The sequence below is a fragment of the Clostridium autoethanogenum DSM 10061 genome (genome assembly GCF_001484725.1).
GTDB classification, from domain to species: Bacteria; Bacillota; Clostridia; order Clostridiales; family Clostridiaceae; genus Clostridium_B; species Clostridium_B ljungdahlii.
Map to the genome: position 1 here is coordinate 1 of NZ_CP012395.1, position 461,373 is coordinate 461,373.

Consider the following 461,373-nt stretch of genomic DNA (forward strand, 5'->3'; position numbering starts at 1 on the left):
TAGACTATGTGATATTATGGAAACATAGTAAATATTAATATTTTATGTCGCTTATGGCGGCAAGATGGGGGTAAAAAATGATTATTAGTGCAAGAAATCAAATAACAGGGAAAACTGAATCTGTTAAGGAAGGTGCAGTAAATGCAATTGTTACTTTAAAGGCCGATGACGGAAATACAATTACTTCTACTATTTCAATGGCTGCAGTTAAAGATCTTGGACTTGCACCTGGAGTCAAAGCAAAAGCTGTTATTAAAGCCACGTCTGTTATGATGGCTGTATAAATTATATAAAATTTTTGCAAGCTACATAAGGTTGTTCCAAAAGTAAGTAAAAGTCCTTGAGAATTTCAAAGATACAAATGTGTGTTAGAAATTCTAAAGGACATGATATTTTATCCGATAACTACTCATTCTAATACTCCCACTTCTGCAAGTGGGAGTAAAGAGTGACTATGTCCCTGGATAACGATTTCTAAGCATCAGGTGGAGTTAAAACTCCATCTGATGCCAAGAACTCTGTTTATAGTTCATGGCATATCTTTATAAAATCTTTCATAGCACTCGTCAATAACTTATTCTTGTGATATACAATAGATAGTTTCCTATTAAAATCCATATCTTTTATTTTCAGTTCTCCTAGAGAACCTGAGGCAATATGATCTTTGATTAGTTGAAAAGGCAGTACAGCAAATCCAATATTATTTTCGGCTACATTAATTAAGGCTGTGGTGCTTGTATTTTCCCAAGAGGGATTGAAAAATAATCCAATTTCATTCATTCTTAATTCAAACCATATAGTGCATTTGTTTTTCTATTGAAATTTTAGCTGGTTCTATTGGTACGCCATTTCTTATACTGTCTCCCATAGGGCATGTTTTTTCAACAAATTCAACTAGTTCTTTTACTTTATTTTCTGGAGAATCAGTTCTTATGTTAACGTTAAATCTTATGTCCTGATATCCAGGTCTTGAGGTAGAAGAATCTGGAGAGGTATTTGAATCCATATCACCTTCAAGTTCTATTGATAAGTATTTTATATTTACTCCATATTTATCTGCACAGGATGCTATAGACATTGCCTGACATCCTCCTAAAGTACATAATAAAAGTTGGGCAGGGTTCATACCTTTATTGGTGCCGCCGGATTGTTTAGTTTTATCTAGCAATACTTTAAATCCACCAGAATGTGCTTCTACTGCTATTCCATCTTTTTTTTCAACTACAGCTTTTACGGTTGTAAGTGGCATTAAAATCACTCCCTTCAAATATAGTATTTCAAAATAAAATTAAATTATTATGGTGATTCTAATTTGAAGAAGTATTATACTAAAAAGTATAATTTACATAGAGGAAGTGGTATATTTGAAAATTGTAATATTAGATGGATATGTACTAAACCCAGGTGATTTAAGTTGGTCATCTCTAGAGAAGCTTGGAGATTTAACTGTCTATGACAAAACTATATTTGATAATAGCAATGATGATCTTATAATTGAAAGAATTAGGGATGCAGAAGTAGTATTTACAAATAAAACTCCAATATCTGAAAATGTATTTAAAAGTTGTCCTAAATTAAAATATCTTGGAGTATTTGCAACAGGATATAATGTTGTAGATATAAAGGCATCAAAAAAATTTGGCGTTGTGGTGACAAATATTCCAAGTTACAGCACAGATGCTGTAGCACAAATGGCAGTATCACTTTTGCTTGAACTCACAAATCATGTATCAATTCACAATAAGGCTGTAAAGGAGGGACAGTGGAATGAAATTGGAGAATGGTGTTTCTGGAAAAAACCGCTTATGGAATTAGGCAGTAAGACAGCAGGAATAATAGGATATGGAAAAATAGGGCAAGCAACTAGCAAGATAGTTCAGGCTATGGGAATGAAAGTGCTTGCATATAATAGACATAAAAATAAGGTATTGGAGAGTGAAAATGTAAAGTATGCAGAGCTAAATGATGTATTTGAAAAATCAGATGTAATTTTCCTCCACTGTCCATTAACTGAAGAAACTAAGGGTATAATTAATAGTAAATCTATAGAACATATGAAAGATGGAGTGATAATAGTAAATAATGCTAGAGGTCCTTTAATTGTAGAAGAGGACTTAGCTCATGCATTAAATATTGGAAAAGTATATGGTGCTGCATTGGATGTAACTTCTAGAGAGCCTATAGAAAAAGAAAGTCCTCTTTTAAAAGCAGAAAATTGTATAATTACTCCACATATTTCCTGGGCAGCAAAGGAAACGAGAGAAAGACTCCTAAATATTGCTGTGGAAAACTTAAAAAATTTTTTAGAAGGAAATCCTATAAATGTAATCATACTTTAGGTGGATTGCATTTATAACAATATTATTTAAGGGGAAATTGATAGTGTCTAAAGTTGTAGAAAGATTTGTAAAGTATGTAAAGTATGATACTAGATCCGATGAAAATTCCACAACAGTTCCCACTACGCGGGGGCAGTTAGAGTTAGCTAAGGAATTATCAAAGGAATTAAAGAATATTGGCATGGAAGATATCTGCTTGGATGAGCATGGATACATAACGGCAACACTTCCCGCAAACATTACTAAAGATGTACCAGTAGTAGGGTTTATTGCCCATATAGATACTCATCCTCAAGTTTCAGGTGCTAATGTAAAACCTAGGTTTATAGAAGCCTATAATGGTGAAGATATAATTTTAAATGAGGAAAAAAATATAGTACTTTCTCCCAAATATTTTCCAGAGCTAAAAAATTATATAGGACAAACCTTAATTACATCAGATGGAACTACTCTTCTTGGAGCAGATGATAAAGCGGGTATAGCAGAAATTATTACTGTTGTAGAGTTTTTAATACAAAATCCTAAGATTAAGCATGGGCCTATAAGAATAGCATTTACTACAGATGAAGAGGTAGGAAAAATAGGAGAATATTTTAATGTAGAAAAATTCAAGGCTGATTTAGCCTATACGATAGATGGAGAATCTATTGGAAGTTTAAAATATGAAAACTTTAACGCAGCAAGTGCTAAAATAACTATAAATGGCAAAAATACCTATACCGGTGAAGCTAAAGGGAGAATGGTAAATTCATTGAGAATTGCAACAGAGCTTATGAATATGTTTCCGGAAAAAGAGACCCCTGAAAATACAGAGGGAGTTGAAGGTTTTTATCATCCTTCATTTATTAATGGCAAGGTAGAAAAGACAGAAATCCATTATTTAATAAGAGATTTTGATAATAAAAATTTTGAAAAAAGAAAAAATTTTATTTCTAATGTAGTACAAACTATAAATAAAAAATATGGTAAAGACACAGTGATGCTTGAAATAACTGAGCAGTATAGAAATATGAAAGAAAAAATTGAACCGGAAAAATATATTGTGGATATAGCTATTCAAGCTATGAAAGAAGTAAATGTATTTCCAGATGTAACACCACTAAGGGGAGGAACAGATGGAGCTAAGTTATCTTATATGGGACTTCCCACACCAGATATATTTAATGGTGTTCATAATATCCACAGCAAATATGAATATATCTCAACTTATTCTATGGAAAAATCTGTAGAAGTGATATTGAAAATAATTCAATTATTTACAGAAACATAAAAAGTGTTTGGGAGCAGAGAAAAATGTTATTAAATTATAAGTACAATAATACTAAATTTTTAATTCCAAAAAAGAAATGTAAGATTATAGACAGAGAAAAGGTTTTAAGTAGGCTAGATGAAGTTTTGGAAACTAAGCTTACAATTATATCTGCAGCAGCAGGTAGTGGAAAAACTACTTCCGTTATTTCATGGATATACTCAAGAAAACTAAATCATAATACAGTATGGATTTCTTTAGATGAAAGGGACGACAATTTAGATATTTTTTGGAGATCAATTATTACAGCTATTGAAAAGTTTAAAAATAATGATATGGATTGCAAACAAGCAGATCTTATCCAAGACCAAGACATATCAAGTGAATCGGCAGTAAATATGGCATTAGCTAGTATTTCATCTGTAAATAGGGATTTAATACTTGTAATAGATGATTTACATTTTGTAAAGAATGAGGATATACTTGTGGAAATAAAACATTTTATTGACGGTATTTCTGATAATATTCATATTATAATAACAAGTAGGACAAAGCTGAGCATAAATATTTCTAAGTTAAGGTTGGATGGAGAAGTAACGGAGATAGGTAAAGAAGATCTTAGTTTTTCATTAGAAGAGACAGATGAGTTTATAAAAACCAATATGGAAATTACAATGCCAAAGGAAAGTGTACAAATATTAAATAAGTATACAGAGGGCTGGATAGCAGGAATTCAAATGACGGTATTATCTATAAAAGAAAGAAAAAATGTAACGGAAATGAATGAAAAATTTATTGAAAGTAATAAGTATATTCAGGATTATTTCTGTGAAGAAATTTTTAATAGGCAATCAGAAGAAATTAAAGAGTTTTTATTAAAAACGTGTATTTTAGATGAATTAAATATTGAGTTATGCAATGCTGTTAGCTGCATGGAAAATAGTCAGCAAATTTTAGAAAAAATATATGATAAAAATTTGTTTATTAATAAATTGGATTATGATGGAAAATTATTTAAATATGATATACTTTTTAAGAAATTTTTAATGAGTAAAGCAAATGTTATAAATAAGGAAGAAATGCGTGAAGCTAGCAATAAGGCCGCTAAATGGTATGAAAATAATGGACGTATAAATAATGCTGTTAATCAGTATATAAGCATAGAAAACTATGAGCAAGCAATAGAAGTAATTGAAGATAAATGTATTAAGGAGACTTTTACCAATGAATATTTTTATGTAGAAAATTGGTTAAAAAACATACCACAAGATGTTATTGTAAAAAATGCTAGGTTTTGTATCATATATATGTATACGTATATATATGATGACATCAATTATAAGAAATATTTAGAGTTTGCGGAAAAAGCACTGCAGAGTTGTACTGATGAAGATTACAAGAAAGAATGCTTAGGTATATTGTATATTATTAGAGGAGATAAAAGTTATATCGAATTAGATTATAAAAAAAGTATTTCATATTATGAAAATGCTTTGAATTATTTAGGAAAAGACATGTTTTGGCATACAATAATAAATCTAAAATCAGGTATAGTATATTTTTATATACAGGATTTTGTTTTAGAAGAAAAGTTTTTTCATGAATCAATAATTTTAAGTCAATCCTATAAGGATAATACTTTGTATTTAATGACTAATAGAATAATTATTTTTGCAAAGTTACTTAAAGGAGAATTAAATGAATGCGAAAATATATGTAATACATGCTTAAATAGCACTATAAGTAATGATTTAGAAAAATCTTCACTGATGTCAATTTTTTATGTAGCACTAGCACTAGTGTATTATGAAAAAAATTATATTATAAAAGCAGAGGAGTACGTATTTAAGGGATTAGAGCTTGTTGAAGAATGGGATTTTTATACGGCATTTATAGGGTATTATGTATATTCTGGAGTAGCCCTCAAAAATAATAAGAAGAATCAAAAGAGTGAATTAAATAAGATTTATGAAAAAGTACAAGAATTATCTAAAAAATATAAGAACAATAAGTTAGCAGATAAATACTATTTTTATAAATTAAAAGATCATTTCAAAGTGCTGGAAATGGAGAGGTTTATAGAGTATGGCAGAATTAAATGTGTAGAAAAGTATATTGCAAAAAGGGATTTTAAAATTGCAGAAGAACTTGTTGTGTTTTCTAAAATACTCATGTGTAAAGGGAAAAATGAAGATGCATTAATGTTATTAAATAAGATTTTAGCTTCTGATAAAGAAAAAGATAACAAGAATTTAATTATAAGAGCCTATATTTTTAGATCAGAAATTCTTTCACAAAAGGATCAATACGAAAATGCCACAAAGGATTTAAGACAAGCTTTAATAATTGGATATAAGAGTGGTTTTGTCAGGTTATTTTTAATAAAGCAGACAAAGGCAAGAAAAATCTTGATAAAAACTATTAAGTCTATGAAATTTAACAAGGATTATTATGAAATGGGGGATTATTTAAATAAAATACTAAGTTTGTATTCAACTAAGGAAGATAGCCAAATAATAAGTAAAAGAGAAAGAGAAGTGTTAATGCTAATAGAAAAAGGAGCCAAAAATTCAGAAATAGCAAAGAGATTATTTATTACAGAAAGTACTGCTAAAAGTCATATATTAAACATATTTAGCAAACTGAGTGTGCGAAATAGAATTGAAGCTGTAGCGAAGGCAAAAGAGATAGGGATTATTTAAGAGAAGGTTATGTGAAAAGTTTTATATAAGAAACTTTTCACATAACTTTTTTAAATATACAATCATCCTAAAGTATGATTAGCTAAATGATAAATTTCATCCTACCTAGTAATACTTTAGGATGATTATCATACTTTGAAAAAGTGATACAGTATATATGTATATATAGTTTTAACAAATTGGAGATATTATAAGGAGGCTGAACATGTCTAAGGTCGTAGAAAAATTTACTAAATATATAAAATTTGATACTAGATCAAATGAAGAAATGAATACGGTTCCTACTACGCAAGGACAGATGGTGCTGGCAAAAGAATTGTCAAAAGAGCTAAAGAAAATAGGAATGAGAGAGGTTTCAGTAGATGAAAATGGATATGTAATGGCATCGTTACCATCTAATGTTGATAAAGAAGTTCCTACCATAGGATTTATTGCACATATGGACACAAGTCCAGAAGTTTCAGGAATGAACGTAAATCCTAAATTTATTGAAAACTATGATGGTAAGGATATAGTTTTAAATGGAGAAAAAAATATTGTTCTTTCTCCAAAGGATTTTCCAGAATTAAAAGACTATGTTGGAAAAACACTTATTACTACAGATGGGACTACTCTTTTAGGCGCTGATGACAAAGCAGGAATTGCTGAGATTATCACTGCTTTAGAAACTCTAATAGAAAATCCAGAAATTAAGCATGGAAACGTTAAAGTTGCATTTACACCAGATGAAGAAATTGGAAGAGGACCAGATCATTTTGATGTTGAAAAATTCAATGCAAATGCAGCTTATACGGTAGATGGAGGAGATCTTGGAGAATTGGAATACGAAAATTTCAATGCTGCAAGTGCAGAAGTAATTATTAGTGGAATAAATGTTCATCCAGGAAGCGCAAAAGGAATAATGATAAATTCAATGCTTATTGCTGGAGAATTTATGAGTATGCTTCCACAGAATGAAACTCCATCAACTACAGAAGGTTATGAAGGCTTTTATCATATAGTTGCACTTAATGGTGGAGTAGAGCAAACAAAGCTTGAATATATAATAAGAGACTTTGATGAGAAAAATTTTGAAAAAAGAAAACAATTTATAACTGGTGCTGCAGAAAGTTTAAACAAGAAATATGGCAAAAGTATAGTTAAAATTGAAATAAAAGACCAGTATAAAAATATGAAGGAAAAAATTGAGCCTGTAAAACATATAGTTGATATCGCTTTTGAAGCGATGAAATCGGTGGATGTAGTTCCAAAAGTTCAACCTATAAGAGGTGGTACAGATGGAGCTAGCTTATCTTTTAAGGGACTTCCTACACCAAATATATTTACTGGAGGACATAATTTCCATGGTAAGTTTGAGTACATACCCGTGTATTCTATGGAAAAAGCTGTAGAAGTAATACTTAAAATAGTCCAGTTATACGGGAAAATGTAATCAATAAATTAATAAAGGAGGAGAGAAAGATGGAATCAACTGAGCAAAAACAAAAAAAGATGACGTTAATAGCACTAGTATTAATGATTTTTACATCAGTATTTGGATTCACTAATATACCCAGAGCATTTTATTTGATGGGTTATGGTGCAATTCCTTGGTATATTTTATCTGCAATAACTTTTTTTATTCCTTATGCATTTATGATGGCAGAATATGGAGCAGCATTTAAAAATGAAAGAGGTGGAATCTACTCGTGGATGGAAAAGTCTGTTGGAGCTAAATATGCTTTTATAGGAACATTCATGTGGTATGCTTCTTATGTAATTTGGATGGTTAATATATCTTCAACAATATGGGTACCGTTTTCAAATGCTATATTTGGAAGTGACAAAACGGCAACCTGGTCACTATTAGGATTAAATTCCACTCAAGTCTTAGGAATATTAGGGATATGCTGGATTTTAGTTGTAACATTAACAGCATCTAAGGGATTGGAAAAAATAACAAAAGTAACATCAGTAGGTGGTACAGCAGTAGCATTACTTAATATTGTATTATTAATTGGAGCAGTAGCTGTTTTAATAGGAAATGGCGGCCATTTAGCTCAGCCAATTGTATCATCAGCTGCTTTTACACAATCACCAAATCCTGACTATCAAAGTGGCATTAGTGTATTGGCATTTTTAGTATTTGCATTATTTGCTTATGGCGGAATAGAAGCAGTGGGAGGATTGGTAGACCAAACTGAAAAAGCAGAAGTAACATTTCCAAAAGGTGTTACTGTAGCAGCAATAATTATTGCAATAGGATATGCTGTAGGTATATTTTTGTGCGGCATATTTACTAATTGGAAAGAAGTGTTAGCAGTAAAAGGTGTGCACATGGGCAATGTTGCTTATGTGGTAATGCAAAACTTAGGATATCAAATAGGACAAAGCTTTGGATGCAGTCAAGCAACTTCATTGACAATAGGAGCTTGGACAGCTAGGTATGCAGGGTTATCTATGTTTTTAGCACTATCGGGAGCATTTTTTACATTGTGTTATGCGCCATTGAAACAATTAGTGGAAGGTACACCAAAGGAATTATGGCCAGGAAAAATGGCTGAAATTAAAGATGGAATGCCTAAGAATGCTATGTGGGTTCAATGTATATTTGTAGTGGCATTTATAGCACTAGTATCTTTTGGAGGAGATGCAGCGTCTAAATTTTTTAATATATTAATAAAGATGACTAACGTAGCAATGACTGTACCATATATGTTTTTATCAGCTGCATTTATTGCTTTTAAAAAGAAAACAGAAATCAAAAAACCTTTTGAAGTTTTCAAAAGTTATAAGTGGACATGTATTGCTACAGTAGTAGTTACTTTTACCATAGGTTTTGCTAATTTCTTTACAATAATAGAACCAGCAGTACATGGAAATTTAAAAGATACAATATGGATGATTATAGGTCCAGTATTCTTTACTATAATTGCTTTATTGATATATGGATCATATGAAAAGAAAAGTAAAAAAGAATTGCAATAATATCTTAATTTTCAAAATTTCATAGAAATAAATAGTTAACCAGGGTGCATGGCCCTGGTTTTTACGATATGAGCATATTTATTGGACTTGTTGGACTTAAAAGATTTTTTATTTTACTATAAGGCAATTCAATTTCAAAAATTCCATAGTAGTAAGGTGTGTATTCGTAAACTTGGTAATAAAGTACTAGTGAATTAGGAGTAAGGTAATACTTTTGATCTGGAGTTATACCTTTGTACTCATTTATCAGTGTAATGTTATTGGCCTTAATATACTGATTAGCAAGTTCATTTAAAAAACCTACATAATAGATTTTAGGGTTAAATAAATCGGTGAAGTTGTATATTTGTCCTGTATTAACGTTTAATGTTATGGAAGAATAAGCTGTAAATCCATGAGCAGCTTTATTTACATAAGTATACATATTAAATAGTATACTTAAAAGACCGTTTTTATTTAACATTACGTCATAAGTACCTAAAATTTCATTAAAATCTATTTTTTCTGGGAATAGGACTTGAGATGTAAAAAGTTTACTTACTTCATTTATAATAGAAGTATTTATCTTATTTATTATTTGGTCCTTATTTGGATTTGGTATGAATGGATAGCTTATGCTAAATTTTTCAGGTGATATCTTTCCTGTATTTAAGATAACTCCATTACTTGCTTCATTTCTAAAAAAGTATTTAGCAAATGGACAGATATTTTTTGAAATATTATGATTATGTGGCATTTGTATCCTCTCAATAATAGTTTTTTATAGTATAATTTATTTATTAAGTAGTAAAAATGTTCTTCTAGTTTTTTATTAAAAAATAAGCAATAATGAAGTACCCAAATTTGTACGATAAGTTTATAATAGGATAATTCCAATAAACCCTAATATATATGTTAAGTATGTTTTAAGGAAGTGATAATTTGGATGCATTTATAGCTAGACAACCAATATTTAATAAAAAAGAGAAAGTTGTAGCTTATGAATTGCTTTATAGGGATAGTTTTGAAAATTACTATAAGGGCAATGATGAAGATAAAGCTACGTGTAATGTTATAGCAAACGTTTTTTCTCTCGTTGGAGTAGATAAAATTACATGGGGTAAAAAGGCGTTTATCAATTTTCCTAAAAAGCTCATAACAGATGATGTTATTCCGATGTTACCTAAGAATGTAGTAATTGAAATACTTGAAACCGTTGAACCAACTCCAAGAGTAGTAAATGCGTGCAGATACTTGAAAGGGTGTGGTTATACACTTGCACTTGATGATTTTATATTTGATAAAAAGTACATAGAATTATTAGATTTGGCAGATATAGTTAAAGTGGATTTTAAGATGGCGAGATATGAAAAGAAGTTCATATTAAATAATACTAAAAACAATAATATTAAATTTTTAGCGGAAAAAGTTGAAACGCAAGAAGACTATAATAAAGCAAAAAATTTAGGATATGATCTTTTTCAGGGATATTTTTTTAGTAAGCCAACTATAGTATCAGCTAAAGATATTCCAAAGGAAAAATTAATATATGTAGAAATACTTTCTGAATTAAGCAAAAAAAATGTAGATATTGTAAAATTGAAATCACTTATAATAAAAGATTTGTCTATAATATATAAATTTTTAAAGCTCATAAATTCATCTATGTATGGGCTTAAAAGTAAAATTCTTTCACCGCATCAAGCAATAACCTATCTTGGAGAAATAGAATCTTGCAAATGGCTTTATGTTATAGTTTTAGGAAGTATGGGATCTTATAGGTCAAGTGAAATTGTAAGGGCATCTATTGTAAGAGCTAAATTTTGTGAAAGAATTGGATCAAAGTTATACCCTGATGATTTGGAAAAGCAGTATAACTTTTTTATAGTAGGTATGCTTTCTATGCTCGATGTAATACTTGAAAGGAATATGGAGAGTCTATTGAGCGAACTGTTTTTAGAGAAGGATGTAAGGGAAGCCTTAATTGGAAAAGGTAATAAATATAGGGAAGTCCTTGATTTAATAATTTCCTATGAAAGGGCTAGATGGGATGAATGTACAGAATTTTCAAAGAAGTTAAATATAAATATAAGTGCAGTTGTGAAAGAATACATTTTTGCATTGAATTGGGCTAATATAATATGACATAATCGAGAGCTAAGTAGACAAACTTTCATACATTAAACAAACTGAAAGTTAAAAAAATATTGGAGGAGATATATTTCACATATTTTTAATGGAAAAGTCTAAGGAGAGTGGTAAATAAAAAGTTTTAGTGGAAAACTAAACTTCCACCTCCTTAAAATTTAAATTATGTTGACAATGTAAACTTAGTAATGTATTATATATTCATAAGTTGACGCTGTAAACATGATAAGGAGGTAATTTAAACTTATGAAAATATTGGTTATAAATGATAGGCAAAATGAAAACAAGCTTGGAAGGGAAATAATAGAAAAAACTATAAAAACATTTCAAACTAAAAAAATTGAGTTTAAAAGTTACAATTTAGCTTTGGACGATTTACATTATTGTATTGGATGCTTTAGCTGTTGGCTCAAGACTCCTGGTATGTGTGTATTTGATGACCTGGGAAGAAAAATATGTGAGGATTTTATAAAAAGTGATGTTGTATTGTATGTAGGCCCAATAAAATATGGATGTTACAGTCCTGTTATAAAAAGATCACTGGATAGGCAAATACCTAATATACTTCCGTTTTTTGAAGAAGTGAATGGAGAAATGCATCATTCACCACGTTATGACAAGTATCCAGAACTAGTTGCTTTAGGATATAGTGAAGATGTTTCTAGTGAAGAAGAAGAAACTTTTAGTTCTCTTGTTACAGCTAATGGAATAAATCTTCAAAAAAATGGAGCAAAAGCTTATGTGTGCAAAAACGATGCTGATATAGATGAATATATAAGTGATTTTGAAGTCTATTTAAAAGAAAGAGAGGTTAGGTAAAGTGAAAAAGGCATGTTTTGTAAATGGAAGCCCTAGAGAAAGTGGAAGCACTTCAGCTTATTTCATAGGAGAAATGCAGAAATTAATTAAAGATAATGATATAGAAACTCAATGTGTTTATGCAATTAAAGATTTAAAATCAGGTAAGATAGATCAAAGTTTTGAGAAAATTGTAAACTCAGATAGCGTAATATTTGTTTTCCCACTTTATGTTGATAGCATACCATCTAATTTTCTTGATTTTTTATGGAAACTTGAAAATTATATAAAAGAAAATAAGATTGATAAAAATAAACTTCCAGATTTATATGGTGTTATTAATTGTGGATTTGTAGAAGGCATTCAAAATAAAAATGCTGTAAATATAATTTATAACTTTTCGAAAAAGACAGGCTTTGACTTCAAGTTTGCAATAGGTATAGGCGGAGGAGAATTCATTAAGGGTACAAAAGATATAATACCAATTGAGAGTGAAATAAAAAGGAACATCTATCTAGCACTTTGTAAATTTAAAGATAGTATAGAAAGCGGCAGAGAGGACGATGAAAAAGGAGTATTTGTAAGCCCTAAGGTGCCTAGATCACAATTCATACTTAACGGGAATAACGGATGGGTAAAAATGGTGAAAGAAAATAATATGACAAAAGAGGACCTTTTAAAAAAGGTATATTAAAAAAATGAGATATCTCATTTTTTTTTTATAAAAGTTGTATATTAGACAGGTTCTATTATAATGTAATATGTGTACTCAAATTTAGCTATATGCTTTAGAAAGGTGAAAATTGCAAAATGGAGAGTTTAATATACAGTTTAAATGCGACAGTACCTGTGTTTTTAGTTATTGTGGTAGGATATGTGTTAAAACAAATAGGAATGTTGAATGATAATTTCATAGAGGTAGCTAATAAATTTAACTTTAAAGTTACTTTACCGATATTATTATTAACTGATATTGGATCAACTAATATAATTAAAAATTTTGATGGGAAGTACATATTGTTTTGTGCAGTAGTTACATCCATTTGTTTCTGGTCAATTTGGTTTTTTACTAAAAAATTTATGAAGGATTCTTCTATGACAGGAGCTTTTGTACAAGCATCTTTTCGTGGAAGTGCAGCTATACTGGGAATTGCCTTTGTTCAAAATATTTATGGAAATGCGGGGATGGCTCCTATGATGATTATAGGAGCTGTTCCACTTTACAATATATATTCTGTTATTGTACTTACTTTTGAAAGTGAAGATAGCAGAGGAGGAAATGATAGTATAAAAAAAGCATGCATCAATATTATAAAAAACCCCATTATCATTGGAATTTTGCTAGGAATGATAGTGTCACTATTAAATATTCATTTCCCTAAAATAATAGACAAAACACTCAAAAATTTTGCAGTTATGGCATCTCCTTTGGCACTTGTAACTATTGGGGCTGGCTTTGAAGGAACAAAAGCCCTTGCAAAGATAAAACCAACTTTGGCAGCTTCTTTTATAAAACTGGTAGCTCAAGCTGCTGTATTTTTGCCACTAGCAGTATATTTTGGATTTAGAGATCAAGAACTTGTTGCTCTAATTATCATGCTTGGTTCTCCAACTACAGTGAGCTGTTATATAATGGCAAAGAACATGAACAATGATGGTGTTTTGACTTCAAGTGTTGTTGTAGCCACTACTTTATTATCAGCTTTTACTCTAACTTTCTGGATTTTCGTATTAAAGAGCTTTAAATTTATCATATAATTTGTTTTTAAATGAATTGGTGGAGTATATAACCTCCACCAAATTGATAATCTAATCTTCAAATTTAAATAATTCTTCCACAGAAGTATTGAATACTTTTGCGATATCCATTGCTAGTTTTAGTGATGGATTGTATCTACCATTTTCAAGGTGAACAATGGTTTCTCTTCTTACCCCTATTAATTCTGCTAATTCACTTTGTTTCATATTCATTTTTTCTCTATATTCTTTTACTTTTGTTTTTAGAGTTGGCATATTATATACCTCGCATATCAATTACACAGAAAATAATTGCCCGCAGGATAGTTAATGCTACTATACCTATAGCAATCAAGTAGCCTGTCATTACACCACTTGGGGTTATAAATGCGGATGGAAGTAAAATGCCGGCCATAAATAAATAAGAAAGTTTTAGACAAATAGAATCTGTTTTATTAAGGGTTTCTTTTGCAAATTCATCAAAAATCTCTGAGTTTCCTTTTAGTAGTGCTAAAAATACAAGCGTAAGTCCCAGCAATAAATATTCTATTAATATATGAATGGGTTTGAAAGTGAGGCTTACACTCATCCAATAATATATGAGAAATAATAAAGCCGGGATTATTTTAGCACTAATCCAAATTCTTAAACTAATCTTTTTATCTTTCATAATATAATCTCCTTCATGTGATATATTTGTAACTTATGTTATAAATATATCACATGAAATTTTTAAAATCAAGTAAAAAGTGAATTATTTATAAACAGAGTTCTTGGCATCAGATGGAGTTTTGACTCTACCTGTGGTTAGAAATCGTTATCCGGGGACGTAGCTGCTCTTTACTTCCACTTGGAGAAGTGGAAGTATTAGAGCAGGTAGTCATCGGATAACTTTATTAAATATTAAAAAGCCAATGCTTAATTAAGCATTGGCTTTGAATTTTATATTTATATCCAAAATATCGGTGCTTTAATTTTGACACCTATCTCTCGATAGGTGGGTGTTCTCACAGATGTATCTATCGCTTTTAATGCCTTAAAAGGACTCATAAAAAAGTACATATCCTCATCTAAATTTGAACTCCCGATGTTTAAATGTAGGTTCAAAATAAAAGCTTAACGTGTATTTCAGAAGTTGTACACTATAAAATTCATAATAAAAAGAAAAATCATCAACTAAGAATGTAGTCGTTTTCCTTTTGTGAGATTATAATAACATATTTAAGTTGTCATTGCAAGTAGATAATATATGGTAAATTAATGAAGTAATAGAGGATATATCTTATAATATTTTTATTTCTAACAATTATTAGTTAGCTAACTAAATTGTTATTGACAATATGAAAAAGCAATGATATATTAAAAATAAGTTAGTTAGGTAACTAAACATATTGGAGGAATTTTAAATGGCAAATGAAGAATCAATGAAATTATTTATAGAATTACACCGTTTAGGAAGACAAATGCACCGTTTTTCACATAAAATTTCTCATGGAGGAAATCACTTTATGGGAGGACAATCGAGAATGCTTACTATCGTTGCAGAAAATGAGGGTATTACTCAACGACAGCTTGCTGAAATCATGGATGTGAGACCTGCATCAATGACTGTGATGATAGGAAAGATGGAACTATTTGGACTTGTTGAACGTAAGCAAGACGATAAAGATCAGAGAGTTATGCATATTTATATTACAGATAGTGGAAGAAAAGTTGAGGAGGAATCAAGAATTTCTACTCAAAAGTTAGTTGGGTCCCTATTTCAAAGTCTTTCTGATGAAGAAGTAAAACAAATGCTTATGATTACTGAAAAATTATCTAAATCACTTAATGAAGGTGACTCAGGTGATTTACAATGTGGACTTCATGATCATCATAGACATCATGGATTTCATAAACATCATCATGAGTCAGATGACAACCTTAAGCACTTGTTTAGGAATCTTTAAGGAAAGTTTTAGATATGATACCACAGGAAATTCAAGAAAAAATAAGGTCTGTAATTCAGGAAAAGGGATGTAAATTAACAAGTCAAAGGAGTGCAGTATTAAAGGCTTTTTTTGAAAAAAACTATGAACATATGACTGTTGAAGAGGTTCATTATTTTTCAAAAAGTTATTGTAGTAAGATTGGAATTGCCACTGTATATAGGTGCATACTTTCTTTTGAAAAAATTGGTGTGCTGAGGAAAATTGAAACTAATGAGAAGTATGGAAGATATGAATTGGTAATTCCAGATGAAAAATTTGAGCATCCACATTTAGTTTGTGTAAAATGTGGAAAAATAATTGGAGCCTTTGATAGTGAAATTTTAAAGGAATTGGACAAACAGAAAAAGTTTATTGAGAATATATATGACTTTAAAATCAACAGCCAGAGTAATATTTATTATGGAATTTGTGAAGCATGTAAAGATGCATAATAGTTTAGTTTACAAGAGATAGTTAGTATAGTAATATAATATTATTCAAAGAGGGGGGCTAAGTATATGAAATATTATGTTGCTGATGCTTTTACGGATGAAGTGTTTAAGGGAAATCCGGCAGGAGTATGTGTATTAGATGAGTGGCTGCAGGATGATGTAATGCAAAAAATTGCAGCAGAGAACAATTTGTCAGAAACAGCTTTTGTAGTTAAAGGTAAAAATAAAAATGAATATGATCTAAGGTGGTTTACGCCAAAGGCAGAAATAGATTTATGCGGACACGCTACACTGGGGACTTCCTATGTTATTTCCAATTATGTAGATGTTGGAACAGATAAAATGATATTTCATACTGCAAGTGGAATACTTGAAGTCAATCGTAAAAGTGATTTATATGAAATGAATTTTCCTACAAGAGAACCTAAAAAAACTCAAATACCAGAAACAATTTTGGATATCATTGGGGTGAAACCTATAGAAACATACTTATCAAGGGATTTAGTTATAGTAGTTGAAACAGAAGAGCAGGTTAAAAATTTAGCTCCTGATTTTTCTAAAATGTTAAAATTAGAAGTTGGCTCAGGAGTTATCGTAACTGCAAAGGGCAGTGATGTGGATTTTGTATCCCGTTGTTTTTATCCGAAGCTTGGTGTAAATGAAGATCCTGTAACTGGTTCTGCACACAGTAATTTAATACCCTTTTGGTCAAAAAGATTGAATAAAGATAAGATGATAGCAAAACAGCTGTCAAAACGCGGTGGAACATTATATTGTGAACTTTGTGGTGATAGGGTTAAAATAAGTGGAAGAGCTTCACTATATATGGTGGGAAATATTAATATATAGTTATGAGGAGTTAAATGATGGAAAATGGAAAAATAAAACTTATAGTTGCAATGCTCATATTCGGCAGCGTTGGGCTGTTTGTCAAAAATATAGACTTGTCTTCTAGCATGATTGCATTGGTAAGGGGAATAATAGGAAGTATCTTTTTATTTACAGCAAGTTACATAACAAGACAAAATACATCATGGAAAGCCATTAAATCTAATTTAATTCCATTAATAATATCTGGAGCTGCTATAGGTGTCAATTGGATTTTTTTATTTCAAGCATACAAGTATACCACTGTATCAAAAGCTACTTTGTGTTATTATTTTGCACCTGTAATTGTCATGTTTTTGTCTCCATTTATATTGAAGGAAAAATTGAATACAGTTAAGATTATGTGCATCATAGTCGCTATGGCGGGAATGTTTTTAATAGTAGGAGCTGGAAGTAGTGCGGCAGAAAACAATCAATTGCTAGGTATTATATATGGTCTCGCAGCAGCAGCTCTCTATGCCAGTGTGATTATAATAAATAAGTTTATAAAAAATTTATCAGGTATGGAAAGCGGTATGATACAACTTACTGCAGCGGCAGTAGTTCTATTGCCTTATGTATTTGTTACGGAAAAAGTGTCACTTTCACAGTTAGGTTTTAAGTCCATTGTACTTCTTTTAGCTGTGGGAATAATACATACGGGAATAGCTTATCTTCTGTATTTTTCTGCAATACTAAAACTTAAAGGGCAGACAATAGCAATATTCAGCTATATTGATCCCATATCGGCAATAGTTATGTCCAGTATATTTTTAGGAGAAAGAATGACGTTCATACAGGTACTAGGTGGTATTCTCATATTGGGGACAACTTTTATCAATGAGTTATGGGGAAAAAAATCAGATGCAAAGGAATATATGTTGGATTAGAAGGATAGTTTTATGATATTAAGTGTAAGCAGAAGAACAGACATACCAGCTTTTTATAGTGATTGGTTTTTCAATAGAATAAAGGAAGGATTTGTGTTAGTCAAGAATCCGTTTAATTCAAAGCAAGTGAGTAAAGTGATTTTAAATCCTAAAGTAATAGATTGTATAGTATTTTGGACTAAAAATCCTAAAAAAATGATGAATAGATTGGACGAAATTAAAGAATACAACTATTATTTTCAATTCACTTTAAATTCGTATGATAAGACATTGGAGACAAACGTTCCGGAGAAAAAGTATTTGATAAATACATTTATAGAATTATCAAAACGAATTGGTAAGGATAGAGTTATATGGAGGTATGATCCCATAATATTAACTGATAAGTTTACAAAAGATTACCATTATAAGTGGTTTGAGTATCTTTCAAAAAGATTATGCCCATATACAAATAAGTGTATTATCAGCTTTTTAGATTTATACAGGAAAACTGAGCGCAATTTAAAAGAAATAAACATTTTACCAATAGATAAGGATGATATGTTTGAGTTAGCAGAGAAGTTTTCAAAGATAGCTTCTAAGTATAATGTGACTATTGAAACTTGTTCTGAAGAAATAGATTTATCAAAGTTCAATATTAATCACGGTAAATGTATAGATGACAGGTTGATTTCTAAGATATCTGGGGAAAAGCTGTCTATAGATAAAGATCCAAATCAAAGAAAGGTTTGTGGATGTGTAAAGAGCATTGATATAGGAGCGTATAATACATGTAACCATGTTTGTTTATACTGCTATGCTAATTTTAATAGGGATGCTGCTGAAAAGAATTTATTGAAGCATAATAAAAAATCTCCTTTGCTGATAGGTGAGTTGTGTGGAGATGAAAAGGTTATAGACAGAAAGATGAAATCATATAGAGATGGTCAGCTATCTTTTTATAGAAAATAGGATTATGATATAATTGCATTGAGGTGAGTTGATACAATATTAAGTGTAATATTATAAAAAGAGGGAGCTATAAGCTCCCTTAATTTAATTATTCAGAAATATATTCCAAGTATCAGGTTCTATAAAATCCCATCTGTAACTAAAACAATATTTATATTCTAGCTTCTTTTTTATAGAGACTCTTATTTCAATATCTGGAGAATAGTGAATATAAATCTAAATAATCGTCTACTTTATGGTATAATTTCACTGTATAAGGACGATAATTTGAGCGGAGGAATAAAAAGTGAATGAAAAAATACTTTTAGTAGATGATGAAAAGAGCATTTTAGATGTGCTGACCTATGCATTAAAAAGAGAAGGATATTTAGTAGAAAGAGCTTATGATGGAGAGGAAGCACTTCATAAAGTAGATATTTTTAATCCGCATATAGTAATTTTAGATTTAATGCTCCCTGTAATGAACGGATACGATATTTGTAAAAAGTTAGAAAACAAAAATATTGGGATTATCATGCTTACAGCAAAAGAAGATATTGTGGACAAGATACTTGGACTTGAATTTGGAGCAGATGATTATATGACGAAACCATTTGACATAAGAGAACTTCTTGCAAGAATCAAGTCACTTGTAAGGAGACTTAATAAAACTATTGATGAAAAAAAGGATATCGGTGTCATAACTATAAATGATCTTAATATTAATAAAAAAAAGAGAACTGTAAGTATAAAGAATGTTTTGGTAGAGCTTACACCTATGGAATTTGACCTGCTGTATTTACTCCTTTCAAATCCAGGCATAGTATATTCCAGAGAACAGCTTTTAAATATAATATGGAATATGGATTATGTTGGAGGAACGCGAACTGTAGATACACACATTCAAAGGGTAAGGAAAAAGTTAGGTGATAGCTATCAGGATTTAATACAAACCGTTTATGGTATTGGATATAAAGGGGTTGACGAATTATTTGAAGATGGGAATTAAATTCAAGCTCATATCTTTTACAGCTTCACTTTTATTGATTGTAATATCATTTTTGAGTTTCTTAGTACTTAATGGAATAAAAAGTTATCAAAATAAAGAAACACAGGCTATTTTATTTAAGCAAAAGGATATATTTGAAGAATATTTTAGTGAACGCATGAGTTTGAATAAAAATACTGATTATGATGACAGCTTAGCTAGAGGTAGTATTTTTAATAAAGCATGGTTGAGAACTATACCTGCAAATATATATAATACGAAAGGCGAACTGCTTTCGGGGTTTAAGACAGATGCAAAGTTAAATGAAAATGATGAGAAAAAGATTATGATAGACTATGCAATCAAAGGTAAAGTATCTTATAGAGAAATTAATGATGTGATATATTTTTATTCACCCATTAAATATAAGGGCAGTACAGCAGCAATTTTAGAATTGGAATATTCAATTAGAGAAAATAAATTATTTTATAGTGATATAGAAAAATTGTTTTATGGTATAGGTTTTTTAGCTTTAGTTCTTGGTATATTTGTAGGAATCTTTTATTTTTCCAGATTAACTAGAGACATATATGAAATGAAAGATTCAGTAGAAAGCATTCAAAAGAGTGAATTTAGTAAAGTACATAAAGTAAATCGAAATGATGAATTAGGAGAATTGAGCAGTGGTCTTATATTTATGAGTAATACTATAAAACAAAATATTGAGGAACTTCAAGTTGAAAGAGATTCTTTAAGTAGGGCTGTGGATAAATTAAAAAAAATGGACAAGCAACAGAAAGAATTTATAGGAAATGTAACTCATGAATTCAAGACTCCAATTACCAGTATAAAAGCCTATGCAGATGTAATTGGAATGTACACGGATGATTTAAAATTAATTGAAGAAGGTACTCTAAGTATATCAAAAGAATGTGATAGGCTTTCGAGTATGGTAGATAATATATTGAGCTTATCTGCCCTTGAAAAATATGATTTTGAAATAGAAAAAAATGAAGTTAATTTAAAAAAAGTATTGAATGAAATATGTAAAACAATGATGGCAAAAGTCAAGAAAAATAGTTTGATTTTAAAATATGATGCAGAGGATATTGTTGTTACTTTGGATGAAGATAGTTTAAAGCATATTCTAATTAATTTAATTGATAATGCCATAAAATACAATAGGCCAGGTGGCAGTATATATATTGAGTGTTATAAAAATGATAAAGACAAAATAACTATAAGTGTTAAAGATACTGGTATAGGTATGAGTGAAGAAGTACTTCCCCAAATTTTTGAACCATTTTATAGGGCCGATAAACACAGGAGTCGTGAAACAGGAGGAGCTGGACTTGGACTAGCTTTAGTTAAAAAATTAGTTGAAAAACAAGAGGGAAACATAAAGGTAAATTCCAAATTAAATGAAGGTACTACTTTTTATGTTGAATTTTCCACATAAAGTTTACAAGATTGTGACATCTATTTATAACTTTGTGAACAAGTTTTGATAATCTGTTTATAAAGAAAAAGGAGGAAAGTTCAATGTTGAGTAAAAAAGTTTTATCTTTGATTTTGGCTGTAGGAGTTATTGGAGGTGTAAGTGCATTTCAATTAACTCATCATGCAATTGCTAAATCTACACAGGGCATAAAAGTAACAGCATATAAACCTTCTGCTAAAGTTAATGAAAACGGATATCAAATTGATAAATATGAAAATATTGAGAGCACTGCATGGATTAACGAAAATGAAGTGTTGACTTTAACTAGAAAAAGTGAATTTAAAAATGCCGATTCTACTAGAATGATAAGATATTGCAGCATTTATAATTTGAATACAAAAAGTTCTAAAGATTTTAAGAATGCAAATATAGATGAATTTTTAGGAATATCCCCAGATAATAAATTCGTTCTTTATGCAGAAGCAAGGAATATTCCAGTTGAAACCCAGGAATGGAAAAATGCGCTTGCTTCAGGAGACTTACTCCACAAAAATGTAAAGTTATTAAATTTGTCTACAGGTCAGATTACGGATGTAAATACGGAAAAGTTAAACAGTGATGCCCAGTTTATATGGGTAAGTAAGGATAAAATTTTGGCAAATTATTTTAATCATTGGGCAGTAATTGATACAACTGGGAAAGTATATGCTGATGGAAATTACAATGGTGGAGAACATGATGATGCATGGATATCCGGTGTAGATGATATTAAGGATTTAGGAAGTAGTGTAGAAGGCAAATTTTATTATACTCAATACGAGGAGAATGGCAAAAAAGGACTAGAAGGAATAAAATTATGTTCCATGGATGTGAAGACTAAAGAGATAAAAGATATTTATGATACTAAATATTCTTTACATGCAGATAAAAAGGGAAAGACCATTATAATGGACAACTACAATAACAATGGTGATGCAGTTGATGGAGTTTATGTAAACAGAACTTTTGGAGCACTTGTTATGAATGAATCTGGTAAGGTACTTCAAGATATTAAACTTCCTAAAGGTAGAATAAGCTCTGGAGTACCTACTTCTGAATATATACTATCACCTGATGGAAGTAAAGCTGCTTATGTAGAGAGAAATAATGAAATTAGTCATCAGGTAGGTTCGGATAATAAGGATCCTGATATAGCTATTAAGGTCATAGATACTAAGACAGGTGATACAAAGGAGATAGTAAAGGCATCGAGCTTAAAGGATAAAAATGAAGGGAACAATTATACTACAATTAAGATTAAAGATAAGGATGGTAATGTTAAAGAAAAGAAGATTAAGAGAGAACCTGGAATCTCAAATATTTCCTGGGATAGTACAAGTACCGCACTGTCATTTACTTATGGAAGTTCTTCAGATCCGTTTAATAAAGACAACATAAATACTTATATAGTTACTTTTGATAAATAACCTCTTTATAAATTAACTTTTGCACATATAAAATTTTCACTTAATATAAGTAAATTGCGAAGCAATTTTTTAAATAACAAAGTTCAAAGTTCAAATATCAAATAAGGATAATTTTCTTCCTAACGTCAGGAAATATTAAAATTATAGATTTCCTGAGGTACGATGGAAATCATCTTTATCTGTTCTTTGTTATTTGAACTTTGTTATTTTTAAAAGCTTTGCTTCGCAAAGTTTTTAAACTGCGAAAATTGGGCTATAATCGTGGATCTATACAATTAGTTTAAAATTATCTTTAGTAACTCCACATATTGGACAAGTCCAATCATCTGGTATGTTTTCAAATGGGGTACCAGCTGGAATTCCTGAGCCAGGATCTCCAACAGCTGGATCATAAATGTATCCACATACTGTACATTCATATTTTCCTATATTTTTTGAAGTTTGATTTTTATTTTGTGGGATGTTTGCTTCAACCTTAGGTGAGATTCCTCGTTTCATATCCTGGTAATATTTATAGGTAATTTGTTCTACATCGTTGATCAGTTCTGCATTTAGTACTTTACAGATAAATATTGTATGAGTAAAAACATCAATTTCTTTTTCAACTTTTAATTCAAAATAGGATGATGTGTTGTCTAATATTATAGGGACACCACTTTCTATTGTTTTAAATGATACTCCTTCAAATTTATCAATGTCCCTTCCTGATTTAAATCCAAATTTGCCTATGAATTCAATAGGAGTTTCTATGGATAGGGCAGATACACCTATCAATTTACTGCTTTGTATATAATCATGGGTAAGATTTTTTTTGTTAATGCTCACTGCGAGAATAGCAGGATTTGATGTTATTTGAAAAACTGTATTTGCAATTTGAGCATTTTTCTTTCCTTCTGAAATAGAACTTACAAGGTATAGTCCATAACTTAATTTGTAAAAAGCTTTATTATCAATCATAAATTTATATACCTACATGTAAGATCATGTAAGTAATCCCCCTCCTTTATATATTAAAAATTATTGGTTGGCATTTGCATTTACAGGCGGTACAAAAGTTCTTGATTGAAGTTCTGTATCTAGCATATAAAGTGCTGCAGAATTATCACTTATTTTATCCAACTTTTTAACTATCTTACTAAAAGTATCTTCTTCTTCAATTTGTTCATCTATAAACCACTTGAGTAAGCTTGCTGTGGCATGTTCTTTTTCTTCAGTAGCAAGATCCATCAAATTGTAAATTCTTGCAGTAACTTTTTTTTCATGTGTTAGTGCTTTGTTGAAAACATCATTTATTGAATCATAATTGTTATCAGGTGAATCTATAGATCCAATGAGTATTCTAGCATTTGTCCTTTTTAGAAAATCATAAAATTTTGATATATGGTAGTTTTCTTCTTCAATTTGCACTTTAAAGAAATTTGAAAATCCATCTAGATCCAATGAATCACAGTATGCCTTCATAGAAAAGTAAATATTTGCTGAGTACATTTCATAGTTTATCTGATCGTTTATAGCTTTTATAAGTTTATCACTTAACATAGTATAAGCTTCCTTTCTTTCGTAGTTTAGATTAAGTTACATTTTAGTATAAATTATATAAAATAAAATTATACATTTTACAATTTCCCTTGAGATCTCAAAAGTTAATATTGCGGGAACATTAGATATTAAATCATAATTGTTATTATTTAATATCTAATGTTAGAATATCACATTTAATATAAATTTTCAATACTTATATTGCAGATAATATTTTTTATATGTATTAACATTTAAAATATTATGTAAATTAAAATTAATGTAAACAATAAATTTTTGACAATTATACATAATAAATTCTTTTACTGCCATACTAAATTTGTAATTAGTCTAAGAATTTTTTAGCAAAACTTTAGTACAATATTAAAAGGTTAAATAGACTAATAGTAATTTATTATAAAATCAACTACATATGGAGATTTTATTAGTGAGTTATTATGATAAATTTAAGAATAATAAAATTTGGGAGGTACACGTTATATGAATGGTACAGTAAAATGGTTTAATGGAGAAAAGGGATTTGGATTCATTACAGGAGAAGATGGAAAAGATGTTTTTGCACATTTTTCTCAAATAAATTCAAATGGTTATAAGTCACTCGATGAAGGTCAGAAAGTTTCTTATGATGTAGTTGAAGGACCAAAAGGACTTCAAGCAGAGAATATTACTACTATTTAGTTAATGAAATTTACCCCTTAAATAATCATTTTATTTGAGGGGCTTTTAGTTATCTAAAAATTTGTGATGCCTAATTTTATTATTGATTTCTTTTAGAAAATTCATTAATTAAGCTTCTTGCAATAGTGAATTTTTTAGGTATGTTAGGAAAATTATCTTTTGTAAACCAATCAGCTTGTTTTATTTCACTTCCATCAACTTTTATCTGGTCAGATTCATATTCTGCAAAAAATCCTATCATTAAGGAATTTGGAAATGGCCATGGGGAGCTTCTGTAATACTCAATATTTTTCACTTTTATACCAACCTCTTCAAAAACCTCTCTTTTTACAGCACTATTTAAGTCTTCTCCAGCCTCTACAAAGCCGGCAATTAATCCGTACATATTGTCTTTAAATCCATTGTTATGTGCAAGAAGTATCTTATCACCCTTAGTAACTGCAACTATTATTGCCGGACAAATTACAGGATACATTATGTGATTACAGTTTGGACAAATTTTAGCCATTTCATCTTTTTTATTTTCTGTTTTAGAGCCACATTTGCCACAGAATCTATGAGTCTTATCCCAATTCAGTATTTGGCTAGCCCGTCCTGATATTAAAAAAGATTGTTCATCAAGTAGAGAACCAAGGTCGTACAAGTCCATTAAGTTGAAATTAATTGGTAAATTCAATTCAGAAGTTGATTCAATGGCAAAGCAAGATTTTTTTTCAATGCTGCCTAAAAAGAATTCAGTTTGATACTCAATATTTAGCAATTTAATATCGTCAAAGGTAGGAATGACAAAAGTATTTCCTTCTTTTTTTACTAAGAGATTTTGGTTATGAAACACACAGCATAAGTCGCTAGCTTTACCTTTTTTTAAGGTATCAGATGATATTTTAAAATTATTATTCATGTGCGGCAAATCCTTTCATACTATTTATATAATAAACAATTATTTTTTATTATAACACTTGATTCGACATATATGGAGATTATTTGTTCATTTTAACAAATTTTTAAGTTGCTATAAGAAATATGCTTCTAGTAAGCTAAAATTTTTATATATTGATTACATAATACAAGATAAAAAGTGCAATAATAACTTAGATGGAATAAATAAGGAGGTGATTTAGTATGCAGCACCAAACTTTAGCACCACATGAATCAATGGAAATACATGAGATGCTAAATTTTAAAACAGTATCTATAGTAAAGTCCAAGATGATGCAAGGCTTAGTTTTTGATCAAGATCTCAAGAAACTTATGGAAAAGGATGTGCAGCAATCAATGGGTGCTATAAATGATTTACAAGGACTACTGCAAAAGGTTTCTAATATAAAAGAGGAGAAGGTGAAATTATATGAATAATGACTATTTAGAAATAAGAAATGCTGAGGGTATGCCTAAAATTGTTGATTCAACTGCAGCACTGGATTTTTTACTATCTGCCAAAACTGGAATTAGAAATTGTGCCATTGCGCTAACCGAAACTGCTACTCCAGAAGTTAGAACAGTTTTACATAATCAATTGAAAAATGCAATTAATATGCATGATGAGATATCAAATCTTATGGTAAACAAAGGATGGTTTCATCCCTGTGATTTAGATAAACAATTTCAAACAGATATAGAGTCATCTAACACAGCAGTACAAATTTCTAAAATGGAGCTTTTCCATGGGAACACGAGTAGACTGGGAACATTTGCAACACCAGAAAAATAGTTAGGAGGCAGCAGGTATAATGAAAGCTGTAACGTTTCAAGGTATAAAAAATGTAAAGGTTAAAGATGTTAAGGAACCTGAGGTTCACAAAAATGATGATATAATAGTAAAACTTACAACTACAGCTATATGTGGATCGGATTTACACTTAATTCATGATATGATTCCTAATTTGCCCCAGGATTACATAATAGGGCACGAACCTATGGGAATTGTGGAAGAGGTAGGACCCGATGTTACAAAAGTGAAAAAAGGAGATAGGGTTATTGTACCATTTAATGTAAGCTGTGGTGAATGTTATTATTGTAAACATGGTCTTACAAGCCAGTGCAATAATTCAAATCCCCATGGAGAAACAGGAGCTTATTTTGGATATACTGAAACCTTTGGAGGATACCCCGGAGGTCAGGCTGAATACATGAGAGTTCCTTATGGAAATTTTACGCCTTTTCGTATTCCAGAAGACTGCGAAGTAGAGGACGATAAGCTAGTTCTTCTTGCTGATGTTGTACCTACAGCTTATTGGAGTGTGGAGAATTCTGGAGTTAAGGCTGGAGATACAGTAATAGTGTTAGGTTGTGGACCAGTTGGACTTATGGTACAAAAATTTGCATGGCTTAACAATGCTGAGAGAGTAATTGCAGTTGATAATATACAGTATAGATTAGAACATGCAAGACTTCACAATAATGTTGAAGTAGTAAATTTTGAGGAACATGAAAATACTGGAGAATATCTAAGGGAAATTACCCATGGGGGAGCAGATATTGTTATAGATTGTGCAGGAATGGATGGAAAGATGACACCTATGGAGTATTTGGAAACTGGTTTAAAATTGCAAGGAGGAGCTATGGGTGCTTTGGTAATAGCAACACAATCAGTTAGAAAAGGGGGAGTTATTCAACTCACGGGTGTTTATGGTGGAAGGTACAATGCATTTCCACTTGGAGATATATTTAGCCGTAATATAAATATAAGAACAGGTCAAGCTCCCGTCATTCCATATATGTCAAAGCTCTACAGCATGCTTGCAGAAGGAAAGGTTGATCCAAGTGATATTATTACACATAAATTGCCTTTAGATCAGGCAGAACATGGATATGAAGTTTTTGATACTAAAACAGAAGGTTGCATTAAAGTTGTTCTTAAACCATGATGGAGGTGATACAAATGTCAAAGCAAAGTGCTATAGCACCACATGAAAGTATTGAAGTGCATGAGCTTTTAACCTTTAAAAATATTTGCCTTACAAAATCAACTACTGCAGCTAAACTAGTATCAGATAGTGAGCTTAAGACAATTTTACAAAATGATGTATCTACAACAAAACGACAAATTCAGGAGTTAAAAGAAATTATGGAACGATCATGTAATGTAAAATAGATCATAGAGGGAAGGTAAATTTATGAATTCAATAATAGAAAGCCTTACTGGAATGGATAAGATGAGTGATCAGGTCATTGCCACAGACTTTTTAATAGCAGCTAAAAGTGGAATAAGAAACTATTCCATTGCCATAACTGAAACTATATCAGAGGATGTGAAAGAGGTACTTAAAAAACAATTAGAAGATTCTATCCAAACTTATGAAACAATTACTGATTATATGATGAAAAATGGATATTATCATCCATATAATATGGATGAACAGTTTAAAGTGGATATGAAAACGACGAATACAGCGTTAAATTTAACAGAAGGTATGTAACAGGAGAAGGTTGTCTTAAAGTAAAATTTGAGATAACCTTCTTTATTTCAAAAATTTTAAGCATAATCCTTGCTAAAAATAATTACACTAATTGATATAGAAAGAATTGATTGGTAGTGGTTATAAGATCGATGAAACATTAAAATCAGAAATGGAGTAAATATTTTCTAGAATTTTATAAACTTTTCATAATAAGTTATACTATAATAATGGTAATTGGAAATATTAAAAAGGGAGTGATTTTTTATGCAAGGTAAGATTTTAGTTGTGTATTACTCACTTGAGGGAAACACAAGACTTATAGCTGAAACTATTTCAAAAGAGATATCCAGTGACATTTTAGAAATAAAGCCTAAAAAAAGTATAGATCCACACAGCAAAATGAGGTACTTTATAGGTGGAAAGCAGGCCATAACTAAGGAAAAACCAGAAATTTTACCTTATGATATAAATCCTGAGGATTATGATGTTTTATTTATTGGAACTCCAGTTTGGGCATGGACTTTTTCACCTGCCATAAGGAGCTTTTTCGCCAATACAGATTTAAAAGGTAAGAAGATAGCTTTATTTAGCTGCAATGGTGGGGGCAATGGAAAAACTTTTAAAAATATGAAAGAGCAGCTTGAGGGCAACGAATTCCTAGGAGAAATTGAATTTAAAGATCCTCTTAAAAATGACACGAAAGAAAATATAGAAAGAGCTAAAAAGTGGTGTAACAGTATTTGCAAATAGTAATTTAGTATATTTAACATAAATAACTTGATTTATATAATAAACTGTGTTATTCTTAACAAGAACTTAAATTAATAGTTAATAATCAAACACAAATATATTTCAATTAGTACTTAACGATATAGTATGTTGATATGGGAATTTTATTAGTGAGTTATTGCGATGAATTTAAGAATAATAAAATTTCGGAGGTACACATCATATGAATGGTACAGTAAAATGGTTTAATGGAGAAAAAGGATTTGGATTTATTACAGGAGAAGATGGAAAAGATATTTTTGCACATTTTTCTCAAATAAATTCAGATGGATATAAAACACTTGAAGAAGGTCAAAAAGTTTCTTATGACGAAGGTCAAGGACAAAAAGGACCTCAAGCAGAAAATATTACTGTTCTCTAGTTAATGAATTTTACCCCTTAAATAGTTATTCTATTTGAGGGGTTTTTAGTTTCCGAAAATTTATTTATTTCTTGAGCACTTCTCCTAATCTTTTAATTCCTTCTATAATCCTATCATCTGGCATATTTGAATAATTTAATCTAAAGGAATTTTTGAAATTAGCATTTGGGAAAAAAGATTCTCCAGCTACAAATGCCACATTGTTTTTTATTGCTTTAGTAAAAATATCTGAAGCATCCATATTTGAAGGAAGTTGAATCCATATGAAAAGTCCGCCATCAGGAAGAGTATGTTTTATATCTTTAGGAAAATACTTTTCTATACACTGTATCATAAGTTCTCTCCTGTGTCTGTATACTTCTTTGATTTTTTGTATATGTTCTTCTATATCATACATTTCCATATATTTTGCAGTAATCATTTGTGCGAATATATCAGTATGCAAATCTGCACTTTGCTTAAAAGGAATATATTTTTGAATAATACTCTTATCTGCACATATCCAGCCAAGCCTTAAGCCAGGGGCAAATATCTTTGAAAAAGTACTTAAGTAAATTACTCTTCCTTCAGTATCAAAATGCTTTACTGGTGGAAGATCTTCTCCAGCAAATCTTATTGCACCATAGGGGTTGTCTTCTATTATTACTATATCAAATTTATTTGCTATTTCTACCAGCTTTTTTCTCCTTTCAAGACTCATAGTTCTTCCAGTTGGATTTTGAAAATCTGGTATGGTGTAGATAAATTTTGCATTAGGATTATCCTTAAGGGCTTTTTCAAGATCTTCCATAATCATTCCTTCTTCGTCCATAGGAATTTCTTTAAAGTTTGGAAGATAGGTTTTAAAAGCACTGATAGCTGCAAGGTAAGTTGGACTTTCACAAATTATAGTGTCACCTTCATCTATAAAGACCTTTCCTGAAAGGTCTAAAGCCTGCTGGGAACCTGTAGTAACTATTATGTTATCCAAAGATGTTTTTATACTTAGTTTCTCCATTCTCTTACAGATAGCTTCTCTTAAGGGGATATATCCTTCAGTGGTACTGTATTGAAGAGATGCTTCTCCGCATTCAGTTAAAACTTCTGTACATACGTTTTTTAATTCATTAACAGGAAAAAGTTCTGGGGCTGGCAGACCTCCTGCAAAAGATATTATTTCAGGCCTTTCTGTAACTTTTAAAATTTCACGTATTTCCGAAGGCCTAACAAAATTATTTCTTTTTGAAAATTTAGTATAATTCATAAGTAACACTCCTTATATAATAGGTTTTCCAAAATAATTATCCTGGTTAACTGTTGAAGAATTTGTATTTTGAAGCAGTTCTGCTATAGCTTTCATAAGCTTATTTAATCCAATACTTATATTTTTTGCATTTTCGAAAGTGTAATTTAACCTCATATAGCTTTTACCATCGCTTCCTTCAGGGTAAAATACATTCCCTGGAGCATAGGAAACACCTTCCTTAGAACATTTTAATAATAATTGTGTTTGTGAAATATTTTCAGGAAGCTTGCACCAAATGTAATAACCACCTTTAGGAAGATTAAAACTAATACCAAGAGATTTATTTTTTTCAAGTATTTTGAGCATTAAATCCCTTTTGTTCATATATTCTTTGCATATTAGCTTTATGTGATTTTCATACAGTCCTTCTCGTAAAAACTTATCTAATATATATTGCGAAGCTGTGTTAACGTGAAGATCTGTCATTTGCTTTAATAAAGCAAATTTTTTTATTACTTGTGCAGGTGCAGCAGTCCATCCAACACGCATACCTGAAAACATAGTTTTAGAAAATGTACTTAAATATATGACATAGCCGTATGTATCCAGAGCTTTTAAAGATGGCAAGTATATATTCTCATAGTTTATTTCACTGTAAGGGTCATCTTCAATAATTGGAAGCTGATATTTATATGCCAAATTTAGTAGCTTGTATCTTTTTTCTAAACTCATAACTATTGAAGTTGGATTTTGAAAAGTAGGTACTGTGTATAAAAATTTAGGCTTATATTTATTTAGTAAAATTTCAAGCACATCTAAGTTTATACCATCATTTTCCATAGGAACTCCTATAACTTTTGCCCCTGACAACTTAAATAGTTCAATTGCGCTCATAAATGTAGGTTCTTCTACTATAACCACATCTCCTTTACTTAGAAAGGCTCTTCCAATAAAATCTATTCCCTGCATGGAGCCTGAAAGTATCATTATTTCTTTAGGAGAAACAGATATGTTTCTTGATTTTAGTAATCTACTTAAGCTTTCTCTAAGGGGGTAGTATCCATAAGAAGAAATATAAGCCAGCATATCATTTCCACAATTTTTCCATAAGTCTTTTTGCAATTTTACTATATCCTTAAGAGGATGCAAAATTGGATCTGCAATACCAGCTGAAAAAGATATATTTTTTTCTCCTCCTACTGAATTTATTATGTCAACAATGTCATGATTATTAGCGGAACTTACATTTGAATCGAAAAATTGATACCATGAAAGTGGTACAGTATGATTTCTAATACTTAACTGCTTATTTTTTGTGTTATTTGCTACTATAGTTCCTTTTCCTTTGTGGGACTCTAATAAGCCTAAAGATTTTAATTCTTCATAAGCACTAATTACTGTACTTCTGCTGACGTTAAGTTCTTCTGCAAGTTTGCGCTCAGATGGAAGTAAGAAATTTGATGGAAGCATACCAGAGTAAATAATATTTCTTATTTCATTTTTAATTTGTACGTAAATTGGTATGGAGCTTTTTTTGTCTATAGAAATGCGCATTTCTATCACTCTTTCTAAAAATTTAAAAATATTATATATATAATACCATTAAATTTTTATATTTAAACTACCAATTTCTATATTTAAAACCAATCCAATCTCATTATTGATAGTTTAAAGGAATAAAAGCATGAATGTATTCACTACTTGCACCAAGAATTGCTACTAATCCGAAATAAACTAAAGTAAATACAATTCTTGTTGAGGTTTTCATTTCATAATATTCTTTTTTAGGATTTTTATAATACTTGTACAATTCTACAATTCCTAAAATTAAAAATATGATTAGCACAGGGTTGAAAAATTTTATACAAGCCAAAGCAAAAACAGGGATACCGATAAACCATAGCTTAGGTGTTATAGCTGTAGCGATTCTACCACCATCTAGGGGATGAATAGGTACTAGATTAAATAAATTCATAAAAAATCCTGTATATGCTAGTGCTAAGAAAACATTATTGTGAGTTAAAAGATAAATAGGTATACAAAGTAGGGCGGCAATGCTGCCTCCAACTGGTCCTGCTGCAGCCATAAAAGCTTCATCTTTTGCAGTTTTAGGCATTTCCTTCATTGATATGAGTGCACCAACAAAAGGTATAAATATTGGAGTTGAAATAGGAAGATGAATTTTTTTAGCAGCTGCATAGTGTCCCATCTCATGTGCAAACAATAAAAGTATAAAGCCTACTCCAAAAACAACACCGTATATGCTGGCGTATATAAAAATAGCTAATGTCATAGAACCTAGTGTATAAAATACCTTGCTTAATTTAAGTAGCACAAATAAGAATTTGAATTTCGCAAGAAATATCAATGCACCTTTAAATTTTAAAAGAAAAGCTCCTACTATTCCTAAAATGCCAATTTTACTTTTTTTTGACTTCATCTTTTTTAGTATAGGAGGCCTTACGTTTGAGTTTTCTGTAAATTCCTCATTAGCATCTGTTGTATAAGGCACATTATCTCCCTTGATTTCAGTATATAGATTATTTACAGATTGATTTTCGTTTTTTGATTTAGTCATACCAAACATTTAAATCACCTCTTTATATATCTCGTGTAGTATATACTATATTCCATTATATAAATGATAACAAAATAAAAAATATTAGTAAAATGGAAAGTTATTATAGAATAGAATATTAACTATCAATATAATTCATTTTTCCAGTATTTGATAATAGAAATTAGATAAATATTTTGCTATAATATATTATAGGTGGTGAGATATATATGGATAAAGAAATTCTGGAAATTTTAAAGGCTATGCAGCAGGATATGAAATCAATGAAACAAGACATAAATTCGGTGGAACAAGATATAAGTTCGATGAAGCAAGATATAGCATCGATAAAATCTACACAAAAAGAACATACCCAGCTATTAAGTGCTTTAGAACATAAGACAAATGTAATTTCAGCAGAACAGGAAAATTTGAAGCATGAAGTTGCTGAAATTAAAGGAGAAGTTAAAGGCATAAGAAAAAGCTTAAGTAATGTAGAACTCATCACAGCTAGCAATTGGTCTGATATTGTTAAATTAAAAGCAATTAAACAAGTATGAATTTATAGGCACTTAATTTAGTGCCTTTTTAGAATGTTAGGTAAAATGTCTAATTTGGTAGTGATATCGTAAAAGTAATTGTGTCTTTATCATAATTTGCCAGTATGATTCCATTATGCTTTTCAATTATACTTTTTGTTATAGAAAGACCCAATCCTGAACCTTCATCAGGATTTGTACGGGATTTATCTGCTCTATAAAACTTTTCAAATAGCATACTTACATTTTCTATATTTAAATTTTTACATTTATTGCTTATACTGATTAAAACATTTTTATCACATTGGACTAAAGATACATTCACATCTGAAGGTTTTATACTGTATTTTAGAGCATTGTACATCAGATTATTTAAAGCCCTCACAAATAAATTGATGTCAATTGTGACCATTATGTTTTCAGCACATATGTTATCTACAATATTTAACTTTGAATTTTCAAAAGTAATTGAAAATTCGTCAATTAACTGGTAAATGAGTTCATTTAAGCATACTGTAGACAGGTGCAATTTTAAGTCTCCACCATTTAGCTTTGTGAACATAAATAAGTTATCCGTAAGTTTCTTCATGGTTTCAGCTTTCTTTAATGATATATTTATAAATCTTTGCATCTCTTCTTTAGATTCATACTCACTATTATCTATAATTTGTAAAAATCCAATTATGCTTGTAAGTGGGCTTCTTATGTCATGGGCTACATTTGTTATAAGTGCATTTTTAGAAACTTCAATTTTTTTCTCGTTTTCGATTTTTTCATTTATTTTATCTGCCATAAAGTTTATATTTTTAGATATCTCAGATAGTTCATCATGACCTTTTTGACGTATTTTAAAATTTAAGTTTTCATTTGCAATAGTTTTTATACCGCAGCACATTTCATTTATGTATTTCATCCTATGATGGGTTATTATGAAAAATATCAACATACATATGGAAAGCAAAATTAAAATGTTTTTGTCTCCCACTAGTGTTCCTATTGAATCATGAGGTGTATTTATAGGAGAGGCAGTAATCCAAAGTATGGAAATATCATTACCTGTTTTTATAGGTGTTTTGTATATATAATCATGATACATGGTTATATTCATCGTATGATTAAAGTATTTTAAAAAGTCAGAGTATGTTTTTTCCAAGCTTGTATTTCCAGCAAGTTTAGATGAATTATATAAAATTTTATTTTGGGGATCAGTTACAATAAAACCTAGTTTATATTTTGAATATTTAACTTCATATTTTGACAATACAGATTTATATTTGGAGTTATTATTGAAATTTACACCACTTGTATTTAAACTTACATCACTGGAAATACGCGACAATCTGCCAAGGCTATAGTTGTAATTTTGAAACTTATAAGGATACTTTTGAGATACAAAACTTATGTAGGTTGAATACACAGCCGTAAATATACAAAAACTTGCAATTAGTGAAAATATAAATGATATAAAGAATTTAGTTTGAATACCTGCTATTTTAACTTTCAATTTTATACCCAACTCCCCATACAGTTTTTATGTAATCTTTTTTAAGTTTTTGTCTTAATCTCCTTATGTGTACTGTAACTGTCCTGTCAAATTCCATGTAAGGTTCCTCCCACACGTTTTCATATATTTGCTTTATGCTCAGTACATTGTCCTTGTTCTTTGCAAGGAAAGCCAAAATTTTGAATTCATGAGGAGTCAAATTTATCTCACTGTTATCTATTTTTACAGTATGTTTATCCATATTTATAAGCATGTCCTGAATTTTAATCAAGCTTGAATTGTCATGAAAGTTTGAATTAAATTCTTTATATCTTCTTAGGTGAGATCTTATCTTTGCAATTAAGAGCATTGAATTAAAGGGTTTTGCGATGTAATCATCAGCTCCAATAGTAAGTCCCATTATTTTATCTGCATCGTCAACTTTAGCAGATAGTATTATAATAGGTAAATTTAAGCTTTCCCGTATTTTCATACATGCCATCATACCATCCATCCTTGGCATCATAACATCTAAAAGTATCAAATCTATTTTATTGCTTTTTAAAATCTCCAGAGCTTCAATTCCATCTTTTGCGCACAGGGAATCTATGTTTTGATTTTTTAACATTATAGTTAAAAGTTCTCTTATATTTTCATCGTCGTCTATAATTAAAACTACATTTTTATCCATGTAAAAATTCACCTTCCTATTGTCCTATATTTATTATATACATTTTTTTATTGCTTTGGCCAACTGTAATAAAATCTTAATAAACTGTATCAATTTTGTAATACAAAATATACCAGGTTTGTAATATGAGCACACTATAATGAAGTCATCATATAAAAAAGGATGTGAATTTCTTGGAAGTATTGAAATTGCAAAATCTATCAAAGACTATAGGAAAGAGAGAAATTGTGAAGAATTTAAATTTGAGTGTAAAGGAAGGTGAAATCTTTGGATTTTTAGGACCCAATGGTGCAGGAAAGACCACAACTATAAAGATGATCGTTGGATTTTTAAAACCCACTGGCGGTAAAATTTACATAAATGGAAAAAATATTAAAAATAGTAGGATAAGCTCTATAAGTAATATGGCAGCTATGGTTGAAGCACCGGATATGTATCCATATTTAACTGGAGTTCAGAATTTAAGGCAGCTGGCAAGGCTTGATGGAGATATTAGTCAAAGTCAAATAGATGAAGCTGTAAAATTAGCTGGATTAAGTGACAGGATAAATGATAAATTTAAAAAGTATTCCCTTGGAATGAAACAGAGGCTTGGCATTGCACAGGTTCTCATGGGAAACAAAAAGATATGGATATTGGATGAACCTACTAATGGACTAGATCCAAGCGGAATGATTCATTTTAGAAATTTGTTTAAAAAATATTCTAGAGAAAAGAAAGTTACCATATTTATATCGTCTCATATACTTGGAGAAATGGAATCCATGTGTGATAGAGTTGCATTTTTAAATGAAGGTGAAATTAAAGGAATAGAGGATGTAAATAACATGAAGGGAAATCTTGAAAAAAGATATTTGGAAATTGTAGGAGGAGAAGAAGATGATTTTTCCAATAATTAAAAACGAGATCATTAAGATATTTTATAGAAAGAAATTTTTAATATGTTCTATTATATTGCTACTTGTAGCTGCATTTTCAGTATTAGCTGTGAATAGCGAAAATGGAGAGAGGGGACTGCGAAAAGACAAAAGTATAGAACAATACTATAAAGATCAAAAAAAATTAGTAAAGGATAAAGCAAAAATTGCTGAAATCCAAACACATATCGATAACGTTGATAAAATGGTAAAGGATTATGAATTTCAAAAAACACATCCACTAGCATGGAAAGATACTTTAAAAAAGGATGTAAAGCTTATGGAAAGTGTTAATGACAGTAAATTGGATGATGCTAAAAAAGAACAAAGAAAAAGTGAAATTACTTATAAGAAGTATTTATTAGAGAATAACATAAAGCCAGTTAGCAGTATTAAAGCTACAGGATATGTATTGTTTAATGATTACAGCCTTATTTTGGATTATGGCATGATAGTGATATTTTTAGTAGCAGTGTTTATGACAGTAGACAGTGTTTCAAGTGAATATGCACCTCCTACATTAAAGCTTTTGCTTTTAAGACCTGTTACAAAGACAAAACTTCTACTTGGCAAATTTTTAGCTTGTGCCATTTCAAGCTCTGCACTTGTAGTGATTTTCAATTTGATATTTTTTTTGTTTGGAGAAATTGTATATGGTTTTGACAGCTTCAAATATCCAGTTTCTATAGGACCTGAATTTAAACACAGCAGCATACAAAATATGGACTTGCATAAATTTATATCTGTCATTCCAGGAACGTCAAGTATTATGCCTCTTTATAAATTTTTAATTGAATTTATGATCTTACAAATAATTTTTATAATTGCAGCTACAAGTTTTTGCATTTTAATATCTACTTTAATTAAAAGCAATGCAGCAGCAACATCTACAGCCATACTATTTGGAGTAGCTTACATGATACTTTCAAAAATTCCTGCATTATCTGATAAGTCAGATATTATGCCAGCATTTTTTATAGCCCTTGGAAGCTCTGTAAGTATAATAACAAGGCGAATTGTACAAGATACAGGGGCATACTATATAAATACGTTATCTGCAAGCTTAATAATGATTGCATGGTCTATATTATTTTTAGGATTAAGTACAATTATAGTAGAAAAAAGAGAAGAGTATATCTAGGCATTTTCAAAGAAATAACAAGTCAGTATGCTAGTCTATTTTTTCAAATGCCTTAAAGAATATATTTATAATAATTTGCAGAAACTACAAGAGCATAGAAAAAAATTACAAAGGCTATTTGAAAGGGGAATTTTAATATGCCTGTTATTAATATGCTCTCTTCTGCAGAACAAGTAAAAGGTCAGGGAGTACTTTCTGCTTACGTTGAACAAGTTAATTTAGTTAGAGACGGACTTCAAGATAATTATGAAATAAAAGTAAATGCTTTTAAATTGTGTGATATTATGCATTACCATACCATTGATTTTAAGTTCTTTTTAAGTATACCTTTTGCGAAATTATTGGGCACAAGTGTTGCTTATGTTCACTTTGTCCCAGAGACTATAGATAATAGTTTAAAACTACCTTATATTATAAAAAAAATGTTTTACAAGTACATAATTTTGTTCTACAAAAGTGTAGATTATTTGATAGTTGTGAATCCATATTTTATTGATACCTTAAAAAAATACAATATAGAAGAGGAAAAAGTAGTATACATTCCCAATTTCGTATCTGAAAACAACTTTTTTGAATATGAAAAGGAAAAAGCAAAAAAAATAAAGCAGGAGTTACGTATTCCACTTAAAAAATTTGTTGTTCTGGGAGTAGGTCAGGTGCAGAACAGAAAGGGTATACTAGATTTTATTGAAGTTGCCAAAAAACTTCCACAAATTCAATTTATATGGGCAGGTGGTTTTTCCTTTGGTGTGATAACAGATGGGTATAAGGAATTAAAAAAGGTTGTAGAAAATCCACCTGAAAATGTAAGATTTTTAGGTATCATTGATAGAAAAAATATGAATGATATTTATAATATTGCAGATATAATGTTTTTGCCTTCCTATAATGAGTTATTTCCAATGTCTGTTTTGGAAGCCATGGCACTTAAAATTCCCGTATTATTGAGGGATCTAGATATATACCATAACATTTTATTTGATGACTATTTAAAAGGAAAAAATATAGATGAATTTGTAAAATGTATAGAAAGATTACAGGATAAAGGTGAAAGTTATAAAACTTGGTGTGAAAGGTCATGGAAATGTCACAAGTTTTATTCCAAGGAATACATCTTAAACACGTGGAAGCAATTTTATGACAAGATATATTATGAGAAAAATAAAAGAAGAAAGCTTAAGGGAAACTTAAATGAAAAATAAAATGTTTAATATAATTGTTGTATTTATTTCTGCCTGTATTTTTTTCTTATTTTTCATTTTTACAAAAGGCATCCATTCTATGATTCAAGAGTTAAAATCACTGGATATCCACTGGATATCTTTAGCTGTAATAGCTGTTATTTTATTTTGGACATTTGAAACAATGATTTTATATACTGTAATGAAAAAACTCTATTTTGGGGAGCATTTGCTTTCCAAATCAATAAAATTTCAAATGGTTGGTCAATTTTTTGGAGCAATTACACCTTTAGGAGCAGGAAGTCACCCTTCTCAATTATATGCAATGACAGAAGCAGGAATGCCTGCAGGACTTTCTGGGTCTATATTGATAATAAAGTTTATGATACATGAAATAGTAAGCATATTTTATCTAATAGCAGCACTGCTTTTTAGGTTTAACTATTTTAATTCAAAAATTAAATATTTTATTTACTTTGCAATTCTTGGTATTGTGATTAACGCAGGAGTGATGTTACTAGCAATATCAATTGTAATAAATAAAAAAATGACTAAGGCTATAATAAACTTTATTGTGAAATTGCTTGGAAAGGTTCATATTATGAAAGATGTGGAATCAAAACAAGGGAAAATTCAAGATGAAATAGAAAGTTTTCATAAAAATGCACTTTTAGTAAGAAAACACATAGGTATGTGTTTTCATGCTTTAATCTATTCACTTTTTCAGTGGGCTTTTTATTTTAGCATTCCTTATTGTATTTACAGAAGTTTTGGGTTTAATTCTACAGACTTAGGGACAATTATGGCTGCCCAGGTGTTTTTAACAGTATTTATGACTGCAATTCCTCTTCCAGGAGCAGAAGGAGGAGCAGAAGGGGGATTTTACGTAATTTTTAATTTGTTTTTTAAAGCTAAAACCGTCATAGCCCTTTTTGTATGGAGGATAATTACTTATTACCTGTCTATTATAGTGTCAAGCATATTTATTTTAGCATTTCCAAATGTACGTTTAAAAAAATGATATTATTGAACAGTAATGTTTTGACATTTTGTATTTAAAATTTTACTATAAGTTTCAATTACTCTATGGGTGAAAATGCAGCTGGAATATTTCTTTGAAGTATGAACTGCCTCTTCACTCAATTTATTTTTTAAATTTTCATTTTTTAAGATTTTATCTATGTAATAGCTAAATTCCCAGGACTCCTTATAAGAAAATCCATTTTTGCCCTGAACAATGATTCCGTCTATACACGGATCATATTTGCAAACTACAGGACACCCGCTGCTTAAGGCTTCTATATAGGTTAGTCCTTGGGTTTCACTGGTAGAAGCAGTGACAAATATATCTGCTATTTTATAATATTTGTAAATTTCTTTTGGATCTATCATTCCTGTAAAAGCAACAGTATCTCCAAGACCTTCAGTACGTACCTGCTCTTTTAAATTTTGTAAATAAGGGCCATCTCCTACAATTAAAAGTTTAACATCCCCAACCTTATTAACTACAGTATTAAAGAGTTCTATGAGTTCACTTATATTTTTTTCTTTTCCTATCCTTCCAATATAAGCTATAACTTTATCTGTATTTTTAATTTTAAGTGTTGAAAGAATTTCTTTCTTTTCGTTTAAAAGCAAAGGTCTACAAAATTTATTTAAATCAATTCCCGTTGGTATCACATTAATAGGTTTATTTACTCCATAATGAAGCAGCATCTTCTTTGTTTTTTCTGTTGGAACAACTACGCCGTCAAGGCTATTTAAAAGTAGACGGGTTATTTTCCCAACAGCACTTTTTTTTATAAGTTTTCCACCAAATAAATAGTCTAAATATTCTTCATACATTGTATGATAGGTGTGAATTTGAGGCGCATTTATTTTGCTGGCGATGTACTTGGCTGTAAATAAGGTAGAAAATTCTGTTTGGGAATGGATCATATCAGGTTTCCAATCTATAAGCCTATTTATGATTCTATTACGAAAGGGAAATTTAATTCTGGCATTAGGGTAAATTCCAACGCCAATGGACTTTAAGTAACATATATCTCCTATGATTTTCTCATTTCCTGTAGGAGATAGGGTTAGAATTTTAACATCGTAATTATTATTCTTTAATTCTTTATACAAATTGTATATTGAAGTGACAACACCATTTATCATAGGAAAATATGTGTCGGTAGTAATTAAGATTTTCATTTTGTATTTCTCCTAATCTAATTAGAATTTTCTATTCCTAATTAGTGTTTCCAATAATACATAAAAAAATAATGAAACGTAATATAATTTTAAATTTATCATAGAATTAACTATAATGATATTTTTTAGGAGAGAAGTATGCCAGGCGATATATCAAAACATACAAAATATATTGTTAATTTACCTTATCCTAAGCCAAGAGTGGAAAAAACAAGTATAGGATATGCGAATGTTCTTCTTAAAGATTATGCAGGAGAAGTAAGTGAATTTACTGCAGTCTCCCTCTATGTGTATCAACATATGGTAAGTGAAGGAATATTTGAAGATTATGCCAAGATTATAGGGGGTATATCTATGGCTGAAATGAAACATCTAGAGCTTATAGGAAAAACAGTTAAACTTCTTGGTATAAAGCCAGTTTATATTGATTCTGCATGTCCACCTGGACAGTTATGGACACCTGCTTACGTTAACTTTATGACCTTCATTAAAGATATGCTTTTAGAAGATATTAAATCGGAAAAAAAGGCTATTAAAAATTACAAGTATCATATATCAATAATTAAAGATAGATATATACAGGAACTTATTAAAAGAATAATTATGGATGAAGAGTTACATCTAAAGTTGTTTACAGAATTATATGAGAAGTATAGCTCTTAAAATAAACAGAGTTCTTGGTATCAGATGGAGAATGTCATCCGTATAAAGCAAACTCCATCTGAACCTAAGAATCACTTGATATTTGTGGATAATGGGTATTTACGTACTATAAATATTTCTACTCTTCTATTTTGAGCTCTACCTTCTTTAGTAAGATTAGTAGATTTTGGCTGATATTCAGAATAAGCTTGTATTGAAACTTTTGTTATATTAATTCCACCATTTTTTACCATAAAATTCATTACGTTTATGGCCCTCATAGCACTTAAATCCCAATTAGAGCGAAATTTTGAATTATGTATGGGCACATTATCTGTGTGTCCTGCAATTCTAATATTATTATCTAAATTTCTAATCATTTCTGAAATAGATATGAGAAGTGGATGTATATGAGTCAGAACTTCTGCATCTCCAGAATTAAATAAAATTGCTTCCTGTATTGAAATACCCAGGCCGTCTTTGCTAATTTCAACTTTAACTTTATCATCATATCCATCTTGTTTAATTTTTGCATCTAGAGTTTTCTTAATTTCATTCATGGTATCTTGTTCAGTTTTGCCCGCACTTTCATCGGGTTTATCAGTGGATTCTCCTGTCTCAATAAATTGATTGGTACTGCTGCCACCATTATTTTGTATGCTTTTTTCTCCCGAAAAAATGACATTGAATTGCTGGCTTATTTTGGCAAGTTTTTCTTGATCAACTTTACTTATGGCAAACATAACTATGAAAAGAGCCAATAGGAGAGTAAGCATATCTGCATATGGAATGAGCCACGTTTCATCTACATGTTCTTCATGGTGTTGTCTCTTTTTACCCATAATCAATCTCCTTTACTTTCACTGCCTTTTTCCATATTTTTTCTTAGCTTAGGAGGCAACATACTCACTAATTTTTGTTCAATACTCTTTGGGTTATTTCCAGATTGTATGGCTAGAACACCGCTCATTATTATGTGCATAGTGCGTATTTCTTCTTGCGATTTTCTTTTCAGTCTGGAAGCAAAGGGATGACAAATTACATATCCCAAAAAAATTCCATATAGAGTCGCAACAAAGGCTGCTGCTATCATATGTCCTAATTTTTCAGTATCATCAAGATTACCAAGAGCGCCAATCAATCCAATAACAGCTCCTAGAACTCCAAGTGTTGGAGCTGAACCACCGGCAGTTGTCATTGTTGAAGCGCCTGCACGGTGTCTTTCTTCTCTATTTTCAATTTCAAGCTCTAAAACTTCAATTATATATTGAGGTTCTACTCCATCTACAACCATTTCAAGACCTTTTTTCATAAATTCATTATCCAAAGATTGTAAAGTATTTTCAAGAGATAACAATCCATTTTTCCTAGTTTGGTGAGACATGTCCACAAGTTGATTTATAATTGCAACGGGATCATCAGTTTTTCTATTTTTAAAAAGAACTTTTAATATTTTAGGAATATTAAGAAACTCTTCCTTTGGAAAAGAGTTCATTACTGCTGCTGTAGTGCCCACCAAAATTATAATTGCTGCAGCAGGATTTAATAGTACCGCTACATTTGCGCCTTTTACAATCATTCCTACAACAACAGCAAGGATGCCTATTATAATACCTATAACTAGAAAAATATCCATTTTTATGCCCTCCATGAAATATTGAATATTTAATCAATTGGTGATTTTTCGACATTTTATAGCGATAGCATATCACACTTTTTATATTATGAACAAGTGTTTTTAGAATATTCCAACAATTATTTAAAAGGAATATATGGTAGTAATTTTTTAAAATGTATAAAAATAACCAAAAACAAAAAATAACATGTCAAAAATATTTTTAAGGTATTTTTGACGTGTTATATAATCTTATAGTAAATTAGTGTTGTGATTTTTCCTTTTTTTCACCATTCCCATTGTTTGACTTTACTTCATCCTTTTTATCTTCTTTATTACTGTTAGTTACTTCTGTTTTAGGCTCGTTTTTTATAGTTGGTGCTGTTGAAGTTTGTTTTTTTGTATTTTCACTATTTACAGAAGTAGATTTTGCTGGAGTTGAAGCTGAGTCAGTGGAAGTTGAGCTAGTTTCTGCAGTGTTTGTAGTAGTATTTGTTGTAGTAGTGGTAGTTGGTGACGGTGAAGTTTGTTCTTTACTTTTTTGTGCAGTTTTATTATTTTTTGAATCCTTCTTTGTCTGGCCTTTATTTTCTTTTGTTGCTTTACCCACGTTTATTTTAGAAGTTTCTTTTTTAGCTTCAACAGCTTTTGCAAGATTTTGTTTTTCTGTATCTAATGCTAGTTTTTTCTGCTGCAGCAAATCTTCTGCAGCTTTAATTGCAGCTTCATCTCCTGATTGTTTTGCTGTCTCAAGAGCTGCTTTGGCTTCATTATATTGTTTTTTAGCATCATTGTAAACTTGACGTTCTTTTTTTACAGCTATTAAGGCATTTCTTTTTGCTGTTTGCATTTCTATAACTTTTGCCACTGTAGCTTTTGCTTTATCTGGAAGTTTATCTTGAAGTTTGGATAATACAGCTAAAGAGTTTTTCTGCTTATCAATAATTTTGCTTTCTATGTTTTCAACGTCTTTAAGTTTATCTTCATCTCCTGAAGTTTGAGTTTTGTCTACTGCATCTTCAATTTTAGTTTGAGCTTCATTCATGGTATTTTCGTAGTCAGTAAGGGCTGTATTTGCAAGATCTTGTTTATCTTCACTTGTCATTACTTCACTTTCACCTAATCTTTCTTCGGCTATTTCAGATAAGGTATTAGCTTTATCTTCTTCTGAAGAAGATAATGTAACCTTTAAGTTGTCTACAGCTTTATCTGCTGAATATAAAATACTGTCTGGTGTTATACCTGCTTGACCTGTTAAAGTTGCTGCATCATAAGCAAATACGCTGCTCCCTAAACTCATTGTTACCACTATACTTGTTACTAAAATCATTACTTTTTTCATTTTAATAGTCCTCCCTAAATATATAAATTTGAACCACATTTTTTTATTAATCTCGTTTAACTATTCACTAAAATATACGGATGTTAAATATGTTTTAGGGGGGCTTCAATTAAAAATTAAAAGATAATAGTTATAGATGATTTACTACGGTAATCTACATGTGATGCATAAATATATTACAAATCCTAAAATAAATAATTTAAATTCCATAACTTTCAAATCTATATAATTGATGCTATAATAAGCAATATATGCTTAAAAATTATGATCATAAAAGAAAGGAAGTGTGAAAACCTGATAATATTTGACGAATAGAAAAAGCATTATAATTTTTAGATTAATATATTATACTATTTGTTATGTTTTTTAAAGTCAGGAAATAAATAATAATGAAACATTGGAAAGTAAATCTTTATACTGTTTGGTTTTCCCAGATATTGTCCATAATGAGTTTTAATTTTGGTATGCCTTTTTTGCCATTTTATATACAGCAGCTTGGCATTACAGCTCCAAATGACATTAAGTTTTATTCTGGTATTTTAAATGCAGCACCAGCTGTTACAATGGCAATTATGTGCCCTATTTGGGGGATTATTTCAGACAAATATGGTAGAAAGCTTATGCTTATAAGGGCTATGCTTTTTGCATCGTTTATAATTGGGGCAACAGGTATGGTTGCTAATGTAAATCAACTTATAATCTTAAGACTTTTACAAGGTGTGTTTACGGGAACTGTTACTGCAGCTCAAATTTTAGTAGCAGCTAATACACCTAAAAATAGAATTTCTTATGCATTAGGGTTTTTATCTTCATCAACATTTATTGGACAATCTATTGGACCAGTAATTGGAGGTATAGTGGCAGAGTTTGTTGGATATCGTGTAAGTTTTATAATAGGTGGTATTCTTATGTTTTTTGATTTCCTATTAGTTTTATTTGTTGTAAAGGAAGAAAAGCAGGTAGTAAAGGAAAGCATTAATTCTACTGAAAAAAAAGAAAAGACATCTATACTTTCTATTTTTACTGTTACAGCTGTCTCAATGCTATTAGTTATTTTATTTATAAGAATAGGACGTACTGTGTTTAACCCATATATTCCAATATATGTACAAGAAGTTACAGCTACAACAAAAGGAGCATCAGGCATTACAGGTATAATAAATGGGATTTTGGCTTTAATGACAGCTATGTCTGGATTGATTTTAAGTAAACTAGGTGACAAGTATGACAAAATGAAATTATTAATGATATACCTAACATTAGGTATGGTATTTGCAATACCACTTGTTTATATAAATAAATTATGGTTATTTACAGTTGTTTTAGGTATTGTATTTTTTATTACAGGTGGAGTGGAACCTATGATAATGTCAATTACTACAGAAGATACTCCTGTGGACAAAAGAGGTTTATTGTTTGGTATCCAGGGAACTGTAGGAAATGCTGGATTTGCAGTAGCACCTTTATTAGGAGGGGTGATTTCAATAAAATATTCAACTAATGCAATCCTCATATTCATACCTATATTTCTACTTATTTCAGCTTTAGTTGTTTTAAGTATAATAGTTCACAATGCAAGACATAATTTCCATTCGAGTTTGAATTTAAAAAATATGTTTAAGTCTTAATATACTATATAACAATTTTGTATTTCTACATAAAAATCTAATATTAGCGAAGAATTAACTAAGTATAAAAGGGGGAATTATTCTTGGCTGGTAAGATAAAAGAAATTATTGATAATGTGATTAAACACCGTTCTAAAGGGAATCCTGCTATTGCAGAAATGACTAAAACTAAATTTATTTTAAAGGGAATCAATCCAAATAAATTTGATAGCAATTCCTATGATGATCCAATTATCATAGAAAAACTTATTAAAATTGTTGAACAAATGGATGTAAAAAACTCAGTATATAAGGGGATAAATATAAAATCAGTTTTTTCAACTAAATCCTTAGAAAAGGAAGTAGTAGAAGATATTAAAAATAAACTAGCTCCTTGTAATGCCAAACTTATAATATTTTTTGCTTCTTCTAAATTTGATCAATATAAGTTAAGTAATTTAATGAAGGAAGCATTTAAAGATTGTCTAGTAGCGGGATGTTCTACTTCAGGTGAAATAGTTAGTGGAAAGTTATTAAAGAATTCTGTAGTGGCAATGGCTTTTAATTCAAATATTGTTTCCGATGCCAAAGTTGAAGTAATTGAAAATATGAAACAAGGATTAGATGTGGAGAGGGCTTTTACATCTTTAGAAAAATATTTTAATGAAAGTGCATATACAATGAATACAAAAAAGTTTGTTGGTATAGTTTTAATAGATGGTGTGAGTAAGAAAGAAGAAAATATTATGGATTTGATAGGCAATAGAACCAATGTATTTTTTATTGGTGGATCTGCTGGAGATGATTATAATTTTAGAAAAACCTATATACTAGCAAATGGAAAGGCATATACAGATTCAGCAGTGATTATAATGCTTAAGATAAGTGATAATGCTGAGTTTAGCATTATTAAAACGGAAAGCTTTAAGTGTTTAGATACGGTATTAACGGCAAATAAAGTGGATGAAAGCAACAGGGAAGTCATTGAATTTAACAATAAACCAGCTATTGTGGCTTATTCAAATGCTGTAGGGGCACATTCAATTGAAGATGCACAAAATTATTTTACGATAAATCCTGTTGGATTAGTAATAGGGAAAAATGATGTGTTTGTTAGAAGTCCTCAGCAAGTAAAAGGTACAAGTATGTTGTTTTATTGCAATATATTGGAAGATACAGAAGTTAGACTACTTCAGTCTACAAATATTATTGAAGATACAAAGAAAGCTATTGAAAGTAAAATTAGTGAATTTGGAAAAATTGATGGAATTATAAATTTTAACTGTGTTCAGAGAACCCGTGAACTGGAGAAAAAAGGTCTTGAAGAACAATATGGAGATATATTTAAAGGTATTCCTACAATTGGATTTTCTTGTTATGGTGAAGAATTTATAGGGCACATGAATCAAACAGCTACTATGCTGGTTTTTAAGTCAAAAACAAATATATAGAAGAATTATTATTTATATAATTAGAAGAATATACAGATTAAATTTTATGAAATGGGGCAGCAAATCATGGATATGGATAATATGCAAATTCTTTTAAATAATTCTAATGTACTTATTATTGATGATTCCTATTACAATGTTAAAATACTTACAGCAATGTTTGAACAGAAAGAATACTGTGTTAGGAATGCTTATAGTTATGAATTAGGACTTAAATCTGTAAGAGAAAATATACCGGACATAATTTTACTTAAAGTTAATATAGGCAATATATATGGATATGAAATATGTGGAAGGTTAAAGGCTAGTTATAAACTTCAGAAAATTCCTGTTATTTTTATCATTGATGAAAATGAAACTATTAATAAAGACAAGATATTTGCTGCTGGAGCTTCTGATTATATAACTGTACCATTTAATTATAAAGAGGTTACTACACGAGTTGATAATCAGCTAAAGATTATAACATTACGCTGGAAGAAGAAATTACTGAACGCACAAAAACTGAAGAAGCTTTAAGAGAAAGTGAGAGAAAATTTCGTTATTCCATAGAAGAAGCTCCAGTTCCTGTAATGTTGTATACACAAGATGGTGAAGTATTAAAGATCAATAGAACGTGGAGTTACATTACAGGATATACTATTGACGATATTCCTACAACATCTAAATTAGCAGAAATATCAGATGTATTTAAAGAAGATATATACAAGCTATCAAACTTTAGTGAAAAGCAAAACAGCGGCGAATATTCTGTAAAGACAAAACATGGTAATATACGGATATGGGATTTTTACTTAGCATGTATTGGAAAGTTGACTGATAAACGAAATATGTTAATAGCAGTAGCTGTAGATGTAACCGAAAAAAGGTGTATGGAACAATTACAAAAAAACATAGAAAAAGAGAGAATTAGACTAAGTGAGATCAAAAAGTATGACAGAATGAAAACGGACTTTTTTGCCAATATTTCTCATGAACTCAGGACTCCTATTAATCTTATTTTTTCAGCCATACAGGTGTACAAACTTAAGTTAAAGGAATGTATCTGTGAGAATTCATGTTCAGATAGATACAAATATATAAAAATAATGGAACAAAATTGCTATCGCCTTTTAAGGTTGGTAAACAATTTAATTGACATAACGAAGATAGATTCGGGGTACTTTAATATAGATGAAGTTAATTATAATATAGTAAGTCTTGTAGAAGATACGACTCTTTCTATAGCTGATTATATAAAAAGTAAAGGATTATCTATAGTATTTGATACGGATGTGGAAGAAAAAATTATAGCCTGTGATCCGGAAGAAATAGAGAGAATTTTGTTGAATTTGTTATCAAATGCTATAAAATTTACTCCACGTGGTGGGAATATTATGGTTAATGTAGAAGATGGCAATAAAAGTATTTCTATAAAGGTAAAAGATACAGGCAAGGGTATTCCCAAAGAAAAGTTAAATTCTATATTTGAACGCTTTGTACAAGTTGATAAATCTCTTGCAAGAGAGAATGAAGGAAGTGGAATAGGACTTTCACTAGTAAAAGCTTTAGTAGAATTACACGGTGGAACTATATCAGTAAAAAGTAAGGAAGGTTATGGCAGCGAATTTATCATTCATATTCCATGTAAATTAGTAGATGGTAAAACTTCTAGCAAGAACGAATATGGTTTGAGGAAAAATTATATTGAAAAAATCAATTTAGAGTTTTCTGATATATATAATTAATTTGAAAGGTTGTTTTTAGGGAAATTTATAAAAACATATTGACAAAGAAGAAATAATTGCTAAAATAAAATTAGCACTCAGTTATTATGAGTGCTAATAAAAATAATTTAAAGAGGCGTTTTTATGTTCCGATTAATACTTATTTATTCGAAACAGAAGGAAGTAGTAAGGACGGCTTGATTACTGTTAAATAGCCGCGCTAACTTACATTTATAAGCGAGGCTTTCTTAAATTGATTTTATCCGATGACTACCTACTCTTTACTTCCACTTCTACAAGTGGGAGTAAAGAGTAGCTACGTCCCTGGATAACGATTTTTAAGCATCAGATGGAGTTAAAACTCCATCTGATGCTAAGAACTCTGTTTATTAAATATAACAAACGTTTTTATTTAGATGAAAGGAAATGATAAAATGGCTACAAAACAATTTAAGGCTGAATCCAAAAGATTACTTAATTTAATGATTAATTCTATTTACACAAATAAGGAAATATTTTTGAGGGAACTTATATCAAATGCCAGTGATGCAATTGATAAAAGTTATTATCGTTCACTAGTTGATGAAAATGTTAGCTTTAATAAAGAAGACTTTTATATTAGAATTGCAGCAGATAAAGAAAACAAAACCCTTACTATTACTGATACTGGTATAGGTATGACAAAAGATGAACTTGAAAATAATCTAGGTACTATTGCAAAAAGTGGTTCCTTTACATTTAAAAATGAAAATGAAGCAAAAGAAGGAGTAGATATCATAGGTCAATTTGGAGTTGGCTTTTACTCTGCTTTTATGGTGTCAGATTTAGTTACTGTAAAAAGCCGTGCCTTGAATTCAGATGAAGCATACAAATGGGAATCAAAGGGCGTAGAAGGGTATACAATTGAGCCTTGTGAAAAAAATGAAGTTGGAACTGAAATTACATTGAAAATTAAAGAAAGTACTGATGACGAAAAGTACGACGAATTTTTAGATGAATATAAAATAAGATCATTAATTAAAAAATACTCTGATTTTATAAAGTATCCAATTAAAATGATGGTAAAGAAAAGCAAACTAAAAGAAGGCAGTAAGGATGAACATGAAGACTATTTTGAAGATGAAACTTTAAATAGTATGGTTCCAATTTGGAGAAAAAATAAAAATGAATTGAAGCCTGAAGATTATAATCAGTTCTACATGGATAAACATTTTGGATATGAAAAACCTCTTAAGGTAATCCATTCGAGTGTTGAAGGTGTTGTAAGTTATAATACCTTACTTTTTATTCCAGCTAGAGCACCTTTTGATTTCTATACTAAGGAATTCGAAAAGGGATTGGAACTTTATTCAAATGGCGTTCTCATAATGGAGAAATGTGGAGATCTTTTACCAGATTACTTTAGCTTTGTACAGGGATTAGTTGATTCAGCAGATCTTTCACTTAATATTTCAAGAGAACTTTTGCAGCATGATAGACAGCTTAAATTTATTGCAAAAAAGATAAAGGAAAAAATTAAAAGTGAACTTTTATTAATGCAGAAAAATGATAGAGAAAAGTATGATGAGTTTTATAAAAACTTTGGAAAACAGCTTAAATATGGTGTTTATGCTGATTTTGGAAGTAATAAAGAGGTACTTCAAGATTTACTCATGTTCTATTCTTCTACAGAGAAAAAGCTTGTAAGCCTTGATGAATATGTTTCTCGTATGAAGGAAGACCAGAAGTTTATATACTATGCAACTGGTGAAAACATAGATAAAATTGAAAAATTACCACAAACTGAAGTCGTTAAGGATAAAGGATATGAAATATTGTACTTTACAGATGAAGTTGACGAATTTGCAATTAAGATGCTTATGAAATACAAGGAAAAGGAATTTAAATCTGTTTCAAGCAAAGATTTAGGATTTGAATCTGATGACAAGGAAAGTGAAAAGGAAACAAAGGAAAATAAAGAACTGTTTGATTTCATGAAAGAAACATTAAATGGAAAAGTTAAAGAAGTTAGGGCATCAAACAGATTAAAGACCCATCCTGTTTGTCTTGCAAATGGTGGTGAATTGTCAATTGATATGGAAAAAGTGCTTAATACAATGCCAAACAATCAAAATGTAAAAGCAGATAAAATTTTAGAGATAAATACAAATCATAAAATGTTTAAATCAATAAAAGATGCATTTGAAAATGATAAAGATAAACTTAAAATGCTTTCAAATGTATTATATAATCAGGCACTTATGATTGAAGGACTGCCTGTAGATGATCCTGTGGAATTTGCAAATGATGTTTGCAGTTTGATTAAATAAAGTATAAAATTCCTAATCAAAAAATAAACTTATCCTCCGGATATTTTTTACAATCACAAGTCACGTTAAATATATTGATAAGTCTAAGTAAAAAATTAAAAAAGTCTAAGATCTTTTGAAAACTCGTACCTCAAACAATTCAAAAGATCTAAGCCTTTTTATAAATTTTCCACTAAGACTTATGTACAAAATATTTAAATGTGCTTGTTTATTGTAAAAATATATCTACGTATAAGTTTATTTCTAATTAATAGTTAAGAATGAAGAATTAATAGTTAATGTGGATTTTTTTCCGTTACACTATAAAAAATCTTTGATTAAGCTTTTTACCATTTGTTTCGTTAAAGCGAGGCATTGCTAACTTATGTAAATTTAAAGATTTTTTGCGATAGCTAAAAATGATCCTTCACTATTAATTTTCCATTATTAATTCTTAACTTGCGAAGCTTTGCTTTGCAAGTTTTTTATATTAAGTCAAAATTTTATATGTGTGAAAGTTGAGTTAATTGTATTTTAACCGCAGGAACTAGGGATTTTCTCCTTGTTAAGTCTTTTGTTGTTATATATAGATAAAAGCACAACTATAATTAAAAGTGAAATACTCCATAAGGCTGCTTTAAATAACAATAGTGTAAATGATACAATGAGTATTGAAATTGCAATTTTGAGTTTAATGTTGTGAAGTAATTTAAATCCTGCAGCTAAACCAACTATTGCATTGGATAGAAAAAATACGTTAGCACAGGTTATAATCTTGTCCAGACTTAAAAAATTTGCAACTGTTAGAGATAAAACTACAAGATGTATACATACAAGTGTTATTATGGCATTGATGGGACTTCCGTTTTTGTTTACATATGAGAGATAAAAGGGCAGTTTATTGTTTGCAGCACGCTTTGCACTCATTCTTGAAACTCCTCCAACTATCATAAGATAAGTACACATACACAGTCCTGATGCAGCAAGAGCAATTATAGGCAGAGAAAATGAACCAAATAGTGGGGTCATGATTGTCAGTATATCATGACTGCTTGAAGATACATTTTGTACGGAAAGTGCAACAGTAATATATAAGCTTATAATAACTATAAGGCTTACTGTCATTGCTTTTATAAGTGTAATTTTTGGATTTTCTATGTCTTCTATATAGTTCCCTATGATTTCCCATCCTATGATTGCCCAAAATAAAAGTAAAAGGGTATATCCAAACTTAGAAAAAGAAAATGATGTTTCAGGTGCATGTACATTTGAAGCAAAAATCAAGGTATATATGCTTCCACAAAATAATAGTGCAGCTGTGAGTCCTGTTAAAATTAAAGTGAATTTTGCCAGAGTTTTTACACCGCATATAAGAATTAGGGCACATATAATTTCCATTCCAAATGCAATCATTTCAACTTTAATATTTGAGAATATGTTAAAGCTTTTTAAAAAGTTTGCAGCTGTAATTAAAACTGCTGTGGGGCCAAAACAAACTGCAGATGTAAGAAAGTTTGAAGTCAGTTCTCGAAAAAAATTCCCAAATACATTTCCAATAGCGATTGCAACGCCTTCATTTCCAGGACTTTTCAAGCTTAGAAATACAAAAACATAGGCAAATATAATGCCAAGCAGCATTATTATAATCCAGGCTGGTATTGCCCATTTTCCAATTAGCTTGTAGGCAAGAGGTGGTAACAGAACTATTCCTGATCCTAGCACCGGGCCTACTATAAGACCACAAAGTGTTATTGTTCCAATGTTTTTATTTTTGCTCATAAGTTTTCTCCTAATAGTATAATATTATTTTAAATAATAGATTCAAAGACGCGCCATAATTGAACAATTAAAACCAGTATACTTTTGCAAAAGCTTACCTTAAAAAATTCATTGAATTTCCAATAGATTCATAGTAGCATAAGATTAACTATTAATAAAATTGAATTATTTGAAAGTACAGTTCAGTTTTATTGAAGTAAGTGGAGGTATGATATGGAATTTAGAAATCTAAGAACATTTTCTGAAATTGCACATTTAAAAAGTTATACTAAGGCAGCAGAGGAATTGGGATATGCCCAGTCTACTATTACGACCCAAATTCAACTTTTAGAGGAACAACTTGGTGTAAAACTTTTTGAAAGGGTTGGAAGAAAAATACACCTTACTTCAAAGGGTGAAGTGCTTCTTAAATATGCAGAAAATATAATAAACCTTACAGAGGAAGCTAAAGAGGCAGTAAGTGAAATAGATGTTCCCTGTGGAATTCTAAAAATAGGAATTGTTGAATCCCTATGCACTATGAGACTCCCAGAACTGCTTAAAAAATATCATATGAAATATCCTGAAGTGGAAGTGATAATTAAAGTAGGTGTTTGTTCAGATTTGCGAAGTATGCTTAAAAACAATATAGTTGATTTGGCATTTATTTTGGATAAACCAATTGTTGACCCAGATTTGATATCCTGTGTATCTTATAATGAACCAATGATATTTTTAACGTCTCCAGTAAATAGGCTTGCTGGTAAAAGACAAGTTACAATGGAAGACATTAAAGATGAGCCTTTAATTGTAACGGAAAAAGGGTGCAGCTATAGAAATATTTTTGAGAAAATGTTTCAAAAATCAGGTTTAAAACCTAATATAGCCTTGGAAGTTGGAAGTATTGAGGCAATTAAGAGCTTTACCATAAGCAATCTTGGAATAACCCTGCTTCCTGTTATGACTGTAGAAAAGGAGCTTGAAAATGGTGAACTTATTGGGTTTGATTTGGATGGTTGTAAATTTAATATGATGACACAAATACTATATCACAAGAATAAATGGGTAACAGCTGCAATGAGGGCATTTATATCAGAAGCTAGAGGTTAATTTGTGTTATAATAGTGCTAAATCCAATGGTAAATTGTTCATAGATTTTACAACTTGGAGACAAGTGAAGGATGGTTTTTACATATCTCTAATATATACTTTATATTGTAGTAAAGATGTTTTGGCATGCTAAACAGCTAAATACAATTTTGGAGGTATTTATTATGAATAGAAAAAAAATATTAGTTTGGGCTTTAACATTATTAGTAGTAGGAGGTGCTTCAGGAATTACCTATGCAAGTGAAAAAATGGATACTACTAAAAATGTAGTTGCAGCAGCAGAAAATAAGAGTAATAGTAATGCTTTAAAGCAGGGAACTATGAATGATGAAGAGGCAATTAAAATAGCTGCAGAAGCAATGAAAAATTACATGGGAAAAGATGCAAACTATTTTTCACAAATTAAAGTAGACAGATCAGCTGATATTGCAAAAGAAACACAACAATTAAATAAGAAAGACGAAAAAGAAGGTTCAGAGGGTGAAAAAAAATTTGAAGAAATAAGGGAAAAATACTCAAAAGAACATCCAGAAGATGCAAAAGTAGAGGCAGAAAATATGGCTAAAGCAAAAGATCAGAGAATGATATATATTCTTTTCACTCCTAAAAATTATGATGAAAATAAGATGTGTAACTATTCTGTTTCTATAGATGAAAAAACAGGTGAAATAGTAGGTGTAAGAGCTGAAAATGACTCGGACAGGGATTTTAAGCCTGCAATTGTTGATAATAGAATTAAACATACAACTTTAAACTTCTGTAAAAAAATAGGAAAGAAAATTAAAGGTAATACTATAAAAGTTGATAAAAATATTAACTTTGGCAGGCTATTAGTAAGATGTGAGCTAGATGACGGAAGAGATGCCGAATTTGAAATAAATCTTAAGGATTATTCTGTAGTAGATTATACTCTACAGAGTATTAAGCTTTTGCCTTCTATGAAAAAGGACCTTAATAACCAAATTAGACAAATTAAAATTAATTAGTAAATAAAATTCTTAACAGCACATGAAAATTGCTGGTTATTATTGAGCCAAGAAATGTAACTTTGTATAAATCTAAAATGGAAATAGTCAGATAGATTTTATTCAATCTGATTATTTTCATTTAGGTAAAATATTAAATTACTATGAAACTAAAAAGTAATTGGGTATATTGAAAAATCTAAATGATCAGGAGGACAATCATGTAATGATAAAAATATTAGTTGTTGAGGATGAGCTTCCAATATCGAACTTAATAAAGCTGAATTTGAATATGTCAAATTATGAGTGTAAAACAGCTTTTAATGGAGAAGATGCTTTAGAGGAAATTGAAAATGATAGCTTTGACTTAATACTTTTAGATGTTATGCTTCCAAAAATTGATGGCTTTACATTATTAGAAAAGATAAAGCCTCTAGGAATTCCAGTTATATTTTTAACTGCTAAAACCTCTGTCACAGATAAGGTATATGGTCTTAGAGCTGGGGCTGATGATTATATAACAAAACCTTTTGAAGGTATTGAATTATTAGCTAGAATTGATAATGTGCTTAGACATTATAATAAAAACAACAATGTAATAAATTTTGAAGATGTAGAAATAAATTTAAAAGAAATGACAGCTAGAAAAGCAGGTGAAGCTGTAGAGCTTACTTTAAAGGAATTTGAATTATTAGTGTTTTTAGTACAAAATAAAAATGTTGTATTAACCAGAGAAAAATTAATAGAAAGGGTTTGGGGATATGATTATGTTGGAGAAACTAGAACTATAGACAACCATATACAAAAGTTGCGAAAAAAACTTCAGTGGAAGGATAAAATTAAAACTGTATTTAAATTAGGATACAGGCTGGAGGGTTAAATGAAATTCTGGGAAAAGATATTTTTATGCACACTGGTTATATTTGAAATATTTTTTGTTCCTTCATCAATATATTTAATTAACAGTAATTTTAAACTAAATCTTAATACAGAAATTGATTCTGGAATAAATGAGCAGCAAAGATTTTGCTCTTTTGTAGAATCAAATTTATTTTTATTTAAAATTCAAAAAGAGTCTAATTCTTACAAGACTGAACTTGATAAACAAAGTATAGATTCAATGATTAGTACATATTTAAATAATTTTGGAAAACAGGATATATATATTGAGGTAATAGATAATAACAATAAAGTTATTTTTACTAATTTAAGCATGAATATATCAGATAAAAGAGAGGAACTTAATGTTCAGCTTAATAAAGTGAAGTATATAATACGTGATATTGATGAAAAAAACTATTTATTTATAACTAAAAAAATAAATTTAGACAATAATTACTATAAAATTTCTTATGTTAAAGATGTTTCAAGTATTTATGAAAATAAGAAATATTTGTTGAATCTTCTTTTAAAATTAAATATATTTGTTTGTATAATTTTAATTATAGTAACCATAGCATTAAGTAAGTTTATAGTAAATCCTATAAATAAATTAATTAAAACCACTCAAAAAATAGCTGCTGGAAACTTTAGTGAAAGAGTAAAGGTAATATCAGATGATGAGATTGGATTATTATCAAAAAATTTTAATGATATGGCAGATGTTGTGGAGTATAAAATAAATGAACTAGAGATGGTTTCAGAGGATAAGCAGAGATTTATTGATAATCTTGCTCATGAGCTTAGAACGCCATTAACTTCTATAATAGGTTATGCTGATTTTCTTAGAACTACTAAGTATGATGAGGAAACCTTTATAAATTCCTTAAGTTATATATACAGCGAAGGCAAGAGATTAGAAAAATTAGCCTTCAAATTAATGGATTTAATTATTTTAAGAAAAAAAGATTTTAAAATGAAAAGTGAAAATGTTCTTAAGCTTCTAGTTGAAATTAAAGATTCCATGCAGCCAAAATTGGAGAAGAAAAATATTCATTTAGAAATTTTAGCTGAAGATTTAAATTTATCGATGGATAAAGAGTTAATGACGGTGATGATAACTAATTTTGTTGATAATGCCGTTAAAGCATCTCAAATTGGTGATAAAATATACTTAAAGGCATATAAATATGATGCTTCTAATATAATATTGGAAGTTAAGGACAGCGGAATTGGTATTCCAGAAGAGGACATATCAAAGGTAATGAAACCATTTTTTATGGTGGACAAATCCAGGGCAAGGGCTAGTAATGGTGTAGGGCTTGGACTCTCTTTGTGTGTGGAAATTGCTAAAATTCATAATGCTAGGATTGATATAGAAAGTAAGGTTGGAGAGGGTACCGCAATAAAGGTAATTTTTTATAAGAATTTTTGATACTTATAAAACCATGTTTAAGAAAGAGAGGTTTAACTAATGACAAAGATACATATTGATCCAACTATTTATACTACAAAACCATCAGGTTCTCGATTATCCAAGGAGATGGCAGTTTATGATTTACTGGAGAAGCTAGATATTCCTTATAGTCGTATAGATCATGATGTAACAGCAAGCATTGAGGACTGTTATGATGTAGAAAGGCTTTTGGGCATTACTATTTGCAAAAATTTATTTTTATGTAATAGCCAAAAAACTCAATTTTATTTGCTTATGATGCCTGGTGATAAAAAGTTCAAGACAAAAGAATTGTCTAATCAGATTCAATCTTCCCGTTTGTCATTTGCACCAGCGGAGTATATGGAAAAGTATCTTGATATCACGCCAGGATCTGTGAGTGTTATGGGACTTATGAATGATGCAGAACATAACGTAAAACTTTTGATAGATGAGGATGTAATAAGAGAAGAATATGTGGGATGTCATCCTTGTATTAATACTTCAAGTCTTAAGATTGAGACCAAATATATTATAGATAAGTTTCTTCCATATACAGGACATGTTCCAACATATGTGAAATTAATAGGAGAATAGTTTTACATAGGAGGAATAGATTTGTTCTTTAATGATATTTCAGTAAAGAAGCATTTAAAAATAAAAGAAACACCTAATTACATATACATAGAACCTCATCCTCTACTTAGAAAATATATTGCACACTATACTATATTATTTCCCAATCCAAAAGAAATGGGAAGGTGCAGCGATAATATTGGTGATTTAACTTTAATACCTGACTGCAGTGGTTGTATTATATATACTTATGAAAATAGTGATTTTTTATTAAGCCTTTGGGGAGCAACAACGAAGACGGTTATAGTAAAAAATGATGTGAACTTAAAAAAAATAAGATTTTTCATTGAGTTTGTACCTGGAGGACTGCATGCTATTACTGGGATAAAACAATCAGAATTATGTGATATTCAAACACAAGTAGATGAAGTTGACAAGTGTTTGTATGATTCATTAAATCATGCTGCCGAGATTGCAAATAATGCAGATGATATGGTTTCAATGGTGAATAGGATTTTTTTGGAAGCGGTAGAGAAAAATAATAAGCAGCATGCAGTTATGAGATCTAGCTTAGAGAAAATTAAAGTTGCAAATGGAGTGCTAACAGTAAAAGAATTATCATCAAGTGAATATGTAAGCCAGCGTCATTTAAATAGATTGTTTAATGAGTATATTGGGATAAATCCAAAAATGCTTTTAAGAATTTCTAGGATAAATTATTCAATAAATATGTTAAAAAAAGCTGAGAATAAAAGTTACATAAATGCATCTCAAATTTTTGGCTATTTTGATCAATCACATTTTATACATGATTTTAAGCAAATATGTGGAGTTTCTCCTAAAGAATTTTTCAAAAACATGTCTGATTTTTACAATGAACTTTTTAAATATTGATATATAATAAACAATGTTAGAAAAGTATATAAATAGGAGATGTTAGAAATGAAATTTGTATGTCCACTTATAGCTGTTAGTGATATTGAGATTTCAAGAAAATTTTATGAAAAAGTACTTAATCAGAAGGTAACCATGGACTTTGGAGCAAATGTTACTTTTGAAAATAGTTTTGCAATACAAAAAGGTTTTGCAGAGCTTATTGATATAAATAAAAACAAAGTTGCCAGTAAGTCAAATAATTTTGAACTCTATTTTGAAGAAGAGGACTTAAATGAATTTGTGGAAAGGTTAAAGAATTTCGATAATATAGAGTATATTCATGATGTTAAAGAATATCCGTGGGGGCAGAGAGTCATCAGGTTTTATGATCCCGATAAACATATTATTGAAGTTGGAGAAAGCATGGTAAGTGTTATAAAGCGATTTTTAAATGAAGGTTTGACACCTGAAGAAACAGCTAAGCGTACCCAGTTTCCTATTGATTATATAAGGCAATTAGAAGAATGTAAATAATTTAATTTTCACACATACAAAGATATGACTTAGTGTAAAAAGATTACGAAGCAATATTTTTGAGAGGACAGTGAAGGATTATTTTTCTCCGCTATGCTAAGAAAAATATTCAATTTAAAAGAAACTCACGTTTTTTGTTTCTAAGAAGTACTTTCTGAGCAAGCAATTATCTGAAAATCACAGATTTTAGGACCTGCTTAAGCCATGTTTTGCATTAGCAAAACATGGCTTAAAAATAAATTAGTTTTCTGATGTAAGGAGGAAAACTCACCTTCATTGTTCTCTGTCAAATGTCATCTATAAAAGTTAATCAAATAATTTATGGTAGTGAAAATATCATTATATGATAATTTTATCTGTTAAATTTTGTTTTTATGCTTGTCCAATAGTCTGCGTTTTCAAGCCCCAATCTCCAAATAGCAATGCCATTTAAATTATAGGAATTAACTAAATCTAATTTATATCCTAAACTCTGGCCATTTTCAAACCAATCTGAGTGAGCTATACCAGAAGTATCTGTGTAATTAAAATATGGTGATTTTGATATATCATCCCACAGTACAGCCGCATTGTTTGTAGCTGCAATATTGTACATGCCATTTATTCCGTAAGCTTTTGTACCATTTGATGACCAATCGTATCCATAAGCTGCAACACCTAACATAATTTTTTCTCTTGGAATTACGGTAATTGCATATTTAACTACATTTTCAACCCAAGATATAGAGGCAATTGGACCTGCTGTTCCACCAGGATAGTGTTCATCATAGGTCATTATAGCTATTTGATCAGAATACTTTGCCAGTGCAGCATAATCGTATGCTCCGCTCCAAGTATTTGTTGTACTATCACTTGTTTTAGCTGGTACTGAAAGGGTTACTGAAAAACCTTGTGGAGTTAACAAGTTGTAAAGTTCTTGTACAAAAGTTGTGTAGTAGTTTCTATCATAATAGAAAACTCCTTCAAGATCTACATTTACGCCTTTGTAGCCATTTACTTTTATTGCATTTAAAAGATTGCTTTCTAAATTTTGTCTGTTTGTTTGATTTTCTAGTACTGATTTTGAAATATTGCCATCAAAATTATTTTGAAGCATTGCATAGGTTTTAATTCCATTGCTGTTTGCATAGCTAATTTGGTTAGTTGGAACTAATCCTGAAATATTGCCAAGACTATCTGTAGTATAGGTTTGTGTAGCTATTTCATCAATAGTTGAAGTATTAGCTGCTATTGAATTGTAAGAGGATGGATCTCCCGAATAATAATAGGTTGTAAAACCTAAAACTTGCTTTTTAGTTGTAGTTGGTATTATAGGAATTTGCAGTGTATTAGCAGTTACATGAATTGAACTTGCTGAAGTACCATAGCGATTATAAGCTGTGACATAAAACCAATAATTAGTATTAGAAGTTAGTCCGGACTTTATTAATTTTGTACTAGTAACAGTGGCAATTTTGGTATAGTTAGCATCATTTGGTGAAGCCATATAAACATAATATCCGGATGCACCATATACTGAAGACCAACTCAATGTAAGAGAGCTTGTACTAATATTAGAAATAGTTAATCCTGTTGGAGCTGGTGGTGGAGAACCATTGTTTTTTGCTGCAGCAAATTGTATGTTGGAAATTAAGAAAATAATTGCTGTAATAAATATCAAAAAGCTTTTTTTAACTGTCATTTGTACCCCTCCTTAAATTTGTTATTGAATTAGGTTGGCAAATCTAATATTTCTCTCCTTTGATGATCTAATTATAAAGCCTTTTTTTGTATATAAATAGATTTCTATAGTCACATTGATGTAGGGACTAAAGTCATAAAATCTTATAATATTTTAAAGATATTTTCAGAAAATCAAGGAGGAGAAGGAGTTTTTAACAAAGTGTCGGATACTATTATAGGTAATATTTATGATTTAATCGCGTACAGTGTAACTCATTCTCAAAAATTATTAATGAATTTTACTTAGTAGGAAAAGCGACTATCATCAAATCTGTGATCTGGTGATAGTCGCTTTCTCTTTGGAGTTTGGTTTCTTACGCTAAGTTTAGATAAAAAGAGGTTATTTACCTATCATAATATTAAGAATTTCTACGTCAGTTGATTTCATGCCTTGATGTCCCACACGACCGATATTCTGAATTGTTTTTTCATAATCCTTTTCCACAAGTCCTTCACCAAATGGAAATACTAAACCATGTTTTGCCATTTCATATCCCATTAAACCAGCATCTACTGAACTAGAAATTTTTGCTGCACAGGAAGCTTTGGCTCCATCGCATACAATACCACCAACAGTGCCAATAGAATTGATTATGGTTTTTCCAATTGTATCATAATCACCACCATTTAAATAAGCAATACCGCAAGCTGCAGCTGTCCCTGCTGACACAGCTCCACAGTAAGCAGATAAATTTCCTATATAACGTTTTTGATGTAGGGATATAAGGTTAGTTAAAACAAGAGCTCTGTAAAGGATATCTTCATCCACACCCATTTCTTTAGCATAAACTAAAACTGGCATAGTACAGGTGATTCCTTGGTTACCACTTCCCGAGTTAATGACTACGGGAAGGGCACATCCATTCATTCTTGCATCAGAACCTGCTGCGGCAGCTGCTTTTGCCTTGGTACGTATATCATTACTACCAAATTTTATAAGAGTTTGTCCAACTTGAGCACCCCAATTATGAGTCAAGCCTTCTTTTGATATGGCAGAATTATATTTAATTTGTCTACTAATAATATCTCGTACATCATTCAAGTTTACTTCATTGGCAAACTGAAGTATGTCTTTGATGTTGAGCTTTGATTTATCTCCAGATTGTTTAGTTACTATGTCAGGTTGTTCAAATATTACTTCACCATTTTTTTGGATCTTGGCAATGTGGTTATGTTTTGTTCTGACTTCTACAGCTGACATATTATGTCCAGCCGTTAATTCTGCACGGATAAAAAGATTTTCTTCTCCTTCTTCTAGTTTACAGATGCAGATTCCCTTTTTGCGTAATGCCTTAGCTTTATCGATGTCTTCTTGCTTCACTTCACTGATAACTTGGAGTTCCAAATTTGCTTTTCCTGCTACGACACCTAAAATAGCTGCAGCTTCCACACCCTTTTCTCCACCGGAATTAGGTACAATAACTCCCTTTACATTTTTAATAATATTGCCACTACAGCAAATAACTATTTTTTCTGGCATTTGTCCAAGAACTTCTCTTGCTTTTGCAGCTGTAAATGCAATAGCAATTGGTTCTGTACATCCTATAGCTGGAATTAACTCTTCTTTTAATATTTTAACGTAATTGTCATATTGGATTTTATCCATCAAAAAGCCCCCTTTGTTACTAGATAATATGACTATAAGAATATGTAATATATTTATAACAGCAGTAAACAATATTTCTATGTTATGCAAATTTATACTTTAGTATTTCTACTAATCATATCACGATAAGTTTCAATAATCAATATTATATGCTATATGTATATAATATGTTTGATTACATCAAATATATTATGAAAAATTTAAAATTTAATGGAAAATATAATGATATATATTATATTGTGATATGATTACAAACAATAATTTATATGTTGTTCAAAAATCAGATTCTTTTATATTGACTTATTTTTTTTAAAAATGTATAATGACTTGACAATAATATTGGAATAAAAGGGGTAGTTTTATGGGTGAAAAAAATGATAATACATTAAAAAATCAAATTTATAATGCTTTGTTTTCTGATATTATTAATGGTATATATTCTTCAGATACCATCCTAACTGAAAAGTTTTTAATGGAGAAATACGGCGTTAGTCGTGCACCAATACGTGAAGCACTTACACAGCTTATTGGAACTCATATACTATCAAGTATCCCAAGACAGGGATATAAAATTATTCAGCCAAGTAAACAGCAATTATTGGAAATCGTAAAATTCCGTTCTGTTTTAGAAAGCTCCTTTTTGGAAAATTATTATATGTATATAGATGAAGCTTTTATCGAGGAGCTTAAAAACATTTGTATGAGCCATGCTAATTGTCCTGACGATGATTTTATGGTTCGCTGGAATTATAATTGTGAGTTTCACCTTAAACTATTTTCTATTTATGGAAATCAGTATGCGTATAAGCTTTTGGAAGATGCTATGAATATACAGACTATTTTTTTTATACAGAGAAAACATTATAGCAGAACGAGTTTGCATAGGGTTTTAATTGATTATTTGGAAAGAAACGAAATTGAAATGGCTGTAAACATTTTAAAAGCGGATATCGAGAATCTTATGATTTCAGACATTGCTGCTATTTAAACTAATAACAATAAGAAATGATATTACACATTGATAAAAGGTCAGGAATTTTTGAAAGGTTATGATTAAAATCTCAAAAATTCTTGACTCTATTATTTTTTGAGACTAAATTTTTCAGAACTTTAGCGTTAAATATGAATTCACTAGTACAAAATAGAAATTTTGTGCACTAGTATATTTATTAAAAAAATTCCTCAAAATAAATATACTATTATAAAAAATGGTGGTGCATCAAATGAGTAAAAGATTAAAAACATCTTTAATTGTTATAGGAGTATTGTTAATTATATTTTTGCCTTTAATAGGCAGTTATAACTCCATTGTAGGATTAGAGCAAAAAGTTAATGCAGCACAGGCTAATATTGATACTCAACTGCAGAGAAGGTCAGATTTAATACCAAACCTAGTTCAAACGGTAAAAGGTTATGCAGCTCAAGAAAAAACAATATTTACAGATGTGGCAAACGCAAGAGCTAAGCTTGCTGGAGCCCAAACAATTACTGGTAGAGCAAATGCAGATGCAGCACTTTCATCAGCACTTTCAAGACTTTTAGTAATTGTTGAAAGATATCCGGATTTAAAATCTAATCAAAATTTTAGAGATTTATCTGTTGCTTTAGAAGGTACAGAAAATAGAATAGGAATAGCAAGACAAGATTATAATACTGCTGTGAATAACTATAATACATCTATAAGGAGATTTCCAAATTCAGTAATTTCAGGTATACTTGGTTTTTCTCAAAAAACATATTATAAGGCTAGCCAGGGAGCACAGGAAGTTCCAAAGGTGGATTTTACAAGATAGTTTATGTTACAGCTTAGAATCATATAGATAATTCATTGATAGAACTAAGTTGTAAAAAAGCTATTTTATACAATCTTAAAATGGGAAATTTAAATGAATAGTAAATTTAAGATGGTCAAATCATCTTTAGGTGTATTACTTTCTGTGTTAATTTTTATTTTGACTTTGCCTTATTTTGTGAAAGGTGCTTCAAATATACCTGTACCAACTAAATTAAAGTATATAAATGATTATGTAGGAATTGTTGATGAAGGTTCTAAAAACTATATCGTATCACTTGGAAGTGAATTAGAAAATAAAACTGGTTCACAAGCAGCAGTGGTTATAATTAGTTCACTTGAAGGAAAAGATATAGAATCTTATTCCAATGAACTTTTCAGAAGCTGGGGAATTGGACAAAAAGGTAAGGATAATGGGCTTTTAATATTATTATCAATAAATGATAAAAAGTGGAGAGTGGAAGTAGGGAGAGAGTTGGAAGGCGTAATTACGGATATATATTCTTCTAGAGTTATGAATAGTGAAGCAATTCCACTCTTTAAAGAAAAAAGATATGGTGAAGGTTTAAAAAATGCTTATTCAGTTTTTGCAAGAGATATAGCTAAAGAATATAATGTTAGTTTGCAAGGAAGTAATGAAACTGCACAGAAGAAAAAATCAGTTTCTGTAAATCCTGTAGTAATATACTATATTCTGGGCGCTTTCCTATTGGATATTTTACTTAATAAAGCAAGGATAACTAAGTTTTTATTTTATTTGTTGTTTTGGAATTCTTTTTGGGGAGGCCCAAGAGGAGGCGGCGGAGGCTTTGGTGGAAGTAACCAGGGCGGATTTGGAGGAGGCAGCTCTAGTGGAGGTGGTTCTTCAGGAAGTTGGTAAAATTAATGAATTTTACTTTATGCAATGTTTTTAAAATAAAGCACCATCTAGTTAAAGCCAATATTTTCATAAAATATGAGCTTTGATTGGATGGATTTTTTTTATCGTCTTCTCAACCTTACAATATAGTAACTGTAAATTCTTATACAAATATTGTTTGTAAAAAAGATTAACTTATATCCATTAAAAACTCATCAATTTAGAGCAACATTTGTTAGAGGAATTATTAAGCAAAAAGTACCTATAGCACATATCATGAAACAATTTTCTCATGTATCTATTGAGATGACTTCGTACTACCTTACTTTAAAGGAAGAAGAAGTTAAAGAAATATATTCAGATATGATACTTGGTAAAGATTCTAAAATTGCTGGACTTAGAGCAAAAGAAATAAAGGCTAAACTTAATGAACAGTTTCGTGGTAAAACAGAACAAGAAATTGATAATATAGTATCTAATTTATCTAAATCTATGAGTTTTAATCCATTACCGACAGGTGTATGCCTATATGATTTTAGAAGAGGTAACTGTTCCGATGGCGATGGCTGTTTCTTTTATAACTGTCCTAACTATATTACAGAGGTTAAGTTTTATCCTATCTTAAAACAAGAATTAGAACTTATGGAAAAAGAAATGATAAGATATAAGGAGTTGGGACAACAACGCTCTTGGGAAAGGCAGTATGTAAAATATAAGTATTTAAAACCATTAGTAGATTAACTTTAAAACAGTAGCCGAGGAAGCAGGAGTATCAAAAGGCTACTCTATACAACAATGATATTCTAAAAGAACGTATATTAAGCCTAAGAGCCATTGAGAAAGGTGTTCCTGATGATAGTATAGTTGCTGCACCTAAAGATAAAGGCTAAAGACGATAAAATAAAGCAACTATATAAAGAAATTAAAAAGCTAAAAGAAGATAAGCAAAATTTAATTATTCAATTGGTAGATATGGAAGAACTTAAAGATAAAAATAAAAGATTAAGAGAGCAATTAGAAAAATTAAAAAGTATTAAGTAAGTCGTAACATGATATTATTACGAATTAGTTAGGAAAAATTGATCTTTGAAAATTGAATAGTACGGCGTATCATATAATTAATGTAAGTTAATACAGAATGGTAAAATAATGCGTAGTTGAGGTTCCATAGCTATATGCCTTCTATTTTAATGTAAACAGCTTAGACTATTCTCTAAATGACTATCGGTTAATTTTGGAAAAAGGACTCAGTAAACAATTTTTACGTTTTTCGTCATCTACTTTACTTATTTGTTTATTAATGATTTCGACAGCATTGGGAGAAGTATAAATTTCAAGTTTTGAATCAATGAGCTTGAGATTTTCATTAAGAGCATTTATTTGGTTTATAATTTCCTTTCGGTGTTCCACGAATAATTTTATCCTCGAATCTATAGTAACGGCACCTTCCATACAAAAATCAATATATTTTTTTATATCTTTAATTTTCATTCCAGTATTTTTTAGACAACAAATAGTCTTAATCTGATTTATATCTGATTCGGTAAACACTCTGATTCCCGACTTATTTCTTGAGACAAATGGTAGAAGTCCTTCTTTATCATAAAAACGAAGTGTAAATATGGAAAGACCCGTTATTTTTGCTACATCTTTGATAGAATAAATCAATTTTAAATCTCCTTTAAATAATACGTTAAAAATAGCTTGACCTAGAGATAACTCTAGGTGTTAACATAAGTATAAATTATAAAAAATTAATTTTCAAGGATTTAATAAATATTTAATGGAGGCATAAGATATGCAAAAAAATGTTTTAGTAACAGGAGGCACAGGATTTCTTGGTGTGCAAATAATTCTTCAATTATTAGAAAAAGGTTACAGTGTAATAACCACACTTCGCTCCATTAGCAGTAAAAACAAAGTAATTGATACACTAAAAGCTAACGGTATTAAAACCTTTGACAACCTTACATTTGTTGAAGCAGATTTGTTAAAAGATGATAACTGGGATAAAGCCATGGAAGGTTGTGACTACGTATTAAGCGTCGCATCACCTATCTTTTCTGATATATCCCAAAAAGATGAAACTGAAATGATGCGCCCTGCCGTGGAGGGCATAATTCGTGTGCTAAAAGCCGCTCGAAATGCAAATGTAAAACGTGTTGTAATGACTTCTAATTTTGGTGCGGTTGGATTTAGCAATAAAAATCTGAATACTACTACAACAGAAGAAGATTGGACTGACCAAAATGAAAAAGGTTTATCGGCTTATGAAAAATCAAAATTATTAGCAGAACGTGCCGCTTGGGATTTTATTAAGAAAGACGCTGGCAATTTAGAGTTTGCTACCATCAACCCTGTTGCTATTTTGGGACCTTCTTTGAGTGCTCACATTTCAGGTAGTTTTGGGCTTCTAGAACATTTATTAGACGGGTCCATGAAAGCTATTCCAAATATTCCTTTAAATATTGTTGATGTTCGGGACGTGGCTGATTTACACATTCGTGCCATGACAAATTCTAACGCAAATGGACAACGTTTTATAGCATCGGCAGACGGTCAAATATCTTTGCCTGAAATTGCAGCATTGTTGAAAAATAAATATCCCAAAATTACAGAAAAGGTTCCCGTCGAGACATTACCTGATTCAGTTATATATTCAAACGCTTCTTCTAACAAACAAGCGGAAGCAACAGCGTTACTAATGAGGATGAACCGCAATGTGAGTAATACAAAGGCTAAGAAAATTTTAGGTTGGAAGCCGATTGCAAATAACGAAGAAGCTATTATTACCTCGATAAATAGCATGATTAAATTCGAAATTATAAAATGAGATTAAGGATATTGGTTTCTTATAATAATTTAGGGATTAAAATAAAGAACAAGTTAGTTCGCAACATTCTTATTTAGCGTAACAACTGAAAAAACGAACAATTTATCTAAACACTGTATTATTCAAAGTTGAATTCTACAGTGTTTTTATGTTCGTAAATCAAAAATATGACGAATTATCAACAGAGTTATTAACATGTTATACACAAAAAATAGTATAAAAAGAATGGAGGTGAACTTTAGTGAGGGCTTGGTACTTATTATACACTCTCTCACTAAAGATAAAACATGAGTTTAAGAGAATATTTAAAAGATAGGAGAAACTTAATTGCTTTTTTTACCATACTCATGGTATTTATAGGCGGAATGACTTTATTTGATAGTTCTATAAGAATGTTAAAATCTAATGCAGAGTATTTAATTACAGTTTCTTTTTTACTTTTCATAATATATCTTGCAATTGATTATAGTTTAATTAGATTTAATATGAATAAAATTAGAAATATACCTAAGGAAGGATTAGAGTGGATTCATAGTTTACCCTGCCCAAGGAATTATGAACAAAAGTTTTATCTTGATGTAATTAATAATCTGTATGAAAGTGCTAATATACAAATAGAAAGACTTGTTAATAATAACAATGAAAGTGTTGAATTTTTAACTACCTGGGTTCATGAAATAAAAACGCCTATTGCTGCATCTAAACTAATTATTGAAAATAACTTAAGCAGTGAGAATGAAAAGGCATTGTATGGAATAGAGATGGAGATAGAAAATCTAGATGTAGAGGTTGATACTGATTATAAATGGCTTGAATTTATAATAAAACAAATTTTAGATAATGCCATAAAATATACTCCTAAAGATGGAATTATAAATATATATACAAAAGTACAAGAAAAGGAAAAAGTTTTATATATAAAAGATAATGGAATAGGTATAAAGAAAGAAGACATTGGAAGAGTATTTGAAAAAAGTTTTACAGGTTATAATGGAAGGGTAAAGCGGCATTCAACTGGGATGGGACTTTACATAAGTCAAAAACTTGCAGGAAAGTTAGGGCATTATATAGCTATAGAATCTGAATATGAAAGAGGCGCTGAAGTTTCAATCCATTTTCCCAAATTAAATAAATATATTTCGTAAAAAGAAAATTACAGGTTTTGTCTGTAATTTTTTTTATAGAAAAATGTAGTTATTTTACACTAACGGATGTTAAGATAATTTTTCAGACTTTTGAATTGATTACCATTACTTACAAGGAAATTTGACATTAATCTTTATGGCACAGGTTGATATAATTTAATTTAATTGCTTTTTTTGATATAATACTTATATAAAATTTTTTAGATGATGAAGGTGATGTTCTAGTGCCAAAAAATATATTTTCTGGTTTAGAAGATTTAGGGTTTGATGATATAGATGAAATAGATTTGTACCATAGCAAAAAAGAAGAAATAGAAAAAGAGGAATTACTTCAATTAACGGATGAAGAAAAACAAAAAAAATTATTATATGATTGTGAAATTACATGTCCGGTTTGTGATAATGATTTTAAAGCTAGAGCAGTTAAAACTTCAGCTGCAAGAATTTTAAAAAGAGATTCTGATTCATTTATTATATTTGATGTTATAAATCCTTATTTTTATGATGTATGGGTTTGCGATAAATGTGGATATGCCGCAATGAAAAGGGACTTTAATAAAATTAGAGATTCTGAAATTGATCTAGTAAAAGAAAAAATCAGACCAAAGTGGCAGCCTAGATCTTACCCGGAGGTATATGATGTGAATGTAGCTATAGAAAGGTTTAAACTTTCTTTATTAAATTATTATGTGATAGATGCAAAAGCTAGTAAGAAGGCAATGAATTGCTTAAAACTAGCCTGGATGTATCGAATATTGAAGGACTCTGAAAATGAAGCTGTATTTTTAAGACAGGCTTTAGAAGGGTTTAACTATGCTTATTTTAATGAAGCGTTTCCCTTATATAACATGGATAAGTTCACTTCTATGTACATTATAGGTGAATTGAATAGAAGATTGGGAAATAATGATGAAAGTTTAAAATGGTTTAGCCAGATAATAACAACACATGGAGTTCCTTCAAAGCTTAAGGATCGAAGTAGGGAGCAAAGAGATTTAATAAAAGAAGCTGAACAATTGGAAAAAGGTGTTGATGAATTAAATAACGATGAGATTATTTCAAAAGAAAATCAAAAACCTAAAAAAGGATTTTTTTCAAGATTTTTCAGTTAAACGGATGGTAATAAACCATCCGTTTTACTCACAAATTTGTAAATTGGTCCACCTATTAGATATATAAACAGAGTTCTTGGTATCAGATGGAGTTTTGACTCCACCTGATGATTATTAACAGGATTCTTAGTGCTTCAGCACTTAGAAGGCGTTATCCTTTAGGAGAAATCGTTATCTAGGGACGTAGCTGCTCTTTACTCCCCTTGAAGAAGGGGGGATTAGAGCAGGTAGTCATCGGATAAATATTAACATAAAGTGAAAAATAACTAAAATACTTTTATGATTTCATAAACTGTAGTATTATGTGAATGAATTGAACTTAAAGTGAGTTTTTGAAAGGGGAAATATTTATAATGGAATCCAAAGAAATTATTGAACTACCTTTGGACGTATCAGTGGATATTGATGAGGGAATAGAAAAATTTCAATCTTTTATGATGAGTTATAGTTCTGCTATAAAAGAAGTTAGAACTAAACTTGAAATATTAGATAAAGAATTTAAAGTAAAGAGGAAAAGAAATCCCATAGAATATATTAAATCTAGAGTTAAGGAACCTAGAAGTATAATAGGAAAACTTAAGCGAAAGGGTTTAGAACTAACGCTTGAATCGGCAAAGAAAAATTTGAATGATATAGCAGGTATAAGGGTTATTTGTTCATTTGTAAGCGATATATATGAAATCGCAGATATGCTCAAAAGACAGGATGATATAACTTTGATTAAAGAAAAAGATTATATTAAAAATCCAAAACCAAATGGATATAGGAGTTTTCATATGGTTCTGGAAATTCCTATATTTTTTTCAAACCATGTAGAACCAGTGAGAATAGAAGTACAAATAAGGACTATTGCTATGGATTTTTGGGCAAGCTTGGAACATAAATTATATTATAAAACAGCAGGGAAGGCTCCAGTACATATAAAGAGCGATTTAAAGGAATGCGCAGATGTTATATCAAAAACAGATATTAAGATGCAGAATATACAACAGGAATTGGAGAGATTAAATTAATTTTAAATAGAATCTTGACATAAGGTGGGGCTTTAAACTCCATCTTATGTTGATTAACACTATATTATTTAGTGCTTAAATGTGAATTTTATAAAGGTGAATTCCTACCCATTTTAAATATATTGTTGAAAAATTATTAAATTGTAGTACAATGTAAGTAACAATAGCTATTAATTAATATACAATTTAAGCAAAATTACTTTACTAGGAATGGGAGGAATTAATTTGTACTTTAAGAGTATTAAGACAAAAATGGCTATATCCTTTGGAATATTGATTCTAATTATGTGCATAGGACTTGGTACAGTATCTTTTATAGAATCTTATGATACGTTAGCTTCAAATGCTACTGAATCCTTGCTTCAAATGGCTCAGCAATCTGCAAAATTTGTTCAAACTAAAATTGAAGGACAATTAGATGTAATGGAAGGGCTGGCAGGAAACTATTATATAAAAAGTGATGTATTATCTACAGATCAAAAATTAAATATTTTAAAAGATGAGGTACAAAGAAGTGGACATATAAGTATGGGTATAGGAGATGTTAATGGTAATGTTACATTTACAGATGGAGTAAAAGCAAATTTATACGATAGAGAGAATTATAAAGAAGCACTTCAAGGAAAAAGTTCAGTTTCAGATCCAATTTTAGGAAAAGCGGATAATAGGCTTGTTATGTCTTATGCTGTTCCTATTAAAGATGGTAGTAAAGTTAAGGGAGTTTTAATTGCCACACGTGATGGAAGTGAATTGAGTAAATTAACTAATAATATCAAGTATGGTAAAACTGGAACAACTTTTATGATAAGTAAAACTGGACATACAGTAGCAAATAAAGATATATCCCTTGTACGTAAAATGGAAAATGTAATTGAAAAAAGTAAAAAGGATCCAAGTTTGCAGGAACTAATGAAATTTGAAACCTATATGATGGAGGGAAAGAGTGGCGCAGATGGGTATACTTACAGGGATGGAACAAAAAAATATATAGGATACGCACCTGTAAAAGGTACCAACTGGTCCTTGGGAATATCTGTACCCAAATCTGAAGTTATGGAAAGCCTCACAAAAAATGAAATCTTTCAGGCAATTACAACTATTATTTTTGTATTAATAGGTGTATTAATAGCATTTTTCATTACTTCACTTATATCAAAACCTATAAATGTAATTACAAAGCATTTAAAAATAGTGGCGTCTGGTGATTTTACAATGCCGATACCTGAAAAGTTGTTAAAAATGAAAGATGAATCAGGTGTGCTTGCGGTTGCAGTAAAGAATATGCAGGAAAGTCAGGGAAATATAATTAGGAATATAATAGAAGAATCTTCTAATGTAACTGAAAATATGAAACAAATTAATGTGGAAATGGAGAATCTTAATAAAAGCATAGAGGAGATATCTGCAACTACAGAACAGCTGTCAGATACTACTGAGGAAACTGCAGCATCTACTGAGGAAATAAGTGCAATATCAAGGGAAATTGAAAAGGATGCAGAATCTATATCGAAAAAGGCACAATATGGTTCAGAAAATGTTTCAAATGCAAGCAGTGCATCACAGAAAATGAAACAAAAAGCAATGAAATCCAGGGAGAGTATAATGAGCATATACAAAAATACAAAAGAAAGTTTGGAAGATGCCATTAAGAAATCAGAAGATGTTTCTAAGATTAATGAATTGTCCTCAGCAATTCTTGATATTATGGAAGATACTAATCTATTAGCGCTAAATGCGTCTATTGAAGCTGCTAGAGCAGGAGAAGCAGGTAGGGGTTTTGCAGTTGTAGCAAATGAAATAAGAACTCTTTCTGATGATTCTAAAGATACTGTTAATAGAATACAGCAGGTTACAAAAACTATTTTAGAAGTGGTAGATAATTTATCATCTAGTGCTTATGAAATATTGGAATTTATAGATAAAAAGATTTTGCCTGATTACAATGAAATTGTAGAATCTCATGAAGAAACCAGTAAGAATTTCTTAGACGTAAATAATATAGTAACAGAGTTTAGCACTACTTCTCATGAACTTCTTGTATCAGTTCAAAATGTATCAAAACTAATGCAAGAGATATCCGATAGTGGAAATGAACAGGCAAGTGGGGCTCAAAATATTGCAGGGGAAACCTCTTACATAACTAAAATGGCAGGACACGTTGTAGAATTAACTGAAAAAGCAAAAGAAAAATCTGACTCATTAGTGGGCATAGTTTCAAGATTTAAAGTATAGAGGTGCTAATATGGAAAGATTAAATAAACTTTTGGGAGGATTATTTGGAGTAGCCTGTGGAGATGCATTAGGGGCAACTTTGGAATTTTTATCTCAAGAAGAAGCACGCAAAACGTATGGGTATCTAAAAGACATTATAGGCAGAGGCCATTGGAAGTTGAAGCCTGGTCAGGTTACAGACGATACCATGATGACTTTATGTGTAGCAGGAGGAATACTTGAAAATCCTGAATGTCCTATTGAATCTATAGGTAATAGGTTTGTAAAATGGTACAATAGTGATCCTAAGGATATAGGGATGACTTGTGAGCTAGCTATAAAAAAGTACATTAAAACTAGCAATTGGAAAGAGGCCTCATTTTATGTACATCATATATCCAAAGGCAGGACGGCTGGAAATGGGACCATTATGAGATGTATACCAGTTGCATTATATTACAGAGATTACAGCAAAATGATAGATATAAGCAGGCTGCAATCTAAAATGACACATTATGATGAAAAAGCAGCAGATGCCTGTGTATTATATAATACCGTTATTTATAAATATTTAAATGAAGAAACTAAGGAAGGCACTATTACAGAGGCAATTGGCAGCAGTGAAGACTATAAATATGTAATGAATATGAAAAAAGAAGAACTTATACCTTCAGGATATGTAGTTGACACTTTAAGGTGTGCACTCTGGTGTTTTATGAACAATTCAAATTTAGAAGATACAATATGTGAGGCTGCAAATTTATGTGGAGATGCTGATACTGTGGCTGCAGTTGCAGGGGGAATTGCAGGTACCTATTATGGATATGACAGTATTCCTGAAAGATGGAAAAATAAGATAGAGGTAAAGGATAAATTAATGAGTATTGGAGAAAAAATAAATAGCACCTATAATTAATATATAAATATTTTCTCCTCAATTGAAAATACTAGTTTATATAAACAGAGTTCTTGGTTTCAGGTGGAGTTTTTTCTCCATCTGAAACTTAGAAATCGTTATCCAGGGGCGTAGCAGCCGTTATCCCCCACTTTATAAGAAAAGCAGATATCCCAAATTTTTGATTTGGTGATAGTCGCTTTCACAGAGTGCGATGGGGGTATTATGGCTGGTAGCCATCGGATAAATAATAAATAGTAAATCGAAGGAGGAGTAAATATGAATTTTCCAACATCTTTTCCAAAGCAGCATCAGAATCATCATCCGGGATTTCAGTATGAAATGAATCCTATGCCTATATGTGATGATGCTGTGTATAATAGAAAAGGAGAACTTTTAAAAGGAAAAACTGCCATAATTACAGGTGGTGACAGCGGTATAGGTAGAGCTGTTTCTATAGCTTATGCGAACCAAGGTGCAGATGTAGTAATTGTATACTTAAATGAACAAAAAGATGCTGAGGAAGCTAAAAGACTTGTGGAAACCAAGGGAACAAAGTGCACACTTATAGCAGGTGATATTAGTGATGTAAATTTTTGCAATAGCGTTGTAGAAAAAACCATAAGTGAATATGGGAAAATAGATATACTAGTTAATAATGCTGCTGTCCAATATGAATGTACTGATATAAAGCAGTTATCAGATGAACAATTTGACAGAACTTTTAAAACCAATGCATATGGGACTTTCTATATGACAAGGGCAGCAATGAATTATTTAAAATCAGGAGCATGTATAATAAATACAGCTTCTATAGTGGCTTTTAAAGGAAGTGCCACACTTATAGATTATTCTATGACAAAAGGTGCAATAGTAGCTTTTACTAGATCATTATCTACTGCACTTGCAAAAGGGAAGACTGGAATAAGGGTAAATGCAGTTGCGCCAGGGCCAATCTGGACACCGCTTATACCATCTTGTTTTGATGAAACAAAAACTTCCCAGTTTGGTGAGGATATGCCAATGGCAAGAGCAGGTCAGCCTGTGGAATGTGCAGGAGCTTATGTATTTTTAGCTTCTCAAAATGCATCTTATATTACAGGTCAGACGATTCATGTAAATGGAGGAGAAGTAGTGAATGGTTGAATTAACCTGCTAAACTTTACCGATTCCCATCAAATATTGATTATTCCCACTAAACTTTGGCGAAATTGCTATTTGGGTAGGAATTCCACCAATCCAAAACTCAAACAAAAACCAGGTAAACCCCCAGAGCTGAGAACAAAATCTCAGCTCTATTTAAATGAGAAGAATTAGATTTAAGAACCTTAGAAGAACTTATTTAGGTGCGTAGCTACTATTATGAACAGCATAAGGACTCTAAATCGCTGAAGACTAAGAATTCTAATATCTTCCACTTTGATAGAAAAGCAGATATCCCAAATCTTTGATTTGGTGATAGTCGCTTTCGCTGTGTGCAAGCAGATATCCCAAATCTTTGATTTGGTGATAGTCGCTTTCGCTGTGTGCAAGCAGATATCCCAAATCTTTGATTTGGTGATAGTCACTTAGTAGTTAGCCATCAGATAAATTGAGCAATTTCATCTATGCTTTTACGTACCTTACTGCGGAGAGTTGTATCTGCAGAATATCCTACACTTATGACAAGCCTAATTCTTTTAGAATTTGGTATGTGTAGTAAATCCTTAAGCTTCTTTTCATTAAACCAGCCCATTATGCAGGTAGACAGTCCTTGCTGCGTAGCTGCAAGGCATATATGGGCAGTTGCAATTCCTATATCTATGGGGGCATAATCTTGATCTTTAATTTTACCACCAATTCTAGCTTTAATATCTGTTTTTTCTTGAAGTACAATAATAAATGAAGGACAATTATTTGTAAATTTATTCATTCCTAGATCTTGAAGACATTTAGAAATCTTAGGTGACAGGTCTTTATTATTTACGATAATAAATCTCCAGGGTTGACCATTGCAAGCTGAGGGTGCAATTCTAGCTGCTTCTATACAGGCAACTAACTTTTCTTTTTCTACTTCTTTTTCTTTATAGTTTCTGCAGCTTTCACGTTGCTTGATTAAATCAAAATAATCAGTCATAAATACATCCCTTTCATAATTTGTTCATTTAAGTCCTTTATAATAATATAGTTTACGTTTGTCAAGATATATTTACATTATAAAATAGCCTCCTATGATATTTTGATTTTATCATAGAAAGCTATATTTTACAGACTTTTTATTATAGTCTCCTTTATCTTAAACATTGTTTACAGCTTTAGTAAATTTAAAATTATAGTATCATTTAATTATATTAGCTATCTCTTTTATTACTTTTTCAAAATTATCATTAAAATTATTTTCTATAATTATGTCAGCTTGATTTATAACCTCACTTGCTGACTTTCTCATTTGACTGTCTTTGGTATTTTTCATCATAACGAAAACACCTGGCTTAACAACTTTTCGTAAGCTATTTGATTCACATACTATAAGAGCATTTTCAGGTATTTGGCTAATAAACGTATTAAATCCTTCGGAAATATTATTTTTTAATGTTTTTAACCAGTAAACTTTTTCTGCTCCCGCAGCTAATAATAGGGAAGTATCTTTATTATTACCTGCATTTAATTCCTCTGTTATCTCAAAATTTCCTTTTAAATTTGAACATACCCCACAGCCTTCTCCTCCGTGTATGCATTTTCCGTTTTTATCTTGAATAGTTGTTACTTTTAGTGCTATCACTGGTTTAGTTAATTTATATTTATTTATTATTGAAATAGCAAGAGTAGTTTTTCCACTGTTTCTAGCAGTTGAACCGATTAAAATCATATTGGGTATAGTATACTTATTAGTCACTATTTTTGATCACCTCTTTATCAATTAATATTTTAGGCATTTTAAAAGAAGTAACTAGTCAGTATGCTAGCTTATTTTCTTTCAAATACTTTAAAAGCATCCAAGCTGACAACCTATGATCTTTATAGAATTTTCATTACATAACTTTCCTATATCCGAAATATTTATTTTTAATTTTTCTGATATTTTATAAGCATCAGAACATGCTAGACATTTCTTATCCTTATGTATTTTGCAGTAGCTCTCTATAATTTCCAATGTAATATTTTTGCCCATTTTATTCATCCTTTCTCAATGCGCTTATTCGTTTGATTACTACCTACTTAAATATTAATAGTATAATCTCAATGCTATTCTTTATACAATAACGTACCTAGATTTGATTTACCCAAATCTAGGTACGTTTTTCCAAAACTGATTTAATTTTTATATGCTTTTATTTTCTAATAACTCTAAAGCATTGGATTGACGTTTATTTTTGATACTATTATTTATAACTTCTGGACTAACTATGACGAAAGCATCAGCTGGACAAACTTCTACACAAGCTGGACCTTCAGGCCTGCCTGCACACAAATCACATTTATGTGCTGCCATAACTTCCTTATTTTCACTTTCTTCTTTAGTAATTACATTTAAGATTTGTGTTTGCTTATGGCTATTTTTGTATTGTGGGGCCATATCCATGGCGCCAAATGGGCAAGCAAGCATACATATTTTACACCCAATACATAATTCTGTTTTTACAACAACTTTATTTTCTTGATGAACAATTGCACCTACCGGGCAAACATTTGCACAAGGTGAATCATCACACTGCCTACATTGTATCGGCACGGTAACTTTTTCTGCCCGTATTAGATTGATACGAGGTGAAAAAGGAACACCTGCAGATCCTGCAGTAATTACACTAACATCTAAATGTGCAGCTGCACAGGCAATTTCACAAGACTTACATCCAATGCACTTATTGGGATTTGCAACAACAAAGGTATTCAATATAATTACCTCCTTAAGTGTCTTTACGCATACTCTTTTTACGGAAAATCTTGCGCTTTTGACATCCAAAATCTGAAAAATCTAATTTTTTTATCTTTACCGAGCAAACTTTAAATTCAGGTGTTCCAGTAACAGGATCAGGGGCACTATTAGTCAAAATATTAGCTGGACTCTCAGTAAAATGGAAAGTAATAAATGTTAATCCCTCCGGTACCCTAGTTGTTACTTGTGCTTTTGTAATTAATGAGCCACGTCGTGTTGATGCACTAATTTCATCACCATCTTCAATATTAAGATTTTTTGCATCTGTAGGGTTAATTTCCAAAAATCCTTCTGGATCCGCACCATTTAGTCCCCAACAACGTCTCGTCATAGTCCCTGTATGGTAGTGAGTAACGATACGTCCAGTAGTCAGCATTAATGGATATTCTTTATCAGGAAGCTCAGCAGGTTCCCTATACTCAATTGGGGAAAACTTACCCAAACCACGGGAAAACTTACCAACATGCAAAATAGGTGTCCCAAGATGATTCTCATTTGGACATGGCCATGGAATGCCACCGTCCTCCAACCGTTTATAACTAATACCAGCATAACTTGGTGTTAAAGATCTCATTTCATCAAATATATCTTCAGGAGAACTATAATCTGCTGGATAATCCATTGCATTCATGATATCCCTGAGTATTTGCCAATCTGGAAGACTATTACCTATTGGCTCTACAGCCTTACGAATACGCTGCACTGTACGATCAGTACTACTAAAAGTTCCATCTTTTTCAGCATAGGATACGCCCGGAAGAACAACATCAGCAACTTCAGCTGTTTCAGTTAAGAAAATATCTTGAACAACCAAAAAATCCAAATGTTTCAAGCAGTGTTCCACATGATTTATATCAGGGTCACTTCGCATTGGATTTTCACCAAATACATACAGCATTTTGACCTCATCTTTTTCAATTGCATTCAAGATAGACGGAATATTAAGTCCAACTTTATCGCTTAACTGAGCATTCCATGCTTTTTCAAATTTAGCTTTCACATCAGGATTAGTTACTGATTGGTAACCAGTGTAGACATTAGGCAAAGCTCCCATATCACATGCTCCTTGCACGTTATTCTGACCACGCAGAGGGTTAACTCCTCCTTTAGGCTTGCCAATATTACCAGTAAGCATCATAATATTTGCTGTAGATAGTACATTATCAACACCAGTAGTATGCTGCGTAATACCCATAGTATAATACAAAGCAGCAGCATCAGCCTTAGCAATAATTCTTGCAGCTTCTATTATCTTGTCTGCTGGAACCTTAGTTATACTTGATGTATACTTTGGCGTGAATTTCATTACAACTTCTTTGAAATCCTCAAAATTCTCAGTTCTTTCAGCAATAAATGCTTTATCAGCTAGTCCTTCTGTCAATATGACATATGACATTCCATTTAGAAGTGCTACATCTGTACCTGGTTTATGCCGCAGCCAAACATCAGCATGTAGTGCCACATCTGTTTTGCGGGGATCAGCCACTACGAGTTTAGTACCGCGTTCTTTAGCTTTTAGCATTTTAATACCAATTATAGGATGACATTCTGTGGTATTTGTACCAATTGCAAAAATAGCATCTTCAGGTCCCATTTCATCAAGTTCATGTATTGAGTTTGTCATTGCTCCACTGCCAAATGCTGTGCCTAGACCAGACACTGTAGGAGCATGTCACAAACGGGCACAATGATCGACGTTATTAGTACCAATCACTGCGCGCATTAATTTTTGCATAAGATAGTTTTCTTCATTAGTACATCGTGCTGAACTAAAAGCTGCAACACTGTCAGAACCATATTCTTTTACAGTTTTTTTGATTTTAGAAACAATAAAGCCAATTGCTTCCTCCCATGTAACCTCAACCAGCTTTCCTGCTTTTCTTATCAAAGGACTAGTTAAACGATCTTTATGATGTACAAAGTCAAAACCAAAACGGCCTTTTGAGCAGAGCTTCCCTTGGTTTACTGAATTTGCATTATCATCTGGGGTTACACTAACAATTTTTCCATCTCTTACATTTAAGAAAAATGTGCATCCTGTTCCACAATAAGGACAAGTAGTTAGTATACTTTTCATATTCTTACACTCCTTTCTTTAAGGTTAGGTATCTTAGTATTTTTAATTCCACTTTTACACAGTTTAACATTATGTCCAAAACTTAGTATACTTCTTTTTAATTAAATTATAAATTTTTTAATTTATTCCTAAACTTACCATATAATAATATAATTTAAACAATTGAAAAAACTTTTAATGGTTAATATAGTAAATTTATTTCGAAATTTAGTAGAAATTATCTGTGTGAATATTATATCACAAAATAATCTAAGTGAAAATGGTTTCATAAAGCTTGCATTTTTATAATATTCGAACACTTTTCAAAGATATAAAGTAATATTGATCTTTATTTGAGCATTTTATTAGTATAAAATAATATATTGATCTTTATTTGGGCATTTTGTTAATATAGAATAATATAATGAAATAACAATGCTAGTATTGCTACATTTACTATCAGTACTTAATAATCAGTATATCATATATGTTCTGATTATTAAGTATTTTTTATAAATATGTTTGGCACAATTTATGCTTTACTTTAAATATATATAATTGGGTAAATAGGATATACCTACAGAAGAAACATTAAATAAATTCTGTTTTTAAGGAGGTGTGAATTTGAAAATAGAAGTTAGATTATTTGCTTATTTTAGAAAAGATAGAGATAAAAAATTGTTTTTAGAATTTGACGAGCCTGTAACACCTGCGGATATATTTAAAAAGATAAATATTAAGGAAGAAGAAGTAGCTATTTTACTTATAAATGGTAGAGACGGTAAAGCAAATACAGAACTTAATGACAATGATGTCTTATCATTGTTTCCACCAGTAGGAGGCGGTTAAATTTGGAACGTTATGTTAGAAATATGAAAACCTTATCAAAAGAAGAAAATGATACTTTAAAGAACTTCAAAGTTTGTGTTGTAGGCTGTGGAGGAATTGGTGGTTATGTTATTGAGATGCTTGGAAGAATAGGAATAGGAAGTATTACTGCAGTAGATGGAGACGTATTTGAAGAATCTAATTTAAATAGGCAAATACTTTCAAGTACAGATACTATAGGTTTTAGTAAAGCACTGGAAGCAAAGCTTAGAATGGAAAAAGTAAATCCATTAATAGAGGTAAAAGCACTAGAAAAAATGCTTACAGAAGATAATACTTGCAATATTTTAAATAATAATGATGTGGTAGTAGATGCTCTTGACAGCATACCAGCGAGATTATTACTTCAACGTAGCTGCAAAAAACTTAATATACCAATGGTTCATGGAGCTATAGCAGGATGGTATGCTCAAATTACTACTATATTTCCAGGAGATGATACCTTAAACAAGATTTATAATGTAAATAAACAAACATCTAAAGGAATTGAAAAGGAAATGGGTAATCCATCATTTACGCCAGCTTTAGCAGCCTCAATTGAAGTAAGTGAAGTAATAAAAATTCTTTTAGGGAGAGGAGAACTTTTAAGAAAAAAAATGGTCTTTATAGATCTTCTCTCAACTGAGTATGATATAATTCCGCTGTGATAAACAGGATTTTTGGTGATTCAGCACTTAGAAGGCGTTATACTTTAGAAAAAATATATAAGCAAGTATAATATTACAGGACTTCAAGTTTTTGATCCTAATGCTAAGCCTATGGAGATAAAACCAATGAGTATGTCATGAAAATGATGTGCTTTCCGTGTTTGAGAAGAAGGTCATTGCAAATATCAATAGAGTAAGGTATGTGCTTTTGGCATATGCCTATTTTTTATATATCTGTATTGGCAAAAACTTGACAAAATTAATGACACCTAGGTAAAAGGAAGGATGTCCAGTTATTGCAGGAAGGAGAGAACTGATATGAGATTAGAGATTAAAAACGCTATTTGCGGTTATGGTAGAAGCATTGTAGTAAAAAATATATCTATGAATGTAAGTTCGGGAGAAATATTATGCTTGTTAGGACCTAATGGTGTAGGAAAAACAACTTTCTTTAAGACTATATTAGGATTCTTAAAGTTAAAGGGTGGGGAAATACTTTTGGATGGAGAGAATATACATAATTGGTCTAGAAAGAAATTAGCTAAAACTATTGGCTATGTACCTCAGGCACATACACCTCCCTTTCCATTTAAAGTTTTTGATGTGGTATTGATGGGGAGGACTGCTCACCTTTCGACGTTTTCTTCTCCTACGAAAGAAGATATTGGCATTGCAGAAGAGGCTATAAATACTTTGAAAATATCCTATTTAAAAGACAAGATATATACGGAAATAAGTGGTGGGGAAAGGCAAATGGTTTTAATTGCTAGGGCTCTTGCTCAGCAGCCCAAAATGTTAATAATGGATGAACCAACTTCCAATTTGGATTTTGGAAATCAGATTAGAGTACTAGAACAGATAAATAAGCTTTCTGAAAGAGGATTAGCAGTCGTTATGACTTCACATTTTCCAAATCATGCTTTTCTATGTTCCACAAAAGTGGCACTTATGGAAAAAAACAATGTATTTACAGTAGGCAGTGTTAATGAGGTTGTAACAGAGGATATGCTTAAAAAAGCATATGGCATTGATGTAAAAATTGTAACTACAGTTGATTCAAATGGACAGCAAATCAAAGCCTGCGTACCTATGATTAACTGAAATATTTTACATTAAAGAGATGTTTTTACAAATAGGATAGGAGTAGGAGGCTGTTTCATGCAAGCATCAAAAGAAAAAAGTGTAAAAAAAAACAATATAATATCTATAAAAATTATACTTATCATGCTGGTCCTTTTTATATTTTTGATTTCATTTACTATGGGAAGGTATTCAGTATCGCTTAAAGATCTTTTTTATATATTTTATGCAAAGATATTTGGATTACCTCAAACCTGGTCTGAAAATGTTGATACTGTATTATTTAAAATAAGATTACCAAGGATTATAGCTGCGTTATTAATTGGTTCTTCACTTTCAGTAGCTGGGACTACATATCAATGCCTATTTAAAAATCCTATGGTTTCTCCTGATATATTAGGTGCTTCAGCAGGTGCTGGTTTTGGTGCTGCCATGGGACTTTTAGTATCTTTTAATATGGCAGGAGTACAATTTCTTGCTTTTGCCTTTGGTATGGGAGCAGTTCTTATTACTTATGCTGTTAGTAAGGTTATTGGACGTAGTAATAATACAACTTTAATATTGGTACTTACGGGTATAGTGGTATCATCCCTTTTTCAATCCCTTATTTCTTTAACAAAATATGTAGCTGATCCAGACAGTAAACTTCCAGCAATAACGTTCTGGCTTATGGGTGGACTTTCTACCATAACCTTTAAAGAAATTCATATTCTTTTAATTGCATTTATTATAGGAGTTGTTCCAATTTTATTATTGAGATGGAAGTTAAATGTTATTTCTTTTGGTGAGGAAGAAGCAAAATCACTAGGAATAAATACAGATAGAATGAGAATTATTTTAATATTTTGTTCCACTTTATTAACTGCTGCCTCTGTTTCTATGGCTGGAATAATTGGATGGGTAGGTTTGGTTATTCCTCATGTGACTAGGATGATTGTAGGTCCTAATTATAAAGATCTTTTACCAGGTTCTATATTAATTGGAGGCGCTTATCTTCTTTTAATTGATAACATTTCTCGTACCATATTTTCTATGGAAATACCACTAGGTATTTTAACGTCATTAATAGGCGCACCATTCTTTATAAGTATTTTATTTAAAGGAAGGAGGCAGTAATATGAAACTAAAAATTATTGTAGTTCTAATAAGCTAGTATACTTAATAGAAATATTTTAAATAAACTGGTAAAACAAAAATAATACATAATTTAGTACAATTTTTATCATGAAAGGATGTATAAAAATGAAAAAAATAACAATAATTATTCTGTGTATTTTCTTAATGATATTTTTTACTGCTTGCAATTCAAGTCAATCGACTCAATCATCAAACAAATCTTCTTCGACACAAGAAACTAGCTCAAAAACAAAAACTATTACAGATACTTCTGGTGCAAAAGTTCAAGTTCCTACAAAAATAAACAAGATTGCTGATTCTTGGAAGGCACATAATGAAGTTTTATCAGTATTAGGCGCTGGTGATAAAATTGTGGAAACAGTGCTTAGTGAAAAATCTATGCCTTGGTTATATAAAGTTAATCCAGCTATGAAAAAAGCAGTTACTACTTTTGGTGCAAATTTTAATACAGAGGATTTAATGAAAAATAAACCTGACATAGTATTTGTATCTTCTGGTGATGCAAATGCTAATAAAATTTCTAGTTTAGGAATTCCAGTAGTTCAATTAAATTTTACTACTTTTGACACAATGAAAAAATGTGTATCTTTAACTGGTGAAATTTTAGGTGGAGATGCTGCAAAGCGTGCAGATAAATATAACAAATATTTAGATGATAAGGTTAAGATGGTTAAAGATGTTACTTCAAAAATACCAGATAGTGAAAGACCTAAAGTTCTTCATGTAGAGTCGCTGTCTCCAATTGGTGTAGATGGAAGCAAAACTATTATTAATGAATGGATTGAAGCAGCTGGAGGAGTAAACGCTGCAAAGGATGTTACTGGAAATATGAAGAAAGTATCCTTAGAACAAATAATTCAGTGGAATCCTGATATTATTATATTTGGGGCTAATGGTGCTAGTGGAAAAGTTAACTCTATAGATAAATTAATTAATGATCCAAATTGGCAGAAGATATCAGCAGTTAAAAATGGGAAAGTATATCAAAATCCTACTGGTGCATTTTTATGGGATCGTTACAGTTGTGAAGAAGCGCTTCAAGTTCAATGGGCTGCTAAAACAATTCATCCAGATAAATTTAAAGATTTAGATATAGCTGCTGAAACAAAAAATTTCTATAAAACATTTTTAAACTATAATCTTACTAATGAAGAGGTAGATAAAATATTGAAAGCACAATCTCCTGCAAAATAGTAATGAATAATTTATAACTTAAATTTTTAATAGTATGATAAAATTTTTACTTGGACATGTTTTGAAATTAAAATGTGTCCAAGTAAAAATTTAAAAGTATAAGGAAGAAGGGTTAACTTATTATGAAAAGTATGAAAAAAATATTAGTCTTATTTATGATATTAGTTATATTTACTTTTTTTAATGAGTGCGGTGTTAAATCAAATTCGGAAAAACAACCAACATCAACCTCTAAATCCCAATCTACCACAAGAACGATTATAGATATGGATGGAAACACCATAAATATACCTGAAAAAGTCTCTAAAGCTGGATGCACTATTGGTGCTATTAATCAAATGGTTTTAATGCTTGGTGATCCATATTGGAACGTTTTAAAAAAATAGAAATAGTATTGTACGTTATTTGATCACTTTTTTAAAAATAAAATGATAATATTGTATTTTTTTTGAGCATTTTGGCAATACAAAGAACTGTATTGTTTATTATTTAAGCATTTTATTATAAAACAAAAAAACGTTATTAAATTATTTGCTATGAATTCACTTGATAATCAATGCATTGCATGTGATGTTGATTATTGAGTGTTTTTTTTGTAACCATATTTGGCACAATTTATGCTCTATAATATTTCTGAAATAAATACATTTATATGAGGAGGAATTTCAATGTATGGTTATGATGGTAAAGTATTAAGAATTAATTTAAAAGAAAGAACTTGCAAATCAGAAAATTTAGATTTAGATAAAGCTAAAAAGTTTATAGGTTGTAGGGGACTAGGTGTTAAAACTTTATTTGATGAAATAGATCCTAAAATAGATGCATTATCACCAGAAAATAAATTTATAATTGTAACAGGTCCTTTAACTGGAGCTCCGGTTCCAACTAGTGGAAGGTTTATGGTAGTTACTAAAGCACCGCTTACAGGAACTATAGGAATTTCAAATTCGGGTGGAAAATGGGGAGTAGACTTAAAAAAAGCTGGTTGGGATATGATAATAGTAGAGGATAAGGCTGATTCACCAGTTTACATTGAAATAGTAGATGATAAGGTAGAAATTAAAGACGCGTCACAGCTTTGGGGAAAAGTTACATCAGAAACTACAAAAGAGTTAGAAAAGATAACTGAGAATAAATCAAAGGTATTATGTATAGGACCTGCTGGTGAACGATTGTCTCTTATGGCAGCAGTTATGAATGATGTAGATAGAACTGCAGCAAGAGGCGGCGTTGGTGCAGTTATGGGATCTAAAAACTTAAAAGCTATTACAGTTAAAGGAACTGGAAAAATAGCTTTAGCTGATAAAGAAAAAGTAAAAAAAGTGTCCGTAGAAAAAATTACAACATTAAAAAATGATCCAGTAGCTGGTCAGGGAATGCCAACTTATGGTACAGCTATACTGGTTAATATAATAAATGAAAATGGAGTTCATCCTGTAAAGAATTTTCAAGAGTCTTATACGAATCAAGCAGATAAAATAAGTGGAGAGACTCTTACTGCTAACCAACTAGTAAGGAAAAATCCTTGTTACAGCTGTCCTATAGGTTGTGGAAGATGGGTTAGACTAAAAGATGGCACAGAGTGCGGAGGACCAGAATATGAAACACTGTGGTGTTTTGGATCTGACTGTGGTTCATATGATTTAGATGCTATAAATGAAGCTAATATGTTATGTAATGAATATGGTATTGATACTATTACTTGTGGTGCAACAATTGCTGCAGCTATGGAACTTTATCAAAGAGGATATATAAAAGACGAAGAAATAGCTGGAGATAACCTATCTCTCAAGTGGGGTGATACGGAATCTATGATTGGCTGGATAAAGAGAATGGTATATAGTGAAGGCTTTGGAGCAAAGATGACAAATGGTTCATATAGGCTTTGTGAAGGTTATGGAGCACCGGAGTATTCTATGACAGTTAAAAAGCAGGAAATTCCAGCATATGATCCAAGGGGAATACAGGGACACGGTATTACCTATGCAGTTAATAATAGAGGAGGCTGTCATATTAAGGGATACATGATTAACCCTGAAATATTAGGTTATCCTGAAAAACTTGATAGATTTGCATTAGATGGTAAAGCAGCTTATGCCAAATTATTTCATGATTTAACTGCTGTAATTGATTCTTTAGGATTGTGCATATTCACTACATTTGGGCTTGGAATACAGGATTATGTAGATATGTATAATGCAGTAGTAGGAGAATCTACTTATGATGCAGATTCACTATTAGAGGCAGGAGATAGAATCTGGACTCTTGAGAAATTATTTAATCTTGCAGCTGGAATAGACAGCAGCCAGGATACTCTACCAAAGAGATTGTTAGAAGAACCTATTCCAGATGGCCCATCAAAGGGAGAAGTTCATAGGCTAGATGTTCTTCTGCCAGAATATTACTCAGTACGAGGATGGAGTAAAGAGGGTATACCTACAGAAGAAACATTAAAGAAATTAGGATTAGATGAATATATAGGTAAGTTCTAGTTTGATTCGGTAAACTAGAAAGCAGACTTTATGTGTTAAAGAAGATAGCTTCTCTCTATATATGAAGTCTGTTTTTAATAGAAAGATATGAATTTGAGAATAGAAGTTAGATTAGTTGCTTATATATTTGCAAAAGTGTTAAGTTCTGCTTGGATAAGTTCGGGAGATGAAATTTAGTTGTTATGATAAACTTCAATAGTAATAAGCAAAGCTTTGAAGCATTTATTGAATCTATACCTGAAGGCATTATGATTTGTAACATTTATGGAGAAATTAAATTTGTAAATAGTGCCTTACTACAAATTACAGGATATAGTCAAGAGTGTATAATGAATATGAATATTCAAGATATGGTATATAGCTGGAATAATATAACGAGTAATATACATAATATAAGCATTCAGCAGAATGTAGAAACTAGCATAAAGTCTGTTAAGAATATGCTTAAATTAAAATTAAATATATATCCATTATACACAAAAAAAATGGATGACAGGATAATCATAGTTGTTTTTAAAGAAATAAAAAAGAAAAGAAAATTAGAAGAAAGGCGATTAGAAGGAAAGGCCATATATACTTTTAATAAAATAATAGGAAAAAATAAGAATTTTTTAAACATAATAGAGTATTCAAAAAAGATATCTAATAGTAAGTCTACTATATTAATAACAGGAGAAAGTGGCACAGGAAAGGAAATTTTTGCTCAGGCTATACACAATTACAGTGATAGAAAAGAAAATGTTTTTATGGCTGTTAACTGTGGTGCAATTCCGGAAAAACTTATAGAGTCGGAGCTTTTTGGGTATGAGGAAGGTGCTTTTACAGGGGCTAAAAAAGGAGGAAATTTAGGGAAGTTTGAAATGGCAAATGGTGGAACTGTATTTTTAGATGAAATAGGGGAAATGCCTGTTGAGATGCAGGTAAAGTTATTAAGAGTTATAGAAGAGGGGTTAATTGTAAGAGTTGGAGGGTACAGGCAAATACCCGTAAATGTTAGAATAATTGCAGCTACAAATAAAAATTTAAAAGAGGAAGTTGAAAATAGAAATTTTAGAAGAGATTTATTTTATAGATTAAATGTCCTTCCTATTCCACTTCCACCTTTAAGGGATAGAAAAGACGATATTTGTTTATTAGTTGATTACTATATGAATAGAATAAGTAAGAAATTAAATAAAAGAAAAATAAAAATTACTAGTGATCAAATGGATAAGTTAGTACAGTATGAATGGCCTGGAAATATAAGAGAACTAGAAAATGTTATTGAATTTTTTATAAATATTGAGCATATAGATGAAAATATTATTCAATCAGAAGGCTTATTTAAAGAACATAATGTGGAAAATAGTCGTATATATTATGATGGAGATTTTATGTTTAATATGAACCTTGAAAATTTAGAAAAAACACATATAGAAAATGTAATAAGGAAGTTTAAAGGAAATTTTACTTTAGCTGCTAAGGCTATGGGTATAGGAAGGAACACTCTTTATAGAAAAATCAAGAAATATAATATTTACTGATCTATATAGAAGTACCATTCCAAATAGATATTATCATATTTGCATAAACTCTTGAAGATATAGCAATAAGTATTACAGTAGGTAGTCATCAGATAAAAGTTAAAAGGCAACCTTTCAATGGAAAAAATAAACTTAAAACTGTTGTTGTGATTGGAGGAATTATAATGAATGTAGCTATTTGCAAATCTGGCAACGTAGTTATATCCAAGCCCAATATTAAACTTTCACATAGAAGATGTAAAAAGTTTAATATTGATTCACATCAGATATTTAGTAAAAAAATAATAGACGATATTGAGTTACAGAAAAGATTTGCAGCTAACAGAAATTTAATATTAACTGCAGCACCTTATATGGAGCAGCTAATTAATTTTGTAAAGGGATTTAATTTTTTTGTATTACTTACCGATGGAGAGGGATGTATATTAAATGCATTAGGTGATGAAAAAATACTTGAAGAAGCTTTTTCTTTGAAAATGGTACCGGGAGCTTTTATGAATGAAGAAAACATTGGAACAAATGCTATGAGCGTAGTTATAAAAAGTAAGCTGCCAGTTCAAATTTCTGGAGATGATCATTTTATTAATGCATATCATAGGTGGACGTGTTCTGCGGCACCTATAAAAGATAATAAAGGAAGGCTTATAGGTGTATTGAATCTTACTGGATATATTGAATTTGTGCACTCTCATACACTTGGCATGGTTATAGCAGCATCAAATGCTATAGAAGAAATGATTAAAGTAGAAGAGTACAATAAGATTCAAAATATGAATTACAAGCATATAAAAAATATATTTAATTCCAGTCCTGTTGCTATAATAACCTCGGATATAAATGGTAAGATAAAAATCTGCAATAAAAAGGCACAAGATATGTTTGGCATAAGGGGTAATAAGTTAGAGACAAACAATATGGAAGATATTATAGAAAATTGGAATAATATAAAAGCACCTATATATTTAGGAGAAAGTACTTCAAAAGAGACAATTATGGTTTCACTAAGAAATAAGATTCAATATCAAGTAACTACTAGTTCAATATACAATTGTGGTGATGATAATAATATTGAGATAGTTTATGTTTTTGAAAAATTTAAAAAGGTAAATAAAAAGAATAATGGTAATGCTTACTATACCTTTGATAAAATAATGGGTCAGGATGAAAACTTTACAAAAGTAATAAATTATGCAAAAAAGATTTCAAATAGTAAATCAACTATACTTATAATGGGTGAAAGTGGTACGGGAAAAGAAGTGTTTGCACAATCCATTCATAATTACAGCAGCAGGGTAGATGGACCATTTGTAGCTTTAAATTGTGGTGCCATCCCTAAACAACTTATAGAGTCAGAGCTTTTTGGATATGAAGAAGGAGCTTTTACAGGTGCCAAAAAGGGTGGTAATCTTGGAAAATTTGAATTGGCAGATGGCGGAACTATAATGCTTGATGAAATTGGAGAAATGCCTCTTGATATGCAGACAAAGCTTCTAAGAGTTGTACAGGAAGGTGTAATAACGAGAATTGGAAGTTCAAAATCTATACCTGTAGATGTAAGAATTATAGCTGTTACAAACAGAGATTTAAAAAAAGAAGTGGAAGCTGGAAGATTTAGAAAGGATCTATATTATAGGCTAAATGTGCTGCCTTTATTCTTACCTCCACTTAGAGAAAGAAAAAAGGATATACCTCTTCTTATTCAATATTTTGTCAAGAATATAGCACAAAAGTTAAATAAAAAAGAGCCAGCTATATTAAAAGAATACTTGAAGAAAATGATTAACTACAATTGGCCTGGGAACATAAGGGAATTAGAAAATTTGGTTGAGCTAATTACAAATACAGGGTCTATACCTGCAGATTATTTTACAGAAGAGAATTATAATAATGAGGTACTTGTAGATATTAGTGATGATTGTTTAAAGTTAGATTATGTGGAAAAAGAACATGTAATTAAAGTATTGAAGAAATTTGAAGGAAATATAACACATTCAGCAGCAGCATTGGGTATAAGAAGAAATACTTTGTACAGCAAAATAAAAAAATATGAAATAGAAATATAAATTTTTTATACAAAGAAGAAAGATAGGAACTTTTAAGAAAAAATATCTTTTATTTTGTAGTATATAAAAAATATCCTATAAAGTTTTTTATATACTTTATAAGATATTTTTTAAACATTTCTTCCAAAATTTAATCAAGGAATAGTAAATGTTTATTCATATAATATTATGTGGACAATTACAGTATTTATGTATGAAAGTTCAAGAGTGATGCTGTGAAAATGAAATACTTAAAGGTTATACATATAGATAGTAAATCTACTACAATATTTTAACATTTTACCTATTTTTGAACAATTGTTGACAGTAACAGTAAAAAAGTTATAATATTGTAATCAAGATATTATACATGAAATAATAGTTATAAAGTTCTAAGTAATAATTAAAAAATAAGTTAACAGATTTAAGACGAATAGATTCATAAAAGGTTACACATTCTACTAAAAAGAAAGAATTTAATTTTGTTCTTTTTTATGCAAATTTTAAATAGGGGGTCTTTTTTATGAAGAAAAAACTTGCACTATTATTAAGTTTAATTTTTGTTTTTTTAGTGGGATGTACTACTAAACAACAAGAAGCTGCTAAACCAAAGGAAGCTAGAAGTATGGTACTAGCTACTACTACCAGTACCCAGGATACGGGACTTTTAGATTATCTAGTTCCATTGTTTAAAAAAGACACTGGAATAGATGTAAAGGTAGTAGCAAAAGGAACAGGAGAAGCTTTAAAGCTTGCACAAAATGGTGACGCTGATTGTCTTTTAGTACACGACAAGGCAAAGGAAGAGGCATTTATAAAGAATGGTTATGGTCTTAAAAGAAATGATGTAATGTATAATGATTTTATTATTGTAGGACCAACTGAAGATCCTGCTAAGATTAAAGAAAAGGCTTACAATAATCCAATTGATGCTTTGAAGATAATTAAGGATAGTAATGCTAAATTTATTTCAAGAGGAGATGAATCAGGTACTCATAGTAAGGAAAAAAGCTTATGGAAGTCTGCAGGAATTACACCTAGTGGAAGTTGGTATGTATCTGCAGGTAAAGGAATGGGTGCAGTATTACAAATGGCAGATGAAATGAAAGCCTATACGTTAACTGATAGGGGAACATATTTATCTATGAAAAACAAGTTAAAGCTTCAAATTGTTACAGAGAAAAGTCCTCAGTTATATAATCAATATGGAGTAATAAAATTAAATCCTGCCAAGAACCCTAAGCTTAAGGAAAAAGAAGCAGATGAATTTTACAATTGGATTTTGTCTGATAAAATTCAAAAAACTATAGGTGAATATGGAAAAGACAAATATGGTCAGGCACTTTTTATTCCAAATGCTAAAAAATAATTTATAATGGGAGACAATTTTAAAATGCTAATACTTATAAAAGACATACTTCCTGTTATAAGTATGTCCCTAGTAGTATCCATGTCATCTACAGTTATGGCAGCAGTATCAGGAATAACTATAGGAATTTTAGCAGGACTAAAAGATTTTAAATTGAAAAAGGTTATGGTAAGGTTATTAGAAACCCTTATGAGTACTCCGCCAGTACTCATGGGGCTTTTAGTGTATTTATTACTTTCAAGAAAAGGTGTTTTAGGCAGTCTGGAGCTTTTATTTACTCCAACAGCTATGATTATAGCACAGACACTATTGGTATTTCCTATAATAACTGGCCTTACAATTAGTTCAACACAAAAGCAAGGTAGGGAGATTAAAAAAAATTGTGAAGTGCTTGGTGCTTCAAGATTTAAAACTTTATTAACCATAATTGTCGAAATGAAGGAACAGCTGCTTACTATAGCTGCTACTGGCTTTGGAAGAGCTATTTCAGAAGTTGGAGCAGTAATGATGGTAGGAGGAAATATTAAAGATCATACAAGAGTAATGACCACATATATAGCATTAGAAACAGGAAAAGGAAATTTTGAAGGAGCTATCATCATAGGAGTAATACTACTTTCTATTTCTCTAATTATAAATGTCATTTTACACAAATTTCGAGGAAGTGAAATTGATGAATATTGAGGTCTTAAATATTATAAAACAATATGGAAATAGGGTAGTGCTAAATATAGATAAATTTAATTTTAAACAAGCAGGAATATATATAATTTTAGGCTTAAATGGAAGTGGGAAAAGCACATTTCTTGAGTGTATAGCAGGAGTAAATAGAGTTAATTCAGGAAGCATAAAATACGACGATGAAGATTTTGAAGATACAAAAGATAAAATTTCGATGTTACTTCAGAAACCATATATTTTCAATACTTCTGTTAAGGAAAATATAATAAAAGGACTTCTATTTAAAGAGAAAAGGTGGGAAGAGCTTTTACAAAAGTATGGTTTCTATATTAAAGATTTTGATATGGAAAAATTAATGGATAAGAATGCAAAAACTTTATCTGGTGGAGAAAAAGCGAAAACAGCTCTTTTAAGAGTAGCTATGCTGGAGACAAAGATAACTTTATTAGATGAACCAACTGCTAGCATGGACTTAGAAAGCACATTAGTTGCTGAAAAATTAATAAAAAATATGTGTTTTAATGATAGAACTGTAATAATGATTACTCATGATTTATATCAGGCAAAGAGAATAGCTGATTATGTTCTTTATATGGATAAAGGTAAAATTATCGAATATGGGGATAAGGTTCAGTTTTTTACAAATCCTTCAAATGAAAAACTTAAAATGTGGTTAAATGCAGATTGCATAAAATAGGATTAAATACTAAAATCATCACTTCGATGGTGAAAGATAGGAGGCAATAAAGTATGGACTTTTATAAGGTGTCATCAGTTGAGGAGGTAAAAGACACAATTAACTCTAATTTTTCTATAAGTTTAGGGAAAGAATTAATAGATTTAAAAGAATGTAATGACAGAATATTATATGAGGATATTGTTTCACCGTTAAATGTTCCAGGTTTTAAAAGATCTATTGTGGATGGATATGCAGTAAAGTGTAAGGAAGTACAGGGAGCTAGTGAAAGTATGCCATCTATGCTTGATTTAAAGGGAGAAGTTATAATGGGCAAGATGCCTTCTAAATCGTTGGAATTTCCAGGAGAATGTATGTACATACCAACTGGAGGAATGCTTCCTGAGGGTGCAGATAGTGTGGTAATGATCGAGTATACTGATAAAATGGATGATACTACTATACTTGTGAATAAGCCAGTCCCATTTGGTGAAAATGTGCTTAATGAAGATGAAGATGTGGAATTAGGGGAAACTGTGCTTAAAGCAGGAACAGTACTTAAACCCTATAGTATAAGCATGTTGTCCAGTTTGGGAATTATTAAGGTACCAGTAATTTGCACACCCAAGGTGGGGATAATTTCTACTGGGGATGAAATTATATCACCAGAAGAATATCCAAAGCCTGGTCAAATCAGAGACATAAATTCATATCTTTTGTATTCTTCTGTCATTGAAGATGGTGGAGAAGCAATATTCTATGGAGTCATAAGAGATGATTATGAAAAATTATTTGAAACTGCAAAAAAAGCTAATGAAGAATGTGATATAGTTCTCATATCTGGTGGAAGTTCAGTAGGAAAGAAGGATCAAACTGCGAAAATTATTGATGAACTTGGTAAGCCAGGTATACTTCTTCATGGAATATCAATAAAACCAGGTAAACCAACTATACTAGGAAAAGTTAAAAATAAACCTATATTTGGGTTGCCAGGACATCCTCTTTCCTGTGCAGTAGTTTATAGAATAATAGTTAGATATTTTTTACAGAGGATGATGAAATTTGAAGAAGTTGAATATCCTATTCCTTGTAAGTTTAGTACTAACTATCATAAGGCCAAAGGAAGGGAAGAATATCTTCCAGTTACAATTGAAAATATAGAAGGAGAATATATAGCTGTACCTGTTTTAACCAAGTCTGCTGCAATCAGTGGATTTACCAAGGCTTGGGGTTATGTAAAGATAGATAAAAATGTAGAGGGAATTTTTAAAGATCAACAGGTATATGTTTATAAATTTCAGAGGTGATATTATGGCACAGAAAGTATATTTATCAAATTATGAATTTAAAGAAGCATTAAATAAATATTTAAGTGAAATAAGTTCTGTATTTCTTAATAAAGAAGTAATAAACACAGAAGAAGGTTTAGGCAGAGTTATTGCACAGGCGGTTTATTCAAAAATTTCTTCCCCTTTTTATAATTGTTCTGCCATGGATGGTATTGCTCTTCATAGTTCTAAAACTATAGGAGCATCTGAAAAGCATCCTATTGAGCTGGAGGAAGAGAAGGATTATATAGTAGTAGACACAGGAGATCCAGTTCCAAAGGAATATGACTGCGTAATAATGGTAGAGGATATAGTTAACATAGATGAAAATAAAATTCAAATATATAAAAGTGCAGCCCCTTGGCAGAATATACGTCCTTTAGGTGAAGATATAGTGGAAAATCAACTTATTGTTCCATCAGGTCATGTTATAAGACCTGTAGATATAGGAGCAATGCTGGCAGGAGGAGTAAATACAATTGAAGTTTACAAAAAACCTTTAGTAGGCATTATACCAACAGGTACTGAGCTAGTGGAACCAGGTAGTGACCTTAAAGTTGGAGATATAATTGATTTTAATTCAAGGGTTTTTAGTGCACAAGTAATTGAATATGGAGGAACACCAAAAAGGTATGGCATAGTAAAAGATAATTATGAAATTTTAAAGGAAACTTTAAAAAGAGCTGTTTCGGAGTGTGATATAGTTATAATCAATGCTGGTTCTTCTGCAGGAAGAGAAGATTTTACCAGTGATTTAATTGCTGATTTAGGAAAAGTTTATGTACATGGTATTGCTATAAAACCAGGAAAACCTACTATTATGGGACAGATTAATAATAAACCTGTTCTTGGTATACCTGGATATCCTGTTTCTGCTCATATCATAATGGAAAAAGTTCTTAAGAAAATAGTAGAAAATTATCAAGGACTGAAAACAAAAGAACCTCAAAAGGTAGATGCAATTTTATCCAGAAGAATTATGTCATCCTTAAAGCATTTAGAATTTGTGAGAATGAAGCTTGGATATGTGGAAAATAAGATTATTGCAACACCACTATCAAGAGGAGCAGGTGCCACTATGTCACTTGTTAGAGCCGATGGAACATTAGAGGTTCCTCAAAATGTAGAAGGTATTGAAGCAGGAACAAAAGTTGAAATAAGTCTTATGAGGGATATGGAGGAAATTAAAAACACTATTGTGTGTATAGGCAGCCATGATCCTATTTTGGATATATTGTCAGATATGCTTCATTTAAGCAGTAAACATTACTATTTATCTTCAGCTCATACAGGAAGTATGGGTGGAATAATGTCTCTTAAGAATGAAGAAACACATATTGCTCCTATTCATTTATTGGATATGGAAACTGGAGAATATAATATTTCTTATATCAATAAGTATTTAAAAAATAAAAATATAGCATTGATAAAAGTAGTAAAAAGAATTCAAGGACTTATGGTTCAAAAGGGTAATCCTCTGTCACTTACAAATATTTCAGATATATCAGAAAAAAATGTGCGTTTTGTAAATAGACAAAGAGGAGCAGGTACAAGATTACTTTTAGATTACTATTTAAAAAAGCTTCACATTTCACCAGAACAAATTAATGGTTATGAAAGAGAAGAGTTTACACACCTTTCAGTGGCAGCAGCAGTAGCTAATGGAGATGTTGATTGTGGCCTTGGAGTATATTCCGCAGCAGATATGATGGGCCTTGATTTCATTCCAGTTTGCAATGAGGAATACGATTTTGCAGTGCCCGTACAGTATTTGGAGCTTGATATAATTAAAGAGCTGCTTAAGGTTATGAAAAGCAGTGAATTTTTAAAGAAGCTTGATGAACTTGGAGGCTATGATTACTCGGATATATGTAATATAATATATATTTAAGAGATCATTCTGAGAAAAATGTTGATATCAAGTGATTATTAGACTCATATGTGAAAGAAGACAAATATTTGTATTCTGTTACATATGAGTCTTAAAAGATAAGTTGCATGAAGGGAGATACTTGGATGCCTAGTATTTTATTGATAAATATAGGTGAGGAGAAAGGAGTTGTTAAGAAGGATATTGAAAAGGGATATTTTGAAATAAATCATGGTCTTGTAGGAGATATTCATGCAGGAAAATTAGATAGACAGGTGAGTTTACTGGGACAGGAAAGCATTGATAAGATAAAAAAATCAGGAATAGATGGCTTTTGTACAGTTAAATTTACTGAAAATCTTACTACCTTTGGTTTAGATCTATATAAGTTGTCTGTTGGTACAAAAATGAAAATAGGTGAAGCTGTTTTAGAAATTACTGAAGTTGGAAAACAGTGTCATAAAGGCTGTGAAAGAAGAAAATTAGCAGATGACTGTGTTATGACTAGAGAATGCGTATTTGCTAAAGTGTTAAGTTCTGGATGGATTAAAAGAGGAGATAAAATTGAAATAATATGAAAAGTGATAATGAAAAAGTATATAGAAAATCAGTAAAAAAGATATCTCAAAGTTGTGCTATATATACTTTTGATAAGATAATAGGAAAAAGTAAAAATTTTGTAAGCGTAATAGAATATGCAAAAAAAATATCTGATAGTACATCTACTGTATTGATAACTGGTGAGAGTGGTACAGGTAAAGAAATCTTTGCACAAGCTATACATAATTTAAGTAGTAGAAGAGGTAAAATCTTTATTGCAGTAAATTGTGGCGCTATACCATCAAATCTTATTGAGTCAGAGTTGCTTGGCTATGAAGAAGGGGCTTTTACAGGAGCTAAAAAGGGTGGTAATGCTGGTAAATTTGAATTAGCTCATGGTGGAACTATTTTTTTAGATGAAATAGGTGAAATGTCATTAGAGACACAAGTAAGACTTTTAAGGGTTATAGAAGAAGGTGTTGTAAGCAGAGTTGGAGGTTCTAAGCAGATTCCTGTAGATGTTAGAATTATAGCAGCTACAAATAAAGACTTACAAGAGGAAGTAAAAAAGGGAAGCTTTAGAAAGGATTTATTTTATAGACTTAATGTACTTCCTCTATGGCTTCCACCTTTAAGAGATAGAAAAGAAGATATCCCTATTTTGATAGATTACTATATGACTAAAGTAAGTAAGAAGCTAAACAAGAATAAGTTTAAAATTGATAGTACTGTAATGAATAAATTTATGGAATATGATTGGCCTGGGAATATAAGAGAATTAGAAAACGTTGTTGAACTTATAGTAAATACAGAAAAGATTCCAGATTATATACTTAAACTACATAAAACTTTTGTAGTTGGAAACAATAAAGTTGCTGAAGGTTCTATGAATTTTGAAAGTATGAAGCTTGAAGATGTAGAAAAAAATCATATTATAAAGGTTCTTAAAAGCTTCAGAGGAAATATAAGTTTAGCAGCTAAGGCAATGGGGATTGGAAGAAACACCTTATATAGGAAGATGGAAAAGTATCACATAGAATGTTCCGAAACAGAACAATGATCTGAAATGGAACAAAATTGCACCAAGATGGAACAGTTTGCTTGGCGCAATACCCTCAAAACACAATATTTTATTATTGGCATGGTTTATGCTATATATATAATTGTTTGAATAATCAATTTTTTTAGGAGGGTTTTTATGTACGGATATAAGGGTAAGGTATTAAGAATTAATCTAAGTAGTAAAACTTATATAGTGGAAGAATTGAAAATTGACAAAGCTAAAAAATTTATAGGTGCAAGAGGGTTAGGCGTAAAAACCTTATTTGACGAAGTAGATCCAAAGGTAGATCCATTATCACCTGATAACAAATTTATTATAGCAGCGGGACCACTTACAGGTGCACCTGTTCCAACAAGCGGAAGATTCATGGTAGTTACTAAATCACCTTTAACAGGAACTATTGCTATTGCAAATTCAGGTGGAAAATGGGGAGCAGAATTCAAAGCAGCTGGATACGATATGATAATCGTTGAAGGTAAATCTGATAAAGAAGTTTATGTAAATATAGTAGATGATAAAGTAGAATTTAGGGATGCTTCTCATGTTTGGGGAAAACTAACAGAAGAAACTACAAAAATGCTTCAACAGGAAACAGATTCGAGAGCTAAGGTTTTATGCATAGGACCAGCTGGGGAAAAGTTATCACTTATGGCAGCAGTTATGAATGATGTTGATAGAACAGCAGGACGTGGTGGTGTTGGAGCTGTTATGGGTTCAAAGAACTTAAAAGCTATTGTAGTTAAAGGAAGCGGAAAAGTAAAATTATTTGATGAACAAAAAGTGAAGGAAGTAGCACTTGAGAAAACAAATATTTTAAGAAAAGATCCAGTAGCTGGTGGAGGACTTCCAACATACGGAACAGCTGTACTTGTTAATATTATAAATGAAAATGGTGTACATCCAGTAAAGAATTTTCAAAAATCTTATACAGATCAAGCAGATAAGATCAGTGGAGAAACTTTAACTAAAGATTGCTTAGTTAGAAAAAATCCTTGCTATAGGTGTCCAATTGCCTGTGGAAGATGGGTAAAACTTGATGATGGAACTGAATGTGGAGGACCAGAATATGAAACATTATGGTCATTTGGATCTGATTGTGATGTATACGATATAAATGCTGTAAATACAGCAAATATGTTGTGTAATGAATATGGACTAGATACCATTACAGCAGGATGTACTATTGCAGCAGCTATGGAACTTTATCAAAGAGGTTATATTAAGGATGAAGAAATAGCAGCAGATGGATTGTCACTTAATTGGGGAGATGCTAAGTCCATGGTTGAATGGGTAAAGAAAATGGGACTTAGAGAAGGATTTGGAGACAAGATGGCAGATGGTTCATACAGACTTTGTGACTCATACGGTGTACCTGAGTATTCAATGACTGTAAAAAAACAGGAACTTCCAGCATATGACCCAAGAGGAATACAGGGACATGGCATTACTTATGCTGTTAACAATAGGGGAGGATGTCACATTAAGGGATATATGGTAAGTCCTGAAATACTTGGCTATCCAGAAAAACTTGATAGACTTGCAGTGGAAGGAAAAGCAGGATATGCTAGAGTATTCCATGATTTAACAGCTGTTATAGATTCACTTGGATTATGTATTTTTACAACATTTGGTCTTGGTGCACAGGATTATGTTGATATGTATAATGCAGTAGTTGGTGGAGAATTACATGATGTAAATTCTTTAATGTTAGCTGGAGATAGAATATGGACTTTAGAAAAAATATTTAACTTAAAAGCAGGCATAGATAGTTCACAGGATACTCTTCCAAAGAGATTGCTTGAAGAACAAATTCCAGAAGGACCATCAAAAGGAGAAGTTCATAAGTTAGATGTACTACTACCTGAATATTATTCAGTACGTGGATGGGATAAAAATGGTATTCCTACAGAGGAAACGTTAAAGAAATTAGGATTAGATGAATACGTAGGTAAGCTTTAGTTTGATTAATTAGAGATTAGACTTCATGTATTAAAAAAGATGCCTTGTCTCTGTATATGAAGTCTATTTTCTTAGCCTAAGGAGGTGGAAACTTGAAAATAGAAGTTAGATTATTTGCTTATTTTAGAGAAGGTAGAGATAAAAAATTGTTTTTAGAATTTGACGATCCTGTAACACCTGCAGATATATTTAAAAAGATAAATATTAAGGAAGAAGAAGTAGCTATTTTACTTATAAATGGTAGGGATGGTAAAGCAAATACAGAACTTAATGACAATGATGTCTTATCATTGTTCCCACCAGTAGGAGGCGGTTAAATTTGGAACGCTATGTTAGAAACATGAAAACCCTGTCAAAAGAAGAAAATGATAACTTAAAGAACTTTAAAGTTTGTGTTGTAGGCTGTGGAGGAATTGGTGGTTATGTTATTGAGATGCTTGGAAGAATAGGAATAGGAAGTATTACTGCAGTAGATGGAGACGTATTTGAAGAATCTAATTTGAATAGACAAATACTTTCAAGTACAGATACTATAGGTTTTAGTAAAGCACTGGAAGCAAAGCTTAGAATGGAAAAAGTAAATCCACTAATAGAGGTAAAAGCATTAGGAAAAATGCTTTTAGAAGATAATGCCTGCAGTATTTTAAGTAATCACGATGTGGTAGTAGATGCTCTTGACAGCATACCAGCGAGATTATTACTTCAACGCAGCTGCAAAAAACTTAATATACCAATGGTTCATGGAGCTATAGCAGGATGGTATGCTCAAGTTACTACTATATTTCCAGGAGATGATACCTTAAACAAGATTTATAATGTAGATAAACAAACAGCCAAAGGAATCGAAAAGGAAATGGGTAATCCATCATTTACACCAGCTTTAGCAGCCTCAATTGAAGTAAGTGAAGTAATAAAGATTCTTTTAGGAAGAGGAGAACTTTTAAGAAAAAAGATGGCTTTTATGGATCTTCTCTCTAGTGAGTATGAAATAGTTCCACTTGGGTAAAAATTTATCCATGAATCTTACTTAGTGGGAAAAGCAGATATCCCAAATCTTTGATTTGGTGATAGTCGCTTTCGCTGTGTGCAAGCAGATATCCCAAATCTTTGATTTGGTGATAGTCGCTTTCTATTTAGAGTTTTGTTTATCCCACTAAGTTTAGATGAATTTTCCTATAATAATGAAAAGTGGAATTGGAATTGTTGTTATGATTGGAGGAATTATAATGAATGCAGCTATTTGCAAATTAGGCAATGTAGTTGTATCCAAATCAGATATAGAACTTTCACATAAAAGGTGCAAAAAGTTCCTTATTGACCCACATCAGGTATTTAGTAAAAAAATAATATATGATGTTGAATTACAAAAAAGATTTGCAGCTAACAGAAATTTAATATTGACTGCAGCACCTTATATGGAACATTTGGTCAATTTTGTAAAGAAGTTTAATTTTTTTGTATTACTTACAGACGAAGAAGGATGTATATTAAATGCTTTAGGCGATGAAAAAATACTTTCAGAAGCCTTTTCTTTGAAAATGGTGCCGGGAGCTTTTATGGATGAAGAAAATATTGGGACAAATGCTATGAGCATGGTTATAAGGAGTAAGCTGCCAGTTCAAATTTCTGGAGATGATCATTTTATTAATGCATATCATAAGTGGACATGCTCTGCAGCACCTATAAAAGATAATAAAGGAAAACTTATAGGAGTTTTGAGCCTTACTGGATATATCGAGTTTGTACATTCCCATACCCTTGGTATGGTTATAGCAGCATCAAATGCTATAGAAGAAATGCTTAAAGTAAAAGAGTATAACAAGATTAAAAATATGAACTACAAATATATGGAGAACATATTTAATTCTAGTCCTATTGCTATAGTAAGTTCTGATATAAATGGAAAAATTAAAATTTGCAATAAAAAAGCTCAAGATATGTTTAGTATTACAAACAGTAAATTACAAACATATAAAATAGAAGATATCATAGAAAATTGGAATGATATAAAGACATTGATATGTTTAGGGCAAGATGATTTAAAAGAAACAAATGTAGCAGTAGTGAAAAACGGAACTCGATATCAGTTAACTACTAGCTGTATATATAACTGTGAAGACGATAATGTTGAGATAGTATATGTTTTTGATAAAATCGAAAAGGTAAAGAAAAGAAGTAATGGACAGGCTTATTATACTTTTGATAATATAATCGGCCAGGATGAAAGCTTTACAAAAGTAATAAATTATGCAAAAAAGATTTCAGATAGCAAATCAACTATACTTGTAATGGGGGAAAGTGGTACAGGAAAAGAAGTGTTTGCACAATCCATTCATAATTACAGCAGCAGAGTAGATGGACCATTTATAGCTTTAAATTGTGGTGCTATCCCTAAACAACTTATAGAGTCGGAGCTTTTTGGATATGAAGAAGGAGCTTTTACAGGGGCTAAAAAAGGTGGAAATCTTGGAAAATTTAAATTGGCAGATGGTGGAACTATAATGTTGGATGAAATTGGAGAAATGCCTCTTGATATGCAGACAAAGCTTCTAAGGGTTGTACAAGAGGGTGTAATAACAACAATTGGAAGTTCAAAGCCTATACCTGTAGATGTAAGAATTATAGCTGCCACCAATAGAGATTTGAAAAAGGAAGTAGAAGCTGGAAGATTTAGAAAGGATTTATATTACAGATTAAATGTGCTGCCTTTATTCTTACCTACACTTAAAGAAAGAAAAAAGGATATACCTCTTCTTATTCAATATTTTGTTAAGAATATTTCACAAAAATTAAATAAAAAGGAGCCAGTTATATCAAAAGAATACTTGAAGAAAATGATTAAATACAACTGGCCTGGGAACATAAGGGAATTAGAAAATTTGGTTGAACTAATTGTGAATACAGGATCTATACCTGCAGATTATTTTACGGAAGAAGATTGTGATAATGAGGTACTTGTGGATGTTAGTGATGACTGTCTAAAATTAGATTATGTGGAAAAAGAACATGTAATTAAAGTGTTGAAGAAATTTAAGGGGAATATAACCCATTCAGCAGAAGCACTTGGTATAAGAAGAAATACTTTGTACAGCAAGATTGAAAAGTATAATATAAAGGTATAAAATTTTTTATAATGCTGGTTAAAAAAATTGTTTTAGTAGCTTATATTTTGTCATATAAAAAAATACCCTATAGAGTTTTTAATATACTCTATAGGGTATTTTTTTAATATTTCTTGCTCAAATTAATCAAAGAGGAATCAATATTGATTCATATAATATTATGTACAAAATTTGATTATTTATTATAGGGGTAATACCCCCATAGTCATCAAGCTAAGAAACGAAAATAATAGTTAAATCAATTATATTAATACTATACAATGATTAAATTCAGTTATATTCATGCTAAATTCAGTTTACGTTGATATAGCTGTTCACCTATACTATAATGTTATTAAAAGGTAAGTAATAAAGGAGAGGTGTTACGTTTTGGACAACAATATATTAAACCTTGAACAGGCTATTGATTTTTTAGGAGTCAGCGAAAAAACTTTAATCAAATTATTGCGTGAAGAACATGTTCCTGCCAGAAAAATCGGGCGTGAATGGCGCTTCAACAAACAAGCATTGATAAATTGGATTGCGTCTGGAGATTCTATGGATTACATCAATCAAAATGAACGATATATTGTTTCAGAGGATATTTCGGGTGAGTCTACTGCTCTCTTTGACAAAATTGATGAAACGCTGAAAACAGTGAAGGAGCATGGTTATAAAATAAAATCAATTCTGAAACAACTTGACAAAGATATAGAAGTTCCTGATAATTCCACGCTGCGTATCAGTTATAAACAGCAGAGAGAAGTTGAAAAACTGGAATTTAAAGTGTTCTGGGATTTGCGGGAAAATTCAAGGTTTGAATCCAATAAGAAATAATCTATATATCAAAAATTATAGATGTTGATTATTTTGTATAAGCAATAGGATAAGTAGAAAGAAGGAAATTCTAATGTGGGTATTATTTGCATTTGGTTCAGCATTTTTTGCTGGAATTACAGCTATTTTAGCTAAGATCGGAATAAAAAAAACAGATTCTAATCTGGCAACTGCAATCAGGACTATTGCTATATTAATTTTTTCATGGCTCATAGTTCTTATTGTTGGTTCCAAAAATACGATTTATCAAATAAGTGGACAAAGTTTACTTTTTTTGATATTGTCAGGACTGGCAACAGGAGCTTCATGGCTTTGTTATTTTAAGGCTCTTCAGCTTGGGAATGTAAATAAAGTAACACCAATAGATAAATCAAGTACAGTATTAACTATGATTTTAGCTTTTATCTTATTAGGGGAAAAGATTACTTGGATAAAATTCATTGGTATGTGTGCTATAGGAATAGGCACATATATGATGATAACTAAGAAGGAAGTGAAAAACAAAGAAATTGTAGATAGCAGATGGTTATTTTATGCTGCGCTGTCAGCGGTGTTTGCAAGTTTGACTTCAATTCTTGGAAAAGTGGGAATCAGTGGAGTTGAATCAAATTTAGGAACTGCAATCAGAACCATTGTTGTATTAATTATGGCGTGGGCAGTAGTTTTTGTTTCGAAAAAACAAAATGAAATTAAAAATATTGATAAAAGGAGCTGCTTGTTTATTTGTCTTTCAGGAATTACAACAGGAGCTTCGTGGCTTTGCTATTACAGAGCGCTGCAAAAAGGTCTTGCAAGCGTAGTTGTACCTATAGATAAATTGAGTATTGTTATTTCAATTGTATTTTCATATTTTATTTTAAAAGAAAAACTTACGAAAAGGTCATTTTGGGGATTAATAATAATTGTAATAGGTACTTTAGTACTATTGATAAAATAGTTTACATTTGTGAAGATAGATTTACATATCCTTTTGGTACAATAATTGAGATTTGTAGTATAATTATGTATTAGAAATGCTTAGGGTATAAATTTTAATAAAAATACTTATGGAAAAAGGTGATTACATGCTTAAGATAGGTTCACATGTTTCAATGAATGGAAAAGATATGCTTTTAGGTTCTGTAAAAGAAGCTCTTTCTTATGGTGCAAATACTTTTATGTTTTATACAGGAGCACCTCAAAATACTTCTAGAAAACCTTTAGAAAAGCTTAGAATTGATGAAGCAATAGAAAAGATGAATGAAAATGGTATTGATGAAATAGTAGTTCATGCTCCTTATATAATAAATATTGGAAATAGTATAAAGCCTGCTACTTTTGAACTTGGAGTGAATTTCTTAAGACAAGAAATAGAGAGGTCTTCTGCTATAAAAAAAGTAAAACAGCTTGTGCTGCATCCTGGTGCCCATGTAGGGGCAGGTACGGAAGTTGGAATAGCACAGATTGTAAATGGATTAAATGAAGTTATAACTGGAGATCAAACTGTACAGATAGCTCTTGAAACGATGGCAGGAAAGGGATCGGAATGTGGAAGAAATTTTGAGGAAATTGCAAAAATAATAGATGGAGTAAAATACAACGAAAAAATTACAGTTTGCCTTGACACCTGCCATATTAACGATGCCGGATATAATGTAGCAGAGGATTTTGACGGGATATTGAATGAGTTTGATCATATAGTAGGTATAGATAGATTAAAAGTAATTCACTTAAATGACAGTAAAAATCCTAAAGGGAGTAGAAAAGACAGGCATGAAATGATTGGATTTGGCAGCATTGGATTTGATGCACTTTCTTATGTAGCAAATCATGAAGATTTAAAAGATGTTCCTAAAATTTTAGAAACACCTTATTTAGCAAATACTGAAGGTGAAAAAAGACCTCCCTATAAATATGAAATCGCTATGCTTAAAGCTAAAAAGTTTAATGAAAATATTAAACAAGATATATTTACAAATTGATAATATAATTCTCCCCTAAATAAATTATCACATATATGGAAAAAATATATGTATTATATGTTATAATTTATATGTTACAATAATTTTATTATTTACCATTTTATATCATTTTTGTATATAAACTAAAGTATGGAAATATAAATTTAGGGGAGATATTTTATGAATGAAAAGAAAAGATTTAGTATTACAAGATATACTATTCTTATAGCAATTATGATAATTATTTTTTCCACAATAATCATAAGGCTTTTTTTTCTTCAAGTAGTGCAAGGCGCTGAGTACAAGGAAAAGGCAAGTAATAAATCTATAAAAGAAATTTCAGACATAGCTCCAAGAGGACAAATTTTGGATTCTAAGGGCAATATTTTAGCTGCCAGTACCCAGGGATACATGTTGATATATAATCAAACTGATAATCAGGATAAAGTTTTTTTTAGTACTATGAATAAGGTATTTAAAATATTGGATGACAGTGGCGAAAGTCAGCAGGATGATTTTGAACTAAAAGTGAATCCTTATAGATTTGAATTTAGAAGTGATGATGAGGATACAAGAAAAAATCTTGAAATCAAGTTCAAAAGAGATCGGGGATTAAATGAGGAATTAGAAAAAAATATCAAGAAAAAAAGCAAGAATATACCTGATGATGAACTTAAAGTGCAGGTTAATAAAGAACTTTTGAATATGTCTCCAGAGGATACCTTCAAAAAGCTTATGAAACGATATGGTATAAGTAATACTTATCCTCTAGAACAACAGAGAAGGCTCATGATTGTGAAAGACACCTTAAAAATGAATAGCTTTTCAGGGTATAAACCTGTTATTGTGGCTAGCAATATAAAAAAAGAAACTGCCTTTAAATTTTTGCAAATATTAAATGAACTCCCAGGAATGGATGTGACCACAGAACCTATAAGATCTTATCCAAATGGAGATTTAGGATCAAACTTTTTAGGGTATATATCAAAAATATCTTCTAGTTATGAAAGATATACAGAAAAAGGATATAATGTAAATAGTGATTACGTAGGGCAAGCAGGAATTGAAGGAGCTCTTGAAGACAGACTAAAAGGATCAAAGGGTGGAAGGATAGTAAAGCTAGATAAAAATGGAAAAATAACTGAAGAACTTGGAAAAAAGGAATCGTGTCCTGGACAGACAGTACAGCTTACTATAGATACAAATGTACAAAAAGCAGCAGAAAATTCCCTTGAAAGTACTTTGGCATATCTTAGGAGTAATCCTAATGAGCAGCAAGGATCAAATACTTCAAATGCCACAAGAGGAGAAGCTGTCGCAGTAAATGTAAATACGGGAGCAATAATAGCAATGGCTCAGGTACCCAGATATGATCCAAATTTGTTTACAGTACCAGGAAAATTGTCTTCAGAAATGTATGATGAATATTTTAACCCTAATTTAGAACAGTTTGGTAGAAAATATATTGAAACACGAGGAATTACAGCTAATTATCCAGGAGAAAGTGAGGATGAAGTACTAAATGAACTTTTCCCAATTGATAAGAGCATAAAGAATAATAGCACTATAAGAAAAGATGTATATGATATATATCCAAAACCTTTTTATAATTATGCTACTCAATCTCTTATTCCTCCAGGTTCTACTTTTAAACCCATAACTGCTATTGCAGGTCTTGAAACTGGAGTCATAACTCCAGATTTTACTGTAGATGATCAAGGAAAATTTGATCAGGGAGGAAAAATAGTAGAGTTTAAGTCGGATGGCCCTCAAGGAGTTGTAAATCTTATAAGTGCCATAGAGAAATCCAGTAACCCCTATTTCATGACAGTGGCAGAAAAGCTTAGAAATGCGTTGGGAGATAATATTCTGGCAAAATATGCATGGAAGTTTGGATTGGGTATAGATCCAAACAGCAGTGTTAAAGCTGCTACGGGAATAGAAATACCAGAAAAGTTTGGGCAGGTATATAATACTGTGTCGAATAAAACTGCTTATGCTAGTACTTATCTTTGGAAAACTATGTCTGTACTTAAAAATGGGCAAGATGACTACGGACACAAAATTGTTACAATAGATTTATATGATAACGATAATGATTCAAAAGAAACAACACAAATTAAAAATTATATTAAAAATCTTATAAAAGATTGTATAAAAAATGGAACTAGTTCTTTTGACAAATCAAAATATAAGGAATTATTTTCAGAACTTACATCAAAGGATGTTAATAATAAAAGGGATATAAGTGACAGCCAAATGAATAGTTTAATCAATGAAATATATAGTATTACTATTTCAGATGCCAATGCACAACTAAAAGTACCTGCAAATATAGAAGATGCTGCTATAGGTCAAGGATTAAATCAATTTACGCCTCTTCAAATAGTGAATTATGTTGCAACTCTTGCAAATGGAGGTACTAGATATAAACTCCACTTGGTAGATCAATATCTAGATACAGATGGCAAAGTAATTGAAAAAATCAAGCCAGAGGTTATGAAAAAAACTGGTGTCAGTGCTGCAAATTTGGAATCTGTCAAAGAAGGAATGAATGCCGTTAATGAAAATGGTACAGCAGCTCATGTATTTAACGGATTCCCAAAAAGTACAGCAGGTAAAACAGGTACTGCTCAAAGTCTTGGTAATCAAGAACAAGTTGGAAGAACGGACTATGCAGAGTATATAGGATTTGCTCCTAGTGATAAACCGGAAATAGCAGTATGTGTGGTTTTATTCGATGGTGGCCACGGAGGAGTTGGTGCAGCTTCTGTAGCTAAAGATATTTATTCTTCATACTTTAATATAAATAATAAAATTAAATGAATGTCTATTGTTGCAGTACTATATTCCATTGTTTGAATAGTGTACTTAAATGCTCCTTTAGGTTTAACAAAAATTTGTGAGTATTATCCTTTAGATAAGGAAAGTATATTAGTTATTAGAAGCTATTGAATTAGAGAAAATTAACTGTAATGAGCAAGTTTTTGATGAATGGTTAAGAGGAGATGTAGTGTAAATTGAGAGATGATTATAGGAATCTATTTAAATTCATAATAAAGGCATATTATAGTGGAAATTTTGAAGAAGAAGTGATGTCATTTTTATTAGAGTCTAAAATGGATAAACAGGAATTGTGTAAGATTATATCTACGTTGTGCGGCACTAATATAGATTATAGTTCCAATTTTATAGAAAATTTGAAAAAAGCAATAAAGTCTTATAAACAAGAAGGTAAAGTAGTCAATAAAGTTAGAGACTGTTCCATGGAATGTGTGGATGAAAAAGGTGAGATACTTTGTCAAAAAACATGTCCTTTTGATGCAATTTTTATAGACAATAAGAAAAATTGTGCTTACATAGATAAAGAAAAATGTACCGATTGTGGTTTTTGTGTAGATGTTTGTCCTACTGGGGGAATAATGGATAAAGTTCAGTTCATTCCTCTTGCTGATATTTTAAAAAGCAAATCTCCAGTTGTGGCTATAGTGGCTCCTGCCATAATAGGACAGTTTGGCGAAGATGTTACTATGGATCAACTTAGGACTGCTTTTAAAAAACTGGGATTTACTGATATGATTGAAGTGGCATTTTTTGCAGATATGCTTACTTTAAAGGAGTCTATTGAATTTGACAATCATGTAAAAGATGAAAAAGATTTTATGATAACCTCCTGCTGCTGCCCTATGTGGGTAGCTATGGTAAAAAAGGTATACAGTAATTTGGTTAAACACGTATCCCCCTCTGTATCTCCAATGGTTGCAGGAGGAAGAGTACTTAAAAAGTTAAACCCTTACTGCAAGGTAGTGTTTATAGGACCATGTATTGCTAAAAAATCTGAGGCAAAGGAAGAAGACATAAAAGGAGCAATAGATTTCGTACTTACTTTTGAAGAATTAAGAGATATATTTGATGCTTTTCATATAGTTCCATCTAAACTTGAAGGAGATTTTTCCTCTAAATATGCGTCTAGGGGTGGAAGATTATATGCTCGTACAGGGGGAGTTTCTATTGCAGTAAGCGAAGCTGTGGAAAGAATTTTCCCTGAAAAGCATAAACTATTTAGTGCAATTCAGGCAAATGGCATTAGAGAATGTAGAGAAATGCTTACCAAGGTGCAAAATGGAGAAATAAAAGCTAATTTTATTGAAGGAATGGGCTGCATTGGCGGATGTGTAGGTGGTCCCAAAGCAATTGTACTTAAGGATGAAGGTAGGGATCGAGTAAATAAATTTGCACAAGATTCTGAAATAAAAGTTGCTGTAGATAGTGAATGCATGCATGGAGTATTACATGCTTTGGATATACATTCTATAGATGATTTTAAGGATGAGAAAAAAATAGAACTGTTAGAACGAGAATTTTAATTTGAAATTATAAGAAGCAAATAAGTTGATTTATTTGCTTCTTAACAAATTATCTATACTATTAAAGTTATAACCCCTTTTATTAAGTACTTCTAGCATCTGGTGCAGTGGTGAATTGCTTGAATAAGTGTAAGTTGGGTATCCATTTTTCTCTGTTAAAAGATTTATATAGTCAAACTCAATGTATGGGTGGTAGAATAAACTTGCAACCGTATTGTCATTTATTTCCCTTATTTTATTCAACATATTTCTGCAATCACTTTTACCATCTACATATCCTAAGGGAGTTGGAATGTAAACAGCTTTTCTATGACTGTTTTCAAACTTTACAATATGTTTGGATTCTGTAAAACCTCCATTTATTGAATAAGGTTCATACATATAATTGAAGGACTTTTCTATTGCTGTCATTTGTTCGGGTAGTATGGCATAATGGGGTGCTTCAAAAAAATCACAATTTATATCCAATGCCTTTGCTGTCTCTATAGCCTTACTAATTCTATCCTTAGCATATTCAGCACTTGCTGGAATATTATCTTTTTTACTTCGGTGAAATTCTATTGCGTCAATGCTTTTTGTATTTCCATATTGATGAGTGTATCCATGAAGTCCTAAAATACCATTTTTATTTATCATGTAATCCAGTGTAAATACAAAGTCAGCATTAAACATATTATTTTTTTCCAATAAATTGTTGTCTATATTCATGGAAGGATCAACATATCTTGGAACCCAGGCAACGTAAAATATTGTTCCTTTAGCATATAAATAATCAGTTACTATCCGCAATTTTTCTAAGGTTTCATGGGAGTTGTAAAGTCCTCCTGCAGAAATGTCTTCTAATCTTAGTAAAGCTGCTTTCTTCTTTACAGGGGTAGTACTTAAGGTAACTATATCCTTATTTTTGTAAAAGCAAATTTCTGAACTTTTTTCATTCCAATAAGTTTTTAAGTTAAACATATTGGTAAAATCAAATAGGGATATATATAAAATGTTTTGTTTTAAAAATACTTTGTGTCTTAACTTATGTGTTGTTCCATTTATTTTATAAGTAGCCCTTTTAGTATCAATAAGAGAACGTGTTGAGAGAAAATTTAATTCAGCTTTCCCATGTTTTATTGAAAATTTTCCATCTAAATTAGATACTATTTCATTTACAGGTATGTAATATATGTTGCTTTTTACACCTATAGGTAAGTCAATCTTAATTTTTTTGTTTTCATAAACTAAGTTTATAGGTGCTTTTTTTAAGTCGAAGCTGTCTAATGAAAAATTTTTATAGCTGGAGCTGCCTTTTACATTAAAAATACTGCTTTTAAAAATTATCGCACCCAATAATGTAAAAACAGTAAGTGCAATTATAATTGTTAATATAATAAATTTACGGCTTCTAATAATATCACTTCTTTCAAAAATAATACTTTAATACTATTTATTATATTGCTTTTATAGAAATATATGTATTAAGTTAAATTTAACTTATATGGTGCAAATTACATAAGGATTAAATACAGGTCTATTTAGGTGAGTAAAATAATTTTATGTTATAATATAGTAAAATTTAGAGCTCATAGTAAATGTAAGTAAATGGTTAAAAAACATCATAAGTAGCCAATTATTTATGATGTTTTTGATGAAAGATGTGGAGGAGAATTAATGAGAATTTTACATACTTCTGATTGGCATTTGGGAAAAAATCTAGAGGGACATAGTCGTATGGATGAACAGGAGGCTTTCCTCAAAGATTTTGTACATATAGTTTCGGAGAACAATGTGGATTTAATAATTATTGCAGGAGACATTTATGATAGTCCTAATCCACCTGCAAGAGCGGAAAAAATGTTTTATGATACGCTAAAAAAACTGTCTTCAAATGGGGAGAGAGTTACTTTGGTTATAGCAGGTAATCATGATAATCCTGACAGGTTAGTAGCAGCAGGACCTTTAGCTAGAGATCATGGAATTATAATGGTGGGTACACCAAAATCTGTAGTGCCTATAGGAAATTATGGTAGACATACAGTTGTGAGTTCAGGAGAAGGATTTATTGAAATTCATATAAATGAAGAAAAAGCTGTCATACTTACAGTTCCTTTTCCAAGTGAAAAGAGGCTAAATGAAGTTTTGTATGGAGATATGGATGAGGAAGAGGAAAGGGCTAAGTCTTATGGTGATAGAATAAAGGCATTGTTTAGTAAATTAAGTGAAAATTATAGAGAGGATACTATAAATATAGTAGTATCTCATTTATTTACTATGGGTAGTGAAGAATCAGGCTCAGAGAGAAATGCCCAGCTTGGAGGAAGCTTTATAGTAGATTCAAGCTGTTTTCCTCAAAATGCCCAGTATATTGCACTTGGTCACGTACATAAACCTCAAATAGTACCAGCTACGGAAAAGAGGGCTAGGTATTCGGGATCTCCTTTAGAATACAATAAAAAGGAAATTAATTTTAAAAAGAAATGCTTTATTATAGATGTAAAAGCAGGAGAAAAGTGTATAGTAAAGGATATAGAATTTAAAACATATAAGCCCATAGAGGTGTGGAAATGTAAAAGTATTCAGGATGCAATAGAAAAATGTGAAGAAAATAAAGATAGGAATTGTTGGGTTTATTTGGAGATAACTACGGACAGGTATATAAGAGAAGATGAAATAAAAATAATGAAAACTACTAAGAAAGATATAATTGAAATTATGCCTAAAATAGTTGAAAAAAGCAATGACAATTTTGATATAAATAGTTTTTCGCAGAAATCCTTTAAGGATATTTTTAAAGAGTTTTATTTAAAAGAGAGAAAAGTAGAACCTCAGGAAGAATTAGTTAATATGTTATTGTCTGTTATGGAAGGTGACGAAAACAATGAAGCCAATTAGACTTAAAATAAAAGGATTAAATAGTTTTATAGAATCACAATGTATAGATTTTGGAAAATTAACCCAAAGAGGTTTGTTTGGAATATTTGGACCTACTGGAAGTGGAAAATCGACCATACTTGATGGCATGACTCTGGCCTTATATGGTGAAACATCCAGAAAAAGTTCAAATTATATTAATATAAATTGTAATACTTTAAGTGTTAGTTTTGAATTCCAGATATCTGGAAGAAATATAAAAAAATATAGAGTTGAGAGAGAATTTAAAAGAGACAATAAAACAGGCAGCCCTAGAAGTAAGTTAGCTAAAATAGTGGATGTTACAGATGATGTGGAAAAGATATTAGAAGAAGGGGCTAGAAATGTAACTGAAAAATGTGAGGATATTATTGGGCTTAGGTTAGAGGATTTTACAAGGACTGTAGTTTTGCCCCAGGGGAAATTTAATGAATTTTTAAGGCTTGAGGGAAAAGACAGAAGAAATATGCTTGAAAGACTTTTTAACCTTCAAGAATATGGTTATGAGCTTTCTGAAAAATTGTCAAAGAAGATTGGCAGGGAAAAAAATAAGGCAAATTTAGTTGAAGGCGAGTTAAAGGGATATGAAAATATAAATGAGAAAGTTTTGGAAGAGAAGAAAAAGGCACTTTGCGAATTAAATAAAAATTATGATAAGTGTCAAAGTGAACTAGTTAATTCGCAAAATGAATTTAACGATGGAAAAGAACTGTGGAATCTTCAAGAAGAGTTAAAACATCAAGTTATAGAGCAGGAGAAACTTAAGAAAAGTGAAGTATACATAAATGAAATCCAGCAAAAAGTTTTATTAGGGGAAAGTGCAGCAAAAGTAAAACCTTATATTGATGAATATGAAAATACGATCTCAAAAATTAGAAGTATAGAAAAAGAACTTTTGATTTTAAATGATACTATGAAATCTATAAAAAATAATAAAGATGAAATAGAAAATAAATTAGAGAATGCCAAAAATAAAAGAAATAATGAATTGCCTGATTTAAAAATAAAGGAACAAAAGGCTATTGAGGCAATAGAAGAAAAGTCAGTTTTGAATATGTTACTTCATGATAAAGAAAAATTAGAAAAAAATATTGCGGTTTTAAAACAAGATTTGCAAACTAATGGTAGGAATATAGAAAAAAGTGAGGTAGACATTAGTAGGATAAACTGTCAGATAAAAGATAGTGAAAATAAAATGCAGGCTTTGAAAATCCCAGAAGAGTATAAGAAAAAGATTAATGAAGGCATAGTGATTCTGAACAACCTTGAAAGTATTGGTGAACAGAAAAAAAGTGCAGTTAGGGATATAGAAAGCTTGAAATCAAATATTGAAACTGAAGAAAAGAAAAGTGAAATACTAGCTAAAAAAAATAATGAAAAATCTAATTTATTAGAAGACAATAATAAGTTATTGAATAATTTAATAGAGAACTGTCCTGGTGATCAAAACTTACTTTTAGCTTTGCAGAAAAATTTAACAGATGCAAGAGACAAATGGAGTAAATATTATGAATATGAAGGTGATTTGCGTAGCAGCACTACTTTAATAGAAAAGCTTAAAATTGAGCTTCAAGACAAGAAAAGTGAAAAAGGTAATTTGGAAAATGAAATTGAAGAAATAGATAAAAAAGTAAAAAAGATTGAAACTGAAAATTTGGCACATACTTTGAGGAAATCTTTAGTAGAAGGAGAGCCTTGTCCTGTATGTGGATCAGTTCATCATGTTGTACAAAATGTTATAATTTTAGATTCAAGTAATTTGAAAGAGCTAAAACTTGATTTGGATGCAAAAATTCAAAGAAGTAATAAACTAAATAATGAAATAGTGAAAATAGATACGAATATTAAAGTACAAAAAGAAAACACAGCAGACAGACAGAAAAAGATAAAAGAATTAGGTGAGAATTTTAAAGCATTTCCTTTAAAAGATGTTGAAAGTAAGTTTAATAATTTAAAGAAAGCTGTGGATGAATTCAATAATAAAAAAATAACTCTGGAAAATAAGATTAAAATTTTAAATCAAGATAAAAATGTCATAGAAATTGAATACAGTAAATCAGTTACGAGAAAGGTAGAAAACAGTTCTCAGCTTCAAAAGTTACAGGAAAGTTTTCAGAAAATAGACCAGAAGTGTGCAAAAGTAAATAGTGAATATGAATCATTAAAACAAGAACTTGGTATCTGTAATTTTAAAGAAAAGAATGAGGAAATCCTTGAAAAGGAGAAAAGTAAAACATTACTTGAAAATATTATAAAAAATCTAAGAAAAGATTTAGAAATTGAGCAAAGAAAAAAAGAGAGTTTAAATGAAAAATTAATGACTTTACGGACACAGTTAAGCAAAAATAGTGCTACCTTTGTAGAAAAAAATAAAAGCATAGTAGAAAAAGAAAATAGTATAAAAGATAAAGCCTGTGGTAGGGAAGACTTAGAAAATTTAAAAAGAGAGATATTAGGTAACATAAAAAAAATAGAGTATGAATATGAGGAAACAGAAAAAAACAGTAAAAAAATAGAAAAGCAGTACAATGAATGCAGCAGCAGCATAATAGCAGCTCAGAAAAATTTAGTTAGCTTAAATGAGAGATGTGCAGATGACCTGGAAAATCTAAGGAAGGCCTTATCAGAAGAAAAAATTGAAAATATAGTTGAGGCTAAAAATAACTATATGTCTAAGGATAAAATTGAGGAACTTAAGATTAAAATAGAACAATATAGAAATGCAAGTGTTAAAATAATTGGTACTATAGAAAACCTTAATACAAAAATAGGTGACAGGAGTTTAAGTGAAGACAGATGGATTGAAATACAAAGTACTAGAGATAAAAATACTGAAACTTTAGAAAAGTTGAAAAAAGACAAAATAGAGCTTGAAAGGGAAGTCAAGGATATAGACGAAAAAATAGGTCAGCTTACAAAACTTTTAAATAAAAAACAGAAACTAGAATATGAGTTAAGTCTTTTAGATGATCTGGATAAACTGTTCAAAGGGAAAAAGTTTGTGGAATTTGTAGCCCAGAATCAGTTGAAATATATATCCATAGAAGCAGACAAGAGGCTAAAGGAGATTACTTGTGGAAATTATGGATTGGAAGTTGATAAGGATGGCAGATTCATCATAAGGGATTATAAAAATGGTGGAGCACAAAGAGATGCATCTACTTTATCTGGGGGAGAGACTTTTGTAACATCACTGGCACTAGCACTAGCACTATCCGCCCAAATACAATTAAAGGGAAGTGCGCCGCTAGAACTATTCTTCCTGGATGAAGGTTTTGGAACTCTTGATGATAACCTCCTGGAAGTGGTTATGGATTCACTGGAGAAAATTCATAATGATAGGCTGTCCATAGGTATAATAAGTCATCTTGAATCAATTAAAGATAGGATGCCTGTAAAGCTTATAGTTGCTCCTGCAGAGGCAGGAATGGGTGGAAGTAAAGTTAAAATAGAAATAAATTAATTATGAAATCATTGGAATTTTTTATTGACATTGATTTAAACTTATAGTAAACTCGTGTTTAAAGATAAAAGCAATGACAGGACTAGTAGATATGTTAAATATTTTAAAGAGAGTGGGGTAAGGTGAAATCTCATAAATATACATATCTAAGATCATCCTGGAGCTGTAGGCTGAATATATTGTAAGCTGATCCGGCTTGTATAGGCCGTTATATGAATCAAGTAAAAATTGGGTGGTACCGCGACAGACTTTTTCGCCCCAGCGAAAGAGAGCTGTTTTTTTTATACACCAAAAGTATAGGCTAAAGGTGTAGTAGATATTGCTTTATTTGTAACCTTTACATTGATAACGCGGTGAAGCTTTACCCGATATGAGTGTGACAGCATACCAGTTAATTTAAAAAAATTTACAGAAGGGATGGAGACTTGGTAATGAATATTGTAGTTTTAATTAAACAGGTTCCTGATATGGAAAAAGTAAAATTTGATAGAGAAAAGGGAGTAGTGGATCGTAAATCTGCAGGTGTAGAGATTAATCCATTTGATCTAAATGCACTGGAAGCAGCAGTGCAAATAAGTGAAAAAATTGATGCTAAGGTTACAGTAGTCAGCATGGGACCCCCAAGTGCAGATCAGGCATTGAGGGAATGCATTGCAAGAGGTGCTAATGAAGGAATTCTTATAAGCGATGTAAAATTTGGAGGGTCAGATACTAAGGCTACATCATCTATACTTGCAAGTGCAATAAAAAAAATAGGCAGCTGTGATTTGGTGATTGCTGGGGAAAAAACTGTGGATGGAGATACAGGTCAGGTTGGACCTGAAGTTGCAGAATTTTTGGATATACCTCATGCAAGTTATGTAAGTAAGATTACAGATGCAAGTGATGATAAAGTTGAAGTTTGTTCTGAAATATGGGAAGGAACTTATTTAAAAAGTGTAAAGTTACCAGCTTTAATTACAGTTACTAAAGATATAAATGAACCAAGGCTTCCGAGCTTTAAAAATAAAATGAAAGCTAGAAAGGCAGAAATACAGACTTTAAAATTTGAAGATTTAAAGGAATATACAGATGCTGATAAAGTTGGCTTTAAAGGATCACCTACAAAGGTTAAAAAGATAGAAGTACCAAAAATACAGAAAAGACAAGGAAAAATTTATAGAAAAGGGGATGCAGCTAAGGCAGAAGATGAACTTGTAGATATATTTAGAAAAAAGAAAATTTTGGAGGCATAATGATATGGAAAAGGAATATAATGGAGTTTTAGTATTTGCAGAACAGAAAAAAGGGGAAATCCATAAAGTAAGTTATGAACTTCTTGGAAAAGCTAGGGAACTTGCGGGTAAATTAGATATACCTGTGTACAGTGCACTTTTAGGGCCTTGTGGTATTAAAGCTGAGGAACTTATATACAGGGGTGCAGATAAGGTATTTTATGTTGAAGATGATATATTTAATGCACCGGAAGAGACAGTTTATAAAACTAATCTAGAAAGTTTGATTAAGAAAGTTAAACCTGAAATTTGTTTAATAGGCGCAACAAGTCTTGGGAGATCACTGGCACCTAGACTTGCAGCTTCTCTTGAAACAGGGCTTACGGCAGATTGTACAGGCCTTGAAATAGATGAAGATGGAAAACTTATACAAATAAGGCCTGCCTTTAGTGAGAATATATTGGCACATATAAAGTCAGACACATATCCACAGATGTCTACAGTAAGATATAAGGAATTTAATGAAAGCAAGAGAGATGAAAATAGAAAAGGTGAAATTGTAAAAGTAGATGCAGTTAAGCTTGAAAATGAACTTGTAAAAGTTATAAAAGAATTGAAATCTCAGGAAGTAAACATCTCTGATGCAAGTGTTGTAGTTGCAGCAGGCAAAGGATTAAAGAAGGCAGAAGATATGGCTATGATAAAAGAACTTGCTGACTTACTTTCTGGGGTAGTAGGAGCTAGCAGGGAGATAGTTGATGATGGCTTCATATCTAAGGACTTCCAGGTAGGATACAGTGGAAACAGGGTAAAACCTAAATTATATATAGCTTGTGGAATTTCAGGGGCTCCACAGCATTTGGCAGGAATGAAGGAATCAGACTTTATTGTTGCAATTAATACGGATCCATCAGCTCCAATATTTAATGTAGCTGACTATGGAATAGTAGATGATATGTACAAGGTAGTACCTGATTTAATTAGTAAAATAAAGCAGGGAAGTTTAGAAACTGTAAGCTGTTAAAATAAAAAAAGGGGGCATTAAAAATGAATACTGATTTAATAAAAAATTCACCAGAAAAAGTAGTTGAAAGTTTAAGAAAAGTTGTAGGAGATGATTGGGTTACTAACGATTTATCTCAAATGCAGGGTTATCTTTATGATGAGACTGAAACATTACTTCGTCCAGAAGCATGTAAAGATTGTGTGGTAGTTAAACCAGCTTCACCTGAGGAAATATCAGAAGTGTTAAAGTATGCAAATAAAGAAGTATTGCCTGTAATCGTTAGGGGCGGCGGTACAGGAGTAGTTGCTGGAGCAATACCAACACAGCCAAGCATTATTTTATCCTTGGAGAGATTAAACAAGGTTGTTGAATTTGACGAAAAGAATCTTATGATTACTTTAGAATCTGGAGCAACATTATCTCAACTACTTGAAGAACTAAATAAGAACGGTAAATTATTTTTTCCTGTACATCCGGGAGATGAAGGTGCACAAGTGGGAGGCATGGTTGCAGCAAATGCAGGTGGTACGAGGGCTGTAAAGCATGGAATTATGAGAAATCATGTTAAAGCATTGGAAGTAGTCCTTGCCACAGGAGAAATAATTACTTTAGGTGGCAAATTGCTAAAAAATAACATGGGTTATGATCTGCTTCAACTTATGATAGGAAGTGAAGGAACCCTTGGTATTATTACAAAAGTAACACTCAGGTTATATGCAAGAAGTAAATGCAATGGAACATTACTGGTTTCATTTAACAGCCAGAGAGAGGCCTGTGATGCAGTGCCTGAAATACTGCAAGAGGGAATAACACCTCTTGCCATTGAATACATGGATAGAGTAATATCTGAAAAAGCAGCAGAGCAGCTTGGAACTACCTGGCCTGCAGCTAAAGGTTCTGTAGATTTGATGTTCATATTGGATGAATGCAGTGAAGATGATTTGTATTCTAATAGTGAAAAAGTTGTAAAAATATGTGAAAAACATGGTTCTGTAGATAGCATTGTAGCGGAAACTGAAAAGGATCAGAGTCATCTTTTACAGATAAGAAGCAATGCATATGGTCCTTATAAAGATAATATAGCAGATATTATGGATGTAGCTGTACCACCATCTTCTGTACCTGATTTCTTTGATGATGTAAAAAGATTGACTAAAGAGTATGGCAATGAAATTGTATCTCTTGGCCATATAGGAGATGGAAATATTCATAACTTTATCATGGGTGACAATGGCAAACTCCCTACTAATTATGAGCAGCTTAAAGAAGAGATATACAAGACTGCAATAAAGTATGGTGGAACAATAACAGCAGAGCATGGTACAGGAAAGACTAGAAAGAAGCATATGCCCCTTCAATTTAGTCAGGTTGAAATAAATATTATGGAGAATATCAAAAGAGCTTTTGACCCAAATAGTATTTTAAGTCCTGGAAATATAGTAGATTAGAGGTTATATCAAATTCTAATCCTAATAAGAGTCTGTGTTAGCTCATTATGTGCTGTGAGTAGCACAGGCTTTTTGAATATTAAATTTCCAGTATAACGTTGAAAAAGGAGATGTGTGTAGTATGAAAAGCATAAAAAATATATCTGCCATTGGATTAGGAGCTATTGGATGTGCCTACACCAGTAAATTATATGATTTTAATCCAGAAGGAATAAAGTTTATAGCTGGAGAAGAAAGAGCTGAAAGGTACAAAAAAAGTGGATTTATAATTAACGGGAAAAAGTATAATTTTACGTATATAGATCCAAAGGAAAAATGCCAGCCAGCAGATTTGATTATTGTCTCTGTAAAGTCAAATCAATTAACTCAGGCTATTTGCGATATGAGAAACCATGTAGGAGAAAATACTATCATAATTTCTCTCATGAATGGCATTACTAGTGAGGAAATTATAGGAAAAGAATATGGAATGGATAAGATGCTGTATGCCTTATGCATTGGCATTGATGGAAATCGTAAGGAAAACAATATCAGTTTTTCTAATATTGGAAACATAACCTTTGGAGAAAAGGTAAATAAAGTTTATTCAGAAAAAGTACAAAAAGTAAAGACTCTCTTTGATAATGCAAAAATTCCTTATAAAATTCCAGAAGACATGATGCGTGCTCTGTGGTATAAATTTATGGTAAATGTAGGTATAAATCAGACTTCAGCAGTTCTTAGGGCAACTTATGGTGTATTTCAAACTAAAAATGAGGCTAAAGAACTTATGGAATCTGCAATGTGGGAAGTGGTAAAATTATCACAAAAAGTAGGGGTTAATCTAAGTAAAAATGATATAGAAGAATGGCATAAGGTGTTAAATACTTTAGGACATGACAGCAGGACTTCAATGTGCCAGGATATTGTATATGGCAGAAAAACTGAAGTTGATATATTCGCAGGTACTGTTTGTAAGTTAGGAGAGAAATATGGTGTAGACACTCCTGTTAACAGGACACTTCTAAATATAATAAAGATAATTGAATAGGTAAATTTTATACCCTTTTAAGGGTATATTTTTTTACGCTTTTTTAAAAAATGGGTAAATATTATCATTATAGCATTGTTATACCAATTAGTTTATTGTAAAATAGAATAAGATTGAGTTTAAAGTAAAATTCATTGAAGTTTAGGGGAAATTGAGGGGGTTTTAGTGTGAATAAAAGTCCTGTAACTGTTTTAAAAGAAAAATGTACAGGTTGTAATAAGTGTATAAGAACTTGTCCTATTCTTGGTGCAAATGTTACAGCAACTGAAAATGGTGTAAGTAAGGTTTACATAGATGAGGAAAGATGTATTGGATGCGGTGAATGTGTAAAGGTTTGCGAACATGGGGCTAGAGACTTTAACGATAGTACACAAGACTTTTTTAAGGATTTGAAAAAAGGCAAAAAAATAACAGTAATAGCTGCACCATCTATTATAGTTAATATTAAAAATTACAAGAAATTTTTTGGATATCTTAAATCTTTGGGAGTATCTATAATTTATGATGTTTCTTTCGGTGCAGATATTACTACCTGGGCTTATCTAAAAGCAATGAAGGAGAAAAATATTTCTTCTTTAATATCACAGCCCTGTCCTATCGTGGTTAATTATATTGAAAAATATAAGCCTGAATTAATAGAATATTTAGCGCCTATACACAGTCCTATGATGTGTACTGCTGTTTATCTGAAAAAATATAAGCATATATGTGAAGATATAGCTTTTCTGTCACCTTGTATTGGCAAGCTAATTGAAATCAATGATAAGAATACAGATGGGTATGTGAAATATAATGTAACGTACAAAAAGATTTTAGATTATTTGAGAGATAATAATGTGAATTTGAACAATTACGATGAAGTTGAATTTGATAATGTTCCTGCTTCTTTGGGGGTTGTTTATAGTTTACCAGGTGGATTAAAAGCAAATGTAAAAGCTAGAACTGAAGAACTACATGTTCTTCAGATAGAAGGACACAAAGAGGCAATTGAGTACTTGAATAAGTATTCTGATAGAGTTAAAGCTAATAAACTTATACCTAGTTTACTTGATATTTTAAATTGCAAAAATGGATGTAATATAGGTACAGCTTCCTTAGACAATTTAACGGAATATGATATTCAATATAGGTTTCATGATATAAAGGTGGAAAAGTTAAGAGAAAAAACTGGCTTGTTTAAGAAAAAAATCAAATCAATAGACGAGTACTTTGATAAAAATCTTAATTTAAACGATTTTGTAAGAAAGTATACTGCACAGAAGGTTAAAAAAATAATTGAACCTACCCAAAAAGATTATGACAACATATTTGATGAGATGATGAAAACTACAACATTGGGAAAAGAATTCAATTGTTCCGCTTGTGGATACAGCACTTGCAAAGAAATGGTAAAGATGATTTTTAACGGCATAAATTCTAAGGAAAATTGTATTTATTATGTGAAGAAAAAAATCAATATGGAATATAGCGAACTGGAAGAAAAAAATGAAGAGGTCAAAGAGTCTATAAACAAAATAACTGTACTAGCTGAGGAAAGACAACGAAAATCAGATGAAATAATTAAATTTGCAAATACTCTATTGGCAGCTATAAATGAAGTAAGTAAAGGGAATGAGGAAAGCGCATCTGCAATTCAAGATATAGTAGAAGAATTAAAGTCAATAATGGATATATCAAGTAAGTTAAAGGAAAACATTCATCAGATAAATGAAAAGTTAGACAAATTCACGGATTCATCAGATAGTATTGTGGCTATTTCAGAGCAGACTAATTTACTTTCGCTAAATGCCGCAATAGAAGCAGCACGGGCAAATGAACATGGAAAAGGTTTTGCAGTAGTAGCAGATGAAGTAAAGAAGCTAGCAGAGCAATCTAAAACTACCGCACAATCTACTAAAAACGAAGAAAATGAAATGATGCAATCTATTTTAAAGGTTATTGAAGTATCTGATTTACTTCAGAACAAAATGGATAATATAAATAACGATATATTAACTATATCGGAAACTATCCAAGAGATAAGTGCTAAGAGTCAGGAGATAGTTTCTAGCTCTGAAAAGTTAATAAACAGTGAGTCACATTAATTTAATTGAAGCCATCGTAAAAACTGAGTTATACCATATATAACTCAGTTTTTTACTGACTAAATTAGGAAGTATAAGACAAGTGAGTTGACCTTAATTGAAAAAGGATATATTATGTAATATGACGTTTATGATATTACTGAAAAATTTTATATTAATAACTATACTTACGTGTACCACAGCTGCAATTTTGGACAAAAGCTGTCATCTTTTGCATTAGCGGATGCACTTGGTAAATTTAAAGATGAAGATGGTGGGATGAACAGATGGTAGTATTAAATGCAATTGGAAGTGTGCTTAGCATAGTAATTATGATATGTACAGGATATGTGCTTACAAAATTTAAATGGCTTAATGAGAACATATCAAAAGTATTTTCAAAATTAGTGTGCAATGTAGCCCTTCCTTGCCTTATGATTTCTAATTTAATGGGCAATTTTACAAGAGATAAATTGGATCATATAGGGAAAGGACTTATTATACCAGTTTTATCTATGGCTATAGGTTATATACTAGCTATATTGATTTCTAAGATCATAAAGGTGAAAAAGGAGAGAACTGGTACATTTCGGTCTATGTTTTTTGTATCTAACTCCATATTTATTGGACTCCCTATAAATTTGGCATTGTTTGGTTCAAAAAGTGTTCCTTATGTGCTTTTATACTATATAGCAAATACTACTTTTTTTTGGACAATAGGTGCTTATGGAATAAGCTCAGATGGACAAGCTGATAAAAAAACAAGTATTTTTTCAAAGAAAACTTTAAATAGAATATTTTCTCCTCCACTTATGGGATTTATAATAGCAATGATATTTATATTTTGTGGAATAAAACTTCCTAAGTTTGTTATGGATACCTGTAAATACTTTGGAGATATGACGACTCCACTTTCTATGTTGTTTATAGGGATAACAATTTACTATGTGGATATAAAGAAAATTAAGATGAGTAAAGATATATTTTTTGTTCTAATAGGAAGGTTCATTATATCGCCAGTTTTAATAATATTTCTGGCAGGTTTCTTCCCTATACCTGAGCTCATGAAAAAAGTGTTTATAATACAAGCTGCTATGCCAGTAATGACAAATACTTCTATAGTGGCAAAGGCATATGGTGCTGACTATGAATATGCAGCAGTGGTTACATCATTGACAACGGCCTTAAGTTTACTAGTTATTCCTATATATATGGCTATAATATAGTTGAGAGTTAGTATTTACTCTCAACTTTTCACTTAACTATGATACACTTATTTCTAAAATTAATAAAATTATACACTACTAAATAATAAAGTAAACACGTAAAAACAAATTAAAATACAATTGCAGTTTTATAGTTATGGGATAATCGAATAAAAAAGATAAAATATGAAAATACATTAGTATTAAATTTTAATATTTAAATTACATACACACACTAAATTTTTCGATAAAATAAATTTAAAAACAAATAAACTTAAAATAGAGTATAAAAAAAACAGACATACACCCCAATGGGGCGAAGGTCTGTCGCTGTACCACCCAAATTATTACTCGTATATATAACGGCTGTGCCGGCATAACTTACTTTATATAAAGTTCAGTCTGCAACTTAGGAGTGATTTTCAACAACTGTAGCTTATGGGTTCCCACCAAATCCCCATTCTCTGAAAGCATATTTTTGTTTACTCTTCTCCGTCATCGTTTTTTTATTTGCACTAACTATACTATAAAAAAATATGTATGTCAACAATTTTTTTGAAATATATAATTAACTCTATAAAGAAATCCTAAATAAAAAATCAAGGTACAATTCAAATATTTTTACAATCTTCAGCTCGGTTAAATATTTTGATAAGCCTAAGCAATAAATTCTAAAAAGCTAAAAGTTTAAATTGAGTATTTGCTTTTATAAAATTATGAAAAATATTTTTTACGGTAATATAATGTAAGAAAAACATAATGCAATAAAAAAATAAAAAAAATTTTAAAAAAACTATTGACATTATTCTCATAAGGTATTATTATCGTCACATACACTAAATATTGATAAAGTAAATTTCAAAAACAAATAAATTTTTCAAAGTGATTTAAAACCAATTAGGTTTATTTTAGTTTTAATAAAATAAATGATATTTATTAGTCATATCCATGGGGGTTATTTCTAATTGATATTTTGAATTGGTACAATTGTAGAGTACAAAGACAATGATAGGGAAGAGTAAATAGGAAGTATTTTTTAGAGAGTGAGATTTTGGTGAAAACTCATAAATATGACTATTGAAGGTAGCCTTGGAGTCGTGAGCTGAAACTAAGTAGGCTTTACCGGTAAAACCGTTATTACTTTGAGTAAAAAATTGGGTGGTACCGCGCGACCAAACTTCTCGCCCCAAGCAGAGAATGTTGGTTGTTTTTTTATACAAAAAATTAGTGGTAATTGCTCAAATGCTGGTTCTTAAAATTGAAATAAATTATTTTACAATTAAATAATTTATAAAATATGGAATATATGCACTTGCAATAGTCATAAAATTCTTAATTATGCGAATTGAAAATCATTTTTCTAAGTATCAAGTAATATATTATTTAAATATTTAAAGTATTAAAAAGTTCAATATATATAAAAATAGTATAAATAAATTATTCAGGAGGAAAGTATTATGGAAAAATTAAAAGTTTATTATGATGAGGATGCAGATTTAAATCTCTTGAAAGGAAAGAAGATAGCTATACTTGGCTTTGGAAGTCAGGGACATGCACATGCTTTGAATTTAAAAGAAAGCGGACTCGATGTAATAGTCGGTTTATATAAAGGCAGTAAATCATGGAAAAAGGCTGAAGATTATGGATTTAAGGTATATGAAATAGCTGAAGCTGTTAAACAAGCAGATATTATAACAGTACTTCTACCAGATGAAAAACAAAAACAAATTTATGATGAGAGCATAAAAGATAATTTATCAGAAGGAAATGCATTGTTCTTTGCACATGGATTCAACATTCATTTTAATCAGATAGTACCACCTAAGTTTGTAGATGTTTTGATGATTGCACCTAAAGGACCAGGACATATAGTTAGAAGAGAATATACATTAGGCAATGGAGTTCCATGTCTTTATGCAGTATATCAAGATTACAGTGGAAAAGGAAAAGAAATTGCTTTAGCTTATGGAAAAGGAATTGGTGGAACTAGAGCAGGAGTTATGACTACAACATTTAAAGTTGAAACTGAAACTGATTTATTCGGTGAACAAGTAGTACTTTGTGGAGGAGTTGCAGAACTTATCAAAGCTGGTTTTGATACATTAGTTGAAGCTGGATATGCTCCTGAAAATGCATATTTTGAATGTCTACATGAGATGAAGTTAATAGTTGACTTGATATATGAAGGTGGATTAGCTAGAATGAGATATTCTGTAAGTGATACTGCTGAATATGGAGATTATAAGATAGGTAAGAGAATAATCAATGACAATACAAGAGCTGAGATGAAGAAAGTTCTTACAGAGATCCAAGATGGAACATTTGCAAGAGAATGGCTTCTTGAGAACCAAACTGGAAGACCAGGATTTACAGCAAGAAGAAGAATGGAAAAAGATGCTCCAATAGAAAAGGTTGGTAAAGAACTTAGATCAATGATGTCATGGATCAATGAAAATCCTGATAATGAGTAATTAAAAAGTAGAATGTTCCAACTAAGTAAGATTCATTGATTAAATTGGGGTAATATTTTAACAGTATATCAATAAGAAAATACTTATGAATAACGCTTATGAATAAGGGGGCTTATCATTTAGCGGATGACTTAAATTTACAGGAGAAGTAGGGGAGGTACTTTTCCCCACTAATTCCTGTAATGTAAATATCTATCTTTTTAGGGGCAAAATAATTATAGGTAGATATTACTTGTAAATAAAAAAGGGCTTATAAATATAAATTTTTTTATAAAATGTGCGAAAATTATTACGAAATTATATATAGGTATTATAAAAACTATGATGGAGAAGAGTAAATAGTGGAGTATTTTTAGAGAATTGGGATAAGGTGAAAACCCATGAATACGAAACTTTTGAAAATCACTCCTAAGTTACAAGCTGAAATTAGTAAGCTGTGTCGGTATTACCGTTATTAGAATTAGAAAAAAGTTGGGTGGTACCGCAAAGCTTCTTGCCCTAGGCAGGCGGTTATTTTTTTACAAAAAATTTCCAGATTTAAGGAGGATACTAAAAATGAAAAGTGATTCAGTAAAAAAGGGGATTAAGGCAGCTCCAGCAAGAGCACTTATGTATGGAATGGGATATACAAAAGAGGAAATTGAAAGACCTCTTATAGGAATAGTAAATTCACAAAACGAAATAGTTGCAGGTCACATGCATTTAGATGAAATAGCAAAAGCTGCAAAACTTGGAGTAGCAATGTCTGGGGGTACTCCTATAGAGTTTCCTGCTATTGCAGTTTGCGATGGAATTGCAATGGGTCATGTTGGAATGAAGTATTCTCTTGCTTCAAGAGAACTAATAGCAGATTCAATTGAAGCTATGGCAACAGCTCATGGTTTTGACGGATTGGTACTCATACCTAACTGTGACAAAATTGTACCTGGAATGCTTATGGCAGCTGCAAGACTTAATATACCAGCTGTTGTAGTAAGTGGAGGACCTATGAGGGCAGGTAAGCTAAATAACAAAGCACTTGATTTTAGCACTTGTATTGAAAAGGTGGCAGCTTGCAGCGATGGAAAAGTAACAGAGGAAGAACTTGAAGAAGAAGCTAAGAGAGCTTGTCCTGGATGTGGTTCCTGCTCAGGATTATTTACAGCAAACAGTATGAACAGTCTTACAGAAGTACTTGGAATGGGTTTACCTCTAAATGGAAGTGCCCTTGCACAAACTGGTGAGAGAAATCAGCTGGCAAAATACGCAGGAATGTATGTAATGGATTGTGTAAAGAACGATAGACGACCAAGAGATATACTAACTTTAGATGCATTTAAAAATGCTATAACAGTAGATATGGCTATGGCAGGATCTACAAATACAGTACTTCATCTTCCAGCAATTGCTCATGAGGCAGGTATAGAACTTAATTTGGATTTATTTCATGAAATAAGTAAACACACGCCTTGTCTTACAAAATTAAGTCCAAGTGGCAAGCATCATATGGAAGATCTTCATCTGGCAGGGGGAATACCAGCTCTTATGAATGAACTTTCTAAGAAAGGTCTTATAAATGAAGATGCACTTACTGTTACTGGAAAAACTGTAGGTGAAACTATAAAGGATTTTAAAGTGCTTGATTATGAAGTTATAAGAAGTGTAGACAATGCTTACAGCAGTGAAGGTGGAATAGCAATACTTAGAGGAAACCTGGCACCAGATGGAGCTGTAGTTAAAGAATCTGCAGTTTCAAAAGAAATGATGGTACATGAAGGACCAGCTAGGGTATATAATTCTGAAGAAGCAGCAGTTAAGGCTATATTTGGCAATGAAATAAATAAAGGCGATGTAATTGTAATAAGATATGAAGGACCAAAAGGCGGACCTGGAATGAGAGAAATGCTTTCACCAACTTCTGCTATAGCAGGTATGGGTTTAGATAAAGATGTAGCACTTTTAACAGATGGAAGATTCTCAGGAGCTACAAGAGGGGCATCTATAGGCCATGTGTCACCAGAAGCTATGGAAGGTGGACTAATAGGACTTGTAGAAGAAGGAGATACTATATTTGTAGATATTACAAATAAAAAATTAGAGCTAAAAGTAAGTGAGGAAGAACTTGAAAAGAGAAGAAAGAACTATGTAAAGCCTGAACCTAAGATAAAAACAGGATATTTATCAAGATATGCAAAATTGGTTACTTCTGCAAATACAGGTGCAGTTCTTAAATAATTGGAGTTTCTTAATGTACTTTTAATTTGTAAATATACTCAACTTTCAACTAAAAATATTTCATATATGTGAAAGTTGAGTAAATATATTATTTAATAAAAATTCAGAATAAACTATTGACATTTAAGTTGTTTTATAGTAACATATACTCATATTTAAATAATAAAAGCTTTGACAGGGACTATTAAATATGATGTATATTTTAAAGCGAGTGGGATCTGGTGTAAACCCATAAATATTTCATATTGAAACTCACCCTTGAGCTGTAAGCTGAAATTATAGTAAGCTGTGCCGGTGTGAATCGTTATTGAATTAAGTAATAAAATTGGGTGGTACCGCGAACAGACTTCTCGCCTCAAGAGAAAGGCTGTTTTTTTGTGCTAATTTTTAACCTAAAATTACCTATATTAATTACTTTGAATTATAAATATTTAGTGTGTATCAAGTTTAAATTTGATTTAAGTAATTTAATTTTTAGAAACTATTTATAAATGTAAATTAGAAAGTATAAAATACGTATTAATATATGAAAGCTTTGAAAGGGATAAGTAGATATTATAATATTTTAAAGAGAGTGAGAGATTTGGTGTAAACTCACAGATATATAATATTGAAACTCACCCTTGAGCTGTAAGCTGAAATTAGTAGGCTGGGCCGGCTTTGCCGTTATTAAATTGAGTAATAAAATTGGGTGGTACCGTGAACAGACTTCTCACCCCATAAGGAGTCTGTTTTTTTGTACCCAAAAATCTTATTAAATTGAATTTACAAGGAGAGATGGTTATGAAAGCTGCTGAAGCAGTTATCCAATGTTTAAAAAAAGAAAATGTAAATATGGTATTTGGGTATCCTGGTGCTGCAGTGGTTCCTATATATGAAGCTTTGAGAAAATCAGATGTGAAGCATATATTAGTAAGACAGGAACAAGCTGCAGGACACTCTGCTAGTGGATATGCTAGGTCAACTGGAGAAGTTGGAGTCTGTATAGTTACATCAGGACCTGGCGCAACTAATCTAATTACTGCCATTGCTGCTGCATATATGGATTCCATTCCTCTTGTTGTTATTACGGGTCAGGTTAAGTCTACATTAATCGGAAGGGATGTATTCCAAGAATTAGATATCACAGGTGCTACAGAATCTTTTACAAAATATAATTTTCTTGTAAGAGATGCTAAATCTATACCTAAGACTATAAAGGAAGCATTTTATATAGCTGAAACTGGTAGAAAAGGCCCTGTGCTTGTAGATATACCTATGGATATAATGGAAGAAGATATTGATTTTGAATATCCTGAAAGTGTAAATATAAGAGGATACAAACCTACTGTTAAAGGACACTCTGGGCAAATAAAGAAAATAATAGATAGAATCAAAGTTAGCAAGAGACCTCTTATTTGTGCAGGTGGCGGAGTTATACTGGCAAATGCACAAAAAGAACTGGAGCAATTTGTTAAAAAATCACATATACCTGTTGTTCATACTCTTATGGGAAAAGGATGTATAAATGAAAATAGTGATTATTATGTAGGTTTAATAGGTACTCATGGCTTTGCTTATGCCAATAAAGTTGTACAAAATGCAGATGTACTAATACTTATTGGAGCTAGAGCTTCAGATAGAACTGTCAGTGGAGTAAAAAGTTTTGCAAAGGATGCAGATATAATTCATATAGATATCGATCCTGCTGAAATAGGTAAAATTCTGAACACTTATATTCCAGTGGTTGGTGATTGTGGAAGTGTTTTATCGGATTTAAATAAAGAAATAGTAGCTCCACAGACAGAAAAATGGATGGAAGAAATTAAAAATTGGAAAAAAGATTTGTATATAGAAAGAAAGCCTACAGATAAAGTTAATCCCAAATATGTGTTAAAAACTGTTTCTGATACATTAGGAGAAGAGGTTATTTTGACAGCAGATGTAGGACAAAATCAGTTGTGGTGTGCCCGTAATTTTAGGATGACAGGGAATAGAAAGTTTTTAACTTCTGGAGGCCTCGGAACTATGGGATATTCTCTCCCAGCAGCTATTGGTGCTAAAATTGCATGTCCTGATAAGCAAGTTATAGCTTTTGCAGGTGATGGTGGATTTCAAATGAGTCTTTTTGAACTTGGAACTATTGCCGAAAATAATCTAAACATTATTATAGTTTTGTTTAACAACTCAGGACTGGGTATGGTTAGGGAGATACAAGACAATAAATATTCTGGTGAATTTGGAGTAAATTTTAGGACCAATCCAGATTTTGTAAAACTTGCAGAAGCCTATGGATTAAAAGCTAAGAGAGTAGAAAATGATTCTGAATTTAACGGAGTTTTTAGAGAAGCATTAGATTCAAGCAAGGCATTTTTAATAGAGTGCATTGTAGATCCTCATGAGAGAACTTTTTAGAAAGAGGTGATTACTATAAAAAAGTATGTGATGTCAGTATTAGTGGAAAATCATTCAGGTGTTTTAAGTAAAGTAGCCGGACTTTTTAGTAGAAGGGGATATAATATTCACAGTCTTACTGTAGGAGTTACAGGAGATCCTGAAATATCACGAATGACTATTGTATCCATTGGAGACGACTATATGTTTGAGCAGATAAGTAAGCAGCTGAATAAATTGATTGAAGTTATAAAAGTAATAGAATTAAACCCCGATGCATCTGTTTATAGGGAGTTATCTCTTATAAAAGTTTCTGCAGAATCCAATAATAAATTGCTAATTATGGAAAGTGTAAATACTTTTAGAGGTAAAATAGTAGATATGAATGAAAAAAGTATGATAATTGAAATAACCGGAAATGAAAAGAAGATATCTGCTTTTATTGAACTAATGAAGCCTTATGGAATAAAGGAAATTATACGTACTGGACTTACTGCACTTCAAAGAGGAAGTAAGCTGGAAGATTAAATGAAAACTTATAATAAGAAATATCTCTTTTGTCTTAAATATTAAAGGCAAAGGGATATTTTTTTATTTGCTAATATTACTTATAAATAGGAATATTAACAAATATAAGTTATATACTTAATATAGACAAATTATATTTTAAAAGATGGGAATACAAAATTAATATTTGAAGTAAAGAACTTATTTAAAGTTATAGATGAAATGCCATAAGGGTGGTATGAAAATTAAATTTAGAGGAGGGACACAGACATGGACAATACAATATTATTGAGTAAGATATCCCAGGGCTTAATGGAATGCTGTAAATCAAAAAATTTTTCAAGAGTAAATAAATTAACTGTGAATGTAAATGAAAACAGCAATATTAATTCTTGTAATCTTTATGAGTATCTTAAAAATTTTAATAAAGGCATAGTAGATGAATCTACAGAAATTAAAATTGAAATTGAAGATTTGCCGGATCAAGTTGTAATCATAAGCAGCATAGAAGGTGATATATCACAAGAGTGCATATAAAGTATGTATAAGGTTTCCACACGAAAAATCAAGGAAATGGGTATAGATTTGGTTTTTACACAAATCTATACCCATTCCCACTAAGCAAGATTAAATTTCTTTCTAATCATATTAACTAATACTTTTGCTGTATCATCAACTCCGCCGAACAGGCTGCTGTTAATTAAGATGTCTTTGTAAAGTACATTATCACTGTATGACTTTGCATAACTTAGGCTGTATAGCTGACGCGCTTCATCAACTTCTTTAATCAACTTATCAGCTTCATCTGGCTTTATATGAAGTATATTGATACAATTTTCCTTTCGTATCTCATAGGGAGCATAGATAAATATGCTGAAATGATTTGAATGGTTTCTTAAAATATAGTCAGAACACCTTCCTACAAATATACAGGATGATTTATCTGCCAGATCACAGATGATTTTCTTTTGGGCTTCAAATATTTCTTCTTGTGTCTTTTCTGAACTAGTTCCTAGTGGAAATTTCATTTTTTTGTATTCATTTTTATCTATTTCTTCTCCACTGTCAATAGTAGATACAGGCAAATTCATCTTTTTTGCAGCTTCTTCAACGATATCCCTGTCGTAATATTCAACGCCTAACAATTCAGCCATTTTTTTAGCAATGGGACGTCCCAGACTCCCGAATTGACGGGAAATAGTTATTACATAATTCTCTAATCCGATATTTACCTTTTCATTTTCTAAAAAAGCTGTGGTAAAGTTGCCGGAGACAAAGTTTTTATTTCGCATTATTGCAATATCAGTATTTATGGTTGTAGAAACTCCTTCTAGCTTAAAGTCTTTCAATGCTTTTATCATATTGGCAATGCAGGTATTTCTATCTTTTTCCCAAACCACAAGTTTACAGAGCATAGGATCGTAAAATGGAGAAATTTTGTATCCTTCGTGAATAGCATGCTCTATACGAACAGTTCCATCTGAGGTATCAGGAAATGATAAACTTGTAATTGTACCCGGCGAAGGTTTAAATGTTTTGGGATCTTCTGCATAAATACGGCATTCAATGCTGTGGCCTTTTAGTCTAATATCTTCCTGCTTAAATGGTAATTTTTCTCCGTTTGCAACACGAATTTGATTTTCTACTAAATCTATATTTACAACATATTCGGATACTGGATGTTCTACTTGAAGCCTTGCATTTATTTCCATAAAATAATAGTTTCCATCAGCACCTCTCAAATATTCAATGGTACCTGCTCCAGAATATTTCATCTCCTTAATAATCTTTTGTGTATATGAATAAAGTTTCTTTCTGTCTTCTTCAGTAACTACAGCTGACGGTGATTCTTCAATAATTTTCTGATATCTTCTCTGAATAGAACATTCTCTTTCTCCCAAGCAGACTACATTTCCATAGTCATCTGCTATAAACTGTACTTCTATGTGTCTTGGAGATAGAACTGCTTTTTCAATGTAAATATCTCCACTTGCAAATGCCATATTTCCTATTCTCTGCATACTTTCAAAAATAGCCTGTGTAACTTTTTCAGATTCAAAATAAGTAATTTTTTCTATTCCTTTACCTCCTCCTCCTTTGTCCAGTTTAAGTAAAATAGGTAATCCAACTTTTTCTGCAGTATCATAAATTTCTTTTACACTGGAAATCGGCTTAATTGTTCCTGGCGTAACCGGAACCCCTAATTTATTAGCAATAATACGACAATAACATTTGGATTCGATGTTTTCTAAAATTGAAGGGTCAGGTCCGATCCATTTTGCACCTGCAGCAGCAACTGCATTAGCAAATGATGCTGCCTCTGATAAAAATCCATATCCGGGATGTACGGCATCTGCCCCTGATTTCTTAATAACATCTACAAGTGCATCAATATTTAAGTAACTTTTAACAGGTGCAGAGAGACCAATATTATAGCTTTCTGCAGCTTTGTTAATGTAATCAGCATTTTTATCAGCATCTGAGTATACAACAACAGTTTCAATTTTAAGTTTATTACATGTATGAATAATTCTGTTTACAATTTCACCGCGATTTGCAATTAAAATCTTTTTTATCATGTTAGCACCCCTTTTCAATAAATTATTGTTTTATTGGTTCAGTTCTATAACAGTTTACAATTATGAAGATAAAAAATAAGGACATGGCAAAATAACTATAACAGATACATTGCCATGTCCTTGTTAGGTTAAACTATAGCATATTTTAAATTTTATGACAACAGTAAACAAACACAAATTTTCCTGATTTTTTTATGCTGTGAGTACAAAACAAATAAAAAAATTTATGATATACTATTAAAAAATCAATTTAAAATTGTAAAAGGGAGTCAAAATATGAGTTATCTTTTATCTGAATTTTATTCATCTTCAAAAGAAATATATAAGATCAGGTTAATGGCAGGGGAAAAAGGTCTCATAAATGATATAACATGGGTATACCTTGCTGAAGATATAGAAAATGCAGATTTTCTAAGAGGAAATGAATTAGTTATTACTACTGGTTTATCAGCTGGGACAAAAATAAGCTGGCTTTATGAATTAATTAGAGAATTAATTTACCGAAAATGCAGTGGTTTGTTAATAAATACTGATAAATATATTCTTGTTAAGAATATTTCCAGAGAAGTTATTGAACTGTGTAATTCAGAAAATTTTCCTCTTTTTATAATGCCTTGGGAAATACATATTTCTGATATTATGCAGGATTACTGTAATAAGATATTTATGGATAAATACCTGGAAAATACTTTATCTAAGTTGTTTTATAATATAATATTCGATTCTCAAAATGTTAAAAATTATATTCCTCTTTTAAATTCAAATGGTTATCCTACAGAATCTTCTTATTATGCAGCTAAAATAACTAATATTAGTTCACCGCTGAAATTACAAAATTGTATTAATCTCTTGTCAATAAAATATCACATATTTTTAAAAAATAACTATTATATTTTGATTCTGAAGGAATGCCCAAAAAAATTGCTAAATAATCTTATGAAAAACTATTTTGAAATAGTTGATAATGAAATAACTTCAAACTCATCAATATTAAGACCCCAAATAGGAATAGGCGAAAAAGTTTCTTCATTATCAAAACTTTATTTTAGCTACTCTACTGCTTCCTATGCTTTGAAAGTAGCTAAAGCTTCGAATAAGGACTGTGTGTATTTTGATGACCTTGGTATATTTCGAATACTGAGTTCCGTATCTAACAAAGAATTACTACAAAATATCTATTTTGAGATGCTTGATCCCATAATAGATTATGACAGGAAGAATAACACCCAACTGCTAAAAACTTTGAAAGTATATTTGGATTTTGATGGCAGCATTCAGGAAACTGCAAATTTCCTATATAACCATCGCAATACCATCAATTACCGCATGAAGAAAATACATGACCTGTTAAAAAAAGATTTAACCTCAACGGAGGATAAATTTAATTTAAGGATGGCCTTTTATATTAAAGAATATATGAGATTGTAAATGCATGATAAACAGAGTTCTTGGCATCAGATGACCTGATGCTTAGAAATCGTTATCCAGGGACGTAGATGCTCTTTACTCTCACTTGGAGAAAAGCAGATATCCCAAATCTTTGATTTGGTGATAGTCGCTTTCGCTGTGTGCGTGAGAGTATTAGAGCAGGTAGTCATCGGATAAAATATAGAACTATCTTATCAATATTAAAATATAGATGAGATAGTTCTTATTATTTTATTGCAAAAGTCATATAAGATAAATATTAGGTTAAAATGAACATTTCTAGTGAAAAATTTTTCCAAATAGTAATTTACTAGACATATAATAATTAAAAGTAACAATAATTCGCAAATATATCATTATAAAATTAATAAATCATAAATAGTTATTTGGTTTTTTTGATAATTTATCACGCCATTTATGATATTTTATTTAAAAAATATACGAGATCAAAGAAAAAGAGATATGGGAAGGCTTTATACATGCGCCTTATGTATACTCAGCACAAATTAGACAAATAAAGTTTGTGTTCATATGCTATTGTTATACAAAATGAAATATTGTAGTATTTAATTATTCAATATTGATGAAAAAAAAGTAAATATTACACTTTAAATTTTTATTTTGAAATTTATTATTTTGATTCTTGCAAAAACAGCCGTAAAAAATTGTAACAGTTTACATGATTTGAAATTGATAATTTAATAATAAAATAATTAAATACAATGCCATGTTTAAAAAATTAGTTACCGATTTAAGGAGGTCTAAAAATGTTGAAGGAACAATTACCTAAAATAATAACTGATAAAGTCCCTGGACCGAAAGCAGAAGAAGTAATACGAAGAAGAGAAGATGCAGTACCCTCTGCAATTAAATGTGTATATCCTGTTGTAATAAAAAGGGCAGAAGGTGCGGTGATTGAGGATGTTGATGAAAATTATTTTCTTGACTGGACTGGTGGTGTAGGCGTACTAAACGTTGGATTTTCCCATCCAGAAGTGGTTGAAGCTGTGAAAGAACAGTCAGAGAAGTATTTCCATGGTATGTTTAATATTGTTACACACGAAGGATATGTTAAGCTGGCAGAGAAAATGAACTCCATTGTTCCTGTAAAGGGAAATAAGAAAAAAACGTTTTTCGCAAATAGTGGAGCAGAGGCTGATGAAAATGCAGTAAAAATAGCAAAAGCTTTTACAAATAGACCCAATATAGTTGTATTTTCAGGGGCATTTCATGGACGTACAGTTATGACCATGGCAATGACATCGAAAAAATCTTATGCCTATGGAATGGGACCTTTTCCAGATGGTGTATACCGTGCAGAATTTCCGTATTTATATAGAAGTCCTGAAGGAATGCCAGAGAGTGAAACCATTAATTATTATATAGAAAGTATTAAAAAAGTATTTGATCAAGCTTCACCACCGGAGTACGTAGCAGCTATAGTAGTAGAACCACTTCAGGGTGAAGGCGGATTTATTCCAGCTCCCATTGAATGGGTTAAAGCAGTAAGAACTATTTGTGATAAATATGGTATATTGCTTGTTGCAGATGAGGTACAATGTGGGTTCTGCCGTACAGGTAAAATGTTTGCTTCTGAATATTGGAAGGAAGCAGGAGCAGCTCCAGATATAATAGCAACTGCAAAATCTATTGCAGCTGGTATGCCATTAAGCGCAATAACAGCAAGGGAAGAGATTATGGAGGCAGTAAGACCCGGAACAATTGGAGGAACCTTCTGTGGAAATGCAGTAGCATGTGCAGCAGCATTAAAAGTGATAGAAATTATGGAAAGAGATCATTTGGCTGACCGTTCTATGGAAATAGGTAAGAAAGTAATGAAACGCTATATGGAATGGAAAGAAAAATATGAGATTGTTGGAGATGTAAGAGGACTCGGCGGAATGGTTGGAATAGAATTTGTAAAAAACAAAGAAAAGAAAGATCCAAATCCTGAAATTGTATCAGCAGTTATTCAAGAAGCAGCCCAAAATGGACTTATGATTGAGAACTCGGGTGTTTATGGAAATGTTATCCGCTTTTTAGCACCACTTGTAATTACAGATAAGCAGCTTGAAGCAGGATTAGATATTTTTGAAAAAGCAATTTCTAAGTGTATGCAAAAGTAAGTTACTTTTCTATTATAAATTACACGATTTAATTAAATAATTAAATGTAAAAAGGGAGGAAAAAGTATGAGCAAGTATGATGTTATTATTGATACTCTTCCTGCTAAAGGTGACAGAATTGAAATATTATTCCGTCAGGCAGGTGATGGCTTTATTCAAGTGGAATATGGTTATGAACAGAGGGTGGAACTGCTGGATTCCTTTAGAATTCTGGCAGTAGATGCAAAGGTTAAGAAAATGAATATCAAGGGATTAATTGAGACATTACCAAGTTTAAGAGCAAATATGATACATTTTGATCCTACCATTATTTTCCCACAAGAACTTATTGACAAAATCAAAGATGCAGAAGAATCTATTGCTGGTGTTGATGATATGGTAATTGATTCAAGAATCATTACGCTGCCAATTGCTTTCGAGGACAGTCAAACTAAAAAGGCAGTTGAAATGTATTTAAAACAAATTCGTCCTGATGCACCAAACTGCAAGGATGGATATAATCTTGAATACATGGCTCTATGCAATGGATGCACTGTAGATGATATTAAACATATGTTATTAGATACTTATTGGTATAACAGCGGGTGCGGTTTCTGGCCGGGTGGAGGCTTTTTCTGGCCAATGGATCCAAGGTGCAAAATGATTGTACCAAAATACAATCCTCCGCGTATATGGACTCCAGAAGGAGCAGTTGGTATTGGTGGAGCTTGCCTATTTACTTATACTACAGCAACTGGTGGTGGATATCAATTATTTGGACGTACTATTCCTACATTCCAGTTATCAATGAAACATCCACAGTTTAAAGACGGACCATTTTTATATCGTCCATCAGGGGATCGCATAAAATTCGTAGAAGTTTCAGAAAAAGAAATATTAGATATATATGATCATGTTCATGAAAAAACAGATTATGTATATGATATCCAGGAAAGTGAGATTGTTGTTAAGGATTATCTGGAATTCCTTGCAAAACCAGAGGTTGTTGAAGGTGCCAAAGAATTTGCGAAGCGCCAGGAACAAGGATCCAAAATAGCACCTAAGCTCTAATAAATAATATAAGAAGGAGGTAAAAAATATGATTAAAGTTATAAACGGTGGAATTGAAGTTTTGGTAGAAGATTGGCCAGGAAGACTTGGATACATGGGACTTGGAATGGCTGCCGCAGGTGCAATGGACAACCTTGCATTACAGCTTGGAAACTTAATTTTAGAAAATAAAAAAGGTGACGCAGCTCTAGAAATTGCTGGTGGTTATTGCCAGCTTGAAATTGTAGAAGACGGAGTTATTGCAATAACAGGAAGTGACATGAGCCCTACAATTAATGAAAGTGTTGTACCAATGTGGAAGGCAATTGCAGTTAAAGCAGGTGATATACTTAAATTTTCACACTTTGGACAAGCTGGTTTCAGAGCTTATGTGTGTATAGCAGGAGGAATTGATGTGCCAGAATATCTTGGAAGCAAATCAACTTGTCTTTTTGGAAGCTATGGTGGTTTTGAAGGGCGCAAGCTTGCAAAAGATGATGTTATAAAGGTGAATAAAAAAGATGTTTCAGGAATTGTTGGTAAAAAATTAAATCCTAAGTATATACCTGAATACGTGAATGAATGGGAATTAAGAACTATTCCAGGACCTAATTCAGTACCTGACTACGTAACGGAAAGTGGAATGGATTATTTGTTTAGTACGCCAATGAAAATCTCACATAATGCAAACAGAGCTGCTTATCGTTTGCAGGAAGTACCAGATTATTTTTGGGCACGTGAGGATGGTGGAAAAGGCGGAAGCCATCCTTCAAATATTGTTGATCATGGTTACAATATGCGTGGTGCAGTTAATGTAACTGGAAATACCCCTTCTCTGCTTATAGCAGATGGGCCTACATTAGGTGGTTTTGTATGTGTTGCAAATGTTATTAATGTAGATCTGTGGAAAATTGGCCAGGGGATACCTGCAAGAGATAAAGTAAAACTTAAGCTGGTTACTGTAGAAGATGCAATAAAAGCACGTAAAGAAAGAGAAGCAATGTTTGAATCAGTTGATTTAGTAATTGGTTAATAAAAACAAAAATAGGAAAATGGAGGATAAGATTATGGAATATACATTAAAAGCACATATGCCTGGGCTTGTAGCTCGAGTAGTAGTAAATGTTGGTGACAAGGTTGAAGAAGGACAGGAGCTTGCAGTTATTAACTGTATGAAAACAGAAATGAGCTGCCAGACAGAAAAAGCAGGTGTAGTAAAGAAAGTTCTTGTTGCTGAATGGGATGAAATGGATATAGGATCTCCTATGATTATTTTAGAAGTTTAATGGAGGTGAATCAGTATGAAGATAGATATTAATGTTGATATGGGTGAAAGCTTCGGACGTTATGTTCTTGGAGACGATGAAGCACTTATGCCTTATGTAACATCTGCAAATATTGCAACATGCTTTCATGCCGGCGATCCACTTGTTTTGGAACGTACCATAAAATGGGCAAAAAAGTATGGAGTAGCAATAGGTGCACATATAGGTCTTCCTGATAGGCAAGGATTTGGAAGAAGACAGATGGATATTTCAGTTGAAGAACTTAGATCCGATATGTTATATCAGTTAGGAGCAATGGATGCATTTTTAAAATTGCAGGGCCTTAAAATGCAACATGTAAAGCCTCATGGAATATTATACCGAATGGTTGGTGAGCAGGAGAAATATATTGATACTTTTCTCAATACTATTGAGGAATATAATAAGGATCTTTATATTATGCTTCATACAGGATGCGAGGCTTTAAAACGTGCAGAAAAGAGAGGCTTGAAGACAGCACCAGAGGTATTGATTGACCTTGGCTATGATGAAAATGGAAACTGGATGCTTGAAAGAGTAAAGAAAGCACGTTCTCCAGAGGAAGTAGCTGATAGGGCAGTTAAGGTTGCAAAAGAAGGAAAAATTGATACAATTGATGGAAAACTAATTGATGTTAATGGATGCACAGTATGTATTCATGGTGATTCACCTAATGCTACTATGGTGGCAACTGCGGTGAGGGAATCATTAGAAAACAGTGGTGTAACAGTTACAAACCTGAATGGATACTTTGGACAAACATAGGAGGTGGAGTAGAGATGAAAAAAATTGAAGCATTAGATGTATCGGTAGCAGTTCTAGCAGCAGTATCATGTCTTTTTATGTATATAAAAGTTCCTGTTTGGGCTTTGTTTATAGGCTGGGCATGGTACTTTACTTTAGGGGCAACTCCAGACCTTATTGCAAAGGGAATACCACCGATGATTACAGGATCAGTACTTGCAATTTTAGCATTTGTCCTTATCAATATATTTACGGGATTTATGCCAGCTATGGCAGCTACCATAGTTTCAGTTTTTATTACAGTATTTTTGTTAATGATATCACTAAAAATATCTGCATTGAATATTTCTCTTATGTCTTTTAATGCTTATTCATGTATGTTCATAGGTTATGGTGCAGGAGCGTATATGACAATTAAAGGAATGCCTGCTCTGCTTAATGCAGCAATTTGGATTACAGGAGCAAATTTCATCGGATTGATTTTTGGGTGGATGAGTATTAAATTTACAACATTTAAAAAGAATTAAAGTTAAATTAAAAATGCTGTTTTTTGAAAACAGCATTTTTAATATTTAAATAATTACATCAAGTTCAACTTTTCTTCCATAGATTCAAATTCCTTATTTACAGCTTCATCAGGTTTTTTAGTCAAAAGACTTACAACTACGATGGATATGAGAGATAAGGTAAAGCCAGGAATCATCTCATATAAATGAGCAGATAACCCTGATACAATCCATATTATAACTGTTAGTCCTCCTACAACCATTCCAGACAAAGCTCCCCATTTTGTCATTCTCTTCCAGTAGAGACTTATTAAAAGAGTTGGACCAAAAGCGGAACCAAAACCTGCCCATGCCTGTCCTACTATACTTAAGATAGTTTTATTTGGAACATAAGCAAATAAAACTGCAACAGCTGCAACTACAAGTACAGATATTCTTCCTATAAATACCTGAGTGTGCTCAGGTGCTTTCTTATTTAAAAATGTAAGATAAAAATCTTTTGTAATAGAGCTGGAGCAAACTAAAAGTTGGGAAGAAATAGTACTCATAATAGCAGCAAGCACTGCAGATAGTATTATACCTGTAATAAATGGATGGAATAATATATCACCAAGACGCAAAAATACCATTTCAGGATCTTTTAGAGGTTGATTGTGCATTGTAAAATATACAAGACCTATAAGTCCACTGCTTATTGCACCTAAAAGGCCAATAGCCATCCAGCTTATACCTATTCTTCTTGCAGATTTTAATTCTTTTGCAGATTTTATTGCCATAAAACGTACAATAATATGAGGTTGTCCAAAGTAACCAAGTCCCCAAGCTAAAAATCCAATAATAGTAGAAAAACTTGTTCCTCTAAGTATGTCAAATAGTGCTGGATTGATATGTTTTACTTTACTTACAAAAGTTCCAGGATCTACCCCTATATTCATGTATGCAACTACAGGTACCATGACGAGAACTACAAACATAAGACTTCCCTGGAAAAAGTCAGTGAGACTTACTGCTAAAAAGCCACCAAAATATGTATATATTACAACTATGGACAGTGTAACTATTACTCCTGATGTATATGTAAATCCAAAAATGTCCCTAAATAATTTTCCGCCGGCTACGATACCTGAAGAAACGTATAAAGTGAAGAAAACGAGAATTATTATTCCGGATACAAGCCTCAGCATATTAGCATTATCTTTAAATCTGTTTTGTAAATAATCTGGCACAGTTAAAGAGTCATTTGAGACTTCTGTATAAATTCTAAAACGTGGTGCTAATAAGAGATAATTGAAATAAGCTCCTATAGTTAAACCAATTCCAAGCCACATACTGGAGATACCTGTAGTATATACAGCACCAGGAAGACCCATAAGCATCCAACCGCTCATATCGCTTGCACCAGCAGATAATGCTGTAACCATAGGACTTAGACTTCTACTCCCAAGCATATAGTCTGAAATGTCGTGGGTTTTCCTGTAAGAATAATAGCCTATCAAGAGCAAAATAAGTAAATACAGCCCGATAGCCATAAGTGAATAGTACTTCATATAAATTCTCCTTCTTATAATTTAAGTTTTGTTAAAACTAATTTATGAATTTTTAAATTAGTATAATGTCATATAAGTATAATATCACATTCTAAGTAAATTTAAAATTATTATATAATTTTAAATTATATGGCTAAGAATATGGAACTAACTTATACATGCTTATACATGGAAATACACATGAGAATTTTAAATATGAATTTTTAAAAGCATTTTATGCAAAAAAGGTAGCATCAGATATTAGAATAAATTAACCACACTAATTGTGAAATGTTATAATTTATATATGTAAAAATTATATTTGTGGAAAAGGGGAAATTTAAAATGAAAAGTGACATGACAAAATATGTAGAAAAAGCAAAGGAACTTGGGGCCTATAATGCTAAAATAATAAGTACAGATACTATAAAAACAGGGGCATGGACAATATTAAAGTGTAGGTATGGTTGTAAAAATTATAATACAAGTTATTGTTGTCCTCCAAAGACTCCTTCTTATAAGGAAATTCAAAATATAATCGATTGTTATAGTACTGGATTGATAGTGCAATCTAAATCAGATCTTGCAGCTACTACAAAAATTATAAATAAATTAGAAAACGAAATTTTTCTTTCAGGATATTATAAGGCATTTGGATTTGGTGCAGGGCCCTGCAGATTGTGTGAAAAATGCAATATGGAACATTGTGCACATCCACAGGAAGCTAGACCTTCTATGGAAGCTTGTGGTATAGATGTATTTGCAACTGTAAGGGAAAGTGGTTTCCCTATAGAGGTATTGAAAGGTGAAAAAAATGAAAGTAAAAATGAATTAAATTGTTATGGATTGATATTGATTGAATAAGGGGCTATTTTTAATAGTCCCTCTTATTATATATTGTATTTTTGCAATTTGCTGAAAATAGTATATAGTAAAAATATTCATAATGTATAAACAAATATGATAAATTTAAACATTATGTAAGTTGAATTGTAAAAATATATACGATATGCTATTATTAGTATAAGTTAACATAAATGGTTAACTTTTATTAAAGGAGGAGGTGTTATGAATGAAAAATTGGTTAATACAATGGCTGACTTAGATGAAGATTCAGAAATCATTGGAGGATTGGGAGAGTACTCTCAATCAAGTAGTGGCATATTTGTAATGGAAATTATTTACGATGATATAGGAAAGAATATAGTAACTACAGTAATGAAGAGCAATAGGTCTGATGTAAAGGATTTAAGTGTTGATGTGTCTACATCAAAATACTATGATTTCAGCTGCAAAAGGCAAGTAAAGTATAAATTCAACTAAGGTTTATACTTTTCTAAAATATATTATGAAAGGAGAGTATTATGGAAAGAAAATTGAAAAAATCTATTATTAATTTTTATGGGGTGCCATCTTTTGGATTTCAGTTATTTGTAAATGTGGAAATATATTATTTTGCCGCATTCTTAACTGATTACGCAAAAATATCGGCAGCTCTAGCAGGCACTGTATTGATGATTACAAGTATATTTGATCTTGTATGGGTTCCTACTGCAGGAGTTATATTGGAAAAAACCAACCTGAAGTGGGGGAAATATCGTTCATGGCTATTAGTAGGACCTCCTTTTGCAGTACTATTTTATATTTTACAATTTTCCAAGATAGGTTCTGCAGGAGTAAATGCAATTATAATTTCAATAGGATTTATAGTAAGTCATTTAATTTGGAATATTTTTTATGCAGGACATGTAGCAATGAATTCTTCTATGACAGAAGTAAGAGAAGAAAGAATTGCTATGGCATCAAACAGAGGTATGTTCAACTCATTAGGTAATATTTGCTTTTCTTTGTTAAGTATGCCTTTAATATTGATTATAGGAAAGGCTATCGGCAATCCTGCTGGTGGGTATACTTTTACCGTTGCAATTGCAGGTATTCTTATGATGGGATGCTATTATATATTATTTTTTATGACTAAAGACTATGCAAATGCTGGAGTTTCAACTCAAACAGGTAAATCAGAAGAAAAAATGTCTATAGGTGAGATGATAAAACAGATAGTAGTAAATCCACCTCTTATAGGATTGTTATTAGGTGAGCTTGGAAGATATTTAGGAAGGTTTATTATTTTTGGAATGGCATTTTACTATTTTAAATATGTTGTTAATAATTTGGCAGTAGTTACTGCATTTTTTACAGGTCTTAGTATAATATGTCTTTTAGGTGCTGTTATTACAAATCCGCTGGCTAAAAAAATTGGAGAAAGAAATACTTATATTTTATCACTTGTAATATTTATAATTGGATTACTTATTGTATGGGCTTTACCAATGAATTATATGTCATTTATGGTATTGATGTTTGTAGCATATTTAGGATATGGAATTCCTGATGCATTAGGTGTTGCTATGTATTCATCTACTGTGGAATATGGCGAATGGAAAACTGGAAAAAATGCACGAGGATTTATTATGTCATTAATAAGTTTCCCAATTAAAATTGCAATATTTTTAAGAAGTGTTATTATAACAGCTGTTCTTGTGGGGGCAGGATATGTTGCAAATATGAAGCCTACATCCCAATTAGTATCAGGTATAAAGAATGGAATGGCATTAATTCCAGCAATTATTATGATAGTAGGATTGATTTTTATTGTATTACTTTATAAAATTACACCTGATAGTCTTGAAAAGATGCAAGAAGAAATTAAAGCAAGAAAAGTAGAAAATTAAAATTTCTATATGCTTCCTTTGTGATGAATAGTTAAAATAATAAAACTGTTTATTTCAAGGAAGCATATTTTTATCTGATAACTACCTACTGTAACATTCCAACTAAGTAAGATTCATTGATAATTAACTAAAAAAGATGATTACTAAAAATACTCATAATGTATAAATAAGTATGCTATATTTAGTCATTATGCAGGGTGAATTTCCATAATATATATGCTATCCTGTTATTAAACAAGTAATTACTTATATTAAAGGGGGAAATGTTATGAGTAAAAAACTAGTTAACGCAATGGCAGATTTGGATGAAGATGTTGTTTTAGCGGAGGTAAAAGCACAAAAGGAAAATGGAACACCAGTATTAGATATAATAGCAGACTTACAGGAAGGCATGGGAATTGTAGGAAGTAGATTCGAAAAAAAGGAATATTTTTTATCTGAACTTATTATGTCAGCAGAAGTGTTTAATGAAGCATCAGAGATTATTGGAGGATTAGGAGAAGCTTCAGGATCAAATAACGGTATATTTGTAATGGGAACTATTTATGATGACATACATGATATAGGGAAGAATATAGTAACTACAGTAATGAAGAGCAATGGGTTTGATGTAAAGGATTTAGGCGTTGATGTACCTACATCAAAATACATTGAGGCTATAAAACAATATAAACCAAAGGTAATAGGAATATCCTGTCTTTTGACTACATGCTTTGATAATGTAAAACAGTGTATAAAAGAAATAGAAGATGCAGGACTTAGAAAAGATTTAAAAATTCTTGTTGGAGGGGGACCTGTAGATGAAGCTGCGGGAAAATACATGGGTGCAGATTTAGTTTGTAAAGATGCACAGCAGACTGTAGATTTCTGTAAAAAAGCCATGGGGGTGTAATAAAATGAAAACTGCAGAAGAACTGTATAGTGAACGATTAAATAGAATAAAGGTAGCCATAACATTGCAAAAAAATGATAGACCTCCTTTTTCTATGAATTCATCTGCCTTTTGTGTTAAGTATGCAGGTGGAAAGTTATCGGATATGGTTACTAATGTAGAATATGGAAACTCCTTAATTTTGAAGGCGGTAAAATCTCTTGGGGTAGTAGATTGTATACAAGGTGGAGCAGACTTTCCACCTATGATGGGCACAGTGTATCTTTCGCCAACTAAGCTTCCAGGTAGAGAACTTCCTTGTGATACTTTATGGCAAATTGATGAAAAAGGTCTTATGACAGAAGAAGATTATGACACGATTATAGATAAAGGATGGAATTATTTTTCACAAAAATTTATAAAGGAAAGGTTGGGAAACCTTTATAAAGATATTGAATATTTTATGCCGATTGCTCCTAAGCTGAATAAAAAAATTGTGGATGAGGGATATCCAATTTTAACGGAAGCTGTAGCCTTACCTCCTTTTGAAACTATAAGCGGAGCACGTTCCATCTCCAAATTTATGAGGGATCTATATAGGATGCCTGATAAAGTACAAGCTGCCCTTGATGTAATTTTAGAAGATACTTTGGAGAGTTTAAGGCAACAGATACGTGAGGTTAAGCCTCTGACAGTGTTTGTTGGAGCAGCTCGTGCAGCTGGAGATTTTTTATCATTAAAATTATTTGACAGATTTATGTGGCCATACCTTAAAAAGATAGTTGAAGTAGTAGTGGATGAAGGATCATTTGCATATCTCCATTTAGATATGTGTTGGGATCGTTTTCTAGACTACTTTTTGGAGCTTCCAAAAGCTAAGTGCATTTTTTCGCCAGATAGTACAACAGATATATTTAAGGCAAAAAAAGTTTTAGATGGTCATATGTGCATTATGGGAGATGTTTCTCCATCGCTTTTAACGTTAGGTACACCAGATGATGTACATGCTTACTGTATGCGCCTTATGAAAGAAATTGGGCCTGACGGATTTATTATGGCTGCAGGGTGTATGCTTCCTGCAAACGCTAAAGTAGAAAATGTAAAAGCTATGCTTTCTGCAACTTGTGGAAAATAATATAAAAGATAGGGACGTGTTTTATATACAAATGTTATTAAAAAAGAGTACATACTGATACGATTTGGTATAAATCCTGCCAGACTTATTCTAAATTAATAATATCAGTTAAAGTACTCAGGTAGATTATACTCAAAATAAATTAAATATGTCAATAACTAAAATTATAATAGAGGCAATTGAAATGAAAAATAATGAACAAGTAATTGTATATGAAATGTAAAAATTATGGGGGTGTAATAAAATGATATCACAAGAAATGACTGAAATACGTAATAAAAGGGTTATGGCTGCACTTAATATGGAGAAAACAGATAGAATTCCAATATTTCTATCTGGACAGATGTATTACAATTTTATAGATCCTACAATGACTATTGCTGATTATTGGAGAAGACCCGAATTAGTGGATGAAAAACTTATAGAGGCTGCAGAGCTTCCTATACTTGATGAAATGGATTCAGCTCCTACATGTACAGGAATACCTATGGAAACTTTTCTGCAAAGTTTTGCAGCTATGTGGTTTGCAAAGATGAAAGTGCCTGGACGTGAATTAGGTGATAATGTATTATGGCAGATTGATGAACAAGGACCTATGACGGAAGAAGACTATGATACAATTATAGACAAAGGCTGGGAATACATGAAGAAAGAACTCTATAATAGAATTGGATATCATCCAGAAGAACTTCCTCAAATGGATATGGAGTATGCTGGAAAACTTCAAAAAAGAATAGCATCTCTTGGAAAAACAACGGTTGGCATGTCCGGTGGATTATTACCTATACCACCATTTGAAACTTTAAGTGGTGCACGTAAATTGTCCAAGTTTTTTAGGGATTTATATCGTGTGCCTGACAAAGTTAGGGCGGCATTAGATGTTATGGAAGAGGCAGAATTAGAAAATACAGTTAAAGCTATGAAAGCTATGCCTGGTGTATATGGATTTATAGGTGGAAGTCGCTGCGGATGTGACTTTATATCCCCAAAGATTTTTGAAAAATTCTATTTCACATATCATCAAAAGCTAGTACCTGTAATGCAGCAAAATAATGTAAAAACTTGGTTCCATATGGACGGTAACTGGGAAGCATTTTTGCCTTACTTTAGGGAATTCCCTAAAGCTCAGTGTATATGGGATCCTGATCATGTAACTGACATTCGAAAAATTAAAGAAATACTTGGAGACAAGATGTGTATTACCGGCAACGTGCCTCCAGCACTTACATCAGTTGGTAAACCTGAAGACTGTTACAAATATGCTAAGGATCTTGTGGAATTATTTAAAGATCATGATGGTTTTATTATGAACTCAGCTTGCAGTGTCCCACCTAATGCAAAACAAAAAAATATAGAAGCTGTTATTTTAGCAACTCTTGGTAAGTAATTTAAATTAGAATATTTAATTTAAAAAATAGAAAGTGTTCCTGGGGGATTCTCAGGAACATTTTCTATAAGAAATAATAATTATAATTTTTGATCCAAAGGTTTTTTCATTAAGCCAAGCAAGGCTGCGGTTATAAAAGAACCTATTAATATAGCAAATACGTATAAGAGTGGATTACCACTAACTATTGGTATTACAAATATACCACCGTGAGGTGCAGGAAGTCCTATGTTGAACATCATGGATAGTCCTCCAGCAACAGCAGCTCCCACTATAGATGCAGGAATTACTCTTGCAGGATCTGAGGCTGCAAATGGTATAGCACCTTCAGTTATAAAAGTAGCTCCCATTATATAACAAGTTTTTCCTGCATCTCTTTCTTCTCTTGTAAACTTATGCTTAAAAAATGTAGTAGCAATAGCAATTCCAAGAGGAGGAACCATTCCACCTGCCATTATTGCAGCATGAGGGGTGAATTTACCTGCAGCTATCATGGCTATTCCAAAAGTATAAGCTGCCTTATTCACAGGACCTCCCATATCTACAGCCATCATTCCACCTAATATAATTCCTAAAATAACTTTATTGGCTGTTCCCATTGATCCAAGCCATTGCTCTAGAGCTGTATTTATAGCTTTTACAGGATTTACGATAAACAAAAGCATTATAGCTCCGGTAATTAATATTCCTAATAACGGATATAAAAGTACAGGCTTTATACCTTCAAGTGAAGCAGGTAGTCCAGAAAAGACTTTCTTTAGTAATATAACAACATAACCACCTAAAAATCCAGCAATTAATCCACCTAGGAATCCAGCTCCATTATTAGCTGCTATAAAACCACCAACCATAGCAGGTGCAAAACCAGGTCTATCTGCTATACTCATTCCAATAAAACCAGCAAGTACAGGTACCATAAGAGAAAATGCATAAGTACCGCCTATATCATGTAATAGCTTGGCCACAACATTAAAAGACGGATCTTTAGGATCAAAGCTTTTAATGCCAAACATAAATGATATAGCTATAAGTATACCTCCACCTACGACGAAGGGAAGCATATTTGAAACACCATTCATTAAATGTTTATAAAAACCGGTTCGCTGCTTTTTATCTGAATTAGATCCTTCAACTTTTTTATCTGAATGGTATGTAGGAGCATCATCCATCAAGGCTTTATTTATAAGTCCTTCAGGATCTTTAATAGCATCAGACACAGATACCTGGATTAATTTTTTGCCATTAAATCTTGTCATTTCAACTTGTTTATCTGCAGCTACAATTATGCCATCTGCCTTTTGTATGTCTTCATCAGTAAGCTCATTTTTTACACCAGTAGATCCATTTGTTTCTACCTTAATTTCAATTCCCATATCTTTAGCTTTGTTGTTTAACGCATCTGCTGCCATATATGTATGTGCTATACCTGTAGGACAAGCTGTAACTGCTAATACTAATTTACTAGGGGATTCACTTATATTGCTTTCTTTAGATGTAGTGCTATGATTTTTAGATTTTACATATTCAGCTTCCTGTTTATCTATGAGATTTAATACTTCATCTTTAGATTTTGCATTTATAAGTTTGTTTTTGAATTCTTTATTCATAAGCATACTGGATAATCTGGCAAGGGTATCTAAATGTTCATTATCGGCACCTTCGCTTGCTGCTATCATAAAAAATAATTGGGCATCAGTTCCATCTAAGGATTCGTAGTCTAATCCTTCTTTTTTTATTCCAAAAGCTAAGGAAGGAATTTTTACGGCTGCTGTTTTTGCATGGGGAATTGCTATACCTTCTCCTATTCCTGTAGAGAACTCAGATTCTCTTTTAAGTATTTGTTTTTTATATTCCTCTTTATTGTTTAATTTTCCAGCTGAATCAAGTATATTTATAAGTTCGTCTATTACTTCTAATTTGGTGTTTGAGTCTAATTTAAGCTTTATTGTACTTTCTTCTAAAAGTTCAGTGATTTTCATAATTTTACCTCCATTGTAAATTAATATTTCAACTTTTGCACATATAAAATTTTTTTAGTTAATAGTTAAGAATGAAGAATTAATAGTTAATGTGGATTTTTTTCCGTTACACTACAAAAAATCTTTAATTAAATTTTTGAAGGCTCGTTTTGCTAAAGCAAAACATTACTAATCACTGACTTATATAAATTTAAAGATTTTTTGCGACAGCTAAAAATCATCCTTCACTATTAATTTTTCATTATTAATTCTTAACTTGCGAGCTTTGATTCGCAAAGTTTTTAAACTGCGAAAGTTGAGTTAAACATATTACAGTTTTTTATCCGATGGATGCATCTCTGGATTACTTTATCCGATGGCTACCAGCCGTAATATCCCCATCTTCTTATAAAGTGGGGGATAATGGCTGCTACGCCCCTGGATAACGATTTCTAAGTTTCAGATGGAAAAAAACCTTCCACCTGAAACCAAGAACTCCGTTTATGTTAAAGTTTAGCTATGTGTACATCAGAAAGTAAATTCTCAACATCATCTTTTTTACATAAGTCTTTAGAAAAAGCAGTTGCACTTCCGGAAGCAGCACCATATCTGAAACTTTCAACTATGTTAAAACTTTTTGTATATTGGGCAAGAAAACCAGCTACAACGGAATCACCAGCACCTACGGAATTTTTTACTTCTCCTTTTGGTGCAGAAGCAGTGTAAATACCTTCATCGCATAAAAGTAGGGCGCCATGCTTTCCCATTGAAATTATTATGTTTTGGGCACCCATATCTTTTAATTTATTGGCATAATAAATACAATTTTTTATATCTTTAATTTCTACATCAAATATGTCTCCAAGTTCATGTATATTAGGTTTTATTAAAAATGGTTTATATTTTAATGTAGAAGTAAGGGCATCTCCGGTAGTATCTACTATAACTTTGCTGTTTTCACATTTTTCTTGAATTATAGAATATATATTGGATGGTATAGATTTTTGTACATTTCCTGCAAGTACTATAAAATCTTCTGGCTTCAAATTTTCTATTTTTTCGAATAGTTTATTTAGATTAGAGCTATCTATATGTGGTCCTGCAGCATTTATTTCAGTTTCCTTATTGGATTTAAGTTTTATATTTATTCTTGTGTCTTCATTAACTTGTATAAAATCTGTAAGAATACCTGAATTTTTAAGAGAATCCTCTATAAACTTGCCAGTAAATCCACCTATGAATCCCAATGCTTTACTTGATGATCCAAGATTGCTTAGAACTCTGGACACATTTATTCCTTTTCCACCGGCATATTTTTTTTCATTTACAACTCTATTTATGGAACCTAAAATTAAGTTATCAGTTTGTATAACATAGTCTATTGAAGGATTTAAAGTTACTGTATATATCATTAATCTGTCACAACCTTTACTTTAGTTTTTTGTATATATTTTTCATAATTTTCTATTTTACAGTTTGTAATTATGGAAGCTTGATCTAAATTTCCTACCTTTACAAAACTTACTTCTCCAAATTTACTCTCATCTGCAAGGATGTAGCTTTGACCTGAATGTTTAATGGCATTTTCTTTAAGTATAGCTTCTTCAGAGTCGGGAGTAGTAAATCCGTATTTTAGATGAATGCCGTTTATACCTAAAAAGCATTTGTCAAATCTAAATTTTTCAATACTTTTAAGTGCATCGCATCCTATAACAGCTTTTGTACTATTTTTAACTTTTCCTCCTAGTATATATCCATTTATATTGTTTTCAATAATAGCATTTATATGATTTAATCCATTAGTTACTACTATCAGAGATTTTTTATTTATATATTGAATCATTTCAAAAGTAGAAGTTCCTGCATCTAAATATATACAATCTCCTTCTTCTATATAGGATGCTGCGAATTTTGCTATTTTTCTTTTTTGATCTACATTTTGAATTTGTTTTTCATTATAAGTTGGTTCTATGAGACGGCCTTTTGGAATTGTAGCACCACCATGAATTCTCTTTAGTACATTTATATTTTCAAGATAAGTTAAATCACGTCTTATAGTAGACTCAGATGTATTTAAAAGGTTTACTAAATCGTTAACCTTTACAATTCCATTTTGCTTTAATTTCTCTAATATTATCTTATGGCGCTGTTCTGTTAGCAAAATTGCTCACCTTCTTTCCTAGATAAAATTTATTATTAATCATTAAATGTATTTTATGTAAACATTATAGTATAAAATTTTCTAAAAAACAATCATTTTAATTCAAAAACATTCAAAATAATTCATTAATGTTTCAAAATCAATCACATAGAGAAATTCTTCCCCTAAATTTAATATGGATGAATTATTTTTATTTACAAAACTAAGTATGTACACAGTGTGTATAAATTAGCAATGTCAAATTCTGCATTATGTAGGGTGAATTTCAAAAAAATATGTGCTATTCTATATTTAATGAACAATTTATTTTCAATAATTTTTATAGGATAAATTACAAGAACTACCTAATACTAAAAAGGAGAAATAATTATTATAAGTTAAATTGTAAATGTTTTAATTAAATTGTTTATTAGGAAATTATGAAAATGAGGTAAAAATAGAAGGAGGTTAAAATATGTTAATAATAGGAGAATTAATAAATACAAGCAGGAAGCTTATACGTGAAGCTGTAGAAAAAAAAGATGGAAACTACATACAGGAAATTGCAAAAAAACAAGAAGAAGCAGGGGCAACTTATATAGATGTAAACTGTGGAACATTTATGCAAACTGAAGTGGAAACCATGGAATGGCTGGTTGAAAATATTCTTCAGGCAACAGACCTTCCATTATGTATAGATAGTCCTAATCCTCTAGCTCTAGAAGCTGGATTAAAAAAAGTAAAAAATGGAAAACCAATGATCAATTCCATAACAGGAGAAGATGAAAGGTGGAATACAATACTTCCACTAGTAAAAGAGTTTAATTCTAAAATAATAGCACTTTGTATTGACAACACAGGAATGCCAAAGACACAGGAAGACAGGCTTAGGATAGCAGATTCCCTTATAACAAAACTTACTGGAGAAGGAATAGCTCTTGATGATATATATATAGATCCACTTATAAAACCAATAAGTGCAGGACAAAACAATGGAATAGAAGTACTAGCTGCAATACAAAAAATAATGGAAAGCTATCCAGGAGTACATACTACCTGTGGATTAAGTAATATATCCTATAGCTTGCCAGCAAGAAAAGTATTGAATAGATTATTTATGGTTCAAACTATGGCTCGTGGAATGGACTCATACATTATGGATCCAACAAATAAGGAAATGAGGGGTGCCTTACTTGCATCACAAACATTACTTGGACAAGATAGGTTCTCAAGAAAGTTCATTAAAGCATTCCGTGAGGGATTATATGAGTAATATAAGAACTGTTGTGGTGGCATGCAGGACTATTAAAGAGGAATTAGAAAGGGTAATTAATGAAATTCATTGTGATTATCCTATATTATGGATAGAATCGGGGCTGCACCTTAATACAGGAGAATTAAGAGAGTGTATACAAAAAAAATTAGATAGTATATCAAATGTAGATCAGGTGCTTTTAGCTTTTGGTTACTGCGGAAATGCCGTCATCGGATTAAAATCACTCGATTATAAAGTTATTTTTCCACGAGTAGATGATTGCATTACTTTATTACTTGGTTCTAGTGAAAGGCGAAAAAATATTTCAAAAGAAAAGGAAACTTATTTTCTCACTGAAGGCTGGCTGAATTCTGAAAAAAACATATGGGCTGAATATAAGGATACAGTAAAAAGATTTGGGAAAGCTAAAGCAGATAAGGTATATAAAATAATGCTAGGAAATTATGAAAGACTTGGAGTTATTGAAACAGAAACTGATGAATCAGAAGACTTTATAAAAATAACTCATCAGATTGCAGCAGATTTAAAATTAAAACAGGAAGTAATTCCTGGAACAATTAGCTATATTAAAAAGCTTTTAACTGGTCCTTGGAATAATGATGAATTTGTAGTAATTAACCCCTATGAAACGGTCTCAATGGAACATATATATGGTAGATCTGAAGTTTAAAAAAATAATTTGAACTCTAGTTCCAATGAAAAGGATGGTGTAATTAAATGAATTTAATTATTTTTGGAGGATTTCTTGGCTCTGGTAAAACAAGTTTAATATTATCACTAGCACACTTTTTAGTTGAAAAACAAAGTCCCAATAAGCAAAATCTTGTAATAATTGAAAATGAAGTTGGAGAAACGGGTATTGATGACAAAGTGCTTAAAAGTAAAGGATTAAGTGTAAAAGAATTATTTTCTGGGTGTATTTGTTGTCAGCTTTCATCTGACCTCGTAATTACTTTAAATGATCTTCGTGAAAAAGTTGATCCCGAATGGGTAATTATTGAAACTACGGGACTAGCTTATCCTAGCAAGATTTTAAGTACACTTAATAAATATGGTAAAGGAATAGAAAGCATACGGATTGTAAGTGTAGTTGATGCAGAACGATTTGAAGAACTTACTGAAATAGCACCAGTACTTATAAAATCACAGATATCAGATGGAAATACAATTCTTGTAAATAAGATAGATCTAGTTACAGATAAGCAATTAAAAAATATAGAACGGTCTGTAAAAGAAGTTAATCCAAAGGCTACTTTATATAAGGTATCTGCAAATAAAGATATAAATGATAGTATATGGAAAGAGGTGGCTAAAAGCAATGAATAATCATGAACATGACCATTCCCATTGTGAGGAACATCACCACCATCATCATTGCGATGAAACTGAAGAAGATTTATATGGAGAATTAAATGAAGTACCAGCTGTTTTTTCATATACAAAGTCTTTTGAACTTGAAAAAGAAGCTAAAGGAGATAAGTTACAAGAATCTTTTGTACATTGGATTGAAAGTTTAAGAAAGTGGGCCATAGAAAATAAACATTTTATAGGTCATATTAAAATCTTTGTAAAGGATGAAAAGGATTTTAATTTATGGGTTGCTACTACAGGAAAGAAAATTAACGTTAAAACCTTTTCTGAAAATAATGATTATGATATAAAAAATATTACAGTGAATATGACAGCCATTGTTTTTGGAACTGATGAAGAAACTTTAAAATCTGTAGTGTTAAAAAAATTAGATGAAGAGCTTTTATGTTATATGAATTAAATATATTTTAATATTTTCTAGTTTAGGAGGATCTAATATATGAAAATTAATTCTGACGATTTGGTCAAAGATGCACTTGAGTTAGATGCAAGTTACGCAGCAGTTATAGATACATCAAAAATTAAATTTCATGAAGATTACAGAAAAGCCTGTGAGAAAAATATTTGTGGCAATTATGACACCAACTGGATGGGCCCGCCAGCTATTGGTCCTATATCAGAATTAATGGAAAAAGTTAAACAGTATAGAAAAGGACTTTTAATACAGACAGTTCATAAATTGTCTAATTCTTTTGACTGGAGAGGTATGGCTGCTTCTAAAGATGTTCATGAAAAAATATTTAGAAATATTGTTAGCAGCATAAAAGACAAATATGAGTTTGAGGATATTTTACCTCTAAATGCAGGGTGTTGTACAGTGTGTAAAAGATGCACTTATCTTGATGGAAAAGAGTGCAGATATCAAGATAAAGCACTTTCATCTGTTGAGGCTTATGGAATTGATGTTATGGCACTTGAAAAAGGAGCAGGAATTCCATATTATAATGGATTAAATACACTTTCTTATGTAGGGCTTATACTTTTTAATGAATGATTTATTTGAAAGATACTATATTCAATTTAAATTAAAGGGGGAAGTATTATGAGTAAAAAATTAGTTGATGCAATGGCAGATTTGGATGAAGATGTTGTTTTAGCAGAGGTAAAAGCACAAAAGGAAAATGGAACACCAGTATTAGATATAATAGCAGACTTACAAGAAGGTATGGGAATTGTAGGAAATAGATTTGAAAAAAAGGAATATTTTTTATCTGAACTTATTATGTCTGCAGAAGTGTTTAATGAAGCATCAGAGATCATTGGAGGATTAGGAGAAGCTTCAGGACCAAATAACGGAATATTTGTAATGGGAACTATTTACGATGATATACATGATATAGGAAAAAATATTGTAACTACTGTAATGAAAAGCAATGGTTTTGACGTAAAAGACCTTGGAGTTGATGTACCTACATCAAAATATATTGAAGCTATAAAGCAATACAAGCCTAAGGTAATAGGAATATCTTGCCTTTTGACTACTTGCTTTGATAACGTAAAACAATGTATAAAGGAAATAGAAGATGCAGGACTTAGAAAAGATTTAAAGATTTTAGTTGGAGGTGGCCCTGTAGACGAGGCAGCAGGAAAATACATGGGTGCAGACTTAGTTTGCAAAGATGCACAGCAAACAGTAGATTTCTGTAAAAAAGCTATGGGGGTAAAATAATATGAAAACTACAAAAGAGTTATATGATGAACGTTTAAGTAGATTTAGAAAATCAATTGCATTGGAGAAAACTGATAGAACATCTGTTATATTGCATATGGATGCTTTTTGTGCTAAGCATATGGGAGTAAAATTATCAGATATTTGTGGTGAAGATAGTGTAAAGGTATCAAATAAGATTATATTGGATTCATTAAAAGATTTGGGAGATGTTGATGGAACTGAGGCATCATATAGTGGAGGACGTGTATTCCCATTAGTATTTATGTCAAGAGTTAAGCTCCCGGGACGAGAACTTCCTGATGATATGCTTTGGCAATTAGATGAAGCAGAAATGATGCATCCAGAGGATTATGACACAATTATAAATAAAGGTTGGAATAACTTTATGCCTGGTTATTTAAAAGATAGATTAGGCATTGACATGGATTCAATTTTAAGAGATTTAGCTTATGGACCACAAGCAGATAAGAATATTGAGGATGCGGGTTATTTGGTATACAGTCCAGCTGTAACTATAACTGTAAATGAGTATTTAAGCGGTGGACGTTCTATGGCAAAATTCATGAGGGATTTATTTAGAATGCCAGATAAGGTTGAAGCAGCTTTGGAAGTTATTCAAAAAGAGAATTTAGAGAAGTTAAGAAAACAAATTAGAGAAACTAAGCCTGAAGTTATGTTTCTTTCTCCAGCACGTGGAGCTAGTGAATTTTTCTCCCCTAAGTTGTGGGAGCGCTTTGTATGGAAATATATTAAGGAGACAGCAGATGCCATTATAGAAGAAGGCGCTGTATGTGCCATTCATTGTGATGGAAACTGGGAACGTGATCTTAGTTACTTCAAGGATTTTCCAAAGGGAAAAGTTATATTTGAAACAGATGGTATGACGGATATTTATAAGATAAAGGAGGTACTTGGAAGCACTGTATGCATTAAAGGAGATGTACCTGCAGCAAAACTTGTACTTAGCACTCCTGATGATATTTATAGTTACAGTAAAAAGCTTATTGATGATATGGGTACAGGATTTATTCTAGCTAGTGGATGCTCAATACCTCCAAATGCAAAAGTTGAAAATGTAAAAGCAATGGTTTCTGCAGCTACAGGCAGGTAAAAAAAATAATTATTATAAGTTAAATTGTAAATGTTTTAATTAAATTGTTTATTAGGAAATTATGAAAATCAGGTAAAAATAGAAGGAGGTTGAAGTATGTTAATTATAGGAGAATTAATAAATACAAGCAGAAAGCTTATACGTGAAGCTGTAGAAAAAAAAGATGGAAACTACATACAGGAAATTGCAAAAAAACAAGAAGAAGCAGGGGCAACTTATATAGATGTAAACTGTGGAACATTTATGCAAACTGAAGTGGAAACCATGGAATGGCTGGTTGAAAATATTCTTCAGGCAACAGACCTTCCATTATGTATAGATAGTCCTAATCCTCTAGCTCTAGAAGCTGGATTAAAAAAAGTAAAAAATGGAAAACCAATGATCAATTCCATAACAGGAGAAGATGAAAGGTGGAATACAATACTTCCACTAGTAAAAGAGTTTAATTCTAAAATAATAGCACTTTGTATTGACAACACAGGAATGCCAAAGACACAGGAAGACAGGCTTAGGATAGCAGATTCCCTTATAACAAAACTTACTGGAGAAGGAATAGCTCTTGATGATATATATATAGATCCACTTATAAAACCAATAAGTGCAGGACAAAACAATGGAATAGAAGTACTAGCTGCAATACAAAAAATAATGGAAAGCTATCCAGGAGTACATACTACCTGTGGATTAAGTAATATATCATATAGCTTGCCAGCAAGAAAAGTATTGAATAGATTATTTATGGTTCAAACTATGGCTCGTGGAATGGACTCATACATTATGGATCCAACAAATAAGGAAATGAGGGGTGCTTTACTTGCATCACAAACATTACTTGGACAAGATAGGTTTTCAAGAAAGTTCATTAAAGCATTCCGTGAGGGATTATATGAATAATATAAGAACTGTTGTAGTGGCATGCAGGATAGTTAATAATGATTGAATAGGGCAACTAGTGAAATCGATTTATTTTAAATAGATATGTTTTTATTTTAGGGATTAGAAAAAACTTTCAAAGCATTGTTATAGTAAATAAATTTGCAAATATTAAGTAAAATGCTTGAAAGATATTATATTCAATTTAAATTAAAGAGGGAGGATATGAAAATGAATAAAAAGTTAGTTGATGCAATGGCAGATTTGGATGAAGATGTTGTTTTAGCAGAGGTGAAAGCACAAAAGGAAAATGGAACACCAGTATTAGATATAATAGCAGATTTGCAAGAGGGAATGGGAATTGTAGGAAATAGATTTGAAAAAAAGGAATATTTTTTATCTGAACTTATAATGTCAGCAGAAGTGTTTAATGAAGCATCAGAGATCATTGGAGGATTAGGAGAAGCTTCAGGATCAAGCAACGGCATATTTGTAATGGGAACTATTTATGATGATATACATGATATAGGAAAAAATATAGTAACTACTGTAATGAAGAGTAACGGCTTTGATGTAAAGGATTTAGGAGTTGATGTACCTACATCAAAATATATTGAAGCTATAAAGCAATACAAGCCTAAGGTAATAGGAATATCTTGCCTTTTGACTACTTGCTTTGATAACGTAAAACAATGCATAAAGGAAATAGAAGATGCAGGACTTAGAAAGGATTTAAAGATTTTAGTTGGAGGTGGTCCTGTAGACGAGGCAGCAGGAAAATACATGGGTGCAGATTTAGTTTGTAAAGATGCACAGCAGACAGTAGATTTCTGTAAAAAAGCTATGGGGGTAAAGTAATATGAAGACAACACAACAATTATACAATGAACGTTTAGATAGATTTAGAAAAACATTGGCATTAGAAAAAACAGATAGAACACCTGTTATACTTATGAATGATTCTTTTGCCGCTAGACATATGGGATTGAAGTTGGCAGATATTTGTGGAAAAGATAGTGTCAAAGTATCGAATAAGGTTATAATAGATTCTCTAAAAGATTTGGGAGATGTGGATGGAGTTAATTCATCCTACTCTGTAGGACCTTTATTTCCATTAGAATTTATGTCAAGAGTTAAGCTTCCAGGACGAGAGCTTGCAGATGACATGCTTTGGCAGATTGATGAAGCAGAAATGATGAAGCCAGAGGATTATGACACCATTATAAATAAAGGCTGGAACAATTTTATGCCTGGTTACTTAAAAGATAGATTGGGAATTAATGTTGATGAAATTATGGCAGATGCAGCTTATGCTCCACAAGCCGATCAGAATGTCAAAGATGCTGGATTTGTAGTATATAGTCCTGCTGCAGTTATAACTGTAAATGAATATTTGAGTGGAGGACGTTCTATGGCAAAATTTATGAGGGATTTATTTAGAATGCCCGATAAAGTTGAGGAAACTTTGGATGTTATTCAGGCAGAAGTAGTTGAAGGCATAAGGAAGCAAATAAGAGCTACTAAACCAGATGTACTTTTCCTTTCTCCAGCACGTGGAGCTAGTGAATTCTATTCTCCTAAGTTATGGGAGCGTTTTGTATGGAAATATATTAAGGAGACAGCAGATGCTGTTATAGAAGAAGGCACAATATGTAGCATCCACATTGATGGAAACTGGGAGCGTGATCTTGACTACTTTAAAGATTTTCCAAAGGGAAAGATTGTATTTGAAACAGATGGTGTAACAGATATTTATAAAATAAAAGAAAAGCTTGGAGATCGTATGTGCATTAAAGGAGATGTACCTGCTGGGAAGCTTGTTCTTGGTACTCCTGATGAAGTGTATGATTATGCTTCTAAACTTGTTAAAGATATGGGAGATGGATTTATTTTAGCAAGTGGATGTAGTGTACCTCCAAATGCAAAAGTTGAAAATGTAAAAGCAATGATTTCTGCAGCTACAGGCAGATAGAAATAAAAAAATTCACCAGTTTAATTTAACTGGTGAATTTTTTTATTCTACTTATAATCTTGAAATTGCATTCCATGAGCAAATTCTCTGTTAAAATCTTTTTGTGCTCCTAATTCAATGTAAGTTACTTTACTAGCTATAGTATTAGAATGCTCATATTCATCATTTGACAGTAGGGCAAGTATTGAGCCTGTACCAGCAGCATTTCCTACTAATTGTATCTTATTTTCGAGCTCTGGTGGAATCAGACCTATTGTACAGGCACTATGTGGGTTCATATAGTTACCGAAAGCACCGGCTAAAATTACTTCTTTTATATCGGATGTAGTTATATTACACTTTTTTATAAGTATGTTTATACCTGCAGATATAGCTCCTTTTGCTAGTTGAAGTGAAGTTATATCATTTTGAGTAAGCATAATAGCACGTCCATGTGCTGTTTCTGATGGAGGAACTATTAAGAAGGCATTTGCACCTTCATAAGTTACTATATTATCTTTAAATGGAAGTGCATTTGGATTTATAAAGTCGACAGGTGATAAAAGCTTTCCTCTTTTATTTATTATTCCAAGTCTCACAAGTCCTGCCACAATATCAAGTAGAGCAGACCCGCAAATACCTTCAGGCTTTTCATTCCCTATAACAGTGTAGTTTAGAGCTTCCTCAAAGTTTACGTGATCTATAGCACCTTTTGCCCCTCTCATGCCGCTGCTTATTTGAGCTCCTTCAAAAGCAGGACCTGCTGCAGCAGAACAGGAGACAAGTTTCTTTGAAGATCCCAGGACTATTTCTCCATTAGTACCTATGTCGATGGCCAGTTTTACATCTTCACTTTTATCCATTTCTGAGGCTAAAATTACACCTACAGTATCTGCTCCTACAAATCCAGCGATATTTGGAAGCACAAATACCTTACCTGATGGATTAATGTGAAGGTTAAGATCTGATGATTTTACTTCCAGTGTTTCACTTATTACAGGGACATAAGGTATATATGCAATATATTTTGGAGTAAGACCTAGAAATAGATGGTGCATGCAGGTGTTTCCCACAATGGTAATTGCATATATGTTCTCCTTTAACATGTTTGCTTTATGTACACTATCTTCAATTAATTTATTTAATACGTCCAAGAGAGTAGATTGCATTAATTTAACACCATTTTCATTTTGATTGGCAAAAGTTGTACGTGAGATTACGTCTGCCCCAAACTTTATTTGAGGGTTCATTGCTGAAGAAACAGCAAGTTTCTTTCCAGTATATAGATCCATTAGATAAGCTACAATAGTAGTAGTACCAATATCAAAAGCTATACCAAGCATATTCTTTTCAGTATTTCCTATTTCTATACCAATAATCTCATTGCCGTGGATAACTGCAGTTATATGGTGGTTTGCTTCACGAAGTTTCACGGGCAGTTCCCTTAAAACAGAAATATTCATTTTAATATTTTTATAATTTGGTTTTTTTTGCATTAATTTTTCTTTTAAACGTTTTAAATCAGATTTCTGCTTGTCTAAAGAAGGCAAGTCTACTTCTACGTAAACTTTTTCAATAAGAGGTTTAATAGTAAAAGTCCTTTCTGTAGATGATTGTAGTATATTATAGACTTCATTTTTCTTTTGATTTAGTTGAACGGTTATATCACTGTATAGCTTAGTTTCACAAGCAAGGTGTATACCTTCTTTAAGTTCTTTTTCTTCTAAAAATTTAAGTTCCTTTTCTGTAGCCTTTAAGTTTTTATCTAATATTTTAATTCTACATTTACCACAAGTGCCCATTCCACCGCAGGGAAAATCAAAATCTAATCCTTCAGCTGTGATAGCTTCTTTAAGGGTAGTTCCTTCACAGACAGATATTGTGCGGTTTTCAGATTTAAAAGTAACTGTGTAATTGTTCATTTAATATCCCCCCAATAATATAAAATTTATATTGATAAATATAAACAACTTATTTAAATTCATCAATATATTCAAGTATAATAAAACTTAAATTGAGATGAAATGTAATTTTTACATCATTTAAATTAACACCCATAATTTCTTGAATTTTTTCTATACGATGGACTAAAGTACTCCTGCAAATATTTAAAGTTTTTGATGTTTTTAACTGATTCTTTTCATTTGACAAATAAAAACGAAGACACTTTAAATATTTGGTATTATGGGATTTATCATATCTCATTAAGTTAAATATTGAATCATGACAAAAATTTTTCAAATTACTTTTTGAAGAACATGTTTCCAATAAGTGAAATATTGCTAAATCTTCATAGAAAAAAAGAAACTTATTTATTTTCAGTCCCATACCAAGTGTAATAGCCTTTAAAGCTTGCTCATAGTATTTCCTGGTATTAGCTAGATCATGAAAACATCTACTTAAACCGCCATGTATATTATTTTTTTTAAAGAATTCTATGACTTTACTAAAACTGTGTTCAATATCTGATATTTTATTTTTTTGACTTATTAGTATGACAACAGAATTTTCATATATGACAGACTTACTTCCTATTAGCATATATTCAATAGCATCTCTTACCCTGTGAAGGGGGATGTTTACAAAATTATTTTGAGGTACATTTACTACAAGTATATAGAGATTAGGTTTGAAACGTAAATCTAAAAATTTTGACCTTTCTTCAATAACTCGTGTATCAGTTTCTTTTCCATTGAGTAAATCCATGATAAAATTTTCATATTTCAATCCTTTTATGTTTTGCAGTGAACTGTTTTTCTGCATTTCAGAAGCAACTACTTTACATAAAAGAAAGATAAATTCTATGTCATTTCTAGAAAATGGTTTTTGACACTCCAACGCAGTTACATATCCAACTACTTTATCATTAATTTTAATATTTGATATTATACGTGGAATTCTAAATTTATCTTTTCCTATAAAAATAGGAGAACTGCTTTTGTGTACTACATCAATAAAATTTCGAACATTTGACATAGGTACAAAGTTGTAGGAACAGTAACCTTTAGTTAAAAGTTCAATCCATACAGGATCCTCTACTTTAATATCTTTGGAAGATGCAATGAGCTTAAAGCTAAGATCTAGGATACATATAGGGTTTTTAAGAATCTCACATCCCGTATTTACTATATATTCAAGCCCCTTTCCACTTATTAAAGCATCTAATAGTTTTGTTGAAGCTATACTAAATTCTTGATACTTTATTAAGATACTTTGTATTTCATTGAAAGTTTTAAATATATCCATATTAGTATTCAACACTATTAAATTTACTATGGAATTTTTATCTGGTTTATATTGAAGATCGTCAGTTTTAATACAAAGTATATTTATAGCACCTTTTTGCGGTGGGATTTTTTTAAAATTAAAGGTTTTGCATACATATAAATGGTCTGGTTCAAATAAAGTTTGATTTTCTTCAAGGAGTTTAACATATTTAATTGTTATTCCTTCTGTTTGTGAAATATATAACCTAGGATTATAATTTTTTATTTTGCCTAGGAAAGTACGTAGATCCATCCCCATATTAAACACCTCTCAATATCATAATAAACTATTATTTGACATAATAAAAGTGCTAATTTGTTATTAGAAGAGCATATTATACATATTGTATACTTTTAAGTTAAAATTTCTTCATATTGTATGATGCTTTATGGGTGTATTTATGGTAGTTTATATACATAAGTATAAATTATGAGGGGGATATTTTTTATGAGCAAGGTACTTATAGACGCAATGGCAGAACTTGATGAAGATTTAGTCATTGAAGAAGTAAATGCTCTTATAAAAGCAAATGTACCTGTAATGGATATTGTAGGTTATTTGCAAAAGGGTATTGAAATTGTAGGAAAAAGATTTCAAGAAAAAAGATACTTTATGTCTGAACTTATTATATCAGGAGAAATATTTAAAGAAGTTTCACAAATACTTAAAGATTTAATGCCCTCTGGCACAGCTAAACATGGAGTATTTGTTATGGGAACTATTTATGGAGATATACATGATGTAGGTAAAAACATAGTATGTACTGCCATGAGCAGTAATGATTTTAAAGTAATTGATCTAGGAACGGATGTATCAACTGAAAAATTTATTAAAGCAATTAAAGAATATCATCCTAAGGTTGTAGCCATTTCATGTCTTTTAACAAATTGCTTTGAAAATTTAAAGGAATGCATACAATCTATAAGGAATACAGAGTTTGGAAAAGAAATTAAGATATTAATTGGAGGGGGAGTATTGGATAAACAGGTTTGTGAATATGTAAAGGCAGACTTTTTTCCTAGAACAATTCAGGAAACAGTACAATACTGTAAAGAAATATATGGGATGAAATCTATAAAATAGTTGAAAATTTTGTGCTATAATAAAATTTAGCAGAGAGGAAGTGAAATGCATTTAATGTTTAAACAAAATGGTACAGATTTAAACTCAAATATAGAGGAAGCTGCAAGTTATATAAGCTCTGGAATAAAGGTAAAACCAGAGATAGCACTTATACTTGGATCGGGTCTTGGGCATATCGCAGATGAAATTGAAGACAAAAAAATATATCCTTATAGTGAAATACCAAACTTTCCTATTTCTACAGTGGAAGGTCATAAAAGCTGTCTTGTTGTAGGAAAACTTCAAGGTAAGGTAGTAGCTGCAATGCAGGGCAGATTTCATTATTATGAAGGATATTCAATGAAAGAAGTGACTTTTCCTGTTAGAGTTATGAAGATGTTGGAAATTCAAAACCTAATAGTAACTAATGCTGCAGGAGGAATAAATAAAAATTATAAAAGTGGAGATCTGATGCTTATAAAGGATCACATAAATCTATCAGGACAAAATCCTTTAATAGGACAGAACTTGGAAAAATTTGGACCTAGATTTCCAGATATGTCTGATGCATATGATAGTCATCTTAGAGAAATGGTAAAAAAGGTGGCATATGAATTGCACATACCAATTCAAGAAGGAGTATATGCTTACATGAGTGGGCCAAGCTATGAAACGCCAGCTGAAATAAAGATGCTAAGTGTATTAGGAGGGGATGCAGTGGGAATGTCCACAGTTCCTGAGGTGATTGTGGCAAATCACAGTGGTATGAGAACTATTGGAATATCCTGCATAACTAATATGGCAGCAGGGATATTGAAACAAGCCCTAAATCATGAAGAAGTTATAAAAAATTCCCTCTATGCTAGTGAAAAGTTTACGAAATTGATTAAAGCAATAATAGAAAATATATAGATTAGGAAAACTAAAACACATATTTATTATTGCAATTGAAAAATATTGAGAAAATGAGATGAATAACCATATTTTGTGGTTGCACAAGACGGAATGCTTATATATAATAGTAAATGGGTAAACTTTAATTTGTGGAGGTGTATACTATTAATAAAAAAAATAACTTAAATGAAGAAATTAGGGCAGACAAGATTAGATTGGTAGGAGAAAAAGAAAGTGAAATTGTAAATACTAAAGATGCTTTAAATATGGCAAGAGAGCAGGGTATGGATTTAGTAGCAGTTTCGCCGCAGGCTAAGCCACCTGTATGTAAGATAATGAATTATAGTAAATTTCTTTATGAGCAATCTAAAAAAGCAAAACAAGCTAAAAAGAATCAAAAAATTGTAGAATTAAAGGAAGTTAGATTAAGTGCTACTATTGAGGAAAACGATATAGAAATCAAGGCAAATAATGCGAGAAAATTTTTGGCCAAAGGAAATAAAGTGAAGGTTTCTATAAGGTTTAGGGGGAGACAAAATAATTATACAAGTTTAGGTAGGAAAGTTTTTGACACATTTTTAAGTAAATTAGATGAAAGCTCAGTAGTGGAAAGAGCACCTAAATTAGAAGGAAATAATATGTTTATGATTTTAGCCCCTAAGAAATAGAGTACTTAGTAAAAATAGAACAATAGTATCAGAATTTTAGTAAAAATTCTGATACTATTTTTTATATATCATTGCTTTTGTAATTTTTTGATTTTATATATAAAACCTTGATAAACTTTTTAACATTTATATGTATAGGTTGACTAAGAGGAGTATTATTTTTTAGTTCTAGCATTTTTTTTCTTACTTCCGTAAAATCGAAAAACTCAGCAGCGTATTCTTCAAACTTTGGGTTGGAATAGTCTGTAAGCCCAAGGGAGGCTATATAATTTAGTGACTGAAGCACGGCCCTCCTAACTCTTTGTTCTGACGCTTTTATCTCTTTTTTTATATCAATTGAAGAAGAACTTTGTCCGAGTTTTTTTTCAGAGATTTTAGTGAATATTTCTTTTAAAGATGGAAAATCCTTTTCAATAGTTTTTGTGTTCTCACGGGTATATAAATATTCTACAATGGATAGTAGATCTTTACTGCCGCTTTCAGCAATTATACCTAATTGGTTTAATATAAATTCACTGTATTCTAAAATACCTTTACTTGATTTTGAGCTGTTCTTATTATCTAGTGTATCCATTTTTAAAAAGTTCAAGGTGTCTTGAATATAACTTATGGATTTTTCAATTTTTATTTGCTCAACTACTTTTTTTATAACGCCAATTACTTCAAGTCTGTTTATTGGTTTTGTAATGTAGTACTGTACACCTAAAGAATAAGCTTTTCCTATCATTTCTTTGTTTTCTACTTGGGATAGCATTATTGATTTACCTTTAAAAGAAGGGTCAAGTTCACTTATAGTTTGAAGACCGTCTTTAACTGGCATTAAAAGATCAATTATAAGTATATCTACTTTTTTAGTACATAAAAAGCTACTTGATATGGGAACGCCATTTGCTGCTTCACCAACAACTTCTCCCAAATTGTAATCTTCAATTATTTCAGATAACATTGAACGAATAGCTTCATCATCGTCTACAATAAAAAATTTCATATTTATATCATCCTTCCTTTATCAAACTTTTAATTGGAAGCTCAATAGTAAAAGTAGTTTCAGCTGAGTTAGATGCACTTTCTAGCATAACTCTTCCTTTCAAATTTGTAACTATTTGTTTTACATAAGAAAGACCTATTCCTGTTGATGGTTTTCCTAGCTTATTATATTTTGTTGTATAGCCGGGTTTAAAAATGAGATCCTTTTTCTTTTCAGGTATCCCTATGCCATTATCAGAAACCTGAAATTTAATAAAATCTTCTACTTTACCTATATAAATTTTTATAGTACCTGTATTTTCTATGGATTCTATAGAATTTGATACTAAATTATTCACAAGTGACAGTACAGTATAAATGTGAAGATCAGGTATACCACTATATGCTATATTTACTGAAAAATCAATGCTTTTCCCAAGAGTGAGAGAATATTTTTTATTTGTGTCTACTATTATATTGCAGATTTCTTCAATATTCATATAATCCTTAGAATTTTCAGATAAAATCATTTTAGAGAGTCCGGAATATATTCTTTGGTTGTCCTTTTTTATTTCATGCACTTGACCTGCAATTTTTAATAAACTTTGTGACAATTCATCTCTATTCAATTTTGAATAATTGGTTTTGAAAGATTCATATAAAGTGTAACAGTCTCTTGTAATATTTTCTGCAAAGGTTAGGGATTTTTTTAATTGTACAGATTCTGCATATAAGTTTGAAATAAGCAGCAGCATATATCTATTTTGCTCTTTTTGTTGGTTAGCGGCTGTTCTCACTTCATTTAACTTTATTATGTTGAAAAACCCGAGTACAAAAAAAGATCGTATAATTGCGACTATGGAAACCAACCCAAAGGCATAAACTGAAATAGAATTTCTAAGTACTAAAAACCTCACTACAAGTTCACAAGTTGAGGAAAGTATGTCTATACAGGCAGCTAAAGTACCCATCAAAAGAGGATTATTGTGTAAGTTATTTATTTTTGTTAAATAAAATAAACATGAAAAAACTAAATAGTAAAAAAATGCAGGAGAATTTATTAAAAAAGCTTGATGAAATTCAAATCCACTTTGAAGCACGCAATCAAGAACAACTCTAAATATAACAGTAAATATACCAGCTACGACTCCATATAGAGGTATGGGAAGCTTTTTAATCCAAAATAAGAAAAACAAAAATAGTACAGGACTGAAGCTAACACGAAAAGTACTATTCAGTGGAAAAAATTTAAATTCTCCAACTATTGGTATTGAAACTACTATTAATATTAAAATAAATAAATCTTCTTTTAAGGCAGATGCAGTATTTTTCAAGTAAACACACCTCATTTTAATTATATAAAAATAAAACCCTATATATTATAAATTAAATAAATAGGATTGACAAACTTCTACAAAAATATTATTAATTATATATTTAAATTAGTTTGAAATTTAAATTAGTATATGCAGATATATTCTTTATTTATAAAATTGATAAAATTTTTTTATATATTTCAGTATAATAATATAGTTTTTTGTATGTTGAGTTGTAATATTGAGTTGTTGAAAATATATACATACATTAATCGTTTACAAAATAACGATGTAATTATTTAAAATACGGGAAGGGGATTAGAATGGAAAAGAAGAAAAGAAAACTTAAAGGTGGACTAGCCACTCAAATTTTAATTGGTCTTATACTTGGAGTTATAGTTGGTGCTATTTTTTATGGTAATCCAAATCTACCTAAATATCTCCAACCTTTTGGAACTATCTTTTTAAGGCTGATTAAAATGATAGTTATACCTATTGTAATATCCTGTCTTATAGTAGGTGTTGCAGGAGTAGGTGATATGAAGAAGGTAGGAATGCTTGCCTTAAAGACTATAGTATATTTTGAAATAATGACTACCATCGCATTAATCGTTGGTCTTGTATTTGCAAACATATTTCATCCAGGCACAGGTGTAGATATGAGCAGCTTGACTAAGACAAACATTGCTAGTTATGTTGATACTGCAAAAAAGGCTACTAATAAGGGATTTGTAGATACTATAATAAATATTTTCCCTACGAATATAATGGATTCTTTAAGCAAAGGAGACATGCTTCCAATTATATTCTTCTCTGTTATGTTTGGACTTGGAGTTGCATCTATTGGAGAGAAAGGAAAGCCTATATTGAACTTTTTCCAGGGTGTAGAAGATACAATGTTCTGGGTAACTAACCAAATTATGAAAACTGCACCTATAGGTGTATTTGCATTAATTGGATGCACCGTATGCAATTTTGGACTTAAATCTCTCATTCCATTGGGAAAGCTAATGATATTAGTTTATGCGGGTATGATTTTCTTTATACTTGTATTTATGGGAATAGCAGCAAAATTGGTTGGAAATAGCATAATCAAAATAATAAGAATATTAAAAGATGAGCTTTTGCTTGCTTTTAGTACAGCTAGTTCAGAAACAGTACTTCCTAGGTTGATGTCAAAAATGGAGAAATACGGGTGCCCAAGTGCTACAGTATCTTTTGTAATTCCTACAGGTTATACTTTTAATCTTGATGGTTCTACACTTTATGAATCTATGGCAGCTATATTTATAGCACAGTTATATGGTATACATCTTTCCATTGGAGCTCAAATAAGTTTAGTAATAGTACTTATGATAACTTCAAAGGGAATAGCAGGTGTCCCAGGAGCTTCTTTTGTAGTATTGCTAGCTACACTTGGAACTTGTGGCATCCCAATAGAAGGTCTTGCTTTTATAGCTGGAATTGATCGTCTTTTAGATATGGGAAGAACAGTAGTAAATGTTGTTGGAAATTCTTTAGCTAGTATATTTGTTGCCAACTGGGAACATGTATATGACAAGGAAAAGGGTGAAAAGTATTACCAATCCATTATAGATCACAAAGATCATAAAGATAAATTAAAAAGTGTAGAGGCATAGTTGTTATATGTAGTCTCTGTTAAAAGTGCTTTCACGGTTTCGTGAAAGCACTTTCTGTATAATGGTGCCTGGCACCAAGTGGGATAAAAATACTCCCATTAGGTGCCAGGCACCTAAAGTTGATTCAATTCTTCATCATTTAAATGATAAGGATAAGTTGATACTACAATATTTTTATTCCTCAGTAAGTTCTCTCTAAGCAAAAATCCTGTATGATTATGAAGAAAATTTCCCCACCACTTATGTGTTATAAATTGTGGCAATATTATAGTTACTTTTTCATCCTCAGAAGCTGCATTTGATATGATCTCTATATACTTGAGCAATGGAGTTATTATTTGTCTATAAGGAGAATACTTAGTTACTAGTAATATATCTGTATTTAATTCAGACCATTTAGTTTTTAGTTTTTCTATAGAAGCTTTATCAATGGATACATTTAAAGCTATTACATCTGGTGTTATGCTCCTAGCATATTGTAAAGCGTTTAACGTTGCTTTATTTAAACTTGCGATAGGAATTATACAAATATGTGTAAATTTTTTACCTAACTCTATATTTAATATATCTTCTTTTGATGCCCTCAGCTGTTCTGCCACTTTATTATAATGTCTATTTATAGATGCCATAATAATAACTAGTATAGGAATTAAAGCAATAACTATCCATGCACCAGCTAATGCTTTTTCATATATAATTATAAGTGTTGTAATTATAGTTACTATGGCACCTATACTATTAATTAAAGCACGTTTTTTCCATCCAGGTTCAGTACTACTTTTCCAATGTAGCACCATTCCTGTTTGTGCTAAAGTAAAGGACAAGAAAACACCTACTGAATACAGAGGAATTAGGCTGTGAACATCTGCTTTAAATATAAGTACTAATACTCCTGCAATAAGGGATAATACTTCAATGCCTATGGAGAAGCTTAGTCTCTTACCTTTCATAGTGAATTGTCTTGGTGCAAATCCATCTCTAGCAACAACGTACATTAGCATGGGAAATCCTGTAAAAGCTGTGTTACATGCCATTATTAATATTATGGATGTAGTAATCTGTATAAAGTAGTACATAAAGTTTCTGCCAAATACACCAAACGCTATTTGAGATAAAACTGTAACATTTTTTGTTGGTATAGCATGATAAAATCTAGCAAGTAGTGAAGTACCACCAAAGATAAACAATATTAAACTTGATAATAATATCATAACTATTTTGGCATTTTTTTGGCTAGGTTTTTTAAAGTTAGGTACTGCATTACTTACTGCTTCTAATCCCGTTAATGCTGAACAGCCAGAAGAAAAAGCCCTAAGAATTAAAAATATACTTAATGTTCCAGTTGCCTTAATGGAAGTATTTATCATAGGTGTAGCTGCACCATATATAGAGTATTTTATAAAACCATATATAATCATAGTTATCATACCCAATATAAATAAATAAGTAGGTATACTAAATATTTTAGATGATTCACTAACACCTCTTAAATTTAAGATAGTAAGTATTATAATTAATCCCACTACTAATGAAATCTTATGAATTCCTAAAGCAGGAAAAGCTGAGATTATTGCTGTAACTCCAGCACTAGCACTTACTGCAACCGTCAATATATAATCTATTAATAATGCAGATGCAGCAACTAATCCTGGTCTTATCCCTAAATTTTCTTTGGCAACTATATAAGCACCTCCACCTTGAGGGTATGCCCTGATAATTTGAACATAGGATATGGTGAGAATAAACAATAAGCCTATAATCATTAATGAAACCCATCCAAGCCAGTTGTAGGCGGTTAAACCTAATACGCCTATTAATACGACTAAAATTTCTTCTGCCGCATATGCAACTGACGAAATAGCATCACTAGCCATAATTGCTAATCCGAATAAAATATTATATTTTTCATGTGATGTTTGTTCATTTGGCAGTGGTTTACCAATTAAAACATCTACAAATTTTTCTAACATAATACTTCCTCCAAAACATATAAAAAATACATATCTATAATATGTGTATATTAATCCAGCTTAATAACTCTAATTTAAGTTATTTTGAGTAACTTTATATAGATATATACCTTTTTATAAAAATTAGTTAATGGTATAAATATGTGATATATTATATTTTAATGGAAATATTATATGGAGAGGAGAGAAGATAACTTGAAAGGTAAATATGTAGTTGGAGTTGATTTAGGTGGTACCAAAGTTTGTGCTGCTGTTGTAAACTTCATGGGACAAGTGATATGTAAGGCTACTTTACCAACGGAAGCGGAAAAAGGGGAAAATTTCATATTAAATAGGATGATAGAGATTACTCAGAAGGTAATTGAGGAGTGTAAAGTTGATAGAAAAAAAATAGTAGGCGTGGGAATCGGATCTCCAGGTCCGCTTGATATAGACAAAGGTGAGATAATATGTACACCCAATTTGCCTTTTAGAAATTTTAATATTGTAAAGCCAATAAAGGATAATTTTAAGATTCCCGTATATTTGGATAATGATGCAAATGCAGCGGCACTAGGGGAATATATGTTTGGTGCAGGCAAGGGCAGTAAAAGCATGGTATTTATAACAGTTTCTACAGGAATAGGGGGAGGAGCTGTATTAAATGGTAGAATATATAGGGGTAATACTAAAAATGCACTGGAAGTAGGGCATATGACTTTAGAAAAAGAAGGTCCTCTATGTAATTGTGGAAATTATGGATGTGCAGAGGTACTTGCATCTGGTACTGCTATAGCACGAGAAGCAAAAAGAGCAGTAAAAACAGGAGAGAGTACTTCCCTTTCCAAATATAAGAATATAACTTCAAAAGAAGTGTTTAAAGAGGCAGAACTTGGGGATGGAGTATCTAAAAAGATATTAGACAGAGCTTTAAATTATCTTGGAATATGTGTGGCAAATGTAGTAACTTGCTTTGATCCGGAAGTAGTTGTAATAGGAGGAGGAGTCTCCAAGGGTGGAAGTATAGTTTTAAATAAAGTAAAACAGGTTGTAAAAAAAAGATGTTTTCAATCTATAAGCGAAAACACTAATATACTTTCTGCACTTTTAGGAGAAGATTCCGGAGCTATTGGAGCTGCAGCTCTTGCTATTATGGAAGGTTGCTATGAAAATTAGCTGCAGCTAGCTGCCTTGTTTTTCTCAATATATATGTTTACGTATACAATAAATAGGAACATTACGTACATTACATTAATAAACTAATTGGTAACAGACATTTAAAGTAAATTTAAGGGGGAACTTGTAAATGTTACAGAGTATTATTAATGGAATTGTTCCTATAGCTGTAACTGTCATAGTAGGGGTGTTAGTTGCTGTAATTAAAGCTATTGGAGATGCCATTGTAGTATTAGTTGAGAAAAGAAAGGAGGAGGTTATACAAAAAATACGTATTAATAGATATAATGGATGCCTGCAAGTTGCCAGAGAAGTGTGGAGAGTTGTAGATGAATATTTTAGAATAAATTCAAACATAAAGAGTACTATTTCTAACAAACAAAAAAAATTTGAAGAAGAAATATTAAAAATATTGCCTGATTTGACTGCTACTCAAATAGAACAATTAAGACAATCCGTTGCAGGGGAAATAAATAAGGACAAAGATAAAATTGTACAGAATGATAGTGAGAAAATTTAAAAAGAAAACCTCACATAATGAGTTATAAAATTTTAAGACACCTATGTGAGGCTTTTAATTAACGTAAAAATTATTATGTTTACTTAAAATTAACGTAAACTATTATTCCCAACTTTACTTTCACTATTTGAAATATAACTTTTGATTTTCCCACCAGTTTTTTTTATGGTTTCTTTCAATTTTTCATTATCTAAAGAATTAGAATTTACAATTACTTTATAAGATGTGTTTTCAAGGTCTCTAAAACTACCAAAACCACTTATCATGGGACTTGTAGATGGAAGAGTCCTTCCAGAGGAAGTATAGGAAACTCCTGAGGAATTTATTACGTTTGAAAAATTTATACCAAAATCTGAATTAGCGCTTAAAGGGTCTATATAATTGTCATTTAAATCCACAGCGGTATTACTAAATCCTTCATTTTTAAGTTCTTTTACAGCTTCGTTGGCGTTTTTAATGCCTTTATAGTAAATTTCAATTCGCATTTTGACAATCTCCCTTCCTTTAATATAACATTAATAATTATAGTTATAGTTTCCCACTTATTTTGAATAATATTCTATAATCGATTTTTAAGTATCCAATATATGAAAATTTACATATTTATATATTGAGGTGGTTTTATGATAGCAAATGCTGTATTTGAAGGTGGAGGTATGAAGGGAATAGGACTTATAGGAGCAGTATGTTGTTTTGAAAAAATGGGATATAAGTGGAATAAGTTTGCAGGAACTTCTGCTGGAGCGGTAATAGCCTCACTTTTAGCAGTAGGGTATAAGGGAGAAGAATTAAAAAATATAGCTATGAACCTAGACAAAGATGTATTCTTTAAAAAAAAATGGATAAGAGAGCTTTCCTTAATTAAAAAGTCTTTTACACTTTTTAAAGATAAGGGAATATATTCTTCAGATGCTGTAAAAGAATATATTGGAGAACTCATATCTAAAAAGGGAAAAAGAACTTTTGGAGATATAAGTGTAGATGGAAAGTCACCTCTTAAAATAGTAGCATCAGATATAACTAAAAAGAGAATGATAATATTACCAGATGACTTGAAAGAATACGGCATAGATCCTATGAAGTTTGAGATAGCAGAAGCAGTTAGAATGAGTATAAGTATCCCCCTTTATTTTAAACCGGTAAAATTTTATTATAAAGGTGAATGCAGTTATATAGTTGATGGGGGCATACTCAGTAATTTTCCAATATGGATATTTGATACAGAGGAAGTACCAGAGTTCCCTACAATAGGGTTTAAGTTAGCGGAAAAGGATATAAACTATGGAGAATCGAAAAAGATGGACTTTATTTCTTACTTATTTGATATATTTGGGACTATGATAGATAAAAATGAAGAAGTGTATGTGAAGGATAAATATGCAGTTAGAACTGTATTTATTCCAACATTGGGAGTTAGAAGTACAGAATTTAATATATCCGGTAAAATGAGAATGAAACTTTTCCAATCAGGATATAGTAGTTCAGAAAGATTTTTACATCTTTGGGATTTTAACAATTATATAAGGGATTATGTAAAATAGGACATGTGAGATTATTGAATTATAATAAAATTGTGATAATATTTATTTATAACACAATTTTAACAGTTTATGCCTAGTAAGGGGAGATATACTATGAATTTTTACGTTTATAATACAATGAGTAGAAAAAAAGAAGAATTTGTTCCTGTAAATGAAGGAAAAGTTGGAATTTATACCTGCGGTCCTACAGTTTATAATTATGCTCATATAGGAAATTTAAGAACATATATTTTTGAAGATATATTAAAGAAAGCTTTTGAATATGGTCACTACAAAGTTAAGCATGTTATGAATATAACTGATGTAGGACATTTGCAATCTGATGCAGATACAGGTGAAGACAAAATGCAAATAGGGGCTGAGCGTGAAAATAAAACTGTATGGGAAATTGCTAAATTTTATGAGAATGCTTTTTTTGAGGATTGTCATAAACTTAATATAAGAAAACCTGATATAGTTTGTAAGGCTACAGATCATATTCAAGATATGATAGACATAATTAAGACACTGGAGAAAAAGGGATATACCTATACATCAAAAGGTAATGTGTATTATGAAATTGATAAGTTTAAAGATTATAATAAACTAGCCAATTTAAGTATGGAAGAATTGGAAGCAGGAGCTAGAATAGATGTGGATGAGAATAAGAAAAATCCGCTGGATTTTGTACTTTGGTTTACAAATTCTAAATTTAAAGATCAAATAATGCAGTGGAATTCCCCTTGGGGAAAAGGCTTTCCTGGATGGCATATAGAATGTTCTGCTATGTCAATAAAATACTTAGGAGATAGAATAGATATACACTGCGGTGGAGTAGATCATATTCCAGTACATCATACAAATGAAATAGCTGAATCAGAAGCAGTACTTGGACACAAATGGGTAAATTATTGGATGCATGGAGAATTTTTGGTGTTATCTGATGGCAAAATGTCTAAATCAAAAGGTGATTTTTTAACTCTTTCTAAAATTGAAAAGGAAGGTTTCTCACCTATGGATTATAGATACTTTTGTCTTCAATCTAGGTATAGGAAACAGCTTATGTTTAGCTTTGACGCATTAAGGCAGGCACAATTAGCTTACAAAAAATTAAAGGAGAAAGTTGCAGATATAGTTTCAAATGTAAAAGAAAATGAGAGGGCAGATAAGGAACTTGTTAATAAGTATAAAAATAAGTTTCAGGAAAAGATAAGTGATGATTTGAATATACCAAATGCATTTACCGTGTTATTTGAAGTTATAAAAGATAATGAATTGACAAATAAGGAAAAAAGCTTACTTATAGAAAGTTTTGATACTGTTTTTTCACTGGATCTTTTAAAGTCCAACAATCATAATTTAGAAAAGTTGGATTCAGAAGATATCAAAAGACTCATATGTGAGAGAAATGATGCAAGAAACCACAAGGATTGGCATAAGGCAGATGTTATTAGAGATGAGCTTAAATCCATGGGAATAGATATAATAGACTCAAAAGAAGGGACTAAGCTGAAGATTAGAAACAGTTAAATTAGGGTGAAAAATTAATAGGAAAATGTGATAATAAACTTTTTCAAAAAGTATAAATATATATACAGTAGATAGAGGTATGTTTATGAAGAAGTTTATTAGTATATATAAAATTAAAAAGAAAACCATTTTGTCTGTATTGGCATTTTCCTATGTAACTGTATTACTTTTATTTGGGCTTATTTATTGGAACATTGCAAATAATTCTAGGGGAGATTTTTTTGTATTTCAAAAAGATGTAAATATGACTACAAAAATAGATGCATTTAAAAAAAATCTAAACATTAAAATTAAAAGCAGAGAATTGAAAAGCACTGTGGAAGATTTAATAAATTCTGATGAATACAAAAGACCTTTTTCAAATTTAGAAATTGTAGATGATTCAGGTTCTTCTATAAATGTATTTTCCTTTGATAAGTCTTTAGGAAAATTGTGGGCCAACTATTATAGTACATTGTTAAAAGATAAGGGCGTAACCCATATAAGCCTAGAAGATATGGGAGAAGATAGGGTTAATAGTAAGTTTAACAGTTGTAAATTAAAAATATGCTTTTATACAGTAAATGAAAATGAAACGTATAAAAGCTTTAATTGCTATAAAAAAAGTCAAGCAAATAAGTTAAAAAAAGTAGATACTAAATATATGTGGGTAAATGACTATACTATGTTTAAAAGTAAATTCTTTAAAGAAGATTACTTTTATTATCCACTAAGCTTTTATTTTCCAAAGCTTGTTGAAAATTCTATATCGTTTTTGGACAATAGTCCTCTGGTACTTAAATCAGTGGTTTGTGGAAATTTCAAATATCCAATAGAGAATTTTATATATTTCAGTGCTGTAACTATAACCACATTGGGATATGGTGATATTTTACCTAATTCTACTATAGTACGTTTTATGGTAATTATGGAAACTATACTAGGGATAATAATAGTAGGCACCTTTACTTCCTGTTTATTTTGGAACAGAAATTAAAATAAAATTTGTTGTGATATAATTTATCTAGAATTAAATCTATATGTATGAGGAGATGCGTAATATGATGAATACAGTAAAAATTATAAGGTCGGATGAATATAAGACAAGCAGATGGTCGGGAGGGACTACTACAGAGCTTTTAATATATCCTTATGAAGCAAAATATGCTGAAAGAAATTTTAAATGGAGATTAAGTTCTGCAAAGGTTATAGATGAAGAATCTGTATTCACTCATTTACCTGGAATTGCTAGAATCATAATGAGCATAGATGGGAATTTAACTCTCCATCATGAGGGACACTATGAAAAAGATTTAAAGCCTTTTGAACAGGATAATTTTATGGGTGATTGGAATACTAAAAGTTTTGGAAAGGTAACAGATTTTAACTTAATGATGGCTCCTGGATGCCAGGGAAAAATAGAGACATACACTTTTGAAGGTGAAAAAATTTATGAAGAAAAACTTAATCCAAGTGAGTATATTAATAGAGAAAAAGATATAAAACAAATTACATATATATTTTATATTTTGGGTGAAAAAGTGGAGGCTTATATTAGCGGTATGAAGGTGTATCTTAACAATAAAGATACACTAGCTGTAACCACTTTGGTTAATGGTGATCCTTTTAATATTAAATTTTGCAATAGAGGTGAAAAAGACCTTAAATGTATAAAGACAGAAATAGTATATTAATTTAAAATAATATTTTTAACTTAGCATTTATGTTTATTAATAAAAAAAGCAGAAATGCTTTTTTATGCTCATCTTTGGAAAAGTATTTTACAGAATATAGTTTGATAGTATCATTTTTTATTTCATAACTATAATATGGAAGTGCAAGTATATATAGGAAAAGACTAAATTTCAATAAGAACTAGTCTATGGATTACTTTTCTGTTAAAATACTTTTATAGTATATGGTTAGAGATATTATTATAAATAATTTCAGTTTAATTTTTAAAAATTTCCTAGTTAAAGATATCTAAATAACAAGGTAGTGAATGTAAAAAATATAATAAAAGAGGAGAACTTATGAATGTTAGGTTTAAAACAACCTTGATGATTTTTACAAGCTTTTTGCTTTTGATGATTTTGGCATTCATTATATTTAATTTTGCCATTTTTAAATATATTGACAGAATTGAAACTAAAGGTGTAGACGATAGTTTTCAAATTGTAAATTCATTGATTAGTAGGGAAAAGAAGAATATGGAGGCAACGTCTATTGATTGGTCTCACTGGGATGAGACTTATAACTTTATGTTAGGTGAAAATACCTCATATTATATAAAAAATAATTTTGGAGGTAATACATTAAAAGAGCTGAATTTAAATTTTATGGCTTTTGTGGATACAAAAGGTGGTATGGTCTATAGCATTTCAAATGGACTAAAAAATAGTATAAAATCAGAACTAGAAGACAGATTATTTAAAAGACCAGATAATTTTAAGAAAATAACTACATTTAAAAATAATGATGAAATACGTTCTGGCATTATAGATATTTCGGGAAAAGAATTCATTGTTACTATTTCACCTATAACAACAACTAATAAAAATATGAAAAGTAACGGAAATTTGATATTAGGAAAATTTATAAACGATTCATTCCTTAGTTATATGAGTTCTGTAACAAAATCTAAAGCTAAATTTGTAAGAGATATATCTTCTAGGAATATGGAAGGTACTGTTGTAAAAAAGGATAATGATTATATTACAGGATATAGAACAATACGAGATATAAATGGAAATATGTCTATAACCATGTCCATTACTATAATGAGGTATGAATATAAGTTGGGTAAGTTTTATTTTATAATTCTTATTTTAATTTTTTTATTGTTGGCGTTTATAGTATCATGTATTTTGTTAGTCATTTTTAATAAATGTATATTAAATCGTTTTAAAAGTATTAATGAATTTATAAATAAGGTATCTCAAAATAAAGATATGAGTGTTCGTTTAAATATTTCTGGAAATGATGAAATAGCAAATGTTGCTAATTCTACCAATGGAATGCTGTCTCAATTAGAATCTGCTTACAAAGATATTTTAATATTAAGTTATTTTGATAAACTTACGGGATTGAGAAATAGAACATATGTAGAACAAAAATTTGACGAACTAAACTTAAAATCAGTGGCTAATTATTGCATGATAATAGGTGATATAAATGGTATGAAACTTATAAATGATAAATTTGGGCACAGAGAAGGTGACAGATTGATATGCACTATAGCTAATGTATTAAAAAAAGTATGTTCAAAAGATGATATTGCAGCAAGGTGGAGTGGAGATGAATTTATAGTACTTATTATAGACAAAGAGTATTCTTATTCATCAAGTCTAATGCAAAATATTAAAGGCGAATGTGAAAAGGTAATGAATTTTAATTTTGAAATTAGCATAGCTTGGGGCATTGCAGAAAAAAGCCATCATCTTAAACTAGAGGAAGTTATGAATTTAGCAGAAGAAAGAATGTACAGAAGTAAACTGGTTAAGATAAAAAGTTCAAGAAACGCAATTATTGCATCTCTTGAAAAAATTTTATATGAAAAACATAGTGAAACGGAAGAGCATACTCAGAGAGTTAAAGAGCTTAGTGTTAAGTTGGGTAGGAAACTTAATTTATCTCAAGAGCAACTGGAAGAATTGGAGTTATTGAGTTTACTTCATGATATTGGGAAAATAGGAATACCTGATAATGTATTGATGAAGCCGGGTAAGTTAACTGATGAAGAGTGGGATATAATGAAAAAACATACCGAAATAGGTTATAGAATAGCTAAAGCAACACCAGGATTAAGTCATGTAGCAAATGAAATACTTTGTCATCATGAAAAATTTGATGGGACAGGCTATCCTCAAGGACTTAAAGAAGGAGAAATACCTATTTTGTCAAGAATAATAAATATAATAGATTCTTTTGACGTAATGACTCATAAAAGAATATACAAAAATGCTAATGACATGAACTATGCCATTAAAGAGTTAGAAAGATGCTCTGAAACCCAATTTGATCCTCATATGGTTAGAGAATTTATAAAACTTTTAAAGAAATAGTTATATGTAGTAAATAAAAAAGGCCTTTAAAATATTATTGTTTTTGGGCCTTTTTATATTTAAAAAATTTAAATACAAGTGTACATAAATTATATGTAATAATTCTATTTAAACAGGGTAAAACTATAATAGGAAAGTTGGTTAGCAATTTTATAAGAAATGTGAGGGAGGGCTTAATAAATTGACTGTAGGATCTCAAGTAAAACAGACATTAGCTGTTCTTAAAGGTGCTGAAAGTACTTTGAGAGTATATTCTCTTCAAGAACAGGATAAAAAAGTAAAGAATGTGTACAAAGAGGCACTGGATGCTGTAGATGGTATTACAAAGAATCTAAATGATAGATTAAAATATTTAGAATATGAAGAGCCTCAATATAAACAGAATTGATTTGGGGGAATAATATATGAAAATTTGGATTATAATTTTGTTAAAATCTACGGTACTATTTTTTGTTACCTTGTTTTTTATAACAATAATGGGAAAAAAGTATCCCAGAAGGATAACCCCTTTTAATTTTATAAATTATAGTGTAATAGCGGTTTTAATAGCATTAACGTGTATAAATGTTATATACAACTGGGTAATTGGTATTCTGGCCATAGCTGTATGGATGCTTCTTCCGCTAATTTTAGAATATGCTTCTATGAAAAGCAAATTTATATCTAATTTGCTAAAGGGTAAAGGAATTGTAGTTGTAAAAGAAGGAAAAGTAATGGAAGAAAATTTAAGTAAAATTGGATGCAGCGGCGAGGACTTATTAAGGGAACTTCGCTCAAAAAATATATTTAATTTAGCAGATGTGGAATTTGCCATGATGGAATCTACAGGAGATATAAATATACTCATGAAATCAGATAAAAGGCCACTTACTCCAAATGATCTTCAAATAGAAGTGTGTCAAGAAGGAGCACCCCAGACTGTAATATTGGACGGAAATATAATAAATGAATCCTTGAGTAATTTAGGACTAAATCAAGGATGGCTTGATGTACAGTTAGAATCTAAAGGTGTATCTTTGGATAATGTATTTATAGGTCAGGTTAATTCAAAAGGAGAACTCTACATAGATTTATTTGATGATTTAATTCAAACTCCCCAATCAAATGTTAGAAAAATTCTCTATGCCAATCTGGAAAAGGCTCAGGCAAATTTGATGTCATTTGCACTTGAAACTGAGGATAAAAAGGTAAAAGATATGTATAAAAAGGATTCTGATATTTTAAAGAATGTATTAATAAAGTTAAAACCCTATTTATTGAAATAGAAGGTGATGAAATGTCCAATAAAAAAAATAAAAAGTTGACTCCTGTACAACAAGAGTATCAAAATTTGGCTAAAACAAAAGAGACAAAAAGAAATGTTCTTAAAAATAGTCTGAAGGCATTTTTGGTTGGCGGGAGTATTTGTGCTTTTGGTCAGGTACTTCAAATTATATTTATAAAGTATTTTAAGTTTACAGAGGCCAATGCTGGTAATCCGACATCTGCAGTCATAATAATAATTGCTGTATTACTTACAGGGTTTGGAGTGTTTGATCACATTGCACAATGGGCTGGTGCAGGAACATCTATTCCTGTTACTGGTTTTGCAAATTCCATTGCATCCGCTGCTATAGAACATAGAAGCGAAGGATTCGTTCTTGGTGTAGGAGGAAATATGTTTAAAATTGCAGGTCCTGTAATAACTTTTGGAGTTTTTTCTGCTTTTGTAGTTGCTACTATAAAAGTAATTATTAAATGGTTAGGTGGGATGTAAATGATTCAAGGTCATCAATCATGGGTATTTGAATCTAAACCGACTATACTTGGATGTGGGGCAGTAGGAGGACCGTTTGAAGCAAAAGGTGCTTTGGCTAAAGATTTTGATTTGCTTCATGAAGATATATGGGTTGGACAGGATAGTTTCGAGAAATCTGAAAAAAAGTTATTGGAGGAAGCCTGTCAGATTGCTATAAAAAATGCAAAAGTGAAAAAGGAAAGTGTAAATTTTTTCGTAAGTGGAGATCTTATAAATCAGATAGTTATCAGTAGTTTTGCTGCTAGAACTTTAAGCATACCGTATTTAGGTATATTTGGAGCCTGCTCAACTTCTATGGAAGGGTTAGCTATATCGTCTTTGCTTGTAGATAATGGTGCAGCAGAATATGTTCTTTGTGGAACATCCAGCCATAATGCTGCTGCAGAAAAACAGTTTAGATACCCTACAGAGTATGGGGGGCAGAAGCCGCCTACAGCTCAATGGACGGTAACAGGAGCAGGAGCTGCAGTAGTTGGAAAAGGTACTGGACCTAAAGTTACATCAGCTACTATAGGTAAAGTAGTAGATATGGGAATTTCTGATCCATTTAATATGGGTGCTGCTATGGCACCAGCCGCAGTAGATACAATAGAAGCTCATTTTAGAGATTTAAATAGAGATCCTTCTTATTATGACATAATAGCTACAGGAGATTTGGGGAAAATAGGTCATGACATAGCAGAAGAAATTTTAAAAAAGGATGGATTTAAGTTTCAGGAAGGAGTATTTAAAGACTGCGGAAAGCTGATATATAACAAAGATCAACCTGTATTTTCAGGTGGCAGCGGATGCGCATGTTCTGCTACGGTAACTTATGGACATTTCTTTAAGGAAATGAAGAAAAAAAAGTTAAATAAAATATTGGTAGTAGCAACAGGAGCACTTATGTCACCTATGTCATATCAACAAAAAGAGAGTATACCATCTGTGGCTCATGCAGTATCTATAGAAGCATAGAAGAGAGGTGCATTCATATGGAAAAATTTGTTTGGGCATTTTTAGTAGGCGGAGGAATATGTGTAATAGGTCAGATAATGATGGACGTATTTAAACTCACACCGGCACATACAACAACTACTCTTGTAGTAGTAGGAGCTGTTCTTGGAGGATTGGGATTATATGATCCTTTAGTAAAGTTTGCTGGCGCTGGTGCTTCTATACCAATAAGTAGTTTTGGAAATTCATTAGTTAAAGGGGCTATGATGGAAGCAGATGAATATGGAATAATAGGTGTGCTAACAGGAATTTTTGAGATTACCAGTGCTGGTATTTCTGCTGCTGTTATTTTTGGATTTATAGGAGCCTTAATATTTAAACCTAAAGGATAATTTAAAGGAGGTGATAATAAATGACAGTTGGAACTCAAATGCAGCAAGCAATAGCAGGAATTCAAAGTGCAGCTGCAACTATGAAAACATTTGAACTTGAGACACAGGACAAAAGTGCTAAAAAAGATTTTCACCAAATAGCAACAAACTTGGATGAAGCTCTTCAAATACTTCAAGGAAGGCAAAACTTTATACAGCAAGAGGAACCACAATACAAACAATGTTAATAATAAAAATATAGTGCAATTAATAAAAAATTTAAAGGTCATAATTGTCAGTTAATATGATAATTATGACCTTTATTTAAACAATGATATACTGAAATGTATTATGTTAAAATAATAAATATTATGTAAATAGAAAATAAAGTAAACAAAAAAGTAATAATAAACAACAGTTGTAAATAAAGAGAAAACTAATTAAAATAAAAAGTATAAAGCATCAATAACCAAAATGGAGATTTATTATGACTTTAAATAATGAAAAGACTGTTTTAATTACAGGAGCTTCAAGTGGAATAGGACTTGAACTTGCAAAATTATTTTCTAAGGATGGATATAATTTAATACTTGTAGCTAGAAGTGAAAACAAATTAGAAGAAATAGCAAAAAATTTAATAAAAAAATATAATATTAATGTACATATAATAAAAGAAGATCTTTCAAAAAGAGAATCTGTAAAAGATCTATTTTTAAAAGTGCAGCAGCTAGGCATAAGGGTAACTACTCTTGTTAATAATGCAGGTGCAGGTTACTGTGGACTTTTTCATGAAATTGATATAGACAAAGATGAAAAAATGATAGGTTTAAACATTGAAGCTATTACTTATTTAACGAAGTTATTTTCAAAAGAAATGATAAAGTTAAAAAAAGGGAGTATATTAAATGTGGCATCTACGGGTTCTTATGAACCAGGACCTTATATTGCAGTATACTATGCGTCTAAAGCATATGTGCTATCCTTTTCTCAAGCCCTTGAAAATGAGCTAAAACCATATGGTATAAAAGTATGTACTCTGTGCCCAGGAGCTACTAAAACTGGATTTTCTAAAAATGCAGGTAAAAAAGATATAAAAACTGCTATGAGTGCTGAAAAAACTGCTGAGATAGCTTATAGAGGATTTATGAAAAATAAATCTGTTATAATACCAGGATTTTTTAATAAAATAGCTGTTTTATTTTGTAAGCTATTGCCAGGTAAGATTTCTGCGGTTGTTGTTAGAAGAATACAGGAAAATGTAACTAAAAATTTTTAAAATAAATACTTTAAAGTTAAAAAATAGGTAGTATAATAGTAATATAATGGGAATACATAATACTATGAAATGGGGGATTATTTTTATGAAAGTTATAATAGATAGGTTTGAGGGACCTTATGCCGTTTGCGAAAAGGAAGATAAAACTATGATGGATATAAAACGAATAAATTTACCCATTGAAGCAAAAGAGGGATATGTACTTGATGTACATGGAGATGAAATAACTATAGATTTAGAAGAAACCCAAAATAGGAAAAAACATATGGAATATATAACTAAAGATATGTGGAATTAATTTTCCTATACTTATTTTAGGGAACAAAACTACTTCTGCATTTATGCAGAAATAGTTTTGTTCCACTTTTCACATCTTCCACCAAAGAAGCCCATAGTTTTTTTAGTGCCTGATATTTTTACAACTTCACATCTATTAGGGCATCCTCCACATTCAAAACTTTTAGATGTAAAACTAGCATTTGCTAAATTAAATCCATTAAAGTTAGTGATCTTATTACTTTTTTGCAAAGCTTCCTTTGCTAAAATGGCTGCACCAATGGCACCCATTACTTTGAAATTTTGAGGGATTACTACTTCCTTATTCAGTATTTCTTCAAAAGCAGTCTTCATTCCTATATTTGCAGCAACTCCTCCTTGAAAAAATATTTTGGATTTTATATCTTTGCCTTTGGCCACATTGGTTAAATAATTTCTGACAAGAGCATTACAAAGACCTTTTATTATATCAGAGTTACTATAACCTAATTGCTGCTTGTGTATCATATCTGATTCAGCAAATACGGCACATCTCCCTGCTATTCTTACAGGAGAAGTAGACTTTAAAGCATATTCTCCAAATTGTTCAATAGGTATATCTAATCTTTCAGCTTGACGGTCTAAAAAGGAACCTGTTCCTGCTGCACATACTGTATTCATTGCAAAATCTAGCACAATTCCATTTTGCAAAAGTATTATTTTAGAATCCTGTCCACCTATTTCTATTATGGTTTTAACATCTTTATCTAGGTTTAAGGCAGCAACGGCATGAGAAGTTATTTCGTTTTTAATTATATCAGCGCCTATAATAGAAGCAGCAATTTGTCTTCCGCTTCCAGTGGTTCCAACTGCACTTATGTCTGTGTCTTTATATTTATTTTTCAATAATTTAAATCCTTCTTGAATTGCACTTATAGGTCTTCCTTTTGTCCTCAAATAAAGTGATTCAAGTAAGTTCATATTTTCATCAACTATTACAATATCTGTGCTAACTGAGCCTACGTCAACTCCCATATAATACATTTTTTTTTCTCCTTTCAAGTAAATCTAAAAATGCTTCTATTCTTGTTATATATCCAGCTTCACCAGTCATTTCATCTACTATTAATGTAAGTATAGGGAAATTTCTATCCTTTGATATAGTTGGAAGTATGGATTTTGATACAATTTCAGGCATACATCCCATAGGAAAAATCTGTATAGCACCATCAAACCCTCTTTTATCTGCTAAAACAGCTTCTCCTATACATTCCCTCGCATGACCTCCTATATAATAAGGTAAATATTTTTTAGAATTTTTTCTTAAATTGAGTGAATTCAACTTTAATGGAGATAAAGCCATATCTTTAATCCACCAACTTGGAGAAAGATATCTAGCTGTAGATACTCCATAATTCATAAGTTTTTCTTCTATAAAAAGATTTGAAAAAGGTTCTATTATAGTATATATTTCACCGATTATAGCAATTTTTAAAGGGTTTTTATTTTTAGAAATTGGTACTTTGCTTAACTGCTCCATATATTTTTTTATAGTAAATATCATTTCTTCTGGTGAAGCAGTTTTAAAAGCTTTTAATTTACAATCTTTTAATATATCTTTGCACTGTCCTTTTTTTATTTCATAACCTGATAATAATTTTGCCTTTTTATCTATATTGTCCATTAGATTTATTATCTTAAGTCCTTGATGTACTACTTTTAACTTTTCTATGGCATTTTTCTTGCTAACTGATCCAATAGAAAGCAGTCTTCTCATAAGTTCTTTCAATCCTATATCTTTTGGATAATCTAAAACTATAAAATTTAAGTTATAGCCTAATTTTTTCAATAAATTCATTTGAAGTTCGCAATATTCTCCAAATCTGCAGGGGCCGCAGCTTCCAACTATTAATATTGTATCTGCACCTTGTTTTATACTTTGTATATAATTTCCTATCATTATTTTAAAAGGAAGGCACATTTCTTCTGGAGAATAAAATGATCCAATTTCTAGAGCTTCCCTGTTGCTCAATGGAGGAATTATATAATCAACTCCAAGTCCATCAAATACAGCCTTTGCTGCAAAACAAGTATTGCCAAGGTGGGGGAAGGTTACTTTCATAAATTTGCACACCTCCTTTTAAGCATATCTGAAAAGGCTTCTAATCTAGTATTAAAACCTGCTTCTCCAGTTTGTTCATCTATTTTTAATATAAGCATAGGAAAATCTTTTAACCTATTTTTAATAAGTTCAATTACTACGGAATCTATTCCGCAGGCAAAAGAAGAGATGTATATTATACCATCTACTTTTTTATTTTCTGCTGCATAAGTGGAAAAACCATAAGAATTTCTAGCAAAATGCCAAAATGGTTTTTTAAACAGATGCTCTACTTCACTGTTTATTATGCTTTTATTTATACTTTCTTCTGTAACTATGCCGATACCGAGTTTGTTTAATTTTTTTACTATATTCATATTGGTAAAGGTGTCATATAAGTTGTAAGGATGACTTACTAATGCAGTTTTTATAGGAAAACCATTGGTATCTATGGATAACTTATAATTTTCTTGGGTACTTAATGCTTTTTTATAGGCATTATTTATGCTAAAAATATTTTTAGTAAATATCAAACCGGCTTTTAATAACCAGTTTCTACATTTAGTTTTAGAAAAAGCATATATAGGGTAGGTTAATAATGGAGGCATATTGGGAATATCATTTGTTATCATTTCTGGAAGACCGCAAAATTTTGGACATATAAATTCTCTTTTTTGTAGTTGCATTATTCTAGGAATAAGCATGATGTCACATTTATCCTTTATTGAAGCTGCGTGACCATGAAATACTTTTATTGGGAGACATGCTTCATCTACACAGTATTTTGTTCCAAGATTAAGTATATATTTATCTGTATCTTGGGATGTTACTATCTCAGCTCCAAGTTCTTTAAAGAATGTTTCTATAAAAATGTGATATTTACAATACAATAATCCTTTAGGAATACCTAGTTTCATATATAAGTTGCTGCTTTTAATAGGGGAGAAGTACATAGAAATTTCTAAGCAGCAATTCCTCCAATCTTTTATGATTAAATATTTACATTTGTATATTTTGCCATAATTCCTTGAATTTATTCAATCTTCATGAAATATTATTTTTTTACTTTGCAGAATAAATATTATGTAAAGTAAAAGATGAACTTATAAAAAGGCTATTTTGTGAGCTATCTGATGGCTACTATCCTCAACACTCTCATCTTCCGGCTGAGTCTAAGAATCACTTGATAAATATATGAATTGTACTGAAAAAAATGTTTTTAAAAAAGTTTTCGACTATAAAATACAAGTTAGGAGTATTTCTATTTTCTAATTTTATAAATAAGAGGGTATATAATATCTAAAAATAAATCATAATTCTGCAAATATTACTCAAAAAGATTAATGACAAGAAATAGGAAAGAATAAAGTAGAAAAATGAATCCACAAAGTTATGCCCATATTGTGGAAATATTTCAATTTGATAAAAATTGAATTTTTCATACAATGAGATACATATATTTTTAAATTAAAAATGAATTACTTTAATTTCAAATATTCTTTTTTAAAATTTGAAATACAAATTGAGAATATTATCAATTGAAATAAAAATTTAATGCATAGGATATATTTTTACAAATTAATACATAGAAAGCATGTAGCATAAAATAGCACGTAATTTAAAGAAAATCTGTGACATTAATCAGCATAAAATAGCAATACAAAAAATAATTAACAAATTATTCATATAATATAAAGGCATATAAGAAGGATTTTAGCTTAGTTTTATAGAATATTAACTTCGCTAAATAACCATTTAGCGAAGTTATACCTAATTTTAGAGAGGGGAATGGCCATATGCAGTATAATTTAAGTAATATTTATAATCCTGAACTTCCACAATGCCTGAATGACTTTTTAAATTACCTTGGAACTATTCGAGGTAAGTCAAAAAATACACAGGATGGATATCAAGTTGATTTAACCATGTTTTTTAGATTCTTAAAAATATATAGAGGAATTGTTAAGGAAAACTATGAATTTGAAAATATAGATATAAGTGATATAAATACAGATTTTATACGCAAAATAACTTTAAGCGATTTATATGCGTTTATATCCTTTGCTGAAAACTATAGAAATAATGGCAATTATGCCAGAGCTAGAAAAGTAGCTTGCTTAAAATCATTTTTTAAGTACCTTTTTAGCAAAGCTAAATTGATAGATACAAATCCAGCTTTAGAGCTGGAATCTCCTAAAATAGATAAGAGGAACCCTATTTATTTAAGTTTGAAGGAAAGCAAAATTCTTTTAAATTCTATAGATGGTAAATTTAAAGAAAGAGATTATTGTATCATAACCTTTTTCTTAAACTGTGGAATGAGACTTTCAGAGCTCTGCAGCATAAATATATCAAAGATTAAGGAAGACACGTTAACTGTAGTTGGAAAAGGAAATAAGGAAAGAACTATATATTTAAACAGAGCCTGCTTGACGGCTTTAAATAATTATCTTGAAATTAGAAATAAGGATTATGACAAAATAAAAGATAAGGATGCCCTTTTTCTAAGTAAAAATCATACCAGGATAAATAAAAGATCTGTGGAAATGATGCTTAAGAAATATTTAAAAAATGCAGGACTTGACAGCAACAAATATACGCCGCATAAATTAAGACACACGGCTGCAACTCTTATGTATAAATACGGAAATGTAGATATTAGAAGCCTTCAAAAAATATTAGGTCACGAAAATGTATCTACTACTCAAATTTATACTCATGTAGATGATGAACAATTGAGGGAAGCAGTAAATTCAAATCCTTTAAGCAATGAAGAAGAATAAAGAAGTACGTCTGTTCCCTACTCTTTCAAAGAACAGACGTACTTTTTACTTGGTTTCTTTTTTCTTTTTAATTCTTATAAGGCCAGGATAATCTTCATGAGTTATATCTTTATATTTTTCTCTATCTTCTAAAATTTCTTTTAATCCATCTATATCATCAATGAATTGAACATTGATTTTGTCATCTTTTAGATCTGATTGTGAATTTTCATCATCATTTAATTGAGAATGAGAGTCATTATTATTTTTTGTGCTGTTTTCTAAATCTTCCTCCTGATACTCTTTTACTTCCTCTTTATCATCTATAATTTGGTCAATTTTTATGGCCTTCATATCATACCCTTCCATTTCAAGACATTTGCCACAGTTGTCACATTTCTTGTTTGAATCTAAATCGCAGACTTCACATTCACCGCAATTATTGCAGGACTTTTTTTCATCAAATATGCAGTATTCTCTATTCATACATAGTACTCCTTTAAATTTTATATAAATATGTATATTAATAATAATCAGTATAGAACATAAGTTTGATATTTGTCAACTTATATGATATAATTCACATAAGTAAATTAGAGGGGTGTTTTCAATGACAGAACACAATCGAGATAGACAGTTTCAAATATATGAATTTATCAAGACTCAAATTAGGGAGAAAGGATATCCCCCTTCTGTTAGAGAGATATGTGCAGGTGTAGGTTTAAAATCTACTTCTACTGTTCATAGTCATCTAGAAAAATTAGAAAAAAAGGGCTTTATAAAAAGGGATTCTTCAAAATCTAGAACCATAGAAATTATTAATAGATCTGTTCCTAAAACTACTAAAAAAGAACTAATAGATATACCTATTGTAGGAACTATAACAGCAGGAATGCCTATTTTAGCAGTAGAAAATATAGAAGATGTATTTCCCCTTCCAATAGAATATGTAAAAAATAAAAATCAGTTATTTATACTCAAAGTACAAGGAGAAAGTATGATAGATGCGGGTATATTGGATGGAGATATGTCTATAATAGAACAGACTAATTTTGCTGAAAATGGAGATATAGTAGCAGCTTTAATTGACAACGAAGCTACTTTGAAGAGGTTTTTTAAAGAGAAGGATCATATAAGATTGCAGCCTGAAAACGAAAGTATGTCTCCTATTATAGTAGATGATTGTAAAATAATTGGTAAGCTGGTAGGAATATATAGAAGGTACTAGATATTTTTACGTAAATATACAAAGAGGTAAAGTACAGGTGTAAATATGCAGAAAGTTATTTTTCTTGTAGATATGAATGCTTTTTTCATAAGTTGTGAGGCAACACGTCATCCTGAAATTATAAATAAGCCTGCTGCAGTAGCTGGAGATCCTAAAAATCGGTCAGGTATTATTCTAACTGCAAATTATGAAGCACGAAGATTTGGAGTTAAAACAACTATGCTTTTACATCAAGCTCTAAAGCTCTGCCCAGATATGGTTGTTATTCCCCCTGATCATCAATTTTATAAGCAAAAATCCAGAGAAGTTATGAGTATACTTTCACAGTATACTCCTTCTATTGAGCAGAATAGTATTGATGAAGCCTGGCTTGATATGACGGGCTGTGAAGGAATTTTTGGAAAACCGTTTGAATCAGCTAAAAGAATTATGAATCACATTAACAGTGAGTTACATTTAAAATGTTCTATAGGTATATCTCAAAATAAGTTCTTATCAAAAATGGCTTCTGATATGAAAAAACCTTCCGGCATTACAGAACTTTGGAGGCAGGATATTAAAGTAAAGCTATGGCCACTCCCTATTGAATCTATGTATGGAGTTGGTAGGCAAACTTCACAAAAGCTTCAAAGAATGGGAATTAAAACTATTGGCGATCTTGCACTTTTTAGTAGACAACATCTTATAAAAAAGCTTGGCAAAATAGGTGCTGAGATTCATCAGCTTGCAAATGGTATAGACATCTCTCCTATAAAACAACATTTAAAAAAGGATATAAAATCAATTAGTAAGTCTACTACATTAGGCGAAGATATTTCAGACATGGAACGTGCAAAAATTATTTTGATGAAACTTTCCGATGAAGTTGGAATGATGGCACGTAAATATGGGAAAAAAGGCCATACAATACAAATTAGCATCAAATATTCTAATTTTCAAACTATTACTCGGCAAACAACAGTACCTGCAACTTATTTAGTTAAGGAAATTTATTCTACAGGAATTAAGCTTCTTGAGAAAAATTGGAATTTACAATTACCAATACGGTTATTAGGGATAAGTCTTAGTGGATTTAGTGGAGATACTAGTATACAGCAGATATCAATTTTTAATATGAAAGAAATTAAGTGTGAAGAAAGATGTATGAAAGCTGCGGATAAAGTTGACAAAATAGAAAATGCCATTGATAGTATACGAAAAAAGTACGGCTATTCAATAATTAATCGTGCAGTATTGATGAAGAAAAATAATAAAGATTAATTCTTTTTTAGGGAATATAAGTAAGGCTTTTTTACATATACTTGTATCCCCTATTTTTAGATTTCATCAGGTGGTATTGAATAATTATTCTTAATGGTAGAAAGTGTAACTATAGTTTTAGTTCTTAAAACTCCCTTAATTAGTTTTATTTCATTTAAAATCTTTTCAAGAGTTTCTGTGTCTTCAGTAACAATTTTTAATGCGTAATCGAAGTCACCAGTTAAATAGTGACATTCAATTATTTCATTTTCATTTTGAATAAATTCTACAAATTTGTCTGTAAAATTTGGATTTTTAAGACTTATAAACATTATCACTGTAATATTTTTATTCATTTTCTTATTGCTAATAATTATAGTATACTTTTCTATTACTCCTGATGCATCAAGTTTTTTCAATCTATCACTTACGGCAGGTATTGATAAATTGATTTTACTGCTTATCTCTGAAGCTGAAATTCTGGAATTTTCCTTTAGTAATTTTAATATATTAACATCTATAGCATCCATATTAAGCAAAACCTCTTTTTTAATTTATTAAATATATTATAGTATATAGTTAAAATTATTAAATATATTTCAGATAATAAAATAAAAAATAAGGCTAAAATATCATTTAACCTTATTTTTTAAAACATTTTGTATAAAATTCATTGGATTTCCTAAAAGTTTTAATTTACACTATTCTTTTTTAAAATTATTAGCTGCCTGTACCATAGCTTGTATATTTTTCAGTGGAGTTGTAGTTCCCAAACCACAAGCTGGAGACAATATATGGACACCGCTTTTTAAACAATTTTTTGACAAGCTAGTTACTTCTTCTAAAGAACTATTTTGAAGAGAAAAAGTGCTTACATTTCCCATTATGGCTTTATTTGTTACATTTTCACACATTTGCTTTATGCTAGTTACAGCATCAAAACTTATAGCATCACTATGAAGTTCATTTAATTCCTTGTAAATACTTTTTAATCTTCCACATATATGAACTATAATACCGTATTTTGAATATTTATTTAATCCATCAATTATTTTATTTATATAAAAGAGTCCATATTTTCTAAAAGTGCTAGGACCTAATATTTCACCTGTTCCGCTTGGATCTGAAATAGTAATTAAATCAGCTCCTGCATTTAACTGTGCCCTTCCAAAGTTTATAAGATTATCAGTTACAAAATCCATCATTTCATGGGATTCCTTTGGTTTTACTATGAGTTCTTTATAATATTTAACAGGTTCCATAAGAGATGATGCGGTACTAATAGGACCTGTTAAATTAGCTATAATAGGTATATTTTTATTTTTTCCTTTTAAAAGTTTAATTGTATCTAATACTACTTGAGCTCTGCCACTATGGACCTCTAATTTTTTTAATTTTCTCCATTCAGTTACTGAATTAATAGCATAAGAAGAAATTCTGGGTTCGCTTATTTTTGTTCCTAAAAATACTTTTGATCCCATACTTTCAGCTTCTATAGTCATACAAAAAGGCACTCCAAAATTTTCAAAGCCTCCATTTTCATACATACCTGCAGCCAAATCTGCCATTATTTTTGGACTTGTATGAGCTTCTGGCCATTCACAATGGGTTAAGTCCATTACTTCTTCCACTATCATATTCATCATTCCTCCAGGACATATACAAGGAGGTCTATCAACTTTTTTTCTTTTAAGAGATAATCCAAGCCTCTCTTTTTCAGATAACAAAAAACCACCAACCTTTATTTTGAATTTGTGTTATACAATAAATGATTTTACCTTTTCAACATCTATTGGGTATCCAATTTTTCTAACAGTATCCATCATTAATTGTATATTTTCTGAAGGGGTTTCTACAGGTAAACTACACCCGGACATTACCACATAACCTTTTAAACTATCATATCCATCTAATACACATTTGGCAACTGTATTTACAATTTCTTTTTTTGTGCCTCCATACATTATATTTGAAGGATCTACATTACCCATTATTTTTACTTTATCGCCTAGTTCTTCTTTACATTCTTTTAAACTTTCTACATTGTCCATACTAAAACCACTGACACCTATTTTAGAAAGTTTTCCAACGTAGGGCCATATTTTTTTAGTTTTACCACATACATGAAGTACACATGTTTTCCCTTGAGATTGTATGAATCGTACAAGCTTTTCTAAATAAGGCATGCAGAATTTTTCAAAATGTTTTGGGCTAACTACAGTGCAAGAGGATAAAGGTTCTGAAATAGTAATAGAAAGTCCTAAACTCATTACAACTTTTGCGTATTCTATACATGTCTGTAAGGAAAGTTCACAAAGCTTATGTACGGCCTCTGGATTTTTAAAAAATAGTCTTGTCATGTTTTCTATTCCTACAAGGAAAAAGGCATTTGAAAATGGTCCTACTATACCTCCAGAACAAGCAACTTCTTTCCCAACTTTATCAACTAAATACTTCATCGCCTCAATATATACGGGCAACCTGCCATCTTTATAAGGATTTGCTATTTTTATTTTATCTATATCATCAATATTTTTTATGGCCGGTTTTAAGAGATCAGCAGTATTATCTTCTGGAAATGTAAGCTCACATCCCATAGCTTCTGCCCAAGCATATAAATCTGTGAATACTCTTAATCCATCCATATGAAATTTTTTATACGCTGCTATTTGTGCCTCAGCTATAGCTTGTCCGCTAGTATTAAAATCTGAAATCTTGCAGCCATAAATTCTTGCTACGCCGTTAGCTATATTAGGATTGCAGGGTAACCTATCTGCTTCTTGCTTTTTATTTAATGCTATAGATCTTTCTATAGGTGTCATTTGATCTTCCATAATTTTGATCTCCCCTTATATAGTTTCTGATGTTTGTTTTTTAATTAAAGCTTTAGCTCGTTTAGCGGCTTTTGAAGCATCTAAGGTATAAGCATCTGCCCCTATTTTATCTGCAAAGTTTTGAGATATAGGGCCTCCGCCTACCATGACTGATATTTTGTCTCTTATGCCCTCTTTTTTCAAAAGGTTTATTACCTCAGCCATGCCATCCATAGTAGTAGTCATAAGAGTTGACAGTGCAATAATTGAGGCTCCTACTTCTTTGGCTTTATTTACAAAATCTATAGGAGGTATATCTCTTCCTAAGTCTATAACTTCAAATCCTTCTGTTTCCATCATTATTTTAACTAAGTTTTTACCTATATCGTGAGTGTCTCCTTCTACTACACCAATTACTACTTTAGCTTTATTTTCAGTTTCTTCTTTTTCCAAATGCGGTTTTAATATATCTAAACCAGAATACATAGCATCAGAGCACAAAAGTAGTTCAGGTATATAATATTCTTCTTCTTCATAGAGCTTCCCAGCTCTATTCATGCCATCAGCTAATCCTTTATCTATAGCTTCATAAGCATTGATATTATTTTCTACACACTTTTTTGATATTTCTATAGTTTCCTCCTCTTGCATGTTTACTACAGAATCAGATAGTTCTTTTAATAAATCATCCTTCATAATAAAATCATCCTTTCTTAAATTTATATTTGTATATACAATTAAAAATTCAAAGCTTTTACAAAGTGATCTTGAAAATCGTCTCTTGTTGATAACTCTACTATTTCTATATTATTTCTAATAGTGCTCATCTCATTTAGCTTGTCCTCATTTATAAGGGCTATCTTCGCTCCTTCTATAGCTGAATTACCTACAAAAGTTATTTTATTATTAAACCCTTTAGGTATAAGGCCTATTTCTTTTATACTTTCAGGATTTATATGATAGCCAAAAGCACCTGCAATCACTATTTCTTCTATAGATTCAATGCTTATGTCAATTTGCTTTAAGAGCATAGTAATACCTGATGAAATGGCAGCTTTGGCCAGTTGTATTTGTCTTATATCTTTTTGCGATATATACATATTATCAGTAATATAAAACTTTTTATCTTTTATCCTATCCTTAAGTTTATTTTGTAATTCCTTATTAAATCTTCCGGTACTTAATATTACCTTTGGTTCCTATGTCTATAATTACGGGGGGTCTCCATTTTAAATCCAGCCATTCTAATACATTCCATTAAAGTAGTTTTTCTTTTCACTTTAATTTCTACATCTCTATTTATAAATTTTACTAAGCACATTTTAACTTTTCTCCTCTAGCTAACTAAATGATATGTAACATTGCATAACCGTATAATACTAGTTCAATTATATCCCTATATGTGAAAATTTAACAATAATTATATGTAAAACAAATAATCAACTTGAATAATATAAGATTTTTTTATAGATAAAATTACCAATATAATCTATGATAATATTAAAATATGCAATTTATTAAAAATAAAAAGTAAAGAAGGTATTGATAAATGAATGATTTACCCCAAATATTTAATGATTTTAGTGATTCTAGAAAACAAGGATTTATAACTATAAAAAATCTAAAGGATGAGGGTAAAAAAGTTGTAGGAACTTTTTGTACTTTTACTCCATGGGAAATTATAAATGCTTCAGGGGCTTTGGCTGTTTCACTGTGTTCAAAAAGTGATGAAACCATAGAAGATGCGGAAAAGCATTTACCTAGAAATCTATGCCCGCTTATTAAATCAAGTTACGGTTTTGCTATAACGGACAAATGTCCTTATTTTTATTTCTCAGATTTAATTGTAGGAGAAACTACTTGTGATGGAAAGAAAAAGATGTATGAATACTTAGGTGAATTTAAGAATGTACATGTAATGCACCTGCCGCAGATGCCTGATGATGTTGATAGCTATAAATTATGGAAAGATGAATTGATAAAATTAAAGGAAAAGCTTGAAAAAGAATTCAATACAACTATAACTGATGAAAAGTTAAAAAATTCTATAAAACTTCGTAATAGAGAGAGAAAAGCTTTAAAGGAATTTTATGAATTAGGAAAAATGTGCCCTCCTCCAATAACAGGCATAGAGTTACTTAAAATTTTAAATGGGTCCTCTTTTAAATGGGACAAGGAAGCTTTAATCAATGACTTACATAATACAACAGCAAAAATTAAAGATGCTTATGATAAGGGAGAAAGTAAAGTATCACAAAATGCAAAGAGAATATTGATTACAGGCTGTCCAATGGGTGAGGCTACAGAGAAAGTTGTATATGCTATAGAAGATAATGGTGGAGTAGTAGTATGCTATGAAGATTGTACAGGCGTTAAGGAAATCTCTAAACTTGTAGATGAAACTAAAGATCCTATAGATGCAATCGCTGAAAAATATTTAAAAATAGGCTGTGCTTGTATGACTCCAAACAACAATAGAACAAATTTAATTTCAGAGCTTATAGATGACTATAAAATAGATGGAGTAGTAGATGTAATACTCCAGTCCTGTCATCCATACAGCGTAGAGTCTTACGGAATAAAGAAATTTGTAAATGAAGAGAAAAAAATACCATATATGGCTATCGAAACGGATTATTCAAAAACAGATGTAGGTCAGATTAAGACAAGAGTTGCTGCTTTTGTAGAAATGCTATAATTTATTCATCACCATAAACAGATTTCTAAGCATCAGGTTGAGTTTTGACTCCACCTGATGCTTAGAAATCGTTATCCAGGCGCGTAGCAGTGCTTATCCCCCACTTTGATAGAAGATGGGGGTGTTAGCAATGGTAGCGATCGGATAAACATATAACTATTTTAATATAAATTTAAGAAGGTGTTTAATTATATATGGAAATTAAAAAGGATTCAATGACCCCAAAAGAAAGAATGAAAGCTTTATTAAAAGGTGAACCTGTTGATAGGATACCATGTACTCCTATGATGGGCGTTACTTTAGCTTCTTTTATTGGAAAAACTACTTATGAACACTATCATAATGCAGATGTAACTGCTGAACTTGAAATAGCTCTTTTTAAAAAATTTAGACATGATAGTGTTGGTGTAGGTGTTTCTCTTAGAGAAATTGCAGAAGCTATGGGAACCAAGGTTATATATCCTGAAAATGCTATTTCATATGTAGACAAACCTGCCATAAAAGATATAAATGATGTATCCAAGCTTTCTCCTGCTGATCCATATAAGGACGGAAAACTTCCGGTAAGACTTAAAGCCGTAAAAATGGTAAATGATGCTTTAGGTAAAGAAGTAAATGTCAGTTTTTCGATTCCTGCTCCTTTTACAACAGCTTCAGATTTACTAGGAACTGAAAATTTTTTAAAAGCGGTGCTTAAATATCCTAAAAAGGTTCATGAACTTTTAGACATAGTAACAGAATCTAATTTTAAGATTATAGATATTATAGCAAATATGGGAATTAGCTTTGGTATGTGTGACCCTGTTTCTTCTTCAAGTATAATAAGCAAAAGGTTATATGAGAATTTTTCTATGCCCTATGTAAAAAAATGTGTAGATAGAATGAGACAAAAAAGTGGAATGGGAACCTCCATGCATGTGTGTGGTAAAAGTAAAGAAATATGGAATAGTTTAATACAAACAGGAATAACCACATTGAGTATTGATAATACAGAGGATCTAGAAAAGGCTAAAAAGGCTGTTGGAGATAAGGTTTGTTTGGTTGGCAATGTATCACCAGTAGATGCTGTAAGGTATGGGACTTATGATGACGTTGTACGTGAAAGCAAGCTTTGTATAAAGAAAGCTTATAACAATCCAAAAGGATTTGTACTTAGTACAGGATGTCAAATTCCTATAAATTCTCCAATTGAAAATATACAGGCACTTATGGATACTGCAAGAAGTTTTGGTTCTTATCCTATAAAACCAGATTTGCTGTAGTCTATCTTGTATATAAAAAACTCCACCATTTAAAATAATGAAAAGTTTCATAGGTGGAGTTTTTATATGGGAAACAACTAGCTTAACTTTATACTTATATTATAATCACTATATTTCATCTAAGGACTTCTGTTTTGTTTCAACTCCTAAAGTGGCAATAATAAATGCTACTATTATAAGTATAAATCCAAGTGTTATAAACACAACTTTGGTATCATAATTTTTAAGTATCCATGCTACTCCATAGGGACTGAATATAGTTGCCAGTCTTCCAATAGCATTACAAAATCCAGAGCCTCTCATTCTTATATTTGTAGGAAATAATTCCGGAACGTAGATAGCAAGTCCAAGTGTAAGTAAAATATATATTATTACAGTTAAGAAAAATCCCATTGTTAATATTATTCCCATAGCATTTTGTGAAGCGTAGGCATATCCAAGTGCACCAGCTGCAAGCATAAATACAGTAAGACACCATTTACGCCCAAATTTATCTACAATGAAGCTGCCAATTAAAGCTCCAAGTGGTGCGCCTATCATCATTATAGTTGTATATCCTAGGGATTTGGAAATATTTATTCCCTTTCTCAAGAAAAACGTAGGTGCCCAACTTACAAAGGTGTATATCAAGGTGTTTATTGCAATTAGTACTACACAGCCTACAATAGTTCTCGAGATCATATTTTTACTAAATAAATCAGTAAATTTTCCTTCATCCCTATGTTTCTCTTTTTTTATTACACTGGGCTGAGATATGGAATTTCTTGATTCCTCTTCTGCTGCACTGTAGAATATGTCTACTACATCCTGTGCATCTTTTTCCATTCCCTTTGATTCATACCATCTTGGAGATTCAGGCATACTTTTTCTAAGATACCATACAATTATGGAAAATACTCCTACAAATACAAACATCCATCTCCATCCAAATCTAGGTATTATGATATACCCTAAAAATGCAGCTGCTGGAGTAGAACAGTTTGTTATAAGAGAAAGCATGGATACCCACTTTCCTCTCGTCTTTGATGGTACAAATTCTCCAAGCAATGCATATCCTGTAACAATTTCAGCACCAAGACCAATCCCCATTATTCCTCTACAGGCTATTAAAAAAATCATATTAGGAGAAAATGCAGCCACAAGAGAGGCTCCTCCAAATATTAAAAGATTCAACTGATAGGAAAATTTACGTCCGAAACTATCCCCTAAAAATCCAGTAAGAAGTGAACCTATTAAAAGTCCTAAAAAAGTTACAGAGATAAAGGTAGCATTTAAGCCAATATTTGACCATCCACTTTTTAATAATACTCCTAAAACTCCCCCTGCCAGATATACATCAAAACCATCTAAAAATATTCCAAGGCCTATAAGCCATAATATCTTGTAATGCAATTTAGATACTGGAACATAATCCATCTTTTCAGAAATGTAACTAACTGATTCCATTAAAATACCTCCATCCAATAAGTGCAAAATTAATTTTTTTATATATAATTTCACTGGCCAGTAAAAATTATTTTCTAAAATTGAGTATAAAAAATAGACCTTCCCATGGGGCGAAAGGTCTATCGCGGTACCACCCAAATTTATCACTTAAATAGTTTAACGGCTTCATGCCGGCACAAGTCCTACTGATTTCAGATTGCAATTTAAGGGTGAGTTTCAATATAATATAAATGTGTTTTTTCACCATGCGCACTCTCTTTAAAGTATAGTTATATCTACTTGTCCCTATCATTATTTTTATAATATTAAGTTGTTAAAATAAAAAGCGGTATTGTTTCTCTTGGAGCGAGAAACAATACCGCGGTACCATCCAAATTTTTTCTTTATAAAATAACGGGTTCAACCGATGTAGCCTACTGATATTTCAGCTAATAACTCGAGGATGAGTTTTCAATATATAAATATTGTGAATTTACAGCAAACATCACTCTCTTTGAATATTATATATCTACTTGATTCCTGTCATAGTTTTTTAATTTGATTTTCTTAATTGTAGTACTAATTTAAGCTATTGTCAAATAAATTTTTTAATCTTCCTTTATCATGTTTATTAACCTATTTTAAAAAATTATATATAAGAAGTTCTATTTAAAACAAATTTTTAGTATATATCAATGTAGCATGTGAATATAAATTTTACTTCACATGTTATAAAATGTGTAAAAACGGGGGTATTAACTTATGCCAAATTATAAATTAAACATTCTCTTTAATTCAAAAGATGTTGCAACTGTTTTTGATGCAGGTCAAAATGTAGTATTATTAAAGAAAGCTTCAACTGGAAATACTGTTGCATGGATAACATTTCAACCATTTGAAAGTAATTATGTAAGCTGGAATGGTAACTATGCAATTTATGCTTCAAACTCAGAATTAAAATCGGGAGCTACGATTGATAAGTTATCTGAAGTTAGTGCAGTTTCAAAACAATTATATACGTTTAATAAGGGAACATTTGATCCTCCTGAATCAAATTCAGATATACAAGAAGGACAATATGCTGTTGAGCATAAGATGGCTGGATATGATACATTAATTTTTGGACTAACCCAAGAAGCAGAATGTAATGGGGTTTTAGTTTCTGGAAGCCCAATTAATGCTTCTATAGTACCATTGAATCAATCTGCAAAATTCACTCCATATGAAATTGTAACAGTTTACCTTGAAGCAGATATTACTAATGGTACTGTTGTTACAAATGTTATTAGCAATTCCTTAGATGTAACATTTGGTGGAGATACTACTGAAGCTACTATTCAATACGATTCTAGCATAGGAGGATTTAAACAAATTAAATAAATATCTATATATAAAACTTTGTTAATCTTGAGCAAAGTGAAAAGAATGCTTAAATTGTGATATATTATTGGTTTGTACAGTATAAGGAAAAATTGTTTGACATATCAAATTTCTGTATACCTATATATACGTGTAAGAACAAGCTACATATTTGAATTTCTATCCAATATGCGGTCTTATTTTTACACGTATCTTTATGTAATATCAGCTAATATATCTATATGTGGAATACTATCTTCTAGATTTTATCGTCACAACCTTGGTAAGGGCATTTCTGTTCTATAATAAATACTTCATTTCTTATTTTTAAAATTTTATATATTTCTTCAGCTTCTAATACTTCAAATTTCTTTAGTTTCCAATTTAATGGTTTCCCTTATTTTAATAATTTTTATAGCTATTTTATTATTGCAATAACTTATATACATAAAGGTAAGAAATATTTAATAAACTAAAATGTGGAAAAGTATTGAATTTACACATGTATATACATTATAATATAAATGTTGAAGCTATAAAATTTATATTATTAGAGGTGAGTATTTATGTAGGAAGTCATTATTGACGTAAATATTCTGCAGTATTATACAAAAAATATAAAAGGTTAGTTATTTAAAAAGATTAAAAAATAAATAGCTCTTTAAGAAAGTGATGTGAATTAAATGAGTAGTATTTCGCGAAGAATTGAAAAATTGCCAGCTACACACATGCTTTGGACAGTGTTGTTTTTGTCAGGTATTGGATGGTTGTTTGATGCCATGGATCAAGGCATGATGGCTGGTGTAATGGCTTCAATTGGAAAGTCATGGAGACTTACTCCTGCCGATTTAGGCTTACTCGGAAGTGCTTCGGCAGTGGGAATGGCTATTGGTGCCGCTGTAGCTGGAATGGTCGCTGACAAATATGGTAGAAGAACAGTCGTTACATTTACTCTTGTTCTATATGGATTAGCCAGTGCCGTATCCGGTATTTCTCCTAACTTTAGTATATTATTGTTGTTACGATTTTTAACTGGATTAGGTCTAGGTGGAGAGCTGCCGGCAGCATCTACTTTGGTTAGTGAATTTTCACCTGCTAAATCCCGCGGTCGGATGGTTGTTTTGTTAGAAAGTTTCTGGGCTTGGGGATGGATTGCTTCAGCTTTAATTGCTTACCTTTTGATACCAGTATATGGATGGCGTATTGGATTTTTCTTAGGAGGAATACCAGCACTGTATGCAGCCTATCTGAGAAGAAATATTCCAGAATCTCCTCGATACTTGGAACAAAAAGGACGTTGGAAAGAAGCAGATGGAATTGTACGTAAAATGGAACAACAGGCTGGAATAATTAATAATGAAATAGCTGTAACCGATTTGTCCAAAAATAAAAAAATGAATAGTATCACTCTTGCTGATTTATGGTCCAAAGCTTATTTTAGGCGCACCATTGTGCTGTGGGTTCTATGGTTAGGTATTAATTTTGGATATTATGGGTTTGTTTTATGGACTCCGACTCTGCTTGTTGGCAAAGGGTTCAGCTTAGTAAAGGGATTTCAATTTACATTAATTATGAGCATTGCCCAACTGCCCGGATATTACAGTGCAGCCTATCTAATAGAAAAGATTGGTCGTAAAGTAGTTCTAGTAGTCTACTTAATAGGTACCTCCTTATCAGCATATTTATTTGGTCAAGCAACATCTGCAGTTACTGTGCTTGTTTTCGGATGCCTACTTTACTTCTTCAGTCTAGGAGCTTGGGGTGCAGTGTACGCTTATACACCGGAAGTTTATCCTACACGTGTTAGAGGCAGTGGAGCCGGTTGGGCAGCTGCAATTGGCCGTATTGGTGCCATCGCTGCTCCTTACATCGTTGGATTGGTGTATGAAACTAAAGGTAAACAAGCTGGCTTCACTTATGTATTTCTTATGCTAACTATAGTGTTCGCAGTAGTTGCATTAGTAGTTGCTCTAGTTGGTATTGAAACTAAAGGTCGATCCCTTGATGAAATAAATGTGTCTTAACTCTATCTTTTATTATGAAATCTCTTTTCCTACTATTAGAGAAGCCCAAATCTATGATTTGGGCTTCTCTGCTTAACTGGTGGATAGGGATACATTTAAATATGTTTCCATATGTTGAAAGTGATTATTTACATACATCAACCCATGTTCCAGAAGTTACGTTTGATAGTTCTTCTGGAGTAATTTTTACAGCAGAGTTACGTGAGCCAGCAGCAGGATATACATATTCAAATTTTTTTAGTGATTCATCAAGATAAGTATCCATTTGAGTTTTTAATCCAAATGGACAAACTCCTCCTACTGGATGCCCGGTAAATTCAAGTACTTCATCAGCACTTAACATCTTGGCTTTTGTGTGAAAATAATCTTTAAATTTTCTATTGTCAATTTTTGCATCGCCTTCTGATAATATAAGTATATTTCTATCTTTTAATTTAAAGGCCATAGTTTTAGCTATTAAAGCAGGCTCAACTCCAAGAGCGTTAGCTGCTAATTCAACGGTAGCAGTACTTTGACCCATTTGGATTATTTCAAGAGATAAATTGTTATCTTTGAAATACTGTTTTACACTTTCTAAACTCATCAAATCACTCCCAATTATGTATATTTATAAATAGAGTTCTTGGTATCAGGTTGAGTTTTGACTCTACCTGATGCTTAGAAATCGTTATCCAGGCGCGTAGCAGTGCTTATCCCCCACTTTGATAGAAAAGCAGATATCCCAAATCTTTGATTTGGTGATAGTCGCTTTCGCTGTGTGCGATGGGGGTGTTAACAATGGTAGCGATCGGATAAAATAATTATTAAAATTAAGTATAAATAAATACCTACTCTTTTACAAGGTAAATATTGTATGAAAATATAATCTTCAATTTCTTTCAAGACAATCATTTTATCACCTAGGGATTACCCATGCCTTTAATTTTCCATCCATTTGCATATTTTTTCAACGTGACAAACGTACCATCTTTACTATTATCACTATTAAGCCAAGCAGTATCAACTTCCACTTCTGTTCTATTACCAACATTTTTTATGGCTAAGTGATTTTCAGAGTCTTTAAGAATAAAGGATATTGGCTTAATGTTTGCCATACCTTCAACCATAGAGTTCATTTTAACGAATTTTAGATTATAAAGAAGATCTTCCCGAGCCTTTCCTTGATCTATTCCAAGATTATCTGTAAGAGAATCAAGCATTACAGTTGGGGCTAAACATTCATAAGCTCTTGTCTTATCACCATCATTAATAGCTTTAAAATACGTTTTTACTACATCCACTGGATCAAGTGAAGCAATGTCTTTATTTTTCCCAAGTTCAGTAAACAAACTCTTTTTCTGAACCCAATCTTCAAAATCTAATCCTGTAATATCCTTTAAATAATGTTTCTTCACTGAAGGACCAATTTCAAATTGATTAAAAGCTAACCAAGCACCAACTACCTTTTGATTATTAACCAATAATACTAGATTAGAAGGATATTTCTTATATTTACTGAGATCTGAAGCATCCGGAAGTCCATCAACCAAAGAATATCTCCATACATCAACAGTTGTTCCTTTTAACGGTGTCAAGTCGAGGCCTACATCTTTTGAAAACTCATTTGCTAGCTGCCAAAATAGTCCTATGGGATATTGACCTGGACCCACATTCCATGTTTTAGGAACATCAACTTTAAATTTATGTGGATTTTTTTGAACTTTTAAATCATAAAATTTTAAGAATGCTTGTGGAGTAAGATCTGACTTAACAGCATTTGTACTTTTATCGGATTTACCACATCCAGATAGCAGCATCATAAAAATTATTATGAATAAAAAAATTTTTTTCATAAACAACCTCTCTATTATTTAATATTTAGTTGCAATTAAATCAGCGGACATACATTTTAAAATAAGCTGCATACTGGAATCAACATCCAACATTATGAATAATTTTATTAGCTTTTTCTATTTCTTTGGATTCGATATATATTTCATAGTGTTCATGTCCACTTTTTCTTCCATTATGTCTTATTATTTTAGTCTTTACTTTAATACCATTGCTAATAAGCTTATATTTTATCATACAATATTTTTCTACTGTTGTAGCGAAAAAGACCATTTCCCAACTATTCCTCTTAAAATATTGAAAAAGCTTTTTTAACAAAAATATCACTTCCTCTGCTATTACCTGAAGTTTATTATATCATCTATATGTTTATTATATATAACTTATATGTATTCATCAATTAGATTAGGTAGTCATAGGATAACGAGTTCTAAGCATCAGGTGGAGCCAAAACTCCATCTAATGATTAGAACTCTGTTTACATTTAAATGATAAAAACTTACTTTATCAAAGTGAGATTTTTTTGCTTCAGTCAATAGTGTTAAATTTTAATATATTTTATTTGCCAGCAGCAGCGGAAATCATTGCTTTCACATTTTCTATCTTTGCATTTGCAGGTATATCACAACCAGATGATAGAATAAATCCTGGCCCCATATCTTTTATTAGGTGAGAGCTGTAATCATATACCTCATCAGGAGTTCCAAGAGCAAATTTTGAAGCCTGAACATCTCCTTTAATACACATACGATCTCCTAGTTTTTCTTTAATTTTATAAATATCTGTAGTACCATCTGTTTCAAATACACAAGTACCTTTTGGAAACTCTTTAAAATAGTCAAGTCCACGTTTCCAATTGGAATCAGCATGAAAACTTGCAGCTGCTCCTGTCTCTATTATAGCGTCAGTTATCTTTTTAAGATTTTTCCATACAAATTTTTCCCAAAGTTTAGGATTATAGAAATCAGGACATCCTCGCCCCATAGCTATGAATACGCCTAAATATACTGTGGACATTTAGTTATTACTTCATTTAATACATCTAAATCTAAGTTTATCTTTGAAGCAAAATAATCATCTCTAAAAGTCTCAAATCCTTTATTTATTATAGTATCATAATCATCTTTTATGGTATCAGTTATTGGAGGGCATAAAAAGGCACTGAATATTATTCCTCATTAAAAAGGTTCTAATGAAATAAGATTCAGTGCTTTTTAAGATTCTTACCCGGAGATAAGAATAAGTATTAGATATGAAGAGCAGCCTGGAATGCCTGGTTAACAGCTGTGCCGATTGTACCAACTTTCTGGCAGTCACCAACTATATAAACATTGGTTTCAGGAGCACAGTGGCGAAGTTTTTCTACAGTATCTGTTCTCGAACGCATTCCCATAGCAAGCAGTACCGTATCTGCTTCATACATAGCAGTTTTTCCAGTTTCAATATTATCACAAATAACCTCAGTATCACAAATTTCTTTAAGGCGATTCAAGTATTTTACAGGAATACCTTTGTCTTTAAGTATAGTCCGAAATTCCTTAGCACTTGTGCCTGAACTTTGTATCAGCTTGGAAAAGCTCTTTTTTTGATCTTCCATTTCGATAACGATTACATCTTTTCCTTCATTATGGAATTCAATTGCAGCTTCAATACCAACGGCACCGGCACCTACAATAACAATTTTATCTCCAACAAGACTTTTGTCAGATTCAGCATCAATGGCCCAGTGTACATGCTTTTTATTAATTCCCGGAATACTCAAAGGAATGATAGGATCCGAACCAACTGCAATTATAATTGCATCGTAATTCTGAGTATCAAGCATATCCTGTGTTGCATCTGTATTAAATAAAATTTTTGCACCTGCAGCTTTGCACTGTGCAGCTGTGTGTTTAAGCCATTTCAAATAATCCTGGCAATCAATTTTAAATGGAGGAAGTGCAGCTCCTTGTACATTACCACCAATTGATCCGGATTTTTCATAAAGAGTTACATCGTGTCCGCGGTCAAGTAATGTCTGCATTGCCTGGATTCCACCAGGGCCTCCTCCTATTACAGCAACTTTCTTCTTAACAGGTGCCTTTGGAACAACACCATCTCTAAGTTCACTTGTCATTCCTGAAATAGGGTTAACAGCGCAATATATTGGTTTGGGAATAAAAAGATGTTTTGTACAAGTATCGCAGCGTAAACATGGCCGCCTGTCTTCAGGACGGTTTTCAGCATACTTTCTAGGCATATCAGGATCTGCCATAAGTGGACGACACATAGCAACGAAATCAGCCCATCCATTAGCAATGATTTTTTCAGCATCTTCAATACTTGTAATAGAACCTACTGTAGTTACAAGGAGATCAGGATAAGCTTTCTTTACATCCCGTGCAAAATGAACATTAAAGCAGCGATCCATCATATAGTTTTGGCACCAATTACGGTAATATTTCATATTGAAGTCACTGTGAAGTCCAGCAGAAACGTGAAGAATATCAATATGATCTTTTAATAATCCGATAAGTTCAAGTGTTTCTTTAAAATGCATACCTTCTTCTGCAATTTCATCAGCAGAAATACGAAATTCGATTACGAAGTCCTCACCGACTTTTCTGCGGATAGCATCACATACTTCAATAGCAAAACGTGCCCTGTTCTCAATTGAACCACCATACTCATCTGTTCTATGATTGTAAAGCGGGCTGGTAAACTGTGAAATAAGGTTACCATGTCCACCATGAACAAGACAGATATCCATTCCTGCTCTTTTCATACGCGCAGCAGCATTGGCATATTTTTCAACAGTTTGTACAATTTTTTCATGTGTCATTTCAATTGCAGGTATAGGATCTCTTCCAAGTGCTGCAGAACGCGTAGCCTCACTTGAAGAAATATTCGGTGATGAACTGTAAGGAGCGTGGCCCACAGTTTCAAAAGCCGTATTTTCACCATTATGATTAATCTCCAAAGAAGCATGACAACCATACTGTTTGCCCATATCAGCATATAATGTTAACGGGAAAATGCATCTGTCATCCTTAAGGTCAAGCTGAAAAGCTTCATCTTTAGATTCTGTAATATCAATGGAACAGTTGCCGACATACAATGTGCATACCCCACCACGTGCAAACATACGGAACCAGTCTACAAATTCCGGTGTAACTAGGCCATCAGTACTGGCAAGATTGGGAGATGGTGGTGCAAGAACAATACGATTTTTAAAATCTATTCCTCTTATTTTAATAGGTGAGAATACATGTTGAAATTTTGATCTCATTTCATTCATCCTTTCTGTTTTAAATTTTGGTATTTCATGTTTTTACATGGTATCAATATTTAACCAACTATATTTTAATAATAATCTAATTGATTTTAAGTTTAAAGACACATTATGACTAGATTTTATATGCCATAATGTACACTATGCACACTAAAAAAAGTATTTAACACATAAAATAGTGAATTTTACGTGTTAAATACTTATATCATACGCATTTCTATAATATATTTGACAGAGCTATCAATATTCCAATCTTAGCATGGTCAAAAGTAAGTCCGCCTTGCAGATAACCTATATAAGGCTCTCTTATAGGTGCATCTGCAGACAACTCTATAGAAGCTCCCTGTATGAAAGCTCCAGCAGCCATTATGACCTGATCTGAATATCCGGGCATATCCCAAGGTTCACACTGGGCAAAAGAATCTACAGGAGATCCCTTTTGAATTCCGCGACAGAAATTTATAAGCTTTTCCTTGTCGTTAAACTTAATAGACTGTATTATATCGCTTCTTTTATCCGTATATTTAGGAAGTACTTCAAATCCTGCAAGTTCCATTATTCTAGAACAGAATATAGCTCCCTTTAGTGCTTCTATGGCAACGTGAGGTGCAAAAAATAAACCTTCATATAAAAGCCTCATAACTCCAAAAGTAGAACCACATTCGCCACCTATTCCAGGTACAGTTAGTCTGTAAGATGCTTTTGCAACGCAGTCCTTCTTTCCTGCTATATATCCACCAGTTGGTGCTATTCCACCACCTATGTTTTTTATAAGTGAACCTGCTACTAAATCAGCTCCTACATCTGTAGGTTCTATGGTATCTATGAATTCACCATAACAATTGTCTACAAAGCATATTACATTAGGGTTTATACCTTTAACAAAATCTATAATTTCTTTGATTTCAGATATAAGAAGAGATTTTCTCCAGCCATAACCTGTAGATCTCTGAATATGTACTAATTTTATTGTATGATTATTTTCAAGATGTTTTTTTATGTCTTCAAAATTTATTTTGTTATCATCAGTTAAATTTACCTGTTCATAATTTACTCCATATTCTTTAAGAGAACCCGAACCCTTGTTTTCTATGCCAATTACTTCATGAAGGGTATCATAAGGATCACCGCATACTGAAAGCATAGTATCTCCAGGGCGTAAGTTTCCAAAAAGTGCACAGCCAAGAGCATGAGTTCCATTTACAAAATGAGGCCTTACAAGGGCACTTTCTGAATTGAATATTCTAGCATAGACTTTGTCCAATGAATCTCTACCTATATCTCCATATCCATATCCAGATGAATTTGTAAAATGGGATTCGCTTATTCCCTCTTCTTGCAGTGCATTTAAAACTTTTAATTGATTGAATTCCCTTATTTCATCATAGTATTGAAATTGGTCTTTCACATCATTTAAAGCTCTTTCGTATAAATCAATTACCTTATCGCTTATTTTATATTTATCTTTAAGTACTTTTTTTGTTATATTTAGCAAAAATATTACCTCCTAAATGTATGTGTACTAAATGTCATATTAACATATAAAAAAGGAATAGACAAATGTCCATTCCCCCTATAGCTCATTTCCTGAAAAGTTGTTAAATAAAATGCATTTTATAGGTGTCATAGTTGAAATCGCATGTTTATATACCATCATTTGTTTACCATCACAATCCATTATAACAGTAAAGTTGTCAAAACCCTTTACATTTCCTTTAATTTGAAATCCATTTGTTAAGTATATAGTAACTGGAATTTTATTTTTCCTTGCCCCATTTAAAAATATGTCCTGTAAGTTATTAGCTGTTTTACTCATAGTTCTCACCCTCCGTAACTTTTATTTATATTCATACAATATAATGAATTTAAATTTTCATTATATTAAAGACGTTTATTATATGTTCTACAATGTCTTCGTCACAACTAAAATTATCCTTATTTATCCAAATTGCCCTTTTATCTTTTCTAAACCAGGTTAACTGCCTTTTAGCATAATTCCGGCTTCCCTTTTTTACTAAGTAGATAGCTTCATCTAAGGTAGAATTTCCATTTAAATAATCTAAAATTTCCTTATAGCCTATACCCTTCATGGATTGCATATCAGGAGTATATCCCATGGATTTTAATCTTCTAACTTCATCTATAAGGCCATTTTCCATCATTAAATCTACCCTCTTATTTATTCTATCATATAATTTAGCCCGATCCATAGTGAGTACAAAATAATATATGTTATAAGGTATGTCATATAAATTAGTATTTGCATTGTACTCACTTATAGTTTTTCCTGTGAGTTTATACACTTCCAGGGCACGTATAACTCTTTTTAAGTCATTTGGATATAATCTTTTGTAAGAATCTATGTCTACCTCTTTCAAAAGGGAATGTACGTATTCCTTCCCTTTTTCTTCTGCTAAATTTCCCAAGTATTCTCTATAACTTTTGTCTGTTTTTGCATCTGTAAAATTGTAATTTAAAATGAGAGAATTTATATAAAGTCCAGTACCACCTACTATCATAGGAAGTTTATCTTTTTTACATATTTCATCTATTGCATTTTCAGCTAAGACTTTGTACTCAGATACGTTGAAATTCTTATCTGGTTCAATAAAATCTATTAAGTGATGGGTAATGCCCTGCATTTCATCTTCTGTAACTTTAGCAGAACCTATATCCATATACTTGTATATTTGCATGGAATCTGCAGATATTATTTCACCGTTTAATTTTTTAGCAAGTTCTATAGATATATTGGTTTTCCCAACTGCAGTTGGTCCCGAAAGTATAAATAAGTTTTTCATGTCTCTCCTCATTGTATTCTTTTGAATTTTTTCTCCAGGTCATTTAATGTAAGTTTTATTATAGTGGGCCTTCCGTGGGGACAGTTAAATGGGTCATCTATAAAGCGCAGCTCTTCAATTAAATGATTCATTTCTATTTCTGAAATGCTAGCATTTGCCTTTATGGCGGCTTTACAGGCAAGAGTTGCAAGTGAAAGGTATTTAACTTCCCAGGTATCGCCTGATCCCATGTTTTTTAAATTATCTAATATATCCATAAATAAGTTTTTCATATCGGGTTTTCCAAGTATCATAGGTACTTCTCTTATACTTATTGTATTATTTCCAAATAATTCTACATTAAAACCAGTTTTTTTAAATAAATCTCTATTTTCTATAAAACAATTATAATCTTTAATTGTAAGTTCCATTATTACAGGAGTTATTAAAACTTGAGATAATACCATTCCTTTTTGTATACTCTTTTTATATTTTTCAAAGAGAATTTTTTCATGGGCTGCATGCTGGTCTATCATATAAAGATTACTGCTATCTTCTGCTATTATATAAGTACTATGAAATTGTCCTATTATCCTAAGGGGCTGAAATTTAGCAACTCTAGGTTCTTCTTGTTTATTTTTAGATACTGCATTTTCCTTAGCAGTAAAAGATACCTTAGGTTCTTTTATAAATTCATTTTTATTTGAGTTTTCTTTACTTTTTTTAAATAAGCTAGATCCATTTTTTTCTATATAAATCCCCTCATTTGGAGATTTCAAATCTATTGGTATTTGAACTTCCTTAATTTCAGTTTCAGTTTTTTTGGGTTTTAAATCATCTTCCTTTAAATCAATGGTAAAGGAATCTTTTAAGCTTTCCCTTAAAGCTTCATGAATTGCATCAAATACAAATTTAAATACCATTCTGGAATCGCTGAATTTAACTTCCCATTTGGCTGGATGAACATTTACATCTACAAATTCGGGAAATATGTCTATGAACAATATAAAAAAAGGAAACTTATTTATGGTTAAGAATGATTTAAAAGCCTGCTCTGCAGCGGAAGTTATGGATTTATTTTTAACATACCTCTTATTTATGAATATACTTTGGTTATTTCTGCTTCCCCTGCTTATTTCGGAGTTACCTATGTATCCACAAATTGAAATAATATCGCTGTGCTTTTCCACAGGAATTATGTTTTCATATATATTTTTCCCATATACGCATCGTATAACATCCATCACTTTTCCTGTACCATAAGTTGTAAGAGCCTTTTTGCCATTTTTAAAAAATTTAAAGGATATATTCGGATTGGCAAGAGAAAGTCTTGTTACTATGTCCGATATACCTGCTGCTTCCCTACTTGGGGATTTTAAGAATTTTTTCCTGGCAGGTACATTGAAAAATAAATCCTCTACTAAAATTGTAGTCCCTTTGTTACAGCCAATTTCTTGAGTTTCCTTTAAGACTCCACCACTTATAATTATTTCATTTCCCACATCAAAGCCTTCTGCTTTACTTTTAAGTATGGTGTTTGATACGGAAGCTATACTGCATAGAGCCTCTCCACGAAATCCTAAAGTACTTATTTTATCTAAATCTTCTACAGTGCTTATTTTACTTGTGGCATGAGGCATAAAGGCTTTTTTTATATCCAAAGGGTGTATTCCACATCCATCATCTATTATTTTTATGGATTTTTCTCCACCTTCTTCTATTTCTATAGTTATGTTCTTAGCTCCAGAGTCTATGCTATTTTCAAGCAGTTCTTTTATTACAGATGAAGGGCCTTCAACTACTTCTCCAGCGGCAATTTTATTTGAAGTATTTTCATCAAGTAAATTTATTCTTTTCACCGTACATCATTCCTTATGACTAAGTTTTATCTTATGGACTTTGCTCTTCTTATTATATCATAAAGTTTATTAAATCCGTCCATAGGAGTCATGTTTAGTATATCTATATCCGTAATATCTTTTACTAAATTTGTCTTTTCTATATCTGAAAATCCTAATTGTCTGGTTGGTTCAAGCATAGGAGCTTTTTCTTTAATCATCTCCTCATTTTTAAGAGGTGCTTTTTTCTCATTTATTGAATACTCTGAATCTAATGCAATTTCAGAATCAACACATTTATTTTCTTTTAGCTTTTTACTTTCAAGGCTATTTAGTATTTCTCCTGCTCTTTTTAAAACTTCTTCTGGAAGCCCTGCAAGCTTTGCAACTTCTATGCCGTAGGATTGGTCGGCTCCTCCTCTTATAATTTTTCTCAAAAAAACTATATTATCCTCCATTTCTTTAACGGATACACAGTAATTTTTGACTCCATCTATCTTACCTTCTAATTTAGTTAGTTCATGATAATGGGTTGCAAATAAGGTTTTACATTTTAGTTTGCTGTTTTTACATATATATTCTATTACTGACCAGGCTATGCTAAGGCCGTCGTAAGTACTTGTTCCACGTCCTACTTCATCCAGTAAAATCAAACTTTTGTTAGTTGCATTTTTAAGTATGTTGGAAACCTCCCACATTTCCACCATAAAGGTACTCTTTCCTGATGCCAGGTCATCTGATGCACCTATCCTTGTAAATATCTTATCACAAACAGATATAGAAGCATTTTTTGCCGGTACAAAGCTACCAATTTGGGCCATTATAACGATCAAAGCTATCTGCCTCATGTAGGTAGATTTGCCTGCCATATTAGGCCCTGTTATTAAAAGAAGTTGATTTTTACCAGTATCTATGTTTATATCGTTTGATATAAATTCTCCAGAGTCAATCATCTTTTCTACTACAGGATGTCTACCTTCTTCTATAATTATGTTATCTGAATTTGTTATTTCAGGTTTACAATAATTATTTTCTATAGCAACTCTTGCAAGGGAGCTTAAGCAATCTACTTCTGAAATTATTTTAGCGGATTTTTGCATTCTGTCTACTTCATTTTCTATTTTATCTCTTACTTCTATAAAGACACTATATTCTAGATTTATAAGTTTTTCCTCTGCACCTAATATTTTATCTTCCATTTCTTTCAATTCAGGAGTTATGTATCTTTCTGCATTTGTAAGAGTTTGTTTTCTTATATATCTACCTTCTGGTACAAGACTTAAATTACTTTTAGTAACCTCAATATAATAACCAAATACTTTATTATAACCTATTTTAAGAGATTTTATTTTAGTAACTTCCCTTTCTGAATTCTCAAGAGAAGCTATCCACTCCTTACCGTGAGCCTTTATTTCTTTAAGTTCATCTATGTCACTGTTATATCCCTTTTTTATAAGGTTACCTTCTTTTAAAGATATTGCAGGATTATCTAATATAGATTTATCTAAAAGTGAATATATGTCCTTTAGTTCATCCAAGTTTTCGTACATATCCTTCAATAATTTTGTATGAAAATTGGATAGTATGGATTTTACTTCAGGTATTTTTTCTATAGAATTTTTTAAAAAATTTAGTTCTTTTGCGTTTACACTTTTAGAAGATATTTTTCCAACTAATCGCTCAATATCATATATGTTTTTTAAAGCCTCTTTTAGATCTTCATGATAGGATATATTATTTGAAATTTCCTCTACAGAATCCAGTCTTTCTTCTATCTTAACCTTATTTATAAGGGGCTGTTCCAGCCATCTTCTAAGCTGTCTCCCTCCCATAGATGTATTTGTTTTATCTATAACCCAGAGGAGAGATCCTTTTTTATTATTTTCTCTTAAGCTTTCTGTAATTTCTAAATTTCTTCTGGAATTCCCATCTATAGTGAGATAATCTACTATATTGTAATAGGAAAATTTATTTATATGAGATAGATCATTCTTTTGAGTTTCCCTTATATATTTTAGTAGTGAGCCGCAGCATTTTATAATTTCATTACTATAATTTTCTCCTGTAAAATTTTCAAACTGATCCTCTAATATATTTTTAGTTTCGTCTGCAAAATAGCTTTCATCTAATTTAGTGAATGAGCCATTAAAAATATCCTTCATTTTATTCAATAAATCAGCACTTATACTACCTTGAATCACTAGTTCACTTGGAGAGTATTTTGATATTTCATCTAAAATTATAGATAAATTAAAAGGAGTGTCCGTACAATTGAATTCTCCAGTGGACACATCTGCAAAACACAATGCAGAAATATTTGTCTTGGTATCTATGTACAAACACGCTATATAATTATTTTTATTTTCTTCTAAAAAAGTAGAGTCCGTATAAGTCCCAGGAGTTACAACCTTGATTATGCCCCTTTTAACTATACCTTTTGCTAGAGCTGGATCTTCTAGTTGCTCACATATAGCTATCTTATATCCCTTGTTTATAAGCCTTCCTATATATGAATTTGCGGCATGATAGGGTATTCCACACATAGGAGCCCTTTCTTTTAAGCCGCAATCTCTACCTGTAAGTACTAATTCTAGTTCCCTAGATGCTATTTTTGCATCTTCAAAAAACATTTCATAAAAATCACCTAATCTAAAAAACAGTATACAGTCTTTATAACTTTCTTTTACTTCCATATACTGCTGCATCATTGGAGTTAATGCCACTTTACTGTCCTCCTTGCTACTGTATTTCCTCACCTAAAAGTGAGAAAGAAGTTGCTTTTGTTATGTGTACTTTAACTAATTTGCCTATATCTTTTTTATTACCTTCAAAGTTTACTAGCTTACCTGATCTTGTTCTACCTGTAAGTTTTGTATTATCATTTTTACTTGTACCCTCTACTAATATTTCTTCCGTTCTTCCCTCATAGGCTTTGTTTTTTCTAGCAGAGGACTCATTTATAACTTCAACAAGTCTATTAAATCTTTCATGTTTTATATCTTCTGGAATCTGATCTTCAAAATCATAAGCAGGAGTGCCTTTCCTTTTTGAATATATAAAAGTAAATGCTGAATCATACTGTACTTCTCTTGCAAGATTTAATGTTTCTTCAAAATCCTCTTCCGTCTCACCAGGAAAACCAACTATTATATCTGTAGTAATAGCGGCATCAGGCACTTTTTCTCTTATCATTTTAACAAGATTTAGATACCCTTCCTTTGAGTAGTTTCTGTTCATTTTTTTTAAAAGAGAAGTTGAACCCGATTGTACTGGAAGATGTATTTGCTCACATACTTTATTGCACTCAGCTACGGCATCTACTACATCTTCAGTTAAATCTTTAGGATGGGATGTCATGAATCTAATTCTTTCAACACCATCTATAGAATTAATTCTTCTCAAGAGATCACTAAAACTTACTTTAGGCTCTAAAGTCTTACCATAGGAATTTACATTTTGTCCAAGGAGGGTTATTTCTTTATACCCTTTTGAAATTAGCTCTTTTATTTCTTTTTCAATATCTTCAGGTTTTCTGCTTCTCTCTCTTCCTCTTACATAGGGAACTATACAGTAGGTACAAAAATTATTACATCCGTACATTATTGTAACAAAGGCTTTTACATTACTTTCTCTATCTATTGGAAGCCCTTCTACGATTCCGGATTCTTTGTCTTGTATTTCAATTACAGATGTATTTTCCTGCTGAACTCTATTTAAGTATTCAGGAAATTTATAAGAATTATGAGTCCCAAATATTATATCTACAAAAGGAAATCTTTTGATTATGTTTTTTGCCATGTCTTTTTGCTGCATCATGCATCCACATATGGCTATTATGAGATTTGGATTTTTAATCTTTAGCTTTTTGAGCATTCCAAGATTTCCATATACTTTTAATTCTGCATTTTCTCTTACGCAGCAGGTATTGAATATTATTAAATCCGCAGAAGATCTATCTTCTGTTCTTTTATATCCTAATCTTTTTAACATGCCAGATAATTTTTCAGAATCCTCTTCATTCATCTGACAACCCCAGGTTTCTATAAAGAAATTTTTAGTTGCTTTTTCTACGTTATTTATCATGTATTATAACCTCCGATAGTCTTAGCTTTACACTGTATTATAACATAATAAGCAACTGAAAATAAACATAATTCATTTGAAGTATCTTTATTAAATTATTAATCCATTGAACTATCTCTAGGGTATTCATTTATTTAAACATTAAAAAAGAGCTTATTTAAGCTCTTTTTTAATGTTTTCAACCACATCTTTAAATGCCTGTTTTAATATATCATCCATTACTTTAAAATTAATATTAACTTCATCAGGTTGGCAGTCAATATAAGTGATTCTAATATCTTTAGAATCACCATTTATAGCGGTTCCTTTCATCAATACGTCTATCATATTTTTTTCTCTTTTAAATATTAGTTCATCGCTAAATATTTTAATTCTAGCAATAATGTCATTAGATTCATTTAATTCTATCTTAATGTCTCCATTAGAAATTTCACATATATTTTTTAAATTTTGTTGAAGAATATCAAAATATTCAATTATAAGCTTACTAGCTTGATTTATTCTATTCCTTAATTCTGTTTCATGGTCATATTTTTTATTAAGAGTGCGAACTAAATCATATAGAAAAACTTTTCCTGCTTCATTTGACATTTTAAACATCCCCTTCATTTTTCTAATTTATTTTCAACATATATCAAATGCTTTATCATATATTTTTTCCTTTTATTTATCCACTGACATGTTCTGCTTAGTATAAAATCTAAATACAGCAGTGGCATAATTTCCGATGAGGCTTTTCATATTGCTATATCCATATATATAGAAATTTTATTTAATCCTCATAATTTTTATTTTTTAATATATTATATGAATCCATTTATATTTCGCTTCCTGCTGGATTAAGAACTAAAAACTTAAAGGCACACTAAATTATCAAGAATATACTTTTACCAAATAGATTTTATATTCAGAATCATATAATAATAAAGTTTTTATTGAAAAAATCATTCAAAAACTATATTATTGTAATATATCTATTTATAAGGTGGCGATAAATAGATATTTATATGACAAAATATTTACTTAAGGGGGTTTTTTTATGAAAATAAATTTTTCAGAAAGGGCAAATGGTTTAAAAGCATCTGAAATAAGAGAGCTTTTAAAATTAACAGAGATGCCTGAAGTCATTTCTTTTGCCGGAGGATTACCAGCACCGGAATTATTCCCTGTAGACGGAATGAAGAAAGTTACTCAAGAGGTTTTGGAAAAGGATGGACAAGTTGCATTACAATATAGTACAACAGAAGGTTTTAAGCCTTTAAGAGATATAATAGCAAAGCAGAGAATGTCTCGTGAAGGTGTAGATGTAACTGGAGATGACATAATTGTAACATCTGGATCTCAAGAAGGAATTGAATTTTCAGCTAAGATATTTGTAAATGAGGGAGATACTATAATATGTGAAAGCCCAAGTTATTTAGGTGCTATTGGTGCATTTAAAGCTTATCGACCTAATTTTACTGAAATAGAGATGGATGAACATGGTATCATAATAGAAAAATTAGAAGAAGAATTAAAGAAAAATAAAAAAGTTAAAATGATTTATACAATTCCAGATTTTCAAAATCCAACAGGAATAACTATGTCAGATGATAGAAGAAAGCGTATTGCAGAACTTGCTAAAGAATATCAAGTTCCTGTAATTGAAGATAATCCATACGGAGAACTTATTTTTGAAGGCACTACACATCCATCTATAAAAAGTTTTGATAAAGATGGCTGGGTAATATACCTTGGAACATTTTCTAAAACTTTTTGCCCAGGTTTGAGACTTGGTTGGATATGTGCTGCACCTGAAATACTTGAAAAATATATTATTATAAAACAAGGTGTAGACTTGCAGTGTAGTACTTTAGATCAAAGAGCAGCTGCACTTTTTATGCAAAAGTACGATTTAAATGAACATGTGGAAGAAATTAAAAAAGTATATGGAAAACGCAGAAAGCTTATGCTGGAAAGTATGGACAAGTATTTTCCAAAAGAAGTTAAACACACAAATCCTTATGGAGGACTTTTCACTTGGGTTTATTTAAAAGAAGGTTTAGATTCTGCTGAAATATTAAAAGAAGCTCTAAAAGAAAATGTTGCTTATGTTCCTGGAGGTCCTTTCTTCCCAAATGGTGGGCATAAAAATCACTTTAGATTAAACTACTCATGTATGTCTGAAGACAAAATCGTTGAAGGAATCAAAAGATTGGGAAAAGTTCTTGCTAAATACTATTAATATATGAATAAAAACACTCCCTTTAGGTTAAACTTCTCTTAAGGGAGTGGATAATATGTATGATATAAAAGATTTTGAAAAACTGCAAGAGAGAAAAAATAAGCTAAGGGCTGATTGCATTGGGGATAGAGGTTATTTTAGAAGTACTTATTATGAAAGTATGTTTCAATTTAAGTCAATGCACATTCCTACAGAAAGCTTAATTAAATAGAAATTTTTAACTTAAATTATCTTTAGCTCGGTTAAAATTAATAGTCGGAGGATAAATTATATGAAATTATCAAACAGAATTTTAAATATGCAATTTTCACCTATTCGTAAATTGACACCTTATGCAGCTGAAGCTAAAAAGAGAGGGACAAAAGTTTATCACTTAAATATTGGACAACCCGATGTACTTACTCCTGACATATTTTTTAAGGCAATTTCAAATTTTAAGGAAAATGTACTTAAATACACTGAATCACAAGGAATGGATGCACTTCAAGAAAGTTTTATAGAATATTATAAAAAATGGGGTACAGAATTTACAAAAGATGAACTTTTGATAACTAATGGTGGAAGTGAAGCCATAATGCTTACTTTTATGACTTTATGTGATCCTGGTGATGAAATACTTTCACCTGAGCCTTTTTATACAAATTATAATGGATTCGCACAAGTAGCTTCAGCTAAAATGGTTCCTTATTTAACAAAAGCTGAAGACGGATTTCACTTGCCACCTAAAGAAGTAATAGAAAGTAAAATAACTGATAAAACACGTGCTCTTATGATTTCAAATCCAGGAAATCCAACTGGAACAGTGTATACTGCAGAAGAACTCAGGATGCTTGGAGATATAGCTAAAGAACATGATTTATTTTTAATTGCAGATGAAGTTTATAGGGAATTTGTATATGATGGATTGAAATATACTTCAGCCCTTACTTTGAAGGATATTGAAGACAGAGTAATAATTGTAGACAGTATATCAAAGCGTTACAGTGCTTGTGGTGCAAGAATTGGTCTTGTAGCTTCAAAGAATAAGAATCTTATTTATAACATAATGAAATTATGCCAGTCTAGACTTTGTGTACCTACAGTAGAACAGGTAGGTGCTGCGGCTCTAAAAGATACTCCAGAAAGTTACTTCATTGAAACTAGAAAAGAGTACCAAAAAAGAAGAGACATACTTATGGATGGTCTTAAAAAAATACCTGGAGTTGTATGTCAAAAGCCGACAGGTGCTTTCTACATAGTTGCTAAGTTACCTGTCCCAGATGCAGAAGATTTTGCTAAATACTTATTAACTGAGTTTAATAAAGATGGTAAAACTGTAATGGTAGCACCTGCAGGAGGGTTCTATGCTACTCCTGGTCTTGGAAAAGATGAAGTGAGAATATCTTATTGTTTAAATTGTGATGATTTAAAAGATGCTATGGACCTTCTCAAAGTAGCAATAGAAGAGTATCAAAAAGTTATAAAATAAATTATAAAAAAGTTTCCATAATTATTTATGGAAACTTTTTTTATCCAATGTCCAGTTATACCTCTCACTTTCAATACGAAATCCCATGTTAGTATATAATTGTAAGGCTATATAATTAGAACTTTTTACTTTTATTATTACTCTATTAAATCCACTACAGTACATTATTTTTAAAAGATAGATTAGCAGTGCCTTACCATATTTTTTCCCTCTAAATTCTTTTAATATACCAAAATTCACTATAACAGGTATATCATTTTCCATTACAATTTGCCCATAACCTATATACTCATCATTTTGCTTTAGAAAAATTGCCCCTTTTTCAAAATAGTAATCTTGAGCTTCATCAAAATATATATCCTCTAAAGTCAAAGGGACTCTAGTATCAGTTTTAAATATTTCATTTTGTATTTCACATCTTTTTTGTTCATCTTTTCCCTTTTCAAATATTTTGAATTGAAGTTTTTCGTCAAAAATTAAGGGTATATTTTCAAGTAAATTTTTATAAAGGGTTAAAGTTCCTTCTCCTTTTTTAAATCCAATACTTTTTAATAAATTGAAATTATAATTATTGTTTTGACATATATATTTTATAGTGCAAGGCTCTTTTATAGTGTTTATTAGATACTTATAAGGCAAATTATCTGGGGCAATGCAGTTACATAATACATTCATGGCGTTTATAGTACACATCTTATTATAAGAGACATCAGACCAAATATAGCCTATATAGTGTAAATCTTTTTTAATAAGTTTTACCCTTCTTCTTAAAATTAGCTGTTTAGCAAAATTATACCTATCATAGGTTTTAAAAAAATCCTCATTTACAGGATTAAATAAATATCTTTTATTGTTTAACTCCCTAAAATACTTTAGATTCTTATTTGTTAGTTTTACGCATTTATACATACTCTATTTTTCCCCATAGGATTGTTATTTAATATAAGTATAAATTTAAAATAAATCTTGGTCAAATATATAAAGAGACCATCTCAGGTGATGATCTCTTATATATTTGAAGCTTTTACTTCTACAACTTGCTCAAATATACCTCTCTTTATTTCAGTTGCTGTCATATTTCTGGCATGAAACTTTTCAGTCATATAATTACATGCATCCCAAGGATTTATTCTACTTCCACAAGTAAACACATCTACAGCAGCATAACCAAGTTCAGGCCATGTGTGAATAGTTAAGTGGGATTCAGATATTATTACTACTCCACTTATTCCTTGAGGTTTAAATTCATGAAAAGCAACTTCTCTAACTTCGGCACCTGCCTTTATTGCAGAATCAATCATAATTTTTTCTATAAAATCTTTATTATTTAATATTTTAGCATCACATCCATAAATTTCTGCTAAAATATGTCTTCCTAATTCATGCATGCTTCAACTTACCCCCTTAGAAAAAAATACAACAATTAAATTTTATCAAAAATAAGAGAAAAGTCAATATAAATATGGCTATAAAACACTAGTTCGCAATAGCTCTATTTAATTAAACATTGCTCCCATTTTCTATGTATATTGTATAAGAAATCAGAATTTACACAAAGTTTCTATTTTCTAATCCTTACTTCAGGGTAGTAAATTAAAAATACTTAGCTTAGATTTCATCTACTTCTTTTATACTTAAAGCTATTTTTTCGCTATCTTTGTTTACTTCAAGGATCTTAGCCTTTATTTCCTGACCTATTTTAAGTACATCTTCTGGTTTATCTATTCTCTTATGGCTTATTTGTGATATATGAACTAATGCATCTACACCTGGCTCTAATTCAACAAATGCACCAAAATTTGCAAACCTAACTACTTTACCAAGAACTACATTGCCAACAGGATATTTTATGTCTACGTTGATCCATGGATCTTCCATGAGCTTTTTTAAAGATAAAGATAACTTCTTTTTTTCTTTATCAATGTCTAAGATATAAACCTTAATCGTATCTCCGATTTTTAAAACATCACTTGGTTTTCCAACTCTTCCCCAGGAAAGTTCAGATACATGTAGAAGCCCGTCAACTCCTTGTACATCAACAAATGCGCCAAAATCAGTCAATCTTCTAACTTCACCATCTACTACAGTATCTTTTTCAAGCACATTCCAAGTCTGTTCTTCCATTTTTTCTCTTTCCATTCTCAAAAGGTCTCTTCTTGAAGCTACTATTCTGGTACCTTTCTTTTCTTCTTTAAATTCAATTATAGTTACATCAAGCTCTTTATCTACATATTGTGAAAGATCATCTACATGATATAATTCTACATGAGAAGCAGGTATAAATACCCTAGCACCTTTGTAATTGGCAACAAGACCTCCATTTACAGCTTCTTTTACAATAACCTTTAATACCTGACTATTTCCATTAGCTTCCTTTAATTCTTTATAAGCATTTTCTCTTTCTAATTCTATCTTAGATAATACCACATATCCATCTTCATTTTGTCTTCTTATTACTTTAACATATAATTCATCTCCACAATGAATTAATTCTTCTAAGTTGTCACTTTCATTTTTTGTTATTTCACGTTTTGGAAGTACACCTTCTGATTTATATCCTATATTTAAAAAAACCTCTTTTGGATTTACAGATATTACTGTACCCTTAATTTTTTCACCTAATATTATTTGGGTATCATTTTTGTCCATATAAGATAGTTGCTCATTTAGTTCTAAATTTTTGTCATCACTCATTTTTAAAATTGCCTCCTTTATTATCCAATCTGGTGTTGAAGCTCCTGCTGTAACACCTATAGTTTTAATTTTATTACAATTACTTATATCATCAGGTATTTCTCCTGAATTTTCAACATAAATAGTATTATTGCAGTTATCTTTACATATTTCATAAAGTTTAGTAGTATTAGAGCTGTTTTTACCACCTATTACTACCATCATATCTACTTCTTTAGAAATATCTGCTGCTGCCTTCTGACGAAATTCTGTGGCACTGCATATAGTATTAAAAGCAATAAATTCTTTACAATTTTTAGCCACTATACTAAGCACTTTTTCCCAGTTAGATTGTTTTTCTGTAGTTTGAGAAACTATACACAGTTTTGATGGTAACTTTTCTAAATTGGTGCCATCTTTAGATATTAAAGCTTTATTTTCACACCATCCATTTATTCCAATTACTTCAGGATGATTTTTATCTCCTACTATTAATATAGAATACCCTAATTTATAATATTCTTGTACTTTTCTTTGTATATTTAAAACATATGGGCAAGTTGCATTTACTATGTTTATTTTTTTATTTTTTAAAGTAAAAAATATTTTTTCGGGAACACCATGAGAACGTATTATAACCACATCATCTTCCCTTAGATTATCTATATTATCTATTTCTATAGGATATATACCTTTTTCCTTTAATTTATTTACTACATCACTATTATGAATCAAAGGACCTAAAGTATATATTTTTTTATTAAATTTTTTTTGAACCTTTAAAGATTCGTCTACAGCTCTTTTTACTCCAAAGCAAAATCCGGATTTGTCTGCTAAAATAATGTTCAATTTTATCACCTTAATTATTTTATCTATGTTCTTCAATATATTTTTTTATATAGGATGAAATTATTTGTACAACTTCAGAAAGAGAGAGAAAAGATGAATCTATCTCTACAGCATCTTCTGCCTTTACAAAAGGTGAAGAGGATCTATGTGAATCTATATGATCTCTTTTAATTATATCATTTAGTATTTCGTCATAGTTTACAGATATATTTTTTTCACTCAGTTCATTATATCTTCTTTTAGCTCTTTCCTCTGGACTAGCAGTTAAGAAAAATTTCAAAGGTGCATTTTTTAAAACAACACTTCCAATATCTCTTCCATCCATAATTACATTATATTCTCCTGCCATCTGCTGTTGCAACTTTACAAGTAATTTTCGAACATCAGAAATTGCAGCATAATTAGATACAGTATTGCTTATTGTAGGATGCTTTATACTTTCTGTTAAGTCTTCCCCATTTACAATTAACTTCTCTCCTTCAAAATGCATTTTAAGAGATTTTGTGACTTCACATACTCTATTTACATCTGTGTAACTTATATTTTGTCTTATACACATAAGAGTAACTGCTCTATACATAGCTCCCGTGTTTATGTACATAAAATTAAATTTTTGGGCTACGATATTTGCTATGGTGCTTTTACCTGCAGCTGCAGGTCCATCTATTGCTACAGATATTTTCAAAATATTATTCCGCCTTTCTTAAAATAGTCAATATAAGGATAAAAATTTATATATCTACATTCTATTATAATTCTATATAAAACTATAAAATCCTTTATTTTATGATCTTATATAAAATTAGTTATTTTCTTAAATATTCCCAATGTCATTTCCTGCTAAAAAACCGGTAGATAAAGCAATTTGCATGTTAAATCCTCCAGTATAAGCATCTACATCTATTACTTCTCCACCAAAATATAAGTTTGGAACTATTTTAGACTTCATATTAGACGGATCTATTTCTTTAACAGTTATACCGCCAGAAGTTACTATAGCTTCAGCTATAGGGCGAAGTCCTTTTATATTCATTGATAAATTTTGAAGCAAATTTACTAATGTATGTCTTTCAAGTTTTGTTATAGAATTAACTTTTTTGTTTGGATCTATATTACTCAAATTTACAATTACATCTATTAATTTTTTAGGAAGCAGGTCATCTAGGGAATTTTTAAAACTTTTATTTGAATACTTAAAAAAATCCTTTTGTATTCTTTTATCTAATTCTTCAAAGTTAAGAGCAGGTTTTAGATTTATAACTGCCTTTAAATTATGTTTGTTCTCTACAACTCTACTTCCACTTAATACTATAGGCCCAGAGATGCCAAAATGGGTAAACAACATTTCTCCAAATTCCTCATATAATGTATTTTTTTTAGGATCTATTATACTTAACTCTACATTCTTTAAAGAAAGTCCCTGAAGAGATTTGATCCAATCATCACTTATTTCTATTGGTACTAAAGCGGGATTTATAGGTGTTATAGTATGACCTAAATCTTTTGCCATTTTATAACCATCCCCGGTAGAACCGGTTTGGGGATAAGACATTCCCCCTGTACACAATATAAAATAGTCGCCTTTCATTATGGAGTTATCTTGAAGCTGAACTGATTCTATACGATTTTCTCTACAGATAAATTTGATAACCTGGGAGTTTAATTTTATAACAACCTTTTTTCTAAGCAATTCTTTTTCCATAGCACCAATTAAGTCTGAAGATTTATCAGATTCAGGGAAAACTCTATCTCCTCTTTCAACTTTTAATTTAACTTTTAAGTTATTGAAAAAATTTATAGTATCATTGTTTGTAAACGAATAAAGAGAACTGTATAAGAAATTCGGATTTCGAGGAATGTAATCAAAAAATTCACTTATATCTTTTGAATTGGTTATATTACACCTTCCTTTTCCGGATATAAACATTTTCTTACCTAACTTGTTGTTTTTTTCAACTAAAACAACATCATTATTTTTTGCTGCATTTATGGCTGCCATCATACCAGAGGGGCCACCACCAATTACTATTACTTTTGACATTAATCTACACACCTTATTTTCTTTCAAATGCCTAATCTAAAATGGACAAATTCAAAATAAATTCGTCCCTTGTAGAAAATTCATCTTTAATTTTGTTCTCTAAAAGAATATACTTGATACTCTTTCCAAATGTCTTCTAAATCTGAAAAAGTAGAAGATATTTTATCCTTTTCTTGCATACCTACAGCTACGATTAAAGCATTGATTACACTTAAAGGTGCAACTAGTGAATCCACAAAAGAAGCCATATTACTCTGGGCTATTAATGTGTAATCTGCTCTTGCTGCAAGTGGTGACAGAAGGCTATCTGTAATAGCAACTACTTTTGCATCTCTACTTTTAGCAAATGTTAGAGACTCAATAGTTCTTACTGCATATCTTGGAAATCCTATACCTATTACTAAATCATCTCCAGTTAAATTTATCATCTGTTCAAAAATATCACTTATTCCATATCCAACAACTTTTACATTATCTAATATCAAATTTAAATAAAATCCTAAAAAATCTGCAATTGCAGTGGAACTTCTAAGACCTATTATATATATTTTTTTAGCCTTAAATATGTTTGCAATTACATCGTCAAAAGTTTTATGATTTATCTTTTCTAATGTAGCTCTTATGTTTTCCATATCTGATTTTAAAACACTTTTTAATGGACTTTCTTGGCTTACAAAATCATTTGACAATTCAATTCTCTGTACTGTAGTTAATTTATTCTTTATTAGTTCTTGAAGAGATTTCTGCAATTTAGGATATCCTGAAAATCCAAGTTCATTTGCAAATCTAACTACTGTTGATTCACTTACGCCTACACTCACACCTAATTTAGCAGCTGTCATAAAAGCAGCTTTATCATAATGTTTTAATATATATTCAGCTATTAATTTTTGGCCTTTACTCAATCTAGGAAATTTAACTTGAATTGTTCTTATCAGGTCCTGGTTGTCAACATTCTCCATTTGCTTCATTCCTTTCTTTCATTGCTATAATTCTTGCAATATTTACTTCAGTTTAACATCTATTGACCAAATTTTCAATAGATTATTCATTTGTTTATCTAATTTTTCCCTTAATTTTTTGTATATTCCTTAATAATTGATACTTTTATTAGGAATAAAGCAATACACAAATTTAATTTTTTATATATTTTATCTCATCTTCATTCAAATATCTCCATTTTCCTTCTTCTAAATTTCCTACATTTATGTTACCTATAGAAATTCTAGTCAAAGATATTACAGGATGGCCAATGGCATCACACATCTTTCTTATTTGTCTATTTTTCCCTTCATGTATTTTTATCCTAACTTTGGAATTATTCTTGCTCTTATTTATGTTAAGTATATTAAAATCTGCTTTGGCTGTTATATAGCCATCTATATTTACTCCATTTTTAAATTTATCTATATCTTCCTTTGAAGGGATTCCCTTTATAACTGCAACATATACTTTATTTTTCTCCATTTTAGGATGAGCTACTTTATTGTACACTTCTCCATCGTTAGTAAGTATAATGATACCAGAAGTGTTATAATCAAGCCTACCTATTGGATATATTCTTTCTTTTACTTTGACAATATCTAAAATAGTATTTCTTCCGCGATCATCCTTAACTGTAGAAACATATCCTGTAGGTTTATTCAATAGTATATATACTTTTTTATTTTCTTTTTCAATTTTTACATCATCTACAGTAATTTTGTCTACCTTGTCATCAATTTTTGTTCCTAAGCTTTTAATAGTTTCTCCATTTACTTTAACTCTTCCCTGTAATATTATGCTTTCACATTTTCTTCTTGAAGCTATACCACAGTAAGCCATATATTTTTGTAATCTTTCCACCATAATTAACACCTACCTATAAGTTCTTCAATTCACAATTCACAGCTCACAATTAATGAAAATTTTTCTTCTAAAATAGAAAAATCAATTATATACAATATAAATAATCCTCAATGACGTTGTCATTAAGGATTATTTATACTATTCCATTTCCTGTATACTTATTTGTCTTATATGTTTCGTGTGATTCCATTCTTTATTATTCTTGTCCAATATACCCTGTATTGTTATAGGTATCCAAGTTAAGGTATATATACCATATAAGAGATACCATATAAATACTTTAAAACAACTTTTACCACATAATAAAGATACACCTATTAAAAATACTAAGAGATATAATACATTTCCAATCAACATTTCATAGAAAGTTGGAGATGTAAATACATATGAAAGCACAATTATATTTAAAGAATACAGTGCAAATACAGAAAACATTTTTTTAGAAAGTTTACTTTCTAAAAGCATTATTAAAGGAGTAAATAAAAACTGAAATATACTGAAAATTTTCCATTCAATAGATGAAAACATCGAATTTATAACAAATATATTTAAGCCATGTGGATTGTTGTTTTGCAGTACAGTTAACAGTGCTGAAACTCCTAGTAATAAAGTTACAAAAGGTTGTATTGTATATATTGCACAATCAAATGCTGTAAAGCTTCTGTTTACAATAGATTTTTTTATAAGCTTAAAGAAAAATCTAGAAGAAACATCAGTAAACCCCTGCATCCATCTTTTCCTTTGTGTCCAAGATTGTTTTAAGGTCAAAGGTTTTTCATCATAAACTATTGCATTGTGAGCCCAACCAACTTTTTCACCATTTAATACTAGTTTACATGTAAACTCCAAATCCTCAGTCAAGCAAGTAGCACCCCAGCCTAGCTTCTTCAATATATCTGTTTTCATACAAAATCCAGTTCCACCTATTTGAGTTGACAATCCAAGATTTGATCTAGAAAGTTGAAAAAGCCTGTTTGTAGACCAGAAAGAAATTGAATAAGAACCTGTTATCCATGAATCATTTGGATTTTTACTATCTATGTAACCTTGAACAACTTTATATCCTTTGCACAATTTATAATTCATTTCAGTTAAAAAATTTTTTGAAACTAAATTATCTGCATCAAAGATAGCTATAGCATCGTATTTACGATCCATTTTAAATATTTTGTTAAACATCCACTCAAGAGCATAACCTTTTCCTTTTTTATCAGGAACTTTTCTTTCGTATACATTAACGCCATACTTTTTTGATATAGATGCAGTATTGTCATCACAATTATCTGCAATAACAAAAATATCATACATATTTTTAGGATAATCAATATCTTTTAAGCTTTCTATTATTTGTGCAATTACCATTTCTTCATTATGAGCTGCCACTAAAAGTGCAAAAGTATTTTTAGGTGTGCATTTTTCAGCACCATTATCCTTTTTTTTGTATAATCCAAATAGAGAAAGTATTAGGTAGTAAGATGCAAGTATACAAACTAGTATTTGGAAAATAAATGTAGAATTAAAAATAAACCCTTTCATCATAAAATCCTTCCTTAATATATTTACTCTATTATTTATATAACGAATAAACATAATTATCGTATATCATGATACCACAAATTTTTAGTCATACTGTATTTGTTGTAATATTCTGATTAATATATATATCCATACTATAAGTTTTTTTGATAGTCAAGTGACTTTATATTACTAAAAAATATAATTTGCATATTTTCAACTATGTTATAATTATCGTGAAACATAGATATTTTAAGGGGTGATAAAATAATGGAACATATAATAAATTGTAAAGGTCTAAAATGTCCTCAACCAGTAATAAATACTAAAAAATACTTTGATTCCATAGAAGAAGGAACTGCTACTGTTGTTGTAGACAATGAAGTCTCAAAAAATAATGTATGCAAGTTTGCTAAGAACAATAGTTTTACTGCTAAAGTAGAACAAAAGGAAGATCTATTCTATATAACTATTAAAAAAGATGCTAGTAATTGTGAGCTATGTGAGTCTAATCAACAAAAACTGACTATAGTTATATCAAATAATAAACTTGGACTCGGCGATGATGAACTTGGAACCACTTTAATGAAAAGTTATCTATATGCGCTGAGTGAAAGCGAATATCTTCCAACTAACTTAATATTTTTAAATGGTGGTGTAAAACTAACAGTAGAAGGTTCCGATTGCATTGACAATTTAAAAGTGCTCGATAAAAAAGGAGTAAATATATACAGCTGCGGAACTTGCCTTGATTTTTATGGCTTAAAAGAAAAATTATCTGTAGGTGAAATAACTAATATGTATGATATAGTTGAAAAAATGAATTCTTCAGACAAAACCATAAAGCTATAATTTAAGATTTTACATTCACCTATTCATCAGATATAACGAAAAGTTACTTATTTCTTTTCATTATATCTGATTGAATTACAACACACAGCTTAAAAATTAATCAACTCATTAACTTTTAGCGCAAAAGAGTTAGGTCATATATATCTTTTCTTCTGTTTTTAATAATGGGTAAAGACTCCCTAACATCATTTATATAGTCTAAGTCTAATTCAGATATTAGTATTCCCTCTTTTTCATCTAATATATCTGTTATTGTTCCCCAAGGATTTACTACAAGGGAATGTCCATAAGCTACATAAGAATAATTTATATCTCTAGCAGGTGATATTCCTGCTATATAAATTTGATTATCCACTGCCCTGCTTCTAAACAAAAGTTCCCAATGAGCTGGACCAGTAGTCATGTTAAAGGCTGCTGGAATAAATACTATTTTAGCACCATTAAGAGCCATTAATCGTATGAGTTCAGGAAATCTTATGTCATAACAAATCGCTATACCTATCTTTCCCCATTTCGTATCTATTATTGTAATTTTATTACCTGGAGTTAAAACTTTAGATTCTTTAAAAGTTATCTTATTTTTTATATCTATATCGAATAAATGCATTTTTCTATGTTTGCCGATTAAATTTCCGTCCTTATTGAATACAAAGGAAGTATTATAGACATTCCCCTTCTGGTCAAGTTCTGGTATAGAACCTCCTATTAAAAGTATCTTTTTTTCTCTTGATACAGAGGAAAGCATTTTTAAGGTATCTCCATAACAATATTCTGCTTCTGCATATTCCCTAAAATTTTTGATGTCATAAGGACAGTTAAACATCTCAGGTAGAACTACTATATCTGCCCCTTTATCTGTAGCTTGTACTATCATGCTTTTTGCCTTTTCTATATTGCTTTTTTTAGAACAACTTAAAACTTTCATTTGGCATAAACCTATCTTTACCACAAAAACACCTCTTAAAATTAAATCGTTTTATTTAATCGTTAAAACATATTATAGCCGTAAGTTGTATACTTTATATTATAACATTAACTATAATTTATTACTCCAAACTATTTGAGTTTTCGTAAAAACTTCATAATTTAATAATATTTATTACTTTTAGAATTACTGTGAAAAATCTATTGCTTAAAAATAGGTAAAATTATATAATTTTTATGATATTAATATAGATAAGAGGGAGATTATTTAATGAAACAACATTCACTTTCAAGGACTGAATTATTAATTGGTAAAGAAGCTTTGGAAAAATTGAAGGACAGTACAGTGGTTATATTTGGATTAGGAGGCGTAGGTAGTTTTAGCCTTGAGGCTATAGCCAGAGCAGGTATAGGCCACATTGTAATTGTAGATGATGATACTGTTTGTTTAACAAATATAAATAGACAAATACAAGCTAATTTTCACACAATAGGTAAATATAAAGTAGATGTTTTAAGAGACAGGGTTTTAGATATAAACCCTAATTGTAAAATAGAAGCTTACAAAACCTTTGTAAAGGAAGACAATATAGATGAAATCATACCAGATAAAACGGATTATGTAATAGATGCAGTGGATACCGTATCTTCGAAAATATCCTTAATAATGTGGTGTAAAAAACACAATGTTGATATAATAAGCTGCATGGGTACTGGAAATAAATTAGACCCTACTAAATTTAAGATAGCTGATATATATGATACGAAAATATGCCCTTTAGCTAAAGTTATGAGGCATGAACTTAGAAAAAGAGGTATAGATAAGGTAAAAGTACTTTATTCAGAAGAAGTCCCTAGAAAACCCAAGATAGATGAGGTTGTAACTTGCAAAGAAGGATGTGTATGTGCAGGAGGATCTAGAAAATGCCTTGCCAAACGTCAGATACCGGCTAGTAATTCTTTTGTACCTCCTGTAGCAGGAATGATAATAGGCGGAGAGGTAATAAAAGATATAATAGATATCTAAACTCATATAAAGATACAGGCTTTAATTACTTATATTTTAGTCTGTGTCTTTTTAATTTGTAAAGAAATATGGCATTAATCTTGTGTATATTTACCATATATGTTGTCTAGATCGCTTTTGTAATTGAAATTGGTAAACATGCTTAGTGAATTATCATATTTTTCTTTTATAGTTTCTGGTATATATTTTATATTAGTGCCTTCTATTATTTTTCTAATAGATAATCTTCCAGAATCTATACCCCGTTTGAAATAAGGTACAAGATCTTTAGAATAAAAAGAATACAAGGGCTCTATATCTTTTCCATTGTGAGCCATTATAACATGAAATTTTTTTTCTTTTGTAAAATTCATCATGTATTTTATATATTCTAAATTTACAAAAGGCATATCACAGGCTATAAAAAATGTATATGGAGATGAAGAATAATTGAGTCCTGTAAATATTCCACCTGCGGGTCCATATTCCTTTTTTAAGTCTTCTAGTACAGTGTATTTTATATTTCCAAATTTATATTTGTTTTCAGCTACAAAAACTACTTCATCAAATATATTCTCCAACTTTTCTGCTGTTATTTCTACTAGAAATTTATCTCCTATTTTTATTTTACTTTTGTCAAATCCCATCCTGCTACTTTTTCCACCACACAAAATTACTGCTGTATATTTTTCTTTCAAGTTTTTCCCTCCTAAGTGCGTTTTCTTTTATATTTTATCATTTATTTTTTGTAATATCTAGTTTGGTTTACATTTTTTTAATTTACATAATATTTATACTGTTAACTAATTGTATTTATAAGACAAATATAAGATTTTACTAAAAAAATTCATTCATTTTTATCAAAAAAATATATACTATAAATATATATATGCTACTATATATTTAAACTACAAAATTAGCTAGAAGGAGACTTTTTAAAATGTTTGATTCTAATTACAAACCTATGGACAAAATACTATGGAAAGGTAGAGTTGATAGTGAAACTAATTTTGATGCCTTCAGATGGCATCAATGGATTAAGTGCATTGATTTAAGAAAAGATAATCTTTCTCCTTATACCGGTAAGCTGGGATTTGGTTTTATTGGATTCTGCTGCGATGAAGGTGTAAGACGCAATAATGGAAGAACAGGTGCTTCAAAAGGCCCAGAAAGTATTAGAAAAGAAATGGCAAACCTTCCTTGTTTTTTTACAAAAGACGTTAATTTATTTGACTTTGGCAATATTATTTGTGATGATAATTCTCTAGAAGAAAGTCAAGATCTACTTTCAAAAGCAGTATCTAAAATATTAAGTTTAAATCTTTTTCCTATAATTCTAGGAGGAGGTCATGAAACTACTTTTGGAAATTACAAAGGAGTATTAAATAACTTAAGTAAACATACTAAAACTCCTGACATTGGTATTATAAATTTTGATGCTCATTTTGACCTTAGACCTTATGAAAAAGGTGCCAGTTCAGGAACAATGTTCAGACAAATTCATGATCTCAATGCAGATAAGGGAATTGACTATTCCTATTTTTGCATGGGTATACAAAATCACAGTAACACTGTAGATCTTTTTAAAACAGCACATAAATTTGGAGTAAAATATGTACTAGCTAAAGATGTAACTAACGATACTGAGTGGAATACCTTAGATAAGCTGAATGACTTTATTAAAGAGCATGAGGACATTTACATAACAATATGCTCTGACGTATTTACTTCATCTTATGCACCTGGAGTAAGTGCTACCCAATCCCTGGGACTTGACCCAGAAAAAGTTTTAAAATTCTTAAAATACATATTAAAATCCAACAAAGTAGTAAGTTTTGACATATGTGAAGTTTCTCCTAGGTTTGACCAGGATAAAACTACGGCAAATTTAGCTGCTGTCATAATATTTTCAGTAGTAAATACATTATCTACAATAAATAATCTATTTGTAGGTTATTAAAAAATGTGTCCTGCTTTAAAAACAGGACACATTTTTTAAATTTTAAATTTTTTAACTATACTATTTAACTTTTCTGCTAATTGCTCTTCCCTTTCGGCTGTTGATACTATTTTCTCTATATGTGCAGAGGTTTCATCAATGTTTCCTCTTATTGTCTCTGCATTTTCAGAAGATTTAAATGCATTTTGTGCCATATTTTGTACTACATCATTCATTTGGCTTACAGTAGCATTTAATTCCTCTGACATAGACGCTACATCATAAGACATCTTATTTAAGAATTCAGCATCCTTGTAATACTTGTCTCCTGTATCTCTGAAAGCTTCTAATTGGGGATCTACATTTTCGTGTATAAAATCTAGTATATCATTTCCGTTACCCGAGCAAGACTTAAAAGCTTCATATACCTTTGAAATAGTACCCTGAATAGCTACAACAGCCTGTGAGGACTGTTCTGCAAGTCTTCTTACCTCACCTGCTACTACTTCAAATCCTTTGCCCTTTTCCCCTGCTCTAGCTGCTTCTATAGCTGCATTTAATGCCAATAATTCTGTGTTTTCTGCTATACTTGCAATGGTATCTGCCATAACTTTTATATTTTCTACTACTTTGATGTCCTCAATTACTTTTAGCATTTTTTCTCGTTTTTCTTCATACATTTTTCTTGTTTTCTCTATGGATTCACCTGTTTTATTTCGTATATCCACAGCTGTATTTTGAATTTGTTCTGCACTACTATTTCCTTCTACAGCCCTTTCAGATAATTGGTTTACATTCCCACCTATTTCTTCTATAGAGGCACTGATTTCTTCTGATACTGCGCTTGTTTCCTGTATGCTGTCTACTATATTTTTCACTGCACTATTCATAGTTTCAGACTTTAAAGATAACTGCTCTGCAAGCTTAGTTAATTCCGTACTGGATTTATTTATATCATCCGAATCACCCAGTATTTCTTTTATAAGTTGAACTAGCTCCTTATGCATTATATTAAAAGAATTTGATAGTTTTCCTATTTCATCTTTATAATTTAGCAGGTAATTATATTTATCATCATAAGTCAAATCAAACTTAGATATTTTATCTGCCATCTTTGATAGAGACAATATAGGATCCCCTATTTTTTTACCAAAATATACAGAAACCATAAAAGCCGCAATTATACATAAGGCAATAATTATTATAAAGGATTTTACTAAACTTTGAAGTGCTTTAGTAAGTTCGGATACAGGTACTGAAAATCCAACTGTCCAGCTGGTAGATGGTATTTGGGAAGTTACAAAATATTTTTCACCACCATCATAATCTTTTAACTTTACAAAATTATTACTTAAAATATTTTTAAATTGTCCATTCATGACATTATTCACATTTTCAAGTTTCTTTTCCTTAGGCTGAAAATCCTTGCTGGGGTGAATTATAAAATTATTATCATTATCTATTAGAAATCCATAGCTATTATTTATTACCTTTGCTTTTTGAATGATGTTAGTAATTGTTTCCAAATTAATATCACAGGCTAAAACACCAACTATATTCCCATTTTGAAATATAGGTCTAGCTATAGTTATAACCATTTTTTTTATATCCATATCTAAGTAAGGAGAAGAATAGATTATTCCTTTTTTTTCTACAGCTTTCTTGTACCAGTCTCTCTGTGTACAATCATATCCAGCTGGAGGAACCCATCCGCCGGCATCAATATTGCTTTTATCTGCAGCTCCTATATATATGTCTGTAGCAGATTTATTATCCTTTAATTTTTCCTGAAGATAACTGAGCTCACTACTTTTTTGTACAATACCTATATTTTCTACAGAGTCTCCAATTTCATTTACTATTTTTCCCTCGCCATCAAACCATTTATCAATTGACTCTGCATATTTGTCTGATGAAACTAAAATCTTATCTTTGGCTTGACTAGTAACAACTCGATAAGATATGTAATATGTAACTGCAGACGATATCAATAAGCTAAAAATGCATATTAATGAAGCAAGCAATACTATTTTTGATTTAATACTTTTCATAAATATTCTCCTATTTTGTTATATTTTTCTTAAATTATTATAGCTATCACAATAAAATGTACTAACTTAAAGCATATGAAAAGACACATTTTTAAAAAGTGCCTTTTCATATGCTAAATATTACTACATTACATCACAAATTATTTTAAATTAAACTTTATTTTAATTTTCCCTCTATAATTTCCATAATTTCTTTCTTTTTATCAGTGCTCTTTTTCAACAGCTTGCTGCATTCATCCGTCATTTTTTTCTTATAAACTTCATCTTTGATGCCCTGAATATTTATCTTTACATTAAGTAGTGCTCCTTCTATTGCCGTCTCCGTTAATGAAGCTGCAACACCAGCATCAGAAATTGCATTTTTATTTCCATAGTTTACTGCTATGGCTATATAGGAATATAATTTATAAGCACTCTTTGCTACTTCAAAAGGTATATTTTGTGCATTTTCATTACCTTTTTTTATAGCTTCTTTTCTAAACTTTATTTCCTCTTCTGTTTTTTTAGGCATCTTATATGCTTTCATCAAGGATAAAAAAGCATCTGTGTCTTTTTCCATAAAATTTAAGAAATCTTTTTTGCACAAGCTAACTTCCTCTAAGGAAGTATCAATATTCTTTTTTATAGAATCATCGTATTCTAAATATTCCTTTTTACCTATAGTCAAATTAAAAACCATACTTGCTAGAGCACTAGCCATACTTGCTGAAAGAGCAGCAATGCTTCCCCCACCCGGTGCTGGTGAATTAGAACCTAACTCGTTTATAAAATCTTTTAATTTTAAATCTTGCAGCATATTTTTTCCTCCTAAGCAAAAAAATTTTTTAATATACTAGCAGTCGACTTTATCTTCCATCAAACACAATGTAAAATGTGCTTAAAATAAATTCAATTCATTATTTATTATAAAAAGGCACATTTTCACTATTTATAAAATGTGCCTTTTATAAATTATTTTAATTATATATTACAATCTTTTGTTTATACATTAAAAATCTATACCCTAATTTTTATCTCCAACACAATTATGTTTTTCATCATTTAATATACTGTGTTTCATTCCATAAGCAAAGTATAATAACAAACCTACTCCAGTCCATATAGCAAATCTAATCCAAGTAACACCTGGCAAACTTATCATAAGATATAGACAACATAGTACTGTTAATATTGGTACAAACGGAACTCCCGGACATTTAAATTTTCTTTCAACATTAGGCAAAGTTTTTCTGAGAACAATTACTCCTATGGATACAAACAAGAAAGCCGATAATGTACCAATATTACATAAATCAATAATCACGTCAAGTGGGAAAAGTCCGCATATAACAGCTGTTATAACTCCTGTTATTATAGTACATATACCTGGCGTACTATGTTTCTTGTTTACACTAGAAAATGCTTTAGGCAGTAATCCATCTCTTGCCATAACCATAAATATTCTAACCTGTCCATACAATATTACAAGAATTGTAGAAATCATTCCAACAACTGCACCTACACCAACTAATGCAGAACCCCAATTGATTCCCACTCTAGCTAAAGCAGCTGGAAGTGCATTAGTTATATCTATAGCTTTAAATGGTACCATTCCTGTAAGTACACATGCAACAGCTACATATAATACAATAGTTACACCTAAACAAATAGCGAGTCCAATAGGAACATCTCTCTTAGGATTTGCTGTTTCTTCTGCAGCAGTAGATACTGAATCAAAACCTATAAAAGCAAAGAATATAATTGCAGCACCGGACATTACACCTTTCATTCCGTATGGTGCAAAAGGATGATAATTTGCAGGATTTATATGAGTTACGCCAATAAATATGAATATAAGTATTACAGCTACTTTTATAGCAACTATAATATTGTTTACTTTAGTACTTTGAGTTACACCAATATATAATACCCATGTTATAGCAGCAACAATTAAAACAGAAGGTAAGTCAACAATTCCGCCTTTAAGTGGAGAAGCGGTAATTGCTGCAGGTAAATTGATACCACAGGATTTTAAAACCCCAACAAAAGTACCAGACCATCCTGAAGCAACTGCTGCTCCAGAAACAAGATATTCAAGCATTAAATTCCATCCAATAATCCAGGCTATAATTTCACCAAAAGCAACATAGCAATAGGAATAAGTACTTCCAGCAACAGGAAACATAGTAGCAAGTTCTGAATAAGTAAGTCCGCAGAATCCACTTGTAATAGCAGCTATTATAAATGACATTATAACTGCAGGTCCTGCTATTTGAGCCCCTTGTCCTGCAGAAACAAATACGCCGCTGCCTACTACGGAACCAATTCCTAAGCATGCTAAATCCATATAATTTAGTTCCTTTTTAAGTCCACTTTTTTTTACAGAAACGCTAAAATCCTCCACGGTTTTTTTCCTAAATAAATTCACATCTAATCCCCCCATATAATTAGTTTAGTAGTTAATTTAAAACATATTTTCAATAACCAAAACGCGTACTAGAAAAGTGGTAGATGAAAATAACACTTTAATAATAACCCTGTTCATCGAATATCTTTATTCAAATTTAACGGACTAGCTATATTTTATTGGTGTTAAAAATGTTAAAATTAGATAAACGATTACATTGATAAAAATTTAATTTTCCATAGTATAACATATTACAGCATGATTTGTATAAGGTACTTGATTTATAACTGGACACAAAATGAATTTTATATTCATTTTAATGCCAGCCATAAATTATTAAATACCTAGTCTCAATCTATTTCTACTATTAATAGAATTATGATTTTCAAGTATCCTGAACTTTATTTTATATTCCTAAGTTTACTTTTTCTTCAACTGCTTTTAGAAGTTCTCCACTTGTTATAAGTTCATCACATTTTTCCAATTCTTTATACATAATTTTATCTTTTTCTATAAAGCTTACTTTATTTCTTACTACATTATATGCTTCCTGAGTACCTTTACCAAGCTTAAGTCCATCTCTAAAATCTATAGCCTGACAAGCAGCCATAAGTTCTGTTGCAACTACTCTTGTTGCATTGTTTACAATTGCTAAACTCTTTCTTGCTGCAATAGTGCCCATACTTACGTGATCTTCTTGGTTAGCTGATGAAGAAATAGAATCTACACTTGCTGGATGTGCAAGCACTTTGTTTTCTGATACCAATGCTGCTGCTGCATACTGTGTAATCATAAATCCTGAGTTAAGTCCACCGTTCTTTGCTAAGAAAGGAGGCAAATCATTTAATTGGTAATTTACCAATCTTTCCAGTCTTCTTTCTGATATGTTAGCAACCTCTGACATTGCAATTCCAAGGAAATCAAAACTTAAAGCCATAGGCTGTCCATGAAAGTTTCCTCCCGATATTACATCCGCATTGTCAAATATAATGGGATTATCTGTAACGGAATTTATCTCTATTTCTACTTTATTTTTAACATAATTTACAGCATCTTTGCTGGCACCATGAACTTGTGGTACACACCTTAAAGTATAAGCATCCTGTACTCTTAAGTCACCTTGATTAGTCATAAAAGAACTGCCTTCCGTTAGTGCGTTTATATTTTTAGCTGTTTGAATTTGACCTGCATGCGGTCTTAACATATGTGTCCTTAAGTCAAAAGCATCTCTTACTCCTCTTAAAGCTTCTATAGTAAGTGCTGCTGTAATATCACTAACTTTTAAAAGATTTATAGCTTTATACAAAGCTAATGAACCTACTGCAGTCATTACCTGAGTCCCATTTATAAGAGCTAAACCTTCTTTAGCTACAAGTTCTACTGTAGCTATTCCTGCCTTTTCCATAGCTTCTTTTCCAGGTAAAATTTCACCTTGGAACTCAGCTTCTCCTTCCCCAAGCATAGGTAATACCATATGTGCTAAAGGTGCTAAATCACCAGAGGCTCCTAAAGAACCCTTTTCCGGTATACATGGATGTACACCTTTATTTAACATATCTAAGAGAGTTTCAAAAACACTAAGTCTTATTCCTGAATATCCTTTAACTAGGTTATTTGCCCTCAATAACATTATTGTCCTTACTACTTCTTTTGGAAACTTTCGTCCAGCACCGCATGAATGGGACATTATTAAGTTTTTCTGAAGTGTTTTGCATTCTTCTCCTGATATAGTTACATCGGAAAATTTTCCAAATCCAGTAGTAATTCCATACTTTGTATCATTTCTTTCAACTATGCCATCTACTACTTTTCTTGATTTTTTAATTTTTTCCTTAGCTTCTTCTGTAGCAGAAACCTTATATCCGTTGTATGCAACATTTATAATATCCTCTATAGTAAGATTTTCTCCATTTAAATTAATAGTTTTCATATCTTATATTACCTCCTAATGTCATTATGCTAATTTGTTTTCTATAACTTTCTGTTTTTTATCTTTACTTTTTAATATACTAACTGGCCATTTTTTACTACAGCTGTACCATCTTTAACTACTGTATCTACTGCATTTACACCAAAATGATAAATTAAATAATCTAGGTTTTTTGCATTAAATATAGATATATCGGCTTTTTTACCTTTTTCAATACTTCCTATTTCTTTCTCTTTTGAAATTGCAACTGCTGCATTTATAGTCATTGCATTTATTATTTCTTCTGGCAGCATTTTAAGTCCAAAGCATGCAAAAGTCATTGTACTTTGAAGGGATTCTGTAGGAGAAGTACCAGGATTGCAGTCTGTAGCAAGTGCAACTATAACTCCCTCTTCTATCATTTTCCTTGCCCGTGCAAATTTATTTAACATCAAGTAAAAAGAAGTCGTAGGTAAAAGTACTGCAACTACTTTATTATTTGCAAGTGATTTTATACCTTCGTCAGAAGCTGACACTAAATGTTCTGCAGATACTGCTTTAATCTCACCTGCAAGTTCTGCCGCTGATATGGATTCCACTTCATCTGCATGAATTTTAGCCTTAAATCCAGCTTTCTTGCCTGCTTCTAAAATTTTTCTTGCCTCTTCTACTGAAAATACACCTTTTTCACAAAAGCAGTCAATGAATTCTGCTAAGTTTTGTTCTTTAACATATGGAATTACCTTATTTATTATAAGGTCTATGTATCCATCCCTGTTATCTTTAAATTCTTCTGGAACTGCATGAGCACCTAGATAAGTAGAAACTATACTAATTGGGTGTTCGTCATTTAAATTTTTATTTACATTCAGCATTTTTATTTCATTTTCAAAATCAAGTCCATAACCTGATTTACTCTCAACAGTAGTAGTTCCGTGTAAAAGCATTAAATCCAATCTCTTTTTAGTTTCACTTTGGATCTTCTCAAGAGAAGTATTTCTCACACTGTTTACAGTGCTTAATATTCCTCCTCCAGCTTTCAATATATCTATATATTTTACATTTTTCAGCTTCAAAGATAATTCAAATTCCCTTGACCCTGCATATACCACATGGGTATGGCTGTCTACAAGACCTGGCGTAACAGTTTTACCTTTTCCGTCTATTACAACTTCACGGTCATTTAAATACTTTTTGTATCCATCGCCGCTGCCAACATCTACTATTGTATCATTGTCTGCAACTATGTATCCATTTTTAATTATTTGTGCATCTTTTAACTTTTCTTTTGTCTTTGGATAACTGCCGGCACAAGTTACAAGACAATCTATATCTTTAATTATCATACTAATTCCCTCCCTTCAAAAATTTTATCCGATGACTACCTGCTCTAATACTCCCACGCACACAGCGAAAGCGACTATCACCAAATCAAAGATTTGGGATATCTGCTTTTCTCTTAGTTGGAGTAAATAGCAGCTACGTCCCTGGATAACGATTTCTAAGTATGAGTTGGAGTCAAAACTCCATCTCATGCCAAGAACTCTGTTTATAAAAGTACTTTTACTTTTGAAAATACTTACTTACTGCTTTCTTTACATCTTCCTCATTTGTTAAATATGGAAGAGTTACATGATCTGTTCCCTTATTATTTTTATTGAATTCTACTACTGTTTCAATAGCATGCTCATTTCTTGCCCAAGAACGTCTTGAAACACCACTCATTACATCCCAGCTTAAAGCTGATTTTATTATTTCATCTGCTTTATGACTTCCATCAAGTATAAGTCCAAAGCCTCCGTTTATGGATTTACCTATACCAACGCCGCCTCCATTGTGGAGTGCAACCAAGCTCATTCCCCTTGCTGCATTTCCTGCATAACACTGGACAGCCATATCTGCCATTACATTACTTCCGTCTTTAATATTTGATGTTTCTCTAAATGGAGAGTCTGTTCCACTTACATCATGGTGATCTCTTCCCATCATTACAGGTCCAATTTCACCATTTCTTACCATTTCATTAAACTTAAGTGCAATATTTATTCTTCCAGTTGCATCCTGGTATAGTATCCTCGCCTGAGTTCCAACTACCAACTTATTCTTTTCTGCATCCTTTATCCAGTTATAGTTATCTCTATCCTGGTATCTTCTATTTGGATCTATACATTCCATGGCAGCTTTATCTGTTTTTATTAAATCTTCACTCTTTCCACTTAAGCATACCCATCTAAATGGTCCATATCCGTAGTCAAACAGTTGAGGTCCCATTATATCCTCTACATAGGAAGGGAATATAAATCCATCCTTTTCATCTATTCCATTTTTGGATATTTCTTTAACTCCTGCATCATATACTGCTTTCATAAAGGAATTTCCATAGTCAAAGAAATATGTTCCCTTATCTACAAGAGCTTTTATTAATTCAAAATGTCTTCTCAAACTCTTATCTACTAATTTATCAAACTTTTCTCTATCTTCTGCAAGAAGTCTTGTCCTTTCTTCAAAGCTAATTCCCTGAGGACAGTATCCACCTTCATATACGGCATGACAGGAAGTCTGGTCTGACAATAACTCTACTTTTATATTATTTTTAACTACGTATTCCAGCAAATCTACTATATTTCCATGGTATGCAATGGACATAGGTTCTTTTTTCTCCATGTATTCCTTTGCAACCTTAAATATTCTATCAAGGTCAGAAGATGATTCTTTTACCCATCCTTGATTAAGCCTTGTGTCAATTCTAGACTGGTCTACTTCTGCTATTATGCCTACTCCATTTGCTATTTCTATAGCCTTTGGCTGAGCTCCACTCATTCCTCCAAGACCTGAAGTTATAAATAAATGTCCTCTCAAGTCTCCATCATTCGGAATACCAAGCTTCATTCTTCCTGCATTCAATAATGTATTAAATGTACCATGAACTATGCCCTGTGGTCCTATATACATCCATCCTCCTGCAGTCATCTGTCCATAGTTTGCAACTCCCATTTCCTCTGCTATTTCCCAATCCTTTTGATTATCGAACATTCCAACCATCATGGCATTTGTTATTATTACTCTAGGTGCTTCTGGTTTTGATTTGAACAGTCCAAGAGGATGTCCTGATTCAACTACTAAAGTTTGATCTTGAGTCATAACTTCCAAGTATTTTTTTATAAGTCTATACTGCATCCAGTTCTGACAAACGCTTCCTGTCTCTCCATAAGTAACTAATTCATATGGATATAGAGCTACTTCAAAATCTAAGTTATTTTCTATCATAACTTGGAAGGCTTTACCTTCTGTACATTTTCCCTTATACTCGTCTATAGGTTTTCCATGTATTCTTCCTTCAGGTCTGAATCTATATCCATAAATTCTTCCTCTTGTGGTAAGCTCTTCTAAAAATTCTGGTATTAATTGTTCATGGTATTTAGGTGGTATATACCTTAGAGCATTTTTTAAAGCAATTTCCGTCTGGGATTGTGTCAAATTGAATCCTCTATCCGGTGCCCTTCTTATGCCTTCTACAAATTTTGGCATTTCAGGTAATTCATCATCTAGTTTTACAGTCATAGCTTCACTAACATCAATGTTCTTAATCATATCATGTCCTCCTATGTTAAATATAATAATTTCATTATATTTAAACTATTTGTAATATAAAAAATTTAATGAAATTTATCTTTGCTTATATAATAAAACGTTTACGTCTCTAAAAAGTCAAATTTGTCTACAATATAAAAAAAATATTTTTAAATGTTTTTATATTGTAGACGTTAGATCATTTTTTAATTTCGACCTTTTCTAATCATTATAAACAAAAATTTGATTTATCAATGGAAATTTACGCTGATATTGTATTATAATATAATATAATACGTACTCTAAATGATTACACATTAATCACTAGGTTAAGGAGTTACGAAAGAAGGGATATATTGAACATTATATATGTAAAAATGTTGGGAAATTTTAATGTAACTATAGACAACGAAAAAGTTTTGTTTCCATATAACAAAGTACAAGCTCTTTTTTGTTACTTAATTATTAATAAAGAATGTACAAGAGAAAAGCTAGCTGGTCTTTTATGGCCAGAAGAAGAAGAAAACATAGCAAAAAAGAATTTAAGAAATGCTATTTATAAAATAAAAAAAGCTTTTGACCTAGAAGTATTAATATCACCAAGAAAGTCAACAGTTATGATAAATCCCAATATAGAAATAAAAACGGATGTAGATAATTTCTTGAGTAATACAGATGATTTAAATACATATAAGGGTCACTTTTTGACTGGTTTTTATGTGAAAAATGCAGAAACTTTTCAAACTTGGGTAATAGAAACTAGGGAACATTTCCAGCAAATATATATAAATAGACTAAAAGAAAATATAGCTATTGAAAAGGAAAATAAAAACTACAATAAAGTAGAAAATTACTGTAAATTGCTCATAAAAATGGATGAGTTTGATGAAGAACCATACAGAGAACTTATGAAAAGCTTAAAAAATAACAATAAATGCAATAAAGCTGTAGAAGTATATCATAAACTTTCAGAAATTTTAAACAAAGAATTAGATGTAGAGCCACAGCCAGCTACAAAAAAATTATTTAATGAAATATTAAATGAAATGAGTCTTACAAATTGCAGTTCAAAATCAAAAGAATTCTTTTTTGGAAGGTATGAAGAACTAAAATGTTTAGAAGCTGCTTACCTAAAATTTAAAAATGGAATACAAGCAAAGTCTATTCTGATACTAGGAGAAGCTGGCATTGGTAAAACAAAACTTAAAGAAAAGTTCTTAGAAGGCATTTCTCAAAATGATATATTTGTATTAGAAACCCCCTGCTATCCCCTTGAAAAAGACTATATTTTAAAACCTTGGAATAATATTACACTAAAATTGTCAAAAATAATAGAAACGAATAATATAAATATCTCCTTATCTTGCAAAAGCATAATAGCTAGTTTTTTTCCTGAGTTTAGTAAAAATTATTTAGACAATCTAAAACTAATTGAAAGTAATAATTTAAAATATGAAATAATAGGAAAGGCTCTAGGAGATATACTAGGGATAGTTAGTTCTCATAAAAAAATAATGTTAGTTTTTGAGGATATTCAATGGTTGGATTCAATGAGTCTATCTCTTTTAAATAGTATACTTCTAAGTGAATCTAAAAATATAATTTTAATTTGTACCTGTAGAAATGAATACAATGAAGAACTGGATAAATTCATAACTTCCATGAATAGATATAACAAATTAAATACACTTAAATTAGAGAGACTCAATCATATAGAAACAGAAGATTTCATAAAAAAAGCACTACCTAACTACAATTTGTCTAAAAAAATGGCAAATAAAATATACAGTGAGACAGAAGGAAATCTATTCTTTTTAACTGAATACATGAATATAATAAAATCCAATGGAAATATAAACTTAATGTCCTCTAAAATGCAAGATATATTAAGGAGCAGATATTTGGATGTCTCTGAGGAAGGAAGAAAGATTTTAAACATATGTTCTATGTTTTTTGACGAAGTACCCCTTAATATATTAGCTAGCATTATTGGCAAGGATGAACTTGAAATAATTGATGTGGTTGAAGAACTGGAAAACAAATTTATACTTAAAGAAGTACTAAATGACAATAATATAAGCTTAAAATTTACCCACCAAAAATTTAGAGAATTCATATATTCAAACCAGTCTATGGCTAGAAAAAAAATTTTACATAATAAAATAGGTGAATTTTTGGAGAAAAATCTCCTTAAAGATAAGAATGATCTAAATACCTACTATAAATTAATATATCATTTTTCAAATTCTAATAATCGTATTAAGGAACTAACATACAGGATGAAAAATCTGAATATATATCTTAGTTTCAGCCATGAACTCTTTCCTGTACTTCATTATGGTGAAAATAAGTACAACAATTTATACTTTAGTGATGAAAAAACTTTGAAAAGTTTAGAGAAAGTGGAAAAACTCTTAAATAAAGTTGAAAATCAAAGTAGATCCAAGGAAACTGTAGATTTAGAAATAACATTTCTACTTATGAAGGGAAGATACTTAATTAAAATAGGAGATTACGAAAATGGAACTTCCATAATAAAAAATATGATAGATAAAGCTCTTAATATAGATGCTCTTAGTTATGCCATTGAAGGTTATAAACAAATGATTTATTATTGTATTCAAACTTATAACGTAGAAAACATGATCATGTACATAAACCTAGCACTTTCCATTGCTAAAGAACAAAACTATGAGGATGAAAAGGCCATAATATTAAAATTAAAGGCTCTTTATAATAATATGTGTGGAAATTATAAGGAAGCAGAAAAACTGTTAAACGAAGCAATACATATATTTACTAGAGATGCAATAACATCGGACAAATATGTACTTAACATAGCTGCTTGTTACAATTATATAGGTGAAATTAGGAGACACTCCTTAGAGTTTTCTAAAGCTATTTGCTACTACGATAAGGCCATTAAAATGTGTGAAGGTAAAGGTGTTATGTCCAGCACTGCTATATTTAGTATAAATGCAGGTGAAACAGCCTTTGACATGGGAAATTATGCTGCTGCAAATGAGTACTTTAAAAGGTCTCTTAATATATATAATCATTTTGATCTAGCTTGGGGACGTTCCATAGCTGAGGCTTTTATGGCTTTACTAAAAATAAATGAAAAAGATTACACTAAGGCTTTAAGCTATCTAAAAGATGCCCATACTCATTCTCAAATGTTAAAGAGCCCTCATGAAATAGGCCTAGTTTATCGGGTAAAAGCTAAAATAAGTACACAACTTAAGGAAAATAAGAAATTAAATAGTATATTCAGAGAATATCTCCCTAAAGATGCAAAAAACTATTGTGATATGGGTATTACCTATTTAAAAAAATCTTTAGATAACTATGAAATTGATGTACTTATGAAATTAAAGGGTAAAATTTAATTTACATTATGTAAATATAACTGCAGTTGATTGTTTTCAAGTAAAACTCAACTGCAGTCTTTTAAGTTAAAGTTTATTCACTTAGTCTGGATTCAAGTACTTGATCTACACTAAAATTTTCTATTTGAAGGTAATACTCTGCACAATCTAACAAAGATTTCATAGGAACTAAGCCTATAACTTCGCTTCCTACAATAGGCACTCCATATCTTTTAGCTTCCATTCTAACCATTTCCTGTGCAGTATATATAGGAGTCTTTTCATAGTTTACTAGGTTCATAGATACCTGAACTATATTTCTTTCAGTTACCTTTACCCCTACAGCCTTAACATACCTTAATCCTCCACCTATGTATCTTATTTTTTTAGCAATAGCATTAGCTATTTCTATGTTATCTGTACCTAAGTTTACATTATATGCTATAAGTGGGAATCTAGCTCCTATAACTGTAGCTCCGCTTTTTACATTCATCTCACAAGGTCCAAAATCTGGTTTCCATTCAGGCTGTTTTATTTTTTCAAAAAATCCTTCATATTGTCCTTTTCTAATAGCAGCTAAATTTCTTCTTTCTTCAGATGTAGCTGCATCTTCGTATAAGTAAACTGGAATTTTCAATTCTTCCCCTACTCTTTTTCCAAGTTTTTTAGAAATCTCAACACATTCTTCTGTAGTTACATCTTTAATAGGTATAAATGGAACTACATCAGTAGCTCCCATTCTAGGATGGGCACCTTGATGATTTCTCATATCAATAAGCTCAGCAGCTTTTTTTATAAGTTTAAATGCTGCTTCTTCTACTTCTTCTGGTCCGCCCAAGAAAGTTACTACAGATCTATTATGGTCTTTATCTGATGAATAATCTAAAAGTTTAACACCTTCAGTTTTCCTAACTTCATCTACAATGCTTTCTATTATTTCTTTATTTCTTCCCTCACTAAAATTTGGAACACACTCTACCAACTTTGACATATCAATTGCCTCCTTAAATTTACTGTAGATTATTTTCATTTGATATTTGTAATTATAAATTAAATACATCTTTAAAACGTCTATAAATGAATAAATATTCAATATTTATATATGCTACTTTAGACGTTTATAGAATTTTTAACTGGAATTCATAATGTGCAATGGACAGTTCACAATGATTGATATGTGCAATAAAATATGCTGCTATAAAATAATTTTACAGCAGCATAAAAATATAAATTACATACTTTCTATAACTTCATAAAGTATGTTAAGTCCTTTTTCTAATTCTTCTTCTGAAATCACAAGTGGAGGAAGAAGCCTTATTACATTTGGTCCTGCAGTTAAAACAAGAAGTCCTTTTTCTAGTACCTTTTTCTGTACCTTTGAAGATTCTCCTTTAATTTCTACTCCAATCATTAGCCCTATTCCTCGTACTTCTACTACATTTTTAGAAGATTTATTTTTAAAGTATTCCTTAATAAATTGTCCTTTATCACTTACTTTATCTAAGAAACCTTCTTTACTAATTGTATTTAAAACTTCTATAGCACCTGCTGTACAAACTGGATTTCCTCCAAATGTAGATCCATGATCTCCATATTTAAAGGTATCCTTTAGTTTTTCATTGCAGAGTACAGCACCCATAGGAAGGCCTCCTCCAAGAGCTTTTGCTGTAGATATAATATCAGGATGTACATCATAATTATTAAAGCCATACATCTTTCCAGTTCTGCCTATACCACACTGTACTTCATCACATATAACTAAAATATCATTCTTTTCAGCTATTTCAAATACTTTGTTTACAAACTCTTTACTTAAAGGATTTACTCCGCCTTCACCTTGAACAGCTTCTATCATAATAGCACAACAAGTAGAATCAATAGTATCTTCTAGTGACTTAACATCAACATCAGTATACTTAAATCCTTCTGTAAAAGGATAAAAATAATTATGAAATTTTTCTTGTCCAGTTGCTTCTAGTGTAGTTATAGTTCTACCATGGAAACTCTTATTTAATGTAATTATAGTAGATCTACCTTTCCCATATTTATCAAAGCTATATTTTCTCGCAAGTTTTATAGCTCCTTCATTGGCTTCTGCTCCTGAATTACAGAAAAATACCTTGCTCATTTTTGAAAGCTCTGTAAATTTCTTGGCAAGTTCAAGTACTGGAATATTTAAAAATATATTAGAAGTATGTGGTATTTTCTCAAGCTGGTTCTCTACAGCCTTTATCCAATTTTCATTTCCATAACCTAGTGACATTACTCCAATACCTGATGTAAAATCCAAGTATTCCTTATCTGAAGTATCATATACCTTACATCCTTTTCCATGAGTAAACACTACAGGAAGATGATTATAGGTATTCATAAGATATTCCTTTGCACAATCTAAATAATTCATATTTTTTCCTCCTTAATAAATCATAGTTCCTATACCTTGCTTAGAGAATAATTCTACTAAAAGACAGTGAGGTACTCTACCATCAATAATATGTGCACTTTTAACCCCTGATTTTATAGCTTCAACACAACAGTTTATCTTAGGAAGCATTCCACCTTTTATAATATTATTATCATATAGTTTTGAAATATCTTTTAACTTAAGTTCTGAAATAAGTGTAGAAGGATCCTTTATATCTGTCATTACTCCTGGTACATCCGTAAGCAATATTAAATTCTGTGCTTTTAGTGCAGAAGCTATTCTATAGCTGCAGGTATCTGCATTTATGTTGTAGACACCTTCATTATCATTTGCAAGTGCCACACTGCTTATTACAGGAATGTAGCCGCTGTCTATAGAGTTTTTAATTACTTCAGTATTTATTTCAGTTATTTCTCCAACTCTTCCTAAATCCACTTTTTCGCAAAGTTTTTTAGCTCTTATCATAGCCCCGTCTAGCCCACAAAGACCTATAGCTTTTCCACCATAGCTTTGAATTAATTTAACAAGGTCTTTATTTATTTTACCACTTAAAACCATCTGTACTATATCCATAGTTTCATCATCTGTATATCTAAGTCCGTCTATAAATACACTCTCCTTATTTAATTTCTTTAAATAAGATGAAATAAAAGGACCTCCTCCGTGGACAACTACTAAATTTATTCCAACACATTTCATAAGTACTAAGTCATTTATAACATATTTTTTGAGTTCCTCATCTATCATTGCATTACCGCCATATTTGACAACTATTGTTTTTCCTCTATATTTCTGAATATATGGCAGTGATTCTGCTAAAATTTTAGCCACTTCATTATAATTCAACTCCCGTGCCCCCTATGCATTATAATAATTCAACTATTTAAGACATATACTCTCCATTAATTTTTACATAATCATAGGTTAGATCGCATCCCCAACAGCATACATTATAATTACCTGAATTAAAGTTTATAATTATATCTATTACATCTTCTGATAATATATCAGTTGCCTCTTTCACTGAAAATGGAACAGGTTCTCCTTTTTCAAATACTAAGACACTTCCTTTTTTACTTTTCATTGTTACCTGGATCTTGTTTATATCAAATTCAACTCCTGAATATCCTATAGCATCAAGTATTCTGCCCCAATTTGCATTGCATCCAAATAAAGCTGTTTTTACTAAATTAGAGCAAATTACAGATTTGCCAAGTATCTCACCTTTTTCTTCACTAGAAACATTTAGTGCTTTACATTCTATTAATTTAGTAGCACCTTCTCCATCTTTTGCAATCATTTTGGCTACTTCAATATTTAATTTTTTAAGTGCCTGTAAAAATAATTTGTAATCCTCATTTTCTTCATTTATAAGTGGATTTTCAGCCAATCCATTTGCCAGTATAACAACCATATCGTTGGTTGAAGTATCTCCATCTACTGAAACCCTGTTATAACTTATTCGTACACTCTCTTTCAAAGCTTTGTCTAAAAGATCTGGATCTATATTTACATCTGTAGTTATAAAAGAAAGCATAGTTCCCATATTAGGATGTATCATTCCCGATCCTTTGGCCATAACACCAATAGTTACTGTCTTTCCTCCAAGTTCTAATTTTATGGCTATAGTTTTTTGAAAAGTATCTGTAGTCATTATAGCTTTGGATGCATCTTTATATCCATCCTTATCTAATTTTTTAACCAAATCAGGTACTGCATTCTTTATAGCTTCAATATTTAATTTAACTCCTATAATGCCAGTAGATGCTACAAGTACATCTTCTTTTTCAATCTTAAGTTCTCTTGCTACATATTCACACATCTCTTCTGCATTTTTTAATCCTTCTTCACCAGTACAAGTATTGGCATTTCCACTATTTGCAATCACAGCTTGAGCTTTTTTGTTTTCCAGATGCTTTTTAGTAACTATGAGTGGAGCTCCTTTAACTATATTCTTTGTATAAACTCCTGCTGAATTACAAGGGCTAATTGATTTTATAAGAGCCAAGTCCTTTGAATTTCTTTTTTTAATACCACAGCTAATCCCTGCAGATACAAATCCTTTTGGAGAAGTAACCCCTCCTTCTATAATTTCAAAATTCATTCTAATGTCCTCCTTAAAATTTAAATATATAAAAGAAAATAACAATTCAAAGATTCAAAATAGGCTAGCATTGTGGCTAGTTATTTTTTAAATGTGCCTTTGATTAAAAAATAGCTGGAACAGCATTAAGTCCTTCCTTTTCATCAAACCCCAGTACAATATTCATATTTTGAATTCCTTGACCTGCAGAACCCTTTACCATATTGTCCAAACATGATATTATTACAAGTTTATTGTTTTCTTCATCATAGTGAAGAGAAATGTGACAATAATTTGAAAGTCTAACATTATTTATTTTTGCTACTTCTCCTAGTGGAAGTACTTTTACAAAAGGCTCTGCCTTATAAAATTTACAATAATCTTCATGTAATTTTTCCATATCTATTTTATCCTTAGGAGTTGTATATACTGTAGACAATATTCCCCTATTTATAGGAATTAAATGAGGAATAAAAGTTAATTTAACATCTTTTTTTGATACGCTGCTTAAATTTTCTTCTATTTCAGGAGTATGCCTGTGATTTGCTACTTTATAAGCACTAAAACTTTCATTGCAATTTACAAAATGGCTTCCTTCCTTTAATGATCTTCCTGAACCTGTTACCCCTGATTTACAATCTGCAATTATTCCTTTTTCCTCTATAAAGCCACCTGAAATAAGTGGAAGGAGAGCAAGTTCAACAGATGTAGCATAGCACCCTGGGTTACCTATAATTTTTGCTTCTTTTATATATTTTCTATTTAACTCAGGAAGCCCATATACGGACTTCTTGTGTAAATCCATTATTTCAAAATCTTTTTTATACCATTTTTTATATGCAGTTTCACTTTTAAATCTAAAATCCGCTCCCATATCTATACATATTTTATTTTTTTTCACTGCCTTTTCCACAATGCTTTCACTTAATCCACTTGGGAGACCTAAAAAAATAAGGTCACTTTTTTCTATAACTTCATCTTCATTTCCATATACAATTTCATTTATTCCATAAAAATTTGGATATATACTAGAAATAGTTTTTCCACTATAACTGGTAGAAGATACAGCAGATATTTTCACTTTATTATGATTTGATAAAAGTCTTAATAGCTCTGCACCTACATAGCCAGTTCCTCCAATAATTCCTACTTGTACCAATATAATTTGCCCCCTTCTAATTCCATGTAAAAAGTAATATAACTTTATAAATATGTAGTTATTATATGACTTTATAAATAAATATGCAATATTTTTTATAAAAATAAATATATTTTTTTTAGTAAGCTCCATATAAAGCAAACATTATCAATGTATTAAGTACTTTGTCCTAAATTTCATTTAATTATAAATATGCATTTTTTAAGGTTACTATACAGAAATTTATCTTATGCCAATGACTTTGTTTATCTATTTTGAAATAATCCAAGTATATCCTCTTCAGTAAAACTCTTTAAATTTTCACCTGACACCAATTTATTTTCCATTAATTTTTCTATAAGCTTTTTCTTCTCATTTTGAAGAAGTACTATCTTCTCTTCAATTGTACCTTTAGCTATAATTTTTATAACTTCCACTACATTTTTTTGCCCTATTCTATGAGTCCTGTCTGCAGCCTGTTCTTCTACCGCTGTATTCCACCAGGGATCAAAATGAATTACCACATCTGCTGAAGTTAAATTTAATCCTGTTCCTCCAGCTTTTAAGCTTATTAAAAACACTGAATTTTTACCTTTGTTAAATTTTTTTACTATGTTTATTCTTTCTTCTAATTTTATAGTACCGTCTAAATAACTAAATGGGATTTTCTCTCCAGAAATTTTTTCCCCTATATTTTTAAGCACAGATGTAAATTGAGAAAAAACAAGTATTCTATGTCCTTGTGCTATGCTTTTATGAAGAAGTTCTACTAGCGCATCCATTTTTCCATTGCCGCCGCTGTAATTATTTATTAATATACTAGGATCTAAACATAATTGCCTAAGTTTCGTTATATAAGAAAGTATCTCTATTTTACTATTCTTAAATTCATCTTCTTTTACTTTTTTTTCAATGAGGTCAACTGCATGATCTGCGTAAGTTTTATAAACCTTTTTCTGCTTATCATCTAAAGTAACCATAAGTGTCTTTTCTATTTTATCAGGTAATTCCACTATAACATCCTTTTTCTTACGTCTAAGTATAAAAGGAGCTATTAGTCTATTTAACTCTTCAATTACCTCAGGACTTTCTTTAAGCTTTTTATAGTATCTTACGCTAAATCTATTTTTATCATATAGATAACCTGGCATTATAAAATCAAATATAGACCAAAGTTCCATAAGAGAGTTTTCCATAGGGGTTCCAGATAAAGCAAACCGTGTCTTTGCTTTTATTTGTTTTGCTGCCTTTGTATTCTGAGCATTTGGATTTTTTATATATTGTGCTTCATCTAATATACAGTAATCAAATTCTCTTTCAGAGTACATTTTCAAATCCCTTTTTAAAAGGTTATATGTAGTTATAATAACATCGTAGTTTTCCATATGAAAAGCATCTGTTTCTCTTTCTTCTTTTGTCCCTACAACAGGTAATACTTTTAAAGTAGGCGCAAACTTTTCAAATTCATCTATCCAATTGTAAACCAAGGATGTGGGTACTATAATTAAAGACTTGCTTCCTTGGCTAGAAAGTATAAAAGTAATAGTTTGCAGTGTTTTTCCAAGTCCCATTTCATCTCCTAGAATTCCACCGAATCCAAAATAATCTAAATTTTTTAACCACTTATACCCTACTTTTTGATATTCCCTCAAGGAAGCATTTAATTCTTTTGGGACTTCAAATTCCAATTTGTCTACATTTTTAAATTTATTTCTTATTCTATTTAGTTCTTTTTTTCCCTTTATATATGTAATATTGTTATCTTCCAAATATCCATCAATAAAGATAGCCTTATTCGTATCTATCATTATATTATTATCCTCTATATTATTATAGGAAACTGCATCTAAAAGTTTTAAAAACCTTTTAAGTTCTAATTCTTCAAGGTCAAGATATTCTCCGCTTTTCAGCTTGTAATATTTCAAGTTATCTCTAAAGGCTTTTAATATACCTGTAGTTTCCCTTGGATCTATATTTCCTATTTTGAAATCCATTTCAAAATAATTATATTTACCTGTTTTGATATCACCATTTATACCCTTACTCTCTATGGATTTTATGCCTTTAAAATTTTCCGAATAGTAAACTTCTCCTATTTCTTGAAGTTTAAATACTTCATTTTTAAAAAAATTGAAAATATAATCGTCACCCATAAGGAAGTAAAACTTTCCATTTACCTCTTCAAATCCTAGTGACATGAGAATTCCAATAACTTGAGATTCCCTTTTAGATTCTCTATATATAATCTTTTCATCACAATCTTCAAAAATATTAAATTCAAATTGTCCATATTTAACTTTTAGAACAAGTGTAATATCCTTACTTTCCTTGTTAAAATAAAAGTTAAACTTACACTTATCAATTACTACCTTATTTCTTATAGTCTTTGACAAAGTAACTCTATCTGATAAAAAATTGAGATTAGGAATGAGTTTTTTTAATACAGTATCTTCCTGAGCTTTATCTATAGTTACTACTCTAGCTTCATTAAATACCTTCAAATAAGGATTTATTTTATAGCAGAATTCATAGTCTGGCAGATATATAGTAGAGCCATATAAGAAGACATCATTTTTAGAGCTAAGAGACTCTGGCATACCCGATAAAGATTTTAGAACATAATTGTCTTTTATAGTTTTCAAGTCAAACTCCACAGCTGGATTTTCAAATAGGATTTCTGTTTCTATAGGTCTAGAAAAAAATCCTTCATTTAAATATATTCTATGTTTTTTTATAACTTCAAAAAATTCTCTAACTAAATACTTAGGAATGATAATGTACTTTCCACTTACACATTCGTCACCTTTTTTACGAAAATATTTATAATCTTTTTCCATTTCCTTCAAAGTTTCTATAAAGGAAATGAGTCTCTTATCCTTAGTGGACAACTTTTGCTTTTTTATATCAAAGGTAAAATTTTTACTATATTTTATAGGAACATTATTATAATAGCATGTAAAAAAATGATTTATATCTTTTAAAACATAGAGGTTACTTGAACTTGTGGATTTCACTCCTATTTTAAATTCAGCTGTTATATTACCATTCCATTGGTTTTTATTTATATAAACCTCTATTTTTAATTCTTCCCTATCTTTTTCATCTCCTAAAAGCAAGGATAAAACATTACTTTTATTTTTAAATATACTATTTATATCATCATCTTTTAAAGCTTCATGCTGAACTAAATCCCCTAGAGCCTTATAAAAAGTTGCTGTGAGATGTTTACAGCAGTAGTTTGTTTTTTTAAATTCATTTTTTTCATAATCCTGGCAACTGCAATATGTAGAAAAAATGCTTTTATTACTCGTATCCATTTCAATCTTAGTATTGTATTCGTTAAAAAGATTTTCTGAAATCACATTTCCCTCTATACAAATTAATTTGTCTTCATCTATTATATCTATGGAGGACACTAGATCATTGTCTAGAACTCTGTGACCTTTTAAATAATTTTCACCTGTAGTTTGTTCATTAAATATTTGTAACAATGCATCTTCAGTTAACATAACTTCTCCCTATAAATTTAAATTTTTCAATCTTTTTATTATATCATAAATAAGTTATAACTGATTGAAAGTAAAAAAAGCACGCTAATTAAGCAATTTTAGCATACTTTTTCACACATATTTTAATTCTTATGATAGATTTTTCTCAGCATCGTAAACAAAGATGAGATGTATTCATGTATTTCAACATAAAACTCCTCAATGACCATTTTCTTGCCTTTTTAGACATGGTTAATAAAACTACAGTTAATTTTTATAAGTAATTAGATCTTATTTGTACTTTTGTTCAAGCAATTCTAATATCCGAATATACTTAGTCTGAACACCATCTCTATACATTTTTTCTTCGAATTTATCGCATTCTATATTGACTTTATTTAATGTTTCTTCACAAAGTTCTCTCTTGGCAAAAGAATAAACAACATTGTCTTCCCTATCTATATGCCTAGTCAATAAATGCGTATAAGATATAGCATTAGCAATTATGTCAAGTTTGGCCTCATTGTTACCGGCCTTAACCCTAGCAATTCCTTCCTCAAGCTCCTTAATATATAGTCTTCCAAAGTCATGTTCAACAAGCATTCCAAACTTAACTAATTTCTCAGCTGCTCCTCCAATCTCATCTATCATTCTATTGAATAAGATTTTTTCTTCCTTCTCATGATGATTTTTATCTGCATAATTTCTTACAAAGTCAATTATCTTTTCAAAATCTCCGTAATCAATTCCTTTTCCGTTCATAATACCTAAACATGCTTTTCTAATAACCACTAACATCCTTTTTATGTTTTTATGTTCCTCAATCATTAAATCAATTCCATCCATAAACTCATACCTTTCTTGTTATACTTATACTATTATAGGATTAGCCTTTTTTATATTAAGTATCCTTAGATATAAAAACAAAAAGGTGTAAGAAATGCAATTTAAACTTATACAAAAATATACTGCCAAAATTGAAAACACATTTAAAAAACTTTTTCATAAGTTTTAACGGTGTTAAAATTGGCAGCATATATCCCACTGCATATGTCAAATTCTCTTTAGAGATTCCCTCTAACTATTCACATACTTTATCTGGATTTAGTATATTTTTAGGATCAAATGCAAGTTTTATATTTCTCATAAGTTCAATATAATCTTCTCCATATTGTCTTTTTATATATTTCTTTTTAGCATATCCTATTCCATGTTCTCCTGAAACTGCACCTTCCAGTTCTTCAGATTTTTTGTACAGACAATCAAATACACCGCTTAATCTTTTATGCCACTCACCCTCTGATAAGTCATCTTTTAAAATATAAACGTGTAAATTCCCATCACCTGCGTGTCCAAAACTTCTTATTCTAATATTAAATTTGTCTTGAACGTCATTTGTGTACTTAACAAATTCCGCTACTCTATTTCTAGGTACTACAACGTCACATTCATCCATCTCCGTAGTAGTCGCCTTAACAGCTTCAAGGAAAGCACCTCTTGCAGACCAAACGGATTCCTTTCTTTCATCAGTATCTGTAATATATACGTCCAGCGCACCTTCTTTTAAGCATATATCTGCTACCTTTTCATAATCTCCTTCTATTTGCTCTTTGCTATTTCCATCAAATGTAAGGAGTAAATAGGCATCCGAAGAGTTATCCGGGAATTTCTTGCCTAAAAATTCTTCTGCTGCAAGTATTACTTCTCTTTGCATAAATTCTATAGCAGTAGGTACAGCTTTTGACTTTATTATTTTAGGTACCGTGCTTATAGCCCTATTTAAGTCAGGGAATGGTATAAGAAGGCTTATTGATTTTTTAGGAAGTGGCACTAGTTTTAGTATTATCTTTGTAATTATTCCAAGAGTACCTTCTGAACCGCATATCAAATCCTTTATGCTATAACCGGAGCTATTTTTTACAATTTTCCCACCAAACTCTAATATTTTACCATTAGGAAGAACTACTTCAAGTCCTCTTACATAATCCCTTGTAACTCCATACTTAACAGCTCTCATTCCTCCTGCATTAGTACTTACATTTCCACCGATTGTTGCAGATTTTTCACCAGGATCTGGTGGGTAAAATAAATCATGGCTTTCTACAAATTTGCCTATATCCATTAGAAGTACTCCAGGTTCTAGTGTCAATGTAAGATTATCTTCATCCAATTCAAGTATATTGTTCATCTTTGTTAAATTTATCATTATTCCACCTTCTATTGGAACAGATGAACCAACAAGACCGGTGCCTGACCCTCTTGCCACTACTGGAATGTTGTTTTTATATGCATAGGCCATTATCTTTGATACTTCTTGTGCATTCAGTACTTCTACCATTGCATCAGGATATTTACTTACACCTCCTAACTCATCATGGCTGTAATCTGCGTTTATGTCTTCCCCCACAAAAACTCTATCTTTTCCAAGTAAATCTATTAAAAAATCTATATCAGTATTGTCCAATTTTTTATACTTTTCAATACACTTTTCCATATCATTTCCTCCAAACTAAAATATGCCTTAGATTGCTTTGCACAAATTTTTACCAGACTTTATATTTTCTATAAGTTTAGGTACAATTTCATATATGTCTCCTACAATACCTATGTTTGCTACATTAAATATAGGAGCTTTCGGATCTTTGTTTATTGCAACAATTAGATCTGAATTGTTCATTCCTGCTACAAACTGTATAGCACCAGATATACCACAAGTTATTATAAGTTTTGGTTTAACTGTTCTTCCACTAAGACCAATCTGTCTCTTTGCATCTAACCATCCTGATTCTATAAGAGGTCTTGTGCAAGCAACTTGTCCTCCAACTAAATTAGCAAGTTCTTTTATAAGTTCCATATCCTTCTCGGATTTAATTCCTCTTCCTGCCGCAACTATTACATCAGCTTCAGATATTTCCTCTTCAATTTTCTTCTTGATTATTTTTAATACTTCTATATCTGATTTAAGTTTATTTTTATCCATAGATTGTACAGTTATTTTACCCGATATTTTTTCTGACCTATCAGGTGCATTCATAACCTTGTATCTAACAGTGGCAAGTTGTGGTCTGTTATTTGGGTTCAATATTTGAGCCATTATATTTCCTCCAAATGCAGGTCTTATTTGAACCAGATCTGTATTTTCCTTCATGTCAAGTACAGTACAGTCAGCTGTAAGTCCAGTTCTAAATCTAGCTGCTATTCTAGGTGCCAGTGACCTTCCAACTGTAGTTGCACCAACTAAAAATGTCGAAGGTTTTACTTTGTTTATAAAATCTTCAAGAGCTGCAGTATAAGGCTCTATTCTAAAATCTTTAAGCTCATTATAATCATATACAAATACTTCATCTACACCATAATGCAGCAATTCTTCTGCTTTGTCTTTTATATTGCATCCAACAAAAACTGCATAAACAGGATGTTTTATTTTAGCTGCAAGCTCCCTTGATTTTCCAATAAGTTCATAGGTTACAGGGTGTATATTTCCTTCTACATGATCTACATATACAGCTATTCCCTTCCACAAACTTTTATCTATTTGCTTAATTTCATCTTCTATAAATTCAACTACCCCACAAGGTCCTTTTTTCACACACATCTTGCACATTTTACAAGCAGCACTTATTTCCAATTTTCCATCCTTATTTTCCATTGCTCCAAATGGACATATTCCAATCAATTCTTCTATAATTGAAGGAGTAAGCTTATTTTCATTTATTATTAATTTACCCATATCAATTCCTCCTTGAAACTTTAATCTATCAATGAATCTTACTTAGTGGAAAAAGCAGATATCCCAAATCTTTGATTTGGTGATAGTCGCTTTCTCTTTAGAGTTTTGTTTCTCCCACTAAGTTTAGCTGAATTATCTAGGGGCGTAGATACTGTTAGCTCCCTCTTTGATAAAAGTGGGAGTGTTACAGTAGGTAGCCATCAGATAAATTTAAGTTCTTTAAGCTTTTTTGAAAGTCTATCTGCAAGTTCAATTCCATTTCCCTTCCACATTTCTTTATCATTATTCACTTCTGGTGGGAATATTCTTTCTACCTGGGTTGCAGATCCATTTAATCCATATTTATTTTCATCCTTATCTTCAAAATCCTTGTACCCAAATACTTTTACTTCTCTATCTTTGGTTTCAAGTTTCTTTTTATAAGATGGAAGTCTAGGCTGAAATATATCTTTTTCCACTGTTAAAAGACAAGGATATTTTATTTCAGCTACTTCAACTGTATTTGGCATATCCATTTTCACTACCATGGACTTTTCTTCAACCTTTTCTATACTAAGTGCATTAGCTATATGTGGTATTTGCAAGTATTCAGCCATTTCAGGTCCAACTTGTGCAGTATCTCCATCTGTAGTCTGCTTTCCACATAATATTAAATCTATATGTCCCATTTTTTTTATTCCCTGAGCAATAGTATAAGAAGTTGCAAGTACATCAGCTCCTGCAAATTTTCTGTCTGAAAGCAGCACACCTTCATCTGCACCCATCATATAAGCTTCTTTTATAACGTCAGCAGCCTGGGGAGGTCCCATACTTATAACTTTTACTGTTCCTCCTTTTTCTTCTTTGATCCTAAGTGCAGTTTCAAGTGCATACAGATCATAAGGATTCATTTTGGAATCTATACCTTCTCTTTTTAAAACACCAGTTACAGGATCAACTTCAACTTTAGAAGTTCCTGGTACCTGTTTTATACATACTAATATATCCATTTAAGTTACCTCCAAAATTTTTATATGAATTTATAAATTAACTTACAATAACTGAAACTCCATCAGGAATAACTGCTACCTTAGCATCTTTTCCCATAATGTCATATGCCCTAGTTAAAGCTTCAGAAATAGTTAAAGCGTGCTGCATATGAATATTTTTTATAATTTCAGGATCACACATATCTGTGACCATTATTACAGTATGTGTACTTAGTATTCTTGCAAGTATTTGAGATTCCCATTGGTCTGGTACTGTTTCTCCTCTAGGCACTTTAGAAACTTTCTCTAAAAACTCCTTTGGAGAATTTACATTTGCCAAATTATTATAGAATCCTTCACCGCCATGACCATCATCACATGCAGCTACCATTATTATTACACCGCCTTCTTTGCAAGTAGCTTCAGCTGCAGTCATGCCTTTAACTGACTGATATATATTTTGATCCAGTGGATATCCTCCATTTGTCGAAATGGCAATATCAGCTTGGACTTTGTCAACTTTAGATAAGTCCATCACAAATTTACATCCCTCTTCATGGGCAATCCTGCTGTCTCCTGCAAAAGCATTTATTATTTTCTTATCTTCATCTATAACTACATTTACTATAAATGCAAGCTTCGCTTTTTTTGCAGCATATAACATGTCCCTGTGTATAGGATTATTGTTAAGCTTACCTGTCCTTGCATAAGGGCTTGCTATGAATTCAGAACAATGGTTTGCCATTATGGTCTTTGCAGAAGCTATCCCAGGCAAAATGCTCTTTCTTCCTCCTGAAAATCCTGCAAAAAAGTGAGATTCTATAAAACCTTCTGCTATTAAAAGTTCAGTTTCAGCAGCAATTTTGTTTATTATGAGATCTCCACCAGAAGGAAGTGTTCCAATTTTAACAAGGCTCTCTTCGTCTCTAGAATCATGTATTATTATATTTTCATTTTCAACTATATCTTTCCCAAATTTATCTATAAGTTCTTCTTTAGTAGTAGCCCTGTGAAATCCTGTTGCTATTAAAATTTTTATATCAATATCTGGATTTACCCTTCTTATTCTTTTTAAAAGTATTGGTGTTATTATTTTACTTGGTACAGGTCTTGTATGGTCGCTGGTTATTATAACCATATCTTTTTTACCCTTTACTAAATCCTCCAATTTAGGTGAAGCAATGGGATTATCAAATGCCCTTTCAACTATTTCAGCTTCCCCAAATTGAGGTTTGTAATCTTCTGCCCTTGACCTTAAAACTCCAACTAAATTTTTATCATCAATTTGAATTTCAATTGTCTTTTTACTATAAGGTAAACATACTTTAGACATAATCAAATTCTCCTTTCGTAAGTATTCATTTAATTAAATCCAAATATAGGTCCTGCAAAGTAAGCAATAATTCCTAAAACAATTACATAAACTATGCAAAACTTTAACGTTGAATTTAGTATCTTTCCTTCTTGCCCTACAAGTCCAGTAGCCGCTGTTGCAACTGCTATACTTTGAGGTGAAATCATCTTTCCTGCTGTTGCTCCTCCAGTATTAGCCGCTGCAAGCCAGTACGGATTTAATCCAAGCGATTTAGCAACTTCAACCTGAAGTCCTCCAAAGAGTACATTAGCTGAAGTATCACTTCCAGTTACAAAAGTTCCAAGCGCACCAATTATAGGAGCAATAAGTGGATAAAATCTCCCAGTTGCAGCTACTAAAACAACCGATATAGACTTTATCATCCCGCTGTAGCCCATTATTTTTGCAAGAGCTACTATGGCAATTATAGTAATAGCTGACTTGTACATCTGTTTAAAGGTACTTCCCAGAACTCCAACTATTTCTGTAATCTTAGCACCCTGAATAAGTCCACCAATAAATGTGGCGATTATAATTAAAGTTCCTGGATTTGACAGCCAGTTAAATGTATAAGGTGCCCCTCCTTTTCCCGAATAAATAAGTACTGAAGTTTTTACGGAAGACAACGCCTTATTTATTGGTGGGAACAGTGCACTACTTAATATTACAAATAAAAATACCAGTATAAAAGGCATCCATGCAAGTATTCCTTCTTTTGTGGAAACCTTTTCTGCTTGCTTATCAGCAGTATCTTTATAAAATATTTTAGCTACGGCAATTGTAACTATCATACAGCAAACAGATCCAAGTATAGCTGGAAGCTCAGCTCCAAGATATTTTGCAGCGAGAAGCTGCGGAACTGCGAAAGAAATTCCTGATGCAAGGGAAATTCCCCAAAATCCCTTTATGGCTTTCACACTTTTTCCTGTAAGCATTACAAGCACAACTGGAACAATCACAATTAGAATTACAAGCTGCAGTCCTACTGCATAACTTAACTGAGTTACACTAATATTTGCAACTTTTGCAAGAGTTGTTACCGGAATTCCTATTGCGCCAAAAGCAGTAGGTGTTGTATTTGCAATAAGACATATAATAGCTGCAAACACAGGATCAAATCCAAGTCCAGCAAGTATACTTGCTGGTATAGCAACAGCAGTTCCAAATCCTGCTATGGCCTCCATAAATCCACCAAAAGCCCAAGCCAATATAAGAACTAATATTCTTTTATCTGTAGTAATACCTGTCATCATCTTTTTTATTACATCCATGCTTTTAGTGTAAACTGTAATATTATAGGTGAAAACAGCAGCTATAATGACAATCATAATAGGCCATATTGCAAGAGCTATACCTTCAAGTGCCGCTGTAATTGCATTAAAAATTGGCATTTTCCATACAATTATAGCTAAAATCATAGTAACAACTAATGTGAAAGGGCATGTCTTTTGTCCCGGTATTTTTAGAGCCCCAAGCGATACCATTAGCCAAACAATTGGTATGAGTGCAATAAGAAAAAGTAAATAATTGTTCATTTTAATCCCCCTTGAAAAAGCCTTATTGGTATTATGGTAATACCACTTTTGACATTATATTAGCATAATCATTTCAATTTTTCTACAATTGTTATATTGTTAACATTACTTATAATAAATTGAATTAATTAAATTATGTTGTAGTCGTAACGTTTTCATGAAAATTAGGGTACAGATAAAAATTTTTATCTGTACCCTAATTTTCATATTATAGTGTATTAGCCGTTAACTTATTAACGTTAATAAGTTAACTATTTTATTTAAGCAAAAGGCTTTTTTTACATTCATCAGATCACTACATATTATTTCTAATATACTTATCTGTAAAATCTAAATGTTTTTTCATTTCTTCTGAAGCCATTGCAGCATCATGATTTTTAATAGCTTCACATATTTTAATATGCTGTGCTGCAAGTACTGATAGATTTCCTTCATCTACCAATATCTTACTTCTAGCCTCTTTTAAAAAGGAATCCATTAAAAAAGACATTGAATTTAAAATATTTTTTATCAAAAAATTTTCAGTAACTTGGGCAATTTGATAGTGAAATTGTTTATCAAGTTCTACATTATCTTTCTCATCTTTAGAGGTCTTGAAAGCATTTGCTAATTTCTCCAGATTACTTAGCTGCTCGCCATTTATTTTTTCTGCAGCTATAGCTGCTGTCTTCACTTCTATAATCTTTCTAACTTCCATTATTTCTTCAGGTTTCCCACCTTGGAGCATAAATATTATGGACAATGGTTCAAACAAACTATCCTCAAAGCTTTGCTTTATAAAATTTCCTTCTCCCTGCCTGCTGTCTATGAGTCCTATAACTTGAAGTGCCCTTAAAGCCTCCCTTATAGAAGTCCTACTAACTTTAAAGTTATCAACTAACTCTCTTTCAGAAGGAAGTTTGTCTCCCCTTTTTAAAGTACCATCCATAATCATATTTTCAATTTGCACTATTACATGTTCATATACCTTTGTACTCTTTATAGGTGTAAACATCAAATGAGCCACCTCAATTCATTTTATCTTATATTTGCATAAGTCTTCTATATATTTTGAGCAGAGCCTACAAAAACATCATTCCACTTTGTATATATATCAAATAAGCTTACCACATCCTGCTCATTATACAATAATATTTTTTGTTTTTTCATTTCAGGCATTCTCTTTATATATTCATCATCTTTTGCTATTTTACTAAAAGTTTTAGCCAAATTTGAACCACTTATTACTTCGTTTTCCCTATTTATTCCAAATTCTTTTTCCAGTGCTTTTAGTCCTATGGATTTATGCATTTCTTTTTCATATTCTTTTTGCAAATCTATACTTATAAAATAATCTTTTATATTAAATTCTATACCATATTTCTCAAAAAGGTAGTTTATTACTGTAAAATCATTGTTGCCCGAAAAAGTCACTATATATTTTTTTCCCATTTCAATCATAGTTTCAAAGTAACTTCTTGCTAAATCAAGTATATCTCTTACATCTTTGCTGTTTTCTATCATATACTGAGTTACTTTTAGAATTTGATTTTTGTAATCATAAAAGCAGCATCCAAATACTCCTATACATATTGGTTTCTTATATATATAATGTTCTAAATCAAAAAATACAGAATCTTTAAAAACACAGTTATTGTTTTCTACTTTTAGTGAGCTTTCTGTCATAGGCATTTCAACACCAACATCATTAAGTCTTTCTATCACTTTATCACTCTTCTCCAATTCATTTTAAAACATAAACAATTTATATATCATTTATGCACTTTGTTTCTAGTTTGTATATCATATCTTTTCTTTCTACTATTACTTTTGCCTTTTCGCTTAAAACACTATTATCTTTTATTTTTTTCAAAAGTTCCCGGGTTGGATTTACACAGACAGGATTTCCAACCATATTGAGCATTGCAAAATCTCCTGAAGTATCCCCATATGCATAACTTTTTGCTAAATCTATACCATATTTTTCAACTAATAATTCTATGGCTTTTTTCTTGCTAGCACTATCCCACATAGGAACAACTTCTCCCGTATAAATATCCCTACTATCTATAATATACACAGCTCCTACATAATCGTCAAATCCATATCTAACAGCCATTTCCCTTACAAGCTCCACTGGACTTCCAGATACAGTTATAACCTTGTGTCCCTGCTCCTTATGCCATTTTATCATATCCCTAGTATAAGAATACACCCTATGGCCCTTTTGTGAGACTACATTTTTGGCTATAAATTCTATTTGAGATCTGTGAAGACCTTTTATAGCTTCAATATATATACCAGCAATCTTTAAAAGATAATTATCATAATTTCCCTCTCTTTTATCCCACTTTTCATATTCTGGTTTAACTTCCTTATACCATCTTTCTCCAGGTATTACTTCATATTTTACCAATTTTTTAAATACCTCTGTTATAAGACCCTCTCTATATAAAGTACCATCAATATCAAAAAAAGCTGCTATACTCATACTCCTTATTCTCCTTAACTATTATTTGAAAAAACATAAATATATCTTATTATTTTAACATACATACTTATAATATCAATATTCGAAAAAAAATAATCGGTTGACAGTATATTTCTAATATGATATTATAATATTAGAAATGATAATGATTTTCATTATATTTAACAAATTGGGAGGTGGCTTTATATGAGTATTTGCGATTTAAAATTAGGTGAAATTGGAATGATAAAAAGTATAAGTGGTAATGAAAAATTAGTTAAAAGACTTCTTGCTCTTGGATGCATAGAAGGGACTGAAGTATTATTAAAAAATTGTGCTCCTTTAGGGGATCCTATAGTTATAAACTTAAGGGGTTTCAATTTAGCTATACGTAAGAAAGATGCACAAAATATATCAGTAAATGTCCCTGCATAAAATTATTAATAATGAAGTTATAGACGGGAGGAGTATTATGATCGTAGCAGCTTTACTTGGCAACCCAAACGTAGGTAAAACTTCTTTATTTAATCATCTAACTGGTTCAAATCAATATGTTGGAAACTGGGCTGGAGTAACCGTTGAAAAAAAGGAAGGTTACGTAGATAATTTTATAAAAATTGTAGATTTGCCCGGAATATATGCCATGGATACATATTCTAATGAAGAAAAAGTATCCAAAGAATTTTTACTTACAGGAAATCCAAGCGTAATAATAAATATTGTAGATTCATCAAATCTAAATAGGAATCTATATCTTACAACTCAATTGAAACAATTTAATAAACCTATTATATTAGTTTTGAATATGATGGATGCAGCAGAATCTAAAGGATTAAAAATAGATTTTTCAGCACTTTCTAAAGAACTAGGAGTAACAGTGGTTCCAATTGTAGCAGCTAAAGGAAAAGGTATAGACAACCTTCTTGAAATTCTTAAAAGTGGTAACTTTTTAAAGGAAACAGATAATAGCAAATTTATCCTTGAAAATGAAAAAGCAGCCTATTCCTATATAAATAATATTTTAAACAAATGTGTTAAGGAAACAAAAAAAAATATTACTTCAACTACTGAAAAAATAGATAAGGTAGTTTTAAATAGATTTTTAGCTTATCCAATATTTTTAATATGCTTAATATTGATTTTCAAATTTACTTTTAGCTGGGTAGGTCAACCTACTGCAGATATTTTTGACAATTTTTTAGAAAGCTTCTTAAAACCGGATTTAAAGATGCTCTTAGCAGGAACAAGTAACTGGTTTAGTTCTCTTTTAGTAGATGGCATTCTATCTGGTGTAGGATCTGTAGTTGTATTTTTCCCCGTTATATTCTGTTTATTTTTAGGAGTATCTTTTCTAGAAGACAGTGGGTACATGGCAAGAGGGGCTTTTATAATGGACAAACTTATGAGAAAAATGGGATTATCTGGGAAAGCTTTTATACCACTTATAGTAGGTTTTGGTTGTTCCGTGCCTGCAATTATGACTTCTAGAACACTCGAAAGTGAAAAAGATAGAAAATTAACAGCATTACTTATACCTTTAATGTCATGTAACGCTAGGTTACCTATATATGCACTATTTGCATCAGCTTTTTTCACTAAAAATAAAACTACTGTAGTATTTTCTTTGTACATTCTTGGAATCTTTATAGCCTTTTTAATTGGCCTCATTTTTAAAAATACCTTATTTAAAAAAGACGAAGAACCTTTTATAATAGAACTTCCTGAATACAATATTCCTGAATTAAAAAGTTTGTTATTTCACACTTGGGAAAAAGCTAAGGGATTCTTAAAAAAAGCAGGTACCATAATATTTTCCATGTCGGTTTTAATCTGGTTTTTGTCTAACTTCAATTTATCTGGTATGGTATCCATGGATAAAAGTATTCTATCTTCTATCGGTAAATTAATAAGTCCTATATTTTCACCAATGGGATTTGGCACCTGGCAAAGTTCAGTATCACTTATCACAGGTATCACTGCAAAAGAAATTGTATTAAGTACTATGAGTATTGTATATGGTGGAAATTTAGTCACCTCTCTTCAAAGTCAATTTTCCCCTATTTCCGCTTATGCATTCTTAGTTTTTGTATTGCTATATACCCCTTGCATATCTGCAATAGCAACCATGAAAAAGGAATATGGAAGCAAAATCGCGGTATTTTCCGTAACATACCAACTTTTACTAGCATGGATATCTTCTTTTACTGTATTTAATATAGCTTCACTGATATTTAAGTAATGGAGGCGTTTTAATTGTTAGAAATTATAGTAACAACAATTATTGCAGTAACAGCTTTATATATACTTTATAAAAATATTAAAAATAAAGCCAAAGGTAAATGTGATTGTGGCTCATGTGCTGGTTCAAAATGTCCCTATCATACAAAAGGTTGTAATAATATAAAAAAGTTCTGATATAAATATCAGAACTTTTTTATAACATAATCCATTATATCTTCAATAGATATAATTCCCTTAACCGTATTTTCATCATCAATTACAGGAATAGATACTATGTTCTTTTCCCTCAGCCTTTTTGCAACAGCTAAAATATCTTCATCACTTTTAGCTGTAACTACATCCTTTGCCATAACCCAGTCAACAGGACATGTATCATAATGTCCTTCTTCCATTAAGAACCTATATATATCCGCTTTTACTATCATACCTGTTAGTTTACCGTTTTCATCAACTACGGGTGCTCCATTTATATTATGGTCATACATTACATCTAGAGCCTTATGGAGACTATCTTCTCTCTTCAATTTTACAATATCAGAATGCATTATCTCTCCTATCATACCATTATCCCTCCTTATTTTAATTATACAATTCTTTTTCGATATAAAGTACAAATACTTTAAAAATTTAATTTTATATTAAAAGTATTAGTAACTATTATTTATTATATTTACTAATTCATCACAATCACTTTCACCTTTTAGGAGATGGTCTATGACGTGAGAAGCAGCTCTTTTAGATACTTTTTCTAATTGAATATCTAGTCGTATATTATTCTTTTTCAAAAGTATTTTTAAATATTTTAACTGTTTCTCTGTAATACAATCTTCCCTTACAAGCAAATTATTATTTTTAATTTTGCAAGCAAATTCATGTATTTTGGGTAAATTTAAAACATCTTCATAATTATGCAGCATTATAGTTTTCTTTATATTTTCATTTTTACTTTCTAGAAATTCTTTATACAGATCTACACTAATTCCACCATCTATTTTATCTTTTCGATCTATTCCCAAGTGTTTTTCTACAGTCTTTAAGTTACATCTTTCCATTCCAAGTTGTTTATAGTAGGGTCTTATAAGCCTGTACAAATCTATGTGATGTCCAGGAGCTTCAAAACACATATTGCTTTGATGAGCCCTCTCCTTTATAAAAGGCTCATCAAATGCTATTCCATTATAGGAACACCAACTGCTATATTTTTTTACATCTAATCCAAAATTATATATAACTTCTCTTTCGTCTTCTAAAACATCCGAAAAATACTGTTTCATTTCAAAGTCATACCTGCTTAAGAATCTCCCAAAAGATATAAGTATTATGTTGTCATGTTCCCTGTCAAATCCTGTTGTTTCTATATCAAAATATGCCACATCATTCATATTACAACTTGAAAATGTATCTTCTGAAATATTTATACGCTGTTTATACTCTTTGATTTCCATAACCTAGTTACTAAGTAACTTCCCCATCTCCATTCTGCTGTAGAGTTGAATTCAAAATACAAATACTATTTTTACATCTTTTCTACTACATCTATTCCAAGTAAATTCAAGCCATTTTTTATTACCTGGCAGGAAGCCTTTACAAGCTGAATTCTAGCTGCCTTCACACCTTCATCTTCAGCATTTATAATGCTGTGTGCATTATAAAACTTATTAAAGGCTTTAGCTGCATCTATTACATATCTAGTTACTATAAATGGCTCCAACTTATTTATAGCACTTAATACTGCCTTATTAAAACCATGAAGTATTTTTATAAGTTCAAATTCCTCTTTACTACTTAATTTGCTGTAATCTACATTTTCACTTATACCAGCAGGAGCTTTCCTTAATATACTTTTTCCTCTAGCATAGCTATATTGTACATAAGGACCAGTTTCTCCTTCAAAGCTTAGCATTTCATTCCAGTCAAATACTATATCCCTTTCTCTGTTGTTTTTTAAATAAGTAAATATAACGGCACCTACACCTATCTTCTTTGCAACTTCTTCCTTATTTTCAAGTTCAGGATTTTTTTCATTTATTATTTCAAGAGTTCTCTCTATAGCTCTGTTCAACAAATCCTCTAAGAATATTACGTCTCCCTTTCTCGTAGAAAGTTTTTTATCTGCAAACCTTACAAGACCAAAACCTACATGTACACATGAATCAACCCAATCTTTTCCCATTAATTTGAGAGTTGCAAATATCTGTCTAAAGTAAAGTGATTGATCAAGTCCCACTACATATATGCATTTATCAAAATCATAGGTTTTCTTTCTATATATAGCTGCAGTCAAATCACGGGTTGCATATATAGTGGCTCCGTCCGATTTTTTTACAATGCAAGGAGGTAAATTATAATCATCAAGCATTACAACTTTTGCTCCATTGCTATCAACTAAAATACCTGTCTTGTCTATTTCATCTACTACAGCATCCATTTTATCTGAATAAAAACTTTCTCCTGCATAAGAATCAAATTCTACATTTAAAAGATCATATATCTTTTTAAATTCTCTAAGGCTTAAATCTTTAAATTTTTTCCAGAGAGCAACTTCTTCCTCGCATCCATCTTCTAATTTTTTAAAATACATTCTACCTTCTTCATCGAGTGAAGGATCTTTTTCAGCTTCTTCATGAAATTTAACATATATTCTTAAAAGCTCTTTTATTGGATCTTTATGTAGGGAATCTTCATCACACCATCTTTTATAAGCAGATATGAGCTTTCCAAATTGAGTGCCCCAATCCCCCAGATGATTTATTCTGGTGCAGTTATACCCTTGAGAACTTATTATTTTATACAATGCATTTCCAACAGATGTACTAAAAAGGTGTCCTACGTGAAATGGCTTTGCAATGTTAGGTGACGAAAACTCTACAACTACATTTTTTCCTTTACCTAGCTCAGACTTACCATAATTCTCTCCTTCTTTTAATACCTTCTCTAAGGTATCTTTTGTAAAAGCCGCTTTATCTACAAAAAAGTTTAAATAAGGTCCTAGATTTTCAATTTTTTCAAAATATTCTTTGTCTAATTTACTTTTCAATTCTTCTGCAATCATATTTGGAGCTTTTCTTAACGTCTTTGCCAATTGAAAACATGGAAAGGCATAATCCCCCATCTCAGGCTTTGGAGGTATCTCTATCAAACCTTTTATAAAATCCAATTCTAAATCTACATTTTCTTTAATTCTTTCTGCTATTATTTCTTTATAATCCATAACTTTATGTTAAATAAATTTATATTTATTTAACAATATTCAACTCCTCTCCTGTTTACATTCTATTATTTTTCATATCCAGTTGCATGATTTTTATGCCAATTCCAGGCCGTCCCAATAATGTTCTCCAGAGAATTATACTTTGGCTTCCATCCAAGTTCATCCTGGGCTTTTTTAGAAGAAGCCACAAGCACTGCTGGATCTCCTTGTCTCCTAGGTGCAATTTCAGCCTCTATTTTTTCTCCAGTTACCTTTCTTGAAACTTCAATTACTTCTTTTACAGAAAATCCTTTTCCATTACCTAAATTATAAATCTTACTTTCATTTTCTTTCATAATTTTATTTAGTGCTAAAAGATGAGCATTAGCTAAATCAGTTACATGAACGTAATCTCTAACACAGGTACCGTCTTCTGTATTGTAATCATCCCCAAATATGAATATTTTATCTCTCTTTTTTAAGGCTACTTGAAGTATTATTGGAATTAAATGAGTTTCAGGTCTGTGATCTTCTCCTATAGTCCCATTTACATGTGCTCCAGCTGCATTAAAATATCTTAGTGCAGCATACTTTATGCCATATGCCCTATCACTCCACTTCAAAATCTTCTCCACTGTAAGTTTCGATTCTCCATAGGGATTAGTAGGATATGTAACTGCATTTTCTAAAATTGGTATACTTTTTGGTTCCCCATAAGTAGCTGCAGTTGATGAAAATACAACATACTTTACATTATGCTTTCTCATTGCTTTAAGCAAATTTAAAGTTCCACCTACATTATTATCAAAGTATTTAAGAGGTTCATCTACACTTTCCCCTACAAGAGAATAAGCAGCAAAATCTATTACAGCTTCAATTTGATTTTCTTCAAATACTCTGTCAAGTATATTATCATCTCTTAAATCTCCCTCATATACCTTTCCACCTAAAATTGCAGATCTATGTCCTTTTTCAAAATTATCTAATACGATAACTTCTTTCTTATTTTCCAATAACTCTGCAATCATATGACTGCCTATGTATCCGGCCCCACCGCAAACTAAAATTGCCATTATAAAACCTCCAATATAAATTATACCTTTATCTGATGACTACCTACTGTAACACTCCCACTTCTATCAAAGTGGGAGCTAACAGTAGCTACGCCCCTAGATAATTCATCTAAACTTAGTGGGAGAAATAAACTCCCACTAAGTAAGATTCATTGATAGTTATTTAAATACTATATTTTATATTTTATATCTATTTCATCCTATTTGTCTACTATAGTTGTAATTATGCTCTATATAATGTTATAAAGAGCATAACCTAATTAAAAAACGGTATGCTCTTTATAATACATCTTCAAAAAAATAACCAATCAGTATGCTAGACTATTTTTTTTAAATACCTAATTTAATTCATTTTAATTGCCCTTCCAGGCAAAATATCTTTTTTAATTTTACCATACTCAGCTACTACATGTCCATTAACTATTACATAATGAACTCCATTTGGATAAGCATCTGGTCTTCCTTTTCCCAAAAAGTCAGATTTATCTTCAATAGTATCTATATCAAATATTACTAAATCCCCATCACATCCTGCAGACAACCTTCCCTTATTTTTGAGGCCAAGTATATTTGCCGGTATCAAAGTACATTTTTTTATAGCATCAATAAGAGAAAGATACTTTTTCTCCCTTACCATCTTTTTAAAGAAGCGTGGAAATGTACCACAATTTTGAGGATGACCTTCTCCTATGTCTCCTGTAGGAGAAGGACCTGTATCTGAAGACAGTACTACATAATCTCTTAATAGTGCTTCATAAATCTCTTCTTCTACTCCAGTGTAACAAATTATAACTGCATCCTCATCATTTTGTCTCATTTTGTCATACAATTTTTTTGTAAGACACTTGCCTTTAAGTTTTCCTGAAGCTATATATAGATCACTGAATTTCCATCCAAATTTTTTAATATGATCTTCATCAAAAACACTGGTGGTTATACCTGTTGCAAAAGAAGTATACATTCCGCTGTCTGCCCATATATTTACTCCATTTTTTCTTGCCTTATCTAAAATACCAAGTGCCTCTGTCATGACTCCTTCTCCATATTGATATACTAAATGGGATACCTGAACTAGTGCACCTGTAATTTCTGAGATCTTAACAGCTTCTTTAAGAGATTCTAAATCATCAGGAGCCTTAAGCCTTGTGTGAATAGAAATTAACTTTTTATACTGTGAAGCAAGCTTGCTTAAGGCTATAACCTCTTCAAAGGAAGACCCTGGAGCATATTCAAGCCCAAAGGATAACCCCACAGCTCCATTTGCAAATTCTTTTTCCAAAAGTTTTTTCATTTCCCCTATTTGAGTTTTTGTCGCATTTATATAGGGATTATCAATTCCAACTTTATATCTTAAACTAAAGGAATGGCCTATAAATTGAAGTTGATTTATTGGAAAGCCATTTTTATTTTGTGTTTCAAAAAACTTGTTCAAATTTGTAGGACCACCACCACAATTTCCACCTACTGTTGTAGTAATTCCTTGAACTAAAGACAATTCTCCATAGCTCATATTTCCGTCAATATGGGCATGAATATCTATAAAACCGGGGCATACTATACAACTTTTAGCATCAATTTCCTTTCTGCCTCTTATATTTTCACTAGTAATTGAAGCTATCTTACCATTTTCAACCGCTAGATTACCATGGAATATTTTTTGATTTTCTGGATCTGCTATTTGAGCATTTTTTATAACTAAATCATAGATATTCATAAACCTGCCTCCCCCATAAAGTTTCATTTAAAATCTATATTTAAGTTTTCAATGCTATTGTTGTTTGAATTCGGACCATATTAAATCATAGGTCTTTGCAGCATTGCCTACATCTCTAAATCTTTCAGCCCTATTTAATTCTGAATCTGGAATAAATACTGCCTTGTCGTTTAAATAACTACTCGACATAAATTTCTTGGCAGCTTTATTTGTATTTACATATTGATTAATTGTCGTAGCTTCATTGCTTATTTTACCATCCAGCATAAAGTTTATGAACTTTTCAGCATTTTCTTTGTGAGGTGCTTTTACTGGTATAATAAAATTATCTTCTTCTGCATTCATGCCCTCTTCTGGATATACTATTTTAAACTTAGAATTTGTTTTAACTGCAGTAGATGCTTGAGAACCATACATAAATCCTACTGTTGCATCTCCATTAATAAGACTATTATGAGGTGTATCTGCATTAAGTACTTTTACATTTGGCTTTAATTTTTTAAGTTCTTCCTTAGCCTGAGCTAATTTCTTAGAATCCGTCTCATTCATGGAATATCCTAATTTTTTAAGAGTCATGCCTATTACTATTCTAGGATCATCTACAAGTACAAGAGAATTCTTAAGTGTAGAATTCCATAAATCTTTATATCCCTTTATCGGAATTTTAACTTTTTCTGAATTATATACTATTATCTGACTTCCTAATGTATAAGGAATAGAATATTTGTTGCCTTTATCATAAAGTTGATTTAAAAATCGAGGATCTACATTTTTATAATTTGGTATCTTTGACTTGTCTATGGGCTGCATTAAAATATTTTTTTGTTTTCCCATAACTTCAATAATATAATCACTGCATATTACTACATCATATTCAGCTCCCTTTGCTGCCTGAAGTTTTGTAAGCATTTCCTCGTTAGTTGAAAAGTTACTGTAATTTACCTTTATACCTGTTTTATTCTGAAATTCCTTTATTACAGAATCGGGTACATAATTAGCCCAGGTAAACACATTTACTACTTTTTCATCATTTCCAGAAGCCTGTTTTTGACTTCCGCAACCAGACAAAGTAGCAATCGTACATGCAACTATTACTGATAAGCTCAATAGTTTTAGTAATTTCTTTTTCATTCAATATTCCCCCCTCATTATATTAAAATTAATATTCATACAAATTTAAACCTATACTTTTTTTATTCCTATTAGTTTAATAATTTGTACAGAAGCTAAAATTACAAATGTGACTAAAAGCATAAGGGTACAAAGGGCATTTATCTCTGGAGATAACCCAAATTTAAGCATAGAAAATATCTTTATTGGAAGAGTTGTGCTTTCCGCTCCCGATACAAAAAAATTTATAATTACATCATCAAAAGAAAGAACAAATGCAATCATTGCCCCTGAAAATATGCCCGGTAATATGAGTGGAAGTGTAATACTGGTAAAAACCTTAAGCCTATTTGCTCCAAGGTCCATAGCTGCATCCTCCATTGACAAATCGAATCCTGCAAGTCTTGATCTAACTACTATAAACACAAAAGGAATACTAAAGGTTGCATGTGCTAGAACTAAGGTACCTATACCAAGGGTTAGCCCAATTTGTGAAAAATACACAAGCAATGCAATTCCCATAATAATTTCAGGTATAACAATAGTTATATTTAATAATCCTTCCACTACACTTTTTCCCTTAAATTTATACTTATACAATCCTACAGCCCCTATTGTACCTATTATTGAAGAAACTATCGTACTTATAACTGCTATGGTCAAACTATTTTTAAATGCAACTATAACATTTGAATCATCAAACAACTGCTTATACCAGTTAATAGTAGTTCCATTCCATGCTGCCCCTGTTTTTGCACTGTTAAAAGAATAAACTACAACCACAGCTATAGGTAAGTATAAAAAAATGAATACAAGCACTATATACAGGACAGAAGTTCTCTTAAGAATTTTATTTATCATGCTAAAAAACCTCCAAATCCACTTTTTTACCTACTAGCTTAGTACTTACATGCAAAAGTATCAGTGTAATAATTATCATAAATACAGATAATGCTGCACCGAAAGGCCAATCACGAGATATTAAAAATTGATTTCTAATTAAATTGCCTATGAGCATTACCTTGCTTCCTCCCATAAGATCACATATATAAAATAATCCAAGGGAAGGTATAAAGACTAAAATACTTCCAGCTACAATTCCAGGCTTGGTAAGCGGTAAAGTTACTGTTAGAAATGCTCTAAGAGAAGTTGCACCTAAATCTTTAGCTGCTTCAATGTAATTTTTATTAACTTTTTCTATAGATGTATAAAGTGGTAGTACCATAAATGGAAAAAGAGTATATATCATTCCTATAAGTACAGCTCCATAAGTATACAACATTTCAATAGGTTCTTTTATAAATCCCACTTTAATAAGTAAATTATTCACAAGTCCCTCTGTACTTAAAAGTGTCATCCAAGCATAGGATCTTATAAGAGAGTTAGTCCAAAAAGGGACAATTATAAGCATTACAACAAATATACGAAACTTTTTTGGTATTTTTACTACAAGATATGCAAATGGATATCCTACAACTAAAGTAAATAAAGTAGTTATAAGTGCAATTAATAAAGAATCCATAAATACCTTAAGATACAGTGGTGATATAATTCTTTTATAGTTATCCAGAGAAAATACGAAATCAATTCCACCATTTGTCCCCCTTTGTAGAAAGCTTATAAATATAACATAGCAAATTGGCGCCCCCATTAAAACTATCATCCAAAGAGATACAGGCCCTATAAAAAAACTTTTTTCAAAATTTAATAGTCTCTTTTTTTCAATCTTCAACTTACCATCACCTTGCTTGTTTGATTAATCTCATCAGTATTCTCCTTATTATCTATTATAATAGCGTCCTTTACATTCCAATATATCCATAAAGTTTCATTAATTTCTGGTATTCTTGAATTTCTATCATAATTATTGGATACAATTTTTCTTCCATCTTCTAAAATAAAAGTGGTTCTTATATTAGAACCTAAATATACATTTTCTTGGGCTATTGCCTTAATACTAAAATTTTCAACTTGACTTAAAGAATATTTAATATTTTCAGGTCTAACTAAAACAGACACCCTCTCTCCTAAATTGAATGCTTTATTTAAAGCAGCAAGTTTAAACTCTCCAGTTTTCAATATAACCCTATCTTCAAAAATATCTTCCACAGTTGACTCAAACAAGTTGGATTCACCTATAAAACTTGCTACGAACCTGGTTTTAGGATTTTCATATATATCTCTAGCGTCACCTACCTGTTCTATAGATCCTCCATTCATTATAACTATACGGTCAGACATATTTAATGCCTCTTCCTGATCATGAGTTACATATACAAATGTTATCCCCAGTTTTTTTTGAAGCATCTTTAATTCTATCTGCATTTGTTTTCTTAATTTAAAATCTAGAGCACCTAAAGGTTCATCTAAAAGCAATATTTTAGGTTTATTAATAAGTGCCCTTGCAATTGCTACCCTTTGTTTTTGGCCCCCGCTTAACTGAAATGGCATTCTTTTTTCGTAATTACCTAACTGTACAAGCTCTAGCATATCATTAACACGTTTTTTTATTTCTAACTTTTTAACTTTTTTAATTTTTAAACCATAGGCTACATTATCAAATACATTCATATGGGGAAAAAGAGCATAATTTTGAAATACCGTATTAATATCCAACTCATAAGGTTCCCTATTTTCTATAGGCTCTCCATCTAAGAGAATACTTCCAGCAGTGAGTTTTTCAAAACCTGCAATCATTCTAAGTGTAGTTGTCTTTCCACAGCCACTTGGTCCAAGGATAGTTAAGAATTCACCTCTTCTAATATCAAGTGAAATATTTTTTACTATTCTTTGTTCATCAAAAACTTTTGCTAAATTAATAAGTCTCAGAATACTTTTCAATGTTTCCACCTCCATATTATGGTATTAAAAAGCTTCTGACTCTTTACAGAGACAGAAGCCCACTTCTGCGATCTTTATTCACTCTGCTATACTGTTTTGCCATACTGTATTGTAGAGAATAAAAAATTTGTAAATACAGGTTTTAATATCAATTCCTACTGTTTTACTCACATTTAATTATATGGTTATAATAACATATTCAAACATTTTAGTCAATTATTTTATACTATTGTATTACCAACTATTGTTATTTTAAAAAAGTCTCAATAATATTATCTTTTAAATTTTTAACCTTTAATTCTTTACCATAATTAGAACTATATAAAATAAATTTGTAATTGCAAACTCCCTTATTGTGTTGGAAATAATTATATGATAAAGTCACAGATTGTATAGTCGACATCTTTAAAAGAGATTGAGTCTTATTAAAACTATTATGGCATATACAAACCAAATTTCTATTTATCCCCAGTGCGGTATTTTTAAATTCCATATGTCCTATAATAAATAATATTATAAACATGACTATACTAAATAAAATAAAGCTTGGTTTGGTAAACGCAATTATCCAAGTGACAATTATCCAAAATATAATTTTCTTATAAAAAAATCCAAAATATACATTACTAAGAGGTTTATTAAAATTATCTTCATATAAAAATTCATTAAGTAAATCTTTTAATATTCTATCTTTCAATTGGCTATTACATATGGGATATAATATAGCTTTTTCTCCTTTTTCATCTCCGTATCCAATACTTTCTATTTCTATAGTAAAATAGCCAAAAACCTGCATTAAAACGCTCTGTTTAAGATGTATTCCTTTAATCTTTTCTCTATCGAAACTATAATTTTTCTTATTTAAGGCTCCATAATTTATGGAAATTTTATTATTATCAGCCCACATCCTAAAATTATAATATTTTATAAAATTATATATAATAGACAAACATAAACTTACAAATAATATAATACAAACTATAATTACTATTATATAAATTTTTTCATAAAAAGTTACATAATGAAACCCTCTAAAATATCTAGATGTATCAATATTAAGTTTAAGTAATTTTTTAACACGTTCTTCAAAAAATTGCTGTATAGCAAGCAATATAGCTAGTCCCTTAAACAGCGAATTAGATATAATAGAATATATAAATAATTCTTTTGAACCTAAACTATAAGATTCCTGTTCATATTTATTTTTAAGTGTATCCGTATTTTCCTTAAGCAGTATATTTCTAATCGCCTCAGCCCTACCTCTATTTAAAGTGAACTTCAATTCATTTCCATGATCCTTTGCATCTCCTGTATCAATTTTTATAGTTGCTACATTAAAAATTTGTTCAAAAAAATTTGTTGAAATGTCCACTGTATTGATTTTTTCTAAAGGAACTTCTATTTTTTTTACGCTAAAAACCCCTTCTTTGTGATAAATATACTTTTCTCTTATTATAAAAATGTTTTTTCTCCATTCTATAATCTCATATGCTAGAAGTAGTATTAATAAAATTACTGCAGTTAAAATTCCTAATCTAAATCCAATCCACTTAATTAAGAATCCTGATGCAAAAATAATTCCTATCATTTCTTTTAATATTGTGCCTAAACTATAAAATAATTTAAAGAAATGATTTCTCTCTATCCTATCCAATTTTATCACCCAATTCTATAACATTTTTAAGGTTATTTGCGACTTTTTCAGCATCTTTCACAGCTATAGCAGGGATTTTATGTGTACCCCCTGCCGTTATAATATTTACAGAAGCTATTTTACACATTCTTTCAATTGGTCCCTGTTCTATTTTTAAATTCTGAATTCTAGAAATTGGAATTATTGTTCTTTTTCTTATGATTATGCCTTCTATAAGTTCAATTTTATCTTCAAATATGCCATATTTCCACTGCTTATACTCTAAAAAAGGCCATATAAAACTATCCAAAATTGAAACAAATATTATTATTGCAGTTAAAAAATTTAAAATACATTTTAGTACTTTCATATCTTCAATTCTTGGCATTAAAAACAAATTCATACATAGCACATATAAAGCTATAAATATAACACTAATTGCTGTTCTTCCAATAATCCATGATTTTATAGCACTTTTATCAATCTTATCATAATTCATAGTTAATCTCCTTTACATATCTAATGTACTTGCTTGTACACTAATTAGTTTTGCCTATATTATATATTACATAATTAAATTTTACTATTTTAAAATTTAATAAATCCTTTATAATTATTATATATTGACGTTTATATTTGTATATCATAATATGTAAATGTAAAGATTGAAATATAGAAATATAGTGAGGTAGAACTATGGACAATAATTATAAAGAGTATGCCGATACTGCTGAGCTTCTTAAGGTACTGGCACATCCTATTAGACTATGTATAGTCAGAGGGCTATCAAATAAAGGCTGCTGTAATGTTACACACATGCAAAATTGCCTTAAAATTCCTCAGTCAACTTTATCACAACACCTACAAAAATTAAGGACAGCAAAAATTATAGAAGGAACTAGAAATGGACTTGAAGTTAATTACAATGTTTGTAATAAAACAGCTATTGATTTAATTCATGTTTTATTTAAGTAATTTCAATGATCTATAGGGTTTCAAAGTAGAAAGTTAACTTATACCAGCCATATACTAACAAATTTCATCACACCAAAAACTTTTTATAAGTCTAAAGCTCGGTATTTTGAAAATCTAAAGAAGCCTATATAAACTCGTACCTCAGACATATATAAGCTTCTAAGATTTTCTAAAATACCTCACTAAAATTTATAAAAAAAGTTTTTAAGTGTGATTTCCATTTTGTTAGTATATTTTATGTATAAGTAACTTTTAAATTGAAAACCCTATATATATGTTTTCTAACTAAAAAATAACTTATGCGCAGAGATATTTTTACAATAAATAAACATATTTAACGGTGCTTGTTTTTGTAAAAATATTTGGAGCATAAGTTTATTTTTCGTTTAGAAAACTATAATAGATTATTGTAATTTCAAAAATATTAAATTTAAAACTTATTGAAGTAAAGCTGCAATAACGCTGCATTTTAGATCTTCTGTAGTGTTAACGAAAGAAAATCATCCATAACTATTAATTCTTAATTTTTAATTGTACTTTAATAGCTATACAGGATTTTTTCTTAATTTTACTTCTTGTTTACTTGGATAAATGGTATCAGAATATATATAATCTACCCCCATTTTAGCAGCTCTTTTAAAATCTTGTCTTCTGTCAATTGTCCAACAAAATACCTTTAATCCATCTTTATGAGCCAATTGTACAATTTTCTTATTAAGAAAATCATATCTGGAGTCTAAAGCCACAGCCCCTATAGATTTTGCATACATATAACCATGGAGTCTGCTATTTGGATTTATAATTGGCATTATACGAATCTCATTATCCTTACTTTTTAAATATTCTAAAGCTTGATAATTAAATGAATGAACAATAACTTTTTTTTCGTAACCATATTCATGGATAATATCTAAAAATGTATTAATATCTCTATTTCTTCTACTTAAAAATTTAATTTCAAATATTGGCACAAGATTGTATTTAGAGCATTCCGTCAATGCTTCCTCAAATCGAGGTACTTTTAAATTAGGATATTGAGCTATATTTGCTCCCTTATCAATCTTAAGCTCATCTATTTCGTCTGACGACTTTTTTGTTATTGGTCCCCTTCCATTAGTTGTTCTATTAAGTGTAGGATCATGGAGTAAATATAAAACACCATCGGAGGAAGAGCATACATCTAATTCTACTCCCCAATATCCCATTTTACCTGCAATATCAATAGCAGGAATGGAATTTTCAGGAGCAAATTTATTTGCTCCACGATGGGCTATTACTATAGGTTCATTTTGCATTACAGCATTATTGACTTTTTTTGGTATCTTGTTCTTTCTTTTATAATTTATATTATTTAATTTGTTAATTCTTATATTAGACGAATATTTAAGAGAAAGAGAACTGGTATTGTAATAAAAAGTTACAGCCATAACTTTTAAAAGTAATACAGTAAACAATATAAGGATAACATTTGTAAATACCTTTTTATAAATACTATTACCCCCCTTATTGATAGAGCTTTAAGCTTAACTAAATATTTTAGCAGATTTAACTTTAATTTAAAAATACCATACTAGACAAGAACATGATTTTTTTCATCATTTCTCTTTTAATTCTACCATAAATTATCTATAATAGTCTAATTTATAAAAAATATATATAATAATTTTACTACATTACCTAAGCTAGTAATAAGAAGTATTTTACTCTTATCAATAACTATTGTTACGCAAATATTATTTTTTATATATAATAAGATAAACTCATTAAATTTGTGTATTAAAGATATCATCTTTATTAAAAACATAAAAAAGTTTCCAGAAAGGTAAACTTCCTAGAAACTTTTTTCCAAAACATTACTTCATATCTTCTACTTCTTTTTCAATACTATTAAAATCTACATCCTCTAATTTAATAACTTTTGTACTATGCCTTTTTTTATACCATATCCATAGACCTAAGAATAAAGGCAGTCCTATATATGAAGAAATAACTCCGCCCCAATCTATTTTAGCTTCTCCAAAATAAGTAATACCTTGGCCCAAAATAACCACAATACAAAGTACAAGTGCTATAATCGGACCCAGTGGAAATAATTTAGCCTTATATTTTAATTTACTAAAATCACGTTTTTGTAAATTATAAGCCTTTCTAAAACGGTAATGGCAAAGTGCTATTCCAACCCATGCTACAAATCCTGCTAGTCCTGAAGCTGCTACCAGCCATACATACACTGTAGTTTCTGCATAAAATCCAGTTAAAAAACAAGCAGATGCCACTATAGTAGTAAGTATAAGTGAATTTACTGGTACTCCCCTTGAATTAACTTTTGCAAAACATACAGGTGCATTTTTTTCTTTAGCCATAGAATATAACATTCTTGTTGAAGCATACATTCCAGAATTCCCTGCAGATAGAACTGAGGTTAAAACAACTGCATTCATAAGAGAAGCTGCCCCTGCTATACCTGCCTTTTGAAATACCATCGTAAAAGGACTTGTATCAACTCCTGCATTCATATAAGGTATAAGAGCTCCTACTACAAATATTGTGCCTATATAAAATAATATTATTCTCCAAAATACAGCATTAATTGCCTTTGGTATAGTTTTTTCTGGATTTTCACTTTCTCCTGCTGCTATACCTATAAGCTCTGTGCCTTGAAAAGAAAATCCTGCAATTAAGAAAACTAAAAATATAGATTTAAAACCACCTACAAAAGGTGCATCTCCTACTGTAAAGTTTTTAAATCCTACAGGTTTTCCATTAAATATTCCACAAATAGTTGCCACACCTACAATTAAAAATACTATAACTGTAAAAACCTTAATACCTGCAAACCAAAATTCTGATTCTCCATAAGCTTTTGCAGACAATAAATTAAGTCCAACTATAAGTACTAAAAAACATACACTCCATATAATAGATGGTACACCTGGAAACCAAAATTTCATTATCAAGGCCCCTGCTACCATTTCTGTTGCAACAGTTATAGCCCAATTGTACCAATAGTTCCATCCAAGTGCAAACCCAAGTGCCGGATCTACAAACTTAGTAGCATATGTACTAAAGGAACCTGAATCAGGCATGTACGTTGCCATTTCTCCTAAACTTGTCATTAAAAAATAAACCATAACTCCTATACAGCCATAAGCCACAAGTGCTCCTCCGGGACCCGCCTGTTTAATCGTAGCTCCTAGAGCTAAAAATAACCCTGTTCCTATAGCTCCGCCCAAAGCAATCATATTTAAATGCCTGGCTTTAAGACCTCTTTTAAGTTCATAGGTCCCCTCTTGTTTTTGTTCTGCAACACTCTGCATTTTTTTCCCCCCTTATCGGTTTTTAATTTCCGATAAGTGATATAACTAAGACGGACATAAGGTGATCATAAAAATAACCTTGAGAGTACACTCAAGGTTATATAAAGACATATTAATCCTATAACGAATGATAGCTCTCCACAAATTAACCTTGTGACAGTTTTACATATATTTTATGTAAACCCAATTATTTAGCATTAAAGCATCTGCTAAATAACTTCGGCAAAATTTCCTTTCAAGTTGTATCATAGTGCTTAACTCCTCAACTCTACTCTTAAATTCTGCACCTCTACCTCAGTTATTCACTTATATTAATATATTATGAACTAAAACTTCAAGTTAGTCAATAGATTTTGTACTCTAAAGTACATTTTGTAAAAATATTATTGAATATGCAAAAAATATATCAGATTAATCGTCAGGTACATTAATTCCTGCCATTTTCATAAGATACAGAGCATTTCTCGTTTTCGATGCACCCCTATGTAATTTATAATCAAACTGTATTTTATTATCTTTATAATATTCTCTAAAATGATAATTTTTTACTCTTTCATTACTTTCACTCTCTATATCACATAATTCCAAATCATGAGTTGATACCATACCACAGGTATTAGAATCCATCAATTCATTTATAAGTATCTTGGCTCCAGTGTGCCTATCTATGGAATTAGTACCTTTAAATATTTCATCTAATAAGAAAAAAATATTTTCTCCCCTATTAGCAGCTTCTACAATAGATTTTATTCTCAAAATTTCTCCATAAAAAGAAGATATATTTTTTTCTAAATTGTCACTTATTCGCATACAAGTGTAAATACTCATTATAGAACAACAAAATGATTTTGCACGAACCGGTGCCCCCGAATAAGCAAGTACTAAATTTATACCTGCTGTTCTTAAAAAAGTGCTTTTCCCAGACATATTTGATCCCGTGATAAGTGCTACTTTAGAATTTTTATTCAAATCCAGATTATTACAAACTGCCTTATCCCCTAAAAGAGGATGTGCCATAGAATCTGCTTTTAAAACCAAGGATTTATCCAAAATCTGAGGCATTGTCCAACTTGAATGGTCAAATGCTATAACTGCAAGACTACTCAACATTTCAAATTTTCCAACAGTTTCAATCCAATCATAGAGTTCCCTACCATTTTCTTCTCTCCACTTTTCAAAGGCAAACATACATTGATAATCCCAAAGGAAAAATATATTAAGTATTATATATGCAAGATTCTGGCGCTGAGATATGCTCTCTGATATCTTTTTTAGCTTATATATTTCTTCTGCTGCATTTTTTAATTTTCCATTTTGTTTTTTTAATAGCATACTTTTTAAGTCATTTAAGTAATCACACTGAAATTTTTCTTTGCATATTAAGGATATAGTTTTTTCATAAGATCTTATATTACTTTTTAAATTAAAAACTGTGTTTAAAGTGCTAAATCTGTTTTTAGCCCCTGGTAAAAGTAAAATTATTTGAACTACAAGTGCTGCATACCCTATAGAATTATTAAAAAAGTGAAATACAAAACTCATAAACAAAAGCATTATAGTTACAATAGGAATTATTTTAAATACAACTATAATGTATTTATTTCTGTATGTTGAATTCTTAGTTGAAACTATTTCTTTAAGCTTTGAAACACTCTCCTTATTATCTTCTATGGATGAACTTTGTGCCTCTAAATGCTGTCTCCACTTTAATTTACAGGACAATTCCAAAACTGCACTTTGTCTTTTTTCTATATCTTTAGAATTTCCTAAAGGTGAAGACAACACATTTTTTAAATTTTCCTTTCCAAGATAAGTATTACAGCAATTAATACATTGAAATAATGAGTTTTCACCAAATATATCAAGATCCCAGGAATAATTATGTTCTACATTCTTAAAATTTTCTCCTTTTTCGTTAAATTCTTTCCAATCACCAACTATTCTTTTTAACGAATTACAATTTATTTCTACTAGCTTTTTTGTAAAATCTGTATTTTGTTTTAACTTTTCATGGATTCTTACAGCAAGTACAAACAATATAGCTGAAACCAGGAAAATGCTTAAACTCATATAGTGATAGTTTTTAATATAGAAACCTACTATAAAGATTATTCCTAGCAAAAATATTAAAAAACGTAACCTACTTATACGTACTACAGTAGAACTTTGACTTTTCACAAGATGATCGTAATGTTTTTTTCTCCTGCAGTAGATTTTTTCACTTTCCTTCAAATATATTTCTCCTCTTTTCTTACTACGTCTATGTTTCTATTTGCTATTTTTCAGCCTACTTAATTTTAACTCATCAAAATAATCTTTTATCTTCAAATCCATACCTAATATATGACTTGATATCCAATTGTACACAAAATCTAGAATATTCAAAATTGATTTTTGTATATCTTCATCCATTTCATCTAAATCCAAGCTCTCTATTTTTTCTATAAATTTATCATGCACTCGTTTTTGTTCCGAATAGCCTGGATAGTCATACATTTTCATAATCTTTTCTTCATCCTCAAAGTGATAAACAGTATACTCTTTTAAATCATCAATTAAATTTAAAATATCACCAAAATAGTCCACGTGATTTTCATTGACAGCTAACTCATATATGGACTGTCCTATTTCAAATAACTTTTGGTGCTCATCATCTATTCTCTTAATTCCACAAGCATATTCATCTTTCCATTCAAACATAGTATACTTCCTTTCTAAATATTTTATTGTAAAATTCTTTAAATAAGTTTAATTTTTATAATTTACTGATTGTGCTGCTTCTGTACATATTATAACAAAATTTGAATTAGTAAACTACTACTAATTTAAAACGCCGCCGGAATAACACCGGCGGCGTAAAGAAAATAAAAAATTATTCACTTATTGGATCTGTAGGAAATATTTTTACATAACCCTTCCTGGAATTACGGCATCTAATATTCCAATAACTACTGCTGCCAAAATAGCTCCTACTATGGTAACTCTCATATATGGAACTAAAAATTGAGTTAAATATAATATTACAGCTGCAATTACAAAACCTTTTACTCCTTTTCCAAAAGGAGAAGCATCTACATTCATAAATCTTTCTACTAAATAATCTATTAAACTTATTACAACTGCTGCAGCTACATATGACCATAATCCTGATATTTTGAAACCAGGTGTTAAAAATGAAGTTATTGCCAATACAACTACTGTTAAAACAAATCTTAATATATAACCTCCCAATGTAGATCTTTCAGGTTGTTTATTTGTATCACCCATGGAAGTCACTCCTTTTTCAATAAAATATTTATTCACTTATATTTTTACCTAAAACATAAAAAATATTTAAAAATAAAAAATTTTTTAAATAGAAGTTATAACTATTTTATTTTTAGATAAAACTAAATTTAAAATGAATATTGACAAAATTTAAGAAAAAAGGTATAAGTAATATTGTCTGTATAGTAAATACTTATAAATTACTAAAAAGGAGTGTAACAATGAAAACATTTCAAACTCTTATTGATGAAACTTTACAAGCCAAGGATTTAGATGAGTTAGAATCCGCTGCAGATCTATTTCAATTTGGTATAGAAAAAGGATATTATAATCAAAGACAGTCAAATGAATTTAACACTACATACTGGAAAATAAAAAATAAATATTTGGCTTATGAAATTGCAAATCAGATAAAATACAGTAAACTGGACATTTTGACTATAGTTATTAATGCACCAGTGAATATAAAAGACAATAAGTCAGAACTTTTAAGCTATGTAAATGGCCGTATAAAGGCACTTAGAGGTAAAATATCTGGAATCAAATAGTGCAAAAGCCAGATGAAACTATCATCTGGCTTTTACCTATATTCAATATCTTATTTTAAGCCCTGTTCATAGGCCTGAATCATCTTTTTAACCATGTTTCCACCTACGGAACCTGCTTCTCTAGAAGTAAGGTCTCCATTATAACCTTCCTTTAAATCTACTCCTACTTCCCTAGCTGATTCCATTTTAAATTTATCTAAAGCCTCTTTAGCTTGTGGAACTAAGACTCTGTTTCCTCTACTGTTTGCCATAATTGTTCCCCTCCTCATTTTTAAATTATTTGTTTTGTATTACACTATCAGTTTGCTCCATATAAAAATTATTACTCTATAAAATTAAATGAAAATATACTATATTATAGGGTATCTAGAAACTTTTATAAGCGAAAATTTTTCTCTACTATACTGTGAAAAGCCTTAAATTTAAAGCTTATTGAAACTTTGCATGATTAAAGTAGTATAATAAATATAAGTTAATTTTAAAAGCAGGTGATTTTATTGTATAAAAAAGGAGATTTTCACTTACATACTAATGCTTCGGATGGTAACTTATTTCCGTCAAAACTAGTATGTATGGCAAAACGAGAAGGTGTTGATATTATTGCAATAACAGACCATGACACCTTATCTGGTATAGATGAAGCTTTAAAGGAAGGAGAAAAAATAGGTATCAAAGTTATTCCTGGAATAGAATTATCTACCTTGTATGAAAATAGAAGCGTTCACATACTGGGGTATTTTAAAGATATCTCTCATATATCTCCAAAATTTAAAGACTTTTTAAAAGAAATGAACTTATACAGAATAAACAGGGCAAAAAAAATAGTAAATAATTTATATAAATTTTTCAATATAAAACTTGATTTTGAAAACATATTAAAGATAGCTAATGGAGTTGTAGCAAGACCCCATATAGCAAAAGCCATAATAAATGCAGGTTATAATTACAGTTTTGATTACATATTTTCAAATTTTATAGGAGATTCCAGTCCTGCCTACGTTCCAAACAAAAAACTTTCTACAATAGAAGGAATAAAAATGCTTACGTCTTTAAATGCTATGGTTATACTTGCCCACCCTGTACTTGTAAAAGATATAAATATAGAAGATTTAATCAAGCTTCCATTTCATGGTATAGAAGCTATTTATCCTGCTAATAAAGTTTGTGATACAGAGAAATTCATAAAGTATGCTAAAAAGTATAAAAAAATCATAACTGCAGGATCTGATTTCCATTCTACAAACAAAAAAAGTTTAAAGCACGGTCATACTATAGGTGAAGTTTATTTAGATGAAAATCAAATAAATGATTTTTTAAGCAAACTTAAAAGTTTATAGTTTTAAAAATAATCTGCAGAGGCTTTAATTAAGTTAAAGTCTCCACAGATTATTTCTTATATCTCTTTTAGAAATGCAACGTATCCTTTTACAGCTTCATATATATCTGCTTTACTTGCTACTTCCCAAGGTGCATGCATATTGTGAAGTGCTATTCCACAATCTATAACTTGCATATTGTACTCCGCTAGTATATAAGCTATAGTTCCACCACCACCTTGGTCTACCTTGCCAAGTTCTGCTGTTTGCCAGGATACATCGTTTTTATCCATTATATTTCTTATTTCAGCTATATATTCTGGATTCGCATCATTACAACCTGATTTTCCTCTTGCACCAGTATATTTATTAAATACTACTCCCTTTCCAAAATATGCTGCGTTATTTTTATCCATTACAGAAGGATAATTTGGATCAAAGGCAGCGCTTACATCAGAAGACAGCATTTTCGAATTCGTTAAAGCCCTTCTAAGTTTTAAATCGCTGTATTCTTCGCATAGTGACATTACTTCAGCTACTGTATTTTCAAAAAACCTTGATTGCATTCCTGTAGCTCCTACGCTTCCTATTTCTTCTTTATCTACTAAAAGAGTAACACAGGTCTTGTTTGGATTTTCTATTTTCATCATGGCATCAAAAGAAGTATAGGCACATATTTTATCATCATGGCCATAAGCCATAACCATACTACTGTCAAGTCCAAAATCTCTGGCAGGCCCTGCTGGAACTACTTCTAATTCTGCAGATACAAAATCCTCTTCTTCTATTCCATATTTGTCGTTTAAAATTCTCAATATGTTCTTTTTTACTCTATTTTTAGCTTCTTTGTCCTCTATTGGAATACTTCCAATTAGAACATTTAAATCTTCTCCTTCTACAACCTTATTTCCTTTCTTATCCATCTGGTCTCCTGCAAGATGTACAAGTAAGTCAGATACTCCAACTACAGGATCTCCATCCTCTTCTCCTATTACTATTTCTACCTTAGTTCCATCTTTTTTTATAACTACACCATGAATGGCAAGTGGAAGGGTAACCCACTGATACTTCTTTATACCTCCATAATAATGGGTGTCAAACAATGCAAGGTCAGCATCCTCATAAAGAGGGTTTTGCTTTAAATCAAGCCGTGGGGAGTCTATATGAGCTCCAAGTATCCTCATCCCTTTTTCCATATTCTCCGTACCTATTACAAAAAGAGCTAAATTTTTATTCTTATTATTAGCATAAAACTTATCTCCTGCTTTTAAAGTGGATTTTGCATTCATTATATCCTCTATATTTTTATATCCGTTTTTTTCAGCTCTCAATATAAATTCTTTTACACATTCTCTCTCTGTCTTGCATTTAGACATAAATTTTTCATACTCATCTGAAATTTTAAAGAGTATTTTAAAATCTTTTTTTGAATATTTGTCCCATGCATATTTGTATTCCTTAGTTAAATTCTTTGACATTTTATCTCTCCTCTTCTATATTAATGTTATTGTATTAGCAAATAAATGTTACACTTCACTTTATTAACAATTATATTCTATCACAAAACACACCAATATATTAATATTTAGATTTTCTTATCTCCACCATAAAATTTCATTTATAAAAAAAGATTTAGCACTAAATAAATTTTAGTACTAAATCTTTTTTTATATATTCTAACTTATACTAGGAATTTCCCCCTATCAATCACATGGACATTATCTAAATATAAATCCGGATTTAAAATAACACCATCAATATGACAATCTGCTTTTACTGTTCCTCCAAAAGATGTATTTGTACCAAAAGCAATATGTACTGTTCCATAAATTTTTTCATCTTCTAATATAACTCCTGTAACTTTAGCCTCAGGATTTGTTCCAATTCCCAATTCACAAAGACTTGAATTTTTTTCATTATAAAGAAGTATATTTAGCTTATCTGCATCTTTGCCTTTTATTTCTTTTAATTTTCCATCTTTAATTTTCAAATAAAGAGGTTCCGAAACTTTTCCCACTCCAACCATACTGCCATCAACTATCATCTCGCCTTCTGCAGTTTCCTCTACAGGAGCTATATACGCTTCTCCTGAAGGTAGGTTACCAGACGTACTTCTTTTCCTATAAACTCCTGTGCTCGGTACACCATTCCTATTGTTCAAACTCATAGTTAACACATGACCATCTTTAATTATTTTGGCAGTTTTAGCTTTAGTTAGTAAGTCAGTTATTTTTATTGTGAGTTTTTCCACTTCACTATAATTTGCCTTTATAGGTCCCTCGGAAAACATATTTTCAGTTATCCCCGGCATGGTTGCAATTCTTGCACCATTCTTAACCGCATCGATCTTTGCATTGGTATGAGTTATAGAAGCTTTAGTTGCACATATTACAACATCAGCTGCTTTCATAGCTTGAGAAATACATTTAGGAGGTTCTTGTCCACTTACTTCTCCAGATTTCATAAGTGCAAGTACAGCTTCTCCTCCCATTTTCTGTGCTTCCTTATATAAAGCCTGTCCTATATTTAACTTGGTTTCATCCGTAACAATCAATACATTCTCATCTTTTTTTAAACCAAGGCATTTGTCTAATACTATTTTACTTCCCTTTTCTAAATCCAAAATACATCTCTCCTAACTGTCAGTCTAACATTTCTTTTATGATTCTTCCAATAAGAGTTCTTGGTAGTATAACTGGTTTGCCAGTTATATCTCTCACCATATTTTTCATTTTTAGATTGTATCCTATACAATCCATAACAATTACATCCACATTTTTTTCTTTCATATCAAGAGCTGCTTTTTTAATTTTTTCTATACTTTCATAGGGAGAAGCAGCTATTACTTCTATATCTTTCCCACTTTCAGACCATTTATCATAAGTCTGCCTTATCTGATTACAAAGGGGAGTAAATACCCCTATCTTATTGTTGCTTGCAAGATTAGGTACTACAGAATGTAAAATGGTTTGAGGATATATAAGTAATTTATTTGATTTAAATACAGGCGGAAAACATCCTGTACATATAAATACAATGATCTCTACACCTCTATTTTCTAATTTTTCAATACATTTTTGAAGTTTTAGCAATATATTCCTTTCTGCAAATTTAACAGAAGTTCCATCCTGCAGCCTTGACACTAAAATATAGTCATTATCTTCTATTTTAAATGATTCTATTTCGCCCCTTGTCAAACCATCAAGAGCTCCTGTCTCTACTATTTCTATATTATCACCAAGAACACTTTTTATTTCAGGAACTACGTCTACCCTAGGGGATTGTCCTATAGTTATAGTACCAATTTTTTTCTTCATAAATATAACACCCCTTTTACTTTCCAAGAGTTTGTATGTGTTTCATTGATCCGTATTTTTCCTTTATCAATTCAAATTCCTCTTCATCATAGAAACTGCATTCCTTTTTTCCATAAGATTTTGCAACTTCTATAGAAAACCTAGCTGCCTCTTCCATATCTTGAAAGTGACTAGCTCCTGTTGCACATCCCGGAATGGATACCTCCGTTGTTATAGCTACTCCAATTACTGGTGAATCGGTAGCTGTTGATGGCTGCAGTATACTATTTAAATGATATAATCCATTTCCATAAGGTGTAATATCCTGAGTTGACAGTGCAAATACATAAGGCAGTTTTCCTGTAGTAATCTGCATAATACTTATAATATCGCTGCTAACTTTCAGTATATATCCTTCCTTAACTGTTGGTGAAATAGCAAATCCTCTAGTATTTATTATGTTATTTCCTTTTGTAGTATCTATCGATAATATAGCATCTAATTCATCATCTACCTCAGCTTTATTTACTACAGACATTTCCACTGGAGACCCCATAAAAGGAACTGGCTTGTGAGGCTGTGTAGGAGCATTTGGACAAATATGTGTACATACTACTACATCGCCTTCCAAGTAATCTCCCTTATTTTGCATATCCAAAATTCTTGCTGCAGCAGCTAAAGCTGTTAAGGCACCATCTGCATCAGAAACCATTCCTGTAAGTTCAGGTCTTGCACCTATTCCTCCAAGTCTACCTAAAATACCTATAGTTGGTGCATACATACCTTTTGATTTACCTTTTAAACCTGGTATCCTAATTTTTATAAAATCAGTAGATCCCTCATCTCCTTGAATTTTTTTAACAGTTATATCTTTTCCACCATAGGATTCCAAATATTTTTTTACCATATTGCCATTTACATCTGCCCTATCTACAATGTCATTTACTTCTAAAATTTGTTTTAGTAACATAATTTATTCCTCCCTGAATACAAACTATATGTAATTTAAAATATCTTTATTTATAATTTTTCCTGCTTGTTCAAGTAGACTTTTATCCTTCATTCCACTTCCAAGCTTTAAATTTTTCTTACTTGTCTTCATAATTTTAACAACCTGATTTTGTTTAATTTCAGCACTAGTTACAGGCATTCCAGTTATACTATCAAAAGTCATTATAAGATCCGGAAAAGTTGCAAGTCTCTCACCATTTTTCTCAAGAGTCATGTATTCATTCCAAAATGTAATTTCATAATCTTTAACTTTAACTACCCCAACGTCAAATCCACCTGTAGTATTCAAGATAATCTCATCCACTTTTCCTTCTATAACTACTTCTCCTTTTAAAAATTCTGCAGCACTCTCTGGAGCACTTTCTACATTTTGCTTTAAACCTTTATAAAATACCCTACCAGTTTCAATAGCATGAGATACTCCGTCTAATGCTCCATTCTTTTTTACATAACCTGCTGTTACAGAATTTCTAGCTACACAAACAAGACCTCCTGCAAATACAGAAGCTTGCCTTACCATACCAGAAGCATTTCCTATAGATCCTCTGATAAATGTTTCTAAATACTTATTTATTTCAGGATTCCCCCCCACTGCAGCCTGACAGGAAACATATCCTTCCACATTATTTAAATTCATACTTCCCATAACACCTGTAGGATGAGCTCTTCCATTACAAGGTGCATCAATAAAAGGTATATCTAAAGCAACAGCTTCTGTCCACCCATTCATGGTAGAAGCGCCGCCATTTTCATTTGTTATTATTCCGCCTATTTTTATACCTGTATTTTCCTCAAATAATTTAATAGTTCTTATATGATATTCTGGCAGTACATATTGAAGACTAGCAGCAGGAGCTCCAACTGCTGAAGCTGTAATTATAATTGTATCTTCAGGAATGTCATTTATATCAATCAATTCGAGATTGCCATATTTTAAAGCTGCCTTTCCTGACTCCATTCCTAATTTTCTAGAACCTCCTCCGCCGCCTCCTAGTATGCATCCTCCAAAAACAGCATAATTTAAAATTTCTTCATCAATTTTTATCTTCCTAGCCACAATAAATACCCCCTTTTAAGCTTTATTTACCTACTTTAAAAATAGATCCAAAGAAACTAAACAGTGCATCACCTGCAATTACACCACCTGCAAAAATACTCATAGGTGTTTCTGCTTCTTTTCCTTTTATTTTTATACAAACAACTCTAATTAGGATTCCCACTAAAACAGCCCAGCAAGCATTAGGTGATGTAATGAGAAGACCTGTTGCAAATAATACACCAAGCTGACGACTTGAACCACCAATAAACTGAAGTATAATTCCTGGAATCATCCATATGAGAAGTTGTTTTGCAACTTCCGCAGAAGCACCAGCTTTAATTGTGGAAATATACACTTTATCTATTGGAGGAACAAGGCTTTGACCAAAATAGCTCCTGTAACTTATAAATACAATTATCATTGCAATTGCAAAGGCAACTATAGCTGCAATATATTGATGTTTTCTTCCTTCCAATTCAAATTTATCATCTTTATCATTTCCTCGAAGTATATAACCTGATTTAAGGTCATATCCCATATCTGCAAATGCAGGACCTGTAGCTGCACTAAATCCTGCAAGTAGTGCAAGTGCTATAGGTGGAAATCCAATAAGCATTCCAACTATTAATGTAATAAAAGCAATAGCAAAAGCAGGAAACCATCCAGAGTGCATTGCTGCAATACCTACAAGTAACTCATGAACGAAAGCTGCTACTGCTGCATATAAAACGAAGCCAATAAGCATTCCTGTAGACATTTTTGTAATAAGTCCACAGACAATGGCAATACCAGATGCAATAAACACATAAATTGCATATCCAAGAAGCAAAGTTCTTTTTACCCTACCTGTAGAACGCGTATATTTTACATCCGCACCTTTATTTTCAAGCTTGGTTTCTTTCTGTTTGATGAAAATCACCTTAAATATTTGACAAATAGCAACAAATCCTGCACCTATCATGATACCATGTGGTATATAAAGTTTATTTACATTTATTCCAAATAAACTCATTGAGTATTGATTAATTAAAAGCCCCACTCCAAACATAAATAGAGCCCATATATTACCTATAAATGCAATACCAAAAGCGGACATTGGAATATGTAAGAAAGATCCAATTACACCAACTGTAGTTCCTATACCTAAAATACCTGCCCTTTTGCCACCTTTATCCCCTGCCAAAATTGACTGAGCTGTAGCAACTCCAGGAGGCCATGCCCCAGTTCCTGGAAAAATTTCAGAATCAAATACATTATATAAGATAGTGGCATCAACGATCATAGCAAAACTAACTCCTATAAGCATTGGTAATACCAGATCACTTCTTCCAATTAAAAATGGAATTCCAATTGGTATCATCAAACTATTTGCTGCTCCAAAGGTAGCAGAAGATATAGACGTTTGAACAATATTTTGTCTATGTATAGATCTAAATTTCTGCAATATACTTAAAGGTATTCTTGATATAAGCATTGCAATGAGTGCACCTATTATAGAAGTATTGGGAGTAACTCCTAGTGTAGTTATAAGTTGCATACCTATTATGGCTCCAAGTACAGCACAAAAAATATTAACTATAAATGCAACGGGTTCAAACATAGAAGGATGACTTTTTTCATTTTCTAACTCATTCATCATAATCATATTTCTCCTTTCATTTTTAGTATTAAATAGTATAATATGAATTATAAATATTTTTCAGAAAATATGATATACTGCAATTTCATAAAATAAAAGTTGTATGTTTATGACTAATCATAAGCATACAACTTTTATTTACATATCTACTATTTTGAATGAATTAATAATTTCAAAATCAAATTAAAATGATGAATTGTTGTAATTTATCATTTTGTAAAGTTTTATTCCCATTTGCAGAGCAAAAATTCCTTCAGAATTGTGTAGAGAATATCCCGTTAAATCCTCTATTTTGCTTAACCTATATCTCAATGTTTCAGGGTGAATATGTAATTCTTTAGAAACTACTTTTTTATTCATATTAAATTTAAAATATGTATTTAATGTTTTTACAAGTTCACTTTTGTTTTCACTATCATATTTTTTAATACTTCCTAATGTCTTATTACAATATTCTGAAGTTTGCATATTTTCCTTTAATGTATATAATAATTTTATAGTATCTAAAGAATCATAATAGAGTGTCTCTTTCTCTTTATTGAATAAAGAAGTTATATAACATTCATTGTACATTTTAGGTATATCTTTTATATTATCATATATTTTGGATGCTGAAAAAGACGCACTTACACTCTTATCATATTTATTAAGAAATATACATACTTTATCTACTATATCCTTTAAGTTAACATCTCCATCCATAGGAAAAAATATAAATATCTTATTTGCATCTTCTGTAATAAAAAAACCTTGTCCATTAAAAATTCTTCCAATTAAACTACAAATTTGTTCAATAAGCTTCTGACTCTTCGTATAAATGTCTATACAAATACCAATAAAGCTTTTTTTATTATTCCATTTGTAATTGTTTCTTATATTTAAATAAAACTTGTCTGGCAAAGACTTACTGTTTAAAATTATATTAGTTATAACCTTATTTAAGTTAACTGCATTTAATGGTTCATTTTTTTCTTTTTCTAATTTTAATTCCAAAATTCTTTTACCATTTTCAATAACATCCGTATATAAACTTTTATATAGTAACTCACTTATAACATACATGTATCCAATTATGTCATCTTTACAGCTCAATTTGTACATATATATTTTATAATCACCATATTCATTGACATAAGGCTCATTTAAAAATAATTCGATGTTATGAAATAACTTATTCCCTTCAAATATTTTTTTACATACATTTTTATGGCCACTAATTATATTTTTACAAATTACATTTGAGATGGTATCCATAATTATTATACTAAAATTTGTTAATTTTGATAAAGCATTTACAGTATCAGGCACATTTTTATTTTCAAGTATGAGTCTTAAAAGTTTATCATGCATTTTTTGTGATTCATAAATATAACTATTTTTTTTATACATTAGTGCATTATAAAAACTTGTAAGTGCCTTAGTATATATAAAATTATAAGGCAGCATTATAAGAGGTACCCCATATTCATTTGCCTGATCTATCATTCTCTGTGGTATATAGTTTATATATCTTTTTTCCTTAATAGCAATTGCAGAAACATTTTGTTTAGATGCCCTGTATATAACATTTTCTAAAGCACCTTTATCATCTTTAAATGCATAACCTGTACTGAGCAGAAATTCTCCTCCTTCTAACCATTCTATTCCCTCAGGAGTTTCAAGTATAGTAATGTGTTTGCACTCATTTTGAAGTTTCATTTTCCCCGCTATAACCTTACTGCCCTTGAATATAGGTATTTTCAATACTTCCCTTACTGATAAACTAGTTCTTAAATTTACTTTATCTATATCCAACTTTGACTCATCTTTCATTAGTATTCATCTCCTATACCTTATAAATTTAGATTAGAACCACTTTTTCCTCTTAAATATACATATAAGAATGACTGCCACAAGAAACATAATTATTACTACATAATGGCATCCATTTTCTATCTCCATAAATGGTATCCCTTTTAGATTCATACCATAGATACTACTTATTAAATCTAATGGTAAAAATATACTAGCTATTACGGTAAAAACTTTCATAACTTCATTGGTTTTATTTGCAGTTTCAGATTCAAAAGCTTCCCTCACTAAAGCCAGATCTTGAACTAAACTTTCAACAGAAAACATAAGTTTTTCTATTTTTCTATTTAAATTGCTAAAGTATTCTAAGGTGTCTTTTTCTATTACCAGATTGTCATTCATAACCAAACTATCTCCTATGTATATAAGTGGATTTAAATATTTTCTTATTTTATAAACCTGTCTTCTCAAGGTTATCAAACTATCTATCTGATCATGTGTTGGATTTTTTAAAACATCTATTTCAATTTTATCTGCTTTAACCTCTAGTGCGGATATTATATCATAGTTTTTTATAACTATTCTGTCTAAAATATAGTAAAGTAATATAGATGCTCTCGAATTATCCTTTAGTAAAAAGCAATTTTTGGAGTCATCCATGTCTTGTATTAGATCATCTAATATATCAATCTTATCTTTGTATACAGTTATTATATAATTTCTACTTAAAAATACATTCAATTCTCTAGGAATTACTATTTCTTCTACATAATTGAGTACATTAAGTATTATAAAGAGATACCCATTGAAAAAGTTTATTTTTGATACTTGTGAAAAACTTTTACATTCCTCTATACTATCTCTATCTATGTCTACAAAATCCTTTAATTTTTCAATTTCATCTGCATGAAGTAATATCCAATAATGCCTGCTTATAAAATCAATTTCTTCCGTAACTTCTTGAAAACCATTATCTATATCAAGTATTTTCATAAAAACACCACCAATGTAAACATAAAAATAAGTTCATTCTTATTAGTGTGTTAATTTTAATTAGAAATAATTCATTACTTGGCAGATGTAATTTTATGACAAAAGCTATAGTATAAACAGAGTTCTTGACATCAGATTTAAACAAAATAAAAAAAGTATTGTCCATGAACCCTCTCAGCAATATAAAGGATGCAATACTTTTAATATCTATATATAAATATTTTAAATAGATAATATAATAAAATTGTAAGTATTTTAATCAGAAATGATACCATCTATAAACATATCATGTTCTTCCATGGGTACTTCATCTAGTACCTGAAACCTATATGCAAGGGCAATTTTTTTGGAATCCTCTCTAAGCTTTTTAAAAAACCTATCATAATATCCTCCTCCATATCCAACTCTCCCACCTCTTTTATCAAAGGCTACTCCTGGAATATAACACAAATCTATAGAGGATTCTTTTACTTCAAATTTTGTATCTTCTGGTTCCAATATGCCATACGCCCCACTTTTTAATTCATTAAAATCGTGTATTCTAACTGCAACCATTCCATCCTCTTTGGATATAACTTTAGGGACACAAATATTTTTTCCCTGCTCAAGTGCCTTTTTTATAATTCTATGAGTGTCCACTTCACTTCCATAACTTACAAATATAAATATACTGTTAGCCTTATTATATTCTTCACTTTTTATAACCTTTTGAAGTACGCTGTTGTCCAATTTTTCTTTTTGTAAATTAGATAATTTATTTCTCTCTTCTTTCATTTTCTTTCTTATAATACTCTTATCCATTCTTCTTCCTCGCCACCTCATTTATTCTTTCACTTATTACATCTACAGGAGTTACATTTGATATAAGACTGTATCTATAATTTGCTGCAGCGGCCTCTATTATGACTGCCAGGTTTCTTCCTGGTCTAATTGGAATTTTTAATTTTCTTACAGGTACATTTAATATATTTAAATACTCCTTGTCTATTCCAAGTCTATCATAATTTTCATCTTCTTTCCACTGCTCCAGATATATTATCATGTTAATATCCTTTGCCTTAAGTACAGAACTCAATCCATAAAGGGCAGGTATATCAATTATCCCCATTCCTCTAACTTCTATCATTCCTGAAGTAATATATGGCGATGTTCCATGAAGTACCCCATCTATTTGCTTTATATCTACTGCATCATCTGCTACTAAACGGTGTCCCCTTTTTATAAGTTCAAGTGCAGTCTCACTTTTTCCTATACCACTTTCTCCAGTTATAAGTATTCCAATACCATAAACATCTACAAGCACGCCATGTATCCTTGTTTCAGGTGCTAATTTATCATCTAAATAATTCATAACTTTATTTATAAACCTTGTAGATATACTATCAGTTCTTAGTATCCACCTTTTATTGAAGATAGCACTCTCTAAGAACTCCTTATGAGGTACTAAATTTCTAGTTATTATAGTACATGGATTGTCAAACTCAAAATATTTTCCAAGCCTTTTTTTTCTAAGTTCAGGCTGCATGGCATCTAAAAAACTCCATTCCGCCTTACCTACTATCTGGACTCTCTCATTAGCATAATAATTATAAAACCCACTAAATTGAAGTCCAGGTCTATTTATATCGCTTTCCTTTATTTCGTTTATATTTTCTCCTCTATTTATAACTTCCAAATTTAAATCATTTATAATATCTACTACTGTTACTGGCATTTTCTCACCTCTTAATTGAGTTCATCTTCATCAGATTTTGGTTGTATAGCTCCAAGTTGAGCTTTTAAATTTTTCTTTATATTGTTTATATACTTCTCTCTAAGCCTTCTCTGTTCCTCTTTTTCATCTTCTGTAAGTTGTGAAGTTTTACTCTTTTTATAAAGAAAATTTATTCTTTCAGTTAATTTGTCCATTTTATAGCTGCAGCTCCTAACTTTATGATTTATGCATTTATTCAATTTTATTTTCCACAAATTACTCCACATTGTCAACTATTTTTATAATAGTTAAGATAGTAATTTTATAAATATGATAAAAACTTTTAGACATTATTTTGATTTGTAAAATTTATCCATGCTGATTCATATCAGTATATGCAGACATTTTTTTCTTTTTTCCACATTTTCTCCACAGAATAATCCACACCTTATCTACAGAAGTTATGTTTATTTTTGTAATATACTGCAAATTGGTGACTAATAAAAGATATGGTTATTTTCTTATTATCTGGTAAAATATAAGAGTACAAAGTTTCTTGTGGAGGAATGATAATGAATGATAATTTGAGAATTTTAGATGTTGAAATAAACAATCTAAAGGAAACTTTATATCTATTAATGAAAACTAGTAGTCTTACGGATGAAATTGTTGTAAAGTGTAGTGAAAAATTGGACAGGCTAATTCTACAATACCAAAAGGAAAATAAATTTAGTTAATTTATTTTAGCTGAATTTTATTTTTTCTTTCTATTTTTTCTTTTCAAATTTATTCTTCTCAATAGACTTAAAATCATTACATTCATTTGAATTTTAAGGTATAGATATTTGAACCATATATGTAAAATTAAAATAGAATAATGCTTAAAATAAATTCTAAAAATAACATTGAACTTAAATTTGCATTTTACCAAAAGTTAAATTAGGGAGGTAACTTAAATGGACGTTAGTGTAATAGGTGTACCTATCTTTTTTGGTTCTGACAGAAAAGGTACAGAATACGGTCCTAAAAAATTAAGGCAAAAAAAATTAATATACACTTTAAATAAAAGTGGTCATACAATTTATGATACGGGAGATATCCCCGTTTTAGATATACCTGAGAGCGAAAAATACACATATAATTCTCATATGAAATATTTAAAACCTATACTAAATGCAAACAAAAATCTAGCTCATCAGGTTTACAGTTCACTATGTGCCCATAGTTTTCCTTTAACTATAGGCGGTGATCATTCTATAGGACTTGGAAGTCTTTCAGGTACAAGCAAATATAACAAAAATATTGGAGTTGTATGGTTAGATGCTCACGGCGATATAAATACAGACAAGACTTCTCCATCAGGTAATGTGCATGGAATGCCCCTTTCAGCTGCTATGGGCTTTGGATATGATAAGCTTTCTGATCTTTATTATAAAGGTCCTAAAGTAAAACCGCAAAATGTATTTATACTAGGTGCCAGGTCATTAGATAAAGGAGAACTGGATTTTTTAAAAGAACAAAATATAAACATATACTCAACTCGTGATATACATGCAATGAGCATAAAAAATGTAATGGAAGAGATTGGTTCAAGGCTAAAAAGAAACGGCGTACAATCTCTTCATTTTAGTTTCGACATAGATGTTTTAAGCCCTCAATTAGTTCCTGGAACAGGCACTCCAGTAAAAAAAGGCATAAACATTATAGAAGTTAAGTATATATTGAAATATTTAATGGAAACTGGTCTAGTAAAATCCATGGATATGGTAGAATTAAATCCTAAGTTAGATGAGAATGATAAAACTTCTGATTTATGCATAGATTTGCTTTCCTGGACTTTTCAGCATTTAAAATAAGAAAGGGACATATGCCCTTCCTTATTTTAAAGCAAATTTAAAAATTCATTTATAAACTCATTTGCTTCTTTTAGCTTTTCCTCATTAGGTACAAATTTGAATCTAAAGCCACTAGCTACCTTAAATTTCAATGACTTTAATCTCTCTGTGAGCATAGGCACACCTTCACCACTCCATCCATAAGAACCAAATGCACCAGCTGCCTTTCCTCTATTTGTTATAGCACATACAAGTGAGAGCATATCCCATGCAGGTTTCACTGCATCCTGGTTTATAGTAGGTGAGCCCACTAATATACCTGAAGCTCCTTCAATGAGAGAAATAGCCTCTTCCATAGGAATAGAAGTTATTTCATGTGCTTCTGCCTTTATTCCTCTTGAATTAATTACATTTTCTATATATTTAGCAACTTTTTCTGTATTTCCATAAGCTGATATATAAAATATTTGAACATTTTTTTCTTTAGATTCTGTAAGAGCCCACTTTCTATAGGATTCAATAGATTTCTTTATATCATCTATATGAACAGGTCCATGGCTTGGGCCTACCATATCAAAATCTAAATTCTTAATTTTATCAAGGCCCATAAGTACAAATTTTTTAAATGGTCCCATTATTACATCAAAATAATATTTCATCTCATGATCATAATCATCTGAATTATCAGTAATTGAGCTTTTAGGGCAATAGTGACATCCTAAAAAATCACAGGTAAATAATACTTTTCTATTTTGTATATAAGTAAACATCGTATCAGGCCAGTGTAAATTTGGTGACTTTATAAATTGCAAATTAGTTTTTCCAAGACTCAATTCATTTGGGGCTTCCATGCTCTTAAATTCTTTATTTGTTATATCCTTTAAATACATCAAGGCTGCTTTAGTACCTACTACAACAGCTTCAGGATATAAGTCAATGAGTTTTGCAAGTGATCCACTATGATCAAGTTCTGTATGCTGTACTATTATGTAGTCAATATTTCTTTTACCTATTATACCTTTTATATTTGATATATATTTTTCAAAAAAAACACCTTTATCCTTTACAGTATCTATTACTGCTACTTTTTCATCATCAATTAAATAAGAATTATAAGTACTTCCTTCTTTAGTATTCATTATTATGTCAAAGATTTTTAGTTCAGGATCTTTTACACCAATCCAATAAATATTTTCTTTTAATTTTACATTTTCCATAGTCATTCACCATCCTATTTTTTTAATATGAATACATTTATATTTTATCTAACTATTGATATTTTATCACATAATTTGAAAAATGTAAAACTAAATATTTGGTAATAATAATTATTTTTTAATTTTAACTTATACATAACGTTGTATTAACAAAATTCAAATTGTACCTAAACATTCTTAATGAGTTTAGACTTTTTACCTGAATAAAATATATATTCCATATGAAGTGCCCTTGTAAGAACTACATATAATATCTTTCTATCAAGTTCATTTTCACCATAATTTTCTTCGCTGCAATTATAAATTACACTGCAGTCAAACTCTAATCCCTTTGTCATATAAGATGGAATTATTATGTTTTCAAAATTTAAATTATTGTCATTTTCCCTTACCAGACTCCAACTATAAGAACTGTACTTTTTTAAATACTCTCTGATTTTCTTACACTGATCATAGGTTTTACCTATAACAGCTATGCTTTTCTTGCCTGCAGTGTACACTTCCTCTACAATCCTATCTAAAGCATCACCAAATTCTCTATTGTTTTTAAATTCTATTACTTGTGGTACTTTGCCATGTCTAAGCACTGGTACTGCAGGTTTTAGATTGTTTTTCTGAAGCTTAAGAATCTTATTTGCAAATTTTATTATTTCCATTGTAGAACGATAACTGTGTTCAAGTTGAGTATATTTTGCATTAGAATCAAATACATCTTCTATTAAATCTTTCCAATTAGTTATTCCCTTATAATAGTATATACCCTGTCCTAAATCTCCGACTATAGTCATGGAATCATTTATGCTAATTTCTTTTAAAATGGTCATCTGAAAAGCACTATAATCCTGCGCCTCATCCACTACAATGTGCTTATATTTAAACTTTTTAGAAACTCCTTCTATTTTAAATTTCAAGTAGCAAAGAGGAGCCAAATCATCACCATCTATTACTTTTTTTTCTCTATTTTCCTTTACTTCCTCTTTTATATTATTCCATATGTTCTTCGAAATATTTCCCTTTATAATTCTATCAAATACTTCTTTGTCATTTAAAAACTCTTCATAAAGATTTTCTGTATCAATTTCACTCCATCTATTAAAATAACATTCAAAAGCCTGTATTGCCCTATTTTTAGTGTCTTTCTTCTTTTTATCTCTTTCATCGTATACACTTGTGAGTGTCTTTCTCCTATCTGGACCATCCTCCATACTTTTCTTTAGTCTTGCAATCATATATTCATAATAAAAATCTATTTTGTCCATTATTTTATTTATCTTATCATCTATCTTCAGCAGAAAATACCTCTTTATCTCATGCTTCCTATTATTTATAGGCAGATGTTTCATATCACTTGAATACAATCTACATATTTCTTCTTTATTGAACAGAATATAATTATCTATCTTTATATCATCAATATTTACATCTCTTTCTTCTATATATTCTATATACCTATCAATTAAATTTTTATATAAAATGCTTCCCCTAACGCGACTGGATTCAAGTGTGTTTTCTACACCACTGTATTTTTTACTTTCTATTATGCTGGACAGCTTTTTATCTTTGGTATAAACTTTGCTTTTTAAATTCAACATCTGGCAGCACATTTTTTCAAAGGTTACCTGTTTGACTTTTTCTATGCCTAAATTTGGAAGTACATCTGAAATATAATTTAAAAACAATTTATTAGGGGCTACAACTACAATATCTTCCCCTTGAATTTTACCTTTATATCTATAAAGTAGGTAGGCAAGCCTATGAAGTGCTACTGTAGTTTTTCCAGAACCTGCAGATCCTTGAACTATAAGTGAAATATTTTTTTCAGTTCTTATTATATTGTTTTGCTCCTTTTGTATGGTAGCAACTACATCCTTAAGTTTGCTATTTGCACTTTGTTCCAAATTTATTTTTAAAAATTCATCTACTAGGACATTTTCATTTTCATCTGCAGACTGGAGTATTATTTCATTTATTCCTTCATCAAAAGCATCCTTTAATTTTCCATCTTCAATCAAGAATTTTCTCTTTAAATTAAGTTCTCCATTTATTATACCTTGAGGAGATCTATAAAAAGTTTCTCCTGAAACTCCACTATAATAAAGATCTGCTAGAGGAGCCCTCCAGTCAATTACCTTTTCATCGCCCTTTTCCATATCTCCCAGTCCAAATTTTCCTATATAGAAAGTCTCTTCTTCTCCCTTGTATTCTCTAAAATCTACTCTTCCAAAATAAGGCTTATTCTTACTTTCCATATATTTTTCAAGATTCTTATGAGTTATATTATATAGCTTTTCTTTTGTTTCTAATTCTTCATTATATTTGCCTCTAGATTGTTTTCTAAGTCCATCTATAATTATTTTTAACTTTTCATCTTCCGAATTTACGTTTTTAATCTGAATATCTATCCAATTCAAGGTTTCTTCTAAATGTTCTTTTTCATTTTCCATATTCATAACACTTATAGCCATATCTCTTCCCTCCCATATACTATAGAAGTCTATAGTTTTTACAATAAATATACAAGTACAAAAGTAAATTTTATATTTAATAACACCGTATGTCAAGATAGGAAGACCTTACTTCACGTATTATCCAAAAATTTCCTTTATTGATTGTTTAAGCAAATACCTGTATAATTTAAATATACTTACTTAGAGGAGGTAATACATTTGGCCGTAAAAGAAATATTGAAGTTTGGTGATAAATTACTTAGAAAAGTCAGCAGAAAAGTGAAAAATATAGATGAAGAAACTTTAGGTATTGTACAAGATTTGAAGGATACTTTATATGCTAGTTCTGGAGTTGGATTATCTGCTCCACAGATAGGTATTCTTAAGAGAATAATATTTATTGATTTGAGAAAAGAAAATACCAATCCTGTAATCTTAATAAACCCTAAAATATTAAAAAAAATAGGTAGAAATGAAGGTCCAGAAGGCTGCCTAAGTTATAATGGTCATGAGGGCATTGTAGTTAGACCTAAAAAAATAATTGTAGTAGGTGAAGATATAAATGGAAATGAGGTTAGATACAATGCAGAAGGACTATTTGCCAGGGCTTTTTGTCATGAGATAGATCATTTAGATGGTGTTTTATATACAGATAAGGCAAAGAAAGTATACAAAGTAGATGAGTTCTAATTGCACTAATTACATCAGCCAAAAATCTAAATTCTTTTGAAACTCGTACCATTTGCTCCTAAAAGTCCCCAAATCCCTGAAGTAAATTCGAGATTTATATTACAGGCAGCATTTAAATCTTTAAACTCCTTAGAAACATTATAAACAACTAATTTCATATATTTTTCCTCCTTAATTAAGGTAATAAAGAATCCTTATGACTATATGCTATAGCATTCTTTAACAAGTTGTTAAACACCAACGTAAATCTTCATATTAGGAGGCAGATTTATATCAAATTTTAAGTTTTTATCACGAAGCATAGAATATATTTCTTCAGTCAACTGTTCTAAGAAAAAATCTGCATCTAATAAACTTTTATTTAAAGGAATTTCCTGAAGATTAAATCGAGTAAATACATAAGTACGCAGATTTTTCTGTGTTGTTATAAAAAGCATACCATTTAATTTGAAGAATATGCAATTATTAGAAGAGCCTTAATAGAATACCGATTTTTTCAACGCTCAAATGATTGTAGTATTTACTTGATAAAAGAATAATTACACTTTTACTCGGTAAAAATAATCTATGAGGTGATAAAACATGTCTCATATAAAACAAGAAATTAATAAAAATGGAAACATGCAAAATGGAAAAGAGATAAATTTAGGAGCTTCAGATATAGTAAATGGTGCTGGACCTCAATATACTATTAAAGAAGTTGAAATGGAATCACAAATTGAAGAGGTATTAGAAGAAAGCAAAAAACACAGCTAACAACTGTGTTTTTTGCTGGTTTTTGCTTGAATAATTGCCCCCCTTTGATGTCACCTTTTCGCATATACAAATCACCTCCAAAAACACTGCAAAAAACAGAAAAAAGCTAAAATATAATAATTCCATCTAAGATTAAACCTTTATAATATATAGTGCTATCTTCCTTTGCATCTTCTCCATACTCCTTGTATCGTCTAAACTGAGCTTTAACTCTTGCCATAACTTCCAGAGGATTAAGAGTTTTAGTAATATAGTCATCTGCACCATAAGTAAGACCTATTATTTTATCTTGATCTGCTGTTTTAGCAATGAGCATTATTATAGGATATTTGTATTTTGTGCGTATATTTTTACAAATATTAAGCCCACTTGTATCTGGCAGCATTAAATCCAAAATAACTAAGTCTGGTTCTCTATTTTCAAGAATTTCAAAAGCTTCTTTACCATTTTCTGCTTTCCATGCTTCAAAAGATTCACCTTTTAAATATATCTCGAATATCTTCATCATCTTCCACAATCAAAATTTTCTCCATTTAATTCCTCCATGGCATTCTATATTTAAAGGTATTTTACAGAAACCCCTTTACTTCCAAATCTTTCTCCTATAAAAGGTAATTTGGCTTTTTGATATATAAGTACCTCATCATCTTTTATTTCCAGACCTTTTTCTATAAATACATTTATTTCTTTATAACTATAACTGTTAAATATCTTTTCATTTGCTTTAAAATCTTTTATAAATTCTACAGTTATTTCTCTTACATCCATAGAGAAACATCCTCCTGGTGCAGAAATAGTCCTTACTACAAAATCCCCTTCTTTTTCCCTTGCATAACTTAGGGCTTTATCTTCAATAGTTATATTCACAGTACCGACCCCTTTTTAAATATATTTATTCGTGAAATAAATATATCTCTTTATCATTTTCAATATCAAATATTACATACCCCTCTTTTTTCTCCAATACCGAATCATTTAAAAGTCTTTCTATATTTATAAAAAACTTTTCTATATGATATTTTTTTGATACCTCTATAAATCCATCCTCAATTTTAGCTTTTATAGTTTTTTCTTCTTCCTTATTTTTTTCTCTCATTAAAAAATCTGGGAGCCATTTTTTCTTATTAAATTTCAAGTAATCATACTTTATTATCTCTTCTAATTCAATATTTTTTTCATTTAAACACTCATTTTCAAATTCTATAAATACCTTATAGTAATCTGAGGAAGATATATTTTTATTTAAATATCCTTTATTATAAAAAAACTTTCCAAGTTCATAGTAAAAATCAAAAGCTGTTTTAAATTTAGGTACAAAATAATTTAGTATATTTTTAAATTTACCAGAATTATAGTATTTATCAAAGACCTCCTCTATTCTCTTCAATATAACAATTTCATCATAGCTTATACTATCTGTCTTTAATATCTCATAAGGAGCATAGGGTGAATACACCATTCCCCATTTTGAGACTTCTTCTATCATAGATGAGCCTTTCAATAACTTTAAAAATCCAAGTTGAAGAGCCTCTGGTTTTATAGAATATACATCATTAAAAGATTTTTTAAAGGACTCAAAATCTTCTCCAGGAAGTCCTGCTATTAAATCAAGATGCTGATTGATGTTGTGATACTTTTGAACCTTCTTCACCCTGTCATATATATAATTAAATTTAACATATCTATTTATATTATTTAACACAGTATCATTTGTAGTTTGTACCCCTACTTCAAGTTGAATTCTTCCTTTAGGGGCTGTATTAAGAAGTTTTATTTCTTCATCTTTTAAAACATCTGCAGAAATCTCAAAGTGAAATGTAACATCTGTATCTGCATTTATTACAAATTTCCAAATTTCCATAGCAAATTCATAATTACAATTAAAAGTCCTATCTACAAATTTTATTAGCTTTATGTCCTTGTCCATTAAAAATTTAAGTTCTTTTTTTACTCTCTCTATATTCAAAAACCTTACTTCAAAACTCGCAGAAGAAAGGCAGTATTTACATTTAAAGGGACATCCTCTGCTAGCTTCATAATACACAATTTTATTTTTCAAATTATCTTCTTTTGTATAGGGAAATACTATCTTGTTCATATCCATTGGTTCTCTTTGTTCATTTAGAATTACATTTTCATTTTGTTTGAAGCAAAGACCCTTTATATCTCTCAATTCTAGAAAAAACTCTTTATTATTAACTTTTCCTGAAGTATCAAAATATTTTTTCCTGAGTTTTACAAATTGATAGTAGGTTTCTTCTCCTTCACCTACTATTACATACTCCCCTGGCACACTTTTCAAAAAGCTATCACTATCATAAGACACCTCAGGTCCCCCATACAAAATTTCCACTTTAGGATTTATAAGTTTAATGAGTACCGCTAAAGATTTTATGTATTCTATATTCCATATGTAACAGGAGAAAGCCACTACATCTGGTTTCTCCCCTATAATTTCCTCTAATACTTTTTCCCTTCTATCATTTATAGTAAATTCCTTTATAGTACAATTATAATTGAGTTTTTGTGTATAAGCCTTTAAATACCTCACTGCTAAATTGCTGTGAATAAATTTTGAATTAAGTGCTGCTAATAGTACCTTCATATTATGAGTCTCCCGTCTTTTTTAGTTGTCCTAGCTTTTACAAACCAAGTTCTTCTTTTCAGCCTTTATATAATAAAGTCCGTCAGAATTTCTACATTCTAAAATTTTAAAATAATTATCTAGTAGTCGTAGGGTACTTTCCTTAGAATTATCTTTTAAAATGTTAAAATCCCTTATTTTTATTTTTCTCAGTTTTCCTTCAGGTATTAATATCTTTATATCTGCATAAAAAATCTTTCCATACCCTTTATCAATATCCCATATATGGATAGTCCCATTTTTTGCTAAATGGTTGTATATATCTTTTATAAAATTTTTCTTTTTAAATTTTACCCATAATTTATTAAAGGAAAATAATAATATACAATTATCATAATAATCTTCTTTTATATTTTTGCCTTCTTCTTTCCCACTTACATATTCCACATTTACATTATCATTAAATTCCTTATATATATTATAAATTATACCTTGATTGTCCATGCCTATATCCAAAAGATTTCCTTTGAATATTTCCTTTTCCATATTTATAAATATATCCTTACTCAATTTAATCACTATCCTTTACCAACATATATAAACAGAGTTAAATCCTTATTATATATGTTCTGTAAAAGTAGGAAAAAACCCTCCATTTTATGGAAAAATATTAAAGTTTTTTTAGTTCTCTATAGTATTTAATCATAAAGCCTGCTGTGGTTCTCTCTGCTTCCTTTATAATAGTTGCAGCTACTTTAGAATATCTTTCATCTCTAGATTGTATATTTATATTCTTCATATATATGCTATTGGCCATTATTGCATTGTTTTTTACAAAATCTTCCACTTTATCATATACTATAGCACCCTCTTCAGCTACAAAAGAATAATCTGTCATAAGCCTTCCTATTATCCACAGCTCAAATCTTCTATGGCTACTCAAAAGTTTGTTATTTACGTGATGAGGGACTGTTACATCTTGAATAAGGTGGCAGGATGCACCAAAATAAAATAGAGCTCTTTCCACTTCTTTATTCTTTAGAAATTGTATTGACTTATCATAATATTTCTCACATTCTGTAAGTGCATCCGAAAATCCATATAACCCTTTTCCTTTACTCACATGGTAGAAATGATTTGAACTTTTAAAGTCCTGATCTGCCCATGTAACTCCTGCATTTAACCTTTTAACATGTTTTCTAAAAAACTCATACTCTTCCATATAATTATCATTTTTTAATATTTCAATAGCACGTATGATTATAAACTTGTGAACAGTACAATTAGTTTTCATAATTTTTTTCTTAAGTGGGTTAACTGCGAAAAATATTTTTCTTACAGCACTTCCATAGGTTTTTTCAATTTCTTGTTTCATCTAACTACAATCTCCTCTTTAATTTAAATATACACTTAAATCAACGTCCTTGAACTTTTAAAATTAATATTATTCCAAGTACTGTTGTCATAAGTATGTATGGATAAATATTTTTATTTATTTCTGAAACTTTTTTAATCTTACCTCTTTTTATACTATATAAATAACCTTCTTTACCGTCAAGTAATAATAAAGATTTATCATATATTTTTATACTTGAAATTTTAGTTCTTTCACTAAATTTAACTTTTTCCTCCGGTAAGCCTGTTTCTCGAAAGCTATATACTATATTATCAATTTTATCATAAAAAAATATACAATTTCTATCGTTTAAGTCACCTTTTGAATCCACTGCAAGAGTTCCAATACTGCTTACTGTTTTATGCTGATATATAGGAGCTTGTGGATTTGTCGTAGGGTGATTGTCCAGTATAAATTGCAGTGGAGAATTTTTCACACTTTTAAACTTAGGTGAAGTAACTGGATCTCCCCCACTATAATCTGGCCATCCATACCAGCTTCCCTTTTTTATTTCATATATATAATCTGTATCCCCAATAACAGGTCTGCTACCTCTGTTTTCCATTCCCCCTACAGCACATATTAATTTGCTGCTGTCTGTAAAACCCATTCCTGTAACATCCCTTATTCCCCAAGCAAAAGTATCACTTGTCCCACTTTCCAAATTATATATTACAATACAAGCATTTCCTGGGAAATGTGCTGGAACTATTTGACCTTTTATACTTTTAGTATTATAACTTTGAAAAGCACCTGTCTTACTCTTTCCAAAATTTATTCCCCTAAGAGTTATATTCTCTGGGCTCATATCATGGGCATAAAGATTGCCATTTACCCACTTATTATCATCTCCTACTACACCTGAATTAGTAGCAGAACCTATGGAAATATATAAGCATGCATTGCTTACTTTTACTAAACTGTCCTTATAATCACCATAATTAGGCAATCCCTTTATTAAAATTGTATTTTTACCTTCATTCATATTATAGCAATATATACTATCTCCTGAAGAATAATATAGATTGCCTTTATAATAGTCCATGCTGTGAATATTCAAATTTGAATTCTTCAATATGTCATAACTTTTCCCGTTATCTTTTATAATCTGTATCCTATTACTATATGCTATGTAATAATTTTGTTTTTCGTCTTTTGTAAAGTCAACTGCACCTTTTAATCTGGAATACTTTAAATCATAACTTAGAGTATTGTCCTTCATTTGAACTTCAACTTTATAATGAGTTTTAGAAAAATAATTTACAATTACAAAAGTTAATACAAATACAACTGTAATTGTAAATAAAATTTTTATAATTTTTTTCATATACACTACTCTCCTCAAAATTATAGATTCTAGAATATATATATTAAAAAAGAACCCTGCATATGAATAACTAAATGCAGAGTTCTTTTAATTTTAATATATGGCTTATGAATTTTTAGCTTATTTTTTATCTGTAAGCTGTATATGTATTTTTTCTACATATGCTAGCACATTAAATACATCTCTAATTTTATTATCTTCCATACGGTTAGCATACTTTTCATAGTATTCCACTGCATGTTTTTCCCTTTTACATGCCATTTCAAGCAATTTATCATTACCTGCGTATTTAGAGTAATCTAATTTTTTGAGATTAGGTTCAGAAGTAAATCCCCCTATTTTCTTGTGAACTGAAGCATGCATATACTCTATTCTGGAAAGCGCTTTAAACATATCTTTTATTTTTGAATCCTCAGCTAATTTTGAAGCTTCTTTATAAAAATCTCCATTAAATACTTCCAGCTTAAATGCATTATTCACTATTTTTAAATGCCATTCATCCAAGTTGTGTGCTGAAGTTTTAATTTTATGTTCATCTTCAACTAAATATTTTACAGGAGCTCCACAAAAAGGGCAGAACATTATGTTTCCTGAAGTGTTTTTTCTAAGAAAAGCCTCCTTATTGAAAAAATAATTTTTATCATCTATAGCCATACCACAGATGCTACAAATTAATTTGTTCATCAAAAACAATCCTTTCTATCATAAATTTTCCGATAACTTTACAATTTAAGTTTAGTATATCACAAAATGCCTAATAGAAACTTTTATGAGTAAAAAGAATATACTTCAAATCCTTATCATAATTATTAATATTAATTCTAATTTTAATTACGGGAGTTTTTATGAAAAGAGACAGGTTTTTAAAAAATTCACTTATTTTAATTTGTTCAAATTTAATTACTTCTATATTTGCATTTATATTTCCCATAATATTATCTAGAGAACTCGGGGCTGAAGGAATAGGTCTCTATGGACTAATAATGCCTATATACGATTTGTTCATATGCCTTATATCGGGAGGTATGGTAGCAGCCATTTCCAAAATAGCTGCCGTATATTTTAGCAAAGATGATTTTAATAACTTAAATAATTCCATAGATGCATCTCTAACTTTTAATTCACTCTTTGCTTTACTTATAGTCTGTACCGTCTTTATAAATGCTCCTTACATAGGTACTAAAATAGTAGATGACACTAGATCGGTACATGCCCTGCAGGTTATGTGCCCAGCTATGTTTTTTATAGGATTATCCTCTATACTAAAAGGTTATTTTTATGGGATATCTCAGGTTAAAATACCTGCAATTATAGATATATCAGAAAAATTTCTTAGAATTGTAATAATAATTAGTATAATTACTGTATTTTCCTTGAAAGATGTTGGTTCCACCGTTACTGCAGCTTATACAACCCTTGCCATAGGAGAGTTTATAAGTTTCATCTTACTTTACATAATGTATAAAACTAGAAGGAGAAAATTTAGATCTAGTTCTTCAAATCCCGAGGAAAAACTTCAACTTTTATTCAATATACTGGTACTATCTTTTCCCCTTTGTTTAAATGGATTTTTATCTACTGCACTTGGTGCTGTCTCTACACTTATAACTCCAAGAAGGCTTGTAGCATCTGGTATAGAATACAACTTAGCCCTAGCTATGATAGGTAAATTTGACGGCATGGCTTTAAATATAATATTTTTCCCAATTACAATTATAAATTCCATATCAATGGTTCTCATTCCAGATTTATCAGAAAAGATGAGCCGTAGGAATTACTGGTCTATAGAAAAAAGGATTCATCAAATTATAAAAATATCTTTATTTTTAGGTATCTGTACCATGGTAATTTGCCTTTTCACTGGAGATTACTTAGGACAATTATTTTATAACAGAAATGACCTGGGAAATTATATAAAATTTGCTTCACTAGCTGCTCCTGTTACCTTTGTCTCCTTTTCTACTTTTGGTATTTTAAATGGCATTGGCAAACAAAATATACTATTAAAAAACTCTTTGATTTCTGCCATTTTAGAAGTCATATTAATATACATACTTGCAGGCATATCATGGATAAATATATATAGTACCGCAATAAGTTTAATAATAACTTCATCTACCACTTTAATTTTAAATATAAGAGAAATAAAAAGAAGCAGCAGAAGCTGCTGTCATATTCTATAATCAATTCACAATTTTGGTACATTTTCTGTGGTAACAGAAAATCATCCTTAATTGTGAATTGTACATCATTCATTGTAAATTGATTTAGCGTTTATTATATTTAAAACTGTTTCATTAAATTTGCCATTTCTATAGCTGACATAGCTCCATCATATCCTTTATTTCCACCTTTAGTTCCTGCTCTTTCTACAGCTTGCTCTATATTATCTGTGGTAAGAACACTAAATATTACTGGCATACCGCTTTCAAGGGAAACACTTGCTACTCCCTTTGACACTTCATTTGATACATAATCAAAATGAGGTGTTTGTCCTCTTATTACTGCTCCCAGACAAATAACTGCATCATACTTTTTAGAAAAAGCCATTTTCTTTGAAACCATTGGTATTTCAAAGGCTCCTGGAACCCAGGCTACCTCAATGTCTTCTTCTTGTGCTCCATGTCTTTTTAAACAATCTAAAGCACCCTCTAACAATTTCGTGCCTATAAATTCATTAAATCTTGCAATTACAATTCCAAATTTTAAACCTTCTGCAACTAATTTTCCTTCATACATCTTCATAAATAATCCTCTTTTCTATTTTTATTTATATAATTTTAATAAATGTCCCATCTTTTCTCGTTTAGTTTTCATATACCTCTTACTTTCCTGTGAACAATCTACTTCAATAGGTACTCTCTCTACTATTTCCAATCCATAATCTGAAAGTCCCTCAATTTTCTTTGGATTATTCGTAAGAAGTTTTATTTTTTTAATACCTATATCTTCAAGTATTTGTGCTCCTATCCCATAATCACGCATGTCTGCTGGAAATCCCAATGCTAAATTTGCCTCTACTGTGTCCATTCCATTTTCTTGAAGCTTATAAGCTTTTATCTTATTTAAAATTCCTATGCCTCTTCCTTCTTGACTCATATATAAAAGTACACCTTTGCCTTCTTTTTCTATCTGTTTAAGTGCAGATTGAAGCTGCTGTCCACAATCGCACCTAAGTGAGTGAAAAACATCTCCCGTAAGGCACTCTGAATGTACTCTTACAAGGACAGGTTCTTTTTCAAAATTATCTCCCTTTACAAGACACACATGCTCATCACCATTTAATATATTTTTATAACCTATAATTTTAAATTTTCCAAATCTAGTTGGAAGATTAGCAGAAGCCACTCTTTTAACTAATTTCTCTGTTTTTTTTCTATAGGCTATTAAGTCCACTATGGTAACAATTTTTAAATTATGTTCTTTAGCAAACTCCATCAAGTCATCTCTTCTTGCCATAGTTCCATCATCTTTTATTATTTCACATATTGCTGCTGCACCTTTAAATCCTGCAAGCTTAGCTAGATCAACTGAAGCTTCCGTATGACCAGTTCTGTCAAACACTCCATTTTCCTTAGCTATAAGCGGAAATATGTGTCCTGGTCTTCTGAAGTCATCTTTAGAATTTGAAGCAGCTATCATATTTATGGTATGTGCCCTTTCAAAAGCTGATATTCCCGTTGTAGTATCTTTATAGTCAACAGTTACAGTAAATGCTGTTTCATGATTGTCTGTATTGTGCTGAACCATAGGATTTAATCCAAGCTTTACTGCTATTCCTTCTTCAATTGGTGCACACAAGAGACCTTTTGCATATTTGATCATAAAATTAATATTTTCTCCAGTTGCCTTTTCTGCAGGTATAACTAAATCACCTTCATTTTCTCTTCCTTCATCATCTACAATTATGATCATTTTCCCTTGTTTAAGATCTTTTATTGCATCTTCTATAGTATCAAATTTAAAATTCATGATTTTTATCTCCCTTCAAAAATAAACGTTTAGGCATCTAAAAGAAAATGCCTTATTGCATCAATGAATCTTACTTAGTGGGAAAAGCAGATATTCCAAATCTTTGATTTGCTGATAGCCGCTTTCTCTTTAAAGTTTTGTTTCTCCCACTAAGTTTAGATGAATTATCTAGGGGCGTAGCTACTGTTATACACAGCATAAGAACTCTAAATCGCTGAAGCTCAAGAGTTCTAATATCTCTCACTTTGATAGAAGTGGGAGGTTACAGTAGGTAGCCATCAGATAAAGCCATATTCCTTTAGTTTTAAAGCATCTATACTGCCGCTTTTTTCTGGCTCTTTTTTTGGATTCAAAACCATTTTTTCTACATATTTTCCTATTAAATCACACTCTATATTTACTAAATCTCCTATTTTTTTATAATCTAAAATAGTTTCCATCTTAGTATGGGGTATAAGAGACACACTGAAACAATTTTTATTTAATTCTGCTACAGTAAGGCTCACACCATCTATAGTCACGGAACCTTTTCGTACTATATATCTAAGTAAATCATAAGACGCTTCTATGTCTATCCAGGTTGAGATGTCCTCTTCTCTCACATCTACAATTTTTCCAGTACCATCTATATGTCCACTTACTATATGTCCACCTAATCTGTCTCCAAGCCTTAGGGCCCTTTCCAGGTTAACTTTGCTTCCTATTTTTAAATTTTTTAAACTGCTCATTCTCAAAGTTTCAGCCATAATATCTACAGTAAAAGAATTCTTTTTTAAATCAACTACAGTAACACAAGTTCCATTTACAGCAATGCTATCTCCCAGTTTAACTCCATCTAGTAAATTTCCTACTTTTATGGACACTTTTGAAGAGTTTCTTCCCCTTGATATTTTTAATATTTCTCCTATTTCTTCTACTAGACCAGTAAACAAGTTTATCCCTTCTTTCTAATTTTCAGCATTTATTACATAGGCTTGTATCATAATGTCCTCTCCCACATTTTCTGCACATATATCTTTTAATTTTATACTGTCTGAGAGGTTTTCAATTCCATATCCTTCAACTGAAGTTTTAGCATTCTTACCTCCAAGTATTTTAGGTGCAATAAAATAAATAACTTTATTTACAATTCCAGACTTCAGTGCAGAAAAATTAAGTTCTGAGCCTCCCTCAACAAGTACACTATCTATACCCATTTCTCCAAGTTTTTTAGTTAAATATTTTAAATCTACCCTTCCTTCTTTATTTTCTGTACAGACAACTATATTTACTCCCATAGCTTTTAAAGACTCTGCCTTGACCTTATCAAACTTTTCTGTACATGCTATTATTATTTCTCTTTCACGAGAAGTTTTGAAAATTTGAGATTCAACAGGCACTCTCAGCTTTGAGTCTACAATTACAGCCTTAGGACTTTTACACTTTTCTTCAAGCCTTGTAGTTAAAAGAGGATCATCTAAAATCACAGTACCTACTCCAACCATAATTGCCATAACTCTATTTCGCATCTTGTGAACTTTTAACCTTGATTTTTCACCTGTTATCCACTTAGATTCACCACTAACTGTAGCTATTTTTCCATCTAAAGTAACTCCAGATTTTAAAATTACAAAAGGTAACTTTGACTTTATATAACTCATAAATATCTCATTTATTTTTACAGCTTCTCTTTCCATAACCCCGGTAACCACTTCTATGTTTTCATCTCTTAAAATTTTTACACCTCTCCCTGATACAAGAGGATTTGGATCTACACTTCCTATTACTACCTTTTTTATTCCAGCTTCTACTATAGCTTTTGCACAAGGTGGAGTTTTTCCATAATGTGAACAAGGTTCTAACGTTACATACAGATCTGCACCTTGTGCATTATCTCCTGCTTCTCTAAGTGCATATACTTCTGCATGAGCCCCTCCAAAGAACCTATGATAACCTTTCCCTATTATCTTTCCATTTTTAACTATCACAGCTCCCACAAGGGGATTTGGATTCACAAATCCTTTTCCCAATAAAGCTAGTTTTAAAGCTTCTTTCATATACTTTTCATCTGTATTTTCTTTTTCCATAAGATTCACTTCCATAATTAAATTATATATTTATTTACTTTTTTATAAAAATATTACATTATGTACTTATAGTAATCCTAATTTTCTTGAAATTTTGCATATAAAAATTCCCTGAAATAACCTTCAGGGAATAAAATTACAAAACATATAAAAACATAGCCTAAACTATATCTTTACTTTCTTTTATCCAGACTTTACTGTCGGTACTGGAATCAAACCAGTTCATGCTATAAAAGCTCGCGGACTATACCGCCGATCGGGAATTTCACCCTGCCCCGAAAGTTTAACTTTATTAAGTTTTATTATGTTTTCAATATATACCTATTTTTTTCTATTGTCAATGGTAATCTCCCAATTTTTTATGTTTTTTTGTATTAATATCCCTAGTCTCCTAAATCAATTCCATGATATTTCTTTTTTGCCTTCATATCTTTTAACATATTAAGTACTTCTGGATTTATATTTTCCACTTTATCATAACTAGAATTTATTCTTCTTATTTTAAATTTCTTAACTTGCTCTAGCATAATATCTGCCTGATTTGAAAGTTCTTGACTTGCCGCTGCACTCTCTTCAGATGTAGCAGAATTTTCTTGAATCACCTGAGATACTTCCATTATTCCACTGCTAATCTGTTCTGCACCAGTAGCCTGCTCTTTAGAAGCTACTGCTATGCTTTCCACAAAATCTGCTACCTTTGTAACTCCTTCTACAATCTCACCAAGAGCTTCAGCTGTTTCATTTGCAATCTTAGTACCTTTATCCACCTTTTTAATAGAATCTTCTATTAGTGCAGTAGTTTCTTTTGCAGCATCCCGTGACTTTGCAGCTAAATTTCTTACTTCCTCAGCAACTACCGCAAATCCTTTTCCATACCTACCTGCCCTCGCAGCTTCAACAGCAGCGTTTAAAGCCAGAATATTTGTCTGAAAGGCAATATCATCTATGGCCTTTATAACTTTAGATATATTCCCCGAAGCTGCATTTATATCATCCATACTTTTAAGCATTTCATCCATATGTGAATTTCCCTTAACTGCATTATCTTTCACATGTTCAGTCAATTCATTTGCCTTAACTGCATTATTTGCATTAAGCCTTATTTGTGAAGAAATCTCTTCTACAGAAGCCGTTAATTCCTCCACAGAACTTGCTTGTTCCGTAGATCCTTCTGAAAGAGCTATACCTGAATCTGATACTTGTTTAGCACCGACAGCCACCTGATTTGCCGCAGCTTGAATATTTGTTACAACTTCATTTAAATTGTCATTCATCTTTTTAGATGCCTTTGCAAGTATTCCTATTTCGTCTTTTCCACTAATATCTATATTTACATTTAGATCTCCATTTGAAACTTTATCTGTAGAAAGCATAAGCTCTCTAATTGGTCTTATTATGGATAGTGAAATAATTGTTCCTAGTAATGCAGCAGCAATCACTCCTATAACTATAAAAATTATAATTAGTTTTCCGGTTGCACTGGCTGTTTTATCATTGTTCTGTGAAAAGCTTTCTGCAAGATTTTCTTTTAAACTTATAACCGTTTTCAAATTATTTGCCACATCACTCTGTGCTGCATTAAGCTTGCTGTGAATTAGACTTACTGCACCTTTGTTATCACCTTTTTTTACCGCATCAATAATTTCATTAGCTATTTCCATATACTTTGCTTTAGAAGATTTAAGATTTCCAGTTGCCTGTTTCCCGGAATCAGTTAAAAGTGTCTTTGAAAATTCATCTAATTGACTATCAAAATCCAAGCTAGATGAATTCACCTTATTTATATATTGATTCATATCCGATTGATTATCTGCTAAAATAGCATCTCTTAAATGTGCTCTTATATCTCCATAAGATGAATTAAGTCCAGTCAACTCTCCGAGTGGCACTGTCATATTTTTATATAATTGAGTGTCTAAATCATTGATTTTATTCATATTGATTAATCCGAATATCCCAATTATACACATTACAAGTACAATTAACGCAAATCCTACAAATAGTCTTATACCTATTTTTAAATTGTTAAATAATTTCACACCCATCCACTCCTTTTATATTAAATATTACTTAAGCTATCTGTATCTCCATGGTTTAACAGTTTATCGCAATCTAAAAGCAATTTTACATTATCTTGAACTTTCCCTATGCCTTTTATAAATTTATTTCTAATTTTGCTAATTTCTGGAGGATCTACAATTTCGCAATCAGGTATATCTATTACCTCGGAGACACCATCTACAATAAGTCCTACATAAATGTCCTCAATCTGAATTACAATAATGCATGTTCTATCATTATATTCTATTGCCTCCTTTTTAAATCTTAACCTAATATCCATTACTGGTATTATTTTGCCTCTTAAATTTATAATTCCCTTTATATATTCTGGTAGTTCAGGTATTTCACTTATTGGTTGAATTCCTATTATTTCAATAACGTATTTAATTTCTATACCATAAAACTCTTTTTCAAGAGTAAAAGTAAGATATTTATTCTTTTGAGTATCTTCTTCTTCAACTAAGCTATCATCTACTACAATTTCTGACATATTTATATTCTCCTTTCACTGCGCACTTTTATTTACCAAGCATATTTACAAGTTCACCTATATCAAGTATTAAACTAATACTCCCATCTCCAAGGAGGGTACACCCTGAAAGTCCATCTATATTTTTTACTTTTTTTATATAGTTAGGCAAACACTTTACTACAACCTGCTGTTGTCCAGCTAATTCATCTGCAAATATGCACAATCCCATATTGTCTTTTTCTACCATGACAATTATTCCATCTTCTAAATTTTTAACGTCAGTTTTTATATTGTATAATTTGTGTATACGGATAAGAGGATAACATTTACCCCTCACCATTATCATTTCGCCGCTGTCCATATTAGAAATCACATTGTTTTTTTCCACACTAAAAAGCTCTTTTATAGACGTAATAGGAATAGTATAATAGGAATTTCCTACCCTTATATTCATACCATCTATAATTGCAAGGGTTCGAGGTATTTTCATCGTTATGGTAGACCCACTATTTTCCAAACTATCTATTGAAACTGATCCACATACATTTTGAATATTTTTAACTACTACATCCATACCAACCCCTCTGCCACTAAATTCTGTAACATTTTCATTAGTGGAAAACCCTGGAATAAAAATTAAATTATAGATTTCCTGGTCGCTCATTTCTTCTGGATTTTTCTTAAGTATCCCATTTGAAATAGCTTTTTCTAATATGCTCTTCCTATCTAATCCTCTGCCATCGTCTTTTACAATTACAACAACATCATTTCCTTCATTTTTTGCTTCTAAGGTAACAGTTCCATTTTCACTTTTTCCAAGACACTTTCTATCTTCTATTGATTCTATTCCGTGATCAATGGAATTTCGCACCAAATGCATAAGGGGATCTGATATGTGTTCAATTATATTTTTATCTACCTCAGTATCCTCTCCAATTAATTTTAAATGAACTTGCTTATTTAACTTTTTACTCATATCATGTACTATACGATTCATTTTGTGAAATACTATAGATATAGGTACCATCCTTACAGACATTATCACATCCTGAAGCTCACTTGTAATTTTATGAAGCTGTCTTGAAGATTTTTCAAAATTATTCAGTTTCATCCCCTTTAAATCAGAATTTTGAGTAACCATAGCTTCGGCAATAACCATTTCCTCTACTAGATACATTAGCTTATCTAGCTTGTCCACTTTTACATTTATAAAATCTTGTATAATTGATTTATCTTTCGTATTTTCATCACATACGTTTATGCCTTGATTGGATTTAGTAGACTGCTGAAGCTGTTCAGCATCTTCTAGCTGTTCAAGTTTAAAGGTTTTTAAGAAAACTGCCTGGTTTAAAATTTCACAAAGTTCATCATAAGATTTATAGGATTTTATAAATATTTTAAAACCGCTTTCATGTATTGTTTTACAAGTATCATCATTTTCCATTATATCTTTAGGTATATAGTTAATCTCTTCTGAAAACTCTCTCAAAGTTTCCACTACAGTATAAGCCCTCAAGTTTTCCATTTCACAGTCGTCTTCAAAAAATATAAGTGCCTCATATCTATTAGTCAATTTGATTTCTTCATTTCTATTTTCTGTACTAATGTTCTCCTTAGGTTTTTGATTTTGTAACTCCATAAGAAAATTTTTATTGTACTCTATTATAGAATCACAGTTGCCATCCACTTTATTCCCATTTTTTATTTTTTCAAGTTCCACTTTTATAAAATCCACACATTTTAAAATCAAGTCTGATAAACTTTCGTAATCTACATCTTTAGGTTTCTCTTCTCTGAGAAAATAAAACAAATCTTCTATAGAATGAGCCAACTTTGAAATATACTCATAGGACATCATAGCGGATGATCCTTTTATTGTATGCATAATGCGAAATATCTCATTGATAGTTTCTTCCGAATAGCAATTTCCACTTTCATTTTCCAATATCAATGTTTCAAGTTGATCAATAAGCTGGGATGTCTCAAATATATAGGATTCAAGTATGACATCATCTGAGCTTTTATCTGACACAATTTACCACCCCTAGTTTCAATATTTAAACTGATAATACTTTATTAAGTGCTTTAACCAATTGATCCTCCTTAAAAGGTTTAACAATAAATGACCTAGCACCACTAACTATTGCTCTTTTAACCATAGCTTCTTGTCCCATTGCAGTTATCATAACAACCTTAGCTTTATTATCATATTCTCTGATTTTTTTAAGTGCCTCAATTCCATCCATATCAGGCATCGTAATATCCATTGTTACAATATCAGGATTATATTGCTTATATTTAGTAATTGCCGAAACTCCATTTTTAGCTTCTCCAATAACCTCAAATCCATTTTTAGACAGCATAGTTTTTAGAGATATCCTCATAAAAGATGCATCATCAACAATAAGTACTTTTGACATAAATTTTTCCCCCTTATAATCAAATTTTAAAATCAATTTAATTATTAACTATATTTTTCTATATTATCTCCATTTGTTTATAAATTCTACATCTATGTCTATTTTCATTTATTTTTTGTTTTTTTATTATAAAAAATATAAATATATTAAAATTTGCATTATTGTCATGTAATTCACCTTATATAGCAATGCATAAAGTTACATTCTTAAATAGAAATGCATAAAAAAATTAGCAAGTTATGTAATAAACATTACTTGCTAATTTAGTAAATAATCTGGCTATTTAATTGAAAGTTCCTTAAGCCATAATAATTACTGAAGAAGCCTTAACAAGTGCTGTAACTTCAGAACCAACTTTAATTCCTAAATTTTTAATGGATTCCATTGTAATAATTGAGCATATAGTTGTTCCATTTCCTAAGTCTACTATAACCTCACCATTTACAGCTCCTTCTTTAATTTCAGAAACTTTTCCTTTTAACTGATTTCTTGCACTGATTTTCATATTAAATTACCTTCTTTTTAATATATTTTATAGTGTTTTTACCTCAATAAAATAAAAACCACAAGATAGTTGTAGTTTACCCCTATCTTGCAGTTTTTATTCAATCAAAAATAAATTGTCTTTGTCTATATATATATTCCAGGGCTGGCTAATTTTTTTCAGTGCAACCCAATTTTCCTTTGGAATTTCCCACAGTAAACTTTTAGTCTTAGTATATGTTTTCTCCTCTACACTGTCCAAATAAATTGAAACTGTAAAAGGACTTTCATTTATATGGTTTACACAGCATTTAAATATATTTTCATTTTTATTATCATCTGCTAATTCAACATAATGTGCTCTAATTCCCATGTAGGATACCTTACCTTCAATTTTATCCTTAACTTTAAGAGTACATCCCCAATCTACAGCTTCTATAGTATGTTCATCTACCACTTCAACCTTAGATATATTTTTGCACCCTGTAAGCTGTGCTGCTGAAACAGTAGGAGGATTTTTGAATATATAATCTCTATCTCCAAAAGCTTCTACTTTACCTCTATTAATTACCGCTATATTTTTGCAAATACGATATATCTCATCTCTATTATGAGACACAAATACCGTATGTCCATTATAATTGGACAATATATGTATAAGTTGTTCTTCCATTTTACTTCTCAGATGAGTATCTAATGCAGAGAAAGGTTCATCTAATAGAAGTATTTCAGGCTCTATTGCAAGGGCCCTGGCAATAGCAACCCTCTGCTGCTGCCCTCCTGAAAGCTGACTTGGAAATCTCCTCTCCAATCCTTTAAGATTCATCATATTTATCTTTTCAGAAATTATCTTATTTTTCTTATCTTTATCCATATCTTGCAATCCAAACCCTATGTTTTGTTCTACATTCATGTTTGGAAATAGGGCATAATTTTGAAATAAGAAACCCACTTTTCGTTTTCTACTTGGAATATTTATTTTTTTATCAGAATCATATAGTACTTTTTCATTTAATACTATTTTTCCCCTATCAGGCGTATCTAACCCAGCAATAAACTTAAGTGTCATACTTTTACCAGATCCCGAAGCTCCTAAAAGTCCTATTATATTTTTTTCATTATTAAACTTTACTTTTAAACTAAACCCTGGTAACTTCTTTTCAATATCTACATACAGTCCCATTTTTAATTTCTCCTAACACCGTATATATTTTTCTGTTGATAGTCATTCCAATAATTCATAAGTAAAATGACTATAGTTGAGATTGCAACTATTAACAGCACCCACATAAAAGCTTTATCCATCTCTCCATTTTCAGCTGCAAAATAAATAGCTATAGGAATAGTTTCAGTTTTGTTAGGTATATTACCTGCTATCATTAAAGTAGCTCCAAATTCTCCAAGAGCCCTTGCAAAAGAAAGAACTGTAGCTGCCCCTATTCCTGGCCAGGCAAGAGGCAGTACAACTTTCCAAAAAACTTTCCATTCAGAAACACCTAATGTTCTTGCTGCACTTACAATATTCCTATCTATCTGCTCAAAAGCTGCCTTTGTAGTTTTATACATAAGAGGAAAAGCTATAACAGCTGCCGCTATTACCGTAGCAGGCCAAGAAAAAATTATATTGATTCCAATTTTAGAAAGTAATTTACCTATAGGACTATTTATTCCAAATATAAGGAGTAGAAAGAATCCTGCCACCGTAGGTGGCAGAACAAGTGGGAGGGTAAGTATAGTATCCAAAATATTTCTTAACTTTCCATTATAATTTACCATTAAATAAGCTACTGCAATTCCTATAAAAAAAGTTATAAATGTAGCCGTAAATGTAGTTTTTAACGAAATCCATACAGGCGAAGCATCAAAATTCATAAACTTATCCTCTCCATTACAATAAATTATTTTCCAAGTTTAAATCCATACTTTTGAAATACGGCTTTAGCTTTATCACTTGATAAAAATTTAAGAAAATCTTTAGCTTGAGTAGGATTTTTACTAGCTTTAACTACAGCTGTTGGATATACTACAGCCTTGTGAGAGTTTTCAGGTGCCGTAGCTACAATATTTACTTTCTTTGATACTAATGCATCAGTTTTATAAACTATACCAGCATCTACATTTCCTGTCTCAACCCAGGTCAAAACTTCTTTTACATCCTTACCATAAATAGCTTTTGGTTGAACCTTATCCATTATCTTTAAATTTGTAAGTATTTCCTGGGAATATTGTCCTACTGGTACACTTTTAACTTCTCCAAGAGCTACTTTTTTAACCTTATCACTTGCTAAATCGTTAAAACTCTTAACATTAGAAGATGAATTTTTAGGTACTATAAGAACTACATCATTTTTTAAAAGATTAGTTATAGTATCGTTTACTAGCAAATTTTTACCTTTTAATGCATCCATCTGTTTTGTTGCTGCAGACATAAATATATCTGCTGGTGCTCCTTGTTCAATTTGCTGTTGAAGAGTCCCTGCTGCTCCAAAATTATATGTAATAGTAACATTCGGATGATCTTTTGCATATAACTGTTTGATTTCATTCATAGAATCCTTTAAACTTGCAGCAGCAGATACAGTTAAAGTCACTGCTTTTTCTTGTTTTGTAGAGGAATCTGACTTTTTTTCACTTGAACTCTGACTACCGCCGCAACCTGCTGCCATGGTTGTGACAATTAAAACCAGAATGAGTACTAAACTTTTTTTTAGTTTTTTCATTAAAACACCCCCAGCGTTTAAAACTTATATTATTTTTCAGTGAATCATAACATAACATTATATAGAGTTATACAAAGGAACATTTTATTCCATAATATAGTGTTTTATTATGATATATCTATTATATCATCTACTTAAGCAATTATTCAACCCGTTTGTAAACATTGTCATAAAAACATTATAATAATACTTAACATAAAAGCATTCAATTATAAATTGAATGCTCACTATTATAATTATATAATCAACTCTGTTATTTTCAAAAACTTTGCAAAGCTTTTGAAAATAGCAAAGTTCAAATAACAAAGAACAAATAAAGACGATTTCCGTCGTACCTGAGTAAATCTATAATTTAATATTTTCTTACGTTAGGAAAAAAATTATCCTTATTTGATATTTGAACTTTGTTCTTTAAAAAATTGTTTAGCAATTTTTTATATTAATTCAAACTTTTATATGTACCAAAGTTGGATTATATACTTATTATATATAATATTGAAATTATTCTGCTTCCCATATACCTTCAGTTAAAAATTTGTTTGCCTTATCCTGTGCCTTTTTTACAATAGCATCATTATATCCTAAAATGCCTAAAAGCTTTATTGCATTTTGAGTGGTAGCCCTTCCTTCATGGATTCTATAATCAAACTTTATTTCATTATTTTCAATACTTTCTTGAAAATGATAATTCTCAAAATACCTTTCAAGTATATGAGTAAGCTCCACATCATGGGTAGCTGCAATGCATATACAGTTATTTAAAGTTAAATATTTTAGCACTTGAGAAGAAGCTGAAATTCTCTCTACAGTATTGGTTCCTCGTAAAATTTCATCTACAAAACATATAGTAGGTATATCCTCATTTAAATTATCTATAATTCTCTTTAAAGATTTAGTTTCTACTATATAATAACTTTCATTGCTAAATATGTCGTCTTTCAAAGCCATAGATGTATATATTTTGAAATAACAGCATTTAAATTCTGAAGCAAGACAGGTATATATTGTCTCCGCTAAAATAATATTTATAGCTACTGTTTTTAAAAAAGTTGATTTACCTGATGCATTGGACCCTGTAATTAAAATGGAATCTGAAATCTCTATGGAGTTCGGCACAGATTTTTCCATAAGAGGATGTCTTATATCTTTAAACACATTCACATTTTCCTGCTTTCTTCTGCATTTAGTAAGCTCTGGAGTAACATAATTTTTTATTCTTCTCCTGTAAGCTGCAATAGACATACAGCTGTCTATCACTCCAATTACTTCAAATATTACTTTAAACTCACTGTTTCTTTCCATAAGGGCATTTGACATTTTTTCATAATTAATTAAATCCGTGAGTAAAAACATACTAGTATACTCAGCTATTATCCCTACATCTGTACCATTATTTTTTGAAGCAAAAGAAAGTCTTTTTATAGATCTTAGTTCTTTAAGAGCCTCCTTTAATTTTTTATTGTAATCTTTAAACTCCTTTACATCTTCTTTCAAAATATCTCCAGCATATTTTACTATTTTAAGTATGTACATAAAGGATTCAAATTTATGCTTTATCTTATTTTTTTCTTTGTAATATACAAATATATTGTAGGAAAAGGACAATATAATAGTAGCGAGTCCTATATATGGATTTAGAAATATTAATCCTACACCTGCAAAGGGGATCAAAGACAAAATTCTGTAGTAGAACAGTAATGATTTTCTCTTATTACCCTTATTGTAAAAGTAATCAGTTATAAAACAAGCCCTATTTTTGCCTAGTTTGGCAAGTATATATTGTATACTTTTTCTCTCTTTATCATTATTCTGAAAAAATTTTATCAATTCATCTCTATGTTTAAGTTTCTCCTCATCATATATAGGTTCTCTTAATATATTGTATAAATACTGTTCTCCAGGACTACTTTCTGTATTGTTTATTTTTTTAAAAATACTGTCCATATCAAGATCTTTCCAGGTAATTTCATCAATAAAAACTGTTCCTTTTTCCACTTCTTTTCTATTATTAAAGTATTCCGCTGTACTCTTTAGGTCATCTTCCGTATATTTTTCTTCAAACTCTGCACCCCAATCATTTTCTATTCTTCTCCTAATTTCATTATTTGACTTAATGTTTGAAAATACTGAGATTAATATGCTCACTAATATAATAGCAGCTATGTATCCGAGTACAACCCACATATTTATTCCTCCTTCTATTTTTTACTTTTGCTTAAGTTCTAAGTGTAGCTCTAATTCTATCATTGTTTAACAATAAATCTATAGCATCTAAAATATTTGTAACTGCTATATCAGATTCTAGCAAAGATTTAGTAAAGCATCCTTCTCTCCCAATAACACAAATAGATATAATACTATTTTTAAACATTTCTAGATCATTTCTTCCATTGCCAACAGATGCGGTAACATCACATCCTAGCTTTTCAACCATATACTTTTTATCTTTAGATGAATCTTCTTTATTAAATACTTTAGCCTTAACTGGAAGACCCTGGCACTGATTTTTTACAGTTCCGTAAGTATCTGCTGTAATCACATAAATATTAACGCCTTTGCCTGCCAACTCCTTTAATTTATCCCCCACAGAATCAATTAAAATCCCGTCTTGTCCAAGAGTACCATTAAAATCAAAAATAACATTTTTTATGGTAATACTCCTGCTGCCGGGTATATCAAATACTATCATTTTTAATTATCCCCTTTATAGCATTTTGCAAATTACTTAATTTTACTGTAAACTATTCAAACATAACTTGTCAATGTTAACTTTACCATCATATTCCTAAAGATAAACAGATTTCTAAGTTTCTAGTATTTATTGACAAATTCCTTTTCAGCTAGTAATATTATATATGCAAATGCAATTTGTTTGCATTTGCATATATAATATTTTAGGAGGAAGTTTATGCTTAAAAGAAATACACCCATTAAGTTTACAATACTAGCCCTTATTTTTACCTGCATTATTTTCATTTTGGGAGGTTGTGCTGCGGGAACAGCTTCAAATAATACTAAAGAATCCAAATCCAAAATAAAAGTAGTTGTATCCTTTAACGCAATGAGAGAATTTACTTCAGCTATTGGAAAGAATAAAATTGATATTATTACAATGATACCTGCTGGCACAGAGCCTCACGATTTTGAACCAACTGCAAAAGATTTCAAAAACTTAAGTGATGCCAATGTGTTTATATATAATGGATTGGGTATGGAATCCTGGAAAGACAAGGTTTTAAAATCTATAAATAATAAAGATTTAATTGCAGTAGATACTTCAAAAGGTTCAGTTCCAATTAAAAATACTGATAATGATGAAACGAAAGAGCATGGGCAATACGACCCTCATATGTGGCTAAGTCTAAAAAATGCCAAGAATCAATCTAAAAGCATAAAAGATGCCTTAATTAAAGCAGATCCATCAAACAAAAACTTTTACGAAAAAAATTACAATGATTTTTCAAAACAACTTGATGATTTGTACAGCGAATATAACAAAAAATTTCAGACAGTTTCAAATAAAAGTTTTGTAACAGGACATGCTGCTTTTGCATATCTCTGCAGAGATTTTGGTTTAAAACAAAATAGTGTAGAAGATGTATTTGCAGAAGGAGAACCCTCCCCTAAAAAATTAGAGGGACTTGTAAACTATTGTAAACAAAATAAAATAAAAACTATCTTTGTGGAAGACATGGTAAGCCCTAAAGTATCAAATACCCTTGCAAAAGAAGTTGGAGCAAAAGTAGAAAAAATATATACAATAGAGGGAAATGAAGATAATAAAAATTACATACAAAGTATGAAATATAATTTACAAATGATTTATAACAGCTTAAAATAAATTCTTCAACAATTTGTTTGACATGACATTTTCAATATAATATAATTTAATAAATTGCATAAAATAATCATGTAACTGGCGGAAATGGAGTTTACCATAGGGAGCATGATTAAAAAAGATATCGACCGCCTGGGTAAATTATATAATTTGCCCAGGTTTTTTTATGCTTAAATTTAAAATGGAGGTATTTTATAAATGGAAATGAATGAATTTGTACTTAAATATGGGTGCAACCCACACCAAAAACCTGCAAGAGTTTATATGAAAGAAGGTACTCTTCCCTTTAAGATATTAAACGGAAGACCAGGATATATCAATCTTATGGACGCCTTTAATTCCTGGCAACTTGTAAAGGAACTTAGAAATGCCACAGGACTTTGTAGTGCTGCTTCTTTTAAGCATGTAAGCCCTGCAGGTGCTGCAGTTGCAGTGCCTCTAAATGATGTATTAAAAAAGGCATATGCAGTTTCAGATATGGAACTCTCCCCTGCAGCTATTGCCTATTCAAGAGCAAGAGGAGCAGACAGGATGTCCTCCTATGGAGATTTTGCAGCTATAAGTGATGAAGTTGACTTATCTGCTGCTAAAATACTTAAAGCATCGGTTTCAGATGGAATAATTGCCCCATCCTACAGCAAGGAAGCACTAGAGCTTCTAAAGACAAAGAAAAAAGGAAACTACTGTATAATTCAAATTGATCCAAATTATGAACCAGAAGAAATGGAAAAAAGAGAGATATTTGGAGTAACTTTTGAACAAAAAAGGGATGATGCAGTTATAACGGATGATCTTTTAAAAAACATAGTAACAGATAATAAGAATATGCCAGAAAGCGCTAAAAGAGATCTTCTAATTTCAATGATCACCCTAAAATATACACAATCTAACTCAGTTTGTTTTGCAGTAGACGGTCAGGTAATTGGAGTTGGAGCAGGTCAGCAGTCAAGAGTTCACCGTACACGACTTGCTGCATCAAAAGCAGATATATGGTTTTTAAGACAACATCCGACGGTACTATCCCTTCCTTTTAAAGAAGGACTTAAAAGGCCTGAAATGGATAATGTAATAGATCAGTATCTCCGTGATGACGTAACTCCTGAAGAAACTATAGGATGGAAAGATGTATTTACTGAAATTCCTAAAAAGCTTACTTTAGATGAAAAAAAAGATTGGCTTTCAAAACTTCAAGGTGTATCTTTAGGATCTGATGCATTTTTCCCATTTAGAGATAATATAGATAGAGCTTCTAAAAGCGGTGTGAAGTATATTGTTCAGCCAGGTGGTTCTATAAGAGATGATATTGTAATAAAAACTTGTAACGACTATAATATGGTAATGTCATTTTCAAATTTAAGATTATTTCATCATTAATTTAGATTATCTAAGTGGCTAAATTTAAAGTTTGATTAATGATATATAAAAAAACTGCTGTTGCACACCATTGCAACAGCAGTATTAAAGGGATTAGATATGTTTAAGTTAACACCAATATATAAAAAGGGACTTCTTTTGGAAGTCCCTAATTAACACATTACATAGCCATATCAATTTTATAACAACATAGCCTAAAAATTACTAATGCATTAATCTTTCCCTCCGAAAGATTATTTCAAAAGTATAGGCAGGTCTCCTGACTATAGGATCATCCTCTTTAATTCCTTCCCGGAATACTCCAGTGGAAATTTAAAATCGTCACCCAATACAGTAGCGGGGGCTGTAATGGAATTTCACCATTTTCCCTTTTAATTACCTATGTAAACCACATACTTTACTATTTGATTATGTTTATATTATATACTTACGCCATTCATTTGTCAAGTAAAATGCATTAAATATTTTAATTATAAAAAAATTCTGTAATAATGATTCGTTTATACTCTACTCTTTCTCTAAAGATTTTTTATTTGACTTTGATTTGCCAAATATTTTCTCCCAATGATGTCCAACTATCAATCCTGCACAAAAATTTGCCACAGAAAAAGCTCCTACTTCTGCATCACCAGGCAATTCAATAAATGGATGGTGATCTGCTTTAATTTTGTTTGAAGCCATGGTGTTTACCTTGTCATCAGTGCCACCAGCCTCCATGTTATGACTGCTCATATACTTACCTGCTCCAAATATAAGAACCAACAAAATTAACAATACCGTTAGAATAGATTTAGTAAATCCATCTATAAATTTAATGCTTGTACCTTTCTTATTTTCTATATCTACTGCATTTGTAGTTGATTTCATCGCTATCTTGCCTCCTTATATTTCCGTCCAAGTACATCTGGCATTAAATCAGGACGCCTACTTACCATAACCTGCAGAATTACAGCTGTAAATACTGCTTCGCCTATAGCTAGAGGTATTTGAGTAGGTCCAAACCCTGCAAAAAATATCATCCACTGCTTCACTATAGGAATATGTCCATGCAAACTTATTGCAAGTTCCAAAGCTGCTACCAAATATGTAACTATATCTCCAACAAAACCTGCCACTCCAGCTGCAAGCCATATAGGGCTTTTAAAATGCCTTAAAACCTTCCAGCAAAAATATCCTGAAATTCCTCCTGCAATACCCATTGAAAAATCATTGGCACCTATAGTTGTAATACCACCATGTCCCAAAAATATGGCTTGAAAAAACAATCCAATAGCTGAGATTACAGCAGTAGCTAGTGGTCCTACTACAATAGCTGCCAGTGGTGTGCCGCAAGGATGAGAACAGGAACCGGTTACAGGTACAGGAAAGTGCATGCAAGAAATAACAAATACTGCCACTCCCATCATAGCAAGAAAAGGTTTATAATATAAATTCTCCTTTACTCTTCTTTTAATCTCTTTAACGCCCGGTACAATAAACATGGCACTTATTACATACCATGTACCCCAGGCCTGTGGTGATAAAATTCCATCTTCAATATGCATTTTATAAAGCCTCCAATTTTAATAAATTGCATCGTTTACTATATAGTAAACGATTTTAACCCTCTTAGACTAGACTAAGAGGGTTAAAATGTATAATAACAAATTAATATACTAAAATTAAGTCACCTCCCTATCACTCGTAGAGCTTAATGGTTCCTAAACAATATAGGCAGGTCTTCTGACTTAAGATCATCATCCTTATAGCCTTCCCAGTTTCCCAGTGACATATAAATAAGGACTCCTTTTTCACAGCGGCGGGACCGTGCAGACTTTTCATCTGGCTTCCCTTTTCAGCATAATAATGCACCTATATCTTTTTTATATTCTTTTATGATAATTACTGTAAAATTACACCATGTAATTATTTATGTTAATTCTCTCACAAATCCTCTTTTATGTCAAGTATGCTCTTTAATGTACCTATTATAATAAACAAGCTTCATCTTGAGTGTCAATATATTTTTCCAGCTCTCCAATAGAGTTTCCAACAAGCTCATAGACAAGATACTCAGGTTTTACAAAATCCAGCAGCTTTTTTACACAAGTATCTGTAAAAGGCTTATGACTGTCTATATTAAAAACATGCATAAATATTTCTTCACTCATTGGAGGTAATATAAACTCTTTTCCTCTTGTGTTATTTATTTTTTTCATTACATATTCACCTGATAAAGAACAATTAAGATGTATAACCTTTATCAAATTTTTTAATTCTCTTAAATTTTTTACAGTATTTATTATATATTCGATTCCCTGTTTTTCACTTTTAAGATGCAAATTTGTATTCATTAAATGTGATGTATCCAATACAAATCCTTTATTTGAATAATTAACTTTATCTAATAACCTATATGCATTTTCATAACTTAACATGGTGAATCCAGGCCACCACTCATTTTCAAATAGTAATTTTATGTTTGTATCCATGCCTTTAAAAACTTCATTTATTAGATCACTAGCAGCATCTATAATTTCTTCATCAGTATATGTAAAATCATAATTGAAAACATGCTTTTCTTGTACATGAGCTACATGAAGAACAGCATATTCTGCACCAATCTTATCAGCCATTTTGATCTCTTTTTTATAATGCTCTATCATAATTTCTCTGTTAGTACCACCATAATATTTTTCAATAACATCCAAACTTTTGAATTGTTTTAAAAGTTCCTGTGTATTATTATTCCAAAAATCTAGCCATGTAGGATAATACTTTAAATGGACACCTTTAACAAGGTTACATGGAATAATATTTTCATCTAGTCCTATGGGATGCAAAAGCTCAATACCATCCATTTTATGTTTTTTTAAAAAGTTTATGATATTATTTTTATTACAATGAAATCTTTCAACATCATAATTATATGTAGATAAATTCATTAACTTCAACAATTTTCCACACTTCCTATTTACTTTTAGTATTTTGGTTTACTACACAAATTTTTATAGAGGCATTAGTGCCCAATGTAAGTTGATTTTTTAATTTTTTAGAATTATCAAATATAATTTTTACAGGTATTTTTTCAACTTTTCTGTTATGCTTTCTGTCAGTTGAATATGCTGTGGGATTTAACGCATCTTCTGTCATTTCACTTATAGATTTTATTTTTCCTTGAAACTTTTGTGAGCCATATTCATCTATAGTTATTTGAACAGGTTGTCCAACCTTTAATCTTCTTATTTTTGTTTCATCTATCTTTGCAGTAACATAAAAGTTTTCAGGATCTGCTAAAAGTACCGCAGTTTTTCCTGGTGATAAAACTTCCCCTGCATTCACTTCCTTTTTTACAACAATACCGCTAATAGGTGATTTTATTAAAGATTGTTCTATGCTAGAATCCGGGAGATTACCCATATCCTGACGTGCCAATATTTCATCTTTGCTAACTAAATCTCCTTCATTTACATTAAATTGTAATACTTTTCCTTGAATTTGTGAACCCACTTTAATCACATCTGCCGTAACTTTTGCATCATCAGTAGCTACATAATACACGTGTTCATATACATAATAGGAAACCCAACCAATAGCTATTATTAAAACTGCTGCTAATATTCCTATAACCACTTTTTTACGATTTTTAACTATATTAATGACTGTACCAAATTTCATATTAACCCACCTTTTTCATTATTTCAATCCAACCTCTGCAAACATACCTGGTTTTAAAAGTCCATTTTTACTATTTAAAGTTACCTTCACAAGAACATCCTGGCTCTGTGAATTCACTTTTGAATTTATGACAGCTATCTTTCCTAAAAACCTATTATCTGAGATATCTGGTACTTTTATCACTACACTCTGCCCAACTTGAATTTGATTTAAAACGTTTATTGGTACATATACATTTACATAGAGATTATCTGCATTAACTATTGAAATAAGTGGTTTACCTGGAATAACCATATCTCCTACATTAATGTTTTGCGAACTTACTATACCCGAAATAGGTGCTGTAATAGAGGCATCTTTTAAAGATGCCTCTGAAGTTTTTAATTGAGCTTGGGCCTGAGCCAGCTCAGATTGATATTGAGAAATATTAGATGCAGTTGAAGTAGCTGCACTAGATAAGTTTGTCTGTACTGCATTTACTGCTGACTTAGCCTGATCAACCTTGCTCTGTAAATCTGATGTATCTAATTTGATAACAACATCTCCCAAATTTACCTTTTTACCTAATTCTGTGGACATTTCAGAAACTCTTCCGGAAATATTAGAAGTTATATCTACACTGTCATTTGTTGCAATCTTTCCACCCATTATAAAGGTAGTATCAGAATTTGATATAGCTAAGTTTGTAGATTTAGTATTATTTGTAGAACTACATCCACTAAAAAATATTCCAATAGCTAAACAAAATAAAATAGATTTTTTCAACTGCATTCTCCCATGAATCATATTATTTCCAATCATCTGAATAACCATCGTGTATGCCATCAGCTAAATATTTCCATACAACTATATCCCCAGTATGATATATCCACTGTCCACTTCCAACATTTGGTTTTACAAACTTGCTTTGGCCCTTTTTTCTAACATAATAACACCATCCAGAAAGCCTTCCTGCCTTTTTTTCTTCAAGTCCTTTTATAGCTGCAAAATATACTGTAGAAGCAGATCCTGTACATTTGTAATTTATTTTAGCATCATCCAAAATTCTTTCCGTTATATAGCCTACCGTTTCGCCATCCATATTATCTACATCTTTTCTTAAAAAAACGCTATTACCATTAACTGTATCAATAAACTGAAAAGAATTATTTTCTTCTGGATCACCCGATTTAACCACTATATTTTCACCTAAAGATTGAGAAACTGCAGGATTATTTTCTTTCTGGCTGGAATTACTCCCTGCACTACTTCCCTTAGAACTTATAGATGAGGATTTATCATTTTTTTGACTTTCAGAAGAAGGTGCTCCACTGGAGCTTTTAGATACATCTTTTGATTTTCCATTTTCTTTATCTTTAGCACCCTGTGACTGACTAAGTGCCTTTGATTTACTATTTGTATCTTGGGAACTTGCCTGTTTGTTTGTAAGGCTGTCACTATACATTCTCTGAGCTTTTATAGCAAATGTAAATAAGATGGCACAGACTACAAATGCTACTACAGCTATAATATATTTTTTCTTTTTATTCATTTTCTTGCACCCCACAATATTTTCTAATGCATTAATAGTCTATTTAAATTTATATATGCCGCTCCCTGCATTTCCCTTAAACATTTTATATGCCTCAAATGCTTGAGTTGCTTGTTCCGTTGCCATAGCATTGTATCCTGTTCCTTTTACATGGCAGAATCCTCCACCTGCTACCTCATAGCTTAAAAGGGCATCTATTGTGGTTTTCCCATTTTTAGTAAAAGCTTCACTTGTAGGATCTATTCCATTGGCACAAAGAGCTATTATGACCTGTGATATACTCTCGCTATTAGATACTCCCCAGGAAGAATAACCACCATCTGCATCTTGCATAGAAGAAAGTTTAGCAAAAGCTGTACTAACAGCATCCTTCACATCTGCCTTATCTTTATAAGGTGCTAAAGCCGTAAGTGCCATACCCGTCATATCCGGATCAGCTTTCTCACCAGCATAATCCCAGCCTTTATCATTTGTTCTATTCTTTAAAACTTCACTTATTAACTTATCCCTTGTCCATACAGAACCCTGAGGTATGTTAAAATTCCCAGAATCTAGAGCTATAAGTGCAAATACTTCTGCATTTATTCCCTGTTCTGATATATCTTTGTTATTATATATCTTTTCTATGAAATTATAACTTTTATCACTAGCCTGAAAATTTGTAGGATCCTGTCCTATGGCCATAAGTGCCAAAGTAGTTCTCTCATAATCTGTAGGTTGTGTTAGTTCTCCATTTACAGAGCTTATGCTATTTTGAAGATTACTCAGATAACTTGCAGGAACTTCTGCCCCATATCTCGATATTGCCAATGCCTGCCAATCATCTATTCCTTCTTTTTCTGCATTACTTAATATTTTGCTTACAGCTGAATTTAGTGAATTGTCTACAGAAGAAGAAACTCCACTAGATATGCCTTCAATTTCATCTAAAATTGAATCAGGTACAACTAAATTGCTGCCTAAAGCCGTAAGTACAGTATTGTCTGTCATATTAGATTTTATAAAATTTGAATTATTGGCAGAAATAGTTTTATAAACAAGTACCATAGGAGCAGATTTTTGTGCTGCAAGAGCTGAACCTGAAAGTGCATCTGCAAATTCATTTCCACTTGGCCCGTCTCCTTCTGCTATATATACATTGTTAAATTTAAGATCTGATTTAAAATTTTGAAGTATAGAAAGATTTGTTTCAAATCTAGTAGATCCTCCTAACCTTTCAGCATTTGGAAGTACATTTTTTACGTTATCTCCTATAGAAGCAGTTCCCCCTACTACATAAGTCTTTTTTACATTACTGCCTTTTATATAGTTACTTACTACATCTGGCAAGCTTCCACTTCCTGATAAAAGTATTGGCATACCTTTACTTGCAGCTATTGGCGCTATAGAAAGGCTATCTGCATAACCATTTCCTGATGCAACTACGGCACTATCTACATTACCAATATTTTGAGCTACCTTCACTGAAGTTTCATATCTATTTGTACCTCCAAGTCTTTGTATGTCACTTATCCCAAGACCTTTTAGTTGAGTTACTATATTATCAGATAATGAAGCTGTTCCTCCAATTAAAAACACCTTGCTTGCTTTAAGTCTTTCAATTTCACTTATAGTATTATCATTTAGCGCATCCTGTCTTGAAAGAATTATAGGTGCATTGAATTTTTTTGCAAGAGGAGCTGCACAAAGAGCATCTGCATAACCATATCCCTGGGCTATAACTACAGTACTGGAACCATCTTTCCACCCATTTTGACTTATTTTTAGTGAAGTTCCAATTCTATCGCTTCCATAAATTCTATCTCTAGTTATAGTTTTATCAGCAGAATTTTTACTTCCTGCATCAGCATTTACATTTGCTTCAAACCCAGATATTGTAATACCCAGTGTACATAAAAATACAATAAATTTATTAATATTCTTTTTCATATTATTTTCATTCCCTTCTCTTTTATTTTAGAAACTGCTCTTTCCCCAGTCACCTTCATAACCATCATGAATTCCATCAGCAAGATACTTCCAAACTATTACATCACCACTATGCCATGTCCACTGTCCACTGCCTATATTAGGTTTGTGAAATACATTGTCTCCATTTTTTCTGATATAATAACACCATCCTGAAAGTTTCCCAGCTTTTTTCTCTTCAAGTCCATCTATAGCTGCAAAATAAAGTGTAGAAACAGAACCTGTGCATCTATAATTTATCTTAGCATCATCCAAAATTCTTTCCGTTATATAGCCTACTGTTTCACCCTCCATACTTTTGTCCACATCTTTTGAAACAACCATTTTATTGCCGTGGACTGTATCGATAACCTGAAAAGTACACTTGCTCTCTGGATCTGTAGAAGTAACCTTTACACTTCCATTTGAGGTAGCAGTAGAAGGATTACTTGATTTTGATCCATTTTTAGATCCAGTATCTGATGGATAATCTAGGGAAGACTTACTACTTCCAGAAGAAGATGCATCAGATCCAACAGAACCAGAAGATTTACTACCGTTTTCAGAAGACTTTGAAGTAGAACTATTTTTATTTTCTGCAGCATTGCCTGCAACATTTTTATGGTTGGATTTGCTTTGAGAATTTTCAGCACTCATCTGCTTATTTGTCAGCGTATTAGCATACATTTTTTCAGCTTTTAAGCCAAAAGTAAACATAATTGCAAATATAACAAAAGCAGCAATTGCTATAACATACTTCTTTTTGTTCTTCTTAATATTCATAAATACACATTACCTCCTTTATTTATTGCTGAATATAACTTATAATGAGTTTTCGCTTATACCGTTTGAATACAGGTAAAAAGCTATCATAAAATATAATTGAAAATATAAATGAACTTCCTCCATGTAAAACATCAAAAGTAAGGCCTGATACATATCCTCCTATAAACGTCCAGAAATTTAAAGGCTTTACAAATCCAATTATATATTGAAGATCCATAATCCAATCAAACATAAAGCCAAATAAGAAGCATACTACTGAAAAATTAAAAGCTGATACTTTTTTTCCTTTTTTACCCCAAAAACCTGCTATAATTCCCACAAGTCCCCAGCAAAACATCTGCCATGGTGTCCAAGGACCCTGTCCAAAGAATATATTGGATAAAAAAGCTGTAGTACTTCCAACTAAAAATCCCTCATAAGGTCCAAACACAAATCCAGTTAAAGCAACTAAAAATGTAACAGGTTTTACATTTGGAATAGGCGCAAAAGCTATTCTGCCAACGGTGGCAAAAGCACTCAACGTAGCTATAATTGCTATTTCTTTTGTTCCTGCATTACTCTTTTCAAAATAAAAATAACTCATAAATAAAATTGCAAAAACACCAACCATACACATAACTGAAACTCCAGTTTGAAAATCACTCTTTACTGTAAGCGCCATTAATACTATAATTATGGCAGCTGTAATTGCAATTATTAATCTTTTCATACCTCACACCTTCCAAGCGCTTCTTCCAATGTAAATATACTGTCTTCCCTATCTCTAAGCAGTTTATTTATAGAAGTAGTATAAAATATTCCATCTCCTAGTACCTGTTTTTTATCCCCATCTGCTACTATGGCACCATTAAACATAATCATGTATCTCTTGCAAAAATTACTGGCAAAATCAGTATCATGGGTTATAAGTACAATAGATGTTCCTTTTTTATTTAATTTTTCCAGTAATTTGCCTAACTTATATTTAAGTCCACTTTCCAGTCCCCTGGTAGGTTCATCAAGCAAAATCATATCCGGCTGCAAGACAAGTATAGTTGCAATTGCTACCCTTTGACGCTGTCCGCCACTTAAATCTCTTGGATTTTTTTCTCTCAAGTCATATATTTCAAGTTCTTTTAAGATATTTTCTATAACCTTCTCATCATATATACCATAGTTATCCATAGTAAATTTTACTTCTTCATATACACTTTCCTTAGACAAATAATCATTAGGATTTTGAGATACATATCCTATATGCTTTGCTATTTGACGTATGTCCATCTTACTTATGTCTTTCCCATAAAGCTTTATTGTTCCTTCATAATTCTTAAGCCCCATAATACATTTTAAAAGAGTACTTTTTCCTGCACCATTAGCTCCCATTATGCTTATAAATTCACCTTTTTTTACATTAAAATTTAAATTATTCAAAACTTTTTTTGACCCATATTTACAGCCCATTTTCTTTACAGAAAGTACCTCTGCTTCATCGTTTTCCTGAAAAATGCTTTTATCCTTTTCTTTTAATTTTAAAGAACTATTTAAAATCTTAACCCTGGCATCTTTAAAGTCCTGAGGCATAGCATTAAAATCCAATTTTTTAAAAAGCTTAAGATAATCCGGCATAAACATATACTGTCTTTGATTACAGTTATCATAAAAATCCTTTTTATCTTTAAACAATTCTAAAGTTCCATCGTTCATAATCGCTATAGAGTCAACAGTATCAAACCATCTGTTTACTCTCTGCTCAATAACTATAACCGTTATTCCAAGCTCTTGATTTATCTTTTTTACTAAATTTAACATTTCCTCCGCAGATGAAGGATCAAGCTGGGAAGTAGGTTCGTCTAATATGATGCATCTTGGCATATATACAAGAGCAGAGGCTACTGCCACTTTTTGCTTTTCTCCTCCTGAGAGAGAAGTTACATCCCTTTCTGCCAAATGAAGTATGCCAGAAAACTGAAGAGCTTCATAAACTCTCCTTTTTATCACTCCTTCATCTGCTCCTATATTTTCAAGCCCAAAAGCTATTTCCCTGTGTACTTTGTTCATAACAAGCTGCTTTTCTGGATCTTGAAAAACCATAGTTATTTTTTTTGCCCTTTCCTTATGGCTCATTTTGTTTACCAATTCACCATCTATTTTTATTTCTCCACCTATAGTACCTCCATAAAAATTAGGTACTGTTCCTACTATAGCCCTTGCAAGCGTAGATTTTCCAGAGCCTGATCTGCCTGCTATGAGAAGAAAATCATTTTTCTCCAGAGATAAATTTATGTCTTTTAGCGACCTGTGCTTCTCAAGTGGGTAAGTGAAATTTAAATTGTTAATCTCTATATACGACATATTCCTTCTCCTCACTATTAAAAATTATGGTTAAAGTAATTACTACTATAGACGCAATAATTATGGCTATACCAATATTAAAAAAATTAACAGCAGTCACACCGTCATATATGTTAAACTCCACCCATTTTTTAAACTGTGCTACACCATAAAATATCATGAGAGCTACGCTTAAAACTATAACTTCCCAGTCCTTATTTTTAAATTTTTGTCTATCATAAACACTCCTGCTGCCACTTAAAAATCCCCTTACATAGGCAGATTCACCTATGCTAAAAGAACCTTCCATAGAATCCTCTAAAAGTACTGACATTACGGGAATATAGCTGTGTGCTTTTTCCTTTGCTTTTTTCTTGTTAAATATAACTCCCCTTATTTCATATATTTCTTTTAAATTCTTAAATCTGTCTTTCATAGTTGGAATAAGTTTAAAGCTTATCATAAGCATGAGAGTTGACTTTGGCATTATAGACGAAAAATAAGAAACTGATTTATCCGTATCAATCATGATCTCAAGTATTAAAAAAAGGTATATGACAGCTAAAAATTTAAAACACATAACTACTGCATAAATTACAGCTTCTAATGTAAAACGCTTGTGAAAAAGATAAAAAAGAGTAGTACTTCCTGAACTTACAAAAAGCATATTTATAACTATTATCAAAACAGCAATTGGAATAAAATAATAGAATCCAGTCTTAAACTTTTGCTTTTCCTTTGAAAATATTATCATTCCTATAATAAATATGTACACAGATCCAAGTACTACCGGATTGTCATTAGAAAATATTATAATCATCATAGACATAAATACTAGTGATGCAGTAAGAACATGATACTGTTTAAAATCTATAAAATGTCTAACCTTTTCCCTATTCCGTGATTTTGACAAATATGCTGCTTTTATTCCTTCACTCATTATATTAATTCTCACTTCCTTAAAACTAACTGGAGAATGGACTTAGTAAAAGTAAGCCATTCTCTAAGTTATTTATATGAGTTAACTAAAATTTGTATAGGGATCCTCCTTTACTCTTAAAAAGATTATATGCTGCCACAGCTTCCAATCCCTGTTCTGTAGACATACCATTCAATGAAGTATCTGTATGTCCAAAACCTTTGTTGTCACTTGTGGCAAAACTCAATAGTGAATCCATTGGATTTTTACCGTTTTTTATAAATCTACTATCTGTAGTTGGATCTATACCGTTTGCACACAGGCCTATTATAACTTGAGCTGAACTCTCACTATTTTCACTATCGCAGGATACAAATCCACCATCACCTTTTTGTATTTTGGAAAGTGTATTAACTGCCACATCAACAGCTGATTTTACATCTGAATTAGTGTTATAATATGGAGCTAGTGCAGAAATTGCCATAGCAGTCATATCAGGATCTGCTGAATCACCAGCATAACTCCAGCCGCCATCTTTGGTTTTATTATTTAATATAGCTTTAATTAAAGCATCTCTAGTCCATTTTACATTATCCGGTACCTTGAAATTTTTTGAGTCAAGGGCTATAAGTCCAAACACATAGGCATTTATCCCCTGGCTGTCCATATCACTGTTGCACATTTTTTCTATAAGGTTCTGACCTGATATATTTGTAGGGTATCCTCCAGCTGCAAGTACTGCCAGTGTAGTTCTTTCATACTCCGTAGGTCGTCCTAAATCCAGTACTCCTCCTTTTGTATTGCTTGTTATTCTGTCCTGTAATTTTGATAAATAATCTTTTGGTACCTGATTGCCTGTTTTATTTAATCCAAGGGCAATCCAATCATCACAATTATCACTTGTAATGCTTGAGCTTATTCCATTTATAAGATTATTTATAGATGATGTATAATCTTTTGTCTGGGAGTTTTTTACCGTTATAGTGCAAGCTGCTGTTTTATTTCCATCTTCCGTAACTGCTGTTATAGTTGCTGTTCCTTCTTTTACTCCTGTTACCAATCCTTTTCCATCTACCGATGCTATAGTCTTATCACTACTTGACCAATTTACATTTTTATCAGTAGCATTATCTGGTTGTACTGATGCCTTTAACTGGAGTGTATCTCCTACTGCCACAGTCCCTGTTTTATCTAAAGTTATTCCTGTTACAGAAATAGAAGATGGAATATTTCCACCTGGATTTGATGAATTAACAGTAACCTTACAGGAAGCAGATTGTGGCGTATAATTACGAACAAATCCCTTTGTATTATCTATTGAACTTGCCGTTATTGTTGCTGTACCTGAATTTACGGCTGTTACTTTACCATTGCTATCTACTGTAGCTACAGTTTTATCACTGCTTTCCCATGTTACATCTTTATCGGTAGCATTAGAAGGGCTAACTATAGCTGTAAGATTTTCAGTTTGATTTGCATTTAAAGTTAAATCAGTTTTGTTAAGGGTAATTGAATCTACATCCCTAAACTGATTCTCATCCCAAGCTCCAACAACATAAATCCAGTGTATTTTCTCATTATCATTGTTAATGTATTCTACTCCGCAGCCATGATTTGGGAAAGTGCCATCCACACTGTATTTCCATCCACTCTGATTTGTCTGTCCATTTCCTCTTGGCCTATCAAATTCCGTTTCTCCATCTATACTTGATATATATACAGCTGCACCCGTAGTACTGCCACCAGTTCCCTTATTTACAAATTTTATTTTCTTACTATCAAGAGTGCTTTTAAGCAAGTCATAAACTGACTCTCCTTTGGAAACCTCCAAATTTGTCTCATTGATTATATTCCCTTTATAACCATCAATTGCAAGTGACACATGTAATTGATCTGAAGTAGGATTTGTCGGTATAGTTGTAGTTGTAGTTGTGGTTGCTGTAGTGGGATTCCCTATACCACTGTCAGGAGTTTTGCCATTAAACAAATCTTCAATTCCATTCAAAATTGTATCAGGTACCACTAATGTTCCACCTAAAGCTGTAAGAACAGTATCTTTAGACATATTAGACTTTACAAAATTTGCAGTATCGGTAGATATTGTATTATAAACAAGTACAACAGGAGCAGATTTTTCTGCTGCAAGAGCTGAACCTGAAAGTGCGTCTGCAAATTCATTTCCATTTGTTCCATTTCCCTCAGCTATATACACATTACTAAAATCAAAATCAGATTTAAAATTTTGAAGTACAGCTAAGTTTGTTTCAAATCTATTGCTTCCTCCAATTCTCTGCACATTTGAGAGAGCATTTGCTATATTATCAGATATAGAGTTTGTTCCACCTATTACATAACTTTTGTTCACGTTTACTTTTTTTATATAATTTTTAACTACATCAGGAAGACTATCCTTTTGCGATAAAAGTATTGGCATTCCTTTTTTTGAAGCTATAGGTGCTATAGAAAGACTATCTGCATAGCCGTTTCCAGATGCAACTACAATACTATTTACACTACTTCCTAAACTTTCAGCTATTTTCACAGAAGTCTCATACCTTGTTGCACCTTCGAGCCTCTCTACATCATTTATACCAATATTTTTTAGTTCAGATTCCACATTGTCAGATAGTGAAGCTTTTCCTCCAATTACAAAGGCCTTACTTGCCTTAAGTCTTTTTAACTCACTTACAATTTCATCACTTAATCCATCTTGCTTTGAAAGTATTATAGGTGCATTATATTTTTTAGCAAGTGGTCCTGCACAAAGGGCATCTGCATATCCATAACCCTGGGCTATAACTACAGTACTTGAACCATTTTTCCAACCACTTTGGCTTATTTTCAGTGAAGTTTCAATTCTATCATTTCCACAAATCCTGTCTTTACTTATATTTACACTTTGCTGTGTAATTTTTGCATTTGCACTTGCTTCTGCATATGTACTTCCACTAAAACCACACATTCCAATACCTACTATAAACAAAAACATAATAATCTTAGTTATAATTTTTTTCATAGTATCCCCCCCTAAGGACTTATACTTTTAATTATTTAAAACTGCTTAAAGAATGGCTGAGTAAGAGAAGCCATCCTCTAAAACATATTTTAAATTTTATTTATTTTGATTGGACGGGTATATCTATAACATCTGAAAGAGGATTCATATTTTCAAGGCTGTCCCAAATAAATGCTTTCAATTTGTATGCTCCTTCTTCTGGAAGTTTCATCATAGTTGTTAAAATAGATGAATCGTCATTTTTAATTGTTTGTTTTCCACATACATAATTGATGAATTTACCACCTTCATCATATAAAGCTACTATTAATGACGCATCCTGGTCTTTACCTGAATTATTTTCAGCTTTTACAGATATCTTTGCATCATCACCTAATTTAAATGAACTATCCTTTGTCAAATTAGTTATTACCAATGGCTGAGCTACTGTAACTGCACACTGTGCCGTTATATTTTTATTATATTTACCTGAGGCCGTTATAGTTGCCGTTCCTGTCTTTACTGCCGTTACATTTCCATTGTTGTCTACCGCCGCTATTGTTGGATCACTACTTGACCAATTTACCGTTTCTGTAGCTGTTATAGGAGATACATTTGCTCGAATAGTTTGTATATCACCTACATTTAAGCTCTTTTTTGTATTGTCTAAACTAATTTTATCTATGTCTCTAAACATAGTTTTTCCAAAATCACTTGTAAAAAATAATCTTATTTTATCTCCATTTTTAACTTTACAATCTTTCATTCCTACAGTTGGTTGTATACTATTAACATCATACATCCATCCACTAATTGCCCCTCTATCACGCTCTGACTCATTACCTATCATAGAAAAGTATCCATTATCGTCAGTATATTCTATTTTTTTATCATCTAATACCTGCTTTACAACTTGTTCTACTGTTTTTCCATCTTCTGCTTCAATAGATTTAGCATCTAATATACTTCCCTTATAGCCTGTAACACTTAAATCTACCTGAACAGTTTGCTTTTTATCTGATACTGTAACTGTACACTGTACCTTTGCATCTTTATTGTCTTCAGATACTACTGTTATTGTTGCTGTTCCTGCCTTTACTGCTGTTACATTTCCATTTTCATCTACTGCTGCTATAGTTTTATCACTGCTTGACCAATCTACCTTTGTGTTAGTGGCATCTTTTGGTGTTATCGTTGGTGTAAGTTGCAATGTATCTCCTGTTGTCAAATTTGCACTTGTTTTGTCAAGACTTACTCCTGTTACCTTTACTGTCTGTGTTTGTTGTGAATTTACTGTAACTGTGCATTGAGCTGTTTTAGCCACATATTTTTTTTGATTGAAATCTGTTCTATCATTATCTACTGATGCTGCTGTTATTGTTGCTGTTCCTGCTTTTACTGCTGTTACATTTCCATTTTTATCTACTGTTGCCACTGTAGGGTCACTGCTTTCCCAGGTTACACCTTTATCTGTAGCATTATCTGGATCAATTGTAGCTGTAAGCTGCTGTGTACCATTTACATTTAAGTTCAAACTTTGTTTATCTAAGATAATTGAATCTACATCTCTAAACTGGATTTCATCCCAGGCGCCTTGTACGTATATCCAATGTACTTTATCTCCATCTTTAAGGTTAACACTTCCACAGCCTACATTAGGGAATACTCCATTTACGCTATATTTCCAGCCGCTTTGTGCTCCTCTGTCTTTTTCCGTTTCACCTGCTATGTCAGATATATATGGTGAGAAATCGCCATCAGGATTTTTATAAGTTATTCCTTTGGCTGCAAGTTCATTTTTAAACATGCTATAAACTGTTTGTCCTTCTGAAGCTTCTATATTTTCATCAGTTAACATATTTCCCTTATATCCATCAATAATCATTGATACGTGTATGGTTTTGTCAGGTACAGTTTTTGCAATAACAGTTATAGTACAAACTGCTGTTTTCTGTCCGTCTTCTGTAGTTGCTGTTATTGTTACTGTTCCTGCCTTTACTGCTGTTACCTTCCCACTTCCATCTACTGCTGCTATAGTTTTATCACTGCTTGACCAATCTACCTTTGCGTTAGTAGCATCTTTTGGTGTTATTGTTGGTGTAAGCTGTAATGAATCCCCTTCTGTAAGATTTGCACTTGTTTTATCCAAGCTTATTCCAGTTACCTTAGTATCTGAAGTATTTGCTGCAAAATTCTTATATACTGATCCTTTGCCTTCTTTAAAAAGGTTGTATGCAGCTAGTGCTCTAAATCCCTGTTCTGTTGCCATACCATTAACTGATTTATTATCTGTATATCCAAATCCACTATTGTCACTTACTGTGTAGCTCAATAACGCATCTAAAGGATTTCTACCATTCTTTGTAAATCTATTATCTGTAGTTGGATCTACGTTGTTATCACATAATCCTATTATTACCATAGCTACACTGTTTGCGTTTTCGTCGCCCCCACCATCTTTAGGGCTCCATGATGCAAACCCACCATCATTCTTCTCAATATTTGCAAGTATTTCAACTGCTCCATCCACAGCTGATTTTACATTTGCGTTAGTGCCATAATATGGAGCTAAAGCTGAAAGTGCCATTCCTGTCATATCAGGATCTGCTGAACCACCACTATAACTCCAGCCACCATCACTTGTTCTATTATCCAATATTCCCTGAATCAAACTATCTCTAGTCCATTTTGAGCCATCAGGTATATTAAATTTTCCCGCATCAAGGGCTATAAGTGCAAATACATAGGCATTTATGCCTTGCTCTTTGATGCCCTCATTGTTATATATTTTTTCTATTAAATTCATTCCAGCAAAGTTTGTTGGATCTCCACCAGCTGCAAGTATTCCCAAAGAAGTTCTCTCATAATCTGTAGGTAAAGATAATGAATCTGAACCACTTTTTATATTACTTTCAAGATTTGTTAAATAGCTTCCCGGTACTTCTTTTCCTGCCTTATTTAAATCCAAGGTCTGCCAATCACCCATATTTTGTGTAATAGATGGACTCATTGAATTTATAAGACTATTTATTTGAGATGAATATCCAGTTCCATCTGCAAATACTTGGGCTGTACCAGTTCCTAATAAGCCAATCATCATTACAAATGTCATAATAAATGACATCAGATTAACTTTAAAATTTTTCATATACTCTCTCCTTTCATACATCATAATCGCTAATAACTCTATTACTTAATTTCAAATTCATTTATATTAACTATCTCAGTACTTGAAGATTTGATAAAGCCATGATATTTTCCGGACTTAAGAGCAGTTTTGACCTGTAAGTTACCATTTTCAGATTGATTTATGTAACTCAAGTTCCCCTGGCTATCATATAAAGTTAAAGCAATTTTATCATTATCATTTTTACTAGCTGCACTTATATCTATATCATCTGAAGTATTTTCAATTATATTTAAGTTAATTCCAGCCTTATTTACATTTACGATGTTTTTTACAGTTGTTTGTGTTATTTTTTTGTTTCCATCAACAGCACAACCTTCTAGCACCTTTAGTGCAGCTACAGTAGATGTGTCATCATTTATATTTAAAGTAAAGCTTTCAGAAGCATTTATTGCTGATACATTGGCTCCTGTTAAATTTATGGCAGCTCTATTTTTTACATTAACATTTTCAAATCCACCCGTCAGTGTTATTTGTGGATTTGAAGTTGAATCCACAACAACTTGTCCAAAAGTTGATTTAGCATCATCTGGAGACACTAGCGTTGAACTACCTGCTATTTGTGTATCTACTATTTGAGTTCCACTACTTATCTCAACCCTTACGCTGTTACTGCTATTAACCAGGAGTGAATCAGACTTCACGTTGTTCAAATAAATACTGTGATCTGCCCCAGATTTTACTACTATATTACCAGCTGTAACATTCGTTATAGTGCTAACTCCACTTGCACCTGGATCTATTGTAAGTGTGCCATCAATTTTTACATTTTGAAGAGAAACTTTATCTGCTGATATATTTACATTTCCTGTTATCTCGTTCTTATTTCCAGAAGTATTTCCATCATAAGTTTGATTTGCTGAATTTAAACTTAAATCACCTGATGGCTGAACTGGAGTATATCCTCCACTAGATCCTCCTGAAGAACCCCCTGAAGTATTAGTGTTTTTTCCACTATTTGCTTGGTTGTATGCAGTTATAATATTATCTACAGCATCATCTGGAACTACTTTAGTTCCTCCTAATGCCGTAAATACTGTCTTATTAGAGATATTAGACTTTATAAAATCCTCTACATTTGAGTTTAAGCTGTTATACATAAGTACTAAAGGAGCTGATTTTTGTGCTGCAAGAGCTGACCCTGAAAGAGCATCTGCAAATTCATTTCCATTAGGTCCATCTCCTTCAGCTATATACACATTGCTAAAGTCAAGATCAGACTTGAAATTTTCAAGTACAGCTAAGTTTGTCTCAAACCTGGTACTGCCTCCAATTCTCTGTGCATTTGGAAGAGAATTTTTTATATTATCTGATATAACACTTTCTCCACCTATTACATAACTTTTGTTTGCATTTACTTTTTTTATGTATTCAGTGTCTACATCAGGAAGGCTGTCCTTTTCTGATAAAAGTATTGGCATTCCTTTTTTAGATGCTATAGGTGCTATAGAAAGACTATCCGCATAGCCACTACCAGATGCAACTACAATACTATCTACACTTCCTAAACTTTCAGCTATTTTCACAGAAGTCTCATATCTTGTTGCACCTCCAAGCCTTTCCACATCATTTATACCAATATTCTTCAGCTCAGATTCCACATTATCAGATAGTGAGGCCTTACCTCCAATTACAAAAGCTTTACTTGCCTTAAGCCTTTTTAACTCACTTACAGTTTCATCACTTAATCCATCTTGTTTGGAAAGTATTATAGGCGCATTGTATTTTTTAGCAAGTGGTCCTGCACAAAGGGCATCTGCATAGCCATAACCCTGAGCTATAACTACAGTACTTGAACCATCTTTCCAGCCATCTTGACTTATTTTTAATGAAGTTTCAATTCTGTCATTTCCATAAATCCTATTTTTGCTTACATTTGTATCTGCATTCACCTGATTTCCAAAACCAGATAATGCAATACCTATCATAAATAAAAATGTAGTACATTTACTTATAACTTTTTGCATATTATCCCTCCTTCAAATTAATATAATATTTCTATAATTGCCTATATTATGGCAATTTAGAATATTCTTTTCATAGTATCTTAATGTAATTAAAAAACGCCTCCCTTTTTAGGAGACGAAAATACAACGAAATAAATAAAAAGGACCACTGAGGGTCCTCTTATTTTAAATGTAATTGTTTACTTACGTCGTAAACGTACATTTTTACATACAACATATATCTTCCCCTCCGAAAGAATTAACAACATATCAGGCAGGCTTCCTGGCTCAGATTCATCTTACTTCCCTGTCTTCCCGAAAACATAATTCCAGTGACATAGTTAGGGTTTCATCCTCCATACAGTAACGGTGGGCTGCAGTGTTTTTTACACTTTTCCTTTTAACTGTCATATTGACAGCACCTAATACTAAATATTAAATTTTTATTACTTTTATATTAAGTGTAGTACATATTTTTTGAAAAGTCAACATTATTTTCATAAATATGAAAATAATGTTGACTCCTTATGAATAAAATTTATTTATTTGACTGAACAGGTATGTCTATAATATCTGAAAGGGGATTCATATTTTCAAGGCTGTCCCATATAAATGCCTTCAATTTATATATTCCCTCTTCTGGGAGCTTCATTATACCTGTCAAAATAGATGAATCTCCATTTTTTATTGTCTGCTTACCGCATACATAGTTGATGAATTTACCACCCTCATCATATAGTGCCACTAATAGAGATGCATCCTGGTCTTTACCGGAATTATTTTCTGCTTTTACAGATACTTTTACATCATTGCCCAATTTAAATGAACTGTCCTTTGTCAAATTAGTTATCTGTATTGGTTTTGGCATATTATTTCCCATAACAGTAACTGTACACTGTGCCTTTGCATCATTGTTGTCTTCAGACACTGCTGTTATTGCTGCTGCTCCTGACTTTACCGCTGTTACCTTTCCATTTTCATCTACTGCTGCTATAGTTTTATCACTACTTGACCAGTCTACCTTTTTATTTGTTGCATCTTGTGGCGTTACAGCTGCCGTAAGCTGAAGTGTATCTCCTTCTGCCATACTTGCACTTGTCCTGTCAAGACTTATACCTGTTACGCTTACTGGCTGTGGCGGTGTATCCTTAGTTACTGTTACAGTACAAACTCCCCCATAACTATCATCATCTGTTTTTGCATAAATATATGCCGTTCCTGGATTAACTCCTGTTATTACACCTTCACTTGAAACTTTAACCACATTTGCATCAGTGCTTCCCCATAGGACACTTTTACCCGATGGAATTTCATTTGCAATTTTTTGAACTCCACCTATTTTTATTGATATTTGACCAGGTGATAGTTTAACATTTTTACCACAAATTATCATGGTAGAATCAGGACATTTTGTATCTTTAATATTATCCTTAGTTAAACTTGTATCTGTTAAATCTAATACAGAAAGATTGGTACAACCTGAAAAACAACCACTCCCTAATTGTGTTACACTACCTGGTATTTTCATATATGCCAGTGACGTGCAGCCACTGAAAGCTAAGTTTCCTACACTTTTAACCGTATTTGAAATTTCTACAGAAGCTAAAAGTTTACTATTTGAAAAACATGAAGTAGGAATACTTGATATTCCTACAGGTAATTTTATAGAAGTCAGTTTACTAGAAGCAAATGCAAACATATTATTTTTTATGTCTTTCATACCTGTACATCCACTAAAGTCCAAACCCTTTGGTATTATCCAGTCAAATTTAAGTTTTTTAAAACTACTGTTTGTTAAATCTTTGTTATCCGACAGGTTTATAGCTGATACTCCTTTAAGATATTTCATTACATCCATATCACTATCGGTAATATCTAAATTTGAAAGGTCAATAGTTCCTTTTATAGATGCTAGATCATCCGGTGTGAAATATCCCTCATAGTCACTGTCTTTTCCTGCTGCTAGGGCAAGTTTGTTTTTCAACTTTACATTATTAATAACAATAGCTCCTTGACCATCAACAACTGTTACAGCACAAGATGCCGTTTTATTTCCATCTTCAGTATTTGCCGTTATAGCTGCTGTTCCTACTTTTATTGCCGTTACTTTTCCACTTTTATCTACCGCTGCTACTGTAGGATCACTGCTTGACCAATCCACCTTTTGGTTAGTTGCATCGTTTGGTGTTATGGTTGGCGTAAGCTGCAATGCAGCTTTTGGTATCAACTTAACACTTGTTTTGTCGAGAATTATTCCCGTCACACTTACATTTTCTTTTATTGTTATTGTGCATTGTGCTTTTGCATCCCTGTTGTCTTCAGATACGGCTGTTATTACGGCTGTTCCTTTTTTTAATGCTGTTACCTTTCCATTTTCATCCACTGATGCTACTGTAGGGTCACTGCTTGACCAATCTATTTTTGTATTAGTTGCATATTTAGGCGTTATAGCCGCTGTAAGCCGCAGTGTATCTCCTTTCATTAGATCTGCACTCGTTTTATCAAGACCTATTCCTGTTACTTTTACTGGCTGTGATTGTGACAGTTTTTTCTCTGCATCAGTCAATTTATTTATTGTTTCCTGTTTTATTGAAGCTTTTTTAACATCACTTAATTCATCATATGCAGCTCTTGCAGCATCAACTTTTTCCTTATCAGCTGAAGTAATTTTATATACATCCGGCAGTGCTGCTATGGCATTGTTTACAGGGACTGTAGAATCTTTGACATCTGTGCAGTCAAAAATCGAGACTCTGCCTTCAGCTGCACGTACAAGCGAATCTATTCCCCTACATATTTGTGCAGGTTCATAAGATGAATTATCAAAATCAGTAGTACCATTTTTAACATCAAATCTTTCAAGTACACCATCTAAAATAGTTTTACCGTCTTTTATATACATCTTGTCAAAAATATTGGCATGTGCCATTCCAAGTGTCATATACACCTGAGCATTGGTCCAGGCATTATTTAAATCAATTGAGCCATCAAGATCTACGCTGCCGCCCCAGAAAGATCCCTTATAAGTCTGGGCATTTGAAAACTGTGCAAATACATGATCCATAGCCTGCTTTACATCGTAGTACTCGTCTCCTTCTTTTGCATTTGGATTATAATAAGCTGCTATTGGTTGTAATTGCATAGTCCACATATCAGGAGTAGTATTTCCTATTACTGTTGACCCATCAGCAATGACATCATAATCTTCTTCAGTCATTTTACCAATTTCATCTATTTGCCACTGTGCATCATCTTTAAGCTCACGCCCAGGTACCCTTGAAGCTGAAAGGTAAGCTAGTCCGCTTGTTGTGGGCAAACGAACTGGAGTAATGACACAATCTATATCCCCTATGGACTTCAATGAATTCACTACTTTGTCTTCTGCTGCCTCATTGTCTGTTACAAATTCGCACAGCTTTCCACCTGCATATCTTAGTAAAAATGCTCCTGCGTGGAGCATAATAGGTGTTCTGTCCGTTTTTTGCATTGCAATGTTCTTTTTGATCCTTTCCAAATGTTCATTATATAATTCCTTATTACTTTTCATACTAATAACACCCCCACATAAATTAGTAAAAATATAGACTTAGTAACTAAAAAACTTGAAAGTTCTTCGATAAAACTCACTTCAGTTTCCTTTCACATCAATGCTACCAAAATCCGGATATTTCTACAATGTTACAATTTGAGAAAAAATAATCAAATTGTTGCAAACTTTTACAATTACAATGTTGTTAAAATCATACATATCAACTATAATTAAATTAAATTATTTACATAAGGGAGATAATTATGTCAGTTCTGATGAGTGAAATTGTTAATAACTTATTGAAATACAGCCCTGCTTTTAGAGTTAAGCACAACTCCTATGTGAGATGCTGTAAGTTTCTCAATAACAATGATTTACCATTAGACTCAAAAGATATATATTTAGCAAGTATCTCTAATCTGCCCCGAAACATTTCTTCTAACAAAATTGTTAATTTACTACTTCTTACCAATAAAGATGTACCTAACTATTTGAAGGATAATCCTATGGTAAATTACATTGCAATTAATCAAGATATAAGCAAAACAAAAATCTTTAACGAACTCCAGGACTTATTTTTCCACAATGAATATAAAACAAATTGTGCTGAAAAACTGTTTGATGCTTTAAACAAGGAAAAAGATGTCCAACAAATTTTGAATATTTGTGCAGAAATTCTTGGAAATCCAGTGCTTTTAGCAGATTCATTCTTATATTTAATTAATTATTCAGGTTTTGATGATAGTATAGATGAGCCCGTATGGAAGAATTATATTACAACTGGACATATACCATTAGAATACATAAATCAGCAAAATTTAAACTTGACAGTACAGAACAGCATAGCTCCAGACATTATGTGGAATACTAGTACTTTAAAACACAAACAAATTATTGGAAGAATACGTTTAAATAACACTTTAATTGCTTATCTGAAAATATTAGAATATAACAAAAAAATCACGAAAAGTGATATAATGATTATCCCTACAATTTGTAACACTCTAGCACTAGCAGTAGAAAAAAGCAAATACAGTTTTTTTATACCTGAATCTCCTATTGAAACATTAATGATACATTTGTTAAAAAAAGATATGATTTCAGAAATTTCTATTGAAGAAATACAAAATCAATTCATAGCTAATCAGTATACTACTTACTACATTTTGAGTTTTTATGTAAAAAATGATATTTCCGATTTAACTTTAAAATTATACCATATGAAAGGATTAATCAACAGCATTTTTCACCACTACCACACAGTTATATATAATGATCATATAGTTACACTAGTTACTAAAAAAAGTCCTAAAGAACCGATAATAGATAGTTACCTACATAATGCTTTTATAAAATTATTATCAGATAATCAAGTTGTTGCAGGTGTAAGCCGATGTTTTCACAATATAATGGAAATTTTTAAATTTCATATACAGTCAATTAAAGCTGCCAAACTAGGATACAAATTAAATAAGAAAAATAACCTATATTTTTATAATGACTATGCCGTCTATCATTTGCTTGAAGCCTGCTCTTTTAAAGAAAAACTTGAGGAATTTTGTGATCCTTCTATTTTAAAATTGATTAATGATGATAAAGAGAATGGGACATCTTATGCCCTCAGTCTTTATACTTATATTCAAAATAACTTTGATATACAAAAAACATCGTATTTTATGAATGTACACTATAATACTATAAAATACCGTCTTCAAAAGATTGAGGATGTCTTAGAAATTGATTTAAAAGACAGCAATGTCGTATTTCATATTAGCCTTTCTTTTCGTATTTTAGGATTCCTAGGGTATTTTAAATTGTAAGCCATGGTTTGGAAAATCTTGCCAAGTGAGAACCTATGAGAAAAAGTATGCAAAATAGAATAAGCTTTCTATGATTTTATCATAGAAAGCTTATTCCATATTTACATAAATCTATGGATACTCCCACATTTAAACCTAATAATCTCTTGATATTTCATATTCTGCATCTTCAAATAATTTTTTTATATTTTTTACCGATAATCCACGGCTTTTTTCAGTATTGGATATACTATCTCGGGGATTAGCACCTGCTTCAGCATACAACTGATTTACTCCACAAATTAAACTCATCTGAATGGTCTCATGTGCATTCATAGCCCTATGAGGTCGTGTAACTATTCTTGTAACTGCCGCAATTTTAGAAAGCTCAACCGATGAAATTTGACCCTTTTCATACAAAGGAGTGCCTTTAACCGGTATTCTTCTCATTGCAGCCATAACTCCTACATTATAATCTCTAGCTCTCAACATTTCATCAACTATTTCCTCATAACTGTGCTCTGGGCCAATAGGTTCTACACAATAGTATAATTCCAATCCTGCTTTTTTTATTGAATTGAGAGTTTCAATTCTAGTTTCAGGTTTAATAGTTGTATCTATTCCTTCCCTTAAACGTTTAATGTGGTATGCTCCAGTAAAGCCCACCTCTTTTAATTTAAGTGCTGTAACGTAGTCAAAGTCCCCAATATTAGCTACCAGCCTTATATTATCTGGCAAAATGCTTCTTACATTTCTTGCTATATTCAAGAAATCATTTATTGGATAGTCAGCAGTTGTCATTAGGAATAAGTCATTAATACCTTCATTAACAATAGCTTTAGTTTCAGATAGTATGGAGTTTATATCCTTTCTCCATGTACTTTCCATAGTATAATGGTTTTTACCCATGGAACAAAATTTACAGTTTACAGGACACGGTTCTGCGTTTAATCCTATTTGGGCAAATATAAAAGCCTTGTTATTAAATTCAGAACGTGTCATTTCGTTTGCAAGTGATATAATTTTATAAAAGTCACTGGAATTGTTTTTTACATTTAACAATGCTATTGCCTCTTCTTTATTAAGTAATTTTTCACTTTTAGCATCATTAAGGATTTTATCTATAGTCATATAGATACCTCCAAATCATTAAAATAAATAATACGAAATGATATATTTCTATTGGGCTGATTTGTCATTACTAATAACACTTTTTACTTCATTAAGAAATGTGTCAATTGTATTTTTATAGTCTTCTAATGTTGAAACCCAGGTACATAAGCATTGATAACCATCTTCAGTAATTTTAAAAATTTTTTTAGCTGGACCAGAATCATTTGTATCCCAACTTGATATAATGAGTCCATTACTTTCCATAGTTTTTAAATGACGATATACTCCTGTGGGGTCAGGTTTATTTCCATTGAACATGGCTGTTTGTGCAATTCTCTGGATAATCTTATAACCGTGTAATTCTTCTTTTACAAGAGCTGCAAGTATAGCAGGCTGAATCATTTTATCCAAATTGCTACCTTTACATGGACACTGCTTTAAATTGTTCATTAGATCACCTCCTGTATTAGATTACATCTAATAATAAATATAATTATACTATTTATATACTTCATATACAAATTATCTTAACAAGCTAAACTTTATATAGAGTAATTTTAAAAAAATTTGACTCTGAAGAAATAAATTAGTAAAATTATAAAATCGACATATAAAAATTTAACAGAGGTAAAAAAGCACAAGAAAGTATCGACCTCAAAAGGAGACATATGTAATGAGTGTACCATCATCAATAACTGAATTTGTGGGAACAGTAAAATATGGAGATACATTAGGTCTTGTTATAGCAAATGTGGATAGTTCTTTGCATGAGAAGATGGGATTAGATAAAAGACATCATTCAATAGGAATTATAAGCAACAGGACAGGAGCAGGTTCTCAAATCATGGCTGCTGATGAAGCAGTAAAGGCTACTAATACAGAAGTTGCGAGTGTTGAACTTCCAAGAGATACAAAAGGTGGAGCAGGACATGGTTGTTTGATCATACTTGCAGCAGAAGATGTATCTGATGTAAGAAGGGCCGTAGAAATCGCCCTTAGTAAAACAGAAAGAAATTTCGGAGATGTTTATGGATTTGATGCAGGTCATATTGAATTGCACTATACTGCAAGGGCAAGTCTTGCTTTAAACAAAGGTTTTGGCGCCCCTGTTGGAAAAGCTTTTGGAATAATTGTAGGTGCTCCAGCGGGAATTGGTGTAGTAATGGCAGATACTGCACTTAAAACTGCAAATGTTGAACTTGTTAGTTATTTAAGTCCAAGCCAAGGAACTGCTCATTCAAACGAAGTTATCATAACTGTCACAGGAGATCCAGGTGCTGTAAGACAATCGGTAATTGCTGCTAGAAAGGTAGGATTGTCTATTGCCAGATCAATGGGCCAAAACCCTGTATCTACTACGGGAAAACCTTATATCTAATATAGTTTTTATACTCATTTTTAATAAGACATACTTTTTGAGTAAAAATTCACTCAAAAGTATGTCTTATCTTACTTTAACATTGAAAGCATATAATCAGGAATATTCTTATTTTTACCACCTGGAAGTTCCATTGTTGTTACTTTAGGCTTTCTGGTTGATAATTTCATGGTTTCGTCTTCACCTTTCGAACTCATAATCCTTAAAAGCCAGTTATCATTATCTACAAATTCATAATCATCACGTATGTGTGTACCCCTACTTTCCTTTCTCATAAGGGCAGCTCTTACACCTGCTTCTGTACAAGTTAAAAGATTTCGAGCCTGTACTGATTCTATCCATTCATAGTTATAAACTCTATTTTTACTTTTAGTACTCATTGCGCTTATGTCATATTTGTGTATTTTTAAAATTTCATCTAAAGCTTTTGTAAGTCCCTCTTCATTTCTTCTAAAGTTGAATCCAACATCAGCCGTTTTTTCTATATTTCTGTGTATTTTTATAGGACTAACTCCTTCTTTTCTTTCAAGAGGTGAAAAAATATCTTTAATTATACTATCAATATTGGTATTTTTCATACTTGGCTCATTTACATTTTGTATATATTTGCAAGCGGACAATGCTGCTCTATAACCCTGTACAAGCATTTCAATAAGTCCATCTGCAACCCTCATAGCTCCAAATACACCACTTGTAGTCTCACCAGCTGCATAAAGTCCTGGTACTCCAGTGTACATATTTTCGTCTACTTCAATGCCGCCCATGCTGTATTCACTGCCAATACCTACTTCCCATGGAATGCCCTTTCTAATATTTTCAACAAAAGTATCCAAGTTGTTTCCTTGATAGAATCCTTTTCTATACCATATGTTCATTAATGGTTCAGCTTTTTTTAAAGCTTTTTCATAAATATCAAAAGGTACATTGGAATAATCAAAATATACTCCTCCATTTGGAGTTCCTTTTCCTCTTGCAATTTGATCTCCATAATAATACGTAAATATAAGCTTTCCCATTTCACTTTCCTTGGCCATTTTAAGTAAATTTTCAGGTATATTATCTAAAATTGATTCTCCCTTACCATTTTTAACAATAGGCATTAACATACTGGAGTGTAAGAAGGGATAAATTGAACCTTTATATACTGATGGTGAAAGGGCAACTGCTGGTATATATAATAAAAATTCCATATCTGCAAGCTTGGCTCCTGCACGGTATGCCATAGCCATTCCATCGCCAGTCATATCGGAAACAGTACATTTAAAGGAATAAGGCTGATATCCGCCAGTAGCTAAAATAACTGACTTTGATCTGATTTCAATAATTTTTCCTGTATATACTTCTATGCCCACTGCACCTACAGCTTTTTTATCTTCCATTAAAATATCCACTGCTATAAAATCTTCTATAACATCAATACCACCTGCTTTTGAAACTCCATATCGGCAGCCAACTCCCACAGCTTTACCCGAGCTTATATATCCTTCTTCTCCAAAAAATACAACCTTGTGTCCTGCTTTTTCAATCCACTGTTTAAGTTCCCAGCAGCACTCATCACAATCACTTACAAACTGCTCAACCATATTTTGATCACTTAAATAAAAAGACTGTTTTACAATTTGTTCAAATAATTTTCCCTTTGTATTTTTAGGATCTGCTTCCTTGAGTCCATATTTATAATATGCTGTTTCTCCATCCATAGAAAATCCTGCCCCTGCCATAATGGCATTTCCGCTTTTTCCAAGCTTCCCTTTTACTGCAAGTAGTACTTTTGCTCCTTTTCTCGCAGCTGTTACAGCTGCCATTGATCCTGCTCCAGAACCTCCAACAACTAATATGTCAGTATCAATTATCTTATCTATTTGCATTTTAACAGCCTCCTATTTTTATAACATTTTTAAATTAAACTTACAAATTTTATCACCTTTTGCAATACAATAGGGTCTTTCCAGCTTCATACCAAAAGCCTCAAATAAAATATGATCTATTTCACAATATAGATGTCCTAGATCCATACCAGCTTTCCCATATTGTGACCATACATCTCCCATAGGGCAATAAGTAATTTTTGATTGATCATTATCTGAATATTTCCAGCCATTTGAAGGCATGTCTCTAACAGCAGCATAGGTTCTGGGATTGCTTAAATCCAAACCTTTTTCTTTTGCTTCAATTTTCATCGCATCTACCCTTGCCTTACCAAACTTCTTAACTGCAGATGAAATTGCATCCTTTCCGTTTTCTTCTCCCATTCTTTCAACCATTTCCTGTGCCATAAAATAGTATAGTTCAGCCATAAGCTTTGCAAATTTAACTGCTGGTTCCTCACTACTTTTTAAATTACTCATTTTATTTACCCCCTCTTATATTTTTTATCTGATGGCTACCTACTGTAACACTCACACTTCTATCAAAGCGTGAGATAACAGTAGCTACGCCCCTAGATAATTCATCTAAACTTAGTGGCAAACTCCCACTAAGTAAGATTCATTGATATAGTAACCAAATCTTTTACTTTTTTTCTTCCTTTTAAAGGCTCAAGGACAATTTCATCGCCCTTCTCTATTACATGTGTGCATGCAAGAGAAGGAGTACCATCAACCATAAGAGTGCATCTTCCACAAATTCCATGGCCACAGGCACTGTGTTTGTAATAGCTCAAACTGCTGTCACAATGTTCCTGGATATAATCGAGAACATTCATTACAGTCCACTTTTCTTCAAAAATTACTGGAACATCAAAACAGTCATAATGTTCACCTTCTTCTACTGTTGGTTCAAATCGATATACTTTTACTTTCATTTCAATACCTCCGATTAATAAAAATTTTTAAGTATAAATATTTTGTAGTTCGTAATAATTTATCAAAAAAAATTTGTTTGAATTCAAACAAATTTATATTATAAAGACTTTGCTAATCTCCTTAAAAATTTAATAAGAAATTCTTTTTCCTGATCATTTTCTGTTGCTTCCAAATATTTTTTAGCAATTTCATAATCAAACTTCATATGTTCTTCTTGAATAACTTTGCCTTCATCAGTAATTTCAAGATTAAATGAGCGTCTATCCTCTGGACTTATAACTCTCTTTACAATTCCACGCTTTTCAAGACGATTTATAACGCTTGTAAGTGTACTATTAGGAACTTGCAATATATTAAGTAAATCCTTTATCTGTTTTCCTGGGTTTTCTGATACTACTCTTAGAACTCTAAAATCAAGCATAGACATTTTTTTTGTTTTATCTGAATAATCATTTAAAAATTTGCTGTTAATCATTTTATATACGAGTTCATGTATAGCTTTATCAACAATTTTAATATCCTCATCTTTTATCATAGTGTATTTTCTTCCTTACTTCGTAATATTTATATCATGTAATAATACTAAAACATCTTATAAAATTTGTCAAGAGAATTATATGATTTTTCAGATCAATTTGTTTAATATCTTCTACCTATCGAAAATAAAAGATTTAACAATCCCAAAATATTCTCTTACACAATAATTAGGCAGAAGCAAATAGTTTACAGGTGCAGGAACACCTTCAACTTGAAATCCATATCTTTTAGCCAAAAATTTAGCTCTAAAAACATGGAAATTACTTGTAACAACAGCTAACTGTATATTTTCCCTACCATCTATTTTCTTCAAAATCTCCCTAGTATATTTCATATTTTCCAAAGTATTTTTGGATTTTTCCTCCTTTATTATATCTTCATTCTTTACTCCATGCTCAGCAAGGTATATCCTCATAGCTTCTGCTTCCGATATATCTTCTCCAGGCCCCTGTCCCCCTGACGCAATGATTTTTATACCTGGATTTTGTTTTATATATTTAAGTGCTTCTTGAGTTCTCTGAAGCTGAACTAGAAGCATATTTCTTCCACTGATCCCCCCACCTAAAATCATAATATAATCAGGCTTCTTATTATGACTTTCATTAGCACTTACAAAAATGCATCCTTCAACAAAAATAAATGAAATAACAATTATGGATATAAAAACTTTTAAAGCTATTAAAAATCTTCTCACCACTTTATTAAAGTTATTTTCATAAAACCTTATTTTATAAATTCCTAAGATCACGCAAACAATTCCTAATATAACAAAAAATTCTGAAAAATTCACAAACCTGCTAAATGCTATGAAGCAACTAATAAAATATAGTATGTTGATTATTCCAAAGGTCACTAGGAAGTATCCTATACCCTTGTGATTTCTTAAATTTTTTATCTTAAACACCATCCTAAAACATAATATTTTATAACCCAGTTTTTTGAACCACTTATATCATTAAAATTGTAATCTATCATATACCCCTCAAATCATATTTACCACAGTTTTTATTCTTATATACTTCCATTATATACTATATTGAAGCAGTTATAATAGTAAAAATATCTAGAATATAAGTCAACTTTTCAATTAAATTTTCTATACTGATACTATGGGCATTGAAATTGTTGATAAAATGTACCTTATATTACTTCTATTAAATTATTATGTTATGCACCGTTACTTACAATAAAAAGGAAGTGATATATTATGGAAGATACCTCTATAGAAATACCTGCTTCAAAATGTTTCACCGCTACTAACTTAAACCCTAAAAATATTATACTAAACACACTTTTTACTGGACTTGAGTCTGATAAAGATTATAAAGGTTATATCTTTTTTGATATTTCTAATTGGTTAAAGGATTTTCATATTAATTCTATAATTTTGAGACTATATTTAAAAGAGTTAAAGACATGCTCTCTGAGTCCTAATCTGTATATATCAGAAGTGGACAAGAATATTTGTGAATTAAATGAATGTAGTAATCCACAAACTCAAATATCCTATACAGTAAATAAAGATTCTCATGGATCTATTGATATAAATATAATGGATCTATTTTATGATAATAATTTTGATATTACAAAAAACAAACTATTTATGTTAAGTTCCGATGAAAAAGAAAAATCACTCTTTATATTTAGCTCAAATTCCACGGAAGATGATAAATTAAGTCCTAAATTATTAATTACCTGCTGTGATAAGCAACCTAAAACAATCAAACGTTTTATGGGAGTAAAAGAGTATCACTGGACTTTTGATTTGTATAAAAGTACAGTTTCTGAAGTAGTAAATATTGAAGACATCAATGAAGGTACTTTTTTCGTTACCAATGAAAGTAATTATCCAGTTGCTGCGGCAGTACAAGTTAGTGGTAATTTAATGAACTGGATTACCGATACAAAAGTTTTAGTTAATCCCCATACTACAAATGTGCTAATTTCAAGGTACTATGGTAAATACTCCAGATTACTTTTACTTTGTAAAAATAGTGCTCATATAAAAGCATCCTTTGTATTTCAATTTTACAAATAATTTGTGTATATTTTATATGACATTTATTTACACTGAGAAATATGCTGATAAGTTTGATTTCAATTTATCAGCATATTTCCCAGTATAATTTTATTTTAAAAAATTGCGAAACAATTTAGTTGAAAGTTGACAATTGATAGTGGACAGTGAAGGTGGATTTTTTTCCGTTATACTACAAAAAATCTTTAATTAAATTTTTGAAAACTCGTTTTGCTAAAGCAAAACGTCGCTAAGTTAATCTATATAAATTTAAAGATTTTTTGCGATAGCTAAAAATCATCCTTAACTGTCAATTGTCCACTATCAACTTTCAACTAAAAAAATTGTTTCGCAATTTTTTATATTAAGTTAAAATTTCACATGTGCGAAAGTTGAGTTATTAATTTATCCGATGACTACCTGCTCTAATACTCCCACGCACTCTGTGAAAGCGACTGTCACCAAATCAAAGAATTTGGGACATCTGCTTTTCTCCAAGTTGGAGTAAAGAGCAGCTATGTCCCTGGATAACGATTTCTAATCATCAGGTGGAGTCAAAACTCCATCTGATGCCAAGAACTCTGTTTATATAACATTACTCCATATATTAGTCAGCTTTTTTCCATCATCTTCATAGTATATATATGCTGGCTGCCAGTAACTTCCTATATACTCCCGCTGACGGGTATTTACTGATACACGTATTTTATTAGGTTTATCTGTTTTTGATATCTTTATTACATTGTACCTTTCAGGAACACCAGGCCATAAGCCGCTTTTCCCAACGCTTAAGGCTCCAGCTCCAATCATAACCATGTTAGGATTTATATTTTGAGGGTTTAGATAATCCAAACTTATGCTCCTATGAACATGGCCATGCAAGTAAATTTTAAAATTTTCATTTTGAAGTGCATTTGCAAAGGGAATATCATTTCCATAGCTATTTGTAAGATCTACAGGATGATGTCCTACTGCTATTTTTATTATATTGTTCTGGGTCAGCTGTCTTGAAACCTTTATTAATCCATCCGTATCAAAATAAGTTACTTCACGATTGAACTGGTCAATTTCAGCAGCAGTATTTAACATGAAGAATGCTACTTTTTGATTATCTATAAAATCCCCCAGTATAACTTTAAGCTGTTCTTTAGGATTATCCGGAAAAGGAACTTTATATAACATCTCATACAAATATTTGCTGTAGTTTGTAAACTTTTTATACCATTCTGCATCATTTCTTTTTAAATAAAACAAATCAGTTCCAACATTAGTAACTACTTTATCGTTAGGTCCAGGAGTACCAATAGTTAAATGATAGCTGCTCATAGTAACATTCCAACTTAAATCATGGTTTCCAGGTACTATAACTATTTTTTGATAAGGTACATTAAGTTCTTTACTCAATATATCTATAAACTTGAATGATTTTTCAAAGGATGATTCTGAATCGCCACGTTCAACAAAATCTCCACTAATTACTACATAATCAATATCAGTTAGCTTTATGCTGCTTTCAGGATTATCAAAGTAAACTTTTTTTAAGTCACTTATTAGAAGATATGCTTCATTTTTTTCATCGATGTCTGTTGTATAGTGCAAATCACTTAAGTCTAGTATAATTCCTTCCTTTTTAGATACTGAACTAACTTCCCTTTGTGAGTGAGTTTTTATTTTTCCTTTTGAATCATGTTCCATATTCTCATCCCCAAATTTAACGATATTTAATTGTTTAAAATTTTTATTTTGCTATTATATAATACTCATTAATAGGGACAAGGTTCCAATGTCTAATAAAAATACTGCAAAAACCTCTTCGTGAAAACACAAAGAGGTTTCTTTTTTGTGTCTATACTTTTTTTACATAGTGCTCATTCTTCTGCACTCATCAGCACATTGACGACATGCATCTGCACACATCCTACAGTGTTCATCATTGAATTTACTGCATTCGGATGCACATTCATCACAAGTTGTTGCACACAAATTGCAAATATCATTTACATGATATCCTCTTCTAGCCATGGTAGTTGCAGCTGTTCTACAAATTTCTGCACAATCAACTAAATCAACTATACAATGTTCTCTTGCCTTTACATCTGGTTCTGACAGACACATTCTGAAACATTCCTCACATAATTGCATACATTTATTACAAGAATCAATACATGATTGATACTGAGCATTTGGAGCCATTAAAGTTGAATTCATAATCTAAACCCTCCTTAAAATTGATACCTATATTCTACAAATTTTATTTTGCTCTAAATATTTGACTTTATACATTTAATAGCATCTCTATATTTTAGAAAAGCCCTCAATAACTAATAGACCTCAACTTTCGCAAGTTAAGAATTAATAATGAAAATTTAATAGTGACGGAAAAAAATCCACATTATAAACAATTTTCATGACTAAATTTAAGAAATTGTTAACAAGTATAGAATAATTGTTACAACATATTTGAAAATATATACTTCTTTTCAAATTTAATTGAGTTAAAATTTCCCCTATGATATGGTTGAAGGGGGTTTTATAATACTAAACTAATTGCACTTTTATATGTACAAAACATCAATGAATCTTACTTAGTGGGAGTTTTGTTTCTCCCTCTAAGTTTAGATGAATTATCTAGGGGCGTAGCTACTGTTAGCTCCCACTTTGATAGAAGTGGGAGTATTACATTAGGTAACCATCAGATAAATAATATACGCAATCCACATTAATATTAAAGAATCCATATAATAACATTTGAAAAGGGGTAATTTAGTTGAAATTAAGAAATATGCAAGGAAAAATTTTAGCATGTATCTTACCATTAGTTTTACTAGGAACATCTATAGTATCCTTTATTGGATATACTAATTCTAAAAACATGATCAATGCTCAAATTGATGAAAAAATGGACTATAAGTTACATGAGTCTGTAGAAAATATGCAGAAACTTCTATTAAAGAATGGTAAAGTAGCTGAAACTTTGGCCAAAGTAGCCGAGACTTCAGGAGGCACTTTAAGCCCAGATGCCTATAAATCCTTATTGGAGAACTTTGTAAAAACTAATGAGGAAACATATGGTTCAGGAGTCTGGTATGAACCAAATAAATATAATGCGAGCCAAAAGTACTATGGACCCTATGCATATAAAAATAACGGTAATGTAGAATATACAGATGAGTATAGTAATGAAGCTTATAATTATTTCAAATATGATTGGTATAAAAACGCCAAAAATGCAAATAAGAGCTTAGTTTGGTCTTTACCATACTATGATGACACTAGTAAAGTTACCATGGTTACTGCAGCATCGCCTTTCTACGATCAAAATAAGCAGTTTATGGGTGCTACTACAGCAGATATGGATTTAACTAGTCTACAAAAGGCTATACAAGACATGAAGTTTGGTACAAGCGGTAGAGCCTTTCTTTTAAGTACCGATGGGACATATATATCAGCCCCAGATAAAAGCAAAATTATGAAAGTTAAAATTTCAAATGACAGTAATAGTAGTTTAGCAGCTATTGGAAATGAAATTGTAAAACAGAACAGTGGTAAAAACACTTTCTACCAAAATAATGATAAATATAGAGTATATTATACTACAGTCCCAGAAACAGGTTGGACAATAGCCATAACTGTTTCTCAATCGGAATTATATGCCCCACTTAAGTCTTTCCTTTTTAAAACAATACTTACGTTTTTGATAATTATTGCATTAAGCGTACTTGTAGCAATCTGGTTTAGTAGACAAATTAGGAAAAATATATCAAAAGTTAATGAATTAGTACATGCTGTTTCTAAAGGAGATTTAACAAAAACATTAGAAATAAACACAAAAGATGAGTTAAATATTATGAGTAAAAATTTGAATAGTATGACTGCAGGCTTAAAAAATATGATTTCAGGGGTTTCTGAAAGTATAGAACAGATAGTTTCTATTTCAGAGGAATTAGCTGCTAGTTCCGAGCAGACAGAAACCACTGCAAGTCAAATAGCAACATCTGTCTCTCATATAGCTGAAGGCAGCAGCAGCCAGGTAGCAGATGCAGATAAAACAGTAAATAGTATGACCAATATTTATGGAGATATAGATAAAATATCCGAAAAGGTACAAAACGTTACAAATCATTCTGTTGAGACTTATAAAAAAGCCGAAGAAGGTACAAGTGTTGTAAATAATGCTGTAGAACAGATGGAAATCATAGATAATAACACTACAGTATTATCAAAGGTTGTAAATATACTAAATAGTAAATCAGGAGAAATCGGAAATATAAGTTCTATTATTATAGATGTATCGGAACAAACTAATTTACTTGCCTTAAATGCAGCTATAGAAGCTGCCAGAGCTGGAGAACACGGAAAGGGATTTGCCGTTGTAGCAGAAGAAGTAAGAGTATTAGCAGAACAGTCATCTAATTCATCTACTCAAATTAATGTACTTATTAAAGAAATACAAAATGAAATTCAAAAAGCAGTAAATTCCATGCAAGAAAGCAGCAAATCAGTTAAAGTTGGTATTAATTTAGTTAAAAATACAGGGACTTCTTTTAGTGAAATATTAAAAGATATAAGTAGTGTTTCTGATCAAATACAATATGTAGCTAAGGGAGTAAACCAAATTACAACTTCAATACAGGATATGGTTAATTCAGTAAACAAAATATCAGACATTTCTAAGGAGTCATCAGAAAGTATACAAAGCATAGCAGCCTCCTCTGAGGAACAAATGGCTATTATGAAAGAAGTAGCAGAAGTATCAGAGAATTTGTCTAATATGGCTGTAAAATTAGGCTCAGATATAAATACATTTAAGATATAAAAATAATTGATATATATAAAAAGAGAACGTGCCTAGATTAGTATAAATTAAATCTAGGCACGTTCCTCTTTTCACTTATTAATTGTTCATCTTATTTACCATATTACTTACTTGACAGAAGCTGTAATAAAACTTATTGTATAAATACATACAAATTTAATGAAAGAAGGAACATAAATGAAAAATCCTATAGTTACAATTGAAATGGAAAACGGTAAATTAATAAAAATAGAACTTTATCCCGACACCGCCCCAAATACAGTAAATAACTTTATATCCTTAGTTAAAAAGGGTTTTTATAATGGTACAATTTTTCACAGGATTATACCTGGATTCATGATTCAAGGAGGAGATCCTGAAGGTACAGGAATGGGCGGCCCAGGTTACTCGATTAAGGGTGAATTTTCAGCAAATAATTTTCAAAATAATTTGAAACATGAAAAAGGTGTAATCTCCATGGCTAGAACTATGGCTCCTAATTCTGCAGGCTCTCAATTTTTTATAATGACAGATAATGCACCTCATCTCGATGGTCAGTATGCTGCTTTTGGAAAAGTTGTAGAAGGAATTGATGCAGTAGATGAAATCGTAGCACAAGAAAGAGATTACAACGATAAGCCTTGTGAAGACCAAAAGATGAAAAGCGTAACTGTAGATACTTTTGGCGAAGAATATGATGAACCACAAAAGACAAATGATTAAAATAAATAATTAGGTTAGGAGATAAATATATGGTTTTTTTCGGACACCTTGGCCCCACAACAGCAGTTTTCAAATTCTATGAAAAGATAAGTAAAAAGGAAACAATTGATTATAGATTTGTTCTTGTTGGGGCAATACTTCCTGACCTCATAGATAAGCCCATAGGAGCATTTCTATTTAGGAACACCTTCCATAATAGTCGTATATTTGGACATACCCTTTTATTTTCCCTTTTGCTTCTATTAATAGGTATAGGTCGTATTAAAAGAAATAAAGGAAACCGTGTTTTCACACTTGGAATTTCAACCTCAATCCATCTAATGCTCGACAGTATGCAGCTATATAAAGGAATACTTTTTTGGCCATTTTTGGGATTTAAATTTCCTGAAAGACCAGAAGGAAATTGGGCAGAAGGAACACTTCAAAGACTTATTACAGATCCTTCCTACTACCTAACTGAAATAGTAGGCTTTATAATTATTATGTATTTTTTTATAAAACTTATAAAAAATAAAAGATTAAATGAATTCATACGAAATGGTAAACTCTAATTAAACACAGTATAAAAAACATGCGATTATATTCGCATGTTTTTTATAATACTTAAAACTGCATAAATAAACTTTTAAATATCTATACAGTAAATTTATGAATCATTTCATCAAGATTTTGTGCAAGTTCCGATTGAGTTTGTGCAGATTTTGCTATATCCTGTATTGCAGTGGAAACTTCAGTTACACTACCTAATATTTCTTCAGACCCTGATGCAGATTCTTGTGTAGTTGAGGATATATTATCAATAGCTGCTGTTACTTGCTCTACAGTTTGACTCATTTTATTTGCAGCTGATGCTATATCTCTAGCCATATTATTCATAAATTCAGAATCCCTATCATATGCCATGCCTGTTTCCAGGAGCAGTTTCTGGCTTGGTTTTACATTATTATTTATGTACTCCAGTATATCTTTTGCACTGTTAGATAAATTATTAAAAGCATCTTGAACTTGTACTACCATACTCTGAATTTGTGTAACAGCCTTCGCTGATTCCTCTGACAGTCCCCTTACTTCTTCCGCCACTACTGCAAATCCTTTACCATGTTCTCCAGCACTAGCTGCTTCTATAGCTGCATTTAAAGCCAATAAATTTGTCTGTTCTGCTATATCTCCTATGGAATCAGCCATTACTTTTACCTCATCAACAACTTTTCCTGCTTCTATAGCATTTATAATGTTCTCATGCTTTTCACTATAAATTTTATCTCCATTTTCTATATCTGCTTTAGCCTTAGTTTTCACCTCAGCTGCCCGTGTTTTTATTTCTTTTACTGAAGATGACGCATTATCAGCCTTATTTGAAAGTTCAGCTGTAGTTGAATTTATTTCCTGAACAGCAGCATCTACTTCTTCCGTTACAGTACTTAAATTTTCATTACCCTTTGCTATTTGTTCAGTGGACTCATTTACAGTTTCTATACTAGCATAAACTTCTTCTGTCGTTGCAGACAGTTCTTCACTAGAAGCACTTATATCTGTAGAACTATTACTAATTTGTAAAATTAAATTTCTTATATTCTCCATTGACTTATTTAAAGCTTCAGCAAGATTGCCAATTTCGTCTTTACTCTTAACATTTATTTTTTGTGTTAAGTCCCCACTTCCAATAGCTTCTCCCAATTGCAATATCTTTTTTACTTTCTCCGACAGCAATTTAGCTATTAGTATTCCTAGTAAGACAGAAACAACCAACCCTAAAACAGTTACAATTACAATAAAAGTAAAAGCACTCGCCGTCATCTTGTCATTAACATTATCCTTCTCATCAGCCCACTTAACATTGAGATTAATCATATTATCTATTTGACTATTCAATTTTTTCCTTACAGGGGTAATTGTACGGAAAACATTAAGTGCTTCATCATAGTTATTTTCACTAACAAGCTTTATAACTTGCTCACGAATGTCTCTATATTCATTTACTGACTTTTTTAGTTCTTCAAATAGCTTTCTATCTTCATCCTTTGTAATAGAACTTTCATAATTGTTCATAATTTTAGTATTATCTTGTTTTAAATTAGCCATTTCCTTTTTTATACTATCAAGTTCATTTCTATCCCTTTTGTATACAAGAGAAAGTAGGTCTGCCCTAATTTCCGTTTGATTGTCCTTTAAAGCTCTAATAGCATTTATGCCAGCTAAATTGTCATTATGCATGTCAGCTGCATTTTTACCTATCTGTCCTATATAGATTCCTCCAATTATGCCTACTATTATTATAAATAGAGATGTTAAAATAGATAATGACATTATTTTTTGAACCATTTTTAAATTGCTAAACCACTGTTTCATTAAAATTCGTCTCCCTTCACAATTTAACGATCTAGTTTAATATTCGATATTTTTCTGCAATACTTTACAATTGAGCTCATATTTTACATTTGTATTCACATTTTATATATTATTACACTTTAATATTAAATTCACATATTAATACAATTTATTTTTAAGCATCGTTTTTTTGTTAAAATCTTGATTTTTATTTGATATTCTCTTCTTGTACATAAGGAAGGAGTACTAATTATGGAAAAAGATTATTTATTGGAAACTCAAAAATTAACGAAAGTATTTAAAAAGGATTGTGCTGTAAATAGCCTTGATATTTCAATTCCAAGAAATCATATTTATGGACTTCTTGGTGCTAATGGTGCAGGAAAATCCACTACATTAAAAATGCTAACAGGACTGTTAAAGCCAACTTCAGGTAAAATCATTTTTGATGGTCATACATGGAGCCGTAAGGATTTAAGAAATATTGGTGCCTTAATTGAACAGCCTCCTATTTATGGAAATTTAACTGCAGAGGAAAATCTAAAAGTTCACACCACCCTTTTAGGGTTACCTAACAAACGTATTAAAGAGGTATTAAAAATTGTAGACTTAACAGATACAGGTAAAAAGGAAGCTAAAAATTTCTCCATGGGAATGAAACAACGTTTAGGAATTGCCACTGCAATCTTAAATCATCCTAAATTACTCATACTAGACGAACCAACTAATGGATTGGATCCTATTGGTATTCAAGACTTACGGAAACTCATAAAGTCCTTTCCAGAGGAAGGGATGACTGTAATACTATCCAGCCACATTTTAGCAGAAGTAGAGCAGATCGTAGATTATGTTGGAATTATGAGTCACGGAATATTAGGTTACCAAGGAAAAGTTAACCCAGGTGAAGATTTAGAAGAACTATTTATGAGTGTTGCAGAAAAAACTACTAGAGGAAGAAGGATTGCCAGATGAATAAATATCTAATTGCTGAGAATTTAAAAACAAAAAGAACTATGCTTCGTAAAATACTTATTTTTATGCCTATATTATGTACTATTCTTAGCTTTACTTTTGATTTTTTAGGCTTTGGATATTTCACTGCTGACTCTGTTTTTACTTCTATAAATCATTGGTCATTATTATGGATGCCAGCTTTAATTGCTTTAACTACAAGTATGTTTCACAAACTTGAAGAAAACAGCACAGGTTATAAGACGATTTTTTCTTTTCCCATTAATTTAAAGAAAAGCTGGATATCTAAAATTACAATTTTATCATCATTTACATTGATATCCTCTATTTTTTTATGTGTAATTCTTACTATATTAAATATGATCTTTACTAGGACACAATTAAATGGTGCACCATTTTACTATTGTCTTATAGCCGCTATCATAGACTGGCTTACATCCCTCTGGCAGATTCCTCTATGCCTATGGTTAAGTAAAAAGATAAATTTCTTTGTCTTATTACTTGGAACCTGTGCAGCTAATATGGAGCTTGGTGCAGCTTATGCCCCATCCTCTTTATGGTGGCTATCTCCATGGACCTTCCCTCTTAGACTGCAGTGTCCAATATTGCATCATCATCCAAATGGACTACCCCTAGAACCAGGAAGCAGCTTATTAAATCCATCAGTTATTCCAGTTGGTATTTTAATAGGAATTTTTCTATTTTTAATTCTAATAACTTTTACCACTTATTCATTTAAAAAAAGTGAGGTACATTAATATGATTGAATTTTGGCACAGCTACAAAGCAGAATTTTTTAAAAATAGGCACAGTATTTTTCTCCGGGCACATATTGTGCTGCCTTTCCTCTTAGTTTGTCTTATGACTTTTACAAGGCTTGGTAAATCAAGTGATTTGGGGATATTTAGTAACTTTTTTAAACTGATAGGTTTTGCCTTTTCATTACTTGCTGCAGTACTTTGTGCACTAATTGCTGATCAAGAAAAACAAGCTGGGCATTGTCAAATAATGCTCAGCAAACTTTCCCATAAAACAACTTCTTTTATAAGTCAACTGTGCATGTTACTTACAATGTGCTTGGGAGCTATATTTTTTGCTATATTACTATTTTTCATATCCATGAAACTTATATTACATATAAACAGCATAAACTATCTTTTATATTTTAAAACAGGGGCTTTAATATTTTTATGTGTTATTTTCCTCTATAGTTTATACTTAATTTTAGCTTATCATTTTAATACAGCTGTTTGTAATATAACTGGATTTGCCGGGGTCATAATTTGTGCTGTAGCCTCTACAGGACAGGGAGATAGTGTTTGGATGTTCTTGCCCTGGGTGTGGCCCATACGATTTATAAACTTTATAGTTATATCTCAATACAAGCTTCAAGGGAAAATCCTCCCAAAAGAAATTTTTTTCTCATATACCCAAAATGGGCTAAATGCAGGACTAACATCTATGATAATAATGACAATTTGCTGTATTATTTTCTATATACTTTCCTTTCACTTTTGGGAAGGTAGACAAAAATAATCAATAAAAGTATCATGTAAACAGTGGGAGGGTAGAACATGGCAAAAATTTTAGCTGTAGATGATGACAAGCGAATTTTAAAATTGATAAAAAATGCTTTGGAATTAAATCATCATGAAGTAATTACACTGCAAGATCCAGAAAATATTCCTATAGAAGAATTTTGTGGATATGATTTGATTTTGCTGGATGTAATGATGCCAGAGATAGATGGCTTTGAACTTTGTCAGAAAATACGCAGTACAGTAGATTCTCCAATTATTTTTTTAACAGCAAAAACAGACGAATCATCCATCGTAAAAGGGTTAGCCTTTGGCGGGGATGATTATATATCAAAACCTTTTGGAGTAATGGAATTAAATGCTCGTGTTGAAGCATACCTTAGACGTGAAAATCGCGGCAAATCAACAAAAAAATTAGTATATGGTGATATTACAATTGATTTTGATAAGAAGGAAATACTGGTCAATAATAATGTCATTGCTTTTACTAAAAATGAATATAATATTTGCGAATTTTTAGCACTTAATCGAGGCAAAGTATTTACAAAGCAGGCAATTTTTGAGGCAATTTATGATTTGGACAGTGACACTCAATTTTCGGTAATCACTGAATATATAAGATTAATCCGCAATAAATTTAAAGGATATAACTGTTTTCCTATAGAAACAGTGTGGGGAGTTGGATACATGTGGAAGTAAAAAAAACATCCTTTCAAATCTATATTATTAAATTTATCTTAAAAGTGGGATTTTCTTTTATTATACTTTTACTTGCTTTGCTTTTTGTTTTTAGTTATATCTCTAATAATAAAATGCTGCTGCCAGCTAGCTATTCAGAACAATTAGTGGAAAAAGTTACACCAAGTATAAAAAGTGCTAAAGAAGTGACTTCTGAATTAATACCTGAAAATTTGAAATATACAATTTTAGACAAACAAACTTTAGATGTAAAAAAAAGTACCATGAATAAGTCCCAAATTAAAAAAGCAAAATTACGTATTAAAAACCACCAATTTACAGGAGCTGATTTTTTCGGAAATGCTTATGCTATAATCGAGCGCCCAAAAGAATACTGCGTAATTCATTACAAATTGATCATGCAATTTGCAAACCCAACTCTTCGAAATTTGATGCCTTATCCTGGATTAATTATTGGTTTGCTTTTTACCATTATTTTGTTAATTACACTATATTTTCTTTCCCTGCAGTTTTCAAATAAGATAAAAAGAGAATTAAACAAATTTAGCTTCATTACTCAAAAAATTGAAGATAAAGATTTAGATTTTGAGGTGCAAAATTCTTACTTTATAGAACATCAAAAAGTTATGGATTCCTTAGATAGTTTGCGCCGCAGTCTTAAAAAATCCTTAACCTGCCAATTTGAGCAAGAAAAAAACAAAGGTGAACAAATTAGCGCACTGGCTCATGACATTAAGATACCCATTACTGTCATTAAAGGAAATGCAGAATTATTAAGTCTTACACAAAAAGAGGAAAATGCATTAGATTATACAAATGAAATCATAGAAGCAGCAGGTGAAATAGAGCATTATACTGAGCTTTTAATTGAAACTTCTAAAAATGATCAGTCCATTGCCCTGCACAAAGAAAAAAGTAATGTAAATAAATTTCTACATGTAATTGAAAAAGATACACTATCCTCTATTGGAAACCGTCATATTCATTTTGTACTTGACGTCAGTATTCCAAAAGAACTAATGTGGAACATTGACTTTTCCTCAATGAAACGAGCATTTATGAACATCATTATAAATGCACTTGAGCACACTCCAGATGAAACATCCTTAAGCTTACAGGTCCATTTTAAAAACAATTTAGCTTATTTTGTATTTACTGACTCTGGAAATGGCTTTTCACCTGAAGCACTCCAAAAAGCTGCAGAACTATTTTATACTGATAATAAAAGCCGAAGTCAAACAGGTCATTATGGTATTGGATTAACTTTTGCAAATAAAGTAATTAGGGCACACAATGGCAGCCTTCATATACAAAATGATGCATATACGGGCGGTGGGCAAATTGTAATTTCATTACCTGTAGAACTGTAGATCAAAAAACATAAATGTCAAACTGCCCTCTTCCCCTTTTTGTCACTTAGCATGATGCTTGCAGTATTGTATACATAACCGGATAATACATAAAACAAATTTTCCTGCTTGTTCATCTTCCACTTTTTAATATTTAAATCTAAAATTCTCTTTAGTTCATTAAAAATTGCCCTAGTATATCCCTTCACTTTTCCTTGTTCTAGCTTTTCAAAAATTTCTTTAGCAAGCCCCATTATTTTTATTTCATTTATGCCGGTATAATTGAGTTTATTAAATATAGATTCTCTATCTTCTACATTAATTAAATTTTTTCGAGAATTTTTATGAATATCTTTCCATTGTGCATTTCTCATTTCTCCCATAAGATACCCTAATAAAAACATAGCTATTTCTTCTTGGTCGTATTTCATTTTTTCTAAATAATTTTTAATGTCGCCCTTTAGATGGAAACTTCCCCTATCCATAACTTTTCCTCCTTCATATACCCTTTTTGCTTCTCACTATGTTCCTATATCTTCAAATAATATAGGAACATAATCTATCATTTTACTTTTATTATTCTATAAATAACCATGTTTTCCTTCTTTTTGTTATATAAAATTACTATTTTGTTATTTGCATTTTCCATTTATATGGATATTTATCCTTATTTTTATTTTCATTTTTTATTAACATAAGATAGGCATCAAAAATATTTCCATCTTTGCCTTTTAAACCTTTAATTTTAACCTTGCCATTCTTAAGAAGTTCACAAACCATAGTTTTAGTAGGTTTTTTGCCCATACAGGCCAAATATTTATCATTCTTCCATATAGTAAACTTACAACCCTCTTTCCAATTGCTGCATCCAAAAGCATTTTTACCTTCTACAATATCGTGTCCGCAGCATGGACATTTTCCTAAAACTTCATTTTCAAAATTAAATACAATTTTTCCTTCTTTATCAATTACTAAGGAGGCATTAAATTTCTTTCCGCTTTTACCCTTAAATCCTTTTATGACATTAGTTTTGGAATCTTTAATAAGTTTTTTTACATGGGTTTTTAAAATCTCTTTTCCTGCTATTTTATTGCCTACAAAAAACTTACAGCCTTCTTTCCATCTATTACAACCATACCCCGATTTATTTTCAACAACTTCTCCTTCATGGCATACAGGGCACTTCCCAATGCTTTCTATTTTAATTTTACTGTCTGATTTATTGTTATATAGATACAGCTTTTCTATTTTAATTTTGTTACCATTTTGAACAATGCTATTTAATTCATCTTTTACTTTATCTATTATTTCATTTATTCCTATTTCCTCTTTATAAACCTTTTTAAGCTGCTTACCAAATTCAACTGTTTTTTCTTTATTTAAATCAATCTTTAATTTTTCAAGTGCTTCTATAAGTTTTTTACCTTTATTCTCACACTCTAAGTGACCTTTCAGCTCTTTTATATATTCATATTTTTTTGCATTTTTAATTATCCCTGCCCTTGTTGCAACAGTGCCTATTTCACAACCTTCAAGTATCAATTTATATTCTTCATCATCATTTTCACCCTCTAAATCTTCTACCTCTTGCTTTTTAAAAGGATTTTTAAGGAAATTGTTTAGTTCTGATTCTGTTACTCTACCAGGCTTTTGGGTTTCTTTCTGATCTACTGAAAATTTAGTATCTAACTCCTCTCCTTCTACAAATTGAGGCAATTCATTTTCCCTTTTAGATTTTTCATATTTTAAAAAGCCAGGACTTTTTATAACATTTCCCTTTAATTGAATAATTTCATCATCTATTTTTATTACTACACTTGTTTCTTCTATTATTGTTTCTTCATTTAAAAAATTACTTATAAATCTATTTTTTATTGCGGTATAAACCTTTTTTTCACCTTCCGATAATTTTTCCTTTCGTGGAATTTTTATGGTTGGAGTGATTGCACTATGACTTTCTACTTTTTTACTGTTAAAAATTTTCTTGTTATCTTTAAAAGATATATCTGCATTAAAATTTTCTTTTACTGCTGCAATTACACTTTTTATTCTATCTTTTTCATTTTCCGCCAGATACTCTGTATTAGTCCTTGGATATGTGGTATATCCCTCTTCATATAGTTTCTGCAAATTTTTTAAAGTATCATCCAAAGACATTTTTTCTTCTTTAAACATTTTATTTTGTAAAGTATCCAATGAAAAAAGCTTAGGCGGCTGTTTTTTAACTTTTTTCTTTTCAACTTTATCAACTATAGCCTTTTTATCTTTTAAATTATCCAATAGTTTTTCAGCTTTATCTCTTTCATTTGCTGCAAACTTTCTATCTTTTAATTTAGCTTTTACATGTAAGTTATCTTTATTTATGACAGCCCCTATCTCAAAATAGGTCTCTGGCTTAAAGTTTTCAATTTTTTTGTCTCTATCATATACATATTTCACAATAGGAATTAAGACACGCCCTACAGGTAAAAATGAACCTGATTTTATACTTAAATACCTAGTTAAATTTATTCCATAACTCCAGTCTAAATATGTTCTTGCCAGTCCTTCATCATATAGATTTTTGTATTCTATATCATCTCTTAAATCTTTTAAACTTTGTATAATTGTTTGTCTTGTTTGTTCCGGCAGCCATAATCTTTTAACAGGTTTAGTAACATGTTCTTCTTCAAAAGCTCTAAATATTATATTATTTACAATTACTTCCCCTTCTCTATCTGCATCACCACAATTCACTATCTCATGGACATCATTTCTTTTTATTAGTGATTTTATTATTTCATACTGCTTTTTTACCCCCTCATCTTTTCGTAATCTAAATTTAAATTCTTTTGGTACAAAGGGTAATTCTTTCAAAGTCCACTTTGTTTTTTCTCTTCCAAAATAATCATCTACATCGTAAAGTTGAAGTAAGTGACCATAGGCAAAAGTAACTATATAATTTTTATTTTCAAAATATCCATTATTTCTTTCCATACTACCAATACTCTTGACAATACTCATTGCCAGGCTTGGTTTTTCAGCTATAATAAGTGACTTCAATTTAGTTAATACCTCCAAAGTTTATGTCTTTGACTTTATTTGTAATAAATTTATCAAATAATAATCATCAATAATAAGTTCCCATATAAAAATATACCATTGTACTATCATAATGTAAAAACTTAAGGGCAACATTAGTATTAATTGCAGTAATATGCTATTATTAATTCACTTAACTAAATAAAAATACATATTAATAATGAAAGGTCTGAAAAAATGGATTTTAAGGAACTAGAACTTAGTGAAAATATAATAAATGAGTTAAAACACATGGGAATTACTAAACCAACACCAATTCAACAAGAGAGCATCAAATTTATTAGAGAAGGAAAAGATGTTATAGCTGAAGCACAAACGGGTACTGGAAAAACTCTTGCTTTTTTACTTCCTATTTTTGAAAATATATCACCTAATATAAATTCAACTCAAGCACTGATTGTAACTCCTACAAGAGAACTTGCTATTCAAATAACTGAAGAAGCTCTAAAACTAAAAAAAGCTAAAGATATAAATATTTTAGCTGCATATGGCGGGAAAGATATAGGTTCTCAATTAAAAAAACTAAAGAGAAACATTCATCTAATTATTGCAACTCCAGGTAGACTTTTAGATCATCTCCATAGAAAGACTATAGATCTTAGCAAATTAAAAACATTGGTATTAGATGAAGCAGATCAAATGCTTCTTATGGGATTTAAAAATGATGTAGAAGATATTATAAAAGAAGTCTCTAAAAAACGTCAAACATTATGTTTTTCTGCAACTATGAATTCTGATGTTAAAAAATTAGCTTATAGATACATGACTGACCCTTTAGTGGTTTCCATTAAAAAAGAAAAAGTTACACTTAATAATATTAAACAATATGTAATAGAAACTACTGATAGAAAAAAGCAAGATGCATTGTGTAATATTATGGAGCAAGATAATCCATTTATGGCTATTATATTTTGCAGAACTAAAAGAAGGGTAGATGACCTTGAAATTGCACTATACCAACGTGGATATAATTGTAAAAAACTTCATAGTGATATCCCTCAATCAAAGCGTGAAAGAATAATGAAATCTTTTAGGAATGCAGATATTCAGTATTTGATAGCTACAGATGTGGCCGCTAGAGGACTAGATATAAGTGGAGTTACTCATATATATAATTATGATATTCCAGAAAATGTAGAGTCATATATACATCGTATCGGTAGAACAGGAAGGGCCGGTGAAGAAGGCTGTACTTGTCTATTTGTAGATCCAAAGGATAAAAGAACTTTAGAAGAAATAGAAAGAGGTATAAAATTTAGGATACCTAGAAGAGAGTTAAATATATAAATATAACAGTAGAAGTGGCATACTAATTAATTTGGTGCATCTCCCTTTTAACACGTATACATAATATTGACATATTTAGATAGATTTCAGAAAAAACATTCTCAGAAAAAATTAAGGCTAGTCTATAAAAAACAAGATTAGCCTTTAAATAAATCCATACTTTAAATTATTATTTTTTTATTAATTTAAATGATTCTGTCTGCTCTTTAATACTTCTCTCAGCCGCAAGTCTTTCAATACTAGATGCTCCAAAGAAACCATCTATTCCTTCTGTTCTCTGAATTACATATTCAGCATCTTCTGGTTCTGCAATAGGTCCACCATGGCAAATTACCATAATATCTGGATTGACCGATCTGCCTGCTTTAATTATAGCCTCGATTTTCTCAACACAATCATCTAATGTAAGTGCTGTTTTAGCACCAATTGTACCTTTTGTAGTCAGACCCATATGTGCAACTAAAATATCAGCTCCTGCTTCTGCCATTGCTTTTGCTTGTTCTGGATCAAAGACATATGGCGTTGTAAGCATATCCAATTCATGTGCTTTTTTAATCATTTCAACTTCAAGTCCGTATCCCATGCCTGTTTCTTCTAGATTTTGTCTAAATACACCATCAATTAAACCTACTGTTGGAAAATTTTGAACTCCACTAAATCCTTGGTCTTTTAACTGTTTTAAATATATATCCATAACTCTAAAAGGATCAGTTCCACAAACACCAGCAAGCACTGGAGTATCTTTTACAACTGGAAGTACTTCTGCTCCCATTTCAACTACAATTTTATTAGCATCTCCATAGGATAATAAACCTGCAAGAGAACCCCTTCCTGCCATTCTATATCTTCCAGAGTTATATATAATAAGCATATCAGCACCACCGGCCTCACTGCTCTTAGCTGTAATACCTGTTCCTGCTCCTACTCCTACTAATATTTTTCCACTTTTAACTTGTTTCTTGAAACCTGCAATAATTTCGCTTCTTGTCTTTGTATTCATAAATAATTCCTCCTATAATTTAAATTTACTATTTTTCCATCATATCTATTAACTTTTGAGCTGCAGCTTGTGCAAACTTCACATCATTAATATCACAATCCATCTCTATTATTTCTACAGCATTTTTGTTTACGTTATTTATTAATGTATCAAATAAAACCTTATCCTCTTCTGGACCATAAAAAGGTTGACCTTCTACATCAATGCCAGATACTCCTTTTAGAGGTATAAACAAAGCTGTTTTTTCTTTAGCTAAATTTAATTTTTCAACTAATTTTTCAGCAATTGCTTTATTTTCCTCTATATTTGTTCTCATAAGTGTTACTGTAGGGTTATGTTTATACAAATTGCGTTTCTTAAATTTCTCTGGTACTGTATCATATGGGCCAAAGTTACACATATCAAGTGCACCTACAGATACAACTTGCGGTATACTCTTCCTGCTTGCTGCCTCTAAACGATCAGGTCCTGCATTTAAGACCCCTCCGATAATTTCATCTGCCCACTCAGTAGTTGTAAGATCCAATACGCCTTCAATAAAACCTCCATCAATGAGAGCTTCCATTGAACGTCCACCTATGCCTGTTGCATGAAATACAAGAACTTCATATCCTCTTTTTTCAAGGTACTCTCTTGCAGCTGTTATGCATGGTGTCGTTACACCAAACATAGTTGCAGCAACCAATGGTTTTTTATCCACAACTTTTGTATTTTCAAATTTAACCATACCTGCAATTGCAAATACAGCATTTGTAAAAATCTTTGTTGAAATCGAGTTAAGACCTGCAACATCTACTACAGAAGGCATCATGACAATATCACTAGTACCTACATAAGGCTCCGTATTTCCTGAAGCAACTGTTGAAACCATAACCTTTGGTACACCTATAGGTAATGCCCTCATAGCTGGTGTTGCTAAAGAAGTTCCTCCAGAACCCCCAAAGGAAATAATACCATCAAATTTACCCTGCTTATATAATTCAGGTACTAATTTTTCCATACCCTTTGATAATACTTCTGTTGCCCATGCCCTATCTTTTTTAGCAACTATATCTTTTAAATCTGCACCTGCTGCCTTGGCTACCTCACTATTTGACACGTCTGGTTCAAAAGTTGGCTCAAATACACCTGTATGAATAGTAAAAGTACCTAATCCCAAATTTTCAATCAATTCTTTTGCGTATGAATATTCAGAACCTTTTGTGTCAAATGTTCCTGCAATAGCAATAGTTTTCAATTACTTAGCCTCCTCTACAACTTTATCCTTTCCTAATATGTACACTATTAGGAAAATATTTTGAAGAACGTTCTCATAAAAAAAGTATGATTAACTACAAAATAATCATACTTTTTTATGTCTCTGCGTAAACGTTATTATGTACTATGTTTTTGTGCTTATGTCATATTTTTTTAATTTATATTGTTTAGGAGAACAACCTTTATATTTTTTAAACATTTTACTAAACTGTGCATAATCCTTATAACCAACCAATGCTGCCAGGTGGGATAATTGGATATTCTTTTTGATTATAATCTCCGCTGCTTTATTTATACGAAATTTAACTAGATATTCTGGGAAACTACAACCTACTTCTTTTTTAAACAAACTGCTTAAGTAACCTCTAGATACATGGGCTACTTTAGCCAAATCTAAAAATGAAATATCATTCATGTAATTTTGAACAACATATTCTTTAACAAATTCAACATAATTATAATGCTTTGTAATTCCATCTAGCATCTTAACCATTAAATCATCTTCATTAAGTTTAGCTGATGATTTGAAAGCCTTTGTTATATTTGTAATAGACTTTTCTGATGGAATTCTCTCAAATGCCGAGCCACCTACATATCCCATTAAATCTTCATTATTACTATACATATATTGAACATCAATTGGTGTTTTTACAGGTCCGCCATATATTAATTTAATTACACTTGGTTTTAACTCATTGCATTTATTAAATATCTTAGCTGCCTTAACCTTTGCAGCTTCTAGTGAAAAAACTTTTTTTGATCCTAATAATCCCCCTCCTGTTAAGCCCAAATGTACACAAATAACATCAGCTCCAGCATTAATCATTTGCTCTGCTTGTATTTCGTTAAATACAAATGCAACTGTAAACATGTTTTTCCTATGAGCTATTCTTATTGCTTCTACCTCGGTTAAATAATTACATCCATCTTCTTCAAGTGCTTCGCTGAATTGATTGTCTATCAATCCGACTGTAGGATAATTATTAATACCAGAAAAGCCCATACTTTTTATTTTATCTATGTAATTTTCCATATTTTTTGTAGGATCAGTTGCATTAAATCCAAAAATAATAGGCATATCTTTTACTAATGGTATTATTTCTTTTGAAGCAAAATCCATTACCATATCATTGCTATTACAGAATGGTAGAAATCCCGCTAATGAACTTCTCCCCATCTGCCGAAACCTACCAGAATTTAACACCAAGATAAAATCAGCTCCACCTTTTTCTACATATTTTGCCGTCATTCCCGTACCTGTTGCTACACCAATAATATGGCTTCCTTTTTCTATTTGTACACTGATATTCTTCAATAACCTTTCTCTTTTCATATTTTTTCTATACCTCTCATCTTGTTCACTATTTATCATTTTCCATAGTACCTCACATTATCTAATTTTTAAAGAAATAACTTTTCTAATTAATCCATAAAGGTTGTTAAGCAACTCATTAACCGTTGAGAACAGTAAAAACCCACTACATCTGTCGTGGGTTTCATTTACAATATTCTCTTTTAATTCACTTTATTATATCTATGTTATCAATTAAATTTGGAATATCTTTTCTATAAATTCTTCCTGAAAAAGCTTCATGTGGAAGTGATATAAATTTAGTACCAGGCTGAATAATCCTGTGATAAATAGGGTCTGCAATCACAACTGCAGTATTTTGCAAATGCAGCATTATACTATCTTCATCTTCTGCCAAAATATCTTCTGGTAATAACAAATCAGCTTCTGTTTCCAAAGGACATAATATTTTAGCTTTTATATTTTTTTCGAGTGCAAGTGCCGCAGCTAATGATTCAGAATAAATGCTTTCTCCAATAATAACTGTGTCACCACCACACATAGCTCGTTTATCATATGCAATTTGGGATTTTCCTGTACTAATTGCCCTATCCAGTGATTTCATTACTACATCTGCAAACTGATCTCCCATTGGAACGCCTACAACATATGGTGTTCCAAACTTCTTCTGTAATTCTTTTGCTGCTAAAAGTCCAGTAGAAGAAACAACTAAGTTTACTTCTGCAGCTCCAGCTTGTTTCATTTGCTCCAATGTACTTTCCATTGCCCATACAGATAAAACTTGAAAACCAGCTTCAGCTAATCGTCTTTTAATGCTATCTACACTGCTGTTTACTGAATAATCCAGGGGAGTAGCTCCAAGTACATTTACACTTTTGGTTCTTTTAGGCATACCAGTTAGGGTAAATCGTTTTACTATTTCAGCAAGAGCTTGTCCTGCTCCACATATGTAAGAGTGCATTCCATTTGTTTCGATAGCAAACGTAGGAATTTTAGTTTCATTTTCAATCACTTCTGCAATAGCTGGAAAATCTGTGCCTATCATCATTGGAATAGGTGTACCTGCAATAGCTATAAACTTAGGATGTAACTCATTTGCAGCTGCCACAATATCATGTATTAATTTTTCATCATCACCCATGATAGCTTCCATTTCAGAAAGGCCTGTAATATAGATCATGCTGTCCATATCATACCAGCGTGGTTCGTCATGAGTAGTATATGTTGAATTGCACCCTGATGCATCATGCATTACAGTCATCCCGCCTAATTCATATAGTGCGGAACAAACACCTGATACATCTGCCGTATATGTTGAAATAAATGCTGATGCCTGTTTCATAAGCAGCAATTACACCTCCATCCTTTGATTTGTATAAGCTTTCGTACATCTTTAGGACATGTAAAAGCTTCTTTCATAAGTCCAGCAAGTCTCACAATTCCATCAAAGCCATACATGCCGCCGCCTTCTACTATATTTACAAAGTATTCACTTCCTGTAAAATAAGCAGCCTTTTGTCCTATTGCAAGGCTCTTTTCACTACATTTTCTATCCAGAACACCCATCTTTGCATGTACTGTAGCATACACTTTAATCTCAGGTTTGTTTTTTACAAGCCAGTCAAAATCTGTCTTGTCCCATTTTGTAAATGAATCTACATACAGCCTATCCACATTAAATCCATTTTGTACAAGCAATCGTGCAAGTCCACAAGGTCTTGGAACAGCTGTATAATCTATGGAGATCTTTGCACCACCAATGACTTTTTTTGCTTCTTTCAAAGCATTTAAAGCTGCTGACTTTTCATCTGCATATTCTTTTTTTGGTAATCCTAAATACTCGCTCAATGTATTCAAATTTTTTGTTATTTCATCAAATCCATAACATAAAGGCAAATGCAGGTGCTTCTGTCCTAATTTGTCTTGCAAATAATCTCCACCTGGTATTGCAACAGGCAGATAGGATATGTTTGCACAGCTTTCAGCCATATTAAGATATTCATCATAGGTTTTGCAAAAAGTAATATCTTTCAGTTCATATCCATTTTCACGAATGGTCCGTATAAGTTCACTGCTTTCATCCGTAGGAATATTGTTACCAATGATATTAATGCTTTTTTTGTTAATTTCCATTGGTTGAAGGATGCTGTATAATTGACGTTTCATTTTCTCATCCGGAGTCAGGCCGCTTTTTCTCATAATTGGATCCATATAACAATCCGTGAAAGCCACATCCGGATATCTTTTTCGTAATTCTGTGTAAACTAGCTCCAAATCACATCCCATAAAATAATGTATGCAGGCAGTAAATATTAGAACTGCTGGAGGTTTTTGTGGAAGTTTACTGAGTATATCTGATACACCCTCAATGATAAGTTCCTCCATATCACCTTCAAGCACATTATTTTCCTGCACAGCTATAGTTGAGAATCTGTCCAATGTGCCCATTTCTGCTGCTGTAAGAACAACTCCTCTTAAACAGTTTGCTGCACATACATATATCTGATGCGACTTTGGAATAAGCATTCCAACATGAACTATATTCCATACTCCCCTAGCAGGAGCGTTATATTGCAGGCCAGATACAAATGGCTCAGGAAATGCAGCATCTTTTATTAAAGTACAGGTACCTGCCTCATCAACGTGTCCAGATACATTTATAAGCATGATATCTCCTTTCCACATATCCTCATAATGATCTCTGCCAGCTTTCTATACTGTTTTGCCATATCACTTTCAGGAAATGCTTCTATTACCGTCTTGTTCAAAGTTTCTGCTTCCTGAACGACCTCACTTCTGTCCAGGGTACCAACTATTTCTGAATGAATATCCTCTGCCAATTCGCTTACTTTTTCGTATTCATTCTTCACATCTTTTCTGTTAAGAATAAGACCTCCAAGGCCAGCATAACCTCTATTTTTAAAGTTTTCTATGGCCATTGCAATATTGGCAGCTGCATGAATCGCCATGTTTTCACCTGAGGTTATAATAAATACTTTGTCTGCGTAGCCCTTACGCATTGGCATAGAAAATCCTCCACATACTACATCACCCAATACATCATATATTACCACATCTGGTTTATATACCTCATACGCACCTTTTTCCTTCAATTTTTCAAGTGCTGCTATAATTCCCCTGCCTGCACATCCAAGGCCCGGATTAGGTCCACCTGCTTCTACACATATGACGCCATTGTACCCAACAGTAACCATATCTTCTAAATCAAAATTATTCTTCTTTTCCCTTACAAGTTCAAGCACCGTATTCATATTTGTTTTGTCATGAAGTGAAACTGTAGAATCAGCTTTAGGGTCGCATCCTATCTGCATAACTTTTATTCCTTTATCAGAAAGTGCAGCTGATATGTTAGAAACTGTTGTAGATTTTCCAATGCCGCCTTTTCCATACACTGCAATTTTTATCATAATGTGTTTCCTCCATACTCTAATTTACTAGTGTTTAATTAACATATTCTTGGAAGCAATTCTCCTCCTGGAGGTGGCAGCAATGTTTCAGCACCGATTTCTGTTTTTACAATAACACGTCCAGGCATATCACAAGTGACCTCACCAATAATGGCTGCATCTTTTGAATATTTACCTTTATGTAATGTATCCACAAGTTTTGGAGCAATTTCTTTTGGAGCAAAAACTACAAGTCTTCCTTCACATGCAAGATATAGTGGTTCCAACCCCAGCATGCCGCATACACCTTTTACACCATCTGCTACCGGTATACTCTTTGAATCTAATCTAATTCCAACTTTGCTCTGCTCGGCAATTTCATATAATACCGTACCGACACCTCCACGTGTAGCATCTCTGATTACATGAATATCTTTTGACGTATCAAACATAGCTTTTACTGTACCCCATAATGGTGCACAATCACTGGTTACATCTGCTTCAATTCCAAACTCATCTCGTGCCAGTAAAACAGTACATCCATGTCGCCCTATATCACCGGTTACAATAATCGCATCGCCTGGTTTTGCATTAAAACCAGAGGTATTAGCATCATCCATAATCTGTCCTATACCTGTTGTTGTTATAAATACTCCATCAACTTGCCCTTTTCCAGCAACCTTTGTATCTCCTGCGGCTATTTTAACCCCTGCTTCCTTTGCAGTCTTTTCCATGGCTGCTGCAATTTTCTCTAATTTATCCATTGGGAAGCCCTCTTCAATAACAAAAGCACAAGATAAATACAGAGGTTTCGCTCCCATACAGGATAAGTCATTTACTGTACCACAAATGCTTAATTTGCCAATATTTCCACCTGGAAATTCCGATGGAGAAACAATAAATCCATCTGTTGTAAAAGCTAGTTTTCCTCCTTTAATGTTCAATACTGCAGCATCATCTGCTGTCAGGTCAGGATTCGAAAAATGAGCTCTAAAAACCTGATCTATTAATTCTGATGTTTGTCTTCCTCCAGCTCCATGAGCTAGTGTAACTGTTTTATCCATTTATTTTTCCTCCATACTGATAATATGCTGAACATGCTCCTTCATTAGATACCATACATGCTCCAACAGGATGTAGTGGCGTACACCCTTTGCCAAATACTTTGCAATCCGATGGCTTGCATTTTCCCTGCAAAACATCACCACATCGGCAAGCCGGATTACTTCTTCCCTCTACTTTTCCTAAATGAAATTTGTCTCTGGCATCAAACTCTTTATAAGCTTCCTTCAATTTAAGTCCTGAATTTTTGATAACACCAAGACCTCTCCACTCAGAATCGCAGTCCTCCATGACTTCAGATACAATAGTCTGAGCCGCTTTACTGCCTTCATATGTTACAACTCTCGGATAACAGTTTTTAAAAAAGCTTTCTCCTTCTTGTAATTTTGTGATTACTACAGCAAGTGCTGTCATAATTTCATTTGCAGTAAAACCTGTTATTACTCCACTAACGCCTTCGTTAACTAAAGACTCACATAACTCCGTACCTGTAATAGCATGTACATGGCCAGGATATAAAAATGCATCTGCACTATTTTTTAGTGTTTTGTATACTCCCGGCATGGTTTTGTTTGCCGTAAGTAATGCAAAATTTTTAAGTTCTGCACCTTTTGCCTTTTTTACAGCCAGACAGCTGGCAGGTGTGGTTGTCTCAAATCCTACTGATAAGAATACTACCTGCTCATCAAGGTGGTCTCTAGCATACTCATAAGCATCAATAGGTGAATATACTATTTGAACTTTGGCGCCTTTTGATCTGGCTCCAGCAAGGTTCATTTCTGAACCAGGCACTCTTACTAAATCTCCAAAGGTACATATGGTAGCATTATGGTCAAGGGCCAGCATAATAGCTTCATCAATAAAGCCAACTGGTGTAACACAAACCGGACATCCTGGTCCTGATATGAGTTCAATATTTTCTGGTATTATATTTCTGATTCCAAGTCTGAATATCTCATGGGTATGCGTTCCGCAAACCTCCATAATACGGATCTTTGGTCCATCATAGGATTCAATAATCTCCTTTGCAGTTTTTTTTATGTTCTCAGCCATTATAATTCCTCCATGATTTTATCTGTTTCACTCTGATCATCGTTTGTAATTTTTGAAATGGCGATTCCTGCATGAACCATAACGTAATCGCCTGGTTCCAATTCATCGATTAATTCTGCAGATACCTTTCTTTTTGCTCCTGAAGCATCAATTAGAGCCATTCCTTCTTTAACCTTTACAACTCTTGCTGGTAAACCTACACACATAGTTATTCTCCTCCCCTTTTTTTAATTTATTTATATGTTCCATTGCTGCTACTGCCTGACCTAGTGCTATTCCACCATCATTTGGCGGCAACAAACTATGAATTAAAACTTTAAATCCAAGTTTTCTCAAACGGTCTAGGCTCATTTTTAATAATAACTGGTTTTGATATACTCCTCCGCTTAATGCTATGGTTTTGATTCCAGTGTTTCTAGAAGCTTGTATACATCCAGCTGCAATCATATCTGACAATTTTTCATGGAAGAAGTAAGCAAGCATCGCTGCATCTTTCCCAGTTAAAGTTTCCTCTATGATTTTCTTTACTAAAACATCTGTTGCGAAAATTAGCTGTCCATTTGAATTCTCATAAACAAGATTTGAAAGTTCAATACTATCCTCATCAGTAATTTTGCTGCCACTATTATGGTCCGCATGTTTTTCTTCATAAGCCTCTGCTGCAAATTCAAGGGTAGTAGAAGCTTCCCCTTCAAAAGATGATTGTTTTCTGATATTCAAGATAGCACTTACAGCATCAAACAAACGCCCTGCACTCGTAGATGTTATGCTGTTTATTTTGTTGTCAGCCATCATAAACTGAACATCGCAGTTCTTCTCATCACATAATTTAAGCTGTCTTACAACTTCAGCTGCTTTTTCTTTATCTTTGTATATACTGTAAATCATGGATACCGCAATTCTCCAGCCCTCTTTAGCTGACATGTCACCACCGATCTGAATAAAAGGTTTTATGCTGCCAAGCCTTTCAAATCCATCATAAGTAACTTCTAATAGCTCTCCACCCCAGATGGTTGCATCTGTTCCATATCCTGTTCCATCAAATGAAACGCCTATAACTGGATCAGAATAATCATTTTCAGCCATACAAGATAAAATATGTGCATAATGATGTTGAACCTGAAATACGGGAATTCCAATTTCCTGTGCAATGCACGTAGTATTATACTTTGGATGCATGTCACATGCCACAATTGTTGGCGTCGTCTCAAGCAGAGTTTCCAATCTTGTAATAGACTCTTTCAATGCTTTTACTGTTCTCAAATCTTCCATGTCACCAACATAGGGGGACTGATAAAACAAATCATTTTTGCCTATACAAAAAGTATTCTTGAGTTCACCACCAACTGCCAGTACTTCCCCTTTAAATCCGTTTGAAACCATAAACGGAAGCGGCGCATATCCTCTGGAACGCCTTATCATATAAGGTTTTTCTTCAAAGAAATCCATAACCGAGTCATCTGCACGAATACGAATCATTCTGTTATGTGATAAAATAACATCACACATTTTTGATAATTCTGTTATTGCATCATTGTCATCTCTACATATTGGTGCACCTGATGTATTACCACTTGTCATAACCAGGCAATCCGGCATAACTATATCATCATCATATGTAAATATCAAAAGTTGAACAGGAGCATAGGGAAGCATAACTCCAATCTTTGGATTATCAGGTGTCACAGCATCACACACCATTTTGCTTTGCTTTCTTTTCAGAAGTATAATTGGTTTCTGATGACCATCCAGTACTTCTTTTTGAACTTTTGTAACTTCACATTCACGTTCTACAGTTTCCATGTCCCGCATCATAACTGCAAAGGGCTTTGCAGGTCTTGTCTTTAATTTTCTAAGCCTCTCTACAGCTTCCTGATTTGTGGCATCACAGCAAAGATGGAAACCTCCAATTCCCTTTATAGCTGCAATCCCTCCATCATGGATTACTTGTCTTGTATAAGTAATTGCAGTCCTGCCCCGCTCGCCTCTTCCAATTAAGTAAACCTCCGGGCCGCATTCATTGCAGCATACCGGCTGCGCATCATATCTTCGAGTTTCTGCATGAGTATATTCATATTCACACTCCGGACACATTGGAAATTCACCCATGCTGGTACGTACACGATCATAAGGCATGGAATCTAAAATAGTAAGTCTTGGTCCGCAGCACGTACAGTTTATAAAGGGATGAAGATATCGTCTGTTATTCTTATCAAAAAGTTCTCTTTTACACTCTGGACAGATGGCAATATCAGGAGATACAAAAATCTCACCTTGTACATGTTCACTTTCAATAATTTCAAAGTCCTGAAATTTTTCTGACTCTTCCTCTTTATGCACATCAATTTTTAATATTGATGAACGCTTTGGAGGATTGTGTTCTAAATCGTACAAAAAACCCTCTAATTCACTTTCACTACCTTGAGCCCATATTTCCACATAAGGTCCTTTATTGCATACACTTCCCCGTATATGATTTTTATCTGCATGCCGGCTTACTGTAGGTCTAAATCCAACTCCCTGCACAATACCATAGACTCTAATAGATAAAGTTTTATAATCTTTCATATCATACACATCTTTCCTGAAACTGCAAAATGTGGTGTGCCCACATACCTTCCCTTGAAGTTAGGTATTGCACGTTTCAATATATTATCACCTACAATTACATCGTAATTTCCTTGTTCTATAAGTTCTACAAACTGGTCCTCTTCTGTAAGAGAAATATCTTTTGCTTCTTTAAGCTCGTCCTTTAACATAAACCATGAAGCAACTGTTATGTCTGAATTCACATTTTCATTTATTTTATCTCTGATAGAATTTGCTATAACCTGCTGATGTATTACTAAAACTTTTTTACCCTCAAAACTTTTAAACTGTCCTTTCATCTCATCCTGTAACATATCTCCTACCAGCGGATAATAAATTTCATAAGGTGTTCCAAATCTCTCTTTTAAATACTGTGCAGCCTTTAATCCAGCAGGTGATACTACTATATTTTTAAATACACTCCCTGCAGCCTCTACCTTTGACAAATCCGATTCCATACCATAGCAGTAAACATTTTTGAAACCCTCAGATTTTAGTGTCATTTCTATTTTATCTGCTGCCTTTAAATCACTTACATCAAGTGGGATTGTACCAATTACACCAATGCTTTCTTTATCTACTGTGAGGCCATCTTTTGCAAAGGTCTCAAACATTTTAAGATAAGCCTTTTCAGCCCCTATATCATATAATTCCATACCAGTAGTTTCTATGGTAATGACCGGTACATCAAGTTTTTTTTCTGACATTTTCTTTATTGCTTTGTAATCAGTAGCAATAACTGAAGGTACCGGAGTTCCGATAATTGCTGCAAATTTTGCTTCCACTTTTTTAGCAGCATCTGCAAGTTTTGCCACAAGCCTGTCATCACGCCCCAGTATAGCATCCATATCACGAAGACCAGCACTGAAAATGGCGCTTTTTTCTGCATTCCATCTAGGCTCATCGAATCCACATACGTTACCAGCACATCCCCCTGCATCACAGATAACTATAATTCCCCCAAGCTTATAAAGAACAGATGCTGCACCAGACTGATCTGGTGCAAAAGGTGGTATGTATTTTCTTAATCCTTTCATCTATGCCTCCTTACCAAAACAATCCAACGAATGTTTCAATTCCTCAAATAATTTTTTTACGCCAGCATACCCAAAGGGCTGAATGTCCTCATTCCAAGGTACATTTACACAATCAGGGTGGTAGTACTCTGCATCCTTGCCAATGGTTATATCAATCTTTTCTTCACTGCAGTCATAATAAATCATGGTAGGTTCAAGATTGGAATAAATCTTAGTCTTAGGACTCAATTTTGCAACTTTTCTGATATAAACAAAGTCTTCAGCCGTAAGACTAGCATATATTTCAGCTACTTTAAATCCATATCTTAAAAGTGCCAAGGAGAGTTCAAAAGAATTAGCATTCATTGCTTCACCTACTGCAAAGGTTATATCAGGATAAGCAGCTTTTAATTCATCTATGGCCTTTTTTGCTTCATCATAATATTTTTGATCATCAAAGCTTGTACCAAGAGCACTGGTGAAAATTTTGTATTGACTTTGTACTTTATCTATCTGATACAGTCGTACAAGCTCTGCTGATGGAATATTCAGTCGTTTCATAATATCATCTGCTGCAAATCTTGCTTCTGGATTCAATACAAGATTAAAATTTGCCTCTCCCATATGCATATATTCATCAAAATCTTTACAGCGAGAGATCTCATTTATTTTCTTCATGCCAATATGGTGCAGCAAATCATATAGTTCTGAGTTTTCCATAAGTGGAGCAAAATATCCCAGTATATTAACTGTATCCAGCTTTTTTTCCATTGGTTTAAGAAGTGAATAAATGGACTGCCTTACATGTACCATAGGAGGCTTACGACCTTCTCTTGTTAATGCATACATATAACAGGGAAGAACAGGAATATTTACCTTATCCATAGCTTTTCTGCAAACACGCTCCATGTCTGTTCCGAGGAGTGCATCAACACATGTAATACAAATCATAACCACTGACGGCATACTTGGTGTACACTTACAAATCTCTTCAACTGCCTGTGGAATATTCTTCAAATGAGCTCCAGTAACAATATCGGTTTCATCCATTACCAAGTAGAACATTCTCTCACTGTATCCACCCTGCTCACTTAATGTTGTCGTATTCCTGCCGCAGCACCCAGGAGCTACTAAAAGCATAACTGACCCTGGTATTGCTAGTCCTGCACGCTTAACTCCAAATCCTTGCGCACCAGGTGAATTAAAAGAAAGAGTTGCTGGTGAACTGTAAATCAAATGGGTATTCGAAATAAGTTCTGCAGGAATATTATCTTTACCTTCTGCGGCTAAGTTTTCTGCTGTAATATAATATGACTCTTTTTTCATTTCATTTCCTCACTTTTAATCAATAATGTGGCTAAATTGAAAAAGCACTTACTTATTGGAAGATTAGGGTCTCCTTCAATAACTGTTTTCCCCATCTCCTCAAAATGATTGATATTATTGTCTCTTGGGATATCACCTACAATAGGAAGATGTTCCTTGCTGGCAAAATCTTTTACTTTTTTTTCTTCATTTTCAATATTTCTATGATTGAATACGATACCAAACACCTTTGCATAACCCCTATCTGCAAAATTTTTAACTGCACTATTTATGTTATTTGCTGCATAGAGGGCCATTTTTTCACCAGAAGTAACAATAAGTACTTTTTCAGCATATCCTTCACGAATAGGTGCTGCAAATCCACCGCAAACTACATCTCCTAAAACATCATAAAGTACAACATCTGGCTTGTACTCTTCAAAAAGATTTAAATCCTCTAATAAATTAAATGTAGTAATAATTCCTCTGCCTGCACAACCAAGTCCTGGTGTAGGGCCGCCAGTCTCTATACACAGAACGCCGCCAAAACCTACTTTTGAAATATCTTCAATTTTTTCTGGATCTGCATCAAATTCTCTCATATAATTCATTACAGGCATTAATGTTTTTCCTCCAAGCAAATTGCTATTGGAATCTGCTTTAGGATCACATCCTATCTGAATAACTTTTTTTCCGAGCTTGGCAAAGGCTGCTGACAAATTACTGGTAATTGTAGATTTCCCAATACCGCCTTTTCCGTATACAGCTATTTTCAGCATTTTATAACCCCCTATGGTATTTCATTTTTATCTTCTTATGTAAAAAAACTCCTCCCGAGTTTGGGAAGAGCTTAAATGCGGTCATAATATATCAATTAATCTTACTTAGTGAAGTTTGTTTCTCCCACTAAGTTCAGATAAGCAACACATAATATATTAATTTTTTACTGCCCGCTCTTTATCTCAGGACACCTTCGCTTCAGAGTGACAAAAATATTAATTTTTAATTAAAATATGAAACAAACGTTTTCCAAATTTTTTATATATTCAGTTTATCACCTAAAATTGGTACTGTCAAGAAATTACACCAAATTCTTCATGACAAAGGCATGAAAAATGAATTAAATTACACTATATCTTCATAGGCTTCTTCCTTTTCTTCTCTCTTGTCAACAATACAGCTATTTAAAATCATACCAATAACAATAAGCAGTATTCCAATTAAGTCAACTCCCGTTGGTATTTTATCATGAAACACAAACACTCCCCCTAAAAGAGTAAATATAACTTCACCTGATTGGGTACATTCCACTGCCGCCAACTTACGCGTATCACTGCTAACTATATCCGTTGCTTTAAAGAACAGTATCGTAGCAATAATTCCGGAGCAAATGGCAACTACAAGAGACTGTACTGCCTGTCCCCTACTTGGTACCCCTACAGACATAAGACCACATATGGACAATATTATCCAAAAAGGCATACTGCACAAAGTCATACCAAATACTCTTTGAAATGTGGTAAATTTGTTTTCACAGACTTCTATCATCTTTCGATTGCCTAAAGGATATGAAAAAGCTGCTATAATTACAGGAATAATTCCTATCAAAGGTTTTATACTGGATATTTCCTGTATCTGCTGAAACTGCATTAAAAATATTCCAAATAAAATTAGCAGCGAAATGGATAACACTTTTTTAGGAATTTTATTTCTTACTTTAAAAACTTTATTATCCCTTTTTACAGCTTTAAAAAATAAAGGAGAAAGAAGACCCCCTGCAATTATTGTTATTTGCCATGTTCCAGCAACTAACCATGAAGGACCATATATTGAAGCAAAACTTAAAGGTGCATAAAATAATCCAAATCCTACTGTACTCCAGACAATCCACTTCATAGGTCTTTTTATTATATCACTTACCACTTCAGATAACTCATTTTTAACAATCATGATAACAAATAAAATTGGAAGGGTGAAAATGTATCTTAATGAAGAACTCCATATCCAACTTCCACCATGAAAATTCATTTGTTGATTAAGCACAAAAGTAAAGGCAAAAAAGAATGAAGCTGTTATTCCCAGTATAATTGCTTTTTTCACTACTATTACTTCCCATCTATAATTTCTATACAATATATTATACATATGTATGTTATTTTGTACAACATATTATTGATAATATTTTACTTAATTCAAAAATTATTATAGAATTGTAGATGTTGTAATGTAAAAATCGCTATATAAGGAGTTAAACTCATGAAAAATTTGAATTTAATTATAGGCACTAAGTTAAAAAATATACGCCTTAGGAGAAACTTGAGTTTAGATGATGTATCAAAGCTAACCGGGGTAAGCAAAGGAATGTTAGGCCAAATAGAAAGAGGCCTATCAAATCCAACCGTATCTACTTTGTGGAAAATCTCAACTGGATTAAAAGTATCTTTTTCATCTTTTATCAATGAAAAAGAAGACGATCTAAAAGTAATACATCAGGATGACATTGTTCCCTTATTAGAAGACAATAATAGAATGAAATTATATTCAATATTTCCATTTGATAATAATAAAGGATTTGAAATATTTACTATAGAATTAGAACCAGGATGTAGCCACGCATCTACCCCACATAATGATGATGTTGAAGAATATATTATTGTTACAGAAGGTACAATGGAGTTAATCATAAATGACAATAGTTTTACACTGCAAAAAGGAAATTCTATTAAATTTATGGGAAATAAGCCCCACTCCTATAAAAATACAACTACTAAAAAAGCAGTATTCCAAAATATAATAATGTATTATAAGTAAATACAGCCTAATTTTAAACTAAAAGCTATGAAATTTGAAGAAAATTGTACATTTTACATATTTATTTTGATCAATAAACTTCAAATTGAGCAAAATAAATTTGATGAACTTATAATTAAACGTTAATTGGAGGTAAATATTATGAGTAAAAAATCTTTATTAGTCATCGATTGTCAAAATGATTTTATAACTGGCAGCCTTGCATGTAAAAATTCAGAAAATGCTATACTGCATATTATAGATTTTATAAGTAAAAATCCTGATCTTAATGTATTCTATTCCTGTGACTCTCACGAAATGACAAATAAGTCATTTCAAAAAAATGGTGGAATGTGGCCCATTCACTGCGTAGAAGGCACTGAAGGAGCTTTACTTTCTGAAAAATTCACTCTTGGAATAAAGGATAAAAATAAATCTCCACAAAATCCTGAAATTATCTTTAGAAAAGGTATGAACGATGATGTTGAAGAGTATTCGGCCTACAATGCACTAAATATTAAAAATAAAAGACTCCACGAGGTACTTGACAAAAACATTATAATATGTGGAATTGCCAGCGAGTACTGTGTTAAAGAAACGATACTTGATCTCGTGAAAAATGGATTCAACGTGACTATTCTTGCAAATGGCCTCGGATACGTGGATGAAACTGAACATATAAATACTCTAAATGAGTTTAAAGAAAAAGGCATGAGCATTATTTTCTAATGCTCTAATTGATGCTGAAAAAATAAACCTGAAGCTATTTATCATAACTTCAGGCTATTTAAACTCATTTATTGTCTGCAACTTTTGTATAATCCGTAATGCCCAGTCTATTTCCAAAGGGATCTTCAAATTCAACGGTAATTCCCGTTTTGATTTCAAAAGGTTCCGATAGAAATTTTACTCCTTTGGCTTTTAATTTTTCATATTCTGCCTTTACATCATCCACCACAAACCATATAGTTGGTTTTGTATCCGGGAATTTTGATTTGTCTTTTAAAATTATGGCCGGTTCCTGCTGTCCAACTTTATAGGCTGTCATACCCATATTGGAGAAGTCAAATTTAGCATCTAGCCCTAGAACATTTCCATAATAATCTTTTGCCTTTTCAAGGGAGTCAACAGGAAGTAAAAAGTTATCATAATCTTTCATATATATCACCTCTTTTTTAATAAATTCTAATTGCAAATAATATATCTATAAAGAAGTAAAATGCGAAAGCATATTTAAAACACTTATAAAAATAATCCTTTTTTATTGATCTTAAAATTAATAATAAAAGAATAAATACAGCTATAAAAAAGCCATATACCTGCCATATTGGTACATTCAAAAATTTTGCAATTAAACCTTCGTCATTAATTGGGAACATATTGTAAGGATTGATAATTATAAATAATAGATATGCAATTAACCTTGTAAGGCACATAGTTATAGCAAAATACATACCTATATACACTTTTTCCCTATTTCTAAAGATATAGACAATAATGCATCCAATTACCGCCAATATTAAATTAATTGCTGGTCCTCCAAGACATCCCCATAAGTTTTCCAAACCATTTTTAGGCTCTGTATAACTAAAAACGAATTTCGCAGGTATTCCACTTAACTCAAAACCTATAAAATGTCCAAATTCATGAATTGGTGTAGCAATTAATGTGATTGCCAAGAAAACAAGCTTGCTTAACCTAGAGTCAATGTCCATATTAACTTCTTTAATACTCATATCATTTAACCCCCTACTATTTACAAATAATAAAGTTCAAATATCAAATATTGTTGATTTTCAGCTAAACTGAAAGTTTTCATCATTTGTTCTCTGTTATTTAAACTTTATGCTCTTCCTAATGCTCACTTATCTATCCGAATACACCAAGTTCTTTTTTAAGTACTGCGTCCTCAACTTTATTATAATCCACAGCAATCATCTCTTTCCATTAAAATATAAACAGAGTTCTTGGTTTCAGGTGGAGTTCTTTTCTCCATCTGAAACTTAGAAATCGTTATCCAGGGGCGTAGCAGCCGTTATCCCCCACTTTATAAGAAAAGCAGATATCCCAGGTGACAGTCGCTTTCGCTGTGTGCGATGGAGGTATTACGGCTGGTAGCCATCGGATAAAATTTAGTATTAGTTTTGCCATGAATTACAATTCTATACAAACTTATGTTCTTTTTTATTGCATAGGAGTATATATTGATTTTTCCTATAGAAACTCCATAATGATTTTTGTTTTCAAATAGTCCGTAATTAATATCTACAGCTAGATATTACTAGTAAACTTAATCTATTTATCCAAAAATGGCTATTTTGAATTTTGTATTTATATAAAATTCAATCTATAATACATCTTACAAGTTATGATGGAAAGAAGTAATTAAGTACGTTGCAAAGAGAGTCAGTGGTTGGTGTAAACTGTCTGATGTGCTTTATGAAATACATTCCTGAGCTGTAGGCTGAAATTTTTTAAAGTAAGCTGATCCGAGTAACTCTCGTTAAGAGTAAGAGATGAGCAATAGATTTATTTGTTCAAATAGGGTGGTACCACGATTATTTCGTCCCTTAATCGCAGGTGCTTTTTTTATTTTTCAAATTTATTTTGCTCAAGTAGGGTGGTACCGCGACTTTTTCGTCCCTTGTGTAGGGGCGTTTTTTTGTACAATTTTTAAGTAATTTCAATTAATATTTGCCGCAGCACTTTAGCACTAAATACTTTTACAGTGTACACTGTAATTCTGTACATTGTCGCTGTATAGAAAACACTTGCAACCTGAAGCTGGAACTTACTACTGGAACTTACTACTGAAACTTGTAAACTACACAATGTGTGCATTATTCAATATGAATTGTGCATTGTGAACTGTGAATTAAATAAATAGGGGGTTTTAAAATGAACGTATCTTTAATAATCATCATCTGCTATATATCCATGTTATTTGTAATAAGTTTTATTGCTAAAAAGAAAGCTCAAGGGGGTGGCGAAAGCTATACTTTAGCCAGTAGACAGCTTACAACTCCACTTGTAACCTGTTCACTTATAGGCCTTGCTATTGGCGGTGCTTCAACCATAGGGGTGGCTGAACAAGCTTACGATGTAGGACTTTCAGCAGGTTGGTACTGCACAGCCTGGGGAATTGCAGCTATAGTTATGGGACTTGCAGCTGCAAGTAAATATAGGGAATTCAATGTATCTACTGTTCCTGAATTGTTTTCAAAATTTTATGATGAAAAAGGTGTTGCTGTATGTGTAGCATGCCAGATAATTATTCTCATTGTAGTTGTGTCTCTTCAATACATTGCAGGTGGAGCTATTTTATCTTCACTTTTGCCTGGTATATTCACTATAAAAACAGGTATGATAGTAAGTGCTTGTGTATTTGTTGGCATAACCTTTATAGGAGGAATGTGGTCTGCCGGGTTATGTAATTCATTTAACGTTCCTTTAAAATATACAGGAATTATACTATGTACTATATTAGCTGTATCAAAAAGCGGAGGAATTCAAAATATAAAACTTCATCTTCCTCAAAGTGTACCTTATTTCAGCCCTATTAAAGGAGTTGGTACATGGGTAATTTTAGGTTGGATACTTGTTATGACTACACAAGTCTTGTCTATGCAGGGTCCTGTACAATTGGCCTTTGCCGCTAAAGATGCAAGGACTGCAAAAAAGAGCTTTATACTTGGCGGTCTTCTTATGATTCCAATAGGCTTTTTATGTGCTCTTATAGGCATGGCTGCAAGAACTACTTTTCCCCACGTAAGTGCTACTATGGCACTTCCTAAAATGATTTTGTCATTAAACCCTGTAGCAGCAGGAATAACTTTAGCGGCACTCTGGGCAGCAGATGTTTCTACAGCCTGCAATTTGCTTTTAGGTGCATCTACCCTATTTACAAATGACATATACAAAAAATATATAAATCCTAAAGTAAATGACAAAAAGCTTTTAATAATGACTAAATCCTCTGTAGTTCTTTTAGGTATATTTACTTTTATACTTGCTCTTTCCATGTCAGGTATATTAAAAACTATATCCATGGGCTTAAGTCTTTCTACTGCATTTACACTTATATTTTTATTTACCATGTTTGCTCCTAAACTTTGCAAAAAAAGTTCTGCTTTTTTCACTACCCTAGCAGGAGTAGTAGCCCTATTTTTATGGCAATTAATACCTTCCTTTAGAATATTTCCTCATGTAATATTTATGGAATGGCTTGTATGTCTTGTAACCTTTATGCTTACATCAGTACTTGATAAAAGATCAATTATGAATATAGATACCATAGATGAAATAAATGAAATGGTGTAAAAAAGTAAGGAGGTAACCCTCCTTACTTTTTTACGCTCAATCAATTATAGTGCCTGGATTTAAAATCTCATTTGGATCAAATACTTTTCGTATACCCTTCATAATTTCAAGCTCTCGTTTTGTAAACTGCAACGACATGTGTTTCTTTCTTGTTTTTCCTGTACCATGTTCTGCTGTTATTGTACCACCATATTTTAGTGCAGTTTTATACATTTCCTCTTTTAATTCCTCATAATATGAAGGCAATTTACCGTTATCACCCATAATAAAATTGTGTATATTTCCATCTGCTATATGTCCCAAAGACAAAATATGATTTCCATATTTCTCTCCAAGTGCCGTTATATCATCAAAAAAATCCGGTACAGTTGAAGGTGGAACTGCTATGTCAAGTGCATCTGCTATATTGTCCTTATAAGGACCATATGCATTGCTCCTTATTGCCAAAATATTTCTCTGTTCCTTTGTAGTTTCCGCTATTATACTGTCCACTGCATTGTGTTCTTCACATATTTCTACAATTTTTTCGCTACTGGCATAAAGTGCATCTTCTGTAGGCTCATCAATCATGAAAATTAAATCTACAGATCCTTTATTTGCAGGCCACTTAGTTCCAAGCTGCTGTGCAGCATTTTGTGCAATGATTTTATCCATATACTCCACAGCAAGTGGTGTAATTCCCTCTTGAAGTATACAAGGTACTGCATCACAAGCTTCACGCCTTGTATCAAAAGAAACCAACAGTGTTCCATTATATTTATTTTGTGCATAAAGCTTTAATGTTACTTTTGTAATTATACCTAAAGTTCCTTCACTTCCAATCAACATATGTAAGAGATCATAGCCCATATTGTTTTTTATAAGTTTTCCTCCTACATTCACTATTTCACCTGTAGGTAAAACTACTTCCAAAGCTTTAACATGATTTCTCATGATTCCGTGTTTTACAGCTTTTGTACCGCCAGCATTTGTTGCTACCATACCTCCAATTTGAGCTCCTTCATCCCCAGGATGTATAGGAAAAAATAGCTTGTCCTGCTTATTTAGTTCTTCTAGTAAATCTGCCAGGGTAGCTCCTGCTTCAATTGTAATCATCAAATTTTTTTCATCAAATTCAACAATCTTATTTAATCTTTCAAGTGACAAAATTATGCTAGATTCTGTAGGAATAACTCCTCCAACTACACCTGTACCACCGCCCCTTGCAACTACAGGTGTCAAAGTCTTATTTGAATATTTTAATATCTCCGATATCTCTTCTGCAGAACCAGGTTTAACTACTACACAGTCCTTACATGCTTCAGGACGAAGCAGAGGTTCTGTTTCATCATAAAGATATCTCTGCATCTTAGACAAGTCATATGTAATCCAATCTTCTCCCACAATACTTTTTAAACTTTCAATTATTTCACTTTTCAATATTATTTCCCCCTTTTTATTTGACAAATTCTTTCATCTTGCCTTTTAGTCAATTAATTAAATCTTATAATATTTTACATTTACAGCGCCCCAATTAAACAAAATAGATAAAAAAAATATATCAGCTTATCTTTACTGATATATTTTAACGTACAAAAAAACAGCTCTTTTCGCTGGGGCGAAAAGTCTGCCGCGGTACCACCCATTTTTTTACTTAATTAACATAACGGTTAAACAACCGATTAGACCTACTAAACATTCAGTCCACAGCTCCAGGGTGAGTTTCAACATGTATATTTATGGGTTTTCACCTTACCCCACTCTCTGTAAAAAAATATTAACATATCTAATTAATCCTATCATAGCTTTTATCTTTAAAGATGAGTTTACTATAAGTTTTGGTTACTGTCAATAGCCTAAAAATAAATTTTTTTATAATAGACAATCTCGCTTATAGTGTACTCTTAGCTATCCTCCATTTGCATACAAAATTCATATAAACTTGAGTTTTTGTATACATTAATGGTATAATAAAAAACATTAGTAAGTTTTCTTTAAACTTAATAATGTTTTAAGGGGGAAAATGCATTGAATAAAAAAGCCTTATCTGTTATTATAACGTTTGCGTTAGTAGGTTCTACTTTCAGCAATGTTTTCGCTTCTTCAGCCAGTACGTCTGAAGAATTAACACAAACTCAAAATAACAAAAAGGAACTCCAGGTAAAAGTTGATACTTTAAATAAGCAGATTGATGGAGTAATCGGAAAAATTGATAGCAATAAAAAAGATATGAATACTATTGCTAAGAACATTAAAAATACACAGATCAAATTGTCAAAAGCACAAAATGATTCAAAAGCGCAAAATGATTTATTTAAAAAAAGAGTAAAAGCTATGTACACAACCGGTACAAACGGTTATCTCCAGGTACTTTTATCTTCAAACAACTTAAGTGATTTTATATCCAGAGTTGACTCAATCTCAAGAGTAATGAAATTCGACAATCAAGTTATTACAAAACTAAAAGGAAATGAACAAGCTATACAAAGTCAGCAAAAAGCTTTAAGTGCTGAAAATGCTAAATTAGAATCTTTAAAAGTAAGTAATGAATCTACTTTGTCAAAATTAAATAATGACATACAACAACAAAAAGAACTATTAAGTCAGGCTACCGCAAAAGAGCAGCAGTTAATAGCTCTTCAGACTGCTCAGAAGGCTCCTCAAATACCTGAAATAAAAGCTTCTTCACCTACCTTATCTCGTGGTGGATCAGGTTCACTTTCATACTCACAAGCAATTACTATGGAGGCAACTGCATATTGTGGAGATGCTATCACAGCATCAGGTTCTGCAACTGTAAGAAATCCAAATGGGTACAGCACTATTGCTGTTGATCCTCGAGTTATTCCACTGGGAACAAAAGTTTATGTAGAAGGATATGGATATGCCGTAGCTTGTGACACTGGTGGAGCTATAAAGGGAAATATAATAGATTTATTTGTAAATTCGGAGGCAGAAGCAGAAAACTGGGGCAGAAGATCTGTCACTGTATATATACTTAATTAATATGTACAGGTAGTATTGTGCTGCTATTTTACCTAAAAGGTAAACACTTGGGGAGATTTTCTCTCCCCTACCTTACGAGAAATACATATTTATCATCTTAACATATAATAAATCATATGCCTGTAAAGTTCAGGTATCACCTCAAAGGAATAAGGCACATTTAATCTTTCAGTATATTTGTGCAGGTCTTTTCCCTGTCCACCAAAAATCACTACAGGAATATTTAACTTAGACAGTTCTTTTACTGGAAGTTTATATATTATGTCATATCCAACTATATTCGAAATCAATTCAGTAAGTGGTATATCTGGGTTAATTCCTGTATAACTTGCATCAGATATACCCATAAAATAATTAGTTTTTATAATGCTTTCCTGAAATTTTTCTCCTGCATACTTAATTGTACTATCTACAGCATTTATAAATTTGCCATCCTCACTATTTTCAGCTTTTAAATGTTTATGCGGATAATAAGGAGGAATAAATGAAATTATAATCATAGGTCTTTTATTCTCATATAGTTCATAAGTTGCCTTTACTATATTTATAGCTATAGTTTGATTATCCATTTTCTCATTTTTCCATTCTTTTACCTTTTCATCTATGTACTTTTCAAAATCCTTATGTATGCTTTTAACTTCACATAACATCTCTTTATAAGTAATAACACAAGCTTCTATATTATCAAATTTCAATTTTTGTGAGGATTTCTTTGCAAATTTTTCTCTCTTTTTTGAAATATCCTTCAAAACATTCTCAAAGGCATTCTGAGCCAGTTCTTTTAAATTAGATAGTATTTCATCATAAGATGCCTGAAGAGTCAATATATTATAATATGCGGTGGAATACAATGGGCTCTGTACAGAATACATCTCCTTTAAATCCATTTGCTTTAAACACATAGGCGGTGGAGTCACAGTATCATAAACGCTATCTGAGAGATCTGGATTACATTCCATTAATTTGTTTATCTCTGAAACTAGCAAATTTGGATTCAATCCTCTTAAAGATTCCCCTACATGAGTTTCTTTTCCCACACAAAAAAATAAAGGCATAATTTTACCTACACTACCTATATATAATCTCTTGCCTTCTTTTTCTCCTCTTTCAGGTATACTTGGCTCTGATATTATCATACCACAGTAATTGTACTTCCTCTCTTCCTTTAATTTAAGAAGAAATGGAGCTGCAGCAATCATTCCTTCGGAATTACTCTCTTCACCAGGAACTACTAAAAGTAATAAGTTTCCCTTAAAGTTTCTCTCTTTACTGAATTCTCTTAAAAGTTCCATATTGAGGGCCACTCCAAACTTCATGTCTGCAGTTCCCCTTCCAAATATCCAATCTCCTGATTTAAAATCCTCCATAGCATCTTCATCTAAATTCAATTCTGAGATTCTTTTAGTACATTCATCTACATCAAAAGCCATAGATTTTAAATGTCCAAATTCTTCTACTCCAACTACATCCAAATGACCTGAAAGTATAAACGAATTTGGTGAATTTTCATTTCCATTTACTACTGCCCATACAAAGCTTCTTCCTAAAGGATCATCTTCAATTTGCTCTATTCCTAGATTTTCAGGATTGTCCTTAAAATAAGGTATTTCCAAAATTTTTTCATATATTTTTTCTGCTGCCGCACACTCTTCTTTTGTACCAGATATGCTTGGCACAGATATTAGTTCCCTCATTGTATCGTATACATTTTTCTTAAAGCTCATTTTTGGCCTCCTCAATATAACTGAAAACTTTCAATTACATCTAAGTATACCATTATTTTTATATAAATGTTAATTTACAACAAAAAAAATGAATTCAACCACATAATTTGCTGAATTCATTTTTTAATCAATTCTATGAGTACTTTTTACAATAAGGATTTGTCAGGAGTTACAATTATTTTTACATGTTTTTTCTTTTCAGGTCCTGTAAGTGTTTCAAATCCTTCTTTTACAATGTCCTCAAGTGCTATTCTCTTTGTAATATATCCGTCTGTCTTTATTCTTCCATCATTCATAAGTGCTATTGTAGAAGGAAATTCATGTCTGTAGGCAAGAGTACCAACTACCTTCTTTTCTGTAAATACAAGATCATTTGGATTGATTTCTGCATTTTTCTCCCATACGCTGGTTATTACCGCAGTACCTTCATATTTTAAAGCTTGAATTGCCGTATTAATCCCTACATTTGCACCTGTTGTTTCAAAAGATGTATCCACGCCTACGCCGCCTGTAAGTTTTTTAATTTCTTCAATTACATCTACCTCATTTGGATCTAAAACTACATCTGCTCCAAATTTCTTAGCATATTCCTGTCTTACAGATTTTCTCTGAAATACAATTACAATTCTTGCCCCTGATGCCTTTAAACACTGAATAGTTGCAAGTCCTATAGGTCCTGCACCTAAAACCAAAGCAGTATTTCCTGTAGTAAAGTTTCCAACTCTTAGAGAATGAAGGGCAACTGCCATAGGCTCAACAAGTGCAGCCTGCTCATAGTCCATAGTATCTGGTATCTTATGGACAAAATCTTCAGGAAATACTGTGTATTCAGCAAATCCGCCGCCGCTTCCACAAAGTCCATGAAATCCCAAAGCTTCACATAAATTATATTTTCCTTCAAGACAAGCAGGACACTTTCCACAGGCAACTATAGGTTCTACAATAACTCTATCTCCTGCTTTAAATTTTGTAACCTTGCTTCCTATTTCTACTACTTCTCCTGAAAACTCATGTCCTAAAACTACTGGTGCAGTACTCTTGCTTAAAGGATGTGGCGTACCTACTGGAATAAATATAGGTCCTCCTAAATACTCATGCAAGTCAGAACCACATATACCACACCATTTCACTTTAATTTTTACAGCATTTTCTTTTACCTTAGGTTCCTCAATTTCCTCTACTCTTACATCTTTTTTATCATACCACAATACAGCTTTCATAATTATCTCTCCTTTTTTATAATAGTATGGCAATATTAAAATTTACATATACCTGTTAATATATTCACTATATTTTATAAGCAAAAGCCATACCAAAAACAAGAAACCTGTTAAAAAGACATTTAAAATCACTATGTGCCATTATGACACATACTTAGTGTCCTATTTTGAGAATCTTACTCTTTTCTGGTCATTTTGACACACTTTTTATTCCATACTTTTTCATTTTTCTATACATGGTAGATCTACTGATATTTAAAGATTTTGCAGCTTTTAATATATTTCCCTTACACTTTTTAAGTGCATTTTCAATGTTTTCTTTTTCTAAAACATCCATTGGAAGCACACTAATATTTACTGGATCAGAGGAGACATTTTTTTCATAAACTTCTTTTTCTAAATAATCCAAAGGGGCCATCTTATCCTCACTTAAATAGTAATCCCTCTCTATTACATTTCTAAGTTCTCTAACATTTCCAGGCCAATCATAAGCTTTAATCTTTTCTATGTATGCTTTTTCCACTACTTTCTTCTTACACAAACTTTTAGAATTCAATTCTTCCATAAAATATTTAATTAAAAGCTCTATATCTTCTTTTCTTTCCCTAAGTGGGACAGTTTTTATATTCATCACACTCAATCTATAATAAAGGTCACTTCTGAAATTTTTCTTTTTAATTTCATCCTTGAGCACCCTGTTTGTAGCTCCTATTATCCTTACATTTAGCTGTTTTTCATAAGTTCCTCCAACTCTTGTAATTTTATTATTATCAAGAACCCTTAAAAGCTTTGACTGTATATCAAGAGGAAGCTCTCCTACTTCATCCAAAAAAATAGTTCCTCCATCTGCTAATTCAAACTTTCCAGGCTTTCCTTGCTTTAAAGCTCCCGTAAAAGCTCCTTTTTCATAACCAAAAAGCTCACTTTCTACAAGTTCTCTAGGTATAGAACTACAATTTATAGCTACAAAAGGGCCTTCACATCTTTCACTATAATTGTGAATAGATTGAGCTAAGAGTTCTTTTCCAGTGCCACTTTCCCCTTCTATTAAAATATTGCATTCACTTCTTGCTGCTTTTTTAGCAAATTTTATTATTTCTTTCATTTTAGAATTAGCAGTAACTATATGGTCAAAATTATAGGAAGCAGTATATCCCATAACTTTTTTAACAAGTTTGTGATAATATTTGCATTCTCTAAAAGTTATAACTATTCCCATTATTTTATTTTTCACTTTCATTGCCAATACACTTATAAGGCATTTGATTCTACTGCCTTCCACATAAAAATCACATTCTATATCATTACAATTATCTGCCCTGCCATTTAGTATATTTTTAAAATCCACATTATGTATAATACTTGTAATATTTAACTTTATTGCTTTTTCACTTTTCATATTTAGAATATTTAATGCCTTGTCATTTATCTTCTTTATATTTAATTTGTTATCAAGTACAATCATACCTTCTGTTACCGAGTCAAAAGTGGTATTCATAAGTTTATTTGAAATAGTAAGGTCAAACTGAGTTTCTATAGCGTGAGCTGCTACTGTAACAATACCCAAAGTATGCAAATGTGCATCATAATAATTTCCTGACATATTAATACACCCTACTACATCCCCATCTTCATTGTGAATAGGTGCTGCAGAACATGTCCATGAATGCTGTTTTACACCATAGTGTTCTGCTCCAATAGTTTGTATTGGCTTGTCCAAATACAGTGCAGTACCTATAGCATTAGTTCCCACTTCTCTTTCTGTCCAGAGAGAACCTACTACAAATTTCAATTTATCTGCCCTTTTCAGTATTTTACTATCCCCCAATGATTCTATGACATATCCTTCTTTATCCACTAGCATAATTACAAATCCAGACCCTGCTACAATATCATATAGGCTTTTTACTACAGGTTTTGCAATAGAAATTAGATCTTCATTTTGTTCCAGTCGATAGGCAATACTGCTGCCTGTAAGAATACTATTTCCTCTACCATTTAAAGGATCTACCTCGTAATTTTTGCACCTTTGCCAGGATTCAGCGATTTCAGGCCGTACTGCACTATTTAAATATCCTTCTTCTATAAAATCTTTCCAGGCCTTAGCTATAAATTTTATATAGTTTTCCATAAGCATCACCTAATTAATTAAAAGTTTTTCCAGTAAAGTTTCATATATTGGTTTAGACTTTAATATATAAGCAGTCAAATAAGAAATTACTGAAATAATAGCAATAGGTAAAAGATTGCTAAAAGATCCTGTCATTTCTACAACAAGTATACTGCCACTCATAGGCGCCCTTATAACTGAAGAAAAATATCCTGCCATAGCAAGAATTATAAAGATTCCAATGTAAGAACTATTAATATGAAATAAGTAAGTAGCAGCACTTCCATATATAGCTCCTATTAAAGCTCCTACAGTAAATAATGGTAGAAATATTCCTCCTGGAGTTCCTGAACCACAACATATCATTGAAAACATAAATTTACAAACAAGTAAAATCACAAGCATTTTTATTGCAATATTACCTTTTGCAAGAGACATTATAAGCATATTTCCTTCTCCTAAAATCTGAGGCAGTAAAAAACCTATAAAGATTGATATTGCTAAACAAAACATTGGTCTGAACTGTATAGGAATCCATTTTTGCATAGAAAATATATTTTGTGCTTTTACTAACGCTCTATTAAAACCAACTCCTAAAACACCTATAATAATCCCAAGTACAATAATAAATAAATAACAATTTAATGGCAACCTGGGTACATTTCTAAAATCAAAAACAGGCTTAAAACCAAAAAATTGATAGGAAATAAAATTTGAAGCTACTGCAGCAGAAAATGCTGAAATCAAAATTGTAGGCGACAGTTTTTTTGAAATCTCCTCTAGTGCGAACATCGTTCCAGCCAGTGGAGCATTGAAGGCAGCAGCGATTCCAGCACTAGTACCACTTACAATAAGATATTTTTCTTCTATTTTTATTCTTTTTAAAATTTTTGAAAAGCCTTGCCCAACTGCTGCACCTAATTGAACAGAAGGTCCTTCTATGCCAAGTGAAAGACCTGTCCCAATAGCAAGAAAACTCCCTACAAATTTCCCCAATATTACTTTCCACCATGTCATATGAAGCTTTTCAAGTAATACACCTTCAACTTGTGGAATACCACTTCCCCTAATTGCAACATTCTTTTTTGCAATCAAACCAATTATATAACCTATTGTAATTAAAAATATAATCCAAACTGGAATTAGCCAATGCTTTAAACCGATTGTCTTATAAGTATTCACTAAAAGATATCCTGATTTATCCACTAAAAATCTCAAAAAAGATATTATAAGACCTGTTAACATTCCAACAATAATACTTTCAAGTATCCTTTCTAACTTAAAACTATTTTCATTAAGTAACGCTGTATATTTATTTCTTTTATCGCTCATTTCCATCTGATTCTTCATTTTCCTTTCTAACTAATTAAATATGTACACAATTTACTAATGCCATACTCCTGCACTTCATGTTCATTGTACCATAAAATGGAGCATATTTTATTCTGTTTCTCCCAATAATATTTTGATTCCAATTATTGGAGTATAGCCAACTATTATTTGATTTCAAGCAGATATAGATTGTCCTCCAATTGCTTTTAAGTAAATTATTAAATATAATACTAATATACCACTATACTACAGGTTTTCTATTTTGAAAGTTGGCTTATGTGCAAACATATTTCTACAATATAGTATAAGTTTAAATTTCAGTTGAAAACTCTATATTTAAAATATAATTGGAGGGAAATTATGATCGAATTATTAGGGGTAAACAAAAGCTACAATTCATCTTCAAAAGCAGTAAACAATCTAAATCTAAGTATACCCGATGGAGAAATATTTGGATTTATAGGTCCAAATGGTGCTGGAAAAACTACCACTATAAAAATGATGACAGGAATAATAAAAGCAGATAGTGGAAGTGTAAGAATAAACAACATAGATATAAATGAAAAACCAATAGAGGCCAAATATCAATTTGGTTTTGTACCTGACAGCCCAGATATGTTCTTAAGACTTAAAGGTATAGAATACTTAAATTTCATGGCAGATATATATGGAGTGAAATCTGAAGAAAGAACAGCTAAAATTAAAAATTTATCCAAGAGGTTTGAGATATCAAATGCTTTAGGAGACCAAATTCAAAGCTATTCCCACGGCATGAGGCAAAAAATAATAATTATAGGTGCTCTAATCCACAATCCAAGTGTTTGGATATTAGACGAACCTATGACAGGACTTGATCCTAAATCCTCATATACATTAAAAGAAATGATGAAAGAACATGCAAGTGCAGGAAACACCGTATTTTTTTCAACTCATGTTTTAGAAGTGGCAGAAAAATTATGTGATAGACTTGCAGTTATAAATAAAGGCTCCCTCTCATTTTCCGGAACTTTTCAAGAGTTAAAAAATAAGTTCAATGAAAATGAAAGCCTAGAAAATATTTTCTTGGAGATGACTGGCAATGAATAATTATATAGTTTTAACTAAAGTATTGTTAAAAAACGGAAGTAATTCTGCAAGTATGAAAAAAAATAGTAATATTAAAAAAGCAGCCCTCTGGATAATTATTTTACTAGCCCTCTTACCTACTATAAAACTATTTTCTCTTTTTATATCGTCAGCTTATGACTACCTCTACAAAATAGGTCAGCAAGGCTTAATTTTATCTCTTGGTATATCTTTTACAAGTGTATTTATATTCTTTTTTGCCATATTTTATTCTATAAATGTACTATATTTTTCAAAAGATATAGACCTTCTTCTGCCACTACCCTTAAAGCCTTGGGAAATTCTACTTTCCAAGTTCACTGTAATACTCATATATGAATATCTTACTGAAATTTTTATACTACTTCCCATTTTGCTAATCTATGGATATAAAGGAAGTTATAATCCGCTTTATTTTATATACAGTGCAGTACTATTTTTAATAGTACCTATTATACCTATAGCTGCAGCTTCAATTTTGAATATGGTAATAATGAGTTTTACAAATATAGGTAAGCATCGTGATATTTTAAAAATTTTAGGTGGAATTTTTGCAATGTTATTTGCAATAGGTTTAAATATAGTACTTCAAAAAATGACTGTATCCTCCCAAAATTATGAAAACATATTTAAGATGATAAATGAAGGAAATAATTCTTTAGTATCTCTTTCAAATAAGTTTTTTCCAGGGAGTACATTGTCTGCAAGTTCTCTAGTATATAGTTCAAGCTTTAAGGGATTTGAAAACTTAATTTTATTTATAGTGTTAAATATTCTTGTAATTTCACTATTTTCAGTACTTGGTCAATATTTGTATTTTAAAGGTGCTCAAGGCGGCAGTGAAATTTCTGCAAAGAGAAGAGAACTGGATTATTCAAAATTAAATAAAACTTCCTCTAAAAATTCTAAATTTAAAGCTCTACTACTTCAGGAAATGAAATCTATTTTCAGAACACCTGTGTATTTTATGAATTGCATTTTAGCAAATATTATAATACCTATTGTACTTTTTATACCATTTTTAGTTCAACCGGACTCTTTTCACAAATTAAATGTTCTAGTGAATATTAAGGTAACCTCAACTACTACAATGATTTGTATCGTAGTATCTCTAGCTGCAGGATTAATTTTGGGAGCTTCCAATTCCATAACTTCCACAGCCATATCAAGGGAGGGAGAAAACATATTTGTAAAAAAATACTTACCAGTTTCCTACAGTACTCAGATTATGGCAAAAGTGATTTCTGGTGTTCTTGTTGGAATTGCAAGCATATTTTTAGTCTTAATAGGATTGACTTTACTTGTAAAACTGCCTATATACTTCTCAGTTATTTCACTTTTAGTTAGTTTTATAGGAATACTGCTTACCTCCATGACTGGAATTTTAATTGATTTGAAATTTCCAAAACTGCACTGGGATAACGAAGTAAAAGCTGTAAAACAAAATTTCAATACCTTTATAAATACTATAATTAGCTTTATAGTCACAGGTATATTAATATTTTCAATGATTAATTTTTACAGCTACCTAAATGAAGTAGCTGTCCTGGGACTTTTCGTAATAATAGCAGCAAATTTTATACTGTATAAAGTTATATGTTCAAAGGGAATCTCTATGTTTAAAAATATAGAGATGTAATTAAAGGACTAACATACTAGTAAATTAGCATGTTAGTCCTTTTTTTATTAATTAAGTACTTTAACTTTATCTCCGTCATTTAAGAATGTTTGTCCTGAAGTTATTATCCTATCTCCAGATTCTATGTTAGAAGATGTTATTTCAGTAACTTTATCATTTGAAAGTCCTGTAGTTACAGCTACTTTCTTTACTTTATTGCTTCTTACTACAAACAAATATGAAACTCCATTTTCAACTTTTATAGTTTCATTAGGTACCGTCATTACATTATTTTTAACCTGGTCAGGAAAGGACACCTTTGAATACATTCCTGATGTTAAGCTTGCATCTGAATTAGGTATTCTTACTTTAATCAGATATTGTTGAGTTTTGCTGTCTGCATTAGGTGTTATAGTATCTACAGTTCCTGTCAATTTTTTATCTGAAAGAGAAGGAATTGTTACAGGTATAGACTGTCCAACTTTAATTTTTGAAAGCATAGTATCTGGTACATTTACTTCAGCCATAATTGAACTTGAATCTACTATGGTTACGGATGCCTGAGAACCTGAAGTAATTTCTCCTTGGTGTATATTTACAGCAGATACAACACCAGAAATAGGTGATTTTATTACATTATCATCAATTTGACTTTGAATTGATTTTAGTCCAGCTTGTGCTTGGTTTACCTGAGCCTGAGCTACTTCCACCGATTCAGGTCCGACTTTTTGCCTGGTCAAATCTAAGTTTTGTTGTGCCGCAGAAAGCGAAGCTTCTGCATTTTCTAATTTTGTAGTAGCATTGTCTAAATCCTGTTTTGGTGCAGCTCCAGCAGAATATAAACTCTGCTCCCTATTATAATTATTTTCGGCATCATTATAATTTATCTGTGCTGTATTTAATGCCTGCTGCTGCTGTACAATCTGCTGTTCAACTCCAGAACTTTTGGTTTTATCCAAATTTGCCGCTGCAGATTGTATACTTGCCTGCTGCTGCTGAAGCTGTGCCTGCAGTGAAGTTGAATCAAGAGTAAAAAGTATATCTCCAGCTTTTACAGTACTACCTACCTTTACGTTTAAAGCCTGAACTTTGCCTGGTGTTTTAGGAGATATAGACACATCTTTATCTGAATTTAACTTTCCCGAATAATCTACAGTTGTTGTCAAAGAATCTAGTTTTGCTTCAGCAACATTTACATTTTGAATTTTATTTTGTGACTCTACTTTTTTATTTTTAATTACGTTATGGGCTATAGCAGCTACCATTAAAACTACTAATAAAACAACTACTATCTTCACAATATTTTTTTTGGATTTTAAAACGTTAAATTTCATAAATTACACCTCCTGCATTTCTGGCTGTTTTTTTCTTTTTTTAAATATACGATTTTTCAAATTGTCCATCATCAAGTAAATTATAGGTAATATTATAGGAGTAAAAATAGTTGATGCAATCATTCCTCCAATAACTAAGACAGCCATACTTGATTTCAATTCACTACCTTCACCTATAGATAAAGCTGCTGGCAGCATACCCACAATCATAGTTAAAGAAGTCATCATTATAGGCCTTAATCTTCTTTCACCAGATTCAATTAATGCTTCCCTTAAACTATATCCACGTTTTATGAGAGTATTAGTATAATCAATCAATAGAGTACCATTTTTAGAAGCTAATCCATCAAGCATTATAAGTCCTATTAAGGACATCATATTTAAAGTTTTGCCTGTAATAGCAAGTATTCCAAAAGCTCCAACGAGTGCACAAGGCAGTGATAACATTCTTATAAATGGTGTTAAGAAGGATTCGTAAAGTACAACAAGTATCATGTAAATAAGTATTAATGATACTCCCAGCGCTTCTCCAAGAGAAGTAAAACTGTCTCCCATACTCTTCTGATCCCCACCAAATTGAATTTTATAACCTTCTGGTACAGATAGTGACTTCAATTTTTCATTTATCTGCTGACTTATAGTTCCAAGAGACCTTCCTTCAATATTTGCAGAAATTGTAGCTACATCCTGCCTATCCTTTCTTGATATAGATTGGGGACTATTAGTTCTTACTATAGATGCAACTTCACTTATTGGTATAGATTGTCCAGATTGATTTAGCACTTTTATTCCACTTATATCCGAAGGAGTTTTTATGTCACCATCGTGAAATTTCACTTTTATATCATAATCATCATCACTAGTACTATATGTCCCAGCAGAAGAACCTTGAATTGCTGTCCTAAGTGTAGATGATATATCTGATATGGATACACCATACTGTGCTGCTGCTAACTTGTCTATTTTAACTCTAAGCTCGCTTTGACTTGCATTTGTAGAGTTATCTACATCTGTAATTCCAGAAATACCTTTTACTATTTGCTCTACTTTATTTGATATTTCAGTTACAGTATCCGTATTATCTCCTAATATTTCAATGGATATAGGCTTACTTGAACCTGATCCTCCAGCTTCGGATTCACTCACAGAAAAATCTGTTCCAGCTAGATTTGCATTTCCCCATTTTCTAACTTGTTTTGCCACTTCAGTTTGAGATCTTTTTCTATCATTTTTAGGATAAAGAGTTACATACATACTTGCAGAATTCGAAGAACTATCCATCATTACACTGTCACTGCTAGATCCTACCATAGAATAATATGTACTAACTTCAGATACACTATGTAAATAATTTTCTACTTGTTTAACTTTCTTATCCATTTCATTTAAACTAGTTCCAGAATCAAAACTCATACTTATACTAAAATTACTTTCATCTGTAGTTGGCATAAGTTCTGTTCCTATAGCACCTATAGGTATCAATGCAATAGTCGCTACTAATACAACTGCACCGAGAGCAAGTACCCTTTTTCTATGATCCAAGCACCATATGAGAAATCTTTTATAGTTAGCTGTTATGCTATCCATAGAACTTGAAATTCCATTAAGTATTCTATAAAATATGCTTTGTTTAAATTTACTTTTTAACATGCCTGATTTTGCTTGTCTATTTTCTTCTGTTTTAAGAAGTCTTGATGACAGCATAGGAGTTATAGTAAATGCTACAAATAAGGAAAATAACGAGGCAAAAACTATAGTAAGTCCGAACTCCCTAAAGTAAGTTCCTACCATACCTGTCATAAAGCAAACAGGAAGATATACAACTACATCACAAAGGGTTATGGCAATAGATGCAAGTCCTATTTCTTTACGTCCATCTATAGCTGCAGATTGTGGATCCTTTTTCATAGCCAGATGCCGCTGTATATTATCTAGTACAACAATTGAGTCATCTACAAGGGTACCTACACAAAGAGATAATCCCATAAGAGACATTATATTCATAGTAAATTTCATAACATACATCATAAAGAAAGTTGATATAAGAGATGTTGGTATAGCTACAAGTATTACAAGTGAAGATCTCCAGCTTTTTAAGAATATTAGTAAAACTAGAGCAGTTGTTATTACACCCTCTATTAAAGTATGCTTTATTTGAGAAATAGAAGAATTTATAAACGTAGTACTGTCATATGCTGTATCCAATCTAATATTAGATGGCATATCTTTTTTTAACCCAGCAATTTCCTTTTTAACATTGTTTACAACTTCAACTACATTTGCATCACTTTGCTTTTGTATACTTATTCCTATAGTATTTTTTCCATTCATTCTAATACGTTGATCTTGTTCAGGATATTCCAAATTTACATCTGCTATATCTCCTAGACGGACAGTACTGTTTCCTGAAGTAGGTATGAGCAAATTTTTTACTTCATCTACACTTTCAAATTTACTTATAACCCTCACAGATTGATTTAATTTGTCCTGCTTTATCTGGCCTGCAGGCATATTTATATTATCTGACTGCAGTTTAGAAGTTAAAGTATTTAAATTTATACCATAAAATTCTATAGCGGATTTATTTAATTTTATTATCAACTGCTTTTTTTGTATTCCTTCAAGAGATACATTTCCTACCCCTTGAACTTTTTTTAGAGCCTCAGTTATAGTATTTGCCTCATTGTAAAGTTCATCATAAGATAGGTTTCCAGATACGGATAGCATTAACGCAGACATTGCACCTGTATCTAACTTAAATAAAATAGGTTTATCTGCATTTTTAGGAAGTTTACCTTGTGCATTATCTACAGCTTTTTGTACATCTAGAAAGGCTGTATTCATATTTGCGCTGGACTTAAATATTATAGTAGTTTGTCCCATTCCTTCTCTAGCTGTAGAATTAATTCTATCGATGCCGCTTATACCTGCAACTGCATCCTCCATAGGTTTTACAACATCCTTTCTTATGTCTTCGGAACTGGCACCAGAATAAGTAGTGGATATAGAAATTACTGGTATATCCATTGAAGGCATAAGGTCTGCACCAAGATGTGTATATCCAAATATACCAAGCCCTAGCAAAAATAATATAACCATTGTTATTGCTGCTGGCTTTTTTACAGATAGTTCAGTTAAATTCATTTTTTTCCTCCTTTATAACAATATAGCAATCTATTATTTTCTATTTTTATACTTTTGGAGAGCATAATTCAATTTTAAAAAGCTTAAATTCATATTTTTTAAATCATCATTATTCAACTCCGAAAGTGCTTCTGCCAAAAATCTAGATTTTACTTCACCTATTTTTTTTAAGAATTGCTTTCCTTTATCTGTTAAAGATATCATAACTACCCGCCTGTTGTCTTCTGGTCTAAATCTATTTATAAATTGGCTTTCAACTAACTTATTGCTTAAGTTTGTAACAGCTGAGGGAGTTATTCCAAGTTTTTCAGCAAGTTCACTAACTTTGTAGGATTCACTTTCTTCAAGTAGATATAAAAGAAACAACTGCGAAATAGAAAGTTTTTCTTCATAATTTATTTCATTCATTATAGATCTACTTATAATAACAAAATCATATAAGTCTTTTTTTACATCTTCAATAAGTAATAATTTATCTTTTGCACAGTTCATTAAAATTCTCCTTTACTACCCTACATAATATAAGAAAGGTTTAAAATTTAAACACTTTAAACTTTAAATATTTCATAAATACATGAATACATAATGTCAATTATATATTTATATTTTATAAATATCAATAATTTATAAACAAATTTAATATAATATTAAGAAAAATACTCCAGATATATTTTCTGAAGTATTTTTTAATATTACTATTTATGTAAATTTTACTTTTTTAATATATAAGTATTCAAATTATTCCATACATTCGTGCAATTTTTACTGCTTCAAATTTTCCACTAACTTGAAGTTTTTTATATATATTTTGTAGATGAGTTTTTGCAGTACTTTCAGATATACCCAATTTACATGCAACTTGAGTTCTTTTTAGACCCTTTGCTGTAAGTGATAGAACTTCTAACTCCCTTTGTGATAAGTTTATCTTATTTTCGCTGCTGTTTTGCAAATTTTCAATATATTGCCTGCTTAAAACAGTCGTCTTATTTATGTATTCATCTCTTGAATTGTTATTTAATATCGTTTCAAGCATACTAATGATATATAGGGCATTTTCTACAAATGGTGCTATGATATAATCCTGTCGCGCTTTGGACAGTGCTTCTTGAAGTTCGGATACACCTTTCTCCATACCATAGAGATTATATTTTGCCACGGCCTTAAAAATAGAATTATGTATAAACCCTAGTTGGTTACTGAATATAGAAAAATATTCTTCAAAACTTTCAGTAAGCATTTCAAGCTTTACATAGTTTTTAGTTAGCATCACAGCTTTTCCATAAACTATATAATTAAAGGCCATGCCCTGATAAAAAAAATCACCATCAGTCATATCACCTACCTGAAGCCAATAAGGAATTTTTTCAGGGTAACCAATACACCCATATATGTATCCTCTGCACAAATCCATTGTTGTATTATATATAGGATTATTCAGTTCATTGACTTCTTCCTCTAGATTATTCAATATTCTGATACTTTCATCTATTTTTCCTTGAAATGCATAAAGCCTCATAAGATTAAAATTGGCACATATTATAAGGCTGGTTTGTTCTTTTGTTTTAGCTTTATAGATAGCCTTAAAACTATTTAGTTCAACAGACTTAAAATCACCTGTTTCAAGGGCATACTCTGCAAGTCCCACATACTCACAGCCAGTTCCGCATCCATTTGCAATCTTTGCATGTAACGAAAACTTTTTTGTGATGGTGTATAAAATTTCTTTTAATGTACCTTGTTCCCTAAAATAAATGTAAATCAAATGAGGGGACCCAAAAGTATATTCATTTTCCCTAAGCATTATATAAGATTGTTTCCCATTTAAAAGTTCTATAATTTTATGGTTGTTAACAATCATTTCTTCCGCATGGTTAAATACAGTAAATTTTTTTACAATTAATATTTCTGCTATAATGTGATTTCTGTAATTATCATTTATAACTTCTATTTCACTATAAAACTGTTGAAGCCTGTCCAACCTTTGCGCACAGTCTTCAACTATTTCATCATTTCCTTTTAAAATAGAAAGGAAAATATGCTGCAAATATGCAACAGGGTATTTATACAGTAATTCTTCTGGCAAGCTATTAAACATTTCAAAAGAGCCTTCAAATTCTGTAAGTTCATTACGAACATTATGAGGATTGTTAAAATCTGAAAGAATCTTTTCCACATCTCCTGCACGATTTAAATAACCATAACCAATTATAAAATCCTTTTTACTTAAATACCAATAACCAAGACGCCTGTACAATTCTTTAATATGTGCTGGTTTAAAATGTTGTTTTATTCTTAAGAAATCTAGAAGAACATTGTGAATTTTATAGGTTTTATTTACTTCATCATAAAAAACAAAAGCATTTTCCTGGCGAAGTTTTTTTAGTATCTTATCTGTTCTTTCCTCATGAGTAACAAAAAAAGCTTGCTTTGCTGTAAAACTATCCATTATGGAAAGTTCAAGTAAAAAATTCTGAATGTAACCATCATAGGCGTCAAATAATGTATTTTCAACTAAGTCTTCGATAGTATTATTCATACCTACAGGAATACCCTTTTCTAGTCCTAAGATAACCATATATGTAAGGGATATCCATCCATCTGTATATTCCTCTATTTTTTCTAAATCACTACTAGATATATTTTTATTCATCATCAAACAATAGTTTTCAATTTCTTCATAGGTAAATTTCAATTGCTGCTGTGATATAACTTGACAGAGTCCTTTTGAAAAAAGTTCTGTAAAATTTATTTCAGTTGTATCCCTTGTAATAATTACTATATGAAAGTTATCCAATCTTTCTAAAACAATTTGTCTCAGGAGCTTATTTACCTGAGTCTTTTTTGAAAGATGATAGTCGTCTATAACAAAAACTGTTTTTTCATCATAGTCAATGTGATTTAATATTGATAAAACTTTTGACATTTGCGGAACATCAACAGGAAATCCAAGACTTTTTAGCTTTTGCCCTGCGTCTTCATCAATTTTACTTATTTCATTTGAAAAATCACTCCAGAGAAAAGAGGTGTTTTCATTTGAGTTTAAAAATGTAATCCAAAAATATGGACTTTTTTTGGATTCAAGAAAATGTCTAACTGCTGTAGTTTTGCCAAATCCCATTGGAGCTTCGACAATAGTGAGTGGATAGTGGTAAATTACTGATAAAATATGATTTATACGTTGTCTTTTTAATAACTTTATTTTTTTCAAAATAACACCATCTCCTACAACTTAAATTTAAATGTATGAAAAGCATATTATATCAATATGATACCACCTAATGATTCTTTTTAATTCTTTAGTGCCTTAAGTACTGCCAATTTTGCCATATTAAATATGGAATTTCTCTCCTCAACTATAGTTATTTCTTCTTCTATATATTTTCCATCTTCGCTTGATTTAAAAAGAGATGCTACATTTCTTTTAAAGGAATTGTCCATTAAATTCTTTAATATGTGCTTTGTATCCTCTTTAGGATATAAACTTTCACACAATCTCTCTATTATATGATCAACTTTTAAAACATATTTGTCCTTTAGTATTTTTTTCTTCTTTATATTATTTAGTGCCAGAATAGACATTTCTAAAATATCATCTCTCACATTAAAATCAACCTGATCATAACTGTCACATATGAAATTTGCAGCTTTATTTAGTTGATTTGTATATATGTCTATATTTTCCCTTCCAATTATAAATGCCAGCATTACCATAGAAGTGGTTTCTATTTTATCCTCTAGATTACTATCTTCATAATCCACAAAAGCCCCGTCTGCAAATTGATTTTTAGCTATTATTCGTATGAGTTTTTCTCTAGTATACTTTTTATCCAAATATGAATTGTCACTGTCATATTCTTTCTCTTCTTTATCACCGGTAAAACTTCTATACAAAAAACCACTTTCTAAATTTTCATCTATTTTTTCACCTAAAGTGCTTTCATTTACTTTTATTGGAATTATATTTTTAAGCTGAATGCCAAGTACTGGTTCTTCTCTTAATTCCATCAATATGAAAGTAGTTTCAGGACTTATGAAGCCACTTTTTTTAGAAAGTTCTATTAACTTTCTTTTCATTTCTTCTTTCTCTTGTCCCCTCTGTGCTTTCATATTCATTTCTAGAGATTTCATCTTTTTTCTAGCCCAAACCTTCCTAAGTAAGCTGGCATTTTCCTCTGTACTAAAATTATCAATATCTATCCTTCTCAAATATTCTTTTCCATCCACATACCCTTTTAAAGTTATTCGTCCCTCTACTTCCCCGGTAACACTTGCAAATATAGAAAAAGGTTCCCTATCATACATATATTCAATAGTCCTTGGATAAGTAGAGTTAACTTGTAACCTTCCCCAATTTATATCTATACCATCTACCTGAGGACTTTGTATTCTATTAAACTGCCTTAAAATCACGTCTTCAATTCTTTGCCCTATATCTATAAATTCTGCTTTTCCATAACTTTCATGGGCTAACTTATTCAAAAAATAATTATTTGCACAAGAATCTATTCCAAAAGTAAATATTCTATTATCTCCAATATTTTCATTCACATAGGAAAGTATTTTTTCCTCATCCTCTACCGAATCATCTGTAAAAAGAAGTATAGTATTTTCAGATCCTTCATTTTCAAGGCTGTATTTTATTCCTCCAAATATATCCGCATCTTTTTCCGTTTTTAAACCATCTATCCACTTAGATGCTTCTCTTAGTGAATCTGCATTAAACTCTATCGGTCCATTTTGAGAAAAACTAATTAGCTTATTCCCCAGGGCTATCATGTCAAAAGTATCTCCTTTTGATAGATTTCTTATACAAAGTTGAAGTGCATTTTTAGCTTGTTCTAACTTTTCACCTTTCATCGTATCTGAAATATCAATTAAAAATACATAATGTTCTGTAATATCTTCTTCATAGGGGTCAAGTTTAGGAATCATTCTCATATAAACTATCCCTTTTTCCTCATCATTTTCCTTATACTCATATATCATTCCATCTGCTTCTAAGGTTTCTCTTTCCCTTATAAACAATATGAAATCTTTATCTGTTAAATAATAGTTTTCTTCTAAGCTTATTTTAGCTACTGTGTCACCTTCCCTCTCCACCTTTATATTATGGTAGGGACACCTAAAATCAACTTTACTCAATGATTCCACTATTATGTTTACTTTAAATTCAAAGTTCTCTTCCTTAGTTTTTCTTATACCTAATTTATTTACCAAGTTATCCTTTAGCTCTTCGATTTTAGATCTATTTCTTATTATCTTAGGTTGTGAAATTGCAGGTATTGTAAGTTTAAATGTACTATCTTTATAATCTAGTTCCTCTATGTAGGAAAGTTTTATTTTAACAGTTTCTCCGGAAATTATTTTTCCTATGCTTATTTTAAATAAGTGGGGACTGAATTCTTCTAGGGAAAAAGTGCTGTCTCCTCGCAATTTTGCATTTTCATAAATCTGAAGTGCCTTATCTTTTTCTTCAACTACTGCCTTTAAAGCTCTTCCACCTATTTCTGCTTCAAAACCAGATATTATAGCTGCAGCTGGAAGCGGGAAAATGTACACTCCTTCTATATTTTCATTACTGCAATTCTGATAAATCTGATTTATAAATATCTCACCATACCCTGCACATAAATTTCCATTAATATTAACTTTTTTTAATAAAATTCCCTCATCAATTTTAGTATCTCTATTAGCATAAGATAACATATATCCTGACCTCCTTTTCAATTTCACTTTATCTACAAAAATACATATTAAATATTATTTTCCATTAAAAATAATTACTAACTATATATTTACCACATCTTAATAATATATTCATACTAAAAATATCTATTTTGTATTATTATATCATATATATGGTAAATTATTTTAAATAAAATTACCTCTGATCTTAGTTTTAATTCTAAAATCAGAGGTAATTACTTAAACTTTGCTATTTCTAATTATTTGTGCATTTTCAAGAGCCGCATAGTGGGTATATCCACTTATATGAAGAGGAGTATCACCAAGTTCTGGATCTACATGCATATCTCCGAGACATGGATAACTGTGCCAAAATTTTGCCACAGATTTCTTTGCTTCCTCTCCTAACTTTTTTCCTAAAAGATGTCTTGCAATATTGTACCCATTTCCACAAGGTGCGGATATTATAACTTCTGCTTTTTCTATCACATCTTCATCATTTACATAAAGTCTAAATTTGGGCTTTCCTATTTTAAAGAAATCAATAAATTCATTTATGAGAGGAAATTTTCCATATTTCAATGTGCAAAAAGGTTTAGGAAAAGCATACTGTAGATTATATTTTTCACATTCCTCAATAAGTTTTTCTCTGGTCCATTTTGATACCCAGCTTCCACTTTCACAGGGAACTATCATAGCTTTTCCACCACTTTCGGCTATTATTTTTGGCAATTCAATTATTATATCTTCATGTACTCCTATAATTACAGCTGCATCATGTTTCTTAAATTTTTGTGGCAGATACTTTAATGGATTGTCTTCAAATAATTCATATATATCTGGAAGTTCAATTACTTCGCTTACACTCTCTTTAAAATTCAACTCATATTTTCCTCTACACCAAACACATTTCTTACCGCATACAGTACAAGCTTCCTTATAATTTTTTATATGTGGTATAAATTTTGCACCTGCAAATCTGCTGTCAGTTTTTGTGTAAAATTCATTTTCAGGCAACTTTCCACTCTTTTTTGAACAAACTATAAGTATTTTCAAACTTTTTCCCCCCTATATAAAAGATACAAATATAACTTACCCAATTAATATGATACATTACTCTATATAAATTATCTGTAACCGTTGTTACGCTTTTATATATTTTCTATTTGCAAAAAATATATTATAGGTAGTATAATAAAAAATATATTATAGAAATATATTTTATAGGTGATGGAGCTCACCTTTAATTGCTTATGGCTGATAGCCCCTACTTTAATTAAAAAGTAGGAGCATTTTTTGTAGTCAAATTCACAGGAGGTATTAAATTGAAAAAATATATTTACATAGGAATAGGTGGTTTTTTAGGTGCAATTTTAAGATTTGCATTGGAAAATGTAAAAGTAAGTACCTATTTAAGCTTAATTCCTATAAATACTTTATTTATAAATATAACAGGAGCCTTTATTCTAGCCTTCGTAACCACTGCTGCTGTTTATACTTCAGTTGTATCTTCAAATATAAAGTTAGGAATATGTACGGGATTTGCAGGGGCTTATACTACTTTTTCTACCTTATGCAAAGAAACTGTATCACTTATAAATTCAAGTCACCTTATGTTAGCTGTATGCTATATTTGTATTTCTTTAATTTTGGGACTTGCCTTTGCTTATCTTGGAGAATTTACTTCCATAAAGTTAGTTTCAAAATTGAACCTCAACTACTCTGTTGATTTAAATGAATTAGAGGATAATGATTGTAAAAATAAAGGAAATTCCATTTGAAATATACTATAACAGGAGGACGTAAAAATGAACTTTTTAATAGTTGGAATTGGCGGCATAATTGGAAGCCTAGCTAGATTTTGTCTTGGAAACTTGGTAAATAAAAAATTTAAGTCCCTATTTCCCCTAGGAACTTTTATCATAAATATAACAGGAGCCTTGCTGCTTGGAATACTTAGCAGCTCTCACATTTCTAGAAACTTCTATATCCTTTTGTGTGATGGATTTTTGGGAGCCTATACTACCTTTTCTTCCTTTATGTACGAGGATTTTAAACTTTTCCAACTAAAGTATAAACTACATGCATATACATATGTAATTATGACAACACTAATTGGACTAGCATTCTATGCCCTTGGAACTAGAATAACATACTATGCAGGATTTTAATTAAAAGATTATAACTTAAATTTATTAACTATTTCATTAATATTTTGAGTAAGTTCTGATTGATATTTTGCAGTTAAAACCACCTGTTGTGTTATTGACTTCGTAGTTTTACTTATCTTTCTTTTCACTAGTTTCGCACTTTCTGATGATTTTTGTATTGTTTCAGACATACTTTGTACAGCTTCACCTACCTATCCAGTTGTGGCTGTAAGTTCCTCTGACATAGACGCTAACTCTTCTGACATTCTACTTACAAAATCGGAATCATCGTAGTATTGTTTTCCCATCTTTCCAAACTCCTCAAGTTGTGGATCAACACTTTCATTATTTCACATGGATAAAATTCACAAACAAATGTTTATATTCAGAGCAAAGCAGTCTCTTATTAGTAGGTGAACCTCAAGGAGAGGAATCTCTTCGTAGAGAGATATCTAAATATCTTTTTCAATCAAGAAGTGTTAGATGCACTCCAGAACAAATTATTATTGGAGCAGGTACTCAATATTTAATTATATTGCTAGGTATGCTGCTAGGCAAAGATTATCCATATGTAACTGAAAACCCTGGATACAATAGGGTAAGAACCGTTTTTAAAGACCAGGGCATAGATATTCATCCTATCTCAATAGATAAAGATGGTATTTGCATAAACGATTTAAAGAAAAGTTCTGCTAGAGTGGTTTATGTTACACCTTCTCATCAATTTCCCTATGAAATGATTATGCCGATTTCTCGAAGATTATAGTTATTGAAATGGTATGAAGAAAAAAACGGTTATGTAATTGAAGATGATTATGATAGTGAATTTAGATATAAAGGGAAACCAGTTCCTTCTTTACAAGGACTAGACAGAAGTGAAAATGTTATTTATTTGGGGACATTTTCAAAATCTTTAATTCCCTCAATTAGAATTAGTTATTTAGTTTTACCCCCCAAATTAATTCTAAAATATCAAGAACATTTTAAAATATACAAACAAACAGTCTCTAGGCTTCATCAAAATACACTCTATATATTTATGAAATAAGGATATTTATCAAGGCATATAAATAAGATGAGGACATTATATCGAAAAAAACATGAAATGCTTCTTTCTTCAATTGACAAGTATATGAAAGGAAAAGTCGAAATCATTGGATCAGAATCAGGACTCCATATTTTATTAAAAGTTAAAAACGAAATGACAGAACGTGAATTAATTCAATCTGCTCATAAAATGAAAGTAAAAGTCTATCCAACTTCAATTCATTATGATCAATGTATATCAGATGAATTTCCTATGATTTTACTTGGTTTTGGTGGTTTGACTGAAATACAAATTAAAGAAGGCATTCAGATATTAAAAAAAGCTTGGCTTATTTAATATCTAATCCTCTTCTAGCTGCCATTTCTTAATTTATCTATATAGTTTCAAACTTAAAAATTACTTTATTCGCAGAGATATTTTTACAATAATGAAGCACATTTAAATATTTTGTACATAAGTCTTAGTTAAAAATTCGTAAAAAATCTTAGAAGTTTTGAATTGTTTGAGGTACGAGTTTTCAAAACTTCTTAGATTTTTTTAGAATTTTTTGCTTAGACTTATCAAAATATTTAACGGGCTGAAGGTTGTAAAAAATATCCGGAGAATAAAGTAATTTTTAACTTGCAAACTCTAATATAAGCTGTCTATAACCCCTCCACCAACAAGGATATCTCCATCATAAAATACTACAGACTGTCCTTTTGTAATAGCTCTTTGATTTTCATCAAACTCAACCTTAACCCTGTCTTCGTCTATAGCACTTATAAGTGCATCAGCAGGCTTAGCTGAATATCTTATCTTTGCCTGTATCCTCATAGGTTTATCCAATTTTTCAAAAGGCATAAAATTTAAGTCCTTTGCAATTAATTTGTTTTTAAAAATATCTTTTTCTCCACCAAGAACAACTTCATTTTTAAGTGGATTTATGTCTATGACATACATTGGAATTCCAAATGCTATTCCAAGTCCTTTTCTCTGTCCTATTGTATAGTAAGTAATTCCCCCATGCTTCCCAAGGACTTTACCACTTTTATCTACAAAGTTTCCTTCTTTTACCTTATTGGGAGCAACTCTTTTTATATAGGAACCATGGTCATTATCTGGAATAAAACATATTTCCTCACTGTCCTTTTTGTTGTGAACGGCTAGACCTATCTTCTTTGCTATTTCTCTTATTTGTTCCTTTTTATAAATTCCACAGGGCATTAAAGTATGTTCTAGTTGAAACTGGGTTAAATTATATAATGCATAGGTTTGATCTTTTTTACTATCCTTTGACTTTTTAAGTACATATCTATCATTTACTTTTTCCACTGTAGCATAATGTCCTGTAGCCACATAATCTGCCCCTAAATCCATAGCTCTTTTTAAAAGTTCATCAAATTTTATGTATTTATTACATGCTACACAAGGATTTGGAGTTCTTCCCTTTGTATATTCATCTATAAAATAATCTATTACACATTTTTTAAACTCATTTCTAAAATTCATAACATAATATGGAATACCTAGGTTATACGCTACAAGTCTTGCATCATCTACAGCACTTAAAGAACAGCATCCACCTTCCATTCCTTCATAATATTTATCATCCTGCCATACCTGCATTGTAACTCCTATAACTTCATATCCTTGCTCTTTTAAAAGATATGCTGCAACGGAACTATCAACTCCACCGCTCATACCTACTACTACTTTCTTATTCATTTTATCACCTATTCTAATCAAAGTATTTTTAATCAATCTTTTATTTGCTGCCATTTTTTATTATTTTCTCTTAATTTTAAAACCGTATTACCTATTTCATTTACAACAAAGTCCACTTCATCTTCTGTAGTATTTGCTCCTATAGTAAGCCTCAATGAACCCTTTGCTGCATCTCTTGATAATCCTATAGCTGTAAGTACATGAGATGGTTCTATTGCCCCTGCTGAACAAGCACTTCCAGTAGACACGCATATTCCAGCTCCATCTAAAGCCATAGCCAAAATCTCACCCTCTATAGAATTAAAAGTTACATTTATGTTACCTGGAAGTCTATTGTTTTTATCACCATTCAGTTTAGTGCCAGGTATTTTTAAAAGTCCTTCAATTAACTTATCTCTTAAATAAATCAATCTATTACTTTCTCTATCCATATTTTTTACAGCAACTTCAATCGCTTTTCCCATTCCAACTATTCCTGCAATATTTTCCGTTCCTGCTCTTCTTCCCCTTTCCTGTGCTCCACCGTGAATTAAACTATCTATCTTAACTCCCTTTTTTATGTAAAGAGCTCCCATACCTTTAGGTCCATAAAATTTATGGGACGCCATAGACAATAAATCTATATTCATAGCTTTAACATCAATCGGTACATTTCCCACTGCTTGAACTGCATCCGTGTGAAACAATATTCCCTTTTTTCTACAAAGACTTCCTATTTCTTTTATAGGTTCTATTGTACCTATTTCATTATTTGCAAACATAACAGATATAAGTATAGTATTATCTGTTATACTTTTTTCAATTTCATTTAAATTAACCATTCCATATTCATTTACAGGAAGAAAAGTTACTTTAAAACCATGCTCCTCTAAATACTTACAGGTATTTATAACTGCATGATGTTCTATACCTGTAGTTATTATATGATTTCCTTTACCTTCATTTGCAGATGCAATTCCCTTTATAGCCCAGTTGTCAGATTCAGAACCCCCATTTGTAAAAAATATTTCATCTCTATTTGCATTTATGGCATCTGCTATCTTTCCTCTAGCTTCAGTTATAGCCATTTTATTTTTTCTAGATATGTGATAAATAGAGGATGGATTGCCAAAATACTCGGTAAAATATGGACGCATTTCTGCTACTACTTCTGGTTTTACAAAAGTTGTGGCTGCATAATCCATATAGATTTCTGTTTTCATTATTACCTCTCCTATCAAAGTGTACTTTTTCTGTAGAAATCATAGTGATATACTATAATATACTATATCATATTTTTAAATATTGCTTTTGTCAACTATAGTTAATTGTATAAAAATCTTAAATTATGATATTATAATTTTTATCAAGTATATTAGGAAGGAATTTAAACTATGGGTTCAAAAATTAAAATTAATATATATGGAAATAAGGATGCTATAATAACTGGTGATCGCTGTAATAACAAACACAGTGCTTGTTCTGGAAAATGTGAAGGCTGTAAATCTACTAATGGCAGCAAAACAATACAGGTAAGAACCTTAGACTTATACTACAATCTAATAAATTTTCTAACTATAAATCATATGGAGGAAAATGTAGATATTCACTTTATAGAATTAGGTAAAAACACTCCTATAAATGAAGAATCTATAAAAGTAGAGGATACCATAAAAAAAGGATTTGAACCACCTATAACAGTAATCGATGGAATAATAAGATATTATGCTGGTATATCAAATGTTTTAGTCTATAGAGATGTATTGGATTTAATTGAATAAAAGTAATATTTTGAAAAGTTAGAAATTATACAAAATGTGTGGACAATAATGGAATTATTTTGTATAATTAAGACAAAGGTAGCAGAGTAAATATTACGCGTAAAGTGTTAGAGAATGGGAGGTTGTCTCTAAACGAAAAGCTTAAATAATTTTACTTTATAATTTAAAGCTTATGATGTGATATTGCTTCCGCTGTTACATTAAAGAGATTTTGTACTTACCTCTTTTCTCTTTAATGTGACTACATTAAAGAGAAAAGAGGTGTTTCTATGTAGATTTTTTGCTCTGTGTAAATTAATTTAATATTATAACACTGGGGGTAAAAAGTATGAAAAGTAGAATGAACACAAAATTTCTTGTTACTACCGCTGTTTTTGTTGCCGTCGCAGTTGTTTTGAGATCGTTTTCTATAGCAATAGCTGCAGGTGGCATACTCACTATGAGAATAAGTTTTGACGCCATATGTTATATAATGCCTGGTATATTATTTGGACCATTATATGGGGGAATTTCAGGTGGATTAATCGATATACTTGGCTATATAATAAGACCTATGGGTGGATACATCCCTTTGTTTACTATAACTAATATAGCAGCTGGTATTTTGCCTGCACTTATATGGAGATATATTAAAAATGCTAAAGAATATAAAGTAAGGAATTGTTATATTGCTTTCTTTGGATTGCTCTTAGTAGTAGGTTTTTTTAATTTTATCATAATGAAATTTGCATATCATACTACTTTAGGACAACTGCTATCATCTTTAGGAAAAAAATCTCAATACCTTAGTACCGGACTTATGTTAATAGGTGCTATAGGCGTTATTATATTTATAATAAATGTATTTATTAAGAAAAGCATGGTAAAATCCTATGATTTTGTAAATAACAATTATTTTAAATTAATAATTGCAATTGGTATATCTGGAATTTTAATATGCACTATAAATACTTATATATTGCTTATATTTACTCCTGCTCTCATTGCCAAAGGCTTTATGTTCTTATGGATACCTAGAATAATTGAGGCTCTTCTTATGACTATAGTAAATTCCTATATAACCTGTATGATTATGTACTGTTATAGCTTATTTCAAGGTAGGGTAGTAAAAAAAGCTTAAAACGTAAAAGAAATGGGGTCAAACAAATGTCCCCATTTTTTATTTCTCTGTTTACTCTTCTACTAAATCTGATATAGCCGCTCCCGGAGGTACAATAGGAAATACCTTTTCTTTCCTATCTATATCACATTCTATAATTACAGGTTCATTTAAGTCAAGAGCTTCCTTTAAGCATTTCTCTACCTGGCTATTGTCTTCTATCTTAAAAGTCTTTATACCATACGCTTCTCCAAGTTTCATGAAATCAACATCTGGTCCAAGTTCTGTATTTGAAAACCTCTTTCCATAGAACATATCCTGCCATTGATATACCATGCCTAATGCACGATTATTTAAAAGCAATTGTACAATAGGGAGCTTATATTTGGCAACAGTAGCAAGCTCTGTAGAATTCATTTTAAAGCTCCCATCCCCTGCTACATTTATTACCTTTTTCCCTGGATTACCCATAGATGCTCCTATAGAAGCTCCAAGTCCGAAGCCCATAGTTCCAAGTCCGCCTGAAGATACAAATGTTCTTGGCTTTAAGAATTTAAAATATTGTGCAGTCCAAATTTGATTTTGGCCAACTTCTGTAGTAATTATGCATTCTCCTCCTGTAAGATTATACAAGGTATCCATTATAAACTTAGGACTTAATTTACATTCTTTAAAAGGTTCACACTGTTCACTTTTCCACTGTTTTATTTTCTCCATCCAATCCCTGTGGTCGGCCTTTTCTAACTTGCAATTAATCTTTTGAAGTACCTCTTTTACATCTCCTTTTATTGCTACATCTATATCCACGTTTTTGCCAAACTCCTTAGGGTCAATGTCTATGTGTATTATTCTTGCTTTTGGAGCAAAGGCACTTACCTTGCTTATAACCCTATCACTAAACCTAGCTCCTATAGCTATTAATAAGTCACAATTACTTACTGCATAATTTGAGCAACGGCTTCCATGCATTCCAACCATACCCATATAATATTCATTGTTTCCCGGGAAAGCTCCTATTCCCATAAGTGAACAGGTAATTGGTGAATCTATTTTTTCTACAAGTTCCATCAATTCATTTTGAGCTCCTGATGTGACAGTTCCTCCACCTGAATAAATTACAGGTCTCTCACTCCTATTTATCATATCTATTGCCTTATTTAAACTGTCTCCATACTCATTTAAATTAAAATATTTCTTTTCTTTAATTTCAGAAAGCTTACTTCTAAAAGGCTCATATTCTACTTCAGCTGATTGTACGTCTTTAGGTATATCTACTACTACAGGTCCTGGTCTTCCACTAACTGCAATTTGAAATGCCTCTCTTACAGTATCAGCTAAATCCTCTACCTTTTCTACAATGCAACTTTTCTTAGTTATGGATGCAGTAATATCTTTAATATTTACTTCTTGAAAAGAATCCTTTCCAAGAAGACTTCTCGCAACCTGTCCTGTAAATACTACAATAGGTACGGAATCCATATAAGCTGTAGCAATTGCTGTAACCGTATTAGTAGCTCCCGGCCCTGATGTTGCAATTACAACTCCTACCTTTCCTGTAGATCTTGCATATCCATCTGCAGCATGAGCAGCCCCTTGTTCATGTGAAGTCGATATGTGAGTTATCTTTCCCTTAGCAGCATATAGTGCATCATAAATAGGTAAAACAGCTCCTCCCGGATATCCGAATACAGTATCTACACCTTGCTCCATCATACATTTTAATAGTACTTCAGCTCCCTTTATTTTCATATCTAAGTCCCCCTTTTATTTATATATTAATCAATTATTTTATCAAATAATATAATAATTTATACTTAGTTAGACTAAAAAATAGATTGCTTGTTATTTTTTTCACATACTTATTTATTCTTTTTTTACACTTATTTACTTAGCTAAGTTAGAATTACACCTTTTATATTATATTTATATAATATAAAAGACCAAACTTCTCCCCTCTGGGGCGAGAAGTTTGGTCCGCGGTACCACCCAATTTTTTACTTAATTCAATTAACGGCTCTGCCGGTATAACTTACTTATATTTCAGTTAAACAACTCCAGGGTGATTTTCACTAGCTAATAATTTATGAGCTTTCACCTAACCTCATTCTCTTTGAAATCTTTCACCAATTACTTTTCCCTATCCTCATTTTTACTATCTAATTTTCAATTTAATTACACTTTCACATTTAGTATATATTTTAATAATACTATCTTATTTTTTAAATGTCAATAGCTTTTTTAAATTTTTAGAAAATAAATTCAAAAATATACATGAATACCTAGGTTGTTAAAAAATCAGACCATATAAACATGGTCTGATAAGCAGAAATTATTTTGCTGCATCTTGTGTACTTGCAAAATCTTCATCGTTCATAACACTATGACTATTCCCATATACAAAGTATATTATAAGTCCAACAACAAGCCATACTGCAAATCTCACCAAAGTTACCTTTTGCAGATTATATATCAAGAAAGCACAAGCTGCCATAGCAAAAACAGGTGTAACCGGTGAAAATGGAACTTTAAATGATCTAGGTCTATCCGGTTCTCTTTTTCTTAAAACTATAACTGATGCAGATACTATTATAAATGCTGCTAGTGTACCTATATTAGTTAGTTCTGAAACAACACTTATTGGTGTAAATCCAGCTATTATCATAGTTATAATGCCAACAAGTAAAGTACTTTTTACAGGTGTATGGAATCTTTGATTAACCTGTCCAAATACTCTAGGTAAAAGTCCATCCCTTGACATTGCAAACAATACACGAGTTTGACCAAATAACATAACAATTAAAACTGAAGTCAATCCACAAATTGCTCCAACTGAAACTAAAGCTGATCCCCAATTTATTCCTACCTGTTGAAGTGCAAAAGCTACTGGAGCTGCTGTATCTTTAAATTTCAGATATGGAACCATTCCTGTTAATATAGCTGATACTGCAATATATAATACAGTACAAATTATCAAAGATGCTATAATTCCTTTAGGTAAATCCTTTTTTGGATCCTTTACTTCTTCTGCTGCAGTGGAAACTGCATCAAATCCTATATAAGCAAAGAATATTACTGATGCTCCTGAGAAAACTCCCTTCCATCCATAAGGCATAAATGGATGCCAATTTGCAGGATGAACATGTCTAACACCTAATACTATAAATAAAAGTACTACTGCTAATTTTATAGCAACTATTATATTATTTGTAGCTGCACTTTGTTTTACACCTGCTACTAATATACCTGTTATTACTACAAGTATGGCTACTGCAGGTAAATTTACTAGTCCGCCTTCAAAAGGTGCTTTTGTAATAATATTCGGAAGTTTTATACCTAAATCGCCTAAAATACTAACAAAATATCCACTCCATCCAATTGCAACTGTACCAACTGAAAAAGCATACTCAAGAATTAAATCCCATCCTATGATCCAGGCCCAAAATTCTCCAAGTGCCGCATAACCATAAGTGTATGCACTTCCTGCTACAGGAACCATTGCTGCTATCTCTGCATAGCAAAGTGCTGCAAATCCACAAGCAAGTCCTGCTATAATAAATGAAATTACAAGTGCTGGTCCAGAATATTTTGCTGCTGCTATTCCTGTCAGTACAAATATCCCTGTACCTACTATCGCCCCTATACCTAACATAGTAAGTTCGAAAGCTCCTAATGATTTCTCTAAGGAATTTTTTCCCTTAGTCTCTGCCAAAAGACTTTCGATGGGTTTTGTTCTAAAAATATTTTTCATACGTCAATTGCCCCCCTAAATTTAACTGAAAAACAACACTGTCATTTTATAATGTCATGCCAGTATTATTTCTAAAAATGAATTTATTATTAATAATACCACCATTTTTTATACAATTCAATATTATTTTATGATTTTTACATATATTTTTTTAATGTTTAATAATTTTAATGGGTGTATATTTATAATTATTTAATATGCATTTATACATTGAAATGCATACTTTTAGTTTATTCAATTATGCAAAATGCATAGATTATACAATTTATTTATGAATTGTATTTATCTGAATATTTAAAAAATAAATTTATTTTATACTGTTCTATACAGTTTGTGAATTTTTTATATTCTTTATTGGTTATATATCTTTTGTATAACAACAGTAAAAAAACTAGGTATAGTAAATTTACTATACCTAGTTTTTTAGGTGGAGCTAAACTCCACCTAATATTAAACTAATATTAAATTATATATATATATCTTTATACAGCATTTTCATCAATTGAATTATCTCCATTTACAGTGCTGTGTTTATACCCATATACAAAGTATAATACAAGTCCTATAACAAGCCACACTGCAAATCTTACCAAAGTTATCTTTTGCAGATTATATATCAAGAAAGCACAAGCTGCCATGGAAAGAATAGGTGTAACTGGTGAAAATGGTACTTTAAATGACCTAGGCCTATCCGGTTCTTTTTTCCTTAAAACTATAACTGATGCAGACACTATTATAAATGCTGCTAGTGTACCTACGTTAGTCAATTCAGAAACAACGCCTATTGGTGTAAATCCAGCTACAATCATAGTTATAATACCAACGAGTAAAGTACTTTTTACAGGTGTATGGAACTTTTGATCAACGTGTCCAAATACTCTAGGTAAAAGTCCATCCCTTGACATTGCAAATAATATACGAGTTTGACCAAACATCATAACAATTAAAACTGAAGTCAGTCCACAAATTGCACCAACTGAAACTAAAGCTGATCCCCAATTTATTCCTACCTGCTGAAGTGCAAAAGCTACTGGAGCTGCTGTTTCTTTAAATTTCAGATATGGAACCATTCCTGTTAATATGGCTGATACTACAATATATAACACAGTACATATTATTAAAGATGCTATAATTCCTCTAGGTAAATCCTTCTGTGGATTTCTTACTTCTTCTGCTGCAGTGGAAACTGCATCAAATCCTATATAAGCAAAGAATATTACTGATGCTCCTGAGAAAACTCCCTTCCATCCATAAGGCATAAATGGATGCCAATTTGCAGTATTAACATGGCTAACGCCTAATACTATGAACAAAAGTACTACTGCTAACTTTATAGCAACTATTATATTATTTGTAGTTGCACTTTGTTTTACACCTGCTACCAATATGCCTGTTATTACTACAAGTATAGCTACTGCAGGTAAGTTTATTAGTCCGCCTTCAAAAGGTGCTTTTGTAATAGCTGTTGGAAGTTTTAGTCCCAAATCAGCTACAATACTAGTAAAGTAGCCGCTCCATCCAATTGCAACTGTGCCAATTGCAAAAGCATACTCAAGAATTAAATCCCACCCTATGATCCAGGCCCAAAATTCTCCAAGTGCCGCATAACCATAAGTGTATGCACTTCCTGCTACAGGAACCATTGCTGCTATCTCTGCATAGCAAAGTGCTGCAAATCCACAAGCAAGTCCTGCTATAATAAATGAAATTACAAGTGCTGGTCCAGAATAGTTTGCTGCTGCTATTCCTGTTAATACAAATATACCTGTACCTATAATTGCGCCTATGCCTAGCATAGTAAGTTCAAAAGAGCCTAATACTTTGGACAAGCCATCCTTTCCTTTAGTCTCTGCTAAAAGACTTTCAATAGGCTTGGTTCTAAAAATATTTTTCATACAGTATCTCCCCCTTATAAATAAAATGAATAATAAATTATTTTTAAAATGAATATTTTATTAATCATATCATCATTTTTTGTATAATTCAATATCATTTAATAAAATTGTTATAAAAAATAATAGGTATTTTTATAACATTGTAAAATAATCCTTGCTATTTTATCTTTATTAGAAAATATGCTTATATTTTTTGAATTGAATTTTTTTGCTTTATTCAATAATTTCTCTGGTATCTATTATATAATTCCTCATTTTAATTCAACTTATACATGAAAATCTTTTAACTATAGGACAGAGGACAGTTAAGGATGATTTTTCTCCGCTATACTACGAAAAATCTTCAATTTGAAAGAAACTTATGTTCTTTTATTTTTAATTGGTGCTCTTTTAGTAAGTAATTATCTGAAAATCATACATTTTAGATACCTACTTAAGCGATATCTTGCTTTAGCAAAACAAGCTTAAAAATAAATTAGTTTTCTGATGTACAGAGGAAAACTCACCTTCATTGTCCTCTGTCCTCTGTCAATTGTCCTCTGAAAAGTTGCTTCGCAATATTTTATATTAATTCAAAATTTTATATGTGCTAAAGTTGAGTAAAAGTTAAATATGCAAGTCCAAGTCCATCATATTCCTTATTGGAACTATAATTGGACTTTTAGCATTGATTAAAATCAGTCAAAAGTGTTATTTTACATGATATTATCTATCGTGAATTGGATGGATGATATTTTTGGTAAAAAAAATATGAATAAATTCATATTTTTGCTTGCAATTAGCCTTACATTTTAATATAATATAGTTATGAAATTTAGATATAAATGTGAGGTGAGGCAAATGAATATAATTTCTAATTTTAAGTTTCAATTAAATAAGGATAGGGTTATAAAGATGGTGCAATCTTATGGTAAAATGCCTCAATATAATGACCTAGATAAGATGTACAAAAATTTACTACCTATACTAAAAGATCATTCAAATCCACTGGGAATTTTTAAGATGGAAGAAAAAGATGAAAGTATTAATTTAAATATGTTATCCAAATGCAAGTTTACAATATATTGTCTAATAACTTTAGGAGAAAAATGCACTAATAAAATAAATGAAATGTTTGAAAACGGCAACTTTTATGAAGCCTTGCTACTAGATTCCATGTCTAGTAATTACCTATTCAACATGAGTTCTCAACTACATCATATTATATGCAGCAAAGCTTCTAAAATAAATTTAGGTATTACTCATAAAGTAGCTCCTGGCGATGGAGAAATAGAATTAGAGTATCAAAATAATATTTTAAGCAAACTGAAAGATGCCGAATTTCACAATGTTAAGATGGTAAATAATTGTGTATATCCTCATAAATCCTTAACTTACGTTTATGGAGCCGACGCAAGCATATCTGTAAATGGAGATGACCACTGCTGTTCAAGGTGCAGCAATATATTTTGCAGTATGCGTCATATAGAAAAGGAAAATAACTATGCTATAGAAAAGGCTATTAATTGTGCTTAATAAGTTATTAATATAACATGTATATCAATAATGGTATGGTATATTTTAATAAAATATACCATACCATTTTTAATGCAATTTAATTCAATATTATTTAGCTAAATTTAATATTTTTACAATATCATCTTTATTTAATTTTACAAATTGTCCTACAGTTTTAGTTCCATTATCCGTGCACTTATTAGCCATTTCTTCAATTTTATCTTCTCCTATACTTCCTTCTTTTAAAGTTACAGGTAACCCCATGCTCTTGAAAAATGCTGTCATTCTCCTTATGCCTTCAAGTACAATATCTTCGCAGGAACTATAAGATAAATCTACATCCCATACCCTTACTGCAAATTGTACAAATCTATTGATATCGTGTTTATATACATATTTCATCCATGCAGGAAATACAATTGCAAGTCCTGCTCCATGGGCAATGTCTGTTTCCCCACTCAATTCATGTTCAATTTTGTGAGAAGCCCAATCACCTATTCTACCCGCACTAAGCACATCATTATGAGCTATAGTACCGGTCCACATAATTTCTGCCCTAGCATCATAGTTTTTGGGATCTTTTAAAACTATTGGGGCATTATTTATAACATTTCTAAGTGCAGCTTCGCAAAGCCTATCAGTTATATCTACATGTTTCACATTTGTAAAATATCTTTCCATTATATGTGCCATAATGTCACAAGCACCACAAGCAGTTTGATACTCTGGTAGTGTAAAAGTAAGTTCAGGATTCATAATTGAAAAAGCAGGTCTTATAAGTACTGTATTTAATCCTTTTTTAAACCAACCATCTTCATTCATAATAACAGAACTATTACTAGATTCTGTACCTGTAGCAGGTAATGTTATTACAACTCCTACAGGAAGAGCCTCTTTCACTTCAGCTTTGCCCGTATAAAAATCCCATACGTCTCCTTTATAAGGTACTCCTACAGCAATAGCTTTAGCCGTATCTGCTGAACTTCCTCCTCCTACAGATAGTACAAATTTTATATTATTTTCTCTACATAGTCTTATACCTTCTTTAACAGGTCCTAATCTTGGATTAGGTTTAATTCCTGGAAGTTCTATAAATTCAATTCCATTTTCTTTTAAGGACTTTATAACTCTATCATATAGACCAGATCTTTTTATGCTTCCTCCCCCATAGCAAAAGAGTATTTTATCTGACTTTGAATACTCCTTTACTTTACTTCCTACAAGATTTTCGGTATCCTTACCAAAAATAATTTCTGTAGCATTTTTAAAAATAAAGTTTTCCATAATAACATCCCTCACTTACTAATTTTTCTGATTATGCTAAACAATAAAATAATCTTTATCATTTTAACTTCAATTTGGCTAATGCATCTGCTAAAGCTGAGTTCATTGGAACTTCACTTTCTTTTTTCATCTTCTTCATATAGTTTGCTACGTCTCTTTTACTGTTCTTGCCTTGCTTATTATCAAATCTTTTATTAAAGGATGATGCCTTCTCTCTAAAATTACAATTATTATTTATGCAAACATAAACTTGGCCGTCTCCATGTCCTCTAAGTTCCAATTTTTTATGACATTCAGGACATCTTGCATTAGTTAATTTTGCTAAATTTTCTCTATGGCCGCAAGCCCTATCTTGGCACACAAGCATTCTTCCATGCTTTCCATTTACCTCAAGCATATATTTACCACATTCAGGACATTTAGCTCCTGATAAATTGTCATGTCTAAATTTATCATGGCTTCCTTTTACATCTTCCACAAGCTTTACTGAATAATTCCTCATATTACCTATGAAGCTTTTATCATTTAGTTTTCCCTTACTTATCAGATTCAAGTCAGTTTCCCATTTTGCAGTTAAAAGTGGTGATTTTAAATCTTCTGGAACCAATTCCACAACCTGCTTTCCTTTAGAAGTTGGGATTATTTCCTTACCTTTTTTCTCTATATAAAAAGTATTGAATAATTTTTCAATTATATCAGCTCTTGTAGCAACTGTTCCAAGTCCACCTGTTTCTCCAAGAGTTTTTGCGTATTCCTTATTCATGTTAATATATTTTTGTGGATTTTCCATGGCAGATAACAACGTTCCTTCATTAAATCTTGCAGGTGGTTTAGTCTGTCCCTTATGCATTTTAACTGCTGTAAGCTTTATACTATCTCCTCTATTTAAGTTCGGAAGTACCTGTTCCTTTAATTGATTTTCATGCAGCCCATCATTATCATCAAAGTCTTCATTCTTATCATATACAGCTTTCCATCCCTTTGATTTAATTACCTTTCCACTAGCTGCAAAGTTTTCTCCATTAATTTCTGCCTTTACAGTTGTTTGCACATATTCAAAAGGAGGAAGCATAACACTTAAAAATCTCTTAACTACTAAATCATATACTTTTCTTTCTTCATTACTTAACTTTGAAAGAATAACTTTTTCCTCTGTTGGAATTATAGCATGATGGTCTGAAACTTTACTATCATCTACAAAGCCCTTATGTGCTCTTATTTTCCCTCTCATAATTTCCATGGCAAATTTGCTATAATTTCCTACTGATATTGCTTTTAATCTCTCTGGCAGAGTAGGCACTATATCCGCTGAAATATATCTTGAATCCGTTCTTGGATAAGTTAAAAATTTATAATTCTCATACAATCTTTGCATTATAGAAAGTGTCTGCTTTGCAGAGTAACCAAAAAGTCTATTAGCATCTCTTTGAAGCTCTGTTAAATCATAAAGTGCTGGTGCATATTTTTTCTTATCGCTTTTTATTACATCAAGTATTTTGCCATTTTGACCATTAACTTTTGATACTACTTTATTTGCAAAGTTTTCATCAAAAGTATTAAAATGTCCATTACCATTTTGCCATTGAAGAGTATATCCATTGGCATTTCCAATTATACTGTAATAATCCTTTGGTTTAAAGTTTTTAATTTCCTCTTCTCTATGAACAATCATAGCTAGAGTTGGAGTCTGAACTCTTCCTGCTGAAAGCTGAGCATTATGCTTACAAGTTAATGCTCTTGTAACATTAAGTCCTACAATCCAATCTGCTTCTGCTCTACACTGTGCTGCCCTATATAAGTTATCATATTGTGATGAAGGTTTTAAATTTCTGAAGCCTTCGTTAATAGCTTTATCTGTTTGAGAAGAAATCCAAAGTCTTTTTATAGGCTTATTTACTCTAGCCTTTTCAATTATCCATCTTGCTACTAGTTCCCCTTCTCTTCCAGCATCTGTAGCAATAACAATTTCTGTTACATCTTTTCTATTTAATTGTTCTTTTACTGCATTAAATTGTTTTCCAGTTTGTTTTATAACTACAAGCTTTAAATACTTAGGAAGCATTGGTAGATCTTCTAGCTTCCAAGTTTTATATTTATCATCATAAGCTTCTGGATCTGCTAAAGTAACTAAATGGCCCAAAGCCCAAGTTACAATATACTTTTCCCCTTCTAACCATCCATTGCCCTTTTTACGACATTTTAAGACCCTCGCAATTTCTCTTCCTACAGAAGGCTTTTCAGCTAATACCAGTATTTTACCCATATTTATTTCCTTTCATGCTTTATTAATATCATTATATTTGTCTTTAGGCATTTGAAAGAAAATAACAAGTCAAAGATGCGACGAATATTTTTTATCAAACAAGGAGGCAGGTTCCGCAGATAGTAAATCCTATCTAAGGGTTCTACCGACGCAGTATGATAGAAAATAGGCTAGCATACTGACTAGTTATTTTTTTGAAAATGCCTTATCTATTAAATACAAAACAATGTTGGTTTAAAATTTACTATATTGTAAAAACTTCTATTTCATATTATACGATTTATTATACCTCTTTACAAGTTGAGCAGCGTGAATAGCTTCAGACTACCCATATGTGGGGTCTCTAATCTGAAAGTTAACTTATGCAATATTTTTAAAGAACAAAGTTCAAATTTCAATTAGGGTCTCTACATATAGATCATGTAGAGTTAATTATCTATATATTCTAACTTAAAAATCAACTTATACGTAGTATAAGTTGATTTTTTGTTTAAAATATATTTTCAAACATTAGTCTGGGTAATTCAGGTTTTTATCTGTGATATTTGTTAAAACTTCCTTTAGAAATTTATTCGCCAGATATTTTGCCATAGAAAGATTCATATCTAAATAATTTCCACAATCCTTTGCCGCTGCTCCAGGTACATCTCCTTCAAAATCTCCAATAAACTTATACATTTCTTTAAGTAAATCCACTACATCTGCTGATTTATAATCTCCTTCTAGTATTAAATAGAAGCCTGTCCTACACCCCATAGGTCCAAAGTACACAGTTTTAGATCCATACACTTTATGATTTCTCAAAAAAGTTGCGCCTAAATGTTCAATAGTATGAACTTCTGCTGTATTCATAACCGGCTCAAAATTTGGTCTTGTCATTCTTATATCAAAAGTAGTCAGGACTACATCTTTAAACTTATCTTTTCTCGATACATAAACACCTGGCTGTAATTTTAAATGATTAACTGTAAAACTTGCAATTTTTTCCATTACCTATCGCCTCCTAAAACTAATTGTATATTAGCATTTATATCCTTTTGCGTCAAACAATTATCTCTTTTCAATTGCAATGATCATAGGCGGATTATTAACCTGATTTGTAAAACATAAATTAATTACGTTATATTCCTTCTGATTTAATTTTTCTGTATATTTCTCCAGTTCTTCTTTTTCAAACGTTCCCTCTTTATGTCCGTAATATACAACTAAAATTATTATTCCATTCTTACATATTAAATTCAAAGCTTTTTTAAGTGCCACTAGTGTGGTTTCTGATTTTGTTGTAACAGAATGTTCCCCTTTAGGCAAATATCCCAAATTGAAAATAACGAGATTTATTTTATCTTTTACATATTTGTCCATGTTTTCATGACCATCATGTATTAATTTTACCCATTCAGATACATTGCTTTTCATTAACTTTTCCTTTGTATTTTGAAGGGCAGTTTCCTGTATATCAAAAGAATAAACTTTCCCAGAGCTTCCTACAAGTTCTGCTAGAAGTTCCGTATCATTTCCATTTCCCATAGTAGCATCCACTACTATATCACCTTTATTAAGTTTTATTTTACATATATCCCTAGCTATATTAACTGCATTTGTAAAATAATTTTGCATCAAGTACCAGCTCCATAACCTTTACTAAAATATTATAGTAATAATTTCTATATCATATTATACATCTAATCTGTAAATTTAAAAGCCCATACTTTCCTTTATCTATATATGAAGTAAAAATATATCATACCAACCTAACTTTTTCACTTTTTTCTATTTGTACAACTTTACCATCTTGAATAACTAAAGTTATTGATCCATAGTTAACTACTTTTAACATATCCAACAATCTATCTAGATCCTTTTCTGAAATACCCCGGCAGAGTCTTTTTTTATCCACTATTATCCCTCCCCAATATAAAATTTCCTAAATAAAAAAACTTCCTGCAGATGAAATGCAAGAAGTTATTAATTTCCTCTAAGCTCTCATCTTTCAGGTATATATTCCTGTTGGAATTAGCACCTTGAATATATTTCACTATATCCAGGTTGCCGGGCATCATAGGGCCAGTCCCTCCGCCACTCTTGATAAGAATAATATTAAATTATTATAATTATACAATATTATTATCCATTTATCAACGTCTAATTTTTCTCTCATTTTATTTATGATTGAATTGTGATAATGTTTAGTATACCGCATTTGATCATATCCCAGATAAATTAATAAAGTTAAATAAAAACCCTTTTTTACAGAATAAATTTGATAAAAAAGGGTTATATCTACTGTAGTTACATGACTTCCTCTCTCATCTTCCTCCAAGTTACTTCAACCAGAAGCAGGAACTAGGACCTTTCAAGCAGATGAGCTTTAAAGCTGCAGAGAATTCAAAACTTTTATCACTACGTTTGGGGCAGTTATATAAATTTAAGCACTGGCACTAACTATAGTAGTATATATTTTTTCAAGCAGAGTAAGAGCTCCTCTGTAACCTACATATGATTTTGATATAACCACCTCATAAGATGCTGGAAATCCTATTTCCACTATAAAACCTTTCAATTCTTTAGCTAAATCCCTCTCCCAAGTAGTTCCAAAAATAATAGGAGGTTTATGTCCAAAATCAGTTTTTCTTATCTTATCATGAATTATATAGCTATCTTCTTCAAATTCTACATCTATTGAAACATCATCTGCTATATTCCTATATTGTTCTCGAATAAGATCTCTATATCTTTCTGGTGGATTATCAGTAATAATTTGTTTTGCAGGTATAAGTCCAAGCTGATTTATTAAAAATTTTGTTACCGCTAAATTATAGGCACTATCACCTACAACTGCAAATTTAGCTGGCAATCCCCACCAATACTCTGCATAAAAATCAGAAAAATCCTCTAAATATTCATAGTATTTTCTTTCTTCTCTCTCAATAAATTCTTCTGCTTTATTTTTGTTTATGCCTGCAAAATCCACTACTTTTCTCAAAAAGCTGCTAGTTTCCTTTGCTCCTATAGGAATTGTAGGAATGTGCAAATAAGGCTGACCATACTTTTCCTTTAAATGCTCTGCAGTTTTAAGTCCAAGCCATGGAGAAAGCACCAAATTGAACTGTGCCTTTTTAATGTTTTGCCATTCTGAAACGCCACCGCTTTCATGCCCAAATAAAATATTGACTTCAAGACCTACGCCCTCTAAAATTCTTTTAATTTCTGCAAGATCACCTCTCCAAAAAGTATTGTGATATGGAAGAAGGGACCATACATTCACAAGTCCTTTTTTCAAAGGCCCCTTATAATCTCCTACATACTGATCAATGATGGCCTCTGTAACAAGTTCATGTCCTATAAAATTATTTCCTTTAAATCCTCCTGTTTCAGCATATACTACAGGAAGACCTTTATCTTGAAACTCACTTACTACAGCTCCCACATCATCTCCTACGGTGTCTGGAATACACCCTGTCATAACCACGAATAAATCTGCATCCAGAACTTTAAAAGAAGATTCAATGAGTTTTCTTAACTTATCTTCACCTCCAAATATAACTTCTTTTTCATAAATGTTACTGCTAGGTATCACTGAGCCTCCACCGTAGCCACCGCCCTGAAACCCATTATAAAAAGATATAGTTGAAGTTTGCTTATCTACACAACCGGGACCACAATGAGCAATGGGAATTACCCTTGGAATGGCAAAAGCACTATGGACAGCCCCAATAGCACATCCATACCTTACCTGCTCAATTGAATTTGTTTTTGTAGAACTTTCATTTACATCTATATTTTCTGTTTTAGTAATAGACACTACATTCACTCCTATCTTATAAAACTGATTTTTTCCTCTTAGTTGTATCAAGTACATATGGATCTTTTTGACTTAACCACCATTTTGTATAGGGCAGTTTAATGTGTGCGGCTAAATCCTCATGAAATTTTTTATGTGCAAGTATTCCAAGTATTGTTTCTCCCAAATTTAAAATTCCCTGATAACCTACAGCATGATGCTCATTTCCAAGTGGAGCCGCCGGAATTCCCATGCGAGAAGCTAGAGATGCAAGTCCAGCATGTCTTATAAGAATAAAATCCGGTTTTATATTTTTAAGTAATATACAAAATTGATACTGCTGCCTATTACTTACACTAAAATTGTTTACATCACCGTAGTTATCTACTAAAAATTTCAAAGAATCTTTACCAGGTCCGTTGTTATCGTATATAGGATCATGATGAAACACAAGAGATCCATCCACTTGAATTCCAAGTTCTTTAAGCACTGCAATAAGTCCATGGGAATAAGCTGAACCTGTAGCTGCATATCCTTTTTTACCTTTTAAAAGTTTTCTAAGTTGTTCAAGTCTTGGTGCTATTCTCTTATGTTCTTTTTCTATATATACTTCTGCCTTCTCCTCCCTGTGAGTAACTCTTGCAAGTTCTCTTATCCAAGCATCTGTCCCCGCAATACCATAAGGCTGGGGGGCTTTTACCTCCGGCACACCAAATTTTTCTTCCAGGCCAGCAGCTAAATAAGATGATAATGTATGGCAAAATGAGGTAGTAGCAGCAGCTTCTGAAAGCTGCTCTAAATCTGAAACTTTTGCTAGATCCATCACATAGTTAACTCTAAGTCCAAGTTCTGCCAGCATGGGGCTAAATACATCACTACCCCAGAGACTGATTACATTAACTAAATCCTCCTGTTTTTTCCCTGGATTTTTTCTAACTATCTGCCTTAATATACCATGCTGTGCAGCATCAAAGCCTGTGCTCCAGTGCTTTGATCTAAATCCTTCACAATACAGGGGAATAATAGGTATTTTAAATTCTTCCTGTAGTTTGCCAGCTACACTATCTACGTCCTCCCCAATAATTCCTGTAGCACAAGACGTAGCAATAAAAATTGCTTTAGGATGGTGTCTGTCCCAGGCATCTCTTATGGACTGTTCCAATTTTTTAAGGGCACCAAACACCATATCTGTCTCTTTTATATTAGTATTGATTACTTTCATATTTTCTACAGGTAATTTTCTATTTGCAAGTCCATTTCTATATATGGAATTACAAGCTATCTGGCTTGTTCCACATCCTATGGGCGAATGCTGTATAAGAATTGCATCCCTCACTTCACCAGCCTGGCACTCCACCATTCTCTCACTACAACTAGATCCCTGGGTAAAAGGTCCTATGGCCTCACACAATCTTTTTCCTCCGTTTCCTTTGCATCCTGCACATGTATAAGCAGAATCTCTAGAAAGTTCAGAAGTTTTTCCAGTTTTCCACCCAATAATAGTTCCAAGCCGCTGTTCACGAGTCTTTACCACTGAAGTATCAAGATTAATTTTCATTAACTTTACCCCCTAATTGACCTAAATAAAAATTGAAATTAAACTATTTTATCCGATGACTACCTGCTCTAATACTCCCACTCCTCCAAGTGGGAGTAAAGAGCAGCTACGTCCCTGGATAACGATTTCTAAGCATCAGGTGGAATTAAAGTTCCATCTGATGCCAAGAACTCTGTTTATACTACCTGCTCTACCAGTCCATGTGCTAAAAATATTTCTTCTAGTTTTTTTTGTGACATTGGCTTTGGAATTACAAAATTTTTATTTTTTTCTATTGCCTCTGCCAGGGATCTGTATTCTCTTGCCTGATTTGATTCAGGATCAAATTGTATTACAGTCTGTTTATTGATTTCTGCTCTTTGAACTACATTATCCCTTGGTACAAAATAAATAAGCTGCGTACCTAGTTCCTCTGCAAATGCTTCAAGTAATTCTTTTTCATTGTCCACTTTTCTGCTGTTGCATATGATTCCACCTAATCTAACTCCACCTTTATTTGCATACTTTTTTATTCCCTTTGATATATTATTTGCTGCATATAGTGCCATCATTTCACCACTTGCTACAATATATATTTCTTTTGCCTTTCCTTCTCTAATTGGCATAGCAAAGCCACCGCATACAACATCACCTAAAACATCATAAAAAACATAATCCAGATCTTCTGTATACGCACCAAGTCTTTCGAGCATATTTATGGAAGTTATGATGCCCCTTCCTGCACATCCTACCCCCGGTTCAGGTCCTCCTGATTCTACACATTTTATACCGTTAAAGCCTTCTTTTAATATATAATTTAAATCTACATCTTCACCTTCTTCTCTCAACGTATCAAGTACTGTCCTCTGTGCAAGTCCTCCCAAAAGCAGCCTTGTAGAATCTGCCTTTGGATCACATCCAACTACCATAATCTTTTTTCCTATTTCAGATAAACCTGCAGTTAAATTTTGTGTAGTTGTAGATTTACCTATTCCACCTTTTCCATAAATAGCTATTTGTCTCATTTATATATTCCTCCCAATTTAAAAATAAAAAAATAGAGGCTAAATAAAATGTAAATTCTATTTAGCCTCTGGTTTTCCAGTCAACTAATAATTATTTTACTCATCTTTTTTAAGTAATTTTGCAGCTTTTCTTATACCTTCATTTATTTCCTGGTACATTTGAAATAATCTTATTCCCTTTTCATGTAGTCTATCTATAGGTTCAAATCCTGCTCTAACCACAAGTACTGCGTTACAGTCAATTACACTTTTTATTATATTTTCTATTCTATCTTCATGTTCTCCACAATCATATCCCCCACTGCAGTATCTATTTACCTTTCTCTTTTCTTTAAATTTGATTTCATCATTTATCACATCATATATATAAAATTCTGTTGCATGTCCAAAATGTTCATCTATACTTACACCTGATTTGCTTGCAACAGCAAACCTATACTTATGGCTTTTCAATTGAATTACATTTTTATCCTCTAAGTTGTTTTCACTGTTTTGTGAGCTTTCTGTGCTTTCTCTAAACTCGCCTGATACATCATTATCCAAGGTTCCTATAGCATCTGCCCTGCACTGCCTGCAGTGATACATCTGTTTTAATGTTAACTCACAATCTCTTCTCATATCATTCAATTCCACTTCAGTTACTGTAGGATTATTCTCAAATACACTTCCCTTAACAGGTATAAGAGGCATAATATTCGTCATATATGCTCCACATTCCTTAACTTTCTTTACTATTTCAGGGATATGCAGATCATTAATTCCCTTTATCATAACTATATTTACTTTGCATACTATTCCTTTTTGTGCAGCATATTTAAGTCCTGACAATTGATTATTTAAAAGTACTCTTCCTGCCTCTTCTCCAACAAAAGTATCTCCTAAATAGTTTACAAATTTATATACTTTTCCACCTATTTTAGGATCAACTGCATTTATAGTTACAGTTAAATGTGTAACTCCTAATTCTATTAATTTGTCTGCATAAAAAGAAAGCATTAAACCATTAGTTGAAAGACAAAAAGTAATATCTTTTGATTCTTTCTTTATTAATTCTATGGATTTTTTAGTCTCATCAAAATTTGCAAGAGGATCGCCAGGCCCTGCTATACCTACTACTGTCAAATTTCTTACCTTATCCCTCACTATTTTAAATTTGTCTCTAGCTCCTTCAGGTGTTAGCACTTCACTTGTTACTCCAGGTCTGGTTTCATTTACACAATCATATTTTCTGTTACAAAAATTACAACTTACATTACACTTTGGAGCCACAGGTATATGCATTCTTGCATATTTATGGGCAATACAATTATAACAAGGATGCGTAAGTGTCTTTTCACTAATAGATTTTGTTGCAAGCTCTTTACTCATATTTTATTATCTCCTTTTCTACATCAAGTGATTCTTAGATTCAGGTGGAGTTTACTTATAAGGAATACATTTTCTCCATCTGAACCTTAGAAGAACTTATCCAGGCGCGTAGCAGTGCTTATCCCCCGCTTTGAAAAAATGGGGGTGTTAGCAATGGTAGCGATCGGATAAAAAAGGCCAAAGCAATATTTAAATTACTTTAGCCTTCAGTTTTCTGATCAACTAAATTTTTAAGGATAAACTACTATCCAATTCTTTTTTTATTTCATTAACTTTATCAAGTCTTTCCCAAGGAAGATCTATATCAGTTCTCCCGAAATGGCCATAAGCAGCTGTTTTTATATATATAGGTCTCCTTAAATCCAGATCTCTTATAATTGCCCCAGGTCTTAAATCAAAAAGTTTATTTATAATTTCTAATATTTTATCTTTGCTAATCTTTTCTGTATTAAAAGTATCTACACTAATTGATACCGGTCTTGCAACTCCTATGGCATAAGCAATTTCTACTTCTATTTTATCTGCAGCTCCTGCTGCTACTAAATTCTTTGCTACCCATCTTGCAGCATAGGCTCCTGATCTATCAACTTTCGTTGGATCTTTTCCAGAAAATGCACCACCACCATGTCTTCCATATCCTCCATAGGTATCAACTATTATCTTTCTACCTGTAAGACCTGAGTCGGCTTCAGGGCCTCCTTTTACAAATCTTCCTGTTGGATTTACAAGATATCTTGTATTTGAATCAATAAATTTATGTGGTATTACACTTTTAATAACGAATTCTATCAAATCTTTTTCAATTTTATCATGAGTTATATTCTCATCATGTTGAGAAGAAATTAATACAGTATCCACTCTTACAGGTTTTTCACCTTCATATTCCACTATTTGATCACAAATCTTATCTGGATGACCTTCTGTCACTGATTCTGATGTAAATAATCTTCCCATTTCTATCATCCTCCAATAAATTTTTACTTAACTGCATCTTAGTCCATTGATTATTTAAATAAACAAAGTTCTTGGCATAAGATGGAGTTTTAACTCCATCTTATGCTTAGAACTCGTTATCCAGAGACGTAGCTGCTCTTTACTCCCACTTGGATAAGAGGGTAGTATTAGAGCAGGTAGTCATCGGATAAAAAAAGGCCAGGTTTCACACCATAGAAAAATCTTGCCCTCAAAACTTTTCTATGTAAATAAATGAAACTTGACCTCTAGTTTGTCTAGTCAACCAATAGACATTTAATACATTATTTTAAATAAAACTTCTTATTTTAAAATCGGATGAGTGCTCAAAGAGTAATGAGTCATATTAAAATATTTAACATGTCTTATTAAAAATAAAAAAACTTCCTGTTAGAAACTTCAGGAAGTTATGTCCTCTTGTTTCTCATCTCTCAGGTTTTACCTGCTGGAATTAACACCTTGAATATAAATTCAGGTTGTCGGGCATCATAGGGCCAGTCCCTCTGCCTCTCTTGATAAGAAATTTATTTATTTAATTGTACTATAGTGTAAACTATATTTATTTGTTTGTCAACATAAATTTTTCTTTATCTCTTTCTAGAAAATAAAATAGCAATTCTGCCCGTTCTTTCTGTTTCTTTTCTAAAGTATCTGGTGCCCAATTGTAGAATCCTTGTCCGCTCTTACTTCCTAATTCTCCATTTTTAACTTTGCTTTTAATTAATTTGGAAGGCTCATTTGAATTGCAAAGATCTTTTAATAAATAAGAAGCTATTGAATTAACTGTGTCAAGCCCTGCTAAATCTGCAGTGCAAATTGGTCCTGTAATAGGTAGTCTTCTTCCAAGCCCATATTCAATAGCCTTATCAACCTCTTCTGGTTTTGCCCATTCCTGTTCTACTATATATAAAGCCTCTCTTAAAAGTGCATGCTGAAGTCGATTTCCAATAAAGCCTTGACATTCTTTCTCCATTCTAATAGCTTTTTTGCCTATAAATTCAACCCATTCCATAGTTATTTTCATTGTTTCATCTGATGTTCTTTTACCAGGCACCACCTCTACAAGAGGAATTAATTGTGGTGGATTCCAAAAATGAGCAACTACTACTCTTTCCGGATGCTTTGTATTCTTAGCTATATCTGTTGGTAATAATCCTGACGTACAACTCGATAAAATTATATTGTTAGGGCAAATTTCATCTAACTCTTTAAAAATATCTTGTTTAAGCTCTAAATTTTCTGCTAAACATTCAATTACTAAATCAGCACTTTGAGCTGCCTCTATAATTGTTTTAACAACTTTTATTTTACATAGAATTTCTTCTGGTTGTTTGTTATGAAATTTACCTTTTTCCTTAAAAAGTTTTAAACTTGATTCTATATTTTTCATTCCTTTGTTTAAACTTTTATCTGACCTTCCATACAATAATACATCTAATCCTGCTTGGGCACATAATAATGCTACTCCATGCCCCATTGTTCCAGTACCTAATACAGATACAGTTTTAATTTTCATATTCCCACTCCCCTTAACATAATACGTGCAAATTGCTTTTTATTTTATTAAATAAAAACCAGTAATTTCATCTAACATTGAAATCACCGGTTCATTTTTTAATTTTTACTGTTTATTAGTTATTACTGTTCCTGTTTTACCATGAAGTGCTTCTTTAACTTTTTCAAGAGAAGTTATAATAGTTCGTCTTCCTTTCTTTGATTCAGCAAACATGACAGCAGCCCTTACTTTAGGTAACATTGAACCTGGTGCAAATTGTCCTTCGTCAATATATTTATGAGCATCTTCTGTGTCCATTTGTAATAGGTCTTTTTGATTGCCTTTATTAAAGTTTATTGCAACCTTCTCAACTGCAGTTAATATTAACAAAATATCTGCATCAATTATTTCTGCAATTTTTTCTGACGCAAAATCTTTATCAATAACAGCTGCAACTCCTTCAATTGTATCGCCATCTTTTTCAATTACTGGAACTCCGCCGCCTCCTACAGTTATTACTACATGTCCTGATTTAACTAGTGTTTTAATAATTTCATCTTCCACAATAGATTTTGGCATTGGTGATGCTACGACACGTCTCCAGCCTCTGCCTGCATCCTCTTTCATTGAGTATCCGTTATCTTTCATAAGCTTTTCAGCTTGCTTTCTCGTGAAAAATGACCCAATTGGTTTTGTAGGATTCTTGAATCCTGAATCGTCTTTGTCGACTACAACCTGTGTAATAACTGTTGCAACCTGTTTACTTATTCCTCTCCTCTTTAACTCCTGTTTTAATGCTTGCTGCAAGTGATATCCAATGTATCCCTGGCTCATAGCACCACATTCAGGGAAAGGCATAACGTGATTTAATTCATCTTCTCTTTGTGCTTTCTCATATGCAAAAATAATCTGTCCTATCTGTGGACCGTTTCCATGTGTAATAATAATTTCATTCCCATCTTCTATAAGATCTACTATTGATTTGGCAGTATCCTTACATGTCTTAAGTTGAGCTTCTGCCGATTTATCTTTTGGGTTTTTCTGAAGTGCATTTCCTCCAAGACTGACAACAATTTTTAACATATTTATATCCTCCGAAACTTCGTATTAATTCCTATTGTGTTTATGCTTGAATATTTTTGTCTTTGTCATCAAATCTTATTTTGTATTCTTCATTCATTATTCCTAATTTTCCTAAAATATAGAAAAAAATTGATAATAAAATACCAACTATAGCTGCAAATGCCATGCCTTTAAATTGTACTGTTCCAATTGTAACACTAGCTCCGCTTACACCAACAACAAATGTAATTGCACCTAAAACCATGTTATAGTTTACACTAAAGTCAACTTTTTCTTCAACAAACATTCTAATACCTTGGACAGCTATTAATCCATAAAGAAGCATTGTAATTCCACCCATAACAGGTTCAGGAATTGCTTGTATAGTAGCAGCTATTTTGCCACAGCATGAGAAAATAATTGCAAGAATAGCAGCTCCCCTAATAACCCATACAGAATAAACACGAGTTATAGCCATAACTCCTATATTTTCACCATAAGTTGTATTTGGTGTTGATCCTGTAAAACCTGAAATAACGTTGCTAATACCATCTCCAAGAAGTGATCTCCAGAGTCCTGGATCCTCTAATAGATTTGAACCGGTTATTCTACCAGTAACTATTAAATGACTTATGTGCTCAGCAAGCACGACAAGACACGCCGGAGCAATTATAAATATAGCATTGATATCAAATACAGGTGCTGAAAAATGAGGAATCTGGAACCAACTTGCAGCTGTAATTAATTTTGTATCAACCATCCCCATTGCAAATGCAAGAAGATAACCACAAATAACAGCAATAAGAATTGGTATAACTTGCGCAAATCCTCTAAATAAAACTGAACCAAATATTCCAATAGCCAATGTAAACATAGCAACTCCAATAACACGAGGGTCAGCAACATATGGCTGAACTACTTTACCAACTGCTGTTGCAGCTGGAGCGAGTCCTGCCTGAATTGCTGCTGTTGGAGCAAGTTCCAGTCCTATGACAGCAACCACTGCGCCCATTACAGCCGGAGGCATTACCACATCAATCCATTTTATCCCAAATTTTTTTACAATAAGGGCCATTACGATAAAGAATAAACCAAAAAAGATAAACCCAGATTGAGCATGACTAACTCCACCAAATGAGC

General features: G+C 31.2%; 401 protein-coding genes, 3 pseudogenes, 11 riboswitches and 11 other annotated features (1 of these 426 only partly in view). Of the genes and pseudogenes, 188 read left to right on the plus strand and 216 right to left on the minus strand.

The features are described from left to right. The first annotated feature begins 77 nt into the window (after window positions 1-77). Complete coding sequence (locus tag CLAU_RS00005; RefSeq protein WP_013238579.1) at window positions 78-284, plus strand: TOBE domain-containing protein; 207 nt, start codon at window positions 78-80, stop codon at window positions 282-284. 238 nt (window positions 285-522) lie between these two features. On the opposite strand, the gene CLAU_RS00010 is transcribed toward CLAU_RS00005, so the two are convergent. Together CLAU_RS00010 and CLAU_RS00015 are read right to left on the minus strand one after the other, a co-directional pair. Next, complete coding sequence (locus CLAU_RS00010; RefSeq protein WP_013238580.1) at window positions 523-780, minus strand: LysR substrate-binding domain-containing protein; 258 nt, start codon at window positions 778-780, stop codon at window positions 523-525. Between the two features lie 7 nt (window positions 781-787). Continuing rightward, window positions 788-1,249, minus strand: a complete 462-nt coding sequence (locus CLAU_RS00015) for an OsmC family protein (protein ID WP_013238581.1) — start codon at window positions 1,247-1,249, stop codon at window positions 788-790. 115 nt (window positions 1,250-1,364) lie between these two features. Between CLAU_RS00015 and CLAU_RS00020 the strand changes: the two genes are divergently transcribed. The 5 genes from CLAU_RS00020 to yjeM all read left to right on the plus strand — a co-directional run bounded on the left by CLAU_RS00020 (window position 1,365) and on the right by yjeM (window position 9,257). Then, window positions 1,365-2,339: a D-2-hydroxyacid dehydrogenase gene (locus CLAU_RS00020; RefSeq protein WP_023161643.1), complete on the plus strand. Its 975-nt coding sequence runs from the start codon at window positions 1,365-1,367 to the stop codon at window positions 2,337-2,339. Window positions 2,340-2,382: 43 nt separating this feature from the next. Beyond that, the gene (gene pepT, locus CLAU_RS00025) at window positions 2,383-3,609 is read left to right on the plus strand and encodes a peptidase T (RefSeq protein WP_013238583.1); all 1,227 of its coding nucleotides are present in this window, start codon (window positions 2,383-2,385) and stop codon (window positions 3,607-3,609) included. A 23-nt stretch (window positions 3,610-3,632) separates the two neighbouring features. Next, a complete protein-coding gene (locus CLAU_RS00030) occupies window positions 3,633-6,290 on the plus strand; it encodes a winged helix-turn-helix domain-containing protein (protein ID WP_013238584.1) in 2,658 nt (885 codons plus the stop codon). Window positions 6,291-6,495: 205 nt separating this feature from the next. Further along, a complete protein-coding gene (gene pepT, locus CLAU_RS00035; RefSeq protein ID WP_023161646.1) occupies window positions 6,496-7,722 on the plus strand; it encodes a peptidase T in 1,227 nt (408 codons plus the stop codon). A gap of 29 nt (window positions 7,723-7,751) precedes the next feature. Continuing rightward, a complete protein-coding gene (yjeM, locus tag CLAU_RS00040) occupies window positions 7,752-9,257 on the plus strand; it encodes a glutamate/gamma-aminobutyrate family transporter YjeM (RefSeq protein ID WP_013238586.1) in 1,506 nt (501 codons plus the stop codon). A 61-nt stretch (window positions 9,258-9,318) separates the two neighbouring features. Here the strand turns inward: yjeM and CLAU_RS00045 are convergent, their stop codons facing one another. Beyond that, window positions 9,319-9,993: a DUF3298 and DUF4163 domain-containing protein gene (locus CLAU_RS00045; RefSeq protein ID WP_023161647.1), complete on the minus strand. Its 675-nt coding sequence runs from the start codon at window positions 9,991-9,993 to the stop codon at window positions 9,319-9,321. A gap of 185 nt (window positions 9,994-10,178) precedes the next feature. On the opposite strand from CLAU_RS00045, the gene CLAU_RS00050 reads away from it, so the two are divergent. The 4 genes from CLAU_RS00050 (at window position 10,179) to CLAU_RS00065 (ending at window position 13,940) form a co-directional block, all read left to right on the plus strand. Next, on the plus strand, window positions 10,179-11,381 hold the full coding sequence (locus CLAU_RS00050; protein WP_013238588.1) for an EAL and HDOD domain-containing protein: 1,203 nt from the start codon (window positions 10,179-10,181) through the stop codon (window positions 11,379-11,381). A gap of 249 nt (window positions 11,382-11,630) precedes the next feature. Beyond that, entirely contained in the window at window positions 11,631-12,203 is a 573-nt protein-coding gene (locus tag CLAU_RS00055; RefSeq protein WP_013238589.1) for an NAD(P)H-dependent oxidoreductase, read from the plus strand. A 1-nt stretch (window position 12,204) separates the two neighbouring features. Next, window positions 12,205-12,876: a flavodoxin family protein gene (locus tag CLAU_RS00060; RefSeq protein WP_013238590.1), complete on the plus strand. Its 672-nt coding sequence runs from the start codon at window positions 12,205-12,207 to the stop codon at window positions 12,874-12,876. Window positions 12,877-12,992: 116 nt separating this feature from the next. Beyond that, window positions 12,993-13,940, plus strand: a complete 948-nt coding sequence (locus CLAU_RS00065) for an AEC family transporter (RefSeq protein ID WP_013238591.1) — start codon at window positions 12,993-12,995, stop codon at window positions 13,938-13,940. A 51-nt stretch (window positions 13,941-13,991) separates the two neighbouring features. Here the strand turns inward: CLAU_RS00065 and CLAU_RS00070 are convergent, their stop codons facing one another. Continuing rightward, entirely contained in the window at window positions 13,992-14,195 is a 204-nt protein-coding gene (locus CLAU_RS00070; protein ID WP_013238592.1) for a helix-turn-helix transcriptional regulator, read from the minus strand. A 1-nt stretch (window position 14,196) separates the two neighbouring features. Beyond that, window positions 14,197-14,589 (minus strand): hypothetical protein, encoded by a 393-nt coding sequence (locus CLAU_RS00075; RefSeq protein WP_013238593.1) that lies wholly within the window; start codon window positions 14,587-14,589, stop codon window positions 14,197-14,199. 736 nt (window positions 14,590-15,325) lie between these two features. Between CLAU_RS00075 and CLAU_RS00080 the strand changes: the two genes are divergently transcribed. From CLAU_RS00080 to CLAU_RS00115, 8 genes are all read left to right on the plus strand, one after another. Continuing rightward, complete coding sequence (locus CLAU_RS00080) at window positions 15,326-15,868, plus strand: MarR family winged helix-turn-helix transcriptional regulator (protein WP_013238594.1); 543 nt, start codon at window positions 15,326-15,328, stop codon at window positions 15,866-15,868. A gap of 14 nt (window positions 15,869-15,882) precedes the next feature. Continuing rightward, window positions 15,883-16,341 (plus strand): Fur family transcriptional regulator, encoded by a 459-nt coding sequence (locus CLAU_RS00085; RefSeq protein ID WP_013238595.1) that lies wholly within the window; start codon window positions 15,883-15,885, stop codon window positions 16,339-16,341. A gap of 66 nt (window positions 16,342-16,407) precedes the next feature. Continuing rightward, window positions 16,408-17,190, plus strand: coding sequence for a PhzF family phenazine biosynthesis protein (locus tag CLAU_RS00090; RefSeq protein WP_013238596.1), 783 nt, complete (start codon window positions 16,408-16,410; stop codon window positions 17,188-17,190). Window positions 17,191-17,207: 17 nt separating this feature from the next. Then, a complete protein-coding gene (locus tag CLAU_RS00095) occupies window positions 17,208-18,098 on the plus strand; it encodes a DMT family transporter (RefSeq protein WP_023161648.1) in 891 nt (296 codons plus the stop codon). A gap of 12 nt (window positions 18,099-18,110) precedes the next feature. Then, window positions 18,111-19,049, plus strand: coding sequence for a DUF1848 domain-containing protein (locus CLAU_RS00100; RefSeq protein WP_013238598.1), 939 nt, complete (start codon window positions 18,111-18,113; stop codon window positions 19,047-19,049). 286 nt (window positions 19,050-19,335) lie between these two features. Continuing rightward, a complete protein-coding gene (locus CLAU_RS00105) occupies window positions 19,336-20,037 on the plus strand; it encodes a response regulator transcription factor (protein WP_013238599.1) in 702 nt (233 codons plus the stop codon). Continuing rightward, complete coding sequence (locus tag CLAU_RS00110) at window positions 20,027-21,475, plus strand: HAMP domain-containing sensor histidine kinase (protein WP_242825724.1); 1,449 nt, start codon at window positions 20,027-20,029, stop codon at window positions 21,473-21,475. Before CLAU_RS00105 ends, CLAU_RS00110 begins: the two co-directional genes overlap by 11 nt. Before the next feature lie 83 nt (window positions 21,476-21,558). Next, window positions 21,559-22,923 (plus strand): hypothetical protein, encoded by a 1,365-nt coding sequence (locus CLAU_RS00115; protein WP_013238601.1) that lies wholly within the window; start codon window positions 21,559-21,561, stop codon window positions 22,921-22,923. Between the two features lie 267 nt (window positions 22,924-23,190). On the opposite strand, the gene CLAU_RS00120 is transcribed toward CLAU_RS00115, so the two are convergent. Together CLAU_RS00120 and CLAU_RS00125 are read right to left on the minus strand one after the other, a co-directional pair. Then, window positions 23,191-23,880, minus strand: a complete 690-nt coding sequence (locus CLAU_RS00120) for a flavin reductase (protein WP_013238602.1) — start codon at window positions 23,878-23,880, stop codon at window positions 23,191-23,193. A 60-nt stretch (window positions 23,881-23,940) separates the two neighbouring features. Beyond that, complete coding sequence (locus tag CLAU_RS00125) at window positions 23,941-24,462, minus strand: ferritin (RefSeq protein WP_013238603.1); 522 nt, start codon at window positions 24,460-24,462, stop codon at window positions 23,941-23,943. A 480-nt stretch (window positions 24,463-24,942) separates the two neighbouring features. Between CLAU_RS00125 and CLAU_RS00130 the strand changes: the two genes are divergently transcribed. Further along, on the plus strand, window positions 24,943-25,140 hold the full coding sequence (locus tag CLAU_RS00130) for a cold-shock protein (protein ID WP_013238604.1): 198 nt from the start codon (window positions 24,943-24,945) through the stop codon (window positions 25,138-25,140). A gap of 79 nt (window positions 25,141-25,219) precedes the next feature. Here CLAU_RS00130 and nudC read toward each other — a convergent pair whose 3' ends face one another. After that, window positions 25,220-26,041, minus strand: a complete 822-nt coding sequence (gene nudC / locus CLAU_RS00135; protein ID WP_013238605.1) for an NAD(+) diphosphatase — start codon at window positions 26,039-26,041, stop codon at window positions 25,220-25,222. A gap of 221 nt (window positions 26,042-26,262) precedes the next feature. On the opposite strand from nudC, the gene CLAU_RS00140 reads away from it, so the two are divergent. The 7 genes from CLAU_RS00140 (at window position 26,263) to CLAU_RS00170 (ending at window position 29,691) form a co-directional block, all read left to right on the plus strand. Beyond that, window positions 26,263-26,496, plus strand: coding sequence for a hypothetical protein (locus tag CLAU_RS00140; protein ID WP_013238606.1), 234 nt, complete (start codon window positions 26,263-26,265; stop codon window positions 26,494-26,496). Next, complete coding sequence (locus CLAU_RS00145) at window positions 26,489-26,851, plus strand: spore coat protein (protein WP_013238607.1); 363 nt, start codon at window positions 26,489-26,491, stop codon at window positions 26,849-26,851. Before CLAU_RS00140 ends, CLAU_RS00145 begins: the two co-directional genes overlap by 8 nt. A gap of 19 nt (window positions 26,852-26,870) precedes the next feature. Further along, entirely contained in the window at window positions 26,871-28,007 is a 1,137-nt protein-coding gene (locus tag CLAU_RS00150) for a zinc-dependent alcohol dehydrogenase (protein ID WP_013238608.1), read from the plus strand. 14 nt (window positions 28,008-28,021) lie between these two features. Further along, window positions 28,022-28,234 (plus strand): spore coat protein, encoded by a 213-nt coding sequence (locus CLAU_RS00155; protein ID WP_013238609.1) that lies wholly within the window; start codon window positions 28,022-28,024, stop codon window positions 28,232-28,234. 22 nt (window positions 28,235-28,256) lie between these two features. Further along, complete coding sequence (locus tag CLAU_RS00160; RefSeq protein WP_013238610.1) at window positions 28,257-28,559, plus strand: spore coat protein; 303 nt, start codon at window positions 28,257-28,259, stop codon at window positions 28,557-28,559. A gap of 246 nt (window positions 28,560-28,805) precedes the next feature. After that, on the plus strand, window positions 28,806-29,291 hold the full coding sequence (locus tag CLAU_RS00165) for a flavodoxin family protein (protein ID WP_013238611.1): 486 nt from the start codon (window positions 28,806-28,808) through the stop codon (window positions 29,289-29,291). 202 nt (window positions 29,292-29,493) lie between these two features. Continuing rightward, window positions 29,494-29,691, plus strand: a complete 198-nt coding sequence (locus CLAU_RS00170) for a cold-shock protein (protein ID WP_013238612.1) — start codon at window positions 29,494-29,496, stop codon at window positions 29,689-29,691. Between the two features lie 64 nt (window positions 29,692-29,755). Here the strand turns inward: CLAU_RS00170 and CLAU_RS00175 are convergent, their stop codons facing one another. The 3 genes from CLAU_RS00175 to CLAU_RS00185 form a co-directional block, all read right to left on the minus strand. Beyond that, entirely contained in the window at window positions 29,756-30,934 is a 1,179-nt protein-coding gene (locus tag CLAU_RS00175; protein ID WP_013238613.1) for an aminotransferase-like domain-containing protein, read from the minus strand. A gap of 12 nt (window positions 30,935-30,946) precedes the next feature. Next, window positions 30,947-32,470 carry a MocR-like pyridoxine biosynthesis transcription factor PdxR gene (gene pdxR / locus CLAU_RS00180; protein WP_013238614.1) on the minus strand — a complete coding sequence of 508 codons (1,524 nt, stop codon included), beginning with the start codon at window positions 32,468-32,470 and terminating at the stop codon, window positions 30,947-30,949. 103 nt (window positions 32,471-32,573) lie between these two features. Further along, complete coding sequence (locus CLAU_RS00185; RefSeq protein WP_013238615.1) at window positions 32,574-33,503, minus strand: site-2 protease family protein; 930 nt, start codon at window positions 33,501-33,503, stop codon at window positions 32,574-32,576. A gap of 200 nt (window positions 33,504-33,703) precedes the next feature. On the opposite strand from CLAU_RS00185, the gene CLAU_RS00190 reads away from it, so the two are divergent. Further along, a complete protein-coding gene (locus CLAU_RS00190; RefSeq protein WP_013238616.1) occupies window positions 33,704-34,033 on the plus strand; it encodes a hypothetical protein in 330 nt (109 codons plus the stop codon). Between the two features lie 49 nt (window positions 34,034-34,082). On the opposite strand, the gene CLAU_RS00195 is transcribed toward CLAU_RS00190, so the two are convergent. Continuing rightward, the gene (locus CLAU_RS00195) at window positions 34,083-35,516 is read right to left on the minus strand and encodes a HAMP domain-containing sensor histidine kinase (RefSeq protein WP_013238617.1); all 1,434 of its coding nucleotides are present in this window, start codon (window positions 35,514-35,516) and stop codon (window positions 34,083-34,085) included. Beyond that, on the minus strand, window positions 35,506-36,186 hold the full coding sequence (locus CLAU_RS00200) for a response regulator transcription factor (RefSeq protein WP_029170147.1): 681 nt from the start codon (window positions 36,184-36,186) through the stop codon (window positions 35,506-35,508). Before CLAU_RS00200 ends, CLAU_RS00195 begins: the two co-directional genes overlap by 11 nt. A gap of 164 nt (window positions 36,187-36,350) precedes the next feature. On the opposite strand from CLAU_RS00200, the gene CLAU_RS00205 reads away from it, so the two are divergent. From CLAU_RS00205 to CLAU_RS00220, 4 genes are all read left to right on the plus strand, one after another. After that, window positions 36,351-37,085, plus strand: a complete 735-nt coding sequence (locus tag CLAU_RS00205) for an ABC transporter ATP-binding protein (protein WP_029702491.1) — start codon at window positions 36,351-36,353, stop codon at window positions 37,083-37,085. After that, window positions 37,066-38,244, plus strand: coding sequence for an ABC transporter permease subunit (locus CLAU_RS00210; protein ID WP_013238620.1), 1,179 nt, complete (start codon window positions 37,066-37,068; stop codon window positions 38,242-38,244). Before CLAU_RS00205 ends, CLAU_RS00210 begins: the two co-directional genes overlap by 20 nt. 137 nt (window positions 38,245-38,381) lie before the next feature. After that, entirely contained in the window at window positions 38,382-39,446 is a 1,065-nt protein-coding gene (locus CLAU_RS00215; protein ID WP_013238621.1) for a glycosyltransferase family 4 protein, read from the plus strand. Further along, window positions 39,436-40,446 (plus strand): lysylphosphatidylglycerol synthase transmembrane domain-containing protein, encoded by a 1,011-nt coding sequence (locus tag CLAU_RS00220; RefSeq protein WP_013238622.1) that lies wholly within the window; start codon window positions 39,436-39,438, stop codon window positions 40,444-40,446. Before CLAU_RS00215 ends, CLAU_RS00220 begins: the two co-directional genes overlap by 11 nt. A gap of 2 nt (window positions 40,447-40,448) precedes the next feature. On the opposite strand, the gene CLAU_RS00225 is transcribed toward CLAU_RS00220, so the two are convergent. Continuing rightward, window positions 40,449-41,621, minus strand: coding sequence for a glycosyltransferase family 4 protein (locus tag CLAU_RS00225; protein WP_013238623.1), 1,173 nt, complete (start codon window positions 41,619-41,621; stop codon window positions 40,449-40,451). A 138-nt stretch (window positions 41,622-41,759) separates the two neighbouring features. Here CLAU_RS00225 and CLAU_RS00230 point away from each other — a divergent pair, with 138 nt between their 5' ends. After that, on the plus strand, window positions 41,760-42,284 hold the full coding sequence (locus CLAU_RS00230; protein ID WP_013238624.1) for a ferritin-like domain-containing protein: 525 nt from the start codon (window positions 41,760-41,762) through the stop codon (window positions 42,282-42,284). 71 nt (window positions 42,285-42,355) lie between these two features. Here the strand turns inward: CLAU_RS00230 and CLAU_RS00235 are convergent, their stop codons facing one another. The 3 genes from CLAU_RS00235 to CLAU_RS00245 form a co-directional block, all read right to left on the minus strand. Beyond that, window positions 42,356-43,105: a flagellar motor protein MotB gene (locus tag CLAU_RS00235; protein ID WP_013238625.1), complete on the minus strand. Its 750-nt coding sequence runs from the start codon at window positions 43,103-43,105 to the stop codon at window positions 42,356-42,358. 2 nt (window positions 43,106-43,107) lie between these two features. After that, entirely contained in the window at window positions 43,108-43,899 is a 792-nt protein-coding gene (motA, locus tag CLAU_RS00240; protein ID WP_023161652.1) for a flagellar motor stator protein MotA, read from the minus strand. A gap of 241 nt (window positions 43,900-44,140) precedes the next feature. Further along, window positions 44,141-45,220 (minus strand): DUF5667 domain-containing protein, encoded by a 1,080-nt coding sequence (locus tag CLAU_RS00245; RefSeq protein WP_051154308.1) that lies wholly within the window; start codon window positions 45,218-45,220, stop codon window positions 44,141-44,143. A gap of 389 nt (window positions 45,221-45,609) precedes the next feature. Between CLAU_RS00245 and CLAU_RS00250 the strand changes: the two genes are divergently transcribed. From CLAU_RS00250 to htpG, 4 genes and pseudogenes are all read left to right on the plus strand, one after another. Next, the gene (locus CLAU_RS00250) at window positions 45,610-46,848 is read left to right on the plus strand and encodes an MFS transporter (protein WP_013238628.1); all 1,239 of its coding nucleotides are present in this window, start codon (window positions 45,610-45,612) and stop codon (window positions 46,846-46,848) included. An 83-nt stretch (window positions 46,849-46,931) separates the two neighbouring features. Then, on the plus strand, window positions 46,932-48,278 hold the full coding sequence (locus CLAU_RS00255) for an FIST signal transduction protein (RefSeq protein WP_013238629.1): 1,347 nt from the start codon (window positions 46,932-46,934) through the stop codon (window positions 48,276-48,278). A 72-nt stretch (window positions 48,279-48,350) separates the two neighbouring features. After that, window positions 48,351-50,005 (plus strand): annotated as a pseudogene (locus tag CLAU_RS00260) (ATP-binding protein). A 413-nt stretch (window positions 50,006-50,418) separates the two neighbouring features. Then, window positions 50,419-52,293 carry a molecular chaperone HtpG gene (gene htpG, locus CLAU_RS00265; protein ID WP_013238631.1) on the plus strand — a complete coding sequence of 625 codons (1,875 nt, stop codon included), beginning with the start codon at window positions 50,419-50,421 and terminating at the stop codon, window positions 52,291-52,293. Between the two features lie 513 nt (window positions 52,294-52,806). Here htpG and CLAU_RS00270 read toward each other — a convergent pair. Next, the gene (locus CLAU_RS00270) at window positions 52,807-54,051 is read right to left on the minus strand and encodes an APC family permease (protein ID WP_013238632.1); all 1,245 of its coding nucleotides are present in this window, start codon (window positions 54,049-54,051) and stop codon (window positions 52,807-52,809) included. Window positions 54,052-54,264: 213 nt separating this feature from the next. Between CLAU_RS00270 and CLAU_RS00275 the strand changes: the two genes are divergently transcribed. From CLAU_RS00275 to CLAU_RS00305, 7 genes are all read left to right on the plus strand, one after another. Further along, window positions 54,265-55,140, plus strand: a complete 876-nt coding sequence (locus CLAU_RS00275) for a LysR family transcriptional regulator (protein WP_013238633.1) — start codon at window positions 54,265-54,267, stop codon at window positions 55,138-55,140. A 164-nt stretch (window positions 55,141-55,304) separates the two neighbouring features. Next, window positions 55,305-56,126, plus strand: coding sequence for a hypothetical protein (locus tag CLAU_RS00280; protein ID WP_023161658.1), 822 nt, complete (start codon window positions 55,305-55,307; stop codon window positions 56,124-56,126). A gap of 205 nt (window positions 56,127-56,331) precedes the next feature. Further along, complete coding sequence (locus CLAU_RS00285; RefSeq protein ID WP_023161659.1) at window positions 56,332-56,985, plus strand: response regulator transcription factor; 654 nt, start codon at window positions 56,332-56,334, stop codon at window positions 56,983-56,985. Continuing rightward, window positions 56,986-58,419 (plus strand): sensor histidine kinase, encoded by a 1,434-nt coding sequence (locus CLAU_RS00290; RefSeq protein WP_023161660.1) that lies wholly within the window; start codon window positions 56,986-56,988, stop codon window positions 58,417-58,419. 39 nt (window positions 58,420-58,458) lie between these two features. Then, a complete protein-coding gene (locus tag CLAU_RS00295; RefSeq protein WP_013238637.1) occupies window positions 58,459-59,016 on the plus strand; it encodes a prolyl-tRNA synthetase associated domain-containing protein in 558 nt (185 codons plus the stop codon). Window positions 59,017-59,037: 21 nt separating this feature from the next. Then, complete coding sequence (locus CLAU_RS00300) at window positions 59,038-59,889, plus strand: helix-turn-helix domain-containing protein (protein ID WP_013238638.1); 852 nt, start codon at window positions 59,038-59,040, stop codon at window positions 59,887-59,889. Between the two features lie 48 nt (window positions 59,890-59,937). Beyond that, entirely contained in the window at window positions 59,938-60,405 is a 468-nt protein-coding gene (locus tag CLAU_RS00305) for a VOC family protein (protein ID WP_013238639.1), read from the plus strand. 352 nt (window positions 60,406-60,757) lie between these two features. On the opposite strand, the gene CLAU_RS00310 is transcribed toward CLAU_RS00305, so the two are convergent. Beyond that, entirely contained in the window at window positions 60,758-62,086 is a 1,329-nt protein-coding gene (locus CLAU_RS00310) for a glycosyl hydrolase family 18 protein (RefSeq protein WP_013238640.1), read from the minus strand. 381 nt (window positions 62,087-62,467) lie between these two features. Beyond that, window positions 62,468-63,733, minus strand: coding sequence for an L-cysteine desulfidase family protein (locus tag CLAU_RS00315; protein WP_023161661.1), 1,266 nt, complete (start codon window positions 63,731-63,733; stop codon window positions 62,468-62,470). 361 nt (window positions 63,734-64,094) lie between these two features. Between CLAU_RS00315 and CLAU_RS00320 the strand changes: the two genes are divergently transcribed. The 5 genes from CLAU_RS00320 (at window position 64,095) to CLAU_RS20670 (ending at window position 67,425) form a co-directional block, all read left to right on the plus strand. Then, the gene (locus tag CLAU_RS00320) at window positions 64,095-64,721 is read left to right on the plus strand and encodes a GntR family transcriptional regulator (RefSeq protein ID WP_013238642.1); all 627 of its coding nucleotides are present in this window, start codon (window positions 64,095-64,097) and stop codon (window positions 64,719-64,721) included. A 235-nt stretch (window positions 64,722-64,956) separates the two neighbouring features. Further along, window positions 64,957-65,526, plus strand: coding sequence for a LemA family protein (locus CLAU_RS00325; RefSeq protein WP_023161662.1), 570 nt, complete (start codon window positions 64,957-64,959; stop codon window positions 65,524-65,526). A gap of 93 nt (window positions 65,527-65,619) precedes the next feature. Next, window positions 65,620-66,405 (plus strand): TPM domain-containing protein, encoded by a 786-nt coding sequence (locus CLAU_RS00330; RefSeq protein WP_023161663.1) that lies wholly within the window; start codon window positions 65,620-65,622, stop codon window positions 66,403-66,405. A gap of 255 nt (window positions 66,406-66,660) precedes the next feature. Continuing rightward, on the plus strand, window positions 66,661-67,125 hold the full coding sequence (locus CLAU_RS00335) for a hypothetical protein (RefSeq protein ID WP_029170107.1): 465 nt from the start codon (window positions 66,661-66,663) through the stop codon (window positions 67,123-67,125). Between the two features lie 123 nt (window positions 67,126-67,248). Continuing rightward, entirely contained in the window at window positions 67,249-67,425 is a 177-nt protein-coding gene (locus CLAU_RS20670) for a hypothetical protein (protein WP_156496162.1), read from the plus strand. A gap of 180 nt (window positions 67,426-67,605) precedes the next feature. On the opposite strand, the gene CLAU_RS00340 is transcribed toward CLAU_RS20670, so the two are convergent. Next, window positions 67,606-68,052, minus strand: coding sequence for a MerR family transcriptional regulator (locus CLAU_RS00340; RefSeq protein ID WP_013238646.1), 447 nt, complete (start codon window positions 68,050-68,052; stop codon window positions 67,606-67,608). Between the two features lie 130 nt (window positions 68,053-68,182). Between CLAU_RS00340 and CLAU_RS00345 the strand changes: the two genes are divergently transcribed. From CLAU_RS00345 to CLAU_RS00375, 7 genes are all read left to right on the plus strand, one after another. Further along, on the plus strand, window positions 68,183-69,217 hold the full coding sequence (locus CLAU_RS00345) for an SDR family oxidoreductase (protein ID WP_013238647.1): 1,035 nt from the start codon (window positions 68,183-68,185) through the stop codon (window positions 69,215-69,217). Between the two features lie 287 nt (window positions 69,218-69,504). Next, entirely contained in the window at window positions 69,505-70,362 is an 858-nt protein-coding gene (locus CLAU_RS00350; RefSeq protein ID WP_013238648.1) for a sensor histidine kinase, read from the plus strand. Between the two features lie 224 nt (window positions 70,363-70,586). Then, window positions 70,587-71,474: a DUF2225 domain-containing protein gene (locus tag CLAU_RS00355; protein ID WP_013238649.1), complete on the plus strand. Its 888-nt coding sequence runs from the start codon at window positions 70,587-70,589 to the stop codon at window positions 71,472-71,474. A gap of 353 nt (window positions 71,475-71,827) precedes the next feature. Continuing rightward, window positions 71,828-72,487 (plus strand): GTP pyrophosphokinase, encoded by a 660-nt coding sequence (locus CLAU_RS00360; protein ID WP_013238650.1) that lies wholly within the window; start codon window positions 71,828-71,830, stop codon window positions 72,485-72,487. 225 nt (window positions 72,488-72,712) lie between these two features. Next, the gene (locus CLAU_RS00365; RefSeq protein WP_013238651.1) at window positions 72,713-74,719 is read left to right on the plus strand and encodes a methyl-accepting chemotaxis protein; all 2,007 of its coding nucleotides are present in this window, start codon (window positions 72,713-72,715) and stop codon (window positions 74,717-74,719) included. A 10-nt stretch (window positions 74,720-74,729) separates the two neighbouring features. Then, window positions 74,730-75,614, plus strand: a complete 885-nt coding sequence (locus tag CLAU_RS00370) for an ADP-ribosylglycohydrolase family protein (protein ID WP_013238652.1) — start codon at window positions 74,730-74,732, stop codon at window positions 75,612-75,614. A gap of 258 nt (window positions 75,615-75,872) precedes the next feature. After that, a complete protein-coding gene (locus CLAU_RS00375; protein WP_023161664.1) occupies window positions 75,873-76,739 on the plus strand; it encodes an SDR family oxidoreductase in 867 nt (288 codons plus the stop codon). Between the two features lie 436 nt (window positions 76,740-77,175). On the opposite strand, the gene CLAU_RS00380 is transcribed toward CLAU_RS00375, so the two are convergent. From CLAU_RS00380 to fdhF, 5 genes are all read right to left on the minus strand, one after another. Further along, entirely contained in the window at window positions 77,176-77,709 is a 534-nt protein-coding gene (locus CLAU_RS00380) for a nitroreductase family protein (RefSeq protein WP_013238654.1), read from the minus strand. A gap of 201 nt (window positions 77,710-77,910) precedes the next feature. Next, the gene (locus CLAU_RS00385) at window positions 77,911-78,468 is read right to left on the minus strand and encodes a hypothetical protein (protein WP_013238655.1); all 558 of its coding nucleotides are present in this window, start codon (window positions 78,466-78,468) and stop codon (window positions 77,911-77,913) included. Between the two features lie 90 nt (window positions 78,469-78,558). Next, window positions 78,559-78,744, minus strand: a complete 186-nt coding sequence (locus CLAU_RS00390) for a hypothetical protein (protein WP_023161665.1) — start codon at window positions 78,742-78,744, stop codon at window positions 78,559-78,561. 150 nt (window positions 78,745-78,894) lie between these two features. Beyond that, window positions 78,895-79,467 (minus strand): 4Fe-4S dicluster domain-containing protein, encoded by a 573-nt coding sequence (locus CLAU_RS00395; protein ID WP_013238657.1) that lies wholly within the window; start codon window positions 79,465-79,467, stop codon window positions 78,895-78,897. Window positions 79,468-79,480: 13 nt separating this feature from the next. After that, window positions 79,481-81,586 carry a formate dehydrogenase subunit alpha gene (fdhF, locus tag CLAU_RS00400; protein WP_081650143.1) on the minus strand — a complete coding sequence of 702 codons (2,106 nt, stop codon included), beginning with the start codon at window positions 81,584-81,586 and terminating at the stop codon, window positions 79,481-79,483. Between the two features lie 603 nt (window positions 81,587-82,189). Between fdhF and CLAU_RS00405 the strand changes: the two genes are divergently transcribed. The 25 genes and pseudogenes from CLAU_RS00405 to CLAU_RS00525 all read left to right on the plus strand — a co-directional run bounded on the left by CLAU_RS00405 (window position 82,190) and on the right by CLAU_RS00525 (window position 112,299). Next, the gene (locus tag CLAU_RS00405; protein WP_023161668.1) at window positions 82,190-82,414 is read left to right on the plus strand and encodes a MoaD/ThiS family protein; all 225 of its coding nucleotides are present in this window, start codon (window positions 82,190-82,192) and stop codon (window positions 82,412-82,414) included. A gap of 2 nt (window positions 82,415-82,416) precedes the next feature. Then, window positions 82,417-83,100, plus strand: a complete 684-nt coding sequence (locus tag CLAU_RS00410) for a HesA/MoeB/ThiF family protein (RefSeq protein ID WP_013238660.1) — start codon at window positions 82,417-82,419, stop codon at window positions 83,098-83,100. 69 nt (window positions 83,101-83,169) lie between these two features. Continuing rightward, window positions 83,170-83,288, plus strand: a riboswitch (molybdenum cofactor riboswitch). 130 nt (window positions 83,289-83,418) lie between these two features. After that, window positions 83,419-84,201: an ABC transporter ATP-binding protein gene (locus CLAU_RS00415; protein WP_023161669.1), complete on the plus strand. Its 783-nt coding sequence runs from the start codon at window positions 83,419-83,421 to the stop codon at window positions 84,199-84,201. Between the two features lie 57 nt (window positions 84,202-84,258). Further along, window positions 84,259-85,296, plus strand: a complete 1,038-nt coding sequence (locus tag CLAU_RS00420; RefSeq protein WP_013238662.1) for a FecCD family ABC transporter permease — start codon at window positions 84,259-84,261, stop codon at window positions 85,294-85,296. Window positions 85,297-85,422: 126 nt separating this feature from the next. After that, on the plus strand, window positions 85,423-86,511 hold the full coding sequence (locus CLAU_RS00425) for an ABC transporter substrate-binding protein (protein ID WP_023161670.1): 1,089 nt from the start codon (window positions 85,423-85,425) through the stop codon (window positions 86,509-86,511). 122 nt (window positions 86,512-86,633) lie between these two features. Beyond that, a complete protein-coding gene (locus CLAU_RS00430; RefSeq protein ID WP_013238664.1) occupies window positions 86,634-86,897 on the plus strand; it encodes a hypothetical protein in 264 nt (87 codons plus the stop codon). Between the two features lie 282 nt (window positions 86,898-87,179). Continuing rightward, a complete protein-coding gene (locus tag CLAU_RS00435; protein ID WP_013238665.1) occupies window positions 87,180-89,003 on the plus strand; it encodes an aldehyde ferredoxin oxidoreductase family protein in 1,824 nt (607 codons plus the stop codon). A 182-nt stretch (window positions 89,004-89,185) separates the two neighbouring features. After that, window positions 89,186-90,526, plus strand: a complete 1,341-nt coding sequence (locus CLAU_RS00440) for a sigma-54 interaction domain-containing protein (RefSeq protein WP_023161671.1) — start codon at window positions 89,186-89,188, stop codon at window positions 90,524-90,526. Window positions 90,527-90,690: 164 nt separating this feature from the next. Next, entirely contained in the window at window positions 90,691-92,589 is a 1,899-nt protein-coding gene (locus CLAU_RS00445) for a sigma-54-dependent Fis family transcriptional regulator (protein WP_023161672.1), read from the plus strand. Window positions 92,590-93,091: 502 nt separating this feature from the next. Beyond that, on the plus strand, window positions 93,092-93,937 hold the full coding sequence (locus CLAU_RS00450; protein WP_023161673.1) for an ABC transporter substrate-binding protein: 846 nt from the start codon (window positions 93,092-93,094) through the stop codon (window positions 93,935-93,937). Between the two features lie 24 nt (window positions 93,938-93,961). Continuing rightward, window positions 93,962-94,621, plus strand: a complete 660-nt coding sequence (locus tag CLAU_RS00455; RefSeq protein ID WP_013238669.1) for an ABC transporter permease — start codon at window positions 93,962-93,964, stop codon at window positions 94,619-94,621. After that, window positions 94,611-95,315: an ATP-binding cassette domain-containing protein gene (locus tag CLAU_RS00460; RefSeq protein WP_023161674.1), complete on the plus strand. Its 705-nt coding sequence runs from the start codon at window positions 94,611-94,613 to the stop codon at window positions 95,313-95,315. Before CLAU_RS00455 ends, CLAU_RS00460 begins: the two co-directional genes overlap by 11 nt. A 53-nt stretch (window positions 95,316-95,368) precedes the next feature. Continuing rightward, window positions 95,369-96,601 (plus strand): molybdopterin molybdotransferase MoeA, encoded by a 1,233-nt coding sequence (locus CLAU_RS00465; protein ID WP_013238671.1) that lies wholly within the window; start codon window positions 95,369-95,371, stop codon window positions 96,599-96,601. Window positions 96,602-96,605: 4 nt separating this feature from the next. Next, window positions 96,606-98,513 carry a molybdopterin biosynthesis protein gene (locus CLAU_RS00470; RefSeq protein WP_023161675.1) on the plus strand — a complete coding sequence of 636 codons (1,908 nt, stop codon included), beginning with the start codon at window positions 96,606-96,608 and terminating at the stop codon, window positions 98,511-98,513. 125 nt (window positions 98,514-98,638) lie between these two features. Further along, window positions 98,639-99,070: an MOSC domain-containing protein gene (locus CLAU_RS00475; RefSeq protein WP_013238673.1), complete on the plus strand. Its 432-nt coding sequence runs from the start codon at window positions 98,639-98,641 to the stop codon at window positions 99,068-99,070. Window positions 99,071-99,072: 2 nt separating this feature from the next. Next, window positions 99,073-100,092: pseudogene (locus CLAU_RS00480) on the plus strand (sigma-54 interaction domain-containing protein); the annotation flags it as partial. A gap of 138 nt (window positions 100,093-100,230) precedes the next feature. Then, window positions 100,231-102,054, plus strand: coding sequence for an aldehyde ferredoxin oxidoreductase family protein (locus CLAU_RS00485; RefSeq protein ID WP_013238675.1), 1,824 nt, complete (start codon window positions 100,231-100,233; stop codon window positions 102,052-102,054). A gap of 92 nt (window positions 102,055-102,146) precedes the next feature. Then, window positions 102,147-102,371, plus strand: a complete 225-nt coding sequence (locus CLAU_RS00490; RefSeq protein ID WP_023161676.1) for a MoaD/ThiS family protein — start codon at window positions 102,147-102,149, stop codon at window positions 102,369-102,371. Window positions 102,372-102,373: 2 nt separating this feature from the next. Beyond that, window positions 102,374-103,060, plus strand: a complete 687-nt coding sequence (locus CLAU_RS00495) for a HesA/MoeB/ThiF family protein (protein WP_013238677.1) — start codon at window positions 102,374-102,376, stop codon at window positions 103,058-103,060. 220 nt (window positions 103,061-103,280) lie between these two features. Then, window positions 103,281-105,176, plus strand: coding sequence for a sigma-54-dependent Fis family transcriptional regulator (locus CLAU_RS00500; protein ID WP_029170104.1), 1,896 nt, complete (start codon window positions 103,281-103,283; stop codon window positions 105,174-105,176). A gap of 369 nt (window positions 105,177-105,545) precedes the next feature. Then, complete coding sequence (locus CLAU_RS00505) at window positions 105,546-105,992, plus strand: helix-turn-helix domain-containing protein (RefSeq protein WP_023161678.1); 447 nt, start codon at window positions 105,546-105,548, stop codon at window positions 105,990-105,992. A gap of 73 nt (window positions 105,993-106,065) precedes the next feature. Continuing rightward, window positions 106,066-106,929: an EamA family transporter gene (locus CLAU_RS00510; RefSeq protein ID WP_013238680.1), complete on the plus strand. Its 864-nt coding sequence runs from the start codon at window positions 106,066-106,068 to the stop codon at window positions 106,927-106,929. A gap of 127 nt (window positions 106,930-107,056) precedes the next feature. Next, on the plus strand, window positions 107,057-107,953 hold the full coding sequence (locus CLAU_RS00515; protein ID WP_013238681.1) for a deoxyribonuclease IV: 897 nt from the start codon (window positions 107,057-107,059) through the stop codon (window positions 107,951-107,953). 159 nt (window positions 107,954-108,112) lie between these two features. Then, on the plus strand, window positions 108,113-110,758 hold the full coding sequence (locus tag CLAU_RS00520; protein ID WP_013238682.1) for a penicillin-binding transpeptidase domain-containing protein: 2,646 nt from the start codon (window positions 108,113-108,115) through the stop codon (window positions 110,756-110,758). Between the two features lie 194 nt (window positions 110,759-110,952). Further along, window positions 110,953-112,299, plus strand: coding sequence for a [Fe-Fe] hydrogenase large subunit C-terminal domain-containing protein (locus tag CLAU_RS00525; RefSeq protein ID WP_013238683.1), 1,347 nt, complete (start codon window positions 110,953-110,955; stop codon window positions 112,297-112,299). Window positions 112,300-112,329: 30 nt separating this feature from the next. On the opposite strand, the gene CLAU_RS00530 is transcribed toward CLAU_RS00525, so the two are convergent. After that, window positions 112,330-113,634: a DUF2334 domain-containing protein gene (locus CLAU_RS00530; protein ID WP_023161679.1), complete on the minus strand. Its 1,305-nt coding sequence runs from the start codon at window positions 113,632-113,634 to the stop codon at window positions 112,330-112,332. Between the two features lie 321 nt (window positions 113,635-113,955). On the opposite strand from CLAU_RS00530, the gene CLAU_RS00535 reads away from it, so the two are divergent. The 13 genes from CLAU_RS00535 (at window position 113,956) to CLAU_RS00595 (ending at window position 134,725) form a co-directional block, all read left to right on the plus strand. Then, window positions 113,956-115,176 carry an exonuclease SbcCD subunit D gene (locus tag CLAU_RS00535; RefSeq protein ID WP_023161680.1) on the plus strand — a complete coding sequence of 407 codons (1,221 nt, stop codon included), beginning with the start codon at window positions 113,956-113,958 and terminating at the stop codon, window positions 115,174-115,176. Continuing rightward, window positions 115,163-118,657 carry an AAA family ATPase gene (locus CLAU_RS00540; protein ID WP_029170102.1) on the plus strand — a complete coding sequence of 1,165 codons (3,495 nt, stop codon included), beginning with the start codon at window positions 115,163-115,165 and terminating at the stop codon, window positions 118,655-118,657. Before CLAU_RS00535 ends, CLAU_RS00540 begins: the two co-directional genes overlap by 14 nt. A gap of 64 nt (window positions 118,658-118,721) precedes the next feature. Then, window positions 118,722-118,921: a binding site (T-box leader), on the plus strand. A gap of 167 nt (window positions 118,922-119,088) precedes the next feature. Beyond that, complete coding sequence (locus tag CLAU_RS00545; protein WP_013238687.1) at window positions 119,089-119,892, plus strand: electron transfer flavoprotein subunit beta/FixA family protein; 804 nt, start codon at window positions 119,089-119,091, stop codon at window positions 119,890-119,892. Window positions 119,893-119,896: 4 nt separating this feature from the next. Beyond that, a complete protein-coding gene (locus tag CLAU_RS00550; protein WP_013238688.1) occupies window positions 119,897-120,895 on the plus strand; it encodes an electron transfer flavoprotein subunit alpha/FixB family protein in 999 nt (332 codons plus the stop codon). A gap of 23 nt (window positions 120,896-120,918) precedes the next feature. Further along, the gene (locus tag CLAU_RS00555; protein WP_023161683.1) at window positions 120,919-122,325 is read left to right on the plus strand and encodes an FAD-binding oxidoreductase; all 1,407 of its coding nucleotides are present in this window, start codon (window positions 120,919-120,921) and stop codon (window positions 122,323-122,325) included. A gap of 121 nt (window positions 122,326-122,446) precedes the next feature. Then, entirely contained in the window at window positions 122,447-123,355 is a 909-nt protein-coding gene (locus CLAU_RS00560) for a ketopantoate reductase family protein (protein ID WP_023161684.1), read from the plus strand. A 167-nt stretch (window positions 123,356-123,522) separates the two neighbouring features. After that, window positions 123,523-125,439, plus strand: coding sequence for a [Fe-Fe] hydrogenase large subunit C-terminal domain-containing protein (locus tag CLAU_RS00565; RefSeq protein ID WP_013238691.1), 1,917 nt, complete (start codon window positions 123,523-123,525; stop codon window positions 125,437-125,439). A gap of 266 nt (window positions 125,440-125,705) precedes the next feature. Beyond that, entirely contained in the window at window positions 125,706-126,644 is a 939-nt protein-coding gene (locus tag CLAU_RS00570; RefSeq protein WP_013238692.1) for an AEC family transporter, read from the plus strand. A 288-nt stretch (window positions 126,645-126,932) separates the two neighbouring features. Next, window positions 126,933-127,131, minus strand: a binding site (T-box leader). 488 nt (window positions 127,132-127,619) lie between these two features. Further along, window positions 127,620-127,815: a binding site (T-box leader), on the plus strand. A gap of 265 nt (window positions 127,816-128,080) precedes the next feature. Then, entirely contained in the window at window positions 128,081-129,094 is a 1,014-nt protein-coding gene (ilvC, locus tag CLAU_RS00575) for a ketol-acid reductoisomerase (RefSeq protein WP_013238693.1), read from the plus strand. Window positions 129,095-129,406: 312 nt separating this feature from the next. After that, window positions 129,407-129,598, plus strand: a binding site (T-box leader). Window positions 129,599-129,649: 51 nt separating this feature from the next. After that, window positions 129,650-131,308, plus strand: a complete 1,659-nt coding sequence (ilvD, locus tag CLAU_RS00580) for a dihydroxy-acid dehydratase (protein WP_013238694.1) — start codon at window positions 129,650-129,652, stop codon at window positions 131,306-131,308. A gap of 162 nt (window positions 131,309-131,470) precedes the next feature. After that, window positions 131,471-131,669, plus strand: a binding site (T-box leader). Between the two features lie 165 nt (window positions 131,670-131,834). Continuing rightward, window positions 131,835-132,031: a binding site (T-box leader), on the plus strand. Between the two features lie 60 nt (window positions 132,032-132,091). Continuing rightward, a complete protein-coding gene (gene ilvB / locus CLAU_RS00585) occupies window positions 132,092-133,702 on the plus strand; it encodes a biosynthetic-type acetolactate synthase large subunit (RefSeq protein WP_023161687.1) in 1,611 nt (536 codons plus the stop codon). A 30-nt stretch (window positions 133,703-133,732) separates the two neighbouring features. After that, window positions 133,733-134,209 carry an acetolactate synthase small subunit gene (gene ilvN, locus CLAU_RS00590; RefSeq protein ID WP_023161688.1) on the plus strand — a complete coding sequence of 159 codons (477 nt, stop codon included), beginning with the start codon at window positions 133,733-133,735 and terminating at the stop codon, window positions 134,207-134,209. A gap of 249 nt (window positions 134,210-134,458) precedes the next feature. Next, a complete protein-coding gene (locus tag CLAU_RS00595; RefSeq protein ID WP_013238697.1) occupies window positions 134,459-134,725 on the plus strand; it encodes a hypothetical protein in 267 nt (88 codons plus the stop codon). An 80-nt stretch (window positions 134,726-134,805) separates the two neighbouring features. On the opposite strand, the gene CLAU_RS00600 is transcribed toward CLAU_RS00595, so the two are convergent. After that, window positions 134,806-136,767, minus strand: coding sequence for an ATP-binding protein (locus tag CLAU_RS00600; RefSeq protein ID WP_013238698.1), 1,962 nt, complete (start codon window positions 136,765-136,767; stop codon window positions 134,806-134,808). A 276-nt stretch (window positions 136,768-137,043) separates the two neighbouring features. Between CLAU_RS00600 and CLAU_RS00605 the strand changes: the two genes are divergently transcribed. The 7 genes from CLAU_RS00605 (at window position 137,044) to CLAU_RS00635 (ending at window position 143,925) form a co-directional block, all read left to right on the plus strand. Continuing rightward, window positions 137,044-138,195, plus strand: coding sequence for a PucR family transcriptional regulator (locus CLAU_RS00605; protein ID WP_013238699.1), 1,152 nt, complete (start codon window positions 137,044-137,046; stop codon window positions 138,193-138,195). 767 nt (window positions 138,196-138,962) lie between these two features. After that, window positions 138,963-140,321, plus strand: coding sequence for an aspartate aminotransferase family protein (locus CLAU_RS00610; RefSeq protein ID WP_013238700.1), 1,359 nt, complete (start codon window positions 138,963-138,965; stop codon window positions 140,319-140,321). A 66-nt stretch (window positions 140,322-140,387) separates the two neighbouring features. Beyond that, on the plus strand, window positions 140,388-141,371 hold the full coding sequence (locus tag CLAU_RS00615; protein WP_013238701.1) for a 5-oxoprolinase subunit B family protein: 984 nt from the start codon (window positions 140,388-140,390) through the stop codon (window positions 141,369-141,371). A 28-nt stretch (window positions 141,372-141,399) separates the two neighbouring features. Continuing rightward, window positions 141,400-142,383, plus strand: a complete 984-nt coding sequence (locus tag CLAU_RS00620; protein WP_023161689.1) for a 5-oxoprolinase subunit C family protein — start codon at window positions 141,400-141,402, stop codon at window positions 142,381-142,383. Window positions 142,384-142,417: 34 nt separating this feature from the next. After that, window positions 142,418-142,636, plus strand: a complete 219-nt coding sequence (locus CLAU_RS00625) for an acyl-CoA carboxylase biotin carboxyl carrier protein subunit (RefSeq protein ID WP_013238703.1) — start codon at window positions 142,418-142,420, stop codon at window positions 142,634-142,636. 15 nt (window positions 142,637-142,651) lie between these two features. Next, window positions 142,652-143,419 carry a 5-oxoprolinase subunit PxpA gene (locus tag CLAU_RS00630; RefSeq protein ID WP_013238704.1) on the plus strand — a complete coding sequence of 256 codons (768 nt, stop codon included), beginning with the start codon at window positions 142,652-142,654 and terminating at the stop codon, window positions 143,417-143,419. 14 nt (window positions 143,420-143,433) lie between these two features. Beyond that, the gene (locus tag CLAU_RS00635) at window positions 143,434-143,925 is read left to right on the plus strand and encodes a DUF1097 domain-containing protein (RefSeq protein WP_013238705.1); all 492 of its coding nucleotides are present in this window, start codon (window positions 143,434-143,436) and stop codon (window positions 143,923-143,925) included. A gap of 53 nt (window positions 143,926-143,978) precedes the next feature. Here CLAU_RS00635 and putP read toward each other — a convergent pair whose 3' ends face one another. Continuing rightward, window positions 143,979-145,451, minus strand: coding sequence for a sodium/proline symporter PutP (gene putP / locus CLAU_RS00640; protein ID WP_013238706.1), 1,473 nt, complete (start codon window positions 145,449-145,451; stop codon window positions 143,979-143,981). A 324-nt stretch (window positions 145,452-145,775) separates the two neighbouring features. Between putP and CLAU_RS00645 the strand changes: the two genes are divergently transcribed. The 6 genes from CLAU_RS00645 (at window position 145,776) to CLAU_RS00670 (ending at window position 151,555) form a co-directional block, all read left to right on the plus strand. Further along, window positions 145,776-146,294: a DUF2284 domain-containing protein gene (locus CLAU_RS00645; RefSeq protein ID WP_023161690.1), complete on the plus strand. Its 519-nt coding sequence runs from the start codon at window positions 145,776-145,778 to the stop codon at window positions 146,292-146,294. A gap of 204 nt (window positions 146,295-146,498) precedes the next feature. Next, a complete protein-coding gene (locus CLAU_RS00650; RefSeq protein WP_023161691.1) occupies window positions 146,499-146,753 on the plus strand; it encodes a hypothetical protein in 255 nt (84 codons plus the stop codon). 41 nt (window positions 146,754-146,794) lie between these two features. Continuing rightward, window positions 146,795-148,162, plus strand: coding sequence for an MFS transporter (locus CLAU_RS00655; protein WP_013238708.1), 1,368 nt, complete (start codon window positions 146,795-146,797; stop codon window positions 148,160-148,162). Window positions 148,163-148,430: 268 nt separating this feature from the next. Then, the gene (locus tag CLAU_RS00660) at window positions 148,431-149,054 is read left to right on the plus strand and encodes a cobalamin B12-binding domain-containing protein (RefSeq protein WP_013238709.1); all 624 of its coding nucleotides are present in this window, start codon (window positions 148,431-148,433) and stop codon (window positions 149,052-149,054) included. 4 nt (window positions 149,055-149,058) lie between these two features. After that, complete coding sequence (locus CLAU_RS00665) at window positions 149,059-150,168, plus strand: uroporphyrinogen decarboxylase family protein (RefSeq protein ID WP_013238710.1); 1,110 nt, start codon at window positions 149,059-149,061, stop codon at window positions 150,166-150,168. Between the two features lie 244 nt (window positions 150,169-150,412). Next, on the plus strand, window positions 150,413-151,555 hold the full coding sequence (locus tag CLAU_RS00670; RefSeq protein ID WP_013238711.1) for a uroporphyrinogen decarboxylase family protein: 1,143 nt from the start codon (window positions 150,413-150,415) through the stop codon (window positions 151,553-151,555). Between the two features lie 80 nt (window positions 151,556-151,635). Here CLAU_RS00670 and CLAU_RS00675 read toward each other — a convergent pair whose 3' ends face one another. The 3 genes from CLAU_RS00675 to CLAU_RS00685 form a co-directional block, all read right to left on the minus strand. Beyond that, a complete protein-coding gene (locus CLAU_RS00675) occupies window positions 151,636-153,534 on the minus strand; it encodes a PTS fructose transporter subunit IIABC (RefSeq protein WP_013238712.1) in 1,899 nt (632 codons plus the stop codon). A gap of 485 nt (window positions 153,535-154,019) precedes the next feature. After that, window positions 154,020-154,925 (minus strand): 1-phosphofructokinase, encoded by a 906-nt coding sequence (gene pfkB / locus CLAU_RS00680; protein WP_013238713.1) that lies wholly within the window; start codon window positions 154,923-154,925, stop codon window positions 154,020-154,022. Continuing rightward, window positions 154,925-155,674, minus strand: coding sequence for a DeoR/GlpR family DNA-binding transcription regulator (locus tag CLAU_RS00685; RefSeq protein ID WP_013238714.1), 750 nt, complete (start codon window positions 155,672-155,674; stop codon window positions 154,925-154,927). The genes pfkB and CLAU_RS00685 overlap by 1 nt, the downstream gene beginning before the upstream one ends. Before the next feature lie 454 nt (window positions 155,675-156,128). On the opposite strand from CLAU_RS00685, the gene CLAU_RS00690 reads away from it, so the two are divergent. The 10 genes from CLAU_RS00690 to CLAU_RS00735 all read left to right on the plus strand — a co-directional run bounded on the left by CLAU_RS00690 (window position 156,129) and on the right by CLAU_RS00735 (window position 163,928). Then, window positions 156,129-156,926, plus strand: a complete 798-nt coding sequence (locus tag CLAU_RS00690) for a methyltetrahydrofolate cobalamin methyltransferase (RefSeq protein ID WP_013238715.1) — start codon at window positions 156,129-156,131, stop codon at window positions 156,924-156,926. Beyond that, on the plus strand, window positions 156,919-157,599 hold the full coding sequence (locus tag CLAU_RS00695; protein ID WP_013238716.1) for a DUF1638 domain-containing protein: 681 nt from the start codon (window positions 156,919-156,921) through the stop codon (window positions 157,597-157,599). Before CLAU_RS00690 ends, CLAU_RS00695 begins: the two co-directional genes overlap by 8 nt. A 47-nt stretch (window positions 157,600-157,646) precedes the next feature. After that, a complete protein-coding gene (locus CLAU_RS00700; RefSeq protein WP_013238717.1) occupies window positions 157,647-158,255 on the plus strand; it encodes a GTP-binding protein in 609 nt (202 codons plus the stop codon). Next, the gene (locus CLAU_RS00705) at window positions 158,248-158,700 is read left to right on the plus strand and encodes a hypothetical protein (RefSeq protein ID WP_013238718.1); all 453 of its coding nucleotides are present in this window, start codon (window positions 158,248-158,250) and stop codon (window positions 158,698-158,700) included. The genes CLAU_RS00700 and CLAU_RS00705 overlap by 8 nt, the downstream gene beginning before the upstream one ends. A gap of 39 nt (window positions 158,701-158,739) precedes the next feature. Next, window positions 158,740-159,294 (plus strand): DUF2284 domain-containing protein, encoded by a 555-nt coding sequence (locus CLAU_RS00710; protein WP_023161692.1) that lies wholly within the window; start codon window positions 158,740-158,742, stop codon window positions 159,292-159,294. A gap of 48 nt (window positions 159,295-159,342) precedes the next feature. Next, on the plus strand, window positions 159,343-159,969 hold the full coding sequence (locus CLAU_RS00715; protein WP_013238720.1) for a cobalamin B12-binding domain-containing protein: 627 nt from the start codon (window positions 159,343-159,345) through the stop codon (window positions 159,967-159,969). Window position 159,970: 1 nt separating this feature from the next. After that, a complete protein-coding gene (locus tag CLAU_RS00720; protein WP_013238721.1) occupies window positions 159,971-161,083 on the plus strand; it encodes a uroporphyrinogen decarboxylase family protein in 1,113 nt (370 codons plus the stop codon). 96 nt (window positions 161,084-161,179) lie between these two features. Continuing rightward, window positions 161,180-161,977, plus strand: coding sequence for a methyltetrahydrofolate cobalamin methyltransferase (locus CLAU_RS00725; RefSeq protein ID WP_013238715.1), 798 nt, complete (start codon window positions 161,180-161,182; stop codon window positions 161,975-161,977). Window positions 161,978-162,187: 210 nt separating this feature from the next. Beyond that, a complete protein-coding gene (locus CLAU_RS00730) occupies window positions 162,188-162,814 on the plus strand; it encodes a cobalamin B12-binding domain-containing protein (RefSeq protein WP_013238722.1) in 627 nt (208 codons plus the stop codon). A gap of 1 nt (window position 162,815) precedes the next feature. Continuing rightward, complete coding sequence (locus tag CLAU_RS00735; protein ID WP_013238723.1) at window positions 162,816-163,928, plus strand: uroporphyrinogen decarboxylase family protein; 1,113 nt, start codon at window positions 162,816-162,818, stop codon at window positions 163,926-163,928. Between the two features lie 47 nt (window positions 163,929-163,975). Here the strand turns inward: CLAU_RS00735 and CLAU_RS00740 are convergent, their stop codons facing one another. Both CLAU_RS00740 and CLAU_RS00745 read right to left on the minus strand, forming a co-directional pair. Beyond that, entirely contained in the window at window positions 163,976-165,829 is a 1,854-nt protein-coding gene (locus CLAU_RS00740; RefSeq protein ID WP_029170032.1) for an ASKHA domain-containing protein, read from the minus strand. Window positions 165,830-165,878: 49 nt separating this feature from the next. After that, on the minus strand, window positions 165,879-167,432 hold the full coding sequence (locus tag CLAU_RS00745) for a PucR family transcriptional regulator (RefSeq protein WP_023161698.1): 1,554 nt from the start codon (window positions 167,430-167,432) through the stop codon (window positions 165,879-165,881). A 189-nt stretch (window positions 167,433-167,621) separates the two neighbouring features. Between CLAU_RS00745 and CLAU_RS00750 the strand changes: the two genes are divergently transcribed. From CLAU_RS00750 to infC, 3 genes are all read left to right on the plus strand, one after another. Continuing rightward, window positions 167,622-168,257: a cobalamin B12-binding domain-containing protein gene (locus CLAU_RS00750; protein WP_013238726.1), complete on the plus strand. Its 636-nt coding sequence runs from the start codon at window positions 167,622-167,624 to the stop codon at window positions 168,255-168,257. A 45-nt stretch (window positions 168,258-168,302) separates the two neighbouring features. Then, window positions 168,303-169,148: a purine-nucleoside phosphorylase gene (locus CLAU_RS00755; RefSeq protein WP_013238727.1), complete on the plus strand. Its 846-nt coding sequence runs from the start codon at window positions 168,303-168,305 to the stop codon at window positions 169,146-169,148. 131 nt (window positions 169,149-169,279) lie between these two features. Beyond that, entirely contained in the window at window positions 169,280-169,798 is a 519-nt protein-coding gene (gene infC, locus CLAU_RS00760) for a translation initiation factor IF-3 (protein WP_023161700.1), read from the plus strand. Window positions 169,799-169,859: 61 nt separating this feature from the next. Here the strand turns inward: infC and CLAU_RS00765 are convergent, their stop codons facing one another. Continuing rightward, on the minus strand, window positions 169,860-170,786 hold the full coding sequence (locus tag CLAU_RS00765; protein ID WP_013238729.1) for a response regulator: 927 nt from the start codon (window positions 170,784-170,786) through the stop codon (window positions 169,860-169,862). A 7-nt stretch (window positions 170,787-170,793) separates the two neighbouring features. Further along, complete coding sequence (locus CLAU_RS00770) at window positions 170,794-172,098, minus strand: ATP-binding protein (RefSeq protein ID WP_013238730.1); 1,305 nt, start codon at window positions 172,096-172,098, stop codon at window positions 170,794-170,796. A 305-nt stretch (window positions 172,099-172,403) separates the two neighbouring features. Between CLAU_RS00770 and CLAU_RS00775 the strand changes: the two genes are divergently transcribed. After that, on the plus strand, window positions 172,404-173,720 hold the full coding sequence (locus CLAU_RS00775) for a cation:dicarboxylate symporter family transporter (RefSeq protein ID WP_013238731.1): 1,317 nt from the start codon (window positions 172,404-172,406) through the stop codon (window positions 173,718-173,720). 113 nt (window positions 173,721-173,833) lie between these two features. On the opposite strand, the gene CLAU_RS00780 is transcribed toward CLAU_RS00775, so the two are convergent. Continuing rightward, window positions 173,834-175,690 (minus strand): APC family permease, encoded by a 1,857-nt coding sequence (locus CLAU_RS00780; RefSeq protein ID WP_013238732.1) that lies wholly within the window; start codon window positions 175,688-175,690, stop codon window positions 173,834-173,836. A gap of 195 nt (window positions 175,691-175,885) precedes the next feature. On the opposite strand from CLAU_RS00780, the gene CLAU_RS00785 reads away from it, so the two are divergent. Next, window positions 175,886-176,845 (plus strand): ROK family protein, encoded by a 960-nt coding sequence (locus CLAU_RS00785; protein ID WP_013238733.1) that lies wholly within the window; start codon window positions 175,886-175,888, stop codon window positions 176,843-176,845. 130 nt (window positions 176,846-176,975) lie between these two features. Then, entirely contained in the window at window positions 176,976-177,365 is a 390-nt protein-coding gene (locus CLAU_RS00790) for a hypothetical protein (RefSeq protein WP_013238734.1), read from the plus strand. An 89-nt stretch (window positions 177,366-177,454) separates the two neighbouring features. Here the strand turns inward: CLAU_RS00790 and CLAU_RS00795 are convergent, their stop codons facing one another. Beyond that, entirely contained in the window at window positions 177,455-177,850 is a 396-nt protein-coding gene (locus tag CLAU_RS00795) for a hypothetical protein (protein WP_013238735.1), read from the minus strand. A gap of 138 nt (window positions 177,851-177,988) precedes the next feature. On the opposite strand from CLAU_RS00795, the gene CLAU_RS00800 reads away from it, so the two are divergent. The 13 genes from CLAU_RS00800 (at window position 177,989) to CLAU_RS00860 (ending at window position 189,137) form a co-directional block, all read left to right on the plus strand. Continuing rightward, window positions 177,989-178,906, plus strand: a complete 918-nt coding sequence (locus CLAU_RS00800) for a patatin-like phospholipase family protein (RefSeq protein ID WP_013238736.1) — start codon at window positions 177,989-177,991, stop codon at window positions 178,904-178,906. A gap of 93 nt (window positions 178,907-178,999) precedes the next feature. Beyond that, the gene (gene cysS / locus CLAU_RS00805; protein ID WP_013238737.1) at window positions 179,000-180,415 is read left to right on the plus strand and encodes a cysteine--tRNA ligase; all 1,416 of its coding nucleotides are present in this window, start codon (window positions 179,000-179,002) and stop codon (window positions 180,413-180,415) included. 85 nt (window positions 180,416-180,500) lie between these two features. After that, window positions 180,501-181,391: a potassium channel family protein gene (locus tag CLAU_RS00810; RefSeq protein ID WP_023161704.1), complete on the plus strand. Its 891-nt coding sequence runs from the start codon at window positions 180,501-180,503 to the stop codon at window positions 181,389-181,391. 64 nt (window positions 181,392-181,455) lie between these two features. Next, the gene (locus tag CLAU_RS00815; RefSeq protein WP_023161705.1) at window positions 181,456-182,088 is read left to right on the plus strand and encodes a HutD family protein; all 633 of its coding nucleotides are present in this window, start codon (window positions 181,456-181,458) and stop codon (window positions 182,086-182,088) included. 339 nt (window positions 182,089-182,427) lie between these two features. Continuing rightward, window positions 182,428-184,458 carry an HD domain-containing phosphohydrolase gene (locus tag CLAU_RS00820; protein WP_013238740.1) on the plus strand — a complete coding sequence of 677 codons (2,031 nt, stop codon included), beginning with the start codon at window positions 182,428-182,430 and terminating at the stop codon, window positions 184,456-184,458. Window positions 184,459-184,639: 181 nt separating this feature from the next. Then, complete coding sequence (locus CLAU_RS00825) at window positions 184,640-184,846, plus strand: DUF1657 domain-containing protein (protein WP_013238741.1); 207 nt, start codon at window positions 184,640-184,642, stop codon at window positions 184,844-184,846. 16 nt (window positions 184,847-184,862) lie between these two features. After that, window positions 184,863-185,723, plus strand: coding sequence for a DUF421 domain-containing protein (locus CLAU_RS00830; RefSeq protein WP_013238742.1), 861 nt, complete (start codon window positions 184,863-184,865; stop codon window positions 185,721-185,723). Between the two features lie 11 nt (window positions 185,724-185,734). Next, window positions 185,735-186,214: a stage V sporulation protein AC gene (spoVAC, locus tag CLAU_RS00835; RefSeq protein WP_013238743.1), complete on the plus strand. Its 480-nt coding sequence runs from the start codon at window positions 185,735-185,737 to the stop codon at window positions 186,212-186,214. Continuing rightward, entirely contained in the window at window positions 186,215-187,213 is a 999-nt protein-coding gene (spoVAD, locus tag CLAU_RS00840; protein ID WP_023161707.1) for a stage V sporulation protein AD, read from the plus strand. Between the two features lie 17 nt (window positions 187,214-187,230). Then, a complete protein-coding gene (spoVAE, locus tag CLAU_RS00845; protein ID WP_013238744.1) occupies window positions 187,231-187,584 on the plus strand; it encodes a stage V sporulation protein AE in 354 nt (117 codons plus the stop codon). A 20-nt stretch (window positions 187,585-187,604) separates the two neighbouring features. Continuing rightward, window positions 187,605-187,811 (plus strand): DUF1657 domain-containing protein, encoded by a 207-nt coding sequence (locus CLAU_RS00850; protein ID WP_013238745.1) that lies wholly within the window; start codon window positions 187,605-187,607, stop codon window positions 187,809-187,811. A gap of 239 nt (window positions 187,812-188,050) precedes the next feature. Further along, a complete protein-coding gene (locus CLAU_RS00855; RefSeq protein WP_013238746.1) occupies window positions 188,051-188,839 on the plus strand; it encodes an SDR family NAD(P)-dependent oxidoreductase in 789 nt (262 codons plus the stop codon). Window positions 188,840-188,924: 85 nt separating this feature from the next. Next, window positions 188,925-189,137 carry a DUF3006 domain-containing protein gene (locus CLAU_RS00860; protein WP_013238747.1) on the plus strand — a complete coding sequence of 71 codons (213 nt, stop codon included), beginning with the start codon at window positions 188,925-188,927 and terminating at the stop codon, window positions 189,135-189,137. Between the two features lie 41 nt (window positions 189,138-189,178). Here CLAU_RS00860 and CLAU_RS00865 read toward each other — a convergent pair whose 3' ends face one another. From CLAU_RS00865 to CLAU_RS00875, 3 genes are read right to left on the minus strand one after another with little or no spacing between them, the layout of a single operon-like run. Then, window positions 189,179-190,138, minus strand: coding sequence for an acyl-CoA dehydratase activase (locus tag CLAU_RS00865; protein WP_013238748.1), 960 nt, complete (start codon window positions 190,136-190,138; stop codon window positions 189,179-189,181). Next, a complete protein-coding gene (locus CLAU_RS00870) occupies window positions 190,119-191,216 on the minus strand; it encodes a 2-hydroxyglutaryl-CoA dehydratase (RefSeq protein WP_013238749.1) in 1,098 nt (365 codons plus the stop codon). Before CLAU_RS00870 ends, CLAU_RS00865 begins: the two co-directional genes overlap by 20 nt. Next, a complete protein-coding gene (locus CLAU_RS00875) occupies window positions 191,213-192,112 on the minus strand; it encodes an acyl-CoA dehydratase activase-related protein (RefSeq protein WP_029170033.1) in 900 nt (299 codons plus the stop codon). The genes CLAU_RS00870 and CLAU_RS00875 overlap by 4 nt, the downstream gene beginning before the upstream one ends. 879 nt (window positions 192,113-192,991) lie before the next feature. On the opposite strand from CLAU_RS00875, the gene CLAU_RS00880 reads away from it, so the two are divergent. Beyond that, entirely contained in the window at window positions 192,992-193,978 is a 987-nt protein-coding gene (locus CLAU_RS00880) for a tyrosine recombinase XerC (RefSeq protein ID WP_013238751.1), read from the plus strand. A gap of 45 nt (window positions 193,979-194,023) precedes the next feature. Here the strand turns inward: CLAU_RS00880 and CLAU_RS00885 are convergent, their stop codons facing one another. Then, window positions 194,024-194,443, minus strand: coding sequence for a hypothetical protein (locus tag CLAU_RS00885; RefSeq protein ID WP_013238752.1), 420 nt, complete (start codon window positions 194,441-194,443; stop codon window positions 194,024-194,026). Between the two features lie 124 nt (window positions 194,444-194,567). Here CLAU_RS00885 and lexA point away from each other — a divergent pair, with 124 nt between their 5' ends. Next, window positions 194,568-195,185 (plus strand): transcriptional repressor LexA, encoded by a 618-nt coding sequence (gene lexA / locus CLAU_RS00890; protein WP_013238753.1) that lies wholly within the window; start codon window positions 194,568-194,570, stop codon window positions 195,183-195,185. Window positions 195,186-195,230: 45 nt separating this feature from the next. After that, window positions 195,231-196,445, plus strand: coding sequence for a DNA polymerase IV (gene dinB / locus CLAU_RS00895; protein WP_013238754.1), 1,215 nt, complete (start codon window positions 195,231-195,233; stop codon window positions 196,443-196,445). Between the two features lie 56 nt (window positions 196,446-196,501). Here dinB and CLAU_RS00900 read toward each other — a convergent pair whose 3' ends face one another. From CLAU_RS00900 to CLAU_RS21295, 6 genes are all read right to left on the minus strand, one after another. Continuing rightward, window positions 196,502-196,954, minus strand: a complete 453-nt coding sequence (locus tag CLAU_RS00900; protein WP_013238755.1) for an Lrp/AsnC family transcriptional regulator — start codon at window positions 196,952-196,954, stop codon at window positions 196,502-196,504. A 171-nt stretch (window positions 196,955-197,125) separates the two neighbouring features. Then, on the minus strand, window positions 197,126-198,151 hold the full coding sequence (locus CLAU_RS00905) for a methylcobamide:CoM methyltransferase MtbA (RefSeq protein WP_013238756.1): 1,026 nt from the start codon (window positions 198,149-198,151) through the stop codon (window positions 197,126-197,128). Between the two features lie 30 nt (window positions 198,152-198,181). After that, window positions 198,182-199,258 carry a uroporphyrinogen decarboxylase family protein gene (locus tag CLAU_RS00910; RefSeq protein ID WP_013238757.1) on the minus strand — a complete coding sequence of 359 codons (1,077 nt, stop codon included), beginning with the start codon at window positions 199,256-199,258 and terminating at the stop codon, window positions 198,182-198,184. 15 nt (window positions 199,259-199,273) lie between these two features. After that, window positions 199,274-199,933: a corrinoid protein gene (locus CLAU_RS00915; protein WP_013238758.1), complete on the minus strand. Its 660-nt coding sequence runs from the start codon at window positions 199,931-199,933 to the stop codon at window positions 199,274-199,276. Window positions 199,934-199,974: 41 nt separating this feature from the next. After that, the gene (locus tag CLAU_RS00920) at window positions 199,975-200,424 is read right to left on the minus strand and encodes an ASKHA domain-containing protein (RefSeq protein WP_081650135.1); all 450 of its coding nucleotides are present in this window, start codon (window positions 200,422-200,424) and stop codon (window positions 199,975-199,977) included. After that, the gene (locus CLAU_RS21295; protein WP_023161710.1) at window positions 200,424-200,558 is read right to left on the minus strand and encodes a hypothetical protein; all 135 of its coding nucleotides are present in this window, start codon (window positions 200,556-200,558) and stop codon (window positions 200,424-200,426) included. The genes CLAU_RS00920 and CLAU_RS21295 overlap by 1 nt, the downstream gene beginning before the upstream one ends. A 228-nt stretch (window positions 200,559-200,786) precedes the next feature. Here CLAU_RS21295 and CLAU_RS00925 point away from each other — a divergent pair, with 228 nt between their 5' ends. Both CLAU_RS00925 and CLAU_RS00930 read left to right on the plus strand, forming a co-directional pair. Further along, on the plus strand, window positions 200,787-201,935 hold the full coding sequence (locus tag CLAU_RS00925) for a double-cubane-cluster-containing anaerobic reductase (protein WP_023161711.1): 1,149 nt from the start codon (window positions 200,787-200,789) through the stop codon (window positions 201,933-201,935). Between the two features lie 194 nt (window positions 201,936-202,129). Then, window positions 202,130-203,197: a uroporphyrinogen decarboxylase family protein gene (locus CLAU_RS00930; RefSeq protein ID WP_023161712.1), complete on the plus strand. Its 1,068-nt coding sequence runs from the start codon at window positions 202,130-202,132 to the stop codon at window positions 203,195-203,197. Window positions 203,198-203,305: 108 nt separating this feature from the next. Here the strand turns inward: CLAU_RS00930 and CLAU_RS00935 are convergent, their stop codons facing one another. Next, window positions 203,306-204,643: an MFS transporter gene (locus tag CLAU_RS00935; RefSeq protein WP_023161713.1), complete on the minus strand. Its 1,338-nt coding sequence runs from the start codon at window positions 204,641-204,643 to the stop codon at window positions 203,306-203,308. Between the two features lie 103 nt (window positions 204,644-204,746). Further along, window positions 204,747-204,944 (minus strand) — a binding site (T-box leader). A gap of 37 nt (window positions 204,945-204,981) precedes the next feature. Further along, window positions 204,982-205,178, minus strand: a binding site (T-box leader). A 206-nt stretch (window positions 205,179-205,384) separates the two neighbouring features. On the opposite strand from CLAU_RS00935, the gene CLAU_RS00940 reads away from it, so the two are divergent. Both CLAU_RS00940 and CLAU_RS00945 read left to right on the plus strand, forming a co-directional pair. Next, entirely contained in the window at window positions 205,385-206,002 is a 618-nt protein-coding gene (locus tag CLAU_RS00940) for a hypothetical protein (RefSeq protein ID WP_023161714.1), read from the plus strand. A gap of 662 nt (window positions 206,003-206,664) precedes the next feature. After that, window positions 206,665-208,005: an MFS transporter gene (locus CLAU_RS00945; protein ID WP_023161715.1), complete on the plus strand. Its 1,341-nt coding sequence runs from the start codon at window positions 206,665-206,667 to the stop codon at window positions 208,003-208,005. 124 nt (window positions 208,006-208,129) lie between these two features. Here CLAU_RS00945 and CLAU_RS00950 read toward each other — a convergent pair whose 3' ends face one another. From CLAU_RS00950 to CLAU_RS01005, 12 genes are all read right to left on the minus strand, one after another. Next, window positions 208,130-208,588, minus strand: a complete 459-nt coding sequence (locus CLAU_RS00950) for a YbaK/EbsC family protein (protein ID WP_013238765.1) — start codon at window positions 208,586-208,588, stop codon at window positions 208,130-208,132. A gap of 316 nt (window positions 208,589-208,904) precedes the next feature. Further along, window positions 208,905-209,837: a DUF4830 domain-containing protein gene (locus tag CLAU_RS00955; protein ID WP_013238766.1), complete on the minus strand. Its 933-nt coding sequence runs from the start codon at window positions 209,835-209,837 to the stop codon at window positions 208,905-208,907. A 79-nt stretch (window positions 209,838-209,916) separates the two neighbouring features. Next, on the minus strand, window positions 209,917-210,153 hold the full coding sequence (locus tag CLAU_RS00960; RefSeq protein ID WP_013238767.1) for a hypothetical protein: 237 nt from the start codon (window positions 210,151-210,153) through the stop codon (window positions 209,917-209,919). Window positions 210,154-210,393: 240 nt separating this feature from the next. Continuing rightward, window positions 210,394-210,852: a uroporphyrinogen decarboxylase family protein gene (locus CLAU_RS00965; protein ID WP_013238768.1), complete on the minus strand. Its 459-nt coding sequence runs from the start codon at window positions 210,850-210,852 to the stop codon at window positions 210,394-210,396. Between the two features lie 229 nt (window positions 210,853-211,081). Further along, window positions 211,082-213,112: an oxidoreductase gene (locus tag CLAU_RS00970; protein ID WP_338032492.1), complete on the minus strand. Its 2,031-nt coding sequence runs from the start codon at window positions 213,110-213,112 to the stop codon at window positions 211,082-211,084. A 211-nt stretch (window positions 213,113-213,323) separates the two neighbouring features. Continuing rightward, on the minus strand, window positions 213,324-214,601 hold the full coding sequence (locus tag CLAU_RS00975; protein ID WP_013238770.1) for a methionine gamma-lyase family protein: 1,278 nt from the start codon (window positions 214,599-214,601) through the stop codon (window positions 213,324-213,326). Between the two features lie 78 nt (window positions 214,602-214,679). Then, on the minus strand, window positions 214,680-214,922 hold the full coding sequence (hfq, locus tag CLAU_RS00980; RefSeq protein ID WP_013238771.1) for an RNA chaperone Hfq: 243 nt from the start codon (window positions 214,920-214,922) through the stop codon (window positions 214,680-214,682). Window positions 214,923-214,971: 49 nt separating this feature from the next. Continuing rightward, window positions 214,972-215,907 (minus strand): tRNA (adenosine(37)-N6)-dimethylallyltransferase MiaA, encoded by a 936-nt coding sequence (miaA, locus tag CLAU_RS00985; protein ID WP_013238772.1) that lies wholly within the window; start codon window positions 215,905-215,907, stop codon window positions 214,972-214,974. 8 nt (window positions 215,908-215,915) lie between these two features. Next, on the minus strand, window positions 215,916-217,745 hold the full coding sequence (gene mutL / locus CLAU_RS00990) for a DNA mismatch repair endonuclease MutL (protein WP_023161717.1): 1,830 nt from the start codon (window positions 217,743-217,745) through the stop codon (window positions 215,916-215,918). A 26-nt stretch (window positions 217,746-217,771) separates the two neighbouring features. Further along, a complete protein-coding gene (gene mutS, locus CLAU_RS00995; RefSeq protein WP_023161718.1) occupies window positions 217,772-220,447 on the minus strand; it encodes a DNA mismatch repair protein MutS in 2,676 nt (891 codons plus the stop codon). 16 nt (window positions 220,448-220,463) lie between these two features. Continuing rightward, window positions 220,464-221,807, minus strand: coding sequence for a tRNA (N6-isopentenyl adenosine(37)-C2)-methylthiotransferase MiaB (gene miaB / locus CLAU_RS01000; protein ID WP_023161719.1), 1,344 nt, complete (start codon window positions 221,805-221,807; stop codon window positions 220,464-220,466). A gap of 153 nt (window positions 221,808-221,960) precedes the next feature. Beyond that, on the minus strand, window positions 221,961-222,398 hold the full coding sequence (locus tag CLAU_RS01005; RefSeq protein ID WP_013238776.1) for a hypothetical protein: 438 nt from the start codon (window positions 222,396-222,398) through the stop codon (window positions 221,961-221,963). Between the two features lie 448 nt (window positions 222,399-222,846). Between CLAU_RS01005 and CLAU_RS01010 the strand changes: the two genes are divergently transcribed. Genes CLAU_RS01010 through CLAU_RS01015 form a run of 3 tightly spaced genes read left to right on the plus strand, consistent with a single transcriptional unit; the run spans window position 222,847 to window position 225,499 of the window. Beyond that, the gene (locus CLAU_RS01010) at window positions 222,847-224,031 is read left to right on the plus strand and encodes an aminotransferase-like domain-containing protein (RefSeq protein WP_013238777.1); all 1,185 of its coding nucleotides are present in this window, start codon (window positions 222,847-222,849) and stop codon (window positions 224,029-224,031) included. A 55-nt stretch (window positions 224,032-224,086) separates the two neighbouring features. Then, window positions 224,087-224,242 (plus strand): hypothetical protein, encoded by a 156-nt coding sequence (locus CLAU_RS20810; protein WP_013238778.1) that lies wholly within the window; start codon window positions 224,087-224,089, stop codon window positions 224,240-224,242. 60 nt (window positions 224,243-224,302) lie between these two features. Further along, complete coding sequence (locus tag CLAU_RS01015; protein WP_023161720.1) at window positions 224,303-225,499, plus strand: pyridoxal phosphate-dependent aminotransferase; 1,197 nt, start codon at window positions 224,303-224,305, stop codon at window positions 225,497-225,499. A 21-nt stretch (window positions 225,500-225,520) separates the two neighbouring features. Here CLAU_RS01015 and CLAU_RS01020 read toward each other — a convergent pair whose 3' ends face one another. The 8 genes from CLAU_RS01020 to CLAU_RS01055 all read right to left on the minus strand — a co-directional run bounded on the left by CLAU_RS01020 (window position 225,521) and on the right by CLAU_RS01055 (window position 234,446). After that, window positions 225,521-226,408, minus strand: a complete 888-nt coding sequence (locus CLAU_RS01020) for a GNAT family N-acetyltransferase (protein WP_023161721.1) — start codon at window positions 226,406-226,408, stop codon at window positions 225,521-225,523. Between the two features lie 98 nt (window positions 226,409-226,506). Further along, on the minus strand, window positions 226,507-226,887 hold the full coding sequence (gene speD / locus CLAU_RS01025) for an adenosylmethionine decarboxylase (protein WP_013238781.1): 381 nt from the start codon (window positions 226,885-226,887) through the stop codon (window positions 226,507-226,509). Between the two features lie 220 nt (window positions 226,888-227,107). Beyond that, a complete protein-coding gene (locus CLAU_RS01030) occupies window positions 227,108-229,021 on the minus strand; it encodes a bifunctional 4-hydroxy-3-methylbut-2-enyl diphosphate reductase/30S ribosomal protein S1 (protein WP_023161722.1) in 1,914 nt (637 codons plus the stop codon). Window positions 229,022-229,040: 19 nt separating this feature from the next. Then, entirely contained in the window at window positions 229,041-229,706 is a 666-nt protein-coding gene (gene cmk / locus CLAU_RS01035; RefSeq protein ID WP_013238783.1) for a (d)CMP kinase, read from the minus strand. Between the two features lie 129 nt (window positions 229,707-229,835). Further along, the gene (locus CLAU_RS01040) at window positions 229,836-231,062 is read right to left on the minus strand and encodes a BaiN/RdsA family NAD(P)/FAD-dependent oxidoreductase (protein WP_013238784.1); all 1,227 of its coding nucleotides are present in this window, start codon (window positions 231,060-231,062) and stop codon (window positions 229,836-229,838) included. Window positions 231,063-231,148: 86 nt separating this feature from the next. After that, window positions 231,149-232,024 (minus strand): MurR/RpiR family transcriptional regulator, encoded by an 876-nt coding sequence (locus CLAU_RS01045; RefSeq protein ID WP_013238785.1) that lies wholly within the window; start codon window positions 232,022-232,024, stop codon window positions 231,149-231,151. Between the two features lie 172 nt (window positions 232,025-232,196). Beyond that, entirely contained in the window at window positions 232,197-232,910 is a 714-nt protein-coding gene (locus tag CLAU_RS01050; protein ID WP_023161723.1) for a pseudouridine synthase, read from the minus strand. Between the two features lie 138 nt (window positions 232,911-233,048). Continuing rightward, complete coding sequence (locus CLAU_RS01055; protein ID WP_029170034.1) at window positions 233,049-234,446, minus strand: glycosyltransferase family 2 protein; 1,398 nt, start codon at window positions 234,444-234,446, stop codon at window positions 233,049-233,051. A 249-nt stretch (window positions 234,447-234,695) separates the two neighbouring features. Between CLAU_RS01055 and yedF the strand changes: the two genes are divergently transcribed. Then, window positions 234,696-235,277: a sulfurtransferase-like selenium metabolism protein YedF gene (gene yedF, locus CLAU_RS01060; RefSeq protein WP_013238788.1), complete on the plus strand. Its 582-nt coding sequence runs from the start codon at window positions 234,696-234,698 to the stop codon at window positions 235,275-235,277. 115 nt (window positions 235,278-235,392) lie between these two features. On the opposite strand, the gene CLAU_RS01065 is transcribed toward yedF, so the two are convergent. Continuing rightward, the gene (locus CLAU_RS01065; protein ID WP_013238789.1) at window positions 235,393-236,226 is read right to left on the minus strand and encodes a carbon-nitrogen hydrolase family protein; all 834 of its coding nucleotides are present in this window, start codon (window positions 236,224-236,226) and stop codon (window positions 235,393-235,395) included. A 246-nt stretch (window positions 236,227-236,472) separates the two neighbouring features. On the opposite strand from CLAU_RS01065, the gene CLAU_RS01070 reads away from it, so the two are divergent. Beyond that, on the plus strand, window positions 236,473-237,228 hold the full coding sequence (locus CLAU_RS01070; RefSeq protein WP_013238790.1) for a tRNA threonylcarbamoyladenosine dehydratase: 756 nt from the start codon (window positions 236,473-236,475) through the stop codon (window positions 237,226-237,228). Window positions 237,229-237,302: 74 nt separating this feature from the next. Here CLAU_RS01070 and CLAU_RS01075 read toward each other — a convergent pair whose 3' ends face one another. After that, the gene (locus CLAU_RS01075; RefSeq protein ID WP_013238791.1) at window positions 237,303-237,905 is read right to left on the minus strand and encodes a molybdenum cofactor guanylyltransferase; all 603 of its coding nucleotides are present in this window, start codon (window positions 237,903-237,905) and stop codon (window positions 237,303-237,305) included. Between the two features lie 242 nt (window positions 237,906-238,147). On the opposite strand from CLAU_RS01075, the gene hutG reads away from it, so the two are divergent. After that, complete coding sequence (gene hutG / locus CLAU_RS01080; RefSeq protein WP_013238792.1) at window positions 238,148-239,167, plus strand: formimidoylglutamase; 1,020 nt, start codon at window positions 238,148-238,150, stop codon at window positions 239,165-239,167. A gap of 35 nt (window positions 239,168-239,202) precedes the next feature. Here hutG and CLAU_RS01085 read toward each other — a convergent pair whose 3' ends face one another. The 6 genes from CLAU_RS01085 to CLAU_RS01110 all read right to left on the minus strand — a co-directional run bounded on the left by CLAU_RS01085 (window position 239,203) and on the right by CLAU_RS01110 (window position 249,083). Then, window positions 239,203-241,197, minus strand: a complete 1,995-nt coding sequence (locus CLAU_RS01085) for a methyl-accepting chemotaxis protein (RefSeq protein WP_013238793.1) — start codon at window positions 241,195-241,197, stop codon at window positions 239,203-239,205. A gap of 157 nt (window positions 241,198-241,354) precedes the next feature. Beyond that, window positions 241,355-241,993, minus strand: a complete 639-nt coding sequence (locus tag CLAU_RS01090; protein WP_023161724.1) for a cyclodeaminase/cyclohydrolase family protein — start codon at window positions 241,991-241,993, stop codon at window positions 241,355-241,357. A 207-nt stretch (window positions 241,994-242,200) separates the two neighbouring features. Continuing rightward, on the minus strand, window positions 242,201-243,604 hold the full coding sequence (locus CLAU_RS01095) for an APC family permease (protein ID WP_013238795.1): 1,404 nt from the start codon (window positions 243,602-243,604) through the stop codon (window positions 242,201-242,203). A gap of 385 nt (window positions 243,605-243,989) precedes the next feature. Next, the gene (gene hutH / locus CLAU_RS01100; RefSeq protein ID WP_013238796.1) at window positions 243,990-245,513 is read right to left on the minus strand and encodes a histidine ammonia-lyase; all 1,524 of its coding nucleotides are present in this window, start codon (window positions 245,511-245,513) and stop codon (window positions 243,990-243,992) included. A gap of 71 nt (window positions 245,514-245,584) precedes the next feature. Continuing rightward, window positions 245,585-246,838 carry an imidazolonepropionase gene (hutI, locus tag CLAU_RS01105; protein WP_023161725.1) on the minus strand — a complete coding sequence of 418 codons (1,254 nt, stop codon included), beginning with the start codon at window positions 246,836-246,838 and terminating at the stop codon, window positions 245,585-245,587. Between the two features lie 217 nt (window positions 246,839-247,055). Next, complete coding sequence (locus CLAU_RS01110) at window positions 247,056-249,083, minus strand: urocanate hydratase (protein WP_023161726.1); 2,028 nt, start codon at window positions 249,081-249,083, stop codon at window positions 247,056-247,058. A gap of 335 nt (window positions 249,084-249,418) precedes the next feature. Here CLAU_RS01110 and CLAU_RS01115 point away from each other — a divergent pair, with 335 nt between their 5' ends. Then, window positions 249,419-252,451, plus strand: a complete 3,033-nt coding sequence (locus CLAU_RS01115) for an ATP-binding protein (RefSeq protein ID WP_013238799.1) — start codon at window positions 249,419-249,421, stop codon at window positions 252,449-252,451. A gap of 73 nt (window positions 252,452-252,524) precedes the next feature. Here the strand turns inward: CLAU_RS01115 and ftcD are convergent, their stop codons facing one another. The 15 genes from ftcD to CLAU_RS01190 all read right to left on the minus strand — a co-directional run bounded on the left by ftcD (window position 252,525) and on the right by CLAU_RS01190 (window position 271,621). Beyond that, entirely contained in the window at window positions 252,525-253,421 is an 897-nt protein-coding gene (gene ftcD, locus CLAU_RS01120) for a glutamate formimidoyltransferase (protein WP_013238800.1), read from the minus strand. Window positions 253,422-253,661: 240 nt separating this feature from the next. Continuing rightward, window positions 253,662-254,834 carry an aspartate aminotransferase family protein gene (locus tag CLAU_RS01125; RefSeq protein WP_013238801.1) on the minus strand — a complete coding sequence of 391 codons (1,173 nt, stop codon included), beginning with the start codon at window positions 254,832-254,834 and terminating at the stop codon, window positions 253,662-253,664. Between the two features lie 12 nt (window positions 254,835-254,846). Beyond that, entirely contained in the window at window positions 254,847-255,701 is an 855-nt protein-coding gene (gene argB, locus CLAU_RS01130) for an acetylglutamate kinase (protein ID WP_013238802.1), read from the minus strand. Window positions 255,702-255,738: 37 nt separating this feature from the next. Next, on the minus strand, window positions 255,739-256,959 hold the full coding sequence (gene argJ, locus CLAU_RS01135; protein WP_013238803.1) for a bifunctional glutamate N-acetyltransferase/amino-acid acetyltransferase ArgJ: 1,221 nt from the start codon (window positions 256,957-256,959) through the stop codon (window positions 255,739-255,741). A gap of 103 nt (window positions 256,960-257,062) precedes the next feature. Continuing rightward, window positions 257,063-258,097 (minus strand): N-acetyl-gamma-glutamyl-phosphate reductase, encoded by a 1,035-nt coding sequence (argC, locus tag CLAU_RS01140; protein WP_013238804.1) that lies wholly within the window; start codon window positions 258,095-258,097, stop codon window positions 257,063-257,065. 245 nt (window positions 258,098-258,342) lie between these two features. Beyond that, window positions 258,343-261,585 (minus strand): DEAD/DEAH box helicase, encoded by a 3,243-nt coding sequence (locus CLAU_RS01145; protein ID WP_013238805.1) that lies wholly within the window; start codon window positions 261,583-261,585, stop codon window positions 258,343-258,345. Between the two features lie 270 nt (window positions 261,586-261,855). Then, window positions 261,856-262,410 carry a hemerythrin domain-containing protein gene (locus tag CLAU_RS01150; protein WP_013238806.1) on the minus strand — a complete coding sequence of 185 codons (555 nt, stop codon included), beginning with the start codon at window positions 262,408-262,410 and terminating at the stop codon, window positions 261,856-261,858. A 235-nt stretch (window positions 262,411-262,645) separates the two neighbouring features. Further along, window positions 262,646-264,058: an FAD-binding oxidoreductase gene (locus CLAU_RS01155; protein ID WP_013238807.1), complete on the minus strand. Its 1,413-nt coding sequence runs from the start codon at window positions 264,056-264,058 to the stop codon at window positions 262,646-262,648. A gap of 27 nt (window positions 264,059-264,085) precedes the next feature. Beyond that, entirely contained in the window at window positions 264,086-265,294 is a 1,209-nt protein-coding gene (locus CLAU_RS01160) for an electron transfer flavoprotein subunit alpha/FixB family protein (protein WP_013238808.1), read from the minus strand. 200 nt (window positions 265,295-265,494) lie between these two features. After that, window positions 265,495-266,283, minus strand: coding sequence for an electron transfer flavoprotein subunit beta/FixA family protein (locus CLAU_RS01165; protein WP_013238809.1), 789 nt, complete (start codon window positions 266,281-266,283; stop codon window positions 265,495-265,497). Window positions 266,284-266,320: 37 nt separating this feature from the next. Next, the gene (gene larA, locus CLAU_RS01170) at window positions 266,321-267,595 is read right to left on the minus strand and encodes a nickel-dependent lactate racemase (RefSeq protein WP_013238810.1); all 1,275 of its coding nucleotides are present in this window, start codon (window positions 267,593-267,595) and stop codon (window positions 266,321-266,323) included. A gap of 29 nt (window positions 267,596-267,624) precedes the next feature. Further along, entirely contained in the window at window positions 267,625-269,151 is a 1,527-nt protein-coding gene (locus CLAU_RS01175) for an L-lactate permease (protein WP_013238811.1), read from the minus strand. A 295-nt stretch (window positions 269,152-269,446) separates the two neighbouring features. Further along, window positions 269,447-270,145, minus strand: coding sequence for a FadR/GntR family transcriptional regulator (locus CLAU_RS01180; protein WP_023161730.1), 699 nt, complete (start codon window positions 270,143-270,145; stop codon window positions 269,447-269,449). Between the two features lie 47 nt (window positions 270,146-270,192). After that, window positions 270,193-270,822 carry a ribonuclease H-like domain-containing protein gene (locus CLAU_RS01185; protein WP_029702392.1) on the minus strand — a complete coding sequence of 210 codons (630 nt, stop codon included), beginning with the start codon at window positions 270,820-270,822 and terminating at the stop codon, window positions 270,193-270,195. Between the two features lie 73 nt (window positions 270,823-270,895). After that, window positions 270,896-271,621, minus strand: a complete 726-nt coding sequence (locus CLAU_RS01190; RefSeq protein ID WP_013238814.1) for an HAD-IB family hydrolase — start codon at window positions 271,619-271,621, stop codon at window positions 270,896-270,898. A 186-nt stretch (window positions 271,622-271,807) separates the two neighbouring features. On the opposite strand from CLAU_RS01190, the gene CLAU_RS01195 reads away from it, so the two are divergent. Genes CLAU_RS01195 through CLAU_RS19835 form a run of 3 tightly spaced genes read left to right on the plus strand, consistent with a single transcriptional unit; the run spans window position 271,808 to window position 274,015 of the window. Continuing rightward, window positions 271,808-272,035, plus strand: a complete 228-nt coding sequence (locus CLAU_RS01195; protein WP_013238815.1) for a FeoA family protein — start codon at window positions 271,808-271,810, stop codon at window positions 272,033-272,035. Window positions 272,036-272,072: 37 nt separating this feature from the next. After that, window positions 272,073-273,839 (plus strand): ferrous iron transport protein B, encoded by a 1,767-nt coding sequence (gene feoB / locus CLAU_RS01200; protein ID WP_023161731.1) that lies wholly within the window; start codon window positions 272,073-272,075, stop codon window positions 273,837-273,839. 14 nt (window positions 273,840-273,853) lie between these two features. After that, window positions 273,854-274,015, plus strand: coding sequence for a FeoB-associated Cys-rich membrane protein (locus tag CLAU_RS19835; protein WP_013238817.1), 162 nt, complete (start codon window positions 273,854-273,856; stop codon window positions 274,013-274,015). An 8-nt stretch (window positions 274,016-274,023) separates the two neighbouring features. On the opposite strand, the gene CLAU_RS01205 is transcribed toward CLAU_RS19835, so the two are convergent. The 11 genes from CLAU_RS01205 to CLAU_RS01255 all read right to left on the minus strand — a co-directional run bounded on the left by CLAU_RS01205 (window position 274,024) and on the right by CLAU_RS01255 (window position 285,901). Further along, the gene (locus CLAU_RS01205; protein WP_013238818.1) at window positions 274,024-274,401 is read right to left on the minus strand and encodes a CBS domain-containing protein; all 378 of its coding nucleotides are present in this window, start codon (window positions 274,399-274,401) and stop codon (window positions 274,024-274,026) included. A gap of 87 nt (window positions 274,402-274,488) precedes the next feature. Next, entirely contained in the window at window positions 274,489-275,286 is a 798-nt protein-coding gene (locus CLAU_RS01210; RefSeq protein WP_013238819.1) for a ribonuclease H-like domain-containing protein, read from the minus strand. A 71-nt stretch (window positions 275,287-275,357) separates the two neighbouring features. After that, entirely contained in the window at window positions 275,358-277,052 is a 1,695-nt protein-coding gene (gene argS / locus CLAU_RS01215; protein ID WP_013238820.1) for an arginine--tRNA ligase, read from the minus strand. Between the two features lie 65 nt (window positions 277,053-277,117). Beyond that, complete coding sequence (gene galE, locus CLAU_RS01220) at window positions 277,118-278,104, minus strand: UDP-glucose 4-epimerase GalE (protein ID WP_013238821.1); 987 nt, start codon at window positions 278,102-278,104, stop codon at window positions 277,118-277,120. A 343-nt stretch (window positions 278,105-278,447) separates the two neighbouring features. Continuing rightward, the gene (locus CLAU_RS01225; protein ID WP_013238822.1) at window positions 278,448-279,818 is read right to left on the minus strand and encodes an N-acyl-D-amino-acid deacylase family protein; all 1,371 of its coding nucleotides are present in this window, start codon (window positions 279,816-279,818) and stop codon (window positions 278,448-278,450) included. Window positions 279,819-279,872: 54 nt separating this feature from the next. After that, the gene (locus CLAU_RS01230) at window positions 279,873-280,949 is read right to left on the minus strand and encodes a polyamine ABC transporter substrate-binding protein (protein ID WP_013238823.1); all 1,077 of its coding nucleotides are present in this window, start codon (window positions 280,947-280,949) and stop codon (window positions 279,873-279,875) included. Window positions 280,950-281,000: 51 nt separating this feature from the next. Next, window positions 281,001-281,789: an ABC transporter permease gene (locus CLAU_RS01235; protein WP_013238824.1), complete on the minus strand. Its 789-nt coding sequence runs from the start codon at window positions 281,787-281,789 to the stop codon at window positions 281,001-281,003. 1 nt (window position 281,790) lies between these two features. Beyond that, window positions 281,791-282,660 carry an ABC transporter permease gene (locus CLAU_RS01240; protein WP_013238825.1) on the minus strand — a complete coding sequence of 290 codons (870 nt, stop codon included), beginning with the start codon at window positions 282,658-282,660 and terminating at the stop codon, window positions 281,791-281,793. Beyond that, window positions 282,657-283,769: an ABC transporter ATP-binding protein gene (locus CLAU_RS01245; RefSeq protein WP_013238826.1), complete on the minus strand. Its 1,113-nt coding sequence runs from the start codon at window positions 283,767-283,769 to the stop codon at window positions 282,657-282,659. The genes CLAU_RS01240 and CLAU_RS01245 overlap by 4 nt, the downstream gene beginning before the upstream one ends. A 247-nt stretch (window positions 283,770-284,016) precedes the next feature. Then, window positions 284,017-285,432: a PH domain-containing protein gene (locus CLAU_RS01250; protein WP_023161733.1), complete on the minus strand. Its 1,416-nt coding sequence runs from the start codon at window positions 285,430-285,432 to the stop codon at window positions 284,017-284,019. Continuing rightward, complete coding sequence (locus CLAU_RS01255) at window positions 285,416-285,901, minus strand: PH domain-containing protein (RefSeq protein WP_023161734.1); 486 nt, start codon at window positions 285,899-285,901, stop codon at window positions 285,416-285,418. The genes CLAU_RS01250 and CLAU_RS01255 overlap by 17 nt, the downstream gene beginning before the upstream one ends. Before the next feature lie 197 nt (window positions 285,902-286,098). On the opposite strand from CLAU_RS01255, the gene CLAU_RS01260 reads away from it, so the two are divergent. Further along, window positions 286,099-286,377, plus strand: coding sequence for an ArsR/SmtB family transcription factor (locus CLAU_RS01260; protein ID WP_023161735.1), 279 nt, complete (start codon window positions 286,099-286,101; stop codon window positions 286,375-286,377). 545 nt (window positions 286,378-286,922) lie between these two features. On the opposite strand, the gene CLAU_RS01265 is transcribed toward CLAU_RS01260, so the two are convergent. The 5 genes from CLAU_RS01265 to CLAU_RS01285 all read right to left on the minus strand — a co-directional run bounded on the left by CLAU_RS01265 (window position 286,923) and on the right by CLAU_RS01285 (window position 292,961). Beyond that, window positions 286,923-287,831: a glycerophosphodiester phosphodiesterase gene (locus tag CLAU_RS01265; RefSeq protein WP_029170036.1), complete on the minus strand. Its 909-nt coding sequence runs from the start codon at window positions 287,829-287,831 to the stop codon at window positions 286,923-286,925. 399 nt (window positions 287,832-288,230) lie between these two features. Then, entirely contained in the window at window positions 288,231-289,694 is a 1,464-nt protein-coding gene (locus CLAU_RS01270) for an amino acid permease (RefSeq protein WP_013238831.1), read from the minus strand. Window positions 289,695-289,817: 123 nt separating this feature from the next. After that, window positions 289,818-289,994, minus strand: a riboswitch (Lysine riboswitch). Between the two features lie 111 nt (window positions 289,995-290,105). Next, window positions 290,106-291,926 (minus strand): MutS-related protein, encoded by a 1,821-nt coding sequence (locus CLAU_RS01275; RefSeq protein WP_013238832.1) that lies wholly within the window; start codon window positions 291,924-291,926, stop codon window positions 290,106-290,108. Window positions 291,927-291,962: 36 nt separating this feature from the next. After that, the gene (locus CLAU_RS01280) at window positions 291,963-292,394 is read right to left on the minus strand and encodes a bacteriohemerythrin (protein ID WP_023161739.1); all 432 of its coding nucleotides are present in this window, start codon (window positions 292,392-292,394) and stop codon (window positions 291,963-291,965) included. Between the two features lie 204 nt (window positions 292,395-292,598). Beyond that, window positions 292,599-292,961, minus strand: coding sequence for a phage holin family protein (locus tag CLAU_RS01285; protein ID WP_023161740.1), 363 nt, complete (start codon window positions 292,959-292,961; stop codon window positions 292,599-292,601). Between the two features lie 221 nt (window positions 292,962-293,182). On the opposite strand from CLAU_RS01285, the gene CLAU_RS01290 reads away from it, so the two are divergent. Then, on the plus strand, window positions 293,183-293,509 hold the full coding sequence (locus CLAU_RS01290; protein WP_023161741.1) for a hypothetical protein: 327 nt from the start codon (window positions 293,183-293,185) through the stop codon (window positions 293,507-293,509). 50 nt (window positions 293,510-293,559) lie between these two features. Here the strand turns inward: CLAU_RS01290 and CLAU_RS01295 are convergent, their stop codons facing one another. Continuing rightward, complete coding sequence (locus tag CLAU_RS01295; protein ID WP_023161742.1) at window positions 293,560-293,760, minus strand: alpha/beta-type small acid-soluble spore protein; 201 nt, start codon at window positions 293,758-293,760, stop codon at window positions 293,560-293,562. A 246-nt stretch (window positions 293,761-294,006) separates the two neighbouring features. Between CLAU_RS01295 and CLAU_RS01300 the strand changes: the two genes are divergently transcribed. Next, on the plus strand, window positions 294,007-294,846 hold the full coding sequence (locus CLAU_RS01300; RefSeq protein WP_023161743.1) for a PHP domain-containing protein: 840 nt from the start codon (window positions 294,007-294,009) through the stop codon (window positions 294,844-294,846). Between the two features lie 56 nt (window positions 294,847-294,902). On the opposite strand, the gene CLAU_RS01305 is transcribed toward CLAU_RS01300, so the two are convergent. The 11 genes from CLAU_RS01305 to CLAU_RS01360 form a co-directional block, all read right to left on the minus strand. Then, window positions 294,903-296,303 (minus strand): aminopeptidase, encoded by a 1,401-nt coding sequence (locus CLAU_RS01305; RefSeq protein ID WP_023161744.1) that lies wholly within the window; start codon window positions 296,301-296,303, stop codon window positions 294,903-294,905. A gap of 203 nt (window positions 296,304-296,506) precedes the next feature. Further along, complete coding sequence (locus CLAU_RS01310; RefSeq protein WP_023161745.1) at window positions 296,507-297,448, minus strand: aminopeptidase; 942 nt, start codon at window positions 297,446-297,448, stop codon at window positions 296,507-296,509. 19 nt (window positions 297,449-297,467) lie between these two features. After that, on the minus strand, window positions 297,468-298,142 hold the full coding sequence (locus CLAU_RS01315; RefSeq protein WP_023161746.1) for an AroM family protein: 675 nt from the start codon (window positions 298,140-298,142) through the stop codon (window positions 297,468-297,470). A 16-nt stretch (window positions 298,143-298,158) separates the two neighbouring features. Continuing rightward, complete coding sequence (locus CLAU_RS01320; RefSeq protein ID WP_023161747.1) at window positions 298,159-299,091, minus strand: DUF1177 domain-containing protein; 933 nt, start codon at window positions 299,089-299,091, stop codon at window positions 298,159-298,161. Window positions 299,092-299,115: 24 nt separating this feature from the next. Beyond that, window positions 299,116-300,189 carry a DUF917 domain-containing protein gene (locus tag CLAU_RS01325; RefSeq protein ID WP_023161748.1) on the minus strand — a complete coding sequence of 358 codons (1,074 nt, stop codon included), beginning with the start codon at window positions 300,187-300,189 and terminating at the stop codon, window positions 299,116-299,118. Between the two features lie 22 nt (window positions 300,190-300,211). Further along, complete coding sequence (locus tag CLAU_RS01330) at window positions 300,212-301,810, minus strand: OPT/YSL family transporter (RefSeq protein WP_023161749.1); 1,599 nt, start codon at window positions 301,808-301,810, stop codon at window positions 300,212-300,214. A gap of 183 nt (window positions 301,811-301,993) precedes the next feature. Next, window positions 301,994-303,622 (minus strand): PucR family transcriptional regulator, encoded by a 1,629-nt coding sequence (locus CLAU_RS01335; protein WP_023161750.1) that lies wholly within the window; start codon window positions 303,620-303,622, stop codon window positions 301,994-301,996. A gap of 33 nt (window positions 303,623-303,655) precedes the next feature. Further along, window positions 303,656-304,594, minus strand: coding sequence for a magnesium transporter CorA family protein (locus CLAU_RS01340; RefSeq protein WP_023161751.1), 939 nt, complete (start codon window positions 304,592-304,594; stop codon window positions 303,656-303,658). A gap of 255 nt (window positions 304,595-304,849) precedes the next feature. Next, entirely contained in the window at window positions 304,850-305,395 is a 546-nt protein-coding gene (locus CLAU_RS01350; RefSeq protein ID WP_023161752.1) for a 5-formyltetrahydrofolate cyclo-ligase, read from the minus strand. Next, complete coding sequence (hprK, locus tag CLAU_RS01355; protein ID WP_023161753.1) at window positions 305,388-306,308, minus strand: HPr(Ser) kinase/phosphatase; 921 nt, start codon at window positions 306,306-306,308, stop codon at window positions 305,388-305,390. Before hprK ends, CLAU_RS01350 begins: the two co-directional genes overlap by 8 nt. An 11-nt stretch (window positions 306,309-306,319) precedes the next feature. Then, window positions 306,320-306,502 (minus strand): DUF896 domain-containing protein, encoded by a 183-nt coding sequence (locus CLAU_RS01360; protein ID WP_023161754.1) that lies wholly within the window; start codon window positions 306,500-306,502, stop codon window positions 306,320-306,322. Between the two features lie 357 nt (window positions 306,503-306,859). Between CLAU_RS01360 and CLAU_RS19840 the strand changes: the two genes are divergently transcribed. Continuing rightward, on the plus strand, window positions 306,860-307,024 hold the full coding sequence (locus CLAU_RS19840) for an aspartyl-phosphate phosphatase Spo0E family protein (protein WP_023161755.1): 165 nt from the start codon (window positions 306,860-306,862) through the stop codon (window positions 307,022-307,024). Window positions 307,025-307,243: 219 nt separating this feature from the next. Then, window positions 307,244-308,143: an arginase gene (gene rocF / locus CLAU_RS01365; RefSeq protein ID WP_023161756.1), complete on the plus strand. Its 900-nt coding sequence runs from the start codon at window positions 307,244-307,246 to the stop codon at window positions 308,141-308,143. 26 nt (window positions 308,144-308,169) lie between these two features. Here rocF and CLAU_RS01370 read toward each other — a convergent pair whose 3' ends face one another. After that, window positions 308,170-309,339, minus strand: a complete 1,170-nt coding sequence (locus tag CLAU_RS01370; RefSeq protein ID WP_029169955.1) for an FprA family A-type flavoprotein — start codon at window positions 309,337-309,339, stop codon at window positions 308,170-308,172. 167 nt (window positions 309,340-309,506) lie between these two features. Next, window positions 309,507-311,804, minus strand: coding sequence for an RNA polymerase recycling motor HelD (gene helD / locus CLAU_RS01375; protein ID WP_023161758.1), 2,298 nt, complete (start codon window positions 311,802-311,804; stop codon window positions 309,507-309,509). Between the two features lie 201 nt (window positions 311,805-312,005). Here helD and def point away from each other — a divergent pair, with 201 nt between their 5' ends. Continuing rightward, on the plus strand, window positions 312,006-312,476 hold the full coding sequence (def, locus tag CLAU_RS01380) for a peptide deformylase (protein ID WP_023161759.1): 471 nt from the start codon (window positions 312,006-312,008) through the stop codon (window positions 312,474-312,476). Window positions 312,477-312,502: 26 nt separating this feature from the next. Here def and CLAU_RS21300 read toward each other — a convergent pair whose 3' ends face one another. Beyond that, window positions 312,503-312,634, minus strand: coding sequence for an ABC transporter ATP-binding protein (locus CLAU_RS21300; protein ID WP_023161760.1), 132 nt, complete (start codon window positions 312,632-312,634; stop codon window positions 312,503-312,505). Window positions 312,635-312,934: 300 nt separating this feature from the next. Between CLAU_RS21300 and CLAU_RS20210 the strand changes: the two are divergent. Together CLAU_RS20210 and CLAU_RS20675 are read left to right on the plus strand one after the other, a co-directional pair. Further along, window positions 312,935-313,015 (plus strand): annotated as a pseudogene (locus CLAU_RS20210) (DUF2087 domain-containing protein); the annotation flags it as partial. A gap of 43 nt (window positions 313,016-313,058) precedes the next feature. Further along, on the plus strand, window positions 313,059-313,232 hold the full coding sequence (locus CLAU_RS20675) for a hypothetical protein (RefSeq protein WP_013238847.1): 174 nt from the start codon (window positions 313,059-313,061) through the stop codon (window positions 313,230-313,232). Window positions 313,233-313,338: 106 nt separating this feature from the next. Here the strand turns inward: CLAU_RS20675 and CLAU_RS01385 are convergent, their stop codons facing one another. The 7 genes from CLAU_RS01385 to CLAU_RS01415 form a co-directional block, all read right to left on the minus strand. After that, window positions 313,339-313,740 (minus strand): response regulator, encoded by a 402-nt coding sequence (locus tag CLAU_RS01385; RefSeq protein ID WP_242825727.1) that lies wholly within the window; start codon window positions 313,738-313,740, stop codon window positions 313,339-313,341. A 50-nt stretch (window positions 313,741-313,790) separates the two neighbouring features. Beyond that, window positions 313,791-314,099, minus strand: a complete 309-nt coding sequence (locus CLAU_RS01390; protein WP_023161761.1) for a hypothetical protein — start codon at window positions 314,097-314,099, stop codon at window positions 313,791-313,793. 25 nt (window positions 314,100-314,124) lie between these two features. Further along, a complete protein-coding gene (locus CLAU_RS01395; protein WP_029169956.1) occupies window positions 314,125-315,837 on the minus strand; it encodes a B12-binding domain-containing radical SAM protein in 1,713 nt (570 codons plus the stop codon). A 30-nt stretch (window positions 315,838-315,867) separates the two neighbouring features. Further along, complete coding sequence (locus CLAU_RS01400) at window positions 315,868-316,395, minus strand: hypothetical protein (protein WP_087877521.1); 528 nt, start codon at window positions 316,393-316,395, stop codon at window positions 315,868-315,870. Window positions 316,396-316,486: 91 nt separating this feature from the next. Further along, window positions 316,487-317,191, minus strand: a complete 705-nt coding sequence (locus CLAU_RS01405) for a zinc dependent phospholipase C family protein (RefSeq protein WP_023161764.1) — start codon at window positions 317,189-317,191, stop codon at window positions 316,487-316,489. Window positions 317,192-317,231: 40 nt separating this feature from the next. Then, window positions 317,232-318,539, minus strand: coding sequence for a PQQ-dependent sugar dehydrogenase family protein (locus tag CLAU_RS01410; RefSeq protein WP_023161765.1), 1,308 nt, complete (start codon window positions 318,537-318,539; stop codon window positions 317,232-317,234). Between the two features lie 120 nt (window positions 318,540-318,659). Next, window positions 318,660-319,223, minus strand: coding sequence for a ferritin family protein (locus CLAU_RS01415; RefSeq protein WP_023161766.1), 564 nt, complete (start codon window positions 319,221-319,223; stop codon window positions 318,660-318,662). A 161-nt stretch (window positions 319,224-319,384) separates the two neighbouring features. Between CLAU_RS01415 and spoVB the strand changes: the two genes are divergently transcribed. Then, on the plus strand, window positions 319,385-320,722 hold the full coding sequence (gene spoVB, locus CLAU_RS01420) for a stage V sporulation protein B (RefSeq protein WP_013238855.1): 1,338 nt from the start codon (window positions 319,385-319,387) through the stop codon (window positions 320,720-320,722). Window positions 320,723-320,822: 100 nt separating this feature from the next. On the opposite strand, the gene ribH is transcribed toward spoVB, so the two are convergent. The 14 genes from ribH to CLAU_RS01490 form a co-directional block, all read right to left on the minus strand. Next, window positions 320,823-321,284 (minus strand): 6,7-dimethyl-8-ribityllumazine synthase, encoded by a 462-nt coding sequence (gene ribH / locus CLAU_RS01425; RefSeq protein ID WP_013238856.1) that lies wholly within the window; start codon window positions 321,282-321,284, stop codon window positions 320,823-320,825. A gap of 21 nt (window positions 321,285-321,305) precedes the next feature. Then, on the minus strand, window positions 321,306-322,511 hold the full coding sequence (locus CLAU_RS01430) for a bifunctional 3,4-dihydroxy-2-butanone-4-phosphate synthase/GTP cyclohydrolase II (RefSeq protein WP_013238857.1): 1,206 nt from the start codon (window positions 322,509-322,511) through the stop codon (window positions 321,306-321,308). Between the two features lie 278 nt (window positions 322,512-322,789). After that, window positions 322,790-323,443: a riboflavin synthase gene (locus CLAU_RS01435; protein ID WP_023161767.1), complete on the minus strand. Its 654-nt coding sequence runs from the start codon at window positions 323,441-323,443 to the stop codon at window positions 322,790-322,792. Window positions 323,444-323,458: 15 nt separating this feature from the next. Next, complete coding sequence (gene ribD, locus CLAU_RS01440) at window positions 323,459-324,577, minus strand: bifunctional diaminohydroxyphosphoribosylaminopyrimidine deaminase/5-amino-6-(5-phosphoribosylamino)uracil reductase RibD (protein WP_023161768.1); 1,119 nt, start codon at window positions 324,575-324,577, stop codon at window positions 323,459-323,461. A 171-nt stretch (window positions 324,578-324,748) separates the two neighbouring features. Beyond that, window positions 324,749-324,864: riboswitch (FMN riboswitch) on the minus strand. A 96-nt stretch (window positions 324,865-324,960) separates the two neighbouring features. Beyond that, window positions 324,961-326,616 (minus strand): methyl-accepting chemotaxis protein, encoded by a 1,656-nt coding sequence (locus CLAU_RS01445; protein WP_013238860.1) that lies wholly within the window; start codon window positions 326,614-326,616, stop codon window positions 324,961-324,963. Between the two features lie 20 nt (window positions 326,617-326,636). Next, window positions 326,637-327,128, minus strand: a complete 492-nt coding sequence (locus tag CLAU_RS01450) for a chemotaxis protein CheW (RefSeq protein ID WP_013238861.1) — start codon at window positions 327,126-327,128, stop codon at window positions 326,637-326,639. A 28-nt stretch (window positions 327,129-327,156) separates the two neighbouring features. Beyond that, window positions 327,157-329,142 (minus strand): chemotaxis protein CheA, encoded by a 1,986-nt coding sequence (locus CLAU_RS01455; protein WP_013238862.1) that lies wholly within the window; start codon window positions 329,140-329,142, stop codon window positions 327,157-327,159. A 25-nt stretch (window positions 329,143-329,167) separates the two neighbouring features. Continuing rightward, window positions 329,168-329,530 (minus strand): response regulator, encoded by a 363-nt coding sequence (locus CLAU_RS01460; protein WP_013238863.1) that lies wholly within the window; start codon window positions 329,528-329,530, stop codon window positions 329,168-329,170. Window positions 329,531-329,828: 298 nt separating this feature from the next. Further along, complete coding sequence (locus tag CLAU_RS01465) at window positions 329,829-330,035, minus strand: TOBE domain-containing protein (RefSeq protein WP_013238864.1); 207 nt, start codon at window positions 330,033-330,035, stop codon at window positions 329,829-329,831. Between the two features lie 96 nt (window positions 330,036-330,131). Beyond that, on the minus strand, window positions 330,132-331,196 hold the full coding sequence (locus CLAU_RS01470; protein ID WP_013238865.1) for a sulfate/molybdate ABC transporter ATP-binding protein: 1,065 nt from the start codon (window positions 331,194-331,196) through the stop codon (window positions 330,132-330,134). 2 nt (window positions 331,197-331,198) lie between these two features. Beyond that, complete coding sequence (gene modB / locus CLAU_RS01475) at window positions 331,199-331,885, minus strand: molybdate ABC transporter permease subunit (protein ID WP_013238866.1); 687 nt, start codon at window positions 331,883-331,885, stop codon at window positions 331,199-331,201. Between the two features lie 26 nt (window positions 331,886-331,911). Then, window positions 331,912-332,733, minus strand: a complete 822-nt coding sequence (gene modA, locus CLAU_RS01480; RefSeq protein WP_023161769.1) for a molybdate ABC transporter substrate-binding protein — start codon at window positions 332,731-332,733, stop codon at window positions 331,912-331,914. Between the two features lie 501 nt (window positions 332,734-333,234). Beyond that, a complete protein-coding gene (locus CLAU_RS01485; protein ID WP_013238868.1) occupies window positions 333,235-334,917 on the minus strand; it encodes a MutS-related protein in 1,683 nt (560 codons plus the stop codon). Between the two features lie 31 nt (window positions 334,918-334,948). Beyond that, the gene (locus CLAU_RS01490) at window positions 334,949-335,422 is read right to left on the minus strand and encodes an HAD family hydrolase (protein ID WP_013238869.1); all 474 of its coding nucleotides are present in this window, start codon (window positions 335,420-335,422) and stop codon (window positions 334,949-334,951) included. A 219-nt stretch (window positions 335,423-335,641) separates the two neighbouring features. Here CLAU_RS01490 and CLAU_RS01495 point away from each other — a divergent pair, with 219 nt between their 5' ends. After that, window positions 335,642-336,574, plus strand: coding sequence for a metal ABC transporter substrate-binding protein (locus CLAU_RS01495; protein WP_013238870.1), 933 nt, complete (start codon window positions 335,642-335,644; stop codon window positions 336,572-336,574). 61 nt (window positions 336,575-336,635) lie between these two features. Beyond that, window positions 336,636-336,716: riboswitch (ZMP/ZTP riboswitch) on the plus strand. Between the two features lie 59 nt (window positions 336,717-336,775). After that, on the plus strand, window positions 336,776-337,945 hold the full coding sequence (locus CLAU_RS01500) for a phosphoribosylaminoimidazolecarboxamide formyltransferase (RefSeq protein ID WP_420806597.1): 1,170 nt from the start codon (window positions 336,776-336,778) through the stop codon (window positions 337,943-337,945). Window positions 337,946-338,177: 232 nt separating this feature from the next. After that, window positions 338,178-338,354: riboswitch (cobalamin riboswitch) on the minus strand. Window positions 338,355-338,452: 98 nt separating this feature from the next. Here the strand turns inward: CLAU_RS01500 and CLAU_RS01505 are convergent. The 15 genes from CLAU_RS01505 to CLAU_RS21020 form a co-directional block, all read right to left on the minus strand. Then, window positions 338,453-338,812 carry a hypothetical protein gene (locus CLAU_RS01505; protein ID WP_013238872.1) on the minus strand — a complete coding sequence of 120 codons (360 nt, stop codon included), beginning with the start codon at window positions 338,810-338,812 and terminating at the stop codon, window positions 338,453-338,455. 2 nt (window positions 338,813-338,814) lie between these two features. Continuing rightward, a complete protein-coding gene (locus CLAU_RS01510) occupies window positions 338,815-339,489 on the minus strand; it encodes an energy-coupling factor ABC transporter permease (protein ID WP_013238873.1) in 675 nt (224 codons plus the stop codon). Between the two features lie 151 nt (window positions 339,490-339,640). Then, a riboswitch (cobalamin riboswitch) is annotated at window positions 339,641-339,815 on the minus strand. Window positions 339,816-339,912: 97 nt separating this feature from the next. After that, window positions 339,913-340,881 carry a sugar phosphate isomerase/epimerase family protein gene (locus CLAU_RS01515; protein ID WP_013238874.1) on the minus strand — a complete coding sequence of 323 codons (969 nt, stop codon included), beginning with the start codon at window positions 340,879-340,881 and terminating at the stop codon, window positions 339,913-339,915. Between the two features lie 13 nt (window positions 340,882-340,894). Further along, on the minus strand, window positions 340,895-341,602 hold the full coding sequence (locus CLAU_RS01520) for an HlyD family secretion protein (RefSeq protein ID WP_013238875.1): 708 nt from the start codon (window positions 341,600-341,602) through the stop codon (window positions 340,895-340,897). Between the two features lie 18 nt (window positions 341,603-341,620). After that, window positions 341,621-342,373 carry an efflux RND transporter periplasmic adaptor subunit gene (locus CLAU_RS01525; RefSeq protein WP_242825728.1) on the minus strand — a complete coding sequence of 251 codons (753 nt, stop codon included), beginning with the start codon at window positions 342,371-342,373 and terminating at the stop codon, window positions 341,621-341,623. Between the two features lie 16 nt (window positions 342,374-342,389). Next, complete coding sequence (locus tag CLAU_RS01530; protein ID WP_013238877.1) at window positions 342,390-343,133, minus strand: hypothetical protein; 744 nt, start codon at window positions 343,131-343,133, stop codon at window positions 342,390-342,392. A 39-nt stretch (window positions 343,134-343,172) separates the two neighbouring features. Continuing rightward, the gene (locus tag CLAU_RS01535) at window positions 343,173-345,062 is read right to left on the minus strand and encodes a cell wall-binding repeat-containing protein (protein ID WP_013238878.1); all 1,890 of its coding nucleotides are present in this window, start codon (window positions 345,060-345,062) and stop codon (window positions 343,173-343,175) included. A 27-nt stretch (window positions 345,063-345,089) separates the two neighbouring features. Continuing rightward, window positions 345,090-345,863, minus strand: coding sequence for a DUF4430 domain-containing protein (locus CLAU_RS01540; RefSeq protein ID WP_013238879.1), 774 nt, complete (start codon window positions 345,861-345,863; stop codon window positions 345,090-345,092). 22 nt (window positions 345,864-345,885) lie between these two features. Further along, window positions 345,886-346,575, minus strand: a complete 690-nt coding sequence (locus tag CLAU_RS01545) for an ECF transporter S component (protein ID WP_013238880.1) — start codon at window positions 346,573-346,575, stop codon at window positions 345,886-345,888. Next, entirely contained in the window at window positions 346,572-348,200 is a 1,629-nt protein-coding gene (locus tag CLAU_RS01550; protein WP_013238881.1) for an ABC transporter ATP-binding protein, read from the minus strand. Before CLAU_RS01550 ends, CLAU_RS01545 begins: the two co-directional genes overlap by 4 nt. Next, complete coding sequence (locus CLAU_RS01555) at window positions 348,181-349,119, minus strand: energy-coupling factor transporter transmembrane component T (RefSeq protein WP_013238882.1); 939 nt, start codon at window positions 349,117-349,119, stop codon at window positions 348,181-348,183. The genes CLAU_RS01550 and CLAU_RS01555 overlap by 20 nt, the downstream gene beginning before the upstream one ends. Window positions 349,120-349,204: 85 nt before the next feature. Then, window positions 349,205-352,114 carry a cell wall-binding repeat-containing protein gene (locus tag CLAU_RS01560; protein WP_013238883.1) on the minus strand — a complete coding sequence of 970 codons (2,910 nt, stop codon included), beginning with the start codon at window positions 352,112-352,114 and terminating at the stop codon, window positions 349,205-349,207. 100 nt (window positions 352,115-352,214) lie between these two features. After that, window positions 352,215-355,241 (minus strand): Ig-like domain-containing protein, encoded by a 3,027-nt coding sequence (locus CLAU_RS01565; RefSeq protein WP_023161776.1) that lies wholly within the window; start codon window positions 355,239-355,241, stop codon window positions 352,215-352,217. 41 nt (window positions 355,242-355,282) lie between these two features. Further along, on the minus strand, window positions 355,283-357,247 hold the full coding sequence (locus CLAU_RS01570; RefSeq protein WP_013238885.1) for a cell wall-binding repeat-containing protein: 1,965 nt from the start codon (window positions 357,245-357,247) through the stop codon (window positions 355,283-355,285). A 235-nt stretch (window positions 357,248-357,482) separates the two neighbouring features. Beyond that, window positions 357,483-357,667: riboswitch (cobalamin riboswitch) on the minus strand. A 97-nt stretch (window positions 357,668-357,764) separates the two neighbouring features. After that, window positions 357,765-360,773, minus strand: coding sequence for an Ig-like domain-containing protein (locus tag CLAU_RS21020; RefSeq protein ID WP_023161778.1), 3,009 nt, complete (start codon window positions 360,771-360,773; stop codon window positions 357,765-357,767). Window positions 360,774-361,018: 245 nt separating this feature from the next. Between CLAU_RS21020 and CLAU_RS01580 the strand changes: the two genes are divergently transcribed. Beyond that, the gene (locus tag CLAU_RS01580; protein WP_013238924.1) at window positions 361,019-362,575 is read left to right on the plus strand and encodes a PucR family transcriptional regulator; all 1,557 of its coding nucleotides are present in this window, start codon (window positions 361,019-361,021) and stop codon (window positions 362,573-362,575) included. A 135-nt stretch (window positions 362,576-362,710) separates the two neighbouring features. Here CLAU_RS01580 and CLAU_RS01585 read toward each other — a convergent pair whose 3' ends face one another. Together CLAU_RS01585 and CLAU_RS01590 are read right to left on the minus strand one after the other, a co-directional pair. Next, window positions 362,711-363,685 carry a biotin synthase BioB gene (locus CLAU_RS01585; RefSeq protein ID WP_013238925.1) on the minus strand — a complete coding sequence of 325 codons (975 nt, stop codon included), beginning with the start codon at window positions 363,683-363,685 and terminating at the stop codon, window positions 362,711-362,713. A 48-nt stretch (window positions 363,686-363,733) separates the two neighbouring features. Beyond that, entirely contained in the window at window positions 363,734-364,117 is a 384-nt protein-coding gene (locus tag CLAU_RS01590; RefSeq protein ID WP_013238926.1) for a helix-turn-helix transcriptional regulator, read from the minus strand. A 223-nt stretch (window positions 364,118-364,340) separates the two neighbouring features. Between CLAU_RS01590 and pduB the strand changes: the two genes are divergently transcribed. After that, window positions 364,341-365,045: a propanediol utilization microcompartment protein PduB gene (pduB, locus tag CLAU_RS01595; RefSeq protein WP_013238927.1), complete on the plus strand. Its 705-nt coding sequence runs from the start codon at window positions 364,341-364,343 to the stop codon at window positions 365,043-365,045. Window positions 365,046-365,116: 71 nt separating this feature from the next. Here the strand turns inward: pduB and CLAU_RS01600 are convergent, their stop codons facing one another. The 5 genes from CLAU_RS01600 to CLAU_RS01620 form a co-directional block, all read right to left on the minus strand. Further along, window positions 365,117-366,913: an FAD-binding protein gene (locus CLAU_RS01600; protein ID WP_013238928.1), complete on the minus strand. Its 1,797-nt coding sequence runs from the start codon at window positions 366,911-366,913 to the stop codon at window positions 365,117-365,119. A gap of 18 nt (window positions 366,914-366,931) precedes the next feature. Continuing rightward, the gene (locus tag CLAU_RS01605; RefSeq protein WP_013238929.1) at window positions 366,932-367,393 is read right to left on the minus strand and encodes an L-2-amino-thiazoline-4-carboxylic acid hydrolase; all 462 of its coding nucleotides are present in this window, start codon (window positions 367,391-367,393) and stop codon (window positions 366,932-366,934) included. Between the two features lie 128 nt (window positions 367,394-367,521). Further along, window positions 367,522-367,848: a 2Fe-2S iron-sulfur cluster-binding protein gene (locus tag CLAU_RS01610; protein WP_013238930.1), complete on the minus strand. Its 327-nt coding sequence runs from the start codon at window positions 367,846-367,848 to the stop codon at window positions 367,522-367,524. 98 nt (window positions 367,849-367,946) lie between these two features. Next, entirely contained in the window at window positions 367,947-368,384 is a 438-nt protein-coding gene (locus CLAU_RS01615; protein WP_013238931.1) for a MarR family winged helix-turn-helix transcriptional regulator, read from the minus strand. Between the two features lie 114 nt (window positions 368,385-368,498). Continuing rightward, entirely contained in the window at window positions 368,499-369,134 is a 636-nt protein-coding gene (locus CLAU_RS01620) for a YdcF family protein (RefSeq protein WP_242832246.1), read from the minus strand. 459 nt (window positions 369,135-369,593) lie between these two features. Between CLAU_RS01620 and CLAU_RS01625 the strand changes: the two genes are divergently transcribed. Then, window positions 369,594-370,424 carry a DUF6385 domain-containing protein gene (locus tag CLAU_RS01625; RefSeq protein WP_023161780.1) on the plus strand — a complete coding sequence of 277 codons (831 nt, stop codon included), beginning with the start codon at window positions 369,594-369,596 and terminating at the stop codon, window positions 370,422-370,424. 564 nt (window positions 370,425-370,988) lie between these two features. Here the strand turns inward: CLAU_RS01625 and CLAU_RS01630 are convergent. Continuing rightward, window positions 370,989-372,098, minus strand: coding sequence for a metallophosphoesterase family protein (locus CLAU_RS01630; protein ID WP_023161781.1), 1,110 nt, complete (start codon window positions 372,096-372,098; stop codon window positions 370,989-370,991). Between the two features lie 162 nt (window positions 372,099-372,260). Then, on the minus strand, window positions 372,261-372,611 hold the full coding sequence (locus CLAU_RS01635; RefSeq protein ID WP_023161782.1) for a four-helix bundle copper-binding protein: 351 nt from the start codon (window positions 372,609-372,611) through the stop codon (window positions 372,261-372,263). 559 nt (window positions 372,612-373,170) lie between these two features. On the opposite strand from CLAU_RS01635, the gene CLAU_RS01640 reads away from it, so the two are divergent. The 3 genes from CLAU_RS01640 to CLAU_RS01650 all read left to right on the plus strand — a co-directional run bounded on the left by CLAU_RS01640 (window position 373,171) and on the right by CLAU_RS01650 (window position 376,472). Further along, window positions 373,171-375,219 (plus strand): methyl-accepting chemotaxis protein, encoded by a 2,049-nt coding sequence (locus CLAU_RS01640; RefSeq protein WP_023161783.1) that lies wholly within the window; start codon window positions 373,171-373,173, stop codon window positions 375,217-375,219. Window positions 375,220-375,396: 177 nt separating this feature from the next. Beyond that, window positions 375,397-375,921 (plus strand): peptidylprolyl isomerase, encoded by a 525-nt coding sequence (locus CLAU_RS01645; RefSeq protein WP_023161784.1) that lies wholly within the window; start codon window positions 375,397-375,399, stop codon window positions 375,919-375,921. Between the two features lie 29 nt (window positions 375,922-375,950). Continuing rightward, window positions 375,951-376,472, plus strand: a complete 522-nt coding sequence (locus tag CLAU_RS01650; RefSeq protein ID WP_023161785.1) for a metal-dependent hydrolase — start codon at window positions 375,951-375,953, stop codon at window positions 376,470-376,472. An 82-nt stretch (window positions 376,473-376,554) separates the two neighbouring features. Here CLAU_RS01650 and CLAU_RS01655 read toward each other — a convergent pair whose 3' ends face one another. Next, window positions 376,555-378,270, minus strand: coding sequence for a methyl-accepting chemotaxis protein (locus CLAU_RS01655; protein WP_023161786.1), 1,716 nt, complete (start codon window positions 378,268-378,270; stop codon window positions 376,555-376,557). 231 nt (window positions 378,271-378,501) lie between these two features. Here CLAU_RS01655 and CLAU_RS01660 point away from each other — a divergent pair, with 231 nt between their 5' ends. Genes CLAU_RS01660 through CLAU_RS01680 form a run of 5 tightly spaced genes read left to right on the plus strand, consistent with a single transcriptional unit; the run spans window position 378,502 to window position 382,828 of the window. Beyond that, window positions 378,502-379,221 carry a lantibiotic protection ABC transporter ATP-binding protein gene (locus CLAU_RS01660; protein WP_023161787.1) on the plus strand — a complete coding sequence of 240 codons (720 nt, stop codon included), beginning with the start codon at window positions 378,502-378,504 and terminating at the stop codon, window positions 379,219-379,221. Then, complete coding sequence (locus CLAU_RS01665) at window positions 379,218-379,979, plus strand: lantibiotic immunity ABC transporter MutE/EpiE family permease subunit (protein WP_023161788.1); 762 nt, start codon at window positions 379,218-379,220, stop codon at window positions 379,977-379,979. The genes CLAU_RS01660 and CLAU_RS01665 overlap by 4 nt, the downstream gene beginning before the upstream one ends. Before the next feature lies 1 nt (window position 379,980). Continuing rightward, the gene (locus CLAU_RS01670) at window positions 379,981-380,757 is read left to right on the plus strand and encodes a lantibiotic immunity ABC transporter MutG family permease subunit (protein ID WP_013238942.1); all 777 of its coding nucleotides are present in this window, start codon (window positions 379,981-379,983) and stop codon (window positions 380,755-380,757) included. 38 nt (window positions 380,758-380,795) lie between these two features. Further along, window positions 380,796-381,458: a response regulator transcription factor gene (locus CLAU_RS01675; RefSeq protein WP_023161789.1), complete on the plus strand. Its 663-nt coding sequence runs from the start codon at window positions 380,796-380,798 to the stop codon at window positions 381,456-381,458. Continuing rightward, on the plus strand, window positions 381,449-382,828 hold the full coding sequence (locus CLAU_RS01680; protein ID WP_023161790.1) for a sensor histidine kinase: 1,380 nt from the start codon (window positions 381,449-381,451) through the stop codon (window positions 382,826-382,828). The genes CLAU_RS01675 and CLAU_RS01680 overlap by 10 nt, the downstream gene beginning before the upstream one ends. 17 nt (window positions 382,829-382,845) lie before the next feature. Here the strand turns inward: CLAU_RS01680 and CLAU_RS01685 are convergent, their stop codons facing one another. Together CLAU_RS01685 and CLAU_RS01690 are read right to left on the minus strand one after the other, a co-directional pair. After that, window positions 382,846-383,292 carry a TM1802 family CRISPR-associated protein gene (locus CLAU_RS01685; protein ID WP_023161791.1) on the minus strand — a complete coding sequence of 149 codons (447 nt, stop codon included), beginning with the start codon at window positions 383,290-383,292 and terminating at the stop codon, window positions 382,846-382,848. A gap of 139 nt (window positions 383,293-383,431) precedes the next feature. Then, window positions 383,432-385,849 carry a type IA DNA topoisomerase gene (locus tag CLAU_RS01690; protein WP_023161792.1) on the minus strand — a complete coding sequence of 806 codons (2,418 nt, stop codon included), beginning with the start codon at window positions 385,847-385,849 and terminating at the stop codon, window positions 383,432-383,434. Window positions 385,850-386,065: 216 nt separating this feature from the next. Here CLAU_RS01690 and CLAU_RS01695 point away from each other — a divergent pair, with 216 nt between their 5' ends. Beyond that, complete coding sequence (locus CLAU_RS01695; RefSeq protein ID WP_023161793.1) at window positions 386,066-387,175, plus strand: DEAD/DEAH box helicase; 1,110 nt, start codon at window positions 386,066-386,068, stop codon at window positions 387,173-387,175. 169 nt (window positions 387,176-387,344) lie between these two features. Here CLAU_RS01695 and CLAU_RS01700 read toward each other — a convergent pair whose 3' ends face one another. The 14 genes from CLAU_RS01700 to CLAU_RS01765 form a co-directional block, all read right to left on the minus strand. Next, the gene (locus tag CLAU_RS01700; protein ID WP_013238948.1) at window positions 387,345-388,175 is read right to left on the minus strand and encodes a phosphoenolpyruvate hydrolase family protein; all 831 of its coding nucleotides are present in this window, start codon (window positions 388,173-388,175) and stop codon (window positions 387,345-387,347) included. Window positions 388,176-388,203: 28 nt separating this feature from the next. Further along, on the minus strand, window positions 388,204-389,412 hold the full coding sequence (locus CLAU_RS01705; protein WP_029169960.1) for a Tm-1-like ATP-binding domain-containing protein: 1,209 nt from the start codon (window positions 389,410-389,412) through the stop codon (window positions 388,204-388,206). A gap of 144 nt (window positions 389,413-389,556) precedes the next feature. Then, window positions 389,557-390,765 (minus strand): phosphoenolpyruvate hydrolase family protein, encoded by a 1,209-nt coding sequence (locus tag CLAU_RS01710; protein ID WP_029169961.1) that lies wholly within the window; start codon window positions 390,763-390,765, stop codon window positions 389,557-389,559. A 187-nt stretch (window positions 390,766-390,952) separates the two neighbouring features. After that, window positions 390,953-392,086 (minus strand): nitrogenase component 1, encoded by a 1,134-nt coding sequence (locus CLAU_RS01715; protein WP_029169962.1) that lies wholly within the window; start codon window positions 392,084-392,086, stop codon window positions 390,953-390,955. Continuing rightward, window positions 392,083-393,411 (minus strand): nitrogenase component 1, encoded by a 1,329-nt coding sequence (locus CLAU_RS01720; protein ID WP_023161796.1) that lies wholly within the window; start codon window positions 393,409-393,411, stop codon window positions 392,083-392,085. The genes CLAU_RS01715 and CLAU_RS01720 overlap by 4 nt, the downstream gene beginning before the upstream one ends. After that, on the minus strand, window positions 393,402-394,172 hold the full coding sequence (locus tag CLAU_RS01725) for a nucleotide-binding protein (RefSeq protein WP_023161797.1): 771 nt from the start codon (window positions 394,170-394,172) through the stop codon (window positions 393,402-393,404). The genes CLAU_RS01720 and CLAU_RS01725 overlap by 10 nt, the downstream gene beginning before the upstream one ends. Window positions 394,173-394,210: 38 nt before the next feature. Beyond that, complete coding sequence (gene hypE, locus CLAU_RS01730) at window positions 394,211-395,215, minus strand: hydrogenase expression/formation protein HypE (protein WP_023161798.1); 1,005 nt, start codon at window positions 395,213-395,215, stop codon at window positions 394,211-394,213. Then, window positions 395,208-396,266 (minus strand): hydrogenase formation protein HypD, encoded by a 1,059-nt coding sequence (gene hypD, locus CLAU_RS01735; RefSeq protein ID WP_023161799.1) that lies wholly within the window; start codon window positions 396,264-396,266, stop codon window positions 395,208-395,210. The genes hypE and hypD overlap by 8 nt, the downstream gene beginning before the upstream one ends. Continuing rightward, the gene (locus tag CLAU_RS01740) at window positions 396,266-396,472 is read right to left on the minus strand and encodes a HypC/HybG/HupF family hydrogenase formation chaperone (RefSeq protein ID WP_023161800.1); all 207 of its coding nucleotides are present in this window, start codon (window positions 396,470-396,472) and stop codon (window positions 396,266-396,268) included. The genes hypD and CLAU_RS01740 overlap by 1 nt, the downstream gene beginning before the upstream one ends. Further along, the gene (gene hypF / locus CLAU_RS01745) at window positions 396,435-398,834 is read right to left on the minus strand and encodes a carbamoyltransferase HypF (protein WP_023161801.1); all 2,400 of its coding nucleotides are present in this window, start codon (window positions 398,832-398,834) and stop codon (window positions 396,435-396,437) included. The genes CLAU_RS01740 and hypF overlap by 38 nt, the downstream gene beginning before the upstream one ends. Further along, window positions 398,831-399,892: a nitrogenase component 1 gene (locus tag CLAU_RS01750; protein ID WP_023161802.1), complete on the minus strand. Its 1,062-nt coding sequence runs from the start codon at window positions 399,890-399,892 to the stop codon at window positions 398,831-398,833. The genes hypF and CLAU_RS01750 overlap by 4 nt, the downstream gene beginning before the upstream one ends. Beyond that, window positions 399,893-401,197 carry a nitrogenase component 1 gene (locus tag CLAU_RS01755; protein ID WP_013238959.1) on the minus strand — a complete coding sequence of 435 codons (1,305 nt, stop codon included), beginning with the start codon at window positions 401,195-401,197 and terminating at the stop codon, window positions 399,893-399,895. Continuing rightward, on the minus strand, window positions 401,194-401,955 hold the full coding sequence (locus tag CLAU_RS01760; protein WP_013238960.1) for a nucleotide-binding protein: 762 nt from the start codon (window positions 401,953-401,955) through the stop codon (window positions 401,194-401,196). The genes CLAU_RS01755 and CLAU_RS01760 overlap by 4 nt, the downstream gene beginning before the upstream one ends. Before the next feature lie 346 nt (window positions 401,956-402,301). Continuing rightward, window positions 402,302-403,276, minus strand: coding sequence for a DMT family transporter (locus CLAU_RS01765; RefSeq protein WP_013238961.1), 975 nt, complete (start codon window positions 403,274-403,276; stop codon window positions 402,302-402,304). Between the two features lie 156 nt (window positions 403,277-403,432). Here CLAU_RS01765 and CLAU_RS01770 point away from each other — a divergent pair, with 156 nt between their 5' ends. Both CLAU_RS01770 and CLAU_RS01775 read left to right on the plus strand, forming a co-directional pair. Next, window positions 403,433-403,987, plus strand: a complete 555-nt coding sequence (locus tag CLAU_RS01770) for a helix-turn-helix domain-containing protein (protein WP_023161804.1) — start codon at window positions 403,433-403,435, stop codon at window positions 403,985-403,987. A 141-nt stretch (window positions 403,988-404,128) separates the two neighbouring features. After that, window positions 404,129-404,695 carry an isochorismatase family protein gene (locus CLAU_RS01775; RefSeq protein ID WP_023161805.1) on the plus strand — a complete coding sequence of 189 codons (567 nt, stop codon included), beginning with the start codon at window positions 404,129-404,131 and terminating at the stop codon, window positions 404,693-404,695. A gap of 64 nt (window positions 404,696-404,759) precedes the next feature. On the opposite strand, the gene CLAU_RS01780 is transcribed toward CLAU_RS01775, so the two are convergent. Further along, window positions 404,760-405,125 carry a VOC family protein gene (locus CLAU_RS01780; protein ID WP_023161806.1) on the minus strand — a complete coding sequence of 122 codons (366 nt, stop codon included), beginning with the start codon at window positions 405,123-405,125 and terminating at the stop codon, window positions 404,760-404,762. Window positions 405,126-405,141: 16 nt separating this feature from the next. Beyond that, on the minus strand, window positions 405,142-405,702 hold the full coding sequence (locus tag CLAU_RS01785; RefSeq protein ID WP_023161807.1) for a hypothetical protein: 561 nt from the start codon (window positions 405,700-405,702) through the stop codon (window positions 405,142-405,144). Between the two features lie 623 nt (window positions 405,703-406,325). Further along, window positions 406,326-406,540: a binding site (T-box leader), on the plus strand. Window positions 406,541-406,864: 324 nt separating this feature from the next. Between CLAU_RS01785 and CLAU_RS01790 the strand changes: the two genes are divergently transcribed. Further along, entirely contained in the window at window positions 406,865-408,286 is a 1,422-nt protein-coding gene (locus CLAU_RS01790; RefSeq protein ID WP_013238966.1) for a sodium:solute symporter family protein, read from the plus strand. 36 nt (window positions 408,287-408,322) lie between these two features. On the opposite strand, the gene CLAU_RS01795 is transcribed toward CLAU_RS01790, so the two are convergent. Then, window positions 408,323-409,705: an FAD-binding oxidoreductase gene (locus CLAU_RS01795; RefSeq protein ID WP_013238967.1), complete on the minus strand. Its 1,383-nt coding sequence runs from the start codon at window positions 409,703-409,705 to the stop codon at window positions 408,323-408,325. A 171-nt stretch (window positions 409,706-409,876) separates the two neighbouring features. Then, window positions 409,877-410,077, minus strand: a binding site (T-box leader). Window positions 410,078-410,293: 216 nt separating this feature from the next. Between CLAU_RS01795 and CLAU_RS01800 the strand changes: the two genes are divergently transcribed. Continuing rightward, complete coding sequence (locus CLAU_RS01800) at window positions 410,294-411,271, plus strand: 3D domain-containing protein (protein ID WP_023161808.1); 978 nt, start codon at window positions 410,294-410,296, stop codon at window positions 411,269-411,271. Window positions 411,272-411,363: 92 nt separating this feature from the next. On the opposite strand, the gene CLAU_RS01805 is transcribed toward CLAU_RS01800, so the two are convergent. The 4 genes from CLAU_RS01805 to CLAU_RS01820 all read right to left on the minus strand — a co-directional run bounded on the left by CLAU_RS01805 (window position 411,364) and on the right by CLAU_RS01820 (window position 417,675). Then, window positions 411,364-412,995 (minus strand): M20/M25/M40 family metallo-hydrolase, encoded by a 1,632-nt coding sequence (locus tag CLAU_RS01805; RefSeq protein WP_023161809.1) that lies wholly within the window; start codon window positions 412,993-412,995, stop codon window positions 411,364-411,366. Between the two features lie 146 nt (window positions 412,996-413,141). Beyond that, window positions 413,142-414,215, minus strand: a complete 1,074-nt coding sequence (locus CLAU_RS01810; RefSeq protein WP_013238970.1) for a 2,3-butanediol dehydrogenase — start codon at window positions 414,213-414,215, stop codon at window positions 413,142-413,144. A 190-nt stretch (window positions 414,216-414,405) separates the two neighbouring features. Continuing rightward, the gene (locus tag CLAU_RS01815; RefSeq protein ID WP_013238971.1) at window positions 414,406-416,346 is read right to left on the minus strand and encodes a sigma-54-dependent Fis family transcriptional regulator; all 1,941 of its coding nucleotides are present in this window, start codon (window positions 416,344-416,346) and stop codon (window positions 414,406-414,408) included. 9 nt (window positions 416,347-416,355) lie between these two features. Further along, complete coding sequence (locus tag CLAU_RS01820) at window positions 416,356-417,675, minus strand: ClC family H(+)/Cl(-) exchange transporter (protein ID WP_242825674.1); 1,320 nt, start codon at window positions 417,673-417,675, stop codon at window positions 416,356-416,358. Between the two features lie 342 nt (window positions 417,676-418,017). Here CLAU_RS01820 and CLAU_RS01825 point away from each other — a divergent pair, with 342 nt between their 5' ends. Together CLAU_RS01825 and CLAU_RS01830 are read left to right on the plus strand one after the other, a co-directional pair. Then, window positions 418,018-418,743 carry an ABC transporter ATP-binding protein gene (locus tag CLAU_RS01825; protein WP_013238973.1) on the plus strand — a complete coding sequence of 242 codons (726 nt, stop codon included), beginning with the start codon at window positions 418,018-418,020 and terminating at the stop codon, window positions 418,741-418,743. After that, complete coding sequence (locus CLAU_RS01830; protein ID WP_023161811.1) at window positions 418,736-420,400, plus strand: putative ABC transporter permease subunit; 1,665 nt, start codon at window positions 418,736-418,738, stop codon at window positions 420,398-420,400. The genes CLAU_RS01825 and CLAU_RS01830 overlap by 8 nt, the downstream gene beginning before the upstream one ends. A gap of 47 nt (window positions 420,401-420,447) precedes the next feature. Here the strand turns inward: CLAU_RS01830 and CLAU_RS01835 are convergent, their stop codons facing one another. The 6 genes from CLAU_RS01835 to CLAU_RS01860 all read right to left on the minus strand — a co-directional run bounded on the left by CLAU_RS01835 (window position 420,448) and on the right by CLAU_RS01860 (window position 431,598). Then, the gene (locus tag CLAU_RS01835; RefSeq protein ID WP_013238975.1) at window positions 420,448-421,713 is read right to left on the minus strand and encodes an efflux RND transporter periplasmic adaptor subunit; all 1,266 of its coding nucleotides are present in this window, start codon (window positions 421,711-421,713) and stop codon (window positions 420,448-420,450) included. 3 nt (window positions 421,714-421,716) lie between these two features. Continuing rightward, window positions 421,717-424,857 (minus strand): efflux RND transporter permease subunit, encoded by a 3,141-nt coding sequence (locus CLAU_RS01840; RefSeq protein ID WP_013238976.1) that lies wholly within the window; start codon window positions 424,855-424,857, stop codon window positions 421,717-421,719. A 33-nt stretch (window positions 424,858-424,890) separates the two neighbouring features. Further along, window positions 424,891-425,349 carry a MarR family transcriptional regulator gene (locus CLAU_RS01845; protein WP_023161814.1) on the minus strand — a complete coding sequence of 153 codons (459 nt, stop codon included), beginning with the start codon at window positions 425,347-425,349 and terminating at the stop codon, window positions 424,891-424,893. 241 nt (window positions 425,350-425,590) lie between these two features. Continuing rightward, complete coding sequence (locus CLAU_RS01850) at window positions 425,591-428,065, minus strand: LuxR C-terminal-related transcriptional regulator (protein WP_023161815.1); 2,475 nt, start codon at window positions 428,063-428,065, stop codon at window positions 425,591-425,593. A gap of 80 nt (window positions 428,066-428,145) precedes the next feature. Beyond that, window positions 428,146-430,563 (minus strand): VIT and vWA domain-containing protein, encoded by a 2,418-nt coding sequence (locus CLAU_RS01855; RefSeq protein ID WP_013238979.1) that lies wholly within the window; start codon window positions 430,561-430,563, stop codon window positions 428,146-428,148. 219 nt (window positions 430,564-430,782) lie between these two features. After that, the gene (locus CLAU_RS01860; protein ID WP_013238980.1) at window positions 430,783-431,598 is read right to left on the minus strand and encodes a DUF166 domain-containing protein; all 816 of its coding nucleotides are present in this window, start codon (window positions 431,596-431,598) and stop codon (window positions 430,783-430,785) included. Between the two features lie 161 nt (window positions 431,599-431,759). Then, window positions 431,760-431,819, plus strand: a riboswitch (Fluoride riboswitch). Window positions 431,820-431,867: 48 nt separating this feature from the next. On the opposite strand from CLAU_RS01860, the gene crcB (CLAU_RS01865) reads away from it, so the two are divergent. From crcB (CLAU_RS01865) to CLAU_RS21030, 4 genes are all read left to right on the plus strand, one after another. Continuing rightward, window positions 431,868-432,323, plus strand: coding sequence for a fluoride efflux transporter CrcB (crcB, locus tag CLAU_RS01865; RefSeq protein WP_013238981.1), 456 nt, complete (start codon window positions 431,868-431,870; stop codon window positions 432,321-432,323). A 27-nt stretch (window positions 432,324-432,350) separates the two neighbouring features. Then, window positions 432,351-432,713: a fluoride efflux transporter CrcB gene (gene crcB, locus CLAU_RS01870; RefSeq protein WP_013238982.1), complete on the plus strand. Its 363-nt coding sequence runs from the start codon at window positions 432,351-432,353 to the stop codon at window positions 432,711-432,713. Window positions 432,714-433,020: 307 nt separating this feature from the next. Beyond that, window positions 433,021-433,458, plus strand: coding sequence for an aminotransferase class I/II-fold pyridoxal phosphate-dependent enzyme (locus CLAU_RS21025; RefSeq protein WP_023161817.1), 438 nt, complete (start codon window positions 433,021-433,023; stop codon window positions 433,456-433,458). Between the two features lie 366 nt (window positions 433,459-433,824). Next, window positions 433,825-434,076 carry a hypothetical protein gene (locus CLAU_RS21030; RefSeq protein WP_242834145.1) on the plus strand — a complete coding sequence of 84 codons (252 nt, stop codon included), beginning with the start codon at window positions 433,825-433,827 and terminating at the stop codon, window positions 434,074-434,076. A 294-nt stretch (window positions 434,077-434,370) separates the two neighbouring features. Here the strand turns inward: CLAU_RS21030 and mnmA are convergent, their stop codons facing one another. Both mnmA and nifS read right to left on the minus strand, forming a co-directional pair. Beyond that, window positions 434,371-435,447, minus strand: coding sequence for a tRNA 2-thiouridine(34) synthase MnmA (gene mnmA / locus CLAU_RS01880; RefSeq protein WP_013238986.1), 1,077 nt, complete (start codon window positions 435,445-435,447; stop codon window positions 434,371-434,373). Window positions 435,448-435,479: 32 nt separating this feature from the next. Continuing rightward, the gene (gene nifS, locus CLAU_RS01885) at window positions 435,480-436,649 is read right to left on the minus strand and encodes a cysteine desulfurase NifS (protein ID WP_013238987.1); all 1,170 of its coding nucleotides are present in this window, start codon (window positions 436,647-436,649) and stop codon (window positions 435,480-435,482) included. Between the two features lie 171 nt (window positions 436,650-436,820). On the opposite strand from nifS, the gene CLAU_RS01890 reads away from it, so the two are divergent. Beyond that, complete coding sequence (locus tag CLAU_RS01890; protein WP_013238988.1) at window positions 436,821-437,207, plus strand: hypothetical protein; 387 nt, start codon at window positions 436,821-436,823, stop codon at window positions 437,205-437,207. 80 nt (window positions 437,208-437,287) lie between these two features. Next, window positions 437,288-437,404: riboswitch (THF riboswitch) on the plus strand. A gap of 131 nt (window positions 437,405-437,535) precedes the next feature. After that, window positions 437,536-438,327, plus strand: coding sequence for an ECF transporter S component (locus CLAU_RS01895; protein WP_013238989.1), 792 nt, complete (start codon window positions 437,536-437,538; stop codon window positions 438,325-438,327). Window positions 438,328-438,378: 51 nt separating this feature from the next. Here CLAU_RS01895 and ilvB (CLAU_RS01900) read toward each other — a convergent pair whose 3' ends face one another. The 3 genes from ilvB (CLAU_RS01900) to CLAU_RS01910 form a co-directional block, all read right to left on the minus strand. Next, the gene (ilvB, locus tag CLAU_RS01900) at window positions 438,379-440,055 is read right to left on the minus strand and encodes a biosynthetic-type acetolactate synthase large subunit (protein WP_023161820.1); all 1,677 of its coding nucleotides are present in this window, start codon (window positions 440,053-440,055) and stop codon (window positions 438,379-438,381) included. A 204-nt stretch (window positions 440,056-440,259) separates the two neighbouring features. Continuing rightward, window positions 440,260-440,459, minus strand: a binding site (T-box leader). Window positions 440,460-440,635: 176 nt separating this feature from the next. Next, a complete protein-coding gene (locus CLAU_RS01905; protein ID WP_023161821.1) occupies window positions 440,636-442,054 on the minus strand; it encodes a branched-chain amino acid transporter BcaP in 1,419 nt (472 codons plus the stop codon). Between the two features lie 482 nt (window positions 442,055-442,536). Continuing rightward, the gene (locus CLAU_RS01910; RefSeq protein ID WP_023161822.1) at window positions 442,537-443,949 is read right to left on the minus strand and encodes a branched-chain amino acid transporter BcaP; all 1,413 of its coding nucleotides are present in this window, start codon (window positions 443,947-443,949) and stop codon (window positions 442,537-442,539) included. A gap of 840 nt (window positions 443,950-444,789) precedes the next feature. Between CLAU_RS01910 and CLAU_RS01915 the strand changes: the two genes are divergently transcribed. Further along, the gene (locus tag CLAU_RS01915) at window positions 444,790-445,464 is read left to right on the plus strand and encodes a Vitamin B12 dependent methionine synthase activation region (RefSeq protein WP_023161823.1); all 675 of its coding nucleotides are present in this window, start codon (window positions 444,790-444,792) and stop codon (window positions 445,462-445,464) included. A 90-nt stretch (window positions 445,465-445,554) separates the two neighbouring features. Here the strand turns inward: CLAU_RS01915 and CLAU_RS01920 are convergent, their stop codons facing one another. The 13 genes from CLAU_RS01920 to uraA all read right to left on the minus strand — a co-directional run. After that, window positions 445,555-446,730 carry an iron-containing alcohol dehydrogenase gene (locus tag CLAU_RS01920; protein WP_013238994.1) on the minus strand — a complete coding sequence of 392 codons (1,176 nt, stop codon included), beginning with the start codon at window positions 446,728-446,730 and terminating at the stop codon, window positions 445,555-445,557. Between the two features lie 58 nt (window positions 446,731-446,788). Next, entirely contained in the window at window positions 446,789-448,993 is a 2,205-nt protein-coding gene (locus CLAU_RS01925; RefSeq protein WP_013238995.1) for a DNA topoisomerase III, read from the minus strand. A 510-nt stretch (window positions 448,994-449,503) separates the two neighbouring features. After that, a complete protein-coding gene (locus CLAU_RS01930; protein WP_013238996.1) occupies window positions 449,504-449,983 on the minus strand; it encodes an S-ribosylhomocysteine lyase in 480 nt (159 codons plus the stop codon). 60 nt (window positions 449,984-450,043) lie between these two features. Beyond that, on the minus strand, window positions 450,044-450,610 hold the full coding sequence (mnmM, locus tag CLAU_RS01935; RefSeq protein WP_013238997.1) for a tRNA 5-(aminomethyl)-2-thiouridylate-methyltransferase MnmM: 567 nt from the start codon (window positions 450,608-450,610) through the stop codon (window positions 450,044-450,046). A 124-nt stretch (window positions 450,611-450,734) separates the two neighbouring features. After that, the gene (locus CLAU_RS19870) at window positions 450,735-450,893 is read right to left on the minus strand and encodes a YezD family protein (protein ID WP_081442060.1); all 159 of its coding nucleotides are present in this window, start codon (window positions 450,891-450,893) and stop codon (window positions 450,735-450,737) included. An 80-nt stretch (window positions 450,894-450,973) separates the two neighbouring features. Next, a riboswitch (SAM riboswitch) is annotated at window positions 450,974-451,085 on the minus strand. 333 nt (window positions 451,086-451,418) lie between these two features. After that, the gene (locus CLAU_RS01945) at window positions 451,419-452,795 is read right to left on the minus strand and encodes a nitrogenase component 1 (protein ID WP_023161824.1); all 1,377 of its coding nucleotides are present in this window, start codon (window positions 452,793-452,795) and stop codon (window positions 451,419-451,421) included. 16 nt (window positions 452,796-452,811) lie between these two features. Continuing rightward, window positions 452,812-454,332 carry a nitrogenase component 1 gene (locus tag CLAU_RS01950; RefSeq protein ID WP_023161825.1) on the minus strand — a complete coding sequence of 507 codons (1,521 nt, stop codon included), beginning with the start codon at window positions 454,330-454,332 and terminating at the stop codon, window positions 452,812-452,814. A 176-nt stretch (window positions 454,333-454,508) separates the two neighbouring features. Continuing rightward, window positions 454,509-455,336 (minus strand): nitrogenase iron protein, encoded by an 828-nt coding sequence (nifH, locus tag CLAU_RS01955; RefSeq protein ID WP_013239001.1) that lies wholly within the window; start codon window positions 455,334-455,336, stop codon window positions 454,509-454,511. A gap of 96 nt (window positions 455,337-455,432) precedes the next feature. Next, window positions 455,433-456,704, minus strand: a complete 1,272-nt coding sequence (gene nifB, locus CLAU_RS01960) for a nitrogenase cofactor biosynthesis protein NifB (RefSeq protein ID WP_023161826.1) — start codon at window positions 456,702-456,704, stop codon at window positions 455,433-455,435. 222 nt (window positions 456,705-456,926) lie between these two features. Next, the gene (gene metK / locus CLAU_RS01965; protein WP_122059868.1) at window positions 456,927-457,667 is read right to left on the minus strand and encodes a methionine adenosyltransferase; all 741 of its coding nucleotides are present in this window, start codon (window positions 457,665-457,667) and stop codon (window positions 456,927-456,929) included. A gap of 430 nt (window positions 457,668-458,097) precedes the next feature. Next, a riboswitch (SAM riboswitch) is annotated at window positions 458,098-458,198 on the minus strand. Between the two features lie 37 nt (window positions 458,199-458,235). Further along, on the minus strand, window positions 458,236-459,192 hold the full coding sequence (locus CLAU_RS01970) for a 3-hydroxyacyl-CoA dehydrogenase family protein (RefSeq protein WP_023161828.1): 957 nt from the start codon (window positions 459,190-459,192) through the stop codon (window positions 458,236-458,238). A 105-nt stretch (window positions 459,193-459,297) separates the two neighbouring features. Further along, window positions 459,298-460,254: a carbamate kinase gene (gene arcC / locus CLAU_RS01975; protein ID WP_023161829.1), complete on the minus strand. Its 957-nt coding sequence runs from the start codon at window positions 460,252-460,254 to the stop codon at window positions 459,298-459,300. Window positions 460,255-460,294: 40 nt separating this feature from the next. Next, window positions 460,295-461,373 carry the 3' portion of a uracil permease gene (gene uraA / locus CLAU_RS01980; protein ID WP_013239006.1) on the minus strand. 247 nt of this gene lie beyond the right edge of the window, so only the last 1,079 of its 1,326 coding nucleotides appear in the window; its start codon lies off the right edge, out of view; its stop codon occupies window positions 460,295-460,297.

Coding starts and splice junctions, on each gene's coding strand:
- CLAU_RS00005 (WP_013238579.1), top strand. CDS start 78: ATGATTATTAGTGCAAGAAATCAAATAACAGGGAAAACTGAATCTGTT.
- CLAU_RS00010 (WP_013238580.1), bottom strand. CDS start 780: ATGAATGAAATTGGATTATTTTTCAATCCCTCTTGGGAAAATACAAGC.
- CLAU_RS00015 (WP_013238581.1), bottom strand. CDS start 1,249: ATGCCACTTACAACCGTAAAAGCTGTAGTTGAAAAAAAAGATGGAATA.
- CLAU_RS00030 (WP_013238584.1), top strand. CDS start 3,633: ATGTTATTAAATTATAAGTACAATAATACTAAATTTTTAATTCCAAAA.
- pepT (WP_023161646.1), top strand. CDS start 6,496: ATGTCTAAGGTCGTAGAAAAATTTACTAAATATATAAAATTTGATACT.
- yjeM (WP_013238586.1), top strand. CDS start 7,752: ATGGAATCAACTGAGCAAAAACAAAAAAAGATGACGTTAATAGCACTA.
- CLAU_RS00045 (WP_023161647.1), bottom strand. CDS start 9,993: ATGCCACATAATCATAATATTTCAAAAAATATCTGTCCATTTGCTAAA.
- CLAU_RS00055 (WP_013238589.1), top strand. CDS start 11,631: ATGAAAATATTGGTTATAAATGATAGGCAAAATGAAAACAAGCTTGGA.
- CLAU_RS00065 (WP_013238591.1), top strand. CDS start 12,993: ATGGAGAGTTTAATATACAGTTTAAATGCGACAGTACCTGTGTTTTTA.
- CLAU_RS00070 (WP_013238592.1), bottom strand. CDS start 14,195: ATGCCAACTCTAAAAACAAAAGTAAAAGAATATAGAGAAAAAATGAAT.
- CLAU_RS00075 (WP_013238593.1), bottom strand. CDS start 14,589: ATGAAAGATAAAAAGATTAGTTTAAGAATTTGGATTAGTGCTAAAATA.
- CLAU_RS00080 (WP_013238594.1), top strand. CDS start 15,326: ATGGCAAATGAAGAATCAATGAAATTATTTATAGAATTACACCGTTTA.
- CLAU_RS00085 (WP_013238595.1), top strand. CDS start 15,883: ATGATACCACAGGAAATTCAAGAAAAAATAAGGTCTGTAATTCAGGAA.
- CLAU_RS00090 (WP_013238596.1), top strand. CDS start 16,408: ATGAAATATTATGTTGCTGATGCTTTTACGGATGAAGTGTTTAAGGGA.
- CLAU_RS00095 (WP_023161648.1), top strand. CDS start 17,208: ATGGAAAATGGAAAAATAAAACTTATAGTTGCAATGCTCATATTCGGC.
- CLAU_RS00100 (WP_013238598.1), top strand. CDS start 18,111: ATGATATTAAGTGTAAGCAGAAGAACAGACATACCAGCTTTTTATAGT.
- CLAU_RS00110 (WP_242825724.1), top strand. CDS start 20,027: ATGGGAATTAAATTCAAGCTCATATCTTTTACAGCTTCACTTTTATTG.
- CLAU_RS00115 (WP_013238601.1), top strand. CDS start 21,559: ATGTTGAGTAAAAAAGTTTTATCTTTGATTTTGGCTGTAGGAGTTATT.
- CLAU_RS00120 (WP_013238602.1), bottom strand. CDS start 23,880: ATGATTGATAATAAAGCTTTTTACAAATTAAGTTATGGACTATACCTT.
- CLAU_RS00125 (WP_013238603.1), bottom strand. CDS start 24,462: ATGTTAAGTGATAAACTTATAAAAGCTATAAACGATCAGATAAACTAT.
- CLAU_RS00130 (WP_013238604.1), top strand. CDS start 24,943: ATGAATGGTACAGTAAAATGGTTTAATGGAGAAAAGGGATTTGGATTC.
- nudC (WP_013238605.1), bottom strand. CDS start 26,041: ATGAATAATAATTTTAAAATATCATCTGATACCTTAAAAAAAGGTAAA.
- CLAU_RS00140 (WP_013238606.1), top strand. CDS start 26,263: ATGCAGCACCAAACTTTAGCACCACATGAATCAATGGAAATACATGAG.
- CLAU_RS00145 (WP_013238607.1), top strand. CDS start 26,489: ATGAATAATGACTATTTAGAAATAAGAAATGCTGAGGGTATGCCTAAA.
- CLAU_RS00150 (WP_013238608.1), top strand. CDS start 26,871: ATGAAAGCTGTAACGTTTCAAGGTATAAAAAATGTAAAGGTTAAAGAT.
- CLAU_RS00155 (WP_013238609.1), top strand. CDS start 28,022: ATGTCAAAGCAAAGTGCTATAGCACCACATGAAAGTATTGAAGTGCAT.
- CLAU_RS00160 (WP_013238610.1), top strand. CDS start 28,257: ATGAATTCAATAATAGAAAGCCTTACTGGAATGGATAAGATGAGTGAT.
- CLAU_RS00165 (WP_013238611.1), top strand. CDS start 28,806: ATGCAAGGTAAGATTTTAGTTGTGTATTACTCACTTGAGGGAAACACA.
- CLAU_RS00170 (WP_013238612.1), top strand. CDS start 29,494: ATGAATGGTACAGTAAAATGGTTTAATGGAGAAAAAGGATTTGGATTT.
- CLAU_RS00175 (WP_013238613.1), bottom strand. CDS start 30,934: ATGAATTATACTAAATTTTCAAAAAGAAATAATTTTGTTAGGCCTTCG.
- pdxR (WP_013238614.1), bottom strand. CDS start 32,470: ATGCGCATTTCTATAGACAAAAAAAGCTCCATACCAATTTACGTACAA.
- CLAU_RS00185 (WP_013238615.1), bottom strand. CDS start 33,503: ATGTTTGGTATGACTAAATCAAAAAACGAAAATCAATCTGTAAATAAT.
- CLAU_RS00190 (WP_013238616.1), top strand. CDS start 33,704: ATGGATAAAGAAATTCTGGAAATTTTAAAGGCTATGCAGCAGGATATG.
- CLAU_RS00200 (WP_029170147.1), bottom strand. CDS start 36,186: ATGGATAAAAATGTAGTTTTAATTATAGACGACGATGAAAATATAAGA.
- CLAU_RS00210 (WP_013238620.1), top strand. CDS start 37,066: ATGATTTTTCCAATAATTAAAAACGAGATCATTAAGATATTTTATAGA.
- CLAU_RS00215 (WP_013238621.1), top strand. CDS start 38,382: ATGCCTGTTATTAATATGCTCTCTTCTGCAGAACAAGTAAAAGGTCAG.
- CLAU_RS00220 (WP_013238622.1), top strand. CDS start 39,436: ATGAAAAATAAAATGTTTAATATAATTGTTGTATTTATTTCTGCCTGT.
- CLAU_RS00225 (WP_013238623.1), bottom strand. CDS start 41,621: ATGAAAATCTTAATTACTACCGACACATATTTTCCTATGATAAATGGT.
- CLAU_RS00230 (WP_013238624.1), top strand. CDS start 41,760: ATGCCAGGCGATATATCAAAACATACAAAATATATTGTTAATTTACCT.
- CLAU_RS00235 (WP_013238625.1), bottom strand. CDS start 43,105: ATGGGTAAAAAGAGACAACACCATGAAGAACATGTAGATGAAACGTGG.
- motA (WP_023161652.1), bottom strand. CDS start 43,899: ATGGATATTTTTCTAGTTATAGGTATTATAATAGGCATCCTTGCTGTT.
- CLAU_RS00245 (WP_051154308.1), bottom strand. CDS start 45,220: ATGAAAAAAGTAATGATTTTAGTAACAAGTATAGTGGTAACAATGAGT.
- CLAU_RS00250 (WP_013238628.1), top strand. CDS start 45,610: ATGAAACATTGGAAAGTAAATCTTTATACTGTTTGGTTTTCCCAGATA.
- htpG (WP_013238631.1), top strand. CDS start 50,419: ATGGCTACAAAACAATTTAAGGCTGAATCCAAAAGATTACTTAATTTA.
- CLAU_RS00270 (WP_013238632.1), bottom strand. CDS start 54,051: ATGAGCAAAAATAAAAACATTGGAACAATAACACTTTGTGGTCTTATA.
- CLAU_RS00275 (WP_013238633.1), top strand. CDS start 54,265: ATGGAATTTAGAAATCTAAGAACATTTTCTGAAATTGCACATTTAAAA.
- CLAU_RS00280 (WP_023161658.1), top strand. CDS start 55,305: ATGAATAGAAAAAAAATATTAGTTTGGGCTTTAACATTATTAGTAGTA.
- CLAU_RS00285 (WP_023161659.1), top strand. CDS start 56,332: ATGATAAAAATATTAGTTGTTGAGGATGAGCTTCCAATATCGAACTTA.
- CLAU_RS00290 (WP_023161660.1), top strand. CDS start 56,986: ATGAAATTCTGGGAAAAGATATTTTTATGCACACTGGTTATATTTGAA.
- CLAU_RS00295 (WP_013238637.1), top strand. CDS start 58,459: ATGACAAAGATACATATTGATCCAACTATTTATACTACAAAACCATCA.
- CLAU_RS00305 (WP_013238639.1), top strand. CDS start 59,938: ATGAAATTTGTATGTCCACTTATAGCTGTTAGTGATATTGAGATTTCA.
- CLAU_RS00310 (WP_013238640.1), bottom strand. CDS start 62,086: ATGACAGTTAAAAAAAGCTTTTTGATATTTATTACAGCAATTATTTTC.
- CLAU_RS00315 (WP_023161661.1), bottom strand. CDS start 63,733: ATGGATAAAATCCAATATGACAATTACGTTAAAATATTAAAAGAAGAG.
- CLAU_RS00320 (WP_013238642.1), top strand. CDS start 64,095: ATGGGTGAAAAAAATGATAATACATTAAAAAATCAAATTTATAATGCT.
- CLAU_RS00325 (WP_023161662.1), top strand. CDS start 64,957: ATGAGTAAAAGATTAAAAACATCTTTAATTGTTATAGGAGTATTGTTA.
- CLAU_RS00330 (WP_023161663.1), top strand. CDS start 65,620: ATGAATAGTAAATTTAAGATGGTCAAATCATCTTTAGGTGTATTACTT.
- CLAU_RS00335 (WP_029170107.1), top strand. CDS start 66,661: ATGAAACAATTTTCTCATGTATCTATTGAGATGACTTCGTACTACCTT.
- CLAU_RS00345 (WP_013238647.1), top strand. CDS start 68,183: ATGCAAAAAAATGTTTTAGTAACAGGAGGCACAGGATTTCTTGGTGTG.
- CLAU_RS00350 (WP_013238648.1), top strand. CDS start 69,505: ATGAGTTTAAGAGAATATTTAAAAGATAGGAGAAACTTAATTGCTTTT.
- CLAU_RS00360 (WP_013238650.1), top strand. CDS start 71,828: ATGGAATCCAAAGAAATTATTGAACTACCTTTGGACGTATCAGTGGAT.
- CLAU_RS00370 (WP_013238652.1), top strand. CDS start 74,730: ATGGAAAGATTAAATAAACTTTTGGGAGGATTATTTGGAGTAGCCTGT.
- CLAU_RS00375 (WP_023161664.1), top strand. CDS start 75,873: ATGAATTTTCCAACATCTTTTCCAAAGCAGCATCAGAATCATCATCCG.
- CLAU_RS00380 (WP_013238654.1), bottom strand. CDS start 77,709: ATGACTGATTATTTTGATTTAATCAAGCAACGTGAAAGCTGCAGAAAC.
- CLAU_RS00390 (WP_023161665.1), bottom strand. CDS start 78,744: ATGGGCAAAAATATTACATTGGAAATTATAGAGAGCTACTGCAAAATA.
- CLAU_RS00415 (WP_023161669.1), top strand. CDS start 83,419: ATGAGATTAGAGATTAAAAACGCTATTTGCGGTTATGGTAGAAGCATT.
- CLAU_RS00420 (WP_013238662.1), top strand. CDS start 84,259: ATGCAAGCATCAAAAGAAAAAAGTGTAAAAAAAAACAATATAATATCT.
- CLAU_RS00425 (WP_023161670.1), top strand. CDS start 85,423: ATGAAAAAAATAACAATAATTATTCTGTGTATTTTCTTAATGATATTT.
- CLAU_RS00430 (WP_013238664.1), top strand. CDS start 86,634: ATGAAAAGTATGAAAAAAATATTAGTCTTATTTATGATATTAGTTATA.
- CLAU_RS00435 (WP_013238665.1), top strand. CDS start 87,180: ATGTATGGTTATGATGGTAAAGTATTAAGAATTAATTTAAAAGAAAGA.
- CLAU_RS00440 (WP_023161671.1), top strand. CDS start 89,186: ATGATAAACTTCAATAGTAATAAGCAAAGCTTTGAAGCATTTATTGAA.
- CLAU_RS00445 (WP_023161672.1), top strand. CDS start 90,691: ATGAATGTAGCTATTTGCAAATCTGGCAACGTAGTTATATCCAAGCCC.
- CLAU_RS00450 (WP_023161673.1), top strand. CDS start 93,092: ATGAAGAAAAAACTTGCACTATTATTAAGTTTAATTTTTGTTTTTTTA.
- CLAU_RS00455 (WP_013238669.1), top strand. CDS start 93,962: ATGCTAATACTTATAAAAGACATACTTCCTGTTATAAGTATGTCCCTA.
- CLAU_RS00460 (WP_023161674.1), top strand. CDS start 94,611: ATGAATATTGAGGTCTTAAATATTATAAAACAATATGGAAATAGGGTA.
- CLAU_RS00465 (WP_013238671.1), top strand. CDS start 95,369: ATGGACTTTTATAAGGTGTCATCAGTTGAGGAGGTAAAAGACACAATT.
- CLAU_RS00470 (WP_023161675.1), top strand. CDS start 96,606: ATGGCACAGAAAGTATATTTATCAAATTATGAATTTAAAGAAGCATTA.
- CLAU_RS00475 (WP_013238673.1), top strand. CDS start 98,639: ATGCCTAGTATTTTATTGATAAATATAGGTGAGGAGAAAGGAGTTGTT.
- CLAU_RS00485 (WP_013238675.1), top strand. CDS start 100,231: ATGTACGGATATAAGGGTAAGGTATTAAGAATTAATCTAAGTAGTAAA.
- CLAU_RS00500 (WP_029170104.1), top strand. CDS start 103,281: ATGAATGCAGCTATTTGCAAATTAGGCAATGTAGTTGTATCCAAATCA.
- CLAU_RS00510 (WP_013238680.1), top strand. CDS start 106,066: ATGTGGGTATTATTTGCATTTGGTTCAGCATTTTTTGCTGGAATTACA.
- CLAU_RS00515 (WP_013238681.1), top strand. CDS start 107,057: ATGCTTAAGATAGGTTCACATGTTTCAATGAATGGAAAAGATATGCTT.
- CLAU_RS00520 (WP_013238682.1), top strand. CDS start 108,113: ATGAATGAAAAGAAAAGATTTAGTATTACAAGATATACTATTCTTATA.
- CLAU_RS00535 (WP_023161680.1), top strand. CDS start 113,956: ATGAGAATTTTACATACTTCTGATTGGCATTTGGGAAAAAATCTAGAG.
- CLAU_RS00540 (WP_029170102.1), top strand. CDS start 115,163: ATGAAGCCAATTAGACTTAAAATAAAAGGATTAAATAGTTTTATAGAA.
- CLAU_RS00545 (WP_013238687.1), top strand. CDS start 119,089: ATGAATATTGTAGTTTTAATTAAACAGGTTCCTGATATGGAAAAAGTA.
- CLAU_RS00550 (WP_013238688.1), top strand. CDS start 119,897: ATGGAAAAGGAATATAATGGAGTTTTAGTATTTGCAGAACAGAAAAAA.
- CLAU_RS00555 (WP_023161683.1), top strand. CDS start 120,919: ATGAATACTGATTTAATAAAAAATTCACCAGAAAAAGTAGTTGAAAGT.
- CLAU_RS00560 (WP_023161684.1), top strand. CDS start 122,447: ATGAAAAGCATAAAAAATATATCTGCCATTGGATTAGGAGCTATTGGA.
- CLAU_RS00570 (WP_013238692.1), top strand. CDS start 125,706: ATGGTAGTATTAAATGCAATTGGAAGTGTGCTTAGCATAGTAATTATG.
- ilvC (WP_013238693.1), top strand. CDS start 128,081: ATGGAAAAATTAAAAGTTTATTATGATGAGGATGCAGATTTAAATCTC.
- ilvD (WP_013238694.1), top strand. CDS start 129,650: ATGAAAAGTGATTCAGTAAAAAAGGGGATTAAGGCAGCTCCAGCAAGA.
- ilvB (WP_023161687.1), top strand. CDS start 132,092: ATGAAAGCTGCTGAAGCAGTTATCCAATGTTTAAAAAAAGAAAATGTA.
- ilvN (WP_023161688.1), top strand. CDS start 133,733: ATGTCAGTATTAGTGGAAAATCATTCAGGTGTTTTAAGTAAAGTAGCC.
- CLAU_RS00595 (WP_013238697.1), top strand. CDS start 134,459: ATGGACAATACAATATTATTGAGTAAGATATCCCAGGGCTTAATGGAA.
- CLAU_RS00600 (WP_013238698.1), bottom strand. CDS start 136,767: ATGATAAAAAAGATTTTAATTGCAAATCGCGGTGAAATTGTAAACAGA.
- CLAU_RS00605 (WP_013238699.1), top strand. CDS start 137,044: ATGAGTTATCTTTTATCTGAATTTTATTCATCTTCAAAAGAAATATAT.
- CLAU_RS00610 (WP_013238700.1), top strand. CDS start 138,963: ATGTTGAAGGAACAATTACCTAAAATAATAACTGATAAAGTCCCTGGA.
- CLAU_RS00615 (WP_013238701.1), top strand. CDS start 140,388: ATGAGCAAGTATGATGTTATTATTGATACTCTTCCTGCTAAAGGTGAC.
- CLAU_RS00620 (WP_023161689.1), top strand. CDS start 141,400: ATGATTAAAGTTATAAACGGTGGAATTGAAGTTTTGGTAGAAGATTGG.
- CLAU_RS00625 (WP_013238703.1), top strand. CDS start 142,418: ATGGAATATACATTAAAAGCACATATGCCTGGGCTTGTAGCTCGAGTA.
- CLAU_RS00630 (WP_013238704.1), top strand. CDS start 142,652: ATGAAGATAGATATTAATGTTGATATGGGTGAAAGCTTCGGACGTTAT.
- CLAU_RS00635 (WP_013238705.1), top strand. CDS start 143,434: ATGAAAAAAATTGAAGCATTAGATGTATCGGTAGCAGTTCTAGCAGCA.
- putP (WP_013238706.1), bottom strand. CDS start 145,451: ATGAAGTACTATTCACTTATGGCTATCGGGCTGTATTTACTTATTTTG.
- CLAU_RS00645 (WP_023161690.1), top strand. CDS start 145,776: ATGAAAAGTGACATGACAAAATATGTAGAAAAAGCAAAGGAACTTGGG.
- CLAU_RS00650 (WP_023161691.1), top strand. CDS start 146,499: ATGAATGAAAAATTGGTTAATACAATGGCTGACTTAGATGAAGATTCA.
- CLAU_RS00655 (WP_013238708.1), top strand. CDS start 146,795: ATGGAAAGAAAATTGAAAAAATCTATTATTAATTTTTATGGGGTGCCA.
- CLAU_RS00660 (WP_013238709.1), top strand. CDS start 148,431: ATGAGTAAAAAACTAGTTAACGCAATGGCAGATTTGGATGAAGATGTT.
- CLAU_RS00665 (WP_013238710.1), top strand. CDS start 149,059: ATGAAAACTGCAGAAGAACTGTATAGTGAACGATTAAATAGAATAAAG.
- CLAU_RS00670 (WP_013238711.1), top strand. CDS start 150,413: ATGATATCACAAGAAATGACTGAAATACGTAATAAAAGGGTTATGGCT.
- CLAU_RS00675 (WP_013238712.1), bottom strand. CDS start 153,534: ATGAAAATCACTGAACTTTTAGAAGAAAGTACAATAAAGCTTAAATTA.
- pfkB (WP_013238713.1), bottom strand. CDS start 154,925: ATGATATATACAGTAACTTTAAATCCTTCAATAGACTATGTTATACAA.
- CLAU_RS00690 (WP_013238715.1), top strand. CDS start 156,129: ATGTTAATAATAGGAGAATTAATAAATACAAGCAGGAAGCTTATACGT.
- CLAU_RS00695 (WP_013238716.1), top strand. CDS start 156,919: ATGAGTAATATAAGAACTGTTGTGGTGGCATGCAGGACTATTAAAGAG.
- CLAU_RS00700 (WP_013238717.1), top strand. CDS start 157,647: ATGAATTTAATTATTTTTGGAGGATTTCTTGGCTCTGGTAAAACAAGT.
- CLAU_RS00705 (WP_013238718.1), top strand. CDS start 158,248: ATGAATAATCATGAACATGACCATTCCCATTGTGAGGAACATCACCAC.
- CLAU_RS00710 (WP_023161692.1), top strand. CDS start 158,740: ATGAAAATTAATTCTGACGATTTGGTCAAAGATGCACTTGAGTTAGAT.
- CLAU_RS00715 (WP_013238720.1), top strand. CDS start 159,343: ATGAGTAAAAAATTAGTTGATGCAATGGCAGATTTGGATGAAGATGTT.
- CLAU_RS00720 (WP_013238721.1), top strand. CDS start 159,971: ATGAAAACTACAAAAGAGTTATATGATGAACGTTTAAGTAGATTTAGA.
- CLAU_RS00725 (WP_013238715.1), top strand. CDS start 161,180: ATGTTAATTATAGGAGAATTAATAAATACAAGCAGAAAGCTTATACGT.
- CLAU_RS00730 (WP_013238722.1), top strand. CDS start 162,188: ATGAATAAAAAGTTAGTTGATGCAATGGCAGATTTGGATGAAGATGTT.
- CLAU_RS00735 (WP_013238723.1), top strand. CDS start 162,816: ATGAAGACAACACAACAATTATACAATGAACGTTTAGATAGATTTAGA.
- CLAU_RS00740 (WP_029170032.1), bottom strand. CDS start 165,829: ATGAACAATTACACAGTTACTTTTAAATCTGAAAACCGCACAATATCT.
- CLAU_RS00745 (WP_023161698.1), bottom strand. CDS start 167,432: ATGGGGATGGATCTACGTACTTTCCTAGGCAAAATAAAAAATTATAAT.
- CLAU_RS00750 (WP_013238726.1), top strand. CDS start 167,622: ATGAGCAAGGTACTTATAGACGCAATGGCAGAACTTGATGAAGATTTA.
- CLAU_RS00755 (WP_013238727.1), top strand. CDS start 168,303: ATGCATTTAATGTTTAAACAAAATGGTACAGATTTAAACTCAAATATA.
- CLAU_RS00765 (WP_013238729.1), bottom strand. CDS start 170,786: ATGAAATTTTTTATTGTAGACGATGATGAAGCTATTCGTTCAATGTTA.
- CLAU_RS00775 (WP_013238731.1), top strand. CDS start 172,404: ATGGAAAAGAAGAAAAGAAAACTTAAAGGTGGACTAGCCACTCAAATT.
- CLAU_RS00780 (WP_013238732.1), bottom strand. CDS start 175,690: ATGTTAGAAAAATTTGTAGATGTTTTAATTGGTAAACCACTGCCAAAT.
- CLAU_RS00790 (WP_013238734.1), top strand. CDS start 176,976: ATGTTACAGAGTATTATTAATGGAATTGTTCCTATAGCTGTAACTGTC.
- CLAU_RS00795 (WP_013238735.1), bottom strand. CDS start 177,850: ATGCGAATTGAAATTTACTATAAAGGCATTAAAAACGCCAACGAAGCT.
- CLAU_RS00800 (WP_013238736.1), top strand. CDS start 177,989: ATGATAGCAAATGCTGTATTTGAAGGTGGAGGTATGAAGGGAATAGGA.
- cysS (WP_013238737.1), top strand. CDS start 179,000: ATGAATTTTTACGTTTATAATACAATGAGTAGAAAAAAAGAAGAATTT.
- CLAU_RS00810 (WP_023161704.1), top strand. CDS start 180,501: ATGAAGAAGTTTATTAGTATATATAAAATTAAAAAGAAAACCATTTTG.
- CLAU_RS00815 (WP_023161705.1), top strand. CDS start 181,456: ATGATGAATACAGTAAAAATTATAAGGTCGGATGAATATAAGACAAGC.
- CLAU_RS00820 (WP_013238740.1), top strand. CDS start 182,428: ATGAATGTTAGGTTTAAAACAACCTTGATGATTTTTACAAGCTTTTTG.
- CLAU_RS00830 (WP_013238742.1), top strand. CDS start 184,863: ATGAAAATTTGGATTATAATTTTGTTAAAATCTACGGTACTATTTTTT.
- spoVAC (WP_013238743.1), top strand. CDS start 185,735: ATGTCCAATAAAAAAAATAAAAAGTTGACTCCTGTACAACAAGAGTAT.
- spoVAD (WP_023161707.1), top strand. CDS start 186,215: ATGATTCAAGGTCATCAATCATGGGTATTTGAATCTAAACCGACTATA.
- spoVAE (WP_013238744.1), top strand. CDS start 187,231: ATGGAAAAATTTGTTTGGGCATTTTTAGTAGGCGGAGGAATATGTGTA.
- CLAU_RS00850 (WP_013238745.1), top strand. CDS start 187,605: ATGACAGTTGGAACTCAAATGCAGCAAGCAATAGCAGGAATTCAAAGT.
- CLAU_RS00855 (WP_013238746.1), top strand. CDS start 188,051: ATGACTTTAAATAATGAAAAGACTGTTTTAATTACAGGAGCTTCAAGT.
- CLAU_RS00860 (WP_013238747.1), top strand. CDS start 188,925: ATGAAAGTTATAATAGATAGGTTTGAGGGACCTTATGCCGTTTGCGAA.
- CLAU_RS00865 (WP_013238748.1), bottom strand. CDS start 190,138: ATGTATTATATGGGAGTTGACGTAGGCTCAGTTAGCACAGATATTGTA.
- CLAU_RS00870 (WP_013238749.1), bottom strand. CDS start 191,216: ATGAAAGTAACCTTCCCCCACCTTGGCAATACTTGTTTTGCAGCAAAG.
- CLAU_RS00875 (WP_029170033.1), bottom strand. CDS start 192,112: ATGAAACTAGGTATTCCTAAAGGATTATTGTATTGTAAATATCACATT.
- CLAU_RS00880 (WP_013238751.1), top strand. CDS start 192,992: ATGCAGTATAATTTAAGTAATATTTATAATCCTGAACTTCCACAATGC.
- CLAU_RS00885 (WP_013238752.1), bottom strand. CDS start 194,443: ATGAATAGAGAATACTGCATATTTGATGAAAAAAAGTCCTGCAATAAT.
- lexA (WP_013238753.1), top strand. CDS start 194,568: ATGACAGAACACAATCGAGATAGACAGTTTCAAATATATGAATTTATC.
- dinB (WP_013238754.1), top strand. CDS start 195,231: ATGCAGAAAGTTATTTTTCTTGTAGATATGAATGCTTTTTTCATAAGT.
- CLAU_RS00900 (WP_013238755.1), bottom strand. CDS start 196,954: ATGGATGCTATAGATGTTAATATATTAAAATTACTAAAGGAAAATTCC.
- CLAU_RS00910 (WP_013238757.1), bottom strand. CDS start 199,258: ATGGAAGATCAAATGACACCTATAGAAAGATCTATAGCATTAAATAAA.
- CLAU_RS00915 (WP_013238758.1), bottom strand. CDS start 199,933: ATGAAGGATGATTTATTAAAAGAACTATCTGATTCTGTAGTAAACATG.
- CLAU_RS21295 (WP_023161710.1), bottom strand. CDS start 200,558: ATGTGCTTAGTAAAATTTATAAATAGAGATGTAGAAATTAAAGTGAAA.
- CLAU_RS00925 (WP_023161711.1), top strand. CDS start 200,787: ATGAATGATTTACCCCAAATATTTAATGATTTTAGTGATTCTAGAAAA.
- CLAU_RS00930 (WP_023161712.1), top strand. CDS start 202,130: ATGGAAATTAAAAAGGATTCAATGACCCCAAAAGAAAGAATGAAAGCT.
- CLAU_RS00935 (WP_023161713.1), bottom strand. CDS start 204,643: ATGGAATCAGTTAGTTACATTTCTGAAAAGATGGATTATGTTCCAGTA.
- CLAU_RS00940 (WP_023161714.1), top strand. CDS start 205,385: ATGCCAAATTATAAATTAAACATTCTCTTTAATTCAAAAGATGTTGCA.
- CLAU_RS00945 (WP_023161715.1), top strand. CDS start 206,665: ATGAGTAGTATTTCGCGAAGAATTGAAAAATTGCCAGCTACACACATG.
- CLAU_RS00950 (WP_013238765.1), bottom strand. CDS start 208,588: ATGAGTTTAGAAAGTGTAAAACAGTATTTCAAAGATAACAATTTATCT.
- CLAU_RS00955 (WP_013238766.1), bottom strand. CDS start 209,837: ATGAAAAAAATTTTTTTATTCATAATAATTTTTATGATGCTGCTATCT.
- CLAU_RS00965 (WP_013238768.1), bottom strand. CDS start 210,852: ATGTCCACAGTATATTTAGGCGTATTCATAGCTATGGGGCGAGGATGT.
- CLAU_RS00970 (WP_338032492.1), bottom strand. CDS start 213,112: ATGAATGAAATGAGATCAAAATTTCAACATGTATTCTCACCTATTAAA.
- hfq (WP_013238771.1), bottom strand. CDS start 214,922: ATGAGTAAAACAGCTAATAACTTACAGGACATATTTTTAAATGGGGCA.
- miaA (WP_013238772.1), bottom strand. CDS start 215,907: ATGAAAAACTTATTTATACTTTCGGGACCAACTGCAGTTGGGAAAACC.
- miaB (WP_023161719.1), bottom strand. CDS start 221,807: ATGATAAATAACGTAGAAAAAGCAACTAAAAATTTCTTTATAGAAACC.
- CLAU_RS01005 (WP_013238776.1), bottom strand. CDS start 222,398: ATGTCAAATGAAGCAGGAAAAGTTTTTCTATATGATTTAGTTCGCACT.
- CLAU_RS01010 (WP_013238777.1), top strand. CDS start 222,847: ATGAAAATAAATTTTTCAGAAAGGGCAAATGGTTTAAAAGCATCTGAA.
- CLAU_RS20810 (WP_013238778.1), top strand. CDS start 224,087: ATGTATGATATAAAAGATTTTGAAAAACTGCAAGAGAGAAAAAATAAG.
- CLAU_RS01015 (WP_023161720.1), top strand. CDS start 224,303: ATGAAATTATCAAACAGAATTTTAAATATGCAATTTTCACCTATTCGT.
- CLAU_RS01020 (WP_023161721.1), bottom strand. CDS start 226,408: ATGTATAAATGCGTAAAACTAACAAATAAGAATCTAAAGTATTTTAGG.
- speD (WP_013238781.1), bottom strand. CDS start 226,887: ATGCATGAATTAGGAAGACATATTTTAGCAGAAATTTATGGATGTGAT.
- CLAU_RS01040 (WP_013238784.1), bottom strand. CDS start 231,062: ATGTCAAAAGTAATAGTAATTGGTGGTGGCCCCTCTGGTATGATGGCA.
- CLAU_RS01045 (WP_013238785.1), bottom strand. CDS start 232,024: ATGGAGAATGTTGACAACCAGGACCTGATAAGAACAATTCAAGTTAAA.
- CLAU_RS01050 (WP_023161723.1), bottom strand. CDS start 232,910: ATGGTGGAAAGATTACAAAAATATATGGCTTACTGTGGTATAGCTTCA.
- CLAU_RS01055 (WP_029170034.1), bottom strand. CDS start 234,446: ATGAAAGGGTTTATTTTTAATTCTACATTTATTTTCCAAATACTAGTT.
- yedF (WP_013238788.1), top strand. CDS start 234,696: ATGGAACATATAATAAATTGTAAAGGTCTAAAATGTCCTCAACCAGTA.
- CLAU_RS01070 (WP_013238790.1), top strand. CDS start 236,473: ATGAAACAACATTCACTTTCAAGGACTGAATTATTAATTGGTAAAGAA.
- hutG (WP_013238792.1), top strand. CDS start 238,148: ATGTTTGATTCTAATTACAAACCTATGGACAAAATACTATGGAAAGGT.
- CLAU_RS01085 (WP_013238793.1), bottom strand. CDS start 241,197: ATGAAAAGTATTAAATCAAAAATAGTATTGCTTGCTTCATTAATATGC.
- CLAU_RS01090 (WP_023161724.1), bottom strand. CDS start 241,993: ATGCTGCAAGATTTAAAATTAAAAGATTTTATAAACGAGTTAGGTTCT.
- hutH (WP_013238796.1), bottom strand. CDS start 245,513: ATGAAAACTATTAATTTAAATGGAGAAAATCTTACTATAGAGGATATT.
- hutI (WP_023161725.1), bottom strand. CDS start 246,838: ATGATAATTAAAGATATAGATTGTCTTGTAACTTGTGCCGGCAGTTAT.
- CLAU_RS01110 (WP_023161726.1), bottom strand. CDS start 249,083: ATGATTAAGAACATTGATGTTAGTGAAGCTATGACTGTAAAACTAGAT.
- ftcD (WP_013238800.1), bottom strand. CDS start 253,421: ATGTCAAAGTTGGTAGAGTGTGTTCCAAATTTTAGTGAGGGAAGAAAT.
- CLAU_RS01125 (WP_013238801.1), bottom strand. CDS start 254,834: ATGAATTATTTAGATTGTGCAAAGGAATATCTTATGAATACCTATAAT.
- argJ (WP_013238803.1), bottom strand. CDS start 256,959: ATGAATTTTGAAATTATAGAAGGAGGGGTTACTTCTCCAAAAGGATTT.
- CLAU_RS01145 (WP_013238805.1), bottom strand. CDS start 261,585: ATGTTAACTGAAGATGCATTGTTACAAATATTTAATGAACAAACTACA.
- CLAU_RS01150 (WP_013238806.1), bottom strand. CDS start 262,410: ATGGATGGAATTGATTTAATGATTGAGGAACATAAAAACATAAAAAGG.
- CLAU_RS01155 (WP_013238807.1), bottom strand. CDS start 264,058: ATGGAAAAGTGTATTGAAAAGTATAAAAAATTGGACAATACTGATATA.
- CLAU_RS01160 (WP_013238808.1), bottom strand. CDS start 265,294: ATGGGTAAATTAATAATAAATGAAAATAAGCTTACTCCTTCAATTATA.
- CLAU_RS01165 (WP_013238809.1), bottom strand. CDS start 266,283: ATGGATATATTAGTATGTATAAAACAGGTACCAGGAACTTCTAAAGTT.
- larA (WP_013238810.1), bottom strand. CDS start 267,595: ATGTCTAAAGTATGTTTACCTTATAGTAAAAAGACAATTGAAATTCAA.
- CLAU_RS01175 (WP_013238811.1), bottom strand. CDS start 269,151: ATGAACAATTATTTACTTTTTCTTATTGCACTCATACCAATTGTTTGG.
- CLAU_RS01180 (WP_023161730.1), bottom strand. CDS start 270,145: ATGTTTACACCTATAAAGAGTACAAAGGTATATGAACATGTAATAGTG.
- CLAU_RS01185 (WP_029702392.1), bottom strand. CDS start 270,822: ATGCCTATGACAGAAAGCTCACTAAAAGTAGAAAACAATAACTGTGTT.
- CLAU_RS01190 (WP_013238814.1), bottom strand. CDS start 271,621: ATGAGTATAGCAGCTTTTTTTGATATTGATGGTACTTTATATAGAGAG.
- CLAU_RS01195 (WP_013238815.1), top strand. CDS start 271,808: ATGAGTATTTGCGATTTAAAATTAGGTGAAATTGGAATGATAAAAAGT.
- feoB (WP_023161731.1), top strand. CDS start 272,073: ATGATCGTAGCAGCTTTACTTGGCAACCCAAACGTAGGTAAAACTTCT.
- CLAU_RS01205 (WP_013238818.1), bottom strand. CDS start 274,401: ATGATAGGAGAGATAATGCATTCTGATATTGTAAAATTGAAGAGAGAA.
- CLAU_RS01210 (WP_013238819.1), bottom strand. CDS start 275,286: ATGGAAATCAAAGAGTATAAACAGCGTATAAATATTTCAGAAGATACA.
- argS (WP_013238820.1), bottom strand. CDS start 277,052: ATGGATTATAAAGAAATAATAGCAGAAAGAATTAAAGAAAATGTAGAT.
- galE (WP_013238821.1), bottom strand. CDS start 278,104: ATGGCAATTTTAGTTTGCGGTGGGGCCGGATACATAGGCAGTCATATG.
- CLAU_RS01225 (WP_013238822.1), bottom strand. CDS start 279,818: ATGAATATCTATGATTTAGTTATAAAAAATGCTCAAATAGCAGATCCA.
- CLAU_RS01230 (WP_013238823.1), bottom strand. CDS start 280,949: ATGAAAAAGAAATTACTAAAACTATTGAGCTTATCAGTAATAGTTGCA.
- CLAU_RS01235 (WP_013238824.1), bottom strand. CDS start 281,789: ATGATAAATAAAATTCTTAAGAGAACTTCTGTCCTGTATATAGTGCTT.
- CLAU_RS01255 (WP_023161734.1), bottom strand. CDS start 285,901: ATGAATTATGATAAGATTGATAAAAGTGCTATAAAATCATGGATTATT.
- CLAU_RS01260 (WP_023161735.1), top strand. CDS start 286,099: ATGGACAATAATTATAAAGAGTATGCCGATACTGCTGAGCTTCTTAAG.
- CLAU_RS01270 (WP_013238831.1), bottom strand. CDS start 289,694: ATGCAGAGTGTTGCAGAACAAAAACAAGAGGGGACCTATGAACTTAAA.
- CLAU_RS01280 (WP_023161739.1), bottom strand. CDS start 292,394: ATGTTTGAATGGAAAGATGAATATGCTTGTGGAATTAAGAGAATAGAT.
- CLAU_RS01285 (WP_023161740.1), bottom strand. CDS start 292,961: ATGGGTGATACAAATAAACAACCTGAAAGATCTACATTGGGAGGTTAT.
- CLAU_RS01290 (WP_023161741.1), top strand. CDS start 293,183: ATGAAAACATTTCAAACTCTTATTGATGAAACTTTACAAGCCAAGGAT.
- CLAU_RS01295 (WP_023161742.1), bottom strand. CDS start 293,760: ATGGCAAACAGTAGAGGAAACAGAGTCTTAGTTCCACAAGCTAAAGAG.
- CLAU_RS01305 (WP_023161744.1), bottom strand. CDS start 296,303: ATGTCAAAGAATTTAACTAAGGAATACAAATATGCATGGGACAAATAT.
- CLAU_RS01315 (WP_023161746.1), bottom strand. CDS start 298,142: ATGAAGAAAAAAATTGGTACTATAACTATAGGACAATCCCCTAGGGTA.
- CLAU_RS01320 (WP_023161747.1), bottom strand. CDS start 299,091: ATGTTACTAAAACAAATTTTAGAAGTAAATGACATTGTAGATAGGGCA.
- CLAU_RS01330 (WP_023161749.1), bottom strand. CDS start 301,810: ATGATGAATGAGTTAGAAAATGAAAAAAGTCATCCTTCTATGTTTGAA.
- CLAU_RS01335 (WP_023161750.1), bottom strand. CDS start 303,622: ATGAAAGATGAGTCAAAGTTGGATATAGATAAAGTAAATTTAAGAACT.
- CLAU_RS01340 (WP_023161751.1), bottom strand. CDS start 304,594: ATGAAAATACTTGATATAGATAATGGTTTTCAAGAAGTTACGGAAGAA.
- CLAU_RS01350 (WP_023161752.1), bottom strand. CDS start 305,395: ATGGATAAGAGTATTATAAGAAAGAAAATGAAAGAAGAGAGAAATAAA.
- hprK (WP_023161753.1), bottom strand. CDS start 306,308: ATGCCAGTAACAGTAGTAGATATTATAAATGATTTAAATTTGGAAGTT.
- CLAU_RS01360 (WP_023161754.1), bottom strand. CDS start 306,502: ATGGACAAATTAACTGAAAGAATAAATTTTCTTTATAAAAAGAGTAAA.
- CLAU_RS19840 (WP_023161755.1), top strand. CDS start 306,860: ATGAATGATAATTTGAGAATTTTAGATGTTGAAATAAACAATCTAAAG.
- rocF (WP_023161756.1), top strand. CDS start 307,244: ATGGACGTTAGTGTAATAGGTGTACCTATCTTTTTTGGTTCTGACAGA.
- CLAU_RS01370 (WP_029169955.1), bottom strand. CDS start 309,339: ATGGAAAATGTAAAATTAAAAGAAAATATTTATTGGATTGGTGTAAAA.
- helD (WP_023161758.1), bottom strand. CDS start 311,804: ATGGCTATAAGTGTTATGAATATGGAAAATGAAAAAGAACATTTAGAA.
- CLAU_RS21300 (WP_023161760.1), bottom strand. CDS start 312,634: ATGAAATTAGTTGTTTATAATGTTTCTAAGGAGTTTAAAGATTTAAAT.
- CLAU_RS20675 (WP_013238847.1), top strand. CDS start 313,059: ATGTCTCATATAAAACAAGAAATTAATAAAAATGGAAACATGCAAAAT.
- CLAU_RS01385 (WP_242825727.1), bottom strand. CDS start 313,740: ATGATGAAGATATTCGAGATATATTTAAAAGGTGAATCTTTTGAAGCA.
- CLAU_RS01395 (WP_029169956.1), bottom strand. CDS start 315,837: ATGAAGGTACTATTAGCAGCACTTAATTCAAAATTTATTCACAGCAAT.
- CLAU_RS01405 (WP_023161764.1), bottom strand. CDS start 317,191: ATGAAACAAGAAATTGAAAAAACCTATGGAAGTGCTGTAAGAAAAATA.
- CLAU_RS01410 (WP_023161765.1), bottom strand. CDS start 318,539: ATGAAAAAAATTATAAAAATTTTATTTACAATTACAGTTGTATTTGTA.
- CLAU_RS01415 (WP_023161766.1), bottom strand. CDS start 319,223: ATGAACAAATTAATTTGTAGCATCTGTGGTATGGCTATAGATGATAAA.
- spoVB (WP_013238855.1), top strand. CDS start 319,385: ATGAAAAGAGACAGGTTTTTAAAAAATTCACTTATTTTAATTTGTTCA.
- ribH (WP_013238856.1), bottom strand. CDS start 321,284: ATGAAGATGTATGAAGGAAAATTAGTTGCAGAAGGTTTAAAATTTGGA.
- CLAU_RS01430 (WP_013238857.1), bottom strand. CDS start 322,511: ATGAATTTTAAATTTGATACTATAGAAGATGCAATAAAAGATCTTAAA.
- ribD (WP_023161768.1), bottom strand. CDS start 324,577: ATGGAAAAAGAAAATACAGATGAAAAGTATATGAAAGAAGCTTTAAAA.
- CLAU_RS01450 (WP_013238861.1), bottom strand. CDS start 327,128: ATGTCAGAAATTGTAGTAGATGATAGCTTAGTTGAAGAAGAAGATACT.
- CLAU_RS01460 (WP_013238863.1), bottom strand. CDS start 329,530: ATGTCAAAAGTACTTATTGTTGATGATGCATCTTTTATGAGGATATCT.
- CLAU_RS01465 (WP_013238864.1), bottom strand. CDS start 330,035: ATGAAAATCAGTGCAAGAAATCAGTTAAAAGGAAAAGTTTCTGAAATT.
- CLAU_RS01470 (WP_013238865.1), bottom strand. CDS start 331,196: ATGGGACTGTATGTAGATATTGAAAAGAAGTTACCAGGGTTTAGTTTA.
- modB (WP_013238866.1), bottom strand. CDS start 331,885: ATGAATTTTGATGCTTCGCCTGTATGGATTTCGTTAAAAACTACATTT.
- modA (WP_023161769.1), bottom strand. CDS start 332,733: ATGAAAAAACTAAAAAAAAGTTTAGTACTCATTCTGGTTTTAATTGTC.
- CLAU_RS01485 (WP_013238868.1), bottom strand. CDS start 334,917: ATGTGGGTTGTACTCGGATACATAGCTGCTATTATATTAGTGAGCATA.
- CLAU_RS01490 (WP_013238869.1), bottom strand. CDS start 335,422: ATGATAGTATTTGATATACCCGGCAGCAGGAGTATTACCATAAAAAAT.
- CLAU_RS01495 (WP_013238870.1), top strand. CDS start 335,642: ATGCTTAAAAGAAATACACCCATTAAGTTTACAATACTAGCCCTTATT.
- CLAU_RS01500 (WP_420806597.1), top strand. CDS start 336,776: ATGAATGAATTTGTACTTAAATATGGGTGCAACCCACACCAAAAACCT.
- CLAU_RS01505 (WP_013238872.1), bottom strand. CDS start 338,812: ATGAAATCAACTACAAATGCAGTAGATATAGAAAATAAGAAAGGTACA.
- CLAU_RS01510 (WP_013238873.1), bottom strand. CDS start 339,489: ATGCATATTGAAGATGGAATTTTATCACCACAGGCCTGGGGTACATGG.
- CLAU_RS01520 (WP_013238875.1), bottom strand. CDS start 341,602: ATGAAATTTGGTACAGTCATTAATATAGTTAAAAATCGTAAAAAAGTG.
- CLAU_RS01525 (WP_242825728.1), bottom strand. CDS start 342,373: ATGCAGTTGAAAAAATCTATTTTATTTTGTTTAGCTATTGGAATATTT.
- CLAU_RS01530 (WP_013238877.1), bottom strand. CDS start 343,133: ATGAATAAAAAGAAAAAATATATTATAGCTGTAGTAGCATTTGTAGTC.
- CLAU_RS01535 (WP_013238878.1), bottom strand. CDS start 345,062: ATGAAAAAGAATATTAATAAATTTATTGTATTTTTATGTACACTGGGT.
- CLAU_RS01540 (WP_013238879.1), bottom strand. CDS start 345,863: ATGAATATTAAGAAGAACAAAAAGAAGTATGTTATAGCAATTGCTGCT.
- CLAU_RS01545 (WP_013238880.1), bottom strand. CDS start 346,575: ATGAAAAGATTAATAATTGCAATTACAGCTGCCATAATTATAGTATTA.
- CLAU_RS01550 (WP_013238881.1), bottom strand. CDS start 348,200: ATGTCGTATATAGAGATTAACAATTTAAATTTCACTTACCCACTTGAG.
- CLAU_RS01555 (WP_013238882.1), bottom strand. CDS start 349,119: ATGAGTGAAGGAATAAAAGCAGCATATTTGTCAAAATCACGGAATAGG.
- CLAU_RS01560 (WP_013238883.1), bottom strand. CDS start 352,114: ATGAAAAAAATTATAACTAAGATTATTATGTTTTTGTTTATAGTAGGT.
- CLAU_RS01565 (WP_023161776.1), bottom strand. CDS start 355,241: ATGAAAAATTTTAAAGTTAATCTGATGTCATTTATTATGACATTTGTA.
- CLAU_RS01570 (WP_013238885.1), bottom strand. CDS start 357,247: ATGCAAAAAGTTATAAGTAAATGTACTACATTTTTATTTATGATAGGT.
- CLAU_RS21020 (WP_023161778.1), bottom strand. CDS start 360,773: ATGAAAAGTAATAAGGAATTATATAATGAACATTTGGAAAGGATCAAA.
- CLAU_RS01580 (WP_013238924.1), top strand. CDS start 361,019: ATGTCAGTTCTGATGAGTGAAATTGTTAATAACTTATTGAAATACAGC.
- CLAU_RS01585 (WP_013238925.1), bottom strand. CDS start 363,685: ATGACTATAGATAAAATCCTTAATGATGCTAAAAGTGAAAAATTACTT.
- CLAU_RS01590 (WP_013238926.1), bottom strand. CDS start 364,117: ATGAACAATTTAAAGCAGTGTCCATGTAAAGGTAGCAATTTGGATAAA.
- pduB (WP_013238927.1), top strand. CDS start 364,341: ATGAGTGTACCATCATCAATAACTGAATTTGTGGGAACAGTAAAATAT.
- CLAU_RS01600 (WP_013238928.1), bottom strand. CDS start 366,913: ATGCAAATAGATAAGATAATTGATACTGACATATTAGTTGTTGGAGGT.
- CLAU_RS01605 (WP_013238929.1), bottom strand. CDS start 367,393: ATGAGTAATTTAAAAAGTAGTGAGGAACCAGCAGTTAAATTTGCAAAG.
- CLAU_RS01610 (WP_013238930.1), bottom strand. CDS start 367,848: ATGAAAGTAAAAGTATATCGATTTGAACCAACAGTAGAAGAAGGTGAA.
- CLAU_RS01615 (WP_013238931.1), bottom strand. CDS start 368,384: ATGATAAAAGATGAGGATATTAAAATTGTTGATAAAGCTATACATGAA.
- CLAU_RS01625 (WP_023161780.1), top strand. CDS start 369,594: ATGGAAGATACCTCTATAGAAATACCTGCTTCAAAATGTTTCACCGCT.
- CLAU_RS01630 (WP_023161781.1), bottom strand. CDS start 372,098: ATGGAACATGATTCAAAAGGAAAAATAAAAACTCACTCACAAAGGGAA.
- CLAU_RS01635 (WP_023161782.1), bottom strand. CDS start 372,611: ATGAATTCAACTTTAATGGCTCCAAATGCTCAGTATCAATCATGTATT.
- CLAU_RS01645 (WP_023161784.1), top strand. CDS start 375,397: ATGAAAAATCCTATAGTTACAATTGAAATGGAAAACGGTAAATTAATA.
- CLAU_RS01650 (WP_023161785.1), top strand. CDS start 375,951: ATGGTTTTTTTCGGACACCTTGGCCCCACAACAGCAGTTTTCAAATTC.
- CLAU_RS01655 (WP_023161786.1), bottom strand. CDS start 378,270: ATGAAACAGTGGTTTAGCAATTTAAAAATGGTTCAAAAAATAATGTCA.
- CLAU_RS01660 (WP_023161787.1), top strand. CDS start 378,502: ATGGAAAAAGATTATTTATTGGAAACTCAAAAATTAACGAAAGTATTT.
- CLAU_RS01665 (WP_023161788.1), top strand. CDS start 379,218: ATGAATAAATATCTAATTGCTGAGAATTTAAAAACAAAAAGAACTATG.
- CLAU_RS01670 (WP_013238942.1), top strand. CDS start 379,981: ATGATTGAATTTTGGCACAGCTACAAAGCAGAATTTTTTAAAAATAGG.
- CLAU_RS01675 (WP_023161789.1), top strand. CDS start 380,796: ATGGCAAAAATTTTAGCTGTAGATGATGACAAGCGAATTTTAAAATTG.
- CLAU_RS01685 (WP_023161791.1), bottom strand. CDS start 383,292: ATGGATAGGGGAAGTTTCCATCTAAAGGGCGACATTAAAAATTATTTA.
- CLAU_RS01695 (WP_023161793.1), top strand. CDS start 386,066: ATGGATTTTAAGGAACTAGAACTTAGTGAAAATATAATAAATGAGTTA.
- CLAU_RS01700 (WP_013238948.1), bottom strand. CDS start 388,175: ATGAATACAAAGACAAGAAGCGAAATTATTGCAGGTTTCAAGAAACAA.
- CLAU_RS01710 (WP_029169961.1), bottom strand. CDS start 390,765: ATGAAAAGAGAAAGGTTATTGAAGAATATCAGTGTACAAATAGAAAAA.
- CLAU_RS01715 (WP_029169962.1), bottom strand. CDS start 392,086: ATGAAACAGGCATCAGCATTTATTTCAACATATACGGCAGATGTATCA.
- CLAU_RS01720 (WP_023161796.1), bottom strand. CDS start 393,411: ATGCTTATAAATGTATCTGGACACGTTGATGAGGCAGGTACCTGTACT.
- CLAU_RS01725 (WP_023161797.1), bottom strand. CDS start 394,172: ATGATAAAAATTGCAGTGTATGGAAAAGGCGGCATTGGAAAATCTACA.
- hypE (WP_023161798.1), bottom strand. CDS start 395,215: ATGGATAAAACAGTTACACTAGCTCATGGAGCTGGAGGAAGACAAACA.
- hypD (WP_023161799.1), bottom strand. CDS start 396,266: ATGGCTGAGAACATAAAAAAAACTGCAAAGGAGATTATTGAATCCTAT.
- CLAU_RS01740 (WP_023161800.1), bottom strand. CDS start 396,472: ATGTGTGTAGGTTTACCAGCAAGAGTTGTAAAGGTTAAAGAAGGAATG.
- hypF (WP_023161801.1), bottom strand. CDS start 398,834: ATGAAAGATTATAAAACTTTATCTATTAGAGTCTATGGTATTGTGCAG.
- CLAU_RS01750 (WP_023161802.1), bottom strand. CDS start 399,892: ATGAAAGGATTAAGAAAATACATACCACCTTTTGCACCAGATCAGTCT.
- CLAU_RS01755 (WP_013238959.1), bottom strand. CDS start 401,197: ATGAAAAAAGAGTCATATTATATTACAGCAGAAAACTTAGCCGCAGAA.
- CLAU_RS01760 (WP_013238960.1), bottom strand. CDS start 401,955: ATGCTGAAAATAGCTGTATACGGAAAAGGCGGTATTGGGAAATCTACA.
- CLAU_RS01770 (WP_023161804.1), top strand. CDS start 403,433: ATGAAAAATTTGAATTTAATTATAGGCACTAAGTTAAAAAATATACGC.
- CLAU_RS01775 (WP_023161805.1), top strand. CDS start 404,129: ATGAGTAAAAAATCTTTATTAGTCATCGATTGTCAAAATGATTTTATA.
- CLAU_RS01780 (WP_023161806.1), bottom strand. CDS start 405,125: ATGAAAGATTATGATAACTTTTTACTTCCTGTTGACTCCCTTGAAAAG.
- CLAU_RS01785 (WP_023161807.1), bottom strand. CDS start 405,702: ATGAGTATTAAAGAAGTTAATATGGACATTGACTCTAGGTTAAGCAAG.
- CLAU_RS01790 (WP_013238966.1), top strand. CDS start 406,865: ATGAACGTATCTTTAATAATCATCATCTGCTATATATCCATGTTATTT.
- CLAU_RS01805 (WP_023161809.1), bottom strand. CDS start 412,995: ATGAGCTTTAAGAAAAATGTATACGATACAATGAGGGAACTAATATCT.
- CLAU_RS01810 (WP_013238970.1), bottom strand. CDS start 414,215: ATGAAAGCTGTATTGTGGTATGATAAAAAAGATGTAAGAGTAGAGGAA.
- CLAU_RS01815 (WP_013238971.1), bottom strand. CDS start 416,346: ATGGAAAACTATATAAAATTTATAGCTAAGGCCTGGAAAGATTTTATA.
- CLAU_RS01820 (WP_242825674.1), bottom strand. CDS start 417,675: ATGAAGAATCAGATGGAAATGAGCGATAAAAGAAATAAATATACAGCG.
- CLAU_RS01825 (WP_013238973.1), top strand. CDS start 418,018: ATGATCGAATTATTAGGGGTAAACAAAAGCTACAATTCATCTTCAAAA.
- CLAU_RS01830 (WP_023161811.1), top strand. CDS start 418,736: ATGAATAATTATATAGTTTTAACTAAAGTATTGTTAAAAAACGGAAGT.
- CLAU_RS01835 (WP_013238975.1), bottom strand. CDS start 421,713: ATGAAATTTAACGTTTTAAAATCCAAAAAAAATATTGTGAAGATAGTA.
- CLAU_RS01840 (WP_013238976.1), bottom strand. CDS start 424,857: ATGAATTTAACTGAACTATCTGTAAAAAAGCCAGCAGCAATAACAATG.
- CLAU_RS01845 (WP_023161814.1), bottom strand. CDS start 425,349: ATGAACTGTGCAAAAGATAAATTATTACTTATTGAAGATGTAAAAAAA.
- CLAU_RS01855 (WP_013238979.1), bottom strand. CDS start 430,563: ATGTTATCTTATGCTAATAGAGATACTAAAATTGATGAGGGAATTTTA.
- crcB (WP_013238982.1), top strand. CDS start 432,351: ATGAACTTTTTAATAGTTGGAATTGGCGGCATAATTGGAAGCCTAGCT.
- CLAU_RS21030 (WP_242834145.1), top strand. CDS start 433,825: ATGAAAGGAAAAGTCGAAATCATTGGATCAGAATCAGGACTCCATATT.
- mnmA (WP_013238986.1), bottom strand. CDS start 435,447: ATGAATAAGAAAGTAGTAGTAGGTATGAGCGGTGGAGTTGATAGTTCC.
- nifS (WP_013238987.1), bottom strand. CDS start 436,649: ATGAAAACAGAAATCTATATGGATTATGCAGCCACAACTTTTGTAAAA.
- CLAU_RS01890 (WP_013238988.1), top strand. CDS start 436,821: ATGGGTTCAAAAATTAAAATTAATATATATGGAAATAAGGATGCTATA.
- CLAU_RS01895 (WP_013238989.1), top strand. CDS start 437,536: ATGAAAAGTAGAATGAACACAAAATTTCTTGTTACTACCGCTGTTTTT.
- ilvB (WP_023161820.1), bottom strand. CDS start 440,055: ATGAAAATAAAGGGAGCTGAAGTACTATTAAAATGTATGATGGAGCAA.
- CLAU_RS01905 (WP_023161821.1), bottom strand. CDS start 442,054: ATGAAAAATATTTTTAGAACAAAACCCATCGAAAGTCTTTTGGCAGAG.
- CLAU_RS01910 (WP_023161822.1), bottom strand. CDS start 443,949: ATGAAAAATATTTTTAGAACCAAGCCTATTGAAAGTCTTTTAGCAGAG.
- CLAU_RS01915 (WP_023161823.1), top strand. CDS start 444,790: ATGAATATAATTTCTAATTTTAAGTTTCAATTAAATAAGGATAGGGTT.
- CLAU_RS01920 (WP_013238994.1), bottom strand. CDS start 446,730: ATGGAAAACTTTATTTTTAAAAATGCTACAGAAATTATTTTTGGTAAG.
- CLAU_RS01925 (WP_013238995.1), bottom strand. CDS start 448,993: ATGGGTAAAATACTGGTATTAGCTGAAAAGCCTTCTGTAGGAAGAGAA.
- CLAU_RS01930 (WP_013238996.1), bottom strand. CDS start 449,983: ATGGAAAAAATTGCAAGTTTTACAGTTAATCATTTAAAATTACAGCCA.
- mnmM (WP_013238997.1), bottom strand. CDS start 450,610: ATGCAAAATTATTTTACAAATGCAGTTAATATAGCTAGGGATATATGT.
- CLAU_RS01950 (WP_023161825.1), bottom strand. CDS start 454,332: ATGAAAATTAATCTTGATACTTCAGTGGTAAAGACTCGTGAACAGCGG.
- nifH (WP_013239001.1), bottom strand. CDS start 455,336: ATGAGACAAATAGCTATTTATGGAAAAGGTGGAATAGGTAAATCTACA.
- nifB (WP_023161826.1), bottom strand. CDS start 456,704: ATGAGTAAAGAGCTTGCAACAAAATCTATTAGTGAAAAGACACTTACG.
- metK (WP_122059868.1), bottom strand. CDS start 457,667: ATGATAGAAATGGGAAGATTATTTACATCAGAATCAGTGACAGAAGGT.
- CLAU_RS01970 (WP_023161828.1), bottom strand. CDS start 459,192: ATGAAAATTAAAACTGTATCTGTATTAGGTACTGGAACAATGGGGCAT.
- arcC (WP_023161829.1), bottom strand. CDS start 460,254: ATGTTAAAAATTGTTGTCAGTCTTGGAGGAAATGCACTTCAGAAAAAC.